Genomic DNA, 461,373 nt, shown 5'->3' with positions numbered 1-461,373 from the left:
CGAGCGCCGGCGCGTGTACGACCAGGTTCAAGAACTCACAGCCCGAATTAAACAGCGCTCCCGCTGATTCGATCCACAGGGCCCCTTCACCCCGCTGACCTGGGTGAAGGGGCCTTTTCGCGTTGTGGATTCCTCGAGGAATTCTTGTGGAGTCCTCGAGGAATCCACCGGCTGTCCACCGAGTTGCCCACAGCGCTGGGGAGCAATCTGTGCATCGACCACTCACAGGGGTTAGTCCACAGATTGCACAGGCCGATTCATCCACGGGGGCTGACCAGTCGTGATCCCCGATTCGGGGTGTGGATTCCTCGAGGAGTCCCTGTCAGGTCCTCGAGGAATCCACGTGTTTTGCACCGGATTACGCACATGTGTGCACAACAGGGTGATCACCAGGGGAGAACTCGAGGATGGCTCGAGGATGGGGTTGGGACAGATCTGTGAACTCCACAGTGGCTCCCCGTTCATCCTCGAGTCACCCTCCGGACATCCCCATGCCGCCACGCCTCCCTAGCAGGGAGTTCGCCCGGACTCCACAGATTCCACAGCGCCTACTACTACTTCAGTTCTCTCTCTAGAGAGATCTCTTTTAAAACAGGGTGTGTGGAAACTCGGTTCGGGGATACATCGGCACGACGGCACCATCCCCAGGACCGAATCGAAGGCAAGGAGAAGGGCAGGACCCGGAGCGGTGCCCATCCGGTATCGGCACCGCCCACGGATGGGCCCCCGGCATCCCATCCGACGCACCGGAGGGGGCGGCGTGGTCTTTGCTGTCGTTCACGGGTACGGTTTGGTGTCGGTCGCCTGTGTCACACTGCGGTGAGAGGGAATGCGGGAGGCCGATCCAGCACCTCATGCATGAACCCGCGCACGTATCGAACAGGTCGCGACCGACCGAGACTGGGAGAGGAAATACCGGGCGATGGAGCTTGCAAGCATGAAGTTTCGGGTCGCTCGCGAGGATTTCGCGGAGTCCGTCGCCTGGGTGGCGCGCAGTCTGCCGTCGCGCCCGCCCGTGCCGGTGCTCGGCGGCGTCCTGCTCGTCGCGAGCGAGGAGGGGCTCACGGTCTCCGGTTTCGACTACGAAGTCTCCGCGCAGATGCGAGTGGCCGCCGAGGTGGCCGGTCCCGGACAGGTCCTGGTCTCCGGGCGCCTGCTGGCCGACATCACCAAGGCGCTGTCCAACAAGCCGGTCGACGTCTCGGTCGACGGCACCCGCGTGCTGATCGCCTGCGGCAGTGCCAAGTTCTCGTTGCCGACCATGCCGGTCGAGGATTATCCCCAGCTTCCCGAACTGCCCCCGCAGACCGGTGAGCTCGGGGTCGATCTGTTCGGCTCGGCGGTGAGCCAGGTGGCCGTCGCCGCCGGCCGCGACGACACGCTGCCGATGCTCACCGGCATCCGGGTCGAGATCGAGGGTTCCAAGGTGGTGCTCGCCGCCACCGACCGCTTCCGCCTTGCCGTGCGGCACCTGGAGTGGCAGCCCGGCCGCCCCGATGTGGAGACCGCGGTGCTGGTCCCCGCGCGCACCTTCTCCGAGGCCGCCAAGACGCTCGGCGCCACCGGTGCTCCGGTGCAGCTCGCCTTCGGCACGGGCACCGACGGTCTGCTCGGTATCGTCAACGGCGGGCGCCGCACCACCACCCGGCTGCTGGACGCGGAATTCCCCAAGTTCCGCCAATTGCTCCCCAAGGAGCACACCTCGATCGCCACGCTCGAGGTCGCCGCGCTGATCGAGGCGATCAAACGCGTTGCGCTGGTTGCCGAACGCGGCGCCCAGGTTCGCCTCGAATTCTCCGATCAGGGCCTGCTGCTCTCGGCGGGTGGCGACGACGCGGGTCGCGCCGAGGAGTGGCTGCCGGCCGATTTCCGTGGCGATCCGCTGACCATCGCCTTCAATCCCGGCTACCTCAACGACGGTCTGTCCGCGTTGCACGCCGACCGCGTGACCTTCGGATTCACCACGCCGAGCCGGCCCGCGGTGCTGACTCCGGTCGGCGAGGCCGAGCCGGAGGTCAACGAGTCCGGCGCCTTCCCCGCGCTGTCCACCGACTACATCTACCTGCTGATGCCGGTTCGCCTGCCGGGCTGAGTCCGCGCCTTGTGGGGCGAGCTGTGGATACTGTTGACAACTCTGTGAAATACCCTGGGCGGGTGGGCCGTTCGGTCCGCCTCCCCAGGTTTTCCACAGGGTCCCCGGCGGGAGCGGTGGACTGAGCGATGTACGTGCGGACGTTGACGCTGCGTGATTTTCGCTCCTGGGACCAGACCGATCTCGAATTATCCAGCGGTCGCACGGTTTTCCTGGGTTCCAACGGAAACGGCAAGACCAACCTGATCGAGGCCGTCGGATATCTGTCCACACTCGGCTCCCACCGCGTGGCCGCGGACGCACCACTGATTCGCTTGGGCGCGCAGCGATCCCGGATCGGTGCGACGGTCGTCAACTCCGGGCGCGAGCTGCGCATCGATATGGAGCTGAACCAGGGCTCGGCCAACCGCGCACAGATCAACCGTTCGCCCGTGCGCCGCACCCGCGAGATCCTCGGGATCCTGCAGACGGTGCTGTTCGCACCGGAGGATCTCGCGCTTGTCCGCGGCGATCCATCCGAGCGTCGTCGTTTCCTCGACGAGCTGTGCACCGCGCGGCTGCCCCGCCTGGCCGGCGTGCGCTCCGATTACGACCGGGTACTGCGCCAGCGTTCAGCCCTGCTGAAAACCGCTGGCAGGCACGCACGTTCGCGCTCGTCGGCGGATCTGAGCACGCTGGATGTCTGGGACGGGCATCTGGCCGTACACGGCGCCGAACTACTGGCACAGCGGTTACGCCTGGTACACGAGCTGCATCCACACCTGGAGCAGGCGTACCACTCGATCGCGCCGGAGTCCCGCACCGCCGCCATCCGCTATCGCAGCGGTTATCTGCCGCCGGAGTTCCTGGAACCCGGCCGGTCTCCGGATCCCGATGACGCGCAGGCCCTCGAGGAGATCATGCTGCGCGAGCTGAGCGCCGCGCGCCCGCGGGAACTCGAACGCGGTGTCTGCCTGATCGGCCCGCACCGCGACGACCTGGAGCTGATGCTGGGCTCCGCACCGGCGAAAGGCTTTGCCAGTCACGGGGAATCGTGGTCGTTCGCGCTGGCGCTGCGATTGTCCTCCTTCGAACTGCTGCGCGGTCTCGGCACCGATCCGGTCCTCATGCTGGACGATGTCTTCGCCGAGCTCGACCGCCGTCGCCGCACGGCCCTGGCCGCCGTCGCGGCCACCGCGGAACAGGTGCTGATCACCGCCGCCGTGCCTGAGGACGTGCCCGCGGAGCTCGAGGCGCGGCCGTTGCGCGTGGAGACCAGCGGTGCGGCCGATCACCGCATCTCCCGCATCGTGGATCCGGCCGTTGCCACTGCCGCTGCGTCGACCGTTGCCGATGTGTTGGCCACTGCCGGTGCGCCGGACACTGCCGCTACGTCGGCCACCGCGGCTGCGCCAGACGTTGCTGCTGCGCCCGAAATCTCCATGGATCCGGGCGCCTCCACGGACCCGGACGTCCCCACGGACCCGGACGTCCCCACGGACCCGGACGTCCCCACGGACCCGGACGCCCCCCTCGGCGCATCATCCGGTGGTGATTCCGCGCACTGATCGATGAGCCTGTGATATTGCCCATATCCGTCAATCGTCACGTGTCGTAATTGGGTTGCATGACACTGCTCGCCGCATGGGCGTGTCATCGATCCCACCCGCTAGCCTTTGTGCAACACCGGCACCCGGAGCCGATTGCGAGCCTGTCCCTTGCCCGCACGACCGGGCCGCACCGGCAGTGCAGGGAAAGGCGATGGCGATGGCGGACGATCTCGAGCACGGTTCCTCCGCCGCCGAATCCACCGGCCCGGAGACCGAACTACGGGGGATCGACCTGGCCCGTCGGGCGCTGGAGGAGGCGCGCGCCGCGGCCAAGGCCAGCGGCAAGGCGGTCGGGCAGGGCCGGGCCTCGCCGCGCAAGGGCGGCGTGCGGGCGCTGCGGCGCCGCGGCTGGTCGGGTGCCGGGCCCGACGAGCGCGATCCCCAGCTGCTGTCCGCGGTCGCCGGCGCCCTGGCCAAGGGCCGCGGCTGGTCCGGAAAGGTCGCCGAGGGAACGGTATTCGGCCGCTGGTCGAGCGTGGTCGGCGAGGACATCGCCAGCCACGCCACCCCCGTCTCGCTGACCGACGGGGTGCTCAGCATCCAGGCCGAGTCCACAGCCTGGGCGACTCAGCTGCGCATGCTGCAGGCGCAGCTGCTGGCGAAGATCAATGCCGCCGTCGGTCAGGGCGTGGTGAAACAGCTCAAGATCAGCGGCCCGGCCGCTCCGAGCTGGCGCAAGGGGACGCGGCACGTGAAGGGGCTGGGGCCCCGCGATACGTACGGTTAGGCGTACCTCCGCATTCGCTCCGGCCATGCGCGGTTTCGGACGGCTTCACCGACGGCGCCCATTAGGTCGGGCGGTTGGTGAAGCGGGGTCGTTTCACGTGGAACCGCGCACCGGCCGATGACAAGATCCGCTCAACCATCCGGCAAACCGCCGCGCGGGTATCCGACGGGCCGCGCAGGCTTGTGACGGATTCAAACCTACAAGCCGACCCGTTGCCATCCGAATTAACGCACTCACGACGCCGTCAGGGGTGTCATAGGTGGGTCCTGGGCTGGGTGTACCAGTAGGATGGGGGAGTAACTAGCGGCGATACCCCCGGCACGTTCCGTGCAGCCGCCCGCTGGACCCGTAGTTCTCGAGCCGTTCGTCACCTCGAGCAGACACCATCTGGGGTCCGGCGTGTGCCGCGCTGTGCTTCGACATCGAGCCGGGAGATCAGCAAGTAAGGAGAGCTACCGAGCAGTGGCTGCCAACGACTCCAATGCAAGCGGCTCCAAATCAGGTAAGCAGACCTACGGCGCGGAATCCATCACCGTGCTCGAGGGGCTCGAGGCGGTACGCAAGCGCCCGGGCATGTACATCGGCTCCACCGGTGAACGCGGTCTGCACCACCTGATCTGGGAGGTTGTGGACAACTCCGTCGACGAGGCGATGGCCGGGTACGCCACCCGCGTCGATGTCACGCTGCTGGCCGACGGCGGCGTCGAGGTCGTCGACGACGGCCGCGGCATCCCCACCAGCATGCACGCGCAGGGCATCCCCACCATCGAGGTGGTCATGACCCAGCTGCACGCGGGCGGCAAGTTCGACTCCGAGTCCTATGCGGTGTCCGGCGGTCTGCACGGCGTCGGTATCTCCGTGGTGAACGCGCTGTCGACGCGGCTGCAGGCCGATATCGACTACGACGGATATCACTGGAGCCAGGAGTACAAGGACGCCAGGCCCGGCAAGCTGCTCCAGGGTGACCCGACCAAGCGCACCGGGACCACGATCCGCTTCTGGGCCGATCCGAACATCTTCGAGACCACCGTCTACAACTTCGAGACCGTGGCCCGCCGGCTGCAGGAGATGGCGTTCCTGAACAAGGGCCTGACCATCACGCTGACCGATGAGCGGGTGGCCGACACCGACATCACCGAAGAGGTGGTGAGCGAGACCGCCGAGGCGCCCAAGCACGCCGAGGAGGGCGCGCCCGCCGAGCACAAGGTCAAGACCCGCACCTATCACTACCCGGGCGGCCTCGAGGATTTCGTCAAGCACATCAACCGGACCAAGCAGCCGATCCACAACACCGTGGTGGCGTTCACCGGCAAGGGCACCGGCCACGAGCTCGAGGTCGCGATGCAGTGGAACTCGGGCTATTCCGAGTCCGTGCACACCTTCGCCAACACTATCAACACCCACGAGGGCGGCACCCACGAAGAGGGCTTCCGCGCGGCGCTGACCACGGTGGTGAACAAGTACGCCAAGGACAAGAAGCTCCTGAAGGAGAAGGACGGCAACCTCACCGGTGACGACATCCGTGAGGGCCTGGCCGCCATCGTGAGCGTGAAGGTCAGCGAGCCGCAGTTCGAGGGCCAGACCAAGACCAAGCTCGGCAACACCGAGGTCAAGTCGTTTGTCCAGCGCACCTGCAACGAGCACCTGGCGCACTGGTTCGAGGCCAATCCGGCCGACGCGAAAACCATTGTGAACAAGGCGGTCTCGTCGGCGCAGGCGCGCGTCGCCGCGCGCAAGGCGCGTGAGCTGGTGCGCCGCAAGAGCGCGACGGATCTGGGCGGGCTGCCCGGCAAGCTGGCCGACTGCCGCTCCAAGGATCCGACGAAGTCCGAGATCTACATCGTGGAGGGTGACTCCGCCGGTGGCTCGGCTAAGTCCGGGCGCGACTCGATGTATCAGGCGATCCTGCCGCTGCGCGGAAAGATCATCAATGTCGAGAAGGCCCGCATCGACCGGGTGCTGAAGAACAACGAGGTGCAGTCGATCATCACCGCGTTCGGCACCGGCATCCACGACGAATTCGACATCGCCAAGCTGCGGTATCACAAGATCGTGCTGATGGCCGACGCCGATGTCGACGGCCAGCACATCTCGACCCTGCTGCTGACGCTGCTGTTCCGGTTCATGCGCCCGCTGGTCGAGCACGGGCACGTGTACCTGGCCCAGCCGCCGCTGTACAAGCTCAAGTGGCAGCGCTCGGATCCGGAGTTCGCTTACTCCGACCGCGAGCGCGACGGCCTGCTCGAGGCGGGCCTGGCCGCGGGGAAGAAGATCAACAAGGACGACGGCGTCCAGCGCTACAAGGGTCTGGGCGAGATGAACGCCAAGGAGCTGTGGGAGACCACGATGGACCCGTCGGTCCGCGTGCTGCGCCTGGTCACCCTGGACGATGCCGCCGCCGCCGACGAGCTGTTCTCGATCCTGATGGGCGAGGACGTCGAGGCGCGTCGCAGCTTCATCACCCGCAATGCCAAGGACGTTCGCTTCCTCGACGTGTAGTCCGGTGCGAAACACACTGCCGCACACCCGGACTACTTAGGAGACTTCATGACTGAAACAACGCTGCCGCCCAGCGGCGGTGGCGACCGGATCGAACCGGTCGACATCCAGAACGAAATGCAGAGCAGTTACATCGATTACGCGATGAGCGTGATCGTGGGCCGCGCGCTGCCCGAGGTCCGCGACGGCCTCAAGCCGGTGCACCGCCGCGTGCTGTATGCCATGTACGACAACGGGTATCGCCCCGACCGCGGTTACGTGAAGTCCGCGCGCCCGGTCGCGGAGACGATGGGTAACTATCACCCGCACGGCGACACCTCGATCTACGACACCCTCGTGCGCATGGCGCAGCCCTGGTCGCTGCGCTACCCGCTGGTCGACGGTCAGGGCAACTTCGGCTCGCGCGGCAACGACGGCGCGGCCGCCATGCGGTACACCGAATGCCGGCTCACCCCGCTGGCGATGGAGATGCTGCGCGAAATCGACCACGAGACGGTCGATTTCATCGCGAACTACGACGGCCGCTCCCAGGAGCCGACGGTTCTCCCCAGCCGGGTACCCGCCCTGTTGATGAACGGCAGCAACGGAATCGCGGTCGGCATGGCGACCAATATTCCGCCGCACAACCTCAACGAGCTCGCCGAGGCGATCTACTGGTCACTGGAGAACCACGAGGCCGACGAGGAGACCACCCTCGAGGCCTGCATGGAGCGGGTCAAGGGCCCGGACTTTCCGACGCACGGCCTGATCGTCGGCACGAACGGTATCCACGACGCGTACACCACCGGTCGTGGGTCGATCCGCATGCGCGGCGTGGTCGAGATCGAGGAGGACAACCGCGGCCGCACCACGATCGTCATCACCGAGCTGCCGTACCAGGTCAACACCGACAACTTCATCAACTCGATCGCCGAGCAGGTGAAGGACGGCAAGATCGCGGGTATCTCCGACATCCACGACGAGTCCTCGGACCGCGCGGGCATGCGGATCGTGGTCACGGTCAAGCGCGACGCCGTGGCCAAGGTGGTGCTGAACAACCTCTACAAGCACACCCAGCTGCAGACCAGCTTCGGCGCGAACATGCTGTCCATCGTGGACGGCGTGCCGCGCACGCTGCGGCTGGACCAGATGATCCGGTTCTACGTCGCGCATCAGTTGGAAGTCATCGTCCGGCGCACCCGCTACCTGCTGCGTAAGGCCGAGGAGCGTGCCCACATCCTGCGCGGCCTGGTCAAGGCCCTGGATGCGCTCGACGAGGTCATCGCGCTGATCCGGCGTTCGGCCAATACCGACACCGCGCGCACCGGCCTGATGCAGCTGCTCGACATCGACGAGATCCAGGCCACCGCGATCCTCGATATGCAGCTGCGTCGCCTGTCGGCCCTGGAGCGCCAGAAGATCGTCGACGAATTGGCCAAGATCGAGCTCGAGATCGCCGATCTGAAGGACATTCTCGAAAGGCCCGAGCGCCAGCGCGCGATCGTGCGCGACGAGCTGAAGGAGATCGTCGAGAAGTACGGCGACGACCGGCGCACCCGGATCATCTCCGCCGACGGCGACGTCGCCGACGAGGATCTGATCGCCCGCGAGGACGTGGTCGTGACGATCACCGAGACCGGCTACGCCAAGCGCACCAAGACCGATCTGTACCGCAGCCAGAAGCGCGGCGGCAAGGGCGTGCAGGGCGCCGGGCTCAAGCAGGACGACCTGGTCAAGCACTTCTTCGTCACCTCGACGCACGATTGGCTGCTGTTCTTCACGAACCTGGGCCGGGTGTACCGGACCAAAGCCTACGAACTGCCCGAGGCCGCGCGCACCGCCCGCGGCCAGCACGTGGCCAACCTGCTGGCGTTCCAGCCGGAGGAGAAGATCGCCCAGGTCATCCAGCTCAAGACCTACGAGGACGCGCCGTATCTGGTGCTGGCCACCCGCAACGGCCTGGTGAAGAAGTCGAAGCTGACCGATTTCGACTCCAACCGGACCGGCGGCATCGTCGCGGTGAATCTGCGCGATGGTGACGAATTGGTCGGCGCGGCACTGTGTTCGGCCGACGACGACCTGCTGCTGGTCTCGGCGCACGGCCAGTCGATCCGCTTCCCCGCCAACGACGAGGTGCTGCGCCCGATGGGCCGCGCGACCTCCGGTGTGCAGGGCATGCGGTTCAACACCGACGATGAACTGTTGTCGCTCAATGTGGTTCGCGAGGACACATATCTGCTGGTGGCCACCGCGGGCGGCTACTCCAAGCGGACCGCGATCGAGGAGTACACCGCGCAGGGCCGCGGCGGTAAGGGTGTATTGACTATCCAATACGACCAGCGTCGTGGCAGTCTGGTGGGCGCCCTCATCGTCGACGATGAGGACGAGCTCTACGCCATCACATCCGGCGGCGGTGTCATCCGGACGGCGGCGAAGCAGGTTCGTAAGGCCGGTCGCCAGACCAAGGGCGTGCGATTGATGAATCTGGGCGAGGGCGATACGTTGCTTGCGATCGCTCGTAACGCCGACGAACGCGACGAGGTTCCCGGCGAAGATGACACCAGTGGTTCCTAGAAGCAGTAGTTTCGACTCGAGCACCGGCGGCACAACGGATCTAAGGAATCCCCATTGACCACGAACCAGCCGAACGACGAGCGGCCTCACGCCAACGGTGTGACCGAGCGGATAGCCCCCTCACCGATTCCGCCGCGCCCGATTCCGCGGCCGGGGTCCACGGCTGAGGGCGGATCGGGCAATCCGTCCGAGAAAGGCGACAACTCAGCCGGTGTCGAATCGGGCGAATCGGCCGCGGTCGAGGGGAATTCCCGATTCGAGGAGGGTTGGTCGCAGTTGCCGCAACGTGAACCGCAGTCGAATCTGAACCGTCCCGGTCAGTCGCCGGTCGCGGGACGTCCGCCGTCGTCGGTGAACCTGGGCGGCTCCGGCAATGCCCGGACCACCGCCGACCTCGCGGCCAAGGCGGCCCGCAAGGAGGCCGCGATGGTCAAGTCCGTCGGCATCGACGGGCCCACCCGCAGCATCGCGCGCCCCGAGCTGATCAAGGACATGCCCGACCTGTCCGAGCTGCGCCATCCGCTGCCGCCGAACGAGACCATCGGATCGCAGCCGCCGATCTCGCCCGCGGTGCCGGCGGCGGTGGTCCAGGCCGCCGCCACGGGTGAGCCGCTGCGCGCGACGGTGCAGCTGCGTCACATCGACCCGTGGTCGACGTTGAAGATCTCGCTGGTGATCAGCGTCGCGATGTTCTTCGTGTGGATGCTGGCGGTCGGCTTCCTGTACATCGTGCTGTCCGGCATGGGTGTGTGGGACCGCCTGAACAGCACGTTCACCGACATGGTCTCCGACAACGGCTCGGGGTCCTCCTCGCTGATCGACGCCGGCACGGTATTCGGCTATGCCGCGGTCATCGGCCTGATCAACGTGGTTCTGCTCACCGCGCTGTCCACGGTCGGAGTGTTCATCTACAACCAGTGCACCGACCTGGTCGGCGGCATCCAGGTCACCCTGGCCGACCCGGACTAGCACTCGGCACCGGCCGGACCATGCCACCGCGGCGTGGTCCGGCCGCGCTGTCCCCGCCGCGCTGACCAGCCGTTTTGTCGATCGCGGGCAGGTCGGGTAATCTTTGCTCTCGGCTCGGGAGCAATCCTGAAAGTCATACGGGCCTATAGCTCAGGCGGTTAGAGCGCTTCGCTGATAACGAAGAGGTCGGAGGTTCAAGTCCTCCTAGGCCCACCCCGCACGCAAAACCCCCGACCAGCAGCCATGGTCGAGGGTTTTCGTCATTCAGGAGACCTTTCCTGGTCGGTTTCGCCGGGCGAGGCAGCGAAAAGGCAGCATCAGCCTTCCGAATCCGGTTCGTCGCCGAGGAATCCGCGGATCGTGTCGTGATTCTGCTCGGACATGGCGGCGGTCAGCACAAGAGTTCCGAGGCATTGGTTGCCCGGGCCCGCCCCTATGTCACGAACGGTGGTTTCGTCGTCGCCGCGATCGACGCGCCCGGCCACGGCGCCCGCCCGCACACCGAGCAGACCGAGCGCGGTCGGCAACTGCTCGCTGCGACGAGGGGGAACGCCGCCGCCGGGATGCCCAGCGCCGGCGATATACGGCGCTACAACACCGAACTTGCGGCACAGGCGGTCCCCGAATGGCAGGTTGCTCTGGACGCGTTGCTCACTCTCGGTGAAATCACCGTCTCGGTTTGGCCCACGGACAGGCTCTGCGCGCCCTCGCCGCCTCGATCACGATACCCATCGAATTCCTACTCCAATGGGACGACGAGGTAGTACCCCGCGATGCGGGTGTCGCACTGTTCGACGCGTTTGCCTCCTAGGCCCATCTCGTCTTTGCTGTTTCTACGCCCCGGGTTCGTCGCCCGCGACGGGGCGGATGAGGACGATCAGGAATCGGGGCAGGCCCTGGGGGAGCCGGGTGTGGTACAGCTCGACCGGTTGCCAGCCGCCGCGCAGGGTCAGCAGCCGGACGATACCGCGGTGGGCGTCTATGCGTCTCGCGGCCAGATCTCGCATGGCCCTGAGGTATTCGGGGTGGTCGTCGGGGTGGATCACATGGGTGGTGACGAGGCTGAATTCGGTTCGGTCGGTGGGGTCCAGGGCGCGCGGCGTCGGATGGTGCCGCCAGGCGATGTCGTGCAGCGGCGGGGTGAGCCATTCGATGATCTGCATGCGGTCCAGGTCGATCAGGGCGGTGGTGCCGCGCAGGAGTACGGCCGCGGCGTCGTTGCGGTACGTGGGCAGCACGACGCCCGGCTCGCTCTCTCGGTCGGCCCGCAGCATCAGTCCGTACAGCTTCTCCTCGGAGTGGTATCGGAAATGGCCGAAAACCCTGGTGGTGCCGGTGTTGTCGGCCGCGAGCACCCGCATGGACCCGGACCAGGAGGTGCCGGGGCGAGGGTTCAGGGCCGCGGTGATCAGCTTGTCGCGCTCCTCGCATTCGATGATCCGACTCAGGAACCACGCCCCGTGCAGCAGGGGGAATCCAGGGGGCAGGACCGGGCCGCCCACGCCGCTACTCGTGACCGTCCACTGCCGGCCGTCCCAGACGAACGCGTCGACGCCGGGCGCCGGTTCGCGCGGAACGTCCGGTCCGGCAACCCAGATCTGCACCGCCAGCGGCCGCTGATCGAGGCCGGCGACCGGAAGCGTTGTCGTCGTGTACATCTCGCCCCGGACCCGGATCTGCCCCGTGTACTCCCGGCCGGTGGCGATGGTGTATCCGATGGCCGAATTTGCCAGTGCTGCAATGGAGTTCGGTCTTACGGCCCGATGCAGCAGACGCTCACGCGCCACGCCTTCGGACGGTTGGAATCGAATGACCCGCTTCGGGTCGGCGGCATCGACCAAATACCACACGTGTCCTCCCCCTGATAATTTCCTCCAGCGCCCTGGCGTTTTTCGGGCAACGCGCCAGTCTATACAGCTACAGCGCAACTGCAATGACAGCCCGTCCGGTCCGGCCGCGGCTACGGCTCGGACGGATTGCCGCGGTTCCGGTCGTCCCGCAGACTCTTTTCTTGTGCGGAATCCAGCGTCCGAGCTCGTCACGGAACGGCGGGCACTCACCCATGGGCGGCGCCGCCGCACCTATACCGTCGTGCGCCCGCGGCAACCGGCCCCCGGTGCGGCCCTGGTGCTGGTACTGCACGGCACCATGCAGAGCGCCGACTCGATGCGGGAGTTCAGCGAGGATGCCTTCGATCGGCTCGCGCTCGGTGGCAACGTCGTGGTCTATCCCGATGCACTGCACCGCGAATGGAATGGGGCGCGGCGGGCGAAAATGCTGTTTCGCGACGTCAAGCAGGTGGACGACGTCGGATTTCTCCGGATGCTGGCCCAGGAGGTCGCCACGACGCTCGGCACGGGTCGCGTCTACACGATCGGATTCTCACTGGGCGGTCAGATGGTCATCAGACTGGTGCACGAGGCGCCCGACCTGCTCGCCGGGGCGGCCCTGCTGTCGGCCAACCAGCCGACACCCGAGGCCCTGGCGGTGCATCGGGGCTCCGTCGTGCCCGTGCCGCTGATCGCCATGCACGGCACCGCCGATCCGCTGTCCCGATTCGACGGTGGAAGCGTCAGCCTCCGCGGCTGGTTCCCCAAGGGTAATCATCTCGGCGCCGCCCAGACGGCGGCATATTTCGCCCGCCGCAACGGGATTCACACCTCCCCGGCCTTCCGATGGCTCGGACCCGAGGACGGGGTCACCGAGGGGCAGGTCTGCCGCACCGAGTATCGCGGGCCGGGCTGTCCGCCGGTCACGCTGTACACCCTCGTCGGCGCGGGTCATCAGATTCCCGGGGCCTCGCAGGGGGGTCGATTGATGTTCGGGTCACCGACGCGTGCGATCGACGCGGTGACCGTGATCGCCGAATTCTTCGGCCTCGCGGCGGGACGGTGACCGGAACGCGGCCATCCGCAGCGGCGCGGGCTGATGGCGCTGGAAGCGATTCTCCAGCGCCACGAGCCGATATAGGTAGAGCTCAGCGAGTGGTCACCTCATGCCACATGTCCGCATCGTTGCGCTGACGGAACTTGTTGATGGCGAAGATGACACCGACCACGACCCCGAGGGTGAGAAGAAATTTCATGATGCCCACCCTACTCGTCGTTCGAAGTTACTCTCCCGCAAGCACTCCCACACCGCAGTACCAGCCCGAGAACGATGCGGGCGCGCCGTCGGCGGGCTCCTCGGGTCGCCACGTGGACACGTCTACCATGCCGGGCTCGAGCACGGTGAATCCGTCGAACAGCGCCTCGATCTGCGCGCGACTGCGCGGCGTCGTCGTGGTGGGCGTCTGGCGCGACATGGCGACGATCCGTTGCGCATCGCCCTCGCGGCCCTCGTCGGTGAAGTGCGAGATCGCCAGGTAGCTCCCCGGCGCCATGGCCTCGCGCAGGCGCGCGATGCCCGCCGCGGGATCTGCCGACTCGGGCACGAAATGCAGGACCGACACCAGTAGCACCGCGACCGGGCGGCTGAGATCGAGCAGCCCGGCGACCTCCGGAGCTGCCAGGATCTCCTCGACATCGGTCAGATCGGCGCGGATCGCGGTCGCGTCGGGGTTGTCGGCCAGCAGTTGCCGGCTGGCCGAGACCGCCACCGGATCGATGTCGACGTACACCACCCGCGTGCCCGGACGCAGCCGCTGGGCGATCTCGTGCACGTTTCCCGCGGTCGGAATCCCCGAGCCCAGGTCCAGGAACTGGTCGATACCGGCCTCCTGTACCAGGAAGCCGACCAGGCGTCGCAGGAAGGCGCGGTTATCGCGGGCACCCTGCGCCACCTCGGGCATGGTCTGCTGGACCCAGTCCGCCAGTTTGCGATCGACCTCGAAGTTGGTGAATCCACCCAGCACGTAGTCGTACATGCGGGCCGAACTCGGGATCTGCGGGTCGATGTCGTCGGGCGACCAGTCGGGTAGGGCGGGCATACCAGCCATCATGACCGCTGCGTGGCCCGCAGGCCACTGCATCTAGGCCGGGTGGACCGGGCCGAACTCGCGCTCGCGATCATCGGTGGCGCCGAGCCCGGCCAGCAGCCGCAGGCCGTCGTGCGCCGCGCTGCTGGGTGCGGCCGACAGGATCACGAGCTCGACGCCGGCATCGTCCGGCACCGTGAAGTTCTCCTGATGCAGGTCCAGATTGCCCGACCAGCGGATGGGCGAAGGACTTGCGGCCGTGGGGCGGCAGCGCACGTGTGCCGGGCGATATTGTCCCGCGCAGCGGCCGCCGGCCGTACAGCAGCTCGGCCAGCGGGTTCGCGGCCAGCACCTCGAGCCGGTGGTCGGGGAGGAACGCGGGGGTGTCGGGCATGAGATCGAGCACGCGCAGCAGTTCGGGCCGCCGCTGGTCGGGCGGCGACTACGAGATGCCGTCGCTGCGGCTGCGTGCCGGGCTGGAGGACCTGGGGGACAGGGGATTCGGACTGCACGCCAGGGCCGCGCGCAGTCGACGCATCACACCGCGATCAGCGGCGGAGTATCCAGCCCGCGGCGGTATTGGCCGGGGGCCGAACCGTATTCGCGCTTGAATGCCTTGGCGAAGGCGAATTCCGATGCGTAGCCGACCTTTCCGGCTATCGCGCCGAGCGAGGCGTCGGTATCGCGGAGCATCCGGGCGGCGGTCAGCATGCGCCAGCGAGTCACGTAGGCCAGCGGCGCCTCGCCGACGGTGGCGGTGAACCGGCGCGCCAGGGTGGCCCGCGACACGTTCGCGATATCGCTCAGCTCCGGCACCGTCCAGGGATGGGCGGGGTTCTCGTGGACGGCGCGCAGGACGGCGGTGACGGCGGGATCGGCGAAGGCACCCGCCCAGCCCGACCCCGCGGACTGCTCGTCGAACCAGGCGCGCAGCGCAAACAGCAGCAGCGTTTCCAGGATCGCGGGCACCGCGGCGGCGCTGCCCGGTCGCGGCTCGGTCAGCTCGGCGGCCAGCAGGTCGACCGCGGCGCGCAACGACGGATGACGGCCCGGCAGCACCGGGAGATGGATGAATTCGGGTAGCTCGGCGAGCATCGGATGGTGCCGCTGCCGCCCCAATTCGTAGGCGCCGCAGAGCAGTACGGTGCGCGCGCCGGGCCCGGCGAGTTCGCGCGGCTCACCCGGGTGCGCGCGCTCGGTCACCTGGGTGTCCGGGTGATCCACCAGGTCGTGGTCGGCGCCGCGCGGCATCAGCAGCACATCGCCGACGCCCATCGCGAATGGTTCACCCGCCGCGCCGGGCACCACCCAGCAGGAGCCCTCCAGCACCACGTGCAGCCCGACGCTCGGCACTACCGGATACGTCCGCCCCCACGGCGCATGCCGGACGAACATCCCCGAGGTCGGATTCCCGGTGCGAATGGCCGAGATGGTGTCGCTGAGGATGTCCACATCGCCACGGTACCGGCCGTCCGCCCGGTTGCCGACCGTACGTTTTGACCCCGGACCAGCCCGGGGGGTACCGTCTTGAAGGTTGTTCACACTGTCTGTGGATAACAAGCCTGGGGCCTTAGCTCAATTGGCAGAGCACTGCCTTTGCAAGGCAGGGGTTAGGGGTTCGATTCCCCTAGGCTCCACTTCATATAAACCCGCAGGTCAATGATCTGCGGGTTTTCGTTTCTGATGACCAATCGAGTCAGGACCATGCTCGTACCTGTGGTTTGTGCCGCGGGACGCCTGCCGATCCTCGGCATCGCCCGCGTCACCGCCAGTGCCCTGGGCGAGCCCGAGCCGACATCCCTGCACGGGCCCGCCGCTGCTGGTCCACGCCGATGCTCGGGGCTGGGTCCGCCCGCCTGGAGCATCGGCCTGACACTCAATTGCTCGGCGGGAACTGCCCCTTCGCCATCACCTTGCCACCCGAGAGTGTGAAGGTCACTACGCTGGGGCCGCCGCTCGGGCAGCACAGGGCGTCACTGGATTTCGCCCACCTGTACCGCACCGATGTATGGGTGAATATTGCCCGATTCCACGGTCATCCACGACAGCACACCGTCACAGCCCGCCGAGATCGGGTCATTGCTCGCCGAAGGATTGCCCCATCCGCCGTTCGCGGACGGGGCGAGACTCTTGATCGCTGAGTTGGCGAGTCCGGAATTGAGGTCGAAACACAATCCGTGGCCGCTGCCGTTGGGCGTCGGATTCGTGGTCACCGGCACGATCGTGGGCTGCGGTGTGATGGTCCCGGTACTGGTGGCAGGTGCTGGCTGCGGCGAATTGGCATCGCCCGCAGATGGATTGCCGACGGGGGTCTGGGCGGGAGGCAGAGCCGACTGGTTGCCCTGCGCCGGTACGGTCGTCCCCTGGGATGCGGCGACTGTCGTGCTCGCTGTTCCCGCCTCACCGCGAACAACGAGCTCACTGCCAACTCCCAATCGAACCGACGGGCCAGTCTGCAGTCTGGCACCAGCGCCGACCCTGGTTTTGCCCAGGAGGTTGTTACCCAATTGGGGTGCTGGAAGTAGAGGCATCCGCCTCATACCGCCGCCGAGCGGCCGGTCCTATGTTTTTCCACGTCACAACGCACGAGGAGAGACATGCTCACCCCCATTGCCTACGGGCTCGCCATCCTGATCGATCTGCTCATCATCTTTGTCGGGCTACGGTTCTTCCTGGTGCCGGACGCCGCCGCGGCGGCCTTCGGCCTGCCTGCCGAATCCGCCGGGGACGCTGGCCCATATCTGACGGTAAAGGGCTTGCGCGACTTCACCTCCGGGGTTGTCGGCCTGGTCCTGCTAGGACTGGTCGGCGCGCACGCCGAGGCCTGGTTCATGGTCGCGGCCGCGCTGACTCCGTTCGGGGACGCCGGCATCGTGCTGCGCAATGGCGGCCGCAAGGCCGATGCCTTCGGCATTCACTTCGCCACCGCCGTTGTCGTTCTGATCAGCGCCGTCCTGCTGTTCCTCAGCTGACCACCCATCCGACGAATCGGGGAATCGACATGATTGAAAACACTGTGCGCACCGCCATCGAGGGCCGGGTCTGGCTGCCCCACGACGATGACTTCGACCGTGTGCGGCAACCGTGGAATCTGACCGTGGAGCAGCCGGCGGCGGCCGTGGCGGAACCTGCTGATGTAGATGACATGGTCGCGCTGGTGCGGTATGCGCGGAAGGAAGGCATCGCCCTGGCGTTGCAGCCCAATGGACACGGCGCTTCGGGCAATACGGATCGCGCGATCGTGGTGCGCACCAACCGCTTCGACGAAGTCAGCATCGACCCTACGCGGCGGGTCGCCCGGGTCGGCGCGGGTGTGGCGTGGGGCAGGGTGCTGGCGGCGGCCGAACCACACGGTTTGATCGGTCTGGCGGGCAGCTCGCCGGTGGTCAGTGTCATCGGTTACACCCTCGGCGGCGGCATGTCCTGGTTCGGCCGCGCGCATGGGATCGCGGCCAATAGTGTGCGAGCCTTCGAGGTGGTCGACTCGTTCGGCGATCCGGCACGGGTAACGGCCGACTCCGACCCCGACCTGTTCTGGGCGCTGCGCGGCGGCGGTGGTGACTTCGCGATTGTGACGGCCGTCGAGTTCGAGCTCTTTCCCGCGCCGAATCTGTATGGTGGGCATGTCATGTGGGACGCGTCGCGCACCCGGGAAGTGCTGGCCGCGTATCTCGACCTGGTGGCACAGGCACCGGCGGAGCTGACGGTATTCCTCAATAGGCTGCAGTTTCCGGGCGTGCCCGGTCTGGTTGGCATCGCCGCCGCCTATCTCGGCGACGCGGCCGAGGGCCGGGAACTGCTCCGAGGTTTCGATGCCATCGCGGGGGTGGTCAACGACAGCCGCGGGGCGTTCACCGCGTCACAACTCGGCGCCGTGACCTCGGAGCCGATCGATCCCGGCTACGCCATGATTCGCACGGAGCTGTTGACCGACCTGGACGAGCACGCCCAGCAGGTGCTCTTCGCCGGGCCGATCGATCCGCTGTTCGGGATACAGCTGCGCCAACTCGGCGGAGCGCTCGCCGAGCCCGGCACCGGCGCTCATCCCGCGGTGACCGAACCGTATGCGGTCTATCTTCAGGGCCTCGGTCCCACGGCGGAAGCACAGCAGCAGGTACGCGAAACCCAGCGGCGGGTGATATCCGACCTCGGCCACCGGGTGAGCGGCCGGAAGCCGTTCACCTCCCTGGGCGCGGGCGACACCCCCGCCGCGACCTTCGAGGCCGGAACCCTTGATCGGCTGGGCACTATCAAACGACAGCGGGACCCGCACAACGTCTTCCGGTCCAACTTCCCCGTCGCCCAAGCCGCCCTCCGCGCCATCTGAAGAGCCGTTCCCGCGCGACCGCCCCTTATCCCACCTTGGGGCGGCTGACATCAACCCGGACGCAACGGTTTTCACTCACCCGAGTTGAGCTGTCTCAGTCCAGGTCGAGGCGGGCAAGTTCGATTCGGTTGGTAACGCCCAGTTTTGGAAAAGCGCGGTAGAGATGATTGCCAACGGTCTTCGGGCTCAGGAAGAGCTGGGCGCCGATTTCCCTATTGGTCGCGCCTGTGGCGGCCAACCGAATCACCTGGAACTCTTGCGCGGTGAGCGTGGCCACCGAGCCGGAGGCGGCGCGCCCGGCTGTGTTCTCGCCCGCGGCGCGCAGCTCGCTGCGTGCCCGCTCGGCCCACGGTTCGGCGGCGAGGCGCTCGAACGTCGCCAGTGCGGCGCGCAGCTCGGAGCGTGCCTCGGTCTTGAAGCGCTCCCGGCGTAACCATTCCCCGTACAGCAGCCCGGTGCGCGCGTGATCCAGCCAGCGGCCCAGGTCGGCGTGCAAGGCCAATGCGGCCGCGAACAATTCGCCGTCGTTGTCCAGCATGGCCCGGCACCGGAGCTCGTGCGCCCGCACCCACGCCGAGTCGGTGGCGGCGGACCACTGCCGCAGTTCGGCGGCCAGCTCGGCCGCACGCTCCGGTGCGCGCAGGCGCACCGCGGCTTCCACGCCGTCACTGAGCAGATGAACCCATTGGCCGAGCGCGCGATTTGGGCTGCGGTACAGCGCCTCGATGCGGTCGAGTGCCGCCTCGTAGCGACCGTATCCGAGATCCAACAGCGCCAGCGCCCACCCCACGTGGGCGGTGGCAATGGAATTGACGCCGCCGGGCACCGAGCTCACGGCGCCTGCCGCGAGCTCGCGGCACAGGTCCTCGTCGCCGCGGTTGGCCGCGACAATGGACAGGATCGACCGAGCCTGACGAATCCGGTCGTGTTGCCCGATATCCTCGGCGATGCGCAGCGCGTCGCTGGAGATCGCTTCCGCCGCAAGCAGATTGCCGATCAACAGTTCGGCCTTCCCGAGGCCGCAGCCGACCACCGGCAGCCAGCCGACCATCGCTCGATCCCGGCACTCGGTGGTCAATTCGCGCAGCATGTCCCGCGCGTCGTCGACATCGCTGGCCAGAATTGCCTGCAACGCCAAGGCCAATCGCATCGACGGCGTGGCCGCCGGCATCGACCGGACCCGCGCGACACTGGCGCGGATCAGCCGCACGCCCGCGGCCGGGTCGGGCGAGTGCAGTCCCAGCGGACCCTCGACGAGGGGGAGTGCGGCATGCGCTGTGCCCGAGGAGATTTCGCTCAGCCGGGTTCGCACGGCGGCGACGCCGGCCAGATCGCCCTCGGTCCAGGCAGCATGGGCGGCCTCGATCAGCATGATGACCGCCATATCCGGATCGTCCCCGACCACCCGGGCAGCCGCATCCAGCAGTAGCTCGTATGCCACTGGTACCGCGCCTCGCTCGAACTCGATCCGCGCCCGCGCGGCGGTGAGCTGGGCGGCCGCGCGAGGGCCCACGGCCGACTGCTCGACCTCGGCGATCAGTCGCAGCGCGTGGTCGGTGCGACCCGCGTCGGCGGCCGCCTCGACGGCCAGGATCAGACGACGCGTTCGGTCGGCCGGATCGGGCGTCAGCCGGGCCGATCGCTCCAGCGCGATCGCGGCGGCGGCGTAACCGGTTCGGCCGCGCGCGTTCTCGGCGGCCGCCGCCAGCGCTGCGGCGGCCTGCTCGTCCGGGCCGGTCGCTGCGGCGGCGAGATGCCACGCCCGGCGGTCGGGTTCGCCCGTGAGGTCGGCGATGCGCCTGTGTACGGCCCGACGCTGACTCGAGGTGGCCAGGTTGTAGACGGCGGCGCGCAGAAGCGGATGTCGAAAGGCGACCGACTGACCCGACACCACCAGCATGCCGGTCTGCTCGGCAGCGGCCAGCGCCTCCTCCGTCATCCCGAATCCGGCGAGCACCTGCAGCACCAGGGTCAGATTTCCGGTTTCCTCGGCGGCCGCCACCAGCAGCGCCGTTCGCACCGACTCCGGTTGATCCACGATGTCGTGCTGGTAACCGGCCCGCAACTGATCCGGCAGGGGCAGCGGGCTCACCGAGAGGGCGTCCAGATCCATGCGCGGTAGCTCGAGCAGGGCCAGCGGGTTGCCCGCCGCCTCGGCGACCACTCGCTCCAGCTTCTCCGGCTCCAGTTCGGGTGCGTTGGCGGCGACCAACTCGCGCGCGGCGCCGGCCGCCAGCGGAGTCACTCGCAGCTGGGGCAGTCCGGTGGTAGCGAACTCCGCGCGTCCGGCGAACAGCAGGACGACGCCCTCGGCCCGCATCCGGCGTGCCGCGAAGACCAGGGCGCAGATGGACGCCTGATCCAGCCACTGGGCATCGTCGATCAGACACAGTACCGGCCCGGTGCCGGACATTTCGGCCAGCAGCGACAGGGTTCCCAGACCGATCAGAAAGCGGTCGGAAATAAGATCTGGGCTGTCACCGCCGAAGGCGCAGCGCAGGGCATCGGCTTGGTTGGCAGGCAGTGCGTCGAGGCTGTCCAGACCGGCGATGAGCAGCATCTGCAACCCCGCGAACGGCAATTCGGACTCGGATTCGACGCCGCAGCAGCGCAGCACCCGCCAGGAGTCGCCGACCAGGCTTGCTGCCAGGTCGAGCAGCGCGGATTTTCCGACGCCCGAGTCGCCCACGAGGACCAGCGAACTGCTCCAGCCCTTATCCGCTTCGTCCAGCAACTCGCGGATTCGGTCCACTTCGCCCTGGCGTCCGTACAGCACGCCCGCAAACGTATGCGCGTCACGCCCCCGGCGGCAAGAACCGCTCGTGTCGCTATCGGGTGTCCGAGCGGACCCGCTCGTAGCGGCCATCGGGTGTAGGTCCGAAGCGGTTGGGGAGCTCGTCGACTCGTTCGGGCGTTCGCTTGACCTGTGGTCTTTCCGGTCGGAAGGATTGAATCTCATCTCGTGCACCGGCAATCGGTCTGTTATTGTTAATGATAACGGTTTCCAGTTTCAAGATCTGATGAGGTAAGCACGATGAGCGGTCCGGGTTACGGCAAGCGTGTGATCGGTGTGGCGATGGGGGCGGCGGCGCTGGCCGCGATCGCGACGGCGTGCAGCAGTGGCGGCGCCTCCTCGCAGTCGGCTCCGTCGGGCGGCAAGCTCGAGGTGGTGGCGACGATCAACGCCTGGGGCAGCATCGCGGCGCAGCTTGGCGGCGACAAGATCCACGAGACCAGCATCATCACCAATCCGGACACCGATCCGCACTCCTACGAGCCGACCCCGGCCGACGCCCGCACCTTCGCGAACGCGAAGGTGGTGGTGGAGAACGGAATCGGCTACGACGCCTGGGCCGACAAGCTGCTGGCCGCCAATCCCGGCGCCGGCCGCACCGAGATCACGGTGGGCAAGGTGGTGGGCGTGCCCGACGACGGCAACCCGCACCAGTGGTATTCGCCCGCCTCGGTCGCGAAGGTCGTCGACACCATCACCGGCGATTACAAGAAGGCCGATCCGGCCGACTCGTCCTACTTCGATCAGCAGCGGCAGCACTTCCTGACCGAGAGCCTCGGCAAGTACAACAGCCTGGTCTCCGACATCAAGCAGAAGTACGCGGGCACCCCGGTCGGCGCCAGTGAATCGATCTTCGCCCCGCTCTCGGACGCGCTCGGCCTGAACCTGCTCACGCCCGCGGAATTCCTGAAGGCGATCAGCGAGGGCACCGACCCGTCCCCGGCGGACAAGTCCACCATCGATCAGCAGATCGCGGCCAAGGCCATCAAGGTCTACGTCTTCAACAGCCAGAACAGCACCCCGGACGTGCAGGCTCAGGTCGACGCCGCGAAGAAGCAAGGCATCCCGGTCTCCACCGTGACCGAGACCCTCGCGCCCGCGAACGCGTCGTTCCAGGACTGGCAGACGGGCCAGCTGTCGGCGCTCGAGGACGCGCTGCACCAGGCGACCGGCAGGTAGGTGACTGCCATGGAGACGAGTACCGCGTCGAACGGGATCACTTCCGCCACAACGCCTTCCGACGACCCCGTGGTCCGCATGAACGGCGCTGCGGCGGTGGTCGGCGGCAGGCAGATCTGGTCGCACGTCTCGCTCGCGGTGCGTCCGGGGCAGTTCGTCGCGGTGCTCGGACCCAACGGCGCTGGGAAATCCACACTGTTGCGCGCGGTGCTCGGGCTCACCTCGACTCCCGATGGCACGGTAGAGGTGCTGGGCGCACCGCCCGGACGCCGCAATACCGGCATCGGATACCTGCCGCAGCGGCGCGCCTTCGATGCGGGCGTGCGCATACGCGGCATCGACATCGTGAGCCTGGGCCTGGACGGCGCACGCTGGGGCACCCCGATGCCGTGGTTGTCGAAAATCGTTTCCCCCGAACGGTTCCGGGCGCGGCAGCAGCGGGTGCACGAAGTCATCGAGCTGGTCGGCGCCGAGGCGTACGCGCATCGTCCGATCGGGCAGTGCTCCGGCGGCGAGCAGCAGCGCCTGCTGATCGCCCAGGCGCTCATCCGGCGTCCGCGTCTGCTGCTGCTGGACGAGCCGCTGGACAGCCTCGATGTGCCCAGCCAGGCGGGCATCAGCGCGCTGATCCGGGACATTTGCCACCACGAACGGGTGGCGGTGATGATGGTTGCCCACGACGTGAACCCGATCCTGCCGTATCTGGACCGGGTCGTCTATGTCGCGCGCGGCGCGGCGGTGAGCGGCAGCCCGGAGGACATCATCACCGGGGAGAAACTCACTGCCCTGTACGGCATTCCGATCGAGGTGCTGCGGGACAGCGCCGGACGACTGGTCGTCGTCGGGCAGCCCGACGTACCGGCGGGCCACGGCATCGCCAACGCTGCCGCCGTACCGGGGATGACGCCGTGAACCCCGTGGCCACCTGGAATCTGGCGGACGACATCCGCCAGCTGCTGACCTATCCGTTCATGGTCAACGCGGTACGCGCGGGCACGATCGTCGCCGTCGTGGCCGGGGCGGTGGGCTGGGTGATGGTGCTGCGCCGCGAGAGCTTCGCCGGGCACACCCTGGCGATGATCGGATTCCCGGGCGCGGCCGCGGCCACCTGGCTCGGATTCGCCTCCGGGTACGGCTATTTCGCGGCCTGCATCGGTGCTGCGCTGGTGTTCGCCGCGGTCCCGGCATCGGTCCGGATGCACGGTGGTGGGGAGCGGTCCGCGGTCATCGGCATCGTGCAGGCCCTCGCGCTGGCCGCCGGGATGCTGTTCGTGAGCCTGTACAAGGGCTTTCTGTCCGGGCTGACCAACCTGCTGTTCGGCACCATTGACGGCGTCACCGATCAGCAGGTGCTGGTGCTCCTGATTGCCGCGGTGCCCTGCCTGCTGGTGCTGCTGCTGATCGGCAGGCGGCTGCTGTGGGCCTCAATCGATCCCGAAACCGCCGGGGCGCAGGGGGTTCCGGTGCGGCTCGTCGGGGTGCTGTTCCTGCTGCTGCTCGGAATCGCGGCGGCGGGCACCAGCCAGGTCACCGGCAGCCTGCTGGTCTTCGCGCTGCTGGTGGCCCCGGGGGCCGCCGCGCATCAGCTCACCGGTCGTCCCGGGTACGGGGTCGCGATATCGGTGGGCATCGCGCTCGTGGCCACCTGGGCCGGAATGGGATTCGCGTACTTCACGCCGTATCCGATCGGATTCTGGGTGAGCACGTTCGCCTTTGCCGCCTATCTGGCGTGTGCCGGATACCGCGCGGCGGTGGACCGGCTGCGAGCGCGCGCGCCACATCCGATGCCGCAAGTCGCCGCGCGAGAGGCGGTCTCGTCATGAGTATGCTGTCGCATCCCTTCATCCAGTACGCGCTGATCGCCGGGACCGCCGTGGCGATCCTGTGCGGGCTGGCCGGCTTTTTCGTTGTCCAGCGGGGCGAGGTGTTCGCCGGCGACGCGCTGGGACACGTGGCCTATACCGGGGCGATGGCGGCGCTCGCGGCCGGATTCAACCTGCGGATAGGGCTTTTCGCCACCTGCGTGGTGGTGGCGATCGCGCTCGGGGTGACCGGCGCCCGGGGCGGCGTCGGCGATGTCGCGATCGGGTCGTTCTTCTCGTGGGTGCTGGGCCTGGGCGCGTTGTTCCTGACCCTGTACACCACGCATCGGGCCACCGGAAATTCCACCGCGAACGTGAATGTCCTGTTCGGCAGCATCTTCGGGATCAGTTCTGCGGCCGCGACGACCGCCGCGCTGATCGCGGCGGGTGCGGTCGCGGTGCTGCTGGTGATCGCGCGGCCGCTGCTGTTCGCGACCATCGATCCGATCGTGGCCCGCGCGGCGGGCGTTCCGGTCCGGGGCGTGGGCGCGGTGTTCCTCGGGCTGGTGGGGGTCGCCGTCGCCGAGGCCACCCAAATCGTCGGTGCCGTGGTCGTTCTCGGCCTGCTGGCCGCCCCACCTGCCGCCGCCGCGCGGCTGACCGCGCGGCCCTGGCGGGCATTCTGGGTCTCGGCCGTGCTGGCCGTCGCCGCGGTGTGGGCGGGAGTCGCGCTGTCGTATGCGATACCCGCCGCGCCGGCCAGTTTCACCATCATGTCCGTCGCGGCGGCATGCTATCTCGCGGCCGTCGCGGTGGATCTGTTCCGTCGCTACCGAAACCTCCATGTCCGCACCGGATCGCTCGTCGGCTGAGCGCCGGCCCGAGCGCTACCGCACCACGGTGCGGCAGCGCGTGGTGCTGGATGTGCTGCGGCGCAACGATCGTTTTCGCAGCGCTCAGCAGCTGCACGCCGAATTGCACTCCGGCGCTACCATTCGCATCGGGCTGACCAGCGTCTACCGCATCCTGCACCGGCTCACCGAGCAGCACCTGGTGGAGACGCAGCGCGCCGAGGATGGGGAGGTCCTCTATCGGATCCGCGGCGGCAGCGAGCATCACCACAACCTGCTGTGCCGAATCTGCGGTCGTGCCGAGCGTTTCACGCACGCCGACCTCGAGCACGCCACCGAGCACATCGCCGCGCACTATCGATATACCGATGTGAGCCATCACATCGACCTCTACGGCACCTGTCCGGACTGTGCGGTCGGGTCCGAGGGGGAGTGATCGGATTTATCCACAGGCATCACGGGACAGTTGTGGATAAATCCGTCGGCACAATGTCATAGAAACCGGGTCAGGACACCGCGACTCGGGCGGCCTGCCGATCGAAGAACCCGGCGATCGCCTCGACGAAGCCCGGACCGTCCTCCGCGGGCAACCCGTGACCGGCGTCGAATTCCCGGTATTCGGCACCGGAGATCGCCTGGGCCACCTCGCGCTGGTCCGCGATGGGCACAATCTGGTCCTGTCCGCTGGCCAGAACCAGTGTGGGAGCGGTGATCAGCGGCAGCAGGGCGCGGATGTCGACCTCGCGGTCGACATCGGCCTGCACCGACTGGGCGGGTTCGAGGATGCTCGTGAAGTAGTCGACGTTCGCCGCGTATTCCTCCGCGGTCCAGGACGAGGTGACCTCCGGGCGCAGCGCGGTGAGCGTGATCAGCTGGGCGAGCAGGCGCTTATCGGTGCGCAGCAGAGAAGTCCAGAGCTCGAACTGGGTGCGTCCACGGGCATCGGTAGCGGCCCAGGGGGCGTGCAGCACAAGGGAGTCCACCCGATCCGGGTAGCGCGCGGCCAGGTTTGCGGCGGTGACGGCGCCCAGCGAATGACCGGCCAGGTGAAAGGTTTCGGCGCCGGCGTGATCGGCCGCCGCAAGGACCTGATCGGCCAGGTCGTCGACGTTCACCCGATCGGGCGCGGTGGTCGCGCCGGATCCGGCGTAGTTCGGCGCGATGACCGTGAAGCGGTCGGCGAGCTCCGCGATGAGGGGTTCGTAGTTCCCCTCGTTGGTAGCGAAGGTGCCGTGCACCAAGACTACGGCTGGACCGGTTCCGGCGACGAGGTACTCGACGTTGCTCTCACCGTTGCTCAGGGTGACGGGCGCAAAAGGCATGGGAGATCTCCACATTCGATCGTTGGGGTGGGACGGTGGACCGGCTCCCGGGTGTATTCGACAGTGCGGAACCGCTGGTTATTCCTGCTGCGGCCGACGGCGTCGAGCGGTGGCGCATGTGAGCCGTGTGGGGCGATCGCGCGAGATCGGCGGCGCCGCACGGCCTGCCGCGGGTGGTGCGTGAAACCTGGACCGCGGCGGACCGAACGGCCCCGGACCTACTTCTTCTTGTCCGCGGTCAACTCCCCGCCGATGGCCCAGCTGTCGGTGGGCACCTCCTGGATCCAGACCTGCACGGCCTCGGCGGGAATCTGCAGGGCATCGACGAACGCGTCGGTGATCCGGCGAACCAGATCGCGCTTGAGCTCGATGGTGCGCGGACCCTGCTGAACGGTAACGATGGGCATGACTGTCTCCTGGTGAATTCCGTTGGGATACAGGCTTTTCCGGCTCTTTGGCCGGTTCGCCGGGGTGTTCCGGCGGCCTGAGAACAGTTCACCGCAGAACCGGTGGCCGACCAATGGGCAGTCCGTTCGCGCAGGGATAAGGATTCGTTATCGTCCCTGATGGACTTGGGAATTGCCCTGTTCGAGAAGCTTGCGCACCAGGGCGAGCTGCGGGGTCGACGCGCCCTTGCGCACGGCTACCCCGATGGGCAGCGACAGGCCCGGTTCGAACGGCCGGAACACCACTCGCGAGTTCGCCGCCGGGTGGGCATTGGCCGCGTACACCACCGTCCACATGGGAGTTCCGGTGCCGATGGCGGCCAGGGTGTCCTGCAGGGTGCTCGATGCCTGCGCCGGTATCGGTTCGAATCCCGCGCGCTGGCACGCGGTCAGCACCAGATCCACCAGCGCCGGATGGTTACGCCGCTCGGTCAGCCGCAGCGGCAGGGCCGCCAGGTCCGCCAGTGTGACCGAGTCCTGCCGTGCCAGGGGATGCCGGGCGGGCAGCGCCACTACCAGTGGATCGTCCCAGGCGGCAAGGAATTCCAGCTCGGGACTGTCCTGCGGGGAGGGCGAGCGCAGGAAGGCCGCGTCGAGCCGCCCGTCGGATACCTGCGCCAGCCGTTCGTGCACCGGCAGCGAGATGAGTTCGACCTGCAGCCGGGGGAGTCGATCGGCCAGGCCGTCCAGGATCGCGTCCAGCCGCTCGCCCAGGCCGGTGATCGTGCCCAGCCGCAGCACCTCCGCGCGCCCGCCGGCCAGCTCGGCCACCGTGGCGCGCGCGGCGTCGGCGGCCGCGAGGACCGACCGCGCGGCGGGCAGGAATCGCTGTCCGGCCTCGGTGAGCCGGACCCGGCGCGGGGACCGGTCCAGCAGCTGCACCTTCAGTTCCCGTTCCAGCCGCCGCACCTGCTGGCTGACCGCGGGCTGGGCGATGTGCAGCCGCTCGGCCGCCCGGCCGAAGTGCAATTCCTCGGCGACGGTGACGAAGTAGCGCAACTGGCGCAGTTCCACGGCTCGGACTCCTCGATCTCGCTTCGGCCCATACAACCATCACCGGCGCGCATCGTCCCTGCTCGGCCCGTCGCGCGGGGGATCTGTGGGTTGTGACACAGCACAGTGCGGGGGCCCTGTGCCCGCTTCGCGCCGTATCGTCGTTGACCATGGACCAGGCGGAGTTGTCGAGGCTGATGCAGTCGGTCGTCGAGCCGTATCTGCTGGGCGGCCCGCGCAAGTACAGCCGGGCCGATCTGCGCCGTGATGCCGAGGTGCCGCGGGATGTGTCTCGGCGCCTGTGGGTTTCGCTCGGCTTCGCGGCCGATCCGGACGATGCGGCCATCGAGTACGCCGAGGGCGATCTGACCGCGCTGCGGGACTTCCACAGCCTGGAAGCGCTGGCGACGGACGACGCGCGTAAGCAGTCCGCCGCGGTGCGCACCATGGGCCAGTCGATGGCGCGGCTGGCGGAGTGGCAGGTCGATCTGGTGGTCGAGGAGATCGCGAACCGGATCGAGTCGATCACCGCGCAGGATCCGGGGGCGGACACCGAGGTCGTCGCGCGGGAGGCCACCGAGGAGGTGGTCACGACCCTGCAGCGCCTGCAGGCCTATGCGTGGCGGCGGCATCTGGCCGCCGCCCTCGAGCGGGCGCTGGGCGGCCCCGCCGACATCACCCGGGAACTGGCGGTGGGCTTCGCCGATATGGTCGGCTACACCCGCCTGACCCGGCACCTGATCGCCGAGGAGCTGTCCGAGCTGCTCGAGACCTTCGAGGCGGTGACCACGGCCGCCATCACCGCGAACGGTGGGTGGGTGATCAAGAACGTCGGCGATGAGGTGATGTTCGCCGCCGAGACGGCGGCGGTGGGTGCCCGCATCGGGTTGGACATCCAGCGGGACGCGGCGGCGCAGACCAGGCGCGGCGAGTCCGACGCCACGACGATGCCCGAGCTGCGGGTCGGCCTCGCGTACGGGGTGGTGCTGCAGCGTTTCGGGGACCTGTACGGATCGACGGTGAACGTCGCGGCGCGATTGACCGGCGTGGCCCGGCCCAGGACGGTGCTGATCGATGACGGCGCCGCGGCGCAGCTGGACGGGGAGCCGGAATTCGCGATGCGGCACCTGCGCAGCGTGCACGTGCGGGGCATCGACCGGCTGCGCTCGCATGTGCTGCGGCGCGCGACGGATCACACGGAAGATGTCGAGTACTACTACTGAGGGCTGCCTCGCCGGGGCCCGCCCATCGTGGCGGGCCGCCTCGGGAGAACCTACCCGAAAATTAGGAGCGGGCCTCGGCGAAGGGGGGGAGTTTGCCGAGGCCCGCGTAGGGTCGGCCCGGGGGGGAGGGGCCGACGTGAATGATCCTACGCGACGATTCGTGATTGTGTACGTATGAGGGCCGCCACTTTTCGGAAAGTTTTGCCGGCGGGCCTGCCGCTGCGGTAGCGCTACATTAGCTAGCGATCTTGAATGGCGATAGTTTCATGTGAAAGATGTTGCCGTGCAAATAGTTATGCCACGGATTGGCATCATATGAGGTGTGCCTCACGATTGCCATCGATCGGTTGATATGCGATATAGGCCACGATTCGGCGCCGAGGATTTCCCGCTGGATGGACGCCCGGGCGTGTCAGGGTAGGAGGTCGGCGGGCCGGCCGAGTACCGCCTCGCGGCAGACCCGGGTAGTGCGTTACTCGTGCCCGTAGACCCGTGCGCGAGCGACGATTGCATCGGCCGCATCCCGCCGGCACCCCCGAGCACCCGCCGGACCCCCGGGATGCGGCCTCCCTGTGTCCGGGACAACTCCGCGGCCCCGTGATCCTCACGCCGATCCTCACGCCGCAGGTGGCGGCATTATTCGGGCGAACTTGTCGGTGGTCTGGGCAATACTTGGCCGCGAAAACCATTCGTCACATGACCGTCACCCACGTCAGGAGTGTCATGCCCGACGCCATCATTGCCGAGGGTCTGATCAAGAAGTACGGCCGTCTGGTCGCCCTCGACGGACTCGATCTCACGGTGCCCGAGGGCACCGTGACCGCCCTCCTGGGCCCCAACGGCGCCGGCAAGACCACCACCGTCCGCGTGTTGACGACACTGCTCGTCCCCGACGCCGGCCGCGCCACGGTCGCCGGGATCGATGTGATGCGCGAGCCGCAGCGGCTGCGATCCCATATCGGCGCCTCCGGCCAATACGCGGCCGTCGACGAATACCTCACCGGATTCGAGAATCTCGAGATGGTCGGGCGGCTCTATCACCTCGGCGTGGCCCGCAGTAAGCAGCGCGCCCGCGAGCTACTGGACAGGTTCCGGCTCGCCGATGCCGCGGACCGCCCGGTCAAGGGCTACTCCGGCGGCATGCGCCGCCGCCTGGATCTGGCCGGGGCCCTGGTCGCCAACCCGCCGGTGCTGTTCCTGGACGAGCCGACCACCGGGCTGGATCCGCGCGCCCGGATGGATCTGTGGGACGTCATCGAGGAGCTGGTCGCGAGCGGCACCACGCTGCTGCTCACCACCCAGTACATGGAGGAGGCGGACCGGCTGGCCGATGCGATCGCGGTGATCGACCACGGCCGGGTCATCGCCCGCGGCACCGCCGACGAGCTCAAGACCCGCGTCGGCGGCGATCGCATCGAACTCACCGTCGACCGTGTGGACAGCCTCGGGGTCGCGCAGCAGGCCCTGGCAGGTCTGGCGGTCGGGGAGATCCACCTGGAACCGGGCCTGCGCCGCATCACGGTTCCGGTCAGCGACGGCTCGGCCGCGCTGGTCGACGCGATCGGGCGCCTGACCGCCCATGAGGTCACGATTCACGATGTCGGCCTGCGGCGTCCGTCGCTCGACGATGTCTTCCTCACCCTCACCGGACACGATGTGCAGGAGCTGGTCAACGGCGATCGCGCACTGGAAAATGCCACGGAAGGACAGCTGCGATGAGCTCACTCGTCATCGATGAGCCGACGCCGCTCGCGCGGCTGACCATGCTGGTCAGCGACTGCGTGACGATCACCAAGCGCAACGTCATCAAGATCCGCCGGGTGCCCGACGTGCTGGTCTTCTCGACCCTGTCGCCGATCATGTTCGTGCTGCTGTTCGCCTTCATCTTCGGCTCGGCGATCAAACTCCAGGGCACCTCGTACCGCGAGTTCCTGATCGCCGGAATCTTCGCCCAGACAGCGGTTTTCGGCGCGACGTTCACGGGATCCAGCCTGGCCGAGGACATGCAGAAGGGCATCATCGACCGGTTCCGCTCGCTGCCCATGGCGCCCGCGGCGGTGCTGGTCGGGCGCACGGTCGCCGATGTGGTGATCAACGTGGTCAGCCTGGTGGTGATGTCGGTGACGGGCCTGTTGATCGGCTGGCGAATTCGCGGGTCACTGCTGGACGGGGTGCTCGGCTATGTGCTGCTGTTGCTGTTCGCCTACGCGGTGTCGTGGATGATGGCCGTGGTCGGCCTGCTGGTGCGGGCCCCGGAGGTCTTCAACAATGCCAGCTTCGTGGTGATCTTCCCGCTCACCTTCATCGCCAACACCTTCGTGCCGAGCCGCGAATTGCCCACGCCGCTACGGGTTTTCGCCGACTGGAATCCCGTCTCGGCGGTCACCCAGGCCACCCGCGACCTGTTCGGCAACACCAGCCCGCTCATGCCGACCTCCGATGTGTGGTCGATGCGGCATCCCGTGATCACCACGCTGATCTGGGTGGTGGTGTTGCTGGCGGTCTTCATTCCGCTCTCGCTGCGACAGTTCAGGCGCGCGGTCAGCAGGTGATCCGGCCCGCCCGCGCTGACCTGTGAATACTGCACGAACTGCGCGGCTGTGACACAGTGGTCGCATGCAGTTGGGGACCTCTGGCAAGTCCGGCCGGTTGCGCAACCGGTTGATCATCGCAGTCGTGATCGCCGCCGCGGGCGGCTCCGCATGGCGGGCGCTCACGCGCCGCCCGCAACTCCCGGCGCCGGCCCAGGAGCCCCCGCGCCTGGGCTACTCCACCAACGGTGTGAGCCCCCACCGCGCAGTCCAGTCTTAACGCAAACCTCTTCGGGTCCTGTGATGCACCGTCCTGCACCGCGCGGCAATGAATATATGGGCATTCGGTCGGGCACACCCAGAACTCGAGTTGGCCACCCACCGCCGGTCCGCAAATCAGATCTCGCGCCACTCGCTGGTACGCAGAGGCGCGGAGAGGCGGGTATGCCACCATGTTCGGCGTGACTTCACCGAATCAGACCTCCGTGGCAACGCTGCACACGAACCACGGCGATATCAAGATCTCGCTTTTCGGTAACCACGCTCCGAAGACGGTGCGCAACTTCATCGGCCTCGCCGATGGCTCCGCCCCGTATTCGACGCAGAATGCGAGCAAGGGCACCAGCGGCCCGTTCTACGACGGCAGCGTCTTCCACCGTGTGATCGATGGGTTCATGATCCAGGGCGGCGATCCCACCGGCACCGGCCGCGGCGGCCCGGGGTACGAATTCGGCGACGAGTTCCACCCCGAACTGCGCTTCGACCGCGGCTACCTGCTGGCCATGGCGAACGCCGGACCCGGGACGAACGGGTCGCAGTTCTTCATCACGGTCGGCGCGCAGCCGCACCTGAACCGCAAGCACACCATCTTCGGTGAGGTCGTCGACCCGGATTCGCGCAAGGTCGTGGATTCCATCGGCACCACGGCGGTCGACCGCAACGATCGACCCAAGGATCCGGTCGTCATCTCCGGCATCACACTGAGTCAGTAACCGCAAGAAGCACACGGAGTTTCGTGAACCCTCAACCGCCCGCGCCGACCTGTTTCCGCCATCCCGATCGGGTCACCGGTTTGGCGTGCACTCGGTGCGGGCGGCCGGCCTGTCCCGACTGCCTGCAGCAGGCCGCCGTCGGTCAGCAGTGCGTGGAATGTGTGGCACAGGGCCAGCGCGACACGCGTCAGGCGCGCACCCCGACCGGCGCCGCGGTGGCCACGCGGCCCACGCCGTATGTGACCTACGCGCTGATCGCGCTGAATGTCGCGGTCTTCGCGGTCACCGTCGCGCAGGCGCACAGCCTGTCCCGCAACAGCTACTCCACGCTGTTCTACGACTGGGTGCTGGTACCGCAGGTGGTCGGGCACGGACAGTGGATCCGGGTGGTGGGCAGCGCCTTCCTCCACTACGGCCCGGTGCACCTGGCCGTCAACATGTTCGCGCTGTACGTGCTCGGCCGCGACGCGGAAACGGTGCTGGGCCGCTCGCGCTACCTGGCGATCTATTTGATCTCGATGCTCGGCGGCGCGGCCTCGGTCATGTGGTTCGCACACTCGAACACCGCGACCGCGGGCGCCTCCGGCGCGATCTTCGGCCTGTTCGGCGCGCTGACCGTGGTGCTGCTGCGGCTGCGGCGCAGTCCAGCTCAACTGCTGGTGGTGATCGCGATCAACCTCATCATCAGCGTGTCGGTGCCCGGAATCTCGCTGTGGGGACATCTCGGCGGACTGGCCGCGGGCACCCTGGCGACCGCGGGCCTGTTGTATGTGCCGCGGTGGTTGCGGGCGAGCACGCAGGAGATGGGCGTGCGCATCGGTTGGGCCGCCCTGGCGCTCGTCGCGGTGCTCGCGATCGTGCTCATCGGAGTGGCGCCGGCGGCGATCGGTTCGTGAGTCCGGCTCAGACCACGGCCAGGCCGTGGGCGACGAGCGCGTCCAGCACGTCCTGTGGATGAGTGCCGAGGTCCCAGCGACCGAAGATGAGCAGCCGGTCCTCACCGTGGTGGTCGATGTCGAGCTCGAGATTCGGCACCTTGCGGCCGAGACGGCGGAAACTCACCACGCGGGCCCGCACGATTCGCTCCCGTGGATAGTGCGTCGCCCCGAGCAGGCCGCGCACGATCAGCTCAGGCCGCTCACCGGGGACGATGGTCAGGCGCGGGCGTTGCCGCAGGCCCAGGGCGGCCAGCGCCAGCAACAGCACGGCCGCAATCCCGACCAGCAGCCGGCTCGGCGCGTCGTCGGCGAGCATGGCCGCGGCCGCCAGCGCGATCCCGCCCGCGCCCGACGCGGCCAGCGCGAGCGGCGGGGTGGACCATTGCAGCCGGGATACGGGCTCGGAAGTCACAGCTGCGCCTCGCTGGCGCTCGGCTCCGCTGTGCCAGGCCGTGCCGGGCTGATGGTTCCCTCGCTGCGCTCGGTCACAGTCCCCACTCGCTCCTCGAGTTGTCCACAGGCTCATCCACAGGTGTGTATGAATGACACGGATGTAATGACCCGGTCTGATCGATTCAGCGCCAGCGCATCGTCATGACCAGGCCGATGACCATGAGTCCGAACCCGATCAGGAAGTTCCAGGCGTTGAGGTTGGCCATCCAGCTGATCTTGTCGTTGGCCAGGTAGTACACCAGCAACCAGGCGAGCCCGGCCAGCATGAAACCGAGCATGATCACGACATACCAGACCGGGGACGGTCCGCCCTTGATCTTCACCGGGGTGCGGCTGGCGGGGTTGATCGTGTAATCGGTCTTCTTGCGGACCTTCGACTTGGGCATGACGTCCTCGTATTCGGGGTACAGGTGTACCGGCGGGGGCGCGCGCCCGGCGCTGCCGGTCTGTACTCAGGCTATCTCAGCTGGGTATTCGTGCGCGTCCCGGACCGTTGTCATCATGCCTCCCGGGTATTCCCCGCGACGGCGTGGCGGGCCACCCCGTACGCTTTCGGTTATGCGTGTTCTGGTCGTCGACAATTACGACAGCTTCGTGTTCAACCTGGTCCAGTATCTGGGGCAGCTGGGCGTCGAGGCGATCGTGTGGCGCAACGACGACGCGCAACTGGCGGATGTGGACAGCGTCGTCACCGCGTTCGACGGCCTGTTGATCAGCCCCGGTCCCGGCACGCCCGATCGCGCGGGCGCCAGCATCGACCTGGTGCGCGCCTGTGCCCGCCACGAGGTGCCGCTGCTCGGGGTGTGCCTGGGGCATCAGGCGATCGGGGAGGCATTCGGCGCCACCGTCACCCGTGCGCCCGAACTGCTGCACGGCAAGACCAGCTCGGTGTTCCACACCGGCGAAGGCGTGCTCGCGGGCCTGCCGGACCCCTTCACCGCGACCCGCTATCACTCGCTCACCGTGCTCGAGGAGACGCTGCCCGAGGAGATCGAGGTGCTCGGACGCACCGACTCGGGGATCGTGATGGCGATGCGGCACCGCACCCTGCCCATCCACGGGGTCCAGTTCCATCCCGAATCGGTGCTCACCCAGGGCGGGCACCGGATGCTCGCCAACTGGCTGGAGGTCTGCGGTGCCCGGCCTTCGGAGGGGTTGATCGAAACGCTGGAGGCCGAGGTCGCCGCCCTGGTCTGAGTGGCCGTGGTGTGATTCATACCGTGCGCCCCCATGTTCTGCTGTCCGCGGCGGTCAGCGTCGACGGCTATCTCGACGACGCGAGCCCCGATCGGCTGCTGCTGTCCAATCCGGAGGACTTCGACCGCGTCGACGCGGCGCGCGCGGACTCCGATGCGATCCTCGTCGGCGCGCGGACCCTGCGCCGCGACAACCCACGCCTGCTGATCTCGAGCCCGGCCCGGCGTGAGCGGCGGGTGGCCGACGGAAGACCCGAGCACCCGCTCAAGGTCACGATCAGCGCGAGCGGCGAGCTGGATCCGGAGCTGCGGGTCTGGCACGGCGGCGGCGACAAACTCGTCTACACCACCGACGCCGGCGCGGTGCGCCTGGGACGCACTCTGTCCGGACTTGCCGAGGTCGTATCCCTCGGCGCGACGGTGGATTTCGGTGCGCTCCTGGACGACCTCGGCCGCCGCGGCATCGGCCGCCTGATGGTCGAGGGCGGCGGCTGGATCCACACCGCGTTCCTGTCCCAAGACCTTGCCGACGAGCTACTGCTGGCCGTCGCGCCCCTACTGGTCGGGGATCCGGACGCGCCCCGGTTTCTGCATCCCGCCACCTATCCCGGTGGCTCACGGCGCAGAATGGAATTGGCCGACGTCGCGCGGATCGGTGACGTCGCCCTGCTGCGCTACCTACCCCGGCGCGTCGACCCGCCAGCGGACGAGAATCCTCGACGTGCGAACTGACTCGGTGCTCGGAGAGGCGGATGAGTTGAACCAGGATCGCCAGTGGATGCGGCACGCGATCGGCCTGGCGCGGTTGTGCCCGAAGAGCCCGACCGCGTTCTCGGTCGGCGCGGTCATCGTCGGGGCGGATGATATCGAACTGGCACACGGGTTTTCCCGCGAGACCGACGAGAAGGTGCACGCGGAGGAGTCCGCCCTGGACAAGCTCGGTGACGATCCCCGTCTCGCACACGCCACCATCTACAGCACGCTCGAACCCTGCTCGCAGCGCGCGTCGGTGGATCGCGCGCCGTGCACCGATCGCATCCTGGCGGCGGGCATCCGCCGTGTCGTCATCGCGTGGCGCGAGCCGGCCACCTTCGTCGCCGACTGCGTGGGGGTGGAGAAGCTGCGCGATCACGGCATCGAGGTGGTCGAACTGGTGGACATGGCCGACGAGGCCATGTCCATGAACCGCCACCTCGTGCTGAGCTGAGGCTAGGGCGGGCCGAGCACTCCGGTCACGATCGTGATCGTCGCGGTCTTTCCGACCGAGGTGCCCGACTTGGGCTGCTGATCCACGATTCGCCCGACGTTCCCGGCGTCGAAGGTGCCCTGGGTGGACTGGACGATCTGCCCCGCGCCACCGGTCCAGCCCGCCGCATGCAGCGCGTCCACCGCCTGCACGGGCGTCATCCCGTTCAGGTCCGGCATCGCGATCTGATCGCCGCCCGACACCTGCACCGTCACGGTCGAACCCTTGTCGGCCATCGATCCGCCCGAGGGGTTGGTCGCGATCACCTCGCCCTTGGGTCGGGGGGACGGCACCTGCTGCACGACAATCTTGAATCCGGCGCTGTCGGTCAGGTTGGGTTGCGCGACACTGATCGACTGCCCGACCACCTGCGGCACGCGCACCTGGTCCGGACCCTTGCCCAGGGAGATGGTGACCGCGGCGCCGGAGTCGATCTTGCTGCCCTCCGGCGGATTCTGGTTCACCACCTTGTCCTTGTCGTCGACGCTGGACGCGTCGTGGCCGACATTCGGATCCAGCCGCAGGCCGAGGGCGTTGAGCTGCTGCTCGGCCTGCTGCTGGGTGAGCTGCGCCAGCCGCGGCACGGGGATCTGGGCCGGTCCGGAGGAGACCTGCACGGTTACGGTGCTGCCCTTGGGCGCCCGGGTGCCGCCCGAGGGCTGGGTGGAGATGACGTTGCCGGTGGCCATCTTGCTGTCGGCCCGGTCCTGGGTCGCGACGGAGAAACCGGCCTTCTGCAGCTGGTTGACCGCCTGCGAGGCGGCCCTGCCCGTCATGTCGGGGACGGTCGCCTGATTGAAGCTGCCGTCCGGGCCGAACAACACCCAGTACAGCGCGACCAGCACCACCACGATGCCCGCCCCGACCGCGCCGATCAGCAGCGTGCGGCGCGGGTCCCGCGAACCGACGGCCTCATGTTCGGCGGTATCGCTGTCGCGGTCGCCGCCGCGGTAGCGCGGCTGCGCGTCGACGCTGCCCAGCAGGGTGCTGCGGTCCTCCTCGGTCATCACCATGGGCGCCTGCGGCCTCTGCCCGCCGAGCACCCGGATGAGGTCGGCGCGCATCTCGGCCGCGGTCTGGTACCGGTTGGCCGGGTTCTTGCTCATCGCCTTGAGCACGACCGAATCCAGCTCGCGCGGCACTCCCGGGTGCACGTGCGAGGGCAGCTGGGGATCCTCGCGCACGTGCTGATAGGCCACCGCCACCGGGGAATCGCCGGTGAAAGGCGGTTCGCCGGTGAGGATTTCGTAGAGCACGCAGCCGACCGAATACACGTCCGAGCGCGCGTCGACCTGTTCGCCCCTGGCCTGCTCGGGCGAAAGATATTGTGCGGTACCGATCACCGCCGCGGTCTGGGTCATCGAATTCGCGCCGTCCGCGATCGCGCGGGCGATGCCGAAGTCCATCACCTTCACCGCGCCGTGGCGGTTGATCATGATGTTGGCCGGCTTCATGTCGCGGTGCACGATGCCGTTCTTGTGGCTGAAATCCAGTGCCGCACAGACATCGGCGATGACTTCCATGGCGCGCCGCGGCGCCATGGGTCCCTTGCCGCGCACGATGTCGCGCAGGGTGTCGCCGTCGACGTACTCCATCACGATGTAGGGCAACGGCCCGCCGTCGACCTCCGCCTCGCCGGTGTCGTAGACCGCGACGATCGCCGGATGGTTCAGCGCCGCGGCGTTCTGCGCCTCCCGCTTGAACCGCAGATAGAACGTCGGGTCGCGAGCCAGATCCGCGCGCAACACCTTGATGGCGACATCGCGGCCCAGCCGTTCGTCCCGGGCCCTGTGGACCTCGGACATACCGCCGAATCCGATGATCTCGCCAAGCTCATAGCGAGAAGACAGATTCTTCGGGGTGGTCATGGCGTTCCTTGCGAGGAGGTAGCTGGGGCGCTGTTGTTGTATTGGCCGTGCGTGTAGGGGCCGTACGGGCCCTGCCCGTACCGACCCGGGGTGTTCTCGCTGCTCGTTCCGTTGGCGCCCGGAACCCCTGGATATGGTAGTTCCCAGGTGGGGTAAGTCTGGTCACCCGTGGCCCATGGCGGTACACCCGGACGGTGTTTGCGGGTAGTTGTCGGGGTGGTCGAATCCTCGGTGGTCGTCTCGGAGGGGGTGGTGGTCGCCGACGGCGTCGTGGTCGTCGTGGGCGGGGCTGTGGTGGTCGTGGTGACCGCAGGCGGCACGTACCGCCTCGTGGTCGTCGTTTCGGTGGTGGTCGGCGGTGCGGTCGTGGTGGTCGTCGGGGCGACGGTCGAGGTGAACGTCCGCACCGAGGGAGTCACGGAATTCTGCGGCGGATGCCCGCTCAACAGCACCCACGCCGCGGCGCCGCCGAGCAGCACGGCGCCGACCCCGAGGCCGATCATCGCCTTGGCCGCCCGGCTCAGCCCGGGCTCGTCGTCCAGGCCGGCGGCGGCCCGGGTACCGGGCGGAACGGTGCCGCGGCCGCCGGGCAGGCCCGTGGTGGCCCCGGGCGGACGGGCGGAATAGCGTGCGTCGTCGTCGAATTCGTCGTCGTAGTCGCGGTCGTAATCGCGGTCGTAGTCGCGGGGCAGCACGGTGGTCGCGCCCGTCGGCGGCAACACCCGTGCCGCACCGGTCGGGAGCGGTCCGCCGGGCATGCTGCGCGGCGTCGGCGGACGCCGGCCCGCCCGCACCGCGGCCACCGCGTCGGCGAACTCCCCGCCGCTGCGATAACGCCGCGCCGGATCCTTGGCCATGGTGATCTCGATCAGCTCGCGCACATTGGGCGGTAGATCCGACGGCATCGGCGGCGGGGTGTCGCGCACGTGCTTCATCGCGACGGTCAACGCGCCGTCGCCGGTGAACGGCCGCTGCCCGGCGAGGGCCTCGTAGCCGACGACACCCAGCGAGTACACGTCGCTGGAGGAGGTGGCGTCCTCGCCGGTCGCCTGTTCGGGCGCGATGTACTGGGCGGTGCCCATCACCATGCCGGTCTTGGTCACCGGCGAGGCGTCCACGGCCTTGGCGATGCCGAAATCGGTGATCTTCACCTGGCCGGTCGGGGTCACCAGGATATTGCCGGGCTTCACGTCGCGATGCACGACGCCGGCGGCATGGGCGACCTCGAGCGCGCGGCTGGTCTGCTCGAGCATGTCCAGCCCCTGCACGACAGACAGCCGCCCGAGCCGGTTCAGTACCGCGTTCAGCGGTTCCCCCTGCACCAATTCCATGACCAGGTAGGCGAGTTCGCCGCCCTGCGGGTCCATGGTCTCGCCGTAGTCGTAGATGCCGGCGATGCCCGGGTGATTGAGCTGCGCGGTCGTCTTGGCCTCGGTGCGGAACCGGAGCCGGAACGTCGGATCGGCCGAGAACTCCGCCTTGAGTACCTTCACGGCCACCCGGCGGTCCAGCACCGTGTCCAGCGCCTCCCATACCTGGCCCATGCCGCCGGTGGCGATCAAGCGTTGAAGTCTGTAGCGGTCCGCGATCAGCGCACCATTGGTCAGCATTCCAGCCCCCGTAGGCTCTGTTTCATAACGTTCAGCCCCCCTGCAGACCGGCCTCGAGCACGGCTCGTGCGATGGGGGATGCCACGAATCCGCCGGTGCCCCGCAGTCCCATGTTGCCACCGTTCTCGACGACGACAGCGATCGCGATCTTCGGGTTCTGCGCCGGGGCGAAGCCGATGTACCAGCAGTGCGCCGGAGTCGTGCCCGGATCCGCGCCGTGTTCGGCGGTACCGGTCTTGGAGGCGATCTGGAAGGGGGTCGTATTGCCCTGGAAGGTGTTCTTTTCCGAGTCGATCATCATGTTCGTCAGCGTCGAGGCCACCTGCGGGTTGATCGCCTGACCGGCCGCCACCGGCTTGGTCCGGGACAACTCGCTCAGGTCGGGCCCCTGGGTCTGATCGATCAGGTGCGGTTCCATCCGCACGCCGCCGTTGGCGACGGTGGCCGCGACGACCGCGTCGTCGAGCGGGGTGATCGCCACGTCGCGCTGGCCGATGCTGCTCTGGGCGAGCGAGGCCTGGTCCGGAATCGTGCCGACCGTGCTGTCGGCCACCGGCAGCGGAATGCCCGAGTGGGTGCCGATGCCGAATGCCGCCGCGGTGTCCTTGAGTTTGGCCGCGCCCACCTTCATGCCGATCTGCGCGAAGGCGGTGTTGCAGGATAGGGCGAAGGCCAGCTCCATCGTCGCGGTGGCGCCGTTGCCGCAGTGCTCGCCGTCGAAGTTCTCCAGCGTGGTGTTGGTGTCGGGCAACGTGATTCGCGGGTCGGCGGAGAACTGGTCGGTGGTCTGGATGCCCGACTCCAGCGCCGCGGCCGAGGTGATCACCTTGAACGAGGATCCGGGCGGATAGGTCTGCGAGATCGCGCGATTCAGCAGCGGCTGCTTCTGGTCCGAGCTGAGCTGGTCCCACGCCTTGGTGCTGGCGGCGCCGTCGTGCGAGGCCAGCTGGTTCGGGTCGTAGCTCGGGGTGGACACCATGGCCAGGATGCGGCCGGTGCTCGGCTCGATGGCGACCACCGAACCGGTGTAGCCGTTGCTGGTCAACTGGTCGTAGGCCACCTTCTGCATGATCGGGTTGATCGTGGTGACCACATTGCCGCCGCGCGGATCGCGACCGGAGATGAGGTCGATCAGCCTGCGGCCGAACAACTTGCTGTCCGATCCGTTGAGCACCGAATCCTCGGCGAGCTCGAGTCCGGTGCGCCCGTACTGCATCGAATAGAACCCGGTCACCGGCGCGTACGCTGCCGGATCGGTGGGGTAGGTGCGCAGGTACTTGTAGCGGTCGTCGGTGGCGACCGAGCTGGCCAGCACCGTGCCCGAGGCGGAGATCTGCCCGCGCTGGCGGGAGTACTCGTCCAGCAGCACACGCGAGTTGCGGGGATCGCTGCGCAGGCTGTCGGCCTTGATCACCTGGACGTAGGTGGCGTTCAGCAGCAGCGCGACGATCATCACCAGCACGGCCATGGCGACGCGGCGCAGTGGTGTGTTCATGCCGGTTCCCCCTCAGCCAGGCGGATCAAGTCGGTCTTGTCCGGTTTGATGATCTGTGTTTTCACCGCGCCGAACACCTCGGTGGGTGCGGGCTCGCGCTTGCGGACCGGCGCGGGGGCGCGCGCGGAGTCGGAGATCCGGATCAGCAGTGCCAGCAGCGCGTAATTGGCCAGCAGCGCCGAGCCACCGTAGGAGACGAACGGGGTGGCCAGGCCCGAGAGCGGGATCAGTTTGGTCACACCGCCGACGACCAGGAACACCTGTGCCGCGATGGTGAACGCCAGCCCGGCCGCCAGCAGCTTGCCGAAGCTGTCCCGCACCGCGAGTGCGGTGCGCAGCCCGCGCACGACGAATACGGTGAACAGCAGCAGGATCGCCGCCAGCCCGATCAGGCCCAGCTCCTCACCGGCGGTGGCGACGATGAAGTCGGTCTTGGCGAAGGGCACCTGATCGGGGCGCCCGCTGCCCAGGCCCGTGCCCGCCAGGCCGCCGGTCGCCAGCCCGAACAGCGACTGGGCGATCCGGTAGCCGGTGCTGTTGTACACCGCAAACGGGTCGAGCCACGTGTGCACCAGGGTCCGCATGAACCCGAATGTGTTGTAGGCGAAGGCAAGTCCGAGGATCAGCAGTGCTCCGCCGGTGACCAGCCAGCCCACCCGCTCGGTCGCGATGTACAGCAGCGCCAGCACGGTTGCGAAGATCAGCAGGCTCACACCCAGATCCCGCTCGAACGCCAGCACGCCGACGCAGACGACCCAGACCAGCAGGATCGGACCGAGGTCGCGCGGGCGCGGCAGCTCCACCCCGAACGCGCGGCGTCCGGCGGCGGTGAACAGATCGCGCTTGGCCACCAGCAATGCCGCGACGAAGACGACCAGCAGCACCTTCGCGAATTCGCCCGGCTGCACCGTGAATCCGGGCAGCCGCAGCCAGATCTTGGCCCCGTTCGTCTCCGAATACCTCTCGGGCAGCACGGCTGGAACCAGGAGTGCGGCCGCGCCGATCAGTCCGAGCGTGTAGTTGTATCGGGCCAGGGTGCGGTAGTCGCGCACCACCACCAGCACCGCGGCGAACACCAGGACCGCGCCGGCGGTCCAGAGCATCTGGTGGTCGGCGTCGCTGCCGCCGACGGTCGGCGGACCGGCCAGGTCCAGGCGGTGAATCAGCACCAGGCCCAGCCCGTTCAGCAGCGCCGCGATCGGTAGCAGCAGCGGATCGGCGAACGAGGCGAACCGGCGCACCGCCAGATGGGCGACCCCGACCAGGGCCAGGTAGGACAGGCCGAGTTTGGCCAGCTCCCAGGAGAGCCGCTGGTCCAGACTCGCCTCCACCAGCACCATCGCCACCATCGTGATGACGACAGCGACCACCAGCAGCAATAGTTCGATATTGCGACGGGTCGAGGGCGGGGGAGCGGGGGCGAACCCGCCCGGGGGGCTGGGGAAGGCCCCCGCGGATGGCGGTGCCGGTGCGGACATCAGTCCGCCTTCCTGCAGTTCTCCCCCGGGGTTTGCGGGACCGACGACGTGGTCGTCGGCGGGGCGGGTACGGCGCTGGCCGGTCCGGGAATACTGGGCCGGGCATCGCTGCTGGCGGGAATTGGAGCGGCGGAAGTGCCGGGCGTGCCGGTGCTGCCCGGGGCGCCGCCGGGAGCGGTGGGCGTGGGCGAGGCGGCGGTGGGAGTGCTCGACGGCGGCGTCGAGACCGGGACGGTGGTCGTGCAGGCGGGCAACAGATCCTGCTGGGCGAGCTTGTCCAGCTGGCGGTGCGCATCATCCAGCGCGCCGGGGGGCAGGCCGCTGTTCACCTTGTCGCGTCCGGTCTGCTGCAGATCGGCGACCTGGAGTTGCCGGCATCCGTCCGGGAAGTCCGCTCCCGGGCTCGCCAGGCCCACCTGGCCGTCGCGCTGCACGCAGGCGAGCTGATCCACGTCATGGATGGAATATCCGAGCACCGATCCGGGCAGCCCGCGCACAATAACCACGTTGCCGTTATCGGCGCCGACGTAGTAGTTGTTGCGAATCATCTTGTAGCCCACCACGAGTCCGACCACCACGGCGGCGATCAGCGCCAGCGTCAGCAGGATCCAGCGGAGCTTGTGACTCTTACGCGGCTCCGGTGGTTCCGGGGCCACCGCGGGCCGCCGCGGCGCCGCGCGCGGAGGGCGCATCGCCGCCGCGCGTCCGGCTGCCGTATTCGGGGGCGGGGTGTCCTCGTCCTCGCCGGAGGCGGCGCCGGCCACGATCGGGTGGCTCTGGCCGTAGTCCAGGTCGATGACATCGGCGACGACGACCGTGACATTGTCGGGGCCACCGCTGCGCAGGGCGAGCTCGATGAGCCGGTCCGCGGACTCGTCGGTATTGCCCTCGCGCAACGTATTCGCGATGGTTTCGTCGCTGACCACATCGGACAGGCCGTCCGAGCAGAGCAGGTAGCGATCGCCCGCGCGCGCCTCGCGCATGGTCAGTGTGGGATCGATCTCGTTGCCGGTCAGCGCCCGCATGATCAGCGATCGCTGCGGGTGGGTGTGCGCCTGCTCGGCGGTGATGCGGCCCTCGTCGACCAGTGACTGCACAAACGTGTCGTCGCGGGTGATCTGGGTCAGCACGTCGTCGCGGAACATGTAGGCGCGCGAATCGCCGATATGCGCGAGGCCGAGTTTCTTGCCCGCGAACAGGATTGCGGTGAGCGTCGTGCCCATGCCGTCCAGTTCGGGCTCTTCCTCGACCTGATCCGCGATGGCGGCATTGCCCGAGTGCACCGCCCGGTCGAGCTTGCCCAGCAGATCGTCGCCGGGCTCGTCGTCGTCGAGATGGGCCAGGGCGGCGATCATCAGCTGGGAGGCCACCTCGCCGGCGGCGTGGCCGCCCATGCCGTCGGCGAGCGCCAGCAGGCGCGCGCCCGCGTAGACGGAATCCTCGTTGTTACCTCGAACGAGACCGCGGTCGCTGCGCGCCGCGTAACGGAGAACAAGGGTCACGATCGCAGCTCGATCACTGTCTTACCGACACGGACGGGGGACCCGAGCGGAACCCGCACGGGGGTAGTGACTTTCGCGCGGTCGAGGTACGTCCCATTGGTGGATCCTAGATCTTCGACGTACCAGTCGTCGCCGCGCGGCGAGAGCCGAGCATGCCTGGTGGAGGCATAGTCGTCGGTGAGTACCAGCGTGGAATCGTCGGCACGCCCGATGAGCACCGGCTGCGTGCCGAGTGTGATTCGAGTGCCGGCGAGTGAACCTTGAGTCACCACTAGATACTTGGCGCCCTTCTGGCCACGGCTGAAGGAAGGCAGCACCGCGGAACCGCGTGCGGCCCGGGGCTGGATCCGGATGCCGGATGCCGCGTAGATGTCGCTGCGCAGGGTACGGAGCACCGCCCATACGAACAGCCACAACAACAGTAGGAACCCCGCACGGGTCAGTTGCAGGATCAGTCCCTGCACGGTGCTCCACCTCCTGTTCGACCGAGTCGAGTACGACGCCTTGTCCCCCAACCGGCCTGCTGGGTCAGCACGGACCTGCTGCCGGGGCGAGGGCTGGCAGCATCATAGGGCCGATGACCGGTTGCGATCACGATACGGGCGAGGATTTCGCGCCATAACGTGATCTGTATCGGCGAGCTTACGGGATCAGACGATCCGGATCAGGATCTCGGAATGTCCGGCGCGGATGATATCGCCGTCGGCGAGCTGCCAATCTTGCACCGGCGACCCGTTGACCAGCGTTCCGTTGGTCGATCCGAGGTCCGAGAGCATCGCGACCTGACCGTCCCACCGGACCTCGATGTGGCGGCGGGACACGCCGGTATCGGGGAGCCGGAAGTGTGCGTCCTGGCCGCGTCCGATGATGTTGCTGCCCTCGCGGAGCTGATAGGTGCGCCCGCTGCCGTCGTCGAGCTGGAGAGTGGCCGAATAGCTCGACCCGCCCGCGGGAGCGGCCTGTGCGGGCGCGCCGTAGCCGCCCCCCTGGGCACCGCCCTGCTGGCCGTAGCCCTGCTGCTGGCCGTACCCGCCCTGCTGCTCGTACCCCTGCTGGCCGTAGCCCTGCTGTTGCCCGTAGCCGCCCTGCTCGTACCCGCCGGGGGACTGGGCGTAGCCCTGGTCGTACCCGCCGGGGGCCTGACCGTACGCCTGCTGCTGGCCGTGGCCGCCCTGCTGCTCGTAGCCCTGCTGGCCGTACGCCTGGTCGCTGTACCCCTGCTGCTGGCCGTACGCCTGGTCGCCGTAGCCCTGCTGCTGCTGGCCGTAGCCGCCCTGCTGCTCGTACCCGCCGTGCTGGCCGTACCCGCCCTGCTGCTCGTACCCGCCGTGCTGCTCGTAGCCACCCTGCTGGCCGTAGCCGCTCTGCTGGTAGTCGTGGCCGTTCTGGTACTCGCCGTAGTCGCCGCCGCCCGGCGCCTGATATCCGCCACCCGCGGGAGCCTGGTACCCGCCCTGCTGGCCGTATTCGTCGTAGCCCTGCTGACCCGGGCGGCCCGCGGGCGGCGGCGCGTACCCGCGGTTGCGTGGATCGGACTCCGCGGGCTCACGGCTGGGGTCGTAGCCTGAGTTCTGCGTCATGGGGCCAGCTCCTGGTTGCGGGTGTGCGGTTCGTTGTCGGGGCGGTCCGGAACGGCCGGGAGATGGACCGCGGACCGTCTGTTCGCGACGGCCCGCGTCCGGGTCTACCCGTCCGCGTGTCCTGAACTGCCCGGTGTGCAGCGTAGGGGATGGTTCGAATTCGACATGCACATCACCGTAGGTCTGCCACCCTTGATCGCGGATGTATTCCTGCAGATGTTTGGCGAACGCCCGGGTGGTGAGGTCATGGTCGGCATCGAGTTGCCGCAGGTCCGCCGCGTTGATGGTGATGGTGTAGCTGTTGGGGGCCAGCAGATGGCCGCCGTCGAGTTCGGTGACCCGATCGGAAGCCTCACGCTGCAGTGCCGCCTCCACCTCCTGGGGGACGACACTGCCACCGAAGACACGGGCGAAGCCGTCGCCGACGGCATCCTTCAGGCGCCGTTCGAACCTGGTCACTATCCCCACAGCCGGCCCTCCCTTCGGTATGCGTGTGCGTCGGTCGTCTGTTCAGGATTCGCGACACGCCGGTAGGGCGTGTCGACGTTCGGACACGGTCATTGCATGATATCCACGATCGTCCACACCTGTAACTCCTGGCAACGCTCGGCGGTTCCCGTCTGCTGTCCATCCCCCGTGTAGGCCCGTGAACAGGCGATTTCGTTCCGATCGCGACCCCGTGCTACTGTCTCCAAGTCGCTCGGGCGAGTGGCGGAATGGCAGACGCGCTGGCTTCAGGTGCCAGTGTCCTTCGGGACGTGGGGGTTCAAGTCCCCCTTCGCCCACAGGTGCGGAAAGGCCGCAGACCGGATTCGGTCTGCGGCCTTTCTGTTTGTCATTGACCCGCCGTCGTCATGCTGTGTCTCTTCTCACCTCGGCCCGCGCCATTCCCGGTGCTGGACAGCGAGATCGGGCGGTTGTGTCCGGACCGGACACATGTTCCGCGTAACCGCGCGAGGATTGATTGCCGCTGTTCGGGGTGAGAGACGCGTCTCACCCCGACCGGGCGTGTCATCGGGTCACTCGTCGGCGGGAACCGGACGGCCGACGACCAGCTGGTCAGGCGTCGAACTGCCCAACGGGCGCGACCGGTGCTTCCATCTTTTGGTCAGTTGACTGTCGGGTCGGGTGCGGGCTGGTCGGGTACTGTGCGTCGAGTCGCGGCGTGACCATGCCGTGACCGCAGCGGAATGGGCAGGTGCACACCATGATTCGACGTCTTCCCGGGATGATCGCGACCGCACTGTGCACCGCCGGGCTGCTGGGGTTCGCCGCGCCCGCACAGGCCTCCACCGGATGGGGCCCGTTCGCCGCGCCGAACCCCTACCTGGGTCCGCTCGGTTCGGCGACGATGCATTCGGATGCCGGATCGTCCGATGCGACTCCGCTGGCCGGACCGGGTGCACGGCCGGTCTCCGCGACGGTCTACCCGCTGGCGGCCGCCTGTCCCACGCTGCTGCAGGGTACGGACGGGCTGGTCGTGGCGCTGTGCACCGCGATCGCCGACCGGGCGCCGACCGTGGAACTCATCGGTCCACGGGCAACCGGACCGCTCGGTTTCGGAACCGCCGCGGCGATCCTGACCCTGGCCGAGGGCGGACTGCTCGGCGGCGTCTATGCCTTCCTGGACAACGAGAACCGGCTGGTGGTCGTCGACGGGAACCGCCACCTGCTGCGCATCGGGCACGCGCGGGACGCGGCGGGACGATGGATCCTCGCGGTGACGTCGTCGGTCGATCTGTCCGGCGTGGTGCCCGCGGGCGACAGTGTCGTGGGACTGGTTCCGGATTCCAGCGGCGCGGTGTGGTTCGCCACCGAGCACGCGGTCGTCGGGCGGGTGGGCGCGGCAGGGGGAGTCTCGGCGGTCTCCCTTCCGGCCGGGGAGATGGTCGAGAACAGCATCTCCGCGACCCCGAACGGCCGAATCGCCGTCGCCACCACATTCGCGCTCTACGAATTCCACACCGGTGACTCCGGTCGCCCCGAGATCTCCTGGCGCCGCGCCTACGACCGTGGCCCCGGCCGCAAGCCGGGGCAGCTCAGCTGGGGCACCGGATCCACACCCGTGTACTTCGGCCCGAAGACCGGCGCGGACTACGTGACCATCGTCGACAATGCCGCCGGAGCCGCGCATCTGCTCGTATTCCGTTCCGGCACCGGGCAATTGGTGTGCAGCCAGCCGGTGCTGACGCGCGGCGGCCCGGGTAGCGAGAACGCGCCGATCGGCCTGGGCCGCACGGTGGTCGTGGCCAGCACTTACGGCTATCCGTATCCGACGCTGCCGCAGGGCGCGGGTCCGTCCGTGCCGTCGAGTGCGTCGTTCACCGGCGGCATGACGCGGGTGGATGTCGGCGCGGACGGCTGTCACACGGTCTGGGACAGCCCGGTGCGCAGCTCGGCGGTGCCGATCCTGTCCGCGGCGGACGGCCTGATCTACACGGTGGACCGGGTCGGCCTGCCGGACGCCACGCCGCTGGATGGTTTCGGGTTCGCCGCGGTCGACGCCGAGACCGGGGCGGTCGTTTCGCGCAGCCCGCTGCCCGGCACGATCGCCGAGGATCCCCTGCAGACCGCGCCGCTGATCACCCGGGACCACCGGATACTGCAGGGCACACTCAGCGGCATCCTGCGCATCGGTTAGCGACTCGCTCCCGGACCGATTCGCGTGTACCGGTGGTGAATCCCGGGCGAGGTCCGGGCGAAGGTTTCCCGTCGCGGTGTGATCTTCGCCGCATCCACGGTGAGGGCGCGGGGCGCGCGGGTTTGGTTGCGGGCGCGAACAAAATGATCACGGAGCGGTATCTTCGCTGCGTATTTGGGTGCCCGTACGCAGATAAGGCCCTATCACCTAACTGCATTCCGGAATTGGCCCGCATTAACAAACTTGAGGTTTGTTTACTATGTGGCAACCGTTCCGTCATCGGTAATTTCCATGGCATATGCCCTGGTTGTTCGGTGTTGATGTGCCTAGAAGGTGGCGATTCTACGAGGCTGGTTAACCTTGTGATGGGCGTTTTCGGACATATGCCGCAGCCCGTTCCGGGCCGAATGGGAGGGATCGGGCACAACGCCACGCTGGGTGTTCCGGACTAAGCAACGGAGTGGGCGCTACGGATTTGCCGAAGGATCGAGTATCCCTGCCGGACCACCGCTTTCGGGCCGTGACCTACACACGCGCCAGGCGGAGGGGAGGTTGCATCGGGATAACGATTGTGTAGAGTTGACGGTAACGCTGGCCGCAGCTGAGCTGGACTCGCTGCGGCCAGTGGCTCTCAAATTATGCGACTCGATCTTGGGTCACCGCGCCTCGCTACGCAAGCCAATTACGCGCTGTTAGCCGATTGTGCGCCCGGCGGTAACTACACCGACCCCTTCGCGGCCCGACGGCCGACCCCGAACACGTAGACCAGAAAGCCCAGCTCGGCGATCAGCCCGATGCCGATCCGGACCGGCGCGGGCCAGCCGCTGGGCGTGATGAAACCCTCGATCGTCCCGGATACCGCCAGCACCGCGACCAGGCCCAGCGCCACGGTCGCCGAGGCCCGGCCCTGCCGTGCCAGCGCCTGCGCACGACTGCGCCGGCCCGGATCGATCAGCGTCCAGCCCAGCTTCAGGCCCGCGCCCCCGGCCACGAAGACCGCGGTCAGCTCGAGCATGCCGTGCGGGAGGATGAATCCGAAGAAGGCGTCCAACCGGCCCGCATCGGCCATCAGGCCCGCCGAGACGCCGACGTTGAGCGCGTTCATGAACAGCGCGTACACCGCGGGGAGGATCAGCAGCCCGGTGAACAGCGCGACCGCGGACACCCAGACGTTGTTCGTCCAGACCTGCGCGGCGAACGCGTCGTGCGGGTGCGCGGAGTAGTAGGTCTCGAACTCGCCGCCGGGGCTGGTGAGGCTGCCCGGATCGGCGGGCACGCCCAAAATCCTGCGCGCGGAACCGGATCCGGAGACCCAGACACCCAGCCCCGCCGCAATCGCCACGAATGCCGCGGCCACGCCGGTCCACCACGGCCAGATCCGGTACACCGCCGCGGGAAAGCTGTGGGTAAAGAAGCGCCCGACCGCGCGCCACGCCTCGACCCGGGTGCCGAGCACCCGGCCGCGTGCCCTGGTGAGCAGCGCGGACAGGCCGCCGATCAGCTCCGGATCCGGCGAATGGGACTGCAACCGGGACAACTGCTGGGAGGTGCGCCGATACAGCGCCATCAGCTCGTCGGCCTCCGCGCCGGACAGCCGGTGCTGCCGGGACAGCTGGTCGAGCCGGTACCACGACTGGCGGTGCGTGTATGTGTATGCGTCCACGTCCACTGTCTTCGTGCCCCTCCGCCGCGCTCCGGTTTCCGTGCGGCGTCCGGCCGCGTCTTCGCTCTCGCGGCACGCTCCGCGCGGGCCGCACGGGGATGGTATCTCTCCGGTCCGACGAATCGTTCGCTGTCGGTCCGGCCGGTCACGACGCCGGTTATGGTGAACAGATCATGGCCGTATTCACCACCGGCGAGGCCGTCGCCCTCGACCTTCCCATCGCGCGGATCCCAACCCGGGCCGCGGCGATGCTGATCGATCTTCTGCTGCAGGCGATGGTGGGCTGGATCCTGGTGCTCGCCATCGCCGCGGTCATGTTGCAAATCCAGCCGGACAGCGCGTGGTTCAACACCATCACCCTGGTCACCTTCGTCGCCATCCTGGTCGGATATCCGGTCACCTGCGAAACCCTGATGCGCGGCCGGACCGTCGGCAAGCTCGTGCTGGGCCTGCGCGTGGTGCGCGGCGACGGCGGCCCCATCGACTTCCGGCACGCGCTCACCCGCGGCCTGTCCTGGGTGATCGTGGACTTCTGGAGCCTGGGCGGCTTCGGCGCGGTCGCGGTCGTCACCTCACTGTGCTCGCCGCGCGCCCGCCGCGCGGGTGATGTGCTCGCAGGCACCGTCGTGGTGCACGATCGCACCACGATTCCGTTGCCCGCCTTGGCCGTTACGCCGCCTTGGCTGCAGGGCTGGGCGCAGCACCTGGACCTGTCCGGACTGGGTGAAGATCTGGCCCTGCCGATCCGTCAGTACCTGACCCGCTACGCCGGCCTCACCCCCGAGGTGCAGTACAACCTCGGCAACGCCCTGGTCGCCGCCGTCTGCACCCAGTTGCGGGTCGTCCCGCCCGCCGGCCACCCCCCACTGCAGATCCTCGGCGCCCTGATCTCCGAACGCCAGCGCCGCACCCTCACCGTCCAGCGATCGGTGGTCGCCGCGCCGGTCCTGGTAGCCCCGATGTCATTCGCGCCCACACCTTTCGTGCCCTCCACCGACTCGGGTTGGCAGCGCCCGGCCTGATCCCGAGGCCCGGCGGATCGATCGCCGGATGCCGACCTGATCTGGCATCGTCAGTGAATCCGCCGCGCGCATCATCGGCGCGCCGGCTCCATCTCCAACCCACCATAATTCGCGGGCGCTGCCGCTCGCGCTCGCAACGGTGTACGTGTGGTGCCCCCCGAAGTTCACGATCGCAGGAGGCGAAGGCGGATTGCACCTCATCAAGGCGCTGTCGGTTCCCGGCTGGCGATCGCCGATTTGTGGCACGGACTTGGGCGCACGGCCCATCGCGACAGTGGACTCCTGGTGGCGAGGCAATGCGCCCTCGTGGTGAGAGATGTTGTGGCGCCACGCGACTCGGGACCGGAGTGCCGGGATCACATGGCGCCGGAGCGCTTGAGTTCCAGGTATTCGTCGGCGAGGGCCTCTGGGAGGCGGTCGGGGGAGGTGGCCACGACATCGATCCCCTTGCGGCGCAGTGATTCCCGGACGAGGGCGCGTTCGGCGAGCAGATTTTCCGCGGCCGCCGCGGTGTAGATGTCGGCGGGGGTGCCGCGGCGGGTCGCGGCCGCGGCGATGTCCGGATCGGTGACCGAGACCAGCAGGACGCGATGGCGCTGCGCCAGCACGGGCAGCACCGGGAGCAGATTCTCCTCGACCATGGCGCCGTCCAGGCCGGTGAACCACACCACCAGGCTGCGGCGGCGCGCGCGCTGGATCGCTGCCCGCACCAGGCCCGCGGTGTCGGTATCCACGAGCGCCGGGACGACACCGGCCAGCGCGTGCATCAGCCTGGACTGCAGTCCCTTTCCGCCCGCGGTGCGCACCTCGGCCCGCACCTGGCGGTCGTAGGCGAGCAGGGCGACCGTGTCCCCGGCCGCGGTGGCGAGCCCGCCCAGCAGCAGCGCCGCCTCGATGCTCGCCTCCAGACGGGTGCCCTCGGCGGGGTCGACCGGACGCCTGTCGGGCGTCGTTGTGCCGCCAGTCACGAATCCCGAACTCGCGCCGACCAATCCGGCGCTGTACCGCCCGGTGTCCAACAGCATCAGCACGTGCCGATTGCGTTCGGGACGCCAGGTGCGCACCAGCACGTCGGTCGCGCGGGCGGTGGCTCGCCAGTCGATGGCGCGCACGTCGTCACCGGCGACATACTCACGAAAGGAATCGAATTCGGCGCCCTGTCCGCGGATGTTCACCACGTTGCGGCCCTCGAGCTGCTGGAGCTGCTTGACCTTCGAGGACAGCACCCGCTCGCTGCGGAACGCGGGCAGCGCGCGCACCCGGGCATCCACCGCCCGCCGGGACTGCCAGCCGGCCAGGCCCAGCGGGCCCAGCAGGCGCAGCGTGACCGGACCGGCCACCCGGTCGCCGCGATAGGTCGGGGTCAGGGTGGTGGTGATCCGGATCTTGGTGTTCGGTTCCAGGCGGAGGCGATGAATACGGCGGTCGGCGCGGGCGCTGTCGGGCCAGTCGTCCCAGAGGTACCCGCGGATCCGCCGCGCGCCGCGATTGACGACGGTCAGTTCCACGGCGGTCTCACGCCCGACCCGGACCGTGGACAGCGACGGGCGCGAAAGTTCCAGGCTCGCCGCCCTTCCCGCCGCGGCGCTATCGGCCATGATCAGCGCGAGCAGCAGCACACTCACGATGAGCACGCCCAGCCACGAGGGCGCCGCGACCATCACCACGAGCGCCGCCACCGCCGCGACCGCGGCCAACCGGCCGCTGACAACCATTGCGCTACACCGGAACCGGGACGGACATCAGCAGCGAGGACATCACGCCCTCGGCGGTCACCCCGTCCAGTTCCGCCTCCGGTCGCAGCTGCAAGCGATGCCGAAGCACAGCCACCGCAATGATTTTCACGTCGTCGGGAGTGACGAAGCCGCGGCCGTTGAGCCACGCGAACGCCCGTGCGGCGGCCAGCAGCGCGGTGGCGCCGCGGGTCGACGCGCCGTGCTGCACGGCGGGCGAACTGCGCGTGGCCCGGCACAAGTCGACGATGTAGGCCAGCACCTCGGGGCTGACCGTCACCTCGGAGACCGCGGCCCGGGCCACCGTGATATGCGACGGTCCCGCCACCGGATGCAGTCCCGCGGCGTCCAGGTCGCGCGGATCGAAGCCGGCGGCATGGCGCTGCAGGATGCGGAATTCGTCCTCGCGCTCGGGCAGGCGGATGTCGACCTTGAACAGGAACCGGTCCAGCTGCGCCTCCGGAAGGGGATAGGTGCCCTCCTGCTCGATCGGGTTCTGGGTCGCGATCACGACGAACGGATCCGGCAGCGGCCGCGGCTTGCCGTCGACCGAGACCTGCCGCTCCTCCATCGACTCCAGCAGTGCCGACTGGGTTTTCGGCGGCGTACGGTTGATCTCGTCGGCCAGCAGCAGGTTGGTGAAGACCGGTCCGCGGCGGAAGGTGAACTCCGCGGAATGCGGATCGTAGATCTGCGAGCCGGTCACATCGCCGGGCATCAGGTCCGGGGTGAACTGGACGCGCGAATGCTCGAGTTCCAGCGCCGTGGCCAGCGCCCGCACGAGCAGCGTCTTCGCCACGCCCGGAACGCCTTCCAGCAGCACATGGCCGCGGCACAGCAGCGCCAGCACCAGGAACATGACGGCCTGGTCGTTGCCGACGACGGCCTTGCCGATCTCGGCCCGCAGCGCGCCCAGTGCGCGATGGGCGTCCTGTGCGGTGGGGGTGTGGTCGATATCCGCCCGTGTCATGCGATCTCCGTCATACGATCTCCGATTCGATCAGGTCCAGTTGTGCGGCAATCAATTCCAGGGTGGCGTCATCGGGCACCGGGCCGTACAGCGCCGCGCCGTACCGATCCGCGGGGCCCCCGAGGCGCGCGGCGAGCGTCCCGACCACCCGTTCCGGCGGGGCATCGGCGGTTAAGCCCAGTGCGGGCCGGATCCGGCGCAACGTCGCCGCCCGCAGCTTCGCGGCCGTATGGTCCCGGTCCTTGGCACGGCGGTACAGCGCGGCCTGCCCGGCGAGCAGCTCGTTCGCCGCGACCTGCACCGGACGCGGCTCACCGACCAGCGCACCACGCCGGCGCGCTCGCCACCAGACCACCAGCACGGCACAGATCAGCCACTGCAATCCGCCGTAGGCCAGCCAGTGCGGCAGTCGCCCGAAGATCGAATCGCTGCCCGCGTCATTGATATTCGGCGGCGGGGGCTTCGGCTCGTCGGGCGGGACGATCGGTTCCGAGGGCATGGGCGGAGCCTTGGGCGCCCCGGACAGATGCAGCAGTACGTAGACGATCAACGCCACGAGCAGCACGCCGAACACCGCGGCCCAGAACTTGGGGCTGCGCAGCAGCTCGGGCAGGGGCGGGGGCCGCCACCGCGCGGTCCGGCGTTCGCGTTCGATCGTCTCGACGGGTTCGTCGGGAGGCGGCGGCGCGAGCGAGTAGCGGTCGGCCTGTTCGAGCAGGCGATACTCGGCCTCGGTGGCGGATCGCCCGCCGTATACGACCTCGTCGAAACTCCGTGCCGCGCTCGGCAGTTCGGTGGCCTGTGCGGTGGCGGCCGCGGCGTCGGCGGTCTCCCGCGCGGTGCGGGAGCGCTGGACCTCGAGCAGGCCGTTCTGTTCCAGTCCGCGGGTCACCGCGCGGAAGCGTTCGCGCAGCGCGGTGGTGAAATCGCGGTGCAGGGCAGCCTGATCCGCCGTGGCGCGGTGGGTGCCCGCCGGGCCCAGCGCGGGAACCGGGGGGACCGACGGCGTGCCGGGGCCGAAGTACTGTCCTCCCGATGCCGGCAGGTCGTGGAATGGGGCATCGTGCTCGCCCGCATCCATCGGCCGGGGTGGAGGTTCGGGTGCGGCGAATTCTGGACTGTCGCCGCGGTTCACCGTATCGTCCCCGGAATTCGCTTGGCGGGATCGGGAATCCGCACGTCCATGGCCTCGCGGCGGCAGCGCCGGTCGACATAGCCGACCACACTCGTGGCCGCGTCGACGACCTCGGTGAATGCCGCGATGAGCAGCACGCCGGAGGTGGCCAGGACGATGACCGCCCAGCGATGGGTGCCGGAGAAGTCCGAGATGAACAGGGGCACACCAAGCAGCGGCACCGCCATCACCAGAAAAAGTACGCGCTGCGCGAGCCACAGCCCGGCCAGCCGCCATTCCGCTCCGGCGGCAAGGATTTTCGCCCTCCCCACGGCACCACGATACGTCGCCTGCTCCTCGAACAGCGCCGGAACCAGGCACAGTCGCCGCGCCCGCAGCCACCCCAGCAGCGGTATCGCCCCGAGGATTCCGGCGAACACGACGAGCAGACCCATCGCCGGTACCGCGATACCCTGCAGCGTGTAGAACAGCCGATCGCCCAGCAGCGGACCGAGTCGGCGGCCGAGCTGCCGCAGCGCCCCGCGCCAGGTCATCGGTCGTCCGCGCACACCGGCCAGGCCGATCGGCACGGTCACCCCGCGCAGGAACAGTCGCAGCAGCCAGCCGGTGACGGCCGTGGAAAGTATTGCGGACCAGGCGGTTCCGGCATCCGAGCCCTGCGTCGCGGCGGAACCGGCGACGGTGATCGCGACGACGATGTCCTCGGCCAGCACCAGCCCGGCCAGGCCGAGGGCCGCCAGCTTCTTGATGTCCGCCTGGATCACCGCGAACGGCAGATCCAGCAGCTCGCGAAACGACAGCGGCCGGATCGGCACCGACTCGCCGGCATCGAGCCCGAAGTCCTGGGCATCGGAGCCGGGGACAGGCGCCATCGCGGCGGGCCCGGACGACAGACCGGCCCGATCGGCGGCAGCGGGAAGCACGTGGCAGAGTCTATCCGCCAACTGTCGGTTGTCCGCCTTTCAGGCAATAGGGTGCGAATCAGGCGATCCAGCCGAGCTGCTGGGCGCGAGACAGGTCGTCGCGCGCGGCCCAGTGCTCGACGACGAGGCCGTCCTCGAGGCGCATCCAGTGCGACTGCACCACTTCGAATGTCCGGCCGTACGAGGGAAACTCCCGGGCCACCTCACCCTCGGGCGTGAACACGACGAACGGCCCGACCTGACGCCCGCTCATCACGGTGTCCAGGCACACCAGATCCCCCTCGGCGACAACCGTGTTCACCCGGTGCCGGATGCCGGAGAACGCACCCCGCAGCCACAGCGCGGTCGCATAGAACCCGGCCGGTCCCGGTTCCCGGCACGCGAGCGGCTCCCGTCGAGCCTCCCGATTTCGCGCCCGCGGGTGATAAACGGCATCGAAATCGGCGCGCTCACCCGCCCCCATGATCTCCAGACTCCGCACAGCCACATCCCGCATGGGAACCACCAACTCCGAAACACTGGACACCGTCGAACGCGCCGACGCTACCGAGTGGACCTGTGCGCTGCTTCCCGCTTTTGGGAAGTGTGGGAGCGGGACAGCCCGGTGCTCGGGCCATTCCGAGTTGGCTGGTTCAGTTCGCGGCGGGCGCGGTGTGATCCTGGCCCGGGGTGAGTAGGCGGTCGATGACCGCGCGGTAGTGGTCCGGGGGGATCGGAGGGAGGCCGAGCAGGGCGCGCAGGTAGGCGCCGTCACCGACCAGGCGGACGATCTCGGCGTGCACCGGGTCGTCGAATTCGGTGTCCAGTCCTGATTTCCAGGCGTCCATTACCGCGGTCAGCGCGCGTTGTGCCTCATTGTCGCGCTGGTCGTGGGCGTCGACGGTCCGCATGGCCGCCATCATCGAGCGGTACAGGGCCAGCTCGAGGGCATCGGAATCGCTGTCGGTGCTGGGGCTCTGCAGATACCACTCGGCCACCGATCGACCCCGCGCGACGGCCTGCGTCAGCTGCTGGTCGGCGCGCTCGCCGAGGCGGCGGACCAGCCCGGCGAGCAGCGCGTCCTTGCTCTTGAAGTGGTAGAGCAGCCCGCCCTTGGAGACCCCGGCCGCCGCGGCGACGTTTTCCAGGGTGACCTGGGAGACGCCTTTCTCCAGCAGCAGGGTTTCGAGGGCGTCGAGGATGCGGTCGCGAGTCGCTGTCACGGGGATCACTGTACCGGCCGGACGGTTGTCTCTGATACTGTACCGTCTGGACGGTTTATTAGAGGAAGGGATCATGAACACCCATCGCGCGGCCACGGAAAGCCCCGTCGTCGACGGCGGCTCCCGTGGCGCCGCACCCCTGAACTGCGTCGCGCATACGGCAGATGCTGGATCGTCGGCGGACGGCGGCGCTGTGTCGCCGGCCCGTGGTCACCGATCGGATCCGGATCGGGACCTCCGTGCCGGCCGACGGCTTCCGGCACCCGGTGCCGATTCGGCGACCGATACCGCGGGTAGCGCGGAGTCGGTGTCCGCCGTCGCTGGTAGCGCCATGGCATCGGCCAAGGTCGCGACTGCCCCCGATCGGGCATCGCAATCCGGCGGAGTTCGCGGGGCGGGTATTCAACGACAATCCGACGGCGCGCGCGGAGACGGCACGCGCTGGGCGGGGCTCGGCGTGCTGGTACTCGCGCTGCTGCTCATCTCCGTCGATGCGACGGTGCTGGATATCGCGGTCCCCGCGATCAGCGCGCATCTCGCACCCAGCACGCCGCAGCTGTTGTGGATCATCGACGTCTACTCGTTCGTGCTGGCGGGTCTGCTGGTGACGATGGGTGCGCTGGGCGACCGCATCGGGCGCCGCAAGCTGCTGCTCATCGGCGCGGCCGGGTTCGGGCTGGCCTCGGTGCTGGCGGCGTGGTCGGTGAGCCCGGCGATGCTGATCGCCGCGCGCGTGCTCCAGGGCGTCGCCGGTGCGACCCTGATGCCCGCCACGCTCGGCCTGATCCGTGCCATCTTCACCGATCCGCGCGAGCGCACCACCGCGATCGCGGTGTGGAGTGCGGCGGCCAGCGGCGGTGCGGCGCTGGGCCCGCTGCTGGGCGGCTGGCTGCTGCAGCATTTCTGGTGGGGTTCGGTCTTTTTGGTCAACCTGCCGGTGATGCTGGTGCTGATCGCCCTCGGCCCACTGCTGCTACCCGGGTCCAAGGATCCGGAGCCGGGTCGCTTCGACCTGGTCAGCGCGGGGCTGTCGATGCTGACGCTGGTGCCGATCGTGTACGCGGTCAAGGAGATTGCCGCACACGGCGTGAGCGGGCTGCCACTGATGATCGCGGCGGTCGGTGTCGCCGCGGGCGTGCTGTTCGTGCGTAGGCAGCATCGCCTGCCCGATCCGATGCTGGATCTGCGGCTGTTCGCGCGGCCCCGGTTCCGCACCGCCGTGCTGACCAACCTGCTGGTGGTGTTCGCGCTGGCCGGTGTGCTGTTCTTCGGATCGCAGTATCTCCAACTGGTACAGGGCTGTTCGCCGCTGGACGCCGGGCTGCTGCTGTTGCCGGGGATGCTGGCGAGCATGGTCGCGGCCCTGTTCTCGGCCTGGCTGGTGCGCTGGTGGCGGCCGGGCCGGGTGCTCGCGGGCGCACTGGCGGTGGCGGCGCTCGGCGCGGCCGCATTCCTGTGGCTGGGTTCGGGGCCGGGCATCGCGCCGTTCGTCGCGGGCTTCCTGCTCATCGGCACGGGTGCCGGTGTGGCGCTGACGATCTCGTCGGATCTGGTGGTCGGTTCGGCACCGGCGGCGCGTGCCGGTGCGTCGGCCGCGGTCTCCGAGACCGCCTACGAGGCGGGCCTCGCACTCGGCGTCGCGGTGCTGGGCAGCGTGGTGATGGCGGTGTTCCGAAACGGTCTGGACCTGTCCGGTCTGTCGGACGCCCAGGCTGCGGCGGCCAGCGAATCCCTCGGCGGCGCGGCGGAAACCGCCTCGGCCCTGCCGGAACACCCGGCGGTCGCGCTGCTGAACTCGGCGCACGAGGCGTTCGTCTCGGGTGTTCACGTGGCGGCGATCATCGTCGGGCTGATTCTCGCGGTATCGGCTGTGATCGCCTGGCGCGCAATGGATCGTCCGGATCAGCCGCCGCGTGTCCAATGGTAGGACCGGCCTCCGGTGGGCTCGGCACCCCGTAACCTCCTCCGCTACTTGCCCGGATAAGCAACGACGCTTCGTGTCCTCGCCGCGGCGGGATCTCGGATGTGGTTGTCACCCCTTCCAATCCGTGCTGAAGGCGCGGGCGGGGTTGGTGACGAAAACAGCGGTGGCGATCTCGGGACCGAGTTCGCGTTCGATGCGGGGCCGCCAGGTATGGAGCAGGAAGGGCATCCCCGGGCCGTCGGCGGTCGAGCGCGCCGAGGGGGTGACGGTGTCCCCGCCGAGCAGGATCCGGTCGGCGTGCCCGCTGTCGACCAGGGCCGCGATGTTGTCGAGCAGGCGCCAGTCGACGGCGTGGTGGGCTCGCGAAGGTCCCTCGAACCCGACGAATGCGCCCGCGGCGGCGACTTGCCGGTGAATTGCGCTGTCCGGGAACCGGTGCAGATGGCCGAGGATGATGTGACGCGGTGCCACATCGTGGGTTCCGGCGAGTTCGTCGAGCACCGCCAGCGCGGCGGTGCCGGCCTCGAGGTGGACGCCGATCGGCGCTCCGGTGGCGTGATGGGCGGTCGCGGCGGCGGCCAGCACGTGCCGGGCGTGTTCGTCGATGTGGTGGAAGGCGCCCGCCACCTTGATGAGTCCAGCGCGCACCGGGCCCGAAGTGAGCTGGCGTACAAACAGCTCGGCGAGATCGTCACGGACGGAGGCCAATTCGGCGGGATCGTAGTGCTTGGCCTGATGCATCCCGGTGGCGGCCACCAGTTGCACACCGGATCGCCGGGACAGCTCGGGTAGGTCCTCCAGTCGCTGTCCCATGCCCCACGGTGTCCACTGCACCACCGCCTGCCCGCCCAGCGCCGCGAACGAATTCAATTCGGCCAGTGCGGCATCGGCGTCGTCGAGTTCCTCGCCGGGTAGCTGGGGGGAACGAATGAACAGGTGATCGTGTGCGTTGCAGACACCCAGGCTCTCGGGCTCGATATCGCCGAGCACGGTGCGGATCATGGCGGTCATCGGGCCTGCTCCTCGGTCTCGGCGAGCGCTGCGGTGGCCACTCGCAGACCGGCCAGCGTCTTGGGCACTCCGACGTAGGGCGCCAGATGCGCGAAGACCTCGAGGATCTCCTCGCGGGAAAGTCCTACCCGCAGAGAGGTTTTCACGTGTCCGTTCAATTGCGGATCCACCCCGCCGAGTGCGGTCAGGGCGGCCAGATTGACCAGCTGACGATCTCGCAGCGATAGCTGTCCGCGGAGATAGGTGCCGCCGAACAGTGCGGTGACAATCCAGTCGGCGAATCCGGGCACCGACTGCTCCAAGCCGGGCAATGCGGCGTGCTGGGTGGCCTGGTCCTGCAGCAGGTCCAGCATTCGGTACCCCTCCTCGCGGTCGAACCGGGCCGGGGTCAGCTGCTGAGACAGGTCATGGGTGTTCGTCATGATCGGGAAACCTCTCGTAACGGGTCAAGCGTTACGACCGTAGCAGATGTAACGAGTAAAGCGTTACAATTTTCCGGTGACGGAAGACAAGCACGCGTTCCGGTTCGATTGCGGGTCCACCTGGCTGAATCTGCTCGCCACCAGGGGCCGCAGCTTCAGCCCCGACCCGGTGGAGCGGCTCGACTCGCCCGCACGGTTCGCCGAGTGGCTAGACCGCAGTGAGCTGTTGCCTGCTCGCCCGCCCACCACCGACGAACTGGCCCAGGCGATCCGACTACGGGAGACCCTGCGCGTCCTGGTGCTGGCCACCATTGACGACACGACACCCCCACCCGATGCGATTACCGACCTGAGCGCATTCCTCGTCGCACACGACGCCCCGGTGCACCTGCTCGCCGCCGACCGGCTCCGGCGCGAACCCCCGCCCACCGCGTCCGACGCGCTCGCCCGCATCGCCCGCCAAGCCGTCGATTGCCTGACCGGCATCGAACGCGCCGCCCTGAAGGTCTGCCCGGAACACGATTGCCGAGGCGTATTCATCGACAACGCCGGCCGCCGCCGCTGGTGCCCGTCTCCCGCATGCGCGAGCCGGGGTCGGGTCCGGGCGATGCGTGCGCGGCGGGCGGCTGAGCAGGTCTCCGGTCAGTCGCCAACCGCGTAGCCGTTCGCACAGTCGATCAGCCACTGGATCAGCCTGCCGACATCTCCACTCCGGCCGGGCCGATCATGGCAGATCGGCACCCTCATGTCTGAGCGAAGTCCAGTACCACCGGGCAATCGGCATACCAGCCTCCGTCCTCGGCGAAGCGCACCACAGCGAACCCTGTCAGTACCCGACCGGTGAGCATCGCCAGACGTGATCCGTGCGCCTGCCGAATCGCCTCGATCCCGACCAGGAAGGACGGTTCGAAACCAGAGATCCCCATGTCCACAGCAGCTGAGTCTCCTGCTTCTCGCCCGGGCCGCACATATTCGAAGCCGCCGGATCCAGGGCGGCACTTGGCAGCCTTCAGCTGCGGATCCCGCGGGTGTGCCGGGCACGCCGTCACACTTCGGCCGTGTGGCTGGTCATGACGATATGACTATTGCGCACACCTGGCCCGGATGGGTCGCGACCGGTTTCCTTTGGTTCCTCGCCCTCGAGTTCATGATGGGGGCGGTGACCAAGTTTTGGCCTGGGCCTACGTTTTTCGGGCCCCCGTACTCGGTCAAGTTCGTCGAGTGGGGTTGGCCCGCCTGGTTCCGGTTTGTCGTCGGCGGCATCGAGGGCGTTTGCGCGTTGCTGCTGGTGATCCCGTACCACGAGCCGAGATTCCTCGGTGCCGCGGTGCTGATACTTGTGCTGACTGGCGCTGTGGTCACCCACATCATCAATCACCATGGGCCCAAGGAAAGCCTTGCGGCGCCAGTGCATCTCGTCATCATGGTGATCATCGCTCTCGCCACCTGGCCGACTCATTGGATCGACGTGATTCAGCCCGGGCAGTGGTCGTAGCTGGGTGGGCGAGCTCTTGGACTGCGCTCGCCAACTCGTGAGATGTGACCCCCGGCGGGCAGCGCCACCCCCAAGAGTGACAAAGGGCAGGAACGACGGGGGCGATGCGGACGCCGACGGCGTGCCGCCGATCGGTGCCGGACCGGGACACCCCACTGGCGCTCAGTTCGTCGCGCGCGCGCCGGCCGCCGCCTCCTCGGGTGACAGTTCGATGGGCTCGAGATCACGGCCGGTGACGATCTCTCCGCAATGACTACAGGTCAGTTGCGGATTCGCCAGTTCGCCGCAGGTGGTGTGCCGGACGCGGCGGTTCGGCAGGTCGGCGTGCAGGTGGGCGTGGCCCCACCGGGCCATGACGATCCACGCGGGGACGAGTTCCTGGGCACTTTCGCTGAGCTGGTAGTCGTACCACTCCTTGTCCGGGCGGTAGCGGTGGCGCTCGAGCAGGCCGAGTTCGACCAGCGTGGACAGGCGGCTGGTCAGTGTGTTGGGGCCGATCCCCAGCTTGCGCTGCAGTGCGCCGAAGCGATGCACACCCCAGTAGACCTCGCGCAGGATCGCGTTGTTCCATCGCTCGCCGAGGAGTGCGAACACCTCCTGGGCCGCGTGCGGTTCGGAATCGTCCTGCATATTCACAACGATACCTCACACTATTCTCATAGAAGTACTCCTAGACAGGATGTACTTCTTGATTGATAGTAGTTGTGGGGCGTCGCGGCGGATCGCGAAGCGCCCCATTCCGATTCGGGAAAGGAGGAGCGGCGATGAGAGTGATGGTCGATCTGGCGCGATGCCAGAGTTACGGGCAGTGCGTGTTCGCCGCGCCGGAGGTCTTCGAGCTGACCGGCCAGGAGGTCCTGGAGTACGACAGCGCGCCCTCGCAGGAGTGGCGGCTGCATCTGGAGAGGGCTCGCGCCGCATGTCCGGTGCAGGCGATCGTGCTCGGGCCCGCGGCGGGTCCTGTCGACGGGGCCGGACATGACAACTGACGTGAAATCCTCAGGTGCGCAACGACTTTTCGGCAATCGCTCCGCGGGTACCGAACACGTGGTGATCGCCGGTGCGTCACTGACTGGACTGCACGCGGCGGAAGCGTTGCGGGAGTACGGATTCAGCGGCCGGATCACACTCGTCGGCGCGGAGCCGCACCCGCCCTACGATCGGCCCGCGCTGTCGAAGCGAGTGCTGACCGGACGGCTGTCCGCCGACGACACCGGCCTGCCGCGATCGCGAGATCTCGACGCGCAGTGGCGACTCGGCGTCGCGGCGCAGGGGCTGGATCGGCAATCTCGGACGGTGCATCTGGCCGACAGCTCCTCGATCACATACGACAAACTCCTGATCGCCACCGGCGCCCGGGCCAGGTCCTGGCCGGATCCTGCCGAGGCAGCCCTCGATGGGGTGTTCGGCATCCGCACCAGCGACGATGCCCGAGCGCTCGCGGCGCGGCTCGCCGCGCGACCCCGGCGGGTGCTCGTGATCGGCTCGGGCTTCATCGGCTCGGAAACGGCTTCGGTCTGCCGGGAGCTGGGTCTGGAGGTCACCGTCGTCGAGCGATCCCCGGCCCCGTTGACCGGTGCGCTGGGTGTTCCGGCCGGGATCGCGGCCGCGCGGCTGCAGCGCGCACACGGTGTGGACCTGCGCACCGGCACGTCTGTGCTGGCGCTGGAGGGTGACGACGCCGGACGGCTGTGCCGCGCTCTGCTCTCCGATGGCACCGCGCTGGACGTCGATATCGCGGTCGTCGCACTGGGCGCGATCCGCAACGTCGAATGGCTGGACGGCTCCGGTCTGGCAGTCAGCGACCTTGGCGCACACTGCGATTCGTTCTGCCGCGCGATCGATACGAACGGTGTCCCGGACGACGACGTCCTGGTCGCCGGTGACGTCGCGTGCTGGCCGCACCCGCTGTTCGACGAGGGCCCGCTGGCGGTGGAGCACTGGGACAACGCGATCCGGCAGGCCCGCATCGCGGCCGCGACGATGCTGCACGGTCCCGTCCGCGCGCACACCGCGCTACCGACGTTCTGGTCCAACCAATTCGGGGTGAATATCAAGGTGGTCGGCGTGCCGAGCCGGGCCGATGAGGTCGCGGTGGTGCAGGGGTCCGTCGAGGACGGGGCCTTCGTCGCCGCGTACGGCCGCGGTGGCCGGGTCGTCGGGGCGCTGGCGGTCGATACGCCCCGGGCGCTGGATGCCTATGCCGTGATGATCGCCGAGCGGGCGAGCTTCCCGCCCGTGCTCAACGCCGCCGACGGACCCGATCCCGTCCGCGTCCTTCAGCTGCGATCAGCAGATGAGGGCGGCAATTCCCTTGCCCTCCACTAAGTTTCCTTGCGGTAATTCGAGAAGGTGACACATGTCCGCACCGACGACATCACGAAACGATCTGTTCGCCCGGGTCCTGGATCCGGAGAGCCGTGCCAATCCCTATCCGCTCTATGCCGAGCTGCGCGAGGAACCGGTGTCCCAGCAGGCCGACGGCACCTGGGTAGTCAGCGGTTTCGACGAAATCAATGCGCTGCTACACGATCCGCGCATCAGCTCGGATATGGACAATGCCGCGCAGGCGCCGCCCAGGCAGGTCCGCAAGTCGCTGATCTTCCAGGATCCACCCAGCCACGATCGGCTGCGCCGCGCCGTCATGACCACCTTCACCCCGGCGCGTGTCGAATCGTTGCGCGCGGAGGTACACCATCTGATCGACCGCCTGCTCGATGCCGTCGGGTCCCGGACCCGCCTGGATCTGGTCGACGAGATCGCCTATCCCCTGCCGGTCAGCGTGATCTGCGCGCTATTGGGCATTCCCGAGCAGGACGAGGCGCGGTTCCACGCCTGGGCCGACACGCTGGCCCGCGGCCTGGACCTCGACCCGAGCATGTCCCAGGCCGAACTCGCGGCCATCGCGCAGGCGGCGGTCGAAATGGGCGGGTATCTGGAGGGTTTGGTCGCCCAGCGCGCCGATGATCCGGGGGCCGACCTGATCTCGGGCTTGCTCGCGGGCGGCGATCGCAGTGCTCCATTGATCGGCGAGGAGCTGGTCACCACCACCCGGCTGCTGCTGATCGCCGGACATGAGACGACGGTCAACCTCATCACCAACGGAATGCTCACCCTGCTGCGCCATCCGGACATCCTGGCGCGCTTCCGGGGCGAGCCCGAGCTGGTGGTGCCGATGATCGAGGAGCTGGTGCGCTACGAGCCGTCGGTGCAGTTCCGGCACCGGGCGGCCCTGGCGGACATCGAGATCGGCGGCCGGACCATTCCCCGCGGCGCGACCGTCGTGCTGCTGTTCGCGGCGGGCAGTCGCGATCCGCGCCGCTTCACCGATCCGGAGCGTTTCATACCCGACCGAATTCCCAACGAGCACTTCGGTTTCGGCGGCGGGATCCATTACTGCATAGGCGCGCCGCTGGCCCGGATGGAGGCGCAGATCGTGCTTCCGCAACTGGTGCGTCGGCTGGACAATCCGCGCCTGGTCGCCGACCCGCCGCCGTACCGGCCCACCGCATCGCTGCGGGGTCCTCGTCACCTGTGGCTCGACGTCGATCGCATCCTGCCCTGAAGATCAGGGATCTCGGTCGAGGCACCGGGGGGTCGGCCCGTTGTACCGCCCCACCGCGCCCGGGCACGGGCCATAGGTACATGTTGTTCGAGGTCGACCGAATCCGGTCTGGGGTGGCTCGTTCGCTGCGGGACGGGCCGCCCCCGAGCGGGCATTTCACGAATCTTGTTCGAATGCAAGCGATTATGCGCGGCACTGCCCACCGGGTGTGTTCGACGTTCGGCGATGTGCTGGAGTGGTCCCGTGTCGTTGGATTTTCTGGTGGGGCTGGTCCGGCAGGCCGCGCATGCGGGCCTGCCCATCTCGGGGGCCTCGGATCCGGCGGAGCTGGAGTATCTGGCCGCGCTCGCTGCCGCGCCGAACGTGAAGCTCATCGGTGAGATCGGCTTCAACGCCGGATTTTCGAGCCACGCGTTCCTGACGGCGAATCCCGATGTGATGGTGTGCTCGTTCGACATCGCGGAGCACGTGTACGTGAGCGAGGCGAAGCAGCACATCGATCAGACCTTCCCCGGCAGGCACACGCTGATCGTCGGCAACTCGACGGATACCGTGCCGACCTTCCGAAAACTCAACCCGCACTTGACATTCGATCTGATCTTCATCGACGGCGGCCACACCTACGATCTCGCGATCCGCGACCTGGCCAACATGCGAGCCTTCGCGGGACCGGACACGGTGCTGGTCATGGACGACATCACCCCGTGGCACGAATGGGGAGTGGGACCGACGCTGGCGTGGCAGCAGGCGGTGGCCGGGGGTTACGTCGTGCAGGAGGAACTGATCAAGGACGGTGTTGCGGTCACGGAGATCGAGCCGCCGGGGCGCCGTAGCTGGGTCATGGGGCACTACGCTCGTGAGTCGGAATCACCTGTGCAGCAGCAGGTTTCGGTGTGAGCCGCGCGGTCGGGCGCTGAGCGCGCCGCAGGTTTCCTCGGGCCGGTAGGGTTCGTCAGGCCGGGCGGACCCGCCCGCCGATCTCGATTCGCCCGCCCGGCAGCGGCCTCGCCACGATCTGCGAGCCCTTCCCCTGAGTAATGGTGAGTGGGCGGTCGATTGCCGAGGCGAGAAGGATTGCCGCCGCTCCCGTCGCCTCGTCCTCGTCGATGCCGTCACCGCGCCCGGGAAATGCCCGGGCCCGCACCGTGCCCGCGGCCTCGTCTTCCCAGGCCCAGGCGTAAATCCACTCCCCGGGCGGCGGCACCTCCAGCGCATCCACCTCGGCGGCGGACCCGAATCGGCGCAGCGTGCGCGGTGGCGCCCACTCGGATTGCGCTGTGATCCAGCTGAATTCGCCGTCCCGGCGAGCGGTGACCCGGCCCGCGCGGGTGCCGAGCTCGTCCACTCCGAGCAGCCACGCGGTGCCCACACACGGATGCCCGGCGAAGGTCATGCGCACCGAGGGCGTCCAGATATCGATCTCGCCGGCGTCCACATCGTCGACGAACACCGTCTCGCTGAACCCCAGCCGCCGCGCGAACTCCAGCCGCTCATCGTCCGCGACGGTCGCGCCGTCGCGTACCACACCGAGCTGATTCCCGAACCGCCCGTCGGGCCCGCAGAAGACCCGAACCACCTCATAATCGACCACCCGAACAGTTAACCGTGCCGGTCCCTTGGTGCATCGGCCTGCCGTGCGGTTCGGCGGTCTACACCGTCCTATAGCTCGTCGCTGAAGTAGAGACCGCTCATCGCCGATGCGGGGGCCACCGCCGTCGCTAGGGTCTCGTCCTATGGCCTTGCTAGTGCACCTGACACCGGAGAAGAACGCCCGGCGAATCCGCCGTGCGGGCATTGCCGCGAGTGGCTCTCGGAAGGGAGTGTTCTGTTTGCCGGTGATGCCGTCTTATGTGCTGTCACACCAATGGTTGCGCGAACTGCGTCGCGGCGGGCAGCGGCTGATCGTCGCGGTGGATTTCCGGATACGCGATGACGAAAGGGTTCTCGTCGGACACTACTCGGCAGACCAGGTGGAAATGCGCGTGGCCGAGGCTGTTTCGGTCATTCTCCACGCCGAGGACGCGCGCGGGTACGAGATCCTGGTCCCTCGCGCGATCGCACCCGCTGAACTGCATCGGGTTCGGCATGTACGGCAGGTCACCGGGTGGCGGTATCGCCCGAACGCACACGGTCAGCGGCCCTGTGTGTGTCCGGTGTGCTTGGGACGCGGCGAATTCAAGGCCGCCGACCTTCGTCGCAGGTTCGCCACAGAACCCCCGGAGCTAACGAAACCTCAACTGCTTGGCCCGATTGCACAACCCGGACTGCGACGACGATCTGATCGACGCACTCTGCGGCTTGGGTCGCAAGAGCCGTGGCGACGTCGCCGACGTCGCACCCTTTTTCGTTCGCCTGGCCGCAGATACCGATCCCGATGTGCGTGACGCGGCGACGTGACCGGTGTGGGGGAGCTGGCTGCTACCGTCCGGGTCCCGGCGGAAGTTGGCGCGCGCCACGGTATTCCAGTTCAGTGTCACCGGGGCGGGGAGTGAGGGCGTTCAGGCGGTCCGAGGCAGACAGGCTGTTGTGCTCGCCGGTTCTCCGGGACAGGGCAGAGTGTTGTACGGCGTAGGGGGCGGCGTCGATGACGGTGTTGCCGTGGGCGGGATTCCCCGGGACGTCCAGTTCCGTCGAGTCGACGGTGACCTTGCGGTTGCGGCGGAGGGTGAAGGTGATCTCCTCGGATTCCTCGAAGACCTGCCGGACCGTGCGGAGGGGACTGGTGGCGGTGTCGATGGCCGTGTCGATCGCGTCGGTGACGAACGAGGGGACCAGGGGGCGGATCCAGCGGGCCGCGGTGTCGGTGAAGGGGACCGTGCCGATGATCGGGAGTTCCAGTCCGCCAGCCTTTTTCGCGGGTTCCAGTGTGCTCGGAGTGGCGGGGGCCAGGGCGTTCGAGGTCCGGGTTGCGGGGAGATTCGACGGTACGGACACGGTGCCCTCCTGGGTGTGGTCGGCCGGGTCGGCGGCCGGAAGTTCGGCCAGCGCCTCGAATTCCGCGACGGCGCGGCGCTGGGGTGCGGTGACACCGATCTCGACGCCGCCGATCGCGGCGATGATGCGGCGGCGCTGTTGCTCGCGATCGATGACGGTGTCGGCGTGCATGGCCAGGCGGGCGGCGGCCAATTCCTGGTCGGTGCGCAGTATTTCGGCCTCGGCGCGGGCCTGCGCCTGCCGGACGGCGATCGCGGCGGTGGCGTCTCGCTCGGCGCGATCGGCGGCGGCGTGCGCGAATAGCTTTCGGTCCAGGGTGGTTTCGCCGCGCCAGCGGCGCAGCAGCAGCGGCAGCAGGGCCAGGGCCACAGCGATCACGATGGTCGCCAGCCGCAGCGCCAGGGCGCCGGGGTGGGACAGGGTGTAGTCGTTCAGCGCGACCCAGCGCGCGCCCAGGCCGCGGTCGCCGGTCCGAAACGCGGTGGTGCGGGCCTGATCCAGCGCCTGCTGGTCCCTGGTGACGGCGTCATCGAGCGGCTGGACGCGGGCCTGCGCGGCGGCCAGCCGGGCGCGGGCGTCGTCGAGCATGCTGTTGTCGGTCTGGGTCTCCGGACCGCGGCCCGGCACGCCGGTGATCTTGTCCTGCGGGCAGGCCGGGGTCGGGTTGTATTCGCAGCGGGCGATGATCAGCGCCTGATCGATGTCCGTCTGTGCGGCGGTAATCGTGCCGCCGAGAGCCTGGCGGTCGGACTGCGCCCGATCCAGCGCGGCGCGGGCATTGACCACGGCCGGCGCGGAATCGGCTGCGCGGCGCGAGGTCTCGTCGAGCTGACGGCCGACCGTGCCGCCCAGCAGCACGGTGCTCGCGAGCTCGGCGACCACGATTCCCGCCACGGCGGCGATCGCGACCCGGCCGATCGTCCCGCGATCCCACCGGGCGCGCGATCCGTCATGGGTATCGGGCAGCGGCGCGGTCGCCAGCGCGCGGCCGACGGCTCCGAGCAGGAGGGCGGTGATCAGCGCCGCGAGGATGACCAGCAGGGCGGGCCAGTGCCCGGCCGCGCTCGCGAGCGTGACGACCACGCCGCCGATCACGGCGAACAGCAGCACGACCGCGCCGGTGATCGCATAGCTCGAGCGCTCGTGGCGCTCGGCGGCATCGGAACTCGCGCCGCCGAGCCAGGTCAGCAGATGCTCCGCGCGCGTACGCAATGCCCGGCCGAGTTCGTGGCGGCCGATCCAGATGCGGGATGCGCGGGTGGCCGCGGAGACCCGGGCGCCGGAAGTGCTGGTCCCTTCGCCGGTCGTCGCCGAGCCCCCGGCGCCGGAAGCGCTCGTCCCGCCACCGGATGCCGCGAAGGCCCCGGCGCCGCCGCCGACTGCGGACTGGTCCTCGCGGTCGGCGCCTGCCGCCGGGTAGGTCGAATCGGACGGTTCATGGGCGGTCATGGGAGCTCACATCCTCTGTGTCCCAAGCGTTTTCGCGGCTCGGCGAAACCCTCGAGTGTGTCTGTCACGCCCGCGCGTGGACTGATTCGGCCCCCAGGGTGACAGCGTGGCTCACTGCGCACAACCCCAGCCACGCGCTCGAGATTCAGACTGACAGGCTGACCCCGGATCTGCCGAGTGCGGGACAAAGGATGTGGTCAGCCTCACACGCGGCCTCGGTCCGCCCGCCCCGGATGCCAACGTGTGCGGGCGCGACGATTCCTGGTGCGGCTGCGCCATGCCGTGCCCTTCGGCGTGAATGCGCTTCAGACCGGTGCCGCTGTCGGCGTCTCCGGCCAGCGGCACGCCGTAGCTCTGCCCAAATATCAAATACAGGTGAGGTCTGCCCATCGTCGGACGCCGAGTGTCGATGCTCTCGTCTCCTGCCCCCGCACTCACGTGCAACGTGGCTTCGGTCCGCACCCTCGATGTTGCGGGTATGCGAGCCGGAAACCGCAGGTTGCGGCCGGGTGTGCGGCGATCACGGGGGTGCGTTTGGGGCCGGTCCCTCGCGAATCTCTGGGCCATTGGCGATGATTGGCGTCGGACACGGCCTTACCATTCGGAAACATGCCGCGTCCTCACACGGGCAGGACGGGAGGATCGAAAGTGCGTATATCCGCGCTGGTATTGGCGGCCACGGCCGTCTTCGGGGCGATGTCGGTGGAGGTGGCGCCAATGACGATCGACGGGATGGCTCCGGTCGCGCAGGCTCAGGCGCCTGCGGATGTGCAGGCTCCGGCGGGTCTGGATTCGCTGGTGGCGCTGGTGCTGCAGCGGCTCAACACCGCGGACGCCGTGATCGCGGCCAAGTGGGTGGGCGCGCGCGGGCAGGCTCCGGCGGTCGATGATCCGGCGCGCGAGCGCGAGGTCTACGACTCCATGGGGCGTGCCGGCGCCGAGCTGGGGCTGCCGCAGCCGTGGGTGCGGCAGGTGTTCTTCGGTCAGATCGAGGCCAACAAGATGGTGCAGCGCGGACTCGTCGCGCGCTGGCGCTTCGACCCGGCGGCCGCGCCGGTGGCTTCTCCGAACTTGGCCGCGGTCCGTCCGCTGATCGACCGGGCGAACGACGGCATCGTGCGACAGCTGGCGCTGCACCGCGCCGAACTCAGCGGTCCGGGGTGCGCGCCGCGCCTGTCGGCCAGCGTGTTCGCGATCTTCGGCGGGGGAAGGTCCGACGGACTGCACGAGGCGGCGCTAGTCCGGGCAGCCGCCGCGCTCTGCGCCTGAGTCTGGTCACCTCACTCCCAGCGCCCCGGCGACCGGAGCCCCGCACTGGTGACGGTTTCGGCACCTCATGCGGCCGATCGATGCGGATGGTTCTTTGCCGCGTGTTCCGCGGTGGGCGAAATGTGTGAGATAGTGCACAGTAGATTGTTTGCTGAAAGTGTGCTAGGGCGCAACTGGATGAACAAGTCCGTACGGTCTGAACGTTGCTCTGGCTCGACGTTTCCATGTCCGGAAGGTCTCGATCGTGTGTCCGGGAAGTTAGCCGCCTGACAGGCGGTTTGTCCGGTCCGCGGGCGGGGAATTCCTGATCGGTGCAGGTTAGAGGGCATCTAGCAGCTTATGTACACGCCACGCGGTCACGGACCGGTGGTTCTGGGCATCAGTGGGCTACACGACTGAGCGATCGCCAATCTCTGCTTTACACTGGAGAACGCGCAGGTAGTGGAGGACCGATGGAGAAGCCCAGGTAGGCGCCGTAATTAGGAGAGCCTGAGTTGGTTGGGCCACGGTCCTGACTTATCGTTTGCTCTTACGCCGGGTACGAAATGCCCGGCTATATCGCCCAATTCGGTCACGAGCCGATGGTCATAACGACGTTCGGCAGGGACCTCTCCGCCTGACGGGCGAACCCTTGGCGCCACGTGTACGGAACATGCTAGGGCACCGCTACCGCCGAGCACCCGACGATGACACCAGACGCGGGTGGACAACTGGAGAGTTGACTGCACGGGACGACCATCAGCGCCGCTGGTCTGACGAAAACCCTCCGGGCGCAGTCTGACGGAGGCGTTCGACGAAGGCCATATTTCATCGAAGGCCTGATTTTGAAGGCAGAGGCATGACGCAACTTCCTGGCCATAGGTCACCTGGACCCATCGGGCTCTACGACCCGGCGAACGAACACGATGCCTGCGGCGTCGCGTTCGTCGTCGACATGCACGGCCGACGCAGCCGCGACATCGTCGACAAGGCAATTACGGCATTGCTGAACCTGGAGCACCGCGGTGCCGCGGGCGCCGAGCCGAACAGCGGCGACGGCGCGGGCATCCTGATCCAGCTCCCGGACACATTCTTCCGCGCGGTCCTCGCCGAGGAGAACGCCGGTTTCGAGCTGCCCGCCGAGGGCGCGTACGCCTCCGGTATCGCCTTCCTGCCGCAGGCCCGCCGCGAGGCCGCCCGCGCCTGCTACGTCGTGGAGAAGATCGTCAAGGAAGAGGGCCTGGCCGTCCTGGGCTGGCGCGAGGTTCCGATCGACGAGTCCTCCCTGGGCGCCCTGGCCCGCGACGCCATGCCGACGTTCCGTCAGATCTTCATCGCCTCGCCGAAGAACGGCGACGAGCAGCTGACCGGCATGGATCTGGATCGCCGCGCCTACGTGGTGCGCAAGCGGATCGAGCACGAGCTCGGCAAGTCCGGTCCCGGGGAAGGCGCGGTCGGCCGCGAGACCGTGTACTTCCCGAGCCTGTCGGCGCAGACCTTCGTCTACAAGGGCATGTTCACCACCCCGCAGCTGCGGGCGTTCTACCTCGACCTGCAGGACGACCGGGTGGATTCCGCGCTGGGCATCGTGCACTCGCGCTTCTCCACCAACACCTTCCCGTCCTGGCCGCTGGCCCACCCGTACCGCCGCGTCGCGCACAACGGTGAGATCAACACCGTCACCGGCAACGAGAACTGGATGCGCGCCCGCGAGGCGCTGCTCAACTCCGACGTCTTCGGCCGCGACAACCAGGGCCGCAACCGGCTCGAGAAGATCTTCCCGGTCTGCACCCCCGGCGCGTCGGACACCGCCCGCTTCGACGAGGTGCTCGAGCTGCTGCACCTGGGCGGGCGCAGCCTGCCGCACGCGGTGCTGATGATGATCCCCGAGGCGTGGGAGCGGCAGGAGTCCATGGACCCCGCCCGGCGCGCCTTCTACCGCTACCACTCCTTCCTGATGGAGGCGTGGGACGGCCCGGCCTCGGTGTGCTTCACCGACGGCACTGTGGTCGGCGCGGTGCTCGACCGCAACGGTCTGCGCCCCTCGCGCGTGTGGGTCACCGACGACGGCCTGGTCGTCATGGCCTCGGAGGTCGGTGTGCTCGACATCGAGCCGTCGAAGATCGTCCGCAAGGTCCGCCTGCAGCCCGGCCGCATGTTCCTGGTCGACACCTCGCAGGGCCGCATCATCGGCGACGACGAGATCAAGACCCAGCTCGCCACCGAGCACCCGTACCAGGAATGGCTGGACAACGGCCCGATCAAGCTGTCCGACCTGCAGGACCGCCCGCATCAGCACATGGTGCACGACCGGGTGAAGATCCGGCAGCAGATCTTCGGATACAGCATCGAGGATCTGAACCTGCTGATCTCGCCGATGGCCACCACCGGCGGCGAGGCCCTGGGCTCGATGGGCACCGACACCCCGATCGCGGTGCTCTCGGCGCGCCCGCGGCTGCTGTTCGACTACTTCTCCCAGCTGTTCGCGCAGGTCACCAACCCGCCGCTGGACGCCATCCGCGAGGAGGTCGTCACCAGCCTGCGCAGCATGATCGGCCCAGAGGGCGATCTGCTGCACCCCAACGCGGAGTCCTGTCGCCAGATCACGCTGACCCAGCCGATCCTGGACAACGACGAGCTCTCCAAGCTCGTCCACATCAACGACGACGGTTCGCGCCCCGAGCTGCGCTCGGTGGTCGTGCACGGCCTGTACCCGGTGAAGAAGGGTGGCAAGGGCCTGCGCAAGGCGCTCGAGGCCATCAACGACCAGGTGTCGGCCGCGATCGACGGCGGCGCGCGGATCATCGTGCTGTCGGACCGCGAGTCCAACGAGAAGCTGGCGCCGATCCCGTCGCTGCTGCTCACCGCCTCGGTGCACCACCACCTGGTGCGCGAGCGCACCCGCACCAAGGTCGGTCTGGTCGTGGAGGCCGGTGACGCCCGCGAGGTGCACCACATGGCCCTGCTGGTCGGCTTCGGCGCGGCGGCGATCAACCCGTACATGGTCTTCGAGTCGATCGAGGACATGATCGAGCGCGGCGCGCTGCAGATGCCCGGCAGCACCGGCGTGATCTGCGACGACTACGACGCGGCGGTCCGTAACTACAACAAGGCAGCCGGCAAGGGCGTGCTGAAGGTGATGTCCAAGATGGGCATCTCCACCATCGCCTCCTACCGGGGCGCGCAGCTGTTCCAGGTCGTCGGCCTGTCGCAGGAGCTGTGCGACCGCTACTTCACCGGCCTGCGCTCGCCGCTGGACGGCATCGGGCTGGACGAGATCGCCGGCGAGGTCGCCGCGCGGCACCGGATCGCCTTCCTGGAGAACGACAACGAGCGCGCGCACCGCGAGCTCGAGATCGGCGGCGAGTACCAGTGGCGTCGCGAGGGCGAGTACCACCTGTTCAACCCGGACACGGTGTTCAAGCTGCAGCACGCCACCCGGACCGGCCAGTACAAGATCTTCAAGGAATACACCAAGCTGGTCGACGATCAGTCCGAGCGGCTGGCCTCGCTGCGCGGGCTGTTCAAGTTCCGCGGCGACGAGCGCAACCCGATCCCGATCGACCTGGTCGAACCGGCCAGCGAGATCGTCAAGCGGTTCTCCACCGGCGCGATGAGCTACGGCTCGATCTCCGCCGAGGCGCACGAGACCCTCGCCATCGCGATGAACCGTCTCGGCGGTCGCTCCAACTCGGGTGAGGGCGGCGAGTCGCCCTCGCGCTTCGAGCCGGAGGAGAGCGGCGACTGGCGGCGCAGCGCGATCAAGCAGGTGGCCTCGGGCCGCTTCGGCGTGACCGCGCACTACCTGACCAACTGCACCGACATCCAGATCAAGATGGCCCAGGGCGCCAAGCCCGGCGAGGGCGGTCAGCTGCCCGCGCACAAGGTGTACCCGTGGGTCGCCGAGGTGCGGCACTCGACACCGGGCGTCGGGCTGATCTCGCCGCCGCCGCACCACGACATCTACTCGATCGAGGATCTGGCCCAGCTGATCCACGACCTGAAGAACGCGAACCCGCAGGCGCGGATTCACGTGAAACTTGTTGCCGAGCCGGGCGTCGGCACCGTCGCCGCGGGTGTGTCCAAGGCGCACGCCGACGTGGTGCTGATCTCCGGCCACGACGGCGGCACCGGCGCCTCGCCGCTGACCTCGCTCAAGCACGCGGGCGGTCCCTGGGAGCTCGGCCTGGCCGAGACCCAGCAGACGCTGCTGCTCAACGGCCTGCGCGACCGGATCGTGGTGCAGGTCGACGGTCAGATGAAGACCGGCCGCGACGTCATGATCGCCGCGCTGCTCGGCGCCGAGGAGTACGGCTTCGCCACCGCCCCGCTGGTGGTCTCGGGCTGCGTCATGATGCGCGTCTGCCACCTGGACACCTGCCCGGTGGGCGTGGCGACGCAGAACCCGGTGCTGCGCGAGCGGTTCACGGGCAAGCCGGAATTCGTCGAGAACTTCATGCTGTTCATCGCGGAGGAGGTGCGCGAAATCCTGGCCTCGCTGGGCTTCCGCACGCTCGACGAGGCCATCGGCCGGGTCGACCTGCTCGACACCACCAAGGCCAAGGAGCACTGGAAGGCCGCGAAGCTGGACCTGTCGCCGATCCTGGACGACGTCGAGACCGCGTTCATGTACCAGGACCGCCGCAACACCAAGGGCCAGGACCACGGGCTGGACAAGGCGCTGGACAACCAGCTCATCGCCGAGTCGGCCGACGCCCTCGAGCGCGGCAAGCCGGTCAAGTTCGAAACGAAGATCACGAACGTCAACCGGACCGTGGGCACCATGCTGGGCCACGAGGTGACCAAGCTGTACGGCGGCGCGGGCCTGCCCGACGACACCATCGACATCACCTTCACCGGCTCGGCGGGCAACAGCTTCGGCGCGTTCGTCCCCGCGGGCATCACGCTGCGGGTGTTCGGCGATGCGAACGACTACGTGGGCAAGGGCCTTTCGGGCGGTCATATCGTCGTGCGGCCGTCGCTCAACGCGCCGGAGGCCTTCGTCGCGGAGCAGAACATCATCGCGGGCAACGTGATCCTGTTCGGCGCCACCAGCGGCGAGGTGTTCATCCGCGGCGTGGTCGGCGAGCGGTTCGCGGTGCGCAACTCCGGCGCCACGGCGGTGGTCGAGGGCGTGGGTGACCACGGCTGCGAGTACATGACCGGCGGCAAGGTCGTCATCCTCGGCGAGACCGGGCGCAACTTCGGCGCGGGCATGTCCGGCGGCGTGGCGTACCTGTACAACCCGAACGGGACCTTCGAGAAGAATGTCTCGCCCGAGCAGGCCGAGGAGGTCGAGCCGCTGTCCGGTGACGACTTCACCTGGCTGCACGACATCGTGGCCCGCCACCGCGACGCGACGGGTTCGGCCGTGGCCGAGCGCATCCTGAGCGACTGGTCGCAGCAGGTGACGCACTTCGTGAAGGTCATGCCGCGCGACTACAAGAAGGTGCTGCTGGCGATCTCGGAGGCCGAGAAGTCGGGCCGGGATGTCGACGAAGCCATCATGGAGGCCGCGCGTGGGTAGGCCAGTGGTCGCGTCTGGAATGTCGACGAAGCACTGTGACATATCAAAGATTTTGTTCGATCGTGCGCAGACACCGATGACTGACGCGCGACGCACCAGAACTGTTGGGTGCGCCGAGCTGGCGCGTACGTCGGGAGTCGAAAATGGGTGACGCACAGGGCTTCCTGAAGCACACCAAGCGGGAGCTGCCGACCCGGCGGCCGGTGCCGCTGCGGTTGATGGACTGGAAAGAGGTCTACGAGGAGGGTTTCTCGCACGAGACCCTGCGCAAACAGGCTAGCCGCTGCATGGACTGCGGCATTCCCTTCTGCCACAACGGGTGCCCGCTGGGGAATCTGATTCCCGAGTGGAACGACCTGGTCTACAAGGGCCAGTGGCGCGAGGGCATCGACCGCCTGCACGCGACCAACAACTTCCCGGAGTTCACCGGGCGGCTGTGCCCCGCGCCGTGCGAGGCGTCGTGCGTGCTGGGCATCAACCAGGATGCGGTGACGATCAAGCAGGTCGAGGTCGAGCTCATCGAGAACGCCTTCGACGAGGGCTGGGTGACCCCGCTCTACCCGACCCGCCTGACCGGCAAGAAGATTGCCGTGGTGGGTTCGGGCCCGGCCGGTCTTGCCGCGGCGCAGCAGCTCACGCGCGCCGGTCACACCGTGACGGTCTTCGAGCGCGACGACCGCATCGGCGGCCTGCTGCGCTACGGCATCCCGGAATTCAAGATGGAGAAGCGCTTCATCGACCGCCGCCTGGCGCAGATGGAGGCCGAGGGCACCATCTTCAAGGCCGGCGTGAACGTGGGTGTCGACATCACCGCCGCCGAGCTGCGCGAGCGGTTCGCCGCGGTGGTGCTGGCCGGCGGCGCGACGATCGCGCGCGATCTGCCGGTGCCGGGCCGGGACCTGGACGGCATCCATCAGGCGATGGAGTTCCTGCCGCTGTCCAACCGGGTGCAGCTGGGCGATGACATCGCCGACGCGGACGGCCTGCCGCCGATCCACGCCAAGGGCAAGAAGGTCGTCATCATCGGCGGCGGCGACACCGGCGCGGACTGCCTGGGCACCTCGCACCGGCAGGGCGCGGCCAGCGTGCACCAGTTCGAGATCATGCCGCGTCCGCCGGAGGAGCGTGCCTCCTCCACGCCGTGGCCGACCTACCCCCTCATGTTCCGGGTGTCCTCGGCGCACGAGGAGGGCGGCGAGCGCGTCTACTCGGTCAACACCGAGCGCTTCATCGGCGAAGACGGCAAGGTCACCGGGTTGCAGGCGCACGAGGTGAGCATGGTGAACGGCCGCTTCGAGAAGGTCGAGGGCACCGACTTCACCCTCGAGGCCGATCTGGTGCTGCTGGCCATGGGCTTCGTCGGCCCGCAGAAGCCGGGTCTGCTCGAGGATCTCGGCGTCGGCTACGACCAGCGCGGCAACGTCAAGCGGGACAACGGTTTCCAGACCACCGTCCCGGGCGTCTTCGCCGCGGGCGACATGGGCCGCGGCCAGTCGCTGATCGTGTGGGCCATCGCCGAGGGCCGCGCGGCCGCGGCGTCGGTGGACGCGTACCTCGAGGGCGAGTCGGCGCTGCCGTCGCCGATCCTGCCCTCGGCGGTCCCGCAGCGCTGAGAAGTGTTCGAGCGCGCCGACTTCCGCACCGGTGCGCGCGGATACCGTTGATCCACCAAAACGCCCGCGAACCTCGTGTTCGCGGGCGCTTCGGGATTTGCCGGGCCGCCGGGGGACGAATCGGATTTCCGACGGGTTTCGGACGCTGAATGGCACAGAAGCGTTTCGCCACCTATTCTTGATCACGGTGCGATGACGATGTGGACACGCGGTCTGTTTCTGTGCCCTAGTGGGCGCTGAAAGTTTGTTCGCCCCCGGTTAACCAGACTGCAATCCGGCTATCGCACCATTGGTCGAATCACTCGGGATTGCCCGTCGCCTGGGCAGGTTGGAACTGGAGCGGTATGCGGTTGAGAAGGGTTGTCGCGGCTGCGGCCGCGGTTGCACTGACGGCGGGGTTGTCCGGTGTGATGTTCGGGAGCGGTTCCGCGGCTGCGGATCCCGGTTGCCCGAGCCTCTACGTGGTCGCGATCCCGGGTACCTGGGAGACCGGTCCGGACAAGCACGAGGGCATGCACAACCCCGGCATGCTCGCCGGCGTGACGGGCAATCTGCCGAGCAATACCCGGGTCGACTACGTCTCGTATCCGGCCACCGCCTTCCCCTGGGAGGGCGATGTCTACGGCAAGTCCAAGCGGATCGCCGCCCAGAACGCGACCGGCATGATCAAGGCGATGGCCGCGCGCTGCGGTGCCACCAAGATCGCGATCGTGGGCTACAGCCAGGGCGCCGACGCCGCGGGTGATGTCGCCGCACAGATCGGCACCGGCCTGGGTGTGGTTTCGCCGACTCGCGTCTCCGGTGTCGGCCTGATCTCCGATCCCGAGCGCTCGCCGACCGATATCCAGGTCGGTCCGCTCGCCGGTGGCGCGGGCGCCGAGGGGCCCCGTCCGGGTGGCTTCGGATTCCTGACCCCCGTGGTGCGGACCATCTGCGACCCCCAGGATCTGTACTGCTCCACCAACTCCGACGACTTCGTCACCCGCTTCGCCGGTTTCCTCGCGGGCGCCTCGGATCCGAATCCGGTCAACATGTGGCGCTACCAGCTCGAGGCCGGTTCGATCGTCGGCGACCTGATGTCCCACGGCGGCATCGGTACCCTGCAGTCCCAGCTCAGCGACAACGCGAACAAGCAGCGGGCCAAGCAGCTCGAGAAGTTCTACGGGTCCGGGGCGCACACCTCGTACGGCAACTATCACGTGGGCGGCGGGGCCACCGCCACCTCGTGGATGCACGGCTGGCTCGCCGGTATGGCGTGAGATAGCTACCGGCGACAGCTATCCCGAGCAAGCGACGAGGGCCACTCCGCACGGAGTGGCCCTCGTCGTATGCTGCCTAGCCGGCCGAACCGGTGGACGGCATGAACCCGCCACCCTGGAAGCCGGGGAACTGCGGGCCGGGGTTCTGCTGCCACTGACCGCCGTGGTCGTGGTCGCGGTCGTGGTCGTGGTGCCAACCCTGGTTGTTGTTCCAGTTGGGGCCCTGGTTGTTCCAGTCGATCTGGGTCGCGCTGGGGGTGTCGGCGAAAGCGGGGACCGCGATGGCCGCGACGGGGACGGCGGCGATGGCGCCGGCCACGGCGACGCGGCTCACGATCCGGCGGGTGCGAGAGGTCTTGGTCTTGGAGAACAAGGGCTTACCTTTCGGTGCAGGGGCCGCCCGGCCGGGCGGTGTTGCCACCTCCTCGGTGGCGCTGGATTTCATTCAAGTAGCCCTCGCTAGGTATCGGTTGGGACCAGGCTGGCAATCGGCTGGGATACCGGGGACGGCTCAGCCGAGTTCGGTCAGGGCCGGGGCGAGCTCGAGGTATTGCTCTATTCCCGTTGCGAAGTCACTGCCGATCGGCAGCAACAGCGTGACGTGATCCGAGCCGGCCGCGAGGTGCTCGCGTACCTTGGCCGCGATCGCCTCCGGTCCGCCGTAGCCGTAGCTTGCCTCGACCAGCCGATCGCTCACCGCACCCGGCCGCTCGTCCGGGTACCCGAGCCGAGTGAGCGCCGCGGCCATGGTTGGGCGGGCGAGGTAGCCCGACAGTGCCTCCCGCGCAGCCTGCCGGGCTCGGTCGGGATCCGTGTCGGGGATGATGGACAGCCCAGTGACCAGCAGCTTGTCCGGTCCTAGTGCCTCGCGGGCCGCGGCGGTGAATTCGGGTGGGAGCATGGCGGGCATCGCCCCGTCCGCGACCTCGCCGGACAGCGCGAGCATCTTCGGGCCGAGCGCGGCGATGAGCCGGGGGTAGCGCACGTCGGGGGCCAGAAACCGCTGCGGGCCGTCCATCCGTGCGACGTAGTCGCGCATCGTGGTCAGAGGGCTGCCGAACGACCGCCCGACGGCCGCGGCCTGCTCGGGGTAACCGACGCCGAGGCCGAGGACGAATCGCCCGGGATACGCCTGGGCCAGCACCGCCGCCGCGGCGTGTGCCGTCTCGGGCTCGCGCACCCAGACGTTGGCGATGAAGGTGCCGAATGCCATCCGTCCGGTGGCCGCCAGAAGGACCGACAGCTGGGCGAGGGCGTCCTTGCCCGGCACCTCGTTGGTCCAGGCGGTGCGGTAGCCGGCGGCCTCGAGCCGGCGAACCGCATCGCGCTGCAGGTCGAGCGGCGGCGGCGCGGCAAAGTTGATCGGAAGCGCGATCCCGACCGGGCCGATCGCCGCGCGGGCCGCTTCGACGAGGGTGGCATCCATGAGACTCTCCTAGTTGGCGTTGTGCGGTCGTTGTCGGCCCGCAGTTCCACTGTGCTGCGGGGTTGGGATCGCAATCCAATGAATCTTTCGCAAGGGGCATCTCGATTTGCGCAACACCGCAGTTCAGGGCCATTCGATCGGATGCGGCCCGGCCGGACGGCGGCCTATTCTGACGGTATGCCCGACGCCGCATTGCCACCGGCCGACCTCGATCTGCGGCTGGTGCGATGCTTCGTCGTGCTGGCCGAGCACCGGCACTTCGGTCGCGCCGCGGAGGTGTTGCATCTGACCCAGTCCTCGCTCAGCAGGCAGCTGGATCGACTCGAACAGCAGGTGGGCGCGCGCCTGCTGGACCGCGGTCCGCGCGGCAGCAGGCTCACCGAGGCGGGCGAGACCTTCCTACCGCTCGCGCACGAGGTGCTGCACTCGACAGCCGTAGCGGCCGCGCGCGTCCGGTCGGTGGCCGAACCCAGCCGCATCGCGGTCGGATTCACCGCCTCGAACATCATCATCACGCCGGCCGTGCGCGAGTTGCGGCACCGATATCCCGACGCCGAGGTGTCCACCCGGCATGTGCACTGGGGCGAGACGCACTCGGCTCTGCGCGAGCATCGGGTGGACGTCGTCGTCACGCGGCTGCCGTTCCCGGCCGACGGGCTGCTGGTGACGGTGCTCTACGACGAGCCGCGGGTCCTGCTGGTCCCCAGCGACCACCGGCTGGTCGGCAAGGAGTCGATCACCCTCGACGATATCGCCGACGAGCCGATGCCCCTGGCTGCGGATCCGGTCTGGAATGCCTTCTGGCGGGTCGACCCCCGGCCCGACGGCCGCCCGGCGCCCGGTGGGCCCTCCATTACCGCCGTGGAGGACAAGATCGAGCTCGTTGCCGGGGGACAGGCCGTGGCGATCATCCCGGCCGATCCGGGGTTGCTCGGTATGACCTGCGTGCGACCCGGCCTCACCACGATCCCGCTGGAGGGCGTCGAGCCGAGCCACGTGGTGGTGGCCACGCGCGCCGACGACCGCAGCCGCCTGGTCGCGGCCTTCCGCAGATTCGCCCGGACGCACATCACCCGTCCGGGCGAATAACAAAGGGCCACTCCCGAAGTCGGGGAGTGGCCCTGCGTTGGCTCGGCGGCCGTGTCGTCGGCGGTCACCGAGGTGGTGGTAATTAACCAGCGGAGCCGGAGTCGATGTCAGGCATGCCCCAACCCGGGTTCCAGCCGCCGCCCCAACCGGGGTTCCAGCCGCCGCCCCAACCCGGGTTCCAGCCGCCGCCCCAACCCGGGTTCCAGCCGTGGTGGTGCCAGCCGCCGTCATGGTCCCAGCCGTGGTGCCAGCCACCGTCGTGGTCCCCGCCGTGGTTGAACCAGTCCCCGCCGTGGTCGTGCCAGTCGACCGGGGTCGCCGACGGCGCGGGAGTGGTGTCGGCGAGGGCCGGACCAGCGACCGCCGCAAGCGGGACCACTGCGAGCGCGCCCGCGACGGCGATGCGCGCGACCAGGCGCCGGGATCCTGTTGACTTCCTCGTGGAGAACAACGAAATGCCTTTCTCTGGAGAGCATGAACCACGTCCTGCGGCGGCTCACGGTGTCCCATCGAACGACCGATTTCTGAGACCGGCGTACGGCCAATCTGTCAATCTGCTGTGAGTTCAGCGGTTTCCGTGGGTCGGAAGGTTACGTGGCAGCAGATCCCATACGTGCCCGTTCTCGTTGACGGTGGCCACCGTGCGATGTCCGGTGCGTGAGTAGAGGATTCGCGTAATCGAACAATAATCGATCGGGAAGGTCAGCGGACGTCCCAGCGAAAGTAAGTGCTGCAGCAGGATGTTGATCACCCCGCCGTGCGCGAAGGCCACGACGGTATCGGTGGGGCCCGCATCGGCGGCAATCTCTTCGATGGCGGCCGATACCCGCGCGAAGAACGCGGCCTCGTCGATCTGCTCGGGCAGATGGCCGGCCTTGATCCGGGCGTAGACGGCCGCGATCGCCTGCTGGGCGGCATCGGCCTGCGCATCGCCGGGCGTGCCCGCACCGACCCGCGACGCCGCCTGCCGCGCATCCTCGATCGGGACGTACGCCGGCAGATCGCGATCGTATTCGGCCAGGCCGTCCAGGATGTCCACCGGCAGACCCAGTTTCGCGGCCGTCGGCGCGGCCGTCTCGCGGGCGCGCACCTGCGGACTCGAGACCACCCGGGTGATGCGGTGCCCGTTGCCCTCGAGCCGCGCTACGGCGTCGGGCACGCGCCTCGCCTGCTCGATCCCCACCTCGGTCAACCCCGGATCGGCGGAGCCGGAGGCTGTGGTGACCCGATGGGGCTGGGCATGACGCACGAGAACAAGCTGCACACCCCCACTGTGCCGTACCGGTGATCGCCGTCGTCAGCCCGGCCCGGAACGCGTGTGGCCGGGATCCATGGGTCATGGATCCCGGCCACCGCGGGACGGTCTAGGTGCGGGGTTTGACCAGTGGGAAGGGGAGGGTTTCGCGAATGCTGCGGCCGGTGATGAGCATGACCACGCGGTCGACGCCGACGCCCAGGCCGCCGGTCGGGGGCATGCCGTGCTCGAGGGCCTGCAGGAAGTCCTCGTCCAGTTCCATGGCCTCCGGATCGCCGCCCGCGGCCAGCAGCGACTGCTCGGTCAGGCGGCGGCGCTGCTCGAGCGGGTTGGTGAGCTCGCTGTAGGCGGTGCCCAGTTCCACGCCCCAGGCCACCAGATCCCAGCGTTCGGCTACGCCCTCGACGCTGCGGTGGGCGCGGGTCAGCGGGGAGACCGAGGTGGGGAAGTCGATGTAGAACGTCGGTTCCTGGGTGTGGTCCTCGACCAGGTGCTCGTACATCTCCAGCACGATCTGCCCGGCGTCCCAGCCGAACTGGTGCGGCACCCCGGCCTTGTCGCAGAGGGTGCGCAGACGGTCGGCGTCGGTATCGGGGGTGATCGTCTCGCCCAGGGCCTCGGAGATGGCACCGTGCACGGTCTTGACCGGCCAGTCACCGGAGATGTCGACCTCCCGGAGCGAACCGTCCGGATTCGGCCGCAGCGCAACCATTTTCCCGTTCGCGGCCAGCGCGGCGTCCTGGATGAGCTGACGGCAGGCGTGCATCATCCGCATGTAATCGCTGTGCGCCTCATAGGCTTCCAGGATCGTGAACTCCGGATTGTGGCTGTAGTCCACGCCCTCGTTGCGGAAGACCCGGCCCAGCTCGAACACCTTCTCCATGCCGCCGACGCACAGCCGCTTCAGGTACAGCTCCGGCGCGATGCGCAGGTAGAGGTCCAGGTCGTAGGCGTTGATGTGGGTCTGGAAGGGGGTGGCGTTCGCGCCGCCGTGCACCTGCTGCAGCACGGGGGTCTCGACCTCGAGGAAGCCCCAGCCGTTCAACGTGTCCCGCAGCGAGCGCACCACCGCGCTGCGCTTGGTCATCACCTCGCGGGTCTCGACGTTGATCGCCATGTCGACGAACCGCTGACGCACCCGGGACTCGGGATCGGACAGGCCCTTCCACTTGTCCGGCAGCGGATGCAGGCACTTGCCGATCATCCGCCAGTCCTGGGCCAGCAGCGACAGCTCGCCCCGTCGGCTGTTCCCGATCCGGCCGCTGACCTCGATCAGATCGCCCAGATCGAAGAACTCGTCGAATTCGCGCGCGAGCTTGTCCCCGACCCGGCCGCGGTCGATGAGCAGCTGGATCTCCCCGGACCAGTCGCGCAGCACGGCGAACACCACGCCGCCGTAATCGCGGATCCGCAGCAGTCGTCCGGCCACGCGCACCGTCGTGCCCTTGGGGGCGCGCCGCGCGGAGTCCACCGTGTGGGTCGGCTGATAGGCGACCGGATATGCGTCCAGCCCCCTGGCCTCGAGCCGGGCCACCTTGTCCATGCGCACCCGCACCTGCTCGGGGCGGCGGGGGCCCTGGTTCTCCAGTTCCTCCGGCGGCAGCTCCGGCGGGCTGCCGTCCGGGTGCAGGCCGGTCATCGTCGGCGGCACCGCCGAACGAACACCGGTGTGCACCATCGGATCCGGCTGCTTGCCGAAGCGCGGCAGGAAGCCCTCGGCCAGGGCGCTCGCGACTGCGACGCGGACCAGCTGGCGGCGCTCCTCGAACAGCGAGAACCGCGGCACCCACTGCGGCTGATACTTCACGTTGGACCGGTACAGCGCCTCGAGCTGCCACCAGCGCGAGAAGAACATCAGCACCCCGCGCCACAGCCGCAGCACCGGACCGGCGCCGATGCGGCCGCCCTCCTCGAAGACCGCGCGGAACACCGCGAAGTTCAGCGAGATCCGGGTAATGCCGTACTGCTCGGAGCTCAGCGCCAGCTGGGAGATCATCAGCTCCATGACGCCGTTGGGGCCCTTGGGATCTCGCCGCATCAGCTCCAGCGACACGCCGGTGCGTCCCCAGGGCACCAGCGAGAGCATGCCCAGCACGCGCTCGTCGGCCTCCCCGGCGTTCGACACGGCCTCCACCAGCAGGCAGCAGCCGTCCAGTGGATCGCCGAGGCGGCCCAGCGCCATCGAGAAGCCGCGCTCGGTCTCGGTGTCGCGCCACGTGTCCGCATTGGCGATGACCTGGGCGAAATCCTCGCGGCTGAGCTCGTTGTGGCGGCGGATGCGCACGGTGATGCCCTGTTTGCGCAGCCGGTTGGCGGCCTGGCGGACCTGCTTCATCTCCGCGCCCGCCAGCGAGAACGCGCGCGTCTCGAGGATGGCCTCGTCGCCCAGGCGCAGCGCCGAGAGTCCGGCGCGGCGGTAGGCCTGCGCGCCGAGTTCGCTGGCGCCCATGACCGCCGGGGTCCAGCCGTACTGGTCGGCCTCGCGCAGCCAGGCGTCGATCGCCTGCGGCCACGCCTCCTTCGTACCGATCGGGTCGCCCGAGGCCAGCGAGACGCCGAGCTCCACGCGGTAGGTCACCGCCGCCTTGCCGCTGGGCGCGAAGACGACCGCCTTGTCGCGGCGGGTGGCGAAGTAGGCCAGCGAATCCTCGACGTCCGAGCGCTCCAGCAGGCCGCGAATGGCCGACTCGTCCAGACCGGTCAGCGCGTTGGAGGCGCGCTGCGAGCTGAACAGCACCAGCGTCGCGGCCATCAGCGCGATGAAGCCGAAGAAGCCCAGCAGCAGGCTGACCAGGTGCCCGGTGCGACCGTCGAAGTTGTCGGTGCTGACCAGGATCGCCGCGGTCACCTTCGACACCGCCCACGCCGGGCGTTCGATGCCGCGGGGCAGGGTGCCCGGGAACAGTTCGACCAGGCCCCAGCCCAGCAGGCTGCCGATGGTCAGCCCACCGGCCAGCACGCCCAGGGCCTTCCACAGCGCACCGCGGCGCACCCGGGTATAGAACTCCGGCCAGGCCGCGATCAGCAGCCCGATCACCACGACGTGGATGATCAGCGCGACCAGCGAGCTGACGCTGCGGTCGTCGGCGAACTCCAGCGCGTTCGCGACCGCGAACAGCGACAGGTAGCCGACCAGCAGCCACCACGCGATCCGTTTGCGGCTCGCGGTGGCGCCCGCGAGCAGGCCGATCATCAGCGCCCACACCAGCGAGGTTTCCGGTGCGTCGAAGTAGAAGTCGTCGATGTAATGGCGCGGCACCTGGGTGATGAACCGCAGGCCGGGAGAGATGCTCCACAGCGCGCACAGCACCGCGAAAACGCCCAGGACCAGCGCGGCCAGGTGCGGGACCTCGCTCAATCGGCCGTGCGCGCGGTGCGGGACCTCCGGCGACCGCGGTCTGTGGTCGTCGGAATGCTGCCGATCGGGTGTGGAGCGCCGGCGTTCGGAAGCCGCTACGCCGGATGTCGATGTCACCGCACCAGTGTGAATGTTGACCTCGCTCGAATGCATAACGTTCGCGGGCATGTCCTGTGTCCCCGGGCGTGTCGGTCCATCACCCCGGGGGCCGGATGCGCTGTCGCGGGCGCGATTGGTATAGATGTAACCCATGTCGGATCCAGTCGATGTGCCGGTCGATGACGAGGTCATTCGACTCGGGCAATTCTTGAAGCTGGCCAACCTCATCGATAGCGGCTCGGAGGCCAAGACGGTCATCGCCGCCGGCCTGGTCCGCGTGAACGACGAGGTCGAACTGCGCCGCGGTCGCCAGCTCCAGGTCGGGGACGTGGTCACCATCGCCGGGCACCGCGCCCGGGTCAGCGACGGGGGTTAGCGGTTACTTACTCGGCGCGCACGACGATGCCGTCGTGATCGCTGTAGAGCATGTCGCCCGGCGTGAAGGTGACACCGCCGAATTCGACGGGCACATCACGCTCGCCGGAACCGGTCTGGGTGCTCTTGCGCGGGTTGGTGCCCAGCGCCTTCAGCCCGATGTCCAGGGTGCGCAGGATCGCAGAGTCGCGGACCGCGCCGTTGACGATCACGCCGGACCAGCCGTTGCTCACGCCGCGCCCGGCGATGATGTCGCCGACCAGTGCGGTGTGCACGCTGGCGCCGCCGTCGACCACCAGCACCCGGCCCTCACCCGGCTCGCCCAGGGTCTGCTTGACCAGCAGATTGTCCTGGAAACAACGGATCGTGACGATGCGGCCGGCGAACATGTCGCGACCGCCGAACTGCGTGAACTGGGTGTCGCAGCTGCGAATCTCCGGGCCGATCTCGTCGGCTAGGTCCGCGGTGGCGACTAAATTAGCTGATTCGGTCACGGCTGCAAGCTTGCCATGACGCTCGTCGGCATTACCTGAGACCTTTCTGTCAGCTTCGTTCGGAAATCACGCGGTGACCGCGAGCGTCGCGGCCAGGCCGAACACCACCGCGATCACGATCACCTCGAAAGCCGCACGGCGCAGCGAGGATTCGGCGGACATGCGGTGGTCTCCCGCGATGGGAACCCAGCTGCGCCTCCACCACCAGCCCAGCGCCACCAGCCCCGCCACCAGCACCGTCTTCGCGAGCACGATGCGCCCGTAGCCGGTGCCGACCAGCGGCGCCAGCCCGCCGAGCTTGATCAGGGCGTTGATGACCCCGCTCACGACGACCGCGCCCACCGCCGGCAGCGCCCACGCCGAATACCGGGGCAGCGCCTGTGCCCACTCCCCGCGGCTGCGCAACACCAGCGCCAGCGCGAGCAGCAGCCCGAACCAGACGGCCGCGGCCAGCACGTGCACGGCCGCGAAGACCGCGCCCAGCGGTTCCTGGGACATGTGCCCGGTGATCGGGCGCAGCTCGATCGCCACGGCCGCGAACATCAGCACCAGATCCACCGTGGCCCGGTCGGGCCGGTGGTAGGCCACGGAGCAGTATCCGGCGACCACCGTGACGCCGATCAGGATCGCGATGCCGACCTGGCCCGCGCTGGTGTGCGCCAGGTAGTCACCGAACTCCCCGGCCCGCAGCCCGGTCACCCGCACCCCGACCACCTGCGCGGACTCGCAGGCCAGCAGCACGAATTCCAGCGCGGCCCAGATGCCCGCGGTCACCGCGAGGTGCCGCCACGGCGGCGCGATGCGCCGATGCAACCGCTGGAGCAGGCCGAGGCCGATGACGGTGGCCCCGGCACAGCCGGCCAGCGCCCGCACGGGCGCCTCCGACAGCACCGGGCTCGGCGCCGCCAGCGCCCAGGCCAGCGCGGCGCCGAGCAGTGCGGCCGGGACGACCAGCAGCAATATCGAACGCAGGGCGGTCGAACTGCCGCCGGTCGTCTCTCTCAACCGCTCGCCTTACTACCTCTTGCCGCCGGACTTCTTCTTGCCGCTGAACAGCACGAGGGCCAGCGCGCCGCCGAACACGACGAGCGCGCCCACGATGAAGATCCACACCGGAACGCCACCGGAACCGCCGCCGCTACCGGTTGCCTCGCCCACGGTGCTCGCCTTCGGGCCGGGCGTGCCGTGGCCGGCCACGGTGAGCGTGAAACTGCGGGTCCCGCTGACGGGGTGCCCGTCGGCGGAGGTCACGCGGTACGCCATCGTGTACTTGCCGGCCGGTCCCAGCTCACCCACCGCGATGCTCGCCTTCGGGCCGTCGACGACGGGCTTGCCGGTGGACCACAGATTCCCGTCCGGGCCGACCACGGTCACCGACGGGAAGCTGGGCTGCAGATTCTCGTTGAACGTGAACGTCACCCGGGACGGTCCGGTGGTGAGTTGCGCGCCATCGGGCGGATCCACGGAGATCAGCACCGAATGCGCGGCGGCCGGACCGGCGGCCAGCACGACGAAGCCGCCGAGCAGTAGCGCGGCCGCGAGCCCCGAGACGAGCCGCCGGATCACGCCGACCGCCGGCTCCGGGCCAGTGCGCCGACTCCCAGTGCCGCGCCGAGGGCGCCCAGCACCAGTCCGACGCCGCCCAGCCAGCGGGCGGTGCCGTCGGACTTGGACTCGGACTCGGCCGACGTGGATGCCGGCATGGACATCGACGAGTCGTCGTCCGAGCCGCCGGCGGAAAGGGCCAGCGTGGGCACCGGGGTCTCCGGTTCCTTGCCGTCGGGGCCGGGCGTCTGGTTCCAGTTGACGACCTTGCCGTCGCTGTAGGTCTGCACGGCGGGGAAGGTGGCCTTGTCCTGCTTGGGCAGCGGCGCCACCAGCAGCGGGAACAGCTGGAACTGGCCGGGAGCGATACCGGCGTTGCCCGGATCCGCGGTCCAGGTGACCGTCGTGAACTGGTTCTGGGCATTCTTGTCGAGCTTGGCGGTCCAGCCCGCCACGGGCTGGGTGCGCGCCTCGTCGACGTTGGGCAGGGTGATGCTGAGCGTGGTCGTCGAGGCGGTGTCGGACTCGTCCGGGACCCGGAAGGTCAGGACCGCGTCGCCGCCCTGGCTGGCATCGGGGGAGGAGACCTCGACGTGGGCGGCGGCGGTTCCGGCGGCCAGGAGGGTCAGGCCGGCGACGGCGCCGGTCGCGATGAGGGCGCGCGAAATGACGATGGACATGGTTGTGGTGTGTGCTTTCTCTCGAATGATGGGTGTCGGCCGATCAGGCCGGCACCGGCGGCGCCCGCGAGCCCAGGGCTCCGGCGCGGAGAAAGCGGTACGAGGTGGGGGAGCCGGCGGGCCAGCGACCGGACCCGCGGTGTGGCGCGATCGGGTGGGCCCGGCCGACGATGATGCGGATCGTCTGTGTGACAAGGCCGTACAGGCGCTCGGTCGCGAGGATGAGCGCGGTGCATACCAGCGTCGCGAGCACGTGTGCGATGGCCATCGGCCCGGTGGGCAGATGCAGCGCGGCCAGGAATGTGCCTGCGGCGCCAGCGGATTCGTCCCCCATCGCCATGGAACCCATGGAGTCGCCGCCGACCGCGACGGACAGTGCCGCGTGCGCGGCCAGCTGACCGCCGCCCAGCACGGCCAGCAGCGCTGCGCGCGAGGACATTCCGGCGGGCGCGGGCAGCAGGTTCGCGATCGCGCCGATACCGGCGGCCGTGAACAGGAGCAGGGTCAGCGCCGCGGAGCCGGGGTAACCGCCACCGGCCAGGCCGTGGGCGGCGACAGCCAAGGCCGCCACCGTCGGGCCGACCAGCACGCCGCGCAGCGATCCCTGAATGTCGCGCGTGGGAGTGCTGTTGCAACGCATGGCGGTTGTACGGTCCGCCCGGACATGCGGTTCACCCGGCCGGAATCCACGGGCAGAGTCCGGCGTCGAGGCGGTGGGCCAGTTCGGATGCCAGAGGCGCGGTACGCCGTCCGATCGTGCGGGGAGGTCTCGACCGTGCGGTACGGCCGCAACCCCGGAAGCGAATTCGCCTCCGAGGTTCCCCCCTGCCTTACCGCGGTCGAGCATCGTCGGGTGATCCCGGGCTCAGCGCACGCCCAGGCGCGCGAGCACATCGGCCTCGACGCCGGACAGCTCGCTGGAGATCGAGGTGTGCACCGCGCGCCGGCGCGGGGCGGGCATCTGCTCGGCGGTGCGGATCGCGGCGGTCAGGCTGTCGAGCCGGTCCCGCGAGGCAGTGACGAACTTCTGGGTCTCGGCGTCCTTACCGGCCTTGTCCGCGATCTCGGACAGCGCCGAGGACGCCCCGGAGATGCGGGCCTGCAGCTTGGCGCCATGGCCGCTGTAGTCGCCCAGCTGGTCCAGGCCGATGCCGAGCCGATGGGCGCGGCGGGCATCGATCTGCCCGCGCACGAAGGTCGCCGCGCGGTAGGCCAGCGGGGCCAGCACCGGGATCAGCACCCGCGCCACACCCAGGTACTTCTTGATCTGACCGGCGCTGAACAGCTCGCGCTCGGCCTTCTCCGCCGTCTTCAGCGCCGCCTTCTCCTCGGCCTTGAGCGTCGAGATCTGCTGTTTGGCCACCTCGCGCTCGTTGCGTGCCACGGCGCGGTCGCGCTTGCGCTCGTTGCGCGCGCCGAGTCTGGCCTCCAGGGCCGCCTTGTGTTTGAGGGCCTTGGCCTCGGCCTTGCGGTCCGTGCGCCGCTTGCGTTTGGTGAACAAACCCATTGCACCCTCCTGTACGTACGGCTGTTCCGCATAGTGCGTACTCGGTGAAATGTATACCCGACTAGTGACCGAGCGCAGCGAGGGAACCATCAGCACAGCACCTTCGGTCGCGGCGGAGCCGAGCGCTAGCGAGGTGGAGCTGTGACCGAGCGCAGCGAGGGAACCATCAGCACAGCACCTTCGGTCGCAGCGGAGCCGAGCGCCAGCGAGGTGGAGCTGTGACCGGGGCACCGCTGCACGGGGGTATGTGCCCACAACCCGCGAGCCGACCGGCCGTCCCCGCCGTGCCCCATCCGCGCGGTGCGGTTCACCGGCTTGTCGGTGGGGAGGACCATACTGCTAAGTGTGTATTCGGGCAGTGACGACCTGCATGGTCGCGAGGGCAGCGGTAATGGAGCGCAGCGGCAGAGCACCGCGGCGCACGACGGCCGACCGGTCAGCACCGATGCTTCGAGCACCAATTCCGATGTCACACATACCGATTCCGATGCCGACCGCGCCGGCCGGGCCGCTTTCCTCGATGCTCGCTCGCTCATCGGCTGCCGGCACCGCCTGCACCTGACCGCGACCCACCCCGAGGTGCTGACGGGCGTCGCGGAGGATGTGGGGGTCACCCAGCGCCGCGATGCGGCCGTGGCCCACCGGGAGCATGTTCGCGACACCCTGGTGTCCGCCGATCCCTCGCGGTGGGTGGTGATCGAGCACGCGCAGCCGGCCGCCGCGCGCGCCGAGGCCACCATGCGCGCGTGTGCCGAGGGCGCGCAGCGCATCTGGGGCGCGGTACTGCCCCAGGAGTTCGACACCGGCCGCCGGGGCGGGGTGGAAATCCTGCTGCGGGATGCCGATCGGGGCGGCTATATCCCGGTGATCGTGGTCAATCACAAGGTGACCGATCCCCGCCAGCCCGACCCGGCCGACTATCACCCGCTCACCTCGGACCTCTATCGCTGGGATCCGCAGCCGGACCGGTACGTGCGCACCCGCACACAGCCGCGCGATCAGCAGCGTCTGGCCCATCTGTACCGGATGCTGCAGCGGCACGGGCTCGCCAGCCCCGCGCTGGTCGGCGGCGCGATCGGACTGGCCTTCGATCGCATCCTCATACACGATCTGGGGTCCCTGCTCGACGAGTACGACCGTCGCTACGCCGACCGGATCGCGGTGGTGCGCGGCGAGCTGCCCACGGTGCCGTCCAAGGTGCCCGAATGCCGCCAGTGCCCGTGGTGGTCCCGCTCCGGCACCGCCGAGGACCCCAGCTGCGAGCGCTGGCTCACCGATCACCGCGACGTCAGCCTGGTGGCGCCGGGCTCGCGCGCGGAGCTGCTGCGGCGCCACGATGTGGAGACCGTCGAAGATCTGGCGGGGTGGACGGGGGAGGACCCCGACGACTGGCAGTACGAGCCGTTCTTCGAGACGGTGGTCACCGCGCGGGCCTGGATCTCGGGCGCACCCCTGGTCCGCCGCGTCGAGCGGCTGCGGGTGCGCCGGGCCGACGTCGAGGTGGACGTGGATCTGGAGAGCTACCAGGAGCACGGCGCCTACCTCTGGGGCACCCTGCTGGACGGGGTGTACCGGCCGTTCGTCACCTGGGATCCGCTGCCCACCGTCGACGAGGCCCGCTCGTTCGCCGACTTCTGGACTTGGCTGATGGGGGTGCGGGCCGAGGCCACAGCGGCCGGGAAAACCTTTGCCGCCTACTGCTATTCGCGCACCGCCGAGGACAAGTGGTTGTACGAGTCGGCGCGCCGGTTCGCGGGCCGGCCCGGCGTGCCGAGCGAGCAGCAGGTGCGCGATTTCGTGGACGGCCCGGAGTGGGTGGACATGTTCCAGGCGGTCTCCGAGCAGTTCATCTGCCCGAACGGCAAGGGCCTGAAGAAGATTGCCCCCGTCGCGGGATTCTCCTGGCGCGATCCCGAGGCCAGCGGCGAGGCCTCGATGAGCTGGTACCGCCTGGCGGTCGGCTTCGACGGCACCGAGATCGATCTCTCCCAGCGCACCCGGCTCCTGGAGTACAACGAGGACGACGTCCGAGCCACCCAGGTCCTGCGTGACTGGATGGTCCCCGCCACGCCCGGCGGGCGCAGCGCCGAGGCCGAGGTGCCCAGCATGGCGGACTTTCGCGGCGCCGATTACAACCGACGTATTATCGCCGAGTGACTGAGTCCACTCGCCCCACTGACTCCGCAAGCTCCGTCGACTCTCCATCCCCGGAGGTGCACGTCGAACAACTGGAGTTCCAGGCCGAAACGCATCAGCTACTGGAACTGATGATCCACTCGGTTTATTCGAACAAGGACACGTTCCTGCGGGAGCTGATCTCGAACGCCTCCGACGCGCTGGACAAGCTGCGGATGGAGTCGTACCGGGACAAGGATCTCGAGGTCGACACGTCCGATCTGCACATCGAGCTGGAGGTCGACAAGGACGGCCGGGTGCTGACCGTCCGCGACAACGGCATCGGCATGTCGCGCGCGGAGGTGGTCGACCTGATCGGCACGCTGGCCAAATCGGGCACCGCCCAGCTGCGCAAGCAGTTGATGGAGGCCAAGCCGGACCAGGCCGCGGAGGAGCTGATCGGCCAGTTCGGCATCGGCTTCTACTCGACCTTCATGGTGGCCGACAAGGTCACCCTGACCACGCGCAAGGCGGGGGAGTCCGAGGCGACGCGGTGGGAGTCCGCCGCCGGCTCGTCGACCTACACGATCGAGACCCTGGACAACGCCCCGCAGGGCACCTCGGTGTCGCTGCACCTCAAGCCGTCGGACGAGGACGATCACCTCTTCGACTACACGCAGGAATGGAAGCTCCGCGAAATCGTCAAGAAGTACTCCGATTTCATCGCCTGGCCGATTCGCATGCAGGTCGAGCGCACCGTCACCGAGGGTGAGGGCGACGAGGCCCAGGAGAAGACGATCCTCGAGGATCAGGTTCTCAACTCGCAGAAGGCACTGTGGACGCGCCCGCGCTCCGAGGTCTCCGACGAGGAGTACAAGGAGTTCTACAAGCACGTCTCGCACGCCTGGGACGATCCGCTCGAAATCATCCCGTTCAAGGCCGAGGGCACCTTCGAATATCAGGCGCTGCTGTTCATTCCCTCGACCGCGCCGTTCGATCTGTTCATGCGCGAGCACCAGCGCGGGGTGCAGCTGTATGTGCGCCGGGTGTTCATCATGGACAACTGCGAAGAGCTCATGCCCGAGTACCTGCGCTTCGTCAAGGGTGTGGTGGACGCGCAGGACCTCTCGCTCAACGTCTCCCGCGAGATCCTGCAGCAGGACCGGCAGATCCAGGCGATCCGCAAGCGCCTGGTGCGCAAGGTGCTGTCCACGGTGAAGGATCTGCAGGGCGCCGAGGACAAGTCCAAGTACGAGACGTTCTGGAAGGAGTTCGGGCGGGTCCTCAAGGAGGGCCTGATGTCCGACTTCGACAACCGCGAAACCCTGCTGCAGGTTTCGTCGTTCGCCTCCACCCACTCGGAGGAGAGGCCGACCACGCTGGCGGAGTACGTCGAGCGCATGGGCGAGGGCCAGGACAAGATCTACTACATGACCGGCGAGTCCCGCCGTCAGATCGAGAGCTCCCCGCACATGGAGGCCTTCAAGGCCAAGGGCCTCGAGGTGCTGATACTGACCGATCCGGTCGACGAGATGTGGGTCGGCTCGGTCACCGACTTCGACGGTAAGCACTTCCAGTCCATCGCCAAGGGCGAGGTGGATCTCGAGTCGGAGGACGAGAAGAAGGAGTCCGAGGCCCTGCGCGAACAGCAGGACAAGGACTTCGGCGACGTGCTGGGCTGGCTGCAGAAGGCGCTGGACGACAGCGTCAAGCAGGTCCGGCTCAGCGCGCGGCTGACCACGTCCCCGGCGTGTCTGGTCGGTGACGTCTTCGACTTCACCCCGCAGCTCGAGCGCATGTACCGCGCCTCGGGCCAGGCGCTGCCGGAGACCAAGCGGATCCTCGAGCTCAACCCGACCCACCCGCTGGTCACGGGCCTGCGTGAGGCGTACGGGAAGAACAAGGAGGCCGCGGACTCCGGCGAGTCGAACGATCTCACCGAGACCGCCGAATTGCTGTACGGCACGGCGGTTCTCGCCGAGGGCGGCGAGCTGAAGGATCCTGCGCACTTCGCCCAGATCCTGACCGACCGTCTCACCCGCACGCTGTAGGTCATCGAAACGGCAAGGCCCGCAACGGATTCGCCTAATCCGTTGCGGGCCTTGGAATTTGCGAACCAGCCGATCGTGGGACCGCGGTGACGAGGGGTGTTTCGACCTCCGCAGGACCGGTCCGCGGGCGGTCCTGCCCGCCCGGACGGGATGCCGTCGTGCCCTGACCAGACACCCCCGAGCGGGCCATGTGCCGGGCACCGCCGCGTCCGCCGGAAGGCGCCCGGCGCCGGACCCGATGGCGAGTCGGGGGTCGGCTGTTCGCGAGATCTCCCGCGGTACGCAGGGGTGAGTGCAGTGTTGAAACAGCGAGGCCCGCACCGTAATCCGGTGCGGGCCTAGTTGATTGCCGTACCCGGCTACCGCGGAGCCATGCGAAGGGCGCCGTCCATGCGGATGGTCTCGCCGTTGAGGTAGTCGTGCTCGGTGATGTACTGCGCCAGCTGCGCGTACTCGTCCGGGCGACCCAGGCGCGAGGGGAACGGCACGCCCGCCTCGAGGCCCTTGCGGTACTCCTCGGTGACACCGGCCAGCATCGGCGTGTCGATGATGCCGGGGGCGATGGTGTTGACCCGGATGCCGAACTGCGCCAGATCGCGCGCGGCCGGGATCGTCATGCCGGCGACGCCGCCCTTCGAGGCGGAGTAGGCGATCTGACCGATCTGGCCCTCGAAGGCCGCCACCGACGCCGTGTTGATGACCACGCCGCGCTGGCCGTACTCGTCCACGGCCTCGGTCTTGGAGATCGCGTCCGCCGCCAGGCGCATGACGTTGAAGCTGCCCAGCAGGTTCACCGTGATCACCGTGCGGAACAGTTCCAGATCGTGCGGGCCGTTCTTGGACAGAATGCGCCCGGCCCAGCCGACGCCGGCGCAGTTCACGACGATGCGCAGCGGCACGCCGGACTCGACGACGGTGGCGACCGCGGCCGCGACCTCGTCGCCGCTGGTCACATCGGTCGGGATCAGGGTCACGCCGGCGGGGACGTTGTCGCCGGCCCGCTCGATCGACTGCTGCAGGTCCAGGCCGAATACGGTCGCGCCCTGGTCGGCGAAGCGCTTGGCGGTCGCGGCGCCCAGGCCGGACGCAGCCCCGGTGATGATTGCGGCAGAGCCGGAAATCTCCACGGTGATTTGGTCCTCTCGTTTGTGACGGCCCTCGCTGGCCTTCCGTCAACACCGCACACTAATCGGCCGCCACATGGCGGGCGTGCCCGGCGTCGTTCGTGCCGGATCGCGGCTGGGCGAGAATGGAGCAAATCCGCTCGCAAGCACCTGGAGCCGCACCCATGTCAGACCCGGCCGCCACCCTGCCGGACCCGGACGCCACCCTGCCCGACCCGGACGCCCCTAGGCGCCGGCTGCCCCGGGGCCGGCACGGCCTGCCGCGGGAGACGGTCATCGCCTCCCAGCGCGACCGCATCCTGAGCGCGATGGGGGCGGCGATGGCCGACAACGGGTACGTGGGCACGTCCGTCGCGGCGATCATCAAGCGCGCCGGAGTGTCCCGCGAGACGTTCTACGAGCAGTTCCGTTCCAAGGAGGACTGTTTCGAGGCGTCCTACGAGCGGGCGGTGGAACTGCTGCTCGCGCGGATCGTGGCGGCCACGCAGTCGCCGGACGCACCGGACGACCGTGAGGGGCGCATCGAGGCGATGCTGGGCGCGTATCTCGCCGGGCTGGCCGCCGAACCGGCCGATGCGCGCCTGTTTCTGATCGAGGTGTACGCGGTCGGCCCCGAGGCGATCGCCCGGCGCGCGCGGCTGCAGGAGTCCTTCGTGGCGATGGTCGCGGACATTCTCGACGCGCACACCGAGGAGCAGTTGTTCGCGTGTCAGACGCTGGTCGCCGCGCTGAGCGCGATGGTCACCGCCCGGGTTGCCGCGGGCGATATGGACGGACTGCGCGCATTGCGCGAACCGCTGCTGGGGCTGTTGCGGCGCAGCGGGGAGCTGTTCGGGTCGGCGGCGGGTGCGTCGGCCGCGCGTTGAGACTGGCGGGCGTACCTGGCCAATGCCGGTGCGCGGCTACCGTTACCGCCGGCTGTGCAGCGGTTGGGGATCGTCCTGCTTCGGGTCGGCCTGCGTGATCGGCTCCGGGCGACGGGCATCTGCCCGGCCGAGCCCCCACAGCGCAACGCCCGCGACGGCCGGGACGACCACTGCGAGCGCGCACTCCGGCAGCCGTCCCAGGTGCGGTGCCACCGCCGCCAGCAGCGTCGCCGCGCCGATGTACAGGAACAGCAGGCCCGAGCCGATCGCTATCGCCCGTTCGGGGATGTGCTTGCCCACCGCGATGCCCAGGACGATGGCCAGTGCGCCCGCCGCGACCATCCCGGCGACCGAACCGGCCCAGACGGCCACCCAGTTCCGGTCCGAGGCCAGCGCGACGATAGCGAACATCGTCCGATCGCCGAGCTCGGCGAGCAGGAAGGCCGAGAGCACCACCAGGAACGCCTTGGCGGGGGAGCGGCGCGCGGAATCGTCCTCGGCGAGCTCGGGATCCGGCTCCGGTGTGCGCGCGCCGCGCAGGGTCCACAGGCCGACCGCGAGCAGCACGACGGCGGTGACGACGGCGATCGCGGGGGTGGGCAGCGCGGCCCCGACGAAGTGCCCGACGCCGACCGCGATCAGATTGACCGCCACGCTGGCGGCGGTGATGGCGGACAGCACGACCCACCACCGATAGCGCAGGGCAAAGGTCAGCGCCATCAGCTGGGATTTGTCCCCGAGCTCGGCGACGAATAGCACGCCGAAACTCAGCAATATCGTGGCGATCATGATTGCGCTCCCAGGTCTTCGGCCTGTCGGCCGCAGACGGGGATGCCTGTCGGCCGACAACGCATCCGAGAATTCGGTTGGTCTGCTATCGGCCGAAGGTCTCGCCCACCGGCGGCGCCGGGTGTGTTGACCCGCCGTGGTACCGGTTCGCGCGGCCGGATCCGATGGGATCAGCATGTCGACCGCGCGATTGGGGGCTACTCCCCTTCGCTGCGAGCAAGCCTACCCCGAGGTGCCGCGCGATGCCAACCGGGCGTGGGCGAAATCGCAATGCGCACAATAAGTTTGGCGATCCAACCCGAAGATTTCGGGTACCCGTCACACTTCGTGCGCATCGCCTTATGCGGCAATGAGCATCGCCAGCACCGCGGTGTCCGGGTCGCTGATCGGATCCACGCCGACCCGGCTGACCATCGAGGTCACCGTGCCGTCCAGCTCGGCCTCCACCCAGGCCGCGCGATGCTGCAGACCCAGGTGCGGCAGGCCCGGAAGCAGCACGCAGCCCGAGGCGGCGCCGCTGCATTCGGGCAGCGAGGGCCGCGTTTCCGAGGGGGGATGCAGCATCATCAGCGCCGACGGCACATGCTGGGCAAACCGTCCCGGCTCGAGGGCTCGTTCGCCCAGGATCGGGCCCTCCGCCAGGACCAGGCCCACGGTGCCGGGTTCGGGATCGTCGGGCAGATCCTCGCGCGCGCCGAAGACCGTGGTCGTGGCCAGCAGTCCCGGCAGGCTGGCGACCCGCACGGCCAGAGCGAGCAGCTGCGCCCACTCCTTGGTGGTATCCGGCCACCGGCCCCCGATGAGGAACCCCCGCAGTGATCCGTGCGCCTGGAACGGCGTGACTCGAACCGGATCGTTGGTGTGCATCGTGGCCTCCCGAGTCGTACCGGGATGGCTGCCGAAATAGCGAGCCGTCCTGAAGTTGCGAGTACCCGAGAATGGCCCGGACAATGTCTGGCACACAAGTACCAGAGAGTGCTAAGTCGCTGGTAACCGCGCTGAAACATGGCACGGACGCGGCGGGGCCGAAGGCGGCAGCGGAGTGTAAACACGCAGGTCCCGCGACAGGGCCCGTAGACATGGAACGGGTCCGCGAACCGCACGGGTTCGCGGACCCGTCGCCGATAGCTGGTCCGGCTCAGCCTTGGACTGACATTTGGGGGAAATTTCGGGGATGGCTACGTCGCACGGCGCTGCTGGACTTTAGCCTGTGGTTACTGGGCAACTTCTAGCTACCGCCGCCAGATTAGTTCTTGCGGTCCGGCGTGTCGGCCCAGAGCCGCATGGCGTGTCGCTTGTGTTCAGGAGGACGGAGTTCACCGCGACCGTCCGACGGCTCAGATCGTCCACGGAAGATTGTTGCGCCGGAGTCGAATCTGTCGCTATCCTGGCGCTTGCAGCTTATGCACTGTCGGTGATTCTCACCGCAGTTGCGTCGAGGGTCTAGATCGGCGCGGTTCCGGGCATAGCCGAATTTTGTTCGTGCAGTGCTCGCCTCTGATCTTATTTCCTCGTTCGTGCCATGCTGGCGCGAATAACGCCAGGAGGTCTGCGTGGCATCCCCATTTCAACTCGGTCACTATGTTTGTCAACAATCCGATATATCTCACGCTGATGGCACCGCTGGATCGGTGAGGTCTCACACTGAGTCGATCGACGTGACATTCGAAGAGTATGCGCATAAATGGGTAGAATGGCGGCAGCGGCATCTTGCCAGTAGTACAGTAGCCACTTACGTTGGAATAATTCAACGCCACTTTCTGCCCGCATTAGGTCATCTCAGACTGTGTGAAATATCCGACCGGATAGTTTCGAGATGGCGTGAGGAACTACGATCTGCAGGATGCTCAGACGCAAGTTTGCGAGCCTATTGGGCACTCTTACGGATAATTCTTGAGTCAGCAGTGAACGACCGTTGGATCGAACGCAATCCAATGAGCCCGATCTCTCTGCACGATTTGCGCTCTCATCAGGAGGGGTGAAGTGGGGTACGCAAATAAGCGCGGGGGTTATTGGGAGGCTCGTTACAAGACCGATGACGGGGCGTATCGGACTGTAGTTGGTTCTAACGGGAAACCGATTCGGTATACAACTAAAGATGACGCGAAACGCGAGGCTGATCGAGCGGAGCTTGAGCATCAGGTACGCGCTGAGATGAACGTATCTGGATCGCTCCCGGCTGTCACCAGGCAAAATGCTTCTATCAGCCGTTCTGGTCTCATCCTGCAGAACGATGTTCGCTCGGATGACATCACATTCGCCGAATACGTAAACGGATGGTTCGACGAGCAAGATCTTGCTGAGACCACGACAGCCAACTATGCGTCGTACATCCAGTGTCACCTACTGCCAAAATTTGGCTCCATGTACCTGCGCGAAATAACCAAGGGAACCGTGTCTGCATGGGAGAAGGAGGAACGCGCTGCTGGCTATGCGGTTGCAACTATACGAACAATTCGAGCGATCCTACATGTAATTCTCGAAGATGCGGTTGAGGAAGGACGGATTCTGCGTAATCCGGCAACGAAAAGGCGAAACCGCGGGCAGCGCATGGGTGCCGAGCGAGTTCAAGGCAAGGTTAAGGTTATCACTGACGCAATCGGTGCGCTCTTGATCGCTGAGCGTATGGCCTTGCTATCGGGCCGCGACGACGAATTCGTTTTCGAAATAATAAAGTGGTACACCGGAATGAGATTTGGTGAGCTGAGGGGTCTGGAAGTAGAATTCGTGAAGAACCGGCGTATCGAGGTTCAGTGGCAAATAGTCGAAGTGGGGGGAGAGTTTATTCGCCGCCGACCGAAGATGGGCAAGACTCGCACGATACATTTGCCGGAATTCTTATGGCAGATTGTAAACGGGTTCATTGTGCGATCGAGCCGTCGGCCGTGCGCGTGCCACGGCTTAACATATGTTTTTTGCGGCTACGGCAAGAAACAGCCGGAATCAGGAGTCACCGCGACTGCGCTGGCAAAGCATTTGGGTGTTTCGCAGACCTCGGTTACGAAATCGATGCAGGCACGAGGGCGGGTCTCCGACGCTATGCGGCAGCGGGTTCGCCAGGCCGCAACCGAGCTGGGATACATCCCCGAAGCTGACCGCGATGACGTTGACCACCACAGACGAGGGAGTTTCCACGAGTCCATCTTTGCACCGGCCGTGTCGGGCGTGTATCCAAGACGTGGGACATGTTTGTCCCATCCCGTGCCTGTTTCAGTCGATCCGTTTCCTGGCGTGCCGATTCGTGGCCGCGGTGCGAGCAAACGAGCAGACGGGGTCTGGCAGCCGATCGCCGACGGCATGACACCCCATGGGAACCGGCGTTCACACAGGACCAACCTGGTCGAGCTGGGTACACCGAACAAGTTGATCGACGCCCGTCTAGGGCACAGCGATCCGTCGGTACAGGCAATCTACACCGAGGTCACCCAGGTCATGATCGACAAGCTGATGGCCGACCTTACAGCCGTGTGGAACGACGCGCTGGATAAGAGGTTCGCCATGTGCCCCACATCGCCGGTTTCGATTCTGAACGGCTTGCTGCAGGTACGAGCACGCGAGACGGACCAACAGGAGCGCTCGATCGCTGCATGACTGCTGGTCGGGCCTCTATCGGATGATGGATGGCCCGGCCAGCGCAGATGTGACCTTGGGTGCGGGCTGCCTCGGCCTCGCCGCGACGGGAGGTCGGTGCCGTGGATGACGCCGGTCTCCGACGCCGGCGAGGTCAACTGGCGCGGGCATCAACACCTCTTACCCGCAGGCACTCATGGTGATGTTGCGTTCCGCCTTCGTGCCGGGATGCGAGCTTGCAGACGCATCGGCCGGGCACCTTTCGCCTGGCGCCGCCGAGGAGGTGCCGGTTGCTCGGGTGTTTGCTCCGACACCGTGAACAGGCCCAGCATCTGCTCGATCTGCTCGGCGGTGAAGAGCAGGCGCCGGCCGACCCGCAGGTGCGGGATGAGCTTCTGCCGAGCGGCTTCCTCGACCCAGTAGGCCGAATGGCCGAGCGCCTTTCCGACCACCTTCGACGAATAGGTCTTCGAGGTGTCAGGTACGGAATCTCCGGCTGATGACTGTGATCCTTCACTCATCATGCCGTCGCCCATTCTTGTAGGTGGGCGAGGATTTCGGCCGGCGTGACGGTGATCTTGCTGAGGCGGCGGCCCGTGCGGGTGGACAACACGACGGTGATCTTGCCGTTGCGAGCCATCCTCGGATTACCTTGCAGCCGATGTGTGAGCGCGCCCTGCTCCTCTAGACGTTCTCGGATCAGTAGCGCCGCGATGGCGAGCGCATCGCGGCGGTGGCGGTGCCCGGGGGCCATGCTCACGCGGGTCAGGTTCGGGCCGAAGGTGAATCTGTTGTAACCGGGCACCAGCTCAAGCGTCACAGGCGATTTGAGAGTACGTCCGTGCTGGTGGGCTAGTGCGGGGCCGTCAGGCCGATCCGGAGCAACGTTGTAGTTGATGATCACGGCCGTCGAGCAGAGCAATACGCCAATCTGAGTACCGCCGTTGTTACTGCCGAGGATCGCCGATGGGCTATCAGCGCGTTCCGAAACTTGAGATCGGGACGGGCATCCGGATTCTCCGCAGTTCGGGGCCGCAACGTATTCGGGGCCGGAGGGCGGTGCTGGCGGGCTGGTTCCTTCGAAGCTGGTCGCGTCCGATTTCTGTTGCCTAGCCTCGCCGTGGCGCGGCCCGCGTACACCTTCCGCAGGCGTCGCATGCGCCGCTGCCGAAGGCGTACGCGTATTGGGCGGCGAAGGCGATGTCAGCTCTGACTCCATGGAATTCCCCTCCTCCTACTTGTTGCTGGCCAAGATGCCAAGCGGCCATCGAGAGCCGTACATAGCCCAGGTTCTGCTGGACCGCCGCGATGCCGACTGATAGGCCACGACAGACTCACTTGAGCAGTCAACCGACCCGCCAACTTTGATGTTGCTGGTTGTTCGCGAAATCGTTGATGTGAGGGAACGTTCGCTGCGTTCGCGTCGCTCACCACGTCTCCTTCCGTGTGTGACGTCTCGCCGGATGTGGATCACGGTAGCGCAAGAAGAGAACAGATTCTATTCAAATTCTATTGACAGGCACATCTTGTTCTATCTAAATTCCTTTCTGAGGGGTGGGAGTCCGGCTCCGAGAGCCTTCGTCAGCGCACATCCGGTGCGCTGGATCGGCTGTCACGTCCTCGATCCCGGCCGCATCGTGCGGCTCGATCGACGAAAGGAACGAAAAATGAACATCGTTGGCGCGGCGATAGCGATATGGAACGCGGTAGTGGATCTGGTCGACATCGCCTCGTGGTTCATCCCCTGATCCTGTCCTGCGGGGCCGCGCAAATGCGTTGCGCGGCCCCGCTTTTCGATAGCGCTGCCGCTGGGGTCGCACCAGGGCGGTCAGTTCTGAACGCGTCCGGCCCCGGTCGAGGCCCGCGCGAGCGTCGATGATCACCGGCTATCACGACGGTGCACGCCCGCGGCCTGGACGCGAATTGTGAAGGGCGAGTGAGTATGACCATCTCTGTTCTCGGCAACCCTGCCGAGTTGACAAGCAGCACAACTAAATTGAAGGACCACAGCACCTTGTCGCCAATCGGCACGTTGACCGAGCGGCGGAGCCTCGCTGTACCGGGCGGAAGCCTGGAAAGGGCTGGCCAGTCGGGGGATACGTGGTGAGCAGGGCAAAGGTCGGAGGGGTGCTCGGGTCGGCTGCCGTGGTCGCTGCGGCGCTAAGCGTAAGTACTGGGACGGCCGCCGCGGATGCCGGTGCGGTGCCGCTACCGCAAGGCTGCCGCGCGCTGGTTGTGCTCGGGATCCAGGGGACCGGTCAATCGTCACTGGTCGCGGATCCGCAGGCCAATACCGGCATGCTCGGCAGCATCCTGGGCCCACTGGCCCACGACAGCGACATGACCCAGGTTTTCATCCCCTACCCGGCCAGTTTCGGCAGCGTGCCAGGCACTCCTCCGGGCCCGAGTTTCGCTTCGTCGGCACTCCAGGCGCAGTCGCGGCTGGATCTCACGGCCGCCGAGGTCGCCGCGCAGTGCCCCACCTCAAGGATCGCGGTCCTCGGATATTCCCAAGGCGCAGGCCCCGCAATGGATTTCGCCCGCCGCGAGGGCGCAGAGACCGGGCCGGTGCCATCGGACCGCATCGCGGGTGTCGCGGCGATCAGCGACTGGACCCGGCCACCCGGCCCGAATGCGATCCCAGGCCGCCCCGGGCAGCAATCCCCAGACCCGGTACCGGGAACATCCGGAACTGCGACCAGTTCCGTGCGCCTGGCGCCGGTGCCCGCCGATGGTGGAATCGCCTCGAATCCACAGGATTTCGGGGACATGGATGGACGAGTGGTAGAGGTCTGTGCACCCGGGGATCTTGCTTGCAATGCCCCCGAGGACGCCGATGCAGTGAAATTCGTGGCGGGAGTCGCGGCGCACACCGATTTCCGCGACCCGATCTCGGCGGTCACCTCGGCGGGGGCGGCGGTATCGGGGTCGGTGGCCGCGGCCATATCCCAGACGCTGCTGGACGACGTTCATGTCCAGGGCGGCCGAGTCGACTATTTGCCGCGTCGCACCATCTCGGACCGTGTGGCGCAGGCGGCAGTGTCACCGGATCCGGCTCCGCCGGCGCAGCAGACGCAGGCCGCGGCCGCGAAGATGCAGCAGGTGCTCGGGGCGGTGGTGGCCGATCCGATCGGGCAGCTGCCGCACCTGGCGGCCGAGCTCGCTGGCTCCATCGGCCCCAATCTTGCGGCGAACGCCGCCGACGCCGCGGCACTGCTGCGTCTCGCTGGATCCATCGGCCCCCACGATTCGTATGCCGCTAATCCACAAGTAACACAATGGATGTCGGCGATGGCCCGTGATTCTGCCGGAGGGCGCCGATGATCCGCCCGATGACACGGTCGGCCCGCGCTGTCGCGGTGGTAAATCTGATCACAGGACCCCCCAGGCTGGAAACATGGATCGCCGATTCGTTCCGGGCCACTCTGCGGACCCTCGACGCGGTGGTCGGGCTGACACGATTCGATCTTGTTCGCGTGTCCGGTGCGGATCGAGCGGTTCTCGCGTCCATCACCGTGTGGGACGACATCGCCGCGTTTGAGCGGTGGCGTACCAGCCCCGCGTTCGCTGCAGCACATCCACGCCGGGATGAGCGCGCTGGGGAATTCGCCGAATTACAGTCTGAACGCGTCGAATTCCCGGTGAAGGCGCGACGCGGCGGTCGCGATCTCACTGCCGAGCAGATCATGGTTCGGTTGCAGAACACGCATCCCGAACTCGTTCCCCGACGCGGGCAGTTGGTTCACGAGCTGCAATGGCCAGATGACCCGGGGCGAGCCGGTATGTCGCGGGCCTGCTGGATTCTTCTGATCGCTTGCAGTGCAACATTTCTGGCACTCCTGGATTCGGCCGTGGTGAATCTGGCGTACAACACCCTCGCCGTGCGCTTTCCGTCAGCCGGAGCAGGACTGACGTGGGTGATCAGTGGGTTCGCAACCGCTTTCGCGGCCGTGCTGACCGTCGCGGGCCGATGGGCCGACGCCATCGGGCACCGCCGCGTGCTGATGGCGGGGGTGGTCGGATTCGCTGCCACATCGATGGGGTGCGCGCTGGCGCCGAGCGCAGGAGTGCTGATCGGAGCGCGGGTTGCTCAGGGCATCGCGGCGGCGCTGATGTTGCCCGCGGCCTTGGGAGCGGTGCTGGCCAGCGTTCCTCCGGACCGCGCAGCGGCTGGAATCCGGGCCTGGGCGGCGGCCGGTGCGCTGGCCGCCGCGCTCGGTCCAGCGGTCGGCGCGGTGGTGGTCACCTGGTGGGGGTGGCGAGCGATCTTCCTGATCAACCTGCCGATTTGTGCGATTCTTGTGCCCCTGATCGCGGTCGCGCGGGCGCCGGATGCCCGAGGGCAACGTGGAAGACCTGATCTGGTCGGGGTGCTGCTGTGGAGTGGCGGCGTCGCGATGGTGGTCGCCGCGCTGACCGAAGGCCACTCCTGGGGAGCGACCAGCACGGCCACGATAGTGCTGACGGTGGCCGGGTTGCTGAGCTGTGCGGCTGCGTGCTGGCGTGGCGGAACCCACGTCCGGCCCGGGTTGCCGATACAGCTGTGGCGGTCCGGGCCATTCGCGACCTCGGGCGCGGTCCAAGCCGCACTCGGCGTCGCGATGGGCGTAGTGCTCCTAGCGATTCCCGTTTTCCTGCAGCAGGTTTGGCGGCAATCGTTGCTGCAGACCGCAGGCTGCATCGGCGTGATCGGGGTGGCAGCGATGCTGTCGGCCCCGATATGCGGGCGGGGCGTGGCCGCGCGGCGGCCCGGATGGCTGTGCGCAGCCGGGATGACGATCATCGCCGGTGCCTGCGCGGTCTGTGCGAGCGAAAAATTCTCCGCCACAACGGATCTGCCTCTATGGTGGGCATTGGCGGTCGCGTTCGGTGGGGGAGTCGGCGCCACGGTCACCGGCCTGGCGATCATCACCGCCGCGACCGTGCCCGACGCCGATATCAGCGCCGGACTGGGCATGGGTCTGACCCTTCGCCAGACCGGGGCCGCGCTCGGCGTCGCGGTCGTGGCCGCCGTCCTCACGCCCGGCCCTCACTACATCCCATCGATGCACCAGTTGTTCGCGATCACCAGCGTCGTCGTGCTGGCCGGAGCGCTCGCGGCGGCAGCGATTCAACTCCCCGCGCACCCACCCGCCGGGCGTGGCAGCCGCACCGCACCCGTCACCGATACATCCCTCCAGCAGACCGGAGAACTTCCGTGACCCACACCCAGACAACCGATTTCGAAGCACTACTGCACCTGCTCGAGGTGGAACCGATCGACGCGGACACCTTCGCCGGCCATCACCCGGCCAAAAGCTGGCGCCGCGTTTTCGGTGGTCAATTCCTGGCTCAAGCCGCTATGGCCGCCGGGCGCACTGTCACCGACTATGAACGGCGGCCGTTGCACACCCTCAGCGCGCACTTCGTGCGGGCAGGGAGTCTCGACGAATCGGTGTCCTACCACGTCGAACGCTTGCGCGACGAGCGCACGCTCGCCAGCCGCGCCGTAACTGCCTACCAGGGCGAGCAGATCGTGGCGGTGTTCCTCGCCGGATTCCAAGCCCCGCGGGCAGGGCTCGAGCATCAGATCCCGATGCCATCGGTGCCCGCCCCGCAGGGGCTGCCGCAGATCGCCAAATCGTTCGCCAGGCGGACCGGACTGGAAATGTTCACCAATACCCTGATGCCGCTGGACATCCGGTATACCGATGCGCCCCCCTGGGAGCTGCAGAGGCAAGGCCGCCGTCCCACTGTCTGCCGGGCATGGATGCGTGCGCAGGGCACGCTGCCGGACGATCCGCTGATCCATGCCGCGGTGCTCGCGTTCGGGAGTGACCAGACACCGCTGGATCCGATCATCACCAGACATGGCCTTGCCTGGGGAATTGACCGCGTCGTCGCGGCCACGCTCGACCACCACCTATGGATCCATCGGCCACCGCGAATGAACGACTGGATCCTCTACACCACCGAATCACCCACTGCCGCAGCCTCCCGGGCGCTGGTTGCTGGGGAGTTCTACGCCTATGACGGAACGCAGATCGCCACCGCCATCCAGGAGGATGCGGTGCTTGCCTACCGACACAGGACCGCGTCGTGACCATGGTTTCTCCCACGTTCGGCAACGCCCGTCCACCGGCCTCTGAGTCTGTTCCGGCTACCCGCACCTGGGGCGTGGCCAGCCTACGGCGGTACCTCAACGAGCTGTCGGACCTCCGGCCCTGGAGCGCCGGCGAGACCTGGAAAAACATCACAGCGGAGGCCAGACCTTATGAGCCACAACGTCATTGCCGCTGTCATTGCGACCGCGATCGTCGTGGCCGCAACGGTCATGACGTGCATCGGGATCCGAGGCCCGCACTGCAAACACAGTGCGGAACAACATGTTCCGAGCACACCGCACATTCCCGAGAAGCAACCGAATATCCAGGAGGGGACATGACCGAGAAATCCAGAGCGAATTGGCTGCAGCAGTACGGGTTGGCATTACCGCAGCACCGGCCCAGGGGCGACATCGATGATCCGCTCGACATCGAGCATCGCCCCGTGCCTGCGAACGTCCGAGTTCATCTCGAGCTGATGGTCCGGGCTGCTGCCGTCGCCAGCTTGGCTGAGGACGAGTTCATCGCGCGGATCCGGGCTACCGGCATCGAGGTCTGGGCGGGCTCGGGCGCGACCCCGATCACCCGGTACGCGCTCGCGCACGAGGGCAGGCTCTACCGCGATATCGACCTGGGCAGAGACCTGGCGCTGTCGGTGCTGCGCCGTGACTGGGACACCAGCTACGCCGCCCAGGTCCGCGCCGCGATGATGTGGCAGGCGCAGCAGGTGCCCGGCGCGTTCGACCGCGGCGGGATCCGCCTCAGCCATCCGGTCATGTGGGCCAGGATGATCACCGCGGCCGCGCAGATCGGCGCCGTACTGCGGACTGTTCCCTCGAACTCGACGAGACCGTGGGCGCACGCCGCCGCCCGCACCGCCGGGGTCCTTGCGCAATGGTCTCACCGGGTTCAGCCCGCTATAGCCGAGCGAATCGCTGGCGCAGCACTGGATTTGGGACGTTCGGCCCAAGCCGCACCGCCAGAGGGGACCGGTACCGAGATCAGTGCGGGGACCGCGCGCATCGCGTATGGCCTTGCCCAGCTCGATCGAGCGGTGATCGATCCGCCCCGAGAGCAGCTGCTACTGCTGGCGCAGCTGATGGCCGCGGTCGTGCTGATCGCCAAGGCGCATCGCGACCGGGGCGAGATCCAGCGGGGGCACAGCCTCGAGGCAACCGCCGCATCGCTCTCGGCGGTGTGCGGTGACTTGCGCACCCAGGCACAGCGCTGGGGATCGTCACGATGAGCGCCCGGGCATTGCCGATCTCGGTAGAAGCCGCTCGCGTCCTGGCCGAGGTCAGCGACGGATTGGTCCTGATATTGCTGCGTGACCAGAACGTCGTGGGTGTACTGCACGTCGAGGAAGACGCTGCGGGCGCAGTAGGGGCCGCCTCGACAACGGTGCACGCCGACCAGGCAGTACTCGTCGTCATCGCGACCCTGAAAGCCGCGGGCCGTCTGATACTCCACGCGGACGAGACACGAAAGACGTTGGCCACCAACGGTGTCGAGGTGACAGCCAGTGTTCACGTCCCCAGTCTCAAGCCGGGGTCGCCGTGGACCGACCTGGCTTTGGTCGGCGCGCGGGACGGCATTCTCGGCCGCATGATCGGACGACGCCGATGACCCAGCCAAGCAACCAGACCGTGGCCGGTGTGCAGAGCCTGCCGAATCTCGACCCGAGGACACCGTGGTCGACGAGCGCATCCAGGTGCACGGCATGAGCACCGCCCGGCCCCGGGAGCATGGGACTGCGGTCGTGATCGGTGGCGGGCTGGCGGGCATGCTGGCGGCGTGGGCACTGCGGGGAGCTGCGGAACGGGTTATCGTCCTCGAGCGCGACGTATACCCGGACCAGCCCGTTTTCCGGCCAGGGGTGCCGCAGGCGCGCCACGGCCATCTGCTACTTGAGGGCGGGCACCGCCGCCTCGAGGCGTTCATGCCCGGCGTGCGCGCCGAACTGCTGGCCCGTGGCGCGGTCCTGGTCGCGATGTCCGGTGAGCTGCGCTGGCGGACCTCCGCGGGTCCGATGGCAGACCATCACACGGACCTTGCGTTCCTGAGCTGCCCTCGTCCGCTGCTCGACCACGTCGTGCGTACACGCGTCTGCGACCCACCGTCGCAGACTATCGACGGCACGGTGATCGAGGTCGTCCAGGGCGCCGAGGTGGTCGGGCTGCTCGGAACCGATCGCGCCGTGACCGGCGTGAGGATCCGCAGGCGCGGGCAAGTTACCCAGTCGCGACAGCCCGCCGAACTAGTGGTGGATGCTTCCGGCCGCGGTACTCGGCTACCGCGATGGCTCGCCGCTTTGGGGTGTGCCCCGCTGCCCACCGATGTCGTAGACGCCGGCGTGGCGTACACCAGCCGGATCGTGTACCGCCCACTAAATTCCCTGCTCGGCTGCTCTGCCCTGTATGTGCAGGCCACCCGCGAGCAGCCCTGGACCGGGGCGGTGCTACCGATCTCGAAAGATCGGTGGATCGTCTCGCTCGGCGGGATGCGCGGACACGAACCCGCGTCCGGCGACAAAGGATTCGCCACGATGCTCTCCCAGCTCCAGCAGCGGGAACCACTGCTGGCCGACATGCTGCACGAAGCTGAGCCCGCAGGGGAGGTCTGGGGCTTTCGCCCGGGCCCGAGCACACGACGACATGTCGGAACTCGCGGCACCCCAGAGGGTCTGGTCGCGCTCGGAGATGCCCACACCTGCCTGAATCCGGTGTACGGGCAAGGCATGACCACCACGATCGACGCCGCGATCGGGCTGCGTGCAGCCGCGCAACGCTACCGCGACATCGGTCCCCGCACCTCCCGCGCAGCGCGCGCAGCGATCACTGCAGCATCGGCGGCGGCGTGGATGATGTCGACGGCCGAAGACGGCCGCTACCAGGGCACCGTCAACGCACCGACCGGGCCACTGATCCGCGCGCAACATCGCTACCTGGATCAGGTCTTGGCCCGCGCCACTACCGATCCCCGTGTCGCGCACGCATTCGAGCGGGTGATGTCCCTGATCGACCCGCCCGCCACCCTGCTCCGGCCGAGCATCCTGGCCCCGGTATTGCTGCGGCACTGACATGACCGGCGGATATCCCGAACATCAAGCCGAGCCGCCACCAGCCCGGATTCCGTTCCCTGGCCTGCGGCGCCTGGCTCCCGGCGATATCCGCATCACCGACGAGCAGCGCGCAGCCTATTTGCGCCGCTACCCCCGCCTGGGTGACCCGCCCGCCGATGCCGTAGTCGCGATGATCCAGCGGCTCCCACCCGGCCACGGCCGCGCCCTGTTCGACACCGCCCTCGAGCACGGAATCGACGCGGTCACCGACCCACCCGCCGAACTCCGGGACTTCTTCGCAGCCTTGGAGGAGCCCTACTGGCTCGACGCGGGCCAGCTCGACCTGGCCTGCCGCGTTACCGCCCGCACCGGCCTGATCGGCCTAGCCGCCTTGGCGATGCTGGCGCTGTGCGGCGGCTACCTGGCACACCGCGTCACCAAACCTCTCGTGCGCACCGGAAACCTGGAATATATGACACCTCAACGCTTGGCCGAAACCGTGACGTGGTGGCTGAATGTCACCACGCCGAGCGGGATGCACCGATTCGCGCCGGGATTCAAAGGTGTTGCGCAGGTGCGCCTGACTCACGCGCTGGTGCGCGCCGGGATGGCCCGCCGTCCGGACTGGGACAGCGCGGCATGGGACCTTCCGCTCAATAATTCCCAGCTCGCGGGGACAGTCATGCTGTTCGGGGTGGCACCGATAGCGGGATCGCAAGTCTGCGGGCTGCATTTCACTACGGCCGAGAAGGATGCGGTCTACCACCTCTGGCGCTACGTCGGACACCTCATCGGTGTGCGCCCGGAAATCCTGCCCAGCACCGAAAAGGACTGCTGGCGCATGCTCGGGATCCAGGGAGACTACGAATTCCTCGCCCCCGACGGGGATTCGCGGCGTCTGGCACAGGCTCTCATCCATGCCATCGGCCCTCTTGTCGCCGGTGACAGCCGTGGTCTGGGACACGACATTTACCGCGCGGCAGCAACTTACCTCATGTGCGCCTACGGCCACCTGGTGCTGGGGAAGGACAACGCCGATCTGCTCGGACTACCCGACCGGAGGTGGGCTCAGGGCGCCGTAATAGCCGGCGCAACCCTCATCGGCGGCATCGATTCTGTGCGTCGCCTGCTTCCCGGGATGACGCGCTGGTGCGAAATTGCCGGACGGAGGAGCCAACGAGCGGCAACCATGCGGATGACGTCCACCCGCCAGGACGGAGGTCATAGTCGTGGCGTCGCCACCCCCGGGCGCGATAGCCCGCGTTTCCAGCGGCCTATCGCAGGCTGACGGGCATTTCCACGATGCGCCGGAAGAAAATCGCGCGTCGCCATCGCATCTCGTCCGCGCCTATCGTCAAGGCGAGGTCCGGGTACCGGTCCAGGAGCCGAGTGACCGCGATGCGGGTGAGCATGCGCGCGAGCGGGGCACCGAGGCAGTAGTGAATGCCATGGCCGAATGGCAGAGCGCGCCGCGGCTTGCGTCCGGAGTCGAAGGCATGCGGGCACTCATTGGCCCGGGAATCGTAGCCAGCGGCGAGCAAGGAGATCCAGATCCATTCTCCCGCACGAATATCCTGACCAGCCAGCGTGAGCGGCGCGGTCGCCACCCGTAGTGTTGCCACCGGCTGTGGCGTATACACACGTAACGCCTCCTCGATCACGGCATCGAGGGATTTCGGATCCTCGCGCACACGAGCCATTTCGGCGGGATGGGTCAGCAGCGCGAAGACCGTGGTCAGGATCATCGAGGTAACTGCCTCATGCCCGGCCAGCAATATTATTGATGCCGTCGAGGTGGCCTCGCGGAAACTTAACTCCCCGCGGCGGTGGGCGGCAGCGAGCGTGCTGAGGATGTCATCGCGCGGCGCGAACCGCCGCGCGACCATCAGTGGCCCGATCATCCGGGCGTAATCGATCACCCCGTTGCGCAGCTCGGGCAAACTCGAGGTCAGGAAATCGCCGAGCGCAGCCGAGGACCGAGTGATGGTGTCGGCATGCTTGATCGGAACGCCGGTGATCTCGGCGGCGATCTGGACCGGCAGCGGCACGGCGAACGCCGCCGATAGATCAACTGTCCCTGTGGAACTCATCTGATCCAGCAAGTCATCAGCAAGCTGTGTGATACGAGGGGCGCGGGCGGCCAGAGCGCGAGGGCTGAACGGCTCGGCGACGACCGCACGCAACCGATCATGGTCAGGCGCCTCGGACCCGAGCATATGGGTGATGAGATGCGCGTTCGCCCACCTGTTGAATCGCGAACGCCGCGAGAGGTTGGTGGTGTCCGAGACGTAAGAGCCGTTCATGGTCTCTGGCGTTTTGACCACGTGGGGATGGGTGAAAACCTCGCGAGCCAGCTCATAGCCGGTGATCATCCACCCGTCGATGCCCTGCGGCGCCGAAAAGCGGTGGATCGGCCCCTGCTCCGCAAGCTTTTGCATGACCATCTCCGGCGCCGCGAAGTACTCGTCATCGAACGTCATGTGCGCAGGCGTCGTCACTTGCACGGTTCTACCACTGAACATCCCTCGGGGCGAGCCGGATCCGCCCGTGTACCCGATGCCGATCCGGATTCTGCTCGATTCAGAACGCTGGAACTTGTTGTACCGCTGCGGAATTCCCGATTCGATGTCAATGAATGTGATGACCATCTGCTGAGCTGAGCTCTAATCTGCTGTCTAACCAGGGGTTTGACGTCGCCGCGAGAAGGGAATGCGATCTCGTCTGTGATTGCGGCTCACACGACATCCGATTAGAGTCGGCTGGTAGCGCACTTGTTCCAGGCGGAACAAGGTCCTGTCGGCACTGTCAATCAGGCCGCTTGATGCGTCCGGAGCCCTTCGGAGACGGATATACCGTCAGCGGGGGGCTTGGTTCGACGTGAAAGCAGCCTAATGAGATTCGAAGTCCGCCGCATACCTCTCGACCGTGGCCATCGTTCGGTGCGCTGCCGCGGCCCTCCCTGACGCGCAGTTAGCGGCACCGCACGCCAGCGGCGACGTGCTGTGTACCTACACACCCATCGTTAGAACTCTGATATCAGGTGCTCGGGGGAAGAAGTAGACATTGGCCGTATTACCAGACAAGTCGCGGTGCCCACACGCTCGACGATTCGGGGAGATCGCCGAACGCCTGGCATTGCCGACCGATTGGACCATGGCAGATCTGTCTGAGGCAGTCGAACGCCAAGTAGGGCAACCGATTATATGGCTGCCACTGCCGGATGGTTTTCCACCTGGATTGTGCGGCCTGCAGGTTGACCGCGGAGACAGCATCGTGGCGCTCCACCGCCGCGCGGAGTCTCCGGTGCACTGGCGGCGAACTATGGTGCACGTTGCTGCGCATCTATTGCTGGGGCACTACCGCGAACGTGCGGTTTCTGCCTCTACCGCCGCAAACCAGCTCACCGGGATCAGCAGCCACGGACTCGCGGTAGGTCCAGTGCCCGATCCGACCGGCTTCCGGAGAGTGGAGGCAGAGGCCGACGCACTGACTGCGCTGATCCTCGACCGGCAAGTGAACGGCGGTCGGCATGGGAACGTCGGGTGCTCGAAACGTAGCGCGTTCGGAATTCCTGACCGAGGTTGACCAGCGTTCCTCGGGCCGAGGGCGCAGAGGGCGACGCCCCGCGGCCCGAGGAACGCTCAATCCTCAGGCGGCGGGGTGGCCCGGGGTAGGGAGTTGAGCAGATCGGTGATCTGTTGTAACCGCTCGGGCGACAAGACGAACATATCGTCTCGTTTGTAGATGGCGAAGTCGTGGTTGTGACGGAGCATCGCCTTCTCGAACGCGATGCGCTGCTCCACCTCCCGTTCGGAGTAGTACACAGGCTCGGACGGGAACGGAACTACTGTGCCGTCCTCCAGCACAAGATCTATGTCGTTCTCCAGCGATTCCTTGGCGCTGCCCTTCTTGAGGCCCAGGACCTTCTCGAGCCGCCCCAGGACGGCGTCCCCCGGTACGGTCCCCGTGCCGTTCTCCAGCGAGACCATGCGGCCCCGAGACGGTCCGTCGGCGTCGGCGACGTCGGCGATCGTGAGATGCCGTATGTCTTCCCGCACGTATTTCACGCGCCGTCCGAATCGCGCCTGATGCGCCGGCCCCGCCATGCTCATGCAGCGGATGGTACCGCCAACTGTGTGGACATCGGCCATCGGCAGTCCCCCCAAACCTATGGGCGGCACGTTTGCGTCACTGCCCAAACCTAACGTCTAATAGAATGTATTCCTATTGACATTCTCTTCATATTCTATCTAGATTCTATCTGTTGGCGGAACTCGCCTGTTCGCTGATCTGGTTACCAGGGGGTGAAGGCGCCGCCCGCGACGGCCGGACGCCGATCGCCGCAGTCACGAAGGTTACAAACCGGGGAGGGCTAGATGCCGAGCGAGAAGTCGCCAACCTCGACCACAGCGGGCAGCGAGGTACTCGCCGTCGTGCTCGGGGCAATGCTGCTCGTGGTCGTGGCTCCGGGCGCAGTGATCATCGGTGTGGCATGGCTGGCGGGACTGCGGGGGTATGCCGCAGCCAAGCATCGCCGGTGGTGGATGTTCTTGACTCCAGAGCGGTGGTGGATGGTCGCAGGCGCGGCCACTGGCGTCGCGGTCATGTTCGGCTCGCTGGCGTGGGCAATAGCGCTGATGAGAGCTGGTCGGTTCGACACACTGATCGCGCCCGCGGTGTTGTCATTGGCGGCGGGAGCCCTGGCTGCGCCGGGAACGTTTGTGCTGGCGCGCAGACATCTGCGGCTGCAAGTGCTCGAGGGCCGCACCGATGATGTGCTGGCAACCGCACAGATCGCTGAAGCCGTGCGCCGCGCGGACGACGAACTCACCGCGAGGTCGGTCGGGATCAGCCTCGACCCCCACACCGTGGACCTACGGGTGATCGATCCCGCGCTGCGGATGACTGCCCCCGTGCCGGTCGAGGTCAGCGGGATCATCCGCTACGGCATCGGGATCGTGGTGCCCGAGGACCGGCTCACGGATGTGGAGCGTTCCTCGCACTTCACCGCGCCGGGGTGTGATCTGCTGCTAGCTCCGCAGGTGGCCGGGCAGATGCGAGCATTGATCCTGGCCGGATCGGGCACCGGCAAGACCGAGCTGATCGCAGCGCTCCACGCGGTGGCGAACCGGACCAATATGACTTCGGTCCTGATCGACTTGAAAGCGCAGGCGTTCGACGCGGCCCGATTCGGTGAGGATGCGCGCCGCCAGCGTGAGTATGTCGGATCGGCCGCCGATGTGCGGGTAGTGCGTGGCGGCTGGGACTTTTTCGATTGCTCTCGCGAGCAACTGCTCGAGCGGCTGATGTTCATCGCCCCCAAGGCGAGCAGCACCGACTTCTACAGCCAGCGGACCCGGCGTGTTCTGGACCTCGTGATCGATGGTCGCGGCACCAAGCCGCTGGTCCGCTCGCTCGAGGAACTGAACGACCGATTGGCCGATCCGGTGAAGTATCTGGGCCGCAGGCTCGCAGGGCCGATCGTGGAAGAGGACCGCTTCGGCCAGACCGACGCGAGCATGGTAGCCGCCGATGTTGATGCGATGTTTGCTCCCCTGAGGAAATATCTGCCGAAAACCGGTGAGGGATGGTCGTTTTCGCGGCTGGCACCGGGGTCGGCAACGATCGTGAGCCTGAATCCGGTGTTGGCACCCGAGCTGTTGTTGGCGAACCTGATCTTGCGAGATCTACGGGACTTCCTGGCCTCGCGCGCCGAATCACCGATCGACCCGGCACGGCAACAGCCGGTCTCGGTAATCGTCGATGAGTTTCCCCAGATGGTCGAACGCGAGGTCGACGCAGCCGAGGAGGCCGCGAAGGTTCTCGAGACCGCCCGCGCGGCGAACGTCGGACTGATCTTGGCCGGCCAGAGCATCGAGGGCTATTCGCGGGATCCGCAGATGCAGCGACGGCTGCTGGGCGCGGGCGTGGCTCTGTTCCTTGGCCGCTCCGCACTTCCGGACACGGTCGCAGAGGCCGCAGGCACCCGCTGGCAGCTCGAGGTAGGCGGAGACCCGTACGGATTCTCGATCAACACAGCCCACGCGAAATGGGTCTTTCAGGTCCTGCCGCAATACGTGCGCCGGATGCACGTCGGCATGTTCTGGCTGATACACGAGGGGGCCGCGATGCGGTTCCTGACATTTCAAACATCGTGACATGGACGGAAATCAACTGGTAGGGAAGGAATCTCGATGTACAGAAGACTCACTGTGGCAGCGGCAGCTGTGGCGTGCAGTGTCTGCGTGGGGGTGAGCGCGGCCGCGGATCCGGCACCCTCGCCCTCACCGCAGGCCCCGCACGCCGCGGCGCCGTCTCCGCAAGCGGCCGCGCCGCCCCCACCCCAGCCGCAGTACGTGCCGGTGCAGGATCTGCCGATCGCTCCGCCGCGCCCACGCCCCCAGCAACAGGAACTGGTCACAGTCCAAGCCCCCGCCGGCACATCGAATGCCAACTCACACAAGGGCTCCGCGCCCGCCAGGGTGCCCGCGCCGGTGGATCCGCATCTGATCAGGTTCGGCGACGCACGGATCGAGGCGCCGGGGTTCATCCCTCCAAGTGTGGTCTTCGCTGCACAAGCTGGCGCCGATGAGTTGGAGTGGGGCACTGCGTGGGCCTTCGACGCGGTCGGGTATCCGCACCAGTCCGCCGATCACGCGGCAGCCGCCGCGTTGGCAGCGGGGATCACCGGCAGCTACACCGGCAGCCTGATCGTGACGCCAGTCGCGGCAATCGGCGGCTGTTTCGCGGGACTGGCGATCGGAGCCGGGGTCGGCGCGGCGGTAGCGGGGATCCCGACCCTGGGCGTGGCCGCGGTGCCCGCCGCGCTGGTCGGCGGCCTGATCGGATGCACGGCGGGCTCGTTGGTTCTCGGCGTGCCCGCCATGGTCGGCGCGGCCGCGGTCGGCGCAATGGCAGGTTCGGTGATCGGCGGCGCGCTGGGCGGCAGGCTCGATCAGCACCCCGCCGCTGCGCCAGCCCCCGTGCCCCGGCCTGCGTCCGCACCGGCTGTCCCGCCCGCACCGGCCGCGGTGCAGGCGGTGGGCGCCCAGGTGGGCGGCGCAGTGAACGGGGCGGTGGCCCAGGTAAACGGCGCAGTGAACCAGGCGAACGGCGCGGTGAACCAGGCCACGGCCCAGGTGAACGGCGCGGTGGCCGCGGCGCGGCATGCGGTGCAGGCGCTGGCGCCGGTGTCCCCGCAGCAGGCCGGGCTACTGGCCGGGCCGATCAACGGAGTCCTGGGCGCGGTGCAGACCGCGCTGCGATAACCGAATCGAAGGACCTTGCCGATGACCGATACCGAGCTGTGGCGGCGGTGGCTGGAGGATCCGGCCATCACCCGCGACCCTGGCACCCCGGTTTCGGCCCGGCGGCGCGCTCGCCGCATCCAGACGGGAGCGCCGGGCCAGCCACGCACCGCAGCACGGCGGCGCTCGGCAAGGACAGGGCGCGGTCTATGGTTCGCGGTCGCGGCCGCAGCGGTCATCACCGGAGTTGTCGTGCTCGGCGTCGTGCGGGGCGGAACCCGTCACGATCCCGCAGCCGCGGATCCGTATCCGGTCGTCTCGACCGCCGCGCCGACCTCGGCGGCGCCGTTCTGCGCTGTCGGCTCGGTCGGGGCGACGGTGGTCACCGACGGCGCCGGGGACCGCAGCACCGGGCCCGGCGTGATCGCAGCCTACGAGCATGCGTATTTCGATGCCCGAGACCCGAAAGCAGCACTGGACCTCACCAACCGCGGTCCGGGAATCCCCGCAGAACCTCAACTGGCTCAAGGGATCTCCGCGACACCACCACGAGTGCCGTGGTGTGTATCGATCACCGATCATGGCGGCGGGGTGTACGAGACCGCGGTGCGGTATCTGCCCGTCGCCGAGCAACCCCCCGTGCTGTGGCTGCTCGATATCACCGTGACCGGCCAGGGCGGGGTGTTCACCATCATCCGCATTCAAGACAAAGCGGCATGAATTCACCACCAATCATGAAGGAGCACAGGCAATGCCGAAATCGGAATGGGAAGTCGCGGCCGCTGCTGTCAAGGAGAACGCGGCCGCGCTCAGGGCGATGACCAGCCATACCCAGGTGTACGAGTGGGTCAAAGCCCACAACCTGAACACACGGACCCAATTTCCCAAGTTCAAGGCCCAGCTGCGCAAGCAGCTGGGCATCGACTACGACCGGCTGCGTTCGGCCACCCTCGCCCAGCAGGCCCAGGAGCTGGCCGTGGCCGCCGCCGGTGCGCCGCGGATCGTGTTGTGGGCTGCGGGAGACGACGAGGCCGGCGCGTTCGGAGTCTGCGACGAGGAGGGGGACGCGTTGTGGTACGGAACTTTTCACCCCGACGACTTCCACCATTACCTGCCTGGAGATCAAGCCAGCGCCTCGACCTCGGCGGCGCTGAAGGCGGTATTCGTGGCCGCGCAGACCCGCCGCGAGGCCGATCTGCCGGTGCTTGCACTGACGGTCCAGGTGTCTGATCACCGCGTCGATGCCGACATCTTGCTGCATGCGGGGGCCTCTGATCAGGTCGCGGTCACCCTCGAGGTCACCCAGGAACAGAATCCGGCGCTCGAGTGGTGCAGGCTGCCCGGGTTCAAGGGCTGGCGCGAGTCCGATCTGTCGAAGCTGCTGGCGGGGGCGGAGACGAACTGATGAAGCTGGTGCGCGCCGCTGCAGGAGTGCTGGCCGCCGCGGTTCTCGCGGCGGGGGCTCCGGTGGCGGTCGCGGATGCTGGTGCGGGGCAACGGTGTCCGGACATCCACGTGCTGGCCGTGCAGGGCACCGCCGAGCCCTCGGTGCCCGCGCCGACCGGCCAGGACACCGGCGAGCTGGCCGGGGTGATCATCCCGGTCGTGAATGCCGCCCGCCCGGACGGATTCACCATGGATCGCACCTATATTCCGTATCCGGCCGCGCCCGCCGGTCAGCAACTCGAGGCCGCCTACAAAACCAGTGTGCTGGACGGATTTCAGCGTCTGTCGCAGGTCGCCGCCCGGGTGATCTATCAGTGCCCGAGCACCAAACTTGTGGTGCTCGGCTACTCCGAAGGCGCCGAGCCGGTGTCACTGTGGGCCCAGCAAGTCGCCGCGGGCAAGACCGAAGGCGTCAGCGCCGACGACGTCGCCCTCACGGTCACATTCGGGGACCCGACCCGCGGAGACACCGCCCCGCTGTTCGCCGGAAAGCCCGGCCAGCTCGCCCCGGCTGCCTGGCCTGGCCTGGACCAAGGCAAGCGGCCCTCGGTCACCAAATTCCCGGACATGTACGTCCCACCGACAGGCGAGGGCATCGGACCTGAGCGCGACATCGCGACGAGCTTCGGTCCGCTGGACGGGCGGGTGGCGCAGTGGTGCCTGGGCGGGGACCTGTCGTGCTCGGCACCGAAGTCGATTTCCTTGGCCCGCGCCGGGCTCGGGATCGCGGCGCAGTCCTCGCTCGACTTCACCCACGACCCGTTCGGGGTCGTCGGCGAACTGGCGTCCGCGACGGCCAACACACTGATCAATGGAGCATCTACCTTCGCGGACAAGGACATTCAAGGCAGCAACCTGGCCGATGTGGAATTCGCGCGAGGGGCTTCGATCTCTCAGCGCCTGGCCGAGGCCGCCGACCCGACCAACACCGCCCCGCCGACCGATCCGTTACAGGCGGTGCTCAAACTCGGCCAGATCGCACTGACCTCCGTCACCTCATTTCTCGGGCAGGTGCTCAACCCGGCAGTGCTGGGGTCGCTGGCCACCGCCGGCGTGCAGATCGCGACGTCCGCGGTCGGGGCCGCGATTCCGGCCCTTGTCGGTGGACCGGCCGCGGCCCTGGCCGCCGGGGCCGCAGGGGCGGCCGCAGGGGCCGCGGCCGCCGCGCCGTCGCTGGTGCTGCCCGCGATCACCCTCGGCGCCAGCGCGGTGAATGCCGCGATGACCATCCTGCCGCCGCAATCGGCCGTGCAGAGGGTTTCGAGCATCTTCGGACTGCTGACCACGGAGGTGCAGAAGAATGCGGATCTGCCTGCGCTGCTGATGGATTCAAGGTTGTGGACCCAAGTCTCCGACGGCGGGTACCGCACGGTGCGAGTAGCAGCCGATGGATCCACCCCCGCCGATGTCACCGCGGACTGGATCATCGCCGCGGGCCGGGACTACCACGCCGCGAACCAGAATGCTTCTGCGGCAAAGAATCCCGACGCCCCCGCCCCGGACGCACCGTATCAGCGGACCCCCGACGGCGCGATCGCCACGCCGGTGCAGGACCGTCCAGACCTGGGAGCGGTGTCCAAGAACGACACCCACGGTGACGTGCGGCTGTTCGATGCTCCACCTGCCCCGGGTACCACGACCCCGGCGCCGGTGGTGTGGCTACCCGTTGGGGCCGCCTCGATCGCCGATCGCCTCGTCACCGCGGCCGCCGGGACCGGACCCGCCGCGGCAATGCTGCGCAGCGGATCCCCCGTCCTGGTTGCCACGACCGCCACCACCAGAACCTAGGAGCACCGCGTGAGCAACCCCTTCCGCATCGAAACCACCGACACCGCCGCCGACACTGCGCCCGCCGCCGAGCTCGACACCGGGGACGGCCCGGCGGCCGCGGATGCCGGTACCCACGACGCGCCGGGCTCGCAGTCCGGGCCGGACACAGCCGTCCCGGATCCAGTTGCCGTGCCGCCGTTGTGGTCGGTCATGGCAGCAGAACCAGGCAGCGGTGCGAGCACGCTCGATAGCTGGTGCGTGTGCTCGCAGGAGATCACACGGGATCCGGCGTGGCGCCCGGCACCGGGACAGAGCCCGTATCTGGTAGTGACCACAGTCCGCTCGATCGAGGGGATCCGGCGCGCGCGCCAGCTCGCGGGCGCGTTGACCGCCACGGCCGGGCTGGGGGCGCGGGTGGTCGCCATCGTGGCCCTGGCCCCAGATCCAGCAACCCGCCCCAGCGGCAGCGGAATTCAGCTCAAGGAGATGATCGCCGCCGCCGAGGCGGCCAGGGTACCGATCATGACCCTGGACTACGACCCAGATCTCGCCGCCGCAGCGAATCCGTCCGCCGGGGCATCGGGCTGGTCCCCGCAGCGTGCCGACAACACCAGCGTCCCAGCGATTCTCGCGCGCTTGTATACCCAGATCTACTTCGCCGTCGCCGACATCGCCGCGAGCAAGCGATCGGCCAAGGAGGCACCATGAAACTTTCTGTGCAGTTGGCGGTGCTGGCGATCAGCCAGCCCACCCCCGACGGCGGCCCCTTCCAGCAGATCGTCAGCAAAATGCTGAACTTGCTGTACTTCTTCTCCGGCGCGATCGCAGTCGGCGCCCTGATCGGAGCGGTGGGCATCTACTACTACCAAAAATTGACGATGGGCAAATCCGAGGTGCTGTCCTGGATTGGACTGGGATTGTCGCTGATGTTCGTCGCAGCGCTGGCAGCCCAGATCGTCAACTGGACGATGGGCAGCTGATGGGGTCGCGTGCTAGGGCGTTCGAGCACTTGCCGCCGCAGGTGATCGATCCGATCATGCATCTTGCGGGACAGCTGATTTCGCTGTCCGGATATTTCGCGGTGGCCGCAATCATCGTGGTCGCCATCCGGGCCTGGCTGCGCTACCAAAACGGCGCTGACGCCCTCGAGTTGTGGCGCGAGATCCTGATCATCCTGCTCCTCGCAGCTGTGGCCGCCCAGACATTCGACATCGCCACCTGGTTCAACTGAAACACGAAGGAGAACAACATGATTCGCCGTCTTCTGGGTGCCGCGGCCGCCGCGGTGGCGTTGGCCGGGGCGACGACCTCGTGTGGCGCCGGCACGCCGAGCGCGGCGCGTCTGTCCATCATCAGCTACCGCGGGGCCGATTGGGTCACCGACGGCACCGTCAAACCTCCGGCGTCACTGGACCACGCGGACCGGATCCGCTACCCGCACAGCATGAATGGGGTAGTGATGGCCGCGATCGACTCCCAGACCCTGCTCGATCTGGCCGGGGACGACCAGTACGGCGCGGTCACCCGCGACTATATTGCCGCCGGTCCCGGGTTGAAGGCATACCTGGCCGCGCGCAGCCAATTCCGGGTCATCGGGGCTCCCGATCCGGCGAAACTCGTGCACGTCAAGGGATTCCAGTTCCTGGCCTACACATCCACGGCCGCGACAGTAGAGATCGTCTACGTCGAGCCGGACCGATCGATCACCGGGCTGACGCGCACGGTGGTGTGGCTGGGCGATACCTGGCTGATCCAGCTGCCCGACTCCAATTCTCCCACCTCGCCGGTGAAGGCGTACCCCACGATGCCCACCAACATCAACGCACTCCCACAAACCTGACCTTGACCTTGACCTTGACCAAAACATCTGCCGCTCAGAGGAATATCGCCGATGAAGATCCGCCACTACATCCTGATCACCGCTGCCGCCGCCTTGACCGTCGCCGGGATCGCGGTCTCCTGCGGGCACACCGGCTCCAGCTCCCGCCCGGGTCCCACACCGGCCCCATCCCCGGGCACGAGGGGGTCTTCCCGGTTACAGGACAGCGGGTGGTTCAAGAAGAATTTCGGGACTCCGCTGGTGGTCAGCGCTGAGGTGACCCCCAAGACCGTGGAACAGGCCACCGATCCCGGCGGGCTGGCACTGCCGCAGAACCACGCCGCGGTCGACGGGCCGGTGCTGTGGGAGCGGGTGCGCTGCGAGGCGTTGCCGTTCACCACCACCGACGGCCCCACCCGGCTGCGGGGAGACACCATGTACGGGGGATTCGCCCATACCCCGCTGGGTGCGGCGATGGCGGGCTACCACTTCATCTCCTTCGGCAACTACGCCCACACCGCCGCGGCGATCCCGCTCATCGCGGTGCCCGCGGACCGCACCGGACTGTGGCCCACACCGATGCCGTATTCGATTCCGGCCTCGCAGTCCGACCCCGGTTGCCTGGCGCGAAAGGACCCGATCATTCGGCCGTCACTGTGGACGACGCAGGATATGGGCGCCGGGGTGATGCAGGTGGGTTTCTACTATCCGCCGCTGCCCGGCGACACGCAGGGCTCCACGTATTACACGTCGGTGGTGTGGGCTGAGGGTGACTGGTATCTGACCGATCAATCGGTCGACGACGTCGCATTGATCGGCGGGCATGCGCCCAGCCGCCCGCACTACGCGCCGACCCCGGTGGGCTGGTCATCGTGGTAGTCCGCCGGGCGGGCGGGCTGCTGGGGGCCTTCGCGATCCTGATCGCGCTGGCCGCCGGGCAGGCACACGCCCAGACCGCGGTCCCTCCGGTGATACCCCTCCCTTCCTCACCGTCCGCGCCGTCGCCGCTGCCGACGATCACACCGTCGGCAGCACCGCCGATCATGCCGTTCGGTCCGACCGTGTTTCCCGGCACCGAGTCGCCCACCACGGCGCCATCCCCAGCACCGTCCTCGAATCCGTCGTCGAATGATCCGACGTGGAAGGTCAATCAGGGCTGTCCGGACGGGATCAGCGTGCTGGGACTGTGCACGTCGCTCAAGACCCCGAACCAATACATCAAGGACGGGGCCGGCGACGCGGTGAACTCGACGCTGGCCAGCATCGTCAACTGGGTACTTGCCGGGTACGTCTGGTTACAGAAGTACGCGTGGGGGCTGTTCATCAACGTCAACATCGATGACTCCGGCACCGGGACGGTGACCGCGGTCCAGAAGATGAACGACATGACCGGCGAACTGCAGGTCGTCGCTTGCGGGCTCGGGCTGTTGATCGCGATCATGCAGATCCTGGCGCAGCGGATGATGCTCTCGGGAGATAACGCCGCCCCGGAAGCCTTCGCCGGATTCCTGCGCTGGGCGCTGGCCGCGACGCTGGCGGCCCCGACGCTGCTGGCATTGTCCGGTGCCAGTGAGGCTCTGGCGCATTGGATGTTCATGTCCGCGGCCGGGCCAGCGGGCCCGACGCATGTGGTCGACGCGCTGTCCACCGCGCTCTCGGGGAAGGACGCGCGCCTGCAGACTGCGGACGTCATCTCCGTGGCGCTGTGCCTGCTGGGAATGATCGCGTTCCTCGAGTTGGCGATCCAGCTGTTCCTGCAGAAAGCCTGGCTGGTGTACATCGCCGTCGCGCTGCCGATCGCGGGCGCAGCCTCGGTCACCGGCGCCGGAAAGTCCGTCTTCTCCGCGATGCTGCGCCTGGGCGTCACCGTCATCTTGTTCAAACCCATTGCCGCGCTGCTGTTCTCGGTCGGATTTCTGCAGATCCAAGCACTCAGCTCTGGAGGATTCACCTCCGGCGACGACGTGGTGATGGCGGTGCTGATGATGGCCGCCCCGAGTTTCGCGCTGCCGATCCTGACCAACCTGATCGGGAACACCACCGTCGGATTCGCCGGTACCCCAATGCTGCGCTCCATCAGCCAGGTCGCCCGCTCGGGCCGCTCGATGGCCCAGAACGCCGGACGCCGCACGTCGGGCTGGGCCAGCGATTGGGACGCCCGCGCCCGCGGCAACGGCAGCGGCAGCGGTGACGGGAAGTCCTCGCGGGGCGAAGCCCGCGCGAGCGCCGCCCCGGCCCCGGCAACCACCCCTGGCGGCGCCAATGGTGCCGCAGCCAAAACCAGCGGAACCGGCACCGGCACAACAGGTAACCGGGCAGGAAACACCGCGACCACGATCTCCACCGGCGGCCCCGCAGCCGGCACACGCCCCAGCGGAACAGGCGCCGGATCGCGTACCTCCGGCAGCACCGGCAGCAGCCGCGGGAACACGAACCCAGCCCCCGGCAGCCGCAGCCGCTCCGGGCAGACCGCCGCTCCACCCACCAGTTCGAGCACACGGTCGGGAGCCGCGGGCGCCAATCGGGCGGGAGGCCGCTCAGGGCAAACCGCGACGGCCCCGACTTCGGCACCGCCGCCCACCCCGCCCCAGCGCAGCGCGCCGCGACGGCGTAGCAGCGGCCCGCGCGACACCAGCTTTCGGCGAATCACGTAGCAGGAGAGGATTTTTCATGGGTCAGCAGAAATATGCCGGATGGCGCAAGCCTGAATCCACCGGGCTGGTGCCAGGGTTGACGACCACGACCTCGGCGCTGGCGGTCGTGGCGGCGGTGCTGGTGATCATGTTGTGGTTCTTCGCCGGATCCCCGCTGCTGTCGATCGTGGTGGCGGTGCTTGCGGTGCTGTTGATCGCCCCGACGGTAATCCGGGTGCGCGGGGTGTCGGTCGGCGAGCTGCTGTGGGCGTGGATGCAGACGTGGCCGATCCGGGCCCGCGAGGCCCAGATCTACAAGACCGGGCTCCTGAGCCATATCCCCGGCGGCCGCGCACGCCTGCCTGGCCTGGCCACCCCGGTGACGCTGGCCGACTGCTTCGACCCCGACAGCGGGGAGAATGTCGGTGCGCTGGTCGATGTCGTGCGCCACACCATCACCGTCGTGTTATGGGTGCTCGCGCACGGCCAGGACACGCTGCCCCAAGAAATCATCGATGGCAGAGTCGCCGGTTGGGGGCAATTCCTGCGGATCACCGGCGAGCTCGGCGATATCGCCGGGGTCGTGGTGGTCTCCCAGACCGTACCCGAGACCGGCGCGGCCTACGACGCCGAAATTACCGCCCGAGCCTCACCGCTGGCACCAGCATTGACCACCGAACTGCTCGAAGACCGCACCGAAGATCTCGCCGCGGACACCCTGCGGCTGACCCAGCGGATCGCGCTGACCTTCCGATACCCCAGCGGCGCCTACCGCGACGGCGTGGCCTCGGTGTCACGGCGCCTGCCCGAACTACGCCACGCTGCGAGTATCGCTGGCCTGCAGGCAGATTGGGCCACCAGCGCCGAAATCATCGCCACCACCCACGCCGCATTCAACCCCGCCGCTCAACCCGCGATCGATGAACTCATGGCACGCGACGGGGACACCGGGATGCGGTGGTCCGATGCCGGACCCAGCTACCACGACGACACCTTCTCGTACTTCCTGCATGATTCGGGCCGGTCGCTGACCTACAGATGCTACGAGTGGCCCGTCCAGCCGGTCGACGAGCAGAGCATGGCCAGGGTGCTCGCGCCCAATCACCGCGCCCCGTACAAGCGGGTCGCGCTGCTCTACCGACCGTATCGGCCCTCGGACGCCAAGGAACTCACCGACGCGGACTTCCGCGATGCGAACGCCGCGGTCCAGCGCCGCACACGCGGGCTGGTCGATGCCCGCCAGCAGATGCGCTACGAGGATCTGGCCGCGACCCGCGAGGACCTGGCCGAAGGCCACGGCCTGGCCTCTGTGGGAATGTTGGTCACTCTCACCGTCGCGTATGACGAATCCGGCCGTGACGCAGTTCAACAGCTCGAGGACGCCGGGGTGTCGTCCTCGCTGAAGTTTGCGCCGTGCTACACCGACGAGGCGGGCATGTTCTTGGTGGCCTTGGGAATCGGGATCTTCCCGGACATGGACGAGACCACGGGTGGGGCGAATGTCCTTATTTCCTGACGGATTCATCCGCAGCTTGCCCACTCCGATTCGCGAGCGCATCACCCCCGATCACACCAGCCCCGCCGGACTGCTGGACAGCGAAGAAGCCGAGGAACTGCGCGAGCTGCTGCCGACGATGTCCCCGTGGACACGGTTCCGGGCCGCCCGTCGGCTCGCCGCGCACGAAGTCGCTCTGTGGCAGGCCACGACCGTCGCTGCTCGCCAACCGTGGCAGGCCGCCCGCACCCCCACCCCGCGCGGCTACCTGGCCCGGGGCGGAGGTTATATGAAGAAGCCGATGCCATTGCCCTACGTGCGCGGCACCACCTGCCGGATCTGCGGGCTGTACCCATTCCCGATCCCCGGCGAGATCATTACCCCCGGGCTCCCAATCGGGCGCCAGCGCGGCGGCGCACCGTTCTTCTTCGACGCCCTCGGCTGGTTCGAGGCCGGGATGATCACCGCGCCGATCTACAGCGTGCTGGGCCCCAACGGATTCGGCAAATCCACGCTCATGAGGCAGATCGGGATCAACGCTTTGTTCCAAGGGCGGCATCTGATCGTGCTGGCCGACGCCAAACCAGACTTCCGCCGGTTGTGCGAGGTTCTGGGCGAGGATGGGCAGATCTTCCACGTCGGGGGGCTGGGCGGGGGAGTGCTGAACCCGTTGGATCCCGGTGCGCTGGCCGATGTGGTTATCCGACTCGGTGACCGGCCCGACGCGCGCGCGGTGATGGACCAGCTGCACGAGGCCCAGTCACAAAACGTCGTCGCCTTGGTCTCGCTGATGCGGCGCGCGGCACTTCCGGACTACGAGACCGGGGTGCTGGACGCGGCGATCACCGCGCTGTACGAGGGCGGCCGGTTCTCTCCATCCCGGCCGCCGATCTTGTCTGATCTCATCGAGACCTTCGACGCGCCCACACCGTTGATGCAGGCCGCGGTCGCCGCCCGCAGCAGCGACGAGTTCGCCGACCTGACCCAGCGACTCGTCCAATCGCTGCGCGCACTCGTACAAGGCGCGCTCGGCCGCGCATTCGATGGCCGCTCCACGGTCCGTATGGATTTGGATGCGGCGATGATCGATGTGGACCTATCGCAGATCCCGCTCTCAGCGCGGGATCTGCGGGCCGCGGTCATCGCCATCACCGGCATCGAGGCCCAAGAATCGGTCCGCGCACGAAACCTCCTGGCCGCCAACGGATTGGCCCGAAAAACCGTCACCGATCTGATGATCGACGAGCTGTGGCAGCTATTCGAAGTCGGTGGCAGCTCACAGATTTCGACCGTCAACAGAATCACGAGGCTCCAGCGAACCGACGGGGAAACCCTCGGCACCTCCACCCACACCGTCGGCGACTACAAAGGCGTCTCCGACAGTGTCCATGAACAACTCCAAGCCACCGGATTCATCTCCCGCAGCAGGGTGAAATTCGTCGGCCCGATCAACGCCAACGAAATCCAGCAGCAGCAGGGACTGATCGAATACACCGGGCCCGAGGCCGAACTGCTCAAACGCTGGTCCTCCTCGGGCACGCCCTCGCGGCTCGGGCGCCATGCGGTGCACGAGGGGATGGGCCGGTTCCTGTGCAAATGGAGTGATGACCCGACCGAGCCAGGGGTGGCGTTCCGCACCTGGGTCAGCCCCCTCGAGGAACAGCTCGGGATCCACGACACCTCCGCGGCCCTGCGCAGCGACCGCGAATAGCCCGTGTCCGCCGCCGTTCTCACCGCCCTCTACCGATACCGGTACCTCATCCTGGGCGTGGTCCTGGCGCTGCTTCTGTTGATCGCCCAGTGCTCGGCCCCGGACTCGGGAACCGCCTGCGGCGCCAGCGTTCCCGCCACCGCGAGCGGGCTGGCCTACCCGGTCGACCCCTCCACGTCGATCTCCTCGGGCTACCGCACCCCCGACCGCCCGGACCATAACGGGGTGGATTTCGCTGTCCCGCAGGGCAGCCCGATCCACGCCCTGGCCGACGGAACAGTCACTGCCGCACAAGATTCCGGAGTGCAAGGGTTCGGCGGCTGGGCGGTGATCTCCCACGTCATCGACGGCAAACCGATGTCCAGCGTGTACGGGCACATCAACCCGGGCGGACTGCATGTGCAAGTCGGCCAGCAAGTCCGGGCCGGGGACATCATCGCCAGCTCCGGGAATGCGGGCGAATCCTCGGGCCCGCACTTGCATTTCGAGCTGTGGAACGGTGACCGGCTACACGGCGGCACCGTCACCGACCCCATCCCGCTGCTGAACCGCATCAAATCCAGCACCACCACCAGCGGCGGTACGCAGGATGCGGCTACGAGCTCCGGCAGCGATCAGGCGCGGATCGACCGCCATGCCTGGGAGATCATCCAGGCAGGCCGCACCCAGGGTGTGCCCGACGAGGCGATCGTGCTCGCGCTCTCGGTCGGCCTAGTCGAATCCGAGATGCACAACTGGGCATCCGAGGCTGTACCGGAATCGACCGACTACCCCAACGACGGCATCGCACCCGGCGACGCCGACTCGGTCGGGATCCTCCAGCAACGCCCCTCGCAGGGCTGGGGAACGGTCAAGGACCTGATGAATGTCCAATACCAGGCCAGCAACTTTTACCACCACCTGATGGCCAGCGACTGGCAGCACAAGTCCTTCACCGACGCCGCCGCCGACGTGGAACGGCCGCGGGAGGATCTGCGCTGGAAATACGGTGCCCGGCAAACTGAAGCCCAGGCGCTGTTCGCCCGCTTGACCGGCCACCCCCCGACCGCCAGCCAATGCGGTACCACCCCAGGCACCTCGCCACCGAGTGGAGGAGGCGGGGAGGCGATCGTGGCCGCTGCCCGCTCCCAGGTCGGACGCCCGTACGTGTGGGGCGGCGGCAACGAGGCTGGACCCACCGGGACTCCAGCAGCCGGGTTCGACTGCTCTGGCCTGGCCCTGTACTCCGTCCATTCCGCCATCGGAATCACGTTGCCGCACAACACGAACATGCAAATCCAACAGGGGCAGGTCATTCCGTTCGCCCCGGCAACCGCGGCGAGGAAGAACGAGCCGGACTTGAGCGCCGCCCAGCCGGGTGACATCGTATTCTTCGGCTCCGGAACCGATGCCGAGCACGAAGGCATCTACACCGGCACCATCCAGGGGGTGCCGAGGATGGTGCACTCGCCCGACGTCGGCCAATCTGTCACCGAGGCACCGGTCACTGACGGCGGCCAGCTCGTCGGCGTGCGCCGTTACACCACCCCCTCAATGTCGTCGCCGTCGTCACCAGATTCGGCTGTTACGCAGCCTAATCCGACACAGGCAGCCTTGTCTGAGGGGACGCAATGACCCCCTCGAGATCATCGCGGCGCGGCCGTTGGCGACATCGGATCGCCACGGCAACAGCGGGGGTAGTGCTGACGGTCTCGGCATGTTCGGCACCCGCTCCGAGCTTCGGCGAGCACGATCACGGCGCCGGCGTCCCGGCCGGGGCGAGCATAAGACCGCTCCCACCGCTGCCCGCGCCCTGGACTTCCCTGGACCGTGCCGACCCGGCGGCCATGGCGATCGCCGCGATCCAGGCCGTGTTCGACTGGCACCCCGAGCGCGGGGAACCCGGCCCAGAGATCGCAGGACAGCGAGCCGCGCCGCTGTTCACACCGCGCGCGGCCGCGCAGTACCAGCCGTATCCGATTCCCCGCCCCACCTGGCAGGAATGGATGGACGAGCACGCGAAGATCACCGCGGCCACGACGATCAGTACTGAGGAGCATCCCGCCGATACCGGGGTGAGCTGGCGTCGTAAGGCCGCTACGACGCTGACGATCACCGCATCGGGGAAAGTCCCGGCCACGTTGACCGTAGTAAGTCTCGTTACCGAGCAGAAGCAACCCCAATGGACGATTACAACACTCGTTCATCTTGAGTAATAGCGGTGCCGACTCGGATCGCCGCGTCCCGCGGATGCGCGGGCCCGTCACCGATTCTCCACCGTACTCACGGTCTATCACCGGTGATGGCTCTGCGTGCTAAATCCCTGTGATCTGCGGCTCGCTGGTTCAGATGGGAACTCGCTTTCCAGCTCCGATTAGGAGCATGAAGGTGTGATGGATGTCATAGATCTTCTTGTTCACCGATCAGGCAGCGGGCTCGGTGGCGGCCAGTGCAACGCCAGGCCCGCGTGGGCTTGAAACGCTGCACAGTTGTCGGCGCGGTCGTCGATCAGCAGCGCATCGGCGAATCTCAGCCCCGCTTGTTTGAGCCAGGGTCCGAAGAATCGTTGGGGGTCTTGTGATTTCAGTACGCCGAGATCGCTCGAGCTGAGTAGGTCGTCGAAAACGGTGGCGGACGAGACCAGTGTGGGTGTCGTCTGGTCCTGACGCCGCGGGGTGTGGGTGTGGGTGCGGATGGCGCTGGCGAAGGCGTCGATGTTGTCGGTGGCCAGCACCACGAGGGCGTCCGAGCGGGCCTGCGTCAGAGTTCTCAGCAGGTCGGGCGCGACCGGCATACGCCCGATGTCTTCGGACAGGACGGTCAGCAACTGTTCGACATCGAGGGTTGTGTGGCTGGCCGCCAGATCGGTGACGATCGTGCGGGAGCTGCGTACGCCACACATCCACTCCCGGCCTTCGGCGTTGCCGTTGGTGAAGAGCGTTTCGAGGTGGCGGCTGAGGATCGCTTGATGAGGGTGTGCGGGGTCGTCGATGATGCTGTGCCAGTACGGTTTCCGGCATAGCACCCCATGCCAGTCGCAGAAGATCACCCGGGGCGGCGCTGCGTCCCGGGTGATCGGCCACGCTTGTGTCACGGCCGGTACAGGTCCGCGGCGAGGTCGCGGGGAAGCCGGTCGGCGGTGAGGAGCTCGTCGAGGATCCCGTGCTCGGTGACGTAGCGGTCGATGAGCGCGCGCAGCACCTCGTCGCCGTGTTCTGACAGGTGCACTCCGTCGCTCCACATACTGGGTGCGCCGGCCAGCGGTTGGGTTGGTGCGGTGGGAGACCAGCCCAGGCAGGTGGCGCCGAACACGATCTCGTCCCAGACGTCGAGGAAGTGCGCGCCGTAGTCGTCGGCGGCACGGTGCGCCCGCTGATTGTAGGCGGCGATGTCGGCGTTCGCGGGCGGCACGGTGATGCCCGGCTCCCATCCGATGGGCGGCTCCCCGACGACCAGGACCCGGCGGGCGCGGCTGCTCAAGATCTCCAGTGCTGCACGGAGATTGGCGTGGAATTCCTCGATTGCGACCGCTTCGCTCAGGCGCTGCTGGTAGCCGCGCCAGACGTCGTTGATCCCGGCGCCGAGCACGGCCAGGTCCCACCGCTGGTCCTCCTGGTCGGTGGCGGTGCGGATGATCGAGAGGATGTCGCGGCTGGTCGCGCCGCCTTCGCCTCGGTTGTCGGAAGTGAGGGTTATCCACGGGTAGCGGGCGCGCCAGGTGGTGAGCAGGCCGTGGACGTAGCCGCGGTTGCGCCATTCGGTGACTTCGATGGTGTCGCCGATGGCGGGCAGGTCGGCTTGGGTCGCCAACTGCGGGTTGTGGGCTTCGTAGTGCTCCATCAGGCTGGTACCGAACCAGCCGATCCGCAGTTCGGGCCGAGGTTGGGTGGGGTCCAGCGGGCCGGGGTGGCGGGCGGTGACGCGGGCCGGTATCCCCAGGACGGTCGTGTTGGGCGGCACGGACGCGGTGACGACGGCGTTCGCGCCGACGCGCGTGTTCTGGCCGATGGTGACCCCGGCGGTGACGCTGACGTGGGCCGAGACGATCGCTCCGGCTTCGATCGTGATGGGCGCGACCTCGAAGCCGCTGGCCCACGGGGTGATCGGGGTGTCGGAGGTAATGAGCTGGTGGGTGCGGGCGAGGTGGTTGTGGTCGTGGAGGTCGACCATGTTGGAGATGCCCGCGCCGCGGTGAATGCTGATGCGGTTCATCGCGGACACGACGACGTTCTCGCCGATGGCGACGTCGTCGCCGATCTCGATGCGGCCGCCGGTGTTGGCTTGCAGGGTGGTGCCCCGGCGGATGCTGACGCGGTCGCCGAGGGTGATGGTGGCGCCGGGGTCGATGAGGAATTCGACGGTGTCAGCGATATCGCATCCGGTGCCGATGTGCACGGCGTCGCCGTGCAGGGCCCGGATTCGGTCGATCACGGTGTTCGTGTCGGTGGAAGTCACAGCGCTCATGATCCTTGGTCGCAGGGCAGGGGCGGGATTACGGGGTGTCCGGGGCGGGCAGGTCGACGAGGTAGTCCCCGATAGCGAGGGCGTCCAAGCCCAAACGGACGGCGCTGGCCAGTGCGTCGCCCGGGGAGCCGACGATGGGTTCGCCGGGTCCGTTGAACGAGGTGTTCAGCACGACCGCGTGCCCGATTTCGGCGGCGGCCGCCCGCAGCAGCCGCGCGTACGCGGGTTGGATTGCCGGGTCGACCCGCTGGGGTCGTAGTGTGCCGTCGACGTGCACGACGCCGGGGAGGTGCTGGCGTGCGGCGTCGGTGGCGTCGTGGGCGACGATCATGAATTCGGCGGGGGCATCCGGGCTGGTGGTCCACGGCCGGAGATTGAGCATGGACGGGGCCAGCGGCCGCCACATCTCCCGGCGCTTGATGTCGCGGTTGATGCGGTCACGCAGCGTGGTGCTGCGCGGATCGGCCAGGATGCTGCGGGCTCCCAGGGCGCGGGGCCCGGATTCCGCGCGGCCCTGGAACCAGCCGATCACCTGCCCGGCCGCGATCCGAGCGGCTGCGGCGACGGCGATGTCTCCGGATGTGCTGTAGCGGGCTCCGCTCGCGTGCAGAGCGGCTTCGATCGCGGAGTTGTCGTATTCGGGGCCGAGCAGAGCGTGGGATTGGCGTGGACCCGGCACGGTGAAATCGCCTCGGCGGCGGGAACATTCGAGGGCGGCGCCGAGCGCGCATCCGGCGTCGCTGGCGGCGGGCTGCACGAACAGGTCCGCGACTGCTGCTGTGCGGGCGAGGATTCCATTGCTGGTGCAGTTGAGCGCGACGCCGCCGGCCAGGCACAGCGTCGGTGCACTGGTGAGGTCGATCGCACTCGTCGCCAGGGCGAGCATGCAGCGCTGCAACACCGCTTGCACCGACGCGGCCAGATCGGCGCTCGCGCTGTGTTCGAGAGGATCCGCGCCGGGTGCGCGGGCGGGAACACCGGCGTCGGTGAACGCCTTGCCGTAGGCGGCTTTCAGGTTCTGGTAGTAGCTGAAGTCGGTGTAGCGGCGGGCCTGTGCGGTGCCCGGAGTGGGTGGTAGGCCGTAGCGGGTGAGGTCGAGGTGGTAGCCATCCTGGGTGAGGTGTAGGAAGGGCAGGTCGATGCGGGGGTGGCCGTAGGCGGCCAGGCCCATGAGCTTTCCGGCGTGGGTCCAGTCGCCGAGCCCGATATGGGTGGTGGCGTTCTGATACATCCAGCCCAGCGACTGGGTGAACGGGAACTGGCGCATCAGCCGCAGCCCTGCCGGGGTGCCGTGGTGGATGCTGGTGGACACCCCGTCACCGGAGCCGTCGACCACCACCACGGCGGCGTCGGTGACACCGGCGGGATAGAAGGCGCTCGCAGCGTGCGCGAGATGATGGCCGATCACAGTGAGCGCTCGCGGGCCGCCCGCCGCGCGGGCATCGGGGCCGAGGAGTTCGGCGATCAGCTCGTCGTCACCGATATGGTCACAGTGGTTGGGCCAGTATGGGTTCCACGCCACCGCCACCTCGTCGACGTCGGGCCAGTCTATGCCTGCCTGGTGCAGGCACCAGGCCGCGGCATGGGCGGCGCTGCGGGAGTCACGATGATGCTTGATGCGGGAGAACCGCTCTTCTTCGGCGAAGGCGAGTACCTGACCGTCGCCGACCAGGCAGGCCGAGGCGTCATGGTGGTAGGGGCCGCCGAGGCCGAGCACATATCCCATCGCTCAGACCTTTCTGCGGGCTGCGGGACGGTGGGTGCGGGCGCGCACCGCGGTGTGGACGTCGGTCACGGCGATGGTGTCCATGCATCCTCCGGCGCCACCGCAGGTGACCTGGTGCGCGCACGGCGCGCACGCGATGCGGGCTCGTAGCGCGGTGACGTTGTCGGCGTGCTTGGGGATCACCTCGGCGGGGTTGCTGGGTCCGAACAGTGTCACGACCGGGGTGTTGTGGGCCAGGGCGAGGTGAAAGCCCAGGCTGTCTCCGGTCACCATGGCCGCGCAGAATTCGGGGACCGCCGCGAATTCGGCCAGCGGCATCGGGTGGTGGCACACCCGGTCCGGTTCTGGGTCGAGATCGCGTAGCAGTTGGTGACAGAGGCGGGCGTCGGCGGGGCCTCCGGTGATGACCAGCCGGTACCCGTCGTCGAGCAGGCGGCGGCCCAGGGCACTCCAGGATCCGGCGGGCCAGAGCTTGGTGGGTTTGGAGCCGCCCACGTTCAGGCACACCCAATCGGTGTGATGCCCGAGAAGGGTGCCGACGCGGGCGCGGGCCTCCTCGGGCACCTGCAGCTGATAGGGCTCCCCGGCATAGGTGTAGCCGGCGACCTCGAAGTACAGCTCGGTCCAGGTCTTGGTGTTGCCGTGGGTCCGGTACTGGTTCCAGGTGTTCATGGCGAAGAAGTGCCGGGCCGGCTCGCCGATCGGATACAGCGTGGAATGCGGTCCGCCGTAGGCCAGGCCCGCGCGGTGGGTGGCGGCCAGGCGCGAGACGAGTCCTGCTGCTGCGGGGTCGCGTTCGAAGCTGTAGATCGCGTCGAATCGTTCGGCGGCCAGGATGTGCGGGGCCTGCCAGTCCCACACCAGGACGCGGTCGACGTCGGAGATCATCTCCACGATGGGTGCGGATTCCGCGCCGACGAGCCAGGTGATGTGCGCGCCGGGGTGATCGGCCTTGATCCGGGCAGGCAGCGGGGAGGCAATCAGCATGTCGCCCATCCGCTTGAGCATCACGATCAGAACCCGGTGCGAGACCGGACTGTAGTGCGGGCATCCCGGGCAGGCCCGCCAGTGGTGGCATGGCAGTCCGCCGACGAAGTGACGGCAGTCCTCCCGCCACGCGAACCCCTTGGTGGACAACGGAATCGGAGGGAACGATGGAATGGGCAGATCGGTGGTCATGCCACGCTCAATTCCGGGCGGTCGGACGCCTGCAGGGACCTCGCGAGAGCGGCGGTGTCACACCGATCTTGCGGAGGGATCAGGCGGTCGCGCAGCGCGTTGACCTGTGTGGTGACCGCAGCCGGTGCTGCGCCGTGCAGCAGTTGCGCCATGACCGCGGCTAGCGCGGTGGTGCCGTCGCGGTCCAGGCCCCACCGGGTGAGTTCCTGCACCCCGAGGCGCAGGCCCGGTTCGGGCAGACCGGGGATGTCGATGGCGTTGACGACGATTCCCGCGTCGTAGAGCCGGTGGGCGGCGATGGCGGCGGGGCAGACGGGCGCGATGTCCACCCAGACTTGGTGTGAGGCGGTGGCGCCGCGCTCGTCGGCGCACACGGTGATTCCGTTGTCGGCCAACGCGGTCGCGAGGTGGGACGCGTTGGCCAGGACTGCGGTGGCGTAGTCGCGGGCGTGCTGCCCCATCCACGCTGTCGACAGCGCGAGTGCCGCGAGGTCGGCGGGGTGGTGGTGAGAGATCCATCCGGCGGCGTGGGTGTCGAAGCGAGCGGCCAGCGCGGGATCGTTGGTTGCGACGACGCCTTTGCCGACCGGGCCGGGCCAGGTCTTGTGGACGCTGCCGCCGAGGCTGTCCGCGCCCTCGGACAGGGGGTCCTGGAACTGGCCGCCGGCGATCAGCCCGAGGGGATGCGAGCCGTCGTAGTGGATGAGCGCCGAGTCGCCGACCGCCGCGCGAATTCCGGTGAGATCGACCGGGAATCGGGCCATGAACGCATCCAGGTACACCACCACCGGCCCGGCGGTGCGGGCTTGTCGTGCCAGTGCATCGAGGTCGATCGTCAACGTCCGGGTGTCGACGGGAAGCGGCTGCCAGTCCAGCCCGAAGCGTCGGGTGACGAACGCGGTCGAGCCGTGACCACCGACGGTTTCGTCGATGCTCAGCACTGTCGGTCGCCCTCCCGCGTGCTCGGCCAGCGCAGACAGTGCGATGGTCATCGCCGACAGCCCTGAAATGGGTTTGAGGTTTACGTGCCGGGCACCGAGCAGCGCGCCGACCGCGGTTGCGGTCTCGGCTTCGAGGTCGAGGAGGGTTTCGCGGCCCGGCCAGGCCCAATTCTGTTGTCCGGGTGCGCCGAAGGCGTAGCGGGCCAGTGTTCCAGCAAGCATGTACGGCATGCGTGCATCGGAGTCGAGCGGGTTTTCGCTGGGGATCAGATGCAGTCGCTGGGAGTCGGCGACTTCGAAGCGGGCGAGTTGTTCGAGGATGTCGAAGGTGTTCATGCGCGGGTGACCTGTCGGTGGATGCGGGCATGGACCGGCCCTGTGGGCGTGCGCACCGGCTGGTAGCGCGCGACCGTGGGCCGTTGGCTGGTGAGCAGGTCGATACGGTGGTCGGCCAGGACTGCCGCCGCGGCGAGCAGCGTGATCGCTTCAGCAAACCCCCGCCCGGCACAGGAGTGCGCACCCCGGCCGAATGCAAGTAGCGCAGCGGTGCGGCGCGGGCCCTGCGGTCCGGTGAACCGGTGGGGCGCAAATGCTTCGGGGTCGCCGCCCCACAGTTCCGAGAGCAGCCCGGTAGCCGGAGCACTGTAGGCGACATGCCATCCTGCCGGGATCGTGTAGCCCGCCACCGGCACCTCGCAGGTGGCGATGCGGGTGGCCGTCGTGTTGGGGGTGTGCAGACGAAGGCATTCGGCGAGCACGGCCCGCAAGGTAGGAACCGCGCCGCGGTGAACCGCACCAGCGGGGTCCGCGAGCAAGGCCCGCGCATCCTCGCCTACGGCGGTGGTGAGCTGGTCATCGAGCGCGCATTCGATCAGCAGCCAGGTGAGCAGGCTGGCCGTGGTCTCCCGGGCGGCGATCAACAGCGCGAGCAGGTGATCGACCACGTCACCGGCGGGCGCGCGGCCCGAATACGCCAGCATGGACACCACCGACGGTGATTCGGCGGTCCGGGAGCGAACCACGCACGACCGCAACAGCTCTCGGAGTTCGACGGCCGCATGGAGCGCGTCGGCGTAGAGGGGATTGGCGCTGGGAGCCTCGGCAGGTAATTCAGTCCCGGCGACGAACCGGTCGAACAGGCCGGGGATCAGCAGCGCGGCCGGATCGCCGGTGCGCAGGCCCAGGATGGCCGATACGCAGACGTCCATGGTGAACGTGCGGGCCACCTGGTAGAGCTGCACGCACGGCTGGGTTGCCCATTCTGTGACGTGATGGCGGGCGGTGGCCGCGACTGCAGGCAGGTACGCGGTGATCGCCTCGCGGCCGAGCCCGCCGGCCAGGAAGGTGCGGGTGGCGGTGTGCTCGCGGCCGCGCAAGGTGAATACCGAGCGTCGGAACAGCCCACGGACGCCCTCGGTGTTATGGATCGCCAGGCTGGCGGGTTCCTGAGTGAACAGCTCACGCACCGCGCGCGGGCCGATGCAGAACGCTGTCGGCGGGTCGTCGGCCGACAGGCCGGACAGGGCGAATGGTCGGCCGTGGTGACGGTGGTGGGTGTCGGCGAGGAAGCGCGGCAAGTCGCGCGGGACCGCTTCGGTCAGGATGGGTGGGGCGCTCACGCGGCGCCCTCGCAGGTGTCGAGCACGGCCAGGGTGCGCGCGAGGATGGTGTGCTCGTCGAGCGCGGCCGGTGCCAGCGGTGGGCGGCAGCCGCAGCCGGTAGGCAGGTCGGTGAGGTCGCCGCTGATGCTGTAGGAGACCAGGCCGGCCACGATGTCGTCGGCACAAGCCGGGCACGAGTCGGGGTAGACCGAGTCGAAGTCGGTGCCGCGCATGTTGATACAGGCCACCCGCACTGCGGTGTTGGTGTGCGCGCCCCGCACCGCGTCCAGGACCGTCCACAAGTTCGGCGCGGTGTAGTGACCGTGCTGGTACAGCCACCAGGCCACGGTGTTCGGCGCCAGCCGGGTCGGGCACAGCGTCACCTGCTCGATGCCGAGATCGGCGAGGTAGGCGGTGGAGTCCAGAACATCGGTGACCGCTTCAGCGTCGGTCAGGAACGGTGGCTTGATCATCAGGTAGACCTTCGGCACCACCCCCAGACCGTTCATGACCGTCAGCGCGGATTCGAACTGGTCCTGTGTAATTCGGGTGTTGACCAGGGTCTCGCGGATCAGCCGGTGCGCGGACTGCAAGCCGATGCCGACCTCGAGCTGCACGTCGCCGAGCGCATCGACGAACGGGCTCAAGGTGCCGGCGGTGAGGAACCCCGGCAGCGATTCCACGACCAGACGCCGCACGCCGGTGGCCGCGACCTGACCGGCGATGTCGAGTTGCACATCGACCGGCACCTCCCGAGGGGCGAAGAACGAGCCGTCGTTGTAGAGCGCGAGGGTGGAGTAGTCCGGTTCCTGACTGGTGCGCGCGAGCACGGTGGCGACCTGCTCGCGCAATCCCTCACCGCTCGTACCAGGTAACCCGTAGTTGTTGTAGTTGGTGAACGGGCACATCGTGCAGGTCGGCACGCTGCACCCGCCGGAGGTGAGGATGACCTTCTTGCGGCCGTGCACGACGCCGGCGCCGTCGCGGATGCTGTCGTAGTCGACGAACCGCGGCTTTGCCAGGTGCGCGGTCGAGGTGACCTGCCGCAACGACCGCGATAGCGCAGTGATCCGGTGCCGCAACGCCTTTTCGGTGGCGCTGACGGTGGTCGACGAGGTGGGATAGGTGGTCAACGGTGATCAACCTCCGGTCGCAGGGGCGAGAACTGGGGCAGTGGCAGCGGGTGAGTCGGCACGGGCCCGCTCGTACAGGTCGTGGGCGTAGGCGCGGATCAGCGACATGGTCACCGGCTCCAGACCTGGCAGGGCCGTTCGCAGCGCCTGCATGTCCGCGCAGGTCCAGTACTGGTAGCGGTCGCGGACCGGGTTCGAGATCGACTCCATCGCAATCGGCTGTGCGGCCCATTCGGTGCACCAGCCCAGAAGCATCTCGAATCGGACCGGTATCCCTGACCCGAGGTTGTAGATCCCGGTGACGTGCGGTACGCCCAGCAGCCCGATGACCGTGTCGGTCAGTACCTGCACCGGCAGGTAATCGCGTGCGGCGGTGAGCGAATCGTCGAACAGTCGTACCGGCCGCCCGGTCGCGGCCGCAGTCAGGATCTGCGACAAGATCGAGGCCATCGGGCCTTTCGTATCCTCCCCAGGCCCGAAGACATTGGTGTAGCGCAGCCCGACACAGTTCAGGCCGAACACCGCCGCCCGGCGGGCCAGCTCATGCTCCATAGCCAGCTTGGACCGCGCATACGGATTCAACGGACCTGGCCGGTCCGTCTCGACCGAGTAATGCCCTTGGGGCACAACGCCATACACGCTGCCAGAGGATGCATACACCAGCCGAGTGCCTGAGACCTCGCAGGCCCGGGCGATGCGCAACGGCATGGTCTGGTTCGTGCGGTGCAGCCGCGAGTCGTCGGCCGCGAGGGTGTCGGTGATCGCCGCGTTGTGCACGACCGCGCCGAATTCCCCTGCCCGGATCCGCGCCAGCACCGCCCGATCATCGGCCGAGCACCGCAGCCACTCCCATGCCACCGGGCTACGCGGGGCCAGCAGATCGACCCCCGTGACGACCCGATCGGCCGCGTGCAGGGCCGCCGCGGTGTGGGAGCCGATGAACCCAGAGGCTCCGGTGACCAGCACGGTGTCCGTCATGACCGCACCGTCTGACCGGACGCCGCCCGCGCGATCAACTCGGAGGTGGACACCCCCTCCTGGTACGGGCCGAGCACGACCACACCGCCATGACGTTCCACCACCGCCCGCTCCGGCATGGCGGTGTGACCGTAGTCTCCGCCCTTGACCCAGATATCAGGGCGCAACACCTCGAGCACGTCGGCGGGGGTGTCCTGATCGAAGATAACCACCGCATCGACGCAGTCGAAGGCCGACAGCATCGCTGCGCGCTGCGCTTCGGGCACCAGCGGTCGTCCCTGGCCCTTGAGCCGCGTTACCGAGGAATCGGAGTTGAGCAGCACGATCAGGCAATCCCCCAGGGAGCGCGCAGCCTGCAGGAGTTGGCGGTGCCCGTCGTGCAGGATGTCGAAGCAGCCGCCGGTCGCCACGACACGGCCTCCGCCGCCGCGGACCCGATCCGCCAATCCGAGCCCGTCCACCACGCGCGGCCGCTGTGTAGAAGGGCACGGAACCAGGTACCCGGCAACATAATCCGAGGCTCCGGTGACGGCGTGTTGCACCGCGGTCGACGGCACCTTCTTGTCCATCAGGCCCTTGATCAGCAGCACCGCCAGCATGTCCCCGGCTCCGCAAGTATCGCCATGGGATTCGCGGCGCGGCGCGGGAACAGTGTGCGCAGGCTCGGTGTCGTCACCGACCAGAACCGCGCCGTCCGGACCGCGGGTGACCACCACATACCCGGCTTGCCAGCGTGCACGCAGCGCACGGGCGCGGCGCACATCGGCCTCGACGCCGGTCTCTGTCACGGGCACGGCGGCCAGGGCGAGTGCCTCGTCCTGATTCGGCACCAGCACGCGCACGCCCGGCACCGGTGCCGCGCCCCGCCGATGTGGATCCCACACCACCGGCACCCGCGCCGCTGCCACAGCGAGCAGCTCCCGCATCCGCGGCTGATCGGCGACACCGCGGCCGTAGTCGGCCACCAGCACACCGTCGGCAGCGGCCAGCGCTGCGCGGGCCTCGACAGGCGGATCGCCCACGGCGGCAACCGGTCCGGTGTCATCGACTCGCAACAGCGTCTGCCCCCGCGCTCGCAGCCGCATCTTCACCGGGGTAGTCCCGGCAGTCGGCAGGCCCGCCACCCTCACCCCGGCCGCAGTGAGGTCGGCGCGGATCTTCTCAGCGTGCTCGTCGGGACCGAGCGCCGCGACGAGGGTGACATCCCAACCCTCGGCAGCAGCGAACATCGCGGCCAGTCCGGCGCCGCCGGGCCGCCACCGCTGCTCCTGAGCGGTCAGTACCGGCACCGGCGCCTCCGGCGAGACACCGGTGACCTCACCGACCCAGTCGCAGTCGGCCAGAACATCACCCACGATCACCAGCCGCCGGCGTAGCTCCCGGGAAAGCAACGCTGCGCGGGCCACCCCGAGACCGCGCAGCCCGTCCGCGACCGCGGCGGGCTCCGGCATCACCCGCGTGAGAACGTCATCGAGTGCCGCGCACATCTCGTGCATCAGAAGCAGGTGGCACTCCTGAATCGTGGAGGTCGCCGCGGCGGCCACCGTCACCACGTCCTGGCAGCAGGTTGCCAGCGGGCTGTCGGCGGCACCGGTCAACCCCCAGACCGTCACACCCATCTCCCGCGCTGCCGCCGCGGCGGCGAGTACGTTGGGACTGGCGCCGGAGGTCGAGATCGCCAGCAGCACATCACCGGAACGCGCGTGCGCGCGGACCTGCCGGGCGAACACCTGCTCGTAGCCGTAGTCATTGCCCAGCGCGGTCAGCGTCGCTGTATCGGCGGTCAACGCCAACGCGGGCAACGGAACACGATCCTTCCCGAACTTGCCGACCAGCTCGGCTGCCAGATGTTGGGCTTGCCCGGCGGAGCCACCGTTGCCGACGATCAACAGACGCGACCCGCAGGGAAGCCGCTCAGCCAGTTGCCGCCCCCACCCTTGCACCTGCCCGAATGCCGTGCTTCCGTCGAACGCGGCGGTCAACGCCGCGATGCGATCAGGCAGGGGTTCGGGTAGTTCGTACTCGGTTCCCATCAGTGAACCTCCTTGATAGTCATTGGCTTTCGTGTCCGTGGGTGATAGCGGCCGATGAATCACCTCCGAGCCCGAAGAACTCATCGGAATCGGCGACCGCGGTCCGCGGAACAAGCGACCACACCTCCCGCAGCCGGACTACGGCATCGCTCACCGTCGCCGATCGAGCACAGGGCGTATCGGCTGGAATCACCGGTTACCCCCTGCCTGTCTCACCGGATCCATCATCGGGCCGAACCGGTTGCCACGGAGGACAATTCGCCGATCCGGCCCACTATCGGCCCGGCCCGACGCAGATCGGGCCGCGCGACGAATGGCGCCGCCGGGAGATCCCCGACAGTGGCCGCGAGCCCGAGGATCACCGGTACGGCGAACAGCCACAATGCCCACAGTCTCCGCGCAGTCGTGAAGTAACGGGTGTCGGCCATCAGCGTTGAACTCGAACGGTCGCAGCGTGCAGCGTTTCGATGTCTGCGCACTGGCCGACGTCGCTGTGCAACTCCACCATGTACCCGACGACGCGCACCTCCCTCAACCGCCAGATCGCAGGCCAACGCCTGCGGAAGTCCACCACCGTGCAGGGCAACGGCTTACCGATCACCCGACGCGGCGTCGGCCAGTCCGACCCCTTCGCATCCGGGCCGTACAACAAATCACCTACCTGCACCATGACGGGCGGCACGATCAAGACGGGCATCGAGTAACCTCATTCAGTCGAGAGTTGTTGGTAGACAATGAAACTCGACAATCGGAGTGTGTCATCAGATGACGCGGTAACCTGGACGGCGCGCATCCAATTTGCGGGGTCCTACCTTGCGCCGGGCGTGCGGTTTCCATTTGCCGAACTCTTGGCGCAACTTCATTGCGTTCGCAGTCGTCAAATCGGTTTCGTACTGCACGCCATCGATTGAGAAGCGCACTGTTTCCGCCGCTTCCGAAATGCCATCTCGGTCGTCGACCAGACTGATTGTCGTCTTTTTCACGACAATTCCCCTTCATTTTCAGGTTCCTTCTGAGCAGCGCGTATCACGATCCGCCGCCCAGGGCTTTCGTCTTCCAGTTCTCGCGATCTGCTACCTCGATGACCCCGCCTCTGTGAGAGCATCCGGCCCCTGCTCGTCGCCGTCCGGGATGCATGAGAACGCCTCATGCTCTGGGCCTTCGAGCGCAGCCCGCGGCCTGCGGAAGATCCCCGCCAGCTGCAGCCCGCTCATCAGCACAAGCGCGCCCAACTCCGCGAGCGCGAATATCTTCCAGAACATATTGACCTATCTACCTTTCCTTTGTTGGCTCACAAATTCAGTACCTGTGCGGATTGAGGGCGCGCAGCCGCGCCTCATAGTCCGGATCCGGTGCTCCTGGTGTGTGCTTGCCGGTCGAGACGTCCAGGTATCCCCAAGCGCCTTCCACGCCGGGGCCGCAGATCATCAGCGATAGTGTCCGGCCGGGCTCGTGGACTTCCGGTATCTCGTGATATTCCCACCCCTCTACGGTGTTGAGCTCTCCGGTGCGGTGCTCGATCCCGAGGAGTTCGCGTACCGGCGGTGTACCGCTGGTGGCGGTTTCGGTGCGTTCATAGCGGTTCTCGGTGTATCCGCCGGTTAGCAACCGGGACTCGAAACGCCACGGATGTGAATGCGGGCGTGGCTTCTGGCCGCCGCGTATATCCGGCAGTTCCCATTTGTTTACCCACACATTCGCGCTGAGCGACAGTTCGGCCTTATAGCAGTTGCCGTCCTGGTCCGGGTTCAGCCACCATCTGGCTGGATTCACAAACTGCGTCCAGCTCAGCGGTCCGAGTTCGGGCACGTAGGCTGCAACACCTGCGGCTGTGGCCTCGTACATCGTCTCGTCGACAACTAGACCGGGGACGATCTCGATGGTGACCATGACTTCCCTTCTGCATCAACTACTTTGGCATCCATCGCCGGGGCGTCGCGCCGATCTCGGCGCGGCAAGTTCACGGCCATGGGTCAGACTCCCTGCGAATCCCGCACGCGGATCGGTGGCAGCGCGTCCACAGCGGCACGATGTGCGGCTCGTGCACGAACGTTGCCGCCGCCTCTGCGTCGGCCTTGCACGCACGTCGGTTGTCGGAATGCAGTCGCGTCACCGCGGATACCGCGGCGAGCTGCTCGTGGTGTTCGTGTTGCGTTCGGCGGCGAGTTGGTTGCGGAGCCGGTCACGGTCGGCGCGTAGTGCCTCGTTTTCGGCGACGAGTTCTAGCATTGAACAGCCAGAATGTGCACACCACCTGCAGCGATCGCGTCCGGGCCTGTTTGGGCCGGAGATCTCTTATGCCGCTGGGCATTACATCCACCGGTTATCCCTCTCTCATCCGTCTTGGCATTGGGCATGGTCCTCATGCGTACCTCTGGTGTGGGCTCGTGATGTCGGTTGCGTCATCCAGCGGGTTGTATGTGGGAGCGATGTCGGGGCTTTGGGTGATGCGGCCCAGCCGGTGCCCCGGCAGGTCGTACACCGCAGAAACGGGCCCCAAGTGCCGCCCTTGCCCTTGCAGTCAGGACATCGGGCTGGGGCTATCACGTGGCACCCCCTACCCCCGTGAAATGCGCCGCGCCTGAACGTGAATGATCAAGGTGTTCAATGGATTTCATGTGATTCTGGTGCCAGCTCACGGCCATGGGTCGGACTCCTGGCGAACCCCGCACCCTGATGCGCGGCAATGCGTCCAGAACGGCACTATATGCGGCTCGTGTAGGTACGTCGCTGCCGCTTCCGCGTCTTCGCGGCTCGCGTACGGGCCCCACACTCCGCTCGGACACGCCAGCTCTTCGTGAGAAGGGCACGTCCCCGCCGTGGTCACAACCGCCCACCGCGAGCGAGATTCGGGTGGATCGCCATGGTGCGTCAAGCTTGAACGCCGGGGCGTGACGTACCGCGTCCATGCTGTCCACCTCCGCCACGAGCGATCGGGGAAACTACTCATCGCGCTCCTTTTCCTGACGGCCACGCGCTCGGCTTCCATCCGTTCCCGGAGTCGATTCCAGCCGGCGTCCCCATCGAGACCGGGATCTGTTCGGGCGTAACAGCTTTCAAGAGCCCGGAAGAAATCGTGCACGGTTATCGTCTGCGGCAGTCCCGTATGGCCGATTGGGCCACCGGCTGGCGCTGGCATATCGACCGGGCCCGGGGCGCTCATCGCGCCCCACAGGTATCCGATGACGCAGACCTGCCGGCCCCGCCCTGGTGATCCTCTCGCGGCGCGGGGTCGCGCGGGTCTGCCGCGCCTGCGGCGCGGCGGCACACTGCGACGGCTTGCGGCCCTTTCTGTGGACTGCGATCGACCTCGAACTCGACACGTTCGCCGGTGAGCAGGCTCTTGTGGCCGAGCCGTCCCATGATGTTGGAATGGTGCACGAACAAGTCCGGCGCGTCGGGATCGGTTTGGGCGATGAAGCCGATGCCCTTCTTGTCGTCGAACCATTTCACGAAGCCGATCGGCATTCTCGAGGCTCTCCTGTCTGTCATGCCGGCGCCGTCCTCTCGGAAGGGCCTTGGGGCAGCACGCGTTCCTCAGCGACCGTGATCAGGTCGGCAATTAGCCGGATTTCGCGGTCGAGTCCGTCGACGTGTTGTAGGTCGGGCACGATGATGGCCGCCCCGGGCTTGTCTTGTAGCGCCCGGACGATCGTTGTCAGCGGCCATTCGTTGTCCGGGTCGAGTTCGACGAGTTGCTCGTCGACGTCGTAGCCGAGGTCCTGGCCGAGTCGGCGCATGTCGCTCTCGTCGTTGTCACGGCGAATCTCGATGCATAGACACGGAATTGCGATCATTCGCTGTCTCCTGTCCGGTGAGAAGCGCCGACGGTGTTCGTGACGATGTGCAGCCGCTGCTGCTGAGGATCGGTGAGGGGAGGAACCAGGAGAGTAGGCATCCCAACCTCGACCGCCATACCGTCACGCGAGGCGCGGTCGCCGACCATCAGGGTCCGCCCTGCATCGGTGCCCAGCAGTCGTAGCGCCAGCCGGAAAATGGCAGGATCAGGCTTCTGGACTCCGTGCTCGCCCGACAATACGAACGCATCGATCGAATCGAGCAGTTGAGCCTCAGCGAACACGGGTCGTATATCGAAATGGATGTTACTGAGAATGCCTATCTTGCAACCTATTTCGGTCAGTGAGGACATGGTGGCGGCGGCATCGACGGCGAAGGTGTTGTAGAGCGGGTCCGAGTCCACCGCGAACAAGGCATCCGCGAGGTCACAGTCCAATCCGGCGTCGGCGAACACCGTGTAGTAGGTCTCCCGATGCTTGTCGTAACTGGTATTGCCGTCCGCCGACTTGAGGCGGCTCGGTTGCCCGGCCGCTGCGCTGATTTTATCCAGCAGGGTGGCCACGGCCTGCTCGTCATGAGGGCGATCGGTCCTGCTCAACGCCTCGTAGGCCCAGTCCTCAGGGGTGAGCTCGTACGCGAGTGTGCCGCGCCAGTCGAAAACGACCGCGTCAAAGGTCTTTCGGGTCACTTGGTGGGATATCCATTCTCATGCAGGGGATTTCGACCGATACTTAGGTGAGTGGATGTGGCGTCGGGCAGTCCGGATCCGATCCGGCGTTGCGGATCATCGGCCCGTTGCGTCCAGTCCCGGCCGGCGCCGCCGAGCGGTGCCTAACCTCATCGACTCCCCTCTTTCGCATCCGTTCCCGGTGCGTCGGCAGGTGCTGCGGCCAGCAGCAGCGCCACCGTCTCGCCCTGCTGCGGGCGGTAACCCCGGCCCGGGTCCTCGGCGCTGGCCATCAAAGCTGCCAGCGGCATCGCCCCTTCGATGGATACGCGATATCCGCACCGCCGCAGCAGCCCAGCGGCCTGGTCGATGTCACTGGCTTCGACCGTCACCGACTCCACGTGTATCGGGCGACCGTTCGAGATCACGCCCGGGAATGCCGTCGGCTCGGTGATCGACGAGAGTTGTTGCACGGCAGCCGGAATCGGTGTCCCGTGAGCTGTGGCCAGCACGGTCTTGATCCGGTGGTAGTTCGCGGCCGCGACGGTGCCGGTCACCAGCGCGTCGTCTTCCGCGGCGATGATCACCGTGTCGAGTCCGCGTACCAGGCTGTTGATGCAGCGCACCCATGTCCCGGCGCCTGCGGCGATCATCTGATCCGTCGGGTCCACCTGCAGCGCCCCGACAGTGTCGGCGTAGGCGGCGCATTCGGTGATGGCATCGCCGACGGCCACTGCCTGCACGGTGACGCGGTGACCGCGCAATGCCTCGAGGACTCCGTCCGGGAACGGTGGCACGAACAATCTCGCCCGCACGCCGACCTGCTGTGCCGCCCAGCACCAGGCCGTCGCCGCCGACTCGGTGTAGGCCACCACCGCGATCCCCTCACCGGGCAAACCGACGGTTTTCCGGCGTGACCGCAGGTACCACACGGCGCCGCGGGCCCGGTACGACCCGGTCCATTGATCAAGCTCGCGGGCCAGGACCACCCGGCACCCGATCGTGCTGGACGGAGTGAGGCTGGCCAAGTCGCTGTGATAGAGCGGGCGGATAACGCTGGCGATGCCGTTCCATGCGTCCACGACGTGTGGGTGCCAGCCGATGCCGTCGGTCACGAGAGTCCCCCCACTGGCTCGTGTATCGAGTTCGTGAATCCGGCATGGTCGGCGCCGAGGTGTCGGTCCTGGACCACGAGAAGATCGGTTGGCAGATGCCGAGTCATGCTGCTCCCGTCAGTGCGTGTGGTGTGGCCGAGGGCGACGGGCTGGGTGGTCCGGACAGCAGTACTGCGATCGACTCGTGCGACTGAGGTCGGTAACAGCGGCCCGGCTCCTGCACCGGGGTCATCAACGCCGCCAGTGCCATCGCGGCCTCCTCGTTGACTACAAGACCGCGCCTGCGCAGCATCCGGGCGGCCGCCGCGACATCGGCGGCCGCCACCTTCACCGACTCCAGGCGAACACCACGGCCATCGGATGCCATGCCCGGGAACCGTCGCTCGTCGGCCAGAACCTGTTGCGCAGCAAGAGGAATCGGTTCCTCCTGAGATGTGACGAGCACGGTCTTGAGGCCGTGGTGGTGCGCAGTGGCCACCGTGCCCAGCAGCAGCCCGTCGGTGCCTCCGGCGATGATCACGGTGCTCAAACTTGGCGTCAGACGGTAGATGTCGCGGACCCACGTCCCGGCGGCCGCCGCGATCAACGGATCGTCCGGATCGGGCACCAACGCCCGTACCGCCCTGGCATAGGCATCGCGCCAGGCGCCGGGATCGCCGTCGGTCACGACCTTCACCGTGACACCGTCACCGCACATCGGTCTGAGCGCGGCGGCGGGCACCGGGGAGGCAACCAGCATCGCCGGAGTCCGGGCGGTCTTGGCCGCCCACGCCCACGCCGCGGCCATCGGTACGCAGTCCGCGGCCACGGCGATCCCTTCGCGCGGCAGGGCGCCGGCCTTGCGCATGGCCCGTAAATAGGACAGGGCACCGCGGGCGCGGAACGATCCCGCGTGCTGGTGCTCCTCGTGCGCGAGCACGACCCGAGCACCGATCGTGCTGGGCAAGGCTGCGGTGTTCAACTCGGTGGAGCACAGGGGTGCGATGTCACCGGCGATGTTGTGCCAGGCGTTGACGATGTCCGGATGCCAGCTGATCTCCTCAACACCCATTGCGGCCTCCCGCAGGCTGTGTCAGGGCCCGGACCACCTCGGCATAGGTCGGCAGCTCGGTCTGGTCCGGCAGTCCGCACTTCCAGTGCCGTAGATGTCGGCCCGGTGTCGGGAGCGCAAGCTCCGCTCCCGGGCCCACAGCCGTAACGTGTGTCCGGAGTATCTGCAATTCCAGCTGGGGCAGATCGTCCGACTCGGCCGGAGGCTGGGTCAGGAACATCCAGCGCTCGGTGCTTCCGATGGTGACGATCGGCAGGTCCCGATTACGCAGGGCCTCATAAGCTTTCGTACCGAGGTCGGCAGGACCTATCACCGCCCGGATGCGGTGTGCGCGCACAGTCAGCGAACGCGTGCGGTCGTCGTACCAGGTGTATCCGTACAGGGACCGGTACAGTCGGCACCTTGCACGGAAATCGTCGGTGACAGCCGGATCCGGGCGGGTGGGTAGAACGTCGATAGACATGGGATTCCTCTGAATTCGAAACACTATGGTGTGCAAGGAGAATCAAGGGGTCCGGCCCGGCGCGGTGCGGGTGCACCGGGAGAGTGATCTGCACGCCGTCGCCGAGATCGATGTCAAGATGGCGGGGCGGGCGCGCCCAGACGCACCGGGATCGCGCGGTGTCCGTCCATCACGAAACTGGGCAGGGACTGCAACTCGGCGGGGTCAACACCAAGCTGGATGTGCGGGAATCGCTTGAACAGTCCCGGCAGCGCGACGCGGGCTTCCAGGCGTGCCAGCGGTGCACCTACACAGCGATGCATCCCGTACCCGAACGCCATGTGGCCCCGGCTGTCTCGGCGTGCGTCGAACTGGTGTGCCTGCTTACCGAACACCTTTGGATCCCGGTTGGCTCCCGCGATCGAGGCGAGGATCGCCTCGCCTCGCGGGATCTGTACGCCGTCGCCGAGATCGATATCCTCGACTGTGAACCGGAACGGCATCGCCGCGATCGGTGGATTGCGGCGCAGCGTCTCCTCGATCACCTGATCGAAGGAGATGTGCCCGGCGATGACCTCGGCGCGCTGTCTCGGGTGGGTCAGCGACGCGATGACGGCGTGGCCGAGGAGGTTCGTCGTGGTCTCGTGCCCGGCGGTGATGAACAAGGCGAGGGTGTCGCGCAGTTCTTCCTCGCTCAGGCGCGGTCCGGCGCGGTCGGGGCCGGTGATCAGTGTGCTGGTCAGGTCGTCGGCCAGGTGGCTGCGTTTGTAGGTGATCACCTCGGTGACCAGGCCCATCATCGCCGCATAGTCGGCCCGCACACGATCGGGTGCCGCGGAGGTGTTCAGCAGACCGTCAGCGTGGCGGCACAGCGGCCCAGCCATGCTGGGTGGCACCGCCATCAATTCGGTGATCACCCGGATCGGCAACCTCCGCGCGAAACCGGCACGCAGGTCTGCGATATCGCCGTCACTTGTCCAGGCGAGCCGATCCAGTTCTTCGCCGGTGATCGCCTCGATCCTGGGCCGTAGAGCCCGCACCCGGCGTTCGGTGAATGCCGCCCCGACCGCCCCTCTCAGTCGCTCATGTGTGTCGCCGGAGGCGGTCAGGAGGTTCTGAACCTCGAACCAAGGCCGCATCACCCAGTCCTGCGGGATCTCCCCGGCGTTGAGCGCCGACCAGTACTGCGGGTCCTTGGACACCCGCGAGCTGACCATCAACCGCCGCAATACGGCATGGTCCGTCACCAGCCACCCGTGCACCCCGCCAGGCAGCACGACTCGCGCGGCCGGGCCGTAGGCGCGCAGGCGCGCCACCTCACCGTGGATGTCGGCGCCGGTCGGATCCAGGACCAGTTTGTCGATAGCCATCGGGTTCCCTTTCTGATCAGAGGTGCGGTCGAGTGGGTACAGACAGTGGTGGTGCGGCCAGTGCCATCGGCGCGGTCGGCGCGAACTCGACCGGCAGCATCATCGGTGCGCGATGGAAAGGCCCTGGCCGCCACAGCAATTCGTGAGAAGGGATCGCCAGCCGCATCTCCGGTAGCGCGTCGAACAACAAGTCGAGCATGCGCAGGGCGATGGTCAGGGCGACCTGCTTGGCCGGGCAAGCGTGCGGTCCAGCACCCCACGACAGGTGTGACCGGTTGCCCGTGCGATCCATCCCGGCGCGGGCGATCGCGGGGTCGTTGTTGCAGGCCGTCAGGCTGATCACCACCGGCTCATGCGCCGGCAGCCAATAGTCGTCGGCCTCGATCCAGAGCCGCCGGCGCGGATACGTGACGCAGAAGTTCGCCAACGGCGGATCGGTGAACAGGACCTCATCGACCGCGTCTGCGGTCTGCAGGGTGCCACTGATCACGCCCCCGGCGAACCGTTCGTCGATCAGCGACAACCACACCGTGTTCAGCACCAAGTTGGTAGTCGGCTCGGTGCCCGCGGCAAACAACAACGCCGCAGATTGGATGACCTCCAAGTCGCCGAGCCGCTCGGGGTGCACGATCATCTGCGAGGTGAGATCAGTACCCGGAGATCGCCGCTTCGCGGCGACCACCTCCCCGATCGCGGCCACGAAATCCTGGCCGCCCTGGGCCGCGTCCTCGGTCCCTTCGAGGATCGCGGCCATCCCGCGGTAGGCCGTCGCCGCGACATCGGCGGGGAAACCCATCAGCTCCGACAGCACCGAAAACGTCAGCGGCAGCGCATAGTCGTGGCGCAGATCCATCGCCCCCGACCCGCACCGGGCATTGATCAACCTCTCGGCATGGCGATCGACCACACCCTCGAGTCGAAGGCGATCAACGGTCTCCAGACACGACAACGGCGCACGATAGCGCAGGTGCTCACGGCCCGCCTTGCGCAGCGCGTTATCCCGCGGTCCAAGCATCTCGAGCAGCGGGCTATCCGGCGGGCACCTCCTGGCCCACTCACTGGGATCGGCCGGAAACCGGGCTTCGTCGTGCAAGATCGTCAACGCCGCGCGGTAGCCGATCACGAGCGTCGCCGGGACACCGGGCGCCAGTTCGATCGGAACGTACGGGCCACGATGACGGCGCATGTCGCGGTACACGCTGTGCGGATCGGCGGCGAACTCCGGGGTGAACAGCGGCACCCGCCGGTCACCGGCCCTGGTAGGCGATCCGTGCGCGACCGGACACATTCCGGGCTGTGTCGGCAAGCTCATCGGGTTGCCGCCTGGACGTTCTGGGCCCTCGGACCCTGCTCGCCCTGGACAACCTCATACTCCACATGCTGGTCGTGCAGCAGTGCACGGAAACTGTGTCCGGCGATCCCTGAATGGTGCACGAAAATGTTTGCGTCACAGGCTTTTTCGGGCTTGATGAAGCCGATGCCGCGTTGTTTGTTGAACCACAGCACTGTGCCGAATGGCATGCTGTACTCGCTTCCCTATGTCTTGGTGGTTGGCATGGCAGATCGCCGGGGTGTCACCGATACGCAGAGCGCTGGGGTAATCGCCGGATCCCGACGGCTACCTCGTCGACCAGGTCCTGATAGGCATTGGCGAGGTCGAGCACAATCACGTAGGCGTCGTAGTAGACCCAGTCGGGTGCGTTCGCGAGCGCGAGGAACGCCTGCATCGTCAGCTGCGCCAGCCGATCGATCACCTGTCCGATCGTCTCGGTATGGGTACGGGCAGCTTCGAACGGCACCGGCGCCGCGATCCTCACCCAACGATCGATCGACAGAACCAATCGCGTTCGACGCCAGTCGATTTCCTCGAGTTCGCTGACCGGAGTGCATTCACGGATCTGATGCAGCAGCGCCAACTCCGAGGCCGCATCCAACACCGGATGATTACCGATGACGGGGAATCCCCGGCACGCTGCGAGCACCAGGTCTTTCGACGGAAATATGCTGGCGGTCAACGACATGTCATCCCTCATCGGTCACCAGCTCCCCGTAGTGTCGCGGCACCGTCGCGGTGATGATCTCGGTCCAGCGCGCCGCCAACACAGCAGCATCGGCGAACGCCGCACGCACCGATTCGCTCACCGAATCGCAGGTACGCAGCAGCCGGTGCGCCGCAACGACCGCCGCCGCCATCCGGTCCACGTGCACGCCCAGCGAACCCGACACCTCGAGGCCGCGGACATGCTCGATCGCCCACGCATCGATCGCCGCGATCAGCCGCGCACGACGACAAACCGCCACAGGGCGACGCCGCAGACCTCGCCGCCGATGCAGCCGAGCCAACTCGCACGCACACCGGGTGACCGGATGGGTACTCGCCCAGCAGTTGCTGATGAATGCGTCCTCGAGCTCATGCCAGTCCGGCAAGCCGGGGTCTCCCGGCGGCGCGGTCATACCCGCCTCCGGCGTAGAACCAGGTTGTGCGCGCATCGCGCCGACCACCGGCCGGGCGGCCGCCGCGTAGGTGAGACGGCAATCCCGCCGTCCCCGTCCGCAGTTGTCATGTACCTCAGCATTGGCACAGGACCCGGGACTGGGAACTGCCCTGGCACCGAACCGCACTGCCCCGGCACCGAACTTCGGCACCAGCCAACTCCTTTACGGCCGCCAGGCGGTGCCAAACTGGCGGTATGGAACTCAACGGTGCGCCGGTCACGCTCGCCGACCTCGCTCCTCTCGGGCTGGTCAACTACGGACACTTCACCTCGATGCGCGTGGTGAGCGGCTCGGTCAGAGGGCTTTCGCTGCATCTGGACCGGCTGACCCGGGACTGTCGCCAGGTCTTCGCCACCGACCTCGATCCCGACCGCGTCCGCGATCACGTCCGACACGCGCTGCGCGAGGTCACCGAGCCGGTCACGGTGCGCGTCACCATCTACGACCCGGCCATCGAACTGGGCAACCCCGGCGGCCCCGCACATCCCCACGTGCTGGTCACCACACGCAGTGCCCCCGCGGTGCCGCAGGCGCCGATGTCTCTGCAATCGATGGTCTACGCCCGCGATCTGCCCCGGGTGAAACACATCGGCCTGTTCGGTGCCCTGCACCACCGCGCCGCCGCCAAACGGGCCGGGTTCGACGATGTCGTGTTCACCACGCCTGATGGCAAGATCACCGAAATCGCCACCAGCAACATCGGATTCATCACGAGCGCCGGCCAACTCGTCTGGCCCCATGCCGACGTGCTCGTGGGCACCACCATGCGGTTGCTCACCCAAGCTCGCGACGAAGATGTTGTTACCGAACCAGTGACGCTGGACCGACTCGGAGAATTCGTCGGCGCCGTGGCGACCAACGCAGCAGTCGGGGTCCGAGCGGTATCCCGCGTCGACAACACGCAGTGGTCGATCGAGCACGAACTCATCGAAATCCTGCGAAAGGATTACGAATCCATTCCGCCACAGAAGATCTGAGCAGCAGTTCTTCCTCGATATGACTAGGCTGATGCGCCAGCACAAGGGGAAGGAAGCCTGCACGCAATGGCCAGCCTGATTCGGCCCTGGACCGGATCCGACGTGCGCGCATTGCGCGCTGCACGGCGGATGACTCTGGTGCAATTCGCCGCGCACCTGGGAGTCAACGTGCGCTTGGTGTCCAAGTGGGAGGCTGGTGGCGACTCGATCGAGCCGCGACCGGCCAACCAGCAGGCTCTCGACACCTCCTTGTCGTGGCTCACCGCCGACGAATCCGCACGGTTCATCGAATCGGTCCCCCCCGACGCGCTCGGCGAGGCCCGTGACACCGACGCCCAAGTCCACCCCACCCGCGACCGCCACCCCCTCGACGGCAAATGGATCACCTGGATCCCCGAAGGCGTCTACCTGTCCGGCCCGCAAGACCAGCCCCACTGGGAAGCCGGCTACTGGATCGATACCTATCCGGTCACCAACAGCGACTACGGCCGCTTCGTCGCGGCCACCGGCCACACACCACCCCAGCACTGGCCCGACGCAAGCCCGCCGCCTGCGATCGTCGATCACCCCGTCGTGTGGGTGAGTCACGACGACGCCACCGCATACGCACAGTGGGCACATAAGCGACTCCCCACCAGCGCGCAGTGGGAGAAAGCCGCCCGCGGAACTCGAGGCCACACCTGGCCGTGGGGAAACCAAGCGACCGCCGCCAAGACCAACGTTCGCGGATCCGGACCAGGCACCACGACACCGGTCGACCGATACAAATCCGGTGCGAGTCCGTGGGGCGTCTACGACTTGTGCGGAAACGTCTGGGAATGGCAGGCCACCGAGACCACCCCAGGCCGATTCGAACTCAAGGGCAGTGCCTTCACCTCGCCGTTCGACCGCGCAGCACCAGCCGCTCGTAACGATGCCGACCGTACGATGCTCGACGATGACACCGGATTTCGCTGCGTCACAATCGAGTTGCCGGATTAGAGCCTGATGGGCTCTGGCCGCGGCCATGCGATCGCTGTAGGCGCCGAACGCCACACGAAACGCCGCGGGCCCGTGCCAGTCCGGCAAGTACCAGCCGTCGTGTGCGTCCTTGTCGCTGCTCATGCCCATCGATGCCGGATCACTTCCTGTGCAGACCTTTTGACTCACTCGTCGGGCAGGACGGCTCCCGAGAGGTGTGCTGCCACGGCATGTTGTCATCGCGCGGGTATCGAACGTCGAATGCGATGATTAGCCCGATCACGGAGATGAAAATGCCGAGGCAGCCGACGACGATGCACCAGATGATGACCGTGCTCATGCCGTCGCCGCCGAGGCTCGGGACGCGGAGCGTTCGAGCACGCGTTCGCCCTGGACAGTGATCAGCTGGGCGTGCTCACGAATCCATCCGTCGATGCCGTCCACGTGCCCGAGGTGCGGAACGATCACCGCGTCAGCCTGCGTGCGCCGCAGCGCCAGCATGACCGTCGTCCATGGACCTTCGCGGCGTGGATCGAGGACAACGGTTGTCTCGTCGACGGCCCGGCCGAGCCGTTGACCCAGTTCTGTCATGTCGCGCTCGTCACGATCACGGTCGTCGGTCAGGTCGGGCCGCAGACAGCGGATTGCGAGACGACTCCGCGGTGTTGCTGGTTCCCTGGCGCTCTCCACGGGTTGTCCTCTCTCGTCTGCGTCGTCGACGCTCGCCGCCGGGGACTGTGCGCTGTCGATCTTGGCGTCACTGCTGGATTGGTCGACATACGGGAAGGGCACTGGGTACCCCCGGCGGCGGGCCGGATTCGCGTCGCCCGGTCGAAGAAATTCGTGATCAGGGGCGCACATTCGAGCGTGATCCGCGAGAGTATTTATCAGTAGGGCAACTTCTCCCCGCAAGTTCACGGAGCGAAGTTGCGGGGTGCCGTCGGGCACCATCGTCTGGATAGATGTGGGAGGGCATCGGATGGGATCGCCGGGCCGGAGAAATCGCCAGCTCGAAACGCTGATCAAGCATCATGACTGGAAGCAGCGTGAAGTCGTCGACAGGGTCAATGCCGCATATGAGCAGATAACTGGCAAACCCGGGGCGTATGACGAGGAAGCTGTTCGACGGCTGGTGCGTGGCGTTACCCGGTGGCCTACTGAAGGCTACCGACAGGCATTGGAACGCACCTTCGGTGCCACGGCTGAGGAACTGGGGCTTTACAACCCCCGTGCAGTAAGAGTAGCGAAGCCCTCGCAAACTGGTAGAGGGGTTGATGCTGCCCTACGCTGGAATGGGGGCGGCGAGGAGGTTGACGAAGTGCAGCGCCGAGAGTTGATGAGAGCAATCGCCGTCATCACGGCAGCAGCGCCAGCGATTACCGCTGCGCTCAGTGTCGGCGAGGTAGAACGTACGATCCGAGCGGTCGTGACTCCACGGCGCGTCGATGCCGCGGTCCTGGACAACATCGAGTCGATGCTGAACCAGGCTCGGCTCCAAGATGACCTACTGGGTCCACAGGCAGCAATCCGAACGACGCTGACCCAGGTCGACATCACCGAAGCACTACTAGCGGGTCCGAGGGATCCGCTGGAGCGCCGACTGAAATCGCTGCGCAGCAAGATCTCCACATCGGCCGGATGGCAGCTATTCGACCTGGGGCGTTCCAGCCTGGCAGAGGAGCACTTCGAGACCGCGCGAGACGTCGCCGATGAGATCGGTGACGACGCCGCCGGCGCGATGGCAATGGCGGAATGGTCCGGAATGACTGAAGAGATCGGTAAGCCCGCCGTGGCGGTCGACCAAGCGGCAGCAGCGGAGTTGCGCGCTACCCGTTCGGGTGACCCCTTGCTGCGGGCACATACTGCGGGCATAACCGCACTCGCTCAGGCCAGGGCCGGACATGCCTCGGAGACGCGACAAGCGCTTACCCGCGCGGAGGGTTTCGACGTGACCACGCCCCGCACGCCCGAGGAGTCGTTGGCGTACTTCTGCACGGCAGGCCATATCGCCCGGATGCGAGCGAAGGCACTGCACCAGATTGGCGACCTCGCAGCTGCGATTGACGCAGCCAACGAGTCGCTGAGGCTGCAAGCGGTACGGGACCGGGCCGCATCCCACATCCTGCTCGGAACGATCTACCTCGACGCCGGTCAACTGGACGCTGGGCTCAGCGCGATACTCGACGGTGTTGAAACGGAGGCAGCGAACGGGTCGGCCCGAGTATCCGGCCAGCTACAGGACGCCCGCACACTGGTCCATGTCCGCGCACCAGGGTCACAAGCTGCTCAAACACTGGATGCGCGCATGGAGGAGCTACGTATGGTCTGACCGGCGACTGAGGGATGGGCCGGATCGACGACAGCGCACGAGCTGCACTCGGGCCGCACCTTGGCGGAGTTGCGGCCGACCCGGGAGCGATCGAACAGCGGCCGACCGACCGCGACCTGTGCGATGAGTTCGATGCCCTCAAGAAGAAAGCGATCACGCCATGACCGACTTCGCCCCAGAGTTCATGCGCTACAACGCCCCCGAAGCGCGCGAGCTTCGCGAAACCGTGGAAGACATCTACCGCCGCTCTTACGTGGAAGCGATCGGCATAGGCCGAACTTGAACCGCACAACCGACCGCTTGCCTTTACTCGACATGCGATCATTGTTCTCCCGGGCACCGATAGATCGGCGTAGGCGCTGCCGCGGGAGTGTGGCGGGCGCATAACCTGGACACTTTCAGTCACCCCTGGCACGTCCGCCGCGTTCTCGCGCGTGTGCCTCTCGTCCCCCGCGTGATCGCCCGGATCTGGTCGTGTCCGGTGGCCCACCGGCCTCGCGCGCTTCAAGCTCTTGGGCTGGGGGCGGCATGGACACCTCAAGCACGCGCGCGACCTGCGGGGGCAGCCTCGCCAGGAATTGGGCACGTTCTTGCTGGATCCGGGCCAGTTCTCGCTGGCGCGCCTTCTCAGCTTTCTCCTGAGCCTGACGGGCCACAGCGCGGGCCACTGCGTCCTGCACTCGCGATTTGTTTTCCCTGGCACGTTGCTGTTGGTCGCGGATCAGCTGGGGCACATCGTGCAGCTCTCGCTGCATTCCCCGCGCCTGCTGCTCGAGCGCTCGTCCGAGCCGGCGTGCCTTCTCGGCTTCCTCCCGGGAGATCTCCACGAGCTTGAACCGGGCACCGAAGTCTCGCTGCATCGCCTCGAGCTGCCTGCGGAGGGTCGAATCGGCGGCACCGGCGCGCATCACCCACGTACCGACCGCATGTGGATCACGTGACAGAACCTCACGATCCAAGATCAGCTGGTTCAAGATCTTCGGATCCCCGCGGATGCGCTGACCGTACTTGTATTCGGTGAATTCCCGCCCACCTCGCTCATTAGTACGGGCGGTGTCGTGAATCCTGGTGTTGCCCTTGCCTTTTGCCAGCGTGATAGCTTGCTCGTGAGCCCACCCGCGTTCGCGGGTTTCCCCGCGGATCTGCGCCATTCCTCTATGGAACTGACGGCCTCGTTCCCGCGACTTCTCCGACCGTTCCCGGCGCCGCCGTAACTCGTCCTCTTCGCTCATATGTTGTTGTTCCCCAACGGATTACGCGCAGTATGGTTATGCAGATCGCATCGCCTCACATGAGGGAGTCGGTGTAATCCTCTACGCGGGCGGTGATGTCTTCGGCGAAGCCGTCACCGTGCTCGCCGATGCTCACCAGCATGTCGACGGGGTTGTCGACCTCGGAGGTATAGCTGTAGCAGACCGACGGCCCGAATCCCGTGTAGACGGGAGTTCCGTTGCCGGGGACGTTCATTCTCAGCCCGCCCGCCTTGCGTACCAGGTACTCAACCAGGTAGCAGACGACCCGATCGGCGACATCGGTGTTGTCGGCCAAGGCTTTCTGGTTCGGGAATAGTGCGAATGCGGCCTGTTCGACCCATATGAGCATTTCGTGGCTGTATCGGGGGACCTGCGGCCAAGGCGGCACGGTCTTCCCGGTTGCGATGTTCTGGGCCGCGGACGACGCAGGCAGGGACGTGTCGAATAATTGGTCGATCTGAAGGAAACAGCGACGCTGGTCGTCCCACTCGATCCAGTCCGGCGCATCCTGTGCTGCCTCGTCGTACACCTCGGCAAGATCGGCCACTGTTGCTCATCCCCTCGAATTCCTCGGCGTCGTGCTCGGTGCCCGGATCGTAGCAATCGGGCCGACCTGACGACGTCGACTGTGGCTGTGCCAGTGAAGCGTCCGGTGACGATCGCTACGCAGCCTGTGCGACGCTCGCTCCGAGCTGTCATTGGGAAGGGCTGGCCTGGCCAGGTGTCGACTCGGCACGAGTTGCCCCAACGCGGTGCCCGTCCTCGATATCGGCTTGTTCGAGCCAGCCCGCCAAGCAGCTCTCTGACCAGTTCCCCGGCGGCTCCCGCAGGCGGATACAGCTCGTCGACGGACCCAGATCGGTGACGTCGCGCTCCTGCAGAACGTCCCGAAAAACGAGCCCGACGGCAATTGACTTCAGACGAGCTTGTCCGAACCTCTAAGCCGATATTGTTGACGTGTGCACGAAATCGGTGTTGGTGATCAGGTCACGAAGAGTCCCGCCATTCCGCAGGTCTTCGAAGTGATCGAGATCGATGACGGCAGCGCACTCGTGGCGCCGATGGACCGGGACGCGCCGGGCGCGTACCCGCACTGGTGGCCGCTGCGACTGCTGCATCGGCATCAATGAGGCTAGCGCCCCGTGCGGGATCGGGCGCCCGGGTCGGTACGCCGGGCTGCGGATCAAGGAACGATGCGCCCTGGACCTCGCGGACGTGGCGCGATGGCGAGGTCAAGCTCTACAACCCGGCCGCGGTGCGCACCACGCGGTACCGCTACCGGGGTGCGAAGATCCGTCTCCGTGGCCAGAGGCCCACGAGGATCAATGCGCCTGCCGAGGCTTGTGTAGGGCCGGTTGCCTGGAGACAGGCACGGGCGGTGCGGCGAACGGCCTGGAGAAGCGGCCCGGAAGTAATTCCGGTGCCCCGCTTCAGACCGACTCAACGCTAGTCCTTCAGATGTTACTTTGAATGCGTCCTGTCCGATCCGGATCCCCTTCCAGGATCGGACAGGCGTTTTTTAGCAGGTAATGACGGTAACGCCCCGGATGTTGGACTGCCTGCTGCCGTAGAACACCCTGGATCCACCGCTGACCGTCCCAAACCTGCTCGTCGTCAGCATCCAGTCCTGCAGAAACTAGCGCTTCACGATCGATCGAATCATCATGGGCCATACCCATAGGACAGCACCGCGCGGTCGCTGAGTTCCGCAAGGCGACCCAGATGTCCGCTCAATGACCTCCCCAACCCTCACCGCCACCGAGCACTCCTCCTCCCTGAGCACGGTTATGGCGTGGCCGGTAGGTCCGTACGCGCCGGGGATCCGTTCGATGTGGCGAGCTTGACCGTGACCAGAGCGGCGGTCGTGGACTGGTCCAGCAACACCAGCACCGCACGCGCTTCCATTAGCGTCCAGCTTCCATCCAGTGCCCGCACGCGCACCCGGCCTTCGGTGCGGCCTTCACGCAGGCCGTCGGACATCGCACGTGCGATGCCGATATCGTCTGGGTGAATCGCGGGCGCTGGCTCGTCCTGCAGTCCTTCCCACGCAATGCCGGGCATCGGCCGCCCCATCCAACGCAACATTTGCAGCGTTCGCGGATTCATGATGACGCGGTACTCGCCTTCGTCGGCGGATATGTCGAGCACGCGGTGCTCAAGAATTGTGACAGGTGGTGCCACAGGTGTCTCGGTCGCTGGTCCGATATCATGTGTGATTCCACGTAACAGTTTCTTGACCTTGTCATCTGGTCCAGTCTCATGGACCATCAGGCAGGAATAATGAGCAGCGCGAAGCTCGCCGTCCTGGCGTTGTATGGTCCACACCTGCTGGGTTTCGGTACCATCGTCTGCTCGTACGAGACGAGCTAACGAGTCACCTTGTTTGGCGTAGTTCGGTGTCAGCGGTTCGGCGAATACGGCCGCGATCGAATGCTCCCGGAGTGCGTCGAACTCTTCGGGCGGATATCCCATGAGGGCAAGCAAGTCATCACTCCGCCGCGATGTGTCGGCCGTGAGGTCGAAAACCCACGCGCCCGCCCGCTCCGGCGGCGGGACAGCCTCGGTCGGGGGGCCTGACCACAACATCACGCCGTGCAAGCGGTTCGACGAAATCAACAGCGGCAAAGCGATAGTACGACGAGTCCCATCAGAAGACACCCGATCCACCGGTCGGTAGGCAGCGGCCGCCTCGGCGATAGCCACTCTGGCCTCGGACAAAGTGGTTCGATTCTTGAGGATGCTATCCAGTTGCACGAACTTCTTCGGAGTACGCCCAACCGCGATTACCGTCGGCCGCCGCCCCCGAAACATCTCAAGCAAAATCCATTTCGTTGCCATGTCGCCCCCTTCAGCGAGATAGGTTGCCAACCGATTCAAAGCGGTGCCGATGACCCGTCACAGCTTTGGTCTCGAGACGAGCCGAAGGAACTCACCGAAGTACGGGCCGGCGATCCGGGCAGCGAGTTCAGTGCGCCGAGCATCCGCTCCGATCAGCACCCGGGCGCTCCCGCGCTCGACACCCTTCAGGATTCGGCGGGCGGCTTCGTCAGCATCGGTCCGGGCGATCTGGCCCTCGAAACGGTTGACGATCGCACTTCGGTCGACATCCGGCGCCAGCCACGCAGACCGTGAGATCGACGTCCGGATTCCGCCCGGATATACCGCGGTCACAGCGACATTAGTGCCCGCTAGTTCCGCCCGTAGCGCTTCGGTGAATCCGCGCAGCGCGAACTTGCTGGCACAGTACGGCGCGTGGTGCGCCGAGCCGATAAGGCCCAAAGCCGATGACACGGTAGCGATCCGCGCTGGCCGGCCGGTGGCGATCAAGAGCGGAAGGAACGCCTTGATCACGTTGACCGCACCGCCGAAGTTGATGTCCATCACCGAATCGAAATCGTCGTGCGGAGTCGCATCGACGCTGCCAACATGAAGGATGCCAGCATTGGCCAGCAGCACATCGCAACGGCCGAACCGATCCACAGTGCGCCGTGCGAACTCTGCTACCTGCGCCCGGTCGCACACATCGACCTCAACGACCTCGACATCGTCAGGGGCCGTGCACAACTCCCGAGTTTCGCGTAGAGCCTCACCACGTCGACCCGCCAACACCAGTGAGGAACCACGACGGGCGAGCTCAATCGCCAGCTCGCGCCCGATCCCAGACCCAGCACCAGTGACCGCAACCACCAGACCGACAAAGAAACTCGGCGCCGGTCCCCCTGCGCCTGCCGCCCGTCCGAACAACGTCATGACAATCCCCCCAATCCGCGATCAACTACACCGCAGCCTACGACCGCAGCGCGCTCCCCGCATGCCCAACCCGTGTATGCCCCCGCCGCCCACATGCTGACCTGCTCTGGAACATGCTGGCGGCCAGCCGAAATCGTGCGTGCCGATCATTGTCTCCGGCGGCAATCCGGAGATGTCCAATTGCATTGTCGGGCAATACTGCCCGCACCCCCTCCCGCTGACCAGCGCGAATCAGCATCACGGCGCCGCCAACCCTGCATTCGGCATTCGAAGCAGCCCGCTCCAAACTCGTTGCTACCGAACCCAAGGCGCTCGCGCGCAACGCACGCACCCGCGGTGCTGGATGCTGAATCACAGTTTCGTGCATATCCTGGCGTTCGGGGATACATATCAATCGTCCGCACCCGGGTGCTCGCTGCGGATACCGAAATAGGGAAGGAGCCCCGCTCATGTCACGTCGGGCTCGCACCATCATCGAAGTCACCGATGACCTCACCAACCAAGTAGTCGACAACGCCGAAACCATCCCGTTCGGATACCGCGGCATCGCCTATGAGACCGACCTGAGTCCCGATAGCGCTCGCCGCATGGACGAAGCCTTTGCGCCGTTTCTGAAGAACGCCCGAAAGGTAAGCAAGAAAACAGGGACCAAACCACGCCGCAACGGGCCCGCCGAGTCGACGAAGGTGAGGAAATGGGCCGAGGATAATGGGCACTCCGTACCGGCCCGCGGCCGTGTCCCCGAGGCGGTAGTAGCGGCCTACCGAGCCCGTGCTACTGCTCCAACAGGCGAATACGCACCCACCGAAGCCGCCCTGGACCAGACTGTGGAATAGCCCCTGGAATAGCCTTCAGGATACGGCCTGGACGATATCACGATAGTTGTCCAGGCCGCAGTCCAGGATCTATTCATATCCCTACGGAATACCCTATTCGCTACCCAATACGTCACTGACCTGTGGGTTCTCGGTTTGCCTCCGTTCCCTTCGTCCGCAGGCTCCCGATTTCTAGACCACCCTCACTCAGGAAAAGATTGAGTGAGGGTGGTCTAGAAACCGGGAACGGAGGCAAACCGAGAACCCACAGAAACTAAAAGGGAAAGAAAAATAGAAGTAATATCCACCTCCCCCTGCCCCCTCCTATCTAGGAGGGGGTTCCTTCCTCCCCCTGCCCCCTCCTTCCAGGAGGGGGTTCCGCCTCCCCCTCGGCCGACGCCCCCTCCCCGGAGGGGGCTGGCCGGAATCCGCGCCGCCTGGCGGCGTCGCGGCACGGCCCGCATTCGCGGCCACGTGCTCGGTGGTGGGGGAGGGCGCGCTGCGCGACCCTCCCCCACCACCTCGTGGGAACGCCTGCGGCGTCCGTTTATTCGGCGACGCTGGCGCGTCGCAGTGACCGAGCTTTCATGGTCGTCGGCACGATCTCGCCGGGGGGAGATAGTCGGGCCTGCGCCGCAGGCCCTGTGATGGCGGCTGCGCACCATCAGCGCGCCGCCGGCGCGCACACGACAAACAGCGTGGTCACCACGGGTGCCGCAGACCGATACGTGGCTACCCGTCAGGCATCTCAACCTTCGATGTCAGATACCGCAGATAACATCGGTAATAGAATTAGGTCGAAGGCGGGAACATGAACAACACCTTCATACGAGTCGGGAAAGAATCGGCACAACCATCACGTCGAATGAGTATCGCGCCCACTATGGCGGCGGGGGAGGAGAGTGTGGCATGGACGCCACGATTCTGACGCGGCTAAAAGCAGTCACCATCGACCAGACAGTGCAAGCCGCTGTCGATCCGGTCATCATCCTGTCCGATACTCTGCGCGGCGGCAGCCGCTTAGATGTAGACCGCATCCGCGCACGCGAGAAAGTCATCGCTGCGCAGCAACGCACCGCTTGGAGACCGCCGATCAGCAATGGCGACCTTGCTCGCCAATTCGCGAGACCGGCCACGCCGCAACCCGACCCGGCCGCTTCTCCAGACGTCACCGATGTGCTAGCGGTACATCTGCCACCGCCAGGAAAATCCGACTGCCCGGAAGTCGTGTTGTTCTGGGCCGCGATGCAATTGCTACCCTGTGGGACTATCGATCCAGCCATCATCGACGCAGCAACCCGGGAAGTCCGCGCCGCGTGTGGCGCTGCGTGGCATGCCCGCCACCAAGGCATCGACAGCCAACTCATCGACGACTCCTTGGCCGACATCGTCATGCTCTGTACCGCACTGCTGAATCGCCGTGACATCGGTGCGGCGGCAACTGCGGTCACGGCAGTCGACGATGATCCCGCCGAAAAAGCAGTGAAACTGCTCGCCTCCGGACTGCCGTCGGCAGCGCGGCTGCAAATCCAGGAGCTATGGTGACCACAACAAATGCCGTATCGGCAGCGATCACTGAACGCGATGCAGCAGTTCTGCATTGGCTCGGAGAGGTCAAAGTCGCCAACGCCGACTCGATGCGAAGTGCCTACTCCTACTTCGGCGGAACTCCAGTTACCAGGAAACGACTGTCCCAACGACTACTGCAACTCGCCGCCGCTGGACATATTCACAGCACCACCCTGCAACGTGGCAACAACCGGCGACTCTATTGGCCGACGCGCCAGCCCTACGAGGTAACGCGCCGCGACCTAACTCACGACCTCATCGCTGCGCAAATGTCCATCCAACTGCTCAGCGCAGGAAACTCCGGGCGTTTAGCCTATAACCAGGCACTCGCGCCAGAAATCAGCGACCAGCCCCGGCAGTGGACCAGGGACGCACCACTAACGCGAGCCGCGCATCTCGCCGACGGACTGCTCTGGCTTCCGGACGACACCACTGTCATCATCGAGGTCGAACTCACCGCCAAATCACCGCAACGCCTCGCCAGCGTTCTGAACTCCCACGCGACCCGCCTGCACACCGACAACGACCCCGCTGCCCACATCCTCTATCTCGCCACCCGCCGCGTCGGGCAGCTCGTCGCCAATGCCTGGCGTAATAATGGCCACGCCGCGGACCACCCCGACGCCATGCAAATCATCTGGGCCGTGGACGACACGACGCTCGCCACGACCACGGATATCACCCCCATCCCCATACCCACCTAGCGCAACTCTCAGGCCACGCCGTCCCTGGACCCGGGTTCTGGGGCTGGTGAGGCGTCGCTGGTCGGCGATGCTTCGGGTTTCCATTTATGGCGTGGTTGGCTGATTCCGGTGAGCTCCCACAGGGTTTGGGGTTGGTTGTATAGCCGTTCCTCGGGCAGTTCGGCCGAGGCGGCGAGGAAGTACGGATCGGTGACGGGTTCGTAGTCGATCGTGATCCCGGCGGCCTCACCGACCTCGAGCGCCGCGATGGCAGCGGCCGGGTTGACCGCGGCAGCGGCACGATGGAACAGCCACACCGGCCCGATTGACAGTGTCCTCCCGGCCAGGGACACGGCGTAGTCCTCGGATCCGATCAGCACCGGAACTTCCCGTGCTGTCATGCTGGCTCGCAGTTCCGGGGAGTCCGTACCCGACAGGGTAATAGTGACGGCATGGGCTCGTGGGGCTGCCACGATGCCGCCTTCGATGAGGATGCGAGCGACGCGGACTTCGATGCGGTCCAGCGCCGAGATGGTATCTGGCAGGGCAAAATACTTGCCGCAGCGCTGTTGCACGATATCGAGATCGGCCGCGAACTCCTCCAGAATTAGGGCGTCGCAGTCGACCTCGTTGCCGGATTGATTCGTCACCGACAGCAGAAGGTTGTCTTCGATGACGACCTCCATCTTAAAGGCGGTGTATAACAGTCGAGCCAACCGGAGAACATCGGCAACAGTCCGCGGGCGGGCGCCGTCGAGTTTGTACGACGCGTGCGCTGTGGTTGGAATCTGGTGCGGTCCAGGGCCTACTGGGAACGTGATCCGCACCGAGAGATGATCGCCGTAGAAGGCCGCATCCAAAGAGAACCCGTGTGTCCCGAGCCCTAGATGGGTGATGCGTCCTTCGTCGGTGGCCAGGACATTTCCGTGCTCGTCGAAGAAGCGCACCTCCATCATCCGTCCGACGCCGGGCGCGGTGCTGTCGCCGGGGTCGATGATCACCGTGCTGGACCCGAACTGACGCGCGATGTGCTCGGGGCCGGTGACCTCAACGCTGTCCACGGTCTCGGCCGGCAGCTCGACGGTCTCAGCAGTGCCGAACCGGAACCTTCGCTGGAACCGTTCGAACAATTCCGCATGTTGCGGGCCGAACTGGCCGCGCAGGTTGATATGTATTGGGCTCACGATTTGCGCGCGGTGGTGCTTGGGCCGCATGATCTCCGACACGATGTCACCGTCGCGGTGGAAGTCGTAGGTCCAGTCCGGATCGACGGTGTCGGACAGTTCGCCCAGGGCGCGAACACGATCACCGAGATCGTCGGGCCGGAGAAGACTGTCGACCTCACGATTGAAGATCTCCGCGTTGCTGCGCAGTTCGGTGGAGGGGTCGCGCTGGAACCACCGGTCGATGTCAGGGAACTCGATGAGCAGGGCGTCGAGTTCTTTCCGGTCGATCACGCGGCGGCGCGGCGTCGCGGATCCCTTACCGAGTCCGTCCACGAATTTCCGCTCCGGAGGTGTCAGGTTGTTGGGCACCACCAGGACCCACTCGTCAGGCTTCTCGCCGAGCATCTTCTTATATGAGCGCGTGATCTGGCCTCGCCGTTTGATGAACCCGCCGCTGAAGCCTTCAGGGAAGTACTTCAATTGGAAGATGCTGACCCGATCACCCTGCCGCACATCCAGATCGATGCCTCCATCGCCACCACGGCCGTTCACCGCGGTGACTTCGTCAGTGTCGTAGCGGCGGTTGATCAATGCCTCCACAAGCCGATCGAACCGCTCCTGACCGATCGTGTCCCAGTCGATCACTATCGACAGTCCTTCCATAGTTGGGTGACGGGCCTGCTCGATGGAACCTAAACCCCGGAATGGGGTAGCCGGAGGGATGTCCAGGAACGATTCACAAATCCACGTACTCCCGCGGCGAACCCTGCGCAGCACGCCGCTCATCACCCGGATACAAGCCGAGCGTCGGGAAACGCTCATCGATCTCGGCCCGGCTCAACGGCGCACCCAACGGCGCCAAGCTAACCCGCGTGCCCTCCACATCAACCCACTCCCCCTCCGGATCCACCGCACGCACCCGCGCCACCTGACCGTCGATCACCACAACCACTGCCCGCATCCGTGCGCGACGGTCCGCAGGAACCCGAGCAGGACCGGCCGACAGGCGCCGATCCATCTCCCACGCCGGATCCGTGGTGCCAGCAAACTCCTCTTCGAGCTTGCGCTGCCGTGCCGCTCCGCGGTACGTCACCATCACGCATTCCGGGCCCTGGACTACGACCCGGCCCACCGCAGCCCCCGGCGACGGCACTACCGCATTCGGTGCGTCAGGCAGCTTCCACTCCGGAAACGCCCGCACCGCCCACCGGTACGGCGCCAGCACACCCTGCACGACCCCCGACACCGTCACCGCCGTGTGGTGCCCATCTCGCACCGAGACCCGGAGCTTGCGCCACTGGGTGCGTGCGTCCTTCGATGGAAGTTCGGAGATGAACATATCGTCGACCGCGACAGCCCGCCGGCCGCGTCGCCACTCCGCCTCCGGCAGCAGCACCACCTCCGGGACGCCGTAACGACGAACGATGTGCACGGCACCAGCGAACGCGGCATCCAGCCCGGCTCGCCAGTGATCCCGCAGCGCGCTGGCCTCGATCTCTTCACGTACTCCCATGTCTAATACTGTACGCAACGTACGCAACTACGGGAAACTTCGGGCTGTACCAGCAGCCCCGGCCTGCACCCTGTAGATCACCCTAAGCGGCAGACTCTGCTCCTGCGTGCCCGTGCGCCCGTTGCTGATCTCGACCGATAGCGGGATCTGAGCTGCCGCGACCGCCAGCCGTGCCCGACCGGCGCAGCTCCCGCAGGCTCACCCGGCGTAGCGCATCACCTCGAAGGTGGTGGCGCCGCCACCGCAAGCAGCGACCTGGTATCTGGTCGGGATCCGCGAGCTGGCGCTCGCGCGGTGTCCGGAGCCCGGGGTGTCGAGGGTGTTCCTCCGGCCGGCCTAGAGCAGTGGCCTATCGCACCGGGTGCCGGTTGTCCAGGCGGAGCAAAAGCGCCTCCACCTGGACAACCGGCACCCGGTGCGATCAGAGACGGACCACTAGGCCGACCGAAGGAACACCCCCGACACCCACCACGCCTCTGGTGTGGCAGGGCTCCGGACACCGAAAACCCTCGCGGCCTGGCGGCCGCGGGCGGGGCGCCGCCCCACACCCTGCTCCTCGCCGGAGGGGCAGGCGCTCCCAAAGGGATTCGGCGCGAAATGTCAAGTGAGGCAAAAGAAATAGGCGGTGATACATCACACAGCCTAGCTGCCATTCTCTGTTTGCGTACGAAACGTACGTCAAATAGAATAGAGATGTAAGCAAGAGGGAAGAAAGAAGGCTCATCGAATGTCCGTCACCACCACGCCTGTTGATTTCGGCCACGCCCTCTACATCCTCCGTGGAAGCGTCGAAGTCGAATATCGAAACGGAATGTATGTCTGCACGCGCCGGTATTCCGGAAAGGGTGGATCCATCGAATTCTCCCCGTTCGGTGGATTTCTCTACAGCAACGGAGAGCGTGTCGGCACGATCTACCTCGACGATACCGATACCGCTGAGTATCACACCCCGTACTGGTCGATGGACACCACCCGCCGGTGCGAATGCGGGAAAACCGTATATCCCCATGATCTCCGATATGAATTCCCCACCGTGCTCGAAACAATCGTCGACGCGACATATATGTTCGTGTGCTGAAAACGCACCCGCCCTGAATTTCCGAAACAAACCACGAGGGACAGCCATGCCCGTTCACCACACCCCCGCTCACGTACACGAGGCCCTGGTTCGCGAGGTCGGCCCGCTGCCCGTGCCTGCGAACCACGAGACGTTCAGCGCCTATCTCGACCGCCGCGCCACCGCGTGTCTCGAGATCGCCGAGCGCGTCGCCAACCTGGCCGAGACCGTCGGCAAGGACGGTCACACCGCCGCATTCGCTGAATTGGTCGTCGAGGCAAGGGATTTCCTGGCCGAGTACGACTTCATCGATTCGATGCGCATCCGCAAGCCCTAGCCCTGTGACCTCCCACAACAATGCAAATAGGAGAAATTCCCGCAATGATTACCACCGCTGGCCAGCTCACCACCGCCGACTACATCGGCAGCGTCCCCGCACTACTCGGGATTTTCCCCGACGAGACCGTCACTCTGATCTTTGTCCGTCGCGGACGTATCGCCATGGTTGTCGATGCTGCTCTGGACCAGGACCGGGCCGGTTTCGCCGCTCATATCGCCGCTGTCGCCGCAGAACGCCATCTCGAGGCAGTGCAGATCGTCGTAGTCGCCCGAACCAACCGCGCGAGTGAAGCACTCACCTTCGCCGACCTCATCACCGCCCAGCTCGACACCCACGCCATCACCCTGATCGGTCGCGCCTACACCCACCAGTTGCAGCGCGGCGCATCCTGGACCGACCTGGACACCTACCACGTCGGCACAATCCCCGACCCTGCCACAACCGCCGTCGCGGTCGCGGCCATCACCGAGGGTCGGGTACTACTGGCCGCCCGGCACGACCTCATCGCCCGCTACACCCTCGCGGCTACCCCCGACCCCGAGACTCGCCGCGTCGCTCGCGCCGACAGCGCCCGCCCCAGCTTCGCCGCTACCACCCTGCGCGAACTGGCCCGCATCGTCGCCACCGGCGCACACCCCAGCGCCGAACTCGCCGCCCGCCTGGAAATCATGGTCACTATCTCCCACCCCGCCCGTACCGCCATGCTCGGCGTCGCAGCCATCGACCCCCGCGCCGCCGCCGAAGTCCTCACCGAGGCCGCCAACCAAATGCGCGACATCCCCCGCGCGCACCTCCTGGCCGCCGTCGCCCTGTTGCACTACATCACCGGCTACGGCGTGGCCAGCTACGAAGCCGTCACCCATGCCCGCGAAGCCGCACGCACCGCACGCACCGAAATCCGCTCCCTGATCGAATTCGTCGCCGTCGCCCACGAACGCATAATCCCCATCGAATTCGTGCGGCCAATGCTCACCCAGGGACGCCACGCCGCCCTCAAATTCGGCATCGAAGTACCCGACTTCTCTTAGCTAGCCAACCTCGTACGTGACTCGGATCACAACGAAATCTCTAGCTCTAATAGCGTACGAAATGTACGATAATAGATAACAGAGAGAGCGGGAACCCCGCCCGACCTCAGATCTTTGACAACTCCACAGTGTGAACCGGTCTACATCAACAACGGATCGACCGAACAACGTCGACCCACCCGACCGCATCGCCGCCCGCCGCATCGCGGACAGAAATGCGGAACAGAAAGGATCGAACCGGATTATGACCGTCAACTACGAGATCGTCGTAAAACGCGCCTTCATGGCCGGACACGGCTACACGGGTCGCTGGTCATGGAGCGTCATATATCCCAACGAATACCGCCCGCAAGCGCGCTACGGCACCGCGAGCACCCCAGAAAAAGCATTCGCCGCCGGACTCGAAGCCCTCGCGGAACTGGAAGAACCAGAAAGGGACACCACATGGAAATCGGATCAGTCGTCTCGGTGCGCGGAGAATACTATCGCCTCCTACGCCGATACTCGGCAGCAAGCAGCGGCGCGAAATTCGCCGGAAAGTTCGTCTTCATCCTCCAAAAAGTCTCCGACAACACCCAATGGCGTGCGCTCGGGAAAACCCTCTCGCACAATTCGAAAGTCATCCCGCACACCGACAACAGGCACTGAGAAAGGAAAACCCGGCATGGAACAGAAGCCGCCCCCACTCTGGAAACTCGAAGAATGGGCCGTCGACAGTGTCGCCGAGGCCACCGACGGATGTGAGGTCGAGCCGGACGGCACCTGCGAGCATGGCCGTCCCTCCTGGCTTCTCGCACTGGGCCTCATCTAGACCCCGGCAACCAGTGACCTCGCCTCACCGGTCCGCGCGCGGCCCGCCCGCCCCGCGCCGATCACCACGACATCCCCTCAACACATGGCGCAGCGCCGGGCGGCGGGAACCCGCCCGGCGCTGCGCCTCCCAACCTAGGAGGTACAGCACTCGATGACAACAACCGAAGCCCCGACCCCGGCTGCGACCGATACTCCGGTCGAGGGACGCAAGCGCCACCCGGCCCCGCTGTCGGCCGAGCAGATTGCCGAACTCACCGCCGCACTCGAGGCCACCCAAACCAAACGGCTTTCGATCGAGCCCGACCCCGACGACCTGGTATTCGGCCGCAACATCCGCCAGCGCGCCGAGTTGACCCTGGACCCCGAATTCCTCGCCGACATCGCCGAGAACGGATTCGAAACCAGTCCGGTCGCGTGGATCAACCCGCAGGGGTTCTTACAGGTCAAGACCGGCCACCGTCGCACCCTCGCGGCCCGCGCGGTCGATTACCGGCCGTGCCCGGTCACCCTGGTCCCCCCTCCACGCGGCAAGGACGCCCAGGAACAGCGATTCGACGAAATCGGATCGCAGTGGGGAGAGAACAAACACCGGCTCGAGATGACCGAGGCCGACGAACTCGGCGCGATCCAGGAAATGCTCGATTTGGGTGCGACCCCGGCCGCTGTGCACAAGCGGCTGAAAACCGTCAGCACCCAGGACGCGGCGGCCGTGGCCCGCATGAGCAAGGCCCGCGCCGCCGCCGCAGCCCAAGCCGCCACCGTCGCGGGCGATCTCGACCTGGTGCAGGCAGCTACCGCCGCCGAACTCGAGCCGACCGCCAAGGAAATGCAGCGACTCATCCAAGCCGCCGCCGCAGGCTATTTCAACCGCACGGTGATCGAGATCCGGCGTGAACGCCGCGCCGCTGTCGAGCTGCGCAAGGCCCGCGCCACCTTCGCCAAGAAGGGATACACACTCCTCGAGCGGAAACCGGGCTACTACGACGAGGACAAGCCCACGGCCTTGGAAGATCTCGAGACCCCCGGAGGCCGCAAAGCCACAGTCGCCGATGTCGTCAGCCCCGGCGATTGGGCGGTATTGCTGGGCTACGAGGAACAGCCCGTCCGCATCGATACCGGCGAACAGGTCGAGGTCGACGACATCGACATAGCGACGTATCTCGACCCCGACGCCACACCGGCCGAAGGCAAGATACACGCCAACGCGGTGCACTTCACCCCGAGTATCGTCCCGCGCTATTGGTGCACCGACCGCAAGCACGCCAAATTGAAGGTCGCCAAGAAAGGCGACGGCACCAGCCGCAAGCAGGCCGACGCCGCCGCCATCAGCCGCAAGGCCAACGAGGCCGCCCGCACCGACACCGAGGCACGCCGAGAGTATGTGCGGGACAAGATATTGAAGCGCGAGGTCGACAAGGGGTTGACCCGAAAGCCGTTGCCCAAGGGCATTATCCAGTGGGTCACGCAACGGGTACTCACCGATCCCGGCAGCTTCACCAAGGAGCGTGCACGGGAAATCGCGGCCGAGTGGTTCGATCTGGGCGAGGGTACGGGCGCGATCAGCAAGCTACCCGAAATCCTGGGATACGACGAACAAGCCGCCGCCGATGCCCAGAAGGCCAGCGACCAGCGCGCGACCCTGATTCTCGCCGCGCTGGCCATGGCTGCGGCCGAGGCATGGATGCAACCCAATGAGAAGCAGCCGCACTACTGGCGCATCCTCCAGGACCGGCCGAACGTCCACTACATCGGTGACAAGACCGGTCACGCCCGCTACCTGCGGGTACTGGTCGCAGCCGGACACAAGCCCGGCCCGATCGAACGTGCGCTACTCGGACAGATCACCCTGACCGACGCACTCGCCGAAGCCGAAGCCCGCGCCAAGGCCGCCAAGGCAACCACCTAACCCACACCGCACCCCGTGGGCCGGACCCGCACAGGGTCCGGCCCACGGGCCAACCATCACCCGGCTCAGGCCAGGGGGCGCGGCAATCGAACTCCGCTGCGCTGCGTGCAGCCCCATGACGCGGGCAGCTCGAGCGCCGTCCCCGGCCCAGCCACCCGGCCCAACCATCATTCACCACATGAGGAAATCCTGTGCACGACAACACATCCGACACCGACACCGATACCGACCAGCGCACCGCCTCACTCCGGCGCATCCTCACACTGCCCGCCGCCACACCCGAACGAGTCCTTCGCTGGCTGTGTCAGACCATCGAATCCGCCGACCTGTACCGCAGCTTCGCCCGCCAGGCCGACCTACTCGCCCTCGAACAGCAGCCCGGCACACGAGCCGCCCAGTTCTGGCACCGCCGCGCCACCGAGCACCACCACCGCGCCGCCGCCGAACGCACCCGCGCCGAACTGCTGCGCGACCACATCGGCGGACTACCACCACGCAGCCACACCCACGAATTCAACCCGCACACCCAGCGCTGCGCCTGCGGAATAACCCGCACCGCCGCCCGCACCCTGGATCCGGACTACGTGACCGCCTGCTGCGGACGCCCGATCGGCCACCGCCTGGACGTCACCGCCAGCAGCCGCGACCACTGCTTCACCTGCCGCCGCGCCCGCGTCCCGATCATCCACCGCGACCAATGGCCACCGAATCAGAACCCCACCCCCAACACCTAACCACCACCCGCCGCACACAGCCGGGCACCATGCCCTCGCTGTGTGCGGCCAGCACCACCGCAACTGAACTCCGCTGCGCTCCGTGCCGTCTCCTCCAACGGACAACATGCGAACCCCACAGCCGGCCAACCCGACTCGCCCAACAACACCCACAGCCCTGTCCTCCCGGAGAGCGGAATGCTCCCACGTTCGGCGCGCGCACCGAATATCCGTGCTGCCGCACGGGGCTGGGAGTGCCGCCGCTGGCGCGCGATCCGTTAGCCCAGCAACAAACCCGGCAGGCCGCTTCGCGGCCGGCCGCGAAGCGCCCCGCGCGCTCACCTCACCCACCACAATTCCGAAAGGCTTCACCATGACCACTCTGTTCGCCATCGCGGCCGCCGCCGTCCTCGCCTATACCGGGGCCGCTCTGGCTACTCTGCATACCTTGCGCGATCTCGCGGCCCTCACCGCTGCCGACCGGCGCACCGCTGCCCTCGCCTGGCCGTGGCTGTTTCTCCGCACGATCGGCCGTCGACACCGCTATGCCCGCATCGCGACCGCCGCCGACTCCGCCGCTACCCGCATCACCATGACCGCCAGGCTCGCGGGATATCCTCTCGCCCCCGACGCCCGCGAACTCGTCGACGCCTTCCGCGCAATCGCCCACCTGCCGAAGTTCGGTGTCTTCGCCCGCGACGTTGCATCGGGCGCGAGCTTCGCGCAACCCACCGAACCCGCCCTGGCCCGCATCCGCGCCGCGCAGCACCGCGCCGCTGAGATCTACACCAAAGACGCGAAGAACCCCGACAACTGAAACGAAATCTACACAGCCGCAACATAACTCGCACGGAAGGCATCGGGCATCGGGAACATGTCCGATGCCTCCCGTCCAATCACAGGAGCACCAACCCGCATGGCTACCGAACGCACCCGCGAGACCATGAGCGACCGCATCGGCGCGCTACTCAACCGCGCCGACAACGCCACCACCCCCGAAGAGGCCGACGCTTGCCGTGACAAGGCATTCGCCCTGCTGGCCAAACACGGCATCACCGAGAGCGAAGCCCGCGGCACCCTGCGCGAAGGCAACAACGTCATCATGAAACTGACCTTCCGGCTGCAGGGGCAGTACCTCAACCAGCAACGATTCCTGCTCACTCAGGTCGCGCAGGCCCTGCACTGCACCAGCGTCATGTATGGCAACAGTCGCCGAGGAATCAAAGTCATCGTGTTCGGGGTGAAGATCCACACCGAGCGCGTCCAACTGCTGACCGCCATGCTCAACCCTCGCATGATGGCCGCCGCCGCACGCCAGAAACCCCCTGCGGGATACCGGAATAGCACCCGCGCCTACCGGGTCGACTGGATGCTCGGCTACGCCACCAGCATCAGCGCACGCCTCGCCGCCGCCGAACACACCGCCGCCGCCGATCGGGACGCCGAGATCGGCACCACCACACAGGCATTGGTGCTTGTATCCGACCTCGACCGCGCGACGAGCGCCCGCGACGCCGCGTATCCCCAGCTCGGCAAGAACAGCTACCGGCGCGATATTACCGCCACGCCCTACTATCAGGGCCGCCTCGCGGGGGAACAGGCCGACCTCGCCGAACACGGTCAACTCCGCAACCGACGCGAAATCGGCCGCTGACACCAGCAGCTATCGAATCACGCAGCACTGCAACACTATTCGGGGTACCGGGCATCTCATGCATGCCCGCTGCCTGCCCCTCTACCGACAGGAGCACCCCCATGCCCACCCAGCCCACGCGCGCCTATCAGGCCCCAGCCCTGGACAATGAACCCCAACTTCTGCGCACCCTCGAATGGGTGTGCCTGCAGCACGGCGCCACCGACCGCATCACCCGCGGCCTGCTGCGCGAGGTGGTCATCAGCATCCGCCACGCCACCGACCACCAGCGCCTCACCCGCGCCCACGACCGCGACGACCTTGCCTTCCTTACCCAATTCGCCGCCCGTGTCCTAGCCGCCCACGGCCCCGACCAGCCCGACTCCCCACCACAATTCGCCAACCCAGACGACCTCGCCCCCGAAATCCGCGACGCGATCGCCATCGTCGCCGAACTGATCTTCGAGCGAGAAGAAGACGACTACAGGCAGCACGACGAGCACGACCGCGGCGACCACCCCTACCGGCATCTGGCCCTGCTGCACGGCTGGCTCGGCAAATACAGCCTCATCCGCTAACCCCGACATCACATCGCAAGTCGCGACAACCGAAGAACCACAACAGCATTGACCGCAGGCACCTGGACGGCGAGAACCCGGCCAGGTGCCTGCGAATTCTCCTCCCACAGATCTTCGCCGCTATCGGCCACCACACCCGCCCGGCCGGGCGGCGGCATAACCGCCACCCGACCTCTACCACAAGGAAAAACATGATCATGCACAACGAACTTCGTCGCTGGCTCGACACCTTGCCCGACGACAGCGCCATCATCATCGATGGACTCGGCCGCCATCTGCTCGCCCTCGACCGCGACGGAATCCTCACCACAGCCCGCTGCGATCTCGGCCGCTACGACTACGACGACCGTTACCGCCACCTCGTCGCCATCGCCCACCGCCGCGGCCCCGGCTGGACCCCCGACCCGCACCAAGCCCGCGTTCTCGCCGAAGCGTGGTACGAGCGGGACCGGCCCGCTCTCGCGGACTTCGCCGACGGCCTGCCGCTCGACCAGATCGACACCCGCCAACTCGTCGCCGACGTCACGGCCCTAGCCGACGCGCTCGAACGCAACCAGAAGATCTGGCCCTACACCGATGACCCCGCCCCACATATCGCCGCCGCCCACGCCCTACAGCGTCACATCAGCCAGGTCACCGTTCACAACGACCAACCCACCTCCGCCGGCGGGAACGACACCGAAAACTTCAACTCACCCGCCGCGACGGAAGGCCGCGGCCGTCCCTCGACCACCGCTGCCACATCTTCGGCCGACACCGGAGCCCACTCCGCCAACAACCGCGCCGCCGCACGCTCAACATCCGAAACATCATCCACAACAACCATTGTCCACCACCTCACGGCCACCGGCGAACACGACCGCCAGTGACCACACCACGACCCGACGCCGAAGACACCACCCCCGGCGTCGAGAAGAACCCGTTGCGCGAGCCGGGCACGTTCCCGGCGCCCGGCCCGCGTAACGGGCCAAACGCCCCCGGGCCATGGCACATCCAGAACCCCACTCAGCCGGCCCGCCCGGCCGCCGGTATAGGTCTCACCCCGGATTCTCAGAGCTGCCGCGACCGCCAGCCGTGCCCGACCCACGCAGCTCCCGCAGGCTCACCCCGCGCAGCGCATCACCTCGAAGGTGGTGGCGCCGACACCGCAACCGACGGAGCTGGGAACCGGTCACCACCGATCGCGAGCTCCGCTCGCGCGGTGCGGCGGGCCACGGAAACGGTGTCGGGGCGCCCCTTCGACCGACCTAGAACAGTGGCCTATCGCGCTCGGGGCCGGTTGTCCAGGCGGAGAAAGAGCACCTCCACCCGGACAACCGACCCCCAGCGCGATCAGAGACGACCACTAGGCCGACCGAAGGAACACCCCGACACCGACAGCCACCCCTGCTGTTCGGCCCACCCCGCCGAAAACCCTCGCGGCCTGGCGGCCGCGGGCGGGGCGCCGCCCCACACCCCGCTCCTCGCCGGAGAGGCAGGCGCTCCCAAAGGGGTCTGGCACGAAAAGTCAAGTCGGGCAGTGCATTTGGTGCGTGAATCATCCCACAGCCCAAGGGTGTCAGTCTAATAGCGTACGAAACGTACAGTTGCTAGAATAGACATGTAAGCAAGGAGAGAAAGGATCGGAGATCGAATGAAATCCCGGACCCCCGCAGTTAATTCCGATGTCTTGGAATTCGCCCGCCTGGGATACCGCACGTCACTGGAATGGACCGTACGCATCACCGATTGGCCCACCTTCACCGCTGTCATGGATGTGGTCGGAGGTTACAACTGCTTCGATGGACATCGAGTCGCCCGAACATTCGAACCACCGTTCTATACGGCGATGGGCATCGAATTCGGCCGCGAAGGCTCGCCTGTGATGTATGTCGACGTGCCGTTCTACCCCAATCAGCGTATCGGCAGTGACGCCCGAACAGGGGGCCGCTACACCGACGAGCAGCGCCGGGAATACGCGGCCCTGGTCATCGACTGGGCACGGAGAATGCGCGCCGACGAAATCAGCGTGCAGCAATTCCCGTCACCGCCCGATAACAGGGATGTGGAAGGAAAGCCCGGCCCGCACCCCTACCGCATCCGCCTGTGGTGGGACTGAGCGATACCCGGAAGCCGATACTCACGCACCCAATAGGAGCCGTCACAGCCATGGACGCAATGCAGAACCTGACCGCATTCATCAAAGCCAACCCCGAGCATCTGGAGAAAGCAACCGCCGAGTTCGAAAAGCTACACCGCGCAAAACCCCGCGATGCCGGAATTCGGCGGGTCTACTTCGCCCTGGTGAGCGAGTTCAACGCTCGCTACCCGATCGAGCAATTCGCGCCCGCCGAAGTCGAACCACCCGACGCGGCATTCGAGGACGACGCGCACCCGTTCTGGACCACGGACCCGCTCACGCTCTGGGACAAGAAGTATCGCGCCCTGGCCGAGAAACTGGGCGGACGGACCGCCGCCCGCCTGCACGTCTTCGACAACAAGGGCATTCCCGAAGATTCCTGACCCGCCCCGGTAGGGGTGGCCACCTCCCGGCCACCCCTACCGAGTTTGCGTACGAAATGTACATAAATAGAAGAGAGTGACTATGTCCGAATTGATACCCGCCACCCAGGCACCCGCACCCGCCCCCGTCCCGGGCGCGGACCAACCGCCGATCGACGGGCTCACGATCACCCACACGCGCGAGCAGGGCACGCTGATCGAGGGCACCCGCAATGGGGATGGCGCCGCGCCGATTCTTAAGGCGAACGGCTGGCGCTGGTTCCGCAGCCTGGGCATGTGGGGCGTGCCGCAATCGCGCGACCGTCCATGCAAACGCTGGACCGTTAACCGCACTGCCGACGCGCTCAGCGCCGCCGGATACGTCGTGGCCCTGGACATCGACGACACCGCCCGCTCCACTGCCGAAGTCGAAGCCGACCGCGCCGAACGCCAGGCCGAGCGCGTCGCGGCCCTGGAAGCCAAAGCCGAGCGCCGCCACGCCGCCGCCGACACCGCAGAGGCGCGCATGCGGCGCGCCCACGACGCCCTACCCCCGGGAGGCGAGCCGATCAAGATCGGCCACCACTCCGAGCGCCGCCACCGCCGCGCCATCGAGAAAGCTCACGATGCTGTGGGCGCGTCGGCGGCCGCCGACCGAGCCGCCACGGAGGCCGACCACCGCGCCGAGGCTGCCAGTCACACCACCGCCCACCGAGAAAACCTCGGCGTAACCCTGCGCCGCATCGAAAACCTTGAGGCCGACAAACGCCGCGCCGAACGCGAACGCGACGGCTACCGCCGCAAACTGTTCACCAGCCCCCAGACCGGACACGACTACTACGACCAGAAGCCCCCGGCAACCGGCGAGCGTCGCACCGAACTTGAGGCCCGCATCGCCGAGCTGGCTGACCAAATCACCTACTGGCGCACCCACGTGCAAAACAAACAGGACAGCGGCGAAATCGTGTTCGATCGAACAATGGTCCGTACGGGCGATTACGTGCGCCACAGCGGATTCGGACTCTGGCCCTACCCTGTCCAACGCATCAACGCAAAATCCGTCACTGTCGGCACCGAATACAGCTGGACGAACACCGTGCCCTACAACAAAATTCTCGGCATAGTGAACGCCGAACACCAGCCGGTCACATTCACCGACGGCAAACGCAGCGACGGACGCTAACCCGCCGACATCCGCAATGTGACCCACCTCATTCAATGTCTAATAGCGTACGAAACGTACGACATATAGAATAGACATGTAAGCGAAAAGGAGCCGGAAGGGAACCGAACATCATGGTTATCAACATCATTCAGTTCATGGTTTGCATCGTCCCCAGCGACATTGCCGACGACAGCACCGAGGGCCGCGAGCTCGTTGTGCCGCGTTACGTCGACATCGACACCCAGGACCAGGCCCGCGACTACGTCGCCGCACTGCTCAGCGACGCATGGCAGGTGAAAACCGTCATTCCCGTGTGCGAGTTCACCACCCCTTGACAAACCGCACACCCTCGGCGGGCCGGACACCGGGAACGTGCCCGGCCCGCCGACACCCACCGAGCCGAAACCATCGGCTCCACCACCGAACCCGGGAGACACGACATCATGACCGATCACACCGCGCCCCGCCCCAGCTGGCCGCCCACACTCACCCCCGCCGACATCCACCCCAGAAAGGACATCGGCGCTCGGGTCACCACCTACCACGCCCAGCTCACCGGAACCCACCCCAGCGGCCGCGCGGTGCGCTTCACCCTGCCATTCATCAGCGACTACATCGAACACCTCGACTTCACCGCCGAGGTATTCAACCCCGAAACCCTCGCATGGAATCCGCTGTGGACCATCCCCGGAGCGGCCTACGAATACGGCGGCCTCGACGATCGCGACGCCCAGAAAGACCCCCGCACAAACATTCTCGCCCGCCGCCACGACAACCACGTCCCCCATCTGCAGGCCACGAGCTGGCAGAAAATCATCAACGCCCTCGCCGCCAAAGTCGACGAGATCTTGCCCGACTAGCACCCCCGGGAAGTCGCGCCGCCGGGGCAGTAGCCCGCCCCGGCGGCGCACCGGATCACCACCGACGCTCAGTCCGGCAATCGAACTGCGCTGCGCTCCGTGCTGCCTGCATCTCCGCGGCCCCAGGCCGGCGCCGATCACCAACCGACCTCCGACTCACCCAACAACCCACTCCATAACCGCCACGGCCGCGCCCGGACTGTCCAGCGGCCCGCCCGCCGTGTGCTCGACCCGCGAAAGAACCATCATGCTGACCAGCGACACCAGCCCCAGCCCCGCCGCGATCTTGTTCGCGCTGACCTTCGGCGACCGGGACCACCGATCCCTCAGAGACCTCGGATACCCGGCCGCGCGCGCAGCCGAAAGCCACCAACCCCTCACCGCGCAGCAAGTCGCGGACCTCCACGCGTTCGCCGCCGCACTACAGCTGGCGATCACCGCCGTCGAACAGGCACTCAGCGCAACCGCGAGTAACCAATCACCAGAACCCCCGGTGGGATGCGATCCCGTGCACCGGCACAACCCGGGAGCCCAGAGGCCCGATCAACCCGACCACACCACAACCGCCACTCCGAACGACTGGACCGCCACTGCGAAAGACTACGAAGACCGCTACGGCCTCGTGATTTTCGCTGGCGACGCAGCCACGTTCGACGACATGCACCAGCAACTCACCACCTACTTCGGCGAATGCGGCGCATCGCTGACACAGACCTGGACCGAAGTCAGCGACAACCTACGCCGCTACGGCTACGACATCTTCCGCGACACCCAACAAATCGCCACCGCCGTCATCGAAGGCGACAAAGACGCCGACCATCCCTGAGCCGCCCCCGCCGACGCCGCTCGAATCCCGCCCGGCCGACAGCCACCACCCCGTACCAACCCCAGCACCCACCCGGATACCCGTCGGCAAGCCATTGTGCCCCAACCTCATTCACCTGAACCCGAAAGAATCCCCATGGCCACCCAAGTCCGCTACTCCGAAATCCCCGCCGGAACATTCGTCGTCGTCCACCCGATCGGTCACCGCGACTGCTGGACCGCGCGGGTCATCGAACACCGCCGCTGGCCCGACAGCCACAAGTTCACCGGCATCACCAACGTCGAAGTCATCGACCCGTGCGGATTCGCCAACATCCGCCAGGGCATGGGCGTCGACGTCGAAACCAAGACGCTCACCGTCGGCGCAACCGCTCTCGCCGCCTCCGCAACCGCGCTGGTACACAAGCAGATCGAGACCGACACCGACACCGACACCGCCGCCCGCATCATGACCGCAATCGCACACCCGCTCGCCGACCTCATCGGCTCGGTAGCCCGCAACGCGGCAGAAACCGCACGCACAGATGCCCTCGAATACGCCGCATGGCAACTGCAGAACCACCGGCACCACGCCGAGGCCCCCGAGCTTGCGACCGCGTGGTGGGCAACCTGGAACGCCATCGCCCGACACATCGACATCGGCCGCTGCGCCGACTGCAACGACCACGGCACCTACCAGTCCATCGAGACCGGCCGCCACCTCCCCTGCGCCCATCCTCACATCTACCGATGGGCAGGCCCCAACGCCACTCTGACCGACTACACCGACTACGCCACCAACGAATCACGACTCGGATACATACCCTCCCGCTGGACACGGTGACCCCAACGCACAGAACCCGTCCAGCCGGACAGAGCACCGGAGCAAGGGCCGGAACCACGCACGGATCCGGCCCGCTCCGCTCATCCCAACAGGCCAACACGGCGGCGGAAACGGAACTCCGCTAGCGCTCCGTGCTGAATTCCTGGAACGGCCAAGTATTCAGCCCCGCGATTTGAGACCCCGCCCCGCCCACCGAGCACGCCGAGCCCAAACACCTGGCACCGGCCGGTAGTACCCGAACCGTTGATCGCCAATCCCAAACCGCACATCTACGACGCGCTGGATCACACGCGCCGGAATGGAACACACGACGTCATGACCACCGCACCAAACCGCGAATTCACACACCAGCACACCGGCACACCGAGCGCCGCACCCGGCCGGCGAGCGCGGCCCTCCGCTTCAGCCACGGGACAGCGAAGGATGCAGCCACACAGCAACAATCCGACCAGCGACAGCCCGGACCTGCGCCTCGTCCCCGGCGCAGACCTCAATCAGGTGATAGCTGCCGCGATGCCAGCCGAGCACCTCGACACCCGAACGCTGATCCTCGCCAACCCCGAAAACCACTTCATCGCGGGACTACTCAACGCCTCCACGGCCGAGGCCGCCGAAATACTAGCGCTCGTCAAGGACACCGATCTCCAAGGCCATCTGCCCGGAATTATCCTCCAGCTGATCCGGCAGCTCGTCACCTCAGGCCAAGAGCCGACCCCGCAAGCCGTCATCGCCCGCGCCCGCATCCCAGTCGAAACACAAATCGGCACCAAGGACATCCGCCCGCCGCTGCCCAGTGTTGTGCAGTACGTATCCACGGCCTACACAATGGGGATGCCCGTCCGCCTCTGGGCGGACGCATCCCGAGTGGTGGAAGACAGTTACCGACGAGGGTTTGAGGCCATCGGCACCCGCATGGCGCAGATGGCCGCGGCAGTCGCCGACGTCGAAGACCTCGAACTACTCACCGGTCAGGCCATCCGGCAATGGCGTGCCGACTGGCACCGCGTGCACCTGCTACGCAACCTTGCCAACGGCGAACCAGTCACACCCGAACCACCCGCCAGCGGCACCCCGCCGGTCGACGAACTACCAGCCTCCGAATAGGACCAAACACCGCAGGGGACGACCAGCTCCTCGGCGTTCGCCTCGGCGATGGTTATGACAGTGGACATCTCGATGATCGCGGACCATGTTCCCGGCCCGCCGACGGTCGTTGCGGCGGCCCAGCCGATGATTCTGACCGGCCGTTCCAGCTATCTGTCGCGGCCGCGTCGCGCCGCGAACGAGAAAGGCCCGGAGGCCCGGCAGCGAGCACCGAAACGAGGTAGTCCTCAGTCTCGAATACGGTCCACGGCTCAGCAGGTACATGTCGACAACCGGCGGGCGCCGCGTATGCGGCGAACCGGGCTGCCAGCCAAGCAGTCCAGATTCGACGTTCGCGACGATGGCGCGCGATGCGCTCGGTAAGTGCGTGCTCGAGCCCGTGGGCGTGCGCGACGTCGTCCAAGCTCGTCGGCCCAGGGGCGACGGCACCGCGGGAACGCGTGATGAGACCGGCAGTAGCCAACGAGCACAGAGCGGCGTGACCGGTGCTGCGGCCCATCCGGGCCGCGGCGAGCGCGTCGTCAGGGTTGACCAAGCCCTGATAAACGATGGCCTCATACAGTCGCCGATGATGTATCCCCAGCACACTCCATGCCATGTGGACAGGCTCAACGCGCGCGAAGTTGGCTTGCGTCCGACTCGGGCGCGCGCGGCGGCCGCCGATGCTGGCGGTCACGAGGGCATAGCGGTCGGCAAGCACTCCAGCGCCGCGGCGGACCCGCAGCACGGGAGCACCTGGAATGTCACGGATATCGCGCAAGGTTTGCCACACCGTTGATTCCGGCAGGCAACCGGCCATTATCGACACAGATCGCCCACCGAGCTCCACCACCGGCACGCCACGGACGGTCTCACCGCCGACAACGGACGCATGCGCTAGAGCCTGCAGAACAGCCAGGACAGAGGATCGCCGCGGCGACCCAGGCCACTGAGCATCCACCCACGCGATCGCGTTGGCGAGCCAGCGAGTTTGAATTCTCGCGCGAACACGATCCCCCCCGCCCCCGCCTGTGTGCCTTGAACTCTTGTGCGTGACCGGCAGGAATTCCGCGGCGTTCACCGCCGCCCACCGGCACGCCTTGTCCCAGTCACGGCGCATCGCCGCATCGGCCCCGCTCCCGTAACGGGCATAAGCCCTAGCCAAGCCCGCCCACGCACCGCCAGCGGTCGGAAGCTGGGCCAGGACATCGACAAGGGACATCCCTTGCCGCACAGCAGCAGCGAGCACGGACTGGCGCGCGGCACTGCGGTCGAGACGACCGTCCCGCGCGCGCCATCGCCGATCGGCCGGCGCGAGCCCGTGCATAGCGAACGCGGTCACCACCGCGGGCATCGGCGTTCGACGCTGGTACTCGGCGCGCAAGCGCGCCATATCCCCACTGCCCTCCCACACCCGCACGTGATCGCCCGTCGAAACTTCCGGCGCGCGTGATGCACTCGTTCGCGCCGCGCGCGCTGTGTGCGTCGTGTGCGCGTCCGGGTCGATCGGATGCGCCGCGACACGCGCTCCGCCGAGAAGTTCGACCAGGCGGCCAACGAAGCCGTGATCCGAGCGCACCTGCATCGTGTTGACGGCGGTGGCGAGAGGTCCGTCGAGCTGCCGGAACCCACCCTCTTTGCACCGCGAGCCGGGCGGAGTGAGCGCTCCGGTGCGGTCGTTGAGCATCGGGCTCGTATCGAGGGTCGGCAGCCGCTCGGCCAGCAGCCGCATGATCGGCTCGATCTCGGTCTTGGTCAGGATGGTGCCCACTGGGAGAGGGACGATCACATGACGGCCGCCACTGGTGGACCGGTCACTGATCGCGCGACCTCCACATTCGGCGATCCAGGCCAGGCACTGACGCACATCTTGTTCCACAGCCTCACCGGAATGGTGCTTGGCATCGAAGTCCAAGCCCAGCAAGCGGGTTCGGCGGGACTGGTACAACGGGAGCGCCACCGGACGCGGGGGAAGACGTTTGGTCAGTGCCTGGGCGCGGTCGCTATAACGGCCGAGCTCGACAACCCACGGCCGCATCGACCGTCGCGCAGCCAGCAACGGTGCCAGCCGCTCAAATACTGCCCGTGCGCCGATCTCAGGAGACGGGAAATGCTCGGTCGAAATGGATGATTCACGTGACAGGGGTAGCCCCGTAACGCCCGCATCGCAACCAGTTCGGTTGTCGCCCTTCGTAGTTGATAATGCAGGCGTGACTGAGCTACCCTTGGACTTGCGTAACACTCGCAGCCTTCAGGGTTGTGGACTCTGATGGCCCTCAGGTGCAACTGGGGGCCATCTTCTTTAGATTTCCAGCCCGTGGGAATTCACCCGGGAGTGAACCAGCCACGATGCTGGAGCATTTCTAAACAGGGTTCTTCGATACCATCTCCTGTCTCCAGTTCCTTGAGCCGATGATGTTGGCAGTCTTGATAATTCGGTGGACCACCCAAGCGAGCTTCCGTCGACACAGAGACCCCCGGTTGCCGCCTCGTCGTCGGGGAATCACGCGGTTCGCACACCGGGCCTCGCCTCGATTCGAGGGAGGGGGACCTGCAGGCCCAGCGATCGTGCGCACAGGATGTGCCGGTCGATCGTGGACCGATGGATTGGGGCGGTGGTCAGGCGTCTCATCTTGAGCGCGATCGCATTTGCGTTCCACCCAGCCTGAGCATGCCGCAGCACGAAGACGAGATGGTCCTCCGGCACCCTCGCACTCCGCTGGGCGACCATCATGTGCGCGATGCGCTCGCAATCGTCGATCTCGTGCCCCGAGGCACCGTCCACACGGGCGGGTACCGGAGCCGGGCGGTCACTCAAAGGAAAGGCCAATGCCAGATCCCGCACTCCGGGAACGGATCCAACAGCATCATCGTGTGCCCGAAGCCGACCATTGGCACCGCTCGGTGCAGCAGACGAGACCGTCTTGATCATCGTCGCGTACCGTGCGGCCATCCACGCGTGCAGCCACATGCAGACCACGACCATGATCGGCGCCGCGGCATACAGCGCGGCCTTGGCCGGGTCCCGACCCGCCAGGTGCGGGCCGGCGTTGAGACCAACCGTGGCCAACAACAACGCCAGTTCGAAACTCACGATCCGAGCACGATCGACGCGCTGACCGATCCGGGCCGCAGTCGCGGCCTGATCCATGATGTACAGGATCGGCATCGAGATCATCAGCTCGATGCCGAAACTCGCCAGCCAGAACGCCAACCGTGGTCCGCCCTGCCCGAACGTGCGCCCGAATATCGTGCCCACGTTGATCGCCGACCAGACCAAGCCGATACCCATGGCGCTGTACATTCCGCGCGACATCCACCCCACCTTTCGGTGCAGCATCGCGACCAGCGCATCGCGCGACGTCGCACGGCGTTGCGCGGCAAGCGCTTTCGCATGCCAACGCCGGTCGCGATCTTCCCGCAGCTGATCCCGAAACTTGCCGACCAGCTCGCGCCTGGCGCGGCGCTTCCGGTGACTTCTGTCCTTATCTCGAATCCACTCCTGCAGCCGACGCTCCCTGTCGATCTCCTCGACCGACATTGCCTGTGTCAGAGCAGGATCGGATTGCAGCGGCAGCACAGATCGCGCACGCTGAACCCGCGTCTCCAGCTCCACAACGACATTCGCGCCCACATCGCGACCAGCGCCATCCAGCGCGCCTCCACGCCGCCGAAGGGCTAGCACGCCCGCGCCAATCCGATGCGAAGGCTCATGCATGTTGCAGCAGGAGCAGGAAACCGGCCATCGCCGGTATTGACCAGGTCCATCGACGTATCCTCAGCACATAGGGACAGATCGCGGACGCCACAGGCTCACCACCCTCCCAGCCACAAGAGTCGGCCAGCATGCCGTTATCAACGGACGCCGCCGTGGCACCTGAAGATGATTCGCAGAACCTTCGTCCGCGTCCAACGCAAGGCATACAATCTGCCCACTCGCGCTGAGGACTCGGCCGCCAACGGGCCAAGCTGCCCCGATTATGCTCCACCCCAACCGTATTGGCAAAGCAAAACCCTCATCCCGGCGAAAGCCGCACGAACGCAGTCCGATTCGGTACACGCGCGCACCATCACCGTGTGCATCGTTGAACTCGCTCGGTATGCACATTGACCTGCGGCTGTCTCAGGCTGGGGACACCGGCAGTCATGGCCCCGACGACATCGCCACCCCCGTCGGCCGTCGCGAAGTCACGCCGTCCGCCGAGACGGACGGAGGCCACACCGTTGGATGGAACTCGCCAGCAGTCAGCGCACCGTCCACATCGTGACCGTGAACGCGAGCACCGGAGTGATCGATGGTGCTACTGGGTAGTCCGGCCGGGTGCAGTCAAGCCGCAGCGGCCAGCGCCGACATTGATTCGGTTTCGCTGGCAACAGCGGCAGCTGGATGGGGCAGGCTCTTGCCGATCATCTTCGCGAACTCGCGGGCGGCCAGCGAGTGCATCGGCACCACAGCCGCGATCATCAACGGCGCCACGCCGTACTTGATCGACGCCCCGACATCACCGGCCAGCACATGTGGCCCGATATTCAGCACGAGGCTCAGAGACAACAAGCCGAGTTCCACCGGAAGAATCCTCGCCCGCGCGATGGCGTTCCCCTCCCGAGAGGCCGTCGTCGCCAGGTACATCATCGCCAGCAGCGGCAACGTGATGATCGGCTCGTACAAGAATGCCAGCCAATAACGAGGGTCCGTCATAGACGTTCCCATCGCCATCAGGTGCTGCACGTTGAACGAACCCCACACCACGCCAACCACAGCGACGCCGGCCAGCGTCCGGGACACCAACCTCGACCCCCGGAGCAACCGGCCAACCCGTGCCGCGGGGCTAGCAGCACGCTGATACGCGGCGTTGGCATCGGCGAACGCCTCCTCATCGGCGCGCTCGCGCTTCCGGCGCCGCTCCTGGCCCTCGTGAGCATCCCGGGCCTCGTTCAACCGGGCGGCCCGCTTGAGCGCTCGGATCTCTTCCTCGACCGCACGCTCCGAACGCAACTCGTCCTCGGACAGCGCCTCAATCCACGACCGGTTCGTCTGTTCGACCAACCGCTTTTCCGCGAGTTCTAGCTGTCCCGTGAGGTTGAACTCAGCGGAGAACGGATCCGCGGCCTGACTCGTTGAACGGCGCCGCGTAGGCATGGTGATAATGGTCATGTCGGGAAGCCCTTTCTCTTCCTGGCACAGCCCCTCAGCGGATGGTCTAGATCTGCTGAGGGGCATTTTCGTGGTCACCGTCGGGAGGGTCTAGCTCCTGAGGGCGGATTGCTGTCGCCGGGATTCGACCACCCAACAGGGCAACACGTCAACCTCACCAATCCCGCCATCGGATGAGAAAAGCCCTGGTCGGCGCAGGCATTGTGCTCTCGGAGTGGTCAGCCGGGTGCAGTAGCGAACATTGAGCGATCCGATTGGTCGCCGGGGGATTGGGGGAATTTCGGGGAAATCTGCCCCACCGAACGCCACCGAACGCGGCACAACGCAACCGAACGCGATCGGCCTGAACAGCCCAGTGCGGCCACCGGTCGATCGTCCTGCGACGACAATTCGTCCACGTCGGGTGGCATTTTGCTGGTCAGGCTGGGGAGTGTCAGCGTGGCCGAACGGGACGATCACCCCCATCTCTCCTCATGCGGCCGAACTTCATCTGGCACACAAGTACCAGAGAGTGCTAAGTCGCTGGTAACCACGCTGAAACGGGAAGTGGGCCCCCGAACCTTCCGGCTCGGGGGCCCACTGGGTGCGTTGTTCACCGGCCTCGCGGCCGGGTGTGTCGCTGTAGCGGCGAAGCCGCCTCGCGATCAGCCGAAGACCAGGCCCTTGGCCTGCGAGGTCGCCCGCGCGAAGCGTTCCTGCACGTCAGCCCAGTTGACGACGTTCCAGAACGCCTTCACGTAGTCGGCCTTGACGTTCTTGTACTGCAGGTAGAACGCGTGCTCCCACATGTCGACCTGCAGCAGCGGGATGACGCCCAGCGGCACGTTGGCCTGCTGGTCGTACAGCTGGAAGGTCAGCAGCTTCTGGCCCAGCTGGTCGTAGCCCAGCACGGCCCAGCCCGAACCCTGCAGGCCGTTGGCGGCGGCGGTGAACTGCGCGCGGAACTTGTCGAACGAACCGAACTGGTCGTCGATCGCGGCGGCCAGCTCGCCGACCGGCTTGTCGCCGCCGTTCGGGGACAGGTTCTTCCACCAGATGGAGTGGTTGACGTGCCCACCCAGGTGGAACGCCAGATTCTTCTCGTTCAGGAAGATCGCGCTGTGGTCGCCCGACTCCCGGGCGGCCTCGAGCTTCTCGAGCGCGGCGTTGGCGCCGGCCACGTAGGCGGCGTGGTGCTTGGAATGGTGGAGCTCGTTGATCTGCCCGGAGATATGCGGCTCCAGGGCGCCGTAGTCGTAATCCAGATCTGGCAGCGTGTACTCAGCCACGATGTCCCTTCCTCCTCTGTCAGGCCGTCTGCACCCAGTATTGCCGAGCGCACCCAACCATCATTCGTACACCCGCTCGTGTGCAACCGCGCTCCACGCCCCCAGAATTCCTGGTGAATGTTGGACCGCGCCGGGGCTCGGTCCCCGGCTCGAAAGAGAGTGCCGGTCCGGCGGGGAAGTTCGGCTAGCATCGGGGCTCGGCCAGTCCCGCGCGGGACCAGCCGATCTCACATCGGCGGCGCGACGTCCGGGAGCATGGTGCGCGGGTCGCAGGCGTCGTGGGCCTTCCACCAGCGCCTGCCGCCCTCGACGAACTCCTGGGTCGGGATCTCGACCCCATCGGATGTGGTGATGGACACATCCTCGAACCAGATGCGCACATCGAGCTCGCGCGGATCGATGCCCTCCTGCTGCGAGAACTCCAGCAGATGCGTGCCCGGCCCGTCGCCGACGGAGGTGTCGAAGCTCAGCAGCTCGCGCCACAGCGCCCAGCCGCTGTCGTCGGCATCGACGAAATCCCAGCCGTGCAGGGAACCGCCGCCGAATCCGCTCACCGCCTCGTCGAGCGTCTCCAGGGTGAGCGGGAAGACCTGCGGCTCGGCATCGTCCCAGCGCTGCATGCGCAGCGAGGCGGCGATCCGGCTGACGCCGGTGAGCGTCAGGCTCACCCGGCGATCCGCTGGCGGCGGCCCGTCGGCCGGTAGCGTGAGCACCTCGAGTTCGAGTCGTACCCGGGCGGCCCCGGCGTCAGGCACGACGCCGAGGCATGTGCCCTCGGCGAGTGCGGTGTTGAGTCCGGCCGTATCCAATCCGTCGAGTAACCCGCGGGTCGCGTCCATGGAACCAGGCTACCGATCCCCACGGACAAGTCAGGGATTTCGGTTTCTCGCCAGTGTTGTCGGTTTTTTTACGAAACGAGGGAACCGATCCGTCACCATCGCCGTCCAAGTACTTGTCGGGAGCTCGCCGCAGTCTCGGATACGTACCACGGCCAGCGGCGAGGTCCCGGCGCACAGCGGTGGGCGACCGCTCCGGGATGAGGAGGGGAGTTTCGGATCGGTCGCCCGCATGCTCCCTCGTCCCCTTCGCCGGATCCGAGCGGACCGACTGGTCTTCTACCCTCGACCTGTGGATGAGGTTGTGGATTATGTGGATAACTCGGCCCGGGATCTGTGCGGCAGGGGCTCCGACCGGGCATCCGAAGGATTCTCACCGCCGAAACAAACCCCGGGTTCGCGACCGGGTATGGCCGCTGACCGCCCGGCGGGGTCCGCCCACGCCATGGGGAAACTGTCCGTCTGTCCGGTGGTCGTGGCAGGATCGAAGCCGTGACGAGCCCCGAAGTCCCCTCGGTTCCGATCGATGCCGTACCTGCCGAATTCGATGCCGCCGGAACCCCGCAGGCGATGCTGCTCGATGTCCGCGAGGATGACGAGTGGCAGCTCGGCCACGCTCCCGGCGCGGTGCACATCCCGATGGAAGACATCCCGGCCCGCATCGAGGAACTGGACTACGACGCCGAAATCTACGTCGTCTGCCGGCAGGGCGGGCGATCGATACAGATCGTGCGGTATCTGACGCACGTCGGATTCGACGCGGTCAACGTGCTGGGTGGCATGGTGGCCTGGCAGCTGGCGGGCCGCCCGCTCGCCGCGGACGGCGACCACGAGGCGAAGATCTACTGATGAGAGGGGGAATCGCGCGGTGAGTACGGTCGTACAGCCCTGTGCCCGTTGCGGTTCGCGCTGGGCCGTGCAGGGCAAGCCGATGCACTGGTGCCCGCGCTGCCGCGGCGTGCTGCTGTCCCCGGCCCCGGTCGACGCCCCCGCACCCCGCCGCAACTATCGCTGGGTCGCCAGGCAGCCGGGCCGGGCGCGGGACGGACGCGGCGCGGCGCCGCGGTCGGTCGCCGCCGCCCGGCCGACCCCGCAGTACACCCAGATTCCGCGATGGGGGCTGCGCGATGTCCCGCCGCAGCCGGTCCCGGTCCGGCGGCGCCGGCTGGCCGCGCTGACCGACCGCGTCGACGGGCTGCTGCGGGCCACGATCGTGCTGTTCCTGGTGGCCGCGGCCGCCGAATTCGGGCGCTACCTGCTGCTGATGCTCAACCGCAGCCGGCTGATCGAGCCGGTCGTGGTCTACCTGTCCGACTGGTCCGTCTGGATCTTCGCCGCCACGGCCCTGGTGCTGGCGTTGCTGAGCGCGGTCGCGCTGGTGGGCTGGCTGATCGAGGCCCGGCGCGGCGCCTACGCCCGGGAGGGGCAGCGCGATCCGCGGGGCCGGTGGGCACTGCTGTGCGGTTGCGTCATCCCGGTGGTCAACCTGCTGTGGCCGGGTGTGTTCCTGACCGAACTGGCCCGTCATACCGGCGATCCCCGCCTGCTGACCGCCGTGCGGATCTGGTGGTCGGCCTGGGTGCTGAATGGGGTCATGGTCACCGCCGCGCTGTTCTGGCACCTCGCCGGAACGCTGCAGGCCCAGGCCAACGGGGTAATTCTCACGGTGTACACCGAGCTGGTGGCCGCGGCGGTGGCGGTGTTGTCGGTGTGGGTGATTCGCCAGTGTGAGGGCCGCGATCTCCGCGGCCGCATCCGGGTGCCCAAGCGCTGGATCGCCACCGGCGGACCGGCCGCGCCGCTGATCGAGCCGGTCCATCCGGTCGTGGTCGTGGCCCCCGAACCCGCCGCCGAGGCCGCTCCCGCTACGCCTGACCGCGCGCCGGAACCGGAGGTCGTGCAGGATGTGCCCACGGAGGCCGAATCAGTCGCCGCCTCCGAGCACGAGGAGGTCATGGCGAAGTGAACCAGGGCAGTCGCGCGCCGTTCGTGGTCGCACACCGGGGCGCCTCGGCGGCGCTGCCGGAGCACACCCTCGCCGCCTATGAACTGGCCCTGCAGGAGGGCGCCGACGGCGTCGAATGCGATGTCCGGTTGACCCGCGACGGCCATCTGGTCTGCGTGCACGACCGCACGGTGGACCGCACCTCCTCGGGCACCGGGCTGGTCAGCGAGATGAGCCTGGACGAGCTGCGCGAGCTGGACTTCGGCGCCGAAGGCGCACCCGCGACGGTGCTGACCCTGAGCGAGCTCATCACGCTGGTGCTGGATTGGCGCACCCGCCCCACCAAGCTGTTCATCGAGACCAAGCATCCGGTACGGTACGGCGCGCTGGTGGAGAACAAGGTGCTGGCCGAGCTGCAGCGATTCGGCATCGCCACCCCGGCCTCTGCCGATCACTCGCGCGCGGTCGTGATGTCCTTCGCCGCGACGGCCGTATGGCGGATCCGCCGCGCCGCGCCGCTGCTGCCGACGGTGCTGCTGGGGGAGTCGTCCCGCTATCTCGGCGGCAGTGCCTCGACCACGGTCGGGGCGACCGCGGTCGGACCCTCGGTGCGGACCCTGCGGGAGCATCCGGATCTGGTGGACAAGGCGGCCGCGGCGGGCCGGGCCACGTACTGCTGGACGGTCGACGAGCCCGACGATGTGCGGCTGTGCGCGGATCTGGGCGTCAGCTGGATCGCCACCAACCACCCCGGTCGCACCAAGGCGCTGCTCGCAACCGTCTGACCTGTCACGCGGTCCATCGTTTGCTGGGCGCCCTCAGGCCGTGAGAACGGCGTGTAGCGAGTCAGTGGAATCCGTGCAACCGGTTGTTGTTGCGGAGTTGCCGATCCAGCGGGGCCTCGCACGACAGTGGGCTGCACCCGATCGGTGCGGCCCACCTGTGCTGACCCCAATAGTTCAGCGCGCCAGTACGGTTCAGCGCGCCAGCACGTGGTGGTCGCCGAAGTGGATGATCGCCAGATTGGCGGCCACCACGATCGGGAACGCGACCGCCATGATCCGGTGGTCGAGCTGCCACAGTGCCAGGCTCGCCGCGCCGAAGACCAGGATCTTGGTGGCGACCGCGAGCGCCGGAATCCCGTAGGTGGCCTCGGGGGCGGCGAACAGTCCCCACAGCACGGCCGCGACGACCGGAATGCCTACGGCCAGTGCGATTTTCATTGCGGTTCCCTCGCCGGTTCGGGTGCCCCACCACGCGAGGGCGCCGAGTGCGGCCAGCTCCATGCCGAAGGCGAATGCGAGGTTGGCGGTTCCCCAGATCGAGGTGTTCATGTCGCGCTCCTGAGATTAGTGCTCTCTGTTGAGATCAGTGTTCACTGTTGCGATCGGGATGTCAAGAGCAGTGCTCACTGGATGTTGGGGTTTTTACGGAGATGTCGCGGGGATACCGAACAGGTTGACCCTGTAGGTTCTGCGTTCGTGGGTAAGAGCAAGCGCAACAGTCCCAAGCCCGACAGCAATCGGGCCCAGCGTCTCGCCGAGCGGCGAGCGGCGCAGGAGCAGGCGAGTCAGGTCGTGGTGCGGCCGTTCGCCGGGCTGGCCGCCGAATGCGATCTGGTCGCACTGCGGGAGTTCGTGCCGTCGGCGACCGCGACGCTGAAGCTGGCGCCGCAGATCTCCGCGCAGCGTCCGGTCACGCTGGCGACGGTGCTACCCGGTGCGGTCGCCGCGCTGGTCCGCGCCGCGGCCGAGCCGATGGGATTCGTCGGCGCCCAGGTGCAGTTCCAGTCCGACAATCCGGCCGCCGATCTGGCCGCCGCGATCGCCTGGACGCAGACCGGCGAGCCGGGCCAGTCGCTGAACAGTGCGGCCGAGGCGAGCGTGGACGCTTCGGTGCTGGCCGAGGTCCTCGACCCCGGCACAGCGCTGGATCTGACCGTGCACCAGGACTTCAACTGGTGGGTGCCCGAGGGCGTGCAGCCCGATCCGCAGGTCGCCGCGACCATCGAGCAGGCCAATCAGGCGATCATGCCGTCGGATCGGCTGCAGCTGGGCGCGGATTCGATCGGTGCGGCCTGGTGGGTGGATGCCGGCGAGAAGGCGCACCTGCGCTGGGTCCGTCCGGAGGACGAGGACGCGTTGATGCTGGCGCTGGCGCGGCTGCACGCCGACGGCGGCCTGCACCTGGGCGAGGGATCCCGGTTCGCCGGGTCGTTCCGGACCCACGGGCTGCTGGTGCCGGTCTTCGACCTGGACCGCGAGCAGCACGCCAGCGAATGGACCAACCCGGCAATCGAATTCGGCGAGCGGCTGTCGCAGGCGCTGGCCTCCGATGCGCCGCTGACCTCGGCCGAACGGCGCTCCCGCGACGGGCTGCGGTCGCGTCAGGTCACGCTGCGGTAGTTGCCCATCCGAGGGGAAGGGCCCGGGTTCGGTTGGAGCTGGGCTCTTCTCGCTACGGCAGCCACGACACGTGCCCGTGCAGTGCGGTGTAGCCGATGTACGCGACGCTGTCGATCGTGGCGTGCGCGAGGATCAGCGGCCACAGCCGGGTGGTGCGCTGCCAGAACTTGCCGAACACCAGGCCCATCACCAGATTGCCGAGGCCGCCGCCCAGGCCCTGATAGAGGTGGTAGCTGCCCCGCAGCAGGGCCGATGCCAGCAGTGACCGATGCTCCGACCAGCCCAGCGAACGCAGCCGGGTGATCAGATAGGCGACCACGAGAACTTCCTCGGCGACCGCGTTCGCCACGGCCGACAGGACCAGAACCGGCAGCCGCCACCAGTGTTCGGCCAGGGAGCTCGGCACGATGGTGACGCTCATACCCAGCGCATGGGCCGCCAGGTACAGGCCCAGCCCCGGTAGCCCGATCATCGCCGCGAGCGCCAGCCCGGGAAGGACGTCGCGGCGGAACCGAATTCGTGCCAACCCGATCAGGCGCGGTCCGGATCCGCTGCGCCACAGCAGATACAGCCCGAGCGCGCCCCAGCCCAGCAGCCGCAGCACGCTCAGCAGCTGGAACACCAGATCGATCGTCGACTGCGCGGCCCGGGACGGGTTCAGCGCAACCGACTGCCCACCAATCCCGCCGGGTGAGAGCGCACTCTCCAGCAGCGACAGTGCCGCACTGGCCCCGCTCAACCCGAACGTCACGACCAGCACAATCAGAATTTCCAGCCGCACCGCCCGCCGCTCCCGATCGGAGGCGGGCGCGGGCCACACGGGCGCGGAATCAGCAGCCGAAACCATGGTGCAAATGTAATGTCCGCGATCGATCGGCAGGACACGGCGATGGCCGGTGGTGCAGGGCGCGAATACGCCCGCGCACGATCCGCAGCCCCCTGGGCGCCCGCTCCGGTCGATCAATACCGCCCTGTTCGTAACTGGCTGTCGGCCCGCGATAGCCTCGGTCCAGCCATCGGGCTCGGGCCGGCTGAAAGCAATGGCCAGGACCGGTGCCCGGGGCGGCCGGAGCGAAATGTGTTGTTTTGCAGGGTATCCGGCCCGGCTCTCAGTGGCGGCGCATGCCGTAGCGGAACGGGCATCCGGCCAAGATGCGGACCGCGCGGCTGAGGGACTCGACGTCCTCGACGGGGGCCTCGAACGGGAGGCGGACGTCGTGATCGCCGTCCGGGGTTTCGATGCGCAGGCTGACGCCGTATCGGTCGATGGCGAGCGGGTGAATTGCCCCGCCGCGCAGGCGGATCGGCAGGTGGCGGGCCAGCTGGGCGACGACGTCGGCGTGGTCGGCGTCCATGTGCTCCAGCCATGCCGCCTCGAGCTCCCAGAACGGATCGGGTCGCGCGGCCCGCAGATCCGCGTGGCAGACCGATTCCGCGCCGGTCGAATCCGCCAGCACCGCGGAGTTGATCATCAGCCGCAACAGTGTGGTGGTGTGCCCGACATCCAGCAGCGCCGGATGGGGACGTTCGCCCGCGACGGCGGAGGCCAGCACGCGCTGGGTTCCGGCGGGCACCGCGCGAACCCGTCCCCGCAGCCAGACCAGCGTCCGCACCGGCTCGCGCAGCGGCAGTGGCGTGCGGTCGGTGAGCTCGAGGACGGCCTGGACGCCGCACTCGCCGCTGAGGGCTGTCGAGGCGACGGCGGGGGAATCCGCGGGCACCGCGATCACCGCATCGCCGCACTGTCGCAGGTGATGGACCGCGACGGGGGCCGGATCGATACCGGGCAGGGCCAGCATCGCCTGGTCGGCGTGTGCGCAGGCATTGCGGATCCGTTCGGCGGCGGACGGCGCGGATGTCGGATTCGTGCGGCGCATGCGTTACCTCCAGAGCTGTTCCGGACCATGATGAATCGATTAGGTAAACCTAAGCTAAGTGACGCCGGTGGGTTGTGCAACCGTTCGGCTCGCTACGGTGAAAATGTGCCGCACGATTCCTCCCCCTCCGAACCGGTTCTGGTGCCACTGACCATGCCCGCCGCGGCACGAGCCAGCCTGGTCGACGGCCTGGTCCGACCGGTCTCCGCCGACCCGGGACCGGTGCTCGACGCCGATGCCCCGGATGTCCGGGTCATCGAATTCCTGGTCGCCGCCGCGCATTCCGCGGGTGGATTCGTCGCCCGCACCGCATCCGGCACCCGCGCACTGAGCTTGATCGCCGCAACGGTCGCCGCCCTCTGCGGCGAGGACATCGGCCGCGCCCTGACCCACCCCGACCTGGATTTCCTCCGCGGCCTCAAACCCCCCGCCGTCGAAGCCCTGCGCAGCGTCCTGCTCGCCATCGAGACCGACGCCGTCGAAACCGTCTCCGCCACAGTGGAAGTGCTCAGGCCTCGCTGATCCCCGCGTCGTCGCCCCGCTGCCGTGTCGAATCGGCCGCGTGGATTCGACCCGTCGCTGAGCCCTGCTGCATGTTTCGTCGCGTGTGCGTTTCCTATTCGGGCCGCCCTGGCGCCCTGAGGCGCCCACGCTGGTCGCAGGTGCACCCAGCCGACGATCTTGGATGCTGTGCTGCGCCCTACCGGCACAGTGGAGATGCTAACGCCCGGCTAATCGCCCGTCCCCGCTCTGCTGTGGTGCCGTGGGGCGTTCGGCACATTGGATGTGCTTGCGCCGGCTGATCGCGCCTTCCCGCGGCTGCGATGCCCTGGGGCGCCGGGCCGAGATGATTGGCCTGCATCGGCTCTGCCCCATGCGGGCTTCGGCCCAATGCCTACACGCTGGTTGCAGCTGTGCTCAGCCGACGGTTCCGGATGCTGCGCCTGTCGCTGACCGGCGCGTGTATGCGGATGCTGGATTGGGCTCGAGCCTATTTCGTGCGTTCGCAATTCTGGTCGCCGGTCGCAGCACTGGGTTGGGCTGACACCTGAACAGCGCCTCGCGTTCATGGTCGGTTGGGTGGATGCCCAGAGTGCGCGGCGGTCGATCACCGGGGCTGGGAGCATCGCGTCCACCGTGTGGCCGGAATGCGGCCGGCGAGGTATCCGTGCTGGTTGGGATGTGTTTGCCCCGTCTTTGTCGGGGCGGACAATCGGGCAAAGGCCCAGGCTGGTCCCGAGTGGTCGGTAGTGTCGTATCCGTGCCGCGCATCGCCTATTTCGGGCCGTCGGGAACCTTTACCGAGATGGCCCTCGCCCAGCTCGAGTCCGCCGGTGTCTTCGACGGGCCCGTGGAGCGGATTGCCGCACCCAGTCAGGGGGCGGCGTTGGAGATGGTTCGGGACGGCTCTGTCGAGGGCGCGGTGGTGCCGATCGAGAGTTCGGTGGAGGGGTCGATCGCACCGACGCTTGATGGGCTGGCCGCCGGATCGCGGCTGCAGATCGTCGCGGAGACCGAACTGGACGTGGCGTTCACGATTCTGGCTCGTCCCGGGACCGGGCTGTCCCAGGTGCGTTCGGTCGCCGCCTATCCGGTGGCCGCCGCGCAGGTCCGGATGTGGCTGGCGCGGGAGCTGCCCCAGGCGCAGCTGTACACCTCGGCCTCCAATGCGGCAGCGGCGGAGGACGTGGTCGCCGGGCATGCCGATGCGGCCGTATCCACCGCGCTCGCGGGTCAGCGTCTCGGCCTGGCCGCGCTCGCCTCCGGCGTCGCTGACCACGAGGGTGCGGTCACCCGATTCGTGCTCGTCACGCTGCCCCGCCAGGCGCCGCCGCGCACGGGGGCCGACCGCACCGCCCTGGTGGTGCTGGAGCTGGCCAACGAGCCCGGCGCCCTGATGCGGGTGTTCGCCGAATTCGCCACCCGTGGAATCGATCTGACCTTCATCGAATCCCGGCCCACCCGCGCGGTACGCGGCACCTACCGGTTCTATCTCGACTGCGTCGGCCACATCGACGATACCGCGGTCGCCGAGGCGCTCAAGGCGCTGCATCGCACCGCGGGGTCGATCCGTTTCCTGGGTTCGTGGCCCGCGGTCGCCCAGAGCGGCACCCCACCGCCGCCCGACGAGCCCGCCGCGGCGTGGCTGGAAGATCTGAGAAAGGGGGTGGCCGACCTATGACGGGCAGACTCGTGCTCGTGCGGCACGGCGAGACGGAGGGGAATGTCGCCAAGCTCCTGGACACCCGCGTCCCGGGGCTGCCGCTCACCGAACGCGGTGCGGCACAGGCGAAGTCCTTCGCGGCGAATCTTCCCGAGCCGCCGGCGCGGCTGTTCAGCTCGCAGGCGCTACGCGCACGGCAGACCGCCCAGCACATCGAATCGGTGACCGGAGTGCCCGCGCAGGCGTTGGACGGTCTGTTCGAGGTGCAGGTCGGGGATCTGGAGGGCCAGGGTTCCGAGGCGGCGCACCAGCTTTTCCAGCGGGTGTACAAGTCCTGGCATCTGGGTGAGCTGGATGTGCGGCTGCCCGCCGGCGAGACCGGCCGCGAGGTGCTGGATCGGTATCTGCCTGTGCTGGAGGACCTTCGGGCGACCCATCTGGGACCGGAGGCCAGCGCGGATGTTCTCGTGGTCAGCCACGGCGCGGCCATGCGGCTGGTCGGAATGACGATGGGCGGGGTCTCGCCGCCCTTCACGACGAACAACCACCTGGACAACACCGAGACGATCGAGCTGTTACCGCGCTATGCCGGAACGGATTTCATCGGGTGGGAATGCACCCGATGGGGTCGCTATACACCGCCGTTCGGATCCGACGTCGCGCCCACGGCCGACGATCCTATGGGGTGAATCTGGCCCGGGTACAGCAATCCGCAACCCCCACAATACGAATAGCGCACGACCGCCGCCGAATTCTGCCGGTGCCGCAACGTCAGCACCGCGGGGATACGCCAAGGATCGCCCCGGACCGCGGCCTCGGCAATTTCGAGGCCGCCGCGGGGCCACCTAAATGATCCCGGCGCTCGGGTTGAATTCCTCACGCAGCGGGAGCTTGTGGATCAGGTCCCTGATCGCGGTGCGCAGCCGCGCGTTGGTGCCGGTGGCCAGCGACGTCCAGTGCACGTCGTCGTCGGAGCGGGTGGTGGTCGTGATGAACCGGCCGTTGCGGGTGTTGAAGACGTTGATCGTGCCGTCCGCGGTCTCGCGGGTGCCGTCGCCGTAGACCACGCCCACGATGGACGCGTGGGACGTTATCTCGACCAGTGCCGATGCCAGGGTCTGCGCGTCCCGCGGTGGGCGGCCGACTTCGGTGAGCCGCCGCAGCGTGGCATTGCTGTCGCCCGAGTCGTTGAGGATCGGCTCGAGCTCCTCGGTGAGCACGTTCATGCCCTCGAGCGGCAGCGGTTCGGACGCACCCAGCGCGGCGACCACCGTGCCCGGCAGGTCGTGGCCGGCCTGGTTGATGGTGTAGGCGCCGGGCCCGAGCAGCGCGACGACATCCATCGCCTCGCCCTTGGCGATGCACAGCCGGCTGACCTGGCCGTTGTGGTACCAGCGCATCGCGAGTACCCAGTGCGGGCGATCCAGCGCCCGCACTCGGTCCTCGAGATCCGGATCGATGGTCTCGCCGTGGAGCAGACCGCGGGCCGCGAGCGATTCCGCGGCCGCATCCATCATCTTCTTGTGGGTGATGTCGCTGTCGTACCGCGCGCCCCCGTCCAGGACGACCGGGAACTGGCTGATCTGCAGCGTCTCTCGCAGATACTGCATCTCATCCAGCGACACCACGACCGAATCGAGCATGGCTGACCCCCCTCCAGCGCCGAGTACCGTCACCTAGCGATCCGCGTTGGGATCGCCGCCGATGACGCCGCTCGCGATGATCCGGCCGTCGGCGAAGTACTCACCGTGGACGAGCTCGTTCTTGTGGAACTCCTCTTCCTCCTCCTCGGCCTGGTGACCCATCAGCGGGTTACCGGTGCTGGCGGGGCGGGTCGAGGCGGGCTGGGTGGCGGCGGAACCGACGCTGGCAGGTGTGGTGGCCGTGGGGATTTCCGGTGCGGTGCTGGGTGTCAGGTTGCCGAGTCCGGCGCCCCAGCCCTCGGGGATCTCCAGGCTGCCCGCGCCCCCGCCGATGTTGAGCGAGCCGGCGCTGGAGAACGACATGACGCCGGTGGACATGCCGCCGCCGAGGGCCGCGCCGCCCATCATGCCCGGGGCGACGGTCGTCGAGCCGGCGGTGGATGCGGACACGACGCTCTGGGCCGCGTCGCCCACCATCGGGGCGCCAGTGCTGACGACCGATCCGGCGACGCCGGCAACCTGGGTGGCGGCCTGCTGGGCGGCGCCCGCGGTGGCCGGGTTGGCCAGCGCGGTCTGGGCGGACGAGACCGCCTGTGCCACAGGGTTTACATCGGCCTGCGCGGCCTGCGCGACATCCAGCGCGCCGCCGATGAGTCCGGCGCCGATGGCGATCGGCGGCGGCAGCAGGAAGGCGGCGGGGGTGGCGGCCATGAGCGAGGTGGCCGCCTCGTAGGTCTCCATCACCAGCGCGGCGCGGGTCTGAATTTCGACGTAGGCGGCCTCGGAGGCCTCACCGGCGCCCATCAGATCGCCGCCCGAGGCGTGCGCGGCGACACGGGCCGCGTCCACTGCCGCGACCTCGGGCGGGGTCGGCATGACCAGCGAGGCGATCGTGTAGGCGGCCGTGTGGGCCTCGGCCTTGGCGGCCATGCCGACGGCCATGGCGGTCTGCTCGCCGCACCAGCCGGTGAAGGCGGTGAACTGCGCTGCGGCGGCAACGCCGTTGGCGCCCAGCATGCCGATGCCGAGCTCGGCCAGAATGCGGGTCAGTGTCGCGGTGGCGTCGACCCAGGCGGCCGACAACCCGGTCCAGCCGGCGATCGCTCCCGCCATCGGAACCGCGTGCGTGCCGACTTCGAGCTGACCCGACATCATTTCGACCGGCCGGGCCTCCCAGACCACCCCGGTAAATCCTGCAACCATTGCTTATCCCCTGTCAGAAAGTGGTGAGGCCCGAGTCAGATCTCGAGGGCGGCCTGGACGGCGGTGATGCCCGCGGCACGGAGGCCGTCCTGGGCCATGTACTCCGCGAGCTGCGCTTGCAATGTTTGTGCGGCGTTGTACAACTCGGCGATGCCTTGCGAGATCGAGGCGTCGTGCGTGGCGGCACCCTCGTTGAAGTGGTCCATCGCCAGGAAGGACACCTCCTCGGCGCCGGAGGGGGCGACGATGTGGGTGACCGCGCTGTTGGCGGCCTGGGCGGCCTCGAGTCGCCCGGCGAGCGCATGCAACTCGGCGATGGCCCCCTGAATGATTTCTACATCGAAATGAACGAGATCGGCCATGACTCGAACTCCTTCTAGTGGCAACTAAACAACTGTTGGACCGGCGTATGCCGACCCTTCGGTGGAACCACGAGAATTCCCCCTACGAGCTCTTGGACGCGGTGGCACGCGATCCGGTTCCCACGAGTCCAAAGTTTTTCGGGCCTTGACCCGCTTCGCGGGTTCAGACTAACCCCATCCCAACTCATGGAGCCGGTCTTCGTCAATCCCGAAGTAGTGAGCAATCTCATGGATCACCGTGATCGCCACCTCTTCGACCACTTCCTGTGCGGTGTCACATATCTCGAGAATCGGCTCGCGAAAGATGGTGATGGTGTCCGGAAGTGCGCCGCCGTACTGGCTGTCGATCCGGTCGGTCAGGGCGATGCCGTGATAGAGGCCCAGCAGGTGCGGATCCCGCCGATCGCGGGGCTCGATCAGAACCACCACGTTGTCGATGGCGTGGGCCAGCTCCGGGGGAATCCGATCCAGGGCGTCGCCGACCAGTTCCTCGAACCGGTCCTCGGGCATCGATACCGGCATCGCGGCCCGGGCCTACCCAGGCACCCTGGCGGGTGCGGCGCCCGGCAGCGGGCTGGGGGTCGAGCGGCCCGAGCTCGGCGGCGCGACCGGGGCCTGACCGTCGATGAGGATGCTGCCCTTGGACGCCCCGGTGATCGAGGAGAAGCCCTCGGCGGCACCCTTGCCGACCAGACAGTTCAGCCGGTGGCTGCCGACCAGCCAGCTGCGCGGGTCGATGCTGTCCCAGAAGATGGTCAGCGTCTTCTTGATGAGTGCGTCCGACCCGCCGAGGTAACTCGCGGCGACGCGGGCGCACTGCTGCTGCATGTATTTGTCCTGATCGCTGCTCGCCGGCGGGGCGCCGTTGAACTGGGTGCCCAGGTCGACCGCCGACATCACCTCGTAGGCATGGGGTTTGGTGCAGTCGACGGGCTCGTTGGTGGGCAGGCTCTGGTTGATGCCGATGCAGGTGCCCGGATCGAAGGTGCGGGACTGGTCGCTGTCGCGCACGCGGCCGACGGTCTGCTGGGTGGCGTTGCCGGTGGCGCTGATCAGCTGCAGGCCGCAGCGGATGTCGCGGTCCCCGCCGGTCCAGGCCGGTTCGCCGGGATTGATCATGCCGACCACGAAACGGCCGCGCGGGTCGAGCCGCCCGCCCAGGTAGGCCTGGGCCGCGGTGACGCAGTGCTCGTCGCGCAGCTCGGCGAACCGCAGCGAATCCGGGAAGCGGGTGCCCGGGCCGAACTCGCGGCCCGGGTAGTCGCTCAGGTTGATGTCGGCGGTCACCTCGAACAGGTGCTTGGCGGCGCAGTTGACCTTGGACAGGTCGAGCGTCTTGGGATCGGTCCAGTTCAGGCAGTCGCCCGCCGCGGCGGTGCCGAACGCGGAATCGACGCGGGCGCCGGTGGTGCCGCCGCCGGGATCGTGCGTCTCGAGCCCGTGCGAGCTCCGGAACCCGGAGATGGACAGCGTCACCACCGCGGCGACTACCGCGCCGACGGCGACCGCGGCCAGGCCCCAGCGCATCTTGTGCGCGGGCAGGTGGGAGCGCGCCGCGGCCCGGGAGCGAGTGGCCGCGCGCGAGCGTCCGGCCGCGCGGGGCGGGACCGGCTCGGGGCCGGGCTGCTCCCAGTCGGGGTCGGATTCCATCCACTCGGAGGCCGAGTCGTCCCAGTCGGGCTCGGATCCGGGTTCGGGCGCCTGTGACGCATGATCGGAGGGCATCGCGGTCCATCATGTCAGCGCGGGCGCCGGGTCGCTACGACAGGTTGCGGTGACCACCGCGGACCCCGGCGGGACCTGCGGAATATCGGTGGACGCGCCCCATTAGGCTGGTTGCTTATGATCGACCTCCGATTCCTGCGCGAGAACCCCGACGTCGTGCGCGCCTCGCAGCGAGCCCGCGGCGAGGATCCGGCGCTGGTGGATGCCCTGCTCGAGGCCGACGCCGCCCGCCGCGCCGCGGTCGCGACCGCCGACACGCTGCGCGCCGAGCAGAAGGCGCTGGGTAAGAAGGTCGGCAAGGCGTCCCCGGACGAGCGCCCCGCGCTGCTGGCCCAGGGCCAGGAGCTCTCGGCGAAGGTCAAGGAGGCCGAGGCGGCGGAGAAGGCCGCGGACGCCGAGTTCGACACCGCGCATCGCGGGCTGCCCAACGTCGTCCAGGAGGGCGCGCCCGCCGGTGGCGAGGACGACTACATCGTGCTCGATACCGTCGGGGCCACACCCGAATTCGACTTCACCCCGAAGGACCACGTGGAGCTCGGCGAGTCGCTCGGGCTGTTCGACATGGAGCGCGGGGCCAAGGTGTCCGGTGCCCGGTTCTACTTCCTCACCGGTTACGGCGCGCTGCTGCAGCTGGGCCTGCTGCAGCTGGCCGCGCAGCGTGCGATGGCCAACGGATTCACGATGATGATCCCGCCGGTGCTGGTGCGTCCGGAGATCATGGCGGGCACCGGGTTCCTGGGGCAGCACGCCGCCGAGGTCTACCACCTGGAGGAGGACGACCTGTACCTGGTCGGCACCTCGGAGGTGCCGCTGGCGGGATACCACTCCGGCGAGATCCTGGATCTGTCGAACGGCCCGAAGCGCTACGCGGGCTGGTCGTCGTGCTTCCGGCGGGAGGCGGGCAGCTACGGCAAGGACACCCGCGGCATCATCCGCGTGCATCAGTTCGACAAGGTCGAGATGTTCGTCTACTGCAAGCCGGAGGAGGCCGACGCCGAGCACCGGCGGCTGCTGGCCTGGGAGCAGGAGATGCTCGCCGCGATCGAGGTGCCGTACCGGGTGATCGACGTGGCCGCGGGCGATCTGGGCAGTTCGGCGGCGCGCAAATTCGACTGCGAGGCTTGGGTTCCCACCCAGCAGACCTATCGCGAGCTCACCTCGACCTCGAACTGCACCACCTTCCAGGGCCGCAGGCTCTCGGTTCGCCACCGCGACGAGAACGGCAAACCGCAGATCACCGCGACCCTCAACGGCACCCTGGCGACCACCCGCTGGATCGTGGCGCTGCTCGAGAACCACCAGCGCGCCGACGGTTCGGTGCGGGTGCCCGCGGCGCTCGTGCCCTTCGTCGGCAAGGACGTGCTCGAGGCCGTATAGCGCGGCGTCTCGTGGTAGCTGATGATTAGCGATCTATTTCCGCAGGGTGCCCCGGCCGCACGGAGCATGCATGAACGGTGTGCGCGAAGGTGGGACGGCCGACTTTGCCCGTCGATTCCTGCGGATGTGACTACTGGCCAGGACAACTGTGTCTAGGCTAGGCAGCGTGCGCGGATTCGGCTCTCGCGGCGATACCCGGACGCGGGTGCGGACGGCTTCGGCGCTAGCGACGGCAATGGTGATGGCCCGGACCACCGGGGCGTTTTACGTCATGGGTGGGGTGCTGGGCCTGTTGCTCACTGCCTTCGCCCCGGGCGAGGACGGCAATCGGCCCCTGGTGGGCGGCGCGGCGGCGGTGGCCCTGCTCCTGGGGGTCAGCCTGTTGATCTGGGGCCCGCAGCTGCCGCATTCGATTCACCACGGCTATGTCGCGGTGGCCACGGTCCTGGTGACGATCGCGGTGCACTGGTTCCCCAATACCGTCGGCGCGATCAGCCTGGCGGCGTTCTACGTGTTCATCGCCTGCGATGCCGCGATTTTCTTTGCCTGGCAATGGGTTGCGGCGCACATGGTGTTCGCGCTGGCGCTGTGCCTGTGGGTGGTGCCCTCGCGCGGGCTGCCGTGGTGGTCGGGCATGATTCCGGCGGGGGTCACCTTCGGAGTCGCCGTCGTGGTCGGGATCCTGACCCGGATGGCCTCGGACGCCGATATCGACGTGCTCACCGGACTGCTGAACCGGCGCGGTTTCGATCGCGCGCTGGCCGCCGCGATCGGGCACGCCACCCGCACCGGTCAGGGGCTGGCGCTGGTACTGGTGGATCTGGACCGCTTCCAGAAGATCAACGACCACCTCGGCCACCGGGCCGGCGACGCGGTGCTGCAGAGGGTGGGCGACACGTGGTCCAAACTGCTCGGGCCGGATCAGCGGCTGGCCCGTTACGGCGGCGACGCGTTCGCCCTGCTGCTGCCCAACACCACCGAACAGGCCGCGATACTGCTCACCGAGCAGCTGCGCGCGGCGGTCACCACCGGATGCTCGGCGGGCGTCACCTCCTGGCAGTCGGGCGAGTCCGGGTCGCTGCTGGTGAGTCGCGCGGATGTCGGCCTGTACCGGGCCAAGCAGGCCGGGCGCAACCGCACCGTGCTCGAGTCCTCGCGGCAGCTGCCGCTGGCGGTGGAGCTGCGCGAGGCCATCGACAAGGGCGCCCTGGACGTGCACTACCAGCCGATCGTGAGCCTGAGCGAGGGCGGGGGCAGCCGCGCGGTCGGCGTGGAGGCGCTGCTGCGCTGGTCCTCCAGCGCCCAGCCGGACGTGACGACCGAGGGCCTGATCCGGGTCGCCGAGGAATACGACCTGATCTCCGACCTGGACGAGCTGGTCCTGCGCCGGGCGTGCGCGGACGCCGCCCGCCTGCAGGAGACCTTCGCCCAGCTCGATCTCACGCTGAATGTCAACGTGAGCGGCCTCGAACTGGCCGAATCCGACTATGCCGACCGGGTTTCCGGGATCCTGTCCGATACCGGCTGGCCCGCCGACCAGCTCGTGCTGGAGGTCACCGAGAGCGAGCTGGCGGCCGAATCCCACACGGCCATCGGGAATCTCAACACGCTGCGCGATCGCGGGGTGCGCATCGCGATCGACGATTTCGGCACCGGGTACTCCTCGCTGAGCCGCCTGGCCACGATTCCCAGCGACATCCTCAAGGTCGACCAGTCGTTCGTGGCGGCTATCCGGTCCGATTCCCCGGCCCCGCCGCTGCTGGGTATCATTGCCGCACTCAGTAAGTCGCTGGATCTGCAGGTGATCGCCGAGGGCGTGGAGACCGAGTACCAGGCCGCGGTGCTCACCGAGCTCGGTTTCGCCCTGGCCCAGGGCTACCACTACAGCGATTCGCAGCCGGTCGCCGACCTGATCAGCGATCTCAACGTTCAGCACGGCCTGGTCGGCGCGGGAGCGCCGGAGCACGAGTTCTCCAGCAACGGCTGGATTCCCGTCGATACCGGTTACGACTCATAGCCGTTCGGAGGGAATCGAGCGGCGAGGCCGCGGAGGAGTTCCGTGGCTCCGGTAGCTGCGATCAGAGCTTGCGCGAACGCAATTCGTGCCCCTTGGAGGTCTTGCACCGCCCCGACTCCAGATCCCACTGCCAGCCGTGCAGGTTGCAGGTGAGCGTGTTGCCCTCCACCACACCGAATTTCGACAGATCGGCCTTGAGGTGGGGGCAGCGGCGCTGCACCTCCCACCCGGCGAGCTCGCACGAGGCCGAATCGTCGTGGGCCTCGGAGAACCAGCCGTCGGCGTAGGCGATCCGCTCGTCGGTGAGGCATTTGAAGAACGTGTAGAGGAATTCGTTGTAGCCGCCGATGCGCCACGCCTGGAACCGGGTGGACAGGAAGATGGTGTTCACCCAGTCGGGCTCGCGATCGCGCAGCACGGTGCGCACCAGCTGCGGTTCGATGCGGAAACCGTAGCGGTACCTGCCCTCTCCCTCGATCGGCTCGCGCACCGCTCGCTTGGGGAAGTCCAGGACGAAGGTCTCCTCGCCCAGCACCAGGCCGACCGGATAGCCGATGCCGTCACAGATCAGGTCGCTCTGGGCCATGATCGGCTCGAACAGGTCCTTGAGCTGGGGCAGCAGCGGCTCGGAATCCGTTGCCCAGGTGGCCTTCTCCGACGCCAGGACCGGCGCCATGCGCTGGGCCATCGCCTCGATGTAGCCGGCCTTGTCGCCGTAGATCTCGTCCGGATCGACCGGGTGCTGCAATTCCAGTTCGGCCCCGCGCACATCGGCGACCGAGCCCGGAATCATCAGCACGCCACCGGCATTGCCGTGGATGCGCATCTGCTCCAGGAACACCGCCTGATCGGGGAAGATGTTGCCCTCGTCGCCGCGGTCGTCGTTCAGGTAGCGCAGCTGCTCGTCCAGGAAGACCGGCGGACCGGCCGAGGGCACCACCCAGGTGGCCCCGACCTGCTCGATGTAGCTGCGCGCCCGGTCCATGCCGCGCTGGCGCTTCTGCTTGCCGAAATTCGACTTGGTGCGCGCGGGGATGTCGTAGACCATCGGGTACCAGATCGCGCCCGAGTACTGCAGCAGGTGGATGTCCACGTGGCCGAACGCGTCGTGCAGCACGTCCATGTCGACCGGGCGCGCGTCGTTCATGTTGAAGCAGACCGTCTCGCCGTCGGACACGACCAGCCCGGAGTCGCCGATCGGCCCGTCGGCGGGCGCGCGCAGCGCGATGATCATGACGTCCATCGTCGCTGTATTTACCCCACCATCCACCCCGGCGTTACCGGTGACAGTGTGCTTGACCGAGTTCTCGGTCTCGACGAACTTCGTGAAGCCCACCTTCTCGAGCTCGCGGCGCAGATCCGGCACCGGATAGTCCGGCAGTAGTACGGTGGCGTCCTTGCTGACGTGCTCGGCCAGATGCTTGGCGTCGAAGTGGTCGCGGTGCAGGTGCGAGACGTAGAGGAAGTCGCAGTTGCCCAGCTCGTCCCAGTCCAGACGGGTGTTGTCGGGGAACGGGAACCACGAGCCGAAGTACGCCGGGTTGACCCAGGGGTCGCAGAGGATGGTCCCGGCCGCGGTGCGGATGTGGAATCCGGCGTGTCCGACACTGGTGATCTGCACGAACTTCCTCCTGAGGTTGCCAGCCACCCAGGGTACTGGTTTGCGGGATGCGGTGCCCTTGCGGGGAGAGGGCGCCCTAGGGTGCTGCGGCACCGATGCAGTAACCCTGCTTGCCGTCCTTCAGGGTGAATGTCCGATCCTGCTGCGACCCGAGCGCGGTGAGAACCGGCGCGGAGACCTTGATGTAGGCGCCTCGCGGGGCTTCGGAGGTGATCGCCTGGTCGACGAACGATTCGAGTCCGCCGAGCATGCCGACGTCGAGGGCCGCCGGCGGCGCGGTCGGGTGGCCGCTGCCGGTGGGGTCCCAGGTGGCGGGGCCGGCCGGGCAGACCAGGGGATGCGTGGACTCCTTGTCGGCCGGGTTCAACGGGGCGCCGGTGAGGCGGTCCAGGTAGCGGCGGACCGTGTGCCGCGCATCGGCGTCGTTGAAGCTTGGGTGCGTACCGGCCGGGAAGACCCGCGGGCACGCGTAGCCGCTGTTGACATCGGTGCGCTGGGCCACGACGGTGATCGGCGCGCGACCCGGGCCCGTCCAGGTGATCGCCGTACCGTCGTCGACGCCCGGTCGCGCCAGGGCGCTCAGGATGGCCCGCTTGTCGGTGTACATCGAATCCACATTCTGCGGCGCCATGGTCCAGCACTTGTCCTCGAGCCGGTCGGTCGGCAGCGTCTGCAGGTCCATGGCCCATCGGGTGAGGGCGTCGGCGGCGTCGGAGTCGGGTTTGGTGAGCGAGACGGTGACCATGAGCTCGCCGGGTTTGGGCGTCAGCGCCGGTGCGGCGGTCGCCGAGGTCGTCGGCGTGGGCGTGGCCGAGGAGGCGGGGGGTTGCGGATCGTTGGTGCTGTAGTCCGTGCCCTCGATGCCCACCCGCGAGTCGCACCCGGCAACCAGGCATAGCGCCAGCCCGCCGAGCAGGGCCGCCAGCCCTGCCGTCCGTGCAGATCGGCCCGTGCGGAGGCCATGGTCGTGCGATGCCGGGCGAGGCAATTCCACTGCGGCGAACCTCTTTCGTCTGCGCGAGATGAGTGCACTACGTGACGGGGGTCTACGCTAGCGGAATTGTGGAACCCTTCTATAGGTCGATCGTCGGCCTGGCCCGCACCGTCTTCTTCGCGCAGGGGCTGAAATTCGATGTCAGAGGGGCAGAGCGCATCCCCGCCGCCGGTGGCGCGGTCATCGCCATCAATCACACCGGGTACATGGACTTCACCTACGCCGGGCTGCCCGCGCGCACCCCGAAGCGGTACATCCGGTTCATGGCCAAGAAGGAGGTGTTCGACAGCGGGGTCTCCGGGCCGATCATGCGCGCGATGCACCACATTCCGGTGGATCGCTCGGCCGGGGCGGACTCCTACCGGGCCGCGCTGGACTACCTGCGCCGGGGCGAACTCGTCGGTGTGTATCCCGAGGCGACGATCAGCCGCAGCTTCGAGATCAAGGGGTTCAAATCCGGTGCCGCCCGGATGGCGATCGAGGCCGGGGTGCCGATCGTCCCGATGGTGATCTGGGGCGCGCAGCGGGTGTGGACCAAGGGGTATCCGAAGCGGTTGGGGCGGACCAATACCCCGATCCGGATCCAGGTTGGCCAGCCGATCCAGCCGCCGTCCGCGCAGGGGTCCAATAACCCGGAAAGCACCATCACGGCCGCGGCGACCGAGCTCACCGAGCGGCTGCGCGCGACCATGCGGGAGATGCTCGCGCAGCTGCAGGAGGGTTATCAGCACGAGCCCGGCGCGTACTGGGTGCCGGCCCGCCTGGGTGGTGGCGCGCCGACCCTCGAGGAGGCCGACGCGATGGACGCCGCCGAGGCCGCCGCGAAGGCCGCCGCACGCCGGGAATCGACCCTGGATGGATCGGACCACTAGGACGAACCGGGCATCGTCGCGTAGTTTCGTCGCTATGGGACGGGAGCCTGTATTCGACGTTTTGGCGGGATTGGTCCACGGTGTGTGCTGGGCGCAGGGCCTGCGGCTCGATATCGCCGGGCAGGAGAACATTCCGCGCTCGGGCGGCGCCGTACTGGCCGTGAACCACACGGCCTACCTGGACTTCATGGAGGTCGGGCTGGTGGGGCGCAAGTCGCACCGCAACGTCCGCTACATGATGAAGGCCGAGCTCGAGCACGGCATCGTGGGCTGGTTGATGAAGCACTGCAAGGCGATCGGCGTCGATCGCGGTCACGGCGCGGAATCCTATGAGCGGGCGGTGACCGCGCTGCGCGAGGGCGAGATCGTGGTGGTCTATCCCGAGGCCACCATCAGCCGCAGCTTCGAACTCAAGGAATTCAAGTCGGGCGCGGCGCGCATGGCCATCGAATCCGGCGTGCCGATCGTGCCGATGACCATCTGGGGCGCCCAGCGCATCTGGACCAAGGACATCCCGAAACAGCTGGGTCGCCATCGTTTTCCGATCCACATCCGCATCGGCGAGCCGGTGCCCGCGCCCGGTCACGAGCCCACCGCCGCGGCGGTCGACGCGCTGACCGCCGAATTGCATTCCCGCATGCAGGATCTGCTCGAGCGAGCCCAGCAGGGTTATGAGATGCCCACCGGCGCGCGCTGGGTGCCCGCCCGCCTCGGCGGCGGCGCGCCCACGCTGGAGCGGGCCGCGGTGCTGGAGCAGGAGGAACTGGCCCGGCGGCGGGCGGCCAGGGAGCAACGTCGGTCCGAAGAGAGCGCCTGAGCCACACGGCGATCGACGATCCCGAACGGTCGAGGGTCGCCAACGGCGGTGTGCTGTATCCGGTGAAGGCGATAGCCGGCTCGTGCGTCCGCGCATCGTCCGGCAGCCGGTCGGCAGCACCTGCGGCGATGGGTCGGCGTGGGTGTCGATGGAGCGGCGGTCTGCCCGGCGGGTTGCGCGCTGTGGCCGCGTCAGGCCGCCGGTCGAACGGCGAGCAGCGATTGGCAGGGGGTCGGCGCGGGGAGGTTGCCGCCGAAGAATCGCGTGGGCACGGTGCCCATGAGGGCGCGGAAGTCGGCGGTCATGTGCGACTGGTCGTAATAGCCTGCGGTGGCGGCGATCTCGGCCAGCGGGCCGCTCCCGGGCTCGGAGACGAGGCGCCGGATTCGGTCGATACGCACGAAATGCTTGGGGGACAACCCGATTCCGGTGGTGAACAGCGAGCGCAGGTGGCGTTCGCTCACGGCCAGGCGGGCGGCGATCTCGGGGATCGGCGCCGGGGCCGCGGCCATGGCCGACATCGCGGCGTCCAGCAGCGCGCGCCGGGAGCTGTCCGCCGGGTCGTCGGAGATGCGCTGTGGCAGTGCGTCTTCTAGTAGCGCCATCGCCTCGGTGAAGGAGCTGTTCAGTAGGCGGTCGGCGAATTCGCCCAGCGGTCCGGGCAATTCGTCGAGGTCGACGAGGCGGTCGGTGAGTTCGGCCGCGGGGACGCCCAGCAGCGGGCGGACCGCGCCCGGCGCGATGTGCAGGCGCAGGCAGGAGGCGGGCTCGTCCGCGGCGTTGTAGGACGCGCGGGTGCGCGGGCCGACGATCACGATGTCGCGGCGCCCCGTGACCTCGTGCCGCAGGGTCAATCGGGTGGCGGCGTCGGGAATGTGGGTGAACGGCAGGCCGGCGGCGTCGAGGGTGGGGATTTGCCCGGCCTGGGTGAACCAGGGCCGCAGCGCCCGCGGTACTCCCATCGAGCGCTCGTAGCGGTCGGCGGTGCGTATGCCGGCGCGTTCCCCGCCGGGTGTGCGCGGCCGCGCGGGGGTGCGACGGCGCGCGGAGGATATGGAGCGTCGCTCGTCCGGAGCCTTCGCCGGGCGCTCGGCCGCGTCCGCGCGGATACCCTCGATGCTCGGTATTCCGCGCGACTGCGGGGCGGGTGCGTCGGGGCGCGAGGTGATGCGCGGGCGCCCGGCGTTGGGCGTGCGGGTGAGCGGGGTGGTCACCCGATCCACTGTATGCCTCGTCGATCCGGTGCTGTTGTGCCGATTTTTCCTATAGGTGCAGGTAGTTGGGACTGCAGAGTCGGAGGCATGATTTTGGTGACGGGTGCCACGGGCACCGTTGGCAGTGAAGTGGTCCGGCAGCTGGCGAAGCGCGGCGAGAAGGTGCGTGCACTGACCCGGAATCCCGGGGCGGCGAAGCTTCCGGAGGGTGTGGAGGTCGTCCGGGGCGATTACGCCGAGCCGGAATCGCTGGCCGCGGCCATGTCCGGGGTGGAGGCCGCATTCCTGGTGGGCGTGCTCGATCCGGGGCAGCCGGGCGGGGACCCCGCGCTGGTCGCCGCGGCGCGGGCGGCGGGAGTGCGGCGGGTGGTGAAGCTCTCGGCGATCGGTACCGGCGATCCGGACCTCGGCGTCTTCGCGACCTGGCACATGCCCGGCGAGCAGGCGGTGCGGGACAGCGGGCTGGGGTGGACGATCCTGCGGCCCAGCCAGTTCGCGGCCAACACGCTGGCCTGGGCCGAGGCGGTGTGCGCGGGCGAGGCGGTGCCCGTCCGGACCGGCACCGGCCGACAGGGCACGATCGATCCTCGCGATATCGCGGAGGTCGCGGTGCGGGCGCTCCTCTCGGACGACCACGCGGGCCGGACGTACACGCTGACCGGCCCGGCCGCGCTGTCCGAACCGGAGCAGGCCTTCGTGCTGGCCGCCGTGCTGGAGCGGCCGGTGACGATGCGGGAGCTGCCGCTGGCCGCGGTGCGCGCGGCGATGCGGGAGCGCGGGATGACAGACGGCTTCATCGACGGGGCGCTCGCGGGCGCGGAATACATTCGCTCCGGCGGCAATACCACGCTCACCGACGACGTGCGGGAGGTGCTCGGGCGCCCGCCGCGGGCCTACGAGGAGTGGGTGCGCGACCACCGGGCGGCCTTCACCGATCCGGCCGCCGACGCGCCCGAATGACGGCCCCGACGCCGGAAATTTGCCCAATAAGGGCATGACGGCACAAAACGGACTGGACGGACGTCACGACACGCGGGCGGCACGCCGTTATTTCCCGCGTGCAGGCCCCTAACCAGCCAATTCATGGCGCATACCGGACGGAGTGGATACCGTCGGTGATCATGATGCGCTATGCAATGCCGGCCGAGTCCGCGCCACACGCCCGGACCTGGCTGGCATGGCCGGCGAAGGAGTCCGTGTGGGAGGAACTGCTGCCCCGGGCGCGCGCTGATGTGACCCGGCTGGCCCGTGCCATTGCCGATCGGGAACCGGTGGCGCTGCTGGCTCGGCGCGAACATATCGACGAGGCGCGCTACGCCGTCGGGAGCGCGGTCGAGGTGGTCTCCGCGCCGCTGGACGACCTCTGGGTGCGCGACACCGGTCCGGTCTTCGTCGCCGCCCCCGACGGCAGTGCGGCCGGGGTCGACTTCAACTTCAACGGCTGGGGCCAGAAGGCCGAATGCCACCTGGATGCCAGGGTCGCGCGCAAGGTCCTGGACCACGTGGGTGTCGAGCGGGTGATCGCGCCGATCGTCGCCGAGGGCGGGGCGCTCGAGGTCGACGGCGAGGGCACCCTGCTGGCCACCGAGAGTTCCCTGGTCAACCCGAATCGCAATCCGGACAGCGATCACGACGACATCGAGCGCGCCCTGGCCGAACTGCTGGGGGTGACGAAGGTGGTGTGGCTGCAGGGCGTTTCGGGCCTGGATGTCACCGATTGTCACGTCGACGCGGTGGCGCGCTTCGCCGAACCCGGTGTGGTGCTGGTGGATCGGCCGGGCGACCCGGATCCGGACGACGCCTTCGCCCGCGCCGCCGCCCGCGCCCAGGACATTCTGCGGGAGGCGACCGACGCCCGCGGCCGCCGATTCGACATCGTGGAACTCCCGCAACCGAATCCGGCCGAGATGCCCGGTACCCGCGGTGCGGAATTCCTCTACAGCTATGTGAACTTCTATATCGGCAACGACGCGGTGTACCTGCCCGCCTACGGCGACCGCCGTGGTGACGACCGCGCGGCAGGCATTCTCGCGGACGTCTTTCCGGGACGTACGGTGGTGCCGGTCGAGTACAACGCGGTGGCCGAGGGCGGCGGCGGGATCCACAGCTCGACGCAGCAGCAACCGGCCTAATCGCGGGCGCCGACAGGGCAGTGTGCCCGGCGGTCGCCGCGGGCTGGGACGGCACCCGGCTTGCGTGACAGCGGATCCGGTGACGGTCATCGGATCAGAACGGTGGACACCGGGGCATCGACGCCGAACTGAACGTCCGCCCCGGCCGTCGTCGCACTGGCCTGAGTCGGACAGCGCTGACCGGTCGGCGTAGCTCAGCTCGGGTCTGAGCCACGAATGGCCGCGAACCAGATGCAGACACCCGCGGCGACAGTCACCGCACCGGCGAAGGCGGGGAAACCGCCGCCCGCTACGTACACCCACAACAGTCCGGCAAACGGTGCGGCGATGGCGAATTGGGCATCCAGTAGTAGGCGGCGAGTGAGGCGAGCCGAGGCCGCGGCGTGGTCCGGGCCGTCCGGGTCCGGGCGGGTGGGATTGTCGTGCAGGCGCCCGATCGGCTCCTTCGTGCGCACCGCGCCCGACGGGTACAGCCGGAGCTCACCGAGTTCGACCGTCCCGTTGCCGAATTCGGCGACCGCATCGCACAACGTGACCAGCGCCGGATCGAAATACACCGGCAGCCAGCGAGTTACGCCGTCCGCGGTGAATTCCAGCCAGGACCGGCTCAGCAGCCGATGCTGCTGCCGCACCCGCCGGCACTGTGCCCGCCCGGCCGCGGGCGTGTGCCAGGGCAATACCCCCGACGCCACCGCCAGCCGAAAGGCGCTGTAGCACAGCACGACCACCGCCACCGCTCCCAGCATGCTCAGCTGCTCCAGATCGGCGTACGGCGCCCAGGCGAGGCAGATCGCCAGGGCGCCGAGCGTCGTCAGCACCGGATAGGCCAGGGGATGGCCCGAGCCGGAAATCACTTCTGGAAGCCGACCTTGGTCCAGTCCGCGTTGGCCAGGCCGAAGGCGCCGATATTGGCGAGGTTGGCGCGGGTGGCGTAGGTGCCCGAAGCCTGCTGCAGCGGCAGCGAATAGCCCTCCTGCCAGATCATCTTGTCGCACTCGTTGGCCAGCTCGTTGGCCTTGGCCGGATCAAGTTCGGAGATGGTCTTCTCGATCAGATCGTTCAGCTGCGTCGAGCCGATGCGGGCCTTGTTGCCCTGCAGATTGTTCGGGTCGTAGGCGTAGATCTGCGGCAGCGCGGTGAGCGGCAGGGGGCTACCGCCCCAGCTGAACTGCGCGAGATCGAAATTGCCCGGATCGATGACGTTCGTGAACAGCCCGTTGCCGGGGACCGTCTGGATGTCCACCTTGACCCCGACCTTGGCCAGGTCCTGCTGGACGATCTTGGCGGTGTCGACCCATTCCTTCTGATCGAACATCACATCGCGCAATTCCAGCTTCTTGCCGTCCTTTTCCCGGACATCGCCGTTCAGCTTCCAGCCCAGATCGTCCAGATCCTTTGCCGCCGCGGCCGGATCGAACGCGGCGGGCGCGGAGTTGTCCTGATAGCCCTTCTGGCCCATCACGAAGACGTGGTTGTTCAGCGGCTTCGGATTGTCGACGATGCCGGTCTGCGCCTGCGTCACGATCGCCTGCCGGTCGATCGCCTTCGAAATCGCAATCCGCAGTGTGGAATCGGCGAGCAGCGCGCCGGGCGCGCCGTTGAACGTGATGTGGCTCCAGCTCGGCTCCGGCGAGCGCCGCACGACAATGCCCGGTGTGCCCTTGGCCGCCACCACATTCGCCAGCCCCGACACATAGGTGTAGTCGATCTCGTTGTTCTGCACCGCGCCCAGGACCGCGCTCTGATCGAGCCTGGTGAAGGTGATCGTGCTGAGCTTGGGAGTCGCGCCCCACCACTTGGGATTGCGGCCCAGCACGACTCGGTCCTGGGTCTTGTCGATGTTCGTGATGACGAACGGGCCCGAGCTCACCTTCAGGTCGTTGCGGTCGACATCGTTGAAGGTCTGCGGGGATTCGGTGACCGACTTGGGGTACAGCGGGCCGAACATGCCCTGCCACTCGGCGTACGGCTTGTTGAAGGTGACGACCGCCTGCCGGTCGTCGGCGCCGCGCTCCACCTTGGCCACGCGCTCGAAGCCCTGGGTCGAGCTGACCTGGAAGCCCTGTGCGGCGCTGCCCAGCGCGTGCGCCTCGGACTGCAGATCCGCCCAGGTGATGGGCGTGCCGTCCGACCACACGGCCTTCGGGTTGATGGTGTAGGTGACCTGCTGCGGATTGGTGTTGGTGAGCTTGACGTCGGTGAAATAGTTGTGGTTGACCGACAACTCACCGGCCGCGTTGCTGACGAACGGCTCCGGCATGAGCGGATCGACGATGGAGGCCACGTCGGCGTCGCCGCCGTCGATGTGCAGGTTGTTGAAGGTGGCCGGGAACGAGCTGATCGCCAGGCGCAGGTTGCCGCCGTCGCGCAGGGTGCCCGGATCCTGCCGGTTGATGTCGTTCGTCGTCCCCACGTTGACGTTGGCGACCTGATTGCCGCCGCCGGAACTGCATCCCGACACGATCAATCCGAGCGCGACCGCGGGGATCGCGAGCGGGACAACTTTCGAACGAATCCGCATGGATCGATCCTTCCGTCGGGACAAACTCACGACTGCACCTCGCTGGCGCTCGGCTCCGTCGTGCGTCTGGCGCGCTGGCTTCATTGGTTCACTCCGCTCCGCTCCGCTCCGCTCCGCTCCGCTCCGCTCCGCTCCGCTCCGCTCACTGAACGAAGCCGATTCTGGTGTAGTCGTACGAGGCCAGTCCGGGGGCCCCGATATTGGCGAGGGTGGCGCGCGTTCCCCAGTTGCCCGGATCCTGGGTGAGCGGCAGCGAGTGGCCCTCGGCGAAGATCTGGGCGTCGACCTGGTTGGCCAGCGCAATGGCCTTGGCGGGGTCGAGTTCGGTGAGTGTCTTATCGATCAGGTCGTTCAGCTGGGGCGAGCCGATGCGGCCGTAGTTGCCCTGCAGATTGTTGGGGTAGAAGCCGAACTCCTGCGGAATGCTGTTGTACACGAACGCATCACCGCTGAGCACATACTGCGAGGCGTCGAAGTCGCCCGGAATGATCACGTCGGTGAAGTAGTTCTGGCCGGGCCTGGTGTCGAGGGTGAGTTTGGCGCCGACCTTGGCCAGATCCTGCTGGATCATCTTCGCGACCTGCACCCAGAGCGGATCGTTGTACATGACGTCCCGGATGACCAGCTGCCTGCCGTCCTTCACGCGCACGTCGCCCTGCAGCTTCCAGCCCAGCGCGTCGAGCTGCCGCGCCGCGGCGGCCGGGTCGTAGGCGACCGGCGCCGAATTGTCCTGGTAGCCCTGCTGTCCCTCGACGAAGATGTGATTGTTGAGCACCCGCGGATGGTCGGTGAGACCGTTGAGCGTGACGTTCGCGATGGTCTGCCGGTCGATCGCCTTCGCGATGGCCACGCGCAGTGCGGGATCGGTCAGGATCGAGCCGGGCGCGCCGTTGAAGGTGATCCAGCGCCACAGATTCGCCGGGGCGTGCCGGATGCTGACGCCCGGTGTGGCCCGCACGAGCCGGATGCCGTTGAGGTTCGCCAGGCGCGCCACGTCGAGCTCGTTGTTCTGCAAGGCCGCGGCCCAGGTGGACTGGTCCAGCACGCTGTAGGTGACGGTCTCCAGCTTCGGCGGCGCACCCCACCATTTCGGATTGCGCGCCAGTACGATTCGGCCCTGGGTGCGATCGGTGGACTGCACGACGTACGGCCCCGCCGTCGTCGAGATGTGGTCCACCAGGCTGTGGTTGAACGCATCGGGCGTGCTCGTCACCGACTTCGGGAACAGGATGGAATTGCCCGCGAACTGCCCGCGCCAGTCGGCGTACGGCGTGCTGAACGTGAGGACGGCCTGCCGGTCGTCGACGCCGCGCTCGACCTTCGCCACCCGGTCGAAGCCGTTGGTGATGGCGATCAGGTACCGCTTGTCGCGGCCGTTGAGGGCCTGCCAGGTGGCGGCGAGATCCTCCCAGGTGATCGGGGTGCCGTCGGACCAGACCGCCTTGGGGTTGATGGTGTAGACGACCTGCTGCGGATTCGTGGAGGTCAGCTTGATGTCGGTGAAGTAGTCCGGGTCGACGGTGAGCTGGCCCGCGGCGTCGGCCCGGTACGCCCGCGGCATCATCCAGCGCACCAGATCTGCCACCTCCCCGTTGTTTCCGTCGGCGGACTGCACATTCCAGTTCGACGGGAAGGCGGTGATGGCCAGCCGGAGGTTGCCGCCCTCGCGGACCTGTTCGGGCGGGCGCGGATTGATGTCGTTCGTGGTGCCGATCGCCGTCGATCCGGTCGGGGTGTTGCCCCCGGAGGAACAGGCCGCCGAGGAGAACGCGGTGGAAACCGCGGCCGCCGCAACGGCCTTGGCGAATGTGCGTCTCTTCACGGTTGCTCCTACCTCGGGACGGGTCAATTCATGCCGACGACGGGCACGGGAATGGCGTCGATGAGGGCGCGAGTGTATTCGTGCTCCGGGTCGTTCAGGATCCGTTCGGCCGGACCGGATTCGACGATCTTGCCCCGGTACATCACCGCGATGTCGTGCGCGAGGTTGCGGACCACCGAAAGATCGTGGGAGACGAACAGATACGACAGACCGCGCTCGGTCTGCAGGTCCCGCAACAGGTTCAGCACCCCGGCCTGAATGGAGACATCCAGCGAGGAGACCGGCTCGTCGAGCACCAGGATCGCCGGATCCAGCGCCAGGGCCCGCGCGATATTGATGCGCTGCTTCTGCCCGCCGGAGAAGTCGGCGGGATAGCGATCGACGTGTTCGGGCCGCAGGCCCACCTGCCGCAGCAGTTCCGGTACCCGCGTGCGGATCTGCTCGCGCGAGCGTCCGGCGATGCGCAGTGGCTCGGCCAGCGCGTCGAAGATCGGCATCCGCGGATCCAGCGAGGCGGACGGGTCCTGGAAGACGATCTGCATCTTCGCGCGGATCTCGCGGCGGCGGGCCTTGGTGAGGGTGGCGACGTCGCTGCCGAGCACCTCGATGCTGCCCGCCTCCGGCCGCGCCAGGTCCAGGATCTGGGTGAGCGTCGTGGATTTGCCCGATCCGGACTCGCCGACCAGCGCCAGGGTGCGCCCCGCGCGCACCTCGAAGCTGATCCCGTCCACCGCGCGCACCTCGCCGGTGCGGCGGCGGAACACCACGCCGCGGGTGATCGGGAACACCTTCGTCAGGTCCGAAACCCGCAGTACCACATGGTCGTCCGTGGTGGCCTCGCGCTCGGGCTCGGTGATCTCGCGCTGGTAGGCGGAGAACAGGTCGACGGTGCCGACCTCTGCGGTGCGGATGCAGGCGGCCCGATGACCGGGGTCGATGTCCTGCAGCGGCGGTTCCGCGGCGCGGCATTCGTCGATGGCGACCGGGCAGCGCACCGCGAAGGGGCAGCCGGGCGGCAGCGCATGCATGGCAGGTGGGGATCCGACGATGGGAATCAGCGGCGCGCGCGGCGGGCCGTCCATGCGCGGGATCGACCCGAGCAGCCCGACCGTGTACGGCATCCGGGGCGACCGGAAAAGTTCTGCGGTGCCGGCCGTTTCGACGATCTTCCCGGCATACATGACCGCGACCCGGTCGGCGACGGTGGCCGCGATCCCCATGTCGTGGGTGATCATGATGACGCCCGCGCCGGTGATGTCGCGGGCCTTGCGCAGCAGGTTCAGGACCTGCTTCTGTACCGTCACGTCGAGCGCGGTGGTGGGCTCGTCGCAGATGATCAGCTCCGGATCGTTGGCGATCGCCATGGCGATGACCACGCGCTGGCGCATGCCGCCGGAGAACTCGTGCGGGAACGCCCGGGCCCGCACCTCCGGCTCGGGAATGTCGACCAGATCCAGCAGCTCCACCGCGCGCTGGGCCGCCTCCTTCTCGCTCATCTTCCCGTGCGCGAGCAGGGCCTCGGCGATCTGATCGCCGATTCGGTACACCGGGGTGAGCGCCGAGAGCGGATCCTGGAACACCATGGAGATCCGGCTGCCCCGCAGCGTCGAGAGCTGCCGGTCGTCCATGCCCAGCAATTCCTTGCCGCGTAACCGGATCGAGCCGCGCACCCGCGCCTGATCGGGGAGCAGGCCGATCACCGCCAGCGACGAGACCGACTTGCCCGAACCCGATTCCCCGACGATCGCGAGCACCTCGCCGTCGGAGACGGAGTAGTCGACCCCGCGCACCGCATCGATGCGGCCCTCCTCGCCCGGGAACGACACGTGCAGGTCCGACACCTCCAGCAGGGGCGCGGTCGTGACCTGCCGAGCGCCCTCGTTCAGGGTCTCGATGCCCGTCGGGTCCGTCATGACGCCTTTACCTTCTGCTTGCTCGGCTCGTCCGCCTTGCGCCGTGCCCGGGCGCGCGCGGAACTCGGATCGAACGCGTCGCGCAGGCCGTCGCCGACCAGGTTGGCGCACAACACGATCGCGACCAGGAAGCCGCCCGGGAACAGGAACAACCACGGAAAGGTCAGCGACGAGCCGGGATTCGCCGCGATCAGCGTGCCCAGCGACACGTCCGGCGGCTGTACACCGAATCCCAGGTAACTCAGCCCGGTTTCGGACAACACCGCGCCGCCCAGGGCCAGGGTGGTGTCGATGATGAGGAACGAGGCCACGTTCGGCACGATGTGGCTGACGATCACCGAGCGTGTCGAGGCGCCCATATACCGTGCGGCCCGGACGAATTCGCGATCGCGCAGGCTCAGCGTCAGGCCGCGCACGATGCGGGCGCTGATCATCCAGCCGAACGCCGCCAGCAGCAGGATCAGCAGCGGAATCGAGCTGCTGCCCTTGGTGCGCGGGGAGAAGATCGCGATGATGATGAAGCTCGGCACCACCAGCAGCAGGTCGACCAGCCACATGATTGCCCGGTCGGTCCAGCCGCCGAGCAGTCCGGCCACCGATCCGGCGCTCACCGCGACGATCGAGCCGAGAATGGCCACGCAGAAGCCGATGATCAGCGACTTCTGCAGGCCGTGCAGCGTCTGCGCGAGGACGTCCTCGCCGTTGCCGTCGGTACCGAAGGGGTGCGTCGGGTTCGGCGCCTGGTACAGGGCCGAGTAGTCCATATGCTTGTAGTCGAAGGGCAGGATCGGGGGCAGCGCGAAGGCCGCGATCACGATCAGCAGCAGCACGATCGCGCCCGCGATCGCCGGCTTGTTGCGCAGGAACCTGCGCCACACCAGTTTCCAGCGTCCCGCCGCGGCCGGCTCGGGCGCGCCGCCCGCCAGCAGCTCCACGTCCGTCACAGCTCCACCTCGCTAGCGCTCGGCTCCGCTGTGCCGGAGGCGGCTGTGCTCGTGGTTCCCTCGCTGCGCTCGGTCACAGCTCCACCTCGCTAGCGCTCGGCTCCGCTGTGCCGGAGGCGGCTGTGCTCGTGGTTCCCTCGCTGCGCTCCGTCACGACACACGCACCCGGGGATCGAGCATTGCGTACACGATGTCCGACAGGAGGCCGGATATCAGGATCACCAGGCCGGCGAACACCGTGGCGGTGACCACGATGTAGAGGTCCTGGGCGTTGATCGCGTCCACCAGCCATTCACCGACGCCGTGCCACCCGAAGATCTTCTCGGTGAACACCGCGCCGGTGATCACGCCGCCCAGGCCGTAGGCGAACAGCGTCGCCATCGGGATCAGGGCAGTGCGCAGGCCGTGCTTGTACAGCGCGCGCCCTCGCGTGAGGCCCTTGGCGCGCGCGGTGCGGATGAAATCGCTCTGCAGCACATCGAGCATCGCGTTGCGCTGATAGCGGCTGTAACCGGCCATCGAGCCGAGGGCCAAACCGAGGGTCGGCAGCACCATATGCTGTGCGCGGTCGACGATCTGGTTCCACAACCCGTTCACCGCCGCGGCCGAGGTTTCACCGGTATAGAGGAATATCTGCTGCCCGGCGGCCAGATTGATCTGCAGCGCACCGTATTTCAGCAGGGTCGCGAGCAGGAAGATCGGCGTGCTGAGCAGCAGCATGGATACGATCGTGGTGAAGTAATCGCTGAACCGGTACTGCCGGATCGCGCCCGCCGCTCCGATGAGCACCCCGAGTACCGTGCCGACCACCGACCCGATTACCAGCAGCCGCAGGCTCACCCCGATCCGGCGGCCCAGCTCCTGGGTCACGGGCTGCCCGGCCAGGGTCTTGCCGAAGTCGCCGTGCAGCACCACGCCCTTCACCCAGGTGCCGTAGCGGGGCAGGATCGGCTCGTTGAGGTGGAGCTCCGCGGCCTTGGCGTCGATGACCGACTGGGGCGGGCGGGGGCTGCGCTGCTCGAGGCTGTCCAGGGGATGAAACGTGAGCGATGCCAGCGCGAACGTCAGGAATGACGCGAGCACCAGTAGCACGACGTAATTCGCCGCGCGTCGCAGCAGAAAGCCGGTCATCAGTCCCCTCGGGTCGGTTACTAGCCCCCGATCATAGGGACAGAAGCTCGAGCGGGCGTGTTACGCACGGTGCCTGGTGAACACTATTCCGCGATATTCTGCGGGGATCGTCACCGCGAGCAGTACGGTGGCCGGGACAAGGGGGCCGATCGATGAGTTATCAGCAATATCCGGGGCAATATCAGCCGTATCCACAGCAGAACGCCAGTGGCGGAACGGCGATCGCGGCGGGCGTGCTGGCATCCCTCGGAGCGGTCGGACAGGTGTTCGGCGGGCTCGTGCAAGTGGTGCTGGCTATGACCCAGGACAACGAGATCAACGGCATGTACAACATCTCGTGGTATCCGGCCTACATGCTGGTGGTCGGGGCGCTCGCAGTGGTCTGCGGTGCGCTGCTCGCGATGGGGGCGATAGGGCTGTTCCGGCGGGCGCAGATGGGGCGGATGCTGGTCCTCGCGGGCTGCGCGCTGGCGATCCTGATCGGGATCGCCGGGATCGGCGTGGCGATAACGGGCGGAGTGGTCGTGAGCGCCTCGGGCAGGCTCGGGCTCGTCGGCGGTTCGTTCGGGCTGGTGTTCCCCATCGCCACGATCGTGCTGACGCTGCTGCCCGCAACCACCCGCTGGCTGGCGCAGGCGCCGGTGCAGCAACTCACCTCGCCGCCCGGGGGTGCCGCCCCGGCTTCGCCCGCGAGCCCCGTTCCCACTGCGGGCGGGCCGGTTCCGAATCCCGGTCCCGCCGCGCCGCCGGGCGCACAGCCGTGGGTACCGGGCGCCTTGCCGCCGTATCCGGCGCAGCCCGCGTCGCCGCCGAACGGTCCGGCGCCGTACTCCGCCGCGCCACCGCCCTTCCCCGCCGCTCCCCCGGTCGCCGGCGCGGCGGACGACAGCCCCTGGCGGCGTCCCGAATTGTGATTACATCCGGACCGGCATTTCGGGCAGGATGGAATGGGTGACTCGCCTGCACCTGCCGAAACCGAAGATGGTCGCCACCGACGTCGACGGCACGCTGATCGACGAGGACGAGCAGGTGACCCCGCGCACCCGCGCCGCGGTGGCGGCCCTGGTCGCCGACGGGGTGCAGTTCGTGCTCGCCACCGGGCGCCCGCCGCGCTGGATCGATCCCGTCGTCGAGGGGCTGGGTTTCGCGCCGCTGTGCGTCTGCGGCAACGGAGCGGTGATCTACGACAGCGCCTCGGATCGCATCCTGCACAACAGCTCCCTGGACGTGGCCAGCCTGGCCGCGCTGGCCGAGCTCGCCGAGCGGGTGCTGCCCGGCTGCGGGCTGGCCGCCGAGCGGGTGGGTGAGAGCGCGCACGACGCCGCGACCCCGCAATTCGTGAGTTCGCCCGAGTATGAACATGCCTGGCTCAACCCCGACGACACCCAGGTCGCCCGCGCCGAGGTCGTCGCGGCCCCGGCCATCAAGATGCTGATCCGACTACCCGGTGCGACCAGCGCCGACATGCACGCCGCGCTGGCGCCGCACCTCGACGGCCGTGCCGATGTCACCTATTCGACCAACAACGGGCTGATCGAACTGTCCGCTCCCGGCGTCACCAAGGCCTCCGGGCTGGCCTTCGTCGCCGAGCGGGTGGGCGTGGAATACAGCGCTATCCTCGCTTTCGGCGATATGCCCAATGATGTCTCGATGCTCCGCCTGGCCGGGTACGGCGTAGCGATGGGCAACGGCCACCCCGATGCCCGTGCCGCCGCCGACGAGGTGACGGAGTCGAACTCCGCCGACGGAGTGGCACGGATTCTCGAGCGCTGGTGGAGCTGAAGGGTAAGGGTTACGGGCCGCCGGTGGGCTTCGGCGTCGGACCGGGCTGGGCGATCGGGTTGCCGGTCTCGCTGTAGATCTTGTACAGCGTCGTAACGAGTCCCGTGATCGTGTTCACGATCAGCGAGCCGTTCTGGAAGTCGCTGCGCATGCCGTCCGGGATCGGGTAGGCGTCCTTCAGCGGCAGGCCCAGTAGGCCGGTGTCGCCGCCGAGCTGGATGAAGCGGTCCAGGAGGCGGCCGGCCAGCTCGATGATGGCGCCGTCCGGGGCGGCATAGACGTAGCCGTTGACGAATCTCGCCACCTGGCCGCCGTTGGGCGTCGGCCGCGGCTCGGCGGCGACCGCGCCCAGGTGGCTGTTCGGGCCGCCCTGTGCGGCCCAGTATTTCGCGACCGCATTGTGGTTGACCATGCCGAGCAGCTTGGTGGTCAGGGACGCCAGCGTGGCGATATCGTCCTGGGTGCGCTGGGATTTCGGTGTCGTGCCCGAATTCTGGGTACCCGCACCGGTATTGGTTGTGAGGGCCGAGTTGCCGCTGGGTGCAGCGGCTTTCGCATCGGTGCCGGGATTCGTGTCGACCGCCCCGGCCGTCTGCGCGGCGATCTTGCGGATGCGGTCCATCATCGCGTAGGCGGCGTCGCCGGGACAGGTCGTCCGCCCGACATCGCGGTGTGCGAAGACGATCGGCAGCTTCACCGCCTGGCCCTGGTTGTACTTGCTGTACTGGGTGCCCTCGGAATACATGGTCGTGGTGCCCTGCGGGTTCAGCCCGGCCATCCTGGCGCGCCAGCCGATGAACTGCCCGAGCGCCTGGATCGCCGCATCGCTGGGAGTCTGGGTTTGGTAGTCGCCCATCAGCGCCACACCCGAGGTGTTCTCGTTGAAGCCGCCCGCGTGCGCGCCCTCGACCGGTTTGTCCAGCCCGCCGGCGCGGCCCTCGAAGATCTGGCCGTACTTGTCGACCAGCGCGTTGTATCCGATGTCGCACCAGTGCAACGTCTTTGCGTGATAGGCGTAGATGGCGCGCACGATCCCCGCGGACTCGGCCTGGGTGTAGTCGTTGCGACCGTCCGTGTGGTGAACGGCGATGCCGCCGAGGCCGTCGTCGTAGGTGGGCTTGTCACACAGCAGCGAGGGATCCGCGCCCCACTCGGCGCGGGTGATCACCTTCGGCCCGCCGCCGGGCAGCGGCGCGGCGACGGTGGACAGGGTCGCATCCGCGGCGACGCGGCCCGGATCGATCAGCACGGCAGAGAGATCCGGCGATCCGATCAGCTCGGGATCGTCCGAGCGCGCCGGGGTCACGCCGGGCGGCACGGTGCCGGAGGCCTCGTGCGTCACCAGGACCTGCACGGCCTTGGTGAGGCCGACGTAGATCGGCTCGGTGCCGGCCCTGTCGGTCGAGCCGTGGTCGCTGCCGCCGGTGTCGACCCGTGACGTGGGATACCAGGGACCCCAGCCGCCATCGGCGTTGCGCGACCGGATCAGCGCGGTGGTGCCGTCCATATCCTTCGCGGTGAGCGCGACCATGCTGAAGGGCTTGTCCCGGGTGAGCTCTTTGACCTCGGCCCCGACCTTGCCGCTCAGGTCGGGCGCGACCGCGCCCGGCGCGAGTGCCGGGGCGTTGGGGTCGGCTCCGGGAATTACCGCCGGTGCCGGGTCGGCGGCGGGTGCGGGTGAAGCGGCCGGTGCGGGTGCGGGCGCGGCGGGCGCGGGTACGGACGGGGCAGCTGGGGCGGCGCCCGGAAGTTGTGGTGCCGCAGGGCTTTCCGGTGCCGCGGGGAGCTGGGGTGTGTAGGCGCCCAGCGGTGCGGCCTGGGGCTGGGCGATCGACCTTGCCTGCGGTGCGGCGGGATTCCGCGTGCGAGCCGGTGCCGGGGGCGCGGCGGGAGCATGCGGGGTGCCGGGGGCCTGCGGTGCGCCTGGAGCCGGGGCGGCGCCGGGCTGGGGTTGGGAGCGACCGGGAGCTTGTGGGACGGGTTGCGTCCGCGGTGTGGCGGGACTCTGGGCGTTGGGTTGTGCTGCCGGGGCGGCCGGTGCCTGGGGAGCGGCGGGGGCCTGCGAGTTGGGTTGGGGCGCACCGGGATTCTGTGTACCGAGCTGGCCCTGGGGTGCCGGGGACTGCGCGCCGGGCTGGGTCGCCGCCGGGGCTTGGACGCCCGGTTGCGTCTGCAGTGTGCTCGGCGGCGGGGTGCCGGGGGACTGCGGTGCGCCGGGGAGCTGGACGCCGGGCAGCAGCTGCGGTGCGGCGGGGGGCTGCATTCCGGGCTGGTGAAGCGGTGCGAACGAGCCCTGCGGCGCGGGCTGGCTCGGCGAGCCCGCCTGCGGCTGGTTGAACTGGGGGAGCGGGATCGATGCGGGGAGCTGCACGCCGGGCGGCAGCGGCAGCCCCTGGGGGATCTGCACGGACTTCGGCAGCGGTAGCTGACGGAGGTCGGACAGATGCAGGTCCGGCAGGTTCAGGCCGGTCAGCTCGCGCAGCGGCAGCACCACGTCCGGGGCCTGGGCGAGCCCGATCTCGACGAGTTGCGCCGGAATAGCCGCAAGATCGCTGTTATCCGTATTGCGGTATTCGACCCGTTCCGGCATGGCGAGCGCGGCCAGTGGCGCGGCCACCGCCAGCGTGGTGACAACCGGCAGGACGAACGATCGTTTCGGTCTGCGGTGCGGCACGAGCATCTCCCATTCAGGTAGAACCGGCGACCGTCAGCAGGAGGAGATGGTTGATTCCTGACGGATCTGGCGTCACACTAGTCCCAACTGTCACAAATCTAAACCTTATGTAGAGACTTAGGTAGGATAACTCGAATGTAGCTTTCAGATAGCCATCCAGCGGGTCAGGGTTCCGATCAGAAACGTGATCGCCTCGGTCGGTCCGGTCCGCGGAAGCCGTGGGGAGTGCACGATGACACGCACGAAACGTCGAGGGATTGCCGCGCTGCGGCGCGGGGAGCTACTACGAAGACGGTGGCATCGGCGTGTCGCGGTGGTGAGCGTGGTCGTCGTTGCGACGTCGGTCGGCGGTGTCGCCGTGTACTGGGCGTGGCCGCACGGCGATCCGGTCCGACCGGCCGCCGGGGTCAGCGAGGGACACGGCCGCGGTATGAGCCAGCTCGGCGCGTTCGGCAAGGCTCAGTCGGGCATGAATGCCATGAATATCCTGCAGTACTACTACCCGGGGGCCCAGCCGGCCACGATCGCGCCGACGCGAGTGCGGGTGCGGCTGATGGGACAGGACAGCCAGCCCCTCGCCGTCTACTCCGATTCCGGCCTGACCGTCGCGGACCGCCACGTCGACCCCGGACAGGCCGTCCATCTGACGCCGACGCCCGGCGGGGGCGCGGCGGTTACCATCACCGCGGGCTGCGCGGGGGACACCGTGTGGCAGGGGGCCACGGACAAGCCGTGGGCCTATCCGGTCGATCCGGGCGCCGATCGGCCCGCGGCGGAACATCTGAAGCTCTGCGGCGGCGGCGAGTACCGCGGCGCGCTCGGAGTCGCATTGGACGCCAACGATATTCGCACGGTCAACGAGGTCGACACCGAGGACTACCTGCGCGGCGTCGTGCCCACTGAGATGTCGGCGGGCTGGGCCGATCGGGGCGGGGCCGAGGCGCTGCGGGCGCAGGCGATCGCCGCGCGCTCCTACGCCCTTGCCGAAACGCGCTACCCCTATGCCCAGACCTGTGACACCCAGGACTGCCAGGCCTATTCGGGCACCGAGCGGGAGGACGGTCGCAGCGACGCGGCGGTGCGCGACACCGCCGGGCAGGTGCTGCTGCGCGACGGCCACCTGCTCCGCACGGAATACTCCTCCGCGCCCAACGGCGGACACCCCTGCGATATCACCACCATGGCCATCGGCCCCGCTCCCGACCAGCTGCTGCCCGCCATCGCCCCCGCGCCGCCGGATCCGACGGCCGACGGCGCGCAGCGCGCCTCGGTGGATACCAGTGCGGTCGATGCGAAGTACGCCCAAACCGGCGGTCCCGCAGGTCCTTTGGGCGCCGCACTGGGACCGGTCTCGCAGTTGCCCGGCCGCGAGGGCACTTTCCAGCTGTACCGCAACGGTGTCATCGTCGCGACCCCAGCCCTGGGTGCACAGGTCGTCGACTTCACCACATTGATGCAGCTGGCGCCGGGCGCGGCGGCCGATGCCGCGCCGGGCACCCCCGGCGCCGCGGACACCCCCACACCCCCGCCCGCATCGGCCCCACCGGGCGGCGCGTCCGATCAGGCCCCGGCGCAGGCCCCGCGGGCCGCGCCGCCGCAATCGGTGCCGGACCATGCGACACCGGCTCAGGCACCCCCGGTTGCTCTCGATCCCGCCGGTCCCGCGCCCGCTCCCGCGCAGCCGGCCCCGCCTGGGCCCGCGACACCTGATCCCGCGCCATCCGCGGCTCCGGCGGCGGACGGTCCCGGGACGAGCCCCGGGGTGCCCGGTGGGGATCCCGGGGCGACGGTGCTCACTACGGATGCCTCTGCCAACCCGGGCTCCGACGCTGCGGCGGGCCCGGCACCGGTCGCTGCCGCGCCGCCGATCACCGCTGCGCCACCGGTTGACGCGCTGGCTGCGGGTGGCTGATCTCCCAGGCCGCACCGATCGCCGCGGCGCACCGACCCGCTGGAGTGCCGCCGGTCGCTGCACTCCCCGCGGCGCCGCCTGTCGCCCGGGTCCGCGGAGCGCCACCGCCGCCCGCGGGGGCACGTGCGACCAGGATTGCGACGGGTGAGGGCGCTGCCGACGGACGGCAGGCCGCTCTAGGGAGGTGTTCGCGGCGGTTGTGCATGCCCGACCGGCCCATTCGAGTGGCGGCACGAGCAGGCGGGTCGTTCGCGCCGCCCGGAGGATCCGACGTGGTTCGCGCCGCCCGACTTCGGCGATCTGCCGCCGCGGGCCCGCAGAGGCGGATTATCAGCTGGATGTGGTCGCCCCACTGCCGAGTTCGTGACCCGTTGTGGCATCCACGTAGTCCGGGACCTCGTCGTGCTGATCGCCGACGTTCAGGGTTCCGGTGGGCTCGAACAGCAGGATCGATGCGCCGTCTCGTGAGATCGGTTTGTGTTCGGTGCCTTTGGGGACCACGAACACCGAGCCCTTGGGGAGGTGAACGGTGCGCTCGCCCTGCGCCTCTCGCAGTGCGATGTCGATCTCGCCGTCCAGGACGAGGAAGAACTCGTCGGTGTCGGCGTGTGAGTGCCAGACGAATTCGCCCTGGATCTTCGCCACGCGCACGTCGTAGTCGTTGACACCGGCGACGATTCGCGGGCTCCACAGGGTATCGAAGGAGGCCAGCGCTGCGGCGAGTTCGATCGGTTCGTTGCTCATGGTCTCATCGTCGGGGGTTGAGGGGATCGGGTGTGAGTGCTAGAAATCGCATATGGCGCAAGATTCCTCTCGAGGTGGGCGCTCGGCGGCGCACCGGGTCGTGGTGATCGTCGACGAGAACTCGAATCCCTTCGAGTTGAGTTGCGCCATCGAGGTGTTCGGACTTCGCCGCCCCGAGCTCGGGCGCGAGCTGTACGACTTCAGGCTGTGCGCGCCGCGGCCGCGCACGCTCATGCGGGACGGCTTCTTCACGCTGACCGGCGTCGCGGACCTGAGCGCGGCCGATACGGCAGACACGCTCATCGTGCCGAATCGCCCGGACATCGAGGTGCCGCGCCGGCCCGCGGTGCTCGCGGCGATCCGGCGTGCCCATGCCCGCGGCGCACGACTGGTCGGATTCTGCAGCGGGGCTTTTACTTTGGCCGAGGCCGGGGTGCTGGAGGGGCGCAGGGTGACCGCGCACTGGCAGTGGGCGGAGTTGTTTCGCCAGCGGTTTCCGGGGGCGGTGATCGAGGAGGATGTGCTGTTCGTCGACGACGGCGACATTCTCACCGCCGCCGGGAGCGCCGCGGCCCTCGACCTGGGGCTGTACATCGTCGGACGGGACCACGGGGCGGACATCGCGAACTCCGTGAGCCGGCGGCTGGTCTTCGGCGCCCATCGCGACGGCGGGCAGAAGCAGTTCATCGAACGCCCGGTGCCGCAGGTCCGCGACGAATCGCTGGCGCCGGTGCTGGTCTGGGCGCAGGAGCGTCTGGACCGCCCGCTGACCGTCGCGGCGCTCGCCGACAGGGCCGCGGTCAGTCAGGCCACGCTGCATCGCAGGTTCCGGATGCAACTGGGGACGACGCCGCTGGCCTGGCTCACCCGGGAGCGGCTCGAATACGCATGCCGCCTGATCGAAGGCGGCGAGCTCGGATTCGATGCCGTGGCCCGGGCCAGCGGGCTGGGTACCGCGGCCAACCTGCGTGCGCTGATGCAGCGCCACACCGGCCTCACGCCCTCGGCCTACCGGCGTCGGTTCGGCCTCGGGGTCGGCTGAGCCGGCAACGCTCGATGCGGCCGCGTCGATGGCCTCAGGTCAGCGTCGTGTCGCCCAGTGATTCGGACAGCGTGCGCAGCAGCCCGACAAGCTGACTGCGATCCTCCGGTGAGAGGGCGGCCAGCAGCCGCTCCTCGTTGTCCATGTGCGCCGCAAGCAGATCGTCCACCCTGTCCCGTCCGGCCGGGGTGAGCTGAACCCGGACCGAGCGGCGGTCGTCGGGATCGGGGGTGCGCTGGACCAGGCCCTTCGCGGTGAGGCGGTCGACACGGTTGGTGATCGCTCCCGAGGTGATCATCGCCGCCCGGTTCAGCTGGCCCGCGGTCAGGCCCTGCTCACTGCCGGAGCGGCGGAGCGTGGCGAGCACGTCGAACTCCCAGCGCTCGAGGCCGTGCGCGACGAAGAACTTCTGCAGCTCGCGGTCGAGTATGCGGCCCAGGCGGGTGAGCCGTCCGACGACGGCCATCGGGTCGGTGTCGACATCCGGCCGCTCGCGGGCCCAAGCGGCCGTGATCAGGTCTACCGCGTCACCCATCGGCATTCCTCTGCATGGAAAGAATCTTAACGTTGACCTACTTGGAATACCCCGGCCCGCCGTCGTGTTATTTCAACGTTGAGATAATGAACATGGAGACAAGATGTCGAACACTCGTATCGGACCCACGGCCACCGCGCTGCCCTCGCGCTCACGGCGCTTCCGCCGCTGGTGTGGGGCTCGACCTACGCGATCACCACCGAATTCCTGCCCCCCGACCGACCGATGTTCACCGCCCTGATGCGGGCGCTGCCCGCGGGTCTGGCGCTGCTGGCCATCACGCGGGTGCTGCCGCGCGGCCAATGGATCTGGCGCGCGGCCCTGCTCGGCACGCTCAATATCGGCGCCTTCTTCCCGCTGCTGTTCCTGGCCGCCTACCGGCTGCCCGGCGGTGTCGCCGCGGTGCTCTCGGCGGCGGGCCCGCTGTTCGCGCAGGGCTTCGCCGCGCTGTTCCTGTCCGAGCGGCCGACCGCGCGCAAGCTGATTGCCGGTGTCGTCGGCATCCTGGGCGTCGCGCTGGTCGTGCTGCGGGCCGGGGCCGCGCTGGACCCGATCGGAGTGCTGGCCGGAATCGTCGGTGCCGCACTGATGTCCGCGGGCACCGTGCTGACCAAGCGCTGGGGACGGCCCGAGGGTGTCGGCCCGCTGGCGCTGACCGGCTGGCAGCTCACCGCCGGCGGCCTGCTGCTGGTGCCGCTCGCCCTGATCATCGAGGGCGCGCCGCCCGCGCTGGACGCCCGCAACATCGGCGGCTACCTCTACCTGGGCGTGATCGGAACGGCTGCGGCATACGGGATCTGGTTCCGGGGCCTGTCGCGGTTGCCCGCCACCTCGGTCGCATTCCTGACGCTGCTGAGCCCGCTGTCGGCGGCCGTGATCGGCTGGGTCGCGCTCGGCCAGAGCCTGTCGCCGCTGCAGGTGGCGGGCATCGCGATCGCGCTGGGCGGAACGCTGATGGGGCAGATCGGCGCCGGGAAGCAACAGGCGGCGCAGGCTCCCCGGAAGGGCGGCAATGATGTTGTGGCGCAGGATGTTCCGGAGCACCAGGAGGTGGCTGCAGAGGATCGTGAAGCGGCGGAGCGGGCCGGCCGGGAGTACGGCGCGACTGTCGGAGAAGGACCGCTGTGAATCGTAGCGGGCCGGTGGCGGGACAACGTCTCCGAACGGTGCAGTGATCGCCGGAATGCTGGATCCGTCGTCCGGGCGTGATTCAGCGCCGGACCGATGCGGTGGACGGCACCTCTCGGTTCGGTGATCCCGTACAGCCCCGGCGCATCCGCCAGGGTTGGTTCAACAGTTACAGGAGTTGAAAAGTTATGCACATCACCGTGTTTGGCGCCGCCGGAGCGGTCGGAAGCCGGGTCGTGACCGAGGCGTTGTCGCGGGGGCATCGCATCACCGCCGTCTCCCGCGATGCGGACCGGCTGCGCGGGCTGCCCGCGGAGGTCGAGGTGCGGGCGGGTGACGCGACCGATCCCGGCGTGGTGTCGGAGCTGAGTTCCAGGCGGGACCTGGTCATCAGCGCGACGCGGCCGGTCGTCGGGCGCGAGCGCGAACTGGTCGACGTGGCGGTGGGGTTGCTGGCGGGGCTCGCGTCCGCCGAGGTCCGGCTGCTGGTCGTCGGGGGTGCGGGCAATCTGATCGTGCCCGGGGAGGGCAGGACCGTGATGGAGATGCCCGGGTTCCCCGATGATCTGATGCCGATCGCGTCGGCGTGCGATGCGCAGTGGCGCGAATTCCACGCGCACGGCGACGGTCCCGTCGACTGGACCTACCTGAGCCCGCCCGCCCTGCTCGAGCCCGGCGAACGGCGCGGGGTCTATCGGATCGGCTCCGATGAGCTGCTCAGCGATGCGGACGGGAACTCGTTCATCTCCATGGAGGACTTCGCCGTCGCGCTGCTCGATGAGGCTGAGCGGCCCAAGCACCATCGCACGCGATTCACCGTCGGATACTGACCGTTGCTCCGCGGAGATTCCGTCTTGACATTGACGTAACGTCAACTTGCATGCTGGTTTCATCGACGTGATCAGGGAGGTTGCGGTGGTACAGGGCGAATGGTCGATCCAGGACCTGGCCCGGGCGGCCGGGACCACCAGCCGGACACTGCGCCACTACGGCGAGCTCGGGCTGCTACCGCCCAGCCGGGTCGGGGCCAACGGTTACCGGTACTACGACCAGGGCTCGCTCGTGCGGCTGCAGCGCATTCTGCTGCTGCGCGAGCTCGGCCTCGGCCTGCCGGTCATCGCCGAAGTTCTTGCGGGAGAGCAGGATACGGCGGCCGCATTGCGCACGCATCTGGAATTGCTGCGGCAGCAGCAGGATCGGATCGCGCGCCAGATCGCGTCGGTGCACACCACATTGCGCAAGACGGAAGCAGGTGAGCCACTCATGGCTTCGGAAACATTCGACGGCTTCGATCACACCCGGTACAAGGACGAGGTGATCGAACGCTGGGGCAGGGAGGCGTACGAGAGCGGTGACCGCTGGTGGCGCTCGATCAGCGAGGCCGACAAGCAGGCGCTCCAGCAGACCCACCTGGATATCGCCGCCGACTACGGCCGCGCCCACACGGCCGGCCTGGCGCCGGGCGCCGAGGAGGTGCAGGCCGTCGTCCAGCGTCACTACGACTGGATCGCGATCGGCTGGCAGGGCAAGCGCCCGGACGCCTGCGCCTTCACCGGCCTCGGCGACATGTATGTCGCGGACCCGCGTTTCGCGGCGAACTACGACAAGCACGGCGCGGGTACGGCCGAGTTCGTGCGCGACGCCATGCGGGTCTACGCGGAGTCCCACCTGAAATAGGAGGCTCACGGAAATGCAGGTATGCCCGCACACCCTGGTGTGCGGGCATGCCTGCTTCATCGACCGACTTACGGGCCGAGTGATCAGCTGTCCGTGCGTGTTCGTCGAAACGGTGTCCGAGGAATGACGGCGGATCGGCCGGCGCTCGAGGCTGGACCGATGGACAGACGGGTCGGTCGGCTTTCACATCGCCCGGGCCGGGCGTCGCGCGGTACAGTTCGCTCAGCACAGGGGGAGGACCCGGGGAACACCACTCGCAGGCCAGCCGGATTCGCAACCCGACGACCACCCGTTGGGTGGGCAGCCGAGTGAGAAGGACACGTCATGAGCTACCCGTACGGCCAGCCCGGCTACGGCGGCGGGAATCCGCAGCAGCCGTATGGTCAGCAGCCCGGCTATCCGCAGCAGCCGGGATATCCCCAGCAACCGAGTTATCCACAACAGCCCGGTTATCCACAGCAGCAGTCGGGTTTCGCGCAGCAGCCGGGGTCGCCCCAGCAACCGGGATATCCGCAGCCGTCCGGTTTTCCCCAGCAGCAGCCGGGTTTTCCCCAGCAGCCGGGATTTCCGCAACCCGGTAGCGCGCAACAGGCTGCCAGCGGCGGCACCGCGATCACCGCGAGCCTGCTAGCGATCGTCATGGCGCTCATCGGGATCGGCCTGATCGTTTTCACGATCCACGAGCTGAGCGTCGCTCAGGAGAATCTGGATGCCATCAAGAGCCAGCTCAGTTCGCTGGATTCGCAGAATGGCGGCACCGGGGTGTCGATGCCGCAGCAGAGCGTCGCCTCCGGCGGCTACTACTTCGGTGCGGTGGTCGAGGGCCTGTTCGCCCTGCTGTACATCCTCGCCGGCATCCTGCTGCTGAATCACAAGAACGCCGGCCGCATCATGCTGGTCATCCTGTCCGGCTTCGGCGCCTTCGGTGGCCTGATCGGGGCGATCGTGGGAATCGCCTCGGGCGTGGCCCTGTCCGCCGTCTTCGCCATCCCGGGCCTGCTGATCGCGGGCCTGATGCTCTTCCTGACCCTCTCCGGCTCCACCCGGCGCTGGTGCGAGGTCGGCCGTGCGCCCCAATTCCCGCAGCCGGCCTACGGCCAGCAGCCCCCGCGGCCGTTCTGATCGAAGGCCGAAAATTTCCGGCGCACAATGACATTCACCTCGGCGGCCGCATCGCAACGATGCGGCCGCCGAGGAAAATTCCGGCTACGCAGGCTATCCGCCGCAGGGATACGGTCAGCCGAGCTTTCCGCAGCCCGGGTATCCGGCGAAGAAGCCTGGTGGCGGCACCGCGATCACCGCTGGAATCCTTGCGGCGGTGCAGGGCCTGCTGTGCCTTGTCGAGACTGTCGTAGGAACAATGTCGTTGCACAACGCCTAAGGTCCACGGTGAGTCATCCGATGCATTCGGCATCATCATGCTGATTATCTTGGCGACTCTTGCCGCGGGGTACCTCCCAGGCGCGGTCCTGTTGTTCTGCCGTCGACGAGTCGGACAGTTCCTAATCATTGCCACGAGCGGCCTGTTCATTGTGGGGGGTTTGATCGGAATGGCCTATGGGACCGCGGTCTACGGGCTGGATGGGGCGGATTTCGGCGCGACGCTTATCGGGGTATCGATCGTGTTCGTCCTGGAACTGCTCACCCTCTGTATGGCGGCGATGAGCTCGACCGGCCGATGGATCGAGGCCCGTGAAGCCCGGGCGTACGCCGCCGCGGCGATGTACGCCCCTCAACTCCAATACCCTTACTACGGCCAGTAATTCACACCGCGCACATCGACTGCATCACCCCGCGCACGATCGGCGCCCCGTAGTACTCGGGCGCGAACGCGAGGGTCTCGGCAATCCCGAGCGGGGTGAGAACCGTCGATGCCACGCCGGTCCACCCCGCGACGACGCTGGCGCCGCTGAGCAGCAGGCTGGTGGTGTCGAGCACAACGGTGGTGAGGTCGAACGCGTTCTCCACCGTCGTATCCGACAGGGGAACGGTGTCCAGCGCCTTGCCCTCGTAGATGTCGAACCCCAGGTTGGCCAGGAAGGTGACGGGGCCGTAGTCCAGGTAGTCCACGATCGGGCCGAGTTGATCGGTCTTGCGCAGCAGCGCGGCCTTGGCAATGCGGTTGTCGCGCAGGAATTCCTGCACTCCGGCCGCGGTGCTGTTCACCGCGGCGTGGTCGATCTGCAGATCGGTGTGCTCGAGGAAGGCGCGGGCGCGCTCGACCACCGTGCTCGTGGTCAGATCGGAGACCGGGGTGCATTTCGGGCCCGCGAGGACCAGTTGCCGGGCGAGATCGGCGATCGGCCCGGGCACCGCGATGTGCTCGTCGGGGAAGTCCGCGCCGTCCAGATGCAGCCGCTGATAGCTGCCGGGCGCCAGGCAGGTGGCGCGGATCTGCGCCTGCACCCGGCGGGCGAGCCACTGCACACCGCTGAACGCGGCACTGACGATGAAGCTGAGGAAGAAGCCCGCGGTGGGCACCAGCCCGGACAGGATCGCGGCGGGGATCTTCACGATCCGGTTCGCGAGGATGAACACCTCGATGACGTCGTTCACGGTGAGCCGCGACACCGACATCGTGTGGTCGAGGCGCCCGGTGCGGATGGCGTCGAGGCCGTTGACCACATAGGTGACGATCGGATCGTCGAGCTGTCCGAGCCGCCCGGGGCGCTGCGTCGGGTCGGTCGGGAGCCCGTCGCGGTGCACCCGCACGGCGGCGATGGTGCGGCGGAAATCCTGCACCTGCCGGTCGTAGGAGACCAGCTGGTCGGCGGGAATCACGGTACGCACCGCGGAGGCGGCCTCGGTGACGACGTCGTCGACGGTGGGTGCGCCGTGGGCGCACGTCCCGGTGCCATCGGCCACCGGGACGGCGCCGAGCGTGCCGAGGTCGTCGGCGTGTGCGACCGCGGGGGCCAGCAGGCCGGCGCCGAGCGCCGCCGACAGGGTCAGCGCGCACAGGAGTGGGGTCGGGGAGCCAGGGATCCGCATATGAGAGGTCTTCCGGTCGAACTGTCGGATCGCGGCGACGCTGCCACGGAGTGATGTCACAGAAATAAACTGGTCGTACGTTCAAATCGATGACATATCAGTTCGGTGTCCGGTTGGATCCGGCTTCGGCAACTGCGTGCGAAATTCTGGTGGCCGGGACCGAAAATTCCCCCGTCGCGGCGCTTGCGGCGGCCCAGTACGCGACTCCACCGGGCACTCGCGCGGACTTCCGATACGCTGGGCACCCGTGACCGTCGCATCTCCCTTCGATCTCATCATTGTCGGCTCCGGATTCTTCGGACTGACCATCGCCGAACGGGCCGCCTCCCAGTTAGGTAAGCGGGTGTTGGTCGTCGAACGGCGCTACCACCTGGGCGGCAACGCATACTCCGAGGCCGATCCGGAAACCGGTATCGAGGTGCACAAATACGGTGCGCACCTGTTCCACACCTCGAACAAGCGGGTCTGGGACTACGTCAACCAGTTCACCGAGTTCACCGGCTACCAGCATCGGGTGTTCGCGATGCACAAGGGCCAGGCGTACCAGTTCCCGATGGGCCTGGGCCTGCTGTCGCAGTTCTTCGGCCGCTACTTCACCCCCGACGAGGCCCGCGCGCTGATCGCCGAGCAGTCCGCGGAGGTCGACTCCAAGGATGTCTCCAACCTCGAGGAGAAGGCCGTCTCGCTGATCGGCCGCCCGCTCTACGAGGCGTTCATCCGTGATTACACGGCCAAGCAGTGGCAGACCGATCCGAAGGAACTGTCCGAGGGCATCATCACCCGCCTGCCCGTGCGCTACACCTTCGACAACCGCTACTTCAACGACGCCTACGAGGGCCTGCCGCGCAACGGCTATACCGCGTGGCTGGAGAAGATGGCTGAATCCGAGCTCATCGAGGTCCGGCTGAACACCGACTGGTTCGAGGTGCGCGAGGAGATCCGTGCCCAGAGCCCGGACGCCCCGGTCGTGTACACCGGCCCGCTGGACCGCTATTTCGACTACAGCGCGGGCGAACTGGGCTGGCGCACCATCGATCTCGAGACCGAGGTGCTGAACACCGGTGATTTCCAGGGCACCTCGGTGATGAACTACAACGACGGGGACGTGCCCTTCACCCGCATCATCGAGCCGCGCCACTTCCACCCCGAGCGCGACTATCCGGGCGACAGGACGGTGATCCAGCGCGAGTACTCCCGCTTCGCGCAGACCGGTGACGAGCCGTACTACCCGATCAACAGCACCGAGAACCGCGAGAAGCTGGTCGCCTACCGCGAGCTCGCCAAGAACGAGACCGCCACGGCCAAGGTGCTTTTCGGCGGTCGGCTGGGCACCTATCAGTATCTCGATATGCACATGGCCATCGGCTCTGCGCTGAGCATGTTCGACAACACGCTGCGCCCCCACCTCGAATCCGGCGCCCCGCTGGCCGCCGCGGACGAGTGAGCCCGAAACATCTTCCGCAGGAAGTGATATGACCGCACAAGTGACGTTGGAACATACCGCGACCCCCACCCGCGCGATCTCGCTGCTGCAGCGGATCATCCTGCCGCGGCCGGGTGAGCCGCTCGACGTGCGCAAGCTGTACCTCGAGGAGTCCGAGACCAACTCCCGGCGCGCACACGCGATCTCGCGCACCTCGCTGTCGATCGGCGCCGAGTCCGAGGTGTCGTTCTGCACCTACTTCAACGCCGTGCCCGCCAGCTATTGGCGGCGCTGGAGCGTACTGAACTCGGTGGTGCTGCGGCTGGAGCTGTCCGGCCACGGCCGGGTGGACGTGTACCGCTCCAAGGCGGACGGCTCGCGAATCCACGTGCAGGGCCGCGAATTCGGAACCGGTTCGCTGGATTCCGCCGAGCTGACCGCGGAGCTCGCGGAGATGACCACGACAGCAGTGGAATTCGAGGTGGAGCTGGCACCGTTCGAGGACGGCGGCTGGATCTGGTTCGACATCACCACCGATTCGGCGGTGCAGTTGCATCGCGGCGGCTGGTACGCGCCGATCGAGGCGCCGGGCGCGGGCAGCATCGCGGTCGGCATGCCGACCTTCAATCGCCCCGGCGACGCGGTGAAAACCATTGCGGCCCTTGGCTCGGATCCGCTGGTGCTGGAGAAGATCCAGGCGGTGATCATTCCCGACCAGGGCACCCGCAAGGTGGTGGACGAGCCCGGCTTCGCCGAGGCCGCCGCGCCGCTGGGCGATCGCCTGGCCATCCACGACCAGCCCAACCTGGGCGGTTCGGGCGGCTACAGCCGTGTGATGTACGAGGCGTTGAAGACCACCGACGCCGAGTACATCGTCTACATGGACGACGACATCGAGATCGAGCCGGACTGCATTCTGCGCGCGCTGGCCTTCTCGCGCTTCGCCCGTTCGCCGATCCTGACCGGTGGGCAGATGCTCAACCTGCAGGAGCGCTCGCACCTGCACGTCATGGGCGAGGTGGTGGACCGCTCGATCTTCATGTGGACCGCCGCCCCGAACGTCGAGTACGACCACGACTTCGCCAAGAACCCGCTGCGCGACCGCGATAACTCCAAGCTGTTGCACCGCCGCATCGATGTGGACTTCAACGGCTGGTGGACCTGCGTCATCCCGCGCACCGTCGCGCAGGAGCTCGGCCAGCCGCTGCCGCTGTTCCTCAAGTGGGACGATGCCGAATACGGTTTGCGCGCAAGGGAACACGGCTACCCGACGGTCACCCTGCCGGGTGCGGCGGTCTGGCACATGGCCTGGTCCGACAAGGACGACGCGATCGACTGGCAGGCCTACTTCCACCTGCGCAACCGCCTGGTCGTGGCGTCGCTGCACCTGCCGAACGACGGCCGGCCGATGGTCGTCAACACCATCAAGGCCACCCTGAAACACCTGCTGTGCCTGGAGTATTCGACGGTCGCCATCCAGAACGAGGCGATCCGCGACTATCTGGCGGGTCCGGACAAGCTGTTCGGCCTGCTGCCGACCGCGCTGGGCAAGGTGCACGCGATGCGCAAGCAGTTCCCGGACGCGGTGATCCTGCCCTCGTCCACCGAACTGCCGCTGGCCTCGCACGCCGAGGTCGGCGCGGTGGGCGAGCCGGGCAACCCGATCGCGAAGGTGGCGCGCCTGGGCAAGGGCATGCTGCACAACGTGCGCAAGGCCAACCCGAAGCACCACGAGATCCCGCAGCTGAACGTCCCCACCCTCGACGCGCGCTGGTTCCTGCTTTCGCAGGTCGACGGCGTCACCGTCACCACGGCCGACGGACGCGGCGTGGTCTACCGCAAGCGCGACCCGCGCCAGGCCCTGGCGCTGTTCAAGGAGGCGATGCGGCTGCGGCGGGAGCTGGCCGAGCGCTTCCCCGAGGTTCGCAAGCAGTATCGTGCCGCACACGCGAAGCTGACCAGCACCGCGGCCTGGGAGCAGGCCTTCGGGATCGCCCCGAGCACAGAGGAGACCAGGAAATGACAGCCACCGCCTCCGATGCGGCGGGCCACGCGCTCGGCCTGCACGTCGTGCCCGACCCGCAGGAGCGCTCGGCCGAGGTGAAAATCCTCAACGCCGTGCAGGGCACCATCGGCCGCGACCCGCGGGTGGTCGCCGCCGCGCGCGGGATGTCCCACTTCGGGGAGCACGCCCTGGGCTGGATGGCGATCGGCGCGCTGGGTGCGCTGGTCGACAAGCCACGGCGCCGGCAGTGGGCGGGCGTCGCGGTCGGCGCGTTCGGCTCGCACGCCGCGTCGGTCGTCATCAAGAGAATCGTCCGCCGCCCGCGCCCCCACGATCCGTCGGTGCAGGTCAACGTTTCTACGCCGAGCAAACTGAGTTTCCCGTCCTCGCACGCCACCTCGACCACGGCGGCGGCGGTGTTGCTCGGACGGCTGACCGGGCTACCCTTGCCTGCGGTGCTCGTGCCTCCGATGCTGCTCTCCCGGCTCGTCCTGGGAGTGCACTATCCCTCCGACGTGCTCGCCGGTTCTGCGCTGGGCGCCGCATCAGCCGCAGCAGTGCTAGCCGCCGAAAAGAGATTGAGTGAACGAGCGTAGCGAGAGAACCGACAACACAGCACCTCCGGGCACGGCGGAGCCGAGCGCCAGCGAGGTGGAGTAGTGACCGCACAGGAAAGAGCCCTCGCTGAAATGAGTGAAGAGCCGACCGGCACCGACCTCGACGACGCCGTCCTGAAGGGCCCGCCCAAGACACTGGTCGGGGGCCTGATCAAGACCATGCGGCCGCGTCAGTGGGTCAAGAACGTCCTGGTGCTGGCCGCGCCGCTGGCGGCGGGCAAGCTGCCCAACGGCACCTACGCGATCGCGGACGTGACCAGGGACTGGCACATCGGTATCGCCTTCGTGGTCTTCTGCATGGCGGCCTCGGGCATCTATCTGATCAACGACGCCAAGGACGTGGAGGCGGACCGGGCGCACCCGACCAAGCGCTACCGCCCCATCGCCGCGGGTATCGTGCCGGTGAATCTGGCCTATGCGCTGTCGGTCGTGCTGCTGATCGGCTCGATCGCGGGCTCGTTCCTGGCGGCCTGGCAGCTGGCCATCACCATGGCGGTCTACATCGGCATCCAGCTGGCCTACTGCTTCGGGCTCAAGCACCAGGCGGTGCTGGATATCTGCATCGTGTCCTCGGGCTTCCTGCTGCGCGCGGTGGCCGGCGGTGCGGCGGCGAATATCACGCTGTCCCAGTGGTTCCTGCTGATCATGGCGGTCGGCTCGCTGTTCATGGCGGCGGGCAAGCGCTACGCCGAACTGAAGATCGCCATGGACACAGGCGCGAAGATCCGCCGGTCGCTGCAGTACTACACGCCCACCTACCTGCGCTTCGTCTGGACGCTGTCGGCCACCGCGATGGTGGTGTTCTACGGCCTGTGGGCGTTCGAAACCGATCACAAGCACACCCAGTGGTTCGCCATCTCGATGATTCCGTTTACCATCGCAGTCCTGCGCTATGCGGTCGACGTCGATGGTGGCGAGGCCGGTGAACCGGAAGAGATCGCGCTGGGTGACCGCGTTTTGCAGTTCCTGGCCATCGCCTGGATCGGAGCGGTAGTTGTCGCTGTCTATCTCACCTGACGAGATGCTGGCAGACGGGGGAGAGCGGGAGGGTGCGGAGGTATCGGGCGATACGCCCGAGCGCGCCCGACTACGAGATCCCGCCCAGCGCTTCGCGCTGGCCTCCCGAGCCGTACTCGCCGGTGGGATCGTCGCGACGATCGTCACCTTCGCCTGCGGCGCCTGGGCGCGCCGCTGGATAGCCGACGACGGCTTGATCGTGTTGCGCACGGTGCGCAACCTGATGGCCGGAAACGGCCCGGTCTTCAACGCGGGTGAGCGGGTGGAGACCAACACCAGCGCCGCGTGGACCTACGTGATCTGGTTCTTCGGCTGGATCACCCACGCCAGGCTCGAGTACGTGAGTCTGTTTACCGCGTTGGCGCTTTCGCTGCTGGCGGTGCTGTTCGCCATGCTCGGCGCGGCGCGGCTGTGGGGCGGCGCGACCGCCCAGCTGCTGCTGCCCGCGGGCGCGATCGTCTATATCGCGGTGCCCCCGGCGCGCGACTTCGCCACCTCCGGCCTGGAGAACTGCCTGGTCATCTTCTGGCTGGGCGTGTTGTGGTACCTGCTGATTCGCTGGAGCCAGGCCGAAAGGGCGCGGCTGGCACTGCTTTTCGGGCTGGTGTTCTGGGCCGGGCTGTGCTGGGTGGTGCGCCCGGAGATGACCATGCTGGGCGGGCTGGCGCTGGGGCTGGTGTTCCTCGCCCCGATGCCGGCCTCCCGGGTGGGGCCGATCGTGTTGCGCGCGTGCACCGTTGTGGTCGGGGGCGCGGTTCCGCTGGGTTATCAGATCTGGCGGATGGGCTACTACGGCCTGCTGGTCCCCAATACCGCGATCGCCAAGGAGGCCAGCGGCAACAAGTGGGGCCAGGGTTTCAAGTACGTCTGGGACCTGACCGGGCCGTACTACCTGTGGGCGCCGCTGCTGATGCTGACGGTGGTCGCGGTGCCGCTCGTGCGGTCGCGGCGGGCCGAAAGTGCGCTGCCGCAGCCGGAAATCGTGCCGGCGAAGGCCGACGACGCTGCGGCGCAGTCGGATGCGTCCGGCGCGGGGTCGCGCAACGCCGTGGCACGCGGGCTCGCACGGATCCTGGGGCTGCGCCACCAGCTGCGGACCCCGCGCGCGGTCGTCGTGCTGATACTCGTCGGCGCGCTGCTGGACATCGTCTTCGAGCTGAAGGTCGGCGGCGATTTCATGCACGGCCGGCAACTGCTGCCCGCGCTCTACATGCTGATGCTGCCGGTGTCGGTGCTGCCGGTCTGGCGGTTCGGCACGGTCGGGCAGGCCCGCGCGGGCCTGACGAGCGCGGCCTGGGCGCTGGCGCTTCCGGTGCTGTGGCTGGCCATGATCGGCTGGGCGCTGGTCGCGGCGAACACCACCGGCAACAAGGCCGGTGGCGGGGTCAGCGCGGACGGCATCGTCGACGAGCGCATCTTCTACGTCTTGAACGGCGGCCACGACCATCCGATCCTGGCCGAGGACTACCTCGACTATCCGCGGATGCGGGCGATGGTCCAGGACATCGAGGGCTCCCCGAACGGCGGCGTGCTGCTGAACTCCCCCTCGTTCACGTTCTGGTACATCGCCCCGCCACCGCTGCCGATCCCGGCGGGCGGATACCCGCACGCGGTCTACTTCCTGAACCTCGGCATGACCAGCATGAATGTGCCGCTGGACGTGAAGGTCATCGATCAGGAGGGGTTGGCGTATCCGCTGGCCGCCCACACCGACCGCCTCGCCGACGGGCGCATCGGCCACGACAAGGACCTCTACCCGGACTGGGTGGTGGCCGACAGCGGCATGGTCGATCAGCATCCGTGGATGCCCTGGTACATGGACGAGCGCTGGGTCAGGCAGGCGCGCACCGCGATCGCCTGCCCGGAGACCCAGGCGATGCTCGCGTCCTCGCGGGGCCCGCTGACGTTCGACCGCTTCAAGCACAATCTGCTCCAGGCCTACGCCTTCACCAAGTACCGCACCGACCGCGTGCCCAAGTACGAGATCGAGCGCTGCCACCTGGTCGATCCGGCCCCGCCTCCGCCTCCGCCGGCGCTGGCCCCGCCCAAGTAGGGCCTGGGCCGGTGCTACCCCGGCTTGCTGTGACGTAGCTGTGTATTTTCGCCGACCAGCCCCCGGTCCCGCGTCGGATCGGGCAGGCTGGACCGGCCCGGAGTCGTGGTTGTCGCCGCACTTTCCGCAGGTCGCGGTTCCGGGTCGTGTGACGTGGTCGTTACCGGCTCTAAACTGCGTTTTCCGCCACTTCGTCTCATTTTGGTAACGTCCGGGTATCGTGCTCACGATAAGCTCAGCGAGTACTTCCGCCTCGGCGGTTGCGCATTTGGCGTACCCCGGGCGGCCCGCAAGGAGCGGCCGAGCCCGGCCGCACAACGAAAGGCCGAACAGAATATGCGAGGCGTGACTGTGCGTTGGGCGCAGGAAAGACGTCGGAGACGGTCGCTTCAGCAGGGTACGCAACGGCGGACCTGGATGAAGCGAACCGCGCTCGGAGTGGCGCTGGCGACCGTGCTGGGTATGTCGCTGGCCGAGGCCGGCGGGGCAACCGCCGCGTTCACCCCGACCGGATTCGACTTCTGGGTCAATTCCCCGGTGATGGGCCCGATCAAGTCGCGGATCTTCCGCGCTGCCGATGGCAACACCGACCGCGTGGTCTACGCGCTCGACGGCGAGCGCGCCGGTCTGGATCTGTCCGGGTGGGAGATCAATACCGACGTCGCCAACGCCCTGACCAGGGCGAACATCAATGTGGTCATGCCGATCGGCGGCCAGTCCAGCTTCTACATGGACTGGAACGCGCCGAGCGCCTTCCTGGGGATTCCGCCGCAGGCGGGCTCGTCGGGGTCGGCCTCGGGGTCGAACAGCCTGTCCGCGGCCACCGGTTCGTCCTCCGGATCGGGTGCGCTGCAGATCTTCGACCAGGGGCCGGGCAAGAGCTACCGGTACGACTGGGACACCTTCGTCCACCGCGACCTGCGCGATGCGCTGCACGACCGGCTGGGCTTCCGGAACAATCACAACGGCGCCTTCGGCCTGTCCATGGGCGGCAGCGCGGCCCTCACGCTGGCGGCGCACCATCCGGATCAGTTCAATTACGCCGGAGCGTTCTCGGGCTACCTGAACATCTCCGCACCCGGCATGCGCGAGGCGCTGCGCGTGGCGATGATCGACGCCGGCGGATACAACATCGACTCGATGGCGCCGCCGTGGAGCGCGAAGTGGTACTACATGGACCCGTTCGTCTTCGCGCCGATGCTCAAGGCCAACAACACCCGGCTCTGGGTCGCCGCGGCCAGCGGCCTGCCCGGCGCGGGCGATGTGAACAACGCGATGGATGTCATCCAGGGTTCGCCGCTCGAGACGCTGGCGCTGGCCAACACCCGGGCCTTCCAGCTGCGGATGCTGAGCCTGGGCGCGGGCAACGCCATCTATGACTTCCCGGCGTTCGGCGTGCACAACTGGCACAACTGGGAGGCCGAGGTCGACAAGATGATCCCGGACCTCTCGGCGCACATCGGCTGATCGTCCCGGCGATCGCCGGCAGCGCGAAAACCCGCAGTGATTCTCGTCACTGCGGGTTTTTGCTGCAAATTCGCTGCTGTTATCGAGACACGGCCTCCGACTTGCCGGTGTCGCTGATCACTCTTCGGGATAATTCGGGAGTTGAATAACCCCGGTGCCGGTCCGCAGGGTTAGTGCGGGCCGGGTGTCCGAGCGAAAGGCGATGCCCGATGCGAGTTGCGCCCAGTAAGCCAGACCCCGCTCGATCCGCTCGCCCCCGACCGGCCGCGGACCGGTTCGGTCGTCCCGGTCTTCCGAGGTGGCTGTGGCGCACGGCGGTGGCCGTGGTGCTGACCGTGGCCCTGCCGCTCGGTGTCGCGGTGTTCGGCGACGTCGCTCCCACCCGCGCGGCCTTCGATCCGCGGGCCTTCGACTTCTGGGTGACCAACGCCGCGATGGGGCCGGTGAAGACCCGCATCCTGCGCGCCCGCGACGGCAACACCGACCGCGTCGTCTACGCCCTGGACGGCATGCGCGCCCGGCAGGACCTCAACGGCTGGGAGATCGAGACCAATGTGGCCGAGGTACTGGCCAATTGGAACATCAACGTGGTGATGCCCGTCGGCGGGCAGTCCAGCTTCTATGCCAACTGGAACGCGCCGAGCTCGTTCCTCGGCCTGCCGAAGACCAACTTCGGCTCGTCGACAGGATCGGGTGCGACGGAGACGTTCATGTCCGACCCCGGCAAGGACTACCGCTACGACTGGGAGACCTTCCTGACCCGGGACCTGCGCAACGCGCTGCACGACCGGCTGGGTTTCCGGGCCACCCGCAACGGCGTCTTCGGCGTGTCCATGGGCGGTAGCGCGGCGCTGACGCTGACCGCGTACCACCCGGACCAGTTCAGCTATGCCGGATCGTTCTCGGGGTACCTCAACGTCTCCGCGCCCGGCATGCGGGAGGCGATCCGGATGGCGATGATCGACGCGGGCGGCTACAACGTGGACTCCATGGCACCGCCCTGGGGGCCCGGGTGGTTGCGCATGGATCCGTTCGTCTTCGCGCCGCGGCTGGCTGCTGACAACACCCGGCTCTGGGTCGCCGCCGGCAGCGCCATGCCGGATAAGGCGGATATGGCCCCGCCGATCGGCGTCGCGGCCGAACGGGTGATCCTCGGTATGCCGCTGGAGTTCCTGGCGCTGCTGAATACCCGCTCGTTCCAGGTCCGGATGGACACCCTCGGCGCGCGGAACGTGGTCTACTCGTTCCCCAACTACGGGATCCACGACTGGATCAACTGGAGCAACGAGGCGTATCGGATGATTCCGGACATGTCGCGCAATATCGGCTGACATATTGCCGCCGCGGCGACGCGATGAGTTGTTGCCCAAGGGAAGCTCAGCGTCGAAAAGTGCTGTCGGCAAGGCGAGTTGACGGGCCCGGGGATTTCGGGAAATCCCAGGCTCCCTCGCGTGTGGCAGCGATAACTGCCGGACACGATCGACGAAAGTATCGGTGAATACCGAGGTTTCGGCGGTGGGCGGAGTCGGGCGTCATGCATTCGGATCGCGGTCAGCGCTGGCCGCGCGGGCGAAAGGTCTGTTCGATGCGGTCTGGATCGGTATGCGGAGCGATTGCCGAAGGCGGCGGTCCGGCCCGCCGCGGTCGCCGGCTTTCCCGGCTCGGTCGCGCGGTAGCTGTTGCGGCGCTGGCGGTGGTGCTGCCGCTTTCCGCTGCGGTGAGTGCGCCCCCGGCCGTGGCCAAGTACAACCCGGCCGGATTCGATTTCTGGGTCGACTCCGGCATGGGCCCGATCAAATCCAGGATTTTTCGCGCCGGCTCGGCTGCACTTCAATCCGCACGGAAACGGTGTGTTCGGACTGTCGATGGGCGGCGGTTCCGCATTGATGCCGGCCGCCTATCACCCGGACCAGTTCCGTTATGCCGCCTCCTAATTCGGGCTATCTGAACACCATGGGGCCGGGGATGCCGGCGAGGCTGCGCGCGGCAATGCTCGAGGCGGGCGGATTCAATATCGACGCCATGTGGGGCCCGGCCGGGGGGCCGCGCTGGCAGCGCGACAATCCCACGGAGTTCGCCGGGCTGCTGCACGCCCACGGCACCGGGTTGTGGATATCCACCGGTAACGGAAGCCCCGGCCCGCACGACGCGGTGGCCGGCCCGGAGGACGCCCACCATCTGACGAATTCGGAGGTGCTGGAGGCGATTTCGCTGTCCAGCACCCGCGTCTTCCAGGCCCGGTGGGACGGTTTCGGTCCGGGTAACGCGGTATTCGACTATCGGCCCGCCGGTGTGCACAACAGGCCCTACTGGACCGACGAGGTCTACAAGATGCTGCCGCACATGAATATGAACATCGGGTAGCAATTGCCGTGAAAGCCCGGTTGTGGGAAGGGTTCCCGCGACATAACCGGCCGGACGCGATAGGGTCACTACACGATTACGAAAGGTGCTCGGGCGGATTTCGGACACGTGTACGCTCCCGTCTTGCTAACGGTGGACGGGTCGAATATGGTCCAGCGAGCGCAAGTGTGACCAACTTCGTAGCCGTGCCGTTCCCCTGTCGGAAATCTCGGTTCCGACGCGGGGTGTGATGTGCGCTCGGCAGCAGCCCGCCTGCTGTCATGCGACATGGCTACAACAGCAGGCTACAGCAGCAGAAAGTGAGCAAGACCCATGCGGTTCGGCAGGTCCGACGCGTCGGCGCCGAAGTCGGCGCCCGTGTCGAAGGATGTCCGGTCTGGGCGACGTGCTCAGTTCGGTTGGCGTGCGCGCCTTCTCGCTGCGGGCGCCGCAGCGCTCGCTCTGCCGCTCGCCGCGGTGGTCACGGTTCCGACGATCGCCACGGCCGCGCCGGTGGCGCATCCGGTCCGTCAGACCCCGCCCGGCGGATACCAGGACCTGATGGTTCCCTCCAGCATGGGACCGATCAAGGTGCAGGTGCAGTGGGCGCGCCACGGCGGCAACGCCGCGCTGCTGCTGCTCGACGGCCTGCGTGCCCGCGACGATCGCAACGCCTGGTCGTTCGAGACCAACGCGCAGCAGATGTTCGGTAACGACAACGTCACGCTCGTGATGCCGGTGGGCGGTCAGTCCAGCTGGTACGCGGACTGGCAGGGGCCCAGCAACACCAACGGCCAGAAGTTCACCTACATGTGGGAGACCTTCCTGACCAAGGAGCTCCCCAACTTCCTGACCAACTACGGCGTCTCGCGCAGCAACTGGGCGGTGGCGGGCCTGTCGATGAGCGGCCCGGCGTCGCTGCGACTGGCGGCGTTCCACCGCGACCAGTTCAAGTACGCGGCCTCGTTCTCGGGCCCGCTGAACTGGAACGCGCCGGGTATGCGCGAGGCCATCCGCGTCATGATGCTGGACGCGGGCCGCTTCAACGTCGACTCGATGGCCATGCCGTGGAGCCCGCAGTGGCTGCGCTCGGACCCGATGGTGTTCGCGCCGGAGCTGCGCGGCCTGCCGATGTTCATCTCCTCCGGCAGCGGCCTTCCGGACGGGCGCGACAACCTGAGCTGCGGCGGGGCCTGCCTGTTCAACACGGGCGACGCGATGGCGCTCGAGGCCATCGCGATGGTGAGCACGCGCGCCTTCCAGGCGCGGCTGGAGTCGCTGGACATCCCGGCCGCCTACGATTTCCCGGCCACCGGCACGCACATCTGGCTGAACTGGCAGACCGAGCTGGCCAAGGCTCGGCCCGGCATCCTGGCGGCGTTGCACGCCTGAGGCCATACGTAAGCCCCCTCGACCGGCGTCGTGCTCAGCACGACGCCGGTCGTCGTTTATGCGCAGGTCCCGGCGTCGGAGTCGTCCGGGATCGCCGCGGTACGTTCCGCCGAACCTGATAACTCGGCGTATGCCCGCGCGTCTTCCGGGGAGAACGACCCTCTGCGCGGTAGAAAACTTCTGTGGCAGGTGTGGCATCTGATACACGGGGGAGAGCGGAGCGCGCGTTGGCGCGCCGCAGCAGGCTGGCGGCACTGTCCGCGATCGTGATCCTGCCCCTGGCCGTGGGGTACACCGCCGCCACCGTCCCCGCCGTCGCCCAGCCACCCGCCGCGCCCGCAGCCCAGGCGCCCGCCCCGGCGCCGGGACCGGCCGAGGCGCCTGCCGCCCCGGCGGACGGACCCGCCCAGGCGCCCGTCGCGGCGCCCGCTCCCGGCGAGACACCGGCCGCGGGAATACCCGTCGCTCCCCTCCCGCCGCAGGCCGCCCCGCAACCCGCGGCCCCCGCCGTCCCTGCTGCACCGGCACCCGCCCAGCCCGCTCCGCAGGCCGCGCAACCTGCACCCCAGGCCCAGGCCCAGGCCCAGCCCGCCCCCGCGCCCCAGGCTCGGCCGGCCCCCGCGCCCCAGGCTCGGCCGGCCCCCGCACCTCAGGCTCGGTCGGCCCCCGCGCCCCAGGCCGCCCCCGCTACGCCTCCGGGCGTCGCCGCGGTCCAGAAGGTGGTCTGGCTGACCGATCGCTGGGTCTCGCTGTGGATCACCTCGCCGTCGATGGGCTCGCCCGTGCAGGTGCAGCTGCTGCTGCCGCGCGACTGGTACACCCGCTCGGACATGCACTTCCCGCAGCTGATCATGCTGGACGGCCTGCGCGCGACCGACGACTTCAGCGGCTGGACCCACGACGCGGGCGCGGTCGACTTCTACGCCGACAAGGACGCCCTGGTGGTGTTGCCGATCGGCGGCCAGTCCAGCTTCTACTCCGACTGGACGCAGCCGGACAACGGCAAGACCTACAAGTGGGAAACCTTCCTGACCAAGGAGCTCTCGCCGCTGTTGGAGAACCAGTGGCGCGCGGCGAATGTGCGTGGCGTGGAAGGGCTTTCGATGGGTGGCACGGCCGCGATGTTCCTGGCCGGGCGCAACCCGGGCTGGGTGCGCTACGCCGCCTCGCACTCGGGCTTCCTGACCACCACCACGCTGGGCATGCCGCAGGCGATCATGTTCGCGATGCGCGATGCGGGCAACTTCGACGCCAACAAGATGTGGGGGGCGCCCACCAACCCGGAGTGGGCCGCGCACGACCCGTACGAGCTGGCCCCGAAGCTCAAGGGCATCAGCCTGTACGTTTCGGCCGGTGCGGGCACCGTGGGCGCCTTCGACGCGCCGTCCGGCGTGCCGGGCGTCAGCACCAATGTCACCGGCATGGGGCTCGAGATCCTCTCCCGGCTGACCAGCCAGAACTTCGTCAGCCAGCTGAACAAGCTGGCGATCCCGGTGACCGCGGAGTTCCGGCCCTCGGGCACGCACTCGTGGCCGTACTGGGATTTCGAGATGCGCCAGTCCTGGCAGCAGGCCGCGGGCGCCCTGGGCCTGGACCCGAATCCGCCCGCCTGCAAGCCCGCCGGGGCGATCGCGGGCGTGGCGCAGGCGGGCAAGTGGCTCGGCGCCTGCACCGGCGGCGAATACCAGGTGACCGGCGGCACGGCCCAGGACTTCCACGGCGGGCAGGTGTTCTGGTCGCAGGCGACCGGGGCGCACCCGGTGGCCGGCGCGATCGGCGGCACCTACCAGGCGAGCGTGGGACCCGGTGGGCCGCTGGGTCTTCCGGTCTCCGACGAGCGCCCGTTGCCCGACGGCCGCGGCCGCTTCCAGGCCTTCCAGAACGGCATGGTCTATTGGACCCCGCAGACCGGCGCCGAGCTGGTGCGCGGCGCGATCCTCGACGCCTGGGGCAAGCAGGGGTACGAACGCGGACCGGCCGGATACCCGACCGGAGCGGAGCTGAGGACCCCGAACAGGGACGGCGTCGTGCAGGGCTTCGAGAACGGGACCGTCTACTTCAGCCCGAAGACCGGCGCCCATCGGATCCAGGGCCTGATCCTGGGCAAGTACGCGCAGCTGGGCTTCGAGAACAGCTTCCTGGGCTTCCCCGCCGCCGACGAGCAGCCGCTGGCCAACGCCGGGCGCTTCAGCCGATTCGAGGGCGGCAATATCTACTGGAGCCCGTTCTCGGGCGCCTGGGCGGTGCACACCGGCTCGATCATGGACGCCTGGGGGCAGCAGGGCTTCGAGCGCGGCAGGCTCGGCTATCCGATCAGCGACGAGTTCGCGGTGCCGGGCGGCGTGCAGCAGAACTTCCAGACCGGTTTCATCGTCTTTCGTGGCGGCAAGGCCGAGGTGCACGGGATCTGAGAGTCGTCGCCAACACGCCAGCTTGCGGCGGTGGCATCCGAACAGAGCTAGCCTGGACGGCGACCTGTGACTCCCGGACTAGATCGAGGATACGAATTCATGCTTCGGACCCGTGGAAAGGCGACCGGCATCATCGCCGGACGTGGTGCCGCCGCCGGCGCGGCGCTCGCCATCGCCTCTGTGCTGCTGCTCGGCGCCTGTGGCAACAACGACTCGACCGCCTCGAGCACGCCCACGCTACAGACCTCGACCACGACCTCCGCCGCATCGTCCTCGCCGACGCCGAGCCCGGCCGCCCCGACCACGTCCGCCGCGCCCGCGCCCAAGACCACGGTCAGGGAGCAGCCCCAGCCCGCCCAGACGACCCCGACCCCGAGCACGCCGAAGCTGACCGCGAAGGATCAGGCCTTTCTGGACGCGCTCAAGGCCAAGGGCGTGAACCCGTCGTCCCCCGATATCCCGCTGGCCGTGGCTCAGTACGTCTGCCAGGCCAAGAAGAGCGGCGTCTCCGCCCAGGAGACCCAGACCTACGTGAACGCGATGGCCGGCCAGGATCCGTCCTACGACCCCAATAAGATGTCGATCGCTCAGCTGGGCCAGATCTACACCGACGCGGCCAACCAGACGTACTGCGACAAGTGACGCCGCGACGTAACAGGTTCGGGGGCCGGAACTTTCGAGGGCGGGGCCGCCGCAGGCGCATCGGATGCCTGAGTTTCCTGGCGATCATCGCGGTGATCGTCGTCGTGGTGATCCTGGCGTGGTATCTGCTGGCCGGGCTGCTGCGCGTGCCCAAGCCCGCCCCGCCCACACCGCGCCCGCCGACCGCGCAGCCCGCCTCCTGCCCGGATGTGCAGCTGCTGGCGATCCCGGGCACCTGGGAGTCCAACAGCAACGACGACCCGCACAATCCGACGGCGAATCCGCTGTCGCTGATGCTCAACGTCACCAAGCCGGTGCGGGAGCAGTTCGCGAACAGCCGCCTGGACGTCTACACCGTGCCGTACGTCGCGCAGTTCTCCAACCCGATCGCGCTCCCGCCCGACGGCCAGCAGTCCTACAACGACAGCCGGACCGAGGGCACCACCCGCTCGAACGACGAACTGGCCACGATGTACAAGAACTGCCCCCTGACGACCTATGTGATTGCCGGGTTCTCCCAGGGCGCGGTGATCGCGGGCGACATCGCCACCAATATCGGGGCGGGTCAGGGGCCGGTGCCGGCGAATCAGGTGCTCGGTGTGATGCTGATCGCGGACGGCCGGCGGGATCCGGGCCAGGCGATCGAGGTCGGCGCCACCCCGCCCGGCATCGGGGCCGAGGTCGCGCTGAAGGGGCTCAATGTCCCGGGCATCACTATGACCGGGCCCCGGGCCGGTTTCGGTGCGCTGGCCAACCGCACCTACACCGTCTGCGCGAAGGGGGATCTGATCTGTGATGCCCCGAATCAGGCGCTCAGCCCCGTCAACATGATCCCCAGCGTGCTGACCCTGGTGCACGCCGCCGGGAATCCCATTCACAGCCTCTACAACTCGTTCGTGGTGGATGCCGACGGCATCACGGCCACCCAGTGGACCGCGAACTGGGCCGAGGGGCTGATCAACGGGGCGCCCCACCCGCGGCATTCGTGAGGGTCCGGCGTGTCTCGCGGGGGTGTCCCGGCGAGAACCAGTCGGTTTGCTCCACAGGCTGTAAAGTGCACCTCTGATCGCGACGCCGGGGCCGGTCCATTCCAGACCGCCCGGCGTCGCAGCAATTTCCGCACACGCCAGAAAGCATGGGTTCATGACACAAGCCGCCGCGCCGGCCGCTCAGCCGAGCGCGCTGGGCACGCTGCCGCGAAGTTTTCGCTTCGCGGCGGCAGGCGAGGGAAATCCGCAGGAGGGTGGTGCGCGCAGGTTCATCAAGCTGGCCCAGCAGGCCGAGGAGTTCGGCTACGACTCGTTCGCGATTCCCGATCACCTCGGCCCACAGGTTGGACCGATCGCCGCGCTGGGCGCGCTGGCCGTGGCCACCGATCGGATCCGCATCGGGACCTCGGTGCTGGCCAACGGCTTCCGGCACCCGGTGGTGCTGGCCAAGGACGCGGCGACCATCGATGTGCTCTCGCGGGGACGGCTGGAACTGGGCGTCGGCGCGGGCTGGATCAGGAGCGAGTTCGAGGCGGCGGGTCTGCCCTACGAGTCACCCGGTGTGCGGCTGGAGAAGCTCGATGAGGCGCTGACCATCCTGGACGTGCTGCTGCGCGGTCAGGAATGCCACTTCGAGGGCAAGCACTACCAGGTGCGCGGGATCAAGGGCACGCCGCGACCCCGGCAGGGCCCGCGTCCGCCGCTGGTCACCGGCGGTGGCGGCCCGAGAATGCTGCGGCTGGCGGCCAAGCATGCCGACATCATCTCGGTCGTTCCGGTCACCACGACCGATGGGAAGGGGCTACTGTCCGGCATTACCCTCGACAAGACGATCCAGAAAGTGAATTTGATCAAGGAGGCAGCCGGTGATCGTTTCGCCGACATCGAGCTGAATTGGACCATCACCGCAGTGGTGATCACCGACGACCGGGAGCGCACCGCCGAGATGGCGTTGAACGCGATCGACAAGGGCCTGCACCCGGATCTCGAGGTGGACGTCCGGTTGACCGTCGAAGACATTCTGGCCTCGCCGTATGTGGCAATAGGCACATACGACGAGATCGCCGAGCAGATCCGTAACGTGCGCCGGCTCACGTCGATGTCCTATATCGGAGTGTTTCCGACTCAGATGGACGTGTTCGCGCCGGTGATTCCACTGTTACGTGACGGTGATGCTCGGCAGACCACTGCGGAGCATGCTCTGTAACATGTCTCTGGTTTGAATACATCTAGCCGATAGGTGGTCACCGCGCAGACCGCCCACAAAAGCTGCAGGCAGGCTCGTGCACGACAGAGCGGCCGCGGGCGTAAGAGAGTCGGGGCCTCACAGGTAACAGCGGCCATGTCGCCGTGCTGCGTGTGCCTCGGAGGAGAAGAAGGAATGACGGACGAGACTTTCGACGACTACCTGGACGAGACCGGGAACATCAAGCTCCCCGAGGGTCGCACCCTGGTCGACTACGTCGAGAAGCACACTCGCAACGACGCAAACACGCTGGCGTACCGGTACATCGATTACTCACGCGAGCGCGACGGTGAGTACCAGGACCTGACCTGGAAGGAGTTCGGCATCCGGCTGCGCGCGGTGGCCGCACGCCTGCAACAGGTGACTAAGCCGGGCGATCGGGTGGCGATTCTGGCGCCGCAGGGTCTGGACTATGTCATCTCCTTCTTCGCGGCGATCTACGCCGGGTGCATCTCGGTTCCGCTGTTCGATCCGGACGAGCCCGGCCACACCGACCGGCTGCATGCCGTGCTGGCCGACAGCGCGCCCTCGGCGATCCTGACGGCGAGCTCCTCCGCCGCCGGGGTGCGCCAGCTGTTCCGTGCGCTGCCCGCCGCCCAGCGTCCCCGGATCATCGCCGTGGACGCCGTGCCCGACTCCCTCGGGGAGAAGTGGGCGGTTCCCGACGTCCGTGTCGACGATATCGCTTACCTGCAGTACACCTCGGGATCGACGCGCACCCCGGCCGGCGTGGAAATCACGCACCGGGCCGCGGGCACCAACCTGCTGCAGATGGTCCACGCGATCAACCTGGACGAGAACTCCCGCGGCGTCACCTGGCTGCCGCTGTTCCACGACATGGGCCTGCTGTGCGTGATCCTGCCCGCGATCGGCGGCAAGTACATCACCATCATGTCCCCGAGCGCCTTCGTGCGGCGGCCGTACCGCTGGATCAAGGAGCTCGCCGCGGTCTCGGACGGCGCGGGCACCTTCGCCGCCGCGCCGAACTTCGCGTTCGAGCACGCGGCCGCGCGCGGCCTGCCGAAGAACGGTGAGTCGCTGGATCTGTCCAACGTCATCGGGCTGATCAACGGCTCCGAGCCGGTCACCACCTCCTCGATGAAGAAGTTCAACGAGGCCTTCGCCCCCTACGGGCTGCCCAAGACCGCCATCAAGCCCTGCTACGGCATGGCCGAGGCGACGCTGTTCGTATCCGCGACCCGGCACGAGGACGAGGCCAAGGTCATCTACGTCGACCGCGACGAGCTGAACGCCGGCCGGGTGGTCAAGGTCGAGCAGGGCGCCCCGAAGGCCATCCCGCAGGTCAGCTGCGGCTACGTCGCGCTGTCGCAATGGGCGGCGATCGTCGACGGCGATTCCATCGACAGCGCCGAGGGTGCGAGCGAGCAGCCCGAGGGCCGGGTCGGCGAGATCTGGTTGCACGGCAACAACATCGGCATCGGTTACTGGGGTCGCGAGGCCGAGACGCGCAAGACCTTCAAGAACCAGCTGGTGCACCGTCAGGCCGAGGGCAGCCACGCCGAGGGCGCCCCGCAGGACGCGATCTGGCTGCGAACCGGCGACTACGGCGTCTACATCGACGGCGAGCTGTACATCACCGGCCGGGTCAAGGACCTGGTGATCGTCGATGGGCGTAACCACTACCCGCAGGACCTCGAGTACTCCGCGCAGCAGGCCTCCACGGCGCTGCGGCCCGGCTTCATCGCGGCCTTCTCGGTGCCGGCCAACCAGCTGCCCGCCGAGGTCTTCGAGGCCGGCAGCCATTCGGGCCTGGCCTTCGACGCCGACGATTCCTCCGAGCAGCTGGTCGTCGTGGCCGAGCGGGGTCCGGGCGCGGGCAAGGCCGACGCGCTGCCGATCGCCGACGCGGTCCGCGGCGCGATCTCGCAGCGTCACGGTGTTACCGTTCGCGACGTACTGTTGGTACCGGCGGGTTCGATCCCCCGCACCTCGAGCGGCAAGATCGCTCGCAACGCCTGCAAAATCGCGTATCTCGAGGGCACGCTGCGGGGTGGTTACACCCAGCAGGCCTTCCCCGATGCACCCGATGAAGAGTGAGATGACGGCGGCACCGGCCGTCCTTCCCTGCCCGCGCATCACCCGGACACAGGTAGCTTGAGGATTGATGGCTGACAACGACGGCACCCAGACAACCGAGACCACCGCCCCAGGGGCCGGGTCTACCGACACCGCTTCCGCGGCAGGGGGTTCGGAGTTCGCTCCGGCTCGTGCCGCCGGGGGTGCGGTGGCCACCGACATGTCGGTGGCCGAGCTGCGGGAGTGGCTGCAGCGCTGGGTCGCCGACGCGACCGGTCAGCCGATCGAGAACATCACCGTGGACCGGCCGATGGAGGAATTCGGCCTGGCATCGCGCGACGCGATCGCCCTGGGCGGCGATATCGAGGAACTGACCGGGGTGATGCTCGACGCGACGATCGTGTACCGCCACCCGACCATCGCCGCGCTGGCCGAGCGCATCATCAATGGCGAGCCGGACGCGCCCGAAGAGATCGCCGACGACTCGTTCTATACCGCCGGATATCAGCCGGGGCAGGCGCACGACATCGCGATCGTGGGCCTGTCGACGCGGCTGCCGGGCGCGGGGGACACCCCGGAGTCGACGTGGGAGTTCCTGATCAAGGGCGGGGACGGCATCCGTGAGCTGCCCGAGGGCCGCTGGTCGGAGTTCACCGCCGCGCCGGAGGTCGCCGCGGCCATCGAGAACGCCAACGTCAAGGGTGGCTACCTCGATCAGGAGGTGGTGAAGGGCTTCGACGCGGAGTTCTTCGCGATGTCCCCGGTCGAGGTGGAGCGCGTCGATCCGCAACAGCGGCTGATGATGGAACTCACCTGGGAAGCCTTGGAGCACGCGAGGATTCCCGCGAGCTCGCTCAAGGGCGAGCCGGTGGGCGTCTACATCGGCACCTCGACCAACGACTTCATGATGCTGGCCGTGATGGGGCTGGGCAACACCGATCCCGGTGTGCCCGCGTCGGCGGATGCGTACGCCATCACCGGCAGCTCCTCGGCGATCATCTCCAACCGTGTCTCGTACTTCTACGATTTCCGCGGTCCCTCGGTCGCCGTCGACACCGCCTGCTCCTCCACACTGGTCGCGGTGCACCAGGCCGTTCGCGACCTGCGCAACGGCGATTCGGACCTGGGCCTGGCCGGTGGTGTGAACATGCTGCTCGCGCCGGCGGGCACGCTCGGCTTCGATTCCATTGGGGCCCTTGCCCCGGACGGGCACATCAAGGCGTTCTCCTCCGATGCCGACGGCATGATCCGGTCCGAGGGCGCCGGCATGGTGGTGCTCAAGCGCCTCGCCGACGCCGAGCGCGACGGTGACACCATCTACGCCGTCATCAAGGGCACCGCGGTCAACAACGACGGCCGCTCCAACGGCCTGCTCGCGCCGAACCCCGATGCCCAGGCCGACGTGCTGCGCCGCGCCTACCGCGATGCCGGAATCGTCCCGTCCACAGTCGATTACATCGAGGCGCACGGCACCGGCACCCTGATCGGCGACCCGATCGAGGCGAATGCCCTGGGCCGCGTCGTCGGCCGCGGCCGCGATGCCGACAAGCCCGCGCTGCTGGGTTCGGCCAAGACCAATTTCGGCCACCTGGAGTCCGGCGCCGGCGCGGCCAGCCTGGCCAAGGTGATCATGTCGTTGCAGCACAACGTCATTCCGCCGAACATCCGGTATGCGGGCCCGAACCCGTACATTCCGTTCGACGAGGCGCACCTGAAGGTCGTCGAGGCGCCGACCGAATTCCCGCGCTACAGCGGCAGGGCGACGATCGGCGTCTCCGGCTTCGGTTTCGGTGGCACCAACGCGCATGTGGTGATCCAGGAGTACGTCCCGGCATCGGTCTCCGCACCGGCCGAGCCCGCGAGCGAGGTGCGCGCCGCCGATCTGGACGACGAGACCACCGACGTGATCGCGGATGCCGAGACGATCCTCGAGAACGCCGATGCGGCAACGGATGTCGCTGCCGTGGCACCGGAACCCGTTGTCCCCGAATGGACCGAGGCCCGCACCGAGCCGCTTCCGGTGATCCTGCCGATCTCGGCCTACCTACCCTCACGCCGCCGCCGCGCCGCACAGGATCTGGCCGACTGGCTGGAATCCGAAGCGGGACAGGCCACCCCGCTGGCCGATGTGGCGCGGTCGCTGGCTAAGCGCAATCACGGCCGCTCGCGCGGCGTGGTCGTCGCGACCACGCGCGAGGAGGCGATCGCCGGGCTGCGCGCCATCGCCGCGGGCAAGCCGGGCCAGGGCGTGTTCACCGCCGACTCGCCCGCCGCGAAGGACGCGATGTGGGTGTTCTCGGGCTTCGGCTCGCACCACCGCAAGATGGGTAAGCAGCTCTACCTCGAGAATTCGATCTTTGCCCGCACCGTCGACCAGGTCGACGAGCTGGTGCAGGACGAGGCCGGATACTCGGTCCGCGAGATGATGCTCGACGACGCCCAGGACTGGGACATCGGCACCTCGCAGGTCGGCGTGTTCGCCATCCAGCTGGGCCTGGCCGCGCTGCTGCGCGCGCACGGCGCCGAACCCGGTGCGGTGGTGGGGCATTCGCAGGGTGAGGCCGCGGGCGCGTACATCTCCGGCGGCCTGCCGCTCGAGGACGCCGTGCGGGTCATCTGCGCGCGCTCGCGCCTGATGAAGGAGGGCGACGAGATGTTGCCCGACTCCGATATCCGCAATATGGCGCTGCTGGAGTACAGCGCCGCGGAGGTCGAGGCGATGCTGCCGGAGTACCCGGATCTCGAGGTGGCCGTCTACGCCGCGGCGAACAACACCGTGATCGGCGGCCCGCCGGAGCAGGTGCACGCGATCGTGGCGCGCGCCGAGTCCGAGGGGAAGTTCGCGCGCGTGCTGCAGACCCGCGGTGCGGGGCACACCTCGCAGATGGATCCGCTGCTGGGCGAGCTGGCCGCGGAGCTGGCGGGCGTCGAGCCGACCAGGCTGAAGTACGACCTGTATTCGACCGTGCACAAGGCCACGGTCTACCGCGCGGGCCACGATCCGGTGCACGACGTCGACTACTGGGTGACCAACCTGCGCCACTCGGTGTACTTCGCGAACGCGATCCGCCTGGCCGTGGACGGCGGCATCACCACCTTCCTCGAGCTGGCGCCGAATTCCATTGCGCTGATGCAGGTGCTGGGCACCACATTCGCGGCGGGTGCGCACAACGCCGCGCTGATCCCGACCCTCAAGCGCAAGGAGGACGAGGCCGCGGGCGTCGTCTCCGCGCTGGCACAGCTGTACGTGCAGGGACACCGGGTGGACCTGATGTCGCTGCTCGGCGCGGGCGAGTACGCGGATATCCCGCGAACGGCGTTCCTGCGCAAGGAGTACTGGCCCAAGGTCAGCATCGCCACCGGTTCCGGCAGCGGCCGGATGCCCGGCTCGCACGTCGCGATGCCCGACGGGCGGCACGCGTGGGAGGTGCAGGCCGCGGCCGTCACCGACCTCGGCGCCCTGGCGCAATCCGCTGCGGCGCAGGTGCTTTCGGATGTCCAGCTGGGTGCGACCGTGGAACGTGCGCCGCTGCCCACCGCCGGCACGCTGACCACCACGCTGACCCCGCACCTGGGCGGCGGCTCGGTGCGCGTGCACGCCAACGAGGGCGAGGCCTTCCGGCTGCTGTTCGAGGCGGTCGTGACCGGCACGTCCGCGAGTCATCCCGATGCACCCGTGGCCGGGATCGCCGACGCCGCTGCGGATTCCGGGACCAAGGCTGTCGCAACGACGGCGGAGACCGCCCCCGCCCCCGTCGAGGATCTCGGCGAGCGCTGGGATCCCTACGGCTCCCAGACCGTGGAGGAGCGCCTGGCGCTCATCGTCGCGGAATCCATGGGTTATGCCGTGGAGGATCTGCCGATGGAGATCCCGCTCATGGAGCTGGGTCTGGATTCGCTGATGGCGATGCGCATCAAGAACCGCGTCGAATACGAATTCGACATCCCGCAGCTGCAGATTCAGGCGGTGCGCGACGCCAGCCTGCACGAGGTCGGCAAGGTGCTGCACTACGCCATCGAGCACCGCGACGAGATGGAGGCGATGGCGCAGCAGCAGGCCGCAGACGGCGGCGCGCTGGCCATCAACGACGAATTCGTCGCCGCGGCCCGCGCCGCGGTGGAGGCCGGGGACGATCCCGCCGCCGCCGTGCAGGCCAAGGCCGCCGCTGGCCCCGCAGCCGCGAATGCGCCTGCGGCGCAGTCGAACACCGCTGACACGAACGGCACCGCCGAGTCGCATCGGACCGACGAGACTGCCGCTGCCGCGAACGGCGCTGCGGCCGAATCGAATTCGGCTGCACCGGCGGCCGGGCTGCTCGGTGGCGATGCCGCCGCGGCCGCCGCCAAGGCCGCCGAGGAGAACATCCCGCCGCGTGACGCCGCCGAGCGGCTGGTCTACGCCACCTGGGCGACCATCACCGGCAAGTCCGCGGGCGGCATCTTCAACACCCTGCCGATCCCGGACGACGCCACCGTCAAGAGCCTGACCGACCGGCTGTCCGAGCGTGTCGGCGCGGAGATCGACGTCGAGGACGTGCGCGACTGCGAGACCATCGAGCAGATCGCGAACATCGTGCGCGAACACCAGGACAGCTCCGGGGATGTCGAGGGCTTCGTGCGCACCCTGCGCGGGCGCACCGAGGGCTCGAATGCGGTGCCGGTCTTCGTCTTCCACCCCTCGGGCGGCAACACGCTGGTGTACGAGCCGCTGCTCAAGCGCTTGCCCGACGACACCCCGATGTACGGATTCGAGCGCATCGAGGGCTCGATCGAGGACCGCTCGCGCGAGTACGCGGCGAAGATCCGCGCGCTGCATCCGGGCGGCCCGTACGTGCTGTACGGCTGGTCGCTGGGCGCGGTTTTCGCGCTGCAGGTCGGGCAGATCATGCGGGCCGAGGGCGACGACGTGCGCCTGGTGGGACTGATCGATCTGGCCCTGCCGGTCGAGCCCGAGGACCCGAGCCCCGAGGGCCGGCGCGCCCGCATCGAGCGCTTCCAGGCCTTCGCGCAGAAGACCTACGGGATCCAGGGCGAGCTCGACGAGGACATGCTGGCCGAGCTGGCGGAGGCCTCGGACGAGGAGCAGTATCAGATCATCATGGAGCTGCTGAAGTTCGCGGACGTGAAGATTCCCGGCGGCGTCATCGAGCATCAGCGCACCTCGTGGCTCGACGGCCGGGATCTGCAGAAGGCCCGCCCGTCGCACTACGCCGGCGAGGCGGTGCTGTACCTCGCGGACCGCTATCACGACGGCATCATCGAGATCGAACCCCGGTACGCCGAGCGCCTGCCCCACGGTGGCTGGGACGATTACATCCCCAACCTGGAGATCATCCACATCCCGGGCGACCACCTGCAGATCATCGACGAGCCACGCATTGCCACGATCGGGGCGGACCTGTCCGCGAAACTCGCCGCGATCGCGAAGGGAGACTAGTGAACACGACGGCTGAGAAGCTTGCCGACCTGCGCAAGAAGCTCGAACTCGCTCAGGAACCGGCAGGCGAAGCCGGCGTGGCCAAGCGGGCCAAGAAGGGGATCCCCTCCGCCCGCGAACGGATCGACATGCTGCTCGACCCGGGCTCCTTCGTGGAAATCGGCGCGCTCATGCGCAACCCGTTCATCAAGGATTCGCTGTACGGCGACGGTGTGGTCGTGGGGCACGGCCTGGTCGACGGCCGCCCGGTCGCGGTGTTCTCCCACGATCAGACCGTGTACGGCGGCTCGGTCGGTGAGATCTTCGGCCGCAAGGTCAGCGCGGTGCTGGAGCACGCGGCCAAGATCGGCTGCCCGGTCGTCGGCATCCAGGATTCGGGCGGCGCGCGCGTGCAGGAGGCGGTGGTCTCGCTGGCCTGGTACGCCAACCTGGCGCTGCTGACCGAGCCGCTGTCCGGCATGGTGCCGCAGATCTCGATCATTCTGGGCAATTGCGCCGGCGGGGCGGTCTATCAGCCGATCAACACCGACGTCGTGGTCGCGGTGGAGAGCGCGCACATGTTCGTCACCGGTCCCAAGGTGCTCAAGGAGGTGACCGGCGAGGACGTCTCCCTCGAGGAGCTGGGCGGGGTCTACAACCAGGCCGAGTACGGCAACATCCACCACGTCGCCAAGGACGAGCGGGACGCCTTCAACTGGGTCCGGGAGTATCTGTCCTTCATGCCCCTGAGCTGCCAGGAGCAGCCGCCGGTCATCAACCCGGGCCTGGAGCCGGAGCTCACCGACACCGATCGGGAACTGAACGCGATCATGCCAGATTCGGACAACGCCGGATACGACATGCACGAGATCCTGCTGCGCATCTTCGACGACGGCGACTTCCACGAGTTCGGCGCGGCCTCGGGCAAGAACATCATCTGCGGATTCGCGCGGGTCGACGGCCACGCCGTCGGCGTGGTGGCGAATCAGCCGCTGGTGTACGCGGGTTCGCTGGACGCGCGAGCCTCGGACAAGGCCTCGCACTTCGTGCGGCTGTGCGACGCGTTCGACCTGCCGCTGGTGTACGTGGTCGACACGCCGGGCTTCATGCCCGGTGTCGAGGAGGAGAAGGTCGGCGTCATCAAGCGCGGCGGGCGGCTGCTGTTCGCCTTCGTCGAGGCCACCGTGCCGAAGGTGACGGTGGTGGTGCGCAAGTCGTACGGCGGCGGCTACGCGGCGATGGGCTCCAAGCAGCTCGGCGCCGATATCAACCTGGCCTGGCCCACCGCGCGCATCGCGGTGATGGGCGCGGAGAGCGCGGTCAGCCTGATCGGCGGCCGGCAGATCGCGGCCGCGCCGGAGGATCAGCGCGACGCGATCCGCAAGCAGATGATCGATTTCTACAACGCCACCGTCGCCACCCCGTGGGTCGCGGCCGAGCGCGGATATGTCGACGCCGTCATCGAGCCCGCGACCACGCGCCTGGAGATCCGCCGCGCGATGAAGCTGCTCCGGGACAAGAAGCTCCAGCGCAACCCGCGCAAGCACCATCTGCTGCCGCTGTAGCAGCCGCGTCGACGAGGGTGTGTTCACCTGCCTGAACGACGGGTGAACGGAGTGTCTTTCACCGATTCGGCCGGTCAGCCCTGCCGCATATGAGAGCCTTCAGCTATGGGAAGCTCACCGAAGGCCGTACTAGAAGGCGGACCGGCCGACCTGCCGCAACGTATTGTCCCGATCACCCCGCCGGGCGTTGAACTGCGCGTGCAATTCAACGGCGGCATCGAGCGCTTCAGAGTCACTCCGCGCTGGCAGGACACCGCCGAGGGCAATCTTCCGGTCTACGAATGGTACGAGCGCATCGAACAGTGATGAGGAAGCGGTTCGGTTGAGGGCCGGTAGTTGACCGACGCGGAGAACGAGACCCGGAACGGACCGAACCCTGCCCGATCGTGATCGAAGCGGATGCGCAGCAGTACCGCACCGTCGGCGGGAGACGCCGCGGACGAGTGTGGTCGGGCACGGATCACGGCCGGCACCACGAACGACAGCGGGCGGCGCAAAGGTAATTGCGCCGCCCGCTGTTTCGTTTTCGTCTCAGTACGTTCGCATCGGCCCCGGCGACCAGAGGCCCGAGCGCGTCGCCGTGCCGGTGGTGATCTCCGCGGGCTTGGCATTGGGGTAATACCGGTCGTAGCGCTCGAGCGAACCCCAGTCCCGGGCCCAGTTGTCCTTCAGGTAGGTCGGAATCGTGGTGGAGCTCGCCAGCATCTGGGTGAAGCCGAGTGGGCCGCCGAACTCCTCCGCCTGCCAGGTGTCCGTCGAGCTGACCGCGAGCGGCCGGTCGGGCAGGATGCGGTAGTTCGGCATCGTCGCCACGCCGTCCCGGTGCAGGAACGGCTGCTGGCACGGGAACTGCAGGCCGACCGCCCAGTCCTCCAGCACCGGCTGGGTCGAGCCGATGAAGGTGTTGAGCGTCTGCAGCTTCGGCACCCGCGGCGGGGTGAACGCCAGCCACTGGTCGCCGATCAGCACCCGCCGATCCGCGACGATCCGCACCGCGTCGGCGTCGGGCGCGATCTTGTCCAGCGGCACGCGCAGGTTGCGCCACGACGGCGCCGGGCCCACGTCGCGCGGGACGTAGTTGCCCTCGGAGGTGACACTGCCGTCGGGCTGGCGCTTGCCGTACTCGAGCAGCAGGCCCTGGCCGTACTGCAGCACGCCGGTGTCGTCGTAGGACAGGATGCGTCCGGCCGCGGTGATCACCACGATCGGCGACTGCGGCGAGCGCGCCGGGAGCTGATACCAGGCGGAGATCAGGTGGGCAGGGGTCTGCAGGCCGTTCTGGTAGCTGCCCATGATCGGGGTCGTCTTAGGGTCCAGCCCGAACGGCAGCGCCACGGTGCTGCCGTTGATGCCCGCCTTGTCGATGCGGCCGCCGCCGGTGCCCGCGTCCTGGCCCTCGGCGAAGTTCGCCCCGACGGACTGGCTGGAGGTGTTGCCGGTGCCCGGCTTCACCTCGACCGCATCGGCCTTCAGGTCCGAGGGCACCCCGTTCGGGTCGAATCCGGTCGGGTCCACCCCGGCCAGCGGGTCGCCCTTGGCGGGCGGGTGCGCCGGGTCGATGATCGGGCGCAGCCGGCCCTCGTTCGAATTCGGTTCCACCAGTACGTCATTGGCCAGGCCGCAGGTGTTGCCGCCGAGGGCGTCGAAGTTCGAGCGGGTCAGCGAGTAGGCCGGATACTGCGAGTAGGCGCCCTTGACCAGCGACAGCACCTCGAACAGCACCATCAGCGCCGCGACGACGGTCAGCGGTATCCCGGCGAATTGGCGAATCCGCCTGCCGCGCGCCGAATCCGCCGTCTCGGGCTTCGCGTAGCCCTCCCGCAGCGCATGCCAGCCGACCAGCAGCATCGACAGGCCGAACAGCATCAGCACGACGGTGTTCGACTTGATTCCGTGCAGCTGCACCATCTTGTCGAACCACGGGACACCGTAGCTGGACACGTACCAGTAGCCGTTGATGCCCGAGAACGCCAGCGCCAGCGTGAAGAGCAACGCCGCCAGGAAGATCGAGCGGTTCTTGCGCGAGCGCAGCGCCGTCGCCGAGACCGCCACCGCGGTGACCGCCGCCAGCGACCCGGCGATGCCCGCGTAGGCGCCGAAGTGGTGGGTCCACTTGGTCGGGTTGAACATCATCAGGAAGATCGTGCCGAAGACCACGCCCAGCAGCCGCCACGTCGGCGCGCTGGAGATGCCCGGCACCCGGCGCCGCCGCAGCAGCACCAGCATGGTGGTGATCAGGCACAGGATCATCACCAGGAAGGCGAACCGGCGCGCGACCGAGCCGTCCACCGTCTCCACGAACAGGTAGTAGTACCGCAGATAGTCCTCGTACCAGGCCAGATTCGGCCCGGCCAGCTGCCGCACCCGGTCGGCCTCCTGGATACCGGCGAAGGTCTGCGAGGCGTAGACCACGGTCAGCACCAGGAATCCGGCCGCCGCGAGGGGCGCGAGCAGCGGGAGCAGCGATCCCAGGAACGAGCGCTCCCAGCGGTTTCCGCTCGCGGCCAGCGTGCGCCGCCGGCGCACCACGATCCGCACCAGCGGGCGAATTCCGGCGAGCAGCGCGGCGATACAGTTCAGCCCGGTCGGCGCGGCGGCCAGGGTGAACGCCGCCGCGAGCACCGCGGCCCCGGCGGGCAGCAGTCGTCCGGTCGCGATGGCGCGCTCGATCGAGACCCAGGTCAGCAGCACGCCCAGGGCCACGATCGGCTCCGAGCGCAGGCCGTTGTTGTAGGGCAGCCAGAACGCCAGGAAGACCAGCCCGCCGGTCCACAGCGCCACCTTCGAGTTCCGCACCCCGCGGCCCAGGCGCGGCACCACCTCGCGGCTGATCACCATCCAGCACAGAATCGCGCACAGGGTCGCGGGGATCCGCACCCACGGGCTCGCCGTCGAGATATGCGCGAACCACTGGATGATGTCGTAGTACCAGCCGAACGGGGCCTCCGGGACGCCGTACCAGCGGAAGTAGTTGGCCAGGTAGCCCGCGTGCGGCGCGACGCGCACCATGGTCAGGATGTAGCCGTCGTCGGAGGTGTTCGCGCCGACGAAGTGCCACACCACCAGGGTGCCGATGATCGCGGCGTCCGCCAACGTCGGCTTCAGCCAGTGCGCGGGCAGGAAGCGGCGGTGACCGCGGCCGTCGCTGGTGTCCAGGCGCGCCAGCGCGGCCAGGGCGATGAGGGTGCACAGCACGGCCGCGATCGTCGCCACCAGCTTGGTGACGGTCGGGTGCGAGGTGAATCGCGAGTCGACGGTCATGTGGAACGACAGCCCGGCCGGGGCGGCGCCCTTCAGATCGGAGAACACGCCCACCACCTGCGGCCGCAGGTCGCCCGCCTGGGTGCCCGCCACCGGAACGGTCGTCTTCGTCCCGTCCGGCTGCTCGACCTGCGTGGTCAGGCCCTCGAACGCGGCCGTGGTGTGGGTGTTGTCGGAGACGATCGAAATCGTGCCGCAGTGACCGAGTTCGGACCGCTTCGCCGAGGCCACGATGGCGTTGCGGTTCACCACGTCGACGGTATCGGCGGTCACGCGCACGAACATCCCCTGCAGCGCGGCCCGATCGCCCTGGGGCGGTGCGGTATTGAGCACCATGGCGCCGGTCGGCAGCTTGGCCACCGCCGCGCACGGGATGCTGGCCCGCACGTCCACCGGGATCTGGGACATCAGCGGGGCCTCGACATTGCCGAGCACGCCGCCCTGGGGCCAGTTCACCTCCGAGGTGGTCTGATCCACCGGCAGGAACGGCGTGGCGAGCGCGAACAACGCGCCGAGCAGGCCCGCGATCAACGCGATCGTGCGGGCGGTGCGGAAATCGCGCGACGTCGCCGGAGCACCGGCGGACGTCGGTTCTGTCAAGACAGCGGTTGCGGCGTCGGGCACGGTTGGATGTTAATGCCTGGCGTGGGAAGTGACCGCGTTCACCGTCCCGCGCGACACGCCGAACGTCGCCGCGCCGCGCCCTACTTCACCTTGATCGGGGCGTCCTTGACCCAGCCCCAGCGGTTCTGCACGGTGACGCCGATCGTGGCCGGACGCGCCGCGGAATCGTACGGTGTGAACTTTTCCAGCTCGCCCCAGTCTCGTTCCCAGTCGCGATCCAGATAGCTCGGCACGGTCTGGGCCTGCAGCAGCAGGCCGGTCCAGCCGAGCGGGCCGCCGCCGATGTCGTCCTGCCAGGCATTGGAGGCATCCGAGCCGACGCGGTCGGGCAGGATGCGCCAGTCGGGCGCCTCGGCCACGCCGTCCTTGTGGTCGAAGGGCCGCTGGCACGGGAAGGCCAGGCCGACGTGCCAGTCCTCGAGCACCGGGGCCCGGCGCCCGAGCACCGAATCCAGCGTGGCCAGCCGCGGCAGGCGCGGCGGGGTGACCGCCAGCCACTGCCGGGTGGTCAGGTCGTTGGCCACCGCGACGATCCGGACGGCGTTGGTCTGCGCCGGAATCCGGTCCAGCGGGATCCGCATGTCGCGCCAGGACGGGGCGCCGCCGATGTCCAGGGGCATGAACGACCCGAGCGCGGTTTCCGCGCCGTCGGCGTCGCGGTGCGCGAACTCCACGCTCAGCTGCTGACCGTAGGTGAGCACGCCGTCCTTGTTGACCGATTGAATCCGTCCCGCCGCGGTCACCACCAGCACCCTGTAGGCCGGATCCCGCTGGGCCGCGGGCAGATCCAGGCGGTACCACTGCGAGGTCAGGTGGGCCTGCTGCTTCTGGTCGGTGGTGTAGTTGCCCAGGACCGGCGTGCGCGCGGGGTCCAGGCCGAACGGCAGCGCGACCGTGCTGCCGTTGATGCCCGGCTTCGTGGTGGTCCCGCCGCCGGTTCCGGCCGCGGTGGTGCGGCTGGTCTTGTTCTGGTTGTCGCTGCTGACGGAGTTGGCGCCGCCGGTGGTGGTCTCCTCGGCGTCGGCGGTCAGGTCGCTCGCGACGCCGTCCGGGGTGAAGCCGACGTTCTCGGCGGCCAATCCCTGTGCGGCCGAACCGGTGTAGGGCTGCAGCAGCGAATCGGCGGTATTCGTCTCGACCAGAACGTCATTGGCCAGTGCGCACGTATTGCCCGTCAGCGCATGGATATTCGACTGTGCGATCGAGTATGCGGGGTACTGGGTGATCGCGCCCTTGGCCAGCGAGGCGACCTCGAAGAGCACCATCGCCGCGGCGGCGATGGTCAGTGGCTCGATCGCGAACCGGTCGAACCGCCGGGACGATTCCCGGTTGCGGTAGGGCTCGCGGTAGTACTGCCAGGCGGCGAGCAGCAGGCACAGCACCGCCAGGCCCAGGAAGGCCGTCGAGAAGCCCTTGCTCAGCAGCAGCGGCGCCTTGTCGAACCACGGCACCCCGTAGCTGGACACGTACCACCAGCCGTTGGAGCCGGTGAAGGTGACCGCCAGCAGGAAGAACACGCCCGCGGCGAACAGCGAGCGGTTGTAGCGCGCGCGAATGCCGTTGGTGCCCACCGCGACCGCGGTCAGCGCGGCCATCGAGCCGGCCAGGCCCGCATAGACGCCGAAGTGGTGGGTCCACTTGGTGGGGGTGAACATCATCAGCAGTAGCGACACGAACACGATGCCCTGGATGCGCGCAGACGGCCCGCGCGAGGTGCCGGGGATCCGGCCGTTCTTGCGCAGCATCACCAGCACGCAGACCGCCAGGCACAGCAGCATGCCCAGAATGCCGAACCGGCGGGCCAGCGAGCCGTCGGGGGACAGCGACAGCAGCGCGTCCCAGCGGGTCCGCTCGTCGAACCAGGCCACGTTCGGCCCGATGAGGGTGCGGACCCGGGTGGCCTCCATGACCGCGGCCAGCGTCTGATCGGCGAAGACGACCACCAGCACCAGCATGCCCGCGGCCACCCCCGGCGCGAGCAGCGCGCCGTACCGCAGGATCGCCGACCCGATGCCCGCGCCCGTCGTTCCGGCATGCTTGCCGGAATTCGGTGTGCGATCCGGGCCTGGCGGCGAATCCGGTTGTGCGCGTTTGATGATGATCTGCAGCACCGGTCGTGATCCCGCGATCATCGCGGCGATACAGATGAGTCCGGTCGGGCCCGCGGCCAGCGAGAATGCGGCGATGAGAACCCCGACCGCGGCGGGCAGCAGCCGCCCGGTGGCGATCGCGCGCTCGATGCTGGCCCAGGTGAGCAGCGCGCCCAGCGCGATGAGCGGCTCGGGCCGCAGGCCGTTGTCGTAGGGCAGCCAGGCGGCCAGGAAGATCAGGCCGCCGGTCCACAGCGCCACGGAGTTCCGGCGCACGCGAGAACCCAGGCGCGGCAACACCTCCCGGCTGATCACCAGCCAGCACAGGATTCCGGCCAGCAGCGCGGGCAGGCGCATCCAGGGACTCGAATCGCTGATCCGGGTCATCCAGGCCAGCACCTCGTACGGCCATCCGAACGGCGCCTCGGCCACCCCGAACCAGCGGTAGTAGTTGGACATGTAGCCCGAATGCCCGGCCGTACGAGCCATATTCAGGATGTAGCCGTCGTCGGAGGTGTTGGCGCCGATGATGTGCCACAACACCAGCGTGCCCAGCACGACCGCGTCGGCGAGGGTGAATTTCCACCAGTGCGCGGGCAGGAACCGGCGCGGCCGCCGGCCGTCGGCGGTGTCGAGCCGGTGCAGCGCGAGCAGCGCGATCAGGGTGAACAGCACCGCGAACACGGTGGTGGCCGTCTTGAGCAGCGTCGGCGCGGAGGTGAAGCGCGAATCGATGTCGGCGTGCAGGTGTGCGCCGGCGAGCCGGGCGCGGGGCAGATCGGTGAAGACGCCGACGATCTGGGGTCGCACGTCGCCGCTCACCGTGTCGGTGAACGGGGTGCCGTCCTTGCGGTGCACCCCGGTCAGCGTGGCCGTGGTGGTGGCGACGGTCGAATCGACGGTGAGCTCCCCGCACCCGCCGACCTCGGCCAGCGGCGCCGACAGCAGCGGAATCTCGCGCAGCAGCACCGACAGCGTCGGGCCCTGCCCGGGCACCTCGGTCACGGTGGCGAGCAGCCCCTTGGCGGTCGCGGTCGAGGCCTGCGCCGGCACCGTCGAGAGCACGGTCCCGCTCGTCATCCCCCGGAACGCCGCGCACGGCACCGAGAACCGCACGTCGAGCGGCACATACGACACCAGCGGCGCGGTCACGCTCGCCGACTGCTGCTGCGGCCAATCCAGCGCCGCCCGATCCTGCCGCACCGGCAGCAGCGGCGTGATTACCGCCAGCAGGGTTGCCAGCACACCCGAGACGAGGGCGACCAGCCGGACACGGGTGAAGCCGGGGGAGTCAGCGCGCACGAGTAGGGATGCTAAGCCGTCGCGCGCACAAGGGCGGAATAGTCCCCGCCGTATGTTGGCGTTCGATGGCTGGTGCAGGGTGGGGATATCCGCAGATCGGCGGAGAAGTTATCCACAAGAAAATGCCCTATTCCACACACTTATCCACAGGCCGGCGCGTCTGTGTGCATCGTCACCGCGCCCGGGAGCCCGTCATATATCCACAGCTAGAGGCCATTATTTCGAGATCGGAGGCGGTGAGGCGGCCCGGAATGAGTCGGAAGTGTCAGCGGTGCACGACCACGAGGGTGAACGGGCCGATTTCGGTGGCCTGGAAGTGCGGATCGTCGAACAGGGACTTGGGGAAGGCGATCGTGTAGCGACGCACATTCGGATCGTTCGGATAGACATCCGCCGACAGGCGCAGGGTGTAGCTGTCCCCACCGCTGCGGAACAGGAAGGCGTCCGGGGCGCGCCACGGAGAGTGCGCGAGCGCGTCCAGCAACTCGGCGGGAGAACTCAGCCCGCTCCACCGCTTGATCTCCGCGGCGCGGGCCGGGAAATCGGCCAGCGGATTGGCGTAGTGCGGGGTGAGCGCCTGGAATCCGAAATACGGGTAGTAGGACAGGAAGCTGGTGTCCGCGGTGAGCACGACGGATCGATCGCGCGGGCGTCCGGTCTGCGCGAGCAGGGCGGCGTCGACCTGGCCGTAGTACGAGACGGCCGAGGGGCTGCGCTGATCCGCGCGCACGCCGTTGCCGTCGGTGTCGGTGTAGGCCGTGGTGATCTCGGCATTGAGGATGTTCGGAATGCGCTGGGTGAAGGCGAGCGCCCCGATCACCCCTACCGCGGCGACCACCGCGCGGAACCGCTTCGGCTCGTTCAGCGCCTGGTAGATCGCCCGCGAACCCTCGAGGAAGCCGAAAACCCCGGCCGCGGCCAGCAGGACCTGCAGGATCGGATCCAGCCGGAAGGACAGCAGGGTGGTGCCCGCGGCGGTGAGCGTCATCGAGGCCAGCGACCACAGATAGATCGCCACCACCGCGATCCCCAGCGCCTGCGCCCGGCGCGAACTCCCCGCCCGCAGCACCAGCCAGACCGTGCCGATCAGGCACAGCGTGCCCAGCAGCGAGAATTCGAACATCGGGAACGGCAGCTGTGATCCCGCCCCGGGCAGGTACCGCTGCGAGGCGTTGGCGCCGTGCGTCGTCAGCGACTTGACCAGATACGGCCCGAAGGCGATCACCCCCCCGATGGCGGCCACGACGCCCATCACGATCAGCCGGGCCAGGATCGGCCACGCGAGCCGCAGGGGCGATCGCGCGTCGTGGGCCGCGGTGGCCCGACGTTGCCACACCAGCGCGCCCCACGCCACGAGCGCCATCAGGCAGACCGCGAAGACGGCGATCCCGAAGAACAGGGTGTACGACAAGGCCGCTGCCGCGAGGAACAGCCCCGCGCCCAGGGCCGCGCCCCAGCCGCCCGCGGTGGGTCCCGCGCCGCTCGTGCCGCCGTCGCCGGGTGCCGTCGCCCGTTCCGGGCCGTACAGCGCGCCCCACGCCAGCACCATCGCGGGCGCGAACGCCACCACGATGACCGCGCTGTAGGCCTCCGGCGAGACGTACGCCACCATCACCGCGGTGGTCACGGCGGCGACACCGACGGCCCAGTCGGCGCGAATCAGCTTGGACCACAACACGAGTGTGATCACCGAGGCGATCGCGAGCGAGACGATCGCCCACGGCTTGAACGCCTCCCAGCCCGGCCGCCCGAGCAGCGTCGCGACCCGCCCGCCGAACCAGAACCAGCCGGCCGGATAGTAGGGCGGCAGATCCGCGTAGGTCATGTCGCGCAGCGCCGCGGAATCGGTGAGCCGGGTGAGGTATTCGGTCCGGAACTCCTGATCCACCGAGATCCCGAACAGATACAGCTTGGTCGCCGCCAGCGGCATGCCGAGCGTCACCGTCACGAACGTCGAAATGCCCGCCCAGGACAGCACTTTCGCCAGCCAGGGCCAGCGGCGCAGCCGGATCAGCACGACCGCCGCGATCAGCAGCACCGCCGCGCCGACCTGCCCGACGGTGGTCAGCGCCCGCGTCACATTGGAGGCGTTGAAGGCGGGCCAGTGCACCGTGGAGAACGCCTCGAGCCCGACGACCGCGACGACGACGGCGACGACCGCCGCGAGCACCGCCTCGCCGACACCTTCGCCCACCTGCCGGACAAGTACTCGCACGCCGCCTCCGGATTCCACTATTCGGCTGCACAGGACCGTAAACCGTGCGTCAGCCTAACGGGGTGCGACCGGGCAGGGGGCGGCAGCATGCACGGCGGGTGCGCCCGCTCGATGTCGGTTGGATATCAATGAGCCCGCACCTCCTACTCCTGGTAGCATCCATGTTCCTATCAGAAGTAGCATTGGGGGTATGAAGTTGAGTGTCAGTCTCTCCGAACAGGATGTCGCTCTGCTCGACGAGGTAGTCCGTGAGCGTGGGCTGTCCTCGCGGTCGGCGGCGGTGCAGGAAGCGATCCGCCTACTCAGGCAGGCCGGCTTGGCGGACGCGTACGCGTCGGCGTGGTCCGAATGGGAGACCTCCGACGAGACGGATCTCTGGGATGCCACCTCCGCCGACGGGCTCGGGTGATGCGGCGCGGTGAGATCCGGCTGGTCGATCTCGAGCCCGTGCGGGGCGCGGAATCCAACAAGCGCCGTCCGGCGGTCATCGTGAGCAACGACCGCGCCAACGAGACCGCGGCGCGGCTGGGGCGCGGAGTGGTCACCGTGGTTCCGGTGACCAGCAATACCGACCGCGTCTACCCGTTCCAGGTGTTTCTGGGACAGGACCTGCCCGGGGTGCGCGTCGATTCCAAGGCGCAGGCCGAACAGGTTCGTTCGGTGTCGGTGGACAGATTGGGTCCCGCGCTCGGTCGCCTGCCGGCGAGGGTGCTGGAGGAGATCGACAGGGCGCTGCGCCTGCATCTGGATCTGTGAACGTCGAGAGGCCCTCGGCGCATGTGCGCCGAGGGCCTCTCGGGGTGTTGTTCGTGCCTGCTAGATCGGCAGGCGACGGAAGATCGGGCGCGGGATGTGCCGCAGGATCATCATCACGAAACGGAACGGGCCCGGGGCCCAGACCAGTTCCTTGCCCTGCTGCGCGGAGGTCACCGCGAGCACCGCGATGTCCTCCTTGTTCACCGTCAGCGGGGCCTCCTTGACGTGCGCGGAGAACCGGGTGCGGACCATGCCCGGGCGGATCACCAGCACGCGCGGGCCGTGCGGGCGCAGCGCCTCGCCGAGGCCCAGGTAGAACCCGTCCATGCCGGCCTTGGTGGAGCCGTAGACGAAGTTGGAGCGGCGCACCCGCTCACCGGCGACCGAGGACATCACGATGATCCGCCCGAAGCCCTGGGCCTTCATCTTCTCGCCCAGCAGCACGCCGACCGAGACCGAGGCGGTGTAGTTCACCTGCGCCACGCGCACGGCCTTGCGCTGGTTCTGCCAGAGCTCCTCGGGATCGCCGTCCAGGGCGAAGGCCACGATCGCCACGTCCACGTCGCCGCCGGCCCAGGCCGCGTCGATGACCTTCTGGTGCCCGTCGGTGTCCAGGGCGTCGAAGTCGATGAGCTCGACCGTCGAGGCGCCGGCGGCCTCCATCTGCGCCACGGCGTCCGCGCGCAGCGGATCATTGGGCAGCGCCGCCAACAGGATTCGCGCCGGGCCCTTCTTCAGATACTCGGCGCAGATCGCCAGGCCGATCTCCGAGGTGCCGCCCAGGAGCAGAATCGTCTGCGGGTTGCCTACGGCGTTGATCACTGCAGCTCCAGCCTTCTCGCCATATCGGACATGAAAACGCCTGTGGGATCGACACTTCGGCGGATCTTGATCCACTCGTCGATCCGGGGGTACATCTGGTGGAAGGTCTCCGCGGTGGTGCGGGAGTCCTTCGCGGTGTAGAGGCGGCCGCCGAATTCCAGGACGCGGCGGTCCAGATCGGACACCAGTTCGTTGAGACCGGGCCGGATCGGGAAGTCGCAGCAGATGTTCCAGCCCGGCATCGGGAAGCTCAGCGGAGCCGGATTACCCGGGCCGAACAGCTTGAAAACGTTCAGCGCGGAGATGTGCCCGGACGCCTGGATGTCGATGATGATCCTCTTGAATTCCTCGACCGCATCGGTCGGCACCACGAACTGGTACTGCAGGAATCCGGCGGGGCCGTACGCACGGTTCCACTCCGCGATCATGTCGAGCGGGTGATAGAACTGCGTCAGGTTCTGGATCTTGCCGGTGTAGTTGCCGCCCATGGCGTAGTATGCCTCGCCGACCATGCCGAAGGTCAGCTTGTTGGCGGTGAAGCTCGGGAAGACATTCGGCACCGTAAGCAGCTGCGGCGCATCGAATTTCAGCGGGTTCTTCTGCTTCTTCTTGGGCAGCTCTTCCAGCTTGGCCAGGCGCCCGCGAGTGATGGTGGCGCGTCCCAGCTTCGGCGGCGGGTTCATCACGTCGAACCACGCGCTGGAATACGTGTAGTTCGCCTCGCTGCCATCGCTGTGCGCGGCGATGGTCTCGTCGAGGGTGGTGGTCTTGACGCCGTCGTTGATGAAGTAGGCGGTCTCCGTGGGGACCATCTCGATGGTGGCGCGAAGAATAATGCCGGTCAGGCCGTTGCCGCCGACCGTGGCCCAGAACAGCTTGGCGTTCTTCTTCGGCCCGATGGTCTGCACCTTGCCGTCGGCCGTGAGCAGATCGATGGTCCGCACATGGTTGCCGAACGAACCCTCGCTGTGATGGTTCTTGCCGTGGATATCGGAGGCGATGGCGCCGCCGATGGTCACCTGGCGGGTGCCCGGGAGCACCGGGACCCACAGCCCGAACGGCAGCGCGGCCTTCATCAGCTGGTCCAGGCTCACCCCGCCGTCCACGTCGACCATGCGGGTGTCGCGGTCGATGCGGTGGATGCGGTTGAGCGCGGGCATGTCGATGACCAGGCCGCCGGAGTTCTGCGCGTGGTCACCGTAGGAGCGGCCCAGGCCCCGGGCGATGACACCGCGGCGCAGGTGCGCGGGCTTGGAGTCATTGTCCTCCGCGACCATGGTGACCGCGCGGGCGATGAGCTCCGGGTCGTTGGTCGAGAGAACTTCGGAGGTAGCGGGTGCGGTGCGACCCCATCCGGTCAGTGTGCGAGTCCGCGTCGGCAGGGCATCGAAGCCGGTCGACGTCGTCTCCGCATCGTCGCTCGCCGGAGTGGCGGCGGCGGCCGTGGAGGTCTGAGCTTTCGTGGACATCGGCATAGAGGCTACAGGTATCGCCGAATCTTGGGCTGAGTGTCACCGGCGGTGGGGCCCGATGGAACCGACGTCACAGTGTGCTGCGCGGGTTACTGCCCTCCGGAGCTCTCCATCCGTGGGTACGGCCCGCTACGCTCGTGCCCGTGACCGCGGAACCCCATCTTCCCCTTCCGGCCGAATTGCCCCTGGTCGACGAGCCGGGCGGCACGGACGTCGACCTGAAGACGCAGATCATTCGGTTCATCCTCACCGGCGCCCTGTCGGCGGTCGTCGACTTCGGGCTGTACCTGGTGCTGTGGAAGGGGCTGGGGCTCGAGCGCGACGTCTCCAAGGCGTGCAGCTTCATCGTCGGCACCACGGTCGCCTACCTGATCAATCGCCGCTGGACCTTCAAGGCCGAGCCGAGTCGCGCCCGCTTCCTCGCGGTGGTCGTCCTCTACGCGGTCACCTTCGCCGCGCAGGTCGGTATCAACGCCCTGATGAATACGGTGCTGCCCGCGATGAAGCTGACCCTCGGCGGCCACTCGGTGACGCTCGCGGTGCTGGTCGCCTTCGTCGTAGCCCAGGGCACCGCGACGGTGATCAACTTCATTGTGCAGCGCGCGGTCATCTTCAAGATGCACTGATCGTGAAGATGCACTGATCGGGGCTACCCCCAGCCTGTGCCGGCCGCATGCGATCGGGCCGCGGCCGCGAAGGCCCCGGCCTCGTCGGCGAACGACCGGATGCCCCTGGCCAGCGCCGCGGTTTCGGCCTCGGTGCCGAGCGCGCCGATCACTGTCGGCAGCACAGCCGGTTCGGGGCGCGGCGGCGTGCTCCGCGCCGCGATCGCGTCCGCCTTCACCCCGAAATAGTCCCCGCCCTTGGCACGCGGATTGTCCGTGCCCCACTGCCGGGACTCGCGCGGCGCGGGGATCAGGTGCGGGATGTGCTTGCGGCAGTGGATGTACGCCTCCTCGATGGCGACGACCACCCAGTGCGAGGCGGCCCGGCCGCGCTCGGATTCGGGCAGGCCGGGGACCCGGCTGCGTAGCGAGCCGTCCTCGACGATCCGGGCCGGGCCGTTGATGTGCAGGCCGATCAGATCGCGGGTGAAGTCGATGAGCATGATTCCGACGTGCGGGTTCTCCAGCAGATTGCCCATGCTGGCCATGACGCCGTTGCCGCGATACTCCGGATACGCGATCGTGCGTTCGTCGATGATGTGCAGGAAGCCCGGTTTGCCGGCGCGGAAGCTGGCGTCGCATTCGCCGTTGCTGTCCGCGGTGGCGATGAAGGCCATGTCCATGCGGCGGACGAACTCGATCATCGCCGCATTCAGCCTGTCCAGCACCTGTTCTCCGTAGAAGCGCTCGGCCCGTTCCCGGGTACCCCAGCGCTGCTGTAGCTCTCGCTCGCCGTCACTGCCGTGATCTATGCCGAGCATGTCGCTCCCTCGGTTAGCTGAATCCGCATATGCCGAGGTCTTGCGCGGAACCACAGATATGCCGAAATCCTATAGTTCGTACAGCTTTTCGTGCGTGTGGAACAGAACCAGCTGGTAGAGCTTTCGATGGAGCAGGGTCGCAACCATCTCGGGAGACGATCCTCCGCGACGTCGGCGGCGGCAAGTCCCGATTTCGTTGGTTGCCGAGTAGATGCTAGCCTCCGTGCCGCTATCGTGTGCCGAGATTGCTTGTATATAAGTGGGATTCGCAAGAGTGCGTTATCCCTTATGTCTCGATTGCCCGATCATGGGCGAGATGTCCGGTCGGCCATCCCCCTTGCGGATGCCGACCGGTCGTCTCGCGGACCTCGTCGTTTACGCGGGGGCCAGCGTCACGGGCACCCCGTTGAACACCGCATTCCCGGACGGCGCATCGACGAGCGAATCATCGGTCAGCGCATTGGCATTCACCCCGGCGTGTGCGCGCGCCACCGTCTGCGTGCTGTCGGTGTGACCCCACCCGTGCGGCAGGCTCACCACGCCGGGCATGATCTCCTCGGTCGGTTCCAGCGGCACGGTCACCGTGCCGGCCGCCGATTTCACCACCGCCAGATCGGACAGGCCCAGGCGTGCCACGTCGTCGGGGTGGATGTGCAGCGTGCAGGTGTTGGACCCGCCGACGAGGGTGGAGATGTTGTGCATCCAGCTGTTGTTGGAGCGCAGCTGGCGGCGGCCGATCAGCAGCAGCTCCGGCGCGGCGTCGGTCAGGCGGGCCCGGAGCCGGGCCACGTCGGCGAGCAGCTCCGGCGGCGCGAGCTCGACCCGCTGCGAGGCGGTGCGCAACACGTCCGGCAGGCGGCCGGGCACCAGCGCGCCCAGGTCGACACCGTGCGGATTGTCCAGCAGCACCTGGAGATTCATCCCGCTGTAGGGCTCGGTGGCCGCGTTCGGCAGTGGCTGCGGATTCCACTGCCCGTACGGCCCCAGCCGCAGCATCATGTCGATGCGCTGCTCGATGCTGTTCTCGCCCTGCAGTTCCGGGCGTCGCTCCAGCAGACCGGCCTTGTGCAGCGTGCCGGCTATCACCAGCTCGTCGACCGCGGCGAGCGGATCCCGCCCGGGCTCGGGCTGCTGCCCGGACGCCGCCAGCGCCAGGCGCGCAAGGATTTCCGCCTCCGCGGGGTGATCGCCCAGCGGCACCAGCGGCCGGGAGTACCGGGCATAGTTGTGCACCGCGAACTGCAGGAGCGCAAAATCGTAGTGCGGCGACTGCACCGTCCGCGGCGGCGGCAGGATGACATCGGCGTGCCGGGTGGTCTCGTTCAGGTACCGATCCACGCTCACCATGAAGTCGAGTTCCGCCAGCGCCGCGCCCAGCCGGGTCCCGCTCGGCGCGGACAGCACGGGATTTCCGGCGACCGTGATCAGCGCGCGCACCTGCCCCTCGCCCGGAGTGGTGATCTCGTCGGCGAGCGTGGCGATCGGGAATTCGCCCATGGCCTCGGGCAATTCGCGCACCCGGCTGGTCCAGCGGCCCAGCCGGAAGGGCCGGGAGCGCACGATGCCCAGGGCCGCGGGGGTGGCGAACATCGCCCCGCCGACGCTGTCCAGATTCCCGGTGAGCGCATTGATGACGTCGACCAGCCACTGCGTCACGGTGCCGAATTCGGCCGTGCACGTTCCGATGCGGGCGTACACGGCGGCCGTGGGCGCGGCGGCGAGCTCGCGCGCGAGCCGCGCAATCGTCTCGGCGGGCACGCCCGTGCGCCCGGCCACGACCTCGGGCGAGAAGTCCGCGGCGGCCGCGCGCACCTCGTCCAGCCCGTCGGCCGCCACGCGCACGTCGGCGAGATTCTCTGCGAACAGCGTGTGCACGATCCCGAACAGCAGGTAGGCATCGCTGCCGGGCCGGATGAACAGGTGCTCGTCGGCCGCCTTGGCGGTGCGGGTGCGGCGCGGATCCACCACGACCAACCGGCCGCCGCGCTTGCGGAGGGCCTTGAGCCGTCCGGGGTAGTCCGGTGCGGTGCACAGCGATCCGTTGGATTCGAGCGGATTGGCGCCGAGCATCAGCAGGTAGTCGGTGCGGTCCAGGTCGGGCACCGCGACGGTCAGCGGATCGCCGAACATCAGCCCGCTGGCCACCTGCTTGGGCATCTGGTCGGCGGTGCTGGCCGAGTACAGGTTGCGGGTGCTCAGCGCGCGGATCAGCACCGGCAGGTAGAGCGCCCCGGCCACGGTGTGTGCGTTGGGATTTCCCAGATACAGCGCCGTGGCGCCGCGGCCGTGCTCGGCGGCCACGGCCGGGAACCGCTCGGCGATCAGGTCGAACGCCGCCTGCCAGGACGCGGTCCGCCAGGTGTCGTCCGCTCGATTCCGGATCATCGGCGCGGTGAGCCGGTCCGGATCCTCGTCCAGATGTCCCAGGCTCGCCCCCTTCGGGCAGAGGAACCCGTGACTGAACGGGTCCTGACGATCGCCCCGGACCCCGACGACGTGATCGTCGCGATCGAGGGTGATCTCGAGCCCGCACACCGCTTCGCACAGCGGGCAGGTGCGCAGCAGGGTACGGCGGCCATCGGTGACATCGGTCATACGCCCATCATTGCCCGGACCGGCCGTATCCGACAGGCGAATCTTCAAGCGGGCGATGGGTAGTCCAGACACACGACACCGCGGGGCCCGTGCGGTCCCGCGGTGTCGTTATGTGGTTACGCCCCGGAGGTCAGCAGGCTACGCGGGCGAGCTGGCGCTTGCGGCCGGTGCTGGCCGCGCGGACGGCCGCGCCCAGCGCGACGACCGGCGGAATCCAGCGGGCCTCGCCGGGGGCGACGCCCCAGCAGGCATCCCCGGCGGAGAGCTGGGTGGGCGGCAGCGGGATCCCCGCGCCGTCGGTGTGGACGATCGCGCCGGCCTTGCGCAGCGCCTCCACGGCCAGCCCGGCCTTGGCAATGCCGGTGACCAGGTGGATCTCGCGGCGCTCGGCGCCCGGAATCTCGATGACCGGGCCCGTCAGGCTGTTCGCCCGCAGGTATCGGCGCACGGACGTCGCGAGCTCACCGGTGACCTCCACGGCGGAGACATTCTCATCGGTGATCAGGCAGATGCCGTTGGCCGTTTCGGCAACCGTCCAGCCGCGCTGGATGTAGTCCTGCGCGCTAGCGGCTACTGCGGCCGCCTTGACGGAAGTCGGAAACGTCGTACGCACGGTCTTCTCCATTCCCCGGTAGGTTTTCGGTCCTGCTCGGTGTTCATGGGGGCTATCGGAGGGCGGCATCCGCGTTGTTACATATTCGCGGAAAGTTTTTCGCGGCCGTCGCCTTCGTCACAAGATCACCGGGCTATTCAGGTTTGCTATGGCCTCGACCTGGGCTGTTCGGCCACGGGTACTACCTTTGTGCCGTCAGCTGTGAATCGCCGAGGTCCTGCCTGTGAATCAAATCCGTTGCCGCTGACAGATTCCCAACGGGATTCTTAAAGCTCGCTGGGTGCGTTGCGCCGCAAGGCCCGCGGGGGTGGCCCGGAAAACGTGCGCGTTGCCCGACGGCGCCGGTGGCGAGAGGATCGCAGCATGACTGATGACCCCGCCGGACCGGAGTCGGCCGAGCCGGACGATGAGTACATCGCCTGGCGCGAGTCCGTGGCGCAGCGCCTGCGGCGACGCCCGCCGCAGGCCGGGACGCAAGACGCCGAGCCGCGGCCCGAACCGTTCCGGAGCCCAGGGGCTTTCGGGGCGTGGAGCGCGGCCTCGGCCCGGGCGCTGCTCGACGTGCAGTTCCGGCGCCCGGCCACGCGCACCCTGCTGCCGCTGGCGTATCTGCTGGGCCTGGCCTTCGCGGTGGCGGTGCCGATCGTGCTGACAGTGCTGCTGTGGCGAATGTCGATGGCGGTGGGGATCGTCTTCCTGGTGGTTGTCGCGGTGCCGCTGGGGCTCACGATCGCCGCGTCGGTCCGGCTGGCGCTGGAGTTCCTGGTGAATGCCGCGCGGCTCGCGGGCCGGGTGGAACACATCGCGGAACTGGCCGACGACCTGTTCCAGGCGCTGTCGGACGTGGCCGAGCCGGTGAACCAGCTCTCGGAAGACGTTCGAGCGGTGCAATTCTGGCGGTTCCGGAGGCGTCCCGCGCGAAAGTAATCCCGCTCGGCTCAGGAGGGAACTTGGCGTAAGTGCGCCGATTGCTATATCCGGACCCGGTTTTGTTGTGCGACAATCCGAGCGCGATCCGGATATCCAATTCGGATGTGCCGTACGGCCAGGCAAGATGGGCGAGGGGGAAAGCATGGGCTTACCGCACGGGATTACCGGTTCGACTATGCCGCGCAGACAACTCGGCCGTCAGCTCCGCGATCTGCGTAATCGCGCCCGCATGACGACGCGGGTGGCGGCGCAGCGGCTGGAGTGGTCCGAGGCGAAGATCTGGCGCATCGAGACCGGGCAGACCTCGCTGCGGGCCCTGGACGTCGAGGCCATGTGCAAGATCTACGGTGCACCAACGGATGTCATCGACCCGCTCACCGCGCTGGCGAAGGAGACCAAGGCGCGCGGCTGGTGGGCCGACTACAGCGACGTCATCGCCGAGGGCTTCGAGGTGTACCTCGGGCTGGAGGAGGCGGCCGCGCGCCTGGCGACCTACGAGAACGAGTTGGTGCCCGCGCTTTTGCGGACCGAGGCATACGCCCGCGCGCTGCTGGTGGGCGCCCGGCCGGAAATGCCGCCGGCCGAGATCGAGCGCCGCTTGGCCGTTTTCGCCGCGCGGCAGCGGGTGCTCACCCGCCCGGAGAATCCGGTGCGGGTCGAGGCGGTGATCACCGAATCTCTGCTGTGGCATCGCATCGGCGGCACCGAGGTGATGGCCGCGCAGCTGGACCACCTGCGCCGGCTGTGTGAGCTGCCCAATGTCGACATCCGGGTGCTGCCAACCGATTCCGGCTATCACGAGGGCATGGATTCGGGCCGGTTCGTGCTGCTCGAATTCGCCGACGCCGGGGACCTGTCGGAGCCGCCGGTGGTGTACGTACAGACCTTCACCGGCTCGGCCTATTACGAGAAGGACAACGAAATCGCCCGGTACCGAACGGCTTTCGGCAGCATCAAATCCGCCGCAATAGACGCCCGTGCCTTACTGGACGAAGCTCGCGCCGCCCTGTGAACTGGCAGGCCGCGATCCGTCGGCCGCCGATTCGGATCTCGCGGCACTCTCCGGTGCGATGCCAACCGCGACAACTGATTTCGTACGGACATGGGTAACTCATCGGGGACGGGCGCACCGTGAGCGGGCTGTCATCCGCCGGCCCGACGAGCATATCTCGCAGTAAGCAACGGCACGCTGAAGTCGCGGGGAGGCGGGCGAGTCAGCGCAGCGTGCTGGCCAGGACCTCGCGGTGGGTGGGGGCGGCGTCGGCGTGGACCGCACGGCCCTTGTCGGTGAGGCAGACGAAGATGGCGCGCCGATCATCGCTGCACATGCTGCGGCTGACCAGGCCCTCGCGCTCGAGCCGCGCGACGGCGCGGGACAGGGCGCTCTGACTGAGGTAGATGTCGGCGGCCAGATCGCTCATCCGATAGGTCTCGCATGCGGCGTCTACCAGACGGTCCAGCGTCTCGAATTCGCTCAGGCCGATCCGATGGCGACCCTGTAGCTCCTTCTCCAGCGCGCAGGACACCGTGGCGTGCTTCTCCAGGAGGTCGCGCCATTCACTGATCAGCCCGGTGGGAGCTGCCGCGCGCACCGGCGACACCGTGGACGCCTTCGTCATGCCGCCATCCTAGTGTCCCGGGCGGAACCATGCAATTGCATTTAATGCTTGCACAATTTATGCGCGTGCATGTACTGTCCTGATCATGACTTCCACGGCAACACTTTCGGCTGGTGGGGCCGCCGATACCCGGTGGTCGGCACGCATCTGGGGCATGCTGATCACCCTGTGCATCGTGCTGTTCCTCGACGGCCTCGACGTTTCGATGATCGGTGTCGCCCTCCCGTCCATCGGCAAGGATCTGCACCTGGGCACCTCGACCCTGCAGTGGCTGGTCAGCGGCTATGTCCTGGGCTACGGCGGGCTGCTGCTGCTCGGCGGCCGCACCGCGGACCTGCTCGGGCGCCGACGGGTCTTCCTCATCGCGCTTGGCGTGTTCGCCCTGGCCTCGCTCTCGGGTGGGCTGGTCAGTTCCGCCGCGCTGCTGATCGCTACCCGCTTCATCAAGGGACTGGCCGCGGCGTTCACCGCACCGACCGGCCTGTCCATCATCACCACCAACTTCGCCGAGGGCCCCGCCCGCAACAAGGCGCTGTCCATATACACCGTCTTCGGTGCGGGCGGCTACTCCATGGGCCTGGTGTTCGGCGGCCTGATGACCGGGCTGGGCTGGCGCTGGACCTTCCTGCTGCCAGTGCCGATCGCGCTGGCCGCACTGGTCGCCGCGGCCGTCCTGGTGCCGCGGGACCGCAAGGCGGAGGAGGGCGGACACGACCTGCTCGGGGCGCTGCTGTCCACCGCCGCCATGCTGCTGCTGGTCTACACCGTGGTCTCCGCGCCGCAGGCCGGCTGGGCCTCGGCCCGCACGATCGGCTCGTTCGCCGCGGTGGTGGCGCTGTTCGTGGCCTTCGTGGTGGTGGAGAACCGGGTCCGGCATCCGCTCATCCGGCTGGGCATCCTGCGCAAGGTCACGCTGGTGCGGGCCAGCCTGGTCATCATCGCGGTGGCGGGTTCCTACTTCAGCTGGCAGTTCATCGTGACCCTGTACATGCAGGACACCCTGCACTGGTCGGCGCTGCACCTGGCGATGGCACTGCTGCCGGTGGGCGTGCTGGTGGCGCTGTCCTCGGTGTTCTCCGACAAGCTGGTCGACCGGTTCGGCACCGGCCCGATCATCGCGGTCACCACGATCGCGATGAGCATCGGCTACCTGCTGTTCCTGCGGGTCGACACGCATCCGTCCTACCTGACCGTCATCCTGCCCGCGGTGCTGCTGGTCGGCATCGGCTGGATCGGCTTCCCGTCCATCAACATTCAGGCCACCGCCGGAATCGACGACGACGAGCAGGGCCTGGCCGCGGGCGTGCTGCAGACCTCGATGCAGGTCGGCGCGGCGATCGTGCTGGCGCTCAACACCGCGATCATCAGCTCCGGATCGCACGGTGACGGTTCGCCCTCGGCGATGCTCGCCACCTACCGTCCGGGCCTGATCTTCGCCGGTGTGGTGTCGATCCTGGGAGCGCTGGTGGCGCTGACGCACTTCATCGGCAGGCGGCGGGTGTCGGATCTGGTCGTCGTGGCCGAGTCCGAGTCCGACTCCGAATCGGAGCTGACGGCAGCCTGAATGCTTCCGGGACGACCCGGTGCGAAAGCCGCGGTGGACGAACGTGATTCGTCCACCGCGGTGTGCGTCTGTACCGGTCGTTGCGACGGGCGCCCAGATTCGGCTGTGCGAGCAGGTCTCAGCCGCGCAGAGTCCGCAAGCCCGGTGCGGCAGCGTCTTTCGTGGAGCGGATGAAGTCGAGCGACTGTCCGTTCCTGCCCACCGTCGGCCAGTCGATGCCGATCTCCGCGTCGAAAGCGTCTATATCCCGATCGAATTCGGGTGAGTACTCCAGTGAGCACAGATACGTGACGGTCGAGCCGTCCTCGAGCGAGAGCAGCGCGTGCCCGAGCCCCTCGGCCAGGAATACCGAGCGCCGGTGCACATCGTCGATCAGCACGCTGTCCCAGGCGCCGAAACTCGGCGAGTCCGGGCGCAGGTCCACCACCACGTCCAGGAACGCACCCCGCACGCAGGTCACGTATTTTGCCTGTCCGGGCGGGGTTTCGGTGTAATGAATACCCCGCACCACCCCCGCCGCCGAGGTCGAGGTGTTGACCTGCAGCAGCTCGAACGGACGGCCGACCGCCTTCTCGAATTCCGACGCCTTGAACGACTCGAGGAACACACCCCGGTCGTCGCCGCGCAGTGTCGGGGTGAATTCCCAGGCGCCCGGGACGGCCAGTTCGCGAATCTCCATGATTACCAATCTCGATTGTGCTGTGGTTCGGTCTCGTCGAGCCCGTGTGCCAGCAGGCCGAACAGGTAGTCGCCGTATCCCGAGCGCACCAGCGGCTCGGCCTGCCGGGCCAACTGGTCGTCGTCGATGAAGCCCATGCGCCAGGCCACCTCCTCGGGCACCCCGATCTTCAGGCCCTGCCGCTCCTCGATCGTCCGCACGTAGTTGGCCGCGTCCAGCAGCGAGTCGAAGGTTCCGGTGTCCAGCCAGGCGGTACCGCGGGCCAGCACCTCGACCTGCAGCCTGCCCTGCTCGAGGTAGGTGCGGTTGATATCGCTGATCTCGTATTCGCCGCGAGCGGAGGGCCGCAGCCCGCGGGCGATCTCGACGACGTCGTTGTCGTAGAAGTACAGCCCGGGCACCGCGTAGTTCGAGCGGGGCCGCTTCGGCTTCTCCTCGATGGAAATCGCTCTGCCGTCGGAGAATTCGACGACGCCGTACGCGGTGGGGTCCGAGACCCGGTAGGCGAAGATGGCGCCGCCGTCGATCCGGTCGAAGCGGCGCAGCCGGGTGCCCAGGCCCGGTCCGTAGAAGATGTTGTCGCCCAGCACGAGTGCGGCGGATTCGGATCCGATGTGCTCCGCGCCGAGCACGAACGCCCGGGCCAGCCCGTCGGGCTCGGGCTGGACGACATAGTCGATGGCGATGCCGAACTGCGAGCCGTCGCCGAGCAGCCGGACGAAGGCGCTCGCGTCCTCGGGGGTCGTGATCACCAGGATGTCCCGGATGCCGGCCAGCATCAGCGTCGAGAGCGGGTAGTACACCATCGGCTTGTCGTAGACCGGGACCAGCTGCTTGCTCACCCCGCGCGTGATCGGGTGGAGCCGTGTTCCCGTGCCGCCGGCCAGGATGATTCCACGCATGTCACGCAAGTCTGCCAGCCGCGCCTCACGGGCGAAAATCGGTCCGCGGCGCCGGCGCGGTGGCGGATTATGTTGGTCCCGATTCGGGCATAACTGTTGCGTAGGTCACTCGTGGCGTGGTCTTCTGAAATAGCACTGTGTGAGATGTCAGCGCCGACAACTCGCCGCCGGAACTTCGGCTGCTGGTGACGCGGCGTGTCCGGAGTGAGGTAGGTGCACGATGGCTGCCGTACGAGTAGACGAGATCCGGCCGGAGCCGGGAGTGGTGGTCAATCCGGACGGCGGCAGCCTGGCCTCGCGGGCGTTGCTGCTGGCCTGTCAGGGCGTGGTCGGCCCGTTCGTGCGGCACTATCCGGTCACCCCGCTGACGATGCCGCTGGCGCGGATCGTCGTCGACGGGCTGTCGGCCCTGCGGCCGATGCCGCGCGGCATCGAGCGGGAACAGGTGCGCCTGGCGGGTTTTCGGATGGAGATCATCCGTCCCGCGGGCGCCCGCCGCGCGTTGCGGGATGGGGTGGTGATGTACCTGCACGGCGGCGGCTTCTTCCTGGGCGGCCTGGACTCGCATCGCCCGATCGCGGCCGCGATCGCGCGGCGCACGGGCCTGGCGGTGGTCAATGTCGAGTACCGGCAGCTGCCCGGCACCCCTATCGCCGGTTCGGTGCGGGACTGCCTCACCGCCTATCGCTGGCTGCTGCGGCACGGTGCGGACGCGGGCCGGATCGTTTTCGCGGGCGACTCGGCGGGCGGGTATCTGAGCTTCGCCACCGCGCTGCGGGCGGTCGAGTCCGGGCTGCCCGCACCCGCCGGACTGGTCGGCCTGTCGCCGCTGCTGGATCTGGACTGTGCGGCCAAGCGGGAGTACGCGAATGTCCGGCGCGATCCCTACATCCCGCTGCCGGGCCTGGCGAAGGTCGTCGAATACGGCGGGGAGGGCCAGGTCTCGCCCGTCGACGGGGCGCTGGGGACCCTGCCGCCCGCGCTGCTGATTGTCGGCGAGGACGAGCTGCTGCGTTACGACTGCGAGCTGATGGCCCGCCGGCTCACCGCGGCGGGGGTACCCAACTCGCTCGAGCTGTGGCGCGGGCAGGTGCACGCCTTCATGAGCATCGCGCCGAGCATGCCCGAGAGCCGGGTGGTGCTGGGGCGGGTGGCGCGGTTCGTGCGGGCGCGGATCGAGGCGGAGGCGGCCGCGCGCACGGCGTGAGCCGGGCGCGCCGAAGCACGACGACCCCCGCACCGTGCGGTGCGGGGGTCGTAGCGTGCGGAAATTACTTCGCCGGGGTGAAGGGCGCGTTGATGGTGGTGAAGTACTGGGCCGCGGCCAGGATGGCGACCGGGGCGGTCACCAGCAGCTGACCCGCCAGGGTGCCCAGGGCACCCACGGCGATGATGCCGGCCGCACAGCCGACGATACCGGCCAGGGGAGCACCGAACAGGGCAATCAAAGTCGCAGCAGCCGCCGCCGTACCGGCGATACCACCCAGGATGCAACCGACCGTCGCCCCGCTGATGCCGCCGACCAGGGTGCCGATGGTGGCACCGGTGGAGATGGTGTCCTTCATCCGGTTGAAGGCCGCCTGCTCACGGTCGTACGGGGTCTTCCACGGGGCGGTGTTCTGGTAGGGCAGGTCGACCGGCTTGTACACCGCGTGCGCCATATCGAATTGCGGGGTCAGGGTGGCGGTGTGGTCCGCGATGTCGGCCGCGATCGGGAACTCGAAATCGTCCACGCGGAACTTGAGCTGGGTGCCGGCCAGGGTGGTGCCGTTGGCGGCCTTGATCTTGAAGACCCCGTTCTCCACATCCATGGAGCCCGCATCGGTCTTGATGATCGTGGAGGTCTTGGTGGTGGTGGCCTTGTAGTCGACCGCGCCGTTGGCGGCGGCCGGTGCCGGGGCGGCGTTCGCGGTGCCCGCGGCGATGCCGAGCGTGGCGATCAGCATGGCCGACGTCGCGGCGAATTTCCTCATCATCATTTTTGGTGGAACCTCGGATGGTTTTGTTTCGGGGGGACGAGAGAAATCGAAATGGAGATCAGCTAACGTGCGGTGAATCAACTGTGACCGTTCATTCAAATTCTGTTCACCACGGTGTACTTGTGGTCTGTGATATCGCGGAAACATGCAGTCCGCGTGCGGGTTTCGAGGATGAACCAAACCGGCCTTCCAGTAGTGGGTGTGGCTAACGTCACAGTCCATGAAACGATTCGTTGCCCAAATGGTGATCTGCATCGCGTAATAGCCGATGTCGATGGGGAGGGTGCTCGAGCGTGCCGATTAGGGTGGATGCTCGTGCGAGTGCTCGTAACCGGGGGCGCCGGATTCATCGGCGCCAACTTCGTCCATCAGACCGTCGCCGAACGGCCCGATATCGGGATCGTCGTGCTCGACGCGCTCACCTACGCGGGCAGCCGGGCATCGCTCGACCCGATCGCGGACCGCATCGAGTTCGTGCACGGCGACATCGCCGACCAGGAATTGGTCGACCGGCTCGTCGGCGGTGTGGACGCGGTCGTGCACTTCGCCGCCGAATCGCACAACGACAACTCGCTCGCCCGCCCCTGGCCCTTCGTGCAGACCAATATCGTGGGCACCTATGCGCTGCTCGAGGCGGTACGCCGGCACGACGTGCGTTACCACCACATCTCCACCGACGAGGTCTACGGCGATCTGGACGCCGGGGCGCCCGCATTCACCCCGGATACGCCGTACAACCCGTCGAGTCCGTATTCCGCGACCAAGGCCTCGAGCGACATGCTGGTGCGGGCCTGGGTGCGTTCGTTCGGGGTGCGCGCGACGATCTCCAACTGCAGCAACAACTACGGCCCATATCAACACGTGGAGAAATTCATTCCGCGCCAGATCACCAATCTGATCGATGGCGTACGCCCGCGCCTGTACGGCGCGGGACATCAGGTGCGGGATTGGATTCACGTCCACGACCACAACCGGGCGGTCTGGATGATTCTGGAGCGTGGCCGGATCGGGCAGACCTATCTGATCGGCGCGGACGGCGAATTGGACAACAAATCGGTGGTCCAGCGGATTCTCGCCGAATTCGGCCGCGACGCGGACGATTTCGACCATGTCACCGATCGGCCGGGCCACGACCAACGCTATGCGATCGATGCCAGGCTGCTGCGCACCGAACTCGGCTGGGAACCGGAGTATTCCGATTTCGGCGCCGGGCTGGCCGCGACCATTCGCTGGTACCGCGAGAACGAGGCCTGGTGGCGGCCCCGCAAGGCCGCCACCGAAAGCGCGTATCTCGCTGCCGGGGAGAAGGTTCTGTAGTCGTCCGCGAGGACGGGACTCAGCCCCAGACCATGTAGTGGTACTTGGCCACCGCGGCAGCCAGCGCGAACACCGTCGCCGCGACGACGACGATTGCCGGACCGCGCACCGGAGTCGTCCCCCCGGTATTGGTCAGCCGCAACGGTATCCAGCGCAGCAGCACCGCGAAGCCCACAATGGCCAGCGGCACGAAGTACCGGCCCTGCACGCCGTCGATGAGGTAGTAGCCGACCGGCGAGAACGACATGTACAGCGTCACATAGATCATCGCGACACTCGCCGCGATCGTCAGCCCGACCAGCACGGCCCGCGGCTGCGCCGCCGAAAGCCGCTCGGCGATACCGATGCTCACCGCGAAGGCCAGCAGGCACGCCAGAATCGAGATCGCGGGCACATCGATGTAGGCGAAGCCGAGCTGACCGAAGAACTCGGTGAACCAGTTGTTGTCGCGCAGCCAGATGCTGTGCTCGAAGGTGTGGGCGAAATGCAGTGGATGCGTGAGGATCTGATGGAGCTGATCCCCGGTGCGCACCGAATACCACTGCGCCGGTGGGCGCATCAGGCCCATGCCGTCCCCGGTCTTTGCCGCGATCTTCATCCACCCCGCGAACAGCACGGCGCCCAGGACCGCGAAGCCCCACGGGATCCAGCGCAGCGGCCCGCGGAATCCGTACCGCCGCGCCGGAATCAGCGCGACCAGCATCGCGAGCAGCACGTAGGTCGGCTTGCTCAGCGGCAGCACGAGGGTGGCCAGCAGCGCCGCCGCGACCTCGCCCCGGGACAGCTTCGCATCCAGGAACAGGCCCTTGACCAGCAGGCACGACACCAGGATCGCCAGGGCATTGGTCATGGTGTCCGCGGTGACCGTCCCGGCCTGGAACAGCGCGATCGGCAGCACCGCCACGGTGAACGCGAGCCACTGCACCCGGTACCCGCGCAGCGCGCGCAGCGCGAATCCGACGATCACCAGATAGGCCAGCAGCCCGGCCAGGCGGGTCAGCATGACGGTCTGCCCGACGGTCATGCCGGTCGCCCCGGCGAGCCGGATGGCAAGGGCCGCCGGCACATACGGCACCGGGGAGTACGCCGCGGTATTGGTGAACCACATCGGCTTGGTCGCCGAACTCACCGGGGCGTCGCCGAGCCGGTCGTACGCGTCCCGGCCCGCCGAGAGTGGCGCGGGCTCCTGTGGCTTGCGGTTGTAGTCCTTGAACGCGTAGTTCATCATCGCGTCCACGGTCAGCGGGATCTGGCCGCCGTAGGACACGCCGCGGTCGTCGGCGATGCGCTCGGGCAGGAATCCGCCCTGCGCGACCTGATACGCCCGGCCGAACTGGGTGATCTCGTCATGACCCCAGAACGGCGGTGTGACCACGATGAACACCGCGCCGAAGACGGCGGCGACCACGACGAAGGCCGCCGCGCCCAGCCCCAGATGCCGCTGCACCCAGCAGATCGCGGCGCGCAGCGCACCGGGTCTCGGGGGTGAATCGTCCCGTTCGACGTCGTTGTCCGGCGTCTCGGGAGAAGGACGAGGGTCGTCGCCGGGCACGGCCTGCACCGGCTCCGCCTGCGTCGTCATCGGGCCTGTCCCAGCCCCGCCGGGGTCTCCACGCGCGGCGGCGCCTGCTCGTGCCGCGGGTCCGCGCCGTTTCCGGATCGGGCGGAAGCGCCGAATTCCGCGCCCACGGCCGAATAACGCAGATACATCAGCCGCGCCGCCTCGTGCCGGGACCGGCGGATGCCGTCCAGGATCAGGCCCGCGGTCCAGGCCAGGCTGCCCAGCAGCAGCAGGGTGAAGGCCAGGAACAGCGTCGGGAACCGCGGCACCTGGTGGATTTGATAGAACTGCACGATGATCGGCACGGTCAGGATGATCGAAATGATCCAGGCCAGCGTGCCGAACAGCCCGTAGAACGCGACCGGGCGCTCGTGCCGGGCCAGTCCGATGATCAGGGCCAGAATCTTGAAGCCGTCGTGATAGGTGCGCAGCTTGGATTCGCTGCCCGCGGGCCGATCCCGGAAGCCGACCGGGACCTGCGTCTGCGGGACCCGCAGGTGCAGGGTATGCACGGTCAGCTCGGTCTCGATCTCGAATTCGCGCGATACCGCGGGGAAACTCTTGACGAATCGGCGTGAGAACACTCGATAGCCCGAGAGCATGTCCTCGACGTTATCGCCGAAGACCTTGCCCACCACGCCGTTGAGCACCTTGTTGCCGGTTTCGTGGCCCGCGCGGTAGGCCTGGGCGCCCTCGTCCTCGCGGCGCACGCCCAGCACGTGGTCGTAGGGCCCGGACAGCAGCGTCTCGATCATCAGCGGCGCGGCGCCGGCGTCGTAGGTGTCGTCGCCGTCGATCATCAGATAGACGTCGGCCTCGATATCGGCGAAGGCGCGGCGCACGACATTGCCCTTGCCCTTGACGGTTTCGGTGCGCACGATCGCGCCGGCCTCGCGGGCCCGCTCCGCGGTCGCGTCGGTGCTGCGATTGTCGTAGACGTAGACGACCATGCCGGGCACGGCGGCCTTCAGGTCGCTGACGACCTTGGCGACCGCGGCCTCCTCGTTATGGCACGGCACAATGGCGGCGATTCGGAGTTCGGTGGGGTGCACCCCGTCAATCCCTCATTCGATCCGACGGTGAAATACGAACACCGGGAGGTTACAGGGGAGCGGTACGGACGCGCCCGGTAACCCGGTGGAACGCCCGGGTTGGTACCGTCGCCGGGTGCCCAGCAGTGAGACCGTGACGGAGTCGGCGCGGCTGTCCGGCGCCCCTCTTTTCCGAAGGCTGATATCCGCATTCCGGACCGGCGGCGCGTTTCTGGTCGTCGGGGCCCTGGGCTTCCTGGTCGACGCGGGAACATACAACCTGCTGGTGTTCTGGGGCGGCCACGGCGTTTTGTATCACGTGCCGCTGGTCGCGAAGATCATCTCGATCGCGGTGGCGTCGGTGGTCACCTACTTCGGCAATAAATGGTGGACCTTCGCGCACAAGAAGGGCGGCAGCGCCGCGCGCGAGTACCTGCTCTACACGGTGTTCAACGTGATCGCGATCGGCCTGCAGCTGGGGTGCCTCGGTTTCTCCCGCTATGTGCTGCACCTGTCGACACCGCTGTCGGACAATATTTCGGGCACACTCATCGGCCAGATCGTCGCGGTGATCTTCCGATATTGGGCATATGACAAGTTCGTGTTCACCGGCGAGGCGGCAGCCCGATCCGGCGCGGACGCGTGAATCGGCGATAATGGTTGCCGCCACAACGAGCAGATTCCGCGGTTGCAGCGCGGTGACCGCGGGTACTCCGCGGCGACGAATGGCACAGACACACGAGGGAATTCAGTATGGAGCAGTCGGCTGGCCAGGGCGTGACCGAGCGAAGCGAGGGAACCGATGACGCAGCCCGCCTTGGGCACGGCGGAGCCGAGCGCCAGCGAGGTGGAGATGACACAGCCCGCCTTGGGCACGGCGGAGCCGAGCGCCAGCGAGGTGGAGCCGTGACCAAGAACGACCGTCCCGCCGTCCCCGCACCCGATGCGCAGCTCGCCGCGGACCGGCTGGTGCTGGCGCGCGGCGTGTTCACCGGCCCGGCACCCAAGATCAGCGACGAGCTGTACGCGGTGGTCAGGGGCAAGGCGCAGCGCGAGCGGCTGACGATGCGGCTGGACAAGGGCGCCAGCGCGCACACCAACACCTACTTCGGCCGGTTCGCCGCCAGCTACTGGCAGCGCTGGACGACGGTGACCGAGGTCGAGGTCGGCGTGACGCTCGAGGTCGCCGGACGGGCGCACGTGCGCCTCGCGGCCTCCGACATCGCCGGGCATCGTCGCATCATCGACTCCGCCGAGCTGCGCGCCGACGGGCGCGTGGTGCTGCGCGCGCCGCTGGACCAGTACGTGGACGGCGGCGCGCTGTGGCTCGAATTCGACGCGGTCGGAGGCGAACTCGGCATCAGCGAGCTGGCCTGGACCGCGGCCGCGCCGGAACAGCTGCGGCCGTTGGCCATTGCGATCTGCACCTTCAACCGCGCCGAGGATTGCGCGAATACCGTTGCGGCGCTGGCCTCGGACCCGGTCGTGCTGGGCGCGATCGACGCGGTGTACGTGGTGGACCAGGGCAGCGACCTGGTCGAGAACCGGCCGCTGTACCGGGAAATCGCGCCGCGTTTCGCCGACAAGCTGCGGTACATCCGCCAGCCGAATCTCGGTGGCGCGGGCGGTTTCACGCGCGGGCTGTACGAGGTGACCGACGCCGAGACGCGGGTCGAGGGCGCCGAGCACGCCGACATCATCCTGATGGACGACGACATCCTGTGTGAGCCCGAGACGGTGCTGCGCCTGCGCGCCTTCGCCAATCTGACCGTCGAGCCGACGCTGGTGGGCGCGCAGATGCTGTTCCTGCTCAACCCCGACTACCTCAACGTCGGCGCCGAGGAGGTGCACCTGGGCGAGCTCAAGCACGGGCAGAAGGTGCCCAAGGCGCTGCGCAACACCAGCATGCTCAAGAAGAACCAGGAGCGCCGCGTCGACGCCGGCTACAACGCCTGGTGGACCTGCCTGATCCCGGCCGAGGTGGTGGCCCGGATCGGGCTGCCGCTGCCGATCTTCTTCCAGTGGGACGACGTCGAATACGGCGTGCGGGCCCGCGAGGCCGGATTCGTGACGGTGACGCTGCCCAATGCCGCGGTCTGGCACGCCGACTTCTACTGGAAGGACTACGACGACTGGGCGCGCTACTTCAGCATGCGCAATTCGCTCATCGTCGGGTCGATGCACACCGATCTGGATCCGAAAGCCATTACGCGCCAGCTGTTCCGCAATATCGCCGAACACCTGGTCGCGATGCAGTACGGCCTGGTGCACACCACGCTGCAGGGCATCGAGGACTTCCTGCGCGGGCCGAAGGTGTTGCAGGACGGTGGAATTGCCGCCCTGGCCGCAGCGCGCGGCGGGCGCGCGGACTATCCCGAGACGATCAAGCATCAGGCCGCGACGGCCCCGGTCCGGTCGGCCGACATCCAGGTGCGCCGCGACGTGGGCGATCCGAGCCGCCCGCTGCTGGTGCTGATCAAGCGGGCGGTGCAGCAGTGGACCGGGCGTACCCAGCCCGGCCTCAAGTCCATCACCCGCGAGGACGCGCACTGGTGGCACGTCGCGCTGTTCGACCATGTGATGGTGACCGACGCCTCCCAGTCCGGCGTGCGCATCCGCCGCCGCGACAAGGCCAAGGCGCGCGCGCTGCTGCTGCGCACCATCCTGGTGATGCGCCGGCTGCGGCGCGAGCTGCCCGAGCTCAGCCGCCAATACCGCGCCGCCGTACCGGAACTCATCGCCCGGGACAACTGGGAGCGCCTCTACAAGCAGTAGTTCGCCGCCGCCCGGATCCACGCGAGCCGCCGGTACCGCGATCCGTCGTCCGATCAACGAGTTCGCTCGGCGGTGGCCAGGATTCGGGCCCGAGTCGGTGGCGGCCGGACGGGAAGCCACCGCCGGGTGCCGACCTGGGTCGGTCACGGCGGCGGCGTCGGGCCTGCTAGCCCGCGGACGACCCCGTCGGGCGCGGCGGGGTGTTATCCACCTGCGCGCCCTGGTACTGGATTCCGATCCCCATCGTCGGGGTCGACGGTCCGGGCACCATCAGCGGGGGCTGAAACTCCACGGTGCCGTCCGGCTTGGTGATCGGCGGCTGCGCCCGCTGGGTGAGCGGCCCGGGCACGAGCGGGCAGTGGTATCCGATGGTCGCCGTCGTGTGCGGACGCACGTAGGCGACCCCCGAAACGCTCATGGCGCCCTGGGAACACGCGACGACTGCGTTCACCCTGTAGGTGTCCCGGTCGTTGTCGTTGCGACAGGTGAACCCGTCGCACGAGACCCCGGGCGCCAGCTGTTGCGGGGCGGCCGCGGCGAAGGGCGGCGTCGCGACGAGGATGGTCGCGAACGCCGCCGCCGCACCGAGACCGAATGTGACACTACGCATATCTGCCTTTCCTGGATGCCCGACCCGCATTCAGGATATCGGCGACCGGTCGGCCTCGAATTTCTCTTTTACAGGAACAGGTCCGTGGTGAGCGGGCCGTCGCCGGGGACGACACGGTATTTGTCGAGGTCGGTGATGCCGTGGGCGGCCATGACCTCGTCGTCTATGAAGAAGTTGCCGCTGGTGTCCTTCGCGGGGGAGGTCAGCACCAGGTAGGCGGCGTCGGCGTAGATGTCGGGGGTGCGGGAGGTCGAGACCATCTCCTCGCCGCCGAGCAGGTTGCGCACGGCCGCGGTGGCGATCGTGGTGCGCGGCCACAGCGAGTTCACCCCGATGCCGTACTTGCGCAGCTCCTCGGCCAAACCCAGTGTGGTCAGCGACATTCCGTACTTGGCGATGGTGTAGCCGAGCGAGGCGCCCGCCCACTTCGGGTCCAGGTTCAGCGGCGGGGACAGGGTCAGGATGTGCGGGTTGCGGCCCGCCTCGGCGCTGGCGCGCAGCGCCGGAATGCTCAGCTTGGACAGCAGGAAACTGCCGCGGCAGTTGATGTCCTGCATGAGGTCGTACTTCTTCATCGCCAGGGTCTCGGTGGGCGACAGGTCGATCGCCGAGGCGTTGTTGACCACGATGTCGATGCCGCCGAACCGCTCCACGGTCTCGGCCACCGCGCGCGCGACGCCCTCGTCGTCGCGGACGTCGCCGACGAACTTGTGCACGGTGCCGCCGGCCTGCTCGAGTTCCGTCGCGGCGGTATGGATGGTGCCCGGCAGCTTGGGATGCGGCTGATCGGTCTTGGCGATCAGGGTGATGTTCGCCCCGTCGGCGGCCGCGCGCCGGGCGATTTCCAGCCCGATTCCGCGGCTCCCGCCCGACATGATCATGGTCCGGCCCGCGAGCGGTTTACCTGCGTCTGTCATGCCACAGCTCCAATCTGTGTGCCCGCCCCGCATTCGATGATCGGTGAGACGGCGGGCGCCGGTGTCCGGATCTACCAATTCGAACGGTATTGGATACCGGGCTGGCTATGCAACCAGTTGCATAGAGAATCACAGTCGCCGGTGCACCGGCCGACGATGTTGGTATCCGCCCGCGGGCAGCGCGCACGCGCGCGCCCGGTGGATGGGTCGCGACATCAGAGCGCTGCGGTCCATGAGGAGCGCGCGGGCCGGGACCCAGCCGGTATCGAGCAGCCGTGTGTACCCAGCGGAAGCGGCCGGATTCCGGCCGTGCGGAGTGAAGGGGGTCGTTGTCGACCACGAGAGGAGTCGTCCTTTCGCCGGGCATCGGCCCGCGAAGGGGCTCAATGCACGTGGGAGAGAGGGGAGAGACATGCGGCGGCGCTGCCCGCGTATGCGGCGCGCTGTCCGGCCGCGACAATCCGGAAATTCACCTTCACGTTCTCCACCTCCTCGACCTTCCGACTGCCCGGCTGGCCGGGCGAACGACGCGAACTCTGTTGTCCCGCAGGACTGTTAACACTGTGACAGCCTGCCGCCGTACGCGGCAAACCATTTTCGGCGCGGGCTAGGAGCCGGCCACGACCACCAGCAGATTCAGCAGCACGAGCAGCCCGAGGATGCCCCAGCTGATGTAGAGGAACATCATGCCCGGCGTCTTCTGCGGCACCGGGCCGATCGCACCGCCGACGAACCACGTTGCGGGCGTGCGGTAGAAGACACGGGTGCTCTGCCCGTCGGCGACGGGCACGACGGCCTCCGCGGTTCCGAAGTCCCACAGCCACCTGGTCTTGACCTGCACGTGGTGCTGCCCGGCGCCGACGGGGATATGCGTGGCGCCCCACTTTGCATTCGGCACCTGCTGCCCGTTCACCAGGATGCGCGGCCCGGTCAGCGCGAGCATGAAGGCCATCGGCATGTAGCTGGTGTCCACCACGATGCCCGGCGGTCCCGGCTCGGGGCGGAACTGCACCGGCATCCCCTGCGGCGCACCGTAATTCGGTGCCCCATACGGATTCGGCTGGCCACCATAGGGATTCGCGGGCATACCGCCGAACTGCTGCGGCACACCGGGATTGGGGGCGCCGTAAGGAGGCTGCTGCGGCATGCCGGGATTGGAGGCGCCGTAAGGCTGTTGCGGCATGCCGGGCTGGCCGTAACCCGGCTGCCCGTAACCCGGCTGGGGTATGCCCGGCGAGGAAACGCCCTGTGGCTGCCCGTAACCGGGCTGCGGGATGCCGGGGGAGGACGGACCGTTCGGCTGCGGATAACCCGGCTGCGGAATGCCCGGGGCGGAGGGCCCGTTCGGCTGTGCGTATCCCGGCTGCGGCATGCTCGGCGCGGAGACGCCGTGCGGCTGCGCGCCGTAGGGGCCGTTTCCGTTGGGGGGCTGCGGCACACCGGGCTGCGGCTGCGGGCTGTTCGGCTGCCAGGGCTGGCCGTAGGGTGGTTGTCCGCCGTAGGGATTACTCACGACTCCACCTCGCTGGCGCTCGGCTCCGTCGAGAGCAATAGACGCTGTGTCGATGGTTCGCTCCGCTGCGCTTCACTCACGGCCATGCCTCCAAGAACGAGCTGATCTATCCGGGTTTGTGGAACTGCTCGCGCCGACCCAGGCGCCGCAGTCGCAGCCATTCTCGCAGACCCGCCGGATCCTTTTGCTGTACGAGGAAGAACCAGGAGAATCGGGCCCACTCCTGCGGCAGCAACTTACGCATACCCGGCTGTGACATCAGATAACCGCGGTTGCGATAGGTGAAATACCTTTTGACCGGATCGTCCGGATATTGGGTGTGCATGCGGCCGCCGAGAATCGGCTTGAATTCGGCGGATCCGTTGGGATGCAGATAGGCCGTGCGCAGGCAAGTGCCGAACGGCAGGCCCGAGCGCACGAGCCGCCGGTGCACCTCCACCTCGTCGCCGCGCACGAACAGGCGCAGATCCGGCACACCGATCACATCTACCGCGCGCCCGGAGATCAGTGCGCCGTTGAACAGCGAGGCGATGCCGGGCAGGAAATCCTCGTCCTGGCTGTCGGAATCGGAGTACAGCTCCGATCGCTTGCGCCGCCACACCACGCCGCGGCGCAGCGGGAACGCGAGCTGATCGGGATCCTCGATATCGCACACCACCGGGGACACCTCGGCCAGGCCGTGCTTGTCCGCGCAGTCGAGCAGGGTAGCCAGCACCTCGGGGCCCTCGGGGCGGCCATCGTCGTCGGCCAGCCACACCCAGTCCGCGCCGAGCGTCAGGGCGTGCAGCATGCCCAGCGCGAAACCGCCTGCGCCGCCGAGGTTGTGCTCCGATCCCAGGTAGGTCGATTCCACCGGCTGCGCCCGGACCAGCTCGCCCACCTCGGGCTCGTTGGCATTGTCGACCACGATCAGGTGATCGATCGGGTGCGTCTGCGCGGTGAGCACTTTCAGCGATTCCGCTAGCAATTCCCGGCGCTTGTGGGTGACAACCACCGCGACGATGCGGGACTGCGTCATGAGTGGTTGCTCTCCAGTTCCCGATCCAGTTCGAGCTCGCGCAGAATCTGCGCGACATGGTCGCCCGCCTCGGGCCCCTCGTAGGCGCGCACCACCTCTTCGATGCCGCCGCGCATCCGCATATTTCCGTGATCGATCCAGATCGCCGTGTCGCACAGCTGGGCCAGAAATTCGTTGGAATGGCTGCAGAACACCAGGATTCCCGAGCGGGCCACCAGATCGCGCAGGCGGGTTCGGGCCTTCTTCATGAACTCCGCGTCCACCGCGCCGATGCCCTCGTCCAGCAGCAGGATCTCCGGATCGATCGAGGTCACCACGCCCATCGCCAGCCGCACCCGCATACCGGTGGAGTAGGTGCGCAGCGGCATGTTCAGGTATTCGCCGAGCTCGGTGAAATCGGCGATCTCGTCCACCTTGGCCATCATCTGCTTGCGGGTCTGCCCCAGGAACAGCCCGCGGATGATGATGTTCTCGTAGCCGGAGATCTCCGGATCCATGCCGACGCCGAGATCGAATACCGGCGCGACCCGGCCGCGAATCCGCGCGCTGCCGCGCGTGGGCTCGTAGATGCCCGAAAGCAGCCGCAGCAGCGTGGATTTGCCCGCGCCGTTGTGCCCGACCAGGCCGACGCGGTCGCCCTCCTTGAAGGACAGGGTGATATCGCGCAGCGCCTCGACCACGACGACGTCGGACGTATTGCGCCCGATCGCACCGCCGGCCTTGCCCAGGAACGCCTTCTTCAGCGACCGGGATTTGGCGTCGAAGATCGGGAATTCGACCCAGGCGTCACGGGTCTCGATGCTCACATGGTCGGTCATATAGGCCTTTACACCCAGTAGGGCACGCGGGAACGGAACTTCTTCAATGCCAGTATCGCCACCGCCCAGCCGATCACGGTAATACCGGCGACCACCGCCCAGGACAGCAGATGGATCGGCTGCCCCAGCAGCGGCGCGCGAACGATCTCCAGGTAATGGAAGGTGGGCACCAGCTCGATCAGCCGTGCCTTGCCCCCGATGCCCCCGACCCGTTCGGTCAGCGACTGCGCATTCCACATGACCGGGGTGAGCACGAACAGCATGAGCGTCATGCTGTTCAGAATCTGCGCGATATCGCGGTAGCGAGTGCTCAGAATGCCGAATGCGATCGACACCCACGCGGCGTTGAGGAACAGCAGGACGATGCCTGGAATCGCCAGCAGCGCAGTCCAGCTCAGATGCCGCCAGACTCCGAATGCCGCCAGCAGAACCACATAGATGATCGCGTTGTGCGCGAAGAACAGGAACTGCCGCCACACCAGCCGGTAAATGTGGACGCTGAGCGCGGAGGGCAGCTGCTTGATCAGTCCCTCGTTGGCGATGAAGACCTGTGAACCCTCGAGAATGCTCGCATTGATCACATTCCAGACGATGAGGCCGATCGTCACGTACGGCAGCTGGAAACTGAGTGGCTGGTGTAGGAGCGCCGCGTAGAGCACGCCCATCGCCGCGGCCTGCACCCCCGTCGCAATGGTGATCCAGAACGGACCCAGCACCGAGCGGCGATACCGCTGCTTGATGTCCTGCCAGCCGAGCGACAGCCACAACTCACGCTGTGCGAATCCATCGCGCAGATCCTTGAACGCGCGGCGGAACGACTGCGAATCGGACACGATGGGTACCGAGGCGTCGGCCGGGCTCTGATCGGCGGTCACCGAATCGGCTGGGGCAGCAGCTGCGGGCACAGTGCTCGACTGTAGCCGAAGTCGCGACGGCCGAGTTCGGCGCACGCATTCATACCGTTCGGGACGGTTTTCGCCTACAGGTACTGCCCGCTGCTCCCGGCGCCGGGCTGCCCGCTTTCGCGCTGCCCGTGCAGCCCCGGCGGCAGCGCGTGACGCATCTGCTCGAGCTGGGCGCGCGCGGCCATCTGCTGGGCGAACAGTGCGGTCTGGATGCCGTGGAACAGGCCCTCGAGCCAGCCGACCAGCTGGGCCTGGGCGATGCGCAGCTCGGCATCGGACGGAATCGCGTCGTCGCTGAACGGTAGCGCCAGGCGCTCGAGTTCCTCGCGCAGCTCCGGCGCCAGGCCCTGCTCCAGCTCGCGGACCGAGGTCTTGTGGATCTCGCGCAGTCGGGTGCGGCTGGCATCGTCCAGCGGCGCGTGCCGGACCTCCTCGAGCAGCTGCTTGATCATGGTGCCGATGCGCATGACCTTGGCCGGCTGCTCGACCATATCGGCCAGCGACTCCTCCTTGGCGTCCTCGTCGCCGTCGCCGATCACCTGGCCGCCCAGCGCCGATTCCCCCAGGGAGCTGGCCGGTATAACCAGGGGCTGACCGTCAGGTCCGACTACCACGATGGACTCCGCTTCTCCGTCCGAGTGCGTCATGATCTCCATCATGTCGGGTTTGCGCGTACCGCGCTAAGCGGTGGTCCCCGACTCCGGTTTCCGGTTTGCTGAAAGTCGGACACAGTTACGCCACCTGGCTCCATGCCCTTAGAGTGGCCAGCATGACTTACGACGTCGCACGGGTTCGGGGCCTGATTCCGTCCCTGGGCGACGGCTGGATCCACCTCGACCCGCAGGCGGGCATGCTGGTACCGGACTCGGTATCGCGTGCGGTCTCGACGGGTTTCCGCACGTCGGCCTTTTCCCACACCAATCGGCACGCCGCCGCGCGGCGCAGTGGCGCCATCCTGGATGCCGCCCGCGAGGCGGTGGCGGATCTGGTCGGCGGCGATCCGGCGGGCGTCGTGCTCGGCCCGGATCGCGCGGTGCTGCTGGCCTGGCTGGCCGAGTCGCTGAGCTCCCGGCTGGGGCTCGGCACCGGGATCGTGCTGTCGCGCCTGGATGACGAAGCGAATGTCGCGCCGTGGCTGCGCATCGCGAACAGGTATGGGGCCCACGTGCGCTGGGCCGAGGTGGAGATCGAGACCTGCGAGATGCCGGCCTGGCAGTTCGAGGAGCTGATCGGGCCCACCGCGCGTCTGGTGGCCTTGACGGCCGCTTCGCCGATCGTCGGCTCCGCGCCCGCGGTCCGGGTGGCCGCCGATCGGGTGCACGAGGTGGGCGGGCTGCTGGTCGCCGACTGCTTCGGCGCCGCACCGTATGCCCTGATCGATATCGACGAGCTCAATGCCGATGTGATCGCCCTGTCCGCACCGGCGTGGGGCGGGCCGCAGATCGGTGCGCTGGTCTTTCGCGATCCCGCCTTCCTGGACCGGATTCCGTCGATGTCGCTGAATCCGTACGCCAAGGGTGCCGAGCGGCTGGAGGTCGGCGGGCATCAGTATGCGCTGCTGGCCGGGCTGTCCACCTCGATCGACTATCTGGCCGGGCTCGACGAGCAGGCCACCGGGACCCGCCGGGAGCGGCTCGAGGTGTCGGTCACCTCGCTGCAGGACTACCACGATCACCTGTTCGAGCACCTCATGGAGGTGCTCGACCGCGTCACGGACCTGACCGTCATCGGTCGCGCCTCCACGCGCATTCCGACGGTCAGCTTCACCATCGCCGGAATGCAGGCCGAGAAGGTGTCGGCCACGCTCGCCGACCACCGCATCGGCACCCTCTCGGGCGCGCACGGCGGCAGCCGCCTGCTCGACGCCCTGGGCGTCAACGACGAGGGCGGCGCGGTCACCATCGGATTGGCGCCGTACACAACCAAATTCGAGATCGATCAGCTCGGCCGGGTGCTGGCGTCCCTGGACTGAGCTCTGGTGAGCCGGCGGAGCTCAGCGGGACGGCAGGCGCGCTCAGGGCTCGCGGATCTTCAGGATCACCTTGCCGATCGTGCCGGCGGAATCCAGGAGCCGATGCGCGGCGGGCGCCTCGGTGGCGGGAATTTCGGCGCTCACCACGGGGATCACGGTCCCGTCGGCGATGGAGGGCCACAGCTGGCGGCGCAGCTCCGCGATGATCTCGGCCTTGCTCGACCGGCCGGTGTCGGGCCGGCGGCGCAGGTTTGTCGCGTGGATCGTGCCGCGCTTACCCAGCAGCGCGGCGATGTTCAGCTCGCCGCCGATCCCGCCCTGCATGCCGATGATGCACAGCTGTCCGTCGTCGGCCAGGGCCTCGACATTGCGGCCCAGATACGCCGCGCCCATATTGTCCAGAATGATGTCCGCGCCGCCGAATTCGCCGAGCGTGGCGACGAAATCCTCCTCGCGGTAGTTGATCAGGATGTTCGCGCCCAGCTCCTTGCAGCGGTCCAGTTTGCCCTGGGAACCGGCGGTCACCGCGACCCGCGCGCCCCGGCCGACCGCGACCTGAATCGCATGGGTGCCGATGCCGCTGCCGCCGCCGTGAATCAGCAGCAGCTGCCCCGCGTGCAATCCCGCCCGCATCACCAGGTTCGACCACACCGTCGCCGATACCTCCGGAAGCGCCGCGGCCGCGGCGAGATCCATGCCGTCGGGCACCGGCAGCAGGGCGGTGGCGGGGACCAGCACCTGTTCGGCGTAGCCGCCGCCGGACAGCAGCGCGCACACCCGATCCCCGGGCCGCCAATCTCGCACTCCCGCACCGACATCCGCGATCACGCCGGAACATTCGAGCCCGAGCAGCTCGCTGGCCCCCGGCGGCGGCGGATAGAACCCCTGCCGCTGCAGCAGATCCGCCCGGTTCACCCCCGCGGCGGCGACGTCGATCAGGACCTCACCCGGCCCGGGCGCGGGCAGATCCGGCACCTGCGCCCACCGCATCACGTCTGGTTCACCGAAGCCGTCGAGCGTCACCGCGTACATGGTGTAATTCTGGACCTCGCGCCGCCCGCGTGGTTCGTCCGGGCACATCCGGCGCGTTACGGCAGTGATTCTGCAATAGAGCGACAGGCTATTACTTCCGGATAATAGAATGCTCCGCATGGACACGGAGCCGAGCGATCGGACGGGAACGCAGGTGCGGTGGCTCGAGCCGGCGCAGCAGCAGGCCTGGCGCGCCTACATGGACGGCCACCAGCGGCTCCTGGCCGAGCTCAACCGCCAGCTCCAGCGCGACAGCGACCTGAGCCTCGCCGAATACCGCATCCTGGTCCTGCTCTCCGAGGCCCCCGATCACTCCCTGCGCATGAGCGACCTGGCCGACGGCGTCCTGGCGTCCAGGAGCCGCCTGACCCACCAGATCCGCCGCATGGAACTCCAGCGCATGGTCCGCCGCACCAGCTGCGAGGAGGACGGCCGAGGCGTCCGCGCCCACCTCACCGACGAGGGCATGCGCCGCCTGCGCGAGGCCGCCCCCGGCCACGTCGCCGAGGTCCGCCGAGACTTCGTCGACCTGCTTACTCCCGCCGAATTGACCATCATCGGTGAGGTTTTCGAGCGCATCGACAAAGAACTCGCGTCCCGGCCTCCGCGCTGAGAAGCTCGGGTGACAACCGGGCCGATTGTCGGCACCGCATTCTGTATGCCGGGTCGAGCCCGATAGGGACATGGCGAGAACAGGAGATGACAGTGCGGATTGCGCGAAAGATGTTCCGGTCGGCGGGGATGGCCGCGCTCGGCATCCTCATCGCGGCGGTGGCCATGGTGTCGGCCGCGCCCGCGCAGGCCGACCAACCCGCGTCGATGGTGGTCGGGCGCGGGCGGGTCGTAATTCACCTGCCCGCGCCGGTGCCCGGCGGTCCCGATCGATACGTATTCCTCGTCGACGGCGTCAATCAGTGCACACCGACCTGTGGCGGATTTCCCGTCGCGAAGTTCGTGCCGGGCGGGAAGTTCGTGCTGGGCCCCGCGGATCTGGGCTTCGGTGTGCCGGCGGGCCAGCACCGGATCGAGGTCCGCTTCCCCGGAAATCCGGACATGCTGGACCGCCAGGTCACCGTCCTACCGCCGAACCGACAGCAGGACACCATCGATAACTGGGTCCTGTGCTTTCATCTCCCGTTCCCGACCGATCCCACACTGCACTGCGCCATGTGACGGGTGGACCGCCGGGGGAGGAAACCGCCGCTGCGATGTTCTCGAACATAAGTTCGAACATACGTCGGTCCGCCCTGAGGGGTCTAGACTCGAACGAGGCAGCTGCTCTTGCGAACACTCACACAGAATCGACGCTGAGAGGGGCCTTCAGATGCAAAAACTCTCCGACCAGTTGCACGACTTGTCCATTCGGGCGAAGAAGACCGAAGACGTTATCGACGCCGCCGCAGCGAGAAACAAGAAGAAGCTGCAACAGCAGCGAGACGCGATGAAATCGGCCATGGAGTCTCGTCGTGCTAAGGCTGACCAGGCGGCCACGGAAGCACAGGCGGATGTGCAGTCGAAGACGCAGGAGCTGCGTACCGCGGTCGATAGTCACTTCGCTACTGTTCGCGCCAAGGCTGTAGAACACCGCGCTGAACGCGACCTCAAGGGTGCCGAGCGTTATGCCGAGCGCGCTGAGAAGGACGCCACGGTCGCCGTCGAATTCGCGCTCTACGCGCTCGATCAGGCCGACTATGCCATCGTCGAGGCTACCGTCGCGCGCGTGGACGCCGACGAGTTGGCAGCTCATAGCTAACCATGCGGTGACTCCTCGAGCGTGTCCGCGGCAGGCTCGTCGGAGAGCTTATTCGGCTTGCTTGCATACGCTCATCAGCGTACTGGCGGTGTCCCCGCAGATAGGTCGTCTATCCGCCCCTGACTGCTCTTCCCCCTCATCCTCATACCTGCCGCCCTGAGCGGAGTTCGGTCGTGTCAAGGATGCGCAGCACCGCGCAGCGGACACCGAAGGTGGTCCTTGACTCGGGCGAGTGGAGCGAGACGATGACGGCATGAGGAAGTGGGACCCCTGCACCGCGGTTCGGTAGACCGGACCACAAGCAGGCCGATCGCTGGTGCCGGCGGATCGGATGTGAGGTCGCGGGAGAGCAAGTCGGGTACGGCTCCGGGAACGACCACACTGCATCGTCGATGCAGAGATCAGGCAAAGAGACTGAGGTGGCGGTGCCGCCTCTTGATCCCGTATGGCTGAATTCGGCAGCAACTGCGTTGCAGACGCAGGGTGTGTATGCGGAGGTCGGGGACGGCGCTGCCGACGCAGTATGAGCACGGATCGGGTGCTTCCTGACCTCGGGCTGTGGAATCGGTTGCGTTCCAACCCCGTGGCCGACGCGATGGAAGTCGGCGCGCGGACTCTGCGGGCTGCGTGATCTTGATGACGGGTGGCAACGCCCTCCCACCTGCGGTGAGTGTGGGATTTGAACCCACGGTGGCGTGAACCACGACGGTTTTCAAGACCGTTCCCTTAGGCCGCTCGGGCAACTCACCCTGCCTCGGCGTCGCCGAGGCCATCCCAGAGTACTGGGCTCGGGGTGGGTTGCCGAATCGGCCGGGCGGGGGTGGGGTGGCGCCGGGCTTGCTGTACATGTGTGTGACGAATCACTTTTGTATCACTTTTGTGGCAAGTTGGGCATTTCGTGTGGTTAACGGGTTGGGTGGGTCTGGCACGATGACGGCCATGAGACGCCGCCGGATATGGCGTCGGGTAGCCGGCGCCCTTGCCAGTGTCGCACTGTTGCTCGGTGTGGCGACGTTCGTCGGTCCGCTCGCGGCGGGTGCGCCGCCGATCAATACGGGGTCGTCCGACGGACCCGAGCCGCAGGCGCCGGTCGACAATCCCCGCCCGACGGTGGCCTCGCTGGACCATATCGAGCGGATCACCGATCGCTGGCTGCGGCTGTTCGTGAAGTCGCCCGCGATGGGCCGCACCGTGCAGGTGCAGATCCTGCTTCCGGCGGATCGGAGTCAGCGGCGGCCCACGCTCTACATGCTCGACGGCCGCAGCGCGAGCAACAACTACAACAACTGGACCCAGCTCGGCGGCGCGGCGCGGTTCTTCGCCGACAAGGACGTCAACGTGGTGCTCACGGTCGGGGGCCCAGCCAGCTATTACACCGACTGGGTGCACCCGGATCCCGTGCTGGGCAACAACAAATGGGAGACCTTCCTCACCCGCGAGCTACCGCCGCTGATCGACGCGCAGTTCGGTGGCGACGGCCGCCAGGCCCTCGAGGGCGTGTCGATGGGTGCGGAGGCGGCCATGATGCTCGCTATGCGCAACCCGGGGGTGTACCGCGCGGTTGCCGCGCACAGCGGCTGCTATGCGATGGGCTCGGACCTCGGGCAGGCGCAGGCACGCGCCATCGTCCGCACCTACAACGGCGATCCGGACAATATGTTCGGCGATCAGAAGAATCCGGACTGGCTCGCCCATGACGTGATGACGCACGCGGACCGGCTGCGCGGCACCGCCCTGTTCCTGTCCGCGGGCAGCGGCCTGCCGGGCCCGTTCGACGGACCCGGCAATCCCGATGCCCGGACCTCGGTCCTGTTCGGTGGCCCGCTCGAAGCCGGTACCTATGCGTGCACCCTGGCGATGGCGGATCGGTTGTCGCGCATGCAGATTCCCGCGACGGTGGACCTGGAGCCGGTCGGCACCCATTCCTGGCCGTACTGGCGGCAGGAGGTGCCGCGGGCCTGGCCCACACTGGCCCGCGCGCTCGGAACCCGCTGAGGCGCGGCGATTCTCAGGCCAGGAAGCGGCCGGTGATTTCCGGATCGGTCGCGAACGCCAGGAACAGATCGTTCTCGTGCGGATCGCCCGCGGTGACCCGCACGCCGTCGGACCCGTAGGGGCGCAACAGGACCCCGGCCTCCGCGCTGGCCTCGGCGAATTCGCCACTGCGCGAACCGAGTTCCAGCCACAGGAAATTCGTCTCGCTGGGCACGACCCGATATCCGGCCGCCAGCAGCGCGGTGCGCATCCGATCACGTTCGGCCACCGTGCGATCGGTGCGGTCGAGCAGTTCCTCCCGGGCCTCGAGCGAGGCCATCGCGGCGGCCTGCGCCAGGCGGTTCACGCTGAAGGGGATGTGCACCTTGAGCAGTGCGGTGATGACCTCCGGATCGCCGACGGCATAGCCCACCCGCAGTCCGGCCAGGCCGTATGCCTTCGAGAAGGTGCGCAGCACAAGCACATTCGGCCGATCGCGGCGGATCTCCACCCCGTCGGGACGGTCCGCCAGCCGCACGTACTCGTAGTACGCCTCGTCCAGCACCACCAGGATGTGCTCGGGCACCGCGTCCAGGAACCGGACCACCTCGGCGCGGCCGACCGCGGTGCCGGTCGGGTTGTTCGGATTGCAGACGAAGATCAGCCGGGTGTGCTCGGTGATCGCGGCGGCCATCGCGTCGAAGTCGTGGGCCAGACCCTCGGTCAGCGGCACCTGCACCGCGCGCGCATTGCCCACCTGGGTGACGATCGGATACGCCTCGAACGAACGCCACGCGAACATCACCTCGTCGGTCGGTGCGTCGCAGGTGATCTGAACCAACTCCTGGCACAGCGCGACACTGCCGCAGCCGACCGCGATGTTCGCCACCTCGACACCGTGGAATTCCGCGATGGCCGCGCGAAGTTCGCTGGATTGATTGTCGGGGTACCGGTTGGCGAGTTCGGCGGCCTCGGCGATGACCTTGGCGACCGTAGGCAGCGGGCCGTGGGTGGTCTCGTTGCTGGCCAGTTTTACCGCCCCGGGATGGCTGCGGCCGGGGGTGTAGGCGGGGATGGACTCGAGGTCCGGACGGATGCGAGCGGTCACTCCACCACAGTAGCCGTGCCCATTGCTTGCGATCGCGGAGTGGATGTGGCCGGAAATTTTCTGTCCGAACCTCACCCTCGGGATATATCTCCCGAAAGATTTGCAGGCGAACTATCCTTATTTCATGTCGGTCAGCTATCGGGACGACGCGCCGCTGGGCGCGGACGATCCTACGCCGGCACCGGATCGGCCCGCGGCGAGCGCCGCGCGAGTGCCCCTGCGGGTGATCGAACCCGACGGCAGTGCGCGCGGCGGAATCATCGTGCTCCACGAATCCCGCGAGTTTGCCGAGGAATTGCTTCAGCTGATGGCGTCGTTGTCCGGCGAGGGGTGGATCGTGGTGGCGCCCAACCTCTTCCACCGCGGCGACGTGGCCGAAGGAGAGGGCGTGTTCGGTCCCGACCTGTTCGACGACTTCGACGCGAGCTTCGACTGGCTGGTCGAGCGCGGCGTCTTCCCCGACTGCACCGGGGTGCTCGGATTCGACAGCGCCGGCACCGCGGCGTTCCAGGTCGCGACCAACCGCCCGGTCGGCGCCGCGGTCAGCGTCGCCGCCCCCGGCATCACCGAACCGATCACCGTCCGGGCGGTCGCGCTGATCGAGGCCGCGCCGCGGCTGCGCGCCCCCTGGCTGGGCCTGTACAGCGCCGACGATCCGGCCACCCCCGCCGATCAGGTCGAGCAGCTGCGCGACGCGGCCGCGGCCGCCGCGGTGGCGACCCTGGTGGTCAGCTACCCGGGCCTGCGGCATCGCCCGGACCGCCCAGGCTTCGACAACGATGATGACGCCGACGCGGACGCTCTGATCGACGCACAGACCAGAATCTTCGATTGGTTCGATGCGCACCTGCGCTGACCAGTCGTTTTGCGTCCTGAGCGGTTGCTCTGTACTCTTTCTTCTCGGCGGTTCGAAAGGACCGAGCCCTCGAAGAGAAGGCTCCAGGAGGCGTGCCAGAGCGGCCGAATGGGACTCACTGCTAATGAGTTGTCCCTTCACGGGGACCGGAGGTTCAAATCCTCTCGCCTCCGCCACGCCCGGTTCGCCGGGCGCCACAACTGAATATGACGCACTGAGCATCTGACTACCGATCAGAAGGTTGGAAGTTCGAGTTTCAGTGATCTTGCGCCCGTAGCTCAACGGATAGAGCATCTGACTACGGATCAGAAGGTTGGGAGTTCGAGTCTCTCCGGGCGCGCTTTGTACCAGCGGAAACAGTTTTCGGCCAACCAGCTGAAACCCCTCGTTCCCCGCTTTTGTCCCGCTGTTCATGCAGCGTCTCCTACGAACTTGTCGAGTGCGGGCGTGGAGTCCGGCGCCTGCTGCTTCCTCGCGATGTAGTACGCCTCGGAGTCGTATTCCTCCGCGATGAGGGTTGCTACCGTGGCGCGGAACGTCTTTGGCACGACGTGAGCGAACGTCTCACCGCGAGCGCTGCGCCAGGACCGTCGGAAGTTGTTCTGATTTCGCCAGTTCCCGTTGCCAGGATCGCGCTGTGGCGCACCGCGAGATCCATCATTCCGGACATGATGATCCTGTGAAACTTCGCCTCACCGGACCAACATCACCAGCAGCATCCATTCGGTGGTGGCGGCCCCCATCCGGTGGTCCGCGCGAGCGCAAATCACGATGTTCGCGCGAAACACTCACTGCGACAAGGTCATTCCTGCCTCACCGAGACTGCGGAATCGACGGCAGTGCCACCATGGCCACCGAATGTGCAGCAGAGCCTGGGATCTTGTGGGCGGTGGCGGGTGGCCCTTTCCCGGCTGATGCGGCTGCTCGTATCGCCGCGGACCGAAACATCGTCTACGCCATGGGCCTGCGCTGCCCGTGCGCGCCCTCGCCGAACTGCTGCATGGTGCGGGCGCGGTCCGGGTGATGGAGCCCGGCATCGACACCGAGTGGGTCTCGTTCGTGACCTACACCAGCGTCCGCGACCCCATCAACCCGCCCGCCGCCGTCCCCGGATTCCGTCAAACGGGGGACGCTACTTCAGCACCGGCGAACGCGACTTCGTCGCCGTCTACGGTCGTTAGGCTTGGACGACTTCGTAGCTGTAGAAGACCAGGCCCTCACCCATCTTTCGGGTGTCGACCAGGTGCAGCGGCTTCTTGTCGCTGATCTCGTCGAACAGGCGCAGGCCCGATCCCACGACGACCGGGAACACGACCAGCCGCAGTTCGTCGAGCAGGTTATGTTCTATCAGTGTGCGCGCGAGCTGATAGCTGGCGTAGATCAGGATTTCCCCGTCCACTTTCCGCTTCAGTTCCGAAACCTCCTTCACCGCATCGCCGCCCAGGACCGAGACGTTGCTCCACCGAGGGTCTTCGATCGTCGACGACACGACGTACTTGGGCATGCTTCTCACCCTGTTCGCCCACTCGGGGCTCACGCGGCCTTCTGCCAAATTCTGCTCAGTCATCCGGTCCGCGAACCACGCATTGGTCCGCCCGCCCAGCAGCAGCACCTCGGCGTCGAGGGCTTCCTGCGTCTCGCGGGCGGTCCAGTCTTCGAGGTCCTTGGCCCCCACGAACTGGTGGAACCAGCCGCCCTGTGCGAAGCCTTCCGCGCCGTCCGGGTCCTGGACCACTCCGTCGAGCGTGACGTTCGAGGTGAGGATGATCTTTCCCATTTCCGTGCTCCTTTGATGATGTTGTCGGCTGTCACTGGTGTAGACGCCGCCGCATCGGAAAACGGGGCGGTCGGGTGACCGCCCCGTTCGCGCCTCGCCAGACGTCCATACGGGATGGAATGCACACAAGGAGTGAGGTGGCGAGCGTGGGGTTGGACGCTCTGCAGGACACGATGCTCGCCGCGTGGCGAGGTCTCGAAGGATTCGACGGGCGCGCTTCGGTTCGTACCTGGCTCTATCGCATCGCCACCAACCGGTGCCTCGACGCGCTGCGCTCTGCTCGCTGAGGTCCGGCAAAGCAGTGGGATTACCCGGGAATCGAACCACCCGAACCCACCGCGCTCGGCGAAATCCACTGGCTCGAGCCCTATCCCGACGCCCTTTTGGACGGTGCGATCAGTGTGCCGCTCGGGCCGGAGGCGCGTTACGAGCAAACCGTCAATCGCTCCCGGGCGCACAGTAGAACGCCTTCGAGCCATGCCACGGACGACCGGCAACACTGCCCTGACCTGCGGTCGCGCCATATCCGCCCGATTTCGCGGCGCAGGCCGCCCAGTTTTACCGGCGCGGGGGATCTGTATCGGTGACGAGTCATCCGGCTGCACGCGCCGCCGTCATCAACCGATAGGAGTTTTGTATGACCCCCGCATCTCTGACGTTCGTGCTGATCCATGGAGCATTCCAGACCGGCGCGATATGGGAGCAAACTGCCGGCGTGCTACGCGCCGACGGACACACCGTGCACACCCCGACCCTGGCCGGGCACCGTCCGGGCGATCCGATGACACTGACCCATGCCGACGCCGTCGCCTCCCTGACCGCATACCTTCACGACCACGACCTGTCCGACGTTGTCCTGGTCGGCCACTCGATCGGGGGCGCCTACATCGCCCAGACGGCCGTGCAGGCGCTGCCGCGGATCAAGCGATTGGTGTTCTTGAGCGCGTTCGTCCCCGCCGTGGGCCACGCCCTGGCTGACGAATTCCCACCGGCAGACGCCGCTTTCTTCGACATGACCGATCCGGCTCAGGGCTTCCTCCTGCCGTTCCCGGTGATCCGCGAACGTGCGTGCAACGATATGGATTCCGCTGCCGCGACAGCGATCTACGCCCAGATGTCGCCCATTCCGGTCAGATATTTCACGGACAAACTCGACCTCGAGACGTTTCACGAGCTGGTTGGGTCCGGAGGACTGCAAGCCAGTTACGTGAATCCGATCAGCGACTTCGCGCTGCCGCCCGGCGAATACGCCTCCTTCCCGCGGTTCGCCCAGCGATTGGGTCCACTTGCCCGGATCCTGCAGATTCCGGGCTCCCACTACGTGATGTTCAGCCGACCCGCAGAGCTGGCCGATACCCTCGTCTCGGCAGGCCGCGACTGAGGCTCGATACCCGGACCGAATCCGTCGCCGACCGCTGCGCCGCACTGGGCGGTCCGCCGACTCGAAACGAGGACGATGCGGTGACAGCAGAGTTGATCGCCAGGTGCCGGGCCGGTGACGCCGAGGCGTTCGGCGAGCTCGTGGCACCCTTCCGCCGGGAACTGATGGTGCATTGCTACCGGTTCCTCGGTTCGATGCACGACGCCGAGGACGCCCTGCAGGAGACCTTGCTGGACGCCTGGAAGGGACTCGGCGCGTTCGAGGCGCGGTCCTCGGTCCGCACTTGGCTCTACCGCGTCGCGACGAACCGCTGCCTCAAAATGTTGAGGACGGCCGACAGGAGGCCTCGAATGGCGATTCCCGGTGCAGGCCCGGCCAGGTTCGATCTGCCCGAGCCGTCCGCCCACGGCGAGGTGGTGTGGCTCGAGCCGTATCCCGACGTCCTGCTCGAGGGCCTCGGTGACCCCGCTCCCGGCCCCGAAGCACGCTACGAGTCCACACAGGCGATATCCCTAGCCTTCGTGACCGCCGTCCAGTATCTGCCGCCACGTCAGCGCGCCGTGCTGATCCTGCGCGACGTGCTGGGCTACCGCGCCGCCGATGTCGCTGAATTCCTCGACACCACAGAGGAATCGGTCACCAGCGCCCTCAAACGCGCCCGCGCCGGCATGCAGCAGCGGGCACCCGGACTCGGCGCACAGCAACCGCCGCCGCCGCCCGACTCACCAGCCGAGCGGCGGCTCGTCGACCGGCTCACCCGGGCCTTCGAATCCTGCGACGTCGACGGCGTCGTCGCCTTACTCGCCGACGACGTCCGACTGACGATGCCACCGCTGCCGGTCGAATACCTCGGGCGCGAGGCGGTCACCCGCTTCCAGGCCGCCGTTTTCGCCCAAGCCCCAAGCTATCGTCTGGTCGCGACGCGAGCCAACGGCCAACCCGCCTTCGGCGTTTACCTCCTGGACTCGGGCACGTCCCTCTGGCACGCGACGGGTCTGATGGTCCTCACCCTCGCCGCCGACCACATCACCGCCTTGACCCGGTTCGACAACAGCATCCTGGCCCGATTCGGCCTTCCCCGCACACTCCCTGGACAAGCACCCGGATGCGCATGATGGCCAGCCCGGCGCAGTAGCACCGCCCAGTTCTGCCCAAGCGTGGGATCTGAACAAATGACGGCGCACTCCGCAGGCACCGAACCATCCAGACGAGATCGAAGGAGCCGACAATGGCCAAGTTCGTGTTCACCTACCGGATGCCACCAGAATTCACGCCCGGCAAGCCCGAAACTCTCTCGGCGTGGGCTGCCTGGTTCGGCGGCCTGGGAGAGCAGGTGATCGATCAGGGACTGCCGACACATGGAACAACCGCCGTAGGCGAGTGCGGGGCGGGCAGCTCGCCCAGCGGCTATTCGGTCGTGGAAGCCGAGAATCTCGATGCGGCGGTCGCGATCGCCGAGAGCTGCCCGGCATTGGCCGAGGGCGGCGGAGTCGAGGTCGGCACAGCGGTGGAGATCGACACGGCCGCAGCACCGGCCGGTGGTGCCGCATGACTACCGACACCGCATCCAGCACACCAGAAGGTTCCACCACGCAGGCAAGCGCTACGCGGAAAGTGATCGAGTACGTCCTGGTTTCGGCGGACGGCGTCTACGAAGACCCGGTAGGGATGATGAGGGTCGGCGAATACCAGGACGAGGCATATTTGCGCGACGGCTTGGGCTTACTGACGGCATGCGACGCGATCCTGTTCGGCCGTCACACCTATGAGGCGTTCGCCAAGCTCTACGGCAGCGGCACCCACAAGCCGATGTGGGCCGACCGGCTCAACACGATCCCGAAATATGTATTCAGCTCCACGCTGGAACACGCCGACTGGGGCAACACGACCATCGTTCGAGGCGACGTCGTCGCCGAGGTGACCCGGCTCAGACAGCAGGCAGGAGGGAACCTGCTGATCCTGGGCCACGGCCGACTCGGGGAGACGCTGTTGCGGGAGCGCCTGATCGATGTCATCGACATGACCGTCTACCCGCTACTGCTGGGACGCGGCAAGCAGTACTTCCAAGAAGGTCAACACGCCAAACTGAAGCTCACAGCCGTGAAGACCTTTTCGAAGGTCGTGAAACTGACCTACGAGACGACGAGCTGATATCCGCCCCCCGTCGCCGCGCCACCGACGACGGGGGCCCGGCATGTGGGGTCCAGTCGAACGGAACTGGCGCTAGCGAGTGTCATTGATCGAAATGCGTTGCTGTGAAGGTTGATTCGCTGGATTAGTGGGTGTTGGCGCCCGTGGGATCCAAGTCCGCGAATCGGAGTCCGACCCCACCGAGCGGATCAGCGGATGTCGATCGTGCCCGAGCAGATGGCCGGAGGTAGCGGGGCCGGTCCGGTGTTGACGACCGACAGATCGAGCCGCACGGGTCCGGGGCCGGTGGCGATGTTTGCGAAGTAGACGCCAGTCGGGTCGCCGAGCGAGACCCTGCCGTAGCCAGTCACGGTGCCAGACGCTCTGGTGGCCAGGTTGGTCCAGGTGAGAGTGGGATGGGTGCCATAGCCCCAGACACTGATTCCCGGATTGACGGTGAACGATGCTACTCCCGGTCGGGCGCTACCGCCGGACCAGTAGATTGTGCTCGTGTAGGGGAAGTCGACGATGTTGGGGCTGAGCCCCGAGCAGTGAATGTCGACCGGACCACCCCAGTACTCCGCCGCGTTGGCCGTTCACGCGCCCGACAGGGCCGTGCCCGCAAGCATCGCGGTGCCCACCGCGAGTGCGGCGACGAGCTTGTTCGCATACGTTCGTTGCAGTTGCATGTGGTCTCACTTCTGGCTGTCCCGCAACGGGTTCGAACGCCTCACGAAGGGCCGACTGCGGCACCGCGGCCGTACCGGCGTCTCGGGCGTCCGGTGCGGCTCGGCGACTCGTGCCCGAGGGCCCGGGATTACTCGCCGCCGGGCACGGTGACGGGCTGGTCCCAGTCGATCTCGTAGTAGTGCGTGTGGCGGAACATCTGCTCCGGGTCGGGGAGGGCAGGCTTGCCCGTCGCGGCGCCTTCGGCCTTGGCCTTGTTCGCACCGCGGGCGCCGGCGGCGATCGCCTCCACCCTGGGGCGGCGAAGCTGCTCGTAGGCGGCGAAAGCCTCGGGGATGGACAGGTCGCGCAGGCAGCGGGCGAGTTCGACGGCACTCTCGATGGCCAGCGAGGCACCCTGTCCGGAGCTGGAGGAGGGCGCGTGAGCCGAATCGCCGACCAGCACGACGCGGCCGCGGTGCCAGGTCGGTACGGACGGCATCAGTTCCATCGGGCCGACAACCGTCAGGTCCTCGGGTGCGGTGTGCGCGAGCAGGGTCTCGCCAGGCAGGTGGCCGGCGTACAGCTCGCGCAGCTGACTCAGCCATGCGGCGCGGGTGGTCTCGTGGGTTTCGGCACTGGTCAGCCGCTCGGGACGCGCGAGACTGGCGAACCAGGCAACGTTTCCCTCGGGGTTCCCGGGGTCCGGGTCGTCCTGGCCACCGCGACCGACGCCGAGCAGCGCAGCGGCCGGAACATGGTAGTAGCCGAGGAAGGTCTGCCCGAATGCGAAGTACATCATCTCGTGCTTGGTCTGCACATCGCTGCCGCGGGCGATGCCGCCGAAGCTGAGTACACCGCCGTACTCCGGCCCGGGGGCGTCGGCGTCGATGAGCGTGCGCACGGTGGAACGAATGCCGTCGGCACCGATCAGGATGTCGGCCGTGGCAGTGCTGCCGTCGGCGAACGTGGCGGTCACCGCGTCCTCGGTCTGGGCGATTGAGACGAGTTTCTTGTTGTACTCGAAGCGAATTCCGCTCGCTGCCGCGTGATCGGCAAGGGCTCGGAACAGCTCGGCGCGCGCCATAACCTTCGTGCCCGGCAGATCCGGGAAGCCGGCGAACTCGGTGAAGATGTTGCCGCTGGCATCGCCGAAGGTCTGCCCCGGAATCTCGATCCCGAGCGAGTCGAGGACGTGCTCGCAGTCGATGGCGGCCAGCGCACGCTGTCCGTTCGGCGCCAGGCTCAGGCCCGCGCCGACACCGTCGGCGGCGACCGGGTAGCGCTCATAGACGGTCGCGTCGATGCCGGCCTTGCGCAATGCCAGCGCGATCACCGATCCCGCTACGCCGCCGCCGATCACCAAGGCCGTTGTTGCCGTATTCATTTCGTTCTCCTATCCGGTTGCTCCGCGTAGGGAAATAGTAACTACATAACTAGTATCTTTGCAACTAGTCATTCGGATACTGGTCTTGCCGAATCGGCCGGAGGCCGGTGCGGCCGCAACCTCTGTGCGGATCGCCCTCACGCCGGCGGTGGAACTCGTTGCTGACTACTCGGGGCGACCGGTGTCCGTCGGTGTGGGCGCTGCGGGCGCCGACCGGGTCGGCGGTGCCCTTGCAAACGACTGCAGTAGTTTTGCTAACTATCCGAAATGGATGGATTAATCGTTCTCAACGCCAATTAAGCTGCAGTACATCGCCAATAATGCAGCCATAATCTTGATTAGCTTTGAATTTGCTGATGGCGGGGTGAATTGTCTACTCTTGCTGGCGTCCGGTCGGATCATCAAAGAAGGATGTCGACAGTGAGCAGTGTTGCCCGGAAGCGGGTCGTGGTCATCGGGGCTGGATTCGGGGGGTTGGCGATGGGATCCGCGCTACGCCGGGCGGGCGTCGAGGACTTCGTCATCGTCGACAAGGGGGAGGAGGTCGGCGGGGTGTGGCGGGACAACACCTATCCGGGTTGCTCGTGTGACATTCCGTCGCACCTGTATTCGCTGTCGGCGCGCCCGTACCGCAGCGTGCGGACCCGGTACCCGCAGCAGGACGAGATCCTCGGCTATCTGCGCGATTTCGTTGTGGCAGAGGGTCTTCGCCCGCATCTGCGCCTGGGTGTCGCCGCGCGGGAGGCTCGCTACGACGAGTCCGGCACCTGGACCCTCACCTTCGGCGACGGTGTCGAATTGCACTCGGACGCGGTCATTTTCGCGGTCGGACAGCTGCATCGTCCGTACCTGCCGGACATTCCGGGCCGGGAAGTGTTCACCGGTGCGTCCTTCCATTCCGCGCGCTGGGACCATTCGGCGTCGTTGCGTGGCCGTGCGGTGGCGGTGGTCGGGACCGGATCCAGTGGTACCCAACTGATCCCGCACGTCGCCGCGGTCGCGGAGCGGGTCGCGGTCTACCAGCGAACGCCGCACTGGGTGCTGCCCAAGCCCCGGGCGGACTTCGGTCCCGTGTCCAGCCGGGCCCTGGCGATACCGGGAATGCACGCGCTGTACCGCAAGGCGTTGTATTACGGGGCGGATCTGACGCTCACCCCGCTACTTCGGGCGGGTTTGCCGGCCGACCTCGCCGAAACGGTCGCCCGGGTCCATCTGCGCCGGCAGGTGCCCGATCCGGGGCTGCGCATGGCGCTCACCCCCGGCTATCCGATCGGCGCGAAGCGAATCCTGTTCGACAGCAGCATCTTCCATGCGTTGCAACAGGAGAACGTTGAACTGGTGACCGATCCGATCCGGCAGATCACGGCCGATGGAATCGAAGCCGCCGACGGGCGGCATCGCCACCACGAGGTCATCGTATTCGCGACCGGATTCCGTGCCTCGGAGTTCCTCGCCCCGATCACCGTCCACGGTCGCGGCGGCGCTTTGCTGGGCGAGCGGTGGACCGACGGGGCGGACGCATTTCTCGGATTGGCGGTGCCGAAGTTTCCGAATATGTTCCTCATCGCCGGCCCGAACACATTCCTGAGCACGGGCTCGAACCCGGGGATGAAGGAGCGTCAGATCCGGTACATCATGAAATGCCTGCGCTGGCAGGACGAGTCCGGATTGCCGGCGATCGAGGTGAATCCCGCGGCCGCCGCCCGGTACCGGCAATGGCTGCACCGAGAACTCGCCTCGACCGTTCTGGGTGCAGAGGTGCCCAGCTGGTACAAGGACGCCACCGGTGCGATCACCAATCCGTGGCCGGCCTCGGCGCGGAAATTCGCCCGGATGACCACCGCCCACCCTGTCCAATCATTCCATGCGGTCGAGGTCAGCGCCCACGGTGCCGTGTGTTGATCGTGTCCCGCTACTCGACAGGCGCGTCCGCCAGCTGCCGTATCCGCTGCATCTCGAGCATGGTGAATCGGCCCATCCGCTGTACGGTCGCCTCTCCGACGCCGCACCGTATCGCATTGGCCCCGGCTTCGAGCTTGTGACGCATCGCCTCGCGGTAGTCGGGATCGTCGCCCGAGGTCATCTCGATGGTCATCATGCACGACGCGAGAACTCGTAAGGCCTCGGACCGCTGCATGATCCAATCCCTTTCATTGTGAGAAAGCCCGGTCTCAGGTCGGGGCGGAACCATCTGCGCGATCCCCTCGATTCGGTCACCGACCGTTTCGTCCTGTCGCTGGAGAGCCTATCCTCGACCCGGTGTCCTGTGTAGGCCAGGCGGAGGAGCCCTTGTGATCCGGCACGGCAGGCTCCTTCAATCTTGTACCGTCACAGGGAGTATGGCCCGACCGAATGCTATCGCTCGCTCGTCGGCGTCGCCGCGAGCCGGGCTGCAAGGGGAACCGACATGTCCACCGAGCGCAAGACCGAGTTTCGAACAGATGTCCCACACTCCGCCAGGATCTGGAACTACTGGATGGGCGGTAAGGACAACTACGAAATCGACCAAGTGGTCGGTGATGCCAGCCTGGAAATCGATCCGGACATCGCCACCATGGCGATCGAAAGCCGCAAATTCCTCATCCGCGCGGTCACACTCCTGGCTCGCGAGGCCGGCATCACGCAGTTCCTGGATATCGGCACCGGCCTGCCGACCATGCGGAACACCCATGAAGCGGCCCAGGAGGTCGTGCCGGAGGCCAAGATCGTCTACGTCGATAACGATCCGCTGGTACTCGTTCACGCTCGCGCGCTGCTGATCAGCGCCACCGATGAGGGAGTCGCCGAGTATGTCGAGGCCGACTACCACGAGCCGGAAAAGATCATCGCCGCCGCCCGCGAGGTCCTGGATTTCGACCTGCCGATCGCGGTGATGTTCATGGGCGTGCTCGGCCACGCCCGGTCGTATGACGATCTACTTCGTATCGTCAACACGATGCTGGCCGCGGCGCCCAGCGGCAGTTACCTCGTGTATTGGGATGGCACCGACGACAGCGAGGCTTACGTGACGCTGTGTGAGGAATACACCAAATCCGGTGGCGTGCCGTATGTTCCGCGCACACAGCAGGAGCTGTCCGCGGTCTTCGAGGGCCTGGAGCTGCTCGACCCGGGCTTCGGGCCGATGGCAGAGTGGGGCATTCCAGCCGGACAGCTCGATCGGGTGCCCAAGATCGCCGCATACGGCGGCGTCGCCCGCAAGCCCTGATGTGCCGGCGCGCAGAGAGGCTGGATCACCGGTCAATCCGGCGGGCGTTGGCGCATGGCCCGACCCGGGAGCTGTCCCTCGGTACGGGCGATGTCCCACGTTCGGGTGATCAGGGTGCCGCGGTCGTCGATGTCGTTGGTGCGGAGGATGATTCCTGACATATCCCACCGAGGACCGAGGGTCTGTCCTGCTCGATACGGCAGGGGAAAATATCGGCCTGCTGGGTGAGCTCGCCGGCGAAGCCGTTCTGCGTGCCGAGCCAGTCCCGCTGCTCGGGGGTGAGATCGGCTGCGCACCGCGCTACGCTGAAATCTATTCTGGGGGTGGGTATTCGGAGGTCGACGAAGCGTGTGAGACCTTGGAGCCAGCGCACGTCGGTGGTGCGGTCCGGTGTCCCGTCCGCATCCACGAGCAGGGTGCGACGCCACAGTCCATGGCAGTGCGCCATGTGGACCGAGGTGCTCGATTCCGGGAGCGTCATGTGTCGGAACCTGCCTGTCGAGCCGGCACGGAATTCCGGGGTCCGGTGGCGTTCGTGAGTGAAGGGCGATACCGGCCCGGGCGAGTTGGTGGTAGGGCGTACCCGAGCGCTCGAGTAGTCTTGCTCACCCAGGCGCCGCTGCGCGCCGATCGGGGACACGGATGGGCGAGAGGGCTGGTGTGACGGGCGCGGGGATGGTCGGACTGTTCGCCGGGATCGGCGGACTGGAGCTCGGCCTGCGCGCACACGGGTGGCGGGCCGAGCTGCTGTGTGAGATCGATTCCGGTGCGCAGGCGGTGTTGTCGGCGCGCTTTCCCGATGTCGAGCTGCACTCCGATGTGACCAGGCTGCGCTCGCTGCCGTCCGGGACCGAGCTGGTGGCGGCGGGGTTTCCGTGCCAGGACCTGTCGCAGGCCGGACGGACGGCGGGCATTACCGGCTCGCGGTCGGGGCTGGTGGACGAGGTGTTCCGGCTGGTGCGCCGCCGGCGTGGCCCGCGCTGGCTGCTGATCGAGAATGTGCCGTTCATGCTGCAGCTGGGGCGTGGGCAGGCGATGCGGCACATCACCGCGGCGCTCGAGGACATGGGCTATACCTGGGCCTACCGGGTGGTGGACGCGCGCGCGTTCGGGCTGCCACAGCGGCGTCAGCGGGTGCTGATGCTGGCCTCGCGCACCGAGGACCCGCGCCCGGTGTTGTTCGGGTCCGATGCCGGTCCGCGCACCCTCGGGGATCCGGCGTGCGATCCGTGCGGTTTCTACTGGACCGAGGGGGTGCGCGGGCTGGGGTGGGCGGTCAATGCGGTGCCGACGCTGAAGGGTGGTTCGGGTCTGGGGATCGCCAGCCCGCCCGCCGTGCGGCTGCCCTCGGGCGAGATCGTGACGCCGGGCATCGCCGATGCCGAACGGCTGCAGGGCTTTTCGCGGGATTGGACCGCACCCGCGCTGGACGCGCCCGGCGTCCGGTCCGGACACCGCTGGAAACTCGTGGGCAATGCGGTGAGCGTGCGCATGGCGACCTGGGTGGCCGGGCGCCTGGCCCAGCGGGCCGACGATCCGGTCCCCGACGATGTGCCGCTGTCGGGCCACCGCTGGCCCATCGCCGCCTGGGGCCGGGACGGGCGGGCCTACCGGGTCGCGGTGTCGAGCTGGCCCGTGCACGAGCCGTACGAGGATCTGCGCTGGTTCCTGGAGGACGCCCGGCTGCTCTCCGCGCGCGCGACCGCGGGCTTCCTACGCCGCGCGGCCCGGGGCAGCCTGCGCTTCCCGCCGGGGTTCCTCGCCGATATGGAGGTCCATCTCCTGCGCATGGGAGGATTCCCGCAGGAGGCGGCGTGAGCGGAGCGAACCGTCGACACAGTGCGCATCGCGCATGCCGGAGCCGAGCGCCAGCGAGGTGCAGGAATGAGCGAGCGCGGCGAGCTACACAAAGTCCCAGGCAGACGTTGCTCATGCGGAGGAGCAGCGGTGGCGTGAGCAAGGGCATCGAGCGACTTGAAGACCCAGCCGAGCCCTCGCCGTGTCGGAGAGAAGCGGCAACATGAGAGAACTAGGCGAGCGGCAGAAGGTGCAGCCGGGCCCTCGCCTGCCGGAGCGAGGCGGCCGCATGAGCATGGGCTCTGGGCGAGCAGAAAGCGCAGCCGAGTCAGGGCCGGAGCATAAACACGCAGGCCCGGCGCTCGTGCGTGGTGGGGCAGCATGAGCGCGAGTCGGCCGATCACCGATACCGCGACCAGCGCCCGGATGTCCCGCCAGCGCCGCACGGGTACCGCACCGGAGACCGCGCTGCGCCGTGAGCTACATCGGCGCGGCCGCCGGTACTTCGTCGACCGGGCCCCGCTGGCCGGGATGCGCCGCCGGGCGGACATCGTGTTCCCACGCCTGCGCGTGGCGGTCTACGTGGACGGTTGCTTCTGGCACTGCTGCCCGGAACATGCCACGTACCCGAAGAACAACGCGCAGTGGTGGGCGGAGAAGCTGGCGGGCAACGTCGCGCGGGACCGCGACACCGATGCTCGCCTCGCCGCCGCCGGGTGGACCGTGGTGCGGGTCTGGGAACACGAGGACGCGGTCGCGGCCGCCGATCGGGTACAGGCCGCGCTGAGTTTACCCACCCCGTCGACTCCGCAGGCTCCGTCGACCAGCCATCCCCGTTCGCGTCGATGACACATGTTGTCAGAGCAATAGGCGATGATTGAGGTACCGGCCGTTCGGTATGTGGCCGGCAGTGACGAGCCGACGAATCGAGGGCGAGGGCACCGGCGCGAGAACCACAACCGGAGCGTGTGACGACGCAAAGGGGGCGAGCGCGATGACATGGACCAAGCGGGCACTGGTGACGCCGAGCGGGCAGGTGTCGCGTTCCGCATTGCCCGTGCCGGAACGCGCCCGGCCGGTGGCGCGCGATCGTACCCGGGAGCTGCGGCTGTTCCTCGCGATCGCGATCGGCCTGGCCGGGATCTGCTACTCGTCGTGGTTACTGGAATTCGTGCTGCCGATCCGGGTGAACCCGGTGCGGACCTTCCTCAGCGAACTCGACGCGAGGGGTCGTCCGTACGCGTGGGTGTTCTCGGCCGCGGACACCGTGACCGGTGTGCTGGCGCTGGTGGCGGGCGTCGCGGGGCTGTACGCGTTCTCGCGGCGCCGGCTGTCCACGGCCGGATGGGCGGCGCTCGCGGTCTTCGGCGCGTCGACGATCGCCGACGCGCGGTTGCCGCTGCGCACGTGCAGGCCGGATCCGTGCACCCCGTCGCATAACGGGCTGTTCCCGCAGTTACATCAGATTCACGCGCTGACCAGCACGGTGGCGGTGACGGCGGTCTTCGTCGCGATGATCGCGTTCAGCGCGGCCGCGTTCCGGTACCGGCGCTGGCCGATACTGCGGCACAGCGGGCTGTGGATCTTGATCGGAGGGTCCGCGGTGACGAGCTGGATGCTGATCGCGGACAATTTGGCGGGCAACTATGCCCTCGGCATCGCACAGCGCATTCAGATCGGGGCGATCTCGCTGTGGCTGGTCGCGCTGGCCGTGCAGATCGTCGTGGCCGAGCGGGTCGTCAGCGGCGCCGGGCGCGCACGGCCACCAGCGAGCGCGGGGCCGAGGAGGCCATGAAGCCGGATGCGGCCATCGTGACCAATAGCGCCATCATGACGGCGAGGGTGAGGACTTCGCTGACTGTGTTCATGGCTCCACGGTCGCAGCCGCGCCTGTAAGCGGTCCGTGCGAAACATGGGTAAACCCTGAGAGTTTCCGCCGAGCCGAAATTCAGTTGGCAGGACCGCGGGCGCCTGGCAGCCTGAACTCTCATACCCCGGTGCGTATGACCATGTCCCGCCGTGGCGTGGAAACCACTCTGCCGACGAAGGGGAAAGTCTTGTCTGTTGTCGTGGTCCATTCCTCGGCCGAGGCGGATGTCCGGCCCGGATCGGTTGTGCCGAACCATGATTCGCCACGGGGGCCGCTGTGGCGCCTGTGGTCCGAACTCCGCTGGTACCGGCCCGTGCTGTTCGGCGGTGCGGCACTGTCCGCGATCGGGATGCTGTCCGACATCCTGCTGCCGGTGATCACCGCGCGGATCGTGGACGGACCCGTCGCCCGCCGCGACTTCGGTGCGATCTGGCAGCCGCTGCTGGTGGTGACCGTCCTGGCCGCGGTGAGCACCGCGACGTCCTGGGCGCGGCGCTGGATGGTCGGGCGTCCCGCCAGCCGGATCGAGGTCGAACTGCGCGCGAAACTCTTTGCGCGCCTGCAGGTGCTGGCGGTCGGGGTCCATGACGGGATGGAATCGGGCCAGCTGACCTCGCGCGCGATCACCGACATGTCCACGCTGCGAAGATTTTTCGCCAATGCCGCGCCCTCGCTGATGTCGCTGAGCGCCACGCTGTGGATCGGGATCGGCCTGCTGTTCGTGTTCAGCTGGCAGATCGGTCTGGTGGAGCTGGTCATCGCGGTGCCGCTGGCGCTGCTGGCGCTGTGGTTCGAGCAGCGGTACGGGCGCGCATCGCGGGCCGCCCAGGACAAGTCCGGGGATCTGGCCACCCTGGTGGAGGAGTCCGCGCAGGGCATCCGGGTACTCAAGGCCTTCGGGCGCGGCCCGTGGTTCGGCGAGCGGTTCCGGGGCGAATCGCTTGCGCTGCGCCACCTCGAGCTGGCCAAGGTGCGGCTGGAGGCCCGGCTGTGGTCGTCGCTGAACGCGCTGTCGATGCTGGGGATCGCGGCCGCGCTGGCCATCGGCGGCTATCTGCTTGCCCGGCACGCGATGTCGCTGGGCACGCTGATCGCGGGCATCACGCTTACCACCTATCTGCAGTGGCCGATCATGGGTATGGGTTTTCTGCTCGCGGAGCTGAACCACGCGCGCACCGCCGCCGAGCGGTACTGGGAGGTGATCGACACCCCGGTCGACATCGCCGATCCGGGGCGGCCCGAGCCGCGCCCGGAGGCGCTGCGCGGCGAATTGTGGTTCGACGACGTGATATTCGGCTTCCCCGACGGTAAAATCGAGCTGCTGCGGCATATTTCGCTGCGCATCCGGCCCGGTGAGACCGTCGCCGTGGTCGGCGCGACCGGCAGCGGCAAGTCGGCACTGCTGGGGCTGGTGCCGCGGCTGTTCGATGTTCGCTCCGGTGCGGTGCGCATCGACGGGATCGATATCCGGGCGCTGCGCCTGGCCGACCTGCGGTCCATGGTGTCGGTCGCCTTCGAGGATCCGGTGCTGTTCTCCGCGAGCGTGCGGGAGAACATCACCCTGGGCAGCCCGCGGGCCACGCCCGAGCAGATCGACGCGGCCCTCGAGGTGGTCTGTGCCACCGAATTCGTGGGCAACCTGCCGTGGGGGCTGCGCACTCGGATCGGGGAACAGGGGCTGAGCCTGTCCGGGGGCCAGCGGCAGCGTCTCGCGCTGGCCCGCGCGGTGCTGGATCGGCAGCGCGACGCGGGCGGCCACATCGTCGTTCTCGACGATCCGCTCTCGGCGCTGGACGTCTCGACCGAGCGGCTGGTGCAGCAGCGGCTGCGGGCTGCCCTGGCCGGCGCCACCGTGCTGCTGGTCGCCCACCGGCCCTCGACCGCCGCCTGGGCCGACCGGGTCGCGGTCCTGGACTCCGGCCGCATTATCGCGGTCGGCCCGCACGAACAGCTACTGGAGACCTGCCCGCGCTACCGCGAACTGATGGGGGGCGCGCCCGGCGAATGAGACCCGCGGCGCTGCTCACGAAGAACTGTTGAGGAGGTGAAGATGGTATCGGAAATCTCTGCCGCGCAATCGGATTCACGCGGCGGATCGGAGGGGATCGACACGGAGGACGAGGGTGCCCGCCTGCGCGGTCCGGATTCGCCTGCCGCCGTGCCGGATTCGTCCGACGCCGCCGCGAACAGTTGGCGTGGCGTCGCGGCGGAGGAGAACGACGATGCGGAGGTGGACGAGGAGGTCGACCTCGCCCTGGCCGCCCGATCGCGGCGGCTGCTGTGGTCGCTGGTGCGGCCGTATCGGATCTGGACGATGGCCGCGCTGGGGCTGATCGTGATCGACAACGCGGCCATCGTCGCGGTGCCGCTGTTCGTCGCGCGCGGGGTCGACGCGGGGGTGGGCGGCGCGCGGGCCGGGAACTGGGCGCCGCTGGCCGTCGCGGTGGGCGGCGTCACCGCCTGCGCGCTGTTGCTCGCGCTGACCACCTTCGTCTTCGTGCGCGTCTCGGGGCGGCTGAGCCAGCGGGTGCTGTTCGACCTGCGGGCGCGGATGTTCGCGCACGTGCAGCGCCTGTCGATCCAGTTCCACGAGAACTACACCTCGGGCAAGATCGTGGCCCGGCTCACCAGCGATCTCGAGTCCCTGCAGGATCTGCTGGAACGGGCCCTCAACGATGCACTCAGCGCGATCCTGTCGGTGCTGACCATCGCGGTCCTGCTGCTGTGGCTCGACATCCCGCTGGCGCTGGTGGTGCTGGCCGGATTCGTGCCGCTGGTGTACGTGACCCGCTGGGCGCAGCGGCGCCAGCGCGCGGACTACCGGCGTACTCGCGGCGCGATCGCGCAGGTCGTGGTGCATTTCGTGGAGGTCATGGGCGGTATCCGGGCGGTGCAGGCGTTCCGGCGCGAGGATCGCAATGCGGCCATTCTCGGGCAGGAAGATGCGGCCTACGGCAACGCCAACACCGGCGCGCTGCGCGGCATGGCGACCTACATCGGCCTGGCGCGGTTGATTCAGAACGTCACAACCGTGGTGGTACTGGTGGCCGGTGCGTGGCGGGTCATCCACGGGCACACCGAGATCGGCGTACTCGCTGCCTTCCTGCTGTATCTACGGCAGTTCTACGGCCCGGTGGACGAGCTGGCGCAGGTGTTCAACTCGTATCAGTCCGCGGCCGCGGCGCTGGAACGGGTATCCGGTGTGCTGGAGGAGGTTCCGACGGTGCCCGAACCGCGAACGGCGCACCCGATCGGTTCCGTGCGCGGCGAATTGCGTTTCGACAAGGTGTCTTTCGAGTATCCGGCGCGAAAGTCCCAGGGCGATGCGGCACAACCGGGACGCACCGGGAAAACGCCTGTGCTACCGCAATTCTCGCTGACCATTCCGCCGGGCCAGGTCGTGGCGCTGGTCGGTGCGACGGGCGCCGGGAAGTCCACACTGGCCAAGCTCGTGGCCCGCTTCTACGACCCGTCCGCGGGCAGCGTCCGGCTCGACGGCATCGACCTGCGCGAGATCGCCGATGCCGACCTGCGGCGCGCCGTCGCGATGGTGACCCAGGAGTCGTACCTCTTCTCCGGCTCGGTGGCCGACAACATCCGCCTGGGCAAGCCCGAGGCTACCGACGCCGAGATCCACGCTGCCGCACGGGCGGTCGGGTTCTACGACTTCGCGATGTCACTGCCGGACGGGTTCGGCACCGATGTGCGCAAGCGTGGCGGGCGGCTGTCCGCGGGACAGCGCCAGCTGGTCGCCTTCGCCCGGGTGTTCCTGGCCGATCCGGCGGTGATCGTGCTCGACGAGGCCACCTCGAGCCTCGACATCCCGGGCGAGCGGCAGGTGCAGCGCGCGCTCGAGACGGTGCTGCGCGATCGGACCGCGGTCATCATCGCCCACCGCCTGTCCACGGTCGCCATCGCGGACCGGGTGCTGGTGGTGGACGGCGGCCGCATCGTCCAGGACGGTCCGCCGCACGAATTGACATCCGGAACCGGGCACTTTGCCCGATTGCACAGCGCGTGGCAGGAGTCGCTGGTCTGACGTTGCCGACGCTTGCTGGTCCCGGCGGGCCGGGCCGCGACCGGGACCGGGTGCGGTCAGGGCAATTGTCGGCACGGCGCTCCCCGCCGCGCGGTTCGCCCGCGGGATGCCGCACTGCCCGGCCGGGACGTCGCCTACGGTAGAGGGGTGACGAATCCAGCCCAGGGCACCTCGCAAGCCGCCCCGGTGAACAACGGGGACGCGGACGCGGCGCCCCCGGCATCACGGTGGCCCGCGATTCTCACGTGGCGGGCGCACAACGGGTACCGCATGGAGTCCGCGCGGGTCGTCCTGACCGGCAACCGGATCCGCGCCTCCGGCCGGATCATCGCCGGCGAATGCGCGGACCACCCGGCCTTCAGCGCCTCGTACGACCTCACCACCGACGAGAACGGGATGACCAAGCGCCTGTCGCTACGCAGCACCGTCGCGGCGGGCGAGCGGCACGCCTCCATCGCGCGCGACGCGGAGAGCTACTGGCTCATCGATGCGGGCGGCACCCACGTGCGCTCGACCTTCGCCGGGGCGCTCGATGTGGACGTGGTGCTGAGCCCCTTCTTCAATACGCTGCCCATCCGCCGCCACGGGCTGGCCCATTCCAGCGGCGACGTCGAGGTGCCGGTGGTCTACGTCCGGCTGCCGGATCTGCTGGTGCAGGAGGCGAGCCTGACCTACTCGGCCGGCCCCGACGGTATTCACGTGCTGTCCCCGGTCTCGAGCGCGACAGTCACCGTGGATTCCGACGGAATTCTCCTCGACTACCCGGGCCTGGCCGAGCTGATCTGAAGGCGGGATCCCACGGCGGTTTCCGCCCGCGCGGACGCTGCATTCGGTGCGCAATCGCCAGACCAGGATTAGTCCAGCGCCCGGATCACCCCGTGGCGCTGCCCGACCGATCGGGGCCGCTCCAGCCACTTCGTGATCGCCCAGGCGAATGACCGTGATCTCCGAGCGTTGCAGCGTGTCGTAGCGCGTGCGTGCGCTGCCCGCCATTGGCCGGCCCGGATTTCAGTCCGGCGCGTAGGCCACTGGAACCGGCCCTCAATCGGCGGCTCGGGACCTTCAGTCCAGCGCCCGGCCGCTGGAACGGGCCCGCGATCGGCTGGACCGGATCAGTCCAGCGTGCGGATGACCCCGCCGCGTTGCCCGGCCTCCCGGAGTCGTTCCAGCCATTCGTGATCGCCCGGGCGAATACCGGTGATCTCCCAGCGTTGCAGCGTGTCGTAGCGCGCGCGTTCGCTGTACCCCGCGTCGACGAGCTCGCCGAGAACGCCGTCCGCGGCGAGGCTGTCCCGCGCGGCGCCCAGCAGGCGCAGGGTGTCGTCGAGCGCGTCGAGCAGGGCTTCGGCATTCGGCTCGCAGATGGCCCGGACCAGGTCTGCCGCGGTGGCCGCGACCCTGGTGCCGTCGCGGAACGATCCGGCCGCCAGCCCCAGGGCCAGATCGCCGCCGCCCGCTCCCGTCACCGCCAGGGCCTCTGCCAACACGTGCGGCAGGTGAGAGATGCGCGCCACGGCCCGGTCATGTTCGGCCGCGACAACCGGTACGAGGTAGGCGCCGCAGTCCAGCGCGAGGCGCGCCACCCGCGCCCATGCCTGCGCATGGGTGCCCGGATCCACCCCGATCGCCCATGCCGCGCCCTGGAAGAGCTCGGAAGTCGATGCGGCCCATCCGGATTCGGAGGTTCCCGCCATCGGGTGCCCGCCGACGTACCGCGCGCCGAGTTCGTTTTCGCCCACCGCCGCGGCCACCGGCGCCTTCACGCTCACCACATCGGTGAGGACGCAGCCCGGGGCGAAGAGCTTGATGTCCGACAGGATCGAATCGATGGCGGGCATCGGCACGCCGATCACGATCAGCGCGTCGTCCGCGGCGGCGCGGCGCAGCACCGTCTCGATATCGTCGGTGACGTCGAATCCGTCGGCCTGCGCGGCCTTGGCGCCCGCGGGGGATCGGTTGTATCCCCAGGCCTCATATCCGGCCCCGGCGGCGGCGCGCAGCACCGATCCGCCGATCAAACCCGTTCCCAGCACGCATATCGCGGATTTCCGGTCGAGGATCACCACACCAGATTCGCATACGACTTCAACATTTGTGCCGAAGCGGACTACCGTTGCGGCCATGGCAGCACAGCGCTCGGGCACGAATAGGGCGGCGTCGGACGATTACGACGACGTGGAGGGGTTCGCAGTGGCGGTTGTCCGCGAAGAAAGCACCTGGCGATGCACCCAGCTGAGCCCGGCCGCAATGGTGTCCCTGACCGATGCCGAGAACGAGTTGCGCGCGCTGCGCAGCACGGGCGCGGTGTTCGGGCTGCTGGATGTCGACGATGAATTCTTCATCGTGCTGCGGCCCGGCCCGACCGGTTCCCGCCTGCTCATTTCGGATGCCACCGCCGCTATCGATTACGACATCGCCGTGGACGTGCTGGAGGCATTGAACGTCGAGATTCCCGATATCGACCCCGACGAGCTCGACGACGTCGAGCCCTGGGAGGAGGGCGATCTCGGCGTGCTGTCCGATCTGGGCCTGCCCGAGCCGGTGCTGAGTGTCATCCTCGCCGAGACCGACCTGTACCCGGACGAGCAGCTCGGCATGATCGCGCAGCGCCTGGGTTTCGCCGGCGAATTCGCCGCGGTCCTGGACAAGCTGCCCCGCTGACGGTGCAATCCCGGGCCGCGGCCGACGAGGACATGATCCGCGCGGCCCTGTCTGCGGCGCGGGCGGCCGATCCGCGCGACGTTCCCGTCGGTGCGGTGGTGTTCGACGCCTCGGGCCGGGAGCTGGCGCGCGCCGCCAACGCCCGCGAGGCCCTGGGCGACCCCACCGCGCACGCCGAGGTGCTGGCGTTACGGGCCGCGGCCGCGGTGGTGGGCGACGGCTGGCGGCTCGAGGGCGTCACCCTCGCGGTGACCCTGGAACCGTGCACGATGTGCGCGGGCGCCCTGGTACTCGCGCGCGTGCAACGGCTGATCTTCGGGGCCTGGGAGCCCCGCACGGGTGCGGTCGGCTCGCTGTGGGACGTGGTGCGTGACCGTCGTCTCAATCATCGCCCCGAGGTCCGCGGCGGCATCCTCGAATCCGATTGTGCCGCAACGCTGGACGCCTTCTTCCGCACCCAGCGCCCGTGATTCCCTATCCAGGCGATTTCGGTTCCCCGCGGTATTCCGGTACAGTCACCTGCGGTGGCGTGTCCGAGCGGCCTAAGGAGCACGCCTCGAAAGCGTGTGAGGGGTAACCCCCCTCCGAGGGTTCAAATCCCTCCGCCACCGCTTCGGCCCCTGACCTGATATTCACCAGGTCAGGGGCCTTTTTCATGTCGCAGTGATCAGTTCGCCGGGCCGAGCCAGGTGAGGGCGGCGGTGGTCAGCGCGGCGACTCCGATGTCCAGGGTCGGCTCGATGACGGGGGCGAAGAACGGGGAGTGGTTGGCGGGGACGTCTTGGGCGAGCGTGCCCTTCTGCTGGGCGGCGGCGAAGGTTGCTGGGTCGGCGCCGCCGATGAACCAGTAGCACAGGGGTGCGCCCGAGGCCGTGGCGAAGACGCCGACGTCCTCGCTGCCGGTGGCCGGGCCGGGATCGATCACGTTGTCCGCGCCGAACTTCGAGCGCAGGGCCGCGGCGGTGCGGTCCACCGCGGCGGGGTCGTTGGTCATGATCGGGAACGTGGTGATCGGCTCGATATCGGGTTCGCGCTCGGCGCCGGACGCCTGCGCCTCGGCCCGGATGATGCGCCGCACCGCCGTCAGGACCCGCTCGCGGACCTCGGGTATGAAGGTGCGGGTGTTGATCTGCAGCTCGGCCTGGTCGGGGATGATGTTGTTCTGAGTGCCCGCCCGCATCGAGCCGACCGTCACGACCGCGGTGTCGCCGCCGGCGATCTCGCGCGAGACCACCGTCTGCAGCCGCAGGACCGTCGCGGCGGCCATGACCACCGGGTCGATGCTGCGCTCGGGCTGGGAACCGTGCCCGCCCCGGCCGTACAGGGTGACCTTCCAGGCGTCGGTGGCGGCCAGCGCCGCGCCGGCGTGCACGGCGAGCATTCCGGCGGGCAGCGGCATCACGTGCTGGCCGAGCACGACCTCGGGGGTGCCGAAGCGCGCGAAGAAATTGTCGTCGATCATGGCCTGCGCGCCCGCGCCGAGCTCCTCGTTGGGCTGGAAGACCGCGACCAGCGTGCCCGACCAGCTCGACGTGTCCTGCATGAGCATGCGCAGCGCGCCCAGCAGGCACGTGACGTGGACGTCGTGCCCGCACGCGTGCATGACCGGCGAGCCGCTGGTGGGATCGGTCGCGGTGGAGGCGTAGGGCAGGCCGGTCTGTTCGCGCACCGGCAGCGCGTCCATATCGGCGCGCAGCAGTACCGTGGGCCCGGGGCCGTTGGCCAGCCGCGCCACCACTCCGGTCCGGCCGACCCCCGTCGTCACCTCGTAGCCCAATGCCGTTGCGCGCCGGGCGATCTCGGCCGCGGTGCGATGCTCGGCGAATGCCAGCTCGGGATGCGCGTGCAGGTCCTTGTACAGCTCGGACAGGTCGTTGCGAATGGATGCGATATCGGTGTCGAGATCGGCGATCGTCACAGCGGGCTCCTCACTGTCGCGGGAACGAGCATCGACATGCGTCGCGCCCGTCGGCCGGGATCGCGGATCCGTCAGTGGTCCGGGTGCTGATGTGGGACGACGGCCGGAACCGCGAACATCACGCTAGAACCGTAGCGCGGGCGACCCGCGGTGACCACTGCGCTACCCCCGGCTCGCCTGGGCCAGCTCGGTGAAGATGCGCAGGCCCTCGGCGACCTTGCCGGACATGATGTTCAGCTGTTCGGGCTGGAGCGGAGAGCTGGTGGCGGCGGCGTCGGCGAGGTGATCGCGGACCTGCTCCAACCACAGCTGTGCGAAGTGGATGTGGCGATCGAGAGGCATGCCACACTCTACCGCAATTCGAACACAAGTTCGATAGAAGTTTCGGGGTGTCGCGCTCCGCGCTGTGGGCTCCTTGGCGCCGAGCGCCGCCTGCCGTTAGTATTGCCCCGGAACTCCAAATCCCGTGTCCGAGAAGGGCGTCGCAGATGGACACGGGACCCTGGTCGAACCAGGGAGGAGGTGGCGACAGGTTTCACTGTGTCCATCTACCCTTTTGGAGTCATCATGTCCTTCACCCCTGCCGAGATCGCCTACCTGTCGTCTCAACGGCTCGGCCGACTGGCGACCGTTCAGCCCATGGGCACTCTGCAAGTCAGCCCGGTCTGCTACACATTCGACCCTGCCACCGGTTGCTTCGACGTGGCCGGTATGAACATGGCCGCCAGCCGGAAATATCGCAACGTCGCCGACAACGGGCGGGTGGCCTTCGTCGTCGACGACCTCACCTCGACCGATCCCTGGCGAGTGCGCTGCGTCGAAATCCGCGGCCACGCCGAGGCGATCGTCGTGCCGTTCGAACCGGGAGACCGGCGCGGTGGAGACATCATTCGCATCCATCCGGAGCGGATCATCAGCTTCGGGATCGACGACGATCGTGAACCGGATCAACTCACCGTGCACACCCGCGACGCCGCCGAGAAGCCCGCACGCGTCTGAGCCGACGGCCGCGGATCACCGGAAGAACAACGGGCCGAACTCGTCCACCGATTCCTACGGGGTGCTCCCACACTCTGCAGTCCGATGCCTTGTCGTTCGTGGTGTCACGCCTCTGACCAGCTAGACCTCGACAGAGGGCGTCATGAGAGGGGCACGGGCGTCAGGGGCGCAATGACTGCCGCACCCGGGCGGCCTCGCGGGTGAGGTGGTCGCGCTCGGGGGCGGTGATGGCGGCCCGGGCCGCCTCGGCGTACAGGGCGGCGGCCTGCCCGAGGTCGCCGGTGCGTTCGACCAGGTAGGCGCGGACGGCGGTGTAGCGGGGCAGGTTCGGGTCGAGGTCGGTCAGGGCGGCCAGTCCGGCGTGGGGGCCGTCGGCCTCGCCTACCGCCACCGCGCGGTTCAGCCGCGCCACCGGACTGTCGGTGAGGTGCAGGAGTTCGTCGTACCACTCGACGATTTGGATCCAGTCGGTCTCGGCGGTGCTCGGGGCGTCCGCGTGCAGGGCGGCGATGGCGGCCTGGGCCTGGTATTCACCGAGTCGGTCGCGGGCCAGGGCGGTTCGGAGGATCGTCACGCCCTCAGTGATGAGGGTTGTGTCCCAACGGGTTCGGTCCTGCTCGGCGAGCGGTATCAGGCGTCCGCCCGGGCTGGTGCGGGACGCGCGACGAGCGTGATGCAGCAGCATCAGTGCGAGCAGGCCGGCGGCCTCGGGGTCGTCGGTCGCGGCGGCGAGCTGGCGGGTGAGGCGGATGGCCTCGGCCGCCAGGTCGATGTCGCCGCTGTAGCCCTCGTTGAAGACGAGGTAGAGCACGCGCAGCACCGTCGCGGGGTCGCCCGGCTGGTTGAGCGGCAGCCCGGCGATTCGCCGCTTGGCGCGGCTGATCCGTTGCGCCATGGTCGATTCGGGCACGAGATAGGCCGTCGCGATCTGGCGGGTGGTCAGGCCGCCGACGGCGCGCAGGGTCAGTGCGACGGCCGATGCGGGCGACAGACTGGGGTGTGCGCACAGGAAATACAGCCACAGCGAGTCGTCCGTGGCGGGCGCCGGGCCCGGCGGTGGTTCGATCTCCACGGCGAGTTCCCTACCGCGCCGGGATGTTTCGGCGCGGGCGGCATCGAGGAACTTGTGCCACGCGGCCGCGACGAGCCAGGCCTTGGGATCGCGTGGCGGATCCTGCGGCCAGCTCTCCAACGCGCGAATCATGGCCTCCTGCACGGCATCCTCGGCCGCGGCGAAGTCGACCCCGCGCCGCACCAGCACGCCGATCACCGCGGGCACGAGCTCCCGCAGCAGCGCCTCGTTCACTCGGTGACCGTGGGCGAGCCGGTCAGAAACGGGCGGACCTCCAGCCATTCGTGGATCGGCTTGCCGCCGGCCCCGGGCGCGGCCGACAGCTCACCGGCCACCTCCACCGCGCGGTCCCACGACTCCACGTCGATGATGTACCACCCGGCGATCAGGTCCTTGGTCTCGGCGAACGGCCCATCGGTGACCGGTGGCCGGCCCTCGCCGTCGTAGCGCACGAATGCGCCGCCGGGCGTCAGCGCCTGGGTGTCGACGAACTCGCCCCTCTCCTCCAGCCGGGTCGCGAAGTCGCGCATGAACCGCACGTGCGCGTCGACCTCGTCTGGTGTCCACTGGTCCATCGGCACGTCGTTGACCGGTGCCGGCGCGCCTCGGTAGTGCTTGAGCAACAGGTATTTCGCCACGATGTTCTCCCTCTGGTCGGTTGATGCCCATTCTGGCCGCGATCAGGCCCGCTGCCGCTCCGCACGCTGCCGGATCAGCTCCTCGACCGCGGTCGGCAGCGTCGTGTCGAAGTCGATGAGCTTGACCCACGTCGGGGTGATGACGATCCGCACCATGCCGTCGTACAGCGAGCGGACCTCGGCCTCCCACTCGACGCGCTGCTCCGGGGTCATCTGGTAGCTACCGTTCATCCGCAGGTACTCCTCGGGAATGCCGTCGACCGTGTCCAGCTCCGCGGTACCGCGGATGAGCAGGATCTTCGGCGGGTGCACCTCGGTGTCGATCGTCAGCGCGACCTGCGGGTTGTGCCGCACCGACGGCAGCTTCGGGGCGTTCTTCGTCGTGCACACGACGATCCGGGACCCGTTCCAGGTGAATCCGATCGGGATGTTGCGGGGCGTGCCGTCCTTGGCGACGTACGCCATGCGCAGCAGGTCGCGGGCCAGGAGTTCCTGGCTGTTCGGGAGGTTCAGGATCGCGGAGATCTCGTTCGGGTGCATGATGATCGCTCCTTCGTGGGGTCGTCTGGCCCGGTCGGCCGCTCGTACCCCTGGGACGGAGCCGCCCGAGCATTCTCGACATTCACGATGTGGGAAGTTGGGGATTTTTTCCGGACCCGAACCGTCGCGGAAAACTCGGCGGGCGTATCCGATGCCCGGTGACAGGCGGCGGTACGTTGGAGCCCGTGGAACTACGGATCTTCACCGAACCCCAGCAAGGCGCAACCTACGACGATCTGCTGCGGGTCGCCAGGAAGACCGAGGAGGCGGGCTTCGACGCGTTCTTCCGGTCCGATCACTTCCTGAAGATGGGCGGGGTGTCCGGGCTGCCGGGGCCCACCGACGCGTGGATCACCCTCGCGGGTCTGGCCCGCGAGACGTCCCGGATCAGGCTGGGCACCATGGTCACCGCGGCCACCTTCCGGCACCCGTCGGTGCTCGCGATCTCGGTGGCTCAGGTCGACCAGATGTCCGGTGGCCGTGTGGAATTCGGCTTCGGCGCGGGCTGGTTCGCCGATGAGCACACCGCCTACGGCATCGAGCTGCCCGACCTGAAGGAGCGGTTCGATCGGTACGCCGAGCAGCTCGAGGTCATCACCGGCCTGTGGGAAACCCCCGAGGGCGGCAGCTTCGATTACGCGGGTAGGCACTACCGCCTCGAGAACGCCCCGGCGTTGCCCAAGCCCGCGCAGCGCCCGCGCCCGCCGGTGATCATCGGCGGCGCGGGCAAGAAGCGCACCCCCGAGCTCGCCGCGCGCTTCGCCCAGGAGTTCAACGTCCCGATGAGCGACAATGCCACGGCCGCAGCGCAATTCGAGCGCGTGGACGCCGCGGCCCGCGCCATCGGGCGCGAGCCCAAGGAGATCGTCCGCTCCATGGTGCACGTGGTGTGCGTCGGCCGCGACGAGGCCGAGCTGACCCGCCGCGCCGCCGCCATCGGCCGCGAGCTGACCGAGCTGCGCACCAACGGCCTGGCCGGCACCCCCGCCGAGGTCGTCGACAAGATCGGCCGCATCCGCGAGGAGACCGGCACCTCCCGGCTGTACCTGCAGGTCCTGGATCTGTCGGACCTGGACCATCTGGACCTGATCGCCGCCGAGATCGCGCCGCAGCTGGGCTGATTCGCCCCCGAAGCAAACCTCGGCCCGGCCGAAGGCGGCCGGGCCGAGGAGGAATCGCGGCGTCAGTCGTCGTAGTGGCCGCGGCAGGCGATGACGGTGACTGCGTCGTCATCCGCGTGATAGACGATGCGATGTTCATTGTCGATCCGCCGCGACCACCAACCGGACAGATTCTGCTTCAGAGGTTCGGGCTTGCCGATGCCGTCAGCATTGCCTCGTCGTCGTATGTCCTCGATCAAAAGGTTGATGCGCCGCAGCAGTTTTCGATCGTTGAGCTGCCAGTAGCGGTAGTCTTCCCAACCGTTGGAATCGAAAATGACCTTCGGGCTCACTCGTCGTCCTCGTCGTCCACCTCGATGAGCTCATGAGATTCGGTGCGTCCCGCCTTGACGGCCTCGACGCTCTCGAGGAGTCGCCGCGCCATCTTAGGGCTGGACATCAGGTAGGCGGTCTCCTTCAGTGAGCTGTACTCAGCCAGGCTGATGACGACTGCGGCCTCCTTACCGCCGGAGCGGGTGATGATGACTTCGTCGTGGTCTTCGGTGGCGGCGTCCAGTACTTCCGCAAAATTGTTGCGGGCATCGGTGGCGTGCATGGCGCGCATCATGAACTCCTCTATGTCTGCCCCCATGCTAGCGATTATATACGTGATTTCGTACGTAATTACGTGCTTGCTGCTCCGATTGACATGATCTCCGCCGGGTCGCGTCGTGACCGGGCTGAACTCCGACGCGAGCCCCACGCTCGGGCGGTGCCGGGCCGCGGTGCGCCCGCCCTCCGGGGAGCATGCGGTGGGTGAATACTGGCGCGATGAGCGAGGACACCGATTCGGTTCCGGCCTGGGCGCGGCGCAGCGCGGGCGAGTCTCGGCTGGCCGCGACCGTTGCCGTGCTCGCCGTCATCGCGTTGCAGTGGGTGTTGCCGGATCGGCTCACGGTGCGCCCGGCGGCCCTGATCCCCGGACTCGCCCTGATTCTGTTGGTCGTGCTGATCGTGGCGAATCCGGTCCGCATCGACCGCGAGGCGCAGTGGTTGCGCTGGGCCAGCCTGGCGCTCTCGGGGCTGCTCGGCGTCGCGACCGCGTGGTCGGTTGATCGTCTGGTCGCTGGCCTCATCGACGGGCAGTTGAGCAACAGCCCCGGGGTGTTGCTCTCCTCCGGAGCGGGGGTCTGGGCGACCAACGTGCTGGTCTTCGCGCTCTGGTATTGGGAATTCGACCGGGGTGGCCCGGCCGCCCGCGCCCACGGTCGCAAGAAGCACCCCGATCTGCTGTTTCCGCAGATGCAGCTGGGAAAGCTGGTCGACAGGGAGTGGGAACCGCAGTTCGTCGACTACTTCTATCTGGCCTTCACCAACGCGACGGCGTTCAGCCCGACCGACGTCATGCCGCTGTCCCGCTGGGCGAAGGTGATGATGACCGTGGAGGCCGCAATCTCCTTCGTGACAGGGATTTTGGTCATCGCCCGCGCGGTGAACGTCCTGAAATAAGACTGGGCCCCAACCGGAAGTGGTTGGGGCCCAGCCTTTCAGGGGAGTCGAACTCAGACGCCGACCGGCTCCGGCTCGGGCCTCTTACGCTGCTGCGCCTGCAGCGCACGCAGTTTCGTGCCCTCGACGTCGATATCGGGCAGGATCCGGTCCAGCCACTGGGGCAGCCACCAGGCCGAGCGGCCCAGCAGCACCAGCAGTGACGGGATCAGCACCATGCGCACCAGGAAGGCATCGAACAGCACGCCCGCGGCCAGTGCGAAGCCCATCGACTTGGCGGTCACGTCCGGCACCATGATGAAGCCGCCGAACACCGAGACCATGATGATCGCGGCGGAGGTGACCACGCGCGCGCCGTGGTGGTAGCCCTCCACGACTGCATCCTTCGGCGACTTGCCGTGCGTGTACTCCTCGCGCATCCGCGACACCAGGAACACCTGGTAGTCCATCGCCAGGCCGAATACCAGCCCGATCAGGATGATCGGCAGGAAGCTGACCAGCGGATGGGTCTCCTTGACCAGTCCGAGCTTGCCCTCCTGGAAGATCAGCACCGTCGCGCCGAAGGTGGCCGCCATCGACAGCAGGAAGCCCAGCGCGGCGGTCAGCGGCACCAGAATCGACCGGAACACCAGCATCAGCAGGATGAACGCGGCGATGGCGACGATCGCCATGTACGGCACGATCTTGCCCAGCAGCGCCGCGGACACATCGGCGTAGATGGCCGTGGTGCCGGTGATGCCGTACTCCATGCCGTACTGCGATTTGAACTGCGCCTCCGCGCCGCGTGCGCTCTTGACCAGGTCCTGGGTGGCCTTGTCGTTCGGCCCGGTCTTGGGCACGGCCATCAGCCGCGCACCGGTCGAGGCGGCGTAATCGTCGGCCTGGGTGGCCGGATCGACCTTGTTGGTGATCGGCTGGGTCACGAAATTCATGCCCGGATACGAGGCCAGCTTGTCGTGCAGCGCCGTCACCGCGGCCTGCCGCTGATCCGGCGCGACCTTGCTCAGGTCCGCGACCACGGTCAGGATGCCGTTGTTGCCGACGCCGAATCCCTCGGTGCGCAGGTCGTAGGCCTTGCGCACGGTGCTGGTGGTGGGCTGGCTGTCCTCGCCGGGCAGTCCCAGGCTCAGCTTGGTGGCGGGCAGCGCGAACAGGCCCAGCACCACGATGCTCAGCACCAGCGTGACCGCGGGCATCCGGCCGATCAGCCGGCCGAAGCGCATGCCGTTGGTGACCGCGGAGCTGTCCTCGGGATCGTGCTTGGCGACGATCGGCAGCTTCGGCTTGAACAGGTACTTGCCGAACGCGCCCATCAGCGCGGGCAGCAGCGTCAGCGCCACCATGATCGCGAAGGCAGCCGCGAGCGCGCCGCCCAGGCCCATCCACGTCAGGAAGCTCACCCCGACGATGCTCAGCCCGCACAGCGCGATGATGACCGTCAGGCCCGCGAAGACGACCGCCGATCCGGCCGTGCCGATCGCGGTTCCGGCCGCCTCCTCCGGCGAATCCTGTACCGCCAGTTCGTGTTTGTAGCGCGAGACGATGAACAGCGCGTAGTCGATGGACAGCGCGATACCGATCATCGAGGCCAGGATCGTGGTGAAACTCGGAATGTTGACCACCGAGGTACCGGCCATGATAAGCGCCGAGGCCGAGCCGACGCCGACGATGCCGGTGAGGATCGGCACGAAGGCGGCCAGCAGCGCGCCGAAGGCGATCATCATCACGATCAGGGCCACGACGTAGCCGATCATCTCCGAGGCGCCGGTGCTGATCGTGTTGTTCGTGGCGATGGTGCCGTCCATCTCGACGGTCAGCCCGGCGTTGCGCGCGACGTCGGCCACGTTGTAGGCCGCGGTGCGGTCGGCGGCGGTGATGTCGGAGAACTTCTTGATCGTGAAGGGGACCTGCAGGTAGGCGACGGTATCCGCGGGCGCGGTCGACCGGTCGCCCTTGCCCAGCACGTTCAGTGGCGCCAGTCCGCAGCGCGCGATGAACGAGGGGTCGCCGCGATCGCCGCTCACGCAGCCCATCTTCTCGGCGGCCGCGATCGGGTCCATCAGCGGCTTGCTGTGGTCGACGATGTTCAGGTCGCCGAGCTTCTGCACCAGCGCGGCGACCGCGTCGCGGTTGGCCGGGTCGGTGAGCTTCTGCCCGGCCGGTGCGCCGATCACGTACGTGCCGGTGACCGCGTCGAAGCTGAACTGCGCGGACATGCCGGGGAATTGTTTGTCGAGGATGTCGGTGGCCCGCTGCGAGGGCAGGTTGGGGATGTTGAAGTCGTCCTTGACCGGCTTCTTCAGCCCGAATCCCAGGCCGCCGATGAGCAGGAAGATCAACAGCCAGACCGGGAGCACGATCCATTTTCGGCGGTAGGCGAATTTGCCCCACCGGTACAGGTATACGGACACGAGCGGTTCTCCTAGCGATCGCTTGGGACGTGTGCTGAGCGGAAATACGTAGACAGCACTCTGCGGCCTCGCCGCCTCCACGAACGTTTTCTGCCTACCGTGCGGTAGGTAGACTACCGAGCCGTAAGCGGAGCAACAACCTCGATTTAGGCGCTGCCGTCCGCTCACCCGAGGGTCGATGAGAGGATCGCGATATGGCTGTGCGCAGTACTTCCGGATCAGTTGTTGCAGGTAGAAGCACTAAGGAAGCGATCCGTGAGGCTGCGATACGGTTATTTTCCAGCAAAGGTTTCGATCAGACGAGCCTGCGCGAGGTCGCAGATGCGGTGGGAATCACAAAAGCATCGCTCTACTATCACTATGCTTCCAAGCTTGATCTGCTGCTTGCGGTCATCGAACCGATATTCGACGAGCTACTGGCCGTGGTCGACGAGGCCGAGCAACTTCGCCGCGACCCGGCGGCGGTGCGCGAGGTGCTGACCGGCCAGCTGCGGGTCTTCCTGCGGCATCGCGACGCGGGTGCGATGTGCGTGCGCGACACCGTCGCGATCATCAATGCGATCGGCGACCGCTCGCCGGACATGGTCGATATGCACCGGCGCCTGTGCACCTGGCTGGCCGGGCCCGATCCCGGCGATGCGGCCATGCTGCGGGCCAGCGCCGCGCTCGAGGTGCTCAGCGCGGTGCTGTGGTCGCACGAGCTGACCCCCGGCGCGGACGACGAGCTGCTCGAGCGGGTGCTGCTGACCGCGGCCCTGGGCGTGCTGGCGGGGGAGTGAGCCGTGCACATCTCGCCCCGCGTCGACAACGCCGTCCGGATTCTGCTGGAAATCGCCCTGGCACACCATGATTCGATCGATTCCGGAGCGGTGAAGGCCGAAGCCATCGCGGCCGCGCAGGGCATCGCGCCCAAGATCCTCGAGTCGGCCGCCGCCGAACTCCGCCGCGCGGGCCTGGTCACCAGCCGCCGCGGGCCCGAGGGCGGGTACCGCCTGTCCCGGCCGGCCGCGGAGATCAGCATCGCCGACGTCATCCGCGCCGTCGAGGGGCCGCTGGCCTCGGTGCGCGGGCAGCGCCCGGAGGACGTGCGGTACTCCGGCGCGGCCGAGCCGCTGCGGCAGGTGTGGATCGCGCTGCGGGTCAATATCCGTGCGGTGCTCGAGCGGGTGACGATCGCCCAGATCGCCGCGGGCGAGCTACCGGAGTTCGTCGACGCGCTGACCGCCGATCCCGGCGCCTGGCAGCGGCGACCGGCGCGGGAGGCCGGGGTCGCGGGCGAGGGCGTCGCCGATCTCGCGGGTGGCCGCGGGGCGTAGCGGGGAGAACGTCCGGTTCGGTCACGATCTCGGCGAAGGCGTCACCGAATGCCGGTAGCCTGCATGCATCATGTTGATCAGACTGCTCCGCACGTATGCGGCCCCCTATCGCAGGCAGTTGGCGGGTGTTGTCGTGCTTCAGCTGGTCTCGGTGATCGCGATGCTCTACCTGCCGACCCTGAATGCGGACATCATCGATAGCGGCATCGCCAAGGGCGATGTCGGCTATATCTGGACCACCGGCCTGTGGATGTTGCTGATATCCGGCGCGCAGATCGTCGCGGCGGCCAGCTCGGTCTACCTCGGCGCGCAGGCCGCGATGGGCGCCGGGCGCGATATGCGCGCGGCCCTGCTGCACCGCGTCGGCGGCTTCTCCGCGCGCGAGGTCGGCGTCTTCGGCGCCCCCTCGCTGATCACCCGCACCACCAACGACGTGCAGCAGGTGCAGCTGCTGATCGTGATGAGCGTGACCATCCTGGTGATGGCGCCGATCATGTGCATCGGCGGCATCATCATGGCGCTGAAGCAGGCCCTCGGGCTGTCGTGGATCCTGCTGGTCGCGGTGCCCGTGCTGGCATTGACCATGGCGCTGATCATCTCGCGGATGGTGCCCGGATTCCGCCGCATGCAGGCGCGCATCGATGTGGTGAATCGCGTACTGCGCGAACAGATCAGCGGCATCCGCGTGGTGCGCGCGTTCGTGCGGGAGCGGCAGGAGACGGGGCGGTTCGGCGTGGCCAACTCCGAGCTCACCGACGCCTCGCTCTACGTCGGGCGGCTGTCCGCGCTGATGTTCCCCGCGGTGATGCTGATCAGCAACCTCACCACGGTGGCCGTGCTGTGGTTCGGCGGGCATTCGATCAACAACGGCTCCATGCAGATCGGCTCGCTGACCGCGATGCTGCAGTACATCATGAACATCCTGATGGCCGTGATGATGGCGTCGTTCCTGGCGATGATGGCGCCCCGCGCGGCGGTCTCGGCCGAGCGCATCTCCGCGGTGCTGGACACCGAGAGCTCGGTGGCGCCGCCGCCGTTGCCGCAGGACTTCGCGGGGGATCCGGGTTCGGTCGACTTCGCGTTCGCGGAGTTCAAATTCCCGGGCGCGGAGAAACCGGTGTTGCGGGCCATCGAGTTTCGCGTCGCCCCCGGGCAGACCACCGCGATCGTGGGCTCGACGGGCGCCGGTAAAACCACGCTGATCAACCTCATTCCGCGGCTGATCGACGTGACCGACGGCGCGGTGTGCGTCGGCGGCACGGATGTGCGCCACGTCGAGCTGGAAATCCTGCGCGACCAGATCGGCTTGGTGCCGCAGAAGGCCTACCTGTTCTCCGGCACGGTCGCGGACAACCTGCGCTACGGCCGGCCCGAGGCGACCGAGGACGAGCTGTGGCGGGCCCTGGAGATCGCCCAGGCCGCCGATTTCGTGCGTGCCATGCCCCAGGGGCTCGAGACGCCGATGGCGCAGGGTGGCACGACCGTTTCCGGCGGCCAGCGCCAGCGCCTGGCCATCGCCCGCGCCCTGGTCCGCAGGCCCCGCATCTACCTGTTCGACGACTGCTTCTCCGCCCTGGACGTGGCCACCGACGCCCGGGTGCGCGAGGCGCTGCGGCCCGAGACCGCGAATGCCGCGGTTATCACCGTCGCGCAACGCATTTCGACCGTCCGCGACGCTGACCAGATCGTCGTGCTCGAGGACGGCGCCATGGTGGGCCTGGGCACCCACGAGCAGTTGCTGCGCGACTGCGGCGAATACCGTGAGATCGTCGAGTCCCAGTACAGCCCGGAGGAGGCGGCACGATGAGACCTGGCATGCCCAATCCCGGCGCCCCGGGGTCCAAGGCGAAATCGTTCGGCCCGTCGCTGCAGCGGCTGCTGCGGCAGCTCGCGCCCGACCGGGTGTACATCGCGGTGATCCTGGTACTCGCCGTGATCGCCGTCGTGCTCAATACGCTCGGGCCGCAGATCCTGGGCAAGGCCACCAACCTGATCTTCGACGGGGTCATCGGCAAGCAGTTGCCCGCGGGCGTCACCAAGGATCAGGCGATTGCGGGTCTGCGTCAGCAGGGCCAGGACCGGCTGGCGGACATGCTGTCCGGAATGCACGTAATCCCCGGCACCGGAGTGGATTTCGGCGCCGTGGGCCGTGTACTGCTGGTCGTGCTCGGGCTGTATGTCTGCGCCGCGGTATTCAGCTGGTTGCAGGGCTATCTGCTCGCCACGGTCATCAACCGGGCGGTGCGGCGGCTGCGCGGTGAGATCGAGGACAAGATCCATCGCCTGCCGCTGAGCTACTTCGACAACAATTCGCGTGGTGACCTGCTCAGCCGCGTCACCAACGACGTGGACAATATCGCGCAGAGCATGCAGCAGACCCTGAGCCAGCTGGTGACCTCGGTGCTGACGGTGCTCGGCATCCTGATCATGATGTTCTGGATCTCGCCGCTGCTGGCGGTGATCGCGCTGATCACCGTGCCCGTGGTGGTCGTGGTGACCGCGCAGATCGCCAAGCGGTCCAAGCCGCATTTCGTCAACCAGTGGAAGTACACCGGCCTGGTCAACGCGCAGGTCGAGGAGGCGTTCACCGGACACGAGGTGATCACCGCGTTCGGCCGGATGCGCGAGGTCGGCCACGAGTTCGACCAGCGCAACGAGAAGCTCTACGAGGCCAGCTTCCGCGCCCAGTTCATCTCCGGGCTGATCATGCCGGTGATGATGTTCGTCGGAAACCTCAACTACGTGCTGATCGCCGTCGTCGGCGGCCTGCGGGTCGCCTCGGGCAGCCTGTCCCTCGGCGAGGTGCAGGCGTTCATCCAGTACTCCCGCGGCTTCAGCCAGCCGCTGACGCAGATCGGTTCGATGATGAACCTGCTGCAGTCCGGCGTTGCCTCGGCCGAGCGGATCTTCGAGGTCCTCGACGCGCCCGAACAGCTCCCCGATCCCGAGGTGGAGGATTCGCGGCCGGTCGATCAGGGCCGGGTGGCATTCGAGGACGTCTCGTTCCGCTACGAGGCCGAGAAGCCGACCATCGAGGGGCTGTCCCTGGTCGCCGAGCCGGGGCATGTGGTGGCCATCGTCGGCCCGACCGGCGCCGGCAAGACCACCCTGGTGAATCTGCTCGAGCGCTTCTACGAGATCGACGAGGGTGCTATCACCATCGACGGCGTCGACGTCACCCGGATCAGCCGTGACCGCCTGCGCTCGCGCATCGGCATGGTGCTGCAGGACACCTGGCTGTTCAACGGCACGATTCGCGAGAACATCGCGTACGGCAATCCGAATGCGAGCGAGGAGGAGATCCTGGCCGCGGCCCGCGCGGCCTACGTCGACCGGTTCGTGCACGCGCTGCCGCTGGGCTACGACACCGTGATCGACGACGAGGGTTCGGGTGTCAGCGCGGGGGAGAAGCAGCTCATCACCATCGCGCGGGCATTCCTGGCCAAGCCCTCGATCCTGGTCCTGGACGAGGCGACCAGCTCTGTGGACACCCGCACCGAGCTGCTGGTGCAGCAGGCCATGGCGGCGCTGCGGCGCGACCGCACGAGTTTCGTCATCGCGCACCGCCTCTCGACCATCCGGGACGCGGACTTGATCGTCGTCATGGAATCCGGCCACATCGTCGAGCAGGGCACCCACGAGCAGCTGCTCGGTGCCCGCGGCGCCTATCGCAAGCTGTACAGCGCCCAGTTCGCCGGGGCCGCGGTCGACCAGGACCTGATCGACCTGGACACCATCGACGCGGTCTGAGCCGTCCCTCGTCCGGAGATCGGGTGGGGACCGGGGGCGAGGCGGCACGGGGTGCTGGCAGGATGTCGGGGTGCCTGATCCCGCGTTCTCCTTCACCGTCACCTCGCGCCTGGAGGGGCGGCACGGCCGGGCCGGGCTGCTGAGCACCCCGCACGGCGATATCGCCACCCCGGCGTTCATCCCGGTCGGCACCAAGGCGACGGTCAAGGCGGTGCTGCCGGAGACGATGCGGGAGATCGGCGCGCAGGCGCTGCTGGCCAACGCGTACCACCTGTACCTGCAGCCGGGGGCGGACATCGTCGACGAGGCGGGCGGCCTGAGCCGGTTCATGAACTGGCCGGGACCGACGTTCACCGACAGCGGCGGCTTCCAGGTGATGTCGCTGGGCGTGGGCTTCAAGAAGGTGCTGGCGATGGAGGCCGTCGGCGTGCAGAGCGACGATGTGATGGCCAAGGGCAAGGAGCGCCTCGCGGTCGTCGACGACGACGGTGTCACCTTCCGCTCCCACCTGGATGGGTCCAAGCATCGCTTCACCCCCGAGGTGTCGATGGGCATTCAGCACCGGCTCGGCGCCGACATCATGTTCGCCTTCGACGAGCTCACCACGCTGTTCAATACCCGTGGCTATCAAGAGAAGTCGCTGCAGCGCACGCACGAGTGGGCGCAGCGCTGCATCGACGAGCACGAGCGGCTGACCGCGCAGCGCACGCATCGCCCGTATCAGGCGCTGTTCGCGGTGATTCAGGGCGCGCAGTACGAAGACCTGCGCCGCAAGGCATGTCGCGGTCTCGACCAGATGCGGGGAAGCGGCGGAACGGGTTTCGACGGCTACGGCATCGGCGGTGCGCTGGAGAAGCACAATCTGGGCACGATCGTCGGCTGGTGCTGCGATGAACTGCCCGAGGACAAGCCACGCCACCTGCTGGGCATCAGCGAGCCGGAGGACTTCTTCGTCGCGATCGAGAACGGCGCGGACACCTTCGATTGCGTGAATCCCTCACGCGTGGCCCGCAATGCGGCCATCTATGTCGAGCAGGGGCGATTCAACATCAACACCAGTCGTTTCAAGCGCGACTTCACCCCGATCGACGAGACCTGCGACTGCTACACCTGCGCCCACTACACCCGGGCCTACATCCATCACCTGTTCAAGGCCAAGGAGATGCTGGCGGCGACGTTGTGCACAATTCACAACGAGCGCTTCACGATTCGGCTCGTCGACCGGATTCGCGCGAGCATCGAGGGCGGATACTACGACGAATTCAAGGCCGAAGCGCTGGGCCGCTGGCAGGGGCGGATCAAAACACCCTAGGCGCAACGGGTTTCGTCTGGGCGGGTCCTATTTCCGTCAATCCGGCGTGTCGTGGCCGGGATCTCGCGGTCCCGGCCACATGCACGCCGGGACGACGGGATGGGGCGCCCACGCCGGAACGACGGGCGGGCTTGTGCGCGCTGGGATGCCGGGGCGTCAGCTGTAGATAGCCGCGCGCTCCAGCGGCGCGTAGCTGGGCTCGCGCTTCTTCAGGTAGGCGATCCAGCGGTAGCTGATCGGCATGATCATGCACTCGACGAACGTCTTCCAGACGAATCCGACCAGGACATAGTTGAAGAAGTCGCCCCAGGTGTTGATCCCGATGGCGGTCGCGGCGATCGAGCAGAACACCAGGGTGTCGCCGAATTCGCTGGCGACGGTGGACCCGAGCAGGCGCGCCCACAGGTGCTTCTCCTTGGTGCGCTCCTTGATCAGCATCAGCGTGATCGAGTTCAGGAACTGGCCGACGACGTATCCGGCCAGGCCCGCCAGCACCAGCTGCGGGGTGGTGCCCAGGACGGCCTTGAACGCGGGCTGGTCGGTGTAGAAGTTGGCCGCGGGCAGCCGGATGGCGATCTCGAAGCAGGCCACCATCAGCGCCAGCATCGAGAAGCCGATGTAGATGGTGCGCCGGGCAGCGCGGAAGCCGTACACCTCGCTGAGCACGTCGCCGATGACGTACGAGAGCGGGAACAGGAAGAAGGCGCCGTCGGTGGTGATCGGCAGGACGTTGATCGGCCCCAGCGTCATATGGCTGTGGGTGAAGAACTGCACGCCCTTGGTGGCGCAGATGTTGGAGATCATCAGGGTCGTGACGAACAGGGCCACGACAATGGTGAAGTGCTGGCCCCCCACGGTCCGCGCGAATGACGCGTGCTCGACCGCGGGGCGCCCAGACTCGTCGGCTTCTAAGGTATTTCTAGTCTCGCTCACGAGGTAGGGACGATACCGGCATAGCGGTACGGCCGTCTCGCCGTCGCCGTACCTTGCCCCCGTGCGCAATGAAATGCTGTTTACGGCCCGCACCCACTAGTCTGGGCCAATGACGAATCCCGGCGATTCCGACGAGTGGTGGAAACAGTACGGCGGCGAGGGAGTGCCGTCGGAGTCGGGGGGCCACGCATCGGTACCGCCGCCTCCGCCGGCGCCGTACGGTTCCAACCCCCAGAATCCGGCGCAGCCCATGCCCCCGCAGGGGCAGCCCTTCCCGAGTTATCCACAGCCGGCCCCGCCGCCGCAGCCCTATGGCCAGCCCGCGGGATACGGTCAGCCCGCCCCGGGGTACCAGCCGTACGGTTATGCACAGCCGCGCACCAGTAACGGCCTCGCGATCGCCTCGCTGATCACCTCCGTCGCCGGGTTGTTCACCTGTGGTGTCAGCTCCATCGTGGGGATCATTCTGGGGATCGTCTCGCTGAACCAGATCAAGCAGCGCAACCAGGACGGCCGCGGGCTGGCGCTGGCCGGAATCTGGATCGGTGTGGCCTTCATCGTGCTGTGGATCGCCTACTGGGTGTTCGTCGTAATCATGGCCGCACACAGCAGTTCGACCAGCTGATCGACAAAACGCCAGGGGCGCACCCGATTACGGGGGCGCCCCTGGCGTATGCATTGGCGGTGCTCAGCCCTTGACGACCTGGGTGCCGCCGGCGAGCCGATCGTGGAAGCCCTGCTTGATCGGGGACTGCTCGATCGTCACCATCATGCCGATGATCATGCCGATCGCGCCGATCCAGCCGATGCAGTAGATCAGGTTGACCACCAGATACAGGTTGCGCATGAACGCCTGCTGGTAATCGGGCCGGGGCGCGCCATTGGGGCCGAGGACCCGCAGCCCGAGGATCTTCTTGCCGAGGGTGGCGCCCTGGGTGGCCTCCATGACGACGAAGTAGACGACGCCGAGGATGGCGAACAGGAATCCGCCGATGATCGCCCCGAGGATGCCGTGCACGGCATAGGTCATGGCGAAGTTGAAGATCGCGCCCGGGATGTAGACGATCACGGAGTCGATCAGCCGCGCGCCGATGCGGATACCCAGATCGGCCGGCTGTGCCATCCCGAATCCCGGCTGCCCGAACGGCGCCTGGCCGAAGGCCGGGGGCGTCTGGCCGTAGCCCGGCTGGCCCGGCTGTCCGAATTGCTGCTGCCCGTAGGCATCCTGCGGCTGCCCATAGGGCTGTCCGGCGCCCGGCTGCCCGAACTGCTGCTGTCCGTACGGATCCTGCGGCGCGCCCTGCGGGTACGGCTGGCCCGGCTGGCCGTAGGGCTGCTGCTGTCCGTACTGCTGCCCGGACGGATCGGGCTGCCCATACTGCGGCTGCCCCGGCTGCCCGTACGGCTGTGGCCCGGATTGTGAATACGGCTGGGGCTGACCGGCTTGTGGGTACGGCTGGCCGTACGGCTGCCCGCCCTGGGGGTATTGGTTGGGATCGTACCCACCGCTCGTCATTCTCGTATCGTCCTCGGAAGTGGTCGTGGCTTTACGGACGGGGCGTACGTTACGGATTCCCGCTCGGTTGCACCACATCTATAGGGGCGAATGTCCAGGCTCGAGTGGGCAATTGCCCCGGATGGAACAATCGCAGCAGCTCGTCCGGACCGGATGCAATATAGCCCAGCGAGCCCGCGAGCAGCGCGAACACCTGCTGCGGGGTCTCGCCCAGCGCGGCGCGATCGGCGAGGGTGACCGCTCCGTCGCGTTTGGCCAGCCGCTGCCCTGAAGTATTGAGCACCAGCGGAACATGCGCATAGCGCGGCACCTCGAGCCCGAGCAGGGTTGCCAGATATGCCTGGCGCGGCGTGGAGGGCAGCAGATCGTCGCCGCGTACGACCTGATCGAAACCCTGATCGGCGTCGTCGACGACGACGGCGAGATTGTAGGCGGGCGCGCCGTCGCCGCGCCGCAGCACGAAATCGTCCACGACACCGCGATAGACGCCGTGGATCTCGTCGGCTATCTCGAATTCCGTTGTCCGCGAGCGCAGTCGCAGCGCGGCGGGGCGCCCCAGCGCACGCCGCTGGGCGCGCTCGGCATCGGTGAGTTCGCGGCAGGTGCCAGGGTAGGCGCCCATCGGCCCGTGTGGCGCGGTGACCGCCTTCTGGATTTCCCTTCGCGTACAGAAACATTCGTACGTCAGACCGGCGTCGGTGAGTCGATCGATGGCCGCATGATGCCCGGGGGTGCGGTCGGACTGTCGGACGACCGGCCCGTCCCAGTCCAGGCCCAGGGCGGCCAGATCGGCCAGCTGACGTTCGGCGGCGCCCGGCTGCACCCGATCCAGATCCTCGATCCGGATGCCGAAGGCCCGCCCCGTGGAGCGGGCGAACAGCCACGCCAGCAGCGCGGTGCGCAGGTTGCCCAGATGCAGATCCCCGGACGGGCTGGGTGCGAAGCGGCCGCCGCCGCGATGCTGTGCCACGTTCAGCCCCGTAGACGCAGGCGCAGGCGGTCGGCGGGGATGTCGCGCCCCGCGGCCAGGTCGGCCAGCAGTCGCTCGGCGTGTGCCACCAGAGCTGCACCGTCGATGCCGTACGGCCACGGGCCGAAGGCCTCGAGTCGACCAACCGCCCGTTCGAGCAGGGTCCTGGCCCCCTTGGGATTGCCGCGCTGGATGTGGGTGAGGCCGACCGCGTACTGCGCCAGCCCCTGCCACAGCATCCTTTCGGCGAACGGCTGGCTCTTCCACGCCGACTCGAGCACCTCGTGGGCGCTGAAGGCCAGCCCGTCGTCGAGCAGGCGCTGCGCGTAGTCCAGGGTCTCGTCCGGGGTCAGGTCGAGGTTGTCCGGAACCCGCTCGATACCGGGGCTGCCGGGAGGTAGCGGACGACCGAATCGGTCGCGGGGCCGGGCATTGCGGGCATGTCCGGCATCGTCTCGATCGCGTTGGTCCACGATTCCATGATCCAGGACGCGGCGACCGCCGATTGTCCGGGCGGTCGTTACGGTCCGCCCGGTGGTCGGAATATGTACCGAATAATGGTTGCCGGGACTGAAAAATGATTGCTAGCTATATTTGGGCAAACAAATATCGACGTTTCAGACTGGTGGGATAACCGCCGTTGAATTCGAAAAGAGAACCGCGCAACTTTGTGGAAACCTGCTACTGTGCTGAGCGGGGGCAATCCCCCCGCAAGGTGCGAAAAAGTGGACAGCACCGCGAGTCATGCAGAGCGCAGGCCGCACCCGTCGTGGGCGCGGCGAGGGATCCATAGTGCCACCGATCCCGCTGCCAGAACGAATGAAACTAGCTAATTCTCGGTGTCGATGCAGCAAAGGAGCAACTGCCGTGAAGGTCGATACAGCTGGCGCCGTGTGGCGTAAGAGCAGACACAGTGGTCCCGACGGAAACTGCGTGGAGGTGGCATTTCTGGTGGACGGGAACGTCGCCGTCCGGGACACGAAGGATCAGGGGAGCGGGCCCGTGCTGGGATTCACCCCCGGCGAATGGGACGCGTTTGTTGCTGGAGTGACCTGGCAGGCGTAGCGGCGATCCCGCGCGCCGCGGCGGATCCGGCCGCCGCGGACCTCGGCACAACGAGCCCCGGGTCCGAAGAGACTCGGGGCTTTGCAGTGTCCGCAGGCGATTGCCCCTGGCTGTCGATCACTCGGCGGACTCCTGCGCGCTCCGCAAAACCGCGAGTTGCTCATGATCCCGGGCCTGTTCGAGCTCGGCGAGCTGCTCGGTCTCGGCATCCGGGTCGGGACGGAAGAGGCCGCCGAGGCCGGGCTTGCCCGACAGCCCCAGCTTGTTCAGCTTCTTCGGCACGGCCGCGCCCTGATATTCCAGGGGAATCGGGTGTCCCTGTCCGTCCACCGGGCCCAACGGCTGATGGATTTCGATGTATTCGCCGTGCGGCAGGCGCCGGATGATTCCGGTCTCGATGCCGTGTTCGAGCACCGCGCGATCGCCGCGCTGCAGCGCCAGGCAGATCCGGTAGGCGAGCAGATAGACCAGCGGTGGCGCGAGCAGCAACGCGATGCGGAAGCCCCAGGTCGTCGCGTTGAGCGAGATGTCGAATCGCAGGGCGATGATGTCGTTGACGCAGGCCAGGGTCAGCGTTGCGTAGAAGGTCAGCGCCATGGCGCCGATCGCGGTGCGGACGGGGACGTCGCGCGGTCGTTGCAGCAGGTTGTGCCGGACGACATCCCTGGTGATGCGTTTCTCGATCCACGGGTAGCTGATCAGCACGGCGAAAACCAGCGTCATCATGACCGCGACCCAGAAGGCCGCGGGAATGGTGTGCCCGAAGATGTACAGCTCCCACGGCGGTACCAGCCGCAGGAATCCATCGGTCCACATCAGGTAGAAATCGGGCTGGGTGCCCGCCGAGACCTGAGAGGGGTTGTAGGGCCCCAGATTCCAGATCGGATTGATCTGCAGCACCCCGCCCATGATCGCGACCACGGCCAGAGTGAACATGAAGAACGCGCCCTGATCCAGCGAGAAGACCGGCACGATGCGGGTGCCGATGACGTTCTTCTCGGTGCGTGCCGGACCGGGGAACTGGGTGTGCTTCTGGTGCCAGACCAGCGCGATGTGCGCGGCGATGAGCGCCAGCATGATGCCCGGAAACAGCAGCACGTGCGCGATGTACAGGCGCGGAATGATGATCGTGCCCGGGAAATCGCCGCCGAAGATCAGCCAGTGCAGCCAGGTGTCGACGACGAGGGTGCTCATCATGATGCCGCTGAACGCGGCGCGCAGGCCGGTGCCCGAGAGCAGGTCGTCGGGTAGCGAATAGCCGAAGAATCCCTCGAACATGGCCAGTATCAACAGAATCGAGCCGATCACCCAATTCGCTTCGCGCGGTTTGCGGAACGCGCCGGTGAAGAAGATGCGGCACAGGTGCACGATCATCGATGCGGTGAAAAGCAGTGCGGCCCAATGGTGTACCTGCCGGACGAACAGGCCGCCGCGCACGTCGAAGGTGATGTTCAGGGCGGACTCGTAAGCCCGCGACATCGACACCCCGCGCAGCGGCTGGTAGGTGCCGTTGTAGACGACCTCGGTCATCGACGGGTCGAAGAACAGGGTCAGATACACGCCCGACAGCAGCAGAATGATGAAGCTGTAGAGGGCGATCTCGCCGAGCAGGAACGACCAGTGTGTCGGAAAGACCTTGTTGATGGATCTCTTGACGAAACTGGCCGCCCGATATCGCTGATCCGCCGAATCCGCTTGCTCGGCGAGCGTGCGGCCGATGAGACCTTGACGTACTGCCATGGCAGTCACCCCACCCCGGGAGAGTGCTGAGTCCTCTACTACAGACTGTAGCACTCGGGGGTCATCGCGATCGATGGATCAGCGGATATCGTCGTCGGCGTGAATTCGCTGGCGCCGCAGGATGCGACGAGATACTGGCTTTCGGCGCACGGCTGCAACGATCTGTTCCTGCTGTACTGCTTCGCTGACACGGGTCGCTCCGCGGAGTGGTTGCGGGCGGAGATCGCCGCGCGGGCCGCCGGGATCGGGGATCTGCGGGTGCGGCTGCGGGAACGGCGGTTTGCGTATCCCGCCTGGGAGCCTTGCGAGATCGACGACGATCAGATTGTCGAGTACAACCTAGAGGCGCCGCCGTGGTCCGCCGTCGTCGCGGCGCTGGGTGGGTTGCTGGGCGAGGGTCTGCGGGCGGACTCTCGGGCCTGGCGTGTGCATCTGTTTCGCGGTGTCACAGGGGCTCCCACCATCGGCGGTACATGCGGAGCGGCGACTACGGCGTCTGCATCGACAACGAGCCGTACATCACCGGCCGGAGCTGAGGGGCCCGCGCTGGTCGCGGTATTACAGCTCTCGCATGCGCTGGCCGATGGACAGCGGGCCGCCGCGATCGCGCGGGCGTTGTGGACAACTTCGGCCGTCTCGCTGGAGGGCCCGGCCGTGGAATCGGGATGGTGGGGGAATTGCGCGGCCGAGGCGTCCGCGTTGGCGGAGCTGCCGCTGCGGGTGGTTCGCACGATCGTCCGGGGATTCGCGGCCGCGCGGGCGCAACGCGAGTTGGCCGGACTCACCGCGCGAGGTGAATTGCCAGCGCCCGCACCGGTTTTCCCGCCGACGCTGCTCAATCGGCCACCCGCGCCGGTCGCGCACGCGGTGCGCATGATCGTGCGCGAGGATTTGCGGGTGCCCGGGCGCACGGTGACCGTGGTGGTGCTGACGGCGATATCCGTTGCGCTGTCACGTTACTTGCGAAACCACGGTGAGGCGGTGGGGACGCTCGGTGCGCAGGTTTCGGTGGCGCTACCCGCGGGTGAGGCGTCTGTGGACAGCGTGCCTGTGGACAGCGCGGCTGTGGATCGCATGTCTGTGGGCGGCGAGGACATCGACCGCTCACCTGTGGATGGCGGGGTCGTAGATCGCTCGGTTGTGGATGAAGGAGCCGTGGGTCGCTCGTTTGAGGATGGCGGAACTGTGGATCGCATGTCTGTGGGTGGGCGACCTGCGCGGCCGCGGTCTGTGTATAAGCGCCTCGTGGACAACTTCCACATGTGGAGCCGAAAGCCTGTGGTGCGCAACAATTATCTGGACGTGAGCGTCGATCTGCCTGTGGATGAACCGGAGCTCGCCCGCCGCGCCGACCTGATCGCGGCCACCCTTGTGGAGCGCCGCACCCGGGCCCGTCACCCGCTGTTGCGTGCGGCCGGCCGCGTGACCGAGGTCCTTCCGGCTCCGGTGCTGCGGCGGGACATCGCCGGATATCCGCTCGACCTTGTTCCCGAGGCGATATCCGGTCATACGGTTGTCTCCAGCGTGAACCGCGGGCCCGCGGATCTGTCCCTCGGCGGCGGTGCGGTTCGCTTCACCGCGGGCTTCCCGGCGCTGGGCGCGGTCATGCATCTGACCCACGGTGTGCACGGTCTGGGCACGACGGTCACGGTGTCGGTCCACGCGGATCCGGCGGTCATGCCCGACATCGATACCTATGCCGATCTTGTGGAAACAGCCCTCACCGAAACCGTCTCCGCGCTGCGCTCCTGACCCGGCGGGGACGGTGAGCCGATCGTGCACATGCACAGGACCTGTTTCGCACGACCGACGTGCACGACCAGCCGACGGTCACCGCGACCACGGTGCTGATTCCGCCGGTGCCGTGGGTCGGCAGCCCGCGGCCGGTGCTGTCCTATCAGGAGGCCATCGACAGCAGCGCCGGCGGCGCATTCCGGTGGCGGCAGCGGCACCGCGCGCGCCGCGGAAACGCATGCCTCGTATGCGCCCGAGCTGAAGATAGTGGGCGCGGCCAAGGGCGGCGTCCCGGGCGATATGGTGGCGCTGGCGCGCGATCGCGAATTTCACCGGCCCGGGCAACTTCACGATGTGGCTGGTGCTGGCCGATCTGCCGCCGGGGCCGCGGCTGCGGGTGGGAATCTGAGGCGCGGTTTCCAGGGGTGAATTTTCCGACCGGAGTTGCGTGGCACATTGCCCGTTATCGCAGGTTTGCTGTGTTAGGTTTGCCCGGAAGTTTCGAGCCGCACGATGCTTCCGAGGGGATCTACTTGGGCGCGATGGACGCTGATCTGCCGACCCTGGACTGGCTGGCGGGCGTACTCATCGCCCATGCCGAGGCGATCGGCAAGGCCCGGATCGCGGCCGTGGTGGCGATGCCGGGCTCGCCCGTACAAGACCTGACTACCCAGGTCAGCGCGGGTGTGGCGACGGCGTTCGGCCTGCTGGGCGGGAATCTGCGGGACATGGCCGAGGCGACCCGGACCACCCGGAATTTCTGTGCCGAACTGGACGCGGCATTCGAGGCGCAGCTGCGCCGGTACACCGCCGGCGAGCGGTCGCGATGACCACCACGATCGGCCGTGTCCGCGGCTGCAATCCGCGGTCCATGGGCGGTTTCGCCGCCGATCTCACCGCGCGGAGCAACATCCTGGCGACCGAAATGGAACGGGCGAATCGCGACGTCGACAGCGCCATGAACCACTGGAAAGGCAGCGCCGCCTCCGCGGCAGCGGCCCGCGCACTGTCGCATAAGCTGGCCGCCAATCATCTCGCGAAAACACTCGTCACGCTGGCCGGCCATTACGACGCCTACGGCGCCGAACTCGACGGCTACCGGACCTCGCTGCTGTATATCGTCGATCACGACATTCCGTTCGCGGGCATGGCGGTGGACGACGAGGGCAACGTCACCGCGCTGCAGCAGGGCCTGGACAGCCACGCCGCCGACCTCCAGACCCGCGTCAAGACCCTGTTGAATCAGTTCGCGGATACGGAAGGAAAAGCGGCGCAGGCAATCTCGGCAGACCTACGGGATCTCGCCGAATACGAGAAGTCTCCCGACGCCGCGCAGGTCCGGCCCCAGGTGCCGGACATCATCGACGGTAGGGCGCAACTGCCGTCGGATCCGCAACAGCTGCATTCCTTCTGGGAGACATTGACCCCGGCGGAGCGAGACGCACTGTGGCAGCACGATCACTACCTGGGCAATCGCGACGGCCTGCCCGCCGTGGATCGCGACCACTACAACCGCATGACGCTCGACGACGAGCTCGCCCGCGCCCAGGCCGGTGACCCCGCGGCGAAGGATAGCTCGGTGACCTGAAAACCGTTGCGGCCGAGGTCTGCAAGCCCGACCGTTACCTCGAGCGCAACCGCCGCGGTTGGCTCGAGGGCTGAGCCCGCGGGATCACTTCCCGGCCCGGCCGCCCAATTCCGATGACCTGGCGCGGGCGAGTTCGGTGATCGCGCTGGCGGCGTGGCGCTCGAAGCGATCGCGGGAGACGTCCAGGGTGCCGTCCAGCCAGGGGCTGTACAGGAACGCCATCGTGCCGAAGATGGCGTGGGCGTTGAGCCGGATATCGGTGTCGTCGAAGGGGTGTCGCTTGTGGCCACTGGCCAGGCTGGCGGCGATGGGTTGGGTGAACTCCACGACGTGCCGGTTGCCGCGTTCGCGCAGCGCCGGGGTGGCCTGCGACTCCACGAACATGATGCGTCCCCGCCGGTGGTCCTCGTCCATGTAGTCGGTGAAGCGGCTGATGACGTGCTCGAAGATCCGATCCCGTTGCGGGGGAGCGCTACTCAGGGCCGCGATCAGGCGATCGCGGCCGCCGAGCACCACGTCGTCGAAGACGGCCAGCTGCAGCGCCTCCAGGTTGGCGAAGCTCTCATAGAAGTACCGTTCGGTCAGGCCCGCCTCGCGGCATACCGCGCGCATCGACATGCCCGTGACCCCGACGGTCCCCATCAGCTGCAGGCCCGCGTCGAGCAGCTGCCGGCGGCGGGTCGCGGTGCGGTCGGCGGGCTCGACACCGCGCCAGCGTCGCGATTCACCCCGAGGCTCCTCGGTAGCAGTTGGCATGCCCCGCATCCTCTCACGACGGCCCCCCAATGTTGACATCACGTGCTGTTGACATCGTGTGATGTCGATAACTAATCTTGGTTCACTGCCGCCTACCAGCGGCGAATTCCTAGCCATTCCTTCACCTTTCGGCATTTCGAGCGTTTCAAGGAGAACGCGATGAGGTTCGGGCAATCAGCACAATCGGTCGTGCTGCGCATCCTTCATCCCGGTGGACTGTTGTCCGCGGTTCAGATTCAGCGGCAGGCCCAGTTGACGGGGTGGAGTACCCGCAACGCGCTGGCGCGGCTGCAGGCGCGAGGTCTGGTCGTCCCGATCCCGTACAAGGGGTGCTGGCAGATCAGCGACCGCGGTCGCGGGGCGGTAGCTGCCATGCCGATCGAATCGTGGCGGTCGCACAGCCGCTGACATCGCGGATCACCGCAGCGAGGTCCGTCGGGACGGACCCCGAGCACCAACATGCCGCTGTGGTTGAACTCGAGCGGGTGGTGGCACATTGGGTCAGGCACTGTGGCGGTCACCGAGCACTGCTTCCGGCCGTCCGGCGAACCGCGGAACGGTTGCGGCGCAGCGGTTTCGACGGCCTTGCGCACGCCGTCGTCGGCGAGGATGTAGGCGGCTGCGGGTGTGTCGACGACCCCCGATGCGACGACGTTGAGGGCGACGCCGGCTCCGGCCCACTCCGATGTCGGTGCGACTCGTCTTTCTGGCCACCGGAGTCGCTGTGCTCGTGCTGGGCCTGATCTATCATCGCGCGTGTGACACGGCGCCTTTCCGGGACGACCAAAGCCTCTGGCGCGGAGCCTGTTTCGACCGTTGGTCGTGGTGCGGGGGAGGATCGCCGCAGCGGTAGTTCGAGGTTGCATCGACGTCCAGGACAGTTGCGGCGAGTTCGGTGTGTTGCGCGCTGTGTTTCGGTGGTGCGGTTTGAAGGTGGCGTAGGGTCTGCTGGATCCATTCCCGACCCTTGGAGAAGCGATGGCGGACCGTCATCTGATCGACGTTCATGTTCTTCTCGTCGACGGCGATCGCCTGCTACTCACCCAGCGGACCGGGAACGACCCTTTCTCGAGTCGCTGGCACCTTCCCAGCGGCAAACTCGACGCCTGCGAGCCGATCACCGTCGCGGCGGCCCGTGAAGCGTACGAGGAGGTCGGAGTGGTGATCGACCCGGCCGACCTGCGCGTTGTTCACGTGGCGCATGTCGCGGGGTCTGGGCCTGAGGCCCGGCTCGGGCTGTTCCTGTACGCCGCCCGGTGGCAGGGGGAACCGTGGAACCGGGAAGGGGAAATGGGCAAGTGCTCTGCCGTGTGCTGGGTGCCGCTCGACCAGGTAGCCGAGTGGGATGTGATCGAGTACCCGGCCGTGGGCATCCGCGCCTTCCTTGCTGGCGCGGCGGCGTCGTTCAGCGAACACGGCTGGGTACCGGCGGGCGTCTAGCCTCGTGGGCGGGCGTACGGGGTGCGGCTGAGGCACCGGACGCTCGAGGTCCAGCCGCTTACGCACCGAACGCGTGGTAGACGAGGACCTCGTCGGCGGACAGGTTCAGCGCATTCCCGACTGCCATTCCATATCCTCTCTCGTGGCCTGCCATCGGGCAATCTGCCAGCATTCGCATACGGCAAGTTATCCGCGTAACAGTGCGACTGCCATATATTTCGGCAATCGGATGAGCATTCGGCGTGACACGCTCGGGGCACGCCATCGGAACACAACCGAGCCGTGGGCGCCGCGGCCCTACCTCGGGCTGTCAATGGTCATGCGGGGCTCGCGAAATGTATTGCGGCTACGGGAAACGTGAAATGTGGGACTATTGGACGCCCCGGCGCCTTGCTTCGGTGGATCCGCTCGTGCCGCTGGTCTCGTGGTTTCGGAGCGCCTGTGATCCCTTGTCCGGCAATGCAGCTCGATCTTCATTCGAGCGCGTCGGCGCAATCTCCGTACTCAGGCGGTCGGTGGTGGATAACCTCGGCGAGCCGCAGAAAATCCGGGAATGCTTTGGGGGCGGGAAACATCAGGAAAGCCCCATTTCCGGCTCGAGTCGATACCCACCCTCCGACTGCCTCCGGTGCGTTGTTATTGTGCGTCGTTCTCTGCGTGGGTCTGCACGCACCAGGGTATTCGACCGAAAGAATGGAAATGGGCGACACAAAAGACTATCGGCATTATCAGGATAATAGTGGGCAAATCGGATTCGACCCGACCGGTCACATCACGGTGGGAATCGGGAACGGTGTCGGATTCGACCTCACTGATGGTCATCTGACCATCAGTACGGGCTCCGGATTCTCCATCGACACCGGTATGTGACGTTATTCGTCCTCGTCGGCGCGGCAACCCGGTGGCCCGGCTGGAGCCGATGACCTGTTCGCCGGAGCGCCCATCGCCTCGACCTGCCTGCTCTGACCGCGCCCCAGTGGCCGCCCATGCCTGGGCGGGAATCATTGTGTGGCCGTGTCGATGTGAAGGAGCGGCTGCAGCGCCACCAGCCCCGGACTCGGAAGCCCGCGGATGCCGTCATCGGGTCCGCGGGTCATGTGGTGTCATGCGCAGGTCGACGCTGAGCGGGCCATCCGCAGTCGCACGAACTACGGCCTGCCGCGGGTCGCATAGCCGCAATCGACCCCCGCTCGCCGCAGGGGTGCCAACCGGCTGGGCCCGGATCTGTGGCCCAACCGCCACCCATTTGGCGGCACCCACCATGGCGCGACTTGTCCGGCTCCGAGACGAACGAAAAGAGCTTCGCACCGTGGTCGGTGCGAAGCTCTTCACAAGTCGCGATGAATCAGATCGCGCGGACGTCCTTGGCCTGCGGGCCCTTCTGCCCCTGCTCGACCGAGTACTCGACGCGCTGGCCCTCATCGAGGGATTTGAAACCTGAGCCGCTCACGGCCGAATAATGCACGAAGACGTCCGGGCCGCCATCGTCCTGAGCGATGAAGCCGAAGCCCTTCTCGCCGTTGAACCACTTCACACTGCCTAGGGCCATGTTGTAGACCACTTCTTTTCTGTTGATGAGCCGGGCAACTTTTTAGCAAGAAGCCTGTTCTCAGCCATTCATTGTACTGCACCCGAAGCCGACCCCACGCACCGCCCTGGCTTGCGGATCTACCGGACGGATCTTCCGCTTCAGCGAACTTCTTCGACACCTCGGCGCGACGTGGAGTGCGAGTCTGTTCGCCCGCGGCTACGGGTGCCCGATCAGCACTGCCACTCCGGGTCGGATACCGGCTCACGCGATTCGGGCAGATCGAGGCCGAGCATCGCCAACAGATTCGCACAATCGGCGACGTCCAGCGCATGGCTGGCAACCATCTTGGCTGCCAGCGCTTTTCGTTCGAGATCGGCCACTTGCTCAGCGGCCCGGACTTCGGCGAACACGGATGCCGAACCGGGTAGTCGGTCGCCGTCGGCGGCGGTCATGAAGGCTCCTTGCGGATAGCCCCGACCGAATACCGGTGCCTGCGATCGAGGACCGACAATCAACAACAAACCGCTACATCTCACGTGACGGCCGCTGATCAGATTCGGCTGATGCTGACAATACCCGATCCGCTGCGGCGATGAGCTCGGCCTGCTGATAGTTGTCGCGGCCCTGGTCGGATGGCAGCTGCGGCGCGGACGGCACTTTCGGCTGCGACCAGCCACCGGCTCACGGCGCCCGCCCGGCGCGGTGTGGGATGAGGGATGCCATGAACGCGAAGAGGAACCCGTGCTTGTTCGCAATCGTCTTGGGGGCGTTGCGGAGGTAGGGCGGCGACCGCGGTGTTGACAGAAGGCCAGGCCAGAGACCGAAAAAAGTCTCTGGCCTGGCCATACGTTGGCGGAGGATAGGGGATTTGAACCCCTGAGGGCGTTAACCCAACCCGCGTTCCAGGCGAGCGCCATAGGCCACTAGGCGAATCCTCCGCTCAGCAATATACCGGGTGACACCCCGAGGTCACCAAACGGGCCCGTCAGGGGTCATTTGTGTAGAGCGGTGAGCACCTTTTGCAGCTGGGCCTTGCAGGTCGTTCCGGCGTCGGTGGCGTTCGGGGGATTCTCGGTCTCGATGTGGAACTTGATCTTGGCCGAGAGGTTGGAGTCCAGCGCCGCGCAGGTGTAGTCCAGGGTGTTGAAGCTGGAGTAGTTCTGCGTCTCGGTGGCGTAGTAGGCCTGCTCGCCGATGCCGGACAGCACGCCCGAATCGCGGCCGCTGCCGGTCGTCTTGGTGTCCTCGTCCTTCCACGTGTTGTAGTCGGGCGAGCCGTAGGCATCCTGGAACTCGGCGTCCAGGTCCAGGTCGGAGCCCTCGCTGCCATATTTGCCCGCGCCGTCGTAGCCCGCGGTGCAGTTCAGCGAGCCGCCCATCAGGTTGTCGCCCGCGCGCTCGGTGTGCTGCGGATTGGACTTGGGGTTGGGTGCCCACTTGGACAGCACCGTCAGGTCGACCAGGCCGCAGGCGTTCGTGACGTTGGTCATGGCGTAGTTGCCGTTCATGTTCTTCTTGCCCAGCAGCGAATCGGTGGCCTTGTGGCTCGCGCTCACCACGACCAGCGTCACCACCAGGCCCATGATCGCCACCAGCCCCACCACGCCGCCGATGATCCACGGAGCCTTGCTGCGCTGCGGCGGGCGCGGGGGCTGCTGGGCGTATCCAGCGGTGTATTGCGGCGTGGCATAGGCGGGCGGCGCGGCGACCGGCTGCGGCCCCGGCGTCGGCTGCGCATAGGTCTGGCCCGGATACTGCGTATAGCCCGACGTGCCGTACGGCTGGTTCCCGCCCAGAACGGTTGGATCGGTGCCGGTGAGCGGGGCGCCGGGACTGGTGCTGGCCGGCGTGGACCACCACTGATTGTCGTCGTTCGGCGGCTCGTCCTGTGGTGGGTTGCCGACTGTCATCTGTTCTTCCTCCGGTCGTGGCGCCGAAGCCCCCTTGCAACACGTCGGACAGATCGTAGCGAGTTCGGCATCCCCCGTCGCGTGGCATTTGCCTAGGCCGTTTGCGGACCGGGCGGCGCGACCCGCTACACTGGCCGACGGATCCCGCGCGGCGCGCATCCTGTGAACTCCCCCAGGGCCGGAAGGCAGCAAGGGTCAACGGGCTCTGCCGGGTGCGCGGGGTCCCCTATATAACGGCCCCTCCAGGCCGTATCCCCCGCATAGATGCGGAAGACAGCGTATAAAAATCTTCGCCCGGTCGGCGTACTTCGGGGAGTAACGTGGACGCCTGGACCGGCGTGGGCCGTGTCCGTGAATCCCACGATCACCGCTTGGAAAGGCTGTTGAGTGATGCCCCGGCAGATGCAGATCGGTTTGATGAGCCATGCGGAACTCGTATCCGAACACGAGACGCAGACCGCGAACTACGCGAAGCTCCAGACCGAGAAGCTCACGCTGGACCTGACGCGAGGTAAGCCGTCACCGGAACAACTCGACCTGTCCGCGGACCTGCTCACCCTCCCGGCCGGTGAGTTCCGCGATGCCGCCGGCACCGACCTGCGCAACTACGGTGGCCAGCAGGGACTTCCGGAACTGCGGGCCATCTTCGGTGAGCTGCTGGGGATTCCGGTTGCCAACCTGCTGGCCGGCAACAACTCCAGCCTGGAGTTGATGCACGACGTGCTGACCTTCGCGTTGCTGTACGGCACAGCCGATTCGGAGCGTCGCTGGGTGGACGAGCCGGTGGTGAAGTTCCTGTGCCCGAGCCCGGGCTACGACCGGCACTTCGCGATGAGCCAGTCCCTCGGCGTGGAGATGATCCCGATCGCTATCGGCCCCGACGGCCCGGACGTGCACGCCATCGCCGAACTGGCAGCGGCGGATCCGCAGATCAAGGGCCTGTGGGTGGTGCCGAACTACTCCAACCCGACCGGCGTCACCATCTCCGAAGAGATTGCGCGCGAACTGGTTTCGATGCCGACCGCGGCGTCCGACTTCCGGATTTTCTGGGACAACGCCTATGCGGTGCATCCGTTGACCGAAACCGCCGCGCCCTCCCTCGACGTGCTCGGCATGGCGGCGGCCGCCGGAAACCCCAACCGCCCCTTCGTCTTCGCGTCCACCTCGAAGATCACCTTCGCCGGTAGCGGCGTCAGCTTCCTGGGCGGCTCCAACGCGAACCTGGACTGGTATCTGCAGCGCGCCGGCAAGAAGAGCATCGGCCCGGACAAGATCAACCAGCTGCGGCACGTGAAGTTCTTCGCCGACGCCGACGGCGTGCGCGCCCACATGCAGAAGCACCGCGCGATCCTGGAGCCGAAATTCAAGCTGGTGCTGCGGATTCTGGAGGATCGCTTGGGCGCCTCCAAGGTGGCGTCCTGGACCGAGCCGAAGGGCGGCTACTTCGTCAGCCTCGACGTGCTCGAGGGCACCGCGACCCGGGTCGTCGCGCTGGCCAAGGATGCCGGAATCGCGCTCACCCCGGCGGGTTCGGCGTATCCGTATGGGAATGACCCGGACGACAAGAACATTCGCATCGCGCCCAGCTTCCCGCCGGTGTCCGATCTGGAGAAGGCGATGGACGGCCTGGCCACCTGTGTGCTGCTCGCGGCCACCGAGAAGCTGATCGCACGGTAGTACCTCCGGCGAAAAGGGCAGCCCCGGTGGATATCCGCCGGGGCTGCCTTCTTTCCGTGGCTATTGCGGCTTGTGCGCCAGGACCGCGAACATGGTCACCGACAGGTGGATATCGCCGGATTCGGCGCCTGCCTCCAGGTCGGCGAGCAGTTTCTCGCGCTGTTCCTCGGTGATGGCGCGGCGCGCCACCGCCATCGCGGAGACGCGCGCCACCAGCGCGCCGGCGCCGATGCTGCCGTCCTGGACCAACGCATGCGATCCGACCTCGTCGATCACCAGTCCGGCCTGGCGCAGCAGACCGGGCAGGCGACGCCCGGAGAACGGGTTGGTGGTGTTGGTGGTCAGCGTGTCGATCACCGCCTGCACCACCTGCCGGTTACCGGGATGCACGATCGCGGTGCCCCAGTCGCTGTCCATCACCACTACCCGGCCGCCGGGGCGCAGCACGCGGGCGATCTCCACGGTGGCGCGAGCGGGCGCGGTCAGATGCTGGAAGACGCGCTCGCACAGCGCCGCATCGAAGGATTCGGCGCCGAACGGCAGGCCGTAGGCGTCGCCGGGGGCGAATTTCGCGGTCGAACCGGCCTCGGTGGCGCGGCGCTGCGCTGCGGTGAGCAGTCCGGGATCGGGCTCCACACCGACCGCCAGGCCCTCGGGACCGACCGCCTCGGCCAGGGCCATGACCTCCGATCCGGTGCCGGAGCCGATATCGACCGCGCTCTCCCCGGCCCGCACGGCCAGGGCCTCGTGGGCCCAGGCCCGCAGGCGGTGGATGCCGGGCAGCGCGGCCTGCAGGTCGCGGACGTCGATGAGCTGATCGTGTCCTTCGCGGTCGAACCGGTCAGGTCGCCGGGCGGGGGGCGTGGAGCTGGGTGTGGGCGCCATATGACTTGCCGTTCCATCCGTCGGCGCCGTATTCACCGTGGGTATCACCAAAGTGTCAGGCATATGGCAGAGCCTAACCGGCGGGAATGGCTACTCGCCGGTTCGTTTGTGCTTGGCGTCATAATTGGGCTCATGAGCCCATCGCTGTGCCTGGCCCAGGAGCCCGAAGCGGACGAATTGCTGTCCACGGATTCGTTCGCGCTGCTCACAGGGATGCTTTTGGATCAGCAGTTTCCCCTCGAGCACGCGTTTCGCGGGCCGCGCAAACTCGCCGATCGCATGGGCGGATTCGATATTCGCAAGATCGCGGCCGCGGATCCGGCCGAATTCGAGGAACTGGCCTCGACACCGCCGGCGATCCATCGGTACGGCCGCTCCATGGCCCGCCGGACGCAGGAGCTCGCACGGTACGTGCTCGAGCATTACGACGGGGAAACCGAAAGAATCTGGACCCTGGATGATCCGGACGGCAAGGAGGTACTGCGCCGGCTGAAAGAACTTCCGGGATACGGCGATCGGAAGGCCAAGATCTTCCTGGCGTTGCTGGGAAAGCAGCTCGGCGTGCGGCCGAAGGGGTGGGAGAAGGCGGCGGCGGAGTTCGCGGAGAAGGGTTCGCGGCGCTCGGCCGCCGATATCACCGATGCCGAGACGCTGCTCGAGGTGCGGGCGTTCAAGAAGCAGGAGAAGGCCGCGGCGAAGAAATAGTTTCCCAGCAGAGACAGTCGGTGGCAGGCATCGACGAAGAGCTGACGGCTCAGGTGGCGGCCGATTCCGGCGCGACCTCGTCGGCGGTCTGCGCGAGCCATTCCCGGCGCAGGCTCAGGGTACTGATGCCGTAGTCCAGCACCAGGCGGCCGTAGCGGGACAGGTTGTCCGCGTCCCAGTCGATGGTTTCCTCGGTGGTCTGCAGCTCCTCGATGTGCCGGGTGAGGTATTCGACGCCGTCGAGCAGGTAGCGGCGGGCCTGCTCCGGATCGAGCTGTCCGAGGAAGAAGATCCGGAGCAGGGCCTCGTCGCGCAGCGGACGCTTGGGTGGGACCTCGGTGAGCCAGTGGCGCAGCTCCTCGCGGCCCGATGCGGTGATCTCGTATTCCTTGCGGCCGCGCGCGCCCTCGGCGGTCACCTCGATCAGGCCCTCCGTGGCGAGTTTGCCCAGCTCGGTATAGAGCTGACTCTGCGTCGCGGGCCAGACGCCGGCCAGCGACATGTCGAAGGTTTTCAGCAGGTCGTACCCGCTGGCCCGGCCCTTCTCGACGAGCAGGCCGAGTACCGCATGACGAAGGCTCATGCTTCCTAGGTTAACAGGTTTGACCCGACATATCACTATTGACATGTCTGATCTGAGACTTCTAGTCTCAACCTGTCAAAACTGGAATATGCCGTGAAAGGCGCCATCATGATCAAGAACTACGCTCGGTCCTTCCTCCCGTGGATCGTCTTCGCGGTCGTCAGCGGCTTCGACGTCCGAGCGGGCGCGGTGGCCGGCCTGGCCGCGGCGCTGATACTGCTGATCAACGAGCGGCGCTCCGGAATGCCCTGGGATGCCCTGATTCTCGATATCTCGACCGGTGCGTACATGTTGGTCATCGCCGTATTAGCCTGCGCTGCACCGCATCTGGCTGTTCTGCAATACGGCACGGCGCTGTCCTTCGGCTGGCTGGCCGTGACCGCGTGGTTCGGGCTGGCGATCGGGCGCCCGTTCACCACCGGCATCGCTCGTCGCCAGGTCGATGAATTCATCGCCACCACACCGCTTTTCCGTCGAATCAATGTCGTGATCACGACGGTCTGGGCGATCTGCTTCACGCTGGACGCGGTGACGCTGACCGTGCTGCAGATGCGGTATCCGCACGCGACGACGCCGCTGCTCATCGCCAAGTTCGGATTCTTCGTCCTGGCCGCGGTCTTTACCGCGCGGTATCCGGATATCGCCAGGCGGCGAGCGGGTTTCGGCGACACGGCGGATGCCGAAGGCGAGCGGGTCGCATAACTCGCCGACCCGTGTGGGCAGATACGCATCGGTCCCGGTGGCGCAATGCCACCGGGACCGATTTGTGTGTGCAAGGGGATCAGCTGCTGCTCGCGGCGGCCTCGGCGAAGGGAATCCCCGCCGGGAGTGCGGTGGCCCGCTCCACCGGCGGCCTCCACAGGCCGCGACGCCGCAGGATGGGCAGCACGCCCTCGCCGAACCAGTACGCCTCCTCCACATGGGGATAGCCCGAGAGGATGAACTGGGTTATCCCCAGGCGCGAGTATTCGATCAGGCGCTCGGCGACCTCCTCGTGGGAGCCGACCAGGGCGGTGCCCGCGCCGCCGCGCACCAGCCCGACGCCCGCCCAGAGATTGGGGGCGATCTCCAGGCGATCGGTGCTGCCGCCGTGCAATTCCAGCATCCGCCGCTGTCCCTCGGAATCGGTGCGCGCCAGATTCGCCTGCACGCGTTCGATATCCGCCGGATCGATCGCCTCGAGCAGCCGATTCGCCTCGGCCCAGGCCTGTTCGGAGGTGTCCCGGGTGATGACGTGAATGCGGAGTCCGTAGTCGAGCTTGCGGCCCTGGTCCACCGCCAGGCGGCGAATCCACTCCAGCTTCTTGCTCACCGCGAACAGCGGCTCGCCCCAGGTGAGATAGGTATCGGCGTATCGGGCGGCGACGGGTCCCGCCGCGGCCGAGGAACCGCCGAAGAAGACCGGCGGGACCGGATCGGGATGGTTGTTGAGAAGGGTATCGGTGACGCGAATATGCTTGCCCTCGAAGCTGATCGGCTCCCGCGCGGCCCACAGGTTGCGCACCACGTCCAGGAACTCGCCGGTGCGCTCGTAGCGCTGTTCCTTGTCCAGGAAGTCCCCGTAGGCCTGCTGTTCGTGCGGTTCGCCGCCCGTGACGACGTTGAGCAGCAGCCGTCCGCGTGAGTGCCGCTGGAACGTCCCGGCCATCTGCGCGGCCAGCGTCGGGCTGACGAGCCCGGGCCGCAGCGCCACCAGGAACTTCAGTGCCTCGGTGGTTTCCACGAGCATGGCGGTGGTGAGCCAGGCGTCCTCACACCAGGCGCCGGTCGGGGTGAGCACCGCCTCGAAGCCGTTCTCCTCCGCGGCGCCGGCGATCTGGTTGAGATAGCGCAGCGAGGCCGGGCGGTCGCCCGCCATCGAGGTGCCGTGGCCGCCGGCGACCAGGTTGCGGGAGTCGCCGTAGGTGGGCAGAAACCAGTGGAAAGACAGACTCATTCGAGCGACTCCCTTCAGGAGGTGGTGGGGAACAGATCGTTGAAGCGGGTGTCCGCGATATCCGCGATGCTGATCTTGTTCGGGATCAGGCCGGCCGCGGCGAAGGCGTCGGCCACCTGCTGCTCCTGTGCGATGGCGGTGGCATCGAGCGGATGATCGTGGTAAACACCGCGTTTCACCGCGACGGTGGTCGCCGCCACCGGCAGGCCGGTGTTCTGCGCGTAGGTCTGCGCCCACCCCTCCGGATGAGCGTTCACCCAGGCGTGTGCCCGGCCGATGCGCGCGATCAGATCGTGCAGCGCCGCGGTCTTGGACTTGCTGCCCAGGGCCGCGGTGCCCGCGACGTAGTACGAGTCGGGACCGACATATCCGGTGCCGTCGGCGAGGATTCGCGCCCCGGTCTGCTGCTGTGCCTGCGCCGAATACGGGTCCCAGATCGCCCACGCGTCGACCCGGCCGGTGGACAGCGCGGCCAGCGCGTCGGCGGGCTGCAGGTACTGCGGCTGTACGTCACCGAGCTTCAGATCGTTCTTGGTCAGCACCTGCAGCAGGTGATAATTCGCCGACGTGCCCTTGGCGACGGCGATCTTCTTGCCGCGCAGGTCCGCCGGGGCGTGAATCGGCGAATCCTGCGGTACCAGAATGTCCTGACCGCCGAGGCCGACGCCGTACGCGGTGACGATCTTCAGGGCCGAATGTGCCGCCGCCGCGACGACCACCGGTGCATTGCCCACGCCCCCGAGGTCGACCGCCCCGGAGTTGACCGCCTCCAGCATCGGCGGCCCGGAGGTGTACTGCGACCAACTGATGTGGTACGGAACGTTTTTCAGTTCACCGGCGGCCTGCAGCAGCGCCTGCAGGCCGGTGCCCTTCTGGTCGCCGAGGTGCAGCGTCACCTGGGACAGGTCGACGGTGCCGTCGGCGCGAACCGCCGTATCCTTGCCGTCGTTCGAGGCGCAGGCCGTGGCCAGGGCGGCGGTCAGCGCGAGCGCGGCGAACAGTCTGCGTGTGATCATGCGGTTCCTTCTTCGACGTCGACGCCGAGCTCGGCGAGCAATTCGGTGCGCAGGGTGGTGAATCGGGGGTGGTCGCGGCGGCGCGGCCGGGGTAGGTCGATCGGTAGCTCGCGGGCCAGGCGGCCGTGCCCGAGCACCAGCGCGCGATCGGCCAGCAGCAGCGCCTCGTCGACGTCGTGGGTGACCAGCAGCACGCCCGGCCGATGGCGCGACCACAGCTGCAGGACGAGCTCGTGAATGGTGATGCGGGTCAATGCATCCAGCGCGCTGAAGGGCTCGTCGAGCAGCAGCAGATCCGGCTCCCGGACCAGGGCGCGGGCCAGCGAGGCACGCTGTGCCTCCCCGCCGGACAGCGTCAGCGGCCAGGCATCGGCGCGATCGCCGAGCCCGACCTCGGTCAGGGCCGCGCGGGCCGCGGAGCGCGGGTCGGGATGGCGCAGCCCGAGAGTCACGTTGGCGTGCACGCGCTTCCAGGGCACCAGGCGCGGTTCCTGAAAGGCGACGGCGACCTCGCCCTCGACGGTCAGCTCGCCATCGTGGTCCCGATCGAGCCCGGCCAGGGCGCGCAACAGGGTGGACTTGCCGGTGCCGCTACGGCCCAGCAGCGCGACGAATTCGCCGCGGGCGATGTCCAGATCGATGCCGTCCAGGACGGTTCGATCACCGAATGCCTTGGTCAGCTTCTTGATTCGCGCCACCGGCGAGGGCGCGGCCGCCTCGGGTGCGGTGATCGCCGCGGGCTCGCTCAGCTCGCCAAGAAGTCGCGTCGCCATGCCAGTGCCTTCCTTTCGATGAGCCGCACAACGGCGTCGGTGAGCAGCCCCAGCAGGCTGTAGACCAGCAGGCCGACGAGGATCACGTCGGTGCGCAGGAAGTCGCGCGCGTTGTCGATCAGATAGCCGAGGCCCGCATCGGCATTGACCTGCTCGGCCACGATCAGTGCGAGCCAGGCGATTCCGAGCGACTGGCGCAGCCCCACCAGCGCCTGCGGCAACGCGCCGGGCAGCACGATGTGGCGGACCAGCCCGACCTTCGACAGGCGCTGGACCCGCGCGAGTTCGGCGAGTTTGCCGTCCACGCCGCGGATTCCGGCAAAGGTGTTGAGATAGAGCGGAATTGCGACGCCGAAGGCCACCAGCACGATCTTGGGCAGCTCACCGATGCCGAACCAGAGGATCAGCAGCGGGATCAGGCCGTAGAACGGCAGCGTGCGCAGCATCTGCAGGGGTGGATCGATGAACTGCTCGGCCACGACGCTCAGTCCGGCCAGCAACGCCAGGCCGATGCCGAGCACCGCACCGATGACGAATCCGATCGCCGCGCGCTGCAGCGATATCGCGATCGCGTGCGGCAGGGTGCCGTCGCGGGTGATGTTGATCGCGGTGGTGAGCGTGGTGAACGGGGAGGCCAGCAGGCGCTGGGGGAGTATGCCGGTGCCGCTGGCCAGCTGCCACAGCGCCACGATCAGTATCGGGCTGATCAGCCTGACCCACCGCCCGGATGGCAGGTGCGCCAGGCGAACGGTCGCCGGCCGCAGAGTAGTCGATGACAACGGAAAACCTCGTGCGGTGGTGGGGAAATCGGTCGGCGGCGCCGCGTGCGTCGGCGATGCAGCATCCGATAGTGCCCAGTTCGTGGCCTCGGGTCACCGGTTGAAATCTCGATGCTTCTTAACCTGGTTCACGCGCCGTCGGATGTACCAGGCTGTCGGGGATCGGCCGGTAATTGCCATATCGGCCGTGATCTCGGCGTTTCGTTGAGTAGTTAACTAACAGTACACGCGCCGTTTACCGCGGCTGGGTAATCTTCGCCGCTACCGGGCCGCCCAGTGCGCGATGACGACCCGGTCGGTGGATCAAAACTCGGTGCCTCGGTACCGGGGGGACAACGTCTCCACCTGGGAGTGCAGACCAGGTGTAGCGGAATCCGAGCGCGAAAAGCTGAAATTGAGTTTTTCGAGCTAAAGGGTTCCGCGTCGGACGTGATTTGCCGGAAGATTGCGCGACGCTGCAGCGGTTCCATTCTGCAGCCTGATGATGAGGGAATACCGAAGTGAAGATGAGGAAATTCGCAGTGGTCGCGGCTCTCGTGACCGCTGCTCTCGGCGTTACCGCCGGTGCCGCCAATGCTGCCCCGGCACCGGCCGCCGCCAACGGCGCGGTCGACTACAAGGCCACCACCACCAAGACCTCCACGATCATCAAGACCGATGCGGGCTCCATGGATGTGGAGAACGGGGTCTTCAAGATCAAGGCCGCCAACGGCACCACCCTGGCCGGCACCCAGCTCAAGTTCCGCGTGGACGATTTCGAGTTCCCGATCGCGGCCGACATCGCGGACCACACCGCCACCCTGACCCCGCAGTTCGATGTGGCGCACGCGGTGTACAAGCCGGTCGACCTGCCGTATCAGAACACCGCGCCGTGGAAGACCCCGTACGACCGTGAGCAGGCGGCCTGGAACCGTATGAAGGACACCATCTCCACCGGTGCCACCATCGGCACGCTGGTCGGCGGCATCAGCGGGGCGACGGTCGGTTGCATCCTGGGTGGTATCGCCGGTACGGCGGCGGCTGCTGCGACTTTGATTGCCCTGTTCGGTGCTCCCCTGGCCGGTATCGTCGGCTGTGCGGCCGGCATCATCGCCGTGGGTGCCCTGGGCACCCTGGCGGGTCAGCTGGTGGTAACTGCTCCGGTGGCGATCCTGGCCGCGGTCCAGTACTTCACCACCATCAACGCGCCCTTCACCCCGGCGAAGTAATTCGTTTCGAGGCGAAGTAGTCAGACATGGATGATCCCGCCCGGCTCCGGCCGGGCGGGATCAGCCGTTTTCATGGGTCGTTTCGATCCCGCTGCGCACAACCCGTGAGCTGAATCCACGACCGCGCAATCGTCGGGTATGACTTCCATTGCTCCCCACGCCCTTTCCAATCGCGAACTCGACGAGACATTCGCGCCCCTGTTCGATCGGATCGCCGTCGGCGCGGTCCAGCGCGAGGTCGACCGCCGCCTGCCGCACGAGGAGGTCGGCTGGTTGCGGGCGGCCAACTTCGGGGCACTGCGGGTGCCCGTCGAATTCGGTGGATTCGGCGTCAGCGTGCGCCGGCTGTTCTCGCTGCTGATCGACCTGGCGGCGGCCGAATCGAATCTGCCGCAGGCACTTCGGGTGCATTTCGCCTTCGTCGAGGACCAACTGCTGGCCGAACCGGGGCCCGACCGCGAGCGGTGGCTGCGCTCCGTCGCCGGTGGCGCGCTGGTCGGCAATGCCATCACCGAACCGGGCGTGGGCGCCGTGGACCGGTACCGAACCGCCATCACCCCGGACGGACCGGACTGGCGGTTGAACGGCGTCAAGTACTACAGCACCGGCTCGCTGTACGCGGATTACATTCTCGCAGCGGCCGATCGCGACGGCGAGCGAGTGTCCGTGCTGGTCGACGCCGATGCCGAGGGCGTGCGCCTGCACGACGACTGGGACGGTTTCGGGCAACGGCTGACAGCCAGCGGCACAACGGAATTCGACAATGTCGCGATAGCCTCGGACCGAATTCTGGGACCGGGCTACGGCAGCGGCGGACCCACCTACTCCACCGCGTATCTGCAACTGGTGCAGCTGGCGGTGCTCGCCGGCATCGCCCGGCGGGCCGAGGCGGACGTCCGGGCGTGGGTGAGCGAACGCACGCGCAGCTACACCCACGCCGCGGCCGCGTTGCCCCGCCGGGATCCGTTGGTGCAGCAGGTGATCGGCCAGCTCTCGGCCGCGGCCTTCACCGCGCGGGCCACGGTGCTCGCGGTGGCCGATCGGCTCGACGTGGTGCTCGACGCCGGTGCCGGTGACCACGACGAGCTGGCCGCTCTCGAATTGGCCTCGGCCCAAGCACAACTCGGCGTGATCGACGTCGTGCTCGCCGCCACCACGCGGCTGTTCGAGGTGGGCGGCGCCTCGATCGTGTCCGAACGGCTTCGCCTGGACCGGCATTGGCGCAATGCCCGCACCATTTCGGTGCACAATCCGGCCATCCAGAAGGCCCGCGCTATCGGCGATCATCTGCTCAACGGCACCGAGCTGCCGTTCGCATGGAGCGCTGGAACGCGGGAGCAGGCGCGCTGAGCGCGTCGGTGCGGCGACAGGTACGGCCGCCGCACCGACGCTCCAGCCCGACGCGAAGGTGCCCCGTCACCATCGACCGCGTCTACCAGGAGTGACAGCGCCTGTCCCGCTGACCCCAGCGATCATGCTCGTCGTGGTGCCAGAATCCGCGGCGGTCGCAGTGCCAGTCGTTGTGGTAGCGGACAGGGATCGAAACCATTGCAGGCCGTGCGGGCCGGAAAGGAAACAAATCCCAGCCGATTCACAGCCGACTTCAACCCTGCGATCGGTTCTCGGTGATTGCAATGCTCTGGCGCCGCGGATGCGGGTAGCAGAATTTCGTTATGACGAAACAGAATTCAATACAAAAGGCCGCGATAATCGGTGCCGGGCAGACCGGTGTGACGGCGGCACTGGGTTTGCTGGACGCCGGATTCGAGGTCACCGTCCACAGCGATCGGGACCAGCGCGCCCTGCGTGACGACGTGCCCGCCACCGGCACCGCGCTGGAATTCGGGGAGGCCCAGGCCGCCGAGGCCGCGCTCGGCCTGGACACCTATCTCGATCGCGCGCCCCGGCACACCGGGCTCAGCGTCCGCATCGCCGGGCCCGAGAACGCCGAATTGATCGCATTCGACGGCAATTTCGACGGATATGCGGGCGTCGCGGTCGATACCCGTCTCAAGGCGGACGAACGCCTGACCGCATTCCAGGAACGCGGCGGGCGATTCGTCGTGGATGCGGTCACCCCGGAGACGCTCGATGCGATCGCGGGCCGCAACGACCTGACCCTGGTGGCCACCGGCCGGGGCGGGCTCGCGGATCTGTTCGCGATCGATCCGGTGCGCACCGTATACAGCGCGCCGCAACGCAGCCTGTTGACCGTGACGGTAACCGGACTCGGCTACGGCCCCGACGTTTTCGCGCACCGCAGTCCGGACGGCGGTGCGCACAGTGGATTCTCGATCCTGGCCGAGCAGGGCGAGGCGTGGTGGGGACCGTACCTGCACAAGGACGCCGGGCCCGCGTGGGCCTTCCTGGGCTGGGCCCGGCCCGGGAGCGACTGGGAACAGCGATTCGCGGGCGCGGATTCCGCCGCGTCCGCGCACCGCATCGTCGCGGACCTGTATCGCGACTACGTCGACTGGGATCTTCCGGAAGTCCTTGCCACACAGACGATCTCCGAGGACCCACACTCGTGGCTGCGGGGCGCGGTCCGGCCGGTGGTGCGTTCCGGAGTCGGCGCCACCGCGAGCGGGCACGTGGTCGGCGCCCTGGGCGACACCGCGGTGTCCTACGACCCGATCGCGGGTCAGGGTGCCCAGAGCGGGTTGGTCCAGGCGCAGCGGCTGGTCGCGGCCGCGAAGGCGCACGAGGGGCCGTTCGACCGGGAATGGCTCGGCGCCCGATACGCCGAATTCCTGAGCGCCCGTTCGGATGCGGCGAGCAAGGTCACCCGGCTGTTCCTCAGCGACCCCGAATTCGCGGACATCGGTGGCCGCTTCTTCGCCGCGGCCGCGGTAGATCCGCAATTCGCCACGGCGCTGGTCGGGCTGCTGCACCGGCCGCAGCCCTTCGGAGACATCGAATCGCTCACCGCGGCCGACGGATTCATCAAGGAGGTCTCGGGCGTGGATGCCGACACGCTACTGGGCAGGTTCGAGCCCGCCGGGCGCTTCGCTCGCTCGCGATACGCCGCCTAGCTCCGTGCGTATCCCACCGTCGCCGGCGATGCGATCGCGGCGATTCAAAACCTCGTGCGGCCTCGCCCCCGGTGCTGAAGTGAGGGGGCAGCGGGGGCGACGCACGATCCGGACCGCCGGCACGTCACCGGAAACCACTGGGAGCACACATGAGCACCGAAAAGATCGCCGGGAAAACACAATTCGCGTACTGGGTGCCCAACGTCAGCGGCGGGCTGGTCACCAGCGATATCGAGCAGCGCACCGGCTGGGACTTCGAGTACAACAGGAAGCTGGCCCGCACCGCCGAGCGGAACGGCTTCGACTACGCCCTGTCCCAGGTGCGCTACACCGCCTCGTACGGCGCCGAGTACCAGCACGAATCGACCTCGTTCAGCCTGGCGCTGCTGGGGGCCACCGAGCGGCTGAAGGTCATCGCGGCCGTGCATCCGGGGCTGTGGCATCCGGCGGTGCTGGCCAAATTCGGCGCCACCGCCGATCATTTGTCCGGCGGCAGGTTCGCCATCAACGTCGTCTCGGGCTGGTTCGCCGGGGAATTCCAAGCGCTGGGCGAGCCGTGGCTCGAACACGACGAGCGGTACCGGCGCAGCGCCGAATTCCTCGAGGTGATCCGCAAGATCTGGACCGAGGACGCGGTCGACTACGCCGGTGACTTCTACCGGATTCGCGATTTCACCCTGAAACCCAAACCGCTCAATACCGAGGCGCGGCCGAATCCCGAACTGTTCCAGGGTGGCAACTCCACCGCCGCCCGCCGCAACGGCGGCCGCTATGCCGACTGGTACTTCTCCAACGGCAAGGATTTCGACGGCGTCACCGAGCAGTTGGACGATGTGCGCGAGGTGGCCCGCGAGCACGGTCGGGAGGTGAAATTCGGGCTCAACGCGTTCATCATCGCCCGCGATACCGAGGCCGAGGCCCGCGACACCCTCCGCGAGATCATCGACAAGGCGAATCGTCCCGCGGTGCAGGGGTTTCACGACGCGGTGCAGCAGGCGGGCCCGTCGACCGCGGACCGCAAGGGCATGTGGGCCGACTCGACCTTCGAGGATCTGGTGCAGTACAACGACGGTTTCCGGACCGGTTTGATCGGCACCCCGGAGCAGATCGCCGAGCGCATCGTCGCTTACCGCGACCTCGGAGTGGATCTGATTCTGGCGGGGTTCCTGCATTTCCAGGAGGAGGTCGAATACTTCGGCCGGCGGGTGCTGCCGCTGGTACGAGAGTTGGAGGCACAGCGGGCGTCCGCGGCGGTGGCGGGCTGATGTCCGCCCCGCCGCAGGCCGCGGTGTCCGGACCTGCCGGGCCGGATGCGGCGCCGGCCGAGCGCATAACCTCGGCCGATCAGGCCCTGCGGGTGGCCCGGGCATCGCTCGCGGTCGCCGCCGCCAAGATCACCGCGGACCGGGCGGCGACCGCCGTGTCCGCGGCACTGTTCGAGGTTGGCGGAACCCGCAGTGCGGCAGCGGATCTGAATCTCGATCACTTCTGGTGCAATGCCCGTACCCATACGCTGTACGATCCGGTGCGCTGGAAGTATCAGCACCTGGGTCGCGCCCTGTTGCACGACACCCCGCCGCCGCTGCACGGAGTGCTGTGAGGCGCGGCGGACAGGAGAGAGGTATGCCGTGCCGGACCTGAACGAGATTCCCGCCGACGGTGCTGGATTACGCGCGGCCTTCGCATCGTTTCCCAGCGGCGTGGTGGCCGTCTGCGCCGAGATCGGCGGCGTGCCAAACGGATTGGCGGTGAGCACCTTCGTGCCGGTCTCGCTCGATCCGCCGCTGGTGTCGTTCTGCGTGCAGAACAGCTCCACGACCTGGCCGCGGCTGGCGGCGGCGAGCCACCTGGGGCTGAGCCTGCTGGGGAACGGCCAGCGTGAGGCCGCGCGCTCGCTGGCCTCGCGCACGGGGGACCGCTTCGCCGGCCTGGAGCTCGAACACGGTGCGGGCCAGGCGATCTTCGTCGACGGCGCCTCGGCTTGGATCGAGGGGACGATCGATGCCCAGGTTCCCGCGGGCGACCACCATGTGGTCATCCTGCGAGTTCACCGGCTCGCCACCCGGGCCGAGGTGGATCCACTCGTCTTTCACGGCAGCCGATTTCGCCGCCTGCACGCCGAGGAGTTCCACACCCCCGCGCGGTAGGGCCGCGAGGTCAGATCGGATGCGCCGGGCGGAAACACAGCCTGCGGCGCGGCCCGTCACCTGGGCTGGTGTGCGAGATCACCGCGGCGGCCAGGCCGCGCGCGGTCAGGTTGTGGCGCTGCATGTCCTGACTGAACCCGTCGAGATGGACGAGGGTGTGTTCGATCAGCGCCCGGGCGATATCAGCCGGGTCGGTGCAGGCCACGCGGTAGGCCGCCACGGCCCGCGGATCCTCGGTGAGCGCTGCCAGCGCGCCCAGGCGCACGCGCTGCGTCATGCCCTCCCAGCGCTCCGCCTCCTGCGCGGTGTGGATGGTGCGCCGCCCGCCGCGGTAGTCCAGATCTCGGATGATGCTGTCCGCGGGTTTACCCAGTCGCGCCTCGCAGACCACCGCCCACAGGGCGCAGAGCCAGCTCAGGCCGCGCAGGATGGACTGCTGCTCCTGGACACCGCGCAGCGCCAGATACGCATCGGCCCCGGCCTGGGTGGCCGTATCCTCCCACTCGAAAACCAGCGCCTCGAGCTCGACGAGGAACTCACCCGGCAGCTCGGTGGAGTCGGGGCGGACGATCCGAACTCCCCACCGCGACAAGGGATCCCGGAGTTCGACCATCTCGGGATCGTCCGTCGGCACCCAGTCGTGCTGCGAATCTCGGTCCATGCCCCTCGAGCCTCGAGTCGATGCGGGGCGCCCCGGTGCTATCCGCCCTCTGTTCACCCACCCCGCCGGCTCCGCAAGCTCCGCCGACTCACCGTCCCCGTTCGCATTAAGCCACGGATTTCCCGGCCGTGCAAGCAAGGGGCCCGCGACCCCCGAAGGTGTGCCGCGGGCCCTCGCTCGATGATCAGGGCTGGCCGGAGACGACCGCCATCAGCGCGTTGGTGAACGGGGCGCCACCCATGATCGCGCCGCCGGCCAGGGCGCCGACGAGCAGTCCGATCGGGCCGGTGAGCCAGCTCAGGAAGAACAGGCCGACCACGGCGCCGATGAGGCCGCCCAGCACGCCGCCGATGACCATCGCGACCACGTTCTGGTTGATCTGGTTCATCAGCCGGGCCATGGAGCTGACCGGCTGCAGCTGCCCGATCTCCTTGGCGCTGCCCGCCTTCGGCGCCAGCACCAGCTGATGACCGTCGGCGCTGATCTGCTGCCCGAGGTGGACCGTGCTGCCGTCCACCTTGTAGGACAACGGCACCTTGGCGAGGGTGGTGCCGGTGCCCGAGCGCAGGTCGACCTCGCCGCCGCCGGGCGCGAGTTCGAAGCGGCCGTTCTGGACGACGGTGGTGAGCTTGCGGTTCAGGTCCGACAGGGTGGCGTGGTAGGCGACGCCCTTGTCGATGCCGGATGCCGAGATCACCTTGGCCTGTGCGGGAACGGGAGTGGTGGAGGTCGGTGGGCTCGCGTTCGCCGTACCCGCGGCGATTCCCACCGTCGCGACCGCGAGCAACGCGGTAGCGGCGAACTTGCCGAACTTCATTCAGGTTTCCTTAAAAAAAGATTGCCGACACGGACGAGCCGGACGGCGGAACACTCTATCGCGTCGGAAGCCTGTTGCGGCGTCCCGTGATTGGCGATACCGCGGCGGGCATTGTTATGTAATTGTTATTCGTGATGCGTTGCGACGAGATCGAGTAAAAATTGGAAGCTTCACAATTCGCGTACGGAGTCGCGGGTGGTGTATGCACTGAGGGGTCGCAAAATGCAGGTGTCCAAACTTCGGTTCTCGCGATCCAGGTCCGAAGCGTTACAGATCTGGAGGACGGGCCAGTGCCGCGTCGCCGTGTCCACGCCGGAGTCGTTCTGGTGGGCTTCGTAGTTGCCTCCGGATTGGCCATGGCGTGCCTGATCTTCGCCGCCTTGTCGATGAGTGGCCACGACGCCCACAACACGAGCGCGAGCGCGACGACGGCCTCCACCGAGCCGACGACGGCCGCTCCGACGACGCCGAAATCGACCAGAACGCCCAAGACTCTGTCGGCGCCGAGCGCCTCCGGGTCCCGCACGCCGGCCGCCGCGCCGCTGCCCACGCTGTCGTCCGCGGCATCGCCCTCGACGACGACCAGCGCCACCACCACGAAGACCTCCGCCCCGGCGGTGGCCCCCGTGGCCGCGGGCGACTGTGTCGACGGCAGCTCGCTGGCCAGAACCGCGTGTGGCAGTTCGGATTCGGCGTACCGGGTGTCGAGCACGGCGGCGCCGGGCAGGCAGTGCCCCACCGACTCGGACCGCTCGGCGCCGCAGGCGCTGCCCGGCGGCGGTACGGAGACGCTCTGCATGGACACCGACTGGGAGGTCGGCCGCTGCATGTCCATGGCGGGCGGCGCCGCCACCCCGGCCGACTGCGATGCCTCGGTGCCGGGCCTGGTGCGGGTGCAGGGCATCAAACACGGCACCGCGGATGTGAACACCTGCACCGACGCCAATCGCGGTGTGGTCTACAAGCAGCGGCAGTTCGTCGTCTGCGTGGCTCAGCAGTAAGCCGGTGCGGTGGCGAATTATTCGGGATTTAATGCGTTGCTGAGCGGATGCCGCTGGCTGTCGAGCACCCGGCTGAACTGACGGTTCGCCAGCCGCATCGCGATCTCGTAGGGCAGCGCGAATTTCCGGGCGAACCAGTATCCGATCCGGATGTCGGCGGAGGTGTGCACGAGAAAGCGGTTGCGCCGCACACCGTCCACAATGCGTTCGGCCACCCGCTCCGGCGTGGCGGCATGCCCCTCGAACATGCCGGTCAGGCGCTGCACTCTGGGGTCGTTGCGGTCGACGCCGATGATCTGCGCGGTGCCGACCAACGGCGTGCGCACCGCGCCCGGGACCACCAGGCTCACCCCGATGCCGTGCCGCTCCAGGTCGAACCGCAATACCTCCGAGATGCCGCGCAGGCCGAACTTGCTGGCGCTGTAGGCGGCGTGCCAGGGCAGTGCGAGCAGCCCCGCCGCCGAGGACACGTTGACCAGGTGCCCGCCGCGCCCGGCCCGGACCATCGGCGGCAGGAAGTTCTCGATGATGTGGATGGGACCCATCAGATTGACCTCGACCACCGAGCACCAGTGCCGATGTTCGAGGTTCTCCACGGTTCCCCAGATCGCGATGCCCGCGATATTCATCACGATATCCAGGCTCGGGTATTCCTCGTGAATCTCGTTGGCCCACAGGGTGACCGCGTCGTAGTCGGAGACGTCCAGCGCCCGCGCGCCCAGCACCTCGCCGCCCTCGGTGCGGACCAGGGCCACGGTCTCGGCCAGTCCGTCGGCCGCGATATCGGTCAGGAACAGGCGGGCTCCCGCGCGCGCGGCGGCCAGGGCGGTGGCCCGGCCGATGCCGCTGGCCGCGCCGGTGATCAGGCAGAGGCGGCCGGTCAGGTCTTTCATGCGCGGACTCCTTGGAACTCGGGTGCAACGTGTCCACCCTAAAGTATTGCGAACAGTTATGTACATATGACCGCGACTTCGTGGCGGATCCCCCGGTGGCGGGCGGGAAAGGCGCCGCAAACAGTTGAATTCACGTTGATCGGGAGTGCGGACTTGCGGCCGCGGCTTGCCTAGCGTCGAGGACGCGGCCCCCACCGCCCGTGACGGGCACCGGGTGGCCGCGACGATCGACGGAGGATCCCATGAGCGTTGCGACTGCCCTCGATTCCCCGGCCGCGCCGGAGACCGACGAGGACGTCCTGCCGGTCGCCCGCACCCGGCACCCGTGGCGCTGGCTCGCCGCGGCCCTCGCGCTGGTGCTGGTGGCGCAGTTCGCGCACGGGCTGGTCACCAATCCGGGCTGGGACTGGCCGACCTTCGGCCGGTACTTCACCGCGAGGTCGGTGCTCGCGGCCCTGCGGGTCACCCTCGAGCTGACCTGCTGGGGGACCCTGTTCGGATTCCTGCTCGGCACCGTGGTCGCCGTCGCGCGACTGTCGAAAATACCTGTGCTGCAGGTGATCGCGTGGGCCTACATCTGGGCGTTCCGCTCGATACCGCTGATCGTGCAGCTGCTGTTCTGGTTCAACATCGCCTATCTGTACAAGCGGCTGTCGTTCGGAATCCCGTTCGGCCCAGCGCTGTTCAGCTTCGATGTGAACGGGGTGATCAGCGGGTTCACCGCCGCGGTCATCGGGCTGGCGCTGCACCAGGCGGCCTATGCGGCCGAGATCATCCGGGCCGGAATCATTTCGGTGGATCCGGGGCAGCTCGAGGCCGCCAAGTCGCTGGGGCTGCCGTGGCACCGCCAGTTCTTTACTATCGTTGCGCCACAGGCGATGCGGGGCATTCTGCCCAACGCTGCCAACGAGGTGATCAGCCTGTTCAAGGGCACCTCGATCGTCTCGGTCATGGCGATCGCGGAGCTGTTCTACCAGGTCCAGGTGATATACGGCCGCAACGGCCGGGTGGTGCCGCTGCTGATGGTCGCCACGATCTGGTACATCGTGCTGACCGGCGGGCTCAGCGTCGCGCAGTACTACATCGAACGGCACTTCGCGAAGGGCGCCGCGCGCAGTCTGCCGCCGACGCCATGGCAGCGGGTGCGCGGCACCATCGAGGAGATCACGGGGGGACGGCGATGACCGCGCCGCACGCACACGACGACGGGTACGCCGTGGAATTACGCGGTGTCCGTAAGCATTTCGGGGCGCACGAGGTGCTGTGCGGCATCGATCTGACGGTGCGCCCCGGCGAGGTGACGGCGATCCTGGGCCCCTCGGGATCCGGCAAGTCGACCCTCCTGCGCACCATCAATCACCTGGAGAAGGTCGATGCGGGGACCGTGCGCGTCGGCGGCGAACTCGTCGGCTACCGCCGCAAGGGCGCCGTGCTGCACGAGCTGAGCGAACGGGAGATCCTGCGCCGGCGTGCGCGGATCGGTTTCGTGTTCCAGAACTTCAATCTGTTCCCGCACCTGACGGTCCTGGAAAACGTCGCGCTCGCACCGGTTTCCGCGCAGCGCAGGCCCCGGTCCGAGGTCGAGGCGGAGGCGGCGGCGCTGCTGGAACGGGTCGGACTGGGTGATCGGGCGGGCGACTATCCGCGCCGGCTCTCGGGCGGGCAGCAGCAGCGGGTCGCGATCGCGCGCGCCCTGGCCCTGCGCCCCAGGGTGGTGCTGTTCGACGAACCCACCTCGGCGCTGGATCCCGAACTCGTCGGCGAGGTCCTCGACGTCATCCGCGGCCTGGCCCGCGAGGGCGCCACGCTGGTGATCGTCACCCACGAGATCGGGTTCGCCCGGGAGGTGGCCGACACCGTGGTGCTGATGGACTCCGGCCGGATCGTCGAGCAGGGCTCGCCCGCCGAGGTACTGGACCGGCCCAGCCATCCGCGCACGAAGGCCTTTCTGGCGCATGTTCTCTGAATCGTTCCGCGGAGCCCGGGAGGTTGTCGTCGCATGAAATTCCTGCTGTTGACCCTCATTACCCACCAGCCGGACCCGGTCACCGGCGCCACCGAATCCTCGGCGCAGCGCCTGCGCCGAGTGGTCGAGAACGCCAGGCTGGCCGAGGAATTGGGCTACGACGGGTTCGCGGTCGGTGAGCGGCACGAGGATCCGTTCATTTCCGCCGCGCCCCCGGTGGTGCTGAGCAACATTGCGGCGGTGACCTCCCGGATCGCGCTGTTCACAGGGGTGACCACGTTGAGCCTGCTCGATCCGGTGCGGGCCTTCGAGGACTATTCGACGCTGGACAATCTGTCGGGTGGTCGCCTGGAACTCATCATCGGCAAGGGCAACGGGACCGCGCAGGCCAAGCTGTTTCACGTCACCGCGCAGGATCAGTGGGAGCGAAATCGCGAGGCCTACGAGCTGTTCCGGCGGCTCTGGGACAGCGACGAGGTGACCTGGGTCGGCCGGTTCCGGCCCTCGCTGACCGAGGCCCGGGCGCTGCCCCGGCCGCTGCAATCGCGGCTGCGTATCTGGCACGGAAGCGCCACCAGCCGCGACTCGGTGGAATTGGCGGCGCGTTACGGGGATCCGCTGTTCTCGGCCAATGTCACCAATCCGATCGAGCCCTACGCCGAACTTGTCGCGCACTATCGCGAGCGGTGGGCCGCCTACGGCCACGATCCGGCGCAGGCGCTGGTCGGTGCGGGTACGGCCGGGTTCTATGTCGCGCCGCGGTCGCAGGACGCGGTCCAGGTGTACCGGCCGATCTTCGAGGCGCGGCAGTCTGTCGCGCGTAAGCATGGTCTTCCCACCGTCTTTGCATCGGTCGAGGACTTCGTCGAGCGCAGTTCCGCGCTCGTCGGTAGCCCGCACCAGGTCCTGGAAAAGGTGCAGCGGTATCACGAGCGGTTCGGGCACGAGGTGATCCACCTGAGCGCGGACGGCGATGGGTTGTCCGAGCGGCAGCATCGCGCGAGTCTCACGCTGTTTCAGTCGGCGGTTGCACCGGTGCTGCGCGAGGGGATCGTCAGCCGGCCGCTCGGAGCGCAGCGGTACCCGTCCGGGGAGCTCGTGCGATGACTGCCGCAGAATCGTTGTGCGGCTGGAGAGTTCGATGACACGCTATGTGATCCTGCGCCTGCTGCAAGCGGTCGGAGTGCTGTGGGCGGCGTTCACCGTGTCCTTCGGGGTGCTGTATCTGCTGCCCGCGGACCCGGTTCAGCTCGCGATCGGCGCAAACCCGGGGGTGGCCGTGGATCCGGCCGCGGTGGCCGAGATGCGCGCCCGGTACGGACTCGACAAGCCGGTGTGGCATCAGTATTGGACGGCGTTGGAGCATGCCGTGCGCGGCGATCTGGGGCATTCGCTCAGCACCGGGGAGTCGGTCACCGACGCCCTGGGCCAGGCCCTACCCTCGACACTGGCGTTGGCGGCGCTGGCGCTGGGGCTGGCCACGGTGCTCGGCACGACGTTGGCGCTGGCCGCCGCGTATACCGAGCGCCGGTGGTTGAGCGGGCTCTTGACGGCGTTGCCGCCGATCGGGGCATCGGCGCCCACATTCTGGGTGGGATTGATACTGCTGCAGCTGTTTTCGTTTCGGCTGCGGCTGTTTCCGGCCTTCGGCGGTACCGGGTTCGGTGGCACGGTGTTGCCCGCGGTGACACTGGCAATCCCGGTCGGCGCGGTCATCGCTCAGGTGCTGTACAGCGGCCTGGCCGGGACGTGGCGGCAGCCGTTCGTCGAGGTGGCGTTCGCCAAGGGCGCCTCGCGCTGGTGGGTACAGCTGCGGCATGTACTGCGGCCCGCGCTGGCCCCGGCGCTCAGTGTTGCCGGGGTGTGGGTCGGCACGGTGCTGGCCGGATCGGTGGTGGTCGAGACCGTGTTCTCGCGGGCGGGGATCGGCAGGCTCACCCAGACTGCGGTGCTGGCCGAGGACATTCCGGTGGTGCAGGGCGTCGTCATGGTGACGGCGGTGGCCTTCGTGCTGGTCAATCTAGCCGTCGATCTGATTCATCCGGTTCTGGATCCTCGTGTTGCCCGGGAGTTCCGGCGTCAGGGACGGGGTGCCGGGGCCGGGGTCGATCGCGCGGCGCGGAGAGGGGTTGCAGGGTGAGGAATTCGGATTTACCGGGCCGGGATCGCTTCTGCGGGAGCCTGGTTCGTGCATCGGTATCGGGTCGTTCCGGTAGTCGTCGCCGCGTGGAGCCCCATCGGCTCCAGGAGCGCCGGGAGGCGCTCGCAGTCGGGTGGAAGGTCGAATTCTGCTCGGGTGCAACGGCAATGCGGCGGTGCACCGGCGGACGGGAGGGTGTGTCATGACCGACGTGGTTTCGACCGCAGGCGCCCGGGCGGGGGCGGTGTCGTCTCCGGACCGCTTCGGATTTGTCAAGGCGTTGCGCGCCAACGCATCCACCGCACTGTCCGTGGTGGTGCTGCTGACGGTGCTGGGCTGGGCCCTGGCGCCGTCGATCTTCGCCGATGACGATCCGCTGCGCGGCGTCCCGGCGCAGAAGCTGCGTGGCCCCAGCGCGCGGCATTGGCTGGGTACCGACAACCTGGGGCGCGATCTCTACACCCGGGTTGTGCATGCGGCCGAATTGTCGCTGACCGCAACGGTTATTGCTGTCGCGATCGGCCTTGTCGCGGGGACGCTGGTCGGTTTGGTCGCCGGATCGGCGGGCGGCGTGGTGGATGCCGGCCTGATGCGCATCGTCGATGTGCTGCTGTCGATTCCGGAACTGCTCAGCGCGCTGGTGCTGGTCACCGCACTGGGATTCGGGAGCCGCAAGGTCGCGATCGCGGTCGGTGTCGCACTGATCCCCGCCTTCGCGCGGGTGATGCGCGCCGAGGTGGCCCGGGTGCGGCGGGCGCCGTATGTGGAGGCGGCGATCGCCTCGGGGGTGCGCTGGCCCGCGGTGTTGATTCGCCACGTGTTGCGCAATGCGTATGCGCCGGTGGCCGCGCTGGCCGCGGTCGAATTCGGGGTCGCGGTGCTGGCGGTGTCGTCGCTGAGCTTCCTGGGATACGGTGCGCCGCCGCCGGCGCCGGAGTGGGGATCGCTGATCGCCGCGGGCCGTGACTATCTCGCGACCGCGTGGTGGATGACGACGCTGCCGGGCCTGGTCATCGTCGCAGTGGTGCTGGCCGCGCAGCGCCTCGGCCGCGCCCTGGCCCGGGACGGTGCGCTGTGACGGTCTCGGCACTGCCGCAGTCCAGCGGCGAACCTCTGCTGCGCGTGCAGGATCTACGCGTGGAGTATCGCGGCCGGGGCGGGTCGACACCGGCCGTCGCGGGTGCCTCGCTGACGGTCTCACAGGGGGAGACCGTCGCGCTGGTCGGCGAATCCGGCTCCGGGAAGTCCACTCTCGCGCATGCGGTAATCGGGCTGCTCGGTGGCACGGGAACGATCACGGGCGGGCGAATCACCTTCGCGGCCGAGCGGATCGACGACGCGCCACCACACCGGCTGCGCCGGATTCGCGGCGCACGAATCGGTCTGGTGCCCCAGGATCCGGGCACCGCGTTGAATCCGGTGCTGCGCGTCGGCGATCAGGTGGCCGAGGCGCTGCGCATTCACGGCCACGCCACCCGTCGCGACGCGCGGGATCGGGCCGTGGAGATACTCGCCACGGCGGGGCTGGACCGCCCGGCCCTGCGGGCCCACCAATACCCGCAGGACCTGTCGGGCGGGCAGCGGCAGCGGGTCCTGATCGGAATCGCCCTGGCCTGCGGTCCGGAACTGGTGATCGCCGACGAACCCACGAGCGCCCTGGACGTCACCGTGCAGCGCCGCATTCTGGACCATCTCGCCGCCCGCACCGCCGAATCCGGCGCCGCGGTACTGCTGATCACCCACGATCTGGCCGTGGCCGCCGACCGTGCCGACCGCATCGTGGTCATGCGGCGCGGGGAGATCGTCGAAAGCGGAAGTACCGGGGAGGTATTCGGGAATCCGGCACACGAATACACGCGGCGGCTGCTGGATTCGGTACCGACGCTGAACGCGCCGTCGCGGCCGGCGCGTGGGATACCGCGCGAACCGTTGCTGTCGGCCACGGGGGTGCGCCGGACCTTTCGGGTCGGCCGGGCGACCGTAGCCGCCGTGGATGATGTTGCGCTGCACATCGATCGCGGCGAGACGCTGGCGCTCGTGGGTGAATCCGGCTCGGGTAAGACCACGACGGCCCGGATGCTGGCCCGGCTGGAGCGGCCGGATGCGGGGACGATCATGCTGGACGGGCGGGAGATCGGCGCGCTGCGTGGCGATCGGCTGCGTGCGTTCCGGCGTCGTGTGCAGATCGTCTACCAGAACCCGTACGCCGCGTTGAATCCGAAACAGACGGTGGCGCAGAGTATCGCGGAGCCGCTGCGAGCCTTCGGAATCGGTGACCGCGCCGTGCGCCGGACCCGTGTGGACGAACTGCTCGAGCAGGTGGCGCTGTCACCGGAGCACCGGGATCGGCGGCCCGCGGAACTCTCGGGTGGCCAGCGGCAGCGAGTCGCCATCGCGCGCGCCCTGGCTCCGCGGCCGGACCTGGTGGTCCTCGACGAACCGGTCTCGGCACTGGATGTGTCGGTACAGGCGCAGATCCTGGATCTGCTGGAGCGGCTGCAGCGCGAACTGGGACTGGGCTACCTGTTCATCTCTCACGATCTGGCGGTGGTGCGGCGCGTCAGTGATCGGGTGGCGGTCATGCGCGCGGGGCGCATCGTTGAAACCGCGGAAACCACAGAACTTTTCGACCGGCCCGGCCACGAGTACACCCGCGAGTTGCTGGCTGCGGTTCCGGGTGCCGCTCGGAGTGAGCCCACGGGCGCGATCGAGAGGACGGCGTGATGTGCGCGGGGTGCGTGCCGTGCCGCCGGACGACCCACTACAGCAGAGGAGTGAAAGCGATATGACCGCGACTATCACCGAATTCGAACAGCAGTGGCGGGCCTGGCATGCCGAGCGCGAGGCGTGGGCGCGAGAACCGCTGGGCTGGCTGAGTGTGACGGGGTTGTACTGGCTCGGTGAGTCCGGTGAGACCGTCGAGGGTCTGCCGGGTCTCTGGCAGGTGGATGGCGAAAATGTCGTTGTCACGGCGGAATCGGGGGACGGCCTCGGCCTGGAGGGTCGCCCGCTCGCGGGCCGCACCGTGCTGACGCCGGGTGAGGGCGCACCCGGCCTCGAGGTGCGAGCGGGCGATCGCGTGGTCGAGGTGATCCGCCGCACCGGGCAGTTCGCGCTGCGTGTACACGATCCCGACGCTCCGACACTGGCCGGATTCGCGGAAATTCCTGCCTACCATCCCGATTCGCGCTGGTCGGTGCCGGGCACATTCGCGCCCTACGAGATCGCCCGCATCGTCACGACGGGTGCGGTCGTGGAAGGACTGGAGCATCACCATTCCGCCGGGGGCACGATCACCTTCCGGCTGGACGGCGCCGAGCACATCGTCGTGGCCTTCGGCGATCCGGAAACCGGCCTGCGCCTGCTGTTCACCGACGCCACCAGCGGTGTGAGTACCTATCCGGGCGCGCGGTTACTGCCGATCGCCGCGCCCGATGTCGACGGCGGTGTGCTGCTGGATTTCAATCGCGCGCAGAACCTGCCGTGCGCCTTCACCGACTACGCGACGTGCCCGATCGCACCGCCGGAGAACAGGCTGAGCGTGGCCGTCGAAGCGGGAGAGCGCAATCCGCGACAGACGGTGGCGCGATGAGCGCGGCGGGCGGTGTCCGGGTGCCGCTGTCGATCCTGGATCTCTCGCCCGTGAGCGCGGGATCGACACCGCAGCAGGCGATCCGCAACACCATCGATCTGGCTCGGCACGCGGAGTCCTGGGGGTATCGGCGGTTCTGGGTCGCCGAACACCATTTCGCCCAGGTCGCCAGCTCCGCGACGGCGACCCTGATCGGCCTGATCGCCGCGGCCACCTCCACGATCCGGGTGGGCTCGGCCGCGGTGCAGCTGGGACACCACACCTCGGCCTCGGTGGTGGAATCCTTCGGCACGATCGACGCCCTGCACCCGGGCCGCCTCGATCTGGGCCTCGGCCGGTCCGGCCACCAGGCGGACAAGATCCGGTCGGCGGGGGTGAAGCCGGTCGCCGTGCCGGAGCGGTCCACCGAGGTGCGGGACGGGGTGGTGATCCCGCCGCCGTTCACGCCCGGGCAGGTGCTGGACACGTCCCGGCTCCTGGCCGGATTCGAGGCACTCTCGCTGCCCGGTGCCCGGCCGGTGGGCTACACCGAGCAGGTGGAGCAGATTCGCGCGCTGCTGAGTGGTGGCTATCGGTCCTCCGAAGGTATTGCGCTGCATGCGGTTCCGGGTGAGGGAGCGGATGTGCAGCTGTGGCTGTTCGGCAGTAGCGGCGGCGAGAGCGCGAGGCTGGCTGGGCGGCTGGGCCTGCCCTTCGCGGCGAACTATCACGTCTCGCCCGGGACCATTCTGGAAACCGTTGCGGCATACCGGGAATCGTTCCAGCCATCGGTGAAGTACCCCAAACCCCATCTGGTGGTCTCTGCGGATGTGGTGGTCGCGCAGGACCGTGCGAGGGCCGAACATCTGGCATCGACGTTCGGCCACTGGGTCTACAGCATTCGCAGCGGCGCCGGGGCGGCGGCCTATCAGGACCCGGACACCGCACCGGCGCTCACGCCGCATCAGCAGCGACTGGTGCAGGACCGGGTAACCACCCAATTCGTCGGTACCCCCGCCGAGGTCGCCGACCGCCTCACCGCCCTGCAGCAGCTGACCGGCGCGGATGAACTGGTCGTCACGAGCGTCACCCACGGCCACGAGGACCGGCTCGATTCGCACCGCCTGCTGGCCCGAGAGTGGGGGATGACGGACGTGCGCGCGGCGTGACCTTCGGGCAGCGTTCGCAGCCGCTCTCGCAGTCTCGCAAGCCCCCGTACACCCGTGGTGGCAGTTCTGGCGCTCACCCGCGGATCAGCCGGGATGGGCGCGCCCGCTGTTGCTGATCGTCGCGGCGCTGGCGGCGGTGAGTTATGCAGGGGGCATCGCCGCGCAGAAGCCGCACATCTTCTATGCCGCCGCGGCGCGGTCGATGGCCATGAGCTGGCACAACTTCTTCTTCGCCGCGTTCGATCCCGACGGGATCGTCAGCATCGATAAGCTGCCGGGCGCCCTGTGGATTCAGGCGATCTCGGTGCACGTGTTCGGCCCGCACCTGTGGGCTAAGGTGCTGCCGCAGGTCGTCGAGGGTGTGCTGACGATCCTGCTGCTGTACCGGGTGGTGCGCCGGATCGCCGGTCCGGCGGCGGGTGCGGTGGCCGTGGTGGTGGCGGCGTGCACGCCGGTGACGGTGTCGCTGAACCGCGGCAATATCCCCGATACGCTGCTCATTCTGCTGCTGTTGCTGGCCGTGGACCGCACGCTCGCCGCGATCGGGTCCGGCCGTGGCCGGAACCTGTGGCTCGCGGGGCTTTTCATCGGGCTGGCCTTTCAGGCAAAGATGGTGCAGGCGTGGATCATCGTCCCGCTACTGGCGTTGGCGTACCTGATCACCGCCGGTGTCCGGCTGCGCCGCCGGCTCGCCGACATCGCGGTCTTCGGGGGTGTCGCACTGGTGGTCTCGCTGAGCTGGATGACCGTGGTGAGCCTGGTTCCGGCGGGCCGTCGCCCGTATGTGGATGGCAGCAACCATAATTCGCTGTTCGAACAGGTCTTCCGCTACAACGCGCTGGCCCGTACCGACAGCACGTTCACGGTCGGGGCGGCCAACTTCGAGCTCGCCGGGCAGCAGAACTATCGCAGCAAACTGGTTCTCGGCCCGGGCAATCGGCTCGATCACGTCTTCACCGGCGGCGGCGGCCGGTCGGCGGGCTGGCTTGTTCCACTGGCCGTGATCGCGCTGGTGGCGCTGGTGCTCCTGGCCCGGCGGCGCGCCCGTTCCCCGATCGCCACCGCCTCCCTGGTGATCTGGGGTGGTTGGTTGCTGGTCCATCTGGCGATCTTCCTGGCCATCGGCACGGTCAACCCGTACTACCTGGCGGTGCTGACTCCGGCCGTGGCCACGCTGATCGAGTGGGGGACAGTCGAATTCATGCAATCGAACTCGGTGCGGGTCCGATGGTACGGGCTGACGGCGGTGATCTCTACGGGGCCCTCGACATGCCGTTCGAAACCGCGGCGACCAGACGGGTGACCCAGACCTCCATCGCCGAGGGCCTGGCGGAAAGCCCCAAGCTGGTCGCGACTGCGCGCGAGCTGTTCCCGAACGCGCACTACCCGGCGGTCGCCAACACCGGAATTCTGGCCTTGCCCTTCATCATCACCACCGGCGCCGAGGTGCCGGCCTTCGGCGGATTCACCGGATCGGCTCCGGCGATGAGCACCATGGAGATTGCACGGCTGGTGGCGCACGGCCAGATCGGATTCGCCCTGCTCACAGCCTCCGACGACGAACGGGTGCAATGGATTCAGCGACACTGCGCGAAACTGCCGTCCAGCGCCGACGATTCGGTACTGGTTTACGTGTGCGCCCGCCCAGCCCGCCCGCCCGCTGAACTGACGTCGAGACGATGCTGCCCGCGCCGGATCGGCGCGGGCAGCGAAATGTGTTCCGGGACAGCCTAACCGGCGCTGGGTGCCCAATCCTCGAGATAGGCGCGGTAGGTGCCGAATGGCAGCGCCGCGTCGTACACCAGATCTCCGGAGGGGGAGAACTCCGAGATGTGCGGCGCCATCCCCCAGCCGACGAGGGTGTTGCCGTTGGCCAGCCCCTGGGCGTTGCCCATCGCCGGGGCGACCAGGCCGTTCGGATGAGTCTGGTTGCGCACCAGCGTCGCCCGGTGTTTCGCGGTATCCAGGTGGATCCACTGCGCGCTGGACACGCCCAGGGTCTGCTGTCCGCTGGAGTTGTCGTTGAAGAGCCGGATCGTGTTCGGACCGGCGAATTCGGCGTCGTGCTGGAAGGCGAATTCGACGCCGGGGCCCGGCGCGAAGGTGGAGCGCTTGCCACCGAGCTGCCAGTTGATCGCGCCGGTGTGGATGTTCACGTCGTAGACCGTGGAAGTGTCGCGCATCGAAATCAGCAGATTCCCCGCGGGATCCAGCGCGATGGAATTCATGTGGTACGGATCGTAGGTCCCGCTTCCCGGCGCCGAGGTGGCCGCGGTGGAGTCCGTCAGCGGTACGTGCTGGGCCGCACTCCATTGGAACAGCACCTTTTTGGTGGCCACGTCGACAACCGAGGCGACGGTGTCGAACATCTTCCCGTGCTTCGGGCCGCCGATCAGGGTCAGGTCGGCGTCGACCTCCCGGTAGGAGGTGATCAGCGCGCGGCCGTCCGGAGTGAGCCGGAATTCGTGGACGTCGGAGGTCAATCCGTCGCCGGCGGTCAGGGTGGTGATGACGTGGCCGTGCTGATCGGCGATGTAGTCGGTGCCCGAGCCGTGCCCGCCGACCGTGCCGCCCTGCCACCAGGTCAGCACCGGCTTGCCCTGATAGGTCTGGGTACGGAAGTTCGAGACGTCCTGGCCCTTGGGCGGCGTGTATCGCCAGACCTCGTGCCCGGCCTTGTCCATGACCACATTGGCCGGTTGGCCCTGTGGCAGATTCGACAGCACCTGACCGGCGCCCGGCACCAACGCGGCCGCGCTCACACCGCTCGTGTAATAGATATAGCCCGGTGTGGAGCCCGGCTTGTTCACATCGACCGTGTATGTCAGCGCGCCGACCGGCAGGCTGGGGACCGGGGCGGCGGACGCGGCCAATGGTGCGGTGGCGGCTGCCCCCAGGGCGATCGACGTCGCGGCCAGGACCGCGGCGGCGCGGCGGAGGCCACGCGAATTCCGTGTCATGAGAGTCCTAGCAATGCTAACGAATGGATGCGGGGCAGCGTAGTCCGGCTCTCTGTGTGCAGTCTGGCAGCCACTGGCGCGCCGGAGTCGGTGATCCGGTCGGACCGGCGTGTCCCCGGCGTCATTCGAGCGCTCGTCGCGCGTAGGCCCGGACATCGGCATCGCCATCGTCCAGGGCTGCGTGCAGCGCCGTGCGTGCGGGCTCGTGGCCGGGCCACGCGGCGAGGGTGAGCACCGCGGCCTTACGGACATCCGGGTGCGGATCGTCCAGGGCCGGCCGGAGGGCCGGGACACCCAGCTCCGGTCCCGGGCCGAGCCAGCCGCGGGCCGCGCCCACGCGCACCTGCCACGCCGAATCACCCGCGGCCGCGGTGAGGGCCGCGCCGTCGCCGGCCGCCCCGAGGACCGCGAACGCGGCGAGTGCGGCGGCGCGGACCAGAGGATCGTGGTCGTCGGCCAGGGTACGGATAGTGTCTGCCCCGCCCTGTCCGATCGTCGCCAAGCCCTGCGCCGCCACGATCCGGACCTCGCGGTTCTCGTCGTGCCCGGCCGCCTCCAGCGCGGCCCAGTCGTCGAGCGAGACCAGCGCCCGCACCCCCTCGATCCGCACCCGGTGGTCGGCATCGGCGACGGCCCGGCCGAACAGGTCCGCCGTGCCGGATCGGAGGACGCGCAGCAGGTCCACCACGCCGGCCCGCACGAGCGGATCCGGTGATGCGGTGTGATCGGTCAGATCGGTTGCCGCGGGCAGGATCTCGACGAGTTCCCGCAGTCCGGCCAGCGCGGCGGCACGCACGCTCGCATCGGAGTCGGCCAGCGCGCCGCTCAGCGGTCGGGCGAAGCCGTCCGGTGTCTCCTCGGTCAGCACCGCGACCGCGGTGGCCCGCACGCGGGGGTCGCCGTCGTCGAGATACGGCTGGAGGTCGGCGAGCGCGGGCGCGTCCAGGTTCAGCAGCGGGGCGATTCGGGCGGCCGATGGGGACGGCCGGACCGATGTCGTTGCGGCGCGCGAGTTTACCGCCGCCGGATCAGGGGGAGCGATGCGCGGTGGACCGGTGATCAGCTCCGGCTGCGGTACCGGCACCGGCGTGAGTTCGGCCGCCGGAATCTCGGCCAGATCGGGCACGGGCACGAAATACGGTGCCACGGGCCGCTTCAGGAACTTCATGTCCCCGTCGGCACCTTTGCGCAGGTTCAGGTGGTAGCGCCATCCGGTGTCGTCCCGCTCCGGGAGGTCCGCCCTTTCGTGGTAGAGGCCCCAGCGGGATTCGGTGCGGGTCAGCGAGGATCGGGCGGCCATCTCGGCGCAGTCGCGGATGAAACTCACCTCCGCGCAGCGCATCAGTTCGTGCGGGGTCGCGCCGCCCATCTGTTCTATATCGGTGCGCATCCGTTCGAAGGTCTCGACCGCCAGCGACAGCTTCGTCGCGGTCTTGGGCGGCGCCACATAGTCATTGACGAAACGGCGCAACTTGTATTCCACCTGCGGCTGCGGCGGGCCGTCCGGATTGCGCAGCGGGCGATAGACCAGTTCGTGCGCCGCGGCGAGCTGATCCTGCGGAAGATCCTGCGGCGCAGGGATATCGAAGCGCATCGCGGCCGCGTCGGCCCCCGCCAGATCGCCGTAGACGAAGGCTCCGATCATGTAGTTGTGCGGGACGCACGCCAGATCCCCGGCGGCATAGAGCCCGGGAACCGTGGTGCGGGCATGTTCGTCCACCCACACTCCCGAGGCCGAATGCCCACTGCACAAACCGATTTCGGAGATGTGCATCTCGATGTCGTGGGTGCGGTAGTCGTGTCCGCGGTTGGCGTGAAAGGTGCCACGGGTCGGGCGCTCGGTGGTATGCAGAATGCCCTCGAGTGCGGTCAGCGTCTCGTGCGGCAGATGGGACACCTTCAGATAGATGGGACCGCGGGCCGATTCGATCTCCCGCTTCACCTCGGTCATCATCCGGCCCGACCAGTAGTCCGAGTCCACAAAGCGCTCGCCGTGGGCGTTGACCTGATAGCCGCCGAACGGATTCGCGACATAGGCGCAGGCTGGGCCGTTGTAATCCTTGATCAGCGGATTGATCTGGAAGCATTCGATGCCCGAGAGCTCCGCGCCGGCGTGATAGGCCATCGCATAGCCGTCCCCGGCATTGGTCGGATTCTCGTAGGTACCGTACAGATATCCCGAGGCCGGTAGCCCCAGGCGCCCGCACGGCCCCGTCGCCAGGATCACGGCCTTGGCGCCGACGGCCACGAATTCGCCGGTGCGGGTGTGCAATGCGGCCGCGCCGACCGCACGCCCGCCGGAGGTGAGCACCCGCACGGGCATCAGCCGGTTCTCGATCCTGATCCGCTCGCGCATCGTGCGTTGCCGCAGCACGCGATACAGCGCCTTCTTCACGTCCTTGCCCTCGGGCATCGGCAGCACATAGGACCCGGAGCGGTGCACCCGCCGCACCGTGTACTCGCCGTATTCGTCCTTCTCGAACTTCACTCCGTACCGCTCGAGTCGCTGCACCATCGCGAAGCCACGCGTCGCGGTCTGATAGATGGTGCGCTGGTTGACGATGCCGTCGTTGGCCCGGGTGATCTCGGCGACGTAGTCCTCCGGCTCGGCCTTACCGGGCACGACCGCGTTGTTGACCCCGTCCATGCCCATCGCCAGTGCGCCCGAGTGCCGCACGTGCGCCTTTTCCAACAGCAGCACATTCGCGCCCTGTTCGGCCGCGGTGAGGGCGGCCATGGTCCCCGCGGTGCCGCCGCCGATGACCAGCACGTCGCAGTCGAGCCGGAGGGTGTCGGCGAGGTCGGGAATATTCATCAGCACACTCCAGAGTGGATCAGGCGACTCGATTTTCCGAATAGCCAAGGGCAGTAAGGATTTCCGCGCGAAGTGGGAACCGGTCCACTCCGCTCCCGCGCGGCTGCGGCACCTCCAGCAGCGCGCACAACCCGCCGCCGCGCAGCACCGCGACCCGGTCGCCGAGCAGCAGCGCCTCGTCCACATCGTGGGTCACGAAGACCGCGGTGGCCGGGTGGGCATGCCACGTCGCGATCAGCAGCCGCTGCATGGCGGCCCGGGTCGGCGCGTCCAGCGCGCCGAACGGCTCGTCCATCAGCACCGCCCGGGGTGCGCCGGCCAGGCCGCGGGCCAGCTGCACGCGCTGCCGCATGCCGCCGGAGAGGTTCTTGGGCAGGTAGTCGCCGAAGCCGGTGAGCTCCACCTCCGCGATCCAGCGCTCCGCACGCTCGCGCCGCCCGGCGCGCGGTTCCCCGCGCAGCTTCAGCGCCAGTTCGATATTGGAACGCACGGTGCGCCAGGGCAACAGCGCGTTGTCCTGGAACACCATCGCCCGGTCGCGGGAGGGGCCGGTGACCTCGAGGCCGTCCGCGAGCAACCGCCCGGACCCCGGGCGCAGCAGTCCGGCCAGCGCGCGCAGCACCGTCGATTTGCCGCATCCGGACGGCCCGGTCAGCACCAGAATCTCGCCGGGGCGGATATCGAGGCTCAGCTCGGTCAGCACCGGCGCACCGGCATAACGCAATTCGACCCGTTCGAGCGCGAGAGTCATTGGTGAGGAGGTCATCTCGCCGACCCCGCCGCCCGGGGCAGCCAGCGCGTGACGCGGCGGCCCAGCACCTCGACCGCGGCCGAGGTGCCGAAGCTCAGCAGTCCGATGGTGATGATGCCGACGAACACGCCCGGATAGTCCACGATCGTGTAGGCCTGCCAGGTGCGGTATCCGACTCCCAAACGCCCGGAGATCATTTCGGCCGACACCACGCAGATCCACGCCACGCCGATCCCGACCGACAGCCCGCCGCCGGGCACGAACGCCCCAGTGCGACACCGGAAGCCACGCCCGCGACGGACAGCGCCTGCACCTGACCGGATTCCAGCGCCGACGCCCCGATCTGAGGCTGCTGGTTGAGCACCTCGACGCCGGACTTGGGATCGATGCCGGTGCGGGTCAACGCCTGCCGGAGCAAACCGTCGCTGGCCGAACCGACGCTGGAGGAAACCTTCTTTCCCGACAGCTCGGCAACCGATTGAACCGGCGAATTCTGGTTCACCACAATCATGTTCAGCGATCCGCGCGGCTGGTAACCGGTGACGGATACCAGCTCGGTGGCCGCACGCGCATCGGCCTGGGTGCGAGAGCCGTTGATCAGCAGGGGATAGTCGCCCATCGAGCCGATATCGAGCTTCTCCGCGACCATTTGCGCGGTGATCGGGGCGCCGGTGTCGTAATCCTGCCACTCCACTTGATATTTCGGGCCGCCGTGCGCGGTGAGCGCGGCGAGGCGCTGCTCCAGAAGGCCTTTCGCCCGCAGCAGGGTGCCCGCGGTCACGGTATTGATGGTCTTGGACTGATAGCCGATGACGACGCGGACGGTACTTCCGGATCCGGTGCTCTGCAGGGAGCACCCGGCGGCCGTGAGCGCCGTGATGGCGACGGCCGCGATCATTCGGGCCGGGCGGTACTTCATATTCCCTCGAATCAGCGCAGCAGGTATGGCATGTTCACGGTGACGGCGCCGGTAGGACAGCGCGCGGCGCACGGGCCGCAGTACCAGCACTCGTCGACGTGCATGTATGCCTTGCCGTTGTCGGGGTTGATCGCCAGCGAATCGAGCGGGCAGATCTCCACGCACAGCGTGCATCCCTGAATGCAGAGGGATTCGTCGATCGTCACCGGGACATCGGCACGCTGGTTCACCAGGGTCATCGGGTCAGCCTCCAGTCGATGGGGTCGGTCGGGCGAACTGTGCTTACCCACCCCGCCGGCTCCGCAGGCTCCGCGGCTAACCGTCCCCGAAGGCTGCCGCGCATGGTGATTCGGTCGCCGCGCAGCCGGATGTACTCGAGGTCCACGGGGCGCCCGTCCTTCATTCGCGTCAGTCGTTCGAGCAGCAGCAGCGCGCCGCCCTCGGGCATCTGCAGGGTCGCGGCCGAGTGGGGATCGGCGGTGATGGCCTCGAGTGCCAGGTCGGCCGAGCCCAGCGGGCCGCCGCCGATCTCCTCGATGAGCGCGAAGATGTCGTTCGATTCCAGGTCGCGCTCGATCACCGCATCGCCGATATCGGGCGCCAGGTAGGTCAGGTCCAGGCTCACCGGTAGCCCGTCCAGATGCCGCAGCCGCTCGATGTAGACCGCGGGCTCGCCGGGCCCCAGCCGCAGCCGCCGCGCCACCGCGGACGGCGGCGTCACGCGCAGCGCGGCCCGCACCTCGTTGTACACCTCGCCGTGGCCGCGCAGCGTCTCCTTCAGCCCGCGCAGCGAATCCAGCCCGTGATCGTATTTGCGCTGGGCGACGTGGGTTCCGACCTTCGGGGCGCGCTCGATCAGTCCCTCGTCCCGCAGCAGCGCCAGCGCGTCGCGGACGGTGTTGCGGGACACGGCGAATTCGGTGGCCAGCGCCGCCTCGGCGGGCAGCGCACTGTCGAAGGTTCCGGCATGGATCTGCTGGCGCAGCACGTCGGCCACCTGCCGGGCGCGATCGGCGCGGCGGATGGGGGTGGGTTGGGGCGTCACCTCGTTCTCCTTCCGCCGGTGACCTGCGGATTGCGACTGTAGCCGCGGGCTGCGAGGCGACCCGGCGCTCGCGGCGGCAGCGGCGTGACGCGATCGGTGTATCCGCCTCCCGCACACGGCGGGGCCGGGAGGTGAGGCCAGGTGTGGACGGTCATTGCGCCACCCCGGCGGCGCGTGCGGGCGTTGGAATCACGATGAGCGGAATGCATGCAGACCGACTGGTCTGGCGTCCGCGAGACATGGGATGTTACCGTGGGCAACATGTCCTCCAGCCGACCGAACGCCGCACAGGTCACGTACATGACCGTCGCGCTCGGCGTCCGGCTGCCGCGGCAGCGGGAGCTGTGTTGCTCCCGTTCGCGCAGCTGAGAACCGCTCCACGTCGCGCTGGCCGACCGTTCGGGCCCTTCCGGCTGCCTTGTTGATCCTCGATAAGAGTTCTCCCGCGATCCGGGACCGCAACAAGGATTCCGCACCATGACGAGCCCCACCCTCGAGCGTCCGTCCTCCACCTCCACACCGAACACCCGAATTGCCGCGCGGCCCGCGGTGCCGCCGGAGCTCCGCATCGCGGACAACCCGGCCGCCGCCGTGCTGCGTTCCGCGACCCGCGGCCCGATCTTCCGCGACTCTGCCGCGCAGACAACGGGTTTGAGCATCGCCACCGTCAATCGTCAAGTGTCCGCGCTACTTTCGGCCGGACTCCTGCGAGAACGGGCTGACCGCACCGCATCCGGCGCCGTGGGCCGCCCGCGCATACCGTTCGAGGTCGATACCGACACCTTCGCCACGGTCGGCGTGCACATCGGTGCGACGGTGACCCGGATCATCGCCGCCGACCTGTCCGGGCGCATCCTCGGCGGCCTGGAGATCGCCACGCCGCAGGCCGGCCAGGACGCCGCGCTGACCATCATCGCCCGCAGCGCCAAGGCGTTCCTGGACCGGCTGCCGCGCCGGCGTCCGCTATGGACGGGGGTCGCGCTGGCGGGGCGGGTCGATGCCGCCGCCGGCGTGGTCGATCATCCCCGCCTGGGCTGGCGGGCCGCGCCTGTCGCCGCGATCTTCGGCGCGGTGCTAGATCTGCCGGTCTCGGTATCGGCGCACGTGGAAGCGATGGCCGCCGCGGAATTGCTGCTCGGGTCGGCCGACGAGCAGCGGCCCGGCAGCAGCCTGTACGTCTACGTGCGGGAGACCGCGGGCATCGCGGTCACCATGCACGATCGCGTGCACACCCCGGCCAGCGGCCCGGGGTCGATCGCCCATCTGCCCACCGGTTCCGAGGTGAACTGCGCCTGCGGCCGGCGCGGTTGCCTCGAGGCGACCGTAGGGGAGGCGGCGCTGCTCGCCCGGGCCGTGGCGGCCGGGATCGTGCCCAAGCGGGAAGCTCCGCGCCGGCCCGCGATCGCGGACCTCTACCGGGCCGCGGCGGGTGGATCCGGGCCCGCGCGCGAGTTGCTCGACGAGCGCGCGGAAATCCTCGGCCGCACTGCGGCATTGGTCCGGGACATGTTCAACCCGGATCGAGTCGTGCTGGGCGGGCAGGCATTCACCGGCTACCGGCCCGGAATCGACCGGGTGGCACAGGCGTTCGCAAAGAACACCGCACTGCCCTCCGCCGATCTGCGCATCAGCCGCTTCGGCGGTCGCGTCCAGGAGCATGCCGCGGCGGTCACCTCGCTGAGCGTCTTCTACGCCGACCCGCTCTCGGCCATGCGACGCGCCACGCGCTGAGAGTGCCTGACGCAGGGCATATTCTGCGAGGTCCCGCGATGGACACCCCAGGTGCTAGAGCACGGTGTCCATCGCGCGGACAGCGAGATTGCGCGCAGTGATGTTCGCGCGGTTATTCGGTACCAGCAGCATTCGCGCCAGCGCGAAGCCGCGCAGCTTCGGGCGCACCACGGCGCGATGGCGGCGTTCGTAGCGGGCCAGGGCGCCGGAGATATCGCCGGGCGTGCTCGCGAGCTCAACCGCCAGGGTATGGGCGCCGATGATGGCGAGGGTGGAACCGTTGCCGAAGACCGACAGGCTCGACGCCGCGTCGCCGACCACGCCGATGCGGCCGATCGACCAGTGCGGCAGGCTGACTCGGCTCACCGAGTCGAAGTACAGGTCCTCGGCCGCGGCCGCGCGGTCGAGGAATTCCTCGTAGACACCGAGCTTTCCGGCGTATGCCGCGGCGATCAGGCGCTTGTGCTGCTCGAGGTCGCGGTAGTCGAAATCGGGTACCGCCCGCTGCTGGAAAAAGAAGGCTGCCAGGGGAATTCCGTGTGCGGGGTGTACCGAGAAGGCGCGCCCGGGACTGTTGACCATGGCCACGGCATCCTCGCCCGCAATGGTGTGGTCGACCGGCAGCGTCGCCACGTACATGCCCATGTGCCGGACGAAGGCGGAGTCGGGGCCGAAGGCCAGCCGCCGCACGGCCGAATGGGACCCGTCGGCCCCGATGACCAGGTCGAAATGCGCCGGTGTGCCCCGCTCGAAGGTGACCTCGACCGCATCGCCCGCCTGCTCCAGGCCGGTTATCGCGTCGCCCCAGCGGATTTCGGCATTGTCGCGCGCGGCCGCCAGCAGTATCGCGGCCAGGTCGGCGCGCGATATCTCCACCTCGCGGTCGCCGGCGGAGCCCTGGAATGCCGACAGGCTCACACCCGCCCGCTCCCGGCCAGCGGTATCGAGGAAGACCAGGCGCCGCACGGCCGTTGCCGCGGCCCTCAGCTGCGGCATCACCCCCATCTCCTCGGCCACCGCGACCGCGTGCCCCTTGATGTCGACCGGGTTTCCGCTCGACCGCTGCCCGGCGGCGCGCTCCACCACGGTCACCGTGAATCCATGTCGCGCAAGCCAATACGCAAGCGTCGAGCCCGCGACCCCGGCGCCGGAAATGAGCACGCTGCCGCCCATGGTTCATCCCTCCAGTCAAGTGGACGAATTTCGTCCACTTCCGTCTACGGTACGCTAACCGGAAGAATTTCGTCCACTTGTTTCGGAGGTGCGGGGTGTCCGACGAGTTGCGGGCCGATGCGCGCAGCAATCGCGACCAGATCGTGGCCGCGGCGCAGATCGAGTTCCGCGATCGGGGCGTCGAGGTCTCGATGAAACAGATCGCCGATCGGGCGGGCGTCGGCGTCGGCACGCTGTATCGGCGGTTCCCGGACCGCGCCGCGTTGATCACCGCGGCGGCGCACGGCTACCTCTCCGGTCTGGCGGAACTGGCCGCCACCGCCCGCCGGGACGAGGCCCGCGCCTGGCCCGCGCTGTGCCGGTTCCTGCGGGAGTGTGCCGAATTGCGTTTGGGCGCAATGGCGGCCGCGCTGGAGCCGGCGTTACATGCGGATATCCGGAGTCATCCAGGTCTGGTCGACGTCCGCGCGCGGGTGGCCGAACACGTCGTGGCCATGACCACCCAGGCGCAGGCCGAAGGGGATCTGCGCCGGGACATCGATGCCCGGGAGATCGCGAAGCTGGCGACGCTGCAGATCTATGCATTCCCGGACGAGTCGTATCCGGCGACGGTCGCGCGCACCGTGGATATCGTTCTCGACGGATTGCGCGCCCGCTGATCCGACATTCGATCGAATCAATCCGCGCCGATTCGCCGTCCCCGATTTGTACCGCGGCGCGGCGGTCCCGGCGTTCGCGGCCGGTACGACCTCCGGGAGGTAATACCGGCCGCGCGCGTCATTTCGCGGCGAACAGCCCCTGCAGTGCGGTGATGAAATACGGGAAATGCCCGGCGAATCGGGTCAGGTCCGGGTCCTGTTCGAAGCCGCCGAACCAATACAGCGCCGGTTCGCCTCCCGCGCCGGGATTCAATTCGCGGAACTGGCGAATCCAATTGTCGGCGCGGCCGTCGACCACGGTGAACGGCAGTGCCCGGGAGAACACCGGCCCGCGCTCGGCCGGCGGTATCTGATCGACCCGAAGGGTCTCCAGGCCGCGTTGCATGCCGCGCACCCGCACGGCCAGGGCGCGGCCCGCCGCGGTGCGGGCCGGGAGGTAAGCCGGCAGCAGAAGCAGGGCCAGCCCGCCGATCCCGACGGCCACGCCCACCAGCGCGAATCCGCCCGAGAGCGCCAGCCCGATGGTCGCGCCGAGGCCCGCGACCACGAGCACCGCGCCCAGCCAGAACACCGGGCCGCGCCGCTTGCGGTCGGCGACCAGTCCGTTCGCGCGCCCATCCTCGCGCAGCGCCGCGCGTGCGGGTTCGGCCTGCATCCGGCCCGGCACGCGCAGCTCGGAGACCAGCACCGAATCGACGCCCTCGGGCAGCACCGCCCGGTAAACCTGCCGTTCGTAGTCGCGCAGCTGCTCGTCGGCCGGGTTCACCCTGGTGATACGCCAGTCCGAATCGCTCACCGGCGCGATCCAGAGGTACCGGCGCGCAGCCAGATCCACCACGGTCGCCGCGAGTTCTCCTGCGCCGGCCACACCTTCGAGCAGCAGCCCGGCCGCGCCCGGCAGCACGCCGTCCGGTGAGACGAACTGCGCCTGACTTCCCTTGCGCTGCACAGGATCCACCGCCTCGGCGCCCACCAGGGCGGTAGCGTCCTGACGACGTACCCACGCCACATATCCCCCGAAGGCGATGAGCGCCGCGAGGAGTACGCCGAAGGCGGCCACCGCCGGTGCGCTCACGGCGAAGGGCCCGCTCGATGTGCCGTCGCTGATATCGGCATTGGCGGGCACAGTGCCCGGCGGCAGCTGCAGGGTGAGGGCGATGACATCGCCCTTCTTCAGGCCCTCCTCGTACATCGTGAGCACGCCGTCGGCCTCGATCTGCGCGTGGCACTTCCGCGGTGCGTTCTGCGGCCCGACCGAGCAGTCGGCGATGCCCATCTTGTAGCTGGGGCTGATCAGCGTCGCATCGAACGAGGCGACGTCGGCGTTCAGGACGCCGGTATAGCGGAACAGCTGAGTGCCGGGCGCGTCGCTGACAGTGTTGTGCACCGTGTACTTGAACGAGGACTTCCCCGGCGGTGCGTTCACACTGAACAGGTCGCCGTTCACCTTCGCCGAGCCGGGGCCGGTGCTGGAGATGTCCGAGACCTTGAAGCGACGCTCGCCCCCCTTGTCGCCGAGCGCGAGCCGCAGCGGCAGCTCCATGTCGAAGGACCCGCCCTGCGGCACGGTCACGGTCTCGGCAACCTGCAGATCCCCCTGCTTGGTGAGTTTGACGGTGGCCTTGATCGCTACGCCGTCAGCGGGTGGCTGGGCCTGCGCGGCCGGTGCCATCGCGAGCAGTCCGGCCAGAACCACCAACAAGGCGCCGGCCGCGCCCCCCCGAAACGTGAGCATGACGCAACAGCATAGACAGCTTGGTATTGTTCGGCATCGGCTGTCGAGTACGTGGGTACAACGGGGGGAGTGGGGGAGTGGTCAACAACCGTGCCGGCGTTGACCGCAGCCGTCCCGTGCGCGACCGGTCTCCACAGTCCGCAGCCAGGGTTATCCACAGGAGTTGTCTTCGCTCCCACGCCCCTTCGCACGAGTGAGTTGATCGAGTCATGACCCAGCCCCCGTATCCGCCGGGACCCGGCTACCCACCTCCCGGACGCCCGCCGTCCGGTGGAATGCCGCCCGGTTACGGGGGACCGCCGGCCGGCGGCGGGCCCGGTTATGGCCGGCCGGGGTACGGAGGCCAGCCGGGATACGCCCCGCAGCAGGGTTACGGTGGGCAGCCGGGTTACGGCGGGCAGCCGGGCCCGCGGCCGCCGTACGGTGCGCCGTTGCCTCCGGCCGGGTATCGCGGTGGGCCGCAGCAACTTCCGCCCTTGCCACCGACCGGCTACTACAGCCCCCCGCCGTCGGGTGGGGGCGGTGGTGCGGGCGCGATCGTCGCGATTCTCGCGGTGCTCGTCGTATTGACTATGGTCGGCGGCCTGGTGGTGTTCGCGGCGGCCGGCAGTAGTAACGACGCGTCCTCGTCCGCGGAGACCTCGACCCCGAGCTTCACGTATCCCTCGACTCCCAGCACCGAATCCGCCGCTGCCACCACCACATCCGGCAGCACGCAGTCCACGAGCGCCTCGGGACCGCAGGCGGTGGACAAGCTCGGGGACAACCCGCTGTTCACCGACGCCGGACTGCAGAACTTCAGATGCCCGCTGCCGCACTGGGCCTCGGATGTCAGCTCGGTCCGCAAGTACTTCCAGACGGCGCAGACCTGCCTGGACAACATGTGGAAGCCGTTGCTGCAGGCCGCGAATCTGCCATTCGACAGCCCGAAACTCAGCGTGACCGAGGCCGGCACCTCCTCGGCCTGCGGTACATCCTCCGGCAATTTCGCGGCGTTCTACTGCTCGGCGGACAACACCATGTACATGCCGTTGAAGCAGCTGTTCATCAACGAGGATCCCAACGGTGATCCGGCGATCTACCTCGCCGTCTTCGCCCACGAATACGGCCACCACGTCCAGGCTCTCAGCGGCGTCATGGATGCGGAGAACGAGAAGCTGAATGACCTCGGCCTGGATTCCGATGAGGGCCTGGAGTACAGCCGCCGCCTCGAGTTGGAGGCACAGTGCTTCAGCGGCATGTTCATCGGCGCGGAGCAGGCCGCGGGTGCCGTGACCACCGCCCAGGGATCCGGGGCGAGCAAGGACAACGGCGAACGCGGCGATGCGCCCGGCGATATGCGCACGCACGGCACCGCCAACCACTACGGGGCCTGGTGGAACACCGGATACAAGAACAACAAGACCCAGCGGTGCAACACGTGGACCGCCGCGTCGAGCGATGTCAGCTAGTACTCCGGCCGCGGGACTGTGTGATGGCCGGCGTCCCAGCGGATTCCCGGGCCTGACCGAAGTGAAATGACTGCACGGTGACCCAGCCTCCGTATCCGCCCGGTCCCGGCTACCCGTCCCGGGGCCGCCCGTCCGCGGGGCCGGGTCAGGGTGGACAGCCCCCCGGGTATGGAGGCCGGCCGGGATATGGGTCGCCGCCGGGATATGGCGGCCAGCCAGGTTATGGCGGCCAGCCGGTTTACGGTAGTCAGCCCGGGTACGGCGGTCAGCCCGGCCCGCGGCCGCCGTACGGCGCGCCACTACCGCCCACCGGGTATTCCGCTGGGCCGAACCAACTTCCGCCGCTACCCCCGCCCGGGTACTACGGACCGCCGCCCTCCCGCGGCGGAGGCGGCGGCGTGATCGGCGCGGTGCTGGCGGTGGTCCTGGTGCTCGGTGTGGTGGGTGCGCTCGTGGCATTCGCCACCATAGGCGGCAGTCGCAACGACGCGTCGACCTCCGAGGGCACCACGCCCAGCTTCACCTATTCGCCGACGCCGAGCTCGGAATCGCTCGTTCCCACAACAACATCCAGGAGTCCGGTAACCAGGGACACCGAGCCGAGCACCGCACCGCCCACGACGACGGGATCCGCCGGGCCGCGGGCCGTTGCGGCGACGTCCGACAACCCGATTTTCGCCGATCACAACGCCAGCCTGCCGAACATCACCTGCAGCTTCCCGCAGTGGACCGCGACCGTGGATGCGGCGACGTCCTTCTTCCGGGGAGCCCGGACGTGCCTGGACCGGGAATGGCAGCCGACGCTCGCGGCGGCGAATCTCCCCTTCTCCAGCCCGGACATCAGCGTCCCGGCCCGCGGCGCGGACGCGACCTCGCCCTGCTCCGGCGACATGTCCAACTACGCCGCGTTCTACTGCCCGGCGAACCACACCATCTACATGCCGCTGGACAAGATCCAGACCAACCTCTACGGCGACAAGTGGTATGTCTATCTCCAGGTTTTCGCGCACGAGTACGGGCATCACGTGCAGGCCCTCAGCGGTATCACCCGGAAGGAAAGCAGCGAGATGAACGCTGCCGGAACCGATTCGGACCAGGGGCTGGAGCCGTCCCGCCGCTTCGAGCTGGAGGCGCAGTGCTTCAGCGGCATGTTCATCGGCGCCGCCACCTACGCGGGCGATCTCACCCACGCCCAGGCCGACTTCCTGGCCAAGGACCAGTACACACGCGGGGATGACAGTCAGCGGGTGGACATGCACAACCACGGCCTGAGCCAGCACTACGGTGACTGGTTCGCCAAGATCGGCATGCCCAGCGATCGCACCTGGAAGTGCAACACCTGGTCGGCGCCTTCCGGCGACGTCTCCTAATCCGGGTTTTCGCGCTTCCGGAGCGCCGCCAGCCACAACGCGCCCTGATCCGGGTCGGGTACCGGCCCACCGCCCATGATGTCGATCACCACGTGCCCGACGCAGGCCGCGCCCAGCACCCGATCGACGATGAGATCGGTATCGCCCCACGGCAGATAGGGTTTGGCAATGATCAGCGAGGCGATGCCGTGCGCGGCCGCCCAGAGTTCGAGGACGATCGGCAGCGGGTCTCCGGGGGTGATGACGCCGGATTCCATTGCCTCCTTGACGGTCTGGGTGAACCGCACGACCGCGCCGCTGGTCAGCACGTAATCCACCGCGCCCGGCTCGCTGGACCCCAGGAATGCCAGCCGGTACTGCTCCGGATTGTCCAGCGCGAACCGCACATACGCCAGGCCCTGAGCGCGCAGCCGGGTGATCGGTGACTGCTCCGGATCGTCCACCGCGGCCATCGCGGCGTCGACGTGTTCGAAGACCTGCGCGACCGCGGCATCGATGAGCTCGTCCTTGTCGGCGAAGTGCCGATAGATCGACGGCGCGCTCACCCCGACCAGCTTGCTCACCTCCCGGATGGACACCGCGTCCGCATTTCCGGTGCGCGCCAACAGTTCCCGCGTCGCGTCGAGAATCTCGTCACGAAGCTGAGCGCCGGCGCCGCGGGCCGAGCGTGGCCGGGGCGCCATCACGGCTGGCTCACCAGTTCGGGTTCGGGGGACGTTGAGGCGGATTCCTCGTGAAATCCGAATCTTTCGTGCAGCCGCCGCAGCGGGCGCGGCGCCCACCAGTTGGCCGTGCCGAGCAGCCGCATCAGCGCCGGGACGAGCAGGCCGCGGATGACGGTGGCATCGGCGAGCACGGTCAGGGTCAGGCCCAGACCGAACATTTGCATGAAGGATACCTTCGAGGAAACCATGGCCCCCAGCACGATAGCCATCAGCAGCGCCGCGGCCGTAACGATCCGCCCGGTGTGCGCCACCCCGATCGCGACCGAGTGGGTATTGTCCGCGGCCGTGCGCTTCGAGGCCAGCCAGGCCTCGCGGATCCGGGACAGCAGGAACACCTCGTAGTCCATCGACATGCCGAATGCCAGGCAGAACATCAGGATCGGCATCGTGGGCACCAGATATCCGGTCGCGGTGAAGCCCAGCAGATTCGACAGGTGGCCGTCCTGGAAGATCCACACCATCATGCCGAACATCGCGGTCAGCGAGAACGTATTGATCAGCACCGCCTTCAGCGGCAGCACCACGCTGCCGGTGAACAGGAACAGCACGATGAACGTGGACAGCGCGATCAGCGCCACCGCCAGCGGTAGCTGCGCGCTCAGCGAGTGCAGGCCGTCGGCGTCCATTTCCGCGCTGCCGCCGAACAGCGCCGGCGCGGGCGCGGGCGTGGCGTGCAGCTCCCGCAACTGCCGCTGTCCGGCCGGGGAGTAGGGATTCACCGACGTTGCGACGGTGAGGTATTGGCCCGACGCGTTGGCCATGCCCGGCAGGGATGCCGCCGCCCGGCCGCCCGAGATGTAGACGCCCGCATCGGACAGCACCGCCGAGACCCCCTCGATCCTGGACAGCGCCGTCGCGTACGGGGCGATATTCCCGGAGTATCCATCCAGGACGATCGTGGCGCCGTTGCCCGCGCCGACCGCCGGGAACTGGCTGCGCAACTCGTCGCCGACCGTACGGCTGTCCGAGCCCACGGGCATCACGCGATCGTCCGGAAAGCCGAATTTCACGCCCAGGAACGGGGATCCGACCGCCAGCAGTGCCGCGAGGATCACCAGGGCAACCGGAATCGCATGCCGCATCACCCAATTCACCGTCCGGTACCACCGCGACCGCTCGGGCGCGACCGGAGCCGGCGCGGGCCGCCGGAGTGCCCGGCGCAGCCCGGCCCGCACGTCCAGGGCGTTGACCCGGTCGCCGAGCAGCACCAGGGCCGCGGGCAGCAGCACGATCGAGGCAGCCGCGGCCGCGACCACCACCGCGACACCGGCGTAGGCGAAGGACTTCAGGAAGTACAGGTTGAAAACGCTCAGCACGGCCAGGGCCAGAGCGACGGTCAGCGCCGAGAAAAGTACGGTGCGCCCGGCGGTTTGCACCGCGCGGATCGCGGCGTCCCTGTGCCCCAGCCCGTTTCGCAGTTCCTCGCGGAAGCGGCTGACAATGAACAGGCTGTAGTCGATGGCCAGCGCGAGCCCGAGCGCGGTGGTCATGTTCATCGCGTAGACCGACACGTCGGTGAACAGCGTGAATCCGCGCAGGATGGCCAGGGTGGCGGTGATCGCGAACAGCCCGACGGCCAGCGGCAGCGCCGCGGCGATCACGCTGCCGAACACCATCGTCAGCACGATGGCGGTCAGCGGCACGGCCACGCCCTCGGCCAGCGCGAGGTCCTTGGTGATCTGGCCGTTCACGTCGTGGTAGATCGAGGCCAGTCCGCCCGCCCGGACGGTGACCCCCGAGGTGGTCCCGTCGAACTCGGCGGCAATGGTGCCCGCGGTCTTCTGCGCGGTGTCGTCACCGCCGGTCAGATAGGCCAGCACGAGGCCGCTGTGCCCATCGGCGCTGCGCAGCGCGGACTTGGCGGCCGGCGGGCTCGTCCAGTACGACCGCACCCCGACCACGTTCGATCGCGCGGTGAGCTTCGTGGCGATCTCGGTGCCCACCCGCTGGGCCGCGGCGGAGTCGGCGCCCTGACCGGACTCGACCAGCAGCACGAAATTCGGCTGGGCGCCGTGGAAGTTGGTCGCCAGGAGCGCGGCGGCCCGCGAGGACTCCGCGTCCGTGGAGATGAAGCCGCCGGCCTGCAGGTGTGCGGCGACCGAGGCCCCGAACAGCCCGCAGAACGCGGCCACGGCCAGTGCGGCCAGCAGAATCGCCCGGGGAAACCGGGTCGAGAATCGCGCGATACGGGTCAGCATGGTCGGCCCCCAAATGCCACGGATAGGTTAACGACGTTATAGTAACGCCGTTAACCTACCTGGACGCAAGAGCCGATTTTCAGTGACTCCGGTCACTCTGCGGCCCGAACAGCCCGCGCGGAGCGTGCCCGTGCACGCCCTCGGCGTAGGCGGTCTCGGCGTGCAGCGCGAAGTCGATGCCGGTGACCTCGTCCTCCTTGCTGATCCGGAAGCCCAGCGTGCGGTCGATGATCTTGCCCAGCGCGAACGACACCCCGAAGGCCCACAGCGCGACCACGAGGACGCCCACCGCCTGCTTACCCAGCTGGGTCAGGCCGCCACCGTAGAACAGCCCGCGCGCGCCGCCGGTCATCACCTTGGTTGCCAGCAGGCCGATCAGCAGGGTGCCCGCGATGCCGCCGATGAAGTGCACGCCCACCACGTCCAGCGAATCGTCGTAGCCCGCCTTGAACTTCCAGCCCACCGCGAACGAACAGACCACGCCCGCAACCAGTCCCACGATCACCGCGCCCAGGGTGTTTACCGAACCGCACGACGGGGTGATCGCGACCAGGCCCGCCACCGCGCCGGAGGCGGCACCGAACGTCGTCGGGTGACCGTCGCGAATCCGTTCGACCGCAAGCCATCCCAGCATGCCCAGGCAGCCCGCGACGAGCGTGTTGAGGAATACCGCCGCCGCGATGCCGTTGGCCTGCAACGCCGATCCGGCATTGAATCCGAACCAGCCGAACCACAGGATGCCGGCGCCCAGCAGCACGAACGGCAGATTGTGCGGGCGCATCGCATCGACCTTGAAGCCGATGCGCGGGCCGAGTACCAGCGCGAGTGCCAGAGCCGAAGCGCCCGAGGCGATCTCGACGACCATGCCGCCCGCGAAATCGAGCGCGCCGAACGAGGACAACCAACCGTGCGGGCCCCACACCCAGTGCGCTACCGGCGCGTACACCAGCAGCGTCCACAGCGGCACGAACACCATCCACGCCGAGAATTTCGCGCGATCGGCGATCGCGCCGCTGACCAGTGCCGCGGTGAGGATGGCAAAGGTTAGCTGGAAAGTCGCGTACAGCAGCTCCGGGACTCCGTCGCGCACGGTGCCGGGGTTGATGCCGGACAGCGCGACATGTGACAGGGTGCCGATGATTCCGCCGCCGGCATCCGGGCCGAACGCCATGGTGTAGCCGAACAGCAACCAGGTCACCGTCACCAGCGGGATCGCGATGAAGCTCATCATCAGCATGTTCAGTACGCCGGTGGAGCGCACCATCCCGCCGTAGAACATCGCCAGGCCGGGCGTCATGAGCAGCACCAGGGCGGTGCTGGCCAGGAGCCAGGCGGTGGCGGCGGGATCGATGGTCGAGGGCATGGGGTAACTCCTTCCACGCGCGACGGCGTTGCATGAAAGTTACCGAATACGCACAGCGCCTACCCACCCCGTCGGCTCCGCAAGCTCCGCCGCCATGCCATCCCCGGGTGCCAGAAGCAGGTGTGATTCATCCGCCATCGGCCACACCTATCGACGGACGGGCTTCGCCTATGGGGGTGCACCGGCCTAGGAGCGGCGGGCCTTGCGGGCCAGCGCGCGGCGGCCGCGCGGTCCGGGTGCCGGGAGGTCGTCGTGCAGCTCCAGCCATTCCGCGGTGACCAGCCACTGCTGCTGCGCCCGCGCGTCCGCGGTGTCGTTGAACACCCGGCGGCCGCGGTCGTCACGCAGCTCGTGGGCGAGTACGGACCAGCGCGGCGGGCGGGAGTGCTCGGTCTGATAGTCGTGCAGGTAACCGGCGACGAGCGTGCCGATGATAGTGACCGGACGTAGTGAAACCCGATTTCCGAATTTCGCGGAGTGGAAACGCCGTGCCGCGCACAGGGATCGGGGAATGGGGTTGAATGCGATCCATCCGGCGCGCTGGGTTCGTTCGATAAGCCAGAGGTGTTTGACTGCGGCCGGGGCGATTTCGCCGACTTCTTCCCGAATGAGTGACAACACCGGTTCGGAGTGCAGGATGTCGCGGCGCGTGGGACCGATACCGTGTTCTGCCCAGTATTCGTGTGTCAGGGTCGCCAGCACCCGGCCGAATTCATCGATACCGCGCTGCGCGCGTTTGCCCAGGCGCTCGATGCGCTCGGCCTCGGCGCGCATCTCGTTCTGCACGATGAGGGTGCGAATGGCGGCCATCGTCGGCACCTGACCGCGTTCGAGCAGTTCCAGGATGGCCGCGGCGGTGCGTGGGTCGGCGGCCGCGGATACCGGCAGCGAGTCGCGATTGAGTGCGAAGTCCGCGGGGCTGATCGCCCTGCTCAGCAGGCTCGTGGCGCCGGCGTTGCCGGCGAATTCGGTATGCGAGAGCCAGGCGGTGGCGATGTCGTCACACGACTGCACGGTCGACATTTCCTCCGGTACGTGGACGGGAGTGCGAGGCGGCGAATCGGTAGAACTCGCGATGCATGCTGTGGATTTTCAGGTTGTGCCCCGGCCGGGATGAGGGACCGGCCGGGGCCACCAACCTGATGAAGGTTTGGCTACCGAAGTTGCCGAGACCTACGTTAGCCAGTGGATTGCCTTTGAAGCCAATCGCTTTACAGGATCGTTATGTCCGTGTTGTCACTCCGAAACGGGGCAGCGGTTTGTTAATTTGCGTACGATGCGGTTCGAGCTCGGTATACGGGCGAATTTAGTTGTATTTCGAATTTGTTTGCCCGAGCGTCTGCTACCGGGGTTCGCTGCGTGGCGCACGAACGGGACCGAGGAATGATTGCGGTGGAGCCCGCGATGCGTACCGGTGATCGGCAGGCGGCGGAGCGTCACCGCGCGCCCTCGGAAGGATCGCCGGCGCGGCCGGCGACGCGCGCCGGTGGGCGGTAGTGGCAGCGGACGGTCGCCACGCAGACCCGCGGAACCATCGCCGGTTCAACACTGTCAGTGGTCGCCGGTACCCTCGGGCCGTGGCTCTGTACCGGAAGTACCGACCGGCAACATTCGCTGAGGTAATTGGGCAGGAGCACGTCACCGAGCCCCTCAGTACCGCATTGGACACCGGCCGGATCAGTCATGCCTACCTGTTCTCCGGCCCGCGCGGCTGCGGTAAGACCTCCTCCGCGCGCATTCTCGCGCGCTCGCTGAACTGCGAGCAGGGGCCGACCTCGCGCCCGTGCGGGGTGTGCGCGTCCTGCGTGGCGCTCGCGCCGGGCGGGCCGGGCAATCTCGACGTCATCGAGCTCGACGCGGCCAGTCACGGCGGCGTGGACGACACCCGCGAGCTGCGTGATCGCGCCTTCTATACGCCGGCGGAATCGCGGTACCGCGTGTTCATCGTCGACGAGGCACACATGGTCACCACCGCGGGCTTCAACGCGCTGCTCAAGATCGTCGAGGAGCCGCCCGCGCACCTGATCTTCATCTTCGCCACCACCGAGCCCGACAAGGTGCTGCCGACCATTCGCTCGCGCACCCATCACTATCCGTTCCGCCTGCTCCCGCCCGCGACCATGCGCGGGCTGCTCGGCACGATCTGTGAGCAGGAGGGCGTGCCCGTCGAGGAGGCGGTGTACCCGCTGGTGATCCGCGCCGGCGGCGGGTCCCCGCGCGACAGCCTCAGCGTGCTCGATCAGCTGCTGGCCGGCGCGGGGCCGGAGGGCGTCACCTACCCGCGGGCACTGGCGCTGCTCGGGGTCACCGATATCGCGCTGATCGACGAGGCGGTGGAGGCTCTCGCGGCCTCGGACGGCGCCGCCCTGTTCGGCGCCGTCGATCGCGTGGTGGAGGGCGGGCACGATCCGCGCCGCTTCGCCGGAGACCTGCTCGAGCGCGTGCGCGATCTGATCCTGCTGCGCGCGGTGCCCGATGCCGCCGAGCGCAATCTGGTCACCGGCCCCGGCGATGTGCTCGAGCGCATGCGCGACCAGGCGCAGCGCCTGGGCCCGGCCGCCCTGGCCCGCTACGCCGAGCTGCTGCACGCGGGCCTGGGTGAGATGCGCGGCGCCACCGCGCCCCGCCTGCTGCTCGAGGTCGTGTGCGCGCGGATGTTGTTGCCCGTGGCCTCGGACGACGAATCCGCCACCCTGCAGCGCCTCGAGCGCCTCGAACGACAGCTGGCGGGCGGGTCGGTCCCGGCGCCCGCACCCGGCGCGGCGGCGAGCGCGCGCCCGCCCGCCCCTGGCGACGGGGCCCCCGAACAGCCGCGCCCACCGGCCGGTGGGCAACAGGCGGGCCCGCCCCGCCGCCGCGGCGCGGAAATGCTGGCCGCCATGCGGGAGGAACGTACCGCAGACGGCGGGGGAGCGGTTGGTTCGGCCGCGCAAACGGCCACGGCGCCAGCGGATTCCAGCAGATCCGTCTCGTCACCGAGCGATTCGCCCGCGAACCCCGCCCGTCCGGCCGTCGGCGGAGTGAGCGAGCAGCGGCCACATCCGGCCCAGCGGGCTCAGGCGCCCGACGGCCCCGAATCGTCTCGGCCGCAGCAGGATTCCGCACGTGCCGCTGCCGGGCCGGAATCCTCAGGGCCGCAATCGGTTCCGGACGAACGCGCAGTCTCTGTGGAGACCGGACAGGAGCAGGACCGGTCGGCGCAACCGCATTCGGGTACACCCGCCGGCGTTGTGTCGCCCCCTCCTGCGTCCGCCCCGGTCGCGGACCCCGAGACCATCCGCCCGACGTCCGCCGCGGCTGCCGCCCACGCGGCAACCCCTCCTGCGTCCGCCTTGCCCGTCGACCTCGAGTCGACCCGTCCCTCGGCCCCGGCCGCGGGGTCCGGAGTGCCGCAGCAGGATTCGACAGCGCCCGTCGGACCGGATCCGGCCGAGTTCGCATTCTCGCCCGGCGCCCCGGCTGATGGTGTTCCCAAGGCGCTGACCGATGTCGCCTCGCCACGCGACTCCCGTGCGACCGGGGGCGATGTCGATGCGCACACCGAGTCGGTCGAGCGAGGCACGGCCGGTGACGTCGATGTGGCGTCGACGACACGGCCTCAACCTGTCGCGCAATCCGAGCCTGCGACACAGCCTCGGCCTGTCGCGCAATCCGAGCCTGCGGCACGGCCTCAGCCCGTCGGGGAGGCCGAGCCTGCGGCGCAGCTTCAGCCTGTCGCGCGGTTCGAGCCCGCGACGCATCCCGAACCTGCCGCCCAGTCCGAACCGGCGCAGCAGCCGCACCCCGAGTCCACGAGCTCGGTGCGCGGCGAGCTGGGTGAGATCGAGACCGCGTGGGGCGATATCCGTGCCAAGGTGCGGGAATTCAGTGTCGCGGTGTCCGCGCTGCTGTCCGGGGCGACCGTGGCGCGGCTCGAGGGCGACACGGTGGTCTGCGCGCATCCGCACCAGCCGCTGGCCCAGCGGCTGTCGCAGCCGAGCAATGTGCAGGCGGTCCAATCCGCGATACAGGCGGTGCTGGGACGCACCTACGAGGTGCGCTGGGAGGTCGGCTCAGGCGCGCCCGCCGCCAATCCGGGAGCCGCCGCCAAACCACAGGGCACACCCAAGCGCGAGGCCCCCGCGCGGCAGTCCGAGCCGCCCCGGTTCACCCGGCCCAGCCAAGCCCGCGGCGGCGGATCGGATTCCGGCGCCGCCTCCGGCCGTCCCGCCGCGGGCGGGGATTCGGGCCGGAGCCCCGGCCGCGAGCCGGTGACTCGTGCCACACCCCCCGACGACGATATTCCCCTCCCGGACGGACCCGACCTGCCCGACGATCCCGGGCCCGCCGACTACTCGCCGGTAGGTTATGACGGTGTCCCACCTGCGTCGACGCCGGAGGAGGAGCAGGAAATGCTCGCCGAGTCGGCCACCCCGGTCCCGCAGGAGCAGCGGCGCGACCCCGATGAGGTGGCGTTGGAGCTGTTGAGCTCGCAACTGGGCGCTACCCGTCTGGAGGCTTGACAGCCGCCGGGCCTACGGCCTTAAGTTAACCGGAGTTCGCATCCCGCTGTACTATGAACGGGTGGTCGTCAGCATCGCTGCTACCAGGTTCTACGGTCGGCCCGAGAGTACGGGCGCCCGGAACGCCGGTGGCTCGATGCACGCCGGCGTTTGTACAGCGTTATACGACGTGTCCGGGGCAGTACCCACCTGCGCGCACGCGCGGGGCCCGGGGCGTTGCCTGCCAACTCGAGCGGGTCGGTCCCACGGCCGGTCGGCGAGGTTTACCTGCTCCCGGTGCCGCAGTGCGCGGTGTCGGGGCACCTTAAGGAAGGAAGAACTCCGTTATGACCACAGAGGCCTACATTTTCGAGGCCATCCGCACCCCGCGCGGCCGCAACAAGAAGGGCACGCTGCACTCGGTCAAGCCGATCGATCTGACGACCGGTCTGGTGCAGGAGCTGCGTAACCGCTTCCCGAACCTCGACGAGGATCGCATCTCGGACATCATCCTGGGTGTCGTCTCCCCGGTGGGTGACCAGGGCGCCGATATCGCCCGGACCACCGTGCTGACCGCCGGCCTGCCGGACACCGTCGGCGGCGTGCAGATCAACCGCTTCTGCGCCTCGGGCCTCGAGGCCGTCAACCTGGCCGCCCAGAAGGTTCGCTCGGGCTTCGACGACCTGGTCCTGGCCGGTGGCGTCGAGTCCATGTCCCGCGTGCCGATGGGCTCCGACGGCGGCGCCATGTTCATGGACCCCAAGACCAGCTACGAGAGCTACATCGTTCCGCAGGGCATCTCCGCCGACCTGATCGCGACCATCGAGGGCTTCTCCCGCGACGACGTCGACGCCTACGCCGTGCAGTCGCAGGAGCGCGCCGCGGCGGCCTGGACCGGCGGTTACTTCGCCAAGTCCGTCGTCCCGGTCAAGGACCTCAACGGCCTGACGGTGCTGGATCGCGACGAGCACATGCGCCCCGGCACCACCGCCGCCGATCTGGGCAAGCTGAACCCCTCCTTCGCCGGCATCGGCGAGATGGGCGGCTTCGACGCGGTGGCGCTGCAGAGGTACCACTTCGTGGAGAAGATCAACCACGTGCACCACGGCGGCAACAGCTCGGGCATCGTCGACGGCGCCGCGATGGTCCTGATCGGCAGCGAGGAGGCCGGTAAGGCCTCGGGCCTGACCCCGCGCGCCCGCATCGTCTCGGTCGGCATCAGCGGCGCCGACCCGACCATCATGCTGACCGGCCCGACCCCGGCCGCGCAGAAGGCGATGGCCAAGGCCGGCCTGACAGTCGACGACATCGACCTGTTCGAGATCAACGAGGCCTTCGCCTCGGTCGTGCTGAAGTTCCAGAAGGATCTGCAGATCCCGAACGAGAAGCTGAACGTCAACGGCGGCGCCATTGCGATGGGCCACCCGCTGGGCGCCACCGGCGCGATGATCACCGGCACCATGGTCGACGAGCTGGAGCGCCGCAACGCCCGCTACGCCCTGGTGACCCTGTGCATCGGCGGCGGCATGGGCGTGGCCACCATCATCGAGCGCGTCTAACCAGACCCAGACTTCCTTCAGGAGACCCAAAAACTATGACCGACAACATGATTGCCTGGGAGAAGGACTCCGACGGCATCGTCGTGCTGACCATGGACGACCCCAACCAGGGCGCCAACACGATGAACGAGCTCTACAAGAGCTCGATGCTGGCCACCGTGGAGCGCCTCGAGGCCGAGAAGGACGACATCACCGGTGTCGTCATCACCTCGGCGAAGAAGACCTTCTTCGCCGGCGGCGACCTCAAAAACATGATGAAGACCGGCCCGGACGACGCGGCGGCCATCATGGCGGAGCTGGGCGAGATCAAGGGTGCGTTGCGCCGCCTCGAGCAGCTGGGCAAGCCGGTCGTGTCCGCGATCAACGGCGCGGCCCTGGGCGGCGGCCTGGAGATCACCCTCGCCACCCACTACCGCATCGCGGCCGACGTGAAGGGCCTCAAGCTGGGCCTGCCCGAGGTGAAGCTGGGCCTGCTGCCCGCCGGTGGCGGCGTCACCCGCACCGTGCGCAAGTTCGGCCTGCAGACCGCGCTGCTGCAGATCCTGTTGCAGGGCAACGAGTACGACGCGAACAAGGCCAAGGGCATCGGCCTGGTCGACGAGGTCGTCGGCTCGATCGAGGAGCTGGTCCCCGCGGCCAAGGCGTGGATCAAGGCCAACCCGGACAAGGGCGTGCAGCCCTGGGATGTCAAGGGCTACAAGATCCCCGGCGGCACCCCGTCCACCCCCGCGCTCGCCGCGAACCTCCCGGCCTTCCCGGCCAACCTGCGCAAGCAGCTCAAGGGCGCGAACATGCCGGCGCCGAAGAACATTCTGTCGGCCGCGATCGAGGGCGCCCAGGTCGACTTCGACAATGCCTCGCTGATCGAGTCGCGCTACTTCGTGAACCTGCTGACCGGCCCGGTCGCGAAGAACATGATCCAGGCGTTCTTCTTCGACCTGCAGACCATCAACAACGGTGGTTCGCGTCCGAAGGACGTGCCCAAGCGCGAGATCAAGAAGGTCGGCGTGCTGGGCGCGGGCATGATGGGCGCGGGCATCGCGTACGTCTCCGCCAAGGCCGGCTACGAGGTCGTGCTGAAGGACGTCTCGCAGGAGGCGGCCGACCGCGGCAAGAACTACTCGGAGAAGATCGAGGCCAAGGCGCTCTCGCGTGGCAAGACCACCGAGGAGAAGTCCAAGGCGCTGCTGGACCGCATCCACCCGACCGCCGAGGCCAAGGATCTCGAGGGTGTCGACTTCGTGATCGAGGCCGTCTTCGAGAACACCGAGCTCAAGCACAAGGTGTTCCAGGAGATCGAGGACATCGTCCTGCCCGACGCGCTGCTGGGCTCGAACACCTCCACCCTGCCGATCACCGAGCTGGCCACCGGCGTGAAGCGCGAGAGCGACTTCATCGGTATCCACTTCTTCTCCCCGGTCGACAAGATGCCGCTGGTGGAGATCATCAAGGGCGAGAAGACCTCCGACGAGGCGCTGGCCCGGGTGTTCGACTACACCCTGGCGATCCGCAAGACCCCGATCGTGGTCAACGACAGCCGCGGCTTCTTCACCTCGCGCGTGATCGGCACGTTCGTCAACGAGGCGATCTCGATGCTGAACGAGGGCATCGACCCGCAGACCATCGAGCAGTCGGGTCTGCAGGCGGGCTACCCCGCTGCGCCGCTGCAGCTCTCGGACGAGCTGAACATGAAGCTCATGCAGAAGATCGCCAAGGAGAGCCTGGAGGCGGCCGAGAAGGGTGACAACACCCTGGGCGCCAAGCGGCATCCGGCGCAGGACGTCATCGACTACATGGTCGGTGAGGGTCGCCCGGGTCGTCTGGAGAAGGCGGGCTTCTACGAGTACGACGAGAACGGCAAGCGCCTGGGCCTGTGGTCGGGCCTGCGCGAGCACTTCAAGACCAGCACCGAGGATAAGGTTCCCTTCCAGGACCTGATCGACCGCCAGCTGTTCATCGAGGCGATCGAGACCCAGAAGTGCTTCGACGAGGGCGTGCTGACCTCGACCGCGGATGCCAACATCGGCTCGATCTTCGGCATCGGCTACCCGGCCTGGACCGGTGGCGTGCACCAGTTCATCGTGGGTTACCCGGGCGGCCAGGAGGCCTTCGTGGCCCGCGCCGACGAGCTGGCCGCCAAGTACGGCGAGCGTTTCCAGGTGCCTGCTTCGCTGCGTAAGTAGCGAATAGCGTTACCGCACAACCGGCCCGGATCACCCTGCGTGGTCCGGGCCGGGGGCGTTTATACGGGACGCGTCACCTGTCGACGCGGACATCAACCCCCGCACATCACAGTGACTTCGAGGAGTTGAGATGAACCGCCTTGGAACGCGAGGGACATCTCCATCAGGGGCGACCGCTGGTCGATCTGATCCCACCCCTGCTGGCCATGGGATAACGGTACTGGCAATTGCGCGGAGCTGCGGCGGTCGCCGCTGCGAGACCGAACGTTGTCGCTTACTGAGCGGCCGCGAAGCCGTGCTCGCTCGCGCGGACGAGCTGGGCGCCAAGTACGGGGTGCACCTCCAAGTGCACGGCCCTGTAACTCGTTGCCGTATCTCCCGGTATGAAGCCGACCACATCGGGCGCGGCGGTTGCCGTGCCGAATGTTGTTGTCCGTCAAATGATTGCGGTGGCGGTGTTGCTGAGCGGTTCCGCGGTCGCGGTGACACTGGGGGTGCTCGGCAGTCACGTCGGGCCTGTTCCTCGACAGCTGCCCGCTTGGGGGTTTTCTGCGCCTCAGACTTTCAAGGCGTATCTGAGCAGCTCGGTGCTGGTGTTGTTGGTCGCCCAATTGCTCACGGCCGTATGGATTTATCGGTGGCGTGCGGGGCGATGGGTGCATCGGTATCACCGAGTTGCGGGTGTGCTGACCTTCGGTGCGAGCTTGCCGGTCGGCTACTACTGTCTGTACGGCTTCGGGTTTCACCTCGATACCGGGATTCCGCCGCGGATCGTCGTGCACTCGATCGCCGGGACCGCTTTCTACGGCGCGTTCGCCGCGAAAATGCTGGCATTGCGGCTGCGTAACGCACCCGTCTGGCTGGTGCCGGTCCTGGGTGGGCTCGTCTTCGGGTCCTTCGTGCTTGCTTGGGCAGCCGCGACGCTGTGGTGGTTTCACACCGTCGGATTCGCTCGCTGATCGGATCGGGTTATCCTGCAGCTGTTTTCGTGCTCAGTGTGCGGGAAGGTGTTGAGTCGGGATTCATTCGACGTAAGCCGTGCGGGCCGCCTCGACTTCGTCCATGTGCTGTTCGGCCCAGGTCTTGATGGCCTGCACGACCGGCAGCAGCGAGCGCCCGAGCGCGGTGAGCTCGTAGTCGACGCGCGGCGGCACGGACGACTGGACCGTGCGGGTGATCAGGCCGTCCCGTTCCAGGTTTCGCAGCGTCTGGGTGAGCATCTTCTGGCTGACGCTGGCCAGCCGCCGTTGCAGGTCGCTGTGGCGCTGTGGCCCGTCGGCCAGCGCGTTGACCGCCAGGCTCACCCACTTGTCGGAGATCCGGTCCAGCAGCTTGCGGGCGGGGCAATCGGCCAGGTAGGCGTCGTAGGCGATGCTGCGTTCGAGGCGTAGCTGCGATGCGTTTCGGGTGGTCATCGGTACCTCACGGTGCGGTGGGCACTTCGAAGTGCGTACTTCCTTGTGAAGGGTAACGCCCGAATAGTGGCGTTCATGACCAGGCGAGAATTGATGCGAGCCGTGGTAGCTCGCGGCTACGGCGGACCCGAAGTGTTGCAGATCATCGACGTGGCGATCCCGGAACCGGGCGAGGGGCAGGTCCGGATCAGGGTGGCGGCCGCGACGGTCAACCCGGTCGATCTGGCGACCCGCTCCGGCGCGCTGGCCGAGGCCGGGCTGATGGCGCCGCGCGAGATGACCGGCATCGGATGGGATGTCGCTGGCGAGATCGACCGGCTCGGTCCGGGCGTGGACGGGTTCACCATGGGGCAGCAGGTCATCGGACTGCGTGACCTGCTCGACGTGTCGTTCGGCGCGTACGCCGACTACCTGGTGCTCGACGCCACCGCGGTAGCGGCCGCCCCACCCGGGCACTCGGCCGTCGAGGCGGCCACCCTGCCGCTCAACGGCCTCACCGCCGCCCAGTCGCTCGATCGGCTCGGCCTGTCCGAAGGCGACACGCTCCTGGTGACGGGCGGGACCGGCGCCGTCGGCGGCTTCGCCGTCGAACTTGCGGCACAGCAGGGCATTCGGGTGATCGCGCAGGGCTCCGATGCGGACTTTCTCCGATCGATCGGCGCGCAGTGGACTCTGTCGCGCGATGCCGACCTCGTGGCCGAGGTGCGCCGGCTCGTCCCCGGCGGCGTGTATGCCGCATTCGACACCTCCGGGGCCGGCATCCGCGCTCTTGCCGCGGTCCGCGACCGCGGCAGCTTCGTCACCGTGGTGGGAGGCGCCGATCCGACCCCGTTGCGCGGTATCGCGGTGCACCACCATTGGATTCACGCCGACGGGCAAGCGCTCGCCCGTCTCGCGGGGCAGGGGCTCACCGCCCGCGTCGCCGACACCCTCCCGCTGCACGCCGCCGCCGAAGCCCACGCCCGCCTCGCTGCCGGCCGCTTGTCCGGTCGCCTCGTGCTGACGCCGTGAGCTGTACCTCAGTGGGCGGGAACGTTTACCGTGATTTCCCCGCCGAGGCGATAGCCCTCGGCCAGCCGCAGGTGGTCGCCGCTCCAGAAGCTGCCCGGGTCGTATCGGTTGGGGCGCTTGCCGGGCAGTAGGCCCATGGCCTGGTAGGTCATGGCGACTATTTCGGCGCAGTACGCGTTTTCCAGACTGGTCTCGGGCGCACGGGTTTTCGGGCGTTGGGGCAGCGGTACCCGGCCACGGAACCAGCGGCCCGCCAGGGCGCTCGTCGAGGGGAAGGGCATGCCGTCCAGGCGGGCCACCGTGCGCAGGGCCGCGTCCTCCATCTCGCGGCGCACCGGACGATCCAGTTGGCGGAGCCACGCCTGCTGCCCGTACTCGTGGGTCCAGCGCAGGACCGCGGCCCGCAGGTCGTGCAGCTGGGCCCCGCGATGGTGGTTGCCCGACCAGACGTCCGGTAGCGCGCGGCCGAGCTCGGCGTGCCAGATCAGGGCCGGGAGGTCCTCGACGACGATCGCCATGCCGACGTGGTTGACCGGGCTGTTGGTCAGGCCCCGGATCGCGCGGTCGGCGCCGGAATGCCCACGGAACAGCCACAGATCGCCCGTTCGCGTGAGTTCGACCGCGTCATCCAAACCGATACTCGAGGGCGCTTCGCGTGGCACGGGATTAGCCTAGGCGCATGCGCTGGTGGAAAGTGGTCGGATTGGCGGGGGCCGCGGGTGTCGCGGCGACCGGAGTCGTCATCGTGCGGTCCGAACGCAAGCGGCGCGCCTACACCCCGGACCAGGTCAGAGACCGGCTGCGTGCCCGTCTCGACGAGCAGGCCGGGCCCGTCGAATCCGACGACAAGCGCTGATCCCCGACCCGGCCCGAGGTACTGCCCAGCTCACTGCAGCTCGGGTATCGGCTGCTCCTCCAGGATCGTGACCTCGCACTCCGGCGCCCAAGACAGGTGATGGTGGTCCCGGACCATGCCCAGCGCGTCGTTTATCGTCGCCGCCCGCAGAATCGACATTCCGATGATCGTGCTGTCCGCCCGGGTGATTTCGGCCTGCGTGACCCGATGCGCATTGCCCAGCGGCTTGCCCGGGTCGACCAGGGCGGTGCCGATCCGCCGTGCCCAGTCGATCCACAGCTGCGCGCCCTGCTCGGCTTGCTCCGGCGTCGCCTGTGCGAACCGTGCCGCGACGGAGAGCGGAGCGTGGTAGAGAACGACATATCGCTTCATCTGTGAACCTTTCCGGAATCTTCGGTGGTCGTTTCGCTTTCGCGCGAATCGACCGTCATCAAGGAGTCGGAGCCGAACTCGCGGTTTCGACATCGCCGGCAAGGAACCACCGAATGTCGAAATCGGCGATCGTGTTCCGACTTATCCACAGAAGCGCCGACCGGGCGCCGGACCGAAGGACACCGGATTGAAATACCTGCTCTTGATCTACAGCAACCCGAGGAACTGGGAGCACCCCACGTTCCTGCACCAGCACGTGCCGCAATCACCCGAGGAACGCGACGCGCAGATGCGTGCGTTCGCCGCCCTCCTCACCGAGATATCCGAGTCGGGTGAGCTCTGCGAGCACGCCCCGCTGGCGGATCCGGTCCTCACCAAGACGGTGCGCGTGCGCGACGAGGTGCCCGCGGCCACGGATGGGCCCTTCCTCGAGGCCAAGGAGCACCTGGCCGGTTATTTCGTGGTGGACTGCGACAGCCCGGAACGCGCGGTCGAGCTGGCGGCCCGCTTTCCGGATGCCCGTTACGGAGCCGTCGAGGTCAGGCCCATCATGACGCTGTCCGGTCCGGATCTGTGACAACCGAACCCGTCGCGGACCTGCTGCGCCGATTGGCGCCGCAGGTCCTCGGTCAGCTCGTACGGTGGGACGGCGGATTCGGACCGTGCGAGGACGCGACCCAGGAAGCGTTGCTCGCGGCCGCGGTCCAGTGGCCCGAACGAGGAATTCCCGACAGCCCGGCGGGATGGCTGATCACGGTGGCCACCCGCCGCCTCACCGACATGCAGCGCAGCGAGGCCGCGCGCCGGCAGCGTGAGGTCACCGTGGCCACGCTGGCTCCGTCGTCCGAGGCGATCGCCCCCGGGCCCGGTGACGACGAGACTCCGCACGGCGACGACACGCTGCTCCTGCTGCTGCTCTGCTGCCATCCCGCGTTGAGTCCGTCCTCGCAGATGGCGCTGACCCTGCGTGCGGTGGGCGGACTGACCACCGGCCAGATCGCCCGGGCATTCCTCGTCCCGGAGGCGGCGATGGGCCAGCGCATCAGCCGCGCGAAGAAGACCGTCAAGGCGACGGGTTTCGCCGACGCACCCGAGCTCGACGAGCGCCTGCCGGTGGTACTGCAGGTGCTCTACCTGATCTTCAACGAGGGATATAGCGCGACATCGGGCCCCGATCTGCACAACCCCGGCCTGACCGGCGAGGCCATCCGGCTCACCCGCGAGCTGCACCGATTGCTCCCGGCCGAGGGCGAGGTGGCGGGACTGCTCGCGCTCATGCTCCTGACCGAGGCCCGGCGCGCCGCGCGCACCGCATCCGACGGAGCCCTGATCCCGCTCGCCGACCAGGATCGCGGCCGCTGGGACCGGGACCTGCTCGATGCCGGCACGGCACTGCTCGACCGGACATTGCGGCGCGCGCCCATCGGTCCCTATCAGCTCCAGGCCGCCATCGCCGCGGTCCACAGCGAGGCCGCGAGCGCGGGCGACACCGATTGGCCGCAGATTCTCATGCTGTACCAGTTGCTCGAGAACAGGTGGCCGACCACCGTGGTCAGGCTCAACCGGGCGGTGGCCCTTGCGATGGTGCAGGGCCCACGGGCCGGCTTGGATCTGCTCTCGACCCTGGAAACCGACGGGCGGATGTCCGGGAATCATCGTCTGCTCGCAGTCCGGGCGCATCTGCTCGAGAGGGATGGCCATCTGCCCTCCGCCCGTGCGGATTACGAGGCGGCCGCGCAACGGACCACCAGCCTTCCCGAAAGCCGTTACCTCCGTTCGCAAGTCGCACGGTTGGACGCGGCGGCCCGCGATCACGGCTGACCGTGCACCCACCCGGCCGCGTCCGGAGAGTGTCTCCGGTCTATTCCATGCGAGCGCGCAGGACCGGGACGCCGTCGCCGTCGAGTTCGTCGAGCACGACGGGACGGCCCGCGATCGCCAACGCCAGCGCCTCGCCCGTGCCACGCACCTCGGGGCCGGAGCCGGATGACCAGTCCAGATCCGTCGCCACGAACCGCAGGCCCCGGGTGCGCCTGCCGGGGTAGGCGAACGGGTCCGGGTGGGCGATCGCGTGCCGCAACCGCTCGGGTGGAATCCGGCGGGTGCGTCCGAGCGGTCGCAGGATGTCCTGGTGGTGCACTACCGCGTCCGCGAGCATGATGCCGGGCAGGGTGGTCGCCAGCATGCCCCGGCCGGCGGTGTCCTCCAGCAGGTCGGTCAGCTGCGCGCGGGGCAGCGCCCGATGACGCCGCACCAGGGCGTTGTTCACGCGGTCGGGTGAGAATCCCTGCCGCACAGTGGTGGCGGCGTAGGTGAGTGCCGACGCGTCGGAGGCCAGGTGCGCTACCACGTCCCGGACCTGCCACCCCGCACACAGCGACGGCGCCGACCACTCTTCGTCCGACAGGGTTCGCAGCGTCGCCACGATATCGCGCCGCTCGTCAGCGATCATGCCCCGCAGCGCCCGATAGCTCGTCATGTGAGAACTTCCCTTTCCCGCCCGTCTATGACGGATCGTAGGTGACGGATTCCTGGCCCGGGATCGTTGCTGGGCGAGGCATCCCACCGGGTTCCGGACCGCCCGCATCCCCGCGTCCGGGTGCCGCGGGACGTGGCGAAACACGTGACCGGAATTACGGACGCATCGCGGTAACGCGAGCTACGTTGGAGGTAAGCGGAGACGTTCGAGGGTGGTGCGCGATGGATCCACGCATGGACAAGATCCACAGCACCGGTACTCCCCCTGAGGCGAACACCCAGCACTATCTGCCGTTGGATATCGCCGAGGAGCTCGAGGCGATGGGGTTGTTCGATGCCGAGGAGATCGGGCGCGGTGGCTTCGGGGTCGTGTTTCGCTGTGCCCAGCGCGCCCTGGGCCGCATCGTCGCGGTGAAGATCCTGTCCTCGGAGATCGACGAGGAGAGCCGCGAACGGTTCCTGCGCGAGGAGCACGCCATGGGGCGGCTGTCCGGCCATCCCAACATCGTGGACGTGCTGCAGGTGGACGTCACCGCCAATGGCCTGCCCTACATCGTGATGCCCTATGCGGTACACGGGTCGCTGGAGCGGCTGGTTCGCGATCGCGGGCCGCTGAGCTGGGCCGATACGCTGCGGGTCGGGGTGAAGCTGGCCGGTGCGATCGAGAGCGCGCACCGCGTCGAGGTGCTGCACCGGGACGTGAAGCCGGCCAACGTGCTGCTGAGCAGGTACGGCGAGCCGCAGCTGACCGATTTCGGCATCGCCCACATTCCCGGCGGCTTCCGGACCTCCACCAGCACGATCACCGGCTCGCCGGCCTTCACCGCGCCCGAGGTGCTCAAGGGCGAACAGGCCACCGTCCGCTCGGATGTGTACGGCCTGGGCGCGACGCTGTTCGCGCTGCTGACCGGCCACGCCGCGTACGAGCGGCAGTCGGGGGAGAAGATCGTGGCGCAGTTCCTGCGCATCACCACCCAGCCCGTTCCGGACCTGCGGGAGCAGGACATCCCCCCCGACGTGGCGGGCGCCATCGAACTCGCGATGTCGCCGGACCCGGCCGCACGTCCGGAATCGGCGCGGGCGCTGGGCGAGCTGCTGCGGTCCGCGCAGCACGAGCTCGGGCAGTCGCAGGACGAGATGGCGCTGCTGGAACCGGGCGTGGCCGGCGATCCCGAAGGGGCACAGGGGGATACGACACATTCGCTGATGAGCAGCCAGCGCAGCGTGCTGACGCTGCGGCCGCCGTCCGATTCCGGCATCTCCCCGGGCGGAACCATCGCACGACCGCCCACCACGGCGCTACCGCCCACGGCCGCAACGAAATTCCGCCCGCCCACCCCCACCCGCGAGCCGATCCCGCGGCCGCGCCTGCTGGAGATCCTGCGGGCCGGTGGCCGCCGGCGGCTCGCGATCATCCACGGCCCCGCGGGATTCGGCAAGAGTACCCTGGTCGCGCAGTGGCAGGCCGAGCTGTCCGAGCGCGGAGATACGGTGGCCTGGATAGGAATCGATCGCGACGACGACAACGAGGTGTGGCTGCTGGCCCACCTGGTGCACGCGATCCGGCGGGTGTATCCGGAGATCGGGGACGGGCTCGAGCAGCTGCTCGAGGAGCGTTCCGCTGAGGCCGCGCCCTATGTGATCTCCACGCTGATCGACGAGATCCACGCCGGCGGCCGCCCGGTGGTCATGGTGGTCGAAGACTGGCACCGGATCACCGACGCCGGGGCGCAGCGCGCGATGGATGCGCTGCTGGACAACGCATGTCACCATCTGCGATTCGTCGTCACCTCCCGCGAGCGGGCCGGCCTGCCACTGAGCCGCCTGCAGGTGCGCGACGAACTGGTCGAGATCGGCGCCCGCGAGCTGCGCCTGACACCGGCGGAGACGCGCGGAATCCTGGTGGAGCGCAACGGTTTCGAGCTGTCCGATGCGCAGGTGGAGCGCATCTACGCCGCCACCGACGGCTGGCCCGCGGCGATCCAGCTGATGAGCCTGTCGCTGCGCGCCCTGGCCGGTCGTCCGGGCGCGCCGTCGAGGGTCGACACCGAGCAGCTCATCGCGCACCTGTCCGGTCCGGACGCCTCGATCGGCGACTATCTGACCGAGAACGTGCTCGATGCCCTCGAACCGCGCATGCTGAACTTCCTGATGGCGATCTCGGCCACCGAAAAGGTCTGCGCGTCGCTGGCCGGTGCGCTCAGCGGCGAGCCCGATGCGGAGGAGCTGCTCGCGCAGGCGCACCGCCGCGAGCTGTTCCTGCGCCCGGTCCACCACGATCCCGGCTGGTTCCGGCTGGCGCCGCTGTTCGCCGAGCAACTGCGCACGCGGCTCGAGCGGCAATCCCCGGGCGCACTGAAGGGCCTGCACCGCAAGGCATCTCGCTGGTACGCCGAGCATCAGCTGCTGCGCAAGTCCGTCGACCACGCGCTGGCGGCCACGGACCTGAAGCTGGCGCTGGATCTGCTCGAGGGCGGCGGGATGGACCTGATCGACACCTCGCGGCTGGCCACGCTGCTGGGTTCGGTCTCGAAACTGCCTGTGCAGCAGGTGGCCACGCGCTCGCGGCTGATGCTGGCGCTGGCCCGCGCCAATATCAATTTGCAGCAGTCCAGCGCCGCCCGCAGCGCGCTGAGCCGGGTGACGAACATGCTGGCCCGCACCACACCCGCCGATGCCGACACCGTGCGGCAGCGGTGCGAGGCCGCCGTGCTGGCCGCCGCCGAGCTGGTGGCGCGCGACCGCACCGACGGTGTGGCCGAACGGGTTTCCGAGCCGCTGTCCGTGGCCGACCAGCTGCCGCCCTGGACGGTGTCGACCGCGGCCAACCTGCTGTCGTATGTGCGGCTGTGCGAGTTCGATTTCGACGGGGCCCGGGAGATGCAGGACTGGGCCACGTCCTACCACGAGCGGTCGAAGGATCCGCTCGGCGAGGTGCTCGGGCTGCTGAACGAGGGCGCCGCGGCCTACGAGCAGCTCGATATCGACACGGCCACACGCTGCTACGAGCAGGCCTGGCGGACCGCGCGCGATCGTTCGGGACCACGCTCGCACGCGATCCGGGCGGCCGCGGCGCTGCTGGGCGAGCTGAACTACCGGCGCGGGGAGCTCGATGCGGCCGAGCGGCTGCTCGACCAGAGTCATGAGCTGATCGCCCGGGTCGGCCCGGTCGACTTCATGATCACCACATTCGTGGTGGGCGCGCGTGTCAAGGCGGCCCGCGGAGACCGTCAGACCGCCGCCGCCCGGCTGGCCGAGGGGGCACGAATCGCGGCGGACCGCAGGCTGATCCGGCTGGCCGCCCATGTCCGTGCCGAACAACTGCGGCTGGCGCTGAGCGTCGACGCGGGCGGTTCCGGCGCCGATGCGGGGCCACGGCCGCTGCGGCACACCACCGGAACCGCCGCCCTGAGCGCGGAGGCCGAGGAGATCGCCGCCGTGCGTGCGCTACTGGCGCGGCATTATGCCAGCGGCGGCTTCGATCCCCTGTACGGCGCGGAGGCCGCACCGCTGGGCGTGGGCGATTCCGCGGTGAAACGGGCCCGGGCGCTGCACAGCCGGATGGCCGAACAGGACCGTCCCCGTGCACAGTTGGACTCGGCGATCCTGCTCGCGGAATGCCTGTCGGCGGCGGGCTGGACCGGGGAGTCCATCCACACGCTCACGCCGGTCGTGATCCGCTGCGCCGAATTGGGCTGGAGCAGACCGCTGCTGGACGCCGGACCGGGGGTGCTCTCGCTGCTGCACACGATGCGCAACGAAATGGTCATGGGCGCAGAGCATTCCGAGATGACCGAGGAAACCCACCGCTTCCTGGACTCGCTCTAGACGCTGTTGCGGCTAGGGCTTCCACCAGGGGCGCAGCGGCACGTTCCAGCGTTCGTCGGCCCCGAGCTTCATGCCCAGCACCTGGTGCAGCTGAACCACGTTGCGCTCGAAGCCCAGTCGGCTGCCGGCCATGTACAGGCCCCACACCTTCGCGGTGCCCTCCCCGACCTCCGCGACGCACGCATCCCAGTTGGCGACCAGGTTCTTGCACCATTCGGCGAGGGTCAGCGCGTAGTGCGGGCGCAGATTCTCCTCGTGCACTACCTCGAGGCCGGTGTTCTGGATGTCGCTGATGATGCGGCCCGAGCCGATCAGCTCGCCGTCGGGGAAGACGTAGCGGTCGATGAAGTCGCCCGCCTTGGTGGTCCGGGTGTTGTCGTGCCGGGTGATCGAATGGTTCAGGAACAGGCCGCCGTCGCGCAGCTTGCCCTTGATGAATCCGAAGTACGACGGGTAGTTCTGCACCCCGATGTGCTCGGTGAGGCCGATCGAGGACACCGCGTCGAAGTCGGATTCGCGTATGTCGCGGTAGTCGGAGTGGCGGACCTCGGCCAGGTCCGAGAGGCCCTCCTCGGCGATCTTGTGCTGCGCCCACTCCGCCTGTTCGGCCGAGAGCGTCGCGCCGATCACCTTGACCCCGCGGGCCGCCGCGTAGCGCACCATGCCGCCCCAGCCGCAGCCGATATCGAGCAGCCGGTCGCCCGCCTTCAGGTTCAGCTTCTCGAACACCAGGCGGTACTTGTTCTCCTGGGCCTGCTCGAGGGTCTGGCCCTCGTCCTCGTAACACGCGCAGGTGTAGGTCATGGACGGGCCGAGCACGTACTCGTAGAAGGTGTTGGAGACGTCGTAATGGTGGTGAATCGACTCGGCGTCACGCTGCTTGGAATGCCGCAGTCCCTCGAGCGCGATGCGCCGCCAGCGCGGCAGCGTCTCCTGCGGCGGCGGCGCGATCGGCTTGAGAGCCTCCCAGCCGAGCGAGCGAGCGATCGTCACCAGCGCCAGCGCCGAGGGCCGCTTGAACTTCAGCTCGGCCATCGCCCGCAGGATCTCGTAGGGGTCGCCCGGATGAATGCCCTCGGCGACCATGTCGCCGGAGATGTAGGCGCGGGCCATGCCCAGATCGCCGGGTGCGGTGGCGACATAGTTGATGCCGCGGGGATTGCGGATCTCGAGCGCGAACTTCGAATCGTCCGGCCCGGTGCTGCTGCCGTCGTGTGCGGAGAACCGGATCGGCACCGGACCATCGACCAGGTTCGCGAAGATTTCCGCAATGCTGAGCTTGGTTCCCAGCTCCGCGAATACATCCGAACGGTCCTTGAATGTGGTCACTTGCGTTGCACCGCCTTCGAATACAAATCCAGCAAACGATGATCGGGGTCGTATCGTTTCTTCACTTCGGGATAGACGTCTCCGCCGTAGAGCTGCGCGAATTCGTCCCTGTCGTAATAGGAATCGGAGTACAGCGACTTGTGGCCGTCCAGTTCGGAGACCTTGTGCTCGATGGCCCGATTGGCCGCGCCGTCGACCCCGCCGGGAACGGTCGGCACCGCCGACCAGAAGCCGACGTTGACATAGGTGCGCGCGGGCTCGAGCGGATAGAGCGGCCAGGGCCGCGAGGCGGGATCCGCCTGATCGTCGCGCAACCGCAACGGGCACAGCCAGATCGGTTCGATCGGGATCTCGTCCAGGAACCACTGGACGAACTCGGCGGTCCGTTCGATCGGCACCTCGATATCCTGCACCACGCGCTCGCGCGGCGGGTTACCTTTGCGCGCCTCGATTCTGTCGGCGATGTCGTACTTGTGATCCAGCGCGATCAGCTTCCAGTAGAAGCTCGAGCGCCGGTACTGCCGGGGCCAGAAACGGCGGATGCGCGGATCCTGTGTACCGAATGCCCGCGAGCACCAGAACCAGTCGGTGTCCCAGCGCCACAGATAGTCGTGGATCGTGAGCCGGTCACGCTTGGGCTGCGCCGAATTGTGCTGGATGGACCGGTAATAGATGTCCATGCCGGTGTAGTCGCTCACCGGCCCGGGCTCGTCGGTCTGGCGGCCGAGCACGAGATAGCTTTCCGTGGCGGTGAATACGACGCCGTCCAGATACTCGACGGGCTCGCCGTCGTAGGCGCGGTCGGCGATGATCTGCGCCATCGCCGCCTCGAGCTCGCGCAGATCGTGGAATCGCACGTGCCGCAGCACCACGAAGGGCAGCACGGGTTCCAGCTCGATCTTCAGCCGGGTCGAATAGCCGAGCGTGCCATAGGAGTTGGGAAAGCTCCGGAACAGATCGGCGTGCTCGCCGTCCGGGGTGGCGGTGATGATCTCGCCCGCCCCGGTGAGCACGTCGATCTCGAGCACCGATTCGTGCGGCAGGCCGTTGCGGAACGAGGTGGACTCGATGCCCAGGCCGGTCACCGCGCCACCCAGGGTGATCGTCTTGAGCTGGGGGACCACCAGGGGGGCAAGGCCGTACGGCAGGGTCGCCGCGACCAGGTCCTCGTAGGTGGTCATCCCGGCGACGTCGGCCGTGCGGGCTTGGGGATCGACCGCGATCACCCGGGTCAGGCCGGACACATCCAGACCTGGCGCGTTGGTCTTGGCCCGGGCCCGGAACAGGTTCGAGGTCTTCTTGGCGAGGCGGATGTTCGCATCGCGGGGGATTGCGCGATAGCTGGCCAGCAGGCGGTCCACCCCGGCCCGGTGCGCGGCAAATCCCGACTCGTGTGCGGCCGGTGCGCGTCCGGCCTTCCCCAACAGACTCACTGCCACACCCAGACGCTATCGCGCAGGGGTGGGCGAGGCGACCGGGAGGGTACCCGGATCGCCGATTTTTCACACAGCTGTTGCATTGCGTTGATGTTGCCGAGCACGATCGCGCACGGCGGGGAAAGCGCTGGTTGCAAAGGTGGTTCCGGGTGGAATCGAGTTGCGGCCGGGGCGCGGCGGCGGCGTGTCGCGGTGGCATATGCCCCGGATGGCCGAATTGGGAGAGTGATCACCGCGCGGACGGGAATGCGGAGGTCCGGGCCTTAATCGGAGTCTGCGTTCCGTATCTGTTCGGCATCGTTCGAGCTATCGGGTCCATGAGGTGTGAACCGGCGATCCGGAACACCGGCTCAGTACGACTGCCCGGGCGGGTACTGGCCCTGCGGCGGATATCCGGGGTGTTGCTGCGGACTGCCACCCTGCTGGGGATAGGGCTGCTGCTGTGGATAACCCTGATTGTTCGGCGCTTGGGGATAGCCCTGCGGCGCACCGTAGGACTGCTGTGGATAACCCTGCCCCTGTGGCATCTGTGGATTGGCCTGGCCGTACGGCTGTGGATAACCCTGGCCCGGGGCCGCGTAGCCCGGCGCCGCCGCGACGGGCTGCGGCGGATACGGTCCGGGCCCGTAGCCGGCCTGCCCCGGGTTCTGCTGCGCGGCAGGGCCGTTGGGCTGGGCAAACGGCGCCGCGTCGGCCTGGAACGAGGAGATGTCGCGGCCGCCATCGAACATCGGCATGCGGAACCCGCCGGATCCACCGCGGGCCCGGATCAGTTCCCGGCGCAGCAGGAATCCGCAACCGATGCTGATCAGCGGGCCCACCAGCACTTCGATCCAGCCGGATTCGGTGTTGTCGGACTTCTGCTCGTCGATCGTGCGGACCGTGCGGTGGCCGTGCTTGTCGGTCTCCACGCAGTGGTCGCCCGACTGCATCTGGGTTCCGCCGCAGTCGACCGTGCCGTGGCTGTTCAGCTGCGAGATACCGAAGAACACCATGGCGATGCCGAGCACAATGCCGAACGCGAACAAGACGATCGACCGCAGGCGCATGACGTAGCGCACTGTCCCCTCGTATGACTTCGGTGACTCTGGTTGACTCTGACCCGTCGGATCGCGGCGTAGCATAGCTCGGCGGCAGTCGTCGTGCCCATCGCATTTGCGGACTCGAGTGAGGAGCTCATTGTGGGACAGGTCAGCGCATCCAGTTCGATCGTCGTTCCGGCGGAACCGCAGCGCACCCTGGAGGCGATCGCGGATTACGAGACGGTCCGCCCGCAGATCCTCACCCCGCACTACCGCGATTACAAGGTGGTCGAGGGTGGTAAGGGCGCCGGAACGGTCGCGGACTGGACGCTGCAGGCCACCGAGAAGCGTTCCCGCAACGTGCACGCCACGATCTCGGTGTCCGATTCGATCGTGACCGAACGGGATTCGAATTCGACCATGGTGACGACCTGGACGGTGACGCCGTCGGGCACCGGCTCGCTGGTGACCGTGCGCACCAGCTGGAAGGGCGCCGGCGGCGTCCCCGGCTTCTTCGAGGGCATCTTCGCGCCGTTGGGGCTGAAGAAGATTCAGGCGCAGGTGCTCGAAAACCTCAAGGGCGCACTGAGCTGAGGATGCGCGCTCAGGCGGGCCGATGCTCGATGAGCACGAAGCTCAGCAGCAGTGCGGTCTCGAAAGCCCCGCGCCACCACGAGTATCCGAACCACACGCCCGGGCTCACCTCGCGGATCTCATCGAGGATCTGCGGGGTGACGGACGGGGCGTAGTCCAGGATCCAGGCCGGCTGGTGGTCCACGCGCTCGGGTGCCGAGTAGACGTACGCGGGAAAGCCGGGGATGTTCGCGCCGGTGATCCGGTTCAGCAGCGTGCCGCCGTTCGGGCCCGTGTAGAAGGTCTTGCCGATCCAGAACGGCGGCGCCAGCGTCTCCATGATGGGCGGACGAGCCACCCAGCCGTCCGTCACGCCCATCGGGACGTCCCCGCGCGAGGACGAGAAGAAGATCTTGTCCTGCTGCTCGATCGAACACTGCGTGCGCAGCGCGTTCACCGTCGCCATGCGGTCGTTCGGATAGAGGATGCAGCCGCCGCCGAAGCTGGTGTCCGCCTGTGCGGCCGGCGCCATCACGGTGGTTGGAACGACACACAAGGTGGCCAGGCCCGCGAGCGCCGCGAAGCGCATCAGGGCCGACCGCAAGAGCTGACTGTATACCCGCATTGTTGCCTCCGTCAGGTATCCCTGCCGTCACGATGATCGCCCGGCGTGACAATGATCGTAAGTGGCCCGGGCCCCGCCGATGCTGCGGTAGACCGAACCGTGACTACCCTGGAGGCGGAAACTCCGCGATGACAGAGAGGACCTCCGTGCAGCCCGGTGGACAGTTCGATATGCAGGCATTGCTGGCGCAGGCGCAGCAGATGCAGGAGGCCGTGCTGGCCGCGCAGGAGGAGATCGCGGCCGCCGAGGTGCCGGGTGAGGCCGGCGGCGGCCTGGTCAAGGTCACGATTAAGGCGACCGGCGAGGTGACCTCGCTGCAGATCGATCCGAAGGTCGTCGACCCCGAGGATGTGGAGACGCTGCAGGATCTCGTCGTCGGCGCGATCAATGCGGCGATGGCCAGCGCGCAGGAGCTCGCGGCGCAGAAGCTGGGCCCGCTGGCCGGTGGCATGGGCGGCGGCGTGCCCGGCCTGCCGTTCTGATCGAAAGGCGGCGCAGGTGTACGAGGGTCCGGTTCAGGATCTGATCGACGAGCTGGGCAAGCTGCCCGGCGTCGGTCCGAAGAGCGCGCAGCGCATCGCGTTTCATCTGCTCTCGGTGGAGCCGCCGGAGATCGACCGCCTGCAGGCGGCGCTGCAGAAGGTGCGCGACGGCGTGCGGTTCTGCGCCGTCTGCGGCACGGTCTCCGACGGCGAGCTGTGCCGCATCTGCGCCGATCCGCGCCGCGACCGCACCATGATCTGCGTGGTCGAGGAGCCCAAGGACGTGCAGGCCATCGAGCGCACCCGCGAGTTCCGGGGCCGTTACCACGTGCTGGGCGGCGCGCTGGATCCGTTGTCCGGCATCGGCCCGGACCAGCTGCGGATCCGGGAGTTGCTGGCGCGCATCGGAAATCAGGCCGACGGCGTGGACGTCACCGAGGTGATCATCGCCACCGACCCCAACACCGAGGGCGAGGCGACGGCCACCTACCTGGTCCGCATGATGCGCGACTTCCCCGGCCTGGCCGTGACTCGCCTGGCCTCGGGCCTGCCGATGGGCGGCGACCTCGAATTCGCCGACGAGCTGACACTGGGCCGGGCGCTGTCCGGTCGCCGCGCGCTGTAGGCGTGAGCGGGTAGTGCGTTCGGCGGCCGGGCATTTCGGGCCTAGGCAGGCAGGGCGATTCCGGTTACTCTCCGGGTAATGAGCCTTGCCTTTCTCATTACCACCCTCGTCATCGTCGTCACCCCGGGTACCGGGGCGCTCTACACCCTGGCCGCCGGGCTGCAGCGCGGCGCCAGAGCCGCCGTCGTCGCGGCGTTCGGCTGCACGCTCGGGATCGTCCCGCAGTTGCTCGCCGCGATCACCGGCCTGGCCGCGCTGCTCAACACCAGTGCGGTCGCCTTCGCGACGCTGAAGTATCTCGGCGTGCTCTACCTGTTGTACATGGCATGGAATACCTTCCGGGACAAGGGATCCCTCGCGGTCGAGCCGGAGCCGGGCGCCGCCCCCTCGGGACTGAGGGTGATCGGGTCGGCGATCCTGATCAACCTGCTGAACCCGAAGCTGTCGATCTTCTTCTTCGCATTCCTGCCGCAGTTCGTGAATACCCACTCGGCCCACGCCGTTCCGCAGATGCTCTGGCTCAGTGGCGTTTTCATGCTGGTGACCTTCGTGGTGTTCGCGCTCTACGGCATCTTCGCCGCCGCCGTGCGCAGGCATGTCATCGATCGTCCGGCGATCACGGCATGGATGCGGCGGGTGTTCGGGCTGTCCTTCCTCGCCCTGGCCGGGCGGCTGGCGCTCACCAATCAGTAGGGACACGCGGACCCGACACGCGAAAAGGGGCGGCGGAACGGGTGTTCGAGTGGTAGACCGGATGCGAGCATCTCTCTGGAGGAGGTCTTGTGCGCACGAGGGTCTGTACGTCCTGCGATTCGGCGCTCGACCACTGTCACGGCACGCTGATCGTGCACACCGACTGGTCGGTGGATTGCACGGAGGGCGACAACTGCTACGACGGCGACCGGTCCCGCCACAGCTTCATCGTCGACTGCTTCGACGTGGCGGGCGGGTGCGGGTGCGCGGTGTCGGGGACCCGCAGGCGGCCGCGTAGCCTGGCCGGGTGAGTTACGACCACGTACTGCTGCCGTCCGGCGTCGCCTCGACGCCCGCCGAGGTCGAGGAGTATCTGACCACTCAGCAGGGCAGGCCGGAATCCGAGCCGGTCGCGGCGATCGCGGCCGAGCTCATCCGGCGCAACTCCGAGCGGCCCGAATCCGACAGCTTCCTGTCGGCGGACGTGGGTGGCGACGGCGCGGGCGCGACGCTGCACGTCCCGAGCCCCTACGACGCGATCGGCCACGTGCGCGGGCTGCTGTTCGAGCTGGCCACGCCGCGCGACTATGCGATCTTCGATCCGCAGCTGAGCTGGCTGATCGACCCGGCCGGACGCGTCGACATCGCGGTGACCCACGGCGGAGCCGGTGAATTCCCGTATCTTACAAGGAAACTCGTTGACGAGTGGATTCCCGCGCTCGCCGAGCCCGGGCCGTATCTGATCGTGGCGAGCGCCCCCGAGGTCTATATCCAGACCTACCGCAACGGCCCGGACGATTACACCCTCGAATACCGGGATGGCAGCGCCGACAAGCACTTCGGCGCCACCCTTACCGATCCGCAGCGGGTCGCCGATCTGATCTGGGCGTGGGCCGCCGGCGACCGCGCCCGTCTGGACGAGGTGGCCTGGGAGCGTGTGACTTTCGACAGCCACTCCGCCTAGTCGGAGCTACCGGCTCGTACCGCCTGCGCATCGAGCTCGCGCGCCCGCCTGGACGCGGTGTCTGGAGCCCGACCTTCGAGGGTCACTCCGCCTGAGGGGCTCCACACGCCTGCCGCTGTTCGGTTCGCCCTTACCGTGCACCCGATATCCGCTGCATCCCAGCGGAATTCAGCAGTCGCAGCAGCCGTCCCCGCAGCATTCGCAGCCCTCGCAGGTGCAGCAGCAGCAATCCTCGCTGCACCGGCAGCACTCGCAGCAGGCGATGCCCTCGCAGAACGGCAGGCAGAATCCGCTGCGGCGGCGGGGCGGGGGACCGTAGCCGTATCCGGGCGGCGGGTAGTAGCCCTGCGGCGGCGGGTAGCCGTATCCGGGCGGCGGCGGGCCGTATCGGCCGCGGCGACCGCGCCGGTTGACGATGGTGGAATCGCCGCGGCAGCTCTCGTGATCCGAGTGCTTGAAGGTGCGGTGCACCGACCGGCCCAGTTCCTTGGTCAGCAGCCGGTGCACCAGCCGCCCATCGGTGAATTCGACCTCGGCCAGCGCCAATTCGATGCCCAGCAGCGCGTCGGTGCACAGCCGGTGGGTCTCCTCGGCGGCGGTTCCCGTGGCCACCAGCGGATTCCACTTGCCGTGCGTGAAGTCCTCGTGCAGATCCTCGGCGGCGTCGACCAGATGCGCGATGCGGCCGAACAGCCGGCCGGCCTCGATCAGTGCGCCCTCGTTGCCGGGCCGCCCGGACAGGATCGCGGTGTGCCCGAACGCCGCCGCGGTGGCGGCCTCGGTCGGTTCGGTGAGCTCGAGCAGGGTGGTCTGCGGTCCGGCGGCGGCCTCGACGGCGAGCTGCCGGTCCACCGCGTCCAGCAGGACCGCGGTGTCGAAGCCCAAGCCCGCGCCGGTCTCGGCGCCCTGGCGGGCCCAGCGCTCGGCGATGCGCCGGGCGGCGGGCCGCACGCCCGCCGTCCCCGCGACGCCGTCGCCGTCCTCGACATGGTCGCGCACCTTCGCCGCGGCCAGCACCAGCGATACCGTGGCGGCCAGCCGCACGCTGTCGCCGGTGGCGACGTCGGCGGTGCGCATGGCGCGCAGGGGGCAGGGCCCGGCGGCGCGGCGGGTGGCCCGGGGCGCCTGCGCATCGACCAGCGCCGAGATGACCAGGCCGTCGTAGTTGGTGGCCATGCGGGCGGCCTGGCCGTGGTCGTCGCGCAGCGCCAGGCAGAGCCCGCACAGCTGCGCCATCCACGCGGAACTCAACTCTGCGCCCAGTCTGTGCTTACAGGGGCGGATGATGCCGAACACGCCTCGACGGTAGTGGAGATCGGCGGGGTGCGCTCGGCAGATCACCTGTGAATCCGGTAAGGACACAACCGAATCCGCACGGGACGCGGGGTGTTTGCCGGTCCGGGCGTCCGTCGGCAGGTATCGCGGTCGGCGTGTGTCGCGACTCCCGTGTGCGCGAATTGTGGGCAAGACCGTCCGCAGCCTCGCGGTCCGTGGACTGCGCTGATGTGTAAGGTCGCAGCTAGTGGCTGACGCAAGTCCCATCGATGGCCACGTACGCCGATGGTGGCGTTCCGAAGCGTCAGCAACCAGCCTGTTGCCGAACCGCCGGAGGTGCCCATGACGACGTCCGCAGAACCGGGCATGATCGATGTCAATCGATACGATCCGGAGCACCGGCGCTGGCTGTCCGAGGCGATCGCCAAGGTGCGCGCCGATGCGCGCCGCTCCTCCGATACCCACCTGCTGCGGGTGCCGCTCGCCGCGTTGCCCGGTGTGGACCTGTATCTAAAGGACGAGTCCACGCATCCCACCGGCTCGCTCAAGCACCGCCTCGCCCGCTCGCTGTTCCTGCACGCGCTGTGCAGCGGCTGGGTCCGCCCGGGCCGCCCGGTGATCGAGGCCTCCAGCGGTTCCACGGCGGTGTCCGAGGCGTACTTCGCGCGGCTGATCGGGGTCCCGTTCATCGCGGTGATGGCCCGCAGCACCAGCCGGGAGAAGGTTCGGCTGATCGAATTCCACGGCGGCAGTTGTCATTTCGTCGACAATGCGAACGAGGTGTACGACGTCGCGGCGCGGCTGGCGCGCGAGAGCGGCGGGCACTACATGGACCAGTTCACCTACGCCGAGCGGGCGACGGACTGGCGCGGCAACAACAACATCGCCGAGTCGATCTTCGACCAGATGTCCCAGGAGCGCTTCCCTGATCCGGCGTGGGTCGTCGCGACCGCGGGCACCGGCGGCACCTCGGCCACCATCGCGCGCTTTATCCGCTACACCGGCCGCTCGACCGGCCTGTGCGTGGCCGATCCCGACAATTCGGCCTTCTTCCCGGGCTGGCGCGACGGCGACACCGCCGTCACCACCGAGGTCTGCTCGCGCATCGAGGGCATCGGCCGCCAGCGGGTCGAGCCGAGCTTCGTCTCCTCGGCCATCGACCGGATGATCCATGTGCCCGATGCCGCCGCGATCGCCGCGGTGCACGTGCTCGAGGAGGTGATCGGCCGCAAGGCCGGGGCGTCCACCGGAACCGGGCTGTGGGCGGCGTTCCACATCATGTCCGAGATGGCCCGCGAGGGTCGTGAGGGCAGCGTCGTCGGGCTGATCTGCGACCCCGGCGATCGATATATCGATAAGTACTACGCGGCGGATTGGCTCGAGTCCCAGGCCATCGATATCGAGCCCTACCGGGACCGATTGCGCGATTTCCTCATCTCGGGGGAGCTGCACGCATAACCGGGGACGGTGAGCCGACGGAGCTTGCGCCAGTCGGCGGGGTGGGTGAACACAGCCGGGTGGCACCCACCACCCTTCCCTCGGAAGAACGCGGACCTGTAAACTCGCGACCATCATGCAGCGGGCACTCCTCCTCGGCCGCCGCGACGGGGTCTGATACGGACCGGCTCCCGCCGCGGGGTTCAGCTGTGCCGGTCGACCAATTCCCTGGGATACACCAAACCCACCCTTTTGGAGATTTGCATGTCACCTGCTGACGCCTTCGTATCGCGCGCCATCACCGCGCCTTCCAAGCCAGCCCCGGCCGACCAGCCCGCGTGGAACCAGCAGAAGAACTCCTCGATGCCGACCTTCCGGTACCGACCCTTCGCCGAGGAGGTCGAGCCGATCACGCTGCCGGAGCGCACCTGGCCGAACAAGGTCATCGATCGCGCGCCCGGCTGGTGCGCGGTCGACCTGCGCGACGGCAATCAGGCCCTGATCGATCCGATGAGCCCGGCCCGCAAGCGCCGCATGTTCGACCTGCTGGTGCGGATGGGCTACAAGGAGATCGAGGTCGGCTTCCCCTCGGCCAGCCAGACCGACTTCGACTTCGTCCGCGAGATCATCGAGGACAACGCGATCCCCGACGACGTCACCATCCAGGTGCTGACCCAGTGCCGCGCCGAGCTGATCGAGCGCACCTTCGAGGCCTGCGCGGGCGCGGCCAACGTCATCGTGCACTTCTACAACTCGACCTCCATCCTGCAGCGGCGCGTGGTGTTCCGCGCCGACCGCGACGCGGTGCGGAAGATCGCCACCGACGCGGCGACGCTGGTCAAGCAGATCGAGCAGCGCTACCCGGACACGAACTGGCGCTACGAGTACAGCCCGGAGTCCTACACGGGCACCGAGCTGGAATACGCCAAGCAGGTGTGCGACGCGGTCTCGGAGATCATCGCGCCGACTCCGGACCAGCCGATGATCATCAACCTGCCCGCGACCGTCGAGATGGCCACCCCGAACGTGTACGCCGATTCGATCGAGTGGATGAGCCGCAACCTGGCCCGCCGCGAGTCGATCCTGCTGTCGCTGCACCCGCACAACGACCGCGGCACCGGCGTCGCCGCGGCCGAGCTGGGATACCTGGCCGGCGCGGACCGCATCGAGGGCTGCCTGTTCGGCAACGGCGAGCGCACCGGCAACGTGTGCCTGGTCACCCTGGGGATGAACATGTTCTCCCGCGGCATCGATCCACAGATCGACTTCTCCAACATCGACGAGATCCGCCGCACTGTGGAGTACTGCAACCAGCTGCCTGTGCACGAACGCCATCCCTACGGCGGCGACCTGGTGTACACCGCGTTCTCCGGCAGTCACCAGGACGCCATCAACAAGGGCCTGGACGCGATGAAGGCCGCGGCCGACGCCGCGGGCGCCGATGTGGACGACATCACCTGGGAGGTTCCGTACCTGCCGATCGACCCCAAGGACGTCGGCCGCACCTACGAGGCCGTGATCCGGGTCAACTCACAGTCCGGCAAGGGCGGCGTCGCCTACATCATGAAGACCGATCACGGCTTGGTGCTGCCGCGGCGGCTGCAGATCGAGTTCTCGCAGGCGATCCAGAAGATCACCGACGGCGAGGGTGGCGAGGTCAGCCCGAAGGAGATGTGGGACGTCTTCGCCGAGGAGTACCTGAACCCGATCAACCCGCTGGAGCGGATGCGCCAGAAGGTATCGGCCTCGGAGACCGACGGCGGCACCGACCACATCGACGCCGTGGTCAAGGTCGACGGTGTGGAGCAGGAGATCTCCGGCGAGGGCAACGGCCCGCTGGCAGCGTTCGTCGACGCGCTGGGTCCGATCGGCTACGACGTGCGGGTGCTGGACTACTCCGAGCACGCCATGTCCGCCGGTGACGACGCGAAGGCCGCGGCCTATGTGGAGTGCGCGGTCGGGGACAAGGTGAGCTGGGGTGTGGGCATCGCCACGTCGATCACCACCGCATCGCTGCGCGCGGTCGTCTCCGCGGTCAACCGGGCGCAGCGCTGACGCCTCACCAGCGCCACTGCACGTAGCCGTCGCCGAGGAATTCCAGCGAGGGGACATCGTGGATGTCCCCGTCGTCGGTCGTGATCGTCCAGGCGCCGGAGTGGAACAGGTCGAGGTCGGCGGGCGTGAGGCCGCGGCGTGCGGCCTCACGCGCGCACGCGGCGTCGTATTGCGCGTCGTCCTCGGGCAGGTCGTCGGTCTCGGCGAGCCAGCGTTCGAATTCGACGCATTGCTCGCATGTCTCGGCGCGGGTCGGATCGAGGAACTCGATTCTTCCGGTGGCCCACGGGGTCTCGTATCCGTAGTCGGTGATCGTGCCGATTCCGATGCGGTCGCGGACGAGCCGCATGGGCCTCGAGAACTGCGTTGCGTTCATGGTCCGTTCATGATTCGACTCGGTTGCCGCACCCGCCGGTGCCGCATTTGCGCAGATCGTAACGGTGGCGTGCCGAACTGGATATCCCCCGTGGACAACTCGCCGCCGTACAGGTTTGCCGCAGGTCTGTGCCACCCACGAGCATCCGCGCAGCGTGCTAGCGTTGAACAGCATCAGAGCCGAGCTCACTGCTCGAAAACTCCCGAGCAGATGGGGGATACGTGACCAACGACAACTCGACCTCGCCGCCGTGGCTGCAGGGCCACGGCGGTGACACGACCACCGAGCACGACGATCCGACCGCGGCTCCGCACAACGACGGACGGGTGGACGAACCCGCACCGGACGCCGAGCCGGCCGAATCGAGCTACGACGGGGCGGGCGAGGAGGAGCAGGCATCCGGGATGTTCCCGCCGGTGCCCGACTCGATGGAGCAGACCCCGTTCCCGGGCGGGCCGCAGTTCGAGCACGACCATCAGCCCGGTCCGGAACAGCATCTGGGTGCCCAGTCGCAGTTCCCGCCCGAGGGGCAGTTCCCGGAGCACCAGTTCGGGCAGGAGCACCAGGGCGCGTTCCCGCCGCCCGGCGGCCAGCCGATGGGCGGATTCCCGCCGCCCTCGCCCTTCACGCCGCAGGGGCAGTTCGCGCCGAACCCCGGTTTCGCGCCGCCCGGCGGCTTCCCGATGCCGGAGCAGGGCGGTCCGTTCGCCCCGCCTGGCGGCCCGGCGGATCCGACGTCGTTCGCGCCGCCCAACTTCGGCGATCTGCCGCCGCAGCCCTACGGCGAGATGCCCGGCCCGGAGGCGGGCGCGCAGCCGAATTTCAGTGAGCCACCGGTGAATTACGGTGAGGCGCGCCAGGAGACGCCCTACGGCGAGGTGCGCCAGGAGATCGGCAGCGACGGCATGGTCCGCCGCGTGTTCAACGAGGATCCGCAGGCTGCGCCCGCGCCGGAACCGCAGCAGTACGGCGGCGAGCAGTTCAGCTGGGCCCCGCCGCCGCCACCCGCGCCCCCGGCGTATCAGCCGCCGCCGCAGCAGCAGTCGCAGCCCGGTGGGTGGGGCGGTCCGCCCAGCCAGCCGAACTTCCCGCAGCAGCACCCCCCGCAGCAACCGCCGCAGGCGCAGCAGCCTCCCCAGCCGCAGCAGCAGCCGCCGCAGCCGGGTTTCACGCCGCAGCACATGCAGCAGCAGCTCGGGCAGCCCGGCCATTCGGTGAACGACCTGAACCTGCTCAAGCGGGCGCGGCGCTCGCCGCGCAGTGGCTGGCGCCGCGCGGTGCACAAGATGTCCGGTGGTGCGATCAATCCGGGTGAGTCCTCGGCGGATGTCGTCGTCCGGGAGCTCACCGAGCGGGTGAATCAGCCGGTTCGCGGCGACTACCGGATCGCGATCCTGTCGCTCAAGGGCGGCGTCGGCAAGACCACGACGACCGTCGGCCTCGGCTCGACCTTCGCCTCCGTGCGCGGTGACCGCGTCATCGCCATCGACGCCAACCCCGACCTCGGCACGCTCGCGCACCGGGTGCCGCGCCAGACCCGCTCCACGGTCCGAAATCTGCTGGAGGACCGCAACATCAGTCGCTACTCGGACGTGCGGGCGCACACCTCGCAGGCCCCGAGCCGACTGGAAGTGCTTGCCAGCGAACAGGATCCGGCGGTATCGGAGGCCTTCAGCGAGGAGGACTACCGCCGCGCGATCAGCATCCTGCAGCAGTTCTACAACATCATCCTCACCGACTGCGGTACCGGTCTGATGCACTCGGCGATGTCGGGCGTGCTGGACATGGCCAGCTCGCTGATCCTGGTGACCTCCCCGGCGATCGACGGCGCGCGCAGCGCCTCGGCCACGCTGGACTGGCTCGAGCATCACGGCTACAACAAGCTGGTCGAGCGAACCGTGGTGGTGGTCAACGCCTCTCGGCGCGGCGCGTCCACGGTGGATCTGGATCAGTTGCGCAAGCTGTTCCTGGACCGCACCCGGGCGGTGCAGGTGGTGCCGTTCGACGACCACCTCGCCGAGGGCGCGGAGATCGATCTGGAGCTGGTGAGCAAGCCGACCCGCACCGCCCTGCTGGAGCTGGCGGCGATGGTGGCCGACGACTTCGGCTTCAACGTTCCGCAGGCCCCGTTCCCGCTGCCGAACCAGTACCCGGGCCAGCCGGGACAGTTCCCGGGCGGCCAGGGCCAGTACCCGGGTCAGGGGCCGTTCCCCGGTCCGCAGGGCCCGTACCCCGGCCAGCCGGGACCGTATCCGGGAGACCCGTTCGCGGGGCCGGATCACTACGGTCAGTAGCGCTGCGAACCGCATAGGGGCGCAACGCGATAACGAACGGCTCGGCGAATCATGGTGATTCGCCGGGCTGTTCGACGATATGGCCGGACGATATGCCGCCTGCGGATCATCGAAATGCGTGATCGGCTGCCCGCCAGCTGATTCCGGCGAAGCGCTGGAATGGAGTGCGGCGCATTCAACCCGCGGTTACCGCGCGCGCGGCGGTGTGGAAGGCGTCGAGCACCGTGGCCACGGCGGGGCGGCGCTCGGCGTGCGGGCGGGTGGCCAGGTCGTACAGGCGGGCCGCGCGGACGCCGGAGAGGCGCAGCACCGCGAGGCCGGGGTGGCGTACGGCGTGGCGCGGTATCAGGGCGACGCCGTGCCCGGCCGCCACCAGCTCCTCGATGACGCTGAAATCGTTGAGCCGCTGAGTAATTCGTGGTTGGACGCCGGTGACGGTGGCGATCGATCGCAGGACGTCGTCGACGGGGAAGCCGCCGCGCACGCTGAGCCAGGACTCCTGCGCCAGCTCCTGTGGGGTGACCGTTTCGCGATCGGCCAGACGGTGGCCGCGGGCGACAACGACGTCGATCGGCTCGCGCATCAACTGCTGTGCGGCGACCCTGGGCCCGGATATCGAGCCGGCGCGCTCGTCGCGATGGGTCAGCACGACGTCGTAGTCGGCGAGCAGGCGTGGCACGGCGGTCGGCGGCACGTCCTCATCGCGGGCGACGATGTCGACCCCGCTCTCGGCGAGTGCGGCCAGCACGTGCGGCAGCAGCAGCGCGGCCCCGGACGGGAACAGCGCCACCCGCACCTGCCCGCGCGGTGAGCCGCGGTACAGCGCCATCTCGGCCGCGGCGCGGTCCATCGCGGCGAGCACCTCATCGGCCCGGATCGCCAGCGCGTGGCCGGCGTCGGTCAGCCGCACCCGGCGCCCGTCGGGTTCCAGCAGCGCCACCCCGGCCTCCCGCGCGAGCGCCTTCAGCTGCTGCGACACCGCGGACGGCGTCATCGACAGCGCCTCGGCGACCCGCGCGACCGTGCCGCGATCGGCGAATTCGCGCAGCACCCGCAGCCGCTCGGCGGAGGTGAAGGATCCTTCCTGCATTGTTCAGTTTTACTACAGTATCAATCCACTTATATTCGATTGTTCTAATAGATCCGCGTCCTCAAGATGAGCGGTGTGAGTTACCGTGATCGTCTGCTCGGCTTGGCCGTCGTACTGCTCTGGGGGCTGAACTTCCTGGCTCTGCATATCGGGGTGGAGCACTTTCCGCCGATGTTCTTCGCGGGGTTGCGATTCGCGGTGATCGCGGTGCCCGTGCTGATTCTGGTGCCGCGGCCGCGGGTGCCGCTGCGGTGGCTGTTGCTGTACGGGTTCGGATTCGGGGTGCTGCAGTTCGCGTTCCTGTTCACCGCCATGCGCGCGGGCATGCCGACCGGGCTGTCCTCACTGGTGCTGCAGTCCTCGGCGCCGTTCACCGTGCTGCTCGGCTCGCTGCTGCTGCGCGAAAGGCTCGGGGCCACAAAGATTCTCGGGCTGGCCACCGCGTTACTCGGTATGGTGGTCATCGGGTGGGACCGGGCCCAGCACGCCGCGCTGGTGCCCGTGCTGCTGACGCTGGCGGGCGGGCTGGGGTGGGCGCTGGGCAATATCGGCTCACGGCTCGCCGCGGCGGGCTCTGCCTCGGATCCCGCCCGGAAGGTCGATCCGCTGCACCTGACCCTGTGGATGGCGGTGGTGCCGCCGATCCCGTTGTTCGCGCTGTCGCTGCTGATCGAGGGGCCGACTGCGGGTGTTCATGCGCTCGCGGCCTCCTTCTCGGCCACGGGCTGGCCCGCTCTCGCCGCACTGGCATACACGGTGGTGCTGGCCACCGTGGTGGGCTCGGGTCTGTGGACCTATCTGATGGGCCGCTATCCGGCGGGCGCGGTCGCACCGCTCTCGCTGATGGTTCCCGTGGTGGGCATCCCCGCGTCGTGGGCCTTCCTGGGCGAGCGGCCGACGGCTCCGTCGCTGATCGGTGGAGTGATCGTGATCGCGGGCGCGTTCGCGGCGACCTCCGGTGGGCGGCGCCGGGCCGTGGTGCCGAACGATTCGCCGGTCCTGGACATGCAGGCGGTGCCAGTCCAGCAGTAACTCGGCAACGGAACCGTTGGTCCGAAACTTGCCGCACCCTTCGTCTCCGGGACCCGGATCGACCGCCTACAGTATTGCCCGGCGTGGAGGTCCTGAGCAGATGGCAGAACGGTATGGGGTCGTCTCCCGAAGAGCAGTTCTTCGCGGGGCGGCCGTCGCGGGTGCGGTAACCGCTGGGGCTTTGACGGTGCGTCCGGTTCCGGCCGCCGCCGCCCCCGCGCGCCGGGTCGCAGTCTTCGGCGGCGGCGTGGCCGGGCTCACGGCCGCGCATGAGCTGGCCGAGCGGGGATTCGCGGTCACCCTGTACGAACCCCGGGCCCTGGGTGGTAAAGCTCGCAGCATCGCGGTGCCCGGCACCGGCCGCGGTGGCCGTCCGGATCTGCCCGGCGAGCACGGCTTCCGCTTCTTTCCCGGCTTCTACCACCATGTTCCGGACACGATGCGGCGAATCCCATTCCCGGGCAACGCCAATGGCGTGTGGGACAACTTGGTCGCCGCCCCCGAGGCGCGGTTCTCCCGCAACGGGTCCCCGGACAGCATCCTGCCGATGGGCAGGGGCAGGTCGTGGGCCAGCCCGGACGACTTTCGGCAGACCCTCGCCTCGGGGATCGCGACCTCGGCACGCATGCCGACGACCGACGCGTCCCACTTCGTCAACCGGCTGCTCGTCTTCAACACCAGCTGCGATGCGCGCCGGCTCGGGCAGTGGGAGCACGTGGCGTGGCGCGATTTCCTCGGCGCGAGCGCTCGCTCCACGGAATTCCGGGTGCTGATGTCGCGCACCCTGACCACGCTGCTGGTCGCCGCCAAGGACGATCGGGCCAGTACCCGCACCATCGGCACCATGGGCGAGCAGTTCCTGGGCAACCCGATGGAGATCGGCAACGACGGCCCGCTGGACCGGCTGCTCGACGGCCCGACCTCGCGGGCGTGGATCGACCCCTGGGTCCAGTACCTGCGCGGTCTCGGCGTGCGCTTCGAGACCGGGCGGCTGCGCGGGCTCGAGGTGCGCGATCGCCGGATCGCGGGCGCCCGGATCACCGACGGTGCGGGCACCGAAAGCGCGGTCGACGCAGACCATTTCGTGCTCGCCGTGCCGGTCGACGTGGCCCGTCGGCTGTGGACGCCCGAAATCCTGGCGGTGCAACCGGAATTGGCGGCGATGGACCGCCTGACCGTGGACTGGATGACCGGTATCCAGTTCTATCTGCGCCGCCCGGCGGGAATCGCCCGCGGGCATACCGCCTACATCGATTCGCCGTGGTCGCTGACCTCCATCGCGCAGAATCAATTCTGGTCTCGCACACCGCTTTCCGGCTTCGGCGACGGGACGGTGCGGGACTGCCTCTCGGTGGACGTCTCGAACTGGAACGTCCCCGGAATCCTGTTCGGCAAGCCGGCTCGGGAATGCACGCACGAGCAGATCGCGCGCGAGGTCTGGGCGCAGCTGCGCGCGGCGCTGGCGGGCAAGGTCGAATTGCGCGACGCCGATCTGCATTCGTGGTTCCTGGATTCGGGCGTCACCTGGGATCCGGCACGGGGCGTCAACAACAATGCCGATCCGCTGCTGATCAATACGGTCGGCTCCTGGTCCGCGCGCCCGCAGCCGCACGGCGCGCTGGAAAATCTCTTCCTCGCCGGTGATTACGTGCGCACCACCATCGATCTGGCCACCATGGAGGGCGCCTGTGAGGCCGCGCGTCGCGCGGTCAACGCGCTGCTGGACACGGTCGGCTCGAATGCCCCGCGCTGCAAGCTCTTCCCGCTGTACCGCGCGGCCGAGCTCGAGCCGATGCGTCAGGCCGATATCGCGCGGTACGCCGCGGGGCAGCCGAACCTCTTCGAGACCCCGGACTGAGCGGGACGGGGGTCCGCGCCGGGGACCGCCGTCGCCGGATCTGAACAAACTGCTGGCCTCCGGCGTTGTCGCGCAGTTCAATTTATTGCATGAGCGAAATCACCACTGCGGCCGAACTTCGCGAACTGCTGGGGGAGCCGAACCATCGCGTCGCCACCAAGGAGCGTCCCGCACTGCATCCGCGCGACCGGGAGTGGATCGCCACCTCGCCGTTCGTGGTGCTGGCGACCAGCGACGCCGAGGGCAACTGCGATGCCTCCCCGAAGGGCGATCCGGCCGGATTCGTGAAGGTGCTCGACGACCGGACGATCGCGATCCCCGAGCGTCCGGGCAATCGCCGCGCCGACGGCTATCTGAACATTCTGTCCAATCCGCATGTGGGCGTTATCTTCCTGATTCCGGGTCGCGGTGAGACCCTGCGGGTCAACGGCCGCGCCCGACTGCTCACCGACGCCCCGTACTTCGACGACATGATCGTCAAGGGCCATCGCCCCATCCTCGCCGTCGAGGTCGCGATCGAGCAGATCTTCTTCCACTGCGCCAAGGCCTTCATGCGCAGCAGCCTGTGGCAGCCCGAGGGCTGGCCCGAGGACACGCTGCCCAGCGCTGCGGCGCTGACGAAGGAGATTCAGGTCAACGTCACCGAGTCCCTCGAGGAGCTGGAGAACCACTACTCGCCGGAGACCTACCGGAAGATGCTGTACTGACAACACGGTCTTATTGCCGTTCGGGCCGGGTTGTGCCCGCGCGGTTCAGGATCGCCTGCAGCGCCTCGGCATGCGTTGCCAGACAACGGAGTCCGTGATCGGTGGCGCGCACGGTCGTCTTCGGTACCCGTCCGGAATACGTGCGCTGCTGCTCGAGGTATCCGTCCTTGCGCAACGTGGTCAGCTGCTTGGACAGTGCCGAATCCGACAGCCCGACCGCATCGCGCAGGAATCCGAAATCACACCACTCGGCCGCGGACAACACGGACATCACCGCCAGCCGCGTCGGGTCCGAGAGCAGCCGGTCCAGTTCCGGTCCACTCATCGGTTCGAGCGCTGCCCGGACGCCGCGATGAACCGCTGACTCAGGGCGAACAGCACGGTCGCTACCGCCGCGAACGTGACACCGGTGACCGTGTGCGGATACCCGGGTACCCCCAGCGCGTCGGCGAGCGACTGGCCCAGGCCGGTGCCGTACCGCGCGATCACGAATACCCCCGCTACCAGTATCAGCAGGATCGTGGCCCGCACCCGCATGCTCGGCGGGCTCTGGCGGGCGGCCACTCCTCGCACCAGGCTCAGCGGCGCCGCTCCGGTGAACATCCGCACACCCAGCACCACCACCAGCACCAGCGCGATCACCGCCGCGATCACCTTCGTGCCGGTGAGGTCCACGAAATCGTTCGCCGCGCTCGCTCCGGCGCTGAGCACGAACATCGCCGGATAGATCCAGATCGGCATGCCCGCGGCCCGCTCGGTTCGCTCCCGATGCTCACGCATCATCGCCAGCGCCTCCCGCGCTCGCTGCTGCTCGGTCGTGTCGCTGTCCTTGTGCTCGTTCATCATTCTCCCCAAATCGACTACTTGCTTACCTGGAAAGTACATACTCCTTTCCGGTGGGGCAAGTAGTAAAAATCTTGAGATCGCCCCACCCTGCCGACGCCGAGCGGTACTCGGAGCCAGGTGGGTGCACGCGCGCGACCGGCCCGCAATCGCATGTCCGCCTCGTCCCCCGCCCAACGCCGACGCGGCCGATCGCGGATAGGATTCCCCGCGTGGCAGACATCTCGATGCGCGGACGGCTCGCGCTGCGGGCGGCGGCGGGCGCGGCATGGGCCTCGCAGCGGGCCGGGCGGGGCAAGGGCTCGATGATCGGCGGGCTGATCGCCCTGCAGATCGATCCGACGATCATGACCCAGCTGGGCCGTGGGCGGCGCACCGTGCTGGTGACCGGCACCAACGGCAAATCCACCACCACGCGCATGACCGCGGCCGCGCTGGCCGCGCTGGGGCCGGTGGCGACGCAGGCCGACGGCGCGAACATGGACGCGGGCATCGTGGCGGCGCTCTCGGCGCATCGCGCCGCGCCGGTGGCGGCGATCGAGGTCGACGAGCTGCACCTGCCGCACGTGAGCGATGCGCTGAATCCGGCCGCGGTGGTACTGCTCAACCTGAGCCGCGATCAGCTCGACCGCGTCGGCGAGATCAACATGATCGAGCGCAAGCTGCGCGCCGGGATGGCTCGGCATCCGGACGCCGTGCTGATCGCCAACTGCGACGACGTGCTCATCACCTCGATCGCCTACGACCACCCGAATGTGGTGTGGGTGGCCGCGGGCAGCGGGTGGGCCATGGACGCAAGCAGCTGCCCCCGCAGCGGCGAGCCGATCGTCTGGGAGGGGGAGCCTTCGGGGACGGCAGGAGGCGGAGCCGACGGGATGGGTAGGCACTGGCGCAGCACCGGGGCGGACTTCCAGCGGCCCGAGCCGGACTGGTGGGTCGACGAGGAGCATCTGTACGGCCCCGACGGCGTGAAACTGCCCCTGCACCTTGCCCTTCCGGGCCGCGCAAATCGCGGTAACGCCGCGCAGGCGGTGGCCGCGGCGGTGGCCCTGGGGGTATCGCCCGAGACGGCCGCCGACGCCACGGCGACGGTGCGCGAGATCGCGGGCCGGTACCGCACCGTGCGGGTCGGTGAGCGCTCCGCCCGCCTGCTGCTGGCCAAGAATCCCGCCGGCTGGCAGGAGGCGCTGTCGATGATCGACCCGGCCGCAACGGGTTTGGTGATCGCGGTGAACGGCCAGGTGCCCGACGGTGAGGACCTGTCGTGGCTGTGGGACGTGCGGTTCGAACACTTCGAGGGCACCCAGGTGGTAGCCGCCGGCGAGCGCGCCACCGACCTCGCGGTGCGCCTCACTTATGCCGGGGTGGAACATACGACGGTGCCGAATCCGTTGCGCGCCATCGCCTCCTGCCCGCCCGGGCAGGTGGAGGTGCTGGCCAACTACACCGCGTTCCGCGATCTGAACCGCGATCTGGAGGGGCAGGCATGACAGCGCAATCCACCGTGCGGATCGGGCTGGTGCTGCCCGATGTGATGGGCACCTACGGAGACGGCGGGAACGCGGTGGTGCTGCGGCAGCGCCTGCGGATGCGCGGCTACGACGCCGAGATCGTCGAAATCACCCTGAGCGATCCGGTTCCCGACTCCCTGGACGTCTATCTGCTGGGCGGGGCCGAGGATTCGGCGCAGCGCCTGGCCACCCGCCATCTGCGGCAGTATCCCGGCATGCAGCGGGCGGCCGAGCGTGGCGCCCCCGTGCTGGCGATCTGCGCGGCCATTCAGGTGCTGGGCAACTGGTACGAGACCTCCGGCGGCGAACGCGTCGAGGGCGTGGGGATGATCGACGTGACCACCTCCCCGCAGGCCGAGCGGGCCATCGGCGAGGTGACCACCACCCCGCTGCTCTCCGAGCTGTCCGACCCGCTCACCGGATTCGAAAACCACCGCGGCGGAACGACCCTCGGCCCGGACGCGGTCGGCCTCGGCACGGTCACCCGCGGCGTCGGCAACGGCGTCGGCGACGGCCGCGAGGGCGTCGTGCAGGGCTCGGTCATCGGCACCTACCTGCACGGTCCCGCGCTGGCCCGCAATCCCGAACTAGCCGACCTGCTGCTGCAGCGCGCCCTCCGCATCGACACCCTGGCCCCCCTGGACCTGCTGGAGGTCGACCAGCTCCGCCGTGAACGCCTGCGCGCCTGAGCGGTTCCGCCCTCCAGGGTTGAGGGGCTGCCCTCCACCCGGTAATCTCGCGCGCGGCAACGCGTGATTAGGGAGGTGGCCGCGTGCGCAGACGCGCCCTGATAAAGGCTGCTGGCATGGCGGCGCTGCTCGGTGCCACGGGCACCGCGGCAGGCGCGGTGACGGGCGCCGGTCCGGCGACCGCCGATCCGGTATGGAACGACCTGTTCCGGCATTGGGTGCCGGAAATCTTTGCGCCCCTTCCCGATCCGCCGGAGCACTCCGAGGCGATCATCATCGGGTCGGGCTTCGGCGCCGCGGTCACCGCGCTGCGCCTGGCGCAGGCCGGGGTGGCCAACACGGTGCTCGAGCGCGGTTTGCGCTGGCCCAACGATCCCCGGCGGGAGATCTTCACCGGCGACGACCTGCCCGACGGCCGCGGCTTCTGGCATCGCACCGAATTCACCGGCGTCACCAAGGTGCCGATGCACTTCACCGACTTCGGCGGCGTGCTGGATGTGACCTCGTTCGACGGCATCGACGTCTGGCGCGGCGCGGCGGTCGGCGGTGGCTCGGTGGTGTTCACCGGTTGCATGCTGGCCCCGCCGCAGCGGTTCTTCGACCAGATCTTCACCGGCACGGTCGATTTCGGCGAGATGGACCGGGTCTACTACCCGCGGGTGCGCCAGATGCTGCGGCTGAGCACGATGCCCGCCGACATCTACCACTCGGCGCCCTTCACCCACTCGCGGGCCTGGGACGAGCAGGCGCGCAAGGCCGGCTACACCCCGCAGGCCAGCGATTCGATCTTCAACTGGAATATCATTCGCGGCGAATTGTCCGGCGCCACAAGGCCTTCGGGGACCTCGGCCCGCAGCAATCTGGGCAACTCCAACGGCGCGAAGTTCGACCTCAACCAGAACTATCTGAAATACGCCCAGCAGACCGGGAAGTCGGCGGTCTTCGCGGGCCATCGGGTGGATTCCATCGCGCAGGATGCCAAGGGGCGCTACGTGGTCGCGGTGACCAAGATGGACCCGACCGGTGCGGTGCTGCGCACCCGAACCCTCACCTGTGACCGCCTGTTCCTCGGCGCCGGCTCGGTCGGCACGTCGGAGCTGCTGGTGCGCGCCCAGGCCACCGGGGCGCTGCCGCATCTCAACGAGCACGTCGGCGACGGCTGGGGCACCAACGGCGATGTGGTGCTGGCCCGGGGCGAGAGCTCGCTCGCGGGCCTGGGCCAGGGCGTGCCCAGCGCCAGCCGCATCTTCGACGGATCCGGTATGCCGCTGACCCTGGAGAGCTGGTACATCCCGGGGGTACCCGTGGAGACTGGTGCGCTGGCCTCGCTCGGCCTCGCCTTCGACACGACCCGCGCGCGCTTCGGTTTCGATCGCGCACGCAATGCGGTCGGCCTGCGCTGGCCGCGGCAGGCGCAGGACCGCATCGTGGATGCCTGTCGCGCCGTGGAGCACCGCATCGCCGAGCGCGGCGGTGCGATGGTCGAATACACCGCGCTCGGGTACGACGCGAACGCGGTGTTCACCGCCCATCCGCTCGGCGGCGCGGTGCTCGGGCGGGCGACCGACAACTACGGCCGCGTGATCGGCCATCCCGGCCTGTACGTGATGGACGGCGCGGCGGTGCCCGGCAGCACCGGCACGGTCAATCCGTCGCTGACCATCGCTGCGCTGGCAGAGCGCAATATCGAGAACATCGTTCGCGCAGGTCACTGAAACGATCACCATCGGCGCCCACGAGAAATACCTCGTCACCGGCCGCGAGCGTCAGCACGACCCGGTCTGGAAGGCCGACTATCGAGCCACCCGGCCCAAGGTCGAACGCAAGATCGGGCACCTGATGCGGCGCCGGCACGGTGGTCGCCGCGCCCGAATGCGGGGCCGGGACAAGATCGGCGCCGACTTCGGCCTGCTTGCCGCTCTGCGGTCAACCTCGCTCGCCTGGCAGTCCTCGGACGCACCCACACCACCGGCAGCTGGACCACCGTCACCATCTGACCGGCAACGGCCCCCGAAAAGAGAAACAGGCCGCTACCAAATCACCACCAGCGCAACCAGAAACAACTCTCAGCCGCTACGCTCATCCACCAGCCGAAGACCCTTGTGCGGGTCCGGCGATCTCGCCCGACCCGCACAAGGGGCCATTCGACACCAGACACCTACTAGGCCGCGTTTCAGAAGTGACGTGAGTTGGTGTGCGCCGCTGCGCGGCGCACACCAACGTAGTGATTGAAAGGCGTTGCAGGCGTTGGTGTGTTGATATCCGGATATGGGCGAGGTCTCCGGCGGGGCAGGTTCGATGCGATGCAGGAGCTGTCGTTTGCAATATGTTGGCAAACGACATGACGAATCGACTACCAGGCCGCGGCCCCTTTGAACGCTTAGCTAACACTTGCGACCGCGTTCGTCTACGTGCCACCATGTCAAACGCTGCTGGGCACTGCCTGAGGTTCCGCCAAGGCCGAGTAGTTAGTGTTTTCGCTTGTCATGCACGGGGTTTGGGTGACCAGGGTGTGCGGTGAGCGGCCGCCGCTGTGGGCGCAACGGCGGGCGTGGCCTCTTTCAGGAGACCCGCCGCGGGCTCCTCCAGGCGACGTGTCTTCAAGGCCAGTATCAGCATGGCGCCGACCAGCAGCCAGCCTGTTGCCGAGGTGCCGAACATCGACAGGATGTACCCCGCGAGCAACGAGCCCGCGGCCATGCCGGAGCACTGCACGAGCATCGTGGCGCCGACAACTCTGCCGAGCATGGCTTCGGGAACGACGCGCACCCGATACAGGGTCATCGCAACGTTGGAGAACGTCCAGAAGGCGCCGATGCCGACAAGGGAAATCGCGAGCATCACCGGGGTCGGGGACATCGCCATGATTACAAGCATAAGAAACCACGCCCAGAGCGTGATTGTGAGCGCGATCTTCGTGTCGGCCCGACGGGCGAGCCACATCGTGGGGGCGGCGCTGACTATGCCGCCCAGGCCCGGGGCTCCCAATACGGCGCCGATTTCCCATACCGGGCCGCCACCGTTCCTGATGTCCATCGACGTCAGCAATACGACGATCTCGAAGATGAAGTTCGTCGCCGTGAGGATGGCGGCGATGGACCGTAGGAACGGATCGGCCCGCAGGAACTGCATGCCTGACCGGGCACTGCTCCAATCCCAAATACTCGGGCCGTGGACTTCCTCCTGTGGCGCAGATCTGATCTTCGACAGGCTCCAGAGAGCGTACAGATAGGTCGCGGCATTTGCCAGGAACGGCAGACTCCGGGCAGCACCCAGAGCGACGGCGCCGAACCCTCGGCCCACCACGGTTGCGATCGACTCCTCGGCTTCGACGAGCGCGAAGGCCGCCGGCTGCTCTTCGACGCTGACGATGTCACGGACCAGTCCCAACTCGGAGGTGGCGAAGAAAACCTGTGCGGCTCCCTCGACGAATGCCGATACCATGAGCAACAGCGTCAGGCCCGGGGGCGTCACGACGACCACCACCGCCGCAAGCAGAGTTGCCATCAACCCGTACTTTTGGCACTTCACGAGGGTTTGCCTGCGATTCCGGTAGTCCGCAGCGATACCTGACGGGACCTGGAAGATGAAGTTGGGCAGCGTCATTGCGAACCCCACCCAACTCGCCGCGACCGGCGAGCCGGTGAGGGTCAGCGCCATCAGCGGATAGGCGATGCGGACGCCGCAAGTGCCGACGAATGTAATCGCATTGCCCGACCACAACAGCATGAAGTTCTGGTTCTTGAGAATGCTCATGTCAGGCATGGCGAATCATGGCCTCCGTGGAACTCCAGCCGAAGTTGGTCCAGCCTCGGTCCGGGATCCCTAGCGACACTACCGAATTGCTACAGGACCGCCATCGATGGGAATGCTCGACGGCCTGCCGCTCGAGTCTGTACCGTATCGGTCGTCAAGGTCATCCCGCTCACTCGACCTGCCGCGCGCCGAGCCACGGTGTGGTGCAAGCACATTCAGATACGGCGACACGTATGTCGTTGGCGTGCTTGCTGAACCGCTCCAAACCTCGAACGCAAGTGCGTGACGAGATGCGGGTGCACCAACCGGCGCCGGCGGTACCGTAGCCCGATCGTGGAGGAAGCGTTCTGTGCAATTGAGTTGGAACGGGGCCAGCAGCATCAACGTGGACCTGGAAACGGATATCGAGATCGCCCGGCGAGTGGGTTTTCCGCTATTGGAGATCTGGGGTGCGAAACTACCGCATTACCTGCAGCGGAACTCGGTCCAAGACTTGGCCGAACGCTTTCGCGAGAGCGGAGTCACGCCGCTCAGCATCAACGCCGTGGACAAGACGACGTACGCCGGCAAGGACTTCGCCAGTGGCGAAAATATGTTGCGCGAGTACGCTTCCATCGCCGGTCAGATCGGATGTGAGACGATCGTGGTGGTGCCGGGGAAACGTCCCGCGGGGGTCGCCGACGACGAGGTGAAAGCCGAAACCGTTGCGGTGCTGCGGGCATTCGGCGACATCGCCGCCGCGCACGGCGTGCAGATCGCCTTCGAGTTCCTGGGATTCCCCGATTCCTCGGTGCGCACGCTCGACAAGGCTTGGGAGATCGTGGCGGAGGTGGATCGCCCCGAGGTCGGCCTCGTCATCGACACGTTCCACTTCCATGTCGGCGGGTCGCAGCTGGAATCGCTGCGGCGCATCGACGCGTCGAAGCTTTTCGTATTCCACGTCAGCGATTGCGAAGACCGTCCCGCTGCGCAGTTGCAGGACGCTCACCGCCTGCTGCCCGGGTCGGGCATTCTGCAGCTCGAGCGGATCGCCGACGAGTTGAAGGGCATTGGCTACGACCGGCTGGCGAGTATCGAGCTTTTCCGGCCCGAGTATTGGGAACGAGATCCGTTCGAGCACGCCGCAGCGGCGAAGACAGCCACTCAGCGGGTGTTCGGCATCTCTCAACTTTCGGGGCAAGCTTGAGCGTCGCAGTGGCGATCGTCGGCGGCGGCATGGCGGGTCTGGAGGTCGCAGCTTCCCTGGCTTCTCGCCCGGGCCTGGAAATCGAGGTATTCGAGCGCGGTCCGTTCCTCCGCCGCGAACACATCGACTGGGACACCTCGGTTTATTCGGGTGACGAGAAAACGAGGAGATGGACCGGCGTCGATTGGGGTGCAGGCGGTGGACTCACCGAAAGACTGGGTGGAAGATCGCTTTGCTATCACGGGGTTCTTCTCGAGATAGACTCGTCTGCTCTTGCCGACTGGCCGCGCGAGTGGGTTCACCTGCTCACAGGTCGGGAAGGGGCCTATGGTGAAGTCCGCACGAGCCTCGTCGCCGAGTTTCCCGAGCTTCGGCCTCGCTCGCTTTCGCCGGCTGCTGTTCGCCTCGGGATGAAGCACGTTCCTCAGGCTGCATACTTCGATGCTCGTTCAGAACGCTTCAGGGCATACTCTCCGCTTCAGCCGGCGCTTCGTCTGACGGAGGCGGGCGGATGTTTGCGCATCACCCGAGCCGCGGCGCAGCGACTCCGGCGAACCGCGAACGGGTCGTGGTCAATCGACCTCATCGATGAATGCGGCAACGCCTACACGCGCAGTGATTTTCAATACTGTGTCCTAGCGGCGTCCGCAATCTCCAACGTCACGCTCCTAAGTCAGACGCTACAGCAGGAATTGACGACCCACATCACCGACCACTTGTGCGCCGGCGCGCTCCTTCGTCTGCCGCCCGGCAACGAGTTGGACACATTTCGCCACCGCATGCTCTGGTCCGGCTATATTCCGCTGCCATCGACGGGCTCCAACATCTTCGTGCAAGAGAGGGCGCCGTTGCCGAACGGCGACCGGTTCGTGGAGATCTTCGCCGTCATAGAGCAGGGACGCGGCCGAGTGGACTATAGCGAATTAACGGCCACTCCGGGCAAAGGCGGGCACGCTCCGCGCACATATGTGACCGGCAAGCTGTCGACCGACGACAGAGCGCGTGTGACGGAGGTGAAGCGCCAGATAAGGCGAATTATCGACCAGATCGCGGAAGGTGTACCCGAGGACGTCACGAGACGGGAATCCGAGGACGCACTGCTCAAATACGATGACGCGTACTCTGCTGTCACAGAGCAGCGGCTAGCGGGGACGTTCGCGTGGTTCGGCCATCCCTATGGATCATTCGAGCACGAGGCATGCAGCCATCCAATCGGATTCGACGGCCCGTTGACTGTAACGCGCCACTTGGAGGTAGAAGGCATGCCCGGCTTGTATCTCGCCGGACCCGGCAACTTCGTCAGGCCGGGAGCGGCCAATCCGGCGCTGACCATTCTGGCGATGTCGCGATTCCTCGCCGACACCATCAGTACGGCTTGCCGATGAGTTGTCGGCTGCGGAATCGAGAACCGGTCGACCGTCGACTTTCCAATTACGTTGTGTCCCTTGACATGTCGCGGAGGCGACGCAAGAATTGAGGATATTGATCGGCTAGCGGTTGGAGGTCTAGGGAAATGACAGATGTGGCGACGCCAATCGCTGATTATGAGGCGAATGTCTCTCGGCTACGGCAGCTTTATGCCGGCCACCCTGCTTCTGCAACGTCCTTGTGGTCACGCGAGTACGTCGCGACCGGTATCGACCCCACAAACTTCCGCGCGGACAATGTCTATCTGTGGCAACAGAGTTATGGCCCCGGGGCGAACATCGGAAACGATGAGTATGAGCGATCCTACCGATGGTTGGCGGACAACGAAGGAGATCTGCTCGCACGCTGCACCGAAGACGGTGCATTCGGCGCCCACTGCGTGCCGATCGATGGCAGACCGGTCAGCCGAGACCTCCTCGATTCCGTTGCAGAGCTGGGTTTTCTGAGGTCGGAGTTCGGTGACCTCTCGTCGCTTTCGTTTCTCGACATCGGGGCCGGATACGGGCGACTGGGGCACAGGATGTCCGAGGTGGCGCCCGAGGCCGGGTACATCTGCTCTGATGGGATCCCTGAATCTACCGCACTGAGCTCGTTCTACCTCGCTCATCGCGGGCTGGGGGCGGACAAGGTCGTCCCGCTCAACGACATCGCTTCACGTCTCTCGTCGACTCGTATCGACGTAGCGATCAATATTCACAGTTTTCCGGAGTGCCCGGGCTCGGCCGTCGAATGGTGGCTCGGCCTGTTGGCAGATCACGACATACGTTACCTCTTCCTCGTGCCGAACGACGTGAGCGCATTTCGAAGCACTGATGGAGCGCGCCTGGATCTTGTGCCGCTCCTGAATCGCTTCGGGTACCGACTCGAGACAATGCGGCTCAAGTATCGGGATCGCCGGTTCGGCGATGCCGACTGGCTCTTCCAAATGAGCCACTGCCTCTTCGTCAGGAACCCGGCAGCGAACACCGCACCGCATATACTGCACGACTAAACGTAGTCCATCGGGTCGTCGAATATTCTGAGGCCCTCGTGGAGTCGATCCAGCCGGGCGGCGTCGTCCGGCTGCAGATCGAAATCGAAAACGTCGAGATTCTCGTGCAAGCGACGTACGTTGCTCGACTTCGGAATGGCCGAAACTCCATGTTGCAAGATCCAGCGCAGCATGATTTGAGCCGGAGTTTTGCCGTATTTCGCCGCCACCGCGGTGAGCCTGGGGTCGTCGAGACGTTTGCCCTGCGCCAACGGACAGGAGGCCTGTAGGTGAATCCCCAGGCTCTGGCAACACCGCAACAGATCTTCGGAGTAGAGGTACGGACTGAATTCGACCTGATTTACCGCCGGAACCGTATCGGCATAGGTTTGTAATTCTTCCAGAAGGGGGACCGGATAATTGCAGACGCCGATGCTTCGGACCGCCTTCTGCCTGTACAGCGTCTCCAGCGCCCGCCACGTTTCTTTTCTATGTGAACGGCTCGGCCAGTGCAGCAAATACAAGTCGATATAATC

General features: G+C 67.8%; 424 protein-coding genes, 8 tRNA genes, 1 other RNA gene and 8 pseudogenes (2 of these 441 cut by a window edge). 244 read left to right on the top strand and 197 right to left on the bottom strand.

Annotated elements, in window-relative coordinates; all coding sequences use genetic code 11:
- The 9 genes and pseudogenes from dnaA to ABH933_RS06910 all read left to right on the top strand — a co-directional run.
- Nucleotides 1–67 carry the end of a chromosomal replication initiator protein DnaA gene (gene dnaA, locus ABH933_RS06950; RefSeq protein WP_429419200.1) on the top strand. It extends 1,679 nt beyond the left edge of the window, so the window shows 67 of its 1,746 coding nt (coding positions 1,680–1,746); its start codon lies off the left edge, out of view; its stop codon occupies nt 65–67.
- An 855-nt stretch (nt 68–922) separates the two neighbouring features.
- Nucleotides 923–2,092: a DNA polymerase III subunit beta gene (dnaN, locus tag ABH933_RS06945; RefSeq protein WP_429418460.1), complete on the top strand. Its 1,170-nt coding sequence runs from the start codon at nt 923–925 to the stop codon at nt 2,090–2,092.
- Between the two features lie 128 nt (nt 2,093–2,220).
- A pseudogene (gene recF, locus ABH933_RS06940) lies at nt 2,221–3,384 on the top strand (DNA replication/repair protein RecF); the annotation flags it as partial.
- Between the two features lie 454 nt (nt 3,385–3,838).
- On the top strand, nt 3,839–4,408 hold the full coding sequence (locus ABH933_RS06935) for a DUF721 family protein (RefSeq protein ID WP_429418458.1): 570 nt from the start codon (nt 3,839–3,841) through the stop codon (nt 4,406–4,408).
- A gap of 462 nt (nt 4,409–4,870) precedes the next feature.
- Nucleotides 4,871–6,907, top strand: coding sequence for a DNA topoisomerase (ATP-hydrolyzing) subunit B (gene gyrB, locus ABH933_RS06930; protein ID WP_429418456.1), 2,037 nt, complete (start codon nt 4,871–4,873; stop codon nt 6,905–6,907).
- A 48-nt stretch (nt 6,908–6,955) separates the two neighbouring features.
- A complete protein-coding gene (gyrA, locus tag ABH933_RS06925) occupies nt 6,956–9,460 on the top strand; it encodes a DNA gyrase subunit A (RefSeq protein ID WP_429418454.1) in 2,505 nt (834 codons plus the stop codon).
- Nucleotides 9,461–9,514: 54 nt separating this feature from the next.
- Nucleotides 9,515–10,429 carry a DUF3566 domain-containing protein gene (locus ABH933_RS06920; RefSeq protein WP_429418452.1) on the top strand — a complete coding sequence of 305 codons (915 nt, stop codon included), beginning with the start codon at nt 9,515–9,517 and terminating at the stop codon, nt 10,427–10,429.
- 139 nt (nt 10,430–10,568) lie between these two features.
- A tRNA-Ile gene (locus tag ABH933_RS06915) sits at nt 10,569–10,642 on the top strand.
- 152 nt (nt 10,643–10,794) lie between these two features.
- Complete coding sequence (locus ABH933_RS06910) at nt 10,795–11,193, top strand: hypothetical protein (RefSeq protein ID WP_429418451.1); 399 nt, start codon at nt 10,795–10,797, stop codon at nt 11,191–11,193.
- Nucleotides 11,194–11,262: 69 nt separating this feature from the next.
- Here the strand turns inward: ABH933_RS06910 and ABH933_RS06905 are convergent, their stop codons facing one another.
- Complete coding sequence (locus ABH933_RS06905) at nt 11,263–12,216, bottom strand: GAF domain-containing protein (RefSeq protein WP_429418449.1); 954 nt, start codon at nt 12,214–12,216, stop codon at nt 11,263–11,265.
- 226 nt (nt 12,217–12,442) lie between these two features.
- Between ABH933_RS06905 and ABH933_RS06900 the strand changes: the two genes are divergently transcribed.
- Entirely contained in the window at nt 12,443–13,324 is an 882-nt protein-coding gene (locus tag ABH933_RS06900; protein ID WP_429418447.1) for an alpha/beta hydrolase family esterase, read from the top strand.
- Nucleotides 13,325–13,406: 82 nt separating this feature from the next.
- Here ABH933_RS06900 and ABH933_RS06895 read toward each other — a convergent pair whose 3' ends face one another.
- From ABH933_RS06895 to ABH933_RS06880, 4 genes are all read right to left on the bottom strand, one after another.
- Nucleotides 13,407–13,514 (bottom strand): DLW-39 family protein, encoded by a 108-nt coding sequence (locus ABH933_RS06895; RefSeq protein WP_215914999.1) that lies wholly within the window; start codon nt 13,512–13,514, stop codon nt 13,407–13,409.
- A gap of 27 nt (nt 13,515–13,541) precedes the next feature.
- Entirely contained in the window at nt 13,542–14,357 is an 816-nt protein-coding gene (locus ABH933_RS06890) for an SAM-dependent methyltransferase (protein WP_429418446.1), read from the bottom strand.
- A 42-nt stretch (nt 14,358–14,399) separates the two neighbouring features.
- Entirely contained in the window at nt 14,400–14,621 is a 222-nt protein-coding gene (locus ABH933_RS06885; RefSeq protein ID WP_429419266.1) for a hypothetical protein, read from the bottom strand.
- Nucleotides 14,622–14,882: 261 nt separating this feature from the next.
- Nucleotides 14,883–15,797, bottom strand: coding sequence for an AraC family transcriptional regulator (locus ABH933_RS06880; protein ID WP_429418444.1), 915 nt, complete (start codon nt 15,795–15,797; stop codon nt 14,883–14,885).
- Between the two features lie 112 nt (nt 15,798–15,909).
- Between ABH933_RS06880 and ABH933_RS06875 the strand changes: the two genes are divergently transcribed.
- Nucleotides 15,910–15,982: transfer RNA gene (locus ABH933_RS06875), tRNA-Ala, on the top strand.
- Nucleotides 15,983–16,221: 239 nt separating this feature from the next.
- Here the strand turns inward: ABH933_RS06875 and ABH933_RS06870 are convergent.
- On the bottom strand, nt 16,222–16,347 hold the full coding sequence (locus tag ABH933_RS06870; RefSeq protein WP_429418442.1) for an LppP/LprE family lipoprotein: 126 nt from the start codon (nt 16,345–16,347) through the stop codon (nt 16,222–16,224).
- Nucleotides 16,319–16,558 (bottom strand): hypothetical protein, encoded by a 240-nt coding sequence (locus ABH933_RS06865; protein ID WP_429418441.1) that lies wholly within the window; start codon nt 16,556–16,558, stop codon nt 16,319–16,321. The genes ABH933_RS06870 and ABH933_RS06865 overlap by 29 nt, the downstream gene beginning before the upstream one ends.
- A 384-nt stretch (nt 16,559–16,942) precedes the next feature.
- On the opposite strand from ABH933_RS06865, the gene ABH933_RS06860 reads away from it, so the two are divergent.
- The gene (locus ABH933_RS06860; protein ID WP_429418439.1) at nt 16,943–17,317 is read left to right on the top strand and encodes a DUF4267 domain-containing protein; all 375 of its coding nucleotides are present in this window, start codon (nt 16,943–16,945) and stop codon (nt 17,315–17,317) included.
- A 29-nt stretch (nt 17,318–17,346) separates the two neighbouring features.
- Entirely contained in the window at nt 17,347–18,672 is a 1,326-nt protein-coding gene (locus tag ABH933_RS06855; RefSeq protein WP_429418437.1) for an FAD-binding oxidoreductase, read from the top strand.
- Nucleotides 18,673–18,766: 94 nt separating this feature from the next.
- Here ABH933_RS06855 and ABH933_RS06850 read toward each other — a convergent pair whose 3' ends face one another.
- Nucleotides 18,767–21,448, bottom strand: a complete 2,682-nt coding sequence (locus ABH933_RS06850; protein ID WP_429418435.1) for an AAA family ATPase — start codon at nt 21,446–21,448, stop codon at nt 18,767–18,769.
- Nucleotides 21,449–21,706: 258 nt separating this feature from the next.
- Here ABH933_RS06850 and ABH933_RS06845 point away from each other — a divergent pair, with 258 nt between their 5' ends.
- From ABH933_RS06845 to ABH933_RS06825, 5 genes are read left to right on the top strand one after another with little or no spacing between them, the layout of a single operon-like run.
- Nucleotides 21,707–22,645, top strand: a complete 939-nt coding sequence (locus tag ABH933_RS06845) for a metal ABC transporter solute-binding protein, Zn/Mn family (protein WP_429418433.1) — start codon at nt 21,707–21,709, stop codon at nt 22,643–22,645.
- Between the two features lie 9 nt (nt 22,646–22,654).
- The gene (locus ABH933_RS06840) at nt 22,655–23,557 is read left to right on the top strand and encodes a metal ABC transporter ATP-binding protein (protein ID WP_429418431.1); all 903 of its coding nucleotides are present in this window, start codon (nt 22,655–22,657) and stop codon (nt 23,555–23,557) included.
- Nucleotides 23,554–24,468, top strand: a complete 915-nt coding sequence (locus ABH933_RS06835) for a metal ABC transporter permease (protein WP_429418429.1) — start codon at nt 23,554–23,556, stop codon at nt 24,466–24,468. Before ABH933_RS06840 ends, ABH933_RS06835 begins: the two co-directional genes overlap by 4 nt.
- Nucleotides 24,465–25,319: a metal ABC transporter permease gene (locus tag ABH933_RS06830; RefSeq protein WP_429418427.1), complete on the top strand. Its 855-nt coding sequence runs from the start codon at nt 24,465–24,467 to the stop codon at nt 25,317–25,319. The genes ABH933_RS06835 and ABH933_RS06830 overlap by 4 nt, the downstream gene beginning before the upstream one ends.
- Nucleotides 25,291–25,734, top strand: coding sequence for a Fur family transcriptional regulator (locus ABH933_RS06825; protein WP_429418425.1), 444 nt, complete (start codon nt 25,291–25,293; stop codon nt 25,732–25,734). The genes ABH933_RS06830 and ABH933_RS06825 overlap by 29 nt, the downstream gene beginning before the upstream one ends.
- 70 nt (nt 25,735–25,804) lie before the next feature.
- Here the strand turns inward: ABH933_RS06825 and ABH933_RS06820 are convergent, their stop codons facing one another.
- From ABH933_RS06820 to ABH933_RS06810, 3 genes are all read right to left on the bottom strand, one after another.
- Nucleotides 25,805–26,620: an alpha/beta fold hydrolase gene (locus ABH933_RS06820; protein ID WP_429418423.1), complete on the bottom strand. Its 816-nt coding sequence runs from the start codon at nt 26,618–26,620 to the stop codon at nt 25,805–25,807.
- Nucleotides 26,621–26,838: 218 nt separating this feature from the next.
- On the bottom strand, nt 26,839–27,141 hold the full coding sequence (gene dmpI / locus ABH933_RS06815; protein ID WP_429418421.1) for a 4-oxalocrotonate tautomerase DmpI: 303 nt from the start codon (nt 27,139–27,141) through the stop codon (nt 26,839–26,841).
- A 33-nt stretch (nt 27,142–27,174) separates the two neighbouring features.
- Complete coding sequence (locus tag ABH933_RS06810) at nt 27,175–28,080, bottom strand: LysR substrate-binding domain-containing protein (protein WP_429418420.1); 906 nt, start codon at nt 28,078–28,080, stop codon at nt 27,175–27,177.
- A 149-nt stretch (nt 28,081–28,229) separates the two neighbouring features.
- Here ABH933_RS06810 and ABH933_RS06805 point away from each other — a divergent pair, with 149 nt between their 5' ends.
- From ABH933_RS06805 to ABH933_RS06780, 6 genes are all read left to right on the top strand, one after another.
- Complete coding sequence (locus ABH933_RS06805) at nt 28,230–29,282, top strand: adenylate/guanylate cyclase domain-containing protein (RefSeq protein ID WP_429418418.1); 1,053 nt, start codon at nt 28,230–28,232, stop codon at nt 29,280–29,282.
- Nucleotides 29,283–30,005: 723 nt separating this feature from the next.
- The gene (locus tag ABH933_RS06800; protein WP_429419198.1) at nt 30,006–31,001 is read left to right on the top strand and encodes an ATP-binding cassette domain-containing protein; all 996 of its coding nucleotides are present in this window, start codon (nt 30,006–30,008) and stop codon (nt 30,999–31,001) included.
- Complete coding sequence (locus ABH933_RS06795) at nt 30,998–31,834, top strand: ABC transporter permease (RefSeq protein ID WP_429418416.1); 837 nt, start codon at nt 30,998–31,000, stop codon at nt 31,832–31,834. Before ABH933_RS06800 ends, ABH933_RS06795 begins: the two co-directional genes overlap by 4 nt.
- 64 nt (nt 31,835–31,898) lie before the next feature.
- Nucleotides 31,899–32,093 carry a hypothetical protein gene (locus ABH933_RS06790; protein WP_429418414.1) on the top strand — a complete coding sequence of 65 codons (195 nt, stop codon included), beginning with the start codon at nt 31,899–31,901 and terminating at the stop codon, nt 32,091–32,093.
- Between the two features lie 181 nt (nt 32,094–32,274).
- A complete protein-coding gene (locus ABH933_RS06785; RefSeq protein ID WP_308166199.1) occupies nt 32,275–32,805 on the top strand; it encodes a peptidylprolyl isomerase in 531 nt (176 codons plus the stop codon).
- Nucleotides 32,806–32,828: 23 nt separating this feature from the next.
- Complete coding sequence (locus tag ABH933_RS06780; RefSeq protein ID WP_429418412.1) at nt 32,829–33,701, top strand: rhomboid family intramembrane serine protease; 873 nt, start codon at nt 32,829–32,831, stop codon at nt 33,699–33,701.
- 7 nt (nt 33,702–33,708) lie between these two features.
- On the opposite strand, the gene ABH933_RS06775 is transcribed toward ABH933_RS06780, so the two are convergent.
- A complete protein-coding gene (locus ABH933_RS06775; protein WP_429418410.1) occupies nt 33,709–34,155 on the bottom strand; it encodes a PH domain-containing protein in 447 nt (148 codons plus the stop codon).
- 163 nt (nt 34,156–34,318) lie between these two features.
- Nucleotides 34,319–34,582 carry a cell division protein CrgA gene (gene crgA / locus ABH933_RS06770; RefSeq protein WP_215915022.1) on the bottom strand — a complete coding sequence of 88 codons (264 nt, stop codon included), beginning with the start codon at nt 34,580–34,582 and terminating at the stop codon, nt 34,319–34,321.
- A gap of 172 nt (nt 34,583–34,754) precedes the next feature.
- On the opposite strand from crgA, the gene ABH933_RS06765 reads away from it, so the two are divergent.
- From ABH933_RS06765 to ABH933_RS06755, 3 genes are read left to right on the top strand one after another with little or no spacing between them, the layout of a single operon-like run.
- The gene (locus ABH933_RS06765) at nt 34,755–35,393 is read left to right on the top strand and encodes an aminodeoxychorismate/anthranilate synthase component II (protein WP_215915023.1); all 639 of its coding nucleotides are present in this window, start codon (nt 34,755–34,757) and stop codon (nt 35,391–35,393) included.
- A gap of 23 nt (nt 35,394–35,416) precedes the next feature.
- Nucleotides 35,417–36,124, top strand: coding sequence for a RibD family protein (locus ABH933_RS06760; RefSeq protein WP_429418407.1), 708 nt, complete (start codon nt 35,417–35,419; stop codon nt 36,122–36,124).
- Entirely contained in the window at nt 36,114–36,599 is a 486-nt protein-coding gene (locus tag ABH933_RS06755; RefSeq protein WP_429418406.1) for a deaminase, read from the top strand. The genes ABH933_RS06760 and ABH933_RS06755 overlap by 11 nt, the downstream gene beginning before the upstream one ends.
- A 2-nt stretch (nt 36,600–36,601) precedes the next feature.
- Here the strand turns inward: ABH933_RS06755 and pknB are convergent, their stop codons facing one another.
- From pknB to ABH933_RS06720, 7 genes are all read right to left on the bottom strand, one after another.
- Nucleotides 36,602–38,506: a Stk1 family PASTA domain-containing Ser/Thr kinase gene (pknB, locus tag ABH933_RS06750; protein WP_429418404.1), complete on the bottom strand. Its 1,905-nt coding sequence runs from the start codon at nt 38,504–38,506 to the stop codon at nt 36,602–36,604.
- On the bottom strand, nt 38,503–40,116 hold the full coding sequence (locus ABH933_RS06745; protein WP_429418402.1) for a protein kinase domain-containing protein: 1,614 nt from the start codon (nt 40,114–40,116) through the stop codon (nt 38,503–38,505). Before ABH933_RS06745 ends, pknB begins: the two co-directional genes overlap by 4 nt.
- Nucleotides 40,117–40,147: 31 nt before the next feature.
- Nucleotides 40,148–41,611 carry a peptidoglycan D,D-transpeptidase FtsI family protein gene (locus ABH933_RS06740; RefSeq protein ID WP_429418401.1) on the bottom strand — a complete coding sequence of 488 codons (1,464 nt, stop codon included), beginning with the start codon at nt 41,609–41,611 and terminating at the stop codon, nt 40,148–40,150.
- Entirely contained in the window at nt 41,608–43,089 is a 1,482-nt protein-coding gene (locus ABH933_RS06735; RefSeq protein WP_429418399.1) for an FtsW/RodA/SpoVE family cell cycle protein, read from the bottom strand. The genes ABH933_RS06740 and ABH933_RS06735 overlap by 4 nt, the downstream gene beginning before the upstream one ends.
- Entirely contained in the window at nt 43,089–44,591 is a 1,503-nt protein-coding gene (locus ABH933_RS06730; protein ID WP_429418397.1) for a protein phosphatase 2C domain-containing protein, read from the bottom strand. The genes ABH933_RS06735 and ABH933_RS06730 overlap by 1 nt, the downstream gene beginning before the upstream one ends.
- Nucleotides 44,588–45,055: an FHA domain-containing protein FhaB/FipA gene (locus tag ABH933_RS06725; protein WP_429418395.1), complete on the bottom strand. Its 468-nt coding sequence runs from the start codon at nt 45,053–45,055 to the stop codon at nt 44,588–44,590. The genes ABH933_RS06730 and ABH933_RS06725 overlap by 4 nt, the downstream gene beginning before the upstream one ends.
- A gap of 186 nt (nt 45,056–45,241) precedes the next feature.
- Nucleotides 45,242–46,639 carry a DUF3662 and FHA domain-containing protein gene (locus ABH933_RS06720; RefSeq protein WP_429418393.1) on the bottom strand — a complete coding sequence of 466 codons (1,398 nt, stop codon included), beginning with the start codon at nt 46,637–46,639 and terminating at the stop codon, nt 45,242–45,244.
- Nucleotides 46,640–46,873: 234 nt separating this feature from the next.
- On the opposite strand from ABH933_RS06720, the gene ABH933_RS06715 reads away from it, so the two are divergent.
- Nucleotides 46,874–46,956 (top strand) — tRNA-Leu (locus ABH933_RS06715).
- 443 nt (nt 46,957–47,399) lie between these two features.
- Nucleotides 47,400–48,812 carry a hypothetical protein gene (locus ABH933_RS06710; RefSeq protein ID WP_429419196.1) on the top strand — a complete coding sequence of 471 codons (1,413 nt, stop codon included), beginning with the start codon at nt 47,400–47,402 and terminating at the stop codon, nt 48,810–48,812.
- 718 nt (nt 48,813–49,530) lie between these two features.
- Here ABH933_RS06710 and ABH933_RS06705 read toward each other — a convergent pair.
- Complete coding sequence (locus tag ABH933_RS06705) at nt 49,531–50,481, bottom strand: stage II sporulation protein M (RefSeq protein ID WP_215915032.1); 951 nt, start codon at nt 50,479–50,481, stop codon at nt 49,531–49,533.
- Nucleotides 50,482–50,648: 167 nt separating this feature from the next.
- Between ABH933_RS06705 and ABH933_RS06700 the strand changes: the two genes are divergently transcribed.
- Nucleotides 50,649–51,497 (top strand): RDD family protein, encoded by an 849-nt coding sequence (locus tag ABH933_RS06700; RefSeq protein WP_429418391.1) that lies wholly within the window; start codon nt 50,649–50,651, stop codon nt 51,495–51,497.
- Nucleotides 51,498–51,853: 356 nt separating this feature from the next.
- Here ABH933_RS06700 and ABH933_RS06695 read toward each other — a convergent pair whose 3' ends face one another.
- The 6 genes from ABH933_RS06695 to ABH933_RS06670 all read right to left on the bottom strand — a co-directional run bounded on the left by ABH933_RS06695 (nt 51,854) and on the right by ABH933_RS06670 (nt 57,460).
- Complete coding sequence (locus ABH933_RS06695; RefSeq protein ID WP_429418389.1) at nt 51,854–53,212, bottom strand: DUF58 domain-containing protein; 1,359 nt, start codon at nt 53,210–53,212, stop codon at nt 51,854–51,856.
- Between the two features lie 4 nt (nt 53,213–53,216).
- Nucleotides 53,217–54,200: an AAA family ATPase gene (locus tag ABH933_RS06690; RefSeq protein WP_429418387.1), complete on the bottom strand. Its 984-nt coding sequence runs from the start codon at nt 54,198–54,200 to the stop codon at nt 53,217–53,219.
- 10 nt (nt 54,201–54,210) lie between these two features.
- On the bottom strand, nt 54,211–55,335 hold the full coding sequence (locus tag ABH933_RS06685) for a DUF4129 domain-containing protein (protein WP_429418385.1): 1,125 nt from the start codon (nt 55,333–55,335) through the stop codon (nt 54,211–54,213).
- Nucleotides 55,332–56,258 (bottom strand): hypothetical protein, encoded by a 927-nt coding sequence (locus ABH933_RS06680; RefSeq protein ID WP_308166204.1) that lies wholly within the window; start codon nt 56,256–56,258, stop codon nt 55,332–55,334. The genes ABH933_RS06685 and ABH933_RS06680 overlap by 4 nt, the downstream gene beginning before the upstream one ends.
- Nucleotides 56,259–56,316: 58 nt before the next feature.
- On the bottom strand, nt 56,317–56,745 hold the full coding sequence (locus ABH933_RS06675) for an ester cyclase (protein WP_429418384.1): 429 nt from the start codon (nt 56,743–56,745) through the stop codon (nt 56,317–56,319).
- Nucleotides 56,746–56,890: 145 nt separating this feature from the next.
- The gene (locus ABH933_RS06670; protein ID WP_429418382.1) at nt 56,891–57,460 is read right to left on the bottom strand and encodes a TetR/AcrR family transcriptional regulator; all 570 of its coding nucleotides are present in this window, start codon (nt 57,458–57,460) and stop codon (nt 56,891–56,893) included.
- Nucleotides 57,461–57,791: 331 nt separating this feature from the next.
- Here ABH933_RS06670 and ABH933_RS06665 point away from each other — a divergent pair, with 331 nt between their 5' ends.
- Nucleotides 57,792–59,387, top strand: coding sequence for an MFS transporter (locus tag ABH933_RS06665; RefSeq protein ID WP_429419194.1), 1,596 nt, complete (start codon nt 57,792–57,794; stop codon nt 59,385–59,387).
- 105 nt (nt 59,388–59,492) lie between these two features.
- Here ABH933_RS06665 and ABH933_RS06660 read toward each other — a convergent pair whose 3' ends face one another.
- Nucleotides 59,493–60,395, bottom strand: a complete 903-nt coding sequence (locus tag ABH933_RS06660) for a phosphotriesterase family protein (RefSeq protein ID WP_429418380.1) — start codon at nt 60,393–60,395, stop codon at nt 59,493–59,495.
- Nucleotides 60,392–60,817 (bottom strand): carboxymuconolactone decarboxylase family protein, encoded by a 426-nt coding sequence (locus ABH933_RS06655; RefSeq protein ID WP_429418378.1) that lies wholly within the window; start codon nt 60,815–60,817, stop codon nt 60,392–60,394. The genes ABH933_RS06660 and ABH933_RS06655 overlap by 4 nt, the downstream gene beginning before the upstream one ends.
- A gap of 76 nt (nt 60,818–60,893) precedes the next feature.
- On the opposite strand from ABH933_RS06655, the gene ABH933_RS06650 reads away from it, so the two are divergent.
- Nucleotides 60,894–61,478: a CGNR zinc finger domain-containing protein gene (locus tag ABH933_RS06650; RefSeq protein WP_429418376.1), complete on the top strand. Its 585-nt coding sequence runs from the start codon at nt 60,894–60,896 to the stop codon at nt 61,476–61,478.
- A gap of 82 nt (nt 61,479–61,560) precedes the next feature.
- On the opposite strand, the gene ABH933_RS06645 is transcribed toward ABH933_RS06650, so the two are convergent.
- Nucleotides 61,561–61,743 (bottom strand): hypothetical protein, encoded by a 183-nt coding sequence (locus ABH933_RS06645; RefSeq protein ID WP_429418374.1) that lies wholly within the window; start codon nt 61,741–61,743, stop codon nt 61,561–61,563.
- A gap of 134 nt (nt 61,744–61,877) precedes the next feature.
- Between ABH933_RS06645 and ABH933_RS06640 the strand changes: the two genes are divergently transcribed.
- Entirely contained in the window at nt 61,878–62,312 is a 435-nt protein-coding gene (locus ABH933_RS06640; protein ID WP_429455013.1) for a DoxX family protein, read from the top strand.
- Between the two features lie 162 nt (nt 62,313–62,474).
- On the opposite strand, the gene ABH933_RS06635 is transcribed toward ABH933_RS06640, so the two are convergent.
- Entirely contained in the window at nt 62,475–62,942 is a 468-nt protein-coding gene (locus tag ABH933_RS06635; RefSeq protein ID WP_429418370.1) for a winged helix-turn-helix transcriptional regulator, read from the bottom strand.
- A gap of 134 nt (nt 62,943–63,076) precedes the next feature.
- Between ABH933_RS06635 and ABH933_RS06630 the strand changes: the two genes are divergently transcribed.
- The 4 genes from ABH933_RS06630 (at nt 63,077) to ABH933_RS06615 (ending at nt 66,774) form a co-directional block, all read left to right on the top strand.
- Nucleotides 63,077–63,301: a ferredoxin gene (locus tag ABH933_RS06630; protein ID WP_215915046.1), complete on the top strand. Its 225-nt coding sequence runs from the start codon at nt 63,077–63,079 to the stop codon at nt 63,299–63,301.
- Nucleotides 63,291–64,640 carry an NAD(P)/FAD-dependent oxidoreductase gene (locus ABH933_RS06625; RefSeq protein ID WP_429418368.1) on the top strand — a complete coding sequence of 450 codons (1,350 nt, stop codon included), beginning with the start codon at nt 63,291–63,293 and terminating at the stop codon, nt 64,638–64,640. Before ABH933_RS06630 ends, ABH933_RS06625 begins: the two co-directional genes overlap by 11 nt.
- 31 nt (nt 64,641–64,671) lie before the next feature.
- Nucleotides 64,672–65,877, top strand: coding sequence for a cytochrome P450 (locus ABH933_RS06620; protein ID WP_429418366.1), 1,206 nt, complete (start codon nt 64,672–64,674; stop codon nt 65,875–65,877).
- A gap of 243 nt (nt 65,878–66,120) precedes the next feature.
- Nucleotides 66,121–66,774, top strand: coding sequence for a class I SAM-dependent methyltransferase (locus tag ABH933_RS06615; protein WP_429418364.1), 654 nt, complete (start codon nt 66,121–66,123; stop codon nt 66,772–66,774).
- Nucleotides 66,775–66,829: 55 nt separating this feature from the next.
- Here the strand turns inward: ABH933_RS06615 and ABH933_RS06610 are convergent, their stop codons facing one another.
- Both ABH933_RS06610 and ABH933_RS06605 read right to left on the bottom strand, forming a co-directional pair.
- Nucleotides 66,830–67,468 (bottom strand): PhzF family phenazine biosynthesis protein, encoded by a 639-nt coding sequence (locus ABH933_RS06610; RefSeq protein WP_429418362.1) that lies wholly within the window; start codon nt 67,466–67,468, stop codon nt 66,830–66,832.
- Nucleotides 67,469–67,733: 265 nt separating this feature from the next.
- The gene (locus tag ABH933_RS06605; RefSeq protein ID WP_429418360.1) at nt 67,734–67,964 is read right to left on the bottom strand and encodes a hypothetical protein; all 231 of its coding nucleotides are present in this window, start codon (nt 67,962–67,964) and stop codon (nt 67,734–67,736) included.
- Nucleotides 67,965–68,118: 154 nt separating this feature from the next.
- On the opposite strand from ABH933_RS06605, the gene ABH933_RS06600 reads away from it, so the two are divergent.
- Nucleotides 68,119–68,274: a hypothetical protein gene (locus ABH933_RS06600; protein WP_429418359.1), complete on the top strand. Its 156-nt coding sequence runs from the start codon at nt 68,119–68,121 to the stop codon at nt 68,272–68,274.
- 21 nt (nt 68,275–68,295) lie between these two features.
- On the opposite strand, the gene ABH933_RS06595 is transcribed toward ABH933_RS06600, so the two are convergent.
- A complete protein-coding gene (locus tag ABH933_RS06595) occupies nt 68,296–70,260 on the bottom strand; it encodes a DUF4407 domain-containing protein (protein WP_429418357.1) in 1,965 nt (654 codons plus the stop codon).
- A gap of 648 nt (nt 70,261–70,908) precedes the next feature.
- On the opposite strand from ABH933_RS06595, the gene aroQ reads away from it, so the two are divergent.
- The 4 genes from aroQ (at nt 70,909) to ABH933_RS06575 (ending at nt 79,907) form a co-directional block, all read left to right on the top strand.
- Nucleotides 70,909–71,529, top strand: coding sequence for a gamma subclass chorismate mutase AroQ (aroQ, locus tag ABH933_RS06590; RefSeq protein WP_429418355.1), 621 nt, complete (start codon nt 70,909–70,911; stop codon nt 71,527–71,529).
- 838 nt (nt 71,530–72,367) lie between these two features.
- Nucleotides 72,368–77,035 (top strand): glutamate synthase large subunit, encoded by a 4,668-nt coding sequence (gene gltB, locus ABH933_RS06585; RefSeq protein ID WP_429418353.1) that lies wholly within the window; start codon nt 72,368–72,370, stop codon nt 77,033–77,035.
- A gap of 143 nt (nt 77,036–77,178) precedes the next feature.
- Nucleotides 77,179–78,648, top strand: a complete 1,470-nt coding sequence (locus ABH933_RS06580; RefSeq protein WP_429418351.1) for a glutamate synthase subunit beta — start codon at nt 77,179–77,181, stop codon at nt 78,646–78,648.
- 344 nt (nt 78,649–78,992) lie between these two features.
- On the top strand, nt 78,993–79,907 hold the full coding sequence (locus ABH933_RS06575; RefSeq protein ID WP_429418349.1) for a cutinase family protein: 915 nt from the start codon (nt 78,993–78,995) through the stop codon (nt 79,905–79,907).
- Nucleotides 79,908–79,983: 76 nt separating this feature from the next.
- Here the strand turns inward: ABH933_RS06575 and ABH933_RS06570 are convergent, their stop codons facing one another.
- Both ABH933_RS06570 and ABH933_RS06565 read right to left on the bottom strand, forming a co-directional pair.
- Complete coding sequence (locus tag ABH933_RS06570) at nt 79,984–80,352, bottom strand: hypothetical protein (RefSeq protein ID WP_429418348.1); 369 nt, start codon at nt 80,350–80,352, stop codon at nt 79,984–79,986.
- Between the two features lie 66 nt (nt 80,353–80,418).
- Nucleotides 80,419–81,333 carry a TIGR03620 family F420-dependent LLM class oxidoreductase gene (locus ABH933_RS06565; RefSeq protein ID WP_429418346.1) on the bottom strand — a complete coding sequence of 305 codons (915 nt, stop codon included), beginning with the start codon at nt 81,331–81,333 and terminating at the stop codon, nt 80,419–80,421.
- A gap of 177 nt (nt 81,334–81,510) precedes the next feature.
- Here ABH933_RS06565 and ABH933_RS06560 point away from each other — a divergent pair, with 177 nt between their 5' ends.
- Nucleotides 81,511–82,422 (top strand): LysR family transcriptional regulator, encoded by a 912-nt coding sequence (locus ABH933_RS06560; protein ID WP_429418344.1) that lies wholly within the window; start codon nt 81,511–81,513, stop codon nt 82,420–82,422.
- Between the two features lie 82 nt (nt 82,423–82,504).
- Here the strand turns inward: ABH933_RS06560 and ABH933_RS06555 are convergent, their stop codons facing one another.
- The 3 genes from ABH933_RS06555 to lysX form a co-directional block, all read right to left on the bottom strand.
- Nucleotides 82,505–82,873, bottom strand: coding sequence for a hypothetical protein (locus ABH933_RS06555; RefSeq protein ID WP_429418343.1), 369 nt, complete (start codon nt 82,871–82,873; stop codon nt 82,505–82,507).
- 114 nt (nt 82,874–82,987) lie between these two features.
- Nucleotides 82,988–83,686, bottom strand: a complete 699-nt coding sequence (locus ABH933_RS06550; RefSeq protein WP_429418341.1) for a histidine phosphatase family protein — start codon at nt 83,684–83,686, stop codon at nt 82,988–82,990.
- A 100-nt stretch (nt 83,687–83,786) separates the two neighbouring features.
- The gene (gene lysX, locus ABH933_RS06545) at nt 83,787–87,188 is read right to left on the bottom strand and encodes a bifunctional lysylphosphatidylglycerol synthetase/lysine--tRNA ligase LysX (RefSeq protein WP_429419192.1); all 3,402 of its coding nucleotides are present in this window, start codon (nt 87,186–87,188) and stop codon (nt 83,787–83,789) included.
- Between the two features lie 97 nt (nt 87,189–87,285).
- Between lysX and ABH933_RS06540 the strand changes: the two genes are divergently transcribed.
- Nucleotides 87,286–87,510, top strand: coding sequence for an RNA-binding S4 domain-containing protein (locus tag ABH933_RS06540; protein ID WP_429418339.1), 225 nt, complete (start codon nt 87,286–87,288; stop codon nt 87,508–87,510).
- Nucleotides 87,511–87,517: 7 nt separating this feature from the next.
- On the opposite strand, the gene rraA is transcribed toward ABH933_RS06540, so the two are convergent.
- From rraA to ABH933_RS06510, 6 genes are all read right to left on the bottom strand, one after another.
- Nucleotides 87,518–88,003 (bottom strand): ribonuclease E activity regulator RraA, encoded by a 486-nt coding sequence (gene rraA / locus ABH933_RS06535; protein ID WP_429418337.1) that lies wholly within the window; start codon nt 88,001–88,003, stop codon nt 87,518–87,520.
- Nucleotides 88,004–88,069: 66 nt separating this feature from the next.
- Nucleotides 88,070–89,008, bottom strand: a complete 939-nt coding sequence (locus tag ABH933_RS06530) for a CopD family protein (protein ID WP_429418335.1) — start codon at nt 89,006–89,008, stop codon at nt 88,070–88,072.
- 12 nt (nt 89,009–89,020) lie between these two features.
- Complete coding sequence (locus ABH933_RS06525) at nt 89,021–89,569, bottom strand: copper resistance CopC family protein (RefSeq protein WP_429418334.1); 549 nt, start codon at nt 89,567–89,569, stop codon at nt 89,021–89,023.
- Nucleotides 89,566–90,228, bottom strand: coding sequence for a YcnI family protein (locus ABH933_RS06520; protein ID WP_429418332.1), 663 nt, complete (start codon nt 90,226–90,228; stop codon nt 89,566–89,568). Before ABH933_RS06520 ends, ABH933_RS06525 begins: the two co-directional genes overlap by 4 nt.
- Before the next feature lie 43 nt (nt 90,229–90,271).
- Nucleotides 90,272–90,868: a hypothetical protein gene (locus ABH933_RS06515; protein WP_429418330.1), complete on the bottom strand. Its 597-nt coding sequence runs from the start codon at nt 90,866–90,868 to the stop codon at nt 90,272–90,274.
- Nucleotides 90,869–91,093: 225 nt separating this feature from the next.
- Nucleotides 91,094–91,735, bottom strand: coding sequence for a DUF6474 family protein (locus ABH933_RS06510; protein WP_429418328.1), 642 nt, complete (start codon nt 91,733–91,735; stop codon nt 91,094–91,096).
- A gap of 534 nt (nt 91,736–92,269) precedes the next feature.
- Here ABH933_RS06510 and ABH933_RS06505 point away from each other — a divergent pair.
- Nucleotides 92,270–93,892, top strand: a complete 1,623-nt coding sequence (locus ABH933_RS06505; RefSeq protein WP_429419190.1) for a TM0106 family RecB-like putative nuclease — start codon at nt 92,270–92,272, stop codon at nt 93,890–93,892.
- A 56-nt stretch (nt 93,893–93,948) separates the two neighbouring features.
- Nucleotides 93,949–95,901: a molecular chaperone HtpG gene (gene htpG, locus ABH933_RS06500; RefSeq protein ID WP_429419188.1), complete on the top strand. Its 1,953-nt coding sequence runs from the start codon at nt 93,949–93,951 to the stop codon at nt 95,899–95,901.
- 359 nt (nt 95,902–96,260) lie between these two features.
- Here htpG and ABH933_RS06495 read toward each other — a convergent pair whose 3' ends face one another.
- Nucleotides 96,261–97,028: an SDR family NAD(P)-dependent oxidoreductase gene (locus tag ABH933_RS06495; RefSeq protein ID WP_215915069.1), complete on the bottom strand. Its 768-nt coding sequence runs from the start codon at nt 97,026–97,028 to the stop codon at nt 96,261–96,263.
- Nucleotides 97,029–97,189: 161 nt separating this feature from the next.
- On the opposite strand from ABH933_RS06495, the gene ABH933_RS06490 reads away from it, so the two are divergent.
- Nucleotides 97,190–97,891, top strand: a complete 702-nt coding sequence (locus ABH933_RS06490; RefSeq protein ID WP_429418326.1) for a TetR/AcrR family transcriptional regulator — start codon at nt 97,190–97,192, stop codon at nt 97,889–97,891.
- A 42-nt stretch (nt 97,892–97,933) separates the two neighbouring features.
- On the opposite strand, the gene ABH933_RS06485 is transcribed toward ABH933_RS06490, so the two are convergent.
- Both ABH933_RS06485 and ABH933_RS06480 read right to left on the bottom strand, forming a co-directional pair.
- Entirely contained in the window at nt 97,934–98,680 is a 747-nt protein-coding gene (locus ABH933_RS06485) for a TMEM165/GDT1 family protein (RefSeq protein ID WP_429418325.1), read from the bottom strand.
- Nucleotides 98,681–99,019: 339 nt separating this feature from the next.
- Nucleotides 99,020–99,547 carry a peptidase gene (locus ABH933_RS06480; RefSeq protein WP_215915072.1) on the bottom strand — a complete coding sequence of 176 codons (528 nt, stop codon included), beginning with the start codon at nt 99,545–99,547 and terminating at the stop codon, nt 99,020–99,022.
- 686 nt (nt 99,548–100,233) lie between these two features.
- Here ABH933_RS06480 and ABH933_RS06475 point away from each other — a divergent pair.
- Together ABH933_RS06475 and ABH933_RS06470 are read left to right on the top strand one after the other, a co-directional pair.
- Nucleotides 100,234–100,662: a phage integrase SAM-like domain-containing protein gene (locus tag ABH933_RS06475; protein WP_429455012.1), complete on the top strand. Its 429-nt coding sequence runs from the start codon at nt 100,234–100,236 to the stop codon at nt 100,660–100,662.
- Between the two features lie 172 nt (nt 100,663–100,834).
- The gene (locus ABH933_RS06470) at nt 100,835–102,271 is read left to right on the top strand and encodes a tyrosine-type recombinase/integrase (protein WP_429455011.1); all 1,437 of its coding nucleotides are present in this window, start codon (nt 100,835–100,837) and stop codon (nt 102,269–102,271) included.
- A 173-nt stretch (nt 102,272–102,444) separates the two neighbouring features.
- On the opposite strand, the gene ABH933_RS06465 is transcribed toward ABH933_RS06470, so the two are convergent.
- Together ABH933_RS06465 and ABH933_RS06460 are read right to left on the bottom strand one after the other, a co-directional pair.
- On the bottom strand, nt 102,445–102,786 hold the full coding sequence (locus ABH933_RS06465) for a hypothetical protein (protein ID WP_429455010.1): 342 nt from the start codon (nt 102,784–102,786) through the stop codon (nt 102,445–102,447).
- The gene (locus ABH933_RS06460) at nt 102,771–103,154 is read right to left on the bottom strand and encodes a hypothetical protein (RefSeq protein WP_429455009.1); all 384 of its coding nucleotides are present in this window, start codon (nt 103,152–103,154) and stop codon (nt 102,771–102,773) included. Before ABH933_RS06460 ends, ABH933_RS06465 begins: the two co-directional genes overlap by 16 nt.
- Before the next feature lie 691 nt (nt 103,155–103,845).
- Between ABH933_RS06460 and ABH933_RS06455 the strand changes: the two genes are divergently transcribed.
- The 8 genes from ABH933_RS06455 (at nt 103,846) to ABH933_RS06420 (ending at nt 112,682) form a co-directional block, all read left to right on the top strand.
- Entirely contained in the window at nt 103,846–103,998 is a 153-nt protein-coding gene (locus tag ABH933_RS06455; RefSeq protein ID WP_429455008.1) for a hypothetical protein, read from the top strand.
- A 355-nt stretch (nt 103,999–104,353) separates the two neighbouring features.
- The gene (locus ABH933_RS06450; protein ID WP_429455007.1) at nt 104,354–105,574 is read left to right on the top strand and encodes a cutinase family protein; all 1,221 of its coding nucleotides are present in this window, start codon (nt 104,354–104,356) and stop codon (nt 105,572–105,574) included.
- Between the two features lie 8 nt (nt 105,575–105,582).
- Nucleotides 105,583–107,451 carry an MFS transporter gene (locus ABH933_RS06445; protein WP_429455006.1) on the top strand — a complete coding sequence of 623 codons (1,869 nt, stop codon included), beginning with the start codon at nt 105,583–105,585 and terminating at the stop codon, nt 107,449–107,451.
- Nucleotides 107,448–108,332, top strand: coding sequence for an acyl-CoA thioesterase (locus ABH933_RS06440; protein ID WP_429455005.1), 885 nt, complete (start codon nt 107,448–107,450; stop codon nt 108,330–108,332). Before ABH933_RS06445 ends, ABH933_RS06440 begins: the two co-directional genes overlap by 4 nt.
- A 338-nt stretch (nt 108,333–108,670) precedes the next feature.
- Nucleotides 108,671–109,579 (top strand): hypothetical protein, encoded by a 909-nt coding sequence (locus tag ABH933_RS06435; RefSeq protein WP_429455004.1) that lies wholly within the window; start codon nt 108,671–108,673, stop codon nt 109,577–109,579.
- Entirely contained in the window at nt 109,576–109,959 is a 384-nt protein-coding gene (locus tag ABH933_RS06430) for a hypothetical protein (protein WP_429455003.1), read from the top strand. Before ABH933_RS06435 ends, ABH933_RS06430 begins: the two co-directional genes overlap by 4 nt.
- A 64-nt stretch (nt 109,960–110,023) precedes the next feature.
- Nucleotides 110,024–111,412: an NAD(P)/FAD-dependent oxidoreductase gene (locus tag ABH933_RS06425; protein ID WP_429455002.1), complete on the top strand. Its 1,389-nt coding sequence runs from the start codon at nt 110,024–110,026 to the stop codon at nt 111,410–111,412.
- Nucleotide 111,413: 1 nt separating this feature from the next.
- Nucleotides 111,414–112,682, top strand: coding sequence for an oxygenase MpaB family protein (locus ABH933_RS06420; protein WP_429455001.1), 1,269 nt, complete (start codon nt 111,414–111,416; stop codon nt 112,680–112,682).
- Here ABH933_RS06420 and ABH933_RS06415 read toward each other — a convergent pair.
- Nucleotides 112,669–114,042, bottom strand: a complete 1,374-nt coding sequence (locus ABH933_RS06415) for a cytochrome P450 (protein ID WP_429455000.1) — start codon at nt 114,040–114,042, stop codon at nt 112,669–112,671. The two genes, ABH933_RS06420 and ABH933_RS06415, sit on opposite strands and share 14 nt — an antisense overlap.
- A gap of 993 nt (nt 114,043–115,035) precedes the next feature.
- Nucleotides 115,036–115,506 (bottom strand): helix-turn-helix domain-containing protein, encoded by a 471-nt coding sequence (locus ABH933_RS06410; RefSeq protein WP_429454999.1) that lies wholly within the window; start codon nt 115,504–115,506, stop codon nt 115,036–115,038.
- Nucleotides 115,507–115,770: 264 nt separating this feature from the next.
- On the opposite strand from ABH933_RS06410, the gene ABH933_RS06405 reads away from it, so the two are divergent.
- From ABH933_RS06405 to ABH933_RS06335, 15 genes are all read left to right on the top strand, one after another.
- Nucleotides 115,771–117,552, top strand: a complete 1,782-nt coding sequence (locus ABH933_RS06405; RefSeq protein ID WP_429454998.1) for a hypothetical protein — start codon at nt 115,771–115,773, stop codon at nt 117,550–117,552.
- Between the two features lie 36 nt (nt 117,553–117,588).
- Entirely contained in the window at nt 117,589–118,662 is a 1,074-nt protein-coding gene (locus ABH933_RS06400; RefSeq protein WP_429454997.1) for a hypothetical protein, read from the top strand.
- Between the two features lie 21 nt (nt 118,663–118,683).
- Nucleotides 118,684–119,361 carry a hypothetical protein gene (locus ABH933_RS06395; protein ID WP_429454996.1) on the top strand — a complete coding sequence of 226 codons (678 nt, stop codon included), beginning with the start codon at nt 118,684–118,686 and terminating at the stop codon, nt 119,359–119,361.
- 31 nt (nt 119,362–119,392) lie between these two features.
- The gene (locus tag ABH933_RS06390) at nt 119,393–120,046 is read left to right on the top strand and encodes a hypothetical protein (protein WP_429454995.1); all 654 of its coding nucleotides are present in this window, start codon (nt 119,393–119,395) and stop codon (nt 120,044–120,046) included.
- Complete coding sequence (locus ABH933_RS06385) at nt 120,046–121,875, top strand: cutinase family protein (protein WP_429454994.1); 1,830 nt, start codon at nt 120,046–120,048, stop codon at nt 121,873–121,875. Before ABH933_RS06390 ends, ABH933_RS06385 begins: the two co-directional genes overlap by 1 nt.
- Nucleotides 121,876–121,884: 9 nt before the next feature.
- Complete coding sequence (locus ABH933_RS06380) at nt 121,885–122,565, top strand: hypothetical protein (protein WP_429454993.1); 681 nt, start codon at nt 121,885–121,887, stop codon at nt 122,563–122,565.
- On the top strand, nt 122,562–122,837 hold the full coding sequence (locus tag ABH933_RS06375; RefSeq protein ID WP_429454992.1) for a hypothetical protein: 276 nt from the start codon (nt 122,562–122,564) through the stop codon (nt 122,835–122,837). The genes ABH933_RS06380 and ABH933_RS06375 overlap by 4 nt, the downstream gene beginning before the upstream one ends.
- On the top strand, nt 122,837–123,088 hold the full coding sequence (locus ABH933_RS06370) for a hypothetical protein (RefSeq protein WP_429454991.1): 252 nt from the start codon (nt 122,837–122,839) through the stop codon (nt 123,086–123,088). Before ABH933_RS06375 ends, ABH933_RS06370 begins: the two co-directional genes overlap by 1 nt.
- A gap of 18 nt (nt 123,089–123,106) precedes the next feature.
- Nucleotides 123,107–123,697 carry a hypothetical protein gene (locus ABH933_RS06365; protein WP_429454990.1) on the top strand — a complete coding sequence of 197 codons (591 nt, stop codon included), beginning with the start codon at nt 123,107–123,109 and terminating at the stop codon, nt 123,695–123,697.
- Between the two features lie 51 nt (nt 123,698–123,748).
- The gene (locus ABH933_RS06360; protein ID WP_429454989.1) at nt 123,749–124,555 is read left to right on the top strand and encodes a hypothetical protein; all 807 of its coding nucleotides are present in this window, start codon (nt 123,749–123,751) and stop codon (nt 124,553–124,555) included.
- Nucleotides 124,549–126,330, top strand: coding sequence for a hypothetical protein (locus ABH933_RS06355; RefSeq protein ID WP_429454988.1), 1,782 nt, complete (start codon nt 124,549–124,551; stop codon nt 126,328–126,330). Before ABH933_RS06360 ends, ABH933_RS06355 begins: the two co-directional genes overlap by 7 nt.
- A gap of 16 nt (nt 126,331–126,346) precedes the next feature.
- Nucleotides 126,347–127,825: an SCO6880 family protein gene (locus ABH933_RS06350; protein WP_429454987.1), complete on the top strand. Its 1,479-nt coding sequence runs from the start codon at nt 126,347–126,349 to the stop codon at nt 127,823–127,825.
- 16 nt (nt 127,826–127,841) lie between these two features.
- Complete coding sequence (locus tag ABH933_RS06345; protein WP_429454986.1) at nt 127,842–129,515, top strand: hypothetical protein; 1,674 nt, start codon at nt 127,842–127,844, stop codon at nt 129,513–129,515.
- 3 nt (nt 129,516–129,518) lie between these two features.
- Nucleotides 129,519–131,129: a peptidoglycan DD-metalloendopeptidase family protein gene (locus ABH933_RS06340; RefSeq protein ID WP_429454985.1), complete on the top strand. Its 1,611-nt coding sequence runs from the start codon at nt 129,519–129,521 to the stop codon at nt 131,127–131,129.
- Between the two features lie 212 nt (nt 131,130–131,341).
- Nucleotides 131,342–131,710, top strand: coding sequence for a hypothetical protein (locus ABH933_RS06335; protein WP_429454984.1), 369 nt, complete (start codon nt 131,342–131,344; stop codon nt 131,708–131,710).
- Between the two features lie 200 nt (nt 131,711–131,910).
- Here the strand turns inward: ABH933_RS06335 and ABH933_RS06330 are convergent, their stop codons facing one another.
- The 24 genes from ABH933_RS06330 to ABH933_RS06215 all read right to left on the bottom strand — a co-directional run bounded on the left by ABH933_RS06330 (nt 131,911) and on the right by ABH933_RS06215 (nt 154,446).
- Nucleotides 131,911–132,588: a hypothetical protein gene (locus ABH933_RS06330; RefSeq protein WP_429454983.1), complete on the bottom strand. Its 678-nt coding sequence runs from the start codon at nt 132,586–132,588 to the stop codon at nt 131,911–131,913.
- Complete coding sequence (locus tag ABH933_RS06325; protein WP_429454982.1) at nt 132,585–133,949, bottom strand: GDSL-type esterase/lipase family protein; 1,365 nt, start codon at nt 133,947–133,949, stop codon at nt 132,585–132,587. Before ABH933_RS06325 ends, ABH933_RS06330 begins: the two co-directional genes overlap by 4 nt.
- A gap of 37 nt (nt 133,950–133,986) precedes the next feature.
- The gene (locus tag ABH933_RS06320) at nt 133,987–135,684 is read right to left on the bottom strand and encodes a carbamoyltransferase family protein (protein ID WP_429454981.1); all 1,698 of its coding nucleotides are present in this window, start codon (nt 135,682–135,684) and stop codon (nt 133,987–133,989) included.
- 3 nt (nt 135,685–135,687) lie between these two features.
- Nucleotides 135,688–136,863, bottom strand: coding sequence for a glycosyltransferase family 9 protein (locus ABH933_RS06315; RefSeq protein WP_429454980.1), 1,176 nt, complete (start codon nt 136,861–136,863; stop codon nt 135,688–135,690).
- Nucleotides 136,860–138,140 carry a hypothetical protein gene (locus ABH933_RS06310; RefSeq protein ID WP_429454979.1) on the bottom strand — a complete coding sequence of 427 codons (1,281 nt, stop codon included), beginning with the start codon at nt 138,138–138,140 and terminating at the stop codon, nt 136,860–136,862. The genes ABH933_RS06315 and ABH933_RS06310 overlap by 4 nt, the downstream gene beginning before the upstream one ends.
- Entirely contained in the window at nt 138,137–139,423 is a 1,287-nt protein-coding gene (locus tag ABH933_RS06305) for a cytochrome P450 (protein ID WP_429454978.1), read from the bottom strand. Before ABH933_RS06305 ends, ABH933_RS06310 begins: the two co-directional genes overlap by 4 nt.
- Nucleotides 139,420–140,538: a hypothetical protein gene (locus ABH933_RS06300; protein WP_429454977.1), complete on the bottom strand. Its 1,119-nt coding sequence runs from the start codon at nt 140,536–140,538 to the stop codon at nt 139,420–139,422. Before ABH933_RS06300 ends, ABH933_RS06305 begins: the two co-directional genes overlap by 4 nt.
- Before the next feature lie 6 nt (nt 140,539–140,544).
- Nucleotides 140,545–141,516, bottom strand: a complete 972-nt coding sequence (locus tag ABH933_RS06295; protein ID WP_429454976.1) for an NAD-dependent epimerase/dehydratase family protein — start codon at nt 141,514–141,516, stop codon at nt 140,545–140,547.
- Nucleotides 141,513–143,549 (bottom strand): PfkB family carbohydrate kinase, encoded by a 2,037-nt coding sequence (locus ABH933_RS06290; protein WP_429454975.1) that lies wholly within the window; start codon nt 143,547–143,549, stop codon nt 141,513–141,515. The genes ABH933_RS06295 and ABH933_RS06290 overlap by 4 nt, the downstream gene beginning before the upstream one ends.
- A 427-nt stretch (nt 143,550–143,976) precedes the next feature.
- Complete coding sequence (locus ABH933_RS06285) at nt 143,977–144,246, bottom strand: hypothetical protein (RefSeq protein WP_429454974.1); 270 nt, start codon at nt 144,244–144,246, stop codon at nt 143,977–143,979.
- A gap of 64 nt (nt 144,247–144,310) precedes the next feature.
- On the bottom strand, nt 144,311–144,532 hold the full coding sequence (locus ABH933_RS06280) for an Lsr2 dimerization domain-containing protein (protein WP_429454973.1): 222 nt from the start codon (nt 144,530–144,532) through the stop codon (nt 144,311–144,313).
- A gap of 90 nt (nt 144,533–144,622) precedes the next feature.
- Nucleotides 144,623–144,811: a hypothetical protein gene (locus ABH933_RS06275; RefSeq protein WP_429454972.1), complete on the bottom strand. Its 189-nt coding sequence runs from the start codon at nt 144,809–144,811 to the stop codon at nt 144,623–144,625.
- A gap of 37 nt (nt 144,812–144,848) precedes the next feature.
- Entirely contained in the window at nt 144,849–145,439 is a 591-nt protein-coding gene (locus tag ABH933_RS06270; protein ID WP_429454971.1) for a hypothetical protein, read from the bottom strand.
- A gap of 1,269 nt (nt 145,440–146,708) precedes the next feature.
- The gene (locus tag ABH933_RS06265; RefSeq protein ID WP_429454970.1) at nt 146,709–147,017 is read right to left on the bottom strand and encodes a cold-shock protein; all 309 of its coding nucleotides are present in this window, start codon (nt 147,015–147,017) and stop codon (nt 146,709–146,711) included.
- A 20-nt stretch (nt 147,018–147,037) separates the two neighbouring features.
- Nucleotides 147,038–147,346 (bottom strand): hypothetical protein, encoded by a 309-nt coding sequence (locus ABH933_RS06260; RefSeq protein ID WP_429454969.1) that lies wholly within the window; start codon nt 147,344–147,346, stop codon nt 147,038–147,040.
- Nucleotides 147,343–148,035 (bottom strand): HAD family hydrolase, encoded by a 693-nt coding sequence (locus ABH933_RS06255; RefSeq protein ID WP_429454968.1) that lies wholly within the window; start codon nt 148,033–148,035, stop codon nt 147,343–147,345. The genes ABH933_RS06260 and ABH933_RS06255 overlap by 4 nt, the downstream gene beginning before the upstream one ends.
- 149 nt (nt 148,036–148,184) lie before the next feature.
- The gene (locus ABH933_RS06250; RefSeq protein ID WP_429454967.1) at nt 148,185–149,129 is read right to left on the bottom strand and encodes a pyridoxal-phosphate dependent enzyme; all 945 of its coding nucleotides are present in this window, start codon (nt 149,127–149,129) and stop codon (nt 148,185–148,187) included.
- A 103-nt stretch (nt 149,130–149,232) separates the two neighbouring features.
- A complete protein-coding gene (locus tag ABH933_RS06245) occupies nt 149,233–150,180 on the bottom strand; it encodes a pyridoxal-phosphate dependent enzyme (RefSeq protein ID WP_429454966.1) in 948 nt (315 codons plus the stop codon).
- Nucleotides 150,170–150,643 (bottom strand): hypothetical protein, encoded by a 474-nt coding sequence (locus tag ABH933_RS06240; RefSeq protein WP_429454965.1) that lies wholly within the window; start codon nt 150,641–150,643, stop codon nt 150,170–150,172. Before ABH933_RS06240 ends, ABH933_RS06245 begins: the two co-directional genes overlap by 11 nt.
- A 113-nt stretch (nt 150,644–150,756) precedes the next feature.
- Nucleotides 150,757–151,992: a cytochrome P450 family protein gene (locus ABH933_RS06235; RefSeq protein WP_429454964.1), complete on the bottom strand. Its 1,236-nt coding sequence runs from the start codon at nt 151,990–151,992 to the stop codon at nt 150,757–150,759.
- A 16-nt stretch (nt 151,993–152,008) separates the two neighbouring features.
- Nucleotides 152,009–153,304 carry a cytochrome P450 gene (locus ABH933_RS06230; protein ID WP_429454963.1) on the bottom strand — a complete coding sequence of 432 codons (1,296 nt, stop codon included), beginning with the start codon at nt 153,302–153,304 and terminating at the stop codon, nt 152,009–152,011.
- Nucleotides 153,301–153,513: a cold-shock protein gene (locus ABH933_RS06225; RefSeq protein ID WP_429454962.1), complete on the bottom strand. Its 213-nt coding sequence runs from the start codon at nt 153,511–153,513 to the stop codon at nt 153,301–153,303. Before ABH933_RS06225 ends, ABH933_RS06230 begins: the two co-directional genes overlap by 4 nt.
- Nucleotides 153,514–153,566: 53 nt before the next feature.
- Nucleotides 153,567–154,013, bottom strand: coding sequence for a DUF4254 domain-containing protein (locus tag ABH933_RS06220; protein WP_429454961.1), 447 nt, complete (start codon nt 154,011–154,013; stop codon nt 153,567–153,569).
- A gap of 1 nt (nt 154,014) precedes the next feature.
- Entirely contained in the window at nt 154,015–154,446 is a 432-nt protein-coding gene (locus ABH933_RS06215) for a DUF4254 domain-containing protein (protein WP_429454960.1), read from the bottom strand.
- A gap of 236 nt (nt 154,447–154,682) precedes the next feature.
- Between ABH933_RS06215 and ABH933_RS06210 the strand changes: the two genes are divergently transcribed.
- Nucleotides 154,683–155,465, top strand: a complete 783-nt coding sequence (locus ABH933_RS06210) for an aminotransferase class IV family protein (RefSeq protein ID WP_429454959.1) — start codon at nt 154,683–154,685, stop codon at nt 155,463–155,465.
- Nucleotides 155,466–155,531: 66 nt separating this feature from the next.
- Nucleotides 155,532–156,446, top strand: coding sequence for an SUMF1/EgtB/PvdO family nonheme iron enzyme (locus ABH933_RS06205; protein WP_429454958.1), 915 nt, complete (start codon nt 155,532–155,534; stop codon nt 156,444–156,446).
- 139 nt (nt 156,447–156,585) lie between these two features.
- Here ABH933_RS06205 and ABH933_RS06200 read toward each other — a convergent pair whose 3' ends face one another.
- Complete coding sequence (locus tag ABH933_RS06200) at nt 156,586–156,765, bottom strand: hypothetical protein (RefSeq protein ID WP_429454957.1); 180 nt, start codon at nt 156,763–156,765, stop codon at nt 156,586–156,588.
- Entirely contained in the window at nt 156,762–157,016 is a 255-nt protein-coding gene (locus tag ABH933_RS06195) for a hypothetical protein (RefSeq protein WP_429454956.1), read from the bottom strand. The genes ABH933_RS06200 and ABH933_RS06195 overlap by 4 nt, the downstream gene beginning before the upstream one ends.
- 388 nt (nt 157,017–157,404) lie before the next feature.
- Here ABH933_RS06195 and ABH933_RS06190 point away from each other — a divergent pair, with 388 nt between their 5' ends.
- On the top strand, nt 157,405–158,754 hold the full coding sequence (locus ABH933_RS06190) for a hypothetical protein (RefSeq protein ID WP_429454955.1): 1,350 nt from the start codon (nt 157,405–157,407) through the stop codon (nt 158,752–158,754).
- Nucleotides 158,755–158,914: 160 nt separating this feature from the next.
- Complete coding sequence (locus ABH933_RS06185) at nt 158,915–159,037, top strand: hypothetical protein (RefSeq protein ID WP_429454954.1); 123 nt, start codon at nt 158,915–158,917, stop codon at nt 159,035–159,037.
- A gap of 115 nt (nt 159,038–159,152) precedes the next feature.
- Here the strand turns inward: ABH933_RS06185 and ABH933_RS06180 are convergent, their stop codons facing one another.
- Entirely contained in the window at nt 159,153–159,905 is a 753-nt protein-coding gene (locus ABH933_RS06180; protein ID WP_429454953.1) for a hypothetical protein, read from the bottom strand.
- Nucleotides 159,906–160,041: 136 nt separating this feature from the next.
- The gene (locus tag ABH933_RS06175) at nt 160,042–160,554 is read right to left on the bottom strand and encodes a hypothetical protein (protein ID WP_429454952.1); all 513 of its coding nucleotides are present in this window, start codon (nt 160,552–160,554) and stop codon (nt 160,042–160,044) included.
- Between the two features lie 412 nt (nt 160,555–160,966).
- Here ABH933_RS06175 and ABH933_RS06170 point away from each other — a divergent pair, with 412 nt between their 5' ends.
- Nucleotides 160,967–161,137: a hypothetical protein gene (locus tag ABH933_RS06170; protein ID WP_429454951.1), complete on the top strand. Its 171-nt coding sequence runs from the start codon at nt 160,967–160,969 to the stop codon at nt 161,135–161,137.
- A 655-nt stretch (nt 161,138–161,792) separates the two neighbouring features.
- On the opposite strand, the gene ABH933_RS06165 is transcribed toward ABH933_RS06170, so the two are convergent.
- Nucleotides 161,793–162,845: a GAF domain-containing protein gene (locus ABH933_RS06165; RefSeq protein ID WP_429454950.1), complete on the bottom strand. Its 1,053-nt coding sequence runs from the start codon at nt 162,843–162,845 to the stop codon at nt 161,793–161,795.
- Between the two features lie 57 nt (nt 162,846–162,902).
- The gene (locus ABH933_RS06160) at nt 162,903–163,757 is read right to left on the bottom strand and encodes an SDR family NAD(P)-dependent oxidoreductase (protein WP_429454949.1); all 855 of its coding nucleotides are present in this window, start codon (nt 163,755–163,757) and stop codon (nt 162,903–162,905) included.
- 449 nt (nt 163,758–164,206) lie between these two features.
- Between ABH933_RS06160 and ABH933_RS06155 the strand changes: the two genes are divergently transcribed.
- The 3 genes from ABH933_RS06155 to ABH933_RS06145 all read left to right on the top strand — a co-directional run bounded on the left by ABH933_RS06155 (nt 164,207) and on the right by ABH933_RS06145 (nt 166,845).
- Nucleotides 164,207–164,593, top strand: coding sequence for a histone-like nucleoid-structuring protein Lsr2 (locus ABH933_RS06155; protein WP_429454948.1), 387 nt, complete (start codon nt 164,207–164,209; stop codon nt 164,591–164,593).
- An 888-nt stretch (nt 164,594–165,481) separates the two neighbouring features.
- On the top strand, nt 165,482–166,117 hold the full coding sequence (locus ABH933_RS06150; protein WP_429454947.1) for a hypothetical protein: 636 nt from the start codon (nt 165,482–165,484) through the stop codon (nt 166,115–166,117).
- Nucleotides 166,111–166,845 (top strand): hypothetical protein, encoded by a 735-nt coding sequence (locus ABH933_RS06145; RefSeq protein ID WP_429454946.1) that lies wholly within the window; start codon nt 166,111–166,113, stop codon nt 166,843–166,845. The genes ABH933_RS06150 and ABH933_RS06145 overlap by 7 nt, the downstream gene beginning before the upstream one ends.
- Before the next feature lie 8 nt (nt 166,846–166,853).
- Here the strand turns inward: ABH933_RS06145 and ABH933_RS06140 are convergent, their stop codons facing one another.
- Nucleotides 166,854–168,776, bottom strand: coding sequence for a hypothetical protein (locus ABH933_RS06140; RefSeq protein WP_429454945.1), 1,923 nt, complete (start codon nt 168,774–168,776; stop codon nt 166,854–166,856).
- Nucleotides 168,727–169,503 (bottom strand): hypothetical protein, encoded by a 777-nt coding sequence (locus tag ABH933_RS06135; protein ID WP_429454944.1) that lies wholly within the window; start codon nt 169,501–169,503, stop codon nt 168,727–168,729. The genes ABH933_RS06140 and ABH933_RS06135 overlap by 50 nt, the downstream gene beginning before the upstream one ends.
- A 727-nt stretch (nt 169,504–170,230) precedes the next feature.
- On the opposite strand from ABH933_RS06135, the gene ABH933_RS06130 reads away from it, so the two are divergent.
- The 18 genes from ABH933_RS06130 (at nt 170,231) to ABH933_RS06045 (ending at nt 184,829) form a co-directional block, all read left to right on the top strand.
- Complete coding sequence (locus ABH933_RS06130) at nt 170,231–170,581, top strand: hypothetical protein (protein ID WP_429454943.1); 351 nt, start codon at nt 170,231–170,233, stop codon at nt 170,579–170,581.
- A 46-nt stretch (nt 170,582–170,627) separates the two neighbouring features.
- On the top strand, nt 170,628–170,897 hold the full coding sequence (locus ABH933_RS06125; RefSeq protein WP_429454942.1) for a hypothetical protein: 270 nt from the start codon (nt 170,628–170,630) through the stop codon (nt 170,895–170,897).
- A gap of 44 nt (nt 170,898–170,941) precedes the next feature.
- Nucleotides 170,942–171,928: a DUF4192 family protein gene (locus tag ABH933_RS06120; RefSeq protein WP_429454941.1), complete on the top strand. Its 987-nt coding sequence runs from the start codon at nt 170,942–170,944 to the stop codon at nt 171,926–171,928.
- Nucleotides 171,929–172,172: 244 nt separating this feature from the next.
- Nucleotides 172,173–172,739, top strand: coding sequence for a hypothetical protein (locus ABH933_RS06115; protein ID WP_429454940.1), 567 nt, complete (start codon nt 172,173–172,175; stop codon nt 172,737–172,739).
- 153 nt (nt 172,740–172,892) lie between these two features.
- Complete coding sequence (locus ABH933_RS06110) at nt 172,893–174,647, top strand: hypothetical protein (protein ID WP_429454939.1); 1,755 nt, start codon at nt 172,893–172,895, stop codon at nt 174,645–174,647.
- A 191-nt stretch (nt 174,648–174,838) separates the two neighbouring features.
- Entirely contained in the window at nt 174,839–175,381 is a 543-nt protein-coding gene (locus ABH933_RS06105) for a hypothetical protein (protein WP_429454938.1), read from the top strand.
- 352 nt (nt 175,382–175,733) lie between these two features.
- Entirely contained in the window at nt 175,734–176,177 is a 444-nt protein-coding gene (locus tag ABH933_RS06100; protein ID WP_429454937.1) for a hypothetical protein, read from the top strand.
- A 99-nt stretch (nt 176,178–176,276) separates the two neighbouring features.
- Nucleotides 176,277–177,014 carry a DUF2786 domain-containing protein gene (locus ABH933_RS06095; protein WP_429454936.1) on the top strand — a complete coding sequence of 246 codons (738 nt, stop codon included), beginning with the start codon at nt 176,277–176,279 and terminating at the stop codon, nt 177,012–177,014.
- 101 nt (nt 177,015–177,115) lie between these two features.
- The gene (locus ABH933_RS06090; RefSeq protein ID WP_429454935.1) at nt 177,116–177,571 is read left to right on the top strand and encodes a hypothetical protein; all 456 of its coding nucleotides are present in this window, start codon (nt 177,116–177,118) and stop codon (nt 177,569–177,571) included.
- Between the two features lie 191 nt (nt 177,572–177,762).
- On the top strand, nt 177,763–178,440 hold the full coding sequence (locus ABH933_RS06085; protein WP_429454934.1) for a hypothetical protein: 678 nt from the start codon (nt 177,763–177,765) through the stop codon (nt 178,438–178,440).
- Between the two features lie 764 nt (nt 178,441–179,204).
- Nucleotides 179,205–179,669, top strand: coding sequence for a hypothetical protein (locus ABH933_RS06080; protein WP_429454933.1), 465 nt, complete (start codon nt 179,205–179,207; stop codon nt 179,667–179,669).
- A gap of 50 nt (nt 179,670–179,719) precedes the next feature.
- Nucleotides 179,720–180,073, top strand: coding sequence for a hypothetical protein (locus ABH933_RS06075; protein ID WP_429454932.1), 354 nt, complete (start codon nt 179,720–179,722; stop codon nt 180,071–180,073).
- An 82-nt stretch (nt 180,074–180,155) separates the two neighbouring features.
- A complete protein-coding gene (locus ABH933_RS06070; RefSeq protein ID WP_429454931.1) occupies nt 180,156–181,235 on the top strand; it encodes a DUF3560 domain-containing protein in 1,080 nt (359 codons plus the stop codon).
- Between the two features lie 113 nt (nt 181,236–181,348).
- Entirely contained in the window at nt 181,349–181,552 is a 204-nt protein-coding gene (locus ABH933_RS06065) for a hypothetical protein (protein WP_429454930.1), read from the top strand.
- Between the two features lie 108 nt (nt 181,553–181,660).
- Entirely contained in the window at nt 181,661–182,077 is a 417-nt protein-coding gene (locus ABH933_RS06060; RefSeq protein WP_429454929.1) for a hypothetical protein, read from the top strand.
- A 286-nt stretch (nt 182,078–182,363) separates the two neighbouring features.
- Complete coding sequence (locus ABH933_RS06055) at nt 182,364–182,903, top strand: hypothetical protein (RefSeq protein WP_429454928.1); 540 nt, start codon at nt 182,364–182,366, stop codon at nt 182,901–182,903.
- Between the two features lie 135 nt (nt 182,904–183,038).
- Nucleotides 183,039–183,725, top strand: coding sequence for a hypothetical protein (locus ABH933_RS06050; protein WP_429454927.1), 687 nt, complete (start codon nt 183,039–183,041; stop codon nt 183,723–183,725).
- 423 nt (nt 183,726–184,148) lie between these two features.
- A complete protein-coding gene (locus tag ABH933_RS06045) occupies nt 184,149–184,829 on the top strand; it encodes a hypothetical protein (protein WP_429454926.1) in 681 nt (226 codons plus the stop codon).
- 52 nt (nt 184,830–184,881) lie between these two features.
- Here the strand turns inward: ABH933_RS06045 and ABH933_RS06040 are convergent, their stop codons facing one another.
- Nucleotides 184,882–186,723: a hypothetical protein gene (locus ABH933_RS06040; RefSeq protein ID WP_429454925.1), complete on the bottom strand. Its 1,842-nt coding sequence runs from the start codon at nt 186,721–186,723 to the stop codon at nt 184,882–184,884.
- A 588-nt stretch (nt 186,724–187,311) separates the two neighbouring features.
- Nucleotides 187,312–188,124, bottom strand: a complete 813-nt coding sequence (locus ABH933_RS06035; protein WP_429454924.1) for a hypothetical protein — start codon at nt 188,122–188,124, stop codon at nt 187,312–187,314.
- A gap of 15 nt (nt 188,125–188,139) precedes the next feature.
- On the opposite strand from ABH933_RS06035, the gene ABH933_RS06030 reads away from it, so the two are divergent.
- Complete coding sequence (locus ABH933_RS06030; protein ID WP_429454923.1) at nt 188,140–188,490, top strand: hypothetical protein; 351 nt, start codon at nt 188,140–188,142, stop codon at nt 188,488–188,490.
- Nucleotides 188,491–189,135: 645 nt separating this feature from the next.
- Here ABH933_RS06030 and ABH933_RS06025 read toward each other — a convergent pair.
- From ABH933_RS06025 to ABH933_RS06015, 3 genes are all read right to left on the bottom strand, one after another.
- Nucleotides 189,136–190,041, bottom strand: a complete 906-nt coding sequence (locus ABH933_RS06025; RefSeq protein ID WP_429454922.1) for a hypothetical protein — start codon at nt 190,039–190,041, stop codon at nt 189,136–189,138.
- 566 nt (nt 190,042–190,607) lie between these two features.
- Nucleotides 190,608–191,231, bottom strand: a complete 624-nt coding sequence (locus ABH933_RS06020) for a superoxide dismutase (protein ID WP_429418322.1) — start codon at nt 191,229–191,231, stop codon at nt 190,608–190,610.
- Between the two features lie 227 nt (nt 191,232–191,458).
- Complete coding sequence (locus tag ABH933_RS06015) at nt 191,459–192,070, bottom strand: hypothetical protein (protein ID WP_429418321.1); 612 nt, start codon at nt 192,068–192,070, stop codon at nt 191,459–191,461.
- 489 nt (nt 192,071–192,559) lie between these two features.
- Between ABH933_RS06015 and ABH933_RS06010 the strand changes: the two genes are divergently transcribed.
- The 3 genes from ABH933_RS06010 to ABH933_RS06000 are packed head-to-tail and all read left to right on the top strand — an operon-like array spanning nt 192,560 to nt 194,797.
- Complete coding sequence (locus ABH933_RS06010) at nt 192,560–192,916, top strand: rhodanese-like domain-containing protein (RefSeq protein WP_429418319.1); 357 nt, start codon at nt 192,560–192,562, stop codon at nt 192,914–192,916.
- 19 nt (nt 192,917–192,935) lie between these two features.
- Nucleotides 192,936–194,033: a DUF4328 domain-containing protein gene (locus ABH933_RS06005; RefSeq protein ID WP_429418317.1), complete on the top strand. Its 1,098-nt coding sequence runs from the start codon at nt 192,936–192,938 to the stop codon at nt 194,031–194,033.
- Nucleotides 194,030–194,797 (top strand): glycerophosphodiester phosphodiesterase, encoded by a 768-nt coding sequence (locus tag ABH933_RS06000; RefSeq protein ID WP_215915076.1) that lies wholly within the window; start codon nt 194,030–194,032, stop codon nt 194,795–194,797. The genes ABH933_RS06005 and ABH933_RS06000 overlap by 4 nt, the downstream gene beginning before the upstream one ends.
- Nucleotides 194,798–194,989: 192 nt before the next feature.
- On the opposite strand, the gene ABH933_RS05995 is transcribed toward ABH933_RS06000, so the two are convergent.
- Nucleotides 194,990–195,346, bottom strand: coding sequence for a YrdB family protein (locus ABH933_RS05995; protein ID WP_429418315.1), 357 nt, complete (start codon nt 195,344–195,346; stop codon nt 194,990–194,992).
- A gap of 147 nt (nt 195,347–195,493) precedes the next feature.
- On the opposite strand from ABH933_RS05995, the gene ABH933_RS05990 reads away from it, so the two are divergent.
- Nucleotides 195,494–196,417 (top strand): DUF5926 family protein, encoded by a 924-nt coding sequence (locus ABH933_RS05990; protein WP_429418313.1) that lies wholly within the window; start codon nt 195,494–195,496, stop codon nt 196,415–196,417.
- A 52-nt stretch (nt 196,418–196,469) separates the two neighbouring features.
- On the opposite strand, the gene ABH933_RS05985 is transcribed toward ABH933_RS05990, so the two are convergent.
- Together ABH933_RS05985 and ABH933_RS05980 are read right to left on the bottom strand one after the other, a co-directional pair.
- Nucleotides 196,470–197,264, bottom strand: coding sequence for a CPBP family intramembrane glutamic endopeptidase (locus ABH933_RS05985; RefSeq protein ID WP_429418311.1), 795 nt, complete (start codon nt 197,262–197,264; stop codon nt 196,470–196,472).
- A gap of 262 nt (nt 197,265–197,526) precedes the next feature.
- Nucleotides 197,527–198,294, bottom strand: a complete 768-nt coding sequence (locus ABH933_RS05980; protein WP_429418309.1) for a DUF2470 domain-containing protein — start codon at nt 198,292–198,294, stop codon at nt 197,527–197,529.
- A 105-nt stretch (nt 198,295–198,399) separates the two neighbouring features.
- On the opposite strand from ABH933_RS05980, the gene ABH933_RS05975 reads away from it, so the two are divergent.
- The 3 genes from ABH933_RS05975 to ABH933_RS05965 all read left to right on the top strand — a co-directional run bounded on the left by ABH933_RS05975 (nt 198,400) and on the right by ABH933_RS05965 (nt 201,147).
- Nucleotides 198,400–198,816 carry a hypothetical protein gene (locus ABH933_RS05975; RefSeq protein WP_429418308.1) on the top strand — a complete coding sequence of 139 codons (417 nt, stop codon included), beginning with the start codon at nt 198,400–198,402 and terminating at the stop codon, nt 198,814–198,816.
- Between the two features lie 739 nt (nt 198,817–199,555).
- On the top strand, nt 199,556–200,476 hold the full coding sequence (gene pheA / locus ABH933_RS05970; RefSeq protein WP_215915083.1) for a prephenate dehydratase: 921 nt from the start codon (nt 199,556–199,558) through the stop codon (nt 200,474–200,476).
- A complete protein-coding gene (locus ABH933_RS05965) occupies nt 200,473–201,147 on the top strand; it encodes a histidine phosphatase family protein (RefSeq protein ID WP_429418306.1) in 675 nt (224 codons plus the stop codon). Before pheA ends, ABH933_RS05965 begins: the two co-directional genes overlap by 4 nt.
- A 156-nt stretch (nt 201,148–201,303) precedes the next feature.
- On the opposite strand, the gene ABH933_RS05960 is transcribed toward ABH933_RS05965, so the two are convergent.
- The 5 genes from ABH933_RS05960 to ABH933_RS05940 form a co-directional block, all read right to left on the bottom strand.
- A complete protein-coding gene (locus tag ABH933_RS05960; RefSeq protein ID WP_429418304.1) occupies nt 201,304–202,101 on the bottom strand; it encodes an ESX secretion-associated protein EspG in 798 nt (265 codons plus the stop codon).
- A 33-nt stretch (nt 202,102–202,134) separates the two neighbouring features.
- The gene (locus ABH933_RS05955) at nt 202,135–203,304 is read right to left on the bottom strand and encodes a PPE domain-containing protein (protein WP_429418302.1); all 1,170 of its coding nucleotides are present in this window, start codon (nt 203,302–203,304) and stop codon (nt 202,135–202,137) included.
- A gap of 35 nt (nt 203,305–203,339) precedes the next feature.
- Nucleotides 203,340–203,666, bottom strand: coding sequence for a PE family protein (locus ABH933_RS05950; RefSeq protein WP_429418300.1), 327 nt, complete (start codon nt 203,664–203,666; stop codon nt 203,340–203,342).
- A 168-nt stretch (nt 203,667–203,834) separates the two neighbouring features.
- Nucleotides 203,835–204,188 carry a metallopeptidase family protein gene (locus ABH933_RS05945; protein ID WP_429418298.1) on the bottom strand — a complete coding sequence of 118 codons (354 nt, stop codon included), beginning with the start codon at nt 204,186–204,188 and terminating at the stop codon, nt 203,835–203,837.
- Nucleotides 204,189–204,200: 12 nt separating this feature from the next.
- Nucleotides 204,201–205,316: a septum formation family protein gene (locus ABH933_RS05940; RefSeq protein ID WP_429419186.1), complete on the bottom strand. Its 1,116-nt coding sequence runs from the start codon at nt 205,314–205,316 to the stop codon at nt 204,201–204,203.
- Between the two features lie 192 nt (nt 205,317–205,508).
- Between ABH933_RS05940 and serS the strand changes: the two genes are divergently transcribed.
- Both serS and ABH933_RS05930 read left to right on the top strand, forming a co-directional pair.
- Nucleotides 205,509–206,768 carry a serine--tRNA ligase gene (gene serS / locus ABH933_RS05935; RefSeq protein WP_429418296.1) on the top strand — a complete coding sequence of 420 codons (1,260 nt, stop codon included), beginning with the start codon at nt 205,509–205,511 and terminating at the stop codon, nt 206,766–206,768.
- A gap of 166 nt (nt 206,769–206,934) precedes the next feature.
- Complete coding sequence (locus tag ABH933_RS05930; protein ID WP_429418294.1) at nt 206,935–208,785, top strand: putative bifunctional diguanylate cyclase/phosphodiesterase; 1,851 nt, start codon at nt 206,935–206,937, stop codon at nt 208,783–208,785.
- 61 nt (nt 208,786–208,846) lie between these two features.
- Here the strand turns inward: ABH933_RS05930 and ABH933_RS05925 are convergent, their stop codons facing one another.
- Together ABH933_RS05925 and ABH933_RS05920 are read right to left on the bottom strand one after the other, a co-directional pair.
- Complete coding sequence (locus tag ABH933_RS05925) at nt 208,847–210,406, bottom strand: Rieske 2Fe-2S domain-containing protein (RefSeq protein ID WP_429418293.1); 1,560 nt, start codon at nt 210,404–210,406, stop codon at nt 208,847–208,849.
- A gap of 76 nt (nt 210,407–210,482) precedes the next feature.
- Complete coding sequence (locus ABH933_RS05920; RefSeq protein ID WP_429418291.1) at nt 210,483–211,400, bottom strand: hypothetical protein; 918 nt, start codon at nt 211,398–211,400, stop codon at nt 210,483–210,485.
- Between the two features lie 68 nt (nt 211,401–211,468).
- Here ABH933_RS05920 and ABH933_RS05915 point away from each other — a divergent pair, with 68 nt between their 5' ends.
- Together ABH933_RS05915 and ABH933_RS05910 are read left to right on the top strand one after the other, a co-directional pair.
- On the top strand, nt 211,469–212,272 hold the full coding sequence (locus tag ABH933_RS05915; protein ID WP_429418289.1) for a lysophospholipid acyltransferase family protein: 804 nt from the start codon (nt 211,469–211,471) through the stop codon (nt 212,270–212,272).
- A 34-nt stretch (nt 212,273–212,306) separates the two neighbouring features.
- Nucleotides 212,307–213,089 (top strand): lysophospholipid acyltransferase family protein, encoded by a 783-nt coding sequence (locus ABH933_RS05910; RefSeq protein ID WP_429418288.1) that lies wholly within the window; start codon nt 212,307–212,309, stop codon nt 213,087–213,089.
- Between the two features lie 191 nt (nt 213,090–213,280).
- Here the strand turns inward: ABH933_RS05910 and ABH933_RS05905 are convergent, their stop codons facing one another.
- Nucleotides 213,281–214,303, bottom strand: a complete 1,023-nt coding sequence (locus tag ABH933_RS05905; protein WP_429418286.1) for a helix-turn-helix domain-containing protein — start codon at nt 214,301–214,303, stop codon at nt 213,281–213,283.
- A gap of 87 nt (nt 214,304–214,390) precedes the next feature.
- On the opposite strand from ABH933_RS05905, the gene ABH933_RS05900 reads away from it, so the two are divergent.
- Both ABH933_RS05900 and ABH933_RS05895 read left to right on the top strand, forming a co-directional pair.
- On the top strand, nt 214,391–215,263 hold the full coding sequence (locus ABH933_RS05900; protein ID WP_429418284.1) for an NAD(P)H-binding protein: 873 nt from the start codon (nt 214,391–214,393) through the stop codon (nt 215,261–215,263).
- 161 nt (nt 215,264–215,424) lie between these two features.
- Nucleotides 215,425–216,435, top strand: coding sequence for an agmatine deiminase family protein (locus ABH933_RS05895; RefSeq protein ID WP_429418282.1), 1,011 nt, complete (start codon nt 215,425–215,427; stop codon nt 216,433–216,435).
- 194 nt (nt 216,436–216,629) lie between these two features.
- On the opposite strand, the gene ABH933_RS05890 is transcribed toward ABH933_RS05895, so the two are convergent.
- The 6 genes from ABH933_RS05890 to ABH933_RS05865 form a co-directional block, all read right to left on the bottom strand.
- Nucleotides 216,630–217,289: a hypothetical protein gene (locus ABH933_RS05890; RefSeq protein WP_429418280.1), complete on the bottom strand. Its 660-nt coding sequence runs from the start codon at nt 217,287–217,289 to the stop codon at nt 216,630–216,632.
- Nucleotides 217,286–218,956, bottom strand: a complete 1,671-nt coding sequence (locus tag ABH933_RS05885) for an ABC transporter family substrate-binding protein (RefSeq protein ID WP_429418278.1) — start codon at nt 218,954–218,956, stop codon at nt 217,286–217,288. Before ABH933_RS05885 ends, ABH933_RS05890 begins: the two co-directional genes overlap by 4 nt.
- 142 nt (nt 218,957–219,098) lie before the next feature.
- Nucleotides 219,099–220,778, bottom strand: a complete 1,680-nt coding sequence (locus ABH933_RS05880; RefSeq protein WP_429418276.1) for an ABC transporter family substrate-binding protein — start codon at nt 220,776–220,778, stop codon at nt 219,099–219,101.
- A 23-nt stretch (nt 220,779–220,801) separates the two neighbouring features.
- Entirely contained in the window at nt 220,802–222,691 is a 1,890-nt protein-coding gene (locus tag ABH933_RS05875) for a dipeptide ABC transporter ATP-binding protein (RefSeq protein WP_429418274.1), read from the bottom strand.
- Nucleotides 222,688–223,635 carry an ABC transporter permease gene (locus tag ABH933_RS05870; RefSeq protein WP_429418272.1) on the bottom strand — a complete coding sequence of 316 codons (948 nt, stop codon included), beginning with the start codon at nt 223,633–223,635 and terminating at the stop codon, nt 222,688–222,690. Before ABH933_RS05870 ends, ABH933_RS05875 begins: the two co-directional genes overlap by 4 nt.
- A 150-nt stretch (nt 223,636–223,785) precedes the next feature.
- A complete protein-coding gene (locus ABH933_RS05865; RefSeq protein WP_429418270.1) occupies nt 223,786–224,766 on the bottom strand; it encodes an ABC transporter permease in 981 nt (326 codons plus the stop codon).
- Between the two features lie 152 nt (nt 224,767–224,918).
- Here ABH933_RS05865 and ABH933_RS05860 point away from each other — a divergent pair, with 152 nt between their 5' ends.
- Together ABH933_RS05860 and ABH933_RS05855 are read left to right on the top strand one after the other, a co-directional pair.
- Nucleotides 224,919–225,680, top strand: a complete 762-nt coding sequence (locus tag ABH933_RS05860; RefSeq protein ID WP_429418268.1) for a hypothetical protein — start codon at nt 224,919–224,921, stop codon at nt 225,678–225,680.
- Nucleotides 225,681–225,708: 28 nt separating this feature from the next.
- A complete protein-coding gene (locus tag ABH933_RS05855; RefSeq protein WP_429418266.1) occupies nt 225,709–226,548 on the top strand; it encodes an HAD family hydrolase in 840 nt (279 codons plus the stop codon).
- A 10-nt stretch (nt 226,549–226,558) separates the two neighbouring features.
- Here the strand turns inward: ABH933_RS05855 and ABH933_RS05850 are convergent, their stop codons facing one another.
- Nucleotides 226,559–229,228 (bottom strand): N-acetylmuramoyl-L-alanine amidase, encoded by a 2,670-nt coding sequence (locus ABH933_RS05850; RefSeq protein ID WP_429454921.1) that lies wholly within the window; start codon nt 229,226–229,228, stop codon nt 226,559–226,561.
- A gap of 226 nt (nt 229,229–229,454) precedes the next feature.
- On the opposite strand from ABH933_RS05850, the gene ABH933_RS05845 reads away from it, so the two are divergent.
- Entirely contained in the window at nt 229,455–231,134 is a 1,680-nt protein-coding gene (locus tag ABH933_RS05845; RefSeq protein ID WP_429418263.1) for a SpoIID/LytB domain-containing protein, read from the top strand.
- A 330-nt stretch (nt 231,135–231,464) separates the two neighbouring features.
- On the opposite strand, the gene ABH933_RS05840 is transcribed toward ABH933_RS05845, so the two are convergent.
- On the bottom strand, nt 231,465–231,878 hold the full coding sequence (locus tag ABH933_RS05840; RefSeq protein ID WP_429418261.1) for a cupin domain-containing protein: 414 nt from the start codon (nt 231,876–231,878) through the stop codon (nt 231,465–231,467).
- A 52-nt stretch (nt 231,879–231,930) separates the two neighbouring features.
- On the opposite strand from ABH933_RS05840, the gene ABH933_RS05835 reads away from it, so the two are divergent.
- Entirely contained in the window at nt 231,931–232,920 is a 990-nt protein-coding gene (locus ABH933_RS05835; protein ID WP_429418259.1) for a GlxA family transcriptional regulator, read from the top strand.
- Between the two features lie 34 nt (nt 232,921–232,954).
- Here ABH933_RS05835 and ABH933_RS05830 read toward each other — a convergent pair whose 3' ends face one another.
- The gene (locus ABH933_RS05830; RefSeq protein WP_429418257.1) at nt 232,955–233,455 is read right to left on the bottom strand and encodes a MarR family winged helix-turn-helix transcriptional regulator; all 501 of its coding nucleotides are present in this window, start codon (nt 233,453–233,455) and stop codon (nt 232,955–232,957) included.
- A 159-nt stretch (nt 233,456–233,614) separates the two neighbouring features.
- Here ABH933_RS05830 and ABH933_RS05825 point away from each other — a divergent pair.
- From ABH933_RS05825 to ABH933_RS05800, 6 genes and pseudogenes are all read left to right on the top strand, one after another.
- Nucleotides 233,615–233,968: pseudogene (locus ABH933_RS05825) on the top strand (EamA family transporter); the annotation flags it as partial.
- A gap of 9 nt (nt 233,969–233,977) precedes the next feature.
- Nucleotides 233,978–234,583: an EamA family transporter gene (locus ABH933_RS05820; protein WP_429419184.1), complete on the top strand. Its 606-nt coding sequence runs from the start codon at nt 233,978–233,980 to the stop codon at nt 234,581–234,583.
- A gap of 188 nt (nt 234,584–234,771) precedes the next feature.
- The gene (locus ABH933_RS05815; protein ID WP_429418255.1) at nt 234,772–235,413 is read left to right on the top strand and encodes an NAD(P)-dependent oxidoreductase; all 642 of its coding nucleotides are present in this window, start codon (nt 234,772–234,774) and stop codon (nt 235,411–235,413) included.
- Nucleotides 235,414–235,498: 85 nt separating this feature from the next.
- Entirely contained in the window at nt 235,499–236,260 is a 762-nt protein-coding gene (locus tag ABH933_RS05810) for a MerR family transcriptional regulator (protein WP_429418253.1), read from the top strand.
- 324 nt (nt 236,261–236,584) lie between these two features.
- Nucleotides 236,585–237,382 carry a hypothetical protein gene (locus ABH933_RS05805; RefSeq protein WP_429418251.1) on the top strand — a complete coding sequence of 266 codons (798 nt, stop codon included), beginning with the start codon at nt 236,585–236,587 and terminating at the stop codon, nt 237,380–237,382.
- A gap of 428 nt (nt 237,383–237,810) precedes the next feature.
- The gene (locus tag ABH933_RS05800) at nt 237,811–238,023 is read left to right on the top strand and encodes a hypothetical protein (protein ID WP_429418249.1); all 213 of its coding nucleotides are present in this window, start codon (nt 237,811–237,813) and stop codon (nt 238,021–238,023) included.
- A gap of 1 nt (nt 238,024) precedes the next feature.
- Here the strand turns inward: ABH933_RS05800 and ABH933_RS05795 are convergent, their stop codons facing one another.
- Nucleotides 238,025–239,311: a hypothetical protein gene (locus ABH933_RS05795; protein ID WP_429418247.1), complete on the bottom strand. Its 1,287-nt coding sequence runs from the start codon at nt 239,309–239,311 to the stop codon at nt 238,025–238,027.
- Between the two features lie 187 nt (nt 239,312–239,498).
- Between ABH933_RS05795 and glf the strand changes: the two genes are divergently transcribed.
- The 18 genes from glf (at nt 239,499) to ABH933_RS05705 (ending at nt 266,180) form a co-directional block, all read left to right on the top strand.
- Nucleotides 239,499–240,695 (top strand): UDP-galactopyranose mutase, encoded by a 1,197-nt coding sequence (glf, locus tag ABH933_RS05790; protein WP_429418245.1) that lies wholly within the window; start codon nt 239,499–239,501, stop codon nt 240,693–240,695.
- A 28-nt stretch (nt 240,696–240,723) separates the two neighbouring features.
- On the top strand, nt 240,724–242,697 hold the full coding sequence (locus tag ABH933_RS05785; protein ID WP_429418243.1) for a glycosyltransferase: 1,974 nt from the start codon (nt 240,724–240,726) through the stop codon (nt 242,695–242,697).
- Entirely contained in the window at nt 242,694–243,275 is a 582-nt protein-coding gene (locus tag ABH933_RS05780; RefSeq protein WP_429418241.1) for a phosphatase PAP2 family protein, read from the top strand. Before ABH933_RS05785 ends, ABH933_RS05780 begins: the two co-directional genes overlap by 4 nt.
- Before the next feature lie 93 nt (nt 243,276–243,368).
- Nucleotides 243,369–244,313, top strand: coding sequence for a decaprenyl-phosphate phosphoribosyltransferase (locus ABH933_RS05775; RefSeq protein WP_429418239.1), 945 nt, complete (start codon nt 243,369–243,371; stop codon nt 244,311–244,313).
- A 4-nt stretch (nt 244,314–244,317) separates the two neighbouring features.
- Nucleotides 244,318–246,366, top strand: coding sequence for a flagellar motor control protein ZomB (zomB, locus tag ABH933_RS05770; protein WP_429418237.1), 2,049 nt, complete (start codon nt 244,318–244,320; stop codon nt 246,364–246,366).
- A gap of 417 nt (nt 246,367–246,783) precedes the next feature.
- Entirely contained in the window at nt 246,784–247,833 is a 1,050-nt protein-coding gene (locus tag ABH933_RS05765) for an alpha/beta hydrolase (RefSeq protein WP_429418235.1), read from the top strand.
- Nucleotides 247,834–248,150: 317 nt separating this feature from the next.
- Entirely contained in the window at nt 248,151–249,164 is a 1,014-nt protein-coding gene (locus tag ABH933_RS05760) for an alpha/beta hydrolase (RefSeq protein WP_429418233.1), read from the top strand.
- 534 nt (nt 249,165–249,698) lie between these two features.
- On the top strand, nt 249,699–249,767 hold the full coding sequence (locus tag ABH933_RS05755) for a hypothetical protein (RefSeq protein WP_429419182.1): 69 nt from the start codon (nt 249,699–249,701) through the stop codon (nt 249,765–249,767).
- Complete coding sequence (locus ABH933_RS05750) at nt 249,754–250,197, top strand: alpha/beta hydrolase-fold protein (protein ID WP_429418231.1); 444 nt, start codon at nt 249,754–249,756, stop codon at nt 250,195–250,197. The genes ABH933_RS05755 and ABH933_RS05750 overlap by 14 nt, the downstream gene beginning before the upstream one ends.
- A gap of 312 nt (nt 250,198–250,509) precedes the next feature.
- Complete coding sequence (locus tag ABH933_RS05745; RefSeq protein WP_429418229.1) at nt 250,510–251,568, top strand: alpha/beta hydrolase; 1,059 nt, start codon at nt 250,510–250,512, stop codon at nt 251,566–251,568.
- Between the two features lie 191 nt (nt 251,569–251,759).
- Entirely contained in the window at nt 251,760–253,979 is a 2,220-nt protein-coding gene (locus tag ABH933_RS05740; RefSeq protein WP_429418227.1) for an alpha/beta hydrolase-fold protein, read from the top strand.
- A gap of 99 nt (nt 253,980–254,078) precedes the next feature.
- Nucleotides 254,079–254,621, top strand: a complete 543-nt coding sequence (locus ABH933_RS05735) for a DUF732 domain-containing protein (protein WP_429418225.1) — start codon at nt 254,079–254,081, stop codon at nt 254,619–254,621.
- A complete protein-coding gene (locus ABH933_RS05730) occupies nt 254,618–255,610 on the top strand; it encodes a cutinase family protein (protein WP_429418223.1) in 993 nt (330 codons plus the stop codon). The genes ABH933_RS05735 and ABH933_RS05730 overlap by 4 nt, the downstream gene beginning before the upstream one ends.
- Nucleotides 255,611–255,764: 154 nt before the next feature.
- The gene (locus ABH933_RS05725) at nt 255,765–256,817 is read left to right on the top strand and encodes an LLM class F420-dependent oxidoreductase (protein ID WP_429418221.1); all 1,053 of its coding nucleotides are present in this window, start codon (nt 255,765–255,767) and stop codon (nt 256,815–256,817) included.
- Between the two features lie 174 nt (nt 256,818–256,991).
- Nucleotides 256,992–258,914 (top strand): long-chain-fatty-acid--AMP ligase FadD32, encoded by a 1,923-nt coding sequence (gene fadD32 / locus ABH933_RS05720; RefSeq protein WP_429418219.1) that lies wholly within the window; start codon nt 256,992–256,994, stop codon nt 258,912–258,914.
- A gap of 67 nt (nt 258,915–258,981) precedes the next feature.
- Complete coding sequence (pks13, locus tag ABH933_RS05715) at nt 258,982–264,330, top strand: polyketide synthase Pks13 (protein WP_429418217.1); 5,349 nt, start codon at nt 258,982–258,984, stop codon at nt 264,328–264,330.
- On the top strand, nt 264,330–265,874 hold the full coding sequence (locus tag ABH933_RS05710) for an acyl-CoA carboxylase subunit beta (RefSeq protein WP_215915122.1): 1,545 nt from the start codon (nt 264,330–264,332) through the stop codon (nt 265,872–265,874). Before pks13 ends, ABH933_RS05710 begins: the two co-directional genes overlap by 1 nt.
- 105 nt (nt 265,875–265,979) lie before the next feature.
- Entirely contained in the window at nt 265,980–266,180 is a 201-nt protein-coding gene (locus tag ABH933_RS05705; RefSeq protein ID WP_215915123.1) for a DUF5988 family protein, read from the top strand.
- A 225-nt stretch (nt 266,181–266,405) separates the two neighbouring features.
- Here the strand turns inward: ABH933_RS05705 and ABH933_RS05700 are convergent, their stop codons facing one another.
- The 3 genes from ABH933_RS05700 to ABH933_RS05690 all read right to left on the bottom strand — a co-directional run bounded on the left by ABH933_RS05700 (nt 266,406) and on the right by ABH933_RS05690 (nt 275,366).
- Entirely contained in the window at nt 266,406–269,759 is a 3,354-nt protein-coding gene (locus ABH933_RS05700; RefSeq protein WP_429418215.1) for an arabinosyltransferase domain-containing protein, read from the bottom strand.
- Nucleotides 269,760–269,839: 80 nt separating this feature from the next.
- A complete protein-coding gene (locus tag ABH933_RS05695) occupies nt 269,840–273,151 on the bottom strand; it encodes an arabinosyltransferase domain-containing protein (RefSeq protein WP_429418213.1) in 3,312 nt (1,103 codons plus the stop codon).
- Between the two features lie 265 nt (nt 273,152–273,416).
- Nucleotides 273,417–275,366: a galactan 5-O-arabinofuranosyltransferase gene (locus tag ABH933_RS05690; protein ID WP_429418211.1), complete on the bottom strand. Its 1,950-nt coding sequence runs from the start codon at nt 275,364–275,366 to the stop codon at nt 273,417–273,419.
- A 190-nt stretch (nt 275,367–275,556) separates the two neighbouring features.
- Here ABH933_RS05690 and ABH933_RS05685 point away from each other — a divergent pair, with 190 nt between their 5' ends.
- Both ABH933_RS05685 and ABH933_RS05680 read left to right on the top strand, forming a co-directional pair.
- Nucleotides 275,557–275,775, top strand: a complete 219-nt coding sequence (locus ABH933_RS05685; protein ID WP_429418209.1) for a ribbon-helix-helix domain-containing protein — start codon at nt 275,557–275,559, stop codon at nt 275,773–275,775.
- Nucleotides 275,772–276,122 (top strand): type II toxin-antitoxin system PemK/MazF family toxin, encoded by a 351-nt coding sequence (locus ABH933_RS05680; RefSeq protein ID WP_429418208.1) that lies wholly within the window; start codon nt 275,772–275,774, stop codon nt 276,120–276,122. Before ABH933_RS05685 ends, ABH933_RS05680 begins: the two co-directional genes overlap by 4 nt.
- A 60-nt stretch (nt 276,123–276,182) precedes the next feature.
- Here the strand turns inward: ABH933_RS05680 and ABH933_RS05675 are convergent, their stop codons facing one another.
- Both ABH933_RS05675 and ABH933_RS05670 read right to left on the bottom strand, forming a co-directional pair.
- The gene (locus ABH933_RS05675) at nt 276,183–276,944 is read right to left on the bottom strand and encodes a decaprenylphospho-beta-D-erythro-pentofuranosid-2-ulose 2-reductase (protein WP_429418206.1); all 762 of its coding nucleotides are present in this window, start codon (nt 276,942–276,944) and stop codon (nt 276,183–276,185) included.
- Nucleotides 276,941–278,413 (bottom strand): FAD-binding protein, encoded by a 1,473-nt coding sequence (locus ABH933_RS05670; protein WP_429418204.1) that lies wholly within the window; start codon nt 278,411–278,413, stop codon nt 276,941–276,943. The genes ABH933_RS05675 and ABH933_RS05670 overlap by 4 nt, the downstream gene beginning before the upstream one ends.
- Before the next feature lie 146 nt (nt 278,414–278,559).
- Between ABH933_RS05670 and ABH933_RS05665 the strand changes: the two genes are divergently transcribed.
- Nucleotides 278,560–279,042: a GtrA family protein gene (locus tag ABH933_RS05665; RefSeq protein ID WP_429418202.1), complete on the top strand. Its 483-nt coding sequence runs from the start codon at nt 278,560–278,562 to the stop codon at nt 279,040–279,042.
- A gap of 209 nt (nt 279,043–279,251) precedes the next feature.
- Here the strand turns inward: ABH933_RS05665 and ABH933_RS05660 are convergent.
- From ABH933_RS05660 to ABH933_RS05650, 3 genes and pseudogenes are all read right to left on the bottom strand, one after another.
- A pseudogene (locus ABH933_RS05660) lies at nt 279,252–279,842 on the bottom strand (pyridoxamine 5'-phosphate oxidase family protein); the annotation flags it as partial.
- A gap of 375 nt (nt 279,843–280,217) precedes the next feature.
- A complete protein-coding gene (locus tag ABH933_RS05655; RefSeq protein WP_429418200.1) occupies nt 280,218–282,437 on the bottom strand; it encodes a molybdopterin oxidoreductase family protein in 2,220 nt (739 codons plus the stop codon).
- A gap of 130 nt (nt 282,438–282,567) precedes the next feature.
- Complete coding sequence (locus ABH933_RS05650; RefSeq protein ID WP_429418198.1) at nt 282,568–283,050, bottom strand: hypothetical protein; 483 nt, start codon at nt 283,048–283,050, stop codon at nt 282,568–282,570.
- A 363-nt stretch (nt 283,051–283,413) separates the two neighbouring features.
- On the opposite strand from ABH933_RS05650, the gene ABH933_RS05645 reads away from it, so the two are divergent.
- Nucleotides 283,414–283,977 carry a DUF4282 domain-containing protein gene (locus ABH933_RS05645; protein ID WP_429418197.1) on the top strand — a complete coding sequence of 188 codons (564 nt, stop codon included), beginning with the start codon at nt 283,414–283,416 and terminating at the stop codon, nt 283,975–283,977.
- 178 nt (nt 283,978–284,155) lie between these two features.
- Nucleotides 284,156–284,992, top strand: a complete 837-nt coding sequence (locus ABH933_RS05640) for a helix-turn-helix domain-containing protein (protein ID WP_429418195.1) — start codon at nt 284,156–284,158, stop codon at nt 284,990–284,992.
- 202 nt (nt 284,993–285,194) lie between these two features.
- Here ABH933_RS05640 and ABH933_RS05635 read toward each other — a convergent pair whose 3' ends face one another.
- Nucleotides 285,195–285,599 carry a MarR family winged helix-turn-helix transcriptional regulator gene (locus ABH933_RS05635; RefSeq protein ID WP_429418193.1) on the bottom strand — a complete coding sequence of 135 codons (405 nt, stop codon included), beginning with the start codon at nt 285,597–285,599 and terminating at the stop codon, nt 285,195–285,197.
- Between the two features lie 85 nt (nt 285,600–285,684).
- On the opposite strand from ABH933_RS05635, the gene ABH933_RS05630 reads away from it, so the two are divergent.
- Nucleotides 285,685–287,163: an MFS transporter gene (locus ABH933_RS05630; protein WP_429418192.1), complete on the top strand. Its 1,479-nt coding sequence runs from the start codon at nt 285,685–285,687 to the stop codon at nt 287,161–287,163.
- Nucleotides 287,164–287,281: 118 nt separating this feature from the next.
- On the opposite strand, the gene ABH933_RS05625 is transcribed toward ABH933_RS05630, so the two are convergent.
- Nucleotides 287,282–287,842, bottom strand: coding sequence for a dTDP-4-dehydrorhamnose 3,5-epimerase family protein (locus ABH933_RS05625; protein WP_429418190.1), 561 nt, complete (start codon nt 287,840–287,842; stop codon nt 287,282–287,284).
- A gap of 2 nt (nt 287,843–287,844) precedes the next feature.
- The gene (gene rfbA, locus ABH933_RS05620) at nt 287,845–288,744 is read right to left on the bottom strand and encodes a glucose-1-phosphate thymidylyltransferase RfbA (protein WP_429418188.1); all 900 of its coding nucleotides are present in this window, start codon (nt 288,742–288,744) and stop codon (nt 287,845–287,847) included.
- 220 nt (nt 288,745–288,964) lie between these two features.
- Between rfbA and ABH933_RS05615 the strand changes: the two genes are divergently transcribed.
- Nucleotides 288,965–289,951: an alpha/beta hydrolase gene (locus ABH933_RS05615; RefSeq protein WP_429418186.1), complete on the top strand. Its 987-nt coding sequence runs from the start codon at nt 288,965–288,967 to the stop codon at nt 289,949–289,951.
- Nucleotides 289,952–290,015: 64 nt separating this feature from the next.
- Here ABH933_RS05615 and ABH933_RS05610 read toward each other — a convergent pair whose 3' ends face one another.
- Nucleotides 290,016–290,723 (bottom strand): hypothetical protein, encoded by a 708-nt coding sequence (locus ABH933_RS05610; protein ID WP_429418184.1) that lies wholly within the window; start codon nt 290,721–290,723, stop codon nt 290,016–290,018.
- A 315-nt stretch (nt 290,724–291,038) separates the two neighbouring features.
- Here ABH933_RS05610 and rfbB point away from each other — a divergent pair, with 315 nt between their 5' ends.
- Nucleotides 291,039–292,040 (top strand): dTDP-glucose 4,6-dehydratase, encoded by a 1,002-nt coding sequence (gene rfbB, locus ABH933_RS05605; RefSeq protein ID WP_429418183.1) that lies wholly within the window; start codon nt 291,039–291,041, stop codon nt 292,038–292,040.
- Nucleotides 292,041–292,059: 19 nt separating this feature from the next.
- Here the strand turns inward: rfbB and ABH933_RS05600 are convergent, their stop codons facing one another.
- Both ABH933_RS05600 and ABH933_RS05595 read right to left on the bottom strand, forming a co-directional pair.
- Nucleotides 292,060–293,622 (bottom strand): DUF2142 domain-containing protein, encoded by a 1,563-nt coding sequence (locus ABH933_RS05600; protein ID WP_429418181.1) that lies wholly within the window; start codon nt 293,620–293,622, stop codon nt 292,060–292,062.
- On the bottom strand, nt 293,619–294,653 hold the full coding sequence (locus ABH933_RS05595) for a glycosyltransferase (RefSeq protein WP_429418179.1): 1,035 nt from the start codon (nt 294,651–294,653) through the stop codon (nt 293,619–293,621). Before ABH933_RS05595 ends, ABH933_RS05600 begins: the two co-directional genes overlap by 4 nt.
- A 115-nt stretch (nt 294,654–294,768) precedes the next feature.
- On the opposite strand from ABH933_RS05595, the gene ABH933_RS05590 reads away from it, so the two are divergent.
- Both ABH933_RS05590 and ABH933_RS05585 read left to right on the top strand, forming a co-directional pair.
- Nucleotides 294,769–295,278, top strand: a complete 510-nt coding sequence (locus ABH933_RS05590) for a GtrA family protein (RefSeq protein ID WP_429418177.1) — start codon at nt 294,769–294,771, stop codon at nt 295,276–295,278.
- 260 nt (nt 295,279–295,538) lie between these two features.
- Nucleotides 295,539–297,407 carry a glycosyltransferase gene (locus ABH933_RS05585; protein WP_429418175.1) on the top strand — a complete coding sequence of 623 codons (1,869 nt, stop codon included), beginning with the start codon at nt 295,539–295,541 and terminating at the stop codon, nt 297,405–297,407.
- Nucleotides 297,408–297,573: 166 nt separating this feature from the next.
- On the opposite strand, the gene ABH933_RS05580 is transcribed toward ABH933_RS05585, so the two are convergent.
- From ABH933_RS05580 to ABH933_RS05550, 7 genes are all read right to left on the bottom strand, one after another.
- Nucleotides 297,574–298,017, bottom strand: a complete 444-nt coding sequence (locus tag ABH933_RS05580) for a hypothetical protein (protein ID WP_429418173.1) — start codon at nt 298,015–298,017, stop codon at nt 297,574–297,576.
- Between the two features lie 68 nt (nt 298,018–298,085).
- Complete coding sequence (locus ABH933_RS05575) at nt 298,086–298,934, bottom strand: SDR family oxidoreductase (protein WP_429418171.1); 849 nt, start codon at nt 298,932–298,934, stop codon at nt 298,086–298,088.
- A gap of 607 nt (nt 298,935–299,541) precedes the next feature.
- A complete protein-coding gene (locus ABH933_RS05570) occupies nt 299,542–300,447 on the bottom strand; it encodes a hypothetical protein (protein WP_429418169.1) in 906 nt (301 codons plus the stop codon).
- Nucleotides 300,448–300,553: 106 nt separating this feature from the next.
- Complete coding sequence (glfT1, locus tag ABH933_RS05565; RefSeq protein ID WP_215915149.1) at nt 300,554–301,465, bottom strand: galactofuranosyltransferase GlfT1; 912 nt, start codon at nt 301,463–301,465, stop codon at nt 300,554–300,556.
- On the bottom strand, nt 301,462–302,283 hold the full coding sequence (gene wzt, locus ABH933_RS05560) for a galactan export ABC transporter ATP-binding subunit Wzt/RfbE (protein WP_429418166.1): 822 nt from the start codon (nt 302,281–302,283) through the stop codon (nt 301,462–301,464). Before wzt ends, glfT1 begins: the two co-directional genes overlap by 4 nt.
- 8 nt (nt 302,284–302,291) lie before the next feature.
- The gene (gene wzm / locus ABH933_RS05555; protein ID WP_429419180.1) at nt 302,292–303,158 is read right to left on the bottom strand and encodes a galactan export ABC transporter permease subunit Wzm/RfbD; all 867 of its coding nucleotides are present in this window, start codon (nt 303,156–303,158) and stop codon (nt 302,292–302,294) included.
- A gap of 104 nt (nt 303,159–303,262) precedes the next feature.
- Nucleotides 303,263–303,835, bottom strand: a complete 573-nt coding sequence (locus ABH933_RS05550) for a bacterial proteasome activator family protein (RefSeq protein ID WP_429418164.1) — start codon at nt 303,833–303,835, stop codon at nt 303,263–303,265.
- A gap of 122 nt (nt 303,836–303,957) precedes the next feature.
- On the opposite strand from ABH933_RS05550, the gene ABH933_RS05545 reads away from it, so the two are divergent.
- On the top strand, nt 303,958–305,160 hold the full coding sequence (locus ABH933_RS05545) for a cysteine desulfurase-like protein (RefSeq protein ID WP_429418162.1): 1,203 nt from the start codon (nt 303,958–303,960) through the stop codon (nt 305,158–305,160).
- A 42-nt stretch (nt 305,161–305,202) separates the two neighbouring features.
- On the opposite strand, the gene ABH933_RS05540 is transcribed toward ABH933_RS05545, so the two are convergent.
- Complete coding sequence (locus ABH933_RS05540) at nt 305,203–306,192, bottom strand: NAD(P)H-quinone oxidoreductase (RefSeq protein WP_215915153.1); 990 nt, start codon at nt 306,190–306,192, stop codon at nt 305,203–305,205.
- 118 nt (nt 306,193–306,310) lie between these two features.
- Between ABH933_RS05540 and ABH933_RS05535 the strand changes: the two genes are divergently transcribed.
- The 3 genes from ABH933_RS05535 (at nt 306,311) to ABH933_RS05525 (ending at nt 307,945) form a co-directional block, all read left to right on the top strand.
- Nucleotides 306,311–306,805, top strand: a complete 495-nt coding sequence (locus tag ABH933_RS05535) for a MarR family winged helix-turn-helix transcriptional regulator (RefSeq protein ID WP_429418160.1) — start codon at nt 306,311–306,313, stop codon at nt 306,803–306,805.
- Nucleotides 306,806–306,897: 92 nt separating this feature from the next.
- On the top strand, nt 306,898–307,365 hold the full coding sequence (locus tag ABH933_RS05530; protein WP_429418158.1) for a hypothetical protein: 468 nt from the start codon (nt 306,898–306,900) through the stop codon (nt 307,363–307,365).
- 151 nt (nt 307,366–307,516) lie between these two features.
- Nucleotides 307,517–307,945, top strand: coding sequence for a hypothetical protein (locus tag ABH933_RS05525; protein WP_429418157.1), 429 nt, complete (start codon nt 307,517–307,519; stop codon nt 307,943–307,945).
- Between the two features lie 664 nt (nt 307,946–308,609).
- On the opposite strand, the gene ABH933_RS05520 is transcribed toward ABH933_RS05525, so the two are convergent.
- Nucleotides 308,610–308,694 (bottom strand) — tRNA-Ser (locus ABH933_RS05520).
- A gap of 190 nt (nt 308,695–308,884) precedes the next feature.
- Between ABH933_RS05520 and ABH933_RS05515 the strand changes: the two genes are divergently transcribed.
- Entirely contained in the window at nt 308,885–309,940 is a 1,056-nt protein-coding gene (locus ABH933_RS05515) for an alpha/beta hydrolase (RefSeq protein WP_429418155.1), read from the top strand.
- Between the two features lie 13 nt (nt 309,941–309,953).
- Here ABH933_RS05515 and hisC read toward each other — a convergent pair whose 3' ends face one another.
- On the bottom strand, nt 309,954–311,027 hold the full coding sequence (gene hisC / locus ABH933_RS05510; RefSeq protein WP_429418153.1) for a histidinol-phosphate transaminase: 1,074 nt from the start codon (nt 311,025–311,027) through the stop codon (nt 309,954–309,956).
- Between the two features lie 124 nt (nt 311,028–311,151).
- Between hisC and ABH933_RS05505 the strand changes: the two genes are divergently transcribed.
- The 3 genes from ABH933_RS05505 to ABH933_RS05495 all read left to right on the top strand — a co-directional run bounded on the left by ABH933_RS05505 (nt 311,152) and on the right by ABH933_RS05495 (nt 312,223).
- Nucleotides 311,152–311,883: a dienelactone hydrolase family protein gene (locus tag ABH933_RS05505; RefSeq protein ID WP_429418151.1), complete on the top strand. Its 732-nt coding sequence runs from the start codon at nt 311,152–311,154 to the stop codon at nt 311,881–311,883.
- An 86-nt stretch (nt 311,884–311,969) separates the two neighbouring features.
- Nucleotides 311,970–312,059 (top strand) — tRNA-Ser (locus ABH933_RS05500).
- 91 nt (nt 312,060–312,150) lie between these two features.
- Nucleotides 312,151–312,223 (top strand) — tRNA-Arg (locus ABH933_RS05495).
- A 70-nt stretch (nt 312,224–312,293) separates the two neighbouring features.
- On the opposite strand, the gene ABH933_RS05490 is transcribed toward ABH933_RS05495, so the two are convergent.
- The 3 genes from ABH933_RS05490 to ABH933_RS05480 all read right to left on the bottom strand — a co-directional run bounded on the left by ABH933_RS05490 (nt 312,294) and on the right by ABH933_RS05480 (nt 313,660).
- Entirely contained in the window at nt 312,294–312,431 is a 138-nt protein-coding gene (locus ABH933_RS05490; RefSeq protein WP_429418149.1) for a hypothetical protein, read from the bottom strand.
- A gap of 403 nt (nt 312,432–312,834) precedes the next feature.
- On the bottom strand, nt 312,835–313,005 hold the full coding sequence (locus tag ABH933_RS05485) for a hypothetical protein (protein ID WP_429418147.1): 171 nt from the start codon (nt 313,003–313,005) through the stop codon (nt 312,835–312,837).
- Between the two features lie 55 nt (nt 313,006–313,060).
- Nucleotides 313,061–313,660, bottom strand: a complete 600-nt coding sequence (locus tag ABH933_RS05480; RefSeq protein WP_429418145.1) for a dihydrofolate reductase family protein — start codon at nt 313,658–313,660, stop codon at nt 313,061–313,063.
- A 146-nt stretch (nt 313,661–313,806) separates the two neighbouring features.
- On the opposite strand from ABH933_RS05480, the gene ABH933_RS05475 reads away from it, so the two are divergent.
- From ABH933_RS05475 to ABH933_RS05455, 5 genes are all read left to right on the top strand, one after another.
- The gene (locus ABH933_RS05475; protein ID WP_429418143.1) at nt 313,807–313,947 is read left to right on the top strand and encodes a sigma factor; all 141 of its coding nucleotides are present in this window, start codon (nt 313,807–313,809) and stop codon (nt 313,945–313,947) included.
- A gap of 350 nt (nt 313,948–314,297) precedes the next feature.
- The gene (locus ABH933_RS05470) at nt 314,298–315,041 is read left to right on the top strand and encodes an alpha/beta fold hydrolase (protein ID WP_429418141.1); all 744 of its coding nucleotides are present in this window, start codon (nt 314,298–314,300) and stop codon (nt 315,039–315,041) included.
- An 80-nt stretch (nt 315,042–315,121) separates the two neighbouring features.
- Nucleotides 315,122–316,156 (top strand): sigma-70 family RNA polymerase sigma factor, encoded by a 1,035-nt coding sequence (locus tag ABH933_RS05465; RefSeq protein WP_429418139.1) that lies wholly within the window; start codon nt 315,122–315,124, stop codon nt 316,154–316,156.
- Nucleotides 316,157–316,269: 113 nt separating this feature from the next.
- Nucleotides 316,270–316,593: a hypothetical protein gene (locus ABH933_RS05460; RefSeq protein WP_429418137.1), complete on the top strand. Its 324-nt coding sequence runs from the start codon at nt 316,270–316,272 to the stop codon at nt 316,591–316,593.
- A complete protein-coding gene (locus tag ABH933_RS05455; RefSeq protein WP_429418135.1) occupies nt 316,590–317,192 on the top strand; it encodes a dihydrofolate reductase family protein in 603 nt (200 codons plus the stop codon). Before ABH933_RS05460 ends, ABH933_RS05455 begins: the two co-directional genes overlap by 4 nt.
- A gap of 188 nt (nt 317,193–317,380) precedes the next feature.
- On the opposite strand, the gene ABH933_RS05450 is transcribed toward ABH933_RS05455, so the two are convergent.
- On the bottom strand, nt 317,381–317,542 hold the full coding sequence (locus tag ABH933_RS05450) for a hypothetical protein (RefSeq protein ID WP_429418134.1): 162 nt from the start codon (nt 317,540–317,542) through the stop codon (nt 317,381–317,383).
- Nucleotides 317,543–317,988: 446 nt separating this feature from the next.
- Nucleotides 317,989–319,224 (bottom strand): FAD-dependent oxidoreductase, encoded by a 1,236-nt coding sequence (locus ABH933_RS05445; RefSeq protein ID WP_429418132.1) that lies wholly within the window; start codon nt 319,222–319,224, stop codon nt 317,989–317,991.
- Nucleotides 319,225–319,644: 420 nt separating this feature from the next.
- On the opposite strand from ABH933_RS05445, the gene ABH933_RS05440 reads away from it, so the two are divergent.
- Nucleotides 319,645–321,126 carry a flavin-containing monooxygenase gene (locus tag ABH933_RS05440; protein ID WP_429418130.1) on the top strand — a complete coding sequence of 494 codons (1,482 nt, stop codon included), beginning with the start codon at nt 319,645–319,647 and terminating at the stop codon, nt 321,124–321,126.
- Between the two features lie 10 nt (nt 321,127–321,136).
- Here ABH933_RS05440 and ABH933_RS05435 read toward each other — a convergent pair whose 3' ends face one another.
- Nucleotides 321,137–321,361: a hypothetical protein gene (locus ABH933_RS05435; RefSeq protein WP_429418128.1), complete on the bottom strand. Its 225-nt coding sequence runs from the start codon at nt 321,359–321,361 to the stop codon at nt 321,137–321,139.
- 270 nt (nt 321,362–321,631) lie between these two features.
- Between ABH933_RS05435 and ABH933_RS05430 the strand changes: the two genes are divergently transcribed.
- Nucleotides 321,632–322,429 (top strand): SAM-dependent methyltransferase, encoded by a 798-nt coding sequence (locus ABH933_RS05430; protein ID WP_429418126.1) that lies wholly within the window; start codon nt 321,632–321,634, stop codon nt 322,427–322,429.
- Between the two features lie 109 nt (nt 322,430–322,538).
- On the opposite strand, the gene ABH933_RS05425 is transcribed toward ABH933_RS05430, so the two are convergent.
- Nucleotides 322,539–322,910, bottom strand: coding sequence for a hypothetical protein (locus tag ABH933_RS05425; RefSeq protein ID WP_429418125.1), 372 nt, complete (start codon nt 322,908–322,910; stop codon nt 322,539–322,541).
- 194 nt (nt 322,911–323,104) lie between these two features.
- Between ABH933_RS05425 and ABH933_RS05420 the strand changes: the two genes are divergently transcribed.
- The 6 genes from ABH933_RS05420 to ABH933_RS05395 all read left to right on the top strand — a co-directional run bounded on the left by ABH933_RS05420 (nt 323,105) and on the right by ABH933_RS05395 (nt 330,921).
- Entirely contained in the window at nt 323,105–324,247 is a 1,143-nt protein-coding gene (locus ABH933_RS05420; protein WP_429419179.1) for a DNA cytosine methyltransferase, read from the top strand.
- A 360-nt stretch (nt 324,248–324,607) separates the two neighbouring features.
- The gene (locus tag ABH933_RS05415; protein WP_429418123.1) at nt 324,608–325,075 is read left to right on the top strand and encodes a very short patch repair endonuclease; all 468 of its coding nucleotides are present in this window, start codon (nt 324,608–324,610) and stop codon (nt 325,073–325,075) included.
- Nucleotides 325,076–325,220: 145 nt separating this feature from the next.
- Entirely contained in the window at nt 325,221–326,021 is an 801-nt protein-coding gene (locus ABH933_RS05410; RefSeq protein WP_429418121.1) for a DUF998 domain-containing protein, read from the top strand.
- Between the two features lie 208 nt (nt 326,022–326,229).
- Nucleotides 326,230–328,104 (top strand): ABC transporter ATP-binding protein, encoded by a 1,875-nt coding sequence (locus ABH933_RS05405; RefSeq protein ID WP_429454920.1) that lies wholly within the window; start codon nt 326,230–326,232, stop codon nt 328,102–328,104.
- A gap of 42 nt (nt 328,105–328,146) precedes the next feature.
- Nucleotides 328,147–330,135 carry an ABC transporter ATP-binding protein gene (locus tag ABH933_RS05400; RefSeq protein ID WP_429418117.1) on the top strand — a complete coding sequence of 663 codons (1,989 nt, stop codon included), beginning with the start codon at nt 328,147–328,149 and terminating at the stop codon, nt 330,133–330,135.
- A gap of 186 nt (nt 330,136–330,321) precedes the next feature.
- Nucleotides 330,322–330,921 carry a putative glycolipid-binding domain-containing protein gene (locus ABH933_RS05395; protein WP_429419177.1) on the top strand — a complete coding sequence of 200 codons (600 nt, stop codon included), beginning with the start codon at nt 330,322–330,324 and terminating at the stop codon, nt 330,919–330,921.
- A 326-nt stretch (nt 330,922–331,247) separates the two neighbouring features.
- Here ABH933_RS05395 and ABH933_RS05390 read toward each other — a convergent pair whose 3' ends face one another.
- Nucleotides 331,248–332,198, bottom strand: coding sequence for a prephenate dehydrogenase (locus ABH933_RS05390; protein ID WP_308166239.1), 951 nt, complete (start codon nt 332,196–332,198; stop codon nt 331,248–331,250).
- A 58-nt stretch (nt 332,199–332,256) separates the two neighbouring features.
- On the opposite strand from ABH933_RS05390, the gene ABH933_RS05385 reads away from it, so the two are divergent.
- The 3 genes from ABH933_RS05385 to ABH933_RS05375 all read left to right on the top strand — a co-directional run bounded on the left by ABH933_RS05385 (nt 332,257) and on the right by ABH933_RS05375 (nt 333,407).
- The gene (locus ABH933_RS05385; protein WP_429418114.1) at nt 332,257–332,796 is read left to right on the top strand and encodes a tRNA adenosine deaminase-associated protein; all 540 of its coding nucleotides are present in this window, start codon (nt 332,257–332,259) and stop codon (nt 332,794–332,796) included.
- 32 nt (nt 332,797–332,828) lie between these two features.
- Nucleotides 332,829–333,266, top strand: a complete 438-nt coding sequence (locus tag ABH933_RS05380; protein WP_429419175.1) for a nucleoside deaminase — start codon at nt 332,829–332,831, stop codon at nt 333,264–333,266.
- A 53-nt stretch (nt 333,267–333,319) separates the two neighbouring features.
- A tRNA-Ser gene (locus ABH933_RS05375) sits at nt 333,320–333,407 on the top strand.
- 56 nt (nt 333,408–333,463) lie between these two features.
- Here ABH933_RS05375 and ABH933_RS05370 read toward each other — a convergent pair.
- Nucleotides 333,464–334,708 carry an amidohydrolase gene (locus ABH933_RS05370; protein WP_429419173.1) on the bottom strand — a complete coding sequence of 415 codons (1,245 nt, stop codon included), beginning with the start codon at nt 334,706–334,708 and terminating at the stop codon, nt 333,464–333,466.
- A gap of 168 nt (nt 334,709–334,876) precedes the next feature.
- Nucleotides 334,877–335,056 carry a DUF6374 family protein gene (locus ABH933_RS05365; protein ID WP_215915186.1) on the bottom strand — a complete coding sequence of 60 codons (180 nt, stop codon included), beginning with the start codon at nt 335,054–335,056 and terminating at the stop codon, nt 334,877–334,879.
- Between the two features lie 225 nt (nt 335,057–335,281).
- Between ABH933_RS05365 and ABH933_RS05360 the strand changes: the two genes are divergently transcribed.
- Nucleotides 335,282–335,713: a PPOX class F420-dependent oxidoreductase gene (locus tag ABH933_RS05360; protein ID WP_429418112.1), complete on the top strand. Its 432-nt coding sequence runs from the start codon at nt 335,282–335,284 to the stop codon at nt 335,711–335,713.
- Between the two features lie 160 nt (nt 335,714–335,873).
- Here the strand turns inward: ABH933_RS05360 and ABH933_RS05355 are convergent, their stop codons facing one another.
- Genes ABH933_RS05355 through ABH933_RS05345 form a run of 3 tightly spaced genes read right to left on the bottom strand, consistent with a single transcriptional unit; the run spans nt 335,874 to nt 337,963 of the window.
- A complete protein-coding gene (locus ABH933_RS05355) occupies nt 335,874–337,019 on the bottom strand; it encodes an RNA polymerase sigma factor (protein ID WP_429418110.1) in 1,146 nt (381 codons plus the stop codon).
- Nucleotides 337,016–337,423, bottom strand: a complete 408-nt coding sequence (locus ABH933_RS05350; RefSeq protein WP_429418109.1) for a YciI family protein — start codon at nt 337,421–337,423, stop codon at nt 337,016–337,018. Before ABH933_RS05350 ends, ABH933_RS05355 begins: the two co-directional genes overlap by 4 nt.
- A gap of 42 nt (nt 337,424–337,465) precedes the next feature.
- Nucleotides 337,466–337,963, bottom strand: a complete 498-nt coding sequence (locus ABH933_RS05345) for a pyridoxamine 5'-phosphate oxidase family protein (protein ID WP_429418108.1) — start codon at nt 337,961–337,963, stop codon at nt 337,466–337,468.
- A gap of 185 nt (nt 337,964–338,148) precedes the next feature.
- On the opposite strand from ABH933_RS05345, the gene ABH933_RS05340 reads away from it, so the two are divergent.
- Nucleotides 338,149–339,084, top strand: a complete 936-nt coding sequence (locus ABH933_RS05340; RefSeq protein ID WP_429418106.1) for an LLM class F420-dependent oxidoreductase — start codon at nt 338,149–338,151, stop codon at nt 339,082–339,084.
- Nucleotides 339,085–339,146: 62 nt separating this feature from the next.
- On the opposite strand, the gene ABH933_RS05335 is transcribed toward ABH933_RS05340, so the two are convergent.
- Together ABH933_RS05335 and ABH933_RS05330 are read right to left on the bottom strand one after the other, a co-directional pair.
- Nucleotides 339,147–339,416, bottom strand: coding sequence for a Txe/YoeB family addiction module toxin (locus ABH933_RS05335; protein ID WP_429418104.1), 270 nt, complete (start codon nt 339,414–339,416; stop codon nt 339,147–339,149).
- On the bottom strand, nt 339,413–339,715 hold the full coding sequence (locus ABH933_RS05330) for a type II toxin-antitoxin system Phd/YefM family antitoxin (RefSeq protein ID WP_429418102.1): 303 nt from the start codon (nt 339,713–339,715) through the stop codon (nt 339,413–339,415). Before ABH933_RS05330 ends, ABH933_RS05335 begins: the two co-directional genes overlap by 4 nt.
- A 179-nt stretch (nt 339,716–339,894) precedes the next feature.
- On the opposite strand from ABH933_RS05330, the gene ABH933_RS05325 reads away from it, so the two are divergent.
- Nucleotides 339,895–340,572 carry a DUF1345 domain-containing protein gene (locus tag ABH933_RS05325; protein WP_429418101.1) on the top strand — a complete coding sequence of 226 codons (678 nt, stop codon included), beginning with the start codon at nt 339,895–339,897 and terminating at the stop codon, nt 340,570–340,572.
- A 53-nt stretch (nt 340,573–340,625) separates the two neighbouring features.
- Here the strand turns inward: ABH933_RS05325 and ABH933_RS05320 are convergent, their stop codons facing one another.
- Complete coding sequence (locus ABH933_RS05320; RefSeq protein ID WP_429418099.1) at nt 340,626–342,983, bottom strand: MMPL family transporter; 2,358 nt, start codon at nt 342,981–342,983, stop codon at nt 340,626–340,628.
- Nucleotides 342,984–343,177: 194 nt separating this feature from the next.
- On the opposite strand from ABH933_RS05320, the gene ABH933_RS05315 reads away from it, so the two are divergent.
- The 5 genes from ABH933_RS05315 to tgt all read left to right on the top strand — a co-directional run bounded on the left by ABH933_RS05315 (nt 343,178) and on the right by tgt (nt 349,361).
- On the top strand, nt 343,178–343,762 hold the full coding sequence (locus ABH933_RS05315) for a TetR/AcrR family transcriptional regulator (RefSeq protein ID WP_429418097.1): 585 nt from the start codon (nt 343,178–343,180) through the stop codon (nt 343,760–343,762).
- 3 nt (nt 343,763–343,765) lie between these two features.
- Entirely contained in the window at nt 343,766–344,299 is a 534-nt protein-coding gene (locus ABH933_RS05310; RefSeq protein ID WP_429418095.1) for an RrF2 family transcriptional regulator, read from the top strand.
- A gap of 70 nt (nt 344,300–344,369) precedes the next feature.
- Nucleotides 344,370–346,106 carry an ABC transporter ATP-binding protein gene (locus tag ABH933_RS05305; protein ID WP_429418093.1) on the top strand — a complete coding sequence of 579 codons (1,737 nt, stop codon included), beginning with the start codon at nt 344,370–344,372 and terminating at the stop codon, nt 346,104–346,106.
- The gene (locus tag ABH933_RS05300) at nt 346,103–348,049 is read left to right on the top strand and encodes an ABC transporter ATP-binding protein (protein ID WP_429418091.1); all 1,947 of its coding nucleotides are present in this window, start codon (nt 346,103–346,105) and stop codon (nt 348,047–348,049) included. Before ABH933_RS05305 ends, ABH933_RS05300 begins: the two co-directional genes overlap by 4 nt.
- 70 nt (nt 348,050–348,119) lie before the next feature.
- On the top strand, nt 348,120–349,361 hold the full coding sequence (gene tgt, locus ABH933_RS05295; RefSeq protein ID WP_429418089.1) for a tRNA guanosine(34) transglycosylase Tgt: 1,242 nt from the start codon (nt 348,120–348,122) through the stop codon (nt 349,359–349,361).
- Nucleotides 349,362–349,517: 156 nt separating this feature from the next.
- Here the strand turns inward: tgt and ABH933_RS05290 are convergent, their stop codons facing one another.
- On the bottom strand, nt 349,518–350,294 hold the full coding sequence (locus tag ABH933_RS05290; RefSeq protein WP_308166243.1) for a queuosine precursor transporter: 777 nt from the start codon (nt 350,292–350,294) through the stop codon (nt 349,518–349,520).
- A 109-nt stretch (nt 350,295–350,403) separates the two neighbouring features.
- Here ABH933_RS05290 and ABH933_RS05285 point away from each other — a divergent pair, with 109 nt between their 5' ends.
- Complete coding sequence (locus ABH933_RS05285; protein ID WP_429418087.1) at nt 350,404–350,919, top strand: DUF4190 domain-containing protein; 516 nt, start codon at nt 350,404–350,406, stop codon at nt 350,917–350,919.
- Between the two features lie 63 nt (nt 350,920–350,982).
- Here the strand turns inward: ABH933_RS05285 and ABH933_RS05280 are convergent, their stop codons facing one another.
- The 3 genes from ABH933_RS05280 to ABH933_RS05270 are packed head-to-tail and all read right to left on the bottom strand — an operon-like array spanning nt 350,983 to nt 353,253.
- Nucleotides 350,983–351,810, bottom strand: coding sequence for an RDD family protein (locus tag ABH933_RS05280; RefSeq protein WP_429418085.1), 828 nt, complete (start codon nt 351,808–351,810; stop codon nt 350,983–350,985).
- A gap of 49 nt (nt 351,811–351,859) precedes the next feature.
- Nucleotides 351,860–352,780 (bottom strand): tRNA glutamyl-Q(34) synthetase GluQRS, encoded by a 921-nt coding sequence (gluQRS, locus tag ABH933_RS05275; RefSeq protein ID WP_429418083.1) that lies wholly within the window; start codon nt 352,778–352,780, stop codon nt 351,860–351,862.
- A gap of 2 nt (nt 352,781–352,782) precedes the next feature.
- Nucleotides 352,783–353,253 carry a DUF309 domain-containing protein gene (locus ABH933_RS05270; protein ID WP_429418081.1) on the bottom strand — a complete coding sequence of 157 codons (471 nt, stop codon included), beginning with the start codon at nt 353,251–353,253 and terminating at the stop codon, nt 352,783–352,785.
- Between the two features lie 394 nt (nt 353,254–353,647).
- Between ABH933_RS05270 and ABH933_RS05265 the strand changes: the two genes are divergently transcribed.
- Nucleotides 353,648–353,845: a DUF397 domain-containing protein gene (locus ABH933_RS05265; protein WP_308166247.1), complete on the top strand. Its 198-nt coding sequence runs from the start codon at nt 353,648–353,650 to the stop codon at nt 353,843–353,845.
- Nucleotides 353,846–353,962: 117 nt separating this feature from the next.
- Here ABH933_RS05265 and qcrB read toward each other — a convergent pair whose 3' ends face one another.
- A complete protein-coding gene (qcrB, locus tag ABH933_RS05260; protein ID WP_429418079.1) occupies nt 353,963–355,585 on the bottom strand; it encodes a cytochrome bc1 complex cytochrome b subunit in 1,623 nt (540 codons plus the stop codon).
- A 99-nt stretch (nt 355,586–355,684) separates the two neighbouring features.
- Between qcrB and ABH933_RS05255 the strand changes: the two genes are divergently transcribed.
- From ABH933_RS05255 to ABH933_RS05240, 4 genes and pseudogenes are all read left to right on the top strand, one after another.
- Nucleotides 355,685–357,337, top strand: coding sequence for a WS/DGAT domain-containing protein (locus ABH933_RS05255; RefSeq protein ID WP_429418077.1), 1,653 nt, complete (start codon nt 355,685–355,687; stop codon nt 357,335–357,337).
- Between the two features lie 35 nt (nt 357,338–357,372).
- Nucleotides 357,373–357,631: pseudogene (locus ABH933_RS05250) on the top strand (lipase family protein); the annotation flags it as partial.
- A 230-nt stretch (nt 357,632–357,861) separates the two neighbouring features.
- Nucleotides 357,862–358,149 carry a hypothetical protein gene (locus tag ABH933_RS05245; protein ID WP_429418075.1) on the top strand — a complete coding sequence of 96 codons (288 nt, stop codon included), beginning with the start codon at nt 357,862–357,864 and terminating at the stop codon, nt 358,147–358,149.
- A complete protein-coding gene (locus ABH933_RS05240) occupies nt 358,146–358,907 on the top strand; it encodes a hypothetical protein (protein ID WP_429418073.1) in 762 nt (253 codons plus the stop codon). The genes ABH933_RS05245 and ABH933_RS05240 overlap by 4 nt, the downstream gene beginning before the upstream one ends.
- 84 nt (nt 358,908–358,991) lie before the next feature.
- Here ABH933_RS05240 and ABH933_RS05235 read toward each other — a convergent pair whose 3' ends face one another.
- Entirely contained in the window at nt 358,992–359,663 is a 672-nt protein-coding gene (locus ABH933_RS05235; RefSeq protein ID WP_429418071.1) for a TetR/AcrR family transcriptional regulator, read from the bottom strand.
- 159 nt (nt 359,664–359,822) lie between these two features.
- Here ABH933_RS05235 and ABH933_RS05230 point away from each other — a divergent pair, with 159 nt between their 5' ends.
- The 3 genes from ABH933_RS05230 (at nt 359,823) to ABH933_RS05220 (ending at nt 361,973) form a co-directional block, all read left to right on the top strand.
- Nucleotides 359,823–360,071, top strand: a complete 249-nt coding sequence (locus tag ABH933_RS05230; protein WP_215915207.1) for a hypothetical protein — start codon at nt 359,823–359,825, stop codon at nt 360,069–360,071.
- A 570-nt stretch (nt 360,072–360,641) separates the two neighbouring features.
- Complete coding sequence (locus ABH933_RS05225) at nt 360,642–361,103, top strand: NUDIX domain-containing protein (RefSeq protein ID WP_429418069.1); 462 nt, start codon at nt 360,642–360,644, stop codon at nt 361,101–361,103.
- Nucleotides 361,104–361,760: 657 nt separating this feature from the next.
- Entirely contained in the window at nt 361,761–361,973 is a 213-nt protein-coding gene (locus tag ABH933_RS05220) for a hypothetical protein (protein WP_429418067.1), read from the top strand.
- A 475-nt stretch (nt 361,974–362,448) separates the two neighbouring features.
- Here ABH933_RS05220 and ABH933_RS05215 read toward each other — a convergent pair whose 3' ends face one another.
- The 4 genes from ABH933_RS05215 to ABH933_RS05200 form a co-directional block, all read right to left on the bottom strand.
- Entirely contained in the window at nt 362,449–362,652 is a 204-nt protein-coding gene (locus ABH933_RS05215) for a cold-shock protein (RefSeq protein WP_215915884.1), read from the bottom strand.
- Nucleotides 362,653–362,864: 212 nt separating this feature from the next.
- Nucleotides 362,865–363,086, bottom strand: coding sequence for a hypothetical protein (locus ABH933_RS05210; protein ID WP_429418065.1), 222 nt, complete (start codon nt 363,084–363,086; stop codon nt 362,865–362,867).
- Between the two features lie 398 nt (nt 363,087–363,484).
- A tRNA-Ser gene (locus ABH933_RS05205) sits at nt 363,485–363,572 on the bottom strand.
- Nucleotides 363,573–363,626: 54 nt separating this feature from the next.
- The gene (locus ABH933_RS05200; protein ID WP_429418063.1) at nt 363,627–364,544 is read right to left on the bottom strand and encodes a hypothetical protein; all 918 of its coding nucleotides are present in this window, start codon (nt 364,542–364,544) and stop codon (nt 363,627–363,629) included.
- Between the two features lie 136 nt (nt 364,545–364,680).
- Here ABH933_RS05200 and ffs point away from each other — a divergent pair.
- Both ffs and ABH933_RS05190 read left to right on the top strand, forming a co-directional pair.
- An RNA gene (gene ffs / locus ABH933_RS05195) (signal recognition particle sRNA small type) lies at nt 364,681–364,775 on the top strand.
- Between the two features lie 159 nt (nt 364,776–364,934).
- Nucleotides 364,935–366,221: an aminotransferase class I/II-fold pyridoxal phosphate-dependent enzyme gene (locus ABH933_RS05190; protein WP_429418061.1), complete on the top strand. Its 1,287-nt coding sequence runs from the start codon at nt 364,935–364,937 to the stop codon at nt 366,219–366,221.
- Nucleotides 366,222–366,281: 60 nt separating this feature from the next.
- Here the strand turns inward: ABH933_RS05190 and ABH933_RS05185 are convergent, their stop codons facing one another.
- Nucleotides 366,282–367,106 (bottom strand): methyltransferase domain-containing protein, encoded by an 825-nt coding sequence (locus ABH933_RS05185; RefSeq protein ID WP_429419171.1) that lies wholly within the window; start codon nt 367,104–367,106, stop codon nt 366,282–366,284.
- 132 nt (nt 367,107–367,238) lie between these two features.
- On the opposite strand from ABH933_RS05185, the gene ABH933_RS05180 reads away from it, so the two are divergent.
- Nucleotides 367,239–367,811, top strand: coding sequence for an HhH-GPD-type base excision DNA repair protein (locus ABH933_RS05180; protein ID WP_215915212.1), 573 nt, complete (start codon nt 367,239–367,241; stop codon nt 367,809–367,811).
- 49 nt (nt 367,812–367,860) lie between these two features.
- On the opposite strand, the gene ABH933_RS05175 is transcribed toward ABH933_RS05180, so the two are convergent.
- Entirely contained in the window at nt 367,861–368,394 is a 534-nt protein-coding gene (locus ABH933_RS05175) for a PadR family transcriptional regulator (protein ID WP_215915213.1), read from the bottom strand.
- Between the two features lie 108 nt (nt 368,395–368,502).
- On the opposite strand from ABH933_RS05175, the gene ABH933_RS05170 reads away from it, so the two are divergent.
- Nucleotides 368,503–369,096: a hypothetical protein gene (locus tag ABH933_RS05170; protein WP_429418059.1), complete on the top strand. Its 594-nt coding sequence runs from the start codon at nt 368,503–368,505 to the stop codon at nt 369,094–369,096.
- A 79-nt stretch (nt 369,097–369,175) separates the two neighbouring features.
- Here the strand turns inward: ABH933_RS05170 and ABH933_RS05165 are convergent, their stop codons facing one another.
- From ABH933_RS05165 to ABH933_RS05150, 4 genes are read right to left on the bottom strand one after another with little or no spacing between them, the layout of a single operon-like run.
- Nucleotides 369,176–370,330 (bottom strand): LLM class flavin-dependent oxidoreductase, encoded by a 1,155-nt coding sequence (locus ABH933_RS05165; protein WP_429418057.1) that lies wholly within the window; start codon nt 370,328–370,330, stop codon nt 369,176–369,178.
- Nucleotides 370,331–370,344: 14 nt separating this feature from the next.
- Complete coding sequence (locus tag ABH933_RS05160; RefSeq protein WP_429418055.1) at nt 370,345–371,346, bottom strand: ABC transporter substrate-binding protein; 1,002 nt, start codon at nt 371,344–371,346, stop codon at nt 370,345–370,347.
- On the bottom strand, nt 371,343–372,119 hold the full coding sequence (locus ABH933_RS05155; RefSeq protein ID WP_429418053.1) for an ABC transporter ATP-binding protein: 777 nt from the start codon (nt 372,117–372,119) through the stop codon (nt 371,343–371,345). Before ABH933_RS05155 ends, ABH933_RS05160 begins: the two co-directional genes overlap by 4 nt.
- Nucleotides 372,092–372,898: an ABC transporter permease gene (locus ABH933_RS05150; protein ID WP_429418051.1), complete on the bottom strand. Its 807-nt coding sequence runs from the start codon at nt 372,896–372,898 to the stop codon at nt 372,092–372,094. The genes ABH933_RS05155 and ABH933_RS05150 overlap by 28 nt, the downstream gene beginning before the upstream one ends.
- 506 nt (nt 372,899–373,404) lie before the next feature.
- Between ABH933_RS05150 and ABH933_RS05145 the strand changes: the two genes are divergently transcribed.
- The 6 genes and pseudogenes from ABH933_RS05145 to ABH933_RS05120 all read left to right on the top strand — a co-directional run bounded on the left by ABH933_RS05145 (nt 373,405) and on the right by ABH933_RS05120 (nt 379,285).
- Nucleotides 373,405–374,106 (top strand): hypothetical protein, encoded by a 702-nt coding sequence (locus ABH933_RS05145; RefSeq protein ID WP_429418049.1) that lies wholly within the window; start codon nt 373,405–373,407, stop codon nt 374,104–374,106.
- Between the two features lie 138 nt (nt 374,107–374,244).
- Nucleotides 374,245–375,456: an acyl-CoA dehydrogenase family protein gene (locus tag ABH933_RS05140; RefSeq protein WP_429418047.1), complete on the top strand. Its 1,212-nt coding sequence runs from the start codon at nt 374,245–374,247 to the stop codon at nt 375,454–375,456.
- Nucleotides 375,457–375,779: 323 nt separating this feature from the next.
- The gene (locus ABH933_RS05135) at nt 375,780–377,138 is read left to right on the top strand and encodes a styrene monooxygenase/indole monooxygenase family protein (protein ID WP_429418045.1); all 1,359 of its coding nucleotides are present in this window, start codon (nt 375,780–375,782) and stop codon (nt 377,136–377,138) included.
- A gap of 149 nt (nt 377,139–377,287) precedes the next feature.
- Entirely contained in the window at nt 377,288–378,403 is a 1,116-nt protein-coding gene (gene sfnG, locus ABH933_RS05130) for a dimethylsulfone monooxygenase SfnG (protein ID WP_429418043.1), read from the top strand.
- A 92-nt stretch (nt 378,404–378,495) separates the two neighbouring features.
- Nucleotides 378,496–378,738 (top strand): annotated as a pseudogene (locus ABH933_RS05125) (SfnB family sulfur acquisition oxidoreductase); the annotation flags it as partial.
- Nucleotides 378,739–378,766: 28 nt separating this feature from the next.
- Nucleotides 378,767–379,285: a flavin reductase family protein gene (locus tag ABH933_RS05120; RefSeq protein WP_429418041.1), complete on the top strand. Its 519-nt coding sequence runs from the start codon at nt 378,767–378,769 to the stop codon at nt 379,283–379,285.
- A gap of 10 nt (nt 379,286–379,295) precedes the next feature.
- On the opposite strand, the gene ABH933_RS05115 is transcribed toward ABH933_RS05120, so the two are convergent.
- The gene (locus ABH933_RS05115) at nt 379,296–379,946 is read right to left on the bottom strand and encodes a hypothetical protein (protein WP_429418039.1); all 651 of its coding nucleotides are present in this window, start codon (nt 379,944–379,946) and stop codon (nt 379,296–379,298) included.
- Between the two features lie 184 nt (nt 379,947–380,130).
- Nucleotides 380,131–380,763 carry a hypothetical protein gene (locus ABH933_RS05110; RefSeq protein ID WP_429418038.1) on the bottom strand — a complete coding sequence of 211 codons (633 nt, stop codon included), beginning with the start codon at nt 380,761–380,763 and terminating at the stop codon, nt 380,131–380,133.
- A gap of 326 nt (nt 380,764–381,089) precedes the next feature.
- Between ABH933_RS05110 and ABH933_RS05105 the strand changes: the two genes are divergently transcribed.
- Nucleotides 381,090–381,764 carry a hypothetical protein gene (locus tag ABH933_RS05105; protein ID WP_429418036.1) on the top strand — a complete coding sequence of 225 codons (675 nt, stop codon included), beginning with the start codon at nt 381,090–381,092 and terminating at the stop codon, nt 381,762–381,764.
- A 17-nt stretch (nt 381,765–381,781) separates the two neighbouring features.
- On the opposite strand, the gene ABH933_RS05100 is transcribed toward ABH933_RS05105, so the two are convergent.
- The gene (locus ABH933_RS05100) at nt 381,782–382,657 is read right to left on the bottom strand and encodes an SDR family oxidoreductase (RefSeq protein ID WP_429418034.1); all 876 of its coding nucleotides are present in this window, start codon (nt 382,655–382,657) and stop codon (nt 381,782–381,784) included.
- 242 nt (nt 382,658–382,899) lie between these two features.
- Here ABH933_RS05100 and ABH933_RS05095 point away from each other — a divergent pair, with 242 nt between their 5' ends.
- From ABH933_RS05095 to ABH933_RS05050, 10 genes are all read left to right on the top strand, one after another.
- Nucleotides 382,900–383,841, top strand: a complete 942-nt coding sequence (locus tag ABH933_RS05095) for an amino acid ABC transporter permease (protein ID WP_429418032.1) — start codon at nt 382,900–382,902, stop codon at nt 383,839–383,841.
- A complete protein-coding gene (locus tag ABH933_RS05090; protein WP_429418030.1) occupies nt 383,838–384,623 on the top strand; it encodes an amino acid ABC transporter ATP-binding protein in 786 nt (261 codons plus the stop codon). The genes ABH933_RS05095 and ABH933_RS05090 overlap by 4 nt, the downstream gene beginning before the upstream one ends.
- A 33-nt stretch (nt 384,624–384,656) precedes the next feature.
- Entirely contained in the window at nt 384,657–385,730 is a 1,074-nt protein-coding gene (locus ABH933_RS05085; protein WP_429418028.1) for an LLM class flavin-dependent oxidoreductase, read from the top strand.
- 34 nt (nt 385,731–385,764) lie between these two features.
- Complete coding sequence (locus tag ABH933_RS05080; RefSeq protein ID WP_429418026.1) at nt 385,765–386,763, top strand: ABC transporter permease; 999 nt, start codon at nt 385,765–385,767, stop codon at nt 386,761–386,763.
- Between the two features lie 202 nt (nt 386,764–386,965).
- Complete coding sequence (locus ABH933_RS05075) at nt 386,966–387,841, top strand: ABC transporter permease (protein ID WP_429418024.1); 876 nt, start codon at nt 386,966–386,968, stop codon at nt 387,839–387,841.
- Entirely contained in the window at nt 387,838–389,487 is a 1,650-nt protein-coding gene (locus ABH933_RS05070; protein ID WP_429418022.1) for a dipeptide ABC transporter ATP-binding protein, read from the top strand. The genes ABH933_RS05075 and ABH933_RS05070 overlap by 4 nt, the downstream gene beginning before the upstream one ends.
- Nucleotides 389,488–389,548: 61 nt before the next feature.
- On the top strand, nt 389,549–390,355 hold the full coding sequence (locus ABH933_RS05065; protein WP_429418020.1) for a DUF1684 domain-containing protein: 807 nt from the start codon (nt 389,549–389,551) through the stop codon (nt 390,353–390,355).
- The gene (locus tag ABH933_RS05060) at nt 390,352–391,503 is read left to right on the top strand and encodes an LLM class flavin-dependent oxidoreductase (RefSeq protein WP_429418018.1); all 1,152 of its coding nucleotides are present in this window, start codon (nt 390,352–390,354) and stop codon (nt 391,501–391,503) included. Before ABH933_RS05065 ends, ABH933_RS05060 begins: the two co-directional genes overlap by 4 nt.
- A 109-nt stretch (nt 391,504–391,612) precedes the next feature.
- A complete protein-coding gene (locus ABH933_RS05055; protein ID WP_429418016.1) occupies nt 391,613–392,806 on the top strand; it encodes an ArnT family glycosyltransferase in 1,194 nt (397 codons plus the stop codon).
- Entirely contained in the window at nt 392,773–393,237 is a 465-nt protein-coding gene (locus ABH933_RS05050) for a hypothetical protein (protein WP_429418015.1), read from the top strand. The genes ABH933_RS05055 and ABH933_RS05050 overlap by 34 nt, the downstream gene beginning before the upstream one ends.
- On the opposite strand, the gene ABH933_RS05045 is transcribed toward ABH933_RS05050, so the two are convergent.
- The 7 genes and pseudogenes from ABH933_RS05045 to ABH933_RS05015 form a co-directional block, all read right to left on the bottom strand.
- Entirely contained in the window at nt 393,234–394,463 is a 1,230-nt protein-coding gene (locus tag ABH933_RS05045) for an arylsulfotransferase family protein (RefSeq protein ID WP_429418013.1), read from the bottom strand. The two genes, ABH933_RS05050 and ABH933_RS05045, sit on opposite strands and share 4 nt — an antisense overlap.
- 121 nt (nt 394,464–394,584) lie before the next feature.
- Entirely contained in the window at nt 394,585–397,278 is a 2,694-nt protein-coding gene (locus ABH933_RS05040; protein WP_429418011.1) for a fumarate reductase/succinate dehydrogenase flavoprotein subunit, read from the bottom strand.
- Nucleotides 397,279–397,297: 19 nt separating this feature from the next.
- Nucleotides 397,298–398,044 carry an ABC transporter ATP-binding protein gene (locus ABH933_RS05035; protein WP_429418009.1) on the bottom strand — a complete coding sequence of 249 codons (747 nt, stop codon included), beginning with the start codon at nt 398,042–398,044 and terminating at the stop codon, nt 397,298–397,300.
- Nucleotides 398,041–398,289, bottom strand: a pseudogene (locus ABH933_RS05030) (ABC transporter permease); the annotation flags it as partial. The pseudogene ABH933_RS05030 and the gene ABH933_RS05035, both read right to left, overlap by 4 nt.
- Before the next feature lie 38 nt (nt 398,290–398,327).
- Nucleotides 398,328–398,948 (bottom strand): annotated as a pseudogene (locus ABH933_RS05025) (ABC transporter substrate-binding protein); the annotation flags it as partial.
- 11 nt (nt 398,949–398,959) lie between these two features.
- The gene (locus ABH933_RS05020) at nt 398,960–399,187 is read right to left on the bottom strand and encodes a 4Fe-4S dicluster domain-containing protein (protein WP_215915242.1); all 228 of its coding nucleotides are present in this window, start codon (nt 399,185–399,187) and stop codon (nt 398,960–398,962) included.
- Entirely contained in the window at nt 399,184–399,993 is an 810-nt protein-coding gene (locus tag ABH933_RS05015; RefSeq protein ID WP_429418008.1) for a GntR family transcriptional regulator, read from the bottom strand. Before ABH933_RS05015 ends, ABH933_RS05020 begins: the two co-directional genes overlap by 4 nt.
- 477 nt (nt 399,994–400,470) lie before the next feature.
- On the opposite strand from ABH933_RS05015, the gene ABH933_RS05010 reads away from it, so the two are divergent.
- Entirely contained in the window at nt 400,471–401,724 is a 1,254-nt protein-coding gene (locus ABH933_RS05010; protein WP_429418006.1) for an ROK family protein, read from the top strand.
- Nucleotides 401,725–401,778: 54 nt separating this feature from the next.
- Here the strand turns inward: ABH933_RS05010 and ABH933_RS05005 are convergent, their stop codons facing one another.
- The gene (locus tag ABH933_RS05005) at nt 401,779–402,897 is read right to left on the bottom strand and encodes an FAD-dependent monooxygenase (RefSeq protein WP_429418005.1); all 1,119 of its coding nucleotides are present in this window, start codon (nt 402,895–402,897) and stop codon (nt 401,779–401,781) included.
- A 95-nt stretch (nt 402,898–402,992) separates the two neighbouring features.
- On the opposite strand from ABH933_RS05005, the gene ABH933_RS05000 reads away from it, so the two are divergent.
- Complete coding sequence (locus ABH933_RS05000; RefSeq protein ID WP_429418003.1) at nt 402,993–403,556, top strand: TetR/AcrR family transcriptional regulator; 564 nt, start codon at nt 402,993–402,995, stop codon at nt 403,554–403,556.
- A gap of 118 nt (nt 403,557–403,674) precedes the next feature.
- Here ABH933_RS05000 and ABH933_RS04995 read toward each other — a convergent pair whose 3' ends face one another.
- Nucleotides 403,675–405,291, bottom strand: a complete 1,617-nt coding sequence (locus ABH933_RS04995; protein WP_429418001.1) for a DUF2207 family protein — start codon at nt 405,289–405,291, stop codon at nt 403,675–403,677.
- Nucleotides 405,292–405,500: 209 nt separating this feature from the next.
- Between ABH933_RS04995 and ABH933_RS04990 the strand changes: the two genes are divergently transcribed.
- Both ABH933_RS04990 and ABH933_RS04985 read left to right on the top strand, forming a co-directional pair.
- Nucleotides 405,501–406,742, top strand: a complete 1,242-nt coding sequence (locus ABH933_RS04990) for a neutral zinc metallopeptidase (RefSeq protein WP_429417999.1) — start codon at nt 405,501–405,503, stop codon at nt 406,740–406,742.
- A 398-nt stretch (nt 406,743–407,140) separates the two neighbouring features.
- Nucleotides 407,141–408,112: a neutral zinc metallopeptidase gene (locus ABH933_RS04985; protein WP_429417997.1), complete on the top strand. Its 972-nt coding sequence runs from the start codon at nt 407,141–407,143 to the stop codon at nt 408,110–408,112.
- On the opposite strand, the gene ABH933_RS04980 is transcribed toward ABH933_RS04985, so the two are convergent.
- The 4 genes from ABH933_RS04980 to ABH933_RS04965 form a co-directional block, all read right to left on the bottom strand.
- Nucleotides 408,109–408,795, bottom strand: a complete 687-nt coding sequence (locus tag ABH933_RS04980) for a TetR/AcrR family transcriptional regulator (RefSeq protein ID WP_429419169.1) — start codon at nt 408,793–408,795, stop codon at nt 408,109–408,111. The two genes, ABH933_RS04985 and ABH933_RS04980, sit on opposite strands and share 4 nt — an antisense overlap.
- Nucleotides 408,795–411,035: an MMPL family transporter gene (locus ABH933_RS04975; protein WP_429417996.1), complete on the bottom strand. Its 2,241-nt coding sequence runs from the start codon at nt 411,033–411,035 to the stop codon at nt 408,795–408,797. The genes ABH933_RS04980 and ABH933_RS04975 overlap by 1 nt, the downstream gene beginning before the upstream one ends.
- A 79-nt stretch (nt 411,036–411,114) precedes the next feature.
- On the bottom strand, nt 411,115–412,398 hold the full coding sequence (locus tag ABH933_RS04970; protein ID WP_429417994.1) for an ammonium transporter: 1,284 nt from the start codon (nt 412,396–412,398) through the stop codon (nt 411,115–411,117).
- A 186-nt stretch (nt 412,399–412,584) separates the two neighbouring features.
- Nucleotides 412,585–413,421, bottom strand: coding sequence for a hypothetical protein (locus tag ABH933_RS04965; RefSeq protein WP_429417992.1), 837 nt, complete (start codon nt 413,419–413,421; stop codon nt 412,585–412,587).
- Nucleotides 413,422–413,975: 554 nt separating this feature from the next.
- Here ABH933_RS04965 and ABH933_RS04960 point away from each other — a divergent pair.
- The 4 genes from ABH933_RS04960 (at nt 413,976) to ABH933_RS04945 (ending at nt 421,580) form a co-directional block, all read left to right on the top strand.
- On the top strand, nt 413,976–416,900 hold the full coding sequence (locus tag ABH933_RS04960) for a DNA polymerase III subunit gamma and tau (protein WP_429417990.1): 2,925 nt from the start codon (nt 413,976–413,978) through the stop codon (nt 416,898–416,900).
- A gap of 326 nt (nt 416,901–417,226) precedes the next feature.
- Complete coding sequence (locus ABH933_RS04955) at nt 417,227–418,438, top strand: acetyl-CoA C-acetyltransferase (protein WP_429417988.1); 1,212 nt, start codon at nt 417,227–417,229, stop codon at nt 418,436–418,438.
- Between the two features lie 35 nt (nt 418,439–418,473).
- Nucleotides 418,474–420,621 (top strand): 3-hydroxyacyl-CoA dehydrogenase NAD-binding domain-containing protein, encoded by a 2,148-nt coding sequence (locus tag ABH933_RS04950; RefSeq protein WP_429417986.1) that lies wholly within the window; start codon nt 418,474–418,476, stop codon nt 420,619–420,621.
- Nucleotides 420,622–421,070: 449 nt separating this feature from the next.
- Nucleotides 421,071–421,580 (top strand): DUF6529 family protein, encoded by a 510-nt coding sequence (locus ABH933_RS04945; protein WP_429417984.1) that lies wholly within the window; start codon nt 421,071–421,073, stop codon nt 421,578–421,580.
- A gap of 63 nt (nt 421,581–421,643) precedes the next feature.
- Here ABH933_RS04945 and ABH933_RS04940 read toward each other — a convergent pair whose 3' ends face one another.
- Nucleotides 421,644–422,036, bottom strand: coding sequence for a winged helix-turn-helix transcriptional regulator (locus ABH933_RS04940; protein WP_429417982.1), 393 nt, complete (start codon nt 422,034–422,036; stop codon nt 421,644–421,646).
- 75 nt (nt 422,037–422,111) lie between these two features.
- On the opposite strand from ABH933_RS04940, the gene ABH933_RS04935 reads away from it, so the two are divergent.
- Entirely contained in the window at nt 422,112–423,047 is a 936-nt protein-coding gene (locus ABH933_RS04935; protein ID WP_429417981.1) for an NADP-dependent oxidoreductase, read from the top strand.
- A gap of 8 nt (nt 423,048–423,055) precedes the next feature.
- On the opposite strand, the gene ABH933_RS04930 is transcribed toward ABH933_RS04935, so the two are convergent.
- Complete coding sequence (locus ABH933_RS04930; RefSeq protein ID WP_429417979.1) at nt 423,056–423,709, bottom strand: hypothetical protein; 654 nt, start codon at nt 423,707–423,709, stop codon at nt 423,056–423,058.
- Between the two features lie 17 nt (nt 423,710–423,726).
- On the opposite strand from ABH933_RS04930, the gene ABH933_RS04925 reads away from it, so the two are divergent.
- Entirely contained in the window at nt 423,727–423,903 is a 177-nt protein-coding gene (locus ABH933_RS04925) for a hypothetical protein (RefSeq protein ID WP_429417977.1), read from the top strand.
- A 30-nt stretch (nt 423,904–423,933) separates the two neighbouring features.
- Here the strand turns inward: ABH933_RS04925 and ABH933_RS04920 are convergent, their stop codons facing one another.
- Nucleotides 423,934–424,275 carry a hypothetical protein gene (locus ABH933_RS04920; RefSeq protein WP_429417975.1) on the bottom strand — a complete coding sequence of 114 codons (342 nt, stop codon included), beginning with the start codon at nt 424,273–424,275 and terminating at the stop codon, nt 423,934–423,936.
- Between the two features lie 187 nt (nt 424,276–424,462).
- Between ABH933_RS04920 and ABH933_RS04915 the strand changes: the two genes are divergently transcribed.
- Both ABH933_RS04915 and ABH933_RS04910 read left to right on the top strand, forming a co-directional pair.
- On the top strand, nt 424,463–424,852 hold the full coding sequence (locus ABH933_RS04915; RefSeq protein ID WP_429417973.1) for a YciI family protein: 390 nt from the start codon (nt 424,463–424,465) through the stop codon (nt 424,850–424,852).
- Nucleotides 424,849–426,096 (top strand): RNA polymerase sigma factor, encoded by a 1,248-nt coding sequence (locus ABH933_RS04910; protein ID WP_429417971.1) that lies wholly within the window; start codon nt 424,849–424,851, stop codon nt 426,094–426,096. The genes ABH933_RS04915 and ABH933_RS04910 overlap by 4 nt, the downstream gene beginning before the upstream one ends.
- A 40-nt stretch (nt 426,097–426,136) precedes the next feature.
- Here the strand turns inward: ABH933_RS04910 and ABH933_RS04905 are convergent, their stop codons facing one another.
- A complete protein-coding gene (locus ABH933_RS04905; RefSeq protein ID WP_429417969.1) occupies nt 426,137–426,754 on the bottom strand; it encodes a maleylpyruvate isomerase family mycothiol-dependent enzyme in 618 nt (205 codons plus the stop codon).
- 221 nt (nt 426,755–426,975) lie between these two features.
- On the opposite strand from ABH933_RS04905, the gene ABH933_RS04900 reads away from it, so the two are divergent.
- Nucleotides 426,976–430,581: a protein kinase domain-containing protein gene (locus tag ABH933_RS04900; protein ID WP_429417967.1), complete on the top strand. Its 3,606-nt coding sequence runs from the start codon at nt 426,976–426,978 to the stop codon at nt 430,579–430,581.
- Between the two features lie 12 nt (nt 430,582–430,593).
- Here the strand turns inward: ABH933_RS04900 and ABH933_RS04895 are convergent, their stop codons facing one another.
- The 3 genes from ABH933_RS04895 to ABH933_RS04885 form a co-directional block, all read right to left on the bottom strand.
- Nucleotides 430,594–431,910 (bottom strand): class I SAM-dependent methyltransferase, encoded by a 1,317-nt coding sequence (locus ABH933_RS04895; protein ID WP_429417965.1) that lies wholly within the window; start codon nt 431,908–431,910, stop codon nt 430,594–430,596.
- Nucleotides 431,907–433,343, bottom strand: coding sequence for an FAD-binding oxidoreductase (locus ABH933_RS04890; RefSeq protein ID WP_429419166.1), 1,437 nt, complete (start codon nt 433,341–433,343; stop codon nt 431,907–431,909). Before ABH933_RS04890 ends, ABH933_RS04895 begins: the two co-directional genes overlap by 4 nt.
- A gap of 353 nt (nt 433,344–433,696) precedes the next feature.
- Nucleotides 433,697–434,407 carry a hypothetical protein gene (locus ABH933_RS04885; protein ID WP_429417963.1) on the bottom strand — a complete coding sequence of 237 codons (711 nt, stop codon included), beginning with the start codon at nt 434,405–434,407 and terminating at the stop codon, nt 433,697–433,699.
- Nucleotides 434,408–434,527: 120 nt separating this feature from the next.
- On the opposite strand from ABH933_RS04885, the gene ABH933_RS04880 reads away from it, so the two are divergent.
- A complete protein-coding gene (locus ABH933_RS04880; RefSeq protein WP_215915264.1) occupies nt 434,528–434,962 on the top strand; it encodes an SRPBCC family protein in 435 nt (144 codons plus the stop codon).
- A gap of 10 nt (nt 434,963–434,972) precedes the next feature.
- Here ABH933_RS04880 and ABH933_RS04875 read toward each other — a convergent pair whose 3' ends face one another.
- Nucleotides 434,973–435,566, bottom strand: coding sequence for a hypothetical protein (locus ABH933_RS04875; RefSeq protein WP_429417961.1), 594 nt, complete (start codon nt 435,564–435,566; stop codon nt 434,973–434,975).
- A gap of 146 nt (nt 435,567–435,712) precedes the next feature.
- Here ABH933_RS04875 and ABH933_RS04870 point away from each other — a divergent pair, with 146 nt between their 5' ends.
- The 5 genes from ABH933_RS04870 (at nt 435,713) to ABH933_RS04850 (ending at nt 438,330) form a co-directional block, all read left to right on the top strand.
- Nucleotides 435,713–436,048, top strand: a complete 336-nt coding sequence (locus ABH933_RS04870) for a YbaB/EbfC family nucleoid-associated protein (protein ID WP_215915892.1) — start codon at nt 435,713–435,715, stop codon at nt 436,046–436,048.
- 16 nt (nt 436,049–436,064) lie between these two features.
- Complete coding sequence (gene recR, locus ABH933_RS04865) at nt 436,065–436,673, top strand: recombination mediator RecR (RefSeq protein ID WP_429417959.1); 609 nt, start codon at nt 436,065–436,067, stop codon at nt 436,671–436,673.
- A gap of 78 nt (nt 436,674–436,751) precedes the next feature.
- Nucleotides 436,752–437,366, top strand: a complete 615-nt coding sequence (locus ABH933_RS04860) for a LysE family translocator (protein WP_429417957.1) — start codon at nt 436,752–436,754, stop codon at nt 437,364–437,366.
- 89 nt (nt 437,367–437,455) lie between these two features.
- Nucleotides 437,456–437,677 (top strand): hypothetical protein, encoded by a 222-nt coding sequence (locus ABH933_RS04855; RefSeq protein WP_215915268.1) that lies wholly within the window; start codon nt 437,456–437,458, stop codon nt 437,675–437,677.
- Complete coding sequence (locus tag ABH933_RS04850; RefSeq protein ID WP_429417955.1) at nt 437,674–438,330, top strand: hypothetical protein; 657 nt, start codon at nt 437,674–437,676, stop codon at nt 438,328–438,330. Before ABH933_RS04855 ends, ABH933_RS04850 begins: the two co-directional genes overlap by 4 nt.
- Nucleotides 438,331–438,498: 168 nt before the next feature.
- Here the strand turns inward: ABH933_RS04850 and ABH933_RS04845 are convergent, their stop codons facing one another.
- Nucleotides 438,499–439,626, bottom strand: a complete 1,128-nt coding sequence (locus ABH933_RS04845; protein WP_429417953.1) for a DUF5685 family protein — start codon at nt 439,624–439,626, stop codon at nt 438,499–438,501.
- 321 nt (nt 439,627–439,947) lie between these two features.
- Here ABH933_RS04845 and ABH933_RS04840 point away from each other — a divergent pair, with 321 nt between their 5' ends.
- Complete coding sequence (locus tag ABH933_RS04840; protein WP_429417951.1) at nt 439,948–441,063, top strand: PLP-dependent cysteine synthase family protein; 1,116 nt, start codon at nt 439,948–439,950, stop codon at nt 441,061–441,063.
- 243 nt (nt 441,064–441,306) lie between these two features.
- The gene (gene leuA / locus ABH933_RS04835; protein WP_429417950.1) at nt 441,307–443,097 is read left to right on the top strand and encodes a 2-isopropylmalate synthase; all 1,791 of its coding nucleotides are present in this window, start codon (nt 441,307–441,309) and stop codon (nt 443,095–443,097) included.
- A 4-nt stretch (nt 443,098–443,101) separates the two neighbouring features.
- On the opposite strand, the gene ABH933_RS04830 is transcribed toward leuA, so the two are convergent.
- The gene (locus ABH933_RS04830; RefSeq protein ID WP_429417948.1) at nt 443,102–443,473 is read right to left on the bottom strand and encodes a hypothetical protein; all 372 of its coding nucleotides are present in this window, start codon (nt 443,471–443,473) and stop codon (nt 443,102–443,104) included.
- Nucleotides 443,474–444,069: 596 nt separating this feature from the next.
- On the opposite strand from ABH933_RS04830, the pseudogene ABH933_RS04825 reads away from it, so the two are divergent.
- A pseudogene (locus ABH933_RS04825) lies at nt 444,070–445,578 on the top strand (AAA family ATPase); the annotation flags it as partial.
- A gap of 364 nt (nt 445,579–445,942) precedes the next feature.
- Here the strand turns inward: ABH933_RS04825 and ABH933_RS04820 are convergent.
- On the bottom strand, nt 445,943–446,857 hold the full coding sequence (locus ABH933_RS04820; RefSeq protein WP_429417944.1) for a LysR family transcriptional regulator: 915 nt from the start codon (nt 446,855–446,857) through the stop codon (nt 445,943–445,945).
- Between the two features lie 75 nt (nt 446,858–446,932).
- Between ABH933_RS04820 and ABH933_RS04815 the strand changes: the two genes are divergently transcribed.
- The 3 genes from ABH933_RS04815 (at nt 446,933) to ABH933_RS04805 (ending at nt 450,454) form a co-directional block, all read left to right on the top strand.
- Nucleotides 446,933–447,889 carry an EamA family transporter gene (locus ABH933_RS04815; RefSeq protein ID WP_429417942.1) on the top strand — a complete coding sequence of 319 codons (957 nt, stop codon included), beginning with the start codon at nt 446,933–446,935 and terminating at the stop codon, nt 447,887–447,889.
- 100 nt (nt 447,890–447,989) lie between these two features.
- The gene (locus ABH933_RS04810; protein ID WP_429417940.1) at nt 447,990–449,747 is read left to right on the top strand and encodes a hydroxysqualene dehydroxylase; all 1,758 of its coding nucleotides are present in this window, start codon (nt 447,990–447,992) and stop codon (nt 449,745–449,747) included.
- Nucleotides 449,748–449,836: 89 nt separating this feature from the next.
- Nucleotides 449,837–450,454, top strand: coding sequence for a pyridoxamine 5'-phosphate oxidase family protein (locus tag ABH933_RS04805; protein WP_429417938.1), 618 nt, complete (start codon nt 449,837–449,839; stop codon nt 450,452–450,454).
- 10 nt (nt 450,455–450,464) lie between these two features.
- On the opposite strand, the gene ABH933_RS04800 is transcribed toward ABH933_RS04805, so the two are convergent.
- A complete protein-coding gene (locus ABH933_RS04800; RefSeq protein WP_429417936.1) occupies nt 450,465–450,779 on the bottom strand; it encodes a transcriptional regulator in 315 nt (104 codons plus the stop codon).
- Nucleotides 450,776–451,297, bottom strand: a complete 522-nt coding sequence (locus tag ABH933_RS04795; protein WP_429417935.1) for a hypothetical protein — start codon at nt 451,295–451,297, stop codon at nt 450,776–450,778. Before ABH933_RS04795 ends, ABH933_RS04800 begins: the two co-directional genes overlap by 4 nt.
- Before the next feature lie 227 nt (nt 451,298–451,524).
- Between ABH933_RS04795 and ABH933_RS04790 the strand changes: the two genes are divergently transcribed.
- The 4 genes from ABH933_RS04790 (at nt 451,525) to ABH933_RS04775 (ending at nt 455,729) form a co-directional block, all read left to right on the top strand.
- Nucleotides 451,525–452,787, top strand: a complete 1,263-nt coding sequence (locus tag ABH933_RS04790) for a MurT ligase domain-containing protein (protein WP_429419163.1) — start codon at nt 451,525–451,527, stop codon at nt 452,785–452,787.
- A complete protein-coding gene (locus tag ABH933_RS04785) occupies nt 452,784–453,497 on the top strand; it encodes a type 1 glutamine amidotransferase (protein WP_429417934.1) in 714 nt (237 codons plus the stop codon). Before ABH933_RS04790 ends, ABH933_RS04785 begins: the two co-directional genes overlap by 4 nt.
- Before the next feature lie 83 nt (nt 453,498–453,580).
- A complete protein-coding gene (locus ABH933_RS04780; protein ID WP_429417932.1) occupies nt 453,581–455,212 on the top strand; it encodes a GMC oxidoreductase in 1,632 nt (543 codons plus the stop codon).
- Complete coding sequence (locus tag ABH933_RS04775; RefSeq protein WP_429419161.1) at nt 455,163–455,729, top strand: transposase; 567 nt, start codon at nt 455,163–455,165, stop codon at nt 455,727–455,729. Before ABH933_RS04780 ends, ABH933_RS04775 begins: the two co-directional genes overlap by 50 nt.
- A 252-nt stretch (nt 455,730–455,981) precedes the next feature.
- Here ABH933_RS04775 and ABH933_RS04770 read toward each other — a convergent pair whose 3' ends face one another.
- Nucleotides 455,982–457,253: an MFS transporter gene (locus ABH933_RS04770; RefSeq protein WP_429417931.1), complete on the bottom strand. Its 1,272-nt coding sequence runs from the start codon at nt 457,251–457,253 to the stop codon at nt 455,982–455,984.
- A gap of 349 nt (nt 457,254–457,602) precedes the next feature.
- Between ABH933_RS04770 and ABH933_RS04765 the strand changes: the two genes are divergently transcribed.
- The 3 genes from ABH933_RS04765 to ABH933_RS04755 all read left to right on the top strand — a co-directional run bounded on the left by ABH933_RS04765 (nt 457,603) and on the right by ABH933_RS04755 (nt 460,858).
- Complete coding sequence (locus ABH933_RS04765; RefSeq protein ID WP_429417930.1) at nt 457,603–458,439, top strand: sugar phosphate isomerase/epimerase family protein; 837 nt, start codon at nt 457,603–457,605, stop codon at nt 458,437–458,439.
- An 8-nt stretch (nt 458,440–458,447) separates the two neighbouring features.
- On the top strand, nt 458,448–459,824 hold the full coding sequence (locus ABH933_RS04760) for an NAD(P)-binding protein (RefSeq protein WP_429417929.1): 1,377 nt from the start codon (nt 458,448–458,450) through the stop codon (nt 459,822–459,824).
- Between the two features lie 128 nt (nt 459,825–459,952).
- Entirely contained in the window at nt 459,953–460,858 is a 906-nt protein-coding gene (locus tag ABH933_RS04755; RefSeq protein ID WP_429417927.1) for a putative sugar O-methyltransferase, read from the top strand.
- On the opposite strand, the gene ABH933_RS04750 is transcribed toward ABH933_RS04755, so the two are convergent.
- Nucleotides 460,855–461,373: the 3' portion of an aldo/keto reductase gene (locus ABH933_RS04750; RefSeq protein WP_429419159.1), read on the bottom strand. 321 nt of this gene lie beyond the right edge of the window; only the last 519 of its 840 coding nucleotides appear in the window; its start codon lies beyond the right edge, outside the window; it ends in the stop codon at nt 460,855–460,857. The genes ABH933_RS04755 and ABH933_RS04750 overlap by 4 nt on opposite strands.

The organism is Nocardia sp. GP40 (assembly GCF_050434125.1).
GTDB classification, from domain to species: Bacteria; Actinomycetota; Actinomycetes; order Mycobacteriales; family Mycobacteriaceae; genus Nocardia; species Nocardia albiluteola.
This window is presented reverse-complemented; position numbering and strand designations above follow the sequence as displayed.

Coding starts and splice junctions, on each gene's coding strand:
- ABH933_RS06570 (WP_429418348.1), bottom strand. CDS start 80,352: ATGAAATCCAGCGCCACCGAGGAGGTGGCAACACCGCCCGGCCGGGCG.
- ABH933_RS06825 (WP_429418425.1), top strand. CDS start 25,291: ATGTCCGCACCGGATCGCTCGTCGGCTGAGCGCCGGCCCGAGCGCTAC.
- ABH933_RS06125 (WP_429454942.1), top strand. CDS start 170,628: ATGCCCGTTCACCACACCCCCGCTCACGTACACGAGGCCCTGGTTCGC.
- ABH933_RS04975 (WP_429417996.1), bottom strand. CDS start 411,035: ATGCTGACCCGTATCGCGCGATTCTCGACCCGGTTTCCCCGGGCGATT.
- ABH933_RS05085 (WP_429418028.1), top strand. CDS start 384,657: ATGAAATTCCTGCTGTTGACCCTCATTACCCACCAGCCGGACCCGGTC.
- ABH933_RS04970 (WP_429417994.1), bottom strand. CDS start 412,398: ATGCCCTCGACCATCGATCCCGCCGCCACCGCCTGGCTCCTGGCCAGC.
- ABH933_RS05800 (WP_429418249.1), top strand. CDS start 237,811: ATGGCCTATGGGACCGCGGTCTACGGGCTGGATGGGGCGGATTTCGGC.
- ABH933_RS06635 (WP_429418370.1), bottom strand. CDS start 62,942: ATGCAGGACGATTCCGAACCGCACGCGGCCCAGGAGGTGTTCGCACTC.
- qcrB (WP_429418079.1), bottom strand. CDS start 355,585: ATGGCAGTACGTCAAGGTCTCATCGGCCGCACGCTCGCCGAGCAAGCG.
- ABH933_RS05460 (WP_429418137.1), top strand. CDS start 316,270: ATGGCCAAGTTCGTGTTCACCTACCGGATGCCACCAGAATTCACGCCC.
- ABH933_RS05160 (WP_429418055.1), bottom strand. CDS start 371,346: ATGATCACACGCAGACTGTTCGCCGCGCTCGCGCTGACCGCCGCCCTG.
- pks13 (WP_429418217.1), top strand. CDS start 258,982: ATGGCTGACAACGACGGCACCCAGACAACCGAGACCACCGCCCCAGGG.
- ABH933_RS04805 (WP_429417938.1), top strand. CDS start 449,837: ATGAGCGAAATCACCACTGCGGCCGAACTTCGCGAACTGCTGGGGGAG.
- ABH933_RS04810 (WP_429417940.1), top strand. CDS start 447,990: ATGGCAGAACGGTATGGGGTCGTCTCCCGAAGAGCAGTTCTTCGCGGG.
- ABH933_RS06230 (WP_429454963.1), bottom strand. CDS start 153,304: ATGAGCTTGCCGACACAGCCCGGAATGTGTCCGGTCGCGCACGGATCG.
- ABH933_RS05625 (WP_429418190.1), bottom strand. CDS start 287,842: ATGGAGATTCGCGAACTGGCCGTCCCGGGCGCCTGGGAATTCACCCCG.
- ABH933_RS05845 (WP_429418263.1), top strand. CDS start 229,455: ATGACACGCACGAAACGTCGAGGGATTGCCGCGCTGCGGCGCGGGGAG.
- ABH933_RS06660 (WP_429418380.1), bottom strand. CDS start 60,395: ATGACCGCCATGATCCGCACCGTGCTCGGCGATATCGAGCCCGAGAGC.
- ABH933_RS06335 (WP_429454984.1), top strand. CDS start 131,342: ATGGCGATCGCCGCGATCCAGGCCGTGTTCGACTGGCACCCCGAGCGC.
- ABH933_RS06190 (WP_429454955.1), top strand. CDS start 157,405: ATGGGATCGCCGGGCCGGAGAAATCGCCAGCTCGAAACGCTGATCAAG.
- ABH933_RS06095 (WP_429454936.1), top strand. CDS start 176,277: ATGGCTACCGAACGCACCCGCGAGACCATGAGCGACCGCATCGGCGCG.
- dnaN (WP_429418460.1), top strand. CDS start 923: ATGGAGCTTGCAAGCATGAAGTTTCGGGTCGCTCGCGAGGATTTCGCG.
- ABH933_RS06690 (WP_429418387.1), bottom strand. CDS start 54,200: ATGACACGGGCGGATATCGACCACACCCCCACCGCACAGGACGCCCAT.
- ABH933_RS06245 (WP_429454966.1), bottom strand. CDS start 150,180: ATGGGTGTTGAGGAGATCAGCTGGCATCCGGACATCGTCAACGCCTGG.
- ABH933_RS06580 (WP_429418351.1), top strand. CDS start 77,179: ATGGGTGACGCACAGGGCTTCCTGAAGCACACCAAGCGGGAGCTGCCG.
- ABH933_RS06540 (WP_429418339.1), top strand. CDS start 87,286: ATGTCGGATCCAGTCGATGTGCCGGTCGATGACGAGGTCATTCGACTC.
- ABH933_RS05005 (WP_429418005.1), bottom strand. CDS start 402,897: ATGGGCGGCAGCGTGCTCATTTCCGGCGCCGGGGTCGCGGGCTCGACG.
- ABH933_RS05900 (WP_429418284.1), top strand. CDS start 214,391: ATGATTTTGGTGACGGGTGCCACGGGCACCGTTGGCAGTGAAGTGGTC.
- ABH933_RS05430 (WP_429418126.1), top strand. CDS start 321,632: ATGTCCACCGAGCGCAAGACCGAGTTTCGAACAGATGTCCCACACTCC.
- ABH933_RS06270 (WP_429454971.1), bottom strand. CDS start 145,439: ATGGTCACCATCGAGATCGTCCCCGGTCTAGTTGTCGACGAGACGATG.
- ABH933_RS04955 (WP_429417988.1), top strand. CDS start 417,227: ATGACCACAGAGGCCTACATTTTCGAGGCCATCCGCACCCCGCGCGGC.
- ABH933_RS06045 (WP_429454926.1), top strand. CDS start 184,149: ATGCAGCCACACAGCAACAATCCGACCAGCGACAGCCCGGACCTGCGC.
- ABH933_RS06575 (WP_429418349.1), top strand. CDS start 78,993: ATGCGGTTGAGAAGGGTTGTCGCGGCTGCGGCCGCGGTTGCACTGACG.
- ABH933_RS05830 (WP_429418257.1), bottom strand. CDS start 233,455: ATGGGTGACGCGGTAGACCTGATCACGGCCGCTTGGGCCCGCGAGCGG.
- ABH933_RS06180 (WP_429454953.1), bottom strand. CDS start 159,905: ATGGCGCAGATCCGCGGGGAAACCCGCGAACGCGGGTGGGCTCACGAG.
- ABH933_RS05315 (WP_429418097.1), top strand. CDS start 343,178: ATGGCTGTGCGCAGTACTTCCGGATCAGTTGTTGCAGGTAGAAGCACT.
- ABH933_RS06830 (WP_429418427.1), top strand. CDS start 24,465: ATGAGTATGCTGTCGCATCCCTTCATCCAGTACGCGCTGATCGCCGGG.
- ABH933_RS05780 (WP_429418241.1), top strand. CDS start 242,694: ATGACAGCCACCGCCTCCGATGCGGCGGGCCACGCGCTCGGCCTGCAC.
- ABH933_RS06465 (WP_429455010.1), bottom strand. CDS start 102,786: ATGGGCGACGGCATGATGAGTGAAGGATCACAGTCATCAGCCGGAGAT.
- ABH933_RS06155 (WP_429454948.1), top strand. CDS start 164,207: ATGTCACGTCGGGCTCGCACCATCATCGAAGTCACCGATGACCTCACC.
- ABH933_RS06185 (WP_429454954.1), top strand. CDS start 158,915: ATGACCGACTTCGCCCCAGAGTTCATGCGCTACAACGCCCCCGAAGCG.
- ABH933_RS06200 (WP_429454957.1), bottom strand. CDS start 156,765: ATGAGCACGGTCATCATCTGGTGCATCGTCGTCGGCTGCCTCGGCATT.
- ABH933_RS06310 (WP_429454979.1), bottom strand. CDS start 138,140: ATGAACACCTTCGACATCCTCGAACAACTCGCCCGCTTCGAAGTCGCC.
- ABH933_RS06860 (WP_429418439.1), top strand. CDS start 16,943: ATGCTCACCCCCATTGCCTACGGGCTCGCCATCCTGATCGATCTGCTC.
- ABH933_RS05080 (WP_429418026.1), top strand. CDS start 385,765: ATGACACGCTATGTGATCCTGCGCCTGCTGCAAGCGGTCGGAGTGCTG.
- ABH933_RS05095 (WP_429418032.1), top strand. CDS start 382,900: ATGAGCGTTGCGACTGCCCTCGATTCCCCGGCCGCGCCGGAGACCGAC.
- ABH933_RS05725 (WP_429418221.1), top strand. CDS start 255,765: ATGACACAAGCCGCCGCGCCGGCCGCTCAGCCGAGCGCGCTGGGCACG.
- ABH933_RS06515 (WP_429418330.1), bottom strand. CDS start 90,868: ATGCGTTGCAACAGCACTCCCACGCGCGACATTCAGGGATCGCTGCGC.
- ABH933_RS05035 (WP_429418009.1), bottom strand. CDS start 398,044: ATGACCTCCTCACCAATGACTCTCGCGCTCGAACGGGTCGAATTGCGT.
- ABH933_RS05110 (WP_429418038.1), bottom strand. CDS start 380,763: ATGAAGTTCGGCAAGTTCGCCGCTACCGCGTTGCTCGCGGTCGCGACG.
- ABH933_RS06360 (WP_429454989.1), top strand. CDS start 123,749: ATGAAGATCCGCCACTACATCCTGATCACCGCTGCCGCCGCCTTGACC.
- ABH933_RS05410 (WP_429418121.1), top strand. CDS start 325,221: ATGACATGGACCAAGCGGGCACTGGTGACGCCGAGCGGGCAGGTGTCG.
- ABH933_RS06195 (WP_429454956.1), bottom strand. CDS start 157,016: ATGACAGAACTGGGTCAACGGCTCGGCCGGGCCGTCGACGAGACAACC.
- ABH933_RS06795 (WP_429418416.1), top strand. CDS start 30,998: ATGAGCTCACTCGTCATCGATGAGCCGACGCCGCTCGCGCGGCTGACC.
- ABH933_RS06485 (WP_429418325.1), bottom strand. CDS start 98,680: ATGATCGCCACGATATTGCTGAGTTTCGGCGTGCTATTCGTCGCCGAG.
- ABH933_RS05045 (WP_429418013.1), bottom strand. CDS start 394,463: ATGACACGGAATTCGCGTGGCCTCCGCCGCGCCGCCGCGGTCCTGGCC.
- ABH933_RS05325 (WP_429418101.1), top strand. CDS start 339,895: ATGAGCGAGGACACCGATTCGGTTCCGGCCTGGGCGCGGCGCAGCGCG.
- ABH933_RS06375 (WP_429454992.1), top strand. CDS start 122,562: ATGAAACTTTCTGTGCAGTTGGCGGTGCTGGCGATCAGCCAGCCCACC.
- ABH933_RS05950 (WP_429418300.1), bottom strand. CDS start 203,666: ATGGCCGATCTCGTTCATTTCGATGTAGAAATCATTCAGGGGGCCATC.
- ABH933_RS06150 (WP_429454947.1), top strand. CDS start 165,482: ATGGACGCCACGATTCTGACGCGGCTAAAAGCAGTCACCATCGACCAG.
- ABH933_RS05190 (WP_429418061.1), top strand. CDS start 364,935: ATGCCCCGGCAGATGCAGATCGGTTTGATGAGCCATGCGGAACTCGTA.
- ABH933_RS05175 (WP_215915213.1), bottom strand. CDS start 368,394: ATGAGCCTTCGTCATGCGGTACTCGGCCTGCTCGTCGAGAAGGGCCGG.
- ABH933_RS04795 (WP_429417935.1), bottom strand. CDS start 451,297: ATGAACGAGCACAAGGACAGCGACACGACCGAGCAGCAGCGAGCGCGG.
- ABH933_RS05575 (WP_429418171.1), bottom strand. CDS start 298,934: ATGACAGACGCAGGTAAACCGCTCGCGGGCCGGACCATGATCATGTCG.
- ABH933_RS06395 (WP_429454996.1), top strand. CDS start 118,684: ATGACCGATACCGAGCTGTGGCGGCGGTGGCTGGAGGATCCGGCCATC.
- ABH933_RS06050 (WP_429454927.1), top strand. CDS start 183,039: ATGGCCACCCAAGTCCGCTACTCCGAAATCCCCGCCGGAACATTCGTC.
- ABH933_RS06805 (WP_429418418.1), top strand. CDS start 28,230: ATGGACCAGGCGGAGTTGTCGAGGCTGATGCAGTCGGTCGTCGAGCCG.
- ABH933_RS06085 (WP_429454934.1), top strand. CDS start 177,763: ATGATCATGCACAACGAACTTCGTCGCTGGCTCGACACCTTGCCCGAC.
- ABH933_RS05380 (WP_429419175.1), top strand. CDS start 332,829: ATGATCCGCGCGGCCCTGTCTGCGGCGCGGGCGGCCGATCCGCGCGAC.
- ABH933_RS05330 (WP_429418102.1), bottom strand. CDS start 339,715: ATGGGGGCAGACATAGAGGAGTTCATGATGCGCGCCATGCACGCCACC.
- ABH933_RS06490 (WP_429418326.1), top strand. CDS start 97,190: ATGTCAGACCCGGCCGCCACCCTGCCGGACCCGGACGCCACCCTGCCC.
- wzt (WP_429418166.1), bottom strand. CDS start 302,283: ATGACCGACCATGTGAGCATCGAGACCCGTGACGCCTGGGTCGAATTC.
- ABH933_RS06365 (WP_429454990.1), top strand. CDS start 123,107: ATGATTCGCCGTCTTCTGGGTGCCGCGGCCGCCGCGGTGGCGTTGGCC.
- ABH933_RS04980 (WP_429419169.1), bottom strand. CDS start 408,795: ATGGCGCCCCGGCCACGCTCGGCCCGCGGCGCCGGCGCTCAGCTTCGT.
- ABH933_RS05155 (WP_429418053.1), bottom strand. CDS start 372,119: ATGGCGACGCGACTTCTTGGCGAGCTGAGCGAGCCCGCGGCGATCACC.
- ABH933_RS06695 (WP_429418389.1), bottom strand. CDS start 53,212: ATGGTTGTCAGCGGCCGGTTGGCCGCGGTCGCGGCGGTGGCGGCGCTC.
- ABH933_RS06120 (WP_429454941.1), top strand. CDS start 170,942: ATGATTACCACCGCTGGCCAGCTCACCACCGCCGACTACATCGGCAGC.
- ABH933_RS06275 (WP_429454972.1), bottom strand. CDS start 144,811: ATGTTCTGGAAGATATTCGCGCTCGCGGAGTTGGGCGCGCTTGTGCTG.
- ABH933_RS06700 (WP_429418391.1), top strand. CDS start 50,649: ATGGCCGTATTCACCACCGGCGAGGCCGTCGCCCTCGACCTTCCCATC.
- ABH933_RS06520 (WP_429418332.1), bottom strand. CDS start 90,228: ATGTCCATCGTCATTTCGCGCGCCCTCATCGCGACCGGCGCCGTCGCC.
- ABH933_RS05455 (WP_429418135.1), top strand. CDS start 316,590: ATGACTACCGACACCGCATCCAGCACACCAGAAGGTTCCACCACGCAG.
- ABH933_RS06710 (WP_429419196.1), top strand. CDS start 47,400: ATGATCGCGACCGCACTGTGCACCGCCGGGCTGCTGGGGTTCGCCGCG.
- ABH933_RS06745 (WP_429418402.1), bottom strand. CDS start 40,116: ATGCTGACCAATGGTGCGCTGATCGCGGACCGCTACAGACTTCAACGC.
- ABH933_RS06140 (WP_429454945.1), bottom strand. CDS start 168,776: ATGAGCGGCGTGCTGCGCAGGGTTCGCCGCGGGAGTACGTGGATTTGT.
- sfnG (WP_429418043.1), top strand. CDS start 377,288: ATGAGCACCGAAAAGATCGCCGGGAAAACACAATTCGCGTACTGGGTG.
- ABH933_RS06285 (WP_429454974.1), bottom strand. CDS start 144,246: ATGCCCGTCTTGATCGTGCCGCCCGTCATGGTGCAGGTAGGTGATTTG.
- ABH933_RS05960 (WP_429418304.1), bottom strand. CDS start 202,101: ATGCTCGATTCGGTCGTGGTGTCGCTGGATGAGATGCAGTATCTGCGA.
- ABH933_RS05750 (WP_429418231.1), top strand. CDS start 249,754: ATGCCGCCTCCTAATTCGGGCTATCTGAACACCATGGGGCCGGGGATG.
- ABH933_RS05090 (WP_429418030.1), top strand. CDS start 383,838: ATGACCGCGCCGCACGCACACGACGACGGGTACGCCGTGGAATTACGC.
- ABH933_RS05835 (WP_429418259.1), top strand. CDS start 231,931: ATGGCGCAAGATTCCTCTCGAGGTGGGCGCTCGGCGGCGCACCGGGTC.
- ABH933_RS05860 (WP_429418268.1), top strand. CDS start 224,919: ATGAGTTATCAGCAATATCCGGGGCAATATCAGCCGTATCCACAGCAG.
- ABH933_RS04770 (WP_429417931.1), bottom strand. CDS start 457,253: ATGAGCATTCTCAAGAACCAGAACTTCATGCTGTTGTGGTCGGGCAAT.
- ABH933_RS05850 (WP_429454921.1), bottom strand. CDS start 229,228: ATGCTCGTGCCGCACCGCAGACCGAAACGATCGTTCGTCCTGCCGGTT.
- ABH933_RS06510 (WP_429418328.1), bottom strand. CDS start 91,735: ATGGGTTTGTTCACCAAACGCAAGCGGCGCACGGACCGCAAGGCCGAG.
- ABH933_RS06470 (WP_429455011.1), top strand. CDS start 100,835: ATGAACGTATCTGGATCGCTCCCGGCTGTCACCAGGCAAAATGCTTCT.
- fadD32 (WP_429418219.1), top strand. CDS start 256,992: ATGACGGACGAGACTTTCGACGACTACCTGGACGAGACCGGGAACATC.
- gyrA (WP_429418454.1), top strand. CDS start 6,956: ATGACTGAAACAACGCTGCCGCCCAGCGGCGGTGGCGACCGGATCGAA.
- ABH933_RS05200 (WP_429418063.1), bottom strand. CDS start 364,544: ATGACAGTCGGCAACCCACCACAGGACGAGCCGCCGAACGACGACAAT.
- ABH933_RS06370 (WP_429454991.1), top strand. CDS start 122,837: ATGGGGTCGCGTGCTAGGGCGTTCGAGCACTTGCCGCCGCAGGTGATC.
- ABH933_RS05600 (WP_429418181.1), bottom strand. CDS start 293,622: ATGACGACGCAGGCGGAGCCGGTGCAGGCCGTGCCCGGCGACGACCCT.
- ABH933_RS05745 (WP_429418229.1), top strand. CDS start 250,510: ATGCGGTTCGGCAGGTCCGACGCGTCGGCGCCGAAGTCGGCGCCCGTG.
- ABH933_RS06295 (WP_429454976.1), bottom strand. CDS start 141,516: ATGACGGACACCGTGCTGGTCACCGGAGCCTCTGGGTTCATCGGCTCC.
- ABH933_RS06735 (WP_429418399.1), bottom strand. CDS start 43,089: ATGTCCGCACCGGCACCGCCATCCGCGGGGGCCTTCCCCAGCCCCCCG.
- ABH933_RS04925 (WP_429417977.1), top strand. CDS start 423,727: ATGCGCTGGTGGAAAGTGGTCGGATTGGCGGGGGCCGCGGGTGTCGCG.
- ABH933_RS05525 (WP_429418157.1), top strand. CDS start 307,517: ATGCAAAAACTCTCCGACCAGTTGCACGACTTGTCCATTCGGGCGAAG.
- ABH933_RS05610 (WP_429418184.1), bottom strand. CDS start 290,723: ATGATGATGAGGAAATTCGCCGCGACGTCGGCCATGCTGATCGCCACG.
- ABH933_RS06840 (WP_429418431.1), top strand. CDS start 22,655: ATGGAGACGAGTACCGCGTCGAACGGGATCACTTCCGCCACAACGCCT.
- ABH933_RS05135 (WP_429418045.1), top strand. CDS start 375,780: ATGACGAAACAGAATTCAATACAAAAGGCCGCGATAATCGGTGCCGGG.
- ABH933_RS06790 (WP_429418414.1), top strand. CDS start 31,899: ATGCAGTTGGGGACCTCTGGCAAGTCCGGCCGGTTGCGCAACCGGTTG.
- ABH933_RS06420 (WP_429455001.1), top strand. CDS start 111,414: ATGACCGGCGGATATCCCGAACATCAAGCCGAGCCGCCACCAGCCCGG.
- ABH933_RS06845 (WP_429418433.1), top strand. CDS start 21,707: ATGAGCGGTCCGGGTTACGGCAAGCGTGTGATCGGTGTGGCGATGGGG.
- ABH933_RS05385 (WP_429418114.1), top strand. CDS start 332,257: ATGGCAGCACAGCGCTCGGGCACGAATAGGGCGGCGTCGGACGATTAC.
- ABH933_RS06480 (WP_215915072.1), bottom strand. CDS start 99,547: ATGCACACCAACGATCCGGTTCGAGTCACGCCGTTCCAGGCGCACGGA.
- ABH933_RS05685 (WP_429418209.1), top strand. CDS start 275,557: ATGAAGTTGAGTGTCAGTCTCTCCGAACAGGATGTCGCTCTGCTCGAC.
- ABH933_RS04830 (WP_429417948.1), bottom strand. CDS start 443,473: ATGAACGCAACGCAGTTCTCGAGGCCCATGCGGCTCGTCCGCGACCGC.
- ABH933_RS05360 (WP_429418112.1), top strand. CDS start 335,282: ATGTCCTTCACCCCTGCCGAGATCGCCTACCTGTCGTCTCAACGGCTC.
- glfT1 (WP_215915149.1), bottom strand. CDS start 301,465: ATGACGCAGTCCCGCATCGTCGCGGTGGTTGTCACCCACAAGCGCCGG.
- ABH933_RS04860 (WP_429417957.1), top strand. CDS start 436,752: ATGAGCCTTGCCTTTCTCATTACCACCCTCGTCATCGTCGTCACCCCG.
- ABH933_RS06385 (WP_429454994.1), top strand. CDS start 120,046: ATGAAGCTGGTGCGCGCCGCTGCAGGAGTGCTGGCCGCCGCGGTTCTC.
- ABH933_RS04820 (WP_429417944.1), bottom strand. CDS start 446,857: ATGCAGGAAGGATCCTTCACCTCCGCCGAGCGGCTGCGGGTGCTGCGC.
- ABH933_RS05365 (WP_215915186.1), bottom strand. CDS start 335,056: ATGCCTCTCGATCGCCACATCCACTTCGCACAGCTGTGGTTGGAGCAG.
- ABH933_RS05145 (WP_429418049.1), top strand. CDS start 373,405: ATGAGGAAATTCGCAGTGGTCGCGGCTCTCGTGACCGCTGCTCTCGGC.
- ABH933_RS05535 (WP_429418160.1), top strand. CDS start 306,311: ATGGACACGGAGCCGAGCGATCGGACGGGAACGCAGGTGCGGTGGCTC.
- ABH933_RS05425 (WP_429418125.1), bottom strand. CDS start 322,910: ATGACGCTCCCGGAATCGAGCACCTCGGTCCACATGGCGCACTGCCAT.
- ABH933_RS04790 (WP_429419163.1), top strand. CDS start 451,525: ATGCGCGGACGGCTCGCGCTGCGGGCGGCGGCGGGCGCGGCATGGGCC.
- ABH933_RS06895 (WP_215914999.1), bottom strand. CDS start 13,514: ATGAAATTTCTTCTCACCCTCGGGGTCGTGGTCGGTGTCATCTTCGCC.
- ABH933_RS05280 (WP_429418085.1), bottom strand. CDS start 351,810: ATGACGAGCGGTGGGTACGATCCCAACCAATACCCCCAGGGCGGGCAG.
- ABH933_RS06090 (WP_429454935.1), top strand. CDS start 177,116: ATGCCCACCCAGCCCACGCGCGCCTATCAGGCCCCAGCCCTGGACAAT.
- ABH933_RS06115 (WP_429454940.1), top strand. CDS start 172,173: ATGACCGTCAACTACGAGATCGTCGTAAAACGCGCCTTCATGGCCGGA.
- ABH933_RS05235 (WP_429418071.1), bottom strand. CDS start 359,663: ATGCCAACTGCTACCGAGGAGCCTCGGGGTGAATCGCGACGCTGGCGC.
- ABH933_RS05640 (WP_429418195.1), top strand. CDS start 284,156: ATGCCGCGCAGACAACTCGGCCGTCAGCTCCGCGATCTGCGTAATCGC.
- ABH933_RS04950 (WP_429417986.1), top strand. CDS start 418,474: ATGACCGACAACATGATTGCCTGGGAGAAGGACTCCGACGGCATCGTC.
- ABH933_RS05065 (WP_429418020.1), top strand. CDS start 389,549: ATGACCGCGACTATCACCGAATTCGAACAGCAGTGGCGGGCCTGGCAT.
- ABH933_RS05775 (WP_429418239.1), top strand. CDS start 243,369: ATGAGTGAAGAGCCGACCGGCACCGACCTCGACGACGCCGTCCTGAAG.
- ABH933_RS05420 (WP_429419179.1), top strand. CDS start 323,105: ATGGTCGGACTGTTCGCCGGGATCGGCGGACTGGAGCTCGGCCTGCGC.
- ABH933_RS04800 (WP_429417936.1), bottom strand. CDS start 450,779: ATGAGTGGACCGGAACTGGACCGGCTGCTCTCGGACCCGACGCGGCTG.
- ABH933_RS06390 (WP_429454995.1), top strand. CDS start 119,393: ATGCCGAAATCGGAATGGGAAGTCGCGGCCGCTGCTGTCAAGGAGAAC.
- ABH933_RS06625 (WP_429418368.1), top strand. CDS start 63,291: ATGACAACTGACGTGAAATCCTCAGGTGCGCAACGACTTTTCGGCAAT.
- ABH933_RS05170 (WP_429418059.1), top strand. CDS start 368,503: ATGATCAAGAACTACGCTCGGTCCTTCCTCCCGTGGATCGTCTTCGCG.
- ABH933_RS05615 (WP_429418186.1), top strand. CDS start 288,965: ATGGCTGCCGTACGAGTAGACGAGATCCGGCCGGAGCCGGGAGTGGTG.
- ABH933_RS06405 (WP_429454998.1), top strand. CDS start 115,771: ATGCCGAGCGAGAAGTCGCCAACCTCGACCACAGCGGGCAGCGAGGTA.
- ABH933_RS04990 (WP_429417999.1), top strand. CDS start 405,501: ATGACCCAGCCCCCGTATCCGCCGGGACCCGGCTACCCACCTCCCGGA.
- ABH933_RS05115 (WP_429418039.1), bottom strand. CDS start 379,946: ATGGACCGAGATTCGCAGCACGACTGGGTGCCGACGGACGATCCCGAG.
- ABH933_RS06935 (WP_429418458.1), top strand. CDS start 3,839: ATGGCGGACGATCTCGAGCACGGTTCCTCCGCCGCCGAATCCACCGGC.
- ABH933_RS05670 (WP_429418204.1), bottom strand. CDS start 278,413: ATGTCCACGAAAGCTCAGACCTCCACGGCCGCCGCCGCCACTCCGGCG.
- ABH933_RS05940 (WP_429419186.1), bottom strand. CDS start 205,316: ATGGAATCCGACCCCGACTGGGAGCAGCCCGGCCCCGAGCCGGTCCCG.
- ABH933_RS06435 (WP_429455004.1), top strand. CDS start 108,671: ATGACCGAGAAATCCAGAGCGAATTGGCTGCAGCAGTACGGGTTGGCA.
- serS (WP_429418296.1), top strand. CDS start 205,509: ATGATCGACCTCCGATTCCTGCGCGAGAACCCCGACGTCGTGCGCGCC.
- pknB (WP_429418404.1), bottom strand. CDS start 38,506: ATGACCACCCCGAAGAATCTGTCTTCTCGCTATGAGCTTGGCGAGATC.
- ABH933_RS05020 (WP_215915242.1), bottom strand. CDS start 399,187: ATGACCCTGGTGAACCAGCGTGCCGATGTCCCGGTGACGATCGACGAA.
- ABH933_RS06620 (WP_429418366.1), top strand. CDS start 64,672: ATGTCCGCACCGACGACATCACGAAACGATCTGTTCGCCCGGGTCCTG.
- ABH933_RS05980 (WP_429418309.1), bottom strand. CDS start 198,294: ATGCGCCGCACGAATCCGACATCCGCGCCGTCCGCCGCCGAACGGATC.
- ABH933_RS06070 (WP_429454931.1), top strand. CDS start 180,156: ATGTCCGAATTGATACCCGCCACCCAGGCACCCGCACCCGCCCCCGTC.
- gltB (WP_429418353.1), top strand. CDS start 72,368: ATGACGCAACTTCCTGGCCATAGGTCACCTGGACCCATCGGGCTCTAC.
- ABH933_RS06765 (WP_215915023.1), top strand. CDS start 34,755: ATGCGTGTTCTGGTCGTCGACAATTACGACAGCTTCGTGTTCAACCTG.
- ABH933_RS06630 (WP_215915046.1), top strand. CDS start 63,077: ATGAGAGTGATGGTCGATCTGGCGCGATGCCAGAGTTACGGGCAGTGC.
- ABH933_RS06145 (WP_429454946.1), top strand. CDS start 166,111: ATGGTGACCACAACAAATGCCGTATCGGCAGCGATCACTGAACGCGAT.
- ABH933_RS06430 (WP_429455003.1), top strand. CDS start 109,576: ATGAGCGCCCGGGCATTGCCGATCTCGGTAGAAGCCGCTCGCGTCCTG.
- ABH933_RS06315 (WP_429454980.1), bottom strand. CDS start 136,863: ATGACCACCGATCTGCCCATTCCATCGTTCCCTCCGATTCCGTTGTCC.
- ABH933_RS06605 (WP_429418360.1), bottom strand. CDS start 67,964: ATGCCGAACCCGATGCAGTTCAGCGGGTGCGATCGCGCGAGGGACCAG.
- ABH933_RS06130 (WP_429454943.1), top strand. CDS start 170,231: ATGTCCGTCACCACCACGCCTGTTGATTTCGGCCACGCCCTCTACATC.
- ABH933_RS04965 (WP_429417992.1), bottom strand. CDS start 413,421: ATGTCGACCGTGCAGTCGTGTGACGACATCGCCACCGCCTGGCTCTCG.
- ABH933_RS05050 (WP_429418015.1), top strand. CDS start 392,773: ATGCCGTTCGAAACCGCGGCGACCAGACGGGTGACCCAGACCTCCATC.
- ABH933_RS06080 (WP_429454933.1), top strand. CDS start 179,205: ATGAAATCCCGGACCCCCGCAGTTAATTCCGATGTCTTGGAATTCGCC.
- ABH933_RS06800 (WP_429419198.1), top strand. CDS start 30,006: ATGCCCGACGCCATCATTGCCGAGGGTCTGATCAAGAAGTACGGCCGT.
- ABH933_RS05840 (WP_429418261.1), bottom strand. CDS start 231,878: ATGAGCAACGAACCGATCGAACTCGCCGCAGCGCTGGCCTCCTTCGAT.
- rfbA (WP_429418188.1), bottom strand. CDS start 288,744: ATGCGTGGAATCATCCTGGCCGGCGGCACGGGAACACGGCTCCACCCG.
- ABH933_RS05040 (WP_429418011.1), bottom strand. CDS start 397,278: ATGAATATTCCCGACCTCGCCGACACCCTCCGGCTCGACTGCGACGTG.
- ABH933_RS06135 (WP_429454944.1), bottom strand. CDS start 169,503: ATGGGAGTACGTGAAGAGATCGAGGCCAGCGCGCTGCGGGATCACTGG.
- ABH933_RS04995 (WP_429418001.1), bottom strand. CDS start 405,291: ATGCTCACGTTTCGGGGGGGCGCGGCCGGCGCCTTGTTGGTGGTTCTG.
- ABH933_RS05240 (WP_429418073.1), top strand. CDS start 358,146: ATGACCACCACGATCGGCCGTGTCCGCGGCTGCAATCCGCGGTCCATG.
- ABH933_RS06820 (WP_429418423.1), bottom strand. CDS start 26,620: ATGCCTTTTGCGCCCGTCACCCTGAGCAACGGTGAGAGCAACGTCGAG.
- ABH933_RS05180 (WP_215915212.1), top strand. CDS start 367,239: ATGAGCCCATCGCTGTGCCTGGCCCAGGAGCCCGAAGCGGACGAATTG.
- lysX (WP_429419192.1), bottom strand. CDS start 87,188: ATGCATTCGAGCGAGGTCAACATTCACACTGGTGCGGTGACATCGACA.
- ABH933_RS05735 (WP_429418225.1), top strand. CDS start 254,079: ATGCTTCGGACCCGTGGAAAGGCGACCGGCATCATCGCCGGACGTGGT.
- ABH933_RS05100 (WP_429418034.1), bottom strand. CDS start 382,657: ATGAAAGACCTGACCGGCCGCCTCTGCCTGATCACCGGCGCGGCCAGC.
- ABH933_RS06035 (WP_429454924.1), bottom strand. CDS start 188,124: ATGTCGCGCGGAATGTACAGCGCCATGGGTATCGGCTTGGTCTGGTCG.
- ABH933_RS05945 (WP_429418298.1), bottom strand. CDS start 204,188: ATGCCGGTATCGATGCCCGAGGACCGGTTCGAGGAACTGGTCGGCGAC.
- ABH933_RS06210 (WP_429454959.1), top strand. CDS start 154,683: ATGGAACTCAACGGTGCGCCGGTCACGCTCGCCGACCTCGCTCCTCTC.
- ABH933_RS06110 (WP_429454939.1), top strand. CDS start 172,893: ATGACAACAACCGAAGCCCCGACCCCGGCTGCGACCGATACTCCGGTC.
- ABH933_RS04755 (WP_429417927.1), top strand. CDS start 459,953: ATGACAGATGTGGCGACGCCAATCGCTGATTATGAGGCGAATGTCTCT.
- ABH933_RS06565 (WP_429418346.1), bottom strand. CDS start 81,333: ATGGATGCCACCCTCGTCGAAGCGGCCCGCGCGGCGATCGGCCCGGTC.
- ABH933_RS05060 (WP_429418018.1), top strand. CDS start 390,352: ATGAGCGCGGCGGGCGGTGTCCGGGTGCCGCTGTCGATCCTGGATCTC.
- ABH933_RS05855 (WP_429418266.1), top strand. CDS start 225,709: ATGGAATGGGTGACTCGCCTGCACCTGCCGAAACCGAAGATGGTCGCC.
- ABH933_RS05955 (WP_429418302.1), bottom strand. CDS start 203,304: ATGGTTGCAGGATTTACCGGGGTGGTCTGGGAGGCCCGGCCGGTCGAA.
- ABH933_RS04905 (WP_429417969.1), bottom strand. CDS start 426,754: ATGACGAGCTATCGGGCGCTGCGGGGCATGATCGCTGACGAGCGGCGC.
- ABH933_RS06655 (WP_429418378.1), bottom strand. CDS start 60,817: ATGACGAACACCCATGACCTGTCTCAGCAGCTGACCCCGGCCCGGTTC.
- ABH933_RS06075 (WP_429454932.1), top strand. CDS start 179,720: ATGGACGCAATGCAGAACCTGACCGCATTCATCAAAGCCAACCCCGAG.
- ABH933_RS06445 (WP_429455006.1), top strand. CDS start 105,583: ATGACACGGTCGGCCCGCGCTGTCGCGGTGGTAAATCTGATCACAGGA.
- ABH933_RS05185 (WP_429419171.1), bottom strand. CDS start 367,106: ATGGCGCCCACACCCAGCTCCACGCCCCCCGCCCGGCGACCTGACCGG.
- ABH933_RS06225 (WP_429454962.1), bottom strand. CDS start 153,513: ATGCCATTCGGCACAGTGCTGTGGTTCAACAAACAACGCGGCATCGGC.
- ABH933_RS04935 (WP_429417981.1), top strand. CDS start 422,112: ATGACCAGGCGAGAATTGATGCGAGCCGTGGTAGCTCGCGGCTACGGC.
- ABH933_RS05655 (WP_429418200.1), bottom strand. CDS start 282,437: ATGACCGATGTCACCGATGGCCGCCGTACCCTGCTGCGCACCTGCCCG.
- ABH933_RS05580 (WP_429418173.1), bottom strand. CDS start 298,017: ATGCGTAGTGTCACATTCGGTCTCGGTGCGGCGGCGGCGTTCGCGACC.
- ABH933_RS06350 (WP_429454987.1), top strand. CDS start 126,347: ATGGGTCAGCAGAAATATGCCGGATGGCGCAAGCCTGAATCCACCGGG.
- ABH933_RS06265 (WP_429454970.1), bottom strand. CDS start 147,017: ATGCCGATCGGCTTCGTGAAATGGTTCGACGACAAGAAGGGCATCGGC.
- ABH933_RS05225 (WP_429418069.1), top strand. CDS start 360,642: ATGGCGGACCGTCATCTGATCGACGTTCATGTTCTTCTCGTCGACGGC.
- ABH933_RS06015 (WP_429418321.1), bottom strand. CDS start 192,070: ATGGACGCGACCCGCGGGTTACTCGACGGATTGGATACGGCCGGACTC.
- ABH933_RS05140 (WP_429418047.1), top strand. CDS start 374,245: ATGACTTCCATTGCTCCCCACGCCCTTTCCAATCGCGAACTCGACGAG.
- ABH933_RS05895 (WP_429418282.1), top strand. CDS start 215,425: ATGATGCGCTATGCAATGCCGGCCGAGTCCGCGCCACACGCCCGGACC.
- ABH933_RS06220 (WP_429454961.1), bottom strand. CDS start 154,013: ATGTCGTTGACCGCCAGCATATTTCCGTCGAAAGACCTGGTGCTCGCA.
- ABH933_RS06065 (WP_429454930.1), top strand. CDS start 181,349: ATGGTTATCAACATCATTCAGTTCATGGTTTGCATCGTCCCCAGCGAC.
- ABH933_RS05630 (WP_429418192.1), top strand. CDS start 285,685: ATGACTTCCACGGCAACACTTTCGGCTGGTGGGGCCGCCGATACCCGG.
- ABH933_RS06165 (WP_429454950.1), bottom strand. CDS start 162,845: ATGGCAACGAAATGGATTTTGCTTGAGATGTTTCGGGGGCGGCGGCCG.
- ABH933_RS05415 (WP_429418123.1), top strand. CDS start 324,608: ATGAGCGCGAGTCGGCCGATCACCGATACCGCGACCAGCGCCCGGATG.
- ABH933_RS04920 (WP_429417975.1), bottom strand. CDS start 424,275: ATGAAGCGATATGTCGTTCTCTACCACGCTCCGCTCTCCGTCGCGGCA.
- ABH933_RS05805 (WP_429418251.1), top strand. CDS start 236,585: ATGAGCTACCCGTACGGCCAGCCCGGCTACGGCGGCGGGAATCCGCAG.
- ABH933_RS05515 (WP_429418155.1), top strand. CDS start 308,885: ATGAGACGCCGCCGGATATGGCGTCGGGTAGCCGGCGCCCTTGCCAGT.
- ABH933_RS05505 (WP_429418151.1), top strand. CDS start 311,152: ATGTCGGTCAGCTATCGGGACGACGCGCCGCTGGGCGCGGACGATCCT.
- ABH933_RS05645 (WP_429418197.1), top strand. CDS start 283,414: ATGACTGATGACCCCGCCGGACCGGAGTCGGCCGAGCCGGACGATGAG.
- ABH933_RS05705 (WP_215915123.1), top strand. CDS start 265,980: ATGGGAAGCTCACCGAAGGCCGTACTAGAAGGCGGACCGGCCGACCTG.
- ABH933_RS06060 (WP_429454929.1), top strand. CDS start 181,661: ATGACCGATCACACCGCGCCCCGCCCCAGCTGGCCGCCCACACTCACC.
- ABH933_RS05445 (WP_429418132.1), bottom strand. CDS start 319,224: ATGAATACGGCAACAACGGCCTTGGTGATCGGCGGCGGCGTAGCGGGA.
- ABH933_RS05995 (WP_429418315.1), bottom strand. CDS start 195,346: ATGAACACCTCGATCTGGGGAACCGCCAACCTCGCATTCGCCTTCGGC.
- ABH933_RS06595 (WP_429418357.1), bottom strand. CDS start 70,260: ATGACCGCCCATGAACCGTCCGATTCGACCTACCCGGCGGCAGGCGCC.
- ABH933_RS06235 (WP_429454964.1), bottom strand. CDS start 151,992: ATGGCTATCGACAAACTGGTCCTGGATCCGACCGGCGCCGACATCCAC.
- ABH933_RS06160 (WP_429454949.1), bottom strand. CDS start 163,757: ATGACGTTGTTCGGACGGGCGGCAGGCGCAGGGGGACCGGCGCCGAGT.
- ABH933_RS05875 (WP_429418274.1), bottom strand. CDS start 222,691: ATGACGGACCCGACGGGCATCGAGACCCTGAACGAGGGCGCTCGGCAG.
- ABH933_RS05210 (WP_429418065.1), bottom strand. CDS start 363,086: ATGACCGCCGCCGACGGCGACCGACTACCCGGTTCGGCATCCGTGTTC.
- ABH933_RS06890 (WP_429418446.1), bottom strand. CDS start 14,357: ATGCCCGCCCTACCCGACTGGTCGCCCGACGACATCGACCCGCAGATC.
- ABH933_RS06645 (WP_429418374.1), bottom strand. CDS start 61,743: ATGGGGATCTCTGGTTTCGAACCGTCCTTCCTGGTCGGGATCGAGGCG.
- ABH933_RS05550 (WP_429418164.1), bottom strand. CDS start 303,835: ATGACGCACTCGGACGGAGAAGCGGAGTCCATCGTGGTAGTCGGACCT.
- leuA (WP_429417950.1), top strand. CDS start 441,307: ATGTCACCTGCTGACGCCTTCGTATCGCGCGCCATCACCGCGCCTTCC.
- ABH933_RS05540 (WP_215915153.1), bottom strand. CDS start 306,192: ATGTACGCGGTGACGCTCGACGGCTTCGGTGAACCAGACGTGATGCGG.
- ABH933_RS05215 (WP_215915884.1), bottom strand. CDS start 362,652: ATGGCCCTAGGCAGTGTGAAGTGGTTCAACGGCGAGAAGGGCTTCGGC.
- ABH933_RS05435 (WP_429418128.1), bottom strand. CDS start 321,361: ATGCAGCGGTCCGAGGCCTTACGAGTTCTCGCGTCGTGCATGATGACC.
- ABH933_RS06100 (WP_429454937.1), top strand. CDS start 175,734: ATGACCACTCTGTTCGCCATCGCGGCCGCCGCCGTCCTCGCCTATACC.
- ABH933_RS05785 (WP_429418243.1), top strand. CDS start 240,724: ATGACCGCACAAGTGACGTTGGAACATACCGCGACCCCCACCCGCGCG.
- ABH933_RS05285 (WP_429418087.1), top strand. CDS start 350,404: ATGACGAATCCCGGCGATTCCGACGAGTGGTGGAAACAGTACGGCGGC.
- ABH933_RS06410 (WP_429454999.1), bottom strand. CDS start 115,506: ATGAGCATGGCGGGGCCGGCGCATCAGGCGCGATTCGGACGGCGCGTG.
- crgA (WP_215915022.1), bottom strand. CDS start 34,582: ATGCCCAAGTCGAAGGTCCGCAAGAAGACCGATTACACGATCAACCCC.
- ABH933_RS05305 (WP_429418093.1), top strand. CDS start 344,370: ATGTTGATCAGACTGCTCCGCACGTATGCGGCCCCCTATCGCAGGCAG.
- ABH933_RS05345 (WP_429418108.1), bottom strand. CDS start 337,963: ATGCACCCGAACGAGATCTCCGCGATCCTGAACCTCCCGAACAGCCAG.
- ABH933_RS05545 (WP_429418162.1), top strand. CDS start 303,958: ATGACTTACGACGTCGCACGGGTTCGGGGCCTGATTCCGTCCCTGGGC.
- ABH933_RS06240 (WP_429454965.1), bottom strand. CDS start 150,643: ATGTCTATCGACGTTCTACCCACCCGCCCGGATCCGGCTGTCACCGAC.
- ABH933_RS04940 (WP_429417982.1), bottom strand. CDS start 422,036: ATGACCACCCGAAACGCATCGCAGCTACGCCTCGAACGCAGCATCGCC.
- ABH933_RS05400 (WP_429418117.1), top strand. CDS start 328,147: ATGGTATCGGAAATCTCTGCCGCGCAATCGGATTCACGCGGCGGATCG.
- ABH933_RS05405 (WP_429454920.1), top strand. CDS start 326,230: ATGACCATGTCCCGCCGTGGCGTGGAAACCACTCTGCCGACGAAGGGG.
- ABH933_RS06665 (WP_429419194.1), top strand. CDS start 57,792: ATGGCATCGGCCAAGGTCGCGACTGCCCCCGATCGGGCATCGCAATCC.
- ABH933_RS05470 (WP_429418141.1), top strand. CDS start 314,298: ATGACCCCCGCATCTCTGACGTTCGTGCTGATCCATGGAGCATTCCAG.
- ABH933_RS05075 (WP_429418024.1), top strand. CDS start 386,966: ATGACCGACGTGGTTTCGACCGCAGGCGCCCGGGCGGGGGCGGTGTCG.
- ABH933_RS05815 (WP_429418255.1), top strand. CDS start 234,772: ATGCACATCACCGTGTTTGGCGCCGCCGGAGCGGTCGGAAGCCGGGTC.
- ABH933_RS04840 (WP_429417951.1), top strand. CDS start 439,948: ATGACGACGTCCGCAGAACCGGGCATGATCGATGTCAATCGATACGAT.
- ABH933_RS05635 (WP_429418193.1), bottom strand. CDS start 285,599: ATGACGAAGGCGTCCACGGTGTCGCCGGTGCGCGCGGCAGCTCCCACC.
- ABH933_RS06260 (WP_429454969.1), bottom strand. CDS start 147,346: ATGATCGCAATTCCGTGTCTATGCATCGAGATTCGCCGTGACAACGAC.
- ABH933_RS04875 (WP_429417961.1), bottom strand. CDS start 435,566: ATGCGGGTATACAGTCAGCTCTTGCGGTCGGCCCTGATGCGCTTCGCG.
- ABH933_RS06740 (WP_429418401.1), bottom strand. CDS start 41,611: ATGAACACACCACTGCGCCGCGTCGCCATGGCCGTGCTGGTGATGATC.
- ABH933_RS05865 (WP_429418270.1), bottom strand. CDS start 224,766: ATGACCGGCTTTCTGCTGCGACGCGCGGCGAATTACGTCGTGCTACTG.
- ABH933_RS05230 (WP_215915207.1), top strand. CDS start 359,823: ATGAGGTTCGGGCAATCAGCACAATCGGTCGTGCTGCGCATCCTTCAT.
- ABH933_RS05985 (WP_429418311.1), bottom strand. CDS start 197,264: ATGGTTTCGGCTGCTGATTCCGCGCCCGTGTGGCCCGCGCCCGCCTCC.
- ABH933_RS05910 (WP_429418288.1), top strand. CDS start 212,307: ATGGGACGGGAGCCTGTATTCGACGTTTTGGCGGGATTGGTCCACGGT.
- ABH933_RS05300 (WP_429418091.1), top strand. CDS start 346,103: ATGAGACCTGGCATGCCCAATCCCGGCGCCCCGGGGTCCAAGGCGAAA.
- ABH933_RS06320 (WP_429454981.1), bottom strand. CDS start 135,684: ATGGGATATGTGCTCGGCCTCGGCGGCCCCTACCACCATGACGCCTCG.
- ABH933_RS05480 (WP_429418145.1), bottom strand. CDS start 313,660: ATGGGAAAGATCATCCTCACCTCGAACGTCACGCTCGACGGAGTGGTC.
- ABH933_RS06560 (WP_429418344.1), top strand. CDS start 81,511: ATGCCCGACGCCGCATTGCCACCGGCCGACCTCGATCTGCGGCTGGTG.
- ABH933_RS05245 (WP_429418075.1), top strand. CDS start 357,862: ATGGACGCTGATCTGCCGACCCTGGACTGGCTGGCGGGCGTACTCATC.
- ABH933_RS06290 (WP_429454975.1), bottom strand. CDS start 143,549: ATGGGAACCGAGTACGAACTACCCGAACCCCTGCCTGATCGCATCGCG.
- ABH933_RS04900 (WP_429417967.1), top strand. CDS start 426,976: ATGGATCCACGCATGGACAAGATCCACAGCACCGGTACTCCCCCTGAG.
- ABH933_RS06400 (WP_429454997.1), top strand. CDS start 117,589: ATGTACAGAAGACTCACTGTGGCAGCGGCAGCTGTGGCGTGCAGTGTC.
- ABH933_RS06855 (WP_429418437.1), top strand. CDS start 17,347: ATGATTGAAAACACTGTGCGCACCGCCATCGAGGGCCGGGTCTGGCTG.
- ABH933_RS05885 (WP_429418278.1), bottom strand. CDS start 218,956: ATGCGGATTCGTTCGAAAGTTGTCCCGCTCGCGATCCCCGCGGTCGCG.
- ABH933_RS06415 (WP_429455000.1), bottom strand. CDS start 114,042: ATGGTCATCACATTCATTGACATCGAATCGGGAATTCCGCAGCGGTAC.
- ABH933_RS06205 (WP_429454958.1), top strand. CDS start 155,532: ATGGCCAGCCTGATTCGGCCCTGGACCGGATCCGACGTGCGCGCATTG.
- ABH933_RS06215 (WP_429454960.1), bottom strand. CDS start 154,446: ATGACCGCGCCGCCGGGAGACCCCGGCTTGCCGGACTGGCATGAGCTC.
- ABH933_RS05765 (WP_429418235.1), top strand. CDS start 246,784: ATGAAGCGAACCGCGCTCGGAGTGGCGCTGGCGACCGTGCTGGGTATG.
- ABH933_RS04785 (WP_429417934.1), top strand. CDS start 452,784: ATGACAGCGCAATCCACCGTGCGGATCGGGCTGGTGCTGCCCGATGTG.
- ABH933_RS05965 (WP_429418306.1), top strand. CDS start 200,473: ATGACGGGCAGACTCGTGCTCGTGCGGCACGGCGAGACGGAGGGGAAT.
- ABH933_RS05010 (WP_429418006.1), top strand. CDS start 400,471: ATGACGAGCCCCACCCTCGAGCGTCCGTCCTCCACCTCCACACCGAAC.
- zomB (WP_429418237.1), top strand. CDS start 244,318: ATGCTGGCAGACGGGGGAGAGCGGGAGGGTGCGGAGGTATCGGGCGAT.
- ABH933_RS05165 (WP_429418057.1), bottom strand. CDS start 370,330: ATGAGTCTGTCTTTCCACTGGTTTCTGCCCACCTACGGCGACTCCCGC.